Source organism: Asticcacaulis sp. MM231 (assembly GCF_964186625.1).
Classification (GTDB): domain Bacteria; phylum Pseudomonadota; class Alphaproteobacteria; order Caulobacterales; family Caulobacteraceae; genus Asticcacaulis.
This window is the reverse complement of sequence record NZ_OZ075108.1, coordinates 1423177-1884549: the sequence shown is the minus strand read 5'-3', so window position 1 is coordinate 1884549 and position 461373 is coordinate 1423177. Positions and strand designations below refer to the sequence as shown.

429 protein-coding genes, 8 tRNA genes, 14 pseudogenes and 2 riboswitches (2 of these 453 cut by a window edge) are annotated in these 461373 nt (G+C 57.9%); of the genes and pseudogenes, 219 read left to right on the top strand and 232 right to left on the bottom strand.

The genetic code is table 11. The features are described 5' to 3' along the window. From nuoN to ABQ278_RS09150, 16 genes are all read right to left on the bottom strand, one after another. A protein-coding gene (gene nuoN, locus ABQ278_RS09225; RefSeq protein ID WP_349319344.1) for an NADH-quinone oxidoreductase subunit NuoN crosses the window boundary here: on the bottom strand, positions 1–283 show its 5' portion. It extends 1145 nt beyond the left edge of the window; 283 of the gene's 1428 nt are visible here — the first part of the coding sequence; its start codon is at positions 281–283; its stop codon lies off the left edge, out of view. A 16-nt stretch (positions 284–299) separates the two neighbouring features. Beyond that, the gene (locus ABQ278_RS09220; RefSeq protein WP_349319343.1) at positions 300–1802 is read right to left on the bottom strand and encodes an NADH-quinone oxidoreductase subunit M; all 1503 of its coding nucleotides are present in this window, start codon (positions 1800–1802) and stop codon (positions 300–302) included. Positions 1803–1820: 18 nt separating this feature from the next. Continuing rightward, positions 1821–3884 (bottom strand): NADH-quinone oxidoreductase subunit L, encoded by a 2064-nt coding sequence (gene nuoL, locus ABQ278_RS09215; RefSeq protein WP_349322134.1) that lies wholly within the window; start codon positions 3882–3884, stop codon positions 1821–1823. 92 nt (positions 3885–3976) lie between these two features. Beyond that, positions 3977–4285: an NADH-quinone oxidoreductase subunit NuoK gene (gene nuoK / locus ABQ278_RS09210; RefSeq protein ID WP_018080125.1), complete on the bottom strand. Its 309-nt coding sequence runs from the start codon at positions 4283–4285 to the stop codon at positions 3977–3979. After that, a complete protein-coding gene (locus ABQ278_RS09205; protein ID WP_349319342.1) occupies positions 4282–4896 on the bottom strand; it encodes an NADH-quinone oxidoreductase subunit J in 615 nt (204 codons plus the stop codon). The genes nuoK and ABQ278_RS09205 overlap by 4 nt, the downstream gene beginning before the upstream one ends. A 23-nt stretch (positions 4897–4919) precedes the next feature. Further along, the gene (gene nuoI / locus ABQ278_RS09200; RefSeq protein WP_018080123.1) at positions 4920–5411 is read right to left on the bottom strand and encodes an NADH-quinone oxidoreductase subunit NuoI; all 492 of its coding nucleotides are present in this window, start codon (positions 5409–5411) and stop codon (positions 4920–4922) included. Further along, on the bottom strand, positions 5408–6463 hold the full coding sequence (gene nuoH, locus ABQ278_RS09195) for an NADH-quinone oxidoreductase subunit NuoH (RefSeq protein WP_349319341.1): 1056 nt from the start codon (positions 6461–6463) through the stop codon (positions 5408–5410). Before nuoH ends, nuoI begins: the two co-directional genes overlap by 4 nt. Positions 6464–6475: 12 nt before the next feature. Continuing rightward, positions 6476–8536 carry an NADH-quinone oxidoreductase subunit NuoG gene (gene nuoG / locus ABQ278_RS09190; RefSeq protein WP_349319340.1) on the bottom strand — a complete coding sequence of 687 codons (2061 nt, stop codon included), beginning with the start codon at positions 8534–8536 and terminating at the stop codon, positions 6476–6478. Between the two features lie 72 nt (positions 8537–8608). Further along, on the bottom strand, positions 8609–9046 hold the full coding sequence (locus ABQ278_RS09185) for a TM2 domain-containing protein (protein ID WP_018080120.1): 438 nt from the start codon (positions 9044–9046) through the stop codon (positions 8609–8611). 6 nt (positions 9047–9052) lie between these two features. Beyond that, positions 9053–10372 (bottom strand): NADH-quinone oxidoreductase subunit NuoF, encoded by a 1320-nt coding sequence (gene nuoF / locus ABQ278_RS09180; protein ID WP_349319339.1) that lies wholly within the window; start codon positions 10370–10372, stop codon positions 9053–9055. Continuing rightward, positions 10372–11037: an NADH-quinone oxidoreductase subunit NuoE gene (nuoE, locus tag ABQ278_RS09175; protein ID WP_349319338.1), complete on the bottom strand. Its 666-nt coding sequence runs from the start codon at positions 11035–11037 to the stop codon at positions 10372–10374. Before nuoE ends, nuoF begins: the two co-directional genes overlap by 1 nt. 85 nt (positions 11038–11122) lie before the next feature. Further along, positions 11123–11464, bottom strand: a complete 342-nt coding sequence (locus tag ABQ278_RS09170) for a hypothetical protein (protein WP_018080117.1) — start codon at positions 11462–11464, stop codon at positions 11123–11125. Beyond that, positions 11461–12675, bottom strand: a complete 1215-nt coding sequence (locus ABQ278_RS09165; protein ID WP_349319337.1) for an NADH-quinone oxidoreductase subunit D — start codon at positions 12673–12675, stop codon at positions 11461–11463. The genes ABQ278_RS09170 and ABQ278_RS09165 overlap by 4 nt, the downstream gene beginning before the upstream one ends. Before the next feature lie 44 nt (positions 12676–12719). Further along, complete coding sequence (locus ABQ278_RS09160) at positions 12720–13322, bottom strand: NADH-quinone oxidoreductase subunit C (protein WP_349319336.1); 603 nt, start codon at positions 13320–13322, stop codon at positions 12720–12722. 11 nt (positions 13323–13333) lie between these two features. Further along, positions 13334–13894: an NADH-quinone oxidoreductase subunit B family protein gene (locus tag ABQ278_RS09155; protein WP_349319335.1), complete on the bottom strand. Its 561-nt coding sequence runs from the start codon at positions 13892–13894 to the stop codon at positions 13334–13336. Then, on the bottom strand, positions 13885–14262 hold the full coding sequence (locus ABQ278_RS09150) for an NADH-quinone oxidoreductase subunit A (RefSeq protein WP_018080113.1): 378 nt from the start codon (positions 14260–14262) through the stop codon (positions 13885–13887). The genes ABQ278_RS09155 and ABQ278_RS09150 overlap by 10 nt, the downstream gene beginning before the upstream one ends. 354 nt (positions 14263–14616) lie before the next feature. On the opposite strand from ABQ278_RS09150, the gene ABQ278_RS09145 reads away from it, so the two are divergent. The 5 genes from ABQ278_RS09145 to ABQ278_RS09125 all read left to right on the top strand — a co-directional run bounded on the left by ABQ278_RS09145 (position 14617) and on the right by ABQ278_RS09125 (position 19700). Beyond that, positions 14617–14694 (top strand) — tRNA-Asp (locus ABQ278_RS09145). Between the two features lie 240 nt (positions 14695–14934). Further along, positions 14935–15011, top strand: a tRNA-Asp gene (locus tag ABQ278_RS09140). Positions 15012–15419: 408 nt separating this feature from the next. Beyond that, complete coding sequence (locus ABQ278_RS09135) at positions 15420–16994, top strand: hypothetical protein (RefSeq protein ID WP_349319334.1); 1575 nt, start codon at positions 15420–15422, stop codon at positions 16992–16994. A gap of 523 nt (positions 16995–17517) precedes the next feature. Then, positions 17518–18714, top strand: coding sequence for an autotransporter outer membrane beta-barrel domain-containing protein (locus ABQ278_RS09130; RefSeq protein ID WP_349322133.1), 1197 nt, complete (start codon positions 17518–17520; stop codon positions 18712–18714). A gap of 20 nt (positions 18715–18734) precedes the next feature. Continuing rightward, positions 18735–19700, top strand: a complete 966-nt coding sequence (locus ABQ278_RS09125; protein WP_349319333.1) for an endonuclease/exonuclease/phosphatase family protein — start codon at positions 18735–18737, stop codon at positions 19698–19700. 50 nt (positions 19701–19750) lie between these two features. On the opposite strand, the gene ABQ278_RS09120 is transcribed toward ABQ278_RS09125, so the two are convergent. From ABQ278_RS09120 to clpX, 4 genes are all read right to left on the bottom strand, one after another. Further along, positions 19751–19826, bottom strand: a tRNA-Val gene (locus ABQ278_RS09120). A 136-nt stretch (positions 19827–19962) separates the two neighbouring features. Then, a complete protein-coding gene (locus ABQ278_RS09115; protein WP_018080109.1) occupies positions 19963–20238 on the bottom strand; it encodes an HU family DNA-binding protein in 276 nt (91 codons plus the stop codon). A 432-nt stretch (positions 20239–20670) separates the two neighbouring features. Then, positions 20671–23064, bottom strand: a complete 2394-nt coding sequence (gene lon, locus ABQ278_RS09110; protein ID WP_349319332.1) for an endopeptidase La — start codon at positions 23062–23064, stop codon at positions 20671–20673. Between the two features lie 367 nt (positions 23065–23431). After that, complete coding sequence (clpX, locus tag ABQ278_RS09105; RefSeq protein WP_018080107.1) at positions 23432–24691, bottom strand: ATP-dependent Clp protease ATP-binding subunit ClpX; 1260 nt, start codon at positions 24689–24691, stop codon at positions 23432–23434. A 272-nt stretch (positions 24692–24963) separates the two neighbouring features. Here clpX and ABQ278_RS09100 point away from each other — a divergent pair, with 272 nt between their 5' ends. Further along, positions 24964–25596, top strand: coding sequence for an HAD-IB family hydrolase (locus ABQ278_RS09100; RefSeq protein WP_349319331.1), 633 nt, complete (start codon positions 24964–24966; stop codon positions 25594–25596). 54 nt (positions 25597–25650) lie between these two features. Here ABQ278_RS09100 and ABQ278_RS09095 read toward each other — a convergent pair whose 3' ends face one another. The 4 genes from ABQ278_RS09095 to tig form a co-directional block, all read right to left on the bottom strand. Continuing rightward, on the bottom strand, positions 25651–26289 hold the full coding sequence (locus ABQ278_RS09095) for an ATP-dependent Clp protease proteolytic subunit (protein ID WP_018080105.1): 639 nt from the start codon (positions 26287–26289) through the stop codon (positions 25651–25653). A gap of 197 nt (positions 26290–26486) precedes the next feature. Next, on the bottom strand, positions 26487–26702 hold the full coding sequence (locus ABQ278_RS09090) for a hypothetical protein (RefSeq protein ID WP_349319330.1): 216 nt from the start codon (positions 26700–26702) through the stop codon (positions 26487–26489). A gap of 66 nt (positions 26703–26768) precedes the next feature. Then, positions 26769–27293 (bottom strand): DUF2059 domain-containing protein, encoded by a 525-nt coding sequence (locus ABQ278_RS09085; RefSeq protein WP_349319329.1) that lies wholly within the window; start codon positions 27291–27293, stop codon positions 26769–26771. A gap of 113 nt (positions 27294–27406) precedes the next feature. After that, positions 27407–28750, bottom strand: coding sequence for a trigger factor (gene tig, locus ABQ278_RS09080; RefSeq protein ID WP_349319328.1), 1344 nt, complete (start codon positions 28748–28750; stop codon positions 27407–27409). Positions 28751–29015: 265 nt separating this feature from the next. Here tig and ABQ278_RS09075 point away from each other — a divergent pair, with 265 nt between their 5' ends. Next, on the top strand, positions 29016–29798 hold the full coding sequence (locus tag ABQ278_RS09075) for a hypothetical protein (RefSeq protein ID WP_349319327.1): 783 nt from the start codon (positions 29016–29018) through the stop codon (positions 29796–29798). Here the strand turns inward: ABQ278_RS09075 and ABQ278_RS09070 are convergent. Both ABQ278_RS09070 and ABQ278_RS09065 read right to left on the bottom strand, forming a co-directional pair. Beyond that, positions 29795–31033 carry a dicarboxylate/amino acid:cation symporter gene (locus ABQ278_RS09070; RefSeq protein WP_349319326.1) on the bottom strand — a complete coding sequence of 413 codons (1239 nt, stop codon included), beginning with the start codon at positions 31031–31033 and terminating at the stop codon, positions 29795–29797. The two genes, ABQ278_RS09075 and ABQ278_RS09070, sit on opposite strands and share 4 nt — an antisense overlap. A gap of 65 nt (positions 31034–31098) precedes the next feature. Continuing rightward, entirely contained in the window at positions 31099–31683 is a 585-nt protein-coding gene (locus ABQ278_RS09065; RefSeq protein ID WP_349319325.1) for an FMN-dependent NADH-azoreductase, read from the bottom strand. Between the two features lie 120 nt (positions 31684–31803). Between ABQ278_RS09065 and ABQ278_RS09060 the strand changes: the two genes are divergently transcribed. Next, a complete protein-coding gene (locus ABQ278_RS09060; protein WP_349319324.1) occupies positions 31804–32184 on the top strand; it encodes a helix-turn-helix domain-containing protein in 381 nt (126 codons plus the stop codon). A gap of 8 nt (positions 32185–32192) precedes the next feature. On the opposite strand, the gene ABQ278_RS09055 is transcribed toward ABQ278_RS09060, so the two are convergent. After that, positions 32193–32277: transfer RNA gene (locus ABQ278_RS09055), tRNA-Leu, on the bottom strand. Positions 32278–32756: 479 nt separating this feature from the next. On the opposite strand from ABQ278_RS09055, the gene ABQ278_RS09050 reads away from it, so the two are divergent. The 10 genes and pseudogenes from ABQ278_RS09050 to ABQ278_RS09005 all read left to right on the top strand — a co-directional run bounded on the left by ABQ278_RS09050 (position 32757) and on the right by ABQ278_RS09005 (position 44664). After that, on the top strand, positions 32757–33095 hold the full coding sequence (locus tag ABQ278_RS09050; protein WP_018080099.1) for a P-II family nitrogen regulator: 339 nt from the start codon (positions 32757–32759) through the stop codon (positions 33093–33095). 64 nt (positions 33096–33159) lie between these two features. Further along, positions 33160–34567 (top strand): annotated as a pseudogene (glnA, locus tag ABQ278_RS09045) (type I glutamate--ammonia ligase). A gap of 384 nt (positions 34568–34951) precedes the next feature. Continuing rightward, entirely contained in the window at positions 34952–36352 is a 1401-nt protein-coding gene (locus tag ABQ278_RS09040; protein WP_349322132.1) for an ammonium transporter, read from the top strand. Positions 36353–36606: 254 nt separating this feature from the next. After that, on the top strand, positions 36607–37269 hold the full coding sequence (locus tag ABQ278_RS09035) for a TorF family putative porin (RefSeq protein ID WP_349319323.1): 663 nt from the start codon (positions 36607–36609) through the stop codon (positions 37267–37269). A gap of 379 nt (positions 37270–37648) precedes the next feature. Next, on the top strand, positions 37649–38296 hold the full coding sequence (locus ABQ278_RS09030) for a TorF family putative porin (protein ID WP_349319322.1): 648 nt from the start codon (positions 37649–37651) through the stop codon (positions 38294–38296). Between the two features lie 123 nt (positions 38297–38419). After that, complete coding sequence (gene parE / locus ABQ278_RS09025) at positions 38420–40504, top strand: DNA topoisomerase IV subunit B (RefSeq protein ID WP_349319321.1); 2085 nt, start codon at positions 38420–38422, stop codon at positions 40502–40504. A gap of 210 nt (positions 40505–40714) precedes the next feature. After that, positions 40715–42181 carry a DEAD/DEAH box helicase gene (locus ABQ278_RS09020; RefSeq protein ID WP_349319320.1) on the top strand — a complete coding sequence of 489 codons (1467 nt, stop codon included), beginning with the start codon at positions 40715–40717 and terminating at the stop codon, positions 42179–42181. A gap of 129 nt (positions 42182–42310) precedes the next feature. Beyond that, on the top strand, positions 42311–43372 hold the full coding sequence (locus tag ABQ278_RS09015; RefSeq protein ID WP_018080092.1) for a GGDEF domain-containing protein: 1062 nt from the start codon (positions 42311–42313) through the stop codon (positions 43370–43372). A gap of 73 nt (positions 43373–43445) precedes the next feature. Further along, on the top strand, positions 43446–44189 hold the full coding sequence (locus ABQ278_RS09010) for a lysophospholipid acyltransferase family protein (protein WP_349319319.1): 744 nt from the start codon (positions 43446–43448) through the stop codon (positions 44187–44189). 70 nt (positions 44190–44259) lie between these two features. Further along, positions 44260–44664 carry a hypothetical protein gene (locus ABQ278_RS09005; RefSeq protein ID WP_349319318.1) on the top strand — a complete coding sequence of 135 codons (405 nt, stop codon included), beginning with the start codon at positions 44260–44262 and terminating at the stop codon, positions 44662–44664. On the opposite strand, the gene ABQ278_RS09000 is transcribed toward ABQ278_RS09005, so the two are convergent. The 10 genes from ABQ278_RS09000 to ABQ278_RS08955 form a co-directional block, all read right to left on the bottom strand. Further along, on the bottom strand, positions 44642–45034 hold the full coding sequence (locus ABQ278_RS09000; protein WP_349319317.1) for an iron-sulfur cluster assembly accessory protein: 393 nt from the start codon (positions 45032–45034) through the stop codon (positions 44642–44644). The genes ABQ278_RS09005 and ABQ278_RS09000 overlap by 23 nt on opposite strands. 2 nt (positions 45035–45036) lie before the next feature. After that, complete coding sequence (locus ABQ278_RS08995; RefSeq protein WP_085931778.1) at positions 45037–45381, bottom strand: SUF system Fe-S cluster assembly protein; 345 nt, start codon at positions 45379–45381, stop codon at positions 45037–45039. An 80-nt stretch (positions 45382–45461) separates the two neighbouring features. Continuing rightward, positions 45462–46676, bottom strand: coding sequence for a cysteine desulfurase (locus ABQ278_RS08990; protein ID WP_349319316.1), 1215 nt, complete (start codon positions 46674–46676; stop codon positions 45462–45464). Further along, complete coding sequence (sufD, locus tag ABQ278_RS08985) at positions 46666–47499, bottom strand: Fe-S cluster assembly protein SufD (protein ID WP_349319315.1); 834 nt, start codon at positions 47497–47499, stop codon at positions 46666–46668. The genes ABQ278_RS08990 and sufD overlap by 11 nt, the downstream gene beginning before the upstream one ends. 40 nt (positions 47500–47539) lie before the next feature. Further along, on the bottom strand, positions 47540–47722 hold the full coding sequence (locus tag ABQ278_RS08980) for a hypothetical protein (RefSeq protein WP_349319314.1): 183 nt from the start codon (positions 47720–47722) through the stop codon (positions 47540–47542). After that, the gene (sufC, locus tag ABQ278_RS08975) at positions 47719–48468 is read right to left on the bottom strand and encodes a Fe-S cluster assembly ATPase SufC (protein ID WP_349319313.1); all 750 of its coding nucleotides are present in this window, start codon (positions 48466–48468) and stop codon (positions 47719–47721) included. The genes ABQ278_RS08980 and sufC overlap by 4 nt, the downstream gene beginning before the upstream one ends. An 8-nt stretch (positions 48469–48476) precedes the next feature. Next, entirely contained in the window at positions 48477–48782 is a 306-nt protein-coding gene (locus ABQ278_RS08970) for a hypothetical protein (RefSeq protein ID WP_349319312.1), read from the bottom strand. Then, on the bottom strand, positions 48779–50245 hold the full coding sequence (gene sufB, locus ABQ278_RS08965) for a Fe-S cluster assembly protein SufB (protein WP_349319311.1): 1467 nt from the start codon (positions 50243–50245) through the stop codon (positions 48779–48781). Before sufB ends, ABQ278_RS08970 begins: the two co-directional genes overlap by 4 nt. Further along, positions 50245–51369: an aminotransferase class V-fold PLP-dependent enzyme gene (locus ABQ278_RS08960; protein ID WP_349319310.1), complete on the bottom strand. Its 1125-nt coding sequence runs from the start codon at positions 51367–51369 to the stop codon at positions 50245–50247. Before ABQ278_RS08960 ends, sufB begins: the two co-directional genes overlap by 1 nt. A gap of 4 nt (positions 51370–51373) precedes the next feature. Next, the gene (locus ABQ278_RS08955; RefSeq protein ID WP_349319309.1) at positions 51374–51931 is read right to left on the bottom strand and encodes an Rrf2 family transcriptional regulator; all 558 of its coding nucleotides are present in this window, start codon (positions 51929–51931) and stop codon (positions 51374–51376) included. A 191-nt stretch (positions 51932–52122) separates the two neighbouring features. On the opposite strand from ABQ278_RS08955, the pseudogene ABQ278_RS08950 reads away from it, so the two are divergent. Continuing rightward, positions 52123–52771 (top strand): annotated as a pseudogene (locus ABQ278_RS08950) (alpha/beta hydrolase). Positions 52772–52894: 123 nt separating this feature from the next. Here ABQ278_RS08950 and ABQ278_RS08945 read toward each other — a convergent pair. Beyond that, on the bottom strand, positions 52895–53212 hold the full coding sequence (locus tag ABQ278_RS08945; RefSeq protein WP_349319308.1) for a hypothetical protein: 318 nt from the start codon (positions 53210–53212) through the stop codon (positions 52895–52897). Between the two features lie 9 nt (positions 53213–53221). After that, positions 53222–54337 carry an anhydro-N-acetylmuramic acid kinase gene (locus ABQ278_RS08940; RefSeq protein ID WP_349319307.1) on the bottom strand — a complete coding sequence of 372 codons (1116 nt, stop codon included), beginning with the start codon at positions 54335–54337 and terminating at the stop codon, positions 53222–53224. Between the two features lie 99 nt (positions 54338–54436). On the opposite strand from ABQ278_RS08940, the pseudogene tyrS reads away from it, so the two are divergent. Next, positions 54437–55697, top strand: a pseudogene (tyrS, locus tag ABQ278_RS08935) (tyrosine--tRNA ligase). Positions 55698–55700: 3 nt separating this feature from the next. On the opposite strand, the gene ABQ278_RS08930 reads toward tyrS, so the two are convergent. Beyond that, positions 55701–59852, bottom strand: coding sequence for a DUF3971 domain-containing protein (locus tag ABQ278_RS08930; protein WP_349319306.1), 4152 nt, complete (start codon positions 59850–59852; stop codon positions 55701–55703). A gap of 170 nt (positions 59853–60022) precedes the next feature. Here ABQ278_RS08930 and ABQ278_RS08925 point away from each other — a divergent pair, with 170 nt between their 5' ends. From ABQ278_RS08925 to ABQ278_RS08910, 4 genes are all read left to right on the top strand, one after another. After that, positions 60023–60517 (top strand): peroxiredoxin, encoded by a 495-nt coding sequence (locus ABQ278_RS08925; RefSeq protein WP_349319305.1) that lies wholly within the window; start codon positions 60023–60025, stop codon positions 60515–60517. Between the two features lie 308 nt (positions 60518–60825). After that, positions 60826–61968 (top strand): peptidoglycan DD-metalloendopeptidase family protein, encoded by a 1143-nt coding sequence (locus tag ABQ278_RS08920; protein ID WP_349319304.1) that lies wholly within the window; start codon positions 60826–60828, stop codon positions 61966–61968. After that, positions 61952–62494: a polymer-forming cytoskeletal protein gene (locus tag ABQ278_RS08915; RefSeq protein WP_349319303.1), complete on the top strand. Its 543-nt coding sequence runs from the start codon at positions 61952–61954 to the stop codon at positions 62492–62494. The genes ABQ278_RS08920 and ABQ278_RS08915 overlap by 17 nt, the downstream gene beginning before the upstream one ends. Before the next feature lie 123 nt (positions 62495–62617). Then, the gene (locus ABQ278_RS08910) at positions 62618–63619 is read left to right on the top strand and encodes a YihY/virulence factor BrkB family protein (RefSeq protein WP_349319302.1); all 1002 of its coding nucleotides are present in this window, start codon (positions 62618–62620) and stop codon (positions 63617–63619) included. A gap of 6 nt (positions 63620–63625) precedes the next feature. On the opposite strand, the gene prfB is transcribed toward ABQ278_RS08910, so the two are convergent. The 3 genes from prfB to ABQ278_RS08895 form a co-directional block, all read right to left on the bottom strand. After that, a protein-coding gene (gene prfB / locus ABQ278_RS08905) for a peptide chain release factor 2 (RefSeq protein ID WP_349319301.1) occupies positions 63626–64739 on the bottom strand; the annotation gives its coding sequence in 2 pieces (ribosomal slippage) (positions 63626–64669 and positions 64671–64739; 1113 coding nt in all). A 78-nt stretch (positions 64740–64817) separates the two neighbouring features. Beyond that, positions 64818–67202: a penicillin-binding protein 1A gene (locus tag ABQ278_RS08900; RefSeq protein ID WP_349319300.1), complete on the bottom strand. Its 2385-nt coding sequence runs from the start codon at positions 67200–67202 to the stop codon at positions 64818–64820. Positions 67203–67472: 270 nt separating this feature from the next. Beyond that, positions 67473–68705 carry an N-acetylmuramoyl-L-alanine amidase gene (locus tag ABQ278_RS08895; RefSeq protein WP_349319299.1) on the bottom strand — a complete coding sequence of 411 codons (1233 nt, stop codon included), beginning with the start codon at positions 68703–68705 and terminating at the stop codon, positions 67473–67475. Between the two features lie 597 nt (positions 68706–69302). Between ABQ278_RS08895 and ABQ278_RS08890 the strand changes: the two genes are divergently transcribed. From ABQ278_RS08890 to ABQ278_RS08875, 4 genes and pseudogenes are all read left to right on the top strand, one after another. Further along, positions 69303–72047, top strand: a complete 2745-nt coding sequence (locus tag ABQ278_RS08890) for a ribonuclease E/G (RefSeq protein ID WP_349319298.1) — start codon at positions 69303–69305, stop codon at positions 72045–72047. A 118-nt stretch (positions 72048–72165) separates the two neighbouring features. After that, entirely contained in the window at positions 72166–73587 is a 1422-nt protein-coding gene (locus ABQ278_RS08885) for a M48 family metalloprotease (RefSeq protein WP_349319297.1), read from the top strand. Between the two features lie 11 nt (positions 73588–73598). Next, the gene (locus tag ABQ278_RS08880) at positions 73599–74384 is read left to right on the top strand and encodes a DsbA family protein (protein ID WP_349319296.1); all 786 of its coding nucleotides are present in this window, start codon (positions 73599–73601) and stop codon (positions 74382–74384) included. Between the two features lie 86 nt (positions 74385–74470). Beyond that, positions 74471–75673: pseudogene (locus tag ABQ278_RS08875) on the top strand (IS701 family transposase); the annotation flags it as partial. Between the two features lie 143 nt (positions 75674–75816). On the opposite strand, the gene ABQ278_RS08870 reads toward ABQ278_RS08875, so the two are convergent. The 3 genes from ABQ278_RS08870 to thiS are packed head-to-tail and all read right to left on the bottom strand — an operon-like array spanning position 75817 to position 77951. After that, entirely contained in the window at positions 75817–76896 is a 1080-nt protein-coding gene (locus ABQ278_RS08870) for an IS630 family transposase (RefSeq protein WP_349319295.1), read from the bottom strand. A 57-nt stretch (positions 76897–76953) separates the two neighbouring features. Then, complete coding sequence (locus tag ABQ278_RS08865) at positions 76954–77754, bottom strand: thiazole synthase (protein ID WP_349319294.1); 801 nt, start codon at positions 77752–77754, stop codon at positions 76954–76956. Next, entirely contained in the window at positions 77754–77951 is a 198-nt protein-coding gene (gene thiS / locus ABQ278_RS08860; protein WP_026172516.1) for a sulfur carrier protein ThiS, read from the bottom strand. Before thiS ends, ABQ278_RS08865 begins: the two co-directional genes overlap by 1 nt. Positions 77952–78061: 110 nt before the next feature. On the opposite strand from thiS, the gene aroQ reads away from it, so the two are divergent. From aroQ to aat, 4 genes are read left to right on the top strand one after another with little or no spacing between them, the layout of a single operon-like run. Then, complete coding sequence (gene aroQ, locus ABQ278_RS08855; RefSeq protein WP_349319293.1) at positions 78062–78502, top strand: type II 3-dehydroquinate dehydratase; 441 nt, start codon at positions 78062–78064, stop codon at positions 78500–78502. Positions 78503–78541: 39 nt separating this feature from the next. Next, positions 78542–79030, top strand: coding sequence for an acetyl-CoA carboxylase biotin carboxyl carrier protein (gene accB, locus ABQ278_RS08850; RefSeq protein ID WP_349319292.1), 489 nt, complete (start codon positions 78542–78544; stop codon positions 79028–79030). A 5-nt stretch (positions 79031–79035) separates the two neighbouring features. Then, the gene (accC, locus tag ABQ278_RS08845; protein ID WP_349319291.1) at positions 79036–80412 is read left to right on the top strand and encodes an acetyl-CoA carboxylase biotin carboxylase subunit; all 1377 of its coding nucleotides are present in this window, start codon (positions 79036–79038) and stop codon (positions 80410–80412) included. Between the two features lie 33 nt (positions 80413–80445). After that, positions 80446–81099 carry a leucyl/phenylalanyl-tRNA--protein transferase gene (gene aat / locus ABQ278_RS08840; RefSeq protein ID WP_349319290.1) on the top strand — a complete coding sequence of 218 codons (654 nt, stop codon included), beginning with the start codon at positions 80446–80448 and terminating at the stop codon, positions 81097–81099. Between the two features lie 45 nt (positions 81100–81144). On the opposite strand, the gene ABQ278_RS08835 is transcribed toward aat, so the two are convergent. Both ABQ278_RS08835 and ABQ278_RS08830 read right to left on the bottom strand, forming a co-directional pair. Next, entirely contained in the window at positions 81145–81834 is a 690-nt protein-coding gene (locus tag ABQ278_RS08835; RefSeq protein ID WP_349319289.1) for a DUF2155 domain-containing protein, read from the bottom strand. Positions 81835–81849: 15 nt separating this feature from the next. After that, positions 81850–82263: an NADH:ubiquinone oxidoreductase subunit NDUFA12 gene (locus ABQ278_RS08830; protein WP_018080056.1), complete on the bottom strand. Its 414-nt coding sequence runs from the start codon at positions 82261–82263 to the stop codon at positions 81850–81852. Positions 82264–82493: 230 nt separating this feature from the next. Between ABQ278_RS08830 and ABQ278_RS08825 the strand changes: the two genes are divergently transcribed. Continuing rightward, on the top strand, positions 82494–85283 hold the full coding sequence (locus ABQ278_RS08825) for a ribonucleoside-diphosphate reductase (protein ID WP_349319288.1): 2790 nt from the start codon (positions 82494–82496) through the stop codon (positions 85281–85283). Between the two features lie 60 nt (positions 85284–85343). Next, complete coding sequence (locus ABQ278_RS08820) at positions 85344–85838, top strand: pentapeptide repeat-containing protein (protein ID WP_349319287.1); 495 nt, start codon at positions 85344–85346, stop codon at positions 85836–85838. A gap of 48 nt (positions 85839–85886) precedes the next feature. Here ABQ278_RS08820 and aspS read toward each other — a convergent pair whose 3' ends face one another. Continuing rightward, on the bottom strand, positions 85887–87668 hold the full coding sequence (gene aspS / locus ABQ278_RS08815) for an aspartate--tRNA ligase (protein ID WP_349319286.1): 1782 nt from the start codon (positions 87666–87668) through the stop codon (positions 85887–85889). Between the two features lie 187 nt (positions 87669–87855). Between aspS and ABQ278_RS08810 the strand changes: the two genes are divergently transcribed. The 3 genes from ABQ278_RS08810 to ABQ278_RS08800 all read left to right on the top strand — a co-directional run bounded on the left by ABQ278_RS08810 (position 87856) and on the right by ABQ278_RS08800 (position 92448). Continuing rightward, entirely contained in the window at positions 87856–88533 is a 678-nt protein-coding gene (locus tag ABQ278_RS08810) for a DnaA ATPase domain-containing protein (protein ID WP_349319285.1), read from the top strand. 83 nt (positions 88534–88616) lie between these two features. Continuing rightward, on the top strand, positions 88617–90854 hold the full coding sequence (locus ABQ278_RS08805; protein ID WP_349319284.1) for an RNA degradosome polyphosphate kinase: 2238 nt from the start codon (positions 88617–88619) through the stop codon (positions 90852–90854). A gap of 109 nt (positions 90855–90963) precedes the next feature. Then, positions 90964–92448 (top strand): Ppx/GppA phosphatase family protein, encoded by a 1485-nt coding sequence (locus tag ABQ278_RS08800; RefSeq protein WP_349319283.1) that lies wholly within the window; start codon positions 90964–90966, stop codon positions 92446–92448. Positions 92449–92454: 6 nt separating this feature from the next. Here the strand turns inward: ABQ278_RS08800 and rnd are convergent, their stop codons facing one another. Further along, the gene (rnd, locus tag ABQ278_RS08795; protein WP_349319282.1) at positions 92455–93603 is read right to left on the bottom strand and encodes a ribonuclease D; all 1149 of its coding nucleotides are present in this window, start codon (positions 93601–93603) and stop codon (positions 92455–92457) included. Positions 93604–93667: 64 nt separating this feature from the next. Here rnd and purM point away from each other — a divergent pair, with 64 nt between their 5' ends. Together purM and purN are read left to right on the top strand one after the other, a co-directional pair. Next, a complete protein-coding gene (gene purM / locus ABQ278_RS08790) occupies positions 93668–94699 on the top strand; it encodes a phosphoribosylformylglycinamidine cyclo-ligase (protein WP_349319281.1) in 1032 nt (343 codons plus the stop codon). A gap of 38 nt (positions 94700–94737) precedes the next feature. Further along, on the top strand, positions 94738–95313 hold the full coding sequence (gene purN, locus ABQ278_RS08785) for a phosphoribosylglycinamide formyltransferase (protein WP_349319280.1): 576 nt from the start codon (positions 94738–94740) through the stop codon (positions 95311–95313). Between the two features lie 125 nt (positions 95314–95438). Here the strand turns inward: purN and ndk are convergent, their stop codons facing one another. Further along, a complete protein-coding gene (gene ndk, locus ABQ278_RS08780) occupies positions 95439–95855 on the bottom strand; it encodes a nucleoside-diphosphate kinase (RefSeq protein ID WP_018080046.1) in 417 nt (138 codons plus the stop codon). Positions 95856–96073: 218 nt separating this feature from the next. Here ndk and ABQ278_RS08775 point away from each other — a divergent pair, with 218 nt between their 5' ends. Beyond that, complete coding sequence (locus ABQ278_RS08775) at positions 96074–97975, top strand: ABC-F family ATP-binding cassette domain-containing protein (protein ID WP_349319279.1); 1902 nt, start codon at positions 96074–96076, stop codon at positions 97973–97975. 42 nt (positions 97976–98017) lie between these two features. Here the strand turns inward: ABQ278_RS08775 and ABQ278_RS08770 are convergent, their stop codons facing one another. The 5 genes from ABQ278_RS08770 to ABQ278_RS08750 form a co-directional block, all read right to left on the bottom strand. Further along, positions 98018–98707 carry an ATP-binding protein gene (locus tag ABQ278_RS08770; RefSeq protein ID WP_349319278.1) on the bottom strand — a complete coding sequence of 230 codons (690 nt, stop codon included), beginning with the start codon at positions 98705–98707 and terminating at the stop codon, positions 98018–98020. A gap of 37 nt (positions 98708–98744) precedes the next feature. Beyond that, positions 98745–99125, bottom strand: coding sequence for a response regulator (locus ABQ278_RS08765; RefSeq protein WP_349319277.1), 381 nt, complete (start codon positions 99123–99125; stop codon positions 98745–98747). 228 nt (positions 99126–99353) lie between these two features. Continuing rightward, on the bottom strand, positions 99354–99734 hold the full coding sequence (locus tag ABQ278_RS08760) for a proteinase inhibitor i78 (RefSeq protein ID WP_349319276.1): 381 nt from the start codon (positions 99732–99734) through the stop codon (positions 99354–99356). Continuing rightward, on the bottom strand, positions 99731–100180 hold the full coding sequence (locus tag ABQ278_RS08755; RefSeq protein WP_349319275.1) for a DNA polymerase III subunit chi: 450 nt from the start codon (positions 100178–100180) through the stop codon (positions 99731–99733). The genes ABQ278_RS08760 and ABQ278_RS08755 overlap by 4 nt, the downstream gene beginning before the upstream one ends. 3 nt (positions 100181–100183) lie before the next feature. Then, the gene (locus ABQ278_RS08750; RefSeq protein ID WP_349319274.1) at positions 100184–101656 is read right to left on the bottom strand and encodes a leucyl aminopeptidase; all 1473 of its coding nucleotides are present in this window, start codon (positions 101654–101656) and stop codon (positions 100184–100186) included. A gap of 250 nt (positions 101657–101906) precedes the next feature. Between ABQ278_RS08750 and lptF the strand changes: the two genes are divergently transcribed. The 6 genes from lptF (at position 101907) to rsmA (ending at position 110153) form a co-directional block, all read left to right on the top strand. Next, positions 101907–103043 (top strand): LPS export ABC transporter permease LptF, encoded by a 1137-nt coding sequence (gene lptF, locus ABQ278_RS08745; RefSeq protein ID WP_349319273.1) that lies wholly within the window; start codon positions 101907–101909, stop codon positions 103041–103043. Between the two features lie 14 nt (positions 103044–103057). Further along, the gene (locus ABQ278_RS08740; protein ID WP_349319272.1) at positions 103058–104209 is read left to right on the top strand and encodes an LptF/LptG family permease; all 1152 of its coding nucleotides are present in this window, start codon (positions 103058–103060) and stop codon (positions 104207–104209) included. 144 nt (positions 104210–104353) lie between these two features. Further along, complete coding sequence (gene lptD, locus ABQ278_RS08735; RefSeq protein ID WP_349319271.1) at positions 104354–106936, top strand: LPS assembly protein LptD; 2583 nt, start codon at positions 104354–104356, stop codon at positions 106934–106936. A gap of 58 nt (positions 106937–106994) precedes the next feature. Then, a complete protein-coding gene (locus ABQ278_RS08730) occupies positions 106995–108347 on the top strand; it encodes a peptidylprolyl isomerase (RefSeq protein ID WP_349319270.1) in 1353 nt (450 codons plus the stop codon). A 13-nt stretch (positions 108348–108360) separates the two neighbouring features. Continuing rightward, the gene (gene pdxA, locus ABQ278_RS08725; RefSeq protein WP_349319269.1) at positions 108361–109335 is read left to right on the top strand and encodes a 4-hydroxythreonine-4-phosphate dehydrogenase PdxA; all 975 of its coding nucleotides are present in this window, start codon (positions 108361–108363) and stop codon (positions 109333–109335) included. Continuing rightward, entirely contained in the window at positions 109332–110153 is an 822-nt protein-coding gene (gene rsmA, locus ABQ278_RS08720) for a 16S rRNA (adenine(1518)-N(6)/adenine(1519)-N(6))-dimethyltransferase RsmA (RefSeq protein WP_349319268.1), read from the top strand. The genes pdxA and rsmA overlap by 4 nt, the downstream gene beginning before the upstream one ends. Positions 110154–110280: 127 nt before the next feature. Here the strand turns inward: rsmA and gmk are convergent. From gmk to fabD, 7 genes and pseudogenes are all read right to left on the bottom strand, one after another. Then, a pseudogene (gene gmk / locus ABQ278_RS08715) lies at positions 110281–110928 on the bottom strand (guanylate kinase); the annotation flags it as partial. Positions 110929–110931: 3 nt separating this feature from the next. Next, on the bottom strand, positions 110932–111813 hold the full coding sequence (locus ABQ278_RS08710) for a YicC/YloC family endoribonuclease (protein WP_349319267.1): 882 nt from the start codon (positions 111811–111813) through the stop codon (positions 110932–110934). Positions 111814–111840: 27 nt separating this feature from the next. Then, entirely contained in the window at positions 111841–112899 is a 1059-nt protein-coding gene (mltG, locus tag ABQ278_RS08705; protein ID WP_349319266.1) for an endolytic transglycosylase MltG, read from the bottom strand. Positions 112900–112946: 47 nt separating this feature from the next. Next, positions 112947–114230, bottom strand: a complete 1284-nt coding sequence (gene fabF / locus ABQ278_RS08700; RefSeq protein ID WP_349322131.1) for a beta-ketoacyl-ACP synthase II — start codon at positions 114228–114230, stop codon at positions 112947–112949. A 100-nt stretch (positions 114231–114330) separates the two neighbouring features. Further along, positions 114331–114570, bottom strand: coding sequence for an acyl carrier protein (locus tag ABQ278_RS08695; protein WP_349319265.1), 240 nt, complete (start codon positions 114568–114570; stop codon positions 114331–114333). Between the two features lie 170 nt (positions 114571–114740). Beyond that, positions 114741–115493 (bottom strand): 3-oxoacyl-[acyl-carrier-protein] reductase, encoded by a 753-nt coding sequence (gene fabG / locus ABQ278_RS08690; RefSeq protein WP_349319264.1) that lies wholly within the window; start codon positions 115491–115493, stop codon positions 114741–114743. 77 nt (positions 115494–115570) lie between these two features. Continuing rightward, positions 115571–116533 (bottom strand): ACP S-malonyltransferase, encoded by a 963-nt coding sequence (gene fabD / locus ABQ278_RS08685; protein ID WP_349319263.1) that lies wholly within the window; start codon positions 116531–116533, stop codon positions 115571–115573. A gap of 222 nt (positions 116534–116755) precedes the next feature. On the opposite strand from fabD, the gene ABQ278_RS08680 reads away from it, so the two are divergent. The 14 genes from ABQ278_RS08680 (at position 116756) to ABQ278_RS08615 (ending at position 131781) form a co-directional block, all read left to right on the top strand. After that, positions 116756–117706: a hypothetical protein gene (locus ABQ278_RS08680; RefSeq protein WP_349319262.1), complete on the top strand. Its 951-nt coding sequence runs from the start codon at positions 116756–116758 to the stop codon at positions 117704–117706. Positions 117707–117746: 40 nt separating this feature from the next. Then, positions 117747–118736 (top strand): alpha/beta fold hydrolase, encoded by a 990-nt coding sequence (locus ABQ278_RS08675; protein ID WP_349319261.1) that lies wholly within the window; start codon positions 117747–117749, stop codon positions 118734–118736. A 63-nt stretch (positions 118737–118799) separates the two neighbouring features. After that, positions 118800–119324, top strand: a complete 525-nt coding sequence (locus tag ABQ278_RS08670; protein WP_349319260.1) for a peroxiredoxin — start codon at positions 118800–118802, stop codon at positions 119322–119324. A gap of 246 nt (positions 119325–119570) precedes the next feature. Next, positions 119571–119954, top strand: a complete 384-nt coding sequence (gene rpsF / locus ABQ278_RS08665; protein WP_018080024.1) for a 30S ribosomal protein S6 — start codon at positions 119571–119573, stop codon at positions 119952–119954. 11 nt (positions 119955–119965) lie between these two features. Beyond that, complete coding sequence (gene rpsR, locus ABQ278_RS08660; RefSeq protein ID WP_018080023.1) at positions 119966–120247, top strand: 30S ribosomal protein S18; 282 nt, start codon at positions 119966–119968, stop codon at positions 120245–120247. A 12-nt stretch (positions 120248–120259) separates the two neighbouring features. Then, the gene (rplI, locus tag ABQ278_RS08655; protein ID WP_018080022.1) at positions 120260–120847 is read left to right on the top strand and encodes a 50S ribosomal protein L9; all 588 of its coding nucleotides are present in this window, start codon (positions 120260–120262) and stop codon (positions 120845–120847) included. Positions 120848–121152: 305 nt separating this feature from the next. Next, positions 121153–121356, top strand: coding sequence for a cold-shock protein (locus ABQ278_RS08650; protein ID WP_018080021.1), 204 nt, complete (start codon positions 121153–121155; stop codon positions 121354–121356). Positions 121357–121728: 372 nt separating this feature from the next. After that, positions 121729–124149 carry a TonB-dependent receptor gene (locus ABQ278_RS08645; RefSeq protein WP_349319259.1) on the top strand — a complete coding sequence of 807 codons (2421 nt, stop codon included), beginning with the start codon at positions 121729–121731 and terminating at the stop codon, positions 124147–124149. A 229-nt stretch (positions 124150–124378) separates the two neighbouring features. Next, positions 124379–125851 (top strand): replicative DNA helicase, encoded by a 1473-nt coding sequence (locus tag ABQ278_RS08640; RefSeq protein ID WP_349319258.1) that lies wholly within the window; start codon positions 124379–124381, stop codon positions 125849–125851. A gap of 64 nt (positions 125852–125915) precedes the next feature. Continuing rightward, a complete protein-coding gene (radA, locus tag ABQ278_RS08635; RefSeq protein ID WP_349319257.1) occupies positions 125916–127289 on the top strand; it encodes a DNA repair protein RadA in 1374 nt (457 codons plus the stop codon). Positions 127290–127441: 152 nt separating this feature from the next. Continuing rightward, entirely contained in the window at positions 127442–127942 is a 501-nt protein-coding gene (locus tag ABQ278_RS08630; RefSeq protein ID WP_349319256.1) for a CvpA family protein, read from the top strand. Between the two features lie 56 nt (positions 127943–127998). Beyond that, positions 127999–129510, top strand: a complete 1512-nt coding sequence (purF, locus tag ABQ278_RS08625; protein WP_349319255.1) for an amidophosphoribosyltransferase — start codon at positions 127999–128001, stop codon at positions 129508–129510. Between the two features lie 65 nt (positions 129511–129575). Next, positions 129576–130316, top strand: coding sequence for an SDR family NAD(P)-dependent oxidoreductase (locus tag ABQ278_RS08620; protein ID WP_349319254.1), 741 nt, complete (start codon positions 129576–129578; stop codon positions 130314–130316). A 130-nt stretch (positions 130317–130446) separates the two neighbouring features. Continuing rightward, positions 130447–131781 (top strand): aminotransferase class III-fold pyridoxal phosphate-dependent enzyme, encoded by a 1335-nt coding sequence (locus ABQ278_RS08615; RefSeq protein ID WP_349319253.1) that lies wholly within the window; start codon positions 130447–130449, stop codon positions 131779–131781. A 36-nt stretch (positions 131782–131817) separates the two neighbouring features. Here ABQ278_RS08615 and der read toward each other — a convergent pair whose 3' ends face one another. The 7 genes from der to ABQ278_RS08580 form a co-directional block, all read right to left on the bottom strand. Next, entirely contained in the window at positions 131818–133470 is a 1653-nt protein-coding gene (gene der / locus ABQ278_RS08610) for a ribosome biogenesis GTPase Der (RefSeq protein ID WP_349319252.1), read from the bottom strand. 57 nt (positions 133471–133527) lie between these two features. Next, positions 133528–134970: a PQQ-binding-like beta-propeller repeat protein gene (locus ABQ278_RS08605; protein WP_349319251.1), complete on the bottom strand. Its 1443-nt coding sequence runs from the start codon at positions 134968–134970 to the stop codon at positions 133528–133530. 49 nt (positions 134971–135019) lie between these two features. Then, positions 135020–135766 carry a tetratricopeptide repeat protein gene (locus ABQ278_RS08600; protein ID WP_349319250.1) on the bottom strand — a complete coding sequence of 249 codons (747 nt, stop codon included), beginning with the start codon at positions 135764–135766 and terminating at the stop codon, positions 135020–135022. Positions 135767–135926: 160 nt separating this feature from the next. Further along, a complete protein-coding gene (gene panB / locus ABQ278_RS08595) occupies positions 135927–136697 on the bottom strand; it encodes a 3-methyl-2-oxobutanoate hydroxymethyltransferase (protein WP_349322130.1) in 771 nt (256 codons plus the stop codon). An 83-nt stretch (positions 136698–136780) separates the two neighbouring features. Continuing rightward, on the bottom strand, positions 136781–137236 hold the full coding sequence (locus ABQ278_RS08590) for a hypothetical protein (protein ID WP_349319249.1): 456 nt from the start codon (positions 137234–137236) through the stop codon (positions 136781–136783). Next, positions 137233–137811 carry a sigma-70 family RNA polymerase sigma factor gene (locus tag ABQ278_RS08585; protein WP_349319248.1) on the bottom strand — a complete coding sequence of 193 codons (579 nt, stop codon included), beginning with the start codon at positions 137809–137811 and terminating at the stop codon, positions 137233–137235. Before ABQ278_RS08585 ends, ABQ278_RS08590 begins: the two co-directional genes overlap by 4 nt. Before the next feature lie 32 nt (positions 137812–137843). Further along, the gene (locus ABQ278_RS08580) at positions 137844–138227 is read right to left on the bottom strand and encodes a DUF6249 domain-containing protein (protein ID WP_349319247.1); all 384 of its coding nucleotides are present in this window, start codon (positions 138225–138227) and stop codon (positions 137844–137846) included. A 250-nt stretch (positions 138228–138477) separates the two neighbouring features. Between ABQ278_RS08580 and ABQ278_RS08575 the strand changes: the two genes are divergently transcribed. Genes ABQ278_RS08575 through ABQ278_RS08565 form a run of 3 tightly spaced genes read left to right on the top strand, consistent with a single transcriptional unit; the run spans position 138478 to position 140309 of the window. Next, positions 138478–139083: a PadR family transcriptional regulator gene (locus ABQ278_RS08575; protein WP_349319246.1), complete on the top strand. Its 606-nt coding sequence runs from the start codon at positions 138478–138480 to the stop codon at positions 139081–139083. 2 nt (positions 139084–139085) lie between these two features. Continuing rightward, entirely contained in the window at positions 139086–139880 is a 795-nt protein-coding gene (locus tag ABQ278_RS08570; protein WP_349319245.1) for a siderophore-interacting protein, read from the top strand. Positions 139881–139934: 54 nt separating this feature from the next. Continuing rightward, positions 139935–140309, top strand: coding sequence for a DUF2147 domain-containing protein (locus tag ABQ278_RS08565; protein ID WP_349319244.1), 375 nt, complete (start codon positions 139935–139937; stop codon positions 140307–140309). Here the strand turns inward: ABQ278_RS08565 and ABQ278_RS08560 are convergent. The 8 genes from ABQ278_RS08560 to ABQ278_RS08525 form a co-directional block, all read right to left on the bottom strand. Continuing rightward, positions 140306–140653 carry an arsenate reductase gene (locus ABQ278_RS08560; protein ID WP_349319243.1) on the bottom strand — a complete coding sequence of 116 codons (348 nt, stop codon included), beginning with the start codon at positions 140651–140653 and terminating at the stop codon, positions 140306–140308. The two genes, ABQ278_RS08565 and ABQ278_RS08560, sit on opposite strands and share 4 nt — an antisense overlap. Before the next feature lie 39 nt (positions 140654–140692). Beyond that, positions 140693–142210 carry a glutamine-hydrolyzing GMP synthase gene (gene guaA / locus ABQ278_RS08555; protein WP_349322129.1) on the bottom strand — a complete coding sequence of 506 codons (1518 nt, stop codon included), beginning with the start codon at positions 142208–142210 and terminating at the stop codon, positions 140693–140695. Positions 142211–142243: 33 nt separating this feature from the next. Further along, positions 142244–143572 carry an RsmB/NOP family class I SAM-dependent RNA methyltransferase gene (locus ABQ278_RS08550; RefSeq protein ID WP_349319242.1) on the bottom strand — a complete coding sequence of 443 codons (1329 nt, stop codon included), beginning with the start codon at positions 143570–143572 and terminating at the stop codon, positions 142244–142246. 9 nt (positions 143573–143581) lie between these two features. Then, entirely contained in the window at positions 143582–143974 is a 393-nt protein-coding gene (locus tag ABQ278_RS08545) for an MAPEG family protein (RefSeq protein WP_349319241.1), read from the bottom strand. A gap of 36 nt (positions 143975–144010) precedes the next feature. Next, positions 144011–145468 (bottom strand): IMP dehydrogenase, encoded by a 1458-nt coding sequence (guaB, locus tag ABQ278_RS08540; RefSeq protein WP_349319240.1) that lies wholly within the window; start codon positions 145466–145468, stop codon positions 144011–144013. Positions 145469–145571: 103 nt separating this feature from the next. Then, positions 145572–145889 (bottom strand): SMR family transporter, encoded by a 318-nt coding sequence (locus ABQ278_RS08535; protein ID WP_349322128.1) that lies wholly within the window; start codon positions 145887–145889, stop codon positions 145572–145574. A gap of 50 nt (positions 145890–145939) precedes the next feature. Next, a riboswitch (guanidine-III (ykkC-III) riboswitch) is annotated at positions 145940–146010 on the bottom strand. A 24-nt stretch (positions 146011–146034) separates the two neighbouring features. Next, positions 146035–146370 carry a DUF1523 family protein gene (locus ABQ278_RS08530; RefSeq protein WP_349319239.1) on the bottom strand — a complete coding sequence of 112 codons (336 nt, stop codon included), beginning with the start codon at positions 146368–146370 and terminating at the stop codon, positions 146035–146037. A gap of 63 nt (positions 146371–146433) precedes the next feature. Beyond that, the gene (locus tag ABQ278_RS08525) at positions 146434–147153 is read right to left on the bottom strand and encodes an RlmE family RNA methyltransferase (RefSeq protein ID WP_018079994.1); all 720 of its coding nucleotides are present in this window, start codon (positions 147151–147153) and stop codon (positions 146434–146436) included. Between the two features lie 95 nt (positions 147154–147248). Between ABQ278_RS08525 and ABQ278_RS08520 the strand changes: the two genes are divergently transcribed. The 6 genes from ABQ278_RS08520 to tgt all read left to right on the top strand — a co-directional run bounded on the left by ABQ278_RS08520 (position 147249) and on the right by tgt (position 151428). After that, the gene (locus ABQ278_RS08520) at positions 147249–147614 is read left to right on the top strand and encodes a hypothetical protein (RefSeq protein ID WP_349319238.1); all 366 of its coding nucleotides are present in this window, start codon (positions 147249–147251) and stop codon (positions 147612–147614) included. Between the two features lie 69 nt (positions 147615–147683). After that, complete coding sequence (locus ABQ278_RS08515; protein ID WP_349319237.1) at positions 147684–148148, top strand: peptidylprolyl isomerase; 465 nt, start codon at positions 147684–147686, stop codon at positions 148146–148148. A gap of 142 nt (positions 148149–148290) precedes the next feature. Then, on the top strand, positions 148291–148695 hold the full coding sequence (locus ABQ278_RS08510; RefSeq protein ID WP_349319236.1) for a hypothetical protein: 405 nt from the start codon (positions 148291–148293) through the stop codon (positions 148693–148695). 108 nt (positions 148696–148803) lie between these two features. Further along, positions 148804–149211: a hypothetical protein gene (locus tag ABQ278_RS08505; RefSeq protein ID WP_349319235.1), complete on the top strand. Its 408-nt coding sequence runs from the start codon at positions 148804–148806 to the stop codon at positions 149209–149211. A gap of 37 nt (positions 149212–149248) precedes the next feature. Further along, a complete protein-coding gene (queA, locus tag ABQ278_RS08500) occupies positions 149249–150310 on the top strand; it encodes a tRNA preQ1(34) S-adenosylmethionine ribosyltransferase-isomerase QueA (RefSeq protein WP_349319234.1) in 1062 nt (353 codons plus the stop codon). Beyond that, positions 150307–151428 (top strand): tRNA guanosine(34) transglycosylase Tgt, encoded by a 1122-nt coding sequence (gene tgt / locus ABQ278_RS08495; RefSeq protein WP_349319233.1) that lies wholly within the window; start codon positions 150307–150309, stop codon positions 151426–151428. The genes queA and tgt overlap by 4 nt, the downstream gene beginning before the upstream one ends. Here tgt and ABQ278_RS08490 read toward each other — a convergent pair. Then, the gene (locus ABQ278_RS08490) at positions 151425–152129 is read right to left on the bottom strand and encodes a hypothetical protein (RefSeq protein WP_349319232.1); all 705 of its coding nucleotides are present in this window, start codon (positions 152127–152129) and stop codon (positions 151425–151427) included. The two genes, tgt and ABQ278_RS08490, sit on opposite strands and share 4 nt — an antisense overlap. 249 nt (positions 152130–152378) lie before the next feature. On the opposite strand from ABQ278_RS08490, the gene ABQ278_RS08485 reads away from it, so the two are divergent. Continuing rightward, a tRNA-Lys gene (locus ABQ278_RS08485) sits at positions 152379–152455 on the top strand. A gap of 122 nt (positions 152456–152577) precedes the next feature. On the opposite strand, the gene hspQ is transcribed toward ABQ278_RS08485, so the two are convergent. Beyond that, complete coding sequence (gene hspQ, locus ABQ278_RS08480) at positions 152578–152922, bottom strand: heat shock protein HspQ (protein WP_349319231.1); 345 nt, start codon at positions 152920–152922, stop codon at positions 152578–152580. A 371-nt stretch (positions 152923–153293) separates the two neighbouring features. Here hspQ and ABQ278_RS08475 point away from each other — a divergent pair, with 371 nt between their 5' ends. Continuing rightward, positions 153294–154394 (top strand): Ppx/GppA phosphatase family protein, encoded by a 1101-nt coding sequence (locus tag ABQ278_RS08475; RefSeq protein ID WP_349322127.1) that lies wholly within the window; start codon positions 153294–153296, stop codon positions 154392–154394. A gap of 51 nt (positions 154395–154445) precedes the next feature. On the opposite strand, the gene ABQ278_RS08470 is transcribed toward ABQ278_RS08475, so the two are convergent. The 14 genes and pseudogenes from ABQ278_RS08470 to flbT form a co-directional block, all read right to left on the bottom strand. After that, complete coding sequence (locus tag ABQ278_RS08470) at positions 154446–154781, bottom strand: hypothetical protein (RefSeq protein WP_349319230.1); 336 nt, start codon at positions 154779–154781, stop codon at positions 154446–154448. Beyond that, positions 154781–155326 (bottom strand): peptidylprolyl isomerase, encoded by a 546-nt coding sequence (locus tag ABQ278_RS08465; protein ID WP_349322097.1) that lies wholly within the window; start codon positions 155324–155326, stop codon positions 154781–154783. Before ABQ278_RS08465 ends, ABQ278_RS08470 begins: the two co-directional genes overlap by 1 nt. Positions 155327–155344: 18 nt before the next feature. Beyond that, a complete protein-coding gene (coaD, locus tag ABQ278_RS08460; RefSeq protein ID WP_349322096.1) occupies positions 155345–155848 on the bottom strand; it encodes a pantetheine-phosphate adenylyltransferase in 504 nt (167 codons plus the stop codon). A 21-nt stretch (positions 155849–155869) separates the two neighbouring features. Beyond that, positions 155870–158674 (bottom strand): DNA gyrase subunit A, encoded by a 2805-nt coding sequence (gyrA, locus tag ABQ278_RS08455; protein WP_349322095.1) that lies wholly within the window; start codon positions 158672–158674, stop codon positions 155870–155872. Positions 158675–158762: 88 nt separating this feature from the next. Then, positions 158763–159260 (bottom strand): single-stranded DNA-binding protein, encoded by a 498-nt coding sequence (gene ssb / locus ABQ278_RS08450; protein WP_349322094.1) that lies wholly within the window; start codon positions 159258–159260, stop codon positions 158763–158765. Between the two features lie 214 nt (positions 159261–159474). Next, a complete protein-coding gene (locus ABQ278_RS08445; RefSeq protein WP_349322093.1) occupies positions 159475–159942 on the bottom strand; it encodes a hypothetical protein in 468 nt (155 codons plus the stop codon). A 150-nt stretch (positions 159943–160092) separates the two neighbouring features. Then, positions 160093–160767 (bottom strand): hypothetical protein, encoded by a 675-nt coding sequence (locus tag ABQ278_RS08440; RefSeq protein ID WP_349322092.1) that lies wholly within the window; start codon positions 160765–160767, stop codon positions 160093–160095. Positions 160768–160948: 181 nt separating this feature from the next. Next, entirely contained in the window at positions 160949–163936 is a 2988-nt protein-coding gene (locus ABQ278_RS08435; RefSeq protein WP_349322091.1) for a transcriptional regulator, read from the bottom strand. 196 nt (positions 163937–164132) lie between these two features. After that, positions 164133–164963, bottom strand: coding sequence for a flagellin (locus tag ABQ278_RS08430; RefSeq protein ID WP_349322090.1), 831 nt, complete (start codon positions 164961–164963; stop codon positions 164133–164135). 146 nt (positions 164964–165109) lie between these two features. Further along, positions 165110–165454: a flagellar biosynthesis protein FlaG gene (locus ABQ278_RS08425; RefSeq protein WP_349322089.1), complete on the bottom strand. Its 345-nt coding sequence runs from the start codon at positions 165452–165454 to the stop codon at positions 165110–165112. 97 nt (positions 165455–165551) lie between these two features. After that, positions 165552–166383 (bottom strand): annotated as a pseudogene (locus ABQ278_RS08420) (flagellin). 301 nt (positions 166384–166684) lie between these two features. Beyond that, positions 166685–167516 (bottom strand): annotated as a pseudogene (locus tag ABQ278_RS08415) (flagellin). Between the two features lie 327 nt (positions 167517–167843). Continuing rightward, on the bottom strand, positions 167844–168239 hold the full coding sequence (gene flaF / locus ABQ278_RS08410; RefSeq protein WP_349322088.1) for a flagellar biosynthesis regulator FlaF: 396 nt from the start codon (positions 168237–168239) through the stop codon (positions 167844–167846). Then, on the bottom strand, positions 168229–168624 hold the full coding sequence (gene flbT / locus ABQ278_RS08405) for a flagellar biosynthesis repressor FlbT (protein WP_349322087.1): 396 nt from the start codon (positions 168622–168624) through the stop codon (positions 168229–168231). Before flbT ends, flaF begins: the two co-directional genes overlap by 11 nt. A 219-nt stretch (positions 168625–168843) precedes the next feature. On the opposite strand from flbT, the gene ABQ278_RS08400 reads away from it, so the two are divergent. Both ABQ278_RS08400 and ABQ278_RS08395 read left to right on the top strand, forming a co-directional pair. Then, complete coding sequence (locus ABQ278_RS08400; protein WP_349322086.1) at positions 168844–170748, top strand: tetratricopeptide repeat protein; 1905 nt, start codon at positions 168844–168846, stop codon at positions 170746–170748. Further along, positions 170738–172261 (top strand): tetratricopeptide repeat protein, encoded by a 1524-nt coding sequence (locus tag ABQ278_RS08395; protein ID WP_349322085.1) that lies wholly within the window; start codon positions 170738–170740, stop codon positions 172259–172261. The genes ABQ278_RS08400 and ABQ278_RS08395 overlap by 11 nt, the downstream gene beginning before the upstream one ends. On the opposite strand, the gene ABQ278_RS08390 is transcribed toward ABQ278_RS08395, so the two are convergent. Then, positions 172251–173150 carry a class I SAM-dependent methyltransferase gene (locus ABQ278_RS08390; protein WP_349322084.1) on the bottom strand — a complete coding sequence of 300 codons (900 nt, stop codon included), beginning with the start codon at positions 173148–173150 and terminating at the stop codon, positions 172251–172253. The genes ABQ278_RS08395 and ABQ278_RS08390 overlap by 11 nt on opposite strands. A 112-nt stretch (positions 173151–173262) precedes the next feature. Here ABQ278_RS08390 and ABQ278_RS08385 point away from each other — a divergent pair, with 112 nt between their 5' ends. Then, positions 173263–174417 carry an FkbM family methyltransferase gene (locus tag ABQ278_RS08385; RefSeq protein WP_349322083.1) on the top strand — a complete coding sequence of 385 codons (1155 nt, stop codon included), beginning with the start codon at positions 173263–173265 and terminating at the stop codon, positions 174415–174417. On the opposite strand, the gene ABQ278_RS08380 is transcribed toward ABQ278_RS08385, so the two are convergent. Further along, complete coding sequence (locus tag ABQ278_RS08380) at positions 174414–175265, bottom strand: universal stress protein (protein WP_349322082.1); 852 nt, start codon at positions 175263–175265, stop codon at positions 174414–174416. The genes ABQ278_RS08385 and ABQ278_RS08380 overlap by 4 nt on opposite strands. A 128-nt stretch (positions 175266–175393) precedes the next feature. On the opposite strand from ABQ278_RS08380, the gene ABQ278_RS08375 reads away from it, so the two are divergent. Further along, positions 175394–176035 (top strand): HD family hydrolase, encoded by a 642-nt coding sequence (locus ABQ278_RS08375; protein ID WP_349322081.1) that lies wholly within the window; start codon positions 175394–175396, stop codon positions 176033–176035. 2 nt (positions 176036–176037) lie between these two features. Next, on the top strand, positions 176038–176979 hold the full coding sequence (locus ABQ278_RS08370; protein WP_349322080.1) for an NrtR DNA-binding winged helix domain-containing protein: 942 nt from the start codon (positions 176038–176040) through the stop codon (positions 176977–176979). Here the strand turns inward: ABQ278_RS08370 and ABQ278_RS08365 are convergent. The 5 genes from ABQ278_RS08365 to ABQ278_RS08345 form a co-directional block, all read right to left on the bottom strand. Beyond that, positions 176976–177677 carry a hypothetical protein gene (locus ABQ278_RS08365; protein ID WP_349322079.1) on the bottom strand — a complete coding sequence of 234 codons (702 nt, stop codon included), beginning with the start codon at positions 177675–177677 and terminating at the stop codon, positions 176976–176978. The two genes, ABQ278_RS08370 and ABQ278_RS08365, sit on opposite strands and share 4 nt — an antisense overlap. Before the next feature lie 127 nt (positions 177678–177804). Beyond that, a complete protein-coding gene (locus ABQ278_RS08360) occupies positions 177805–178704 on the bottom strand; it encodes an OmpA family protein (protein WP_349322078.1) in 900 nt (299 codons plus the stop codon). 141 nt (positions 178705–178845) lie between these two features. Then, complete coding sequence (ppdK, locus tag ABQ278_RS08355) at positions 178846–181512, bottom strand: pyruvate, phosphate dikinase (protein ID WP_349322077.1); 2667 nt, start codon at positions 181510–181512, stop codon at positions 178846–178848. A gap of 93 nt (positions 181513–181605) precedes the next feature. After that, positions 181606–183885, bottom strand: a complete 2280-nt coding sequence (gene glyS / locus ABQ278_RS08350) for a glycine--tRNA ligase subunit beta (RefSeq protein WP_349322076.1) — start codon at positions 183883–183885, stop codon at positions 181606–181608. Beyond that, entirely contained in the window at positions 183885–184772 is an 888-nt protein-coding gene (locus ABQ278_RS08345; RefSeq protein ID WP_349322075.1) for a glycine--tRNA ligase subunit alpha, read from the bottom strand. The genes glyS and ABQ278_RS08345 overlap by 1 nt, the downstream gene beginning before the upstream one ends. Positions 184773–184911: 139 nt before the next feature. On the opposite strand from ABQ278_RS08345, the gene ABQ278_RS08340 reads away from it, so the two are divergent. Then, the gene (locus ABQ278_RS08340; protein WP_349322074.1) at positions 184912–186228 is read left to right on the top strand and encodes an AmpG family muropeptide MFS transporter; all 1317 of its coding nucleotides are present in this window, start codon (positions 184912–184914) and stop codon (positions 186226–186228) included. Between the two features lie 74 nt (positions 186229–186302). Further along, positions 186303–186767, top strand: a complete 465-nt coding sequence (locus ABQ278_RS08335; protein WP_349322073.1) for a DUF6157 family protein — start codon at positions 186303–186305, stop codon at positions 186765–186767. On the opposite strand, the gene ABQ278_RS08330 is transcribed toward ABQ278_RS08335, so the two are convergent. From ABQ278_RS08330 to ABQ278_RS08320, 3 genes are all read right to left on the bottom strand, one after another. Further along, positions 186705–187568 (bottom strand): 4-(cytidine 5'-diphospho)-2-C-methyl-D-erythritol kinase, encoded by an 864-nt coding sequence (locus tag ABQ278_RS08330; protein WP_349322072.1) that lies wholly within the window; start codon positions 187566–187568, stop codon positions 186705–186707. The two genes, ABQ278_RS08335 and ABQ278_RS08330, sit on opposite strands and share 63 nt — an antisense overlap. Continuing rightward, a complete protein-coding gene (locus tag ABQ278_RS08325; protein ID WP_349322071.1) occupies positions 187565–189367 on the bottom strand; it encodes a tetratricopeptide repeat protein in 1803 nt (600 codons plus the stop codon). Before ABQ278_RS08325 ends, ABQ278_RS08330 begins: the two co-directional genes overlap by 4 nt. 120 nt (positions 189368–189487) lie before the next feature. Next, positions 189488–191179 carry an electron transfer flavoprotein-ubiquinone oxidoreductase gene (locus tag ABQ278_RS08320; RefSeq protein WP_349322070.1) on the bottom strand — a complete coding sequence of 564 codons (1692 nt, stop codon included), beginning with the start codon at positions 191177–191179 and terminating at the stop codon, positions 189488–189490. 99 nt (positions 191180–191278) lie between these two features. Between ABQ278_RS08320 and ABQ278_RS08315 the strand changes: the two genes are divergently transcribed. The 4 genes from ABQ278_RS08315 to ABQ278_RS08300 all read left to right on the top strand — a co-directional run bounded on the left by ABQ278_RS08315 (position 191279) and on the right by ABQ278_RS08300 (position 195500). Next, positions 191279–192106 (top strand): uracil-DNA glycosylase, encoded by an 828-nt coding sequence (locus ABQ278_RS08315; RefSeq protein ID WP_349322069.1) that lies wholly within the window; start codon positions 191279–191281, stop codon positions 192104–192106. A 76-nt stretch (positions 192107–192182) separates the two neighbouring features. Beyond that, positions 192183–193019 (top strand): IS5 family transposase, encoded by an 837-nt coding sequence (locus tag ABQ278_RS08310; RefSeq protein ID WP_349322068.1) that lies wholly within the window; start codon positions 192183–192185, stop codon positions 193017–193019. A gap of 230 nt (positions 193020–193249) precedes the next feature. Continuing rightward, complete coding sequence (locus ABQ278_RS08305; RefSeq protein ID WP_349322067.1) at positions 193250–195250, top strand: transglycosylase SLT domain-containing protein; 2001 nt, start codon at positions 193250–193252, stop codon at positions 195248–195250. 28 nt (positions 195251–195278) lie between these two features. Further along, positions 195279–195500 carry a hypothetical protein gene (locus ABQ278_RS08300; protein WP_349322066.1) on the top strand — a complete coding sequence of 74 codons (222 nt, stop codon included), beginning with the start codon at positions 195279–195281 and terminating at the stop codon, positions 195498–195500. On the opposite strand, the gene ABQ278_RS08295 is transcribed toward ABQ278_RS08300, so the two are convergent. Both ABQ278_RS08295 and ABQ278_RS08290 read right to left on the bottom strand, forming a co-directional pair. Beyond that, positions 195501–196175 (bottom strand): glycosyltransferase, encoded by a 675-nt coding sequence (locus ABQ278_RS08295; RefSeq protein WP_349322065.1) that lies wholly within the window; start codon positions 196173–196175, stop codon positions 195501–195503. It lies immediately after the preceding gene. Continuing rightward, a complete protein-coding gene (locus ABQ278_RS08290; RefSeq protein ID WP_349322064.1) occupies positions 196172–197410 on the bottom strand; it encodes a class I SAM-dependent RNA methyltransferase in 1239 nt (412 codons plus the stop codon). Before ABQ278_RS08290 ends, ABQ278_RS08295 begins: the two co-directional genes overlap by 4 nt. A gap of 184 nt (positions 197411–197594) precedes the next feature. On the opposite strand from ABQ278_RS08290, the gene ABQ278_RS08285 reads away from it, so the two are divergent. Both ABQ278_RS08285 and ABQ278_RS08280 read left to right on the top strand, forming a co-directional pair. Further along, a complete protein-coding gene (locus tag ABQ278_RS08285; RefSeq protein WP_349322063.1) occupies positions 197595–198161 on the top strand; it encodes a hypothetical protein in 567 nt (188 codons plus the stop codon). A gap of 117 nt (positions 198162–198278) precedes the next feature. Continuing rightward, the gene (locus ABQ278_RS08280) at positions 198279–198734 is read left to right on the top strand and encodes a glycine zipper domain-containing protein (protein WP_349322062.1); all 456 of its coding nucleotides are present in this window, start codon (positions 198279–198281) and stop codon (positions 198732–198734) included. Between the two features lie 60 nt (positions 198735–198794). On the opposite strand, the gene ABQ278_RS08275 is transcribed toward ABQ278_RS08280, so the two are convergent. Continuing rightward, positions 198795–199976, bottom strand: coding sequence for a glycosyltransferase (locus ABQ278_RS08275; protein ID WP_349322061.1), 1182 nt, complete (start codon positions 199974–199976; stop codon positions 198795–198797). 143 nt (positions 199977–200119) lie between these two features. Between ABQ278_RS08275 and ABQ278_RS08270 the strand changes: the two genes are divergently transcribed. Next, complete coding sequence (locus tag ABQ278_RS08270) at positions 200120–201349, top strand: hypothetical protein (protein WP_349322060.1); 1230 nt, start codon at positions 200120–200122, stop codon at positions 201347–201349. 95 nt (positions 201350–201444) lie between these two features. Here the strand turns inward: ABQ278_RS08270 and ABQ278_RS08265 are convergent, their stop codons facing one another. The 4 genes from ABQ278_RS08265 to ABQ278_RS08250 all read right to left on the bottom strand — a co-directional run bounded on the left by ABQ278_RS08265 (position 201445) and on the right by ABQ278_RS08250 (position 207379). Then, on the bottom strand, positions 201445–204144 hold the full coding sequence (locus ABQ278_RS08265) for a valine--tRNA ligase (protein WP_349322059.1): 2700 nt from the start codon (positions 204142–204144) through the stop codon (positions 201445–201447). A 170-nt stretch (positions 204145–204314) separates the two neighbouring features. Further along, entirely contained in the window at positions 204315–204866 is a 552-nt protein-coding gene (locus tag ABQ278_RS08260) for a DUF2497 domain-containing protein (protein WP_349322058.1), read from the bottom strand. A gap of 191 nt (positions 204867–205057) precedes the next feature. After that, positions 205058–206455, bottom strand: coding sequence for a TolC family outer membrane protein (locus ABQ278_RS08255; RefSeq protein ID WP_349322057.1), 1398 nt, complete (start codon positions 206453–206455; stop codon positions 205058–205060). Between the two features lie 294 nt (positions 206456–206749). Then, positions 206750–207379: a protein-L-isoaspartate O-methyltransferase gene (locus tag ABQ278_RS08250; protein WP_349322056.1), complete on the bottom strand. Its 630-nt coding sequence runs from the start codon at positions 207377–207379 to the stop codon at positions 206750–206752. 207 nt (positions 207380–207586) lie between these two features. Between ABQ278_RS08250 and ABQ278_RS08245 the strand changes: the two genes are divergently transcribed. Continuing rightward, positions 207587–207660, top strand: a tRNA-Cys gene (locus ABQ278_RS08245). A gap of 29 nt (positions 207661–207689) precedes the next feature. On the opposite strand, the gene ABQ278_RS08240 is transcribed toward ABQ278_RS08245, so the two are convergent. Further along, positions 207690–208997, bottom strand: coding sequence for a methyl-accepting chemotaxis protein (locus ABQ278_RS08240; protein ID WP_349322055.1), 1308 nt, complete (start codon positions 208995–208997; stop codon positions 207690–207692). 344 nt (positions 208998–209341) lie between these two features. On the opposite strand from ABQ278_RS08240, the gene ABQ278_RS08235 reads away from it, so the two are divergent. The 3 genes from ABQ278_RS08235 to ABQ278_RS08225 all read left to right on the top strand — a co-directional run bounded on the left by ABQ278_RS08235 (position 209342) and on the right by ABQ278_RS08225 (position 210489). Then, positions 209342–209417: transfer RNA gene (locus tag ABQ278_RS08235), tRNA-Asn, on the top strand. A gap of 170 nt (positions 209418–209587) precedes the next feature. Then, positions 209588–209908, top strand: a complete 321-nt coding sequence (locus ABQ278_RS08230; protein ID WP_349322054.1) for an Arm DNA-binding domain-containing protein — start codon at positions 209588–209590, stop codon at positions 209906–209908. A 131-nt stretch (positions 209909–210039) separates the two neighbouring features. Then, complete coding sequence (locus ABQ278_RS08225) at positions 210040–210489, top strand: pyridoxamine 5'-phosphate oxidase family protein (protein ID WP_349322053.1); 450 nt, start codon at positions 210040–210042, stop codon at positions 210487–210489. An 11-nt stretch (positions 210490–210500) separates the two neighbouring features. On the opposite strand, the gene ABQ278_RS08220 is transcribed toward ABQ278_RS08225, so the two are convergent. Both ABQ278_RS08220 and ABQ278_RS08215 read right to left on the bottom strand, forming a co-directional pair. Beyond that, entirely contained in the window at positions 210501–211631 is a 1131-nt protein-coding gene (locus tag ABQ278_RS08220; RefSeq protein WP_349322052.1) for a hypothetical protein, read from the bottom strand. Positions 211632–211802: 171 nt separating this feature from the next. After that, positions 211803–212963, bottom strand: a complete 1161-nt coding sequence (locus tag ABQ278_RS08215; RefSeq protein WP_349322051.1) for a hypothetical protein — start codon at positions 212961–212963, stop codon at positions 211803–211805. A gap of 600 nt (positions 212964–213563) precedes the next feature. Between ABQ278_RS08215 and ABQ278_RS08210 the strand changes: the two genes are divergently transcribed. Then, positions 213564–214634, top strand: a complete 1071-nt coding sequence (locus ABQ278_RS08210; RefSeq protein WP_349322050.1) for an AraC family transcriptional regulator ligand-binding domain-containing protein — start codon at positions 213564–213566, stop codon at positions 214632–214634. A 97-nt stretch (positions 214635–214731) separates the two neighbouring features. Beyond that, entirely contained in the window at positions 214732–215022 is a 291-nt protein-coding gene (locus tag ABQ278_RS08205) for a hypothetical protein (RefSeq protein WP_349322049.1), read from the top strand. A gap of 215 nt (positions 215023–215237) precedes the next feature. Here the strand turns inward: ABQ278_RS08205 and ABQ278_RS08200 are convergent, their stop codons facing one another. Continuing rightward, the gene (locus tag ABQ278_RS08200; RefSeq protein ID WP_349322048.1) at positions 215238–216854 is read right to left on the bottom strand and encodes a calcium-binding protein; all 1617 of its coding nucleotides are present in this window, start codon (positions 216852–216854) and stop codon (positions 215238–215240) included. Between the two features lie 614 nt (positions 216855–217468). Here ABQ278_RS08200 and ABQ278_RS08195 point away from each other — a divergent pair. The 5 genes and pseudogenes from ABQ278_RS08195 to ABQ278_RS08175 form a co-directional block, all read left to right on the top strand. Next, on the top strand, positions 217469–219172 hold the full coding sequence (locus ABQ278_RS08195; protein ID WP_349322047.1) for a type I secretion system permease/ATPase: 1704 nt from the start codon (positions 217469–217471) through the stop codon (positions 219170–219172). Further along, the gene (locus ABQ278_RS08190; RefSeq protein ID WP_349322046.1) at positions 219159–219326 is read left to right on the top strand and encodes a hypothetical protein; all 168 of its coding nucleotides are present in this window, start codon (positions 219159–219161) and stop codon (positions 219324–219326) included. Before ABQ278_RS08195 ends, ABQ278_RS08190 begins: the two co-directional genes overlap by 14 nt. Before the next feature lie 54 nt (positions 219327–219380). Beyond that, positions 219381–220448, top strand: a complete 1068-nt coding sequence (locus tag ABQ278_RS08185; protein ID WP_349322126.1) for an HlyD family type I secretion periplasmic adaptor subunit — start codon at positions 219381–219383, stop codon at positions 220446–220448. Between the two features lie 375 nt (positions 220449–220823). After that, positions 220824–220934: pseudogene (locus ABQ278_RS08180) on the top strand (IS5/IS1182 family transposase); the annotation flags it as partial. Between the two features lie 14 nt (positions 220935–220948). Next, positions 220949–221158 (top strand): annotated as a pseudogene (locus ABQ278_RS08175) (IS110 family transposase); the annotation flags it as partial. Positions 221159–221992: 834 nt separating this feature from the next. Here the strand turns inward: ABQ278_RS08175 and ABQ278_RS08170 are convergent. Next, entirely contained in the window at positions 221993–223786 is a 1794-nt protein-coding gene (locus ABQ278_RS08170; protein WP_349322045.1) for a glycoside hydrolase family 97 catalytic domain-containing protein, read from the bottom strand. A 372-nt stretch (positions 223787–224158) separates the two neighbouring features. Here ABQ278_RS08170 and ABQ278_RS08165 point away from each other — a divergent pair, with 372 nt between their 5' ends. Both ABQ278_RS08165 and ABQ278_RS08160 read left to right on the top strand, forming a co-directional pair. Next, positions 224159–224386 (top strand): hypothetical protein, encoded by a 228-nt coding sequence (locus tag ABQ278_RS08165; RefSeq protein ID WP_349322044.1) that lies wholly within the window; start codon positions 224159–224161, stop codon positions 224384–224386. Between the two features lie 4 nt (positions 224387–224390). After that, entirely contained in the window at positions 224391–224606 is a 216-nt protein-coding gene (locus tag ABQ278_RS08160; protein WP_349322043.1) for a hypothetical protein, read from the top strand. Positions 224607–224633: 27 nt separating this feature from the next. On the opposite strand, the gene ABQ278_RS08155 is transcribed toward ABQ278_RS08160, so the two are convergent. Then, positions 224634–225416, bottom strand: coding sequence for a hypothetical protein (locus ABQ278_RS08155; protein ID WP_349322042.1), 783 nt, complete (start codon positions 225414–225416; stop codon positions 224634–224636). Positions 225417–225544: 128 nt separating this feature from the next. Between ABQ278_RS08155 and ABQ278_RS08150 the strand changes: the two genes are divergently transcribed. The 3 genes from ABQ278_RS08150 to ABQ278_RS08140 are packed head-to-tail and all read left to right on the top strand — an operon-like array spanning position 225545 to position 226846. Next, positions 225545–225781 carry a hypothetical protein gene (locus tag ABQ278_RS08150; protein ID WP_349322041.1) on the top strand — a complete coding sequence of 79 codons (237 nt, stop codon included), beginning with the start codon at positions 225545–225547 and terminating at the stop codon, positions 225779–225781. Further along, positions 225756–226148, top strand: a complete 393-nt coding sequence (locus ABQ278_RS08145) for an LOG family protein (protein ID WP_349322040.1) — start codon at positions 225756–225758, stop codon at positions 226146–226148. Before ABQ278_RS08150 ends, ABQ278_RS08145 begins: the two co-directional genes overlap by 26 nt. Continuing rightward, the gene (locus ABQ278_RS08140) at positions 226145–226846 is read left to right on the top strand and encodes a VIT family protein (RefSeq protein ID WP_349322039.1); all 702 of its coding nucleotides are present in this window, start codon (positions 226145–226147) and stop codon (positions 226844–226846) included. Before ABQ278_RS08145 ends, ABQ278_RS08140 begins: the two co-directional genes overlap by 4 nt. Here the strand turns inward: ABQ278_RS08140 and gltX are convergent. Then, positions 226843–228183 (bottom strand): glutamate--tRNA ligase, encoded by a 1341-nt coding sequence (gene gltX / locus ABQ278_RS08135; protein WP_349322038.1) that lies wholly within the window; start codon positions 228181–228183, stop codon positions 226843–226845. The genes ABQ278_RS08140 and gltX overlap by 4 nt on opposite strands. Before the next feature lie 276 nt (positions 228184–228459). Between gltX and ABQ278_RS08130 the strand changes: the two genes are divergently transcribed. Further along, positions 228460–230601, top strand: coding sequence for an EAL domain-containing protein (locus ABQ278_RS08130; protein ID WP_349322037.1), 2142 nt, complete (start codon positions 228460–228462; stop codon positions 230599–230601). A gap of 47 nt (positions 230602–230648) precedes the next feature. Here ABQ278_RS08130 and dksA read toward each other — a convergent pair whose 3' ends face one another. Together dksA and ABQ278_RS08120 are read right to left on the bottom strand one after the other, a co-directional pair. Beyond that, on the bottom strand, positions 230649–231068 hold the full coding sequence (gene dksA, locus ABQ278_RS08125; protein WP_349322036.1) for an RNA polymerase-binding protein DksA: 420 nt from the start codon (positions 231066–231068) through the stop codon (positions 230649–230651). A gap of 213 nt (positions 231069–231281) precedes the next feature. Further along, on the bottom strand, positions 231282–231707 hold the full coding sequence (locus tag ABQ278_RS08120) for a flagellar assembly protein FliX (RefSeq protein WP_349322035.1): 426 nt from the start codon (positions 231705–231707) through the stop codon (positions 231282–231284). 362 nt (positions 231708–232069) lie between these two features. Between ABQ278_RS08120 and ABQ278_RS08115 the strand changes: the two genes are divergently transcribed. The 4 genes from ABQ278_RS08115 to ABQ278_RS08100 all read left to right on the top strand — a co-directional run bounded on the left by ABQ278_RS08115 (position 232070) and on the right by ABQ278_RS08100 (position 235290). Continuing rightward, on the top strand, positions 232070–233128 hold the full coding sequence (locus ABQ278_RS08115) for a flagellar basal body P-ring protein FlgI (protein WP_349322125.1): 1059 nt from the start codon (positions 232070–232072) through the stop codon (positions 233126–233128). Further along, complete coding sequence (locus ABQ278_RS08110; RefSeq protein ID WP_349322034.1) at positions 233128–233478, top strand: rod-binding protein; 351 nt, start codon at positions 233128–233130, stop codon at positions 233476–233478. The genes ABQ278_RS08115 and ABQ278_RS08110 overlap by 1 nt, the downstream gene beginning before the upstream one ends. Beyond that, positions 233478–233918 (top strand): flagellar basal-body protein FlbY, encoded by a 441-nt coding sequence (locus ABQ278_RS08105; RefSeq protein ID WP_349322033.1) that lies wholly within the window; start codon positions 233478–233480, stop codon positions 233916–233918. The genes ABQ278_RS08110 and ABQ278_RS08105 overlap by 1 nt, the downstream gene beginning before the upstream one ends. 100 nt (positions 233919–234018) lie before the next feature. Beyond that, positions 234019–235290: a Tad domain-containing protein gene (locus ABQ278_RS08100; RefSeq protein ID WP_349322032.1), complete on the top strand. Its 1272-nt coding sequence runs from the start codon at positions 234019–234021 to the stop codon at positions 235288–235290. Between the two features lie 2 nt (positions 235291–235292). Here the strand turns inward: ABQ278_RS08100 and ABQ278_RS08095 are convergent, their stop codons facing one another. Further along, positions 235293–236354: a hypothetical protein gene (locus tag ABQ278_RS08095; RefSeq protein ID WP_349322031.1), complete on the bottom strand. Its 1062-nt coding sequence runs from the start codon at positions 236352–236354 to the stop codon at positions 235293–235295. Positions 236355–236592: 238 nt separating this feature from the next. On the opposite strand from ABQ278_RS08095, the pseudogene uvrA reads away from it, so the two are divergent. After that, positions 236593–239536 (top strand): annotated as a pseudogene (gene uvrA, locus ABQ278_RS08090) (excinuclease ABC subunit UvrA). 33 nt (positions 239537–239569) lie between these two features. Further along, the gene (locus ABQ278_RS08085; protein ID WP_349322030.1) at positions 239570–240418 is read left to right on the top strand and encodes a carbonic anhydrase family protein; all 849 of its coding nucleotides are present in this window, start codon (positions 239570–239572) and stop codon (positions 240416–240418) included. Here the strand turns inward: ABQ278_RS08085 and ABQ278_RS08080 are convergent. Together ABQ278_RS08080 and ABQ278_RS08075 are read right to left on the bottom strand one after the other, a co-directional pair. Continuing rightward, a complete protein-coding gene (locus tag ABQ278_RS08080) occupies positions 240415–241320 on the bottom strand; it encodes a hypothetical protein (RefSeq protein ID WP_349322029.1) in 906 nt (301 codons plus the stop codon). The two genes, ABQ278_RS08085 and ABQ278_RS08080, sit on opposite strands and share 4 nt — an antisense overlap. A gap of 38 nt (positions 241321–241358) precedes the next feature. Continuing rightward, the gene (locus ABQ278_RS08075; protein ID WP_349322028.1) at positions 241359–242168 is read right to left on the bottom strand and encodes a hypothetical protein; all 810 of its coding nucleotides are present in this window, start codon (positions 242166–242168) and stop codon (positions 241359–241361) included. Between the two features lie 156 nt (positions 242169–242324). Between ABQ278_RS08075 and ABQ278_RS08070 the strand changes: the two genes are divergently transcribed. Genes ABQ278_RS08070 through ABQ278_RS08060 form a run of 3 tightly spaced genes read left to right on the top strand, consistent with a single transcriptional unit; the run spans position 242325 to position 245038 of the window. Then, entirely contained in the window at positions 242325–242774 is a 450-nt protein-coding gene (locus ABQ278_RS08070) for a hypothetical protein (protein WP_349322027.1), read from the top strand. 54 nt (positions 242775–242828) lie between these two features. Then, positions 242829–244265 carry a methylenetetrahydrofolate--tRNA-(uracil(54)-C(5))-methyltransferase (FADH(2)-oxidizing) TrmFO gene (gene trmFO / locus ABQ278_RS08065; RefSeq protein ID WP_349322124.1) on the top strand — a complete coding sequence of 479 codons (1437 nt, stop codon included), beginning with the start codon at positions 242829–242831 and terminating at the stop codon, positions 244263–244265. A 23-nt stretch (positions 244266–244288) separates the two neighbouring features. Next, on the top strand, positions 244289–245038 hold the full coding sequence (locus tag ABQ278_RS08060; protein WP_349322026.1) for a DUF1353 domain-containing protein: 750 nt from the start codon (positions 244289–244291) through the stop codon (positions 245036–245038). 8 nt (positions 245039–245046) lie between these two features. Here the strand turns inward: ABQ278_RS08060 and ABQ278_RS08055 are convergent, their stop codons facing one another. The 6 genes from ABQ278_RS08055 to ABQ278_RS08030 all read right to left on the bottom strand — a co-directional run bounded on the left by ABQ278_RS08055 (position 245047) and on the right by ABQ278_RS08030 (position 250881). After that, entirely contained in the window at positions 245047–245715 is a 669-nt protein-coding gene (locus ABQ278_RS08055) for a squalene/phytoene synthase family protein (protein ID WP_349322025.1), read from the bottom strand. A 57-nt stretch (positions 245716–245772) separates the two neighbouring features. Next, positions 245773–246411: a hypothetical protein gene (locus ABQ278_RS08050; RefSeq protein WP_349322024.1), complete on the bottom strand. Its 639-nt coding sequence runs from the start codon at positions 246409–246411 to the stop codon at positions 245773–245775. A gap of 94 nt (positions 246412–246505) precedes the next feature. Then, complete coding sequence (gene secF, locus ABQ278_RS08045; RefSeq protein WP_349322023.1) at positions 246506–247480, bottom strand: protein translocase subunit SecF; 975 nt, start codon at positions 247478–247480, stop codon at positions 246506–246508. Between the two features lie 12 nt (positions 247481–247492). Further along, complete coding sequence (gene secD / locus ABQ278_RS08040; protein WP_349322022.1) at positions 247493–249088, bottom strand: protein translocase subunit SecD; 1596 nt, start codon at positions 249086–249088, stop codon at positions 247493–247495. Positions 249089–249135: 47 nt separating this feature from the next. Further along, on the bottom strand, positions 249136–249486 hold the full coding sequence (yajC, locus tag ABQ278_RS08035; protein ID WP_349322021.1) for a preprotein translocase subunit YajC: 351 nt from the start codon (positions 249484–249486) through the stop codon (positions 249136–249138). 195 nt (positions 249487–249681) lie between these two features. After that, positions 249682–250881 (bottom strand): M23 family metallopeptidase, encoded by a 1200-nt coding sequence (locus tag ABQ278_RS08030; RefSeq protein ID WP_349322020.1) that lies wholly within the window; start codon positions 250879–250881, stop codon positions 249682–249684. A gap of 223 nt (positions 250882–251104) precedes the next feature. Between ABQ278_RS08030 and ABQ278_RS08025 the strand changes: the two genes are divergently transcribed. From ABQ278_RS08025 to ABQ278_RS08010, 4 genes are read left to right on the top strand one after another with little or no spacing between them, the layout of a single operon-like run. Continuing rightward, positions 251105–251281 carry a hypothetical protein gene (locus tag ABQ278_RS08025; RefSeq protein WP_349322019.1) on the top strand — a complete coding sequence of 59 codons (177 nt, stop codon included), beginning with the start codon at positions 251105–251107 and terminating at the stop codon, positions 251279–251281. A gap of 28 nt (positions 251282–251309) precedes the next feature. Next, positions 251310–251735, top strand: a complete 426-nt coding sequence (locus ABQ278_RS08020; RefSeq protein ID WP_349322018.1) for a hypothetical protein — start codon at positions 251310–251312, stop codon at positions 251733–251735. Between the two features lie 5 nt (positions 251736–251740). Next, entirely contained in the window at positions 251741–252262 is a 522-nt protein-coding gene (locus ABQ278_RS08015) for an RNA polymerase sigma factor (protein WP_349322017.1), read from the top strand. Next, on the top strand, positions 252252–252569 hold the full coding sequence (locus ABQ278_RS08010; RefSeq protein ID WP_349322016.1) for a hypothetical protein: 318 nt from the start codon (positions 252252–252254) through the stop codon (positions 252567–252569). Before ABQ278_RS08015 ends, ABQ278_RS08010 begins: the two co-directional genes overlap by 11 nt. Here ABQ278_RS08010 and ABQ278_RS08005 read toward each other — a convergent pair. The 10 genes from ABQ278_RS08005 to ABQ278_RS07960 form a co-directional block, all read right to left on the bottom strand. After that, positions 252566–253225, bottom strand: a complete 660-nt coding sequence (locus ABQ278_RS08005) for a protein-L-isoaspartate(D-aspartate) O-methyltransferase (protein ID WP_349322015.1) — start codon at positions 253223–253225, stop codon at positions 252566–252568. The two genes, ABQ278_RS08010 and ABQ278_RS08005, sit on opposite strands and share 4 nt — an antisense overlap. Further along, the gene (surE, locus tag ABQ278_RS08000) at positions 253222–254019 is read right to left on the bottom strand and encodes a 5'/3'-nucleotidase SurE (RefSeq protein ID WP_349322014.1); all 798 of its coding nucleotides are present in this window, start codon (positions 254017–254019) and stop codon (positions 253222–253224) included. Before surE ends, ABQ278_RS08005 begins: the two co-directional genes overlap by 4 nt. Positions 254020–254138: 119 nt before the next feature. Beyond that, a complete protein-coding gene (gene serS / locus ABQ278_RS07995; protein WP_349322013.1) occupies positions 254139–255590 on the bottom strand; it encodes a serine--tRNA ligase in 1452 nt (483 codons plus the stop codon). Between the two features lie 182 nt (positions 255591–255772). Further along, the gene (gene tatC, locus ABQ278_RS07990; protein ID WP_349322012.1) at positions 255773–256696 is read right to left on the bottom strand and encodes a twin-arginine translocase subunit TatC; all 924 of its coding nucleotides are present in this window, start codon (positions 256694–256696) and stop codon (positions 255773–255775) included. Continuing rightward, complete coding sequence (tatB, locus tag ABQ278_RS07985; RefSeq protein ID WP_349322011.1) at positions 256693–257262, bottom strand: Sec-independent protein translocase protein TatB; 570 nt, start codon at positions 257260–257262, stop codon at positions 256693–256695. Before tatB ends, tatC begins: the two co-directional genes overlap by 4 nt. 37 nt (positions 257263–257299) lie before the next feature. Further along, positions 257300–257485 carry a twin-arginine translocase TatA/TatE family subunit gene (locus ABQ278_RS07980; protein WP_349322010.1) on the bottom strand — a complete coding sequence of 62 codons (186 nt, stop codon included), beginning with the start codon at positions 257483–257485 and terminating at the stop codon, positions 257300–257302. Positions 257486–257626: 141 nt separating this feature from the next. Next, positions 257627–258268: an SMC-Scp complex subunit ScpB gene (gene scpB, locus ABQ278_RS07975; protein WP_349322009.1), complete on the bottom strand. Its 642-nt coding sequence runs from the start codon at positions 258266–258268 to the stop codon at positions 257627–257629. Then, on the bottom strand, positions 258265–259125 hold the full coding sequence (locus tag ABQ278_RS07970) for a ScpA family protein (protein WP_349322008.1): 861 nt from the start codon (positions 259123–259125) through the stop codon (positions 258265–258267). Before ABQ278_RS07970 ends, scpB begins: the two co-directional genes overlap by 4 nt. After that, complete coding sequence (gene nagZ / locus ABQ278_RS07965; RefSeq protein WP_349322007.1) at positions 259122–260180, bottom strand: beta-N-acetylhexosaminidase; 1059 nt, start codon at positions 260178–260180, stop codon at positions 259122–259124. Before nagZ ends, ABQ278_RS07970 begins: the two co-directional genes overlap by 4 nt. An 11-nt stretch (positions 260181–260191) precedes the next feature. Beyond that, a complete protein-coding gene (locus ABQ278_RS07960; RefSeq protein ID WP_349322006.1) occupies positions 260192–260971 on the bottom strand; it encodes an SPOR domain-containing protein in 780 nt (259 codons plus the stop codon). 228 nt (positions 260972–261199) lie between these two features. Here ABQ278_RS07960 and ABQ278_RS07955 point away from each other — a divergent pair, with 228 nt between their 5' ends. Then, positions 261200–261460, top strand: a complete 261-nt coding sequence (locus ABQ278_RS07955; protein WP_349322005.1) for a GNAT family N-acetyltransferase — start codon at positions 261200–261202, stop codon at positions 261458–261460. Between the two features lie 178 nt (positions 261461–261638). Beyond that, complete coding sequence (locus tag ABQ278_RS07950; protein ID WP_349322004.1) at positions 261639–263561, top strand: methyl-accepting chemotaxis protein; 1923 nt, start codon at positions 261639–261641, stop codon at positions 263559–263561. Positions 263562–263901: 340 nt separating this feature from the next. Here ABQ278_RS07950 and ABQ278_RS07945 read toward each other — a convergent pair whose 3' ends face one another. Beyond that, positions 263902–264339 carry a hypothetical protein gene (locus ABQ278_RS07945; protein ID WP_349322003.1) on the bottom strand — a complete coding sequence of 146 codons (438 nt, stop codon included), beginning with the start codon at positions 264337–264339 and terminating at the stop codon, positions 263902–263904. Between ABQ278_RS07945 and ABQ278_RS07940 the strand changes: the two genes are divergently transcribed. The 8 genes and pseudogenes from ABQ278_RS07940 (at position 264329) to ABQ278_RS07905 (ending at position 273138) form a co-directional block, all read left to right on the top strand. Continuing rightward, positions 264329–264628: a hypothetical protein gene (locus ABQ278_RS07940; RefSeq protein ID WP_349322002.1), complete on the top strand. Its 300-nt coding sequence runs from the start codon at positions 264329–264331 to the stop codon at positions 264626–264628. The two genes, ABQ278_RS07945 and ABQ278_RS07940, sit on opposite strands and share 11 nt — an antisense overlap. A gap of 16 nt (positions 264629–264644) precedes the next feature. Continuing rightward, positions 264645–264998 carry a HipA domain-containing protein gene (locus ABQ278_RS07935; protein ID WP_349322123.1) on the top strand — a complete coding sequence of 118 codons (354 nt, stop codon included), beginning with the start codon at positions 264645–264647 and terminating at the stop codon, positions 264996–264998. A gap of 361 nt (positions 264999–265359) precedes the next feature. Further along, the gene (locus tag ABQ278_RS07930) at positions 265360–266928 is read left to right on the top strand and encodes an alpha-L-arabinofuranosidase C-terminal domain-containing protein (protein ID WP_349322001.1); all 1569 of its coding nucleotides are present in this window, start codon (positions 265360–265362) and stop codon (positions 266926–266928) included. A 501-nt stretch (positions 266929–267429) separates the two neighbouring features. After that, the gene (locus ABQ278_RS07925; protein ID WP_349322000.1) at positions 267430–268467 is read left to right on the top strand and encodes a bifunctional nicotinamide-nucleotide adenylyltransferase/Nudix hydroxylase; all 1038 of its coding nucleotides are present in this window, start codon (positions 267430–267432) and stop codon (positions 268465–268467) included. Between the two features lie 65 nt (positions 268468–268532). Next, positions 268533–269930: a nicotinate phosphoribosyltransferase gene (locus tag ABQ278_RS07920; RefSeq protein WP_349321999.1), complete on the top strand. Its 1398-nt coding sequence runs from the start codon at positions 268533–268535 to the stop codon at positions 269928–269930. A gap of 10 nt (positions 269931–269940) precedes the next feature. After that, positions 269941–270903 carry a radical SAM protein gene (locus ABQ278_RS07915; RefSeq protein ID WP_349321998.1) on the top strand — a complete coding sequence of 321 codons (963 nt, stop codon included), beginning with the start codon at positions 269941–269943 and terminating at the stop codon, positions 270901–270903. A gap of 140 nt (positions 270904–271043) precedes the next feature. Further along, positions 271044–271919, top strand: a complete 876-nt coding sequence (locus ABQ278_RS07910; protein ID WP_349321997.1) for a tyrosine-type recombinase/integrase — start codon at positions 271044–271046, stop codon at positions 271917–271919. Positions 271920–271931: 12 nt separating this feature from the next. Beyond that, a pseudogene (locus tag ABQ278_RS07905) lies at positions 271932–273138 on the top strand (IS91 family transposase). Positions 273139–273826: 688 nt separating this feature from the next. On the opposite strand, the gene ABQ278_RS07900 reads toward ABQ278_RS07905, so the two are convergent. Continuing rightward, complete coding sequence (locus ABQ278_RS07900; RefSeq protein ID WP_349321996.1) at positions 273827–274303, bottom strand: transposase; 477 nt, start codon at positions 274301–274303, stop codon at positions 273827–273829. Between the two features lie 248 nt (positions 274304–274551). Between ABQ278_RS07900 and ABQ278_RS07895 the strand changes: the two genes are divergently transcribed. Both ABQ278_RS07895 and ABQ278_RS07890 read left to right on the top strand, forming a co-directional pair. Continuing rightward, positions 274552–275472 carry a M14 family metallocarboxypeptidase gene (locus ABQ278_RS07895; protein ID WP_349321995.1) on the top strand — a complete coding sequence of 307 codons (921 nt, stop codon included), beginning with the start codon at positions 274552–274554 and terminating at the stop codon, positions 275470–275472. Positions 275473–276170: 698 nt separating this feature from the next. Continuing rightward, entirely contained in the window at positions 276171–276419 is a 249-nt protein-coding gene (locus tag ABQ278_RS07890; RefSeq protein ID WP_349321994.1) for a hypothetical protein, read from the top strand. Positions 276420–276666: 247 nt separating this feature from the next. On the opposite strand, the gene ABQ278_RS07885 is transcribed toward ABQ278_RS07890, so the two are convergent. From ABQ278_RS07885 to ABQ278_RS07875, 3 genes are all read right to left on the bottom strand, one after another. Beyond that, positions 276667–277788 (bottom strand): YfbK domain-containing protein, encoded by a 1122-nt coding sequence (locus ABQ278_RS07885; RefSeq protein WP_349321993.1) that lies wholly within the window; start codon positions 277786–277788, stop codon positions 276667–276669. Beyond that, positions 277704–278285 (bottom strand): von Willebrand factor type A domain-containing protein, encoded by a 582-nt coding sequence (locus tag ABQ278_RS07880; protein WP_349321992.1) that lies wholly within the window; start codon positions 278283–278285, stop codon positions 277704–277706. Before ABQ278_RS07880 ends, ABQ278_RS07885 begins: the two co-directional genes overlap by 85 nt. Before the next feature lie 379 nt (positions 278286–278664). Then, positions 278665–278889 carry an AlpA family phage regulatory protein gene (locus tag ABQ278_RS07875; protein WP_349322122.1) on the bottom strand — a complete coding sequence of 75 codons (225 nt, stop codon included), beginning with the start codon at positions 278887–278889 and terminating at the stop codon, positions 278665–278667. A gap of 401 nt (positions 278890–279290) precedes the next feature. Between ABQ278_RS07875 and ABQ278_RS07870 the strand changes: the two genes are divergently transcribed. Beyond that, positions 279291–279677, top strand: coding sequence for a type II toxin-antitoxin system RelE/ParE family toxin (locus tag ABQ278_RS07870; protein ID WP_349321991.1), 387 nt, complete (start codon positions 279291–279293; stop codon positions 279675–279677). 10 nt (positions 279678–279687) lie between these two features. Further along, positions 279688–279990: a helix-turn-helix domain-containing protein gene (locus ABQ278_RS07865; RefSeq protein WP_349321990.1), complete on the top strand. Its 303-nt coding sequence runs from the start codon at positions 279688–279690 to the stop codon at positions 279988–279990. A gap of 132 nt (positions 279991–280122) precedes the next feature. Here ABQ278_RS07865 and ABQ278_RS07860 read toward each other — a convergent pair whose 3' ends face one another. The 5 genes from ABQ278_RS07860 to ABQ278_RS07840 all read right to left on the bottom strand — a co-directional run bounded on the left by ABQ278_RS07860 (position 280123) and on the right by ABQ278_RS07840 (position 283500). Further along, positions 280123–280590: a hypothetical protein gene (locus ABQ278_RS07860; protein ID WP_349321989.1), complete on the bottom strand. Its 468-nt coding sequence runs from the start codon at positions 280588–280590 to the stop codon at positions 280123–280125. A gap of 111 nt (positions 280591–280701) precedes the next feature. Further along, a complete protein-coding gene (locus tag ABQ278_RS07855) occupies positions 280702–281610 on the bottom strand; it encodes a HEPN domain-containing protein (protein WP_349321988.1) in 909 nt (302 codons plus the stop codon). 96 nt (positions 281611–281706) lie between these two features. Then, positions 281707–282324, bottom strand: a complete 618-nt coding sequence (locus ABQ278_RS07850; RefSeq protein ID WP_349321987.1) for a sigma factor-like helix-turn-helix DNA-binding protein — start codon at positions 282322–282324, stop codon at positions 281707–281709. Between the two features lie 566 nt (positions 282325–282890). Beyond that, entirely contained in the window at positions 282891–283154 is a 264-nt protein-coding gene (locus ABQ278_RS07845) for a conjugal transfer protein TraD (protein ID WP_349321986.1), read from the bottom strand. 16 nt (positions 283155–283170) lie between these two features. Beyond that, positions 283171–283500, bottom strand: coding sequence for a conjugal transfer protein TraD (locus tag ABQ278_RS07840; protein WP_349321985.1), 330 nt, complete (start codon positions 283498–283500; stop codon positions 283171–283173). A gap of 171 nt (positions 283501–283671) precedes the next feature. Here ABQ278_RS07840 and traA point away from each other — a divergent pair, with 171 nt between their 5' ends. The 3 genes from traA (at position 283672) to ABQ278_RS07825 (ending at position 287626) form a co-directional block, all read left to right on the top strand. Beyond that, positions 283672–286596 carry a Ti-type conjugative transfer relaxase TraA gene (traA, locus tag ABQ278_RS07835; RefSeq protein ID WP_349321984.1) on the top strand — a complete coding sequence of 975 codons (2925 nt, stop codon included), beginning with the start codon at positions 283672–283674 and terminating at the stop codon, positions 286594–286596. A gap of 17 nt (positions 286597–286613) precedes the next feature. Next, the gene (locus ABQ278_RS07830) at positions 286614–287306 is read left to right on the top strand and encodes a DUF6118 family protein (protein WP_349321983.1); all 693 of its coding nucleotides are present in this window, start codon (positions 286614–286616) and stop codon (positions 287304–287306) included. Between the two features lie 119 nt (positions 287307–287425). Beyond that, the gene (locus ABQ278_RS07825) at positions 287426–287626 is read left to right on the top strand and encodes a hypothetical protein (protein WP_349321982.1); all 201 of its coding nucleotides are present in this window, start codon (positions 287426–287428) and stop codon (positions 287624–287626) included. Positions 287627–287738: 112 nt separating this feature from the next. Here the strand turns inward: ABQ278_RS07825 and ABQ278_RS07820 are convergent, their stop codons facing one another. Further along, positions 287739–288098, bottom strand: coding sequence for a hypothetical protein (locus tag ABQ278_RS07820; protein ID WP_349321981.1), 360 nt, complete (start codon positions 288096–288098; stop codon positions 287739–287741). 288 nt (positions 288099–288386) lie between these two features. Between ABQ278_RS07820 and ABQ278_RS07815 the strand changes: the two genes are divergently transcribed. The 4 genes from ABQ278_RS07815 to ABQ278_RS07800 all read left to right on the top strand — a co-directional run bounded on the left by ABQ278_RS07815 (position 288387) and on the right by ABQ278_RS07800 (position 293778). After that, complete coding sequence (locus ABQ278_RS07815) at positions 288387–290072, top strand: CocE/NonD family hydrolase (protein ID WP_349321980.1); 1686 nt, start codon at positions 288387–288389, stop codon at positions 290070–290072. A gap of 76 nt (positions 290073–290148) precedes the next feature. Beyond that, positions 290149–290991, top strand: a complete 843-nt coding sequence (locus ABQ278_RS07810) for a sterol desaturase family protein (protein ID WP_349321979.1) — start codon at positions 290149–290151, stop codon at positions 290989–290991. Next, positions 290991–292658, top strand: a complete 1668-nt coding sequence (locus ABQ278_RS07805) for a GH3 auxin-responsive promoter family protein (protein ID WP_349321978.1) — start codon at positions 290991–290993, stop codon at positions 292656–292658. Before ABQ278_RS07810 ends, ABQ278_RS07805 begins: the two co-directional genes overlap by 1 nt. 1 nt (position 292659) lies before the next feature. After that, positions 292660–293778 carry an enolase C-terminal domain-like protein gene (locus tag ABQ278_RS07800; RefSeq protein ID WP_349321977.1) on the top strand — a complete coding sequence of 373 codons (1119 nt, stop codon included), beginning with the start codon at positions 292660–292662 and terminating at the stop codon, positions 293776–293778. Here the strand turns inward: ABQ278_RS07800 and ABQ278_RS07795 are convergent. Next, positions 293729–294175: a hypothetical protein gene (locus ABQ278_RS07795; RefSeq protein ID WP_349321976.1), complete on the bottom strand. Its 447-nt coding sequence runs from the start codon at positions 294173–294175 to the stop codon at positions 293729–293731. The two genes, ABQ278_RS07800 and ABQ278_RS07795, sit on opposite strands and share 50 nt — an antisense overlap. A gap of 972 nt (positions 294176–295147) precedes the next feature. Here ABQ278_RS07795 and ABQ278_RS07790 point away from each other — a divergent pair. Both ABQ278_RS07790 and ABQ278_RS07785 read left to right on the top strand, forming a co-directional pair. After that, complete coding sequence (locus ABQ278_RS07790) at positions 295148–295435, top strand: type II toxin-antitoxin system ParD family antitoxin (protein ID WP_349321975.1); 288 nt, start codon at positions 295148–295150, stop codon at positions 295433–295435. Beyond that, on the top strand, positions 295432–295767 hold the full coding sequence (locus ABQ278_RS07785) for a type II toxin-antitoxin system RelE/ParE family toxin (protein WP_349321974.1): 336 nt from the start codon (positions 295432–295434) through the stop codon (positions 295765–295767). The genes ABQ278_RS07790 and ABQ278_RS07785 overlap by 4 nt, the downstream gene beginning before the upstream one ends. A 740-nt stretch (positions 295768–296507) precedes the next feature. On the opposite strand, the gene ABQ278_RS07780 is transcribed toward ABQ278_RS07785, so the two are convergent. The 3 genes from ABQ278_RS07780 to ABQ278_RS07770 form a co-directional block, all read right to left on the bottom strand. Continuing rightward, positions 296508–297377: a phage integrase central domain-containing protein gene (locus tag ABQ278_RS07780; protein WP_349321973.1), complete on the bottom strand. Its 870-nt coding sequence runs from the start codon at positions 297375–297377 to the stop codon at positions 296508–296510. Next, complete coding sequence (locus tag ABQ278_RS07775) at positions 297367–297672, bottom strand: Arm DNA-binding domain-containing protein (protein ID WP_349321972.1); 306 nt, start codon at positions 297670–297672, stop codon at positions 297367–297369. The genes ABQ278_RS07780 and ABQ278_RS07775 overlap by 11 nt, the downstream gene beginning before the upstream one ends. Positions 297673–297836: 164 nt before the next feature. Then, positions 297837–297912: transfer RNA gene (locus ABQ278_RS07770), tRNA-Ile, on the bottom strand. Between the two features lie 207 nt (positions 297913–298119). Here ABQ278_RS07770 and ABQ278_RS07765 point away from each other — a divergent pair. From ABQ278_RS07765 to ABQ278_RS07740, 6 genes and pseudogenes are all read left to right on the top strand, one after another. Continuing rightward, complete coding sequence (locus ABQ278_RS07765; protein WP_349321971.1) at positions 298120–298881, top strand: SIMPL domain-containing protein; 762 nt, start codon at positions 298120–298122, stop codon at positions 298879–298881. A gap of 139 nt (positions 298882–299020) precedes the next feature. After that, positions 299021–299773, top strand: coding sequence for a hypothetical protein (locus tag ABQ278_RS07760; RefSeq protein WP_349321970.1), 753 nt, complete (start codon positions 299021–299023; stop codon positions 299771–299773). A gap of 2 nt (positions 299774–299775) precedes the next feature. Further along, the gene (locus tag ABQ278_RS07755; RefSeq protein ID WP_349321969.1) at positions 299776–300672 is read left to right on the top strand and encodes a M23 family metallopeptidase; all 897 of its coding nucleotides are present in this window, start codon (positions 299776–299778) and stop codon (positions 300670–300672) included. Between the two features lie 44 nt (positions 300673–300716). Further along, on the top strand, positions 300717–301217 hold the full coding sequence (locus tag ABQ278_RS07750) for a DUF805 domain-containing protein (RefSeq protein ID WP_349321968.1): 501 nt from the start codon (positions 300717–300719) through the stop codon (positions 301215–301217). A gap of 38 nt (positions 301218–301255) precedes the next feature. Continuing rightward, positions 301256–301884, top strand: a pseudogene (locus ABQ278_RS07745) (TIGR02466 family protein). Continuing rightward, positions 301877–302908, top strand: a complete 1032-nt coding sequence (locus ABQ278_RS07740) for an oxidoreductase (RefSeq protein ID WP_349321967.1) — start codon at positions 301877–301879, stop codon at positions 302906–302908. Before ABQ278_RS07745 ends, ABQ278_RS07740 begins: the two are co-directional and overlap by 8 nt. A 76-nt stretch (positions 302909–302984) precedes the next feature. On the opposite strand, the gene ABQ278_RS07735 is transcribed toward ABQ278_RS07740, so the two are convergent. From ABQ278_RS07735 to ABQ278_RS07725, 3 genes are all read right to left on the bottom strand, one after another. After that, positions 302985–303608 (bottom strand): EipA family protein, encoded by a 624-nt coding sequence (locus tag ABQ278_RS07735; RefSeq protein WP_349321966.1) that lies wholly within the window; start codon positions 303606–303608, stop codon positions 302985–302987. A gap of 161 nt (positions 303609–303769) precedes the next feature. Beyond that, positions 303770–304120, bottom strand: coding sequence for an MmcQ/YjbR family DNA-binding protein (locus ABQ278_RS07730; protein WP_349321965.1), 351 nt, complete (start codon positions 304118–304120; stop codon positions 303770–303772). Continuing rightward, entirely contained in the window at positions 304117–305781 is a 1665-nt protein-coding gene (locus ABQ278_RS07725) for a M28 family metallopeptidase (RefSeq protein ID WP_349321964.1), read from the bottom strand. The genes ABQ278_RS07730 and ABQ278_RS07725 overlap by 4 nt, the downstream gene beginning before the upstream one ends. A 190-nt stretch (positions 305782–305971) precedes the next feature. Here ABQ278_RS07725 and ABQ278_RS07720 point away from each other — a divergent pair, with 190 nt between their 5' ends. Both ABQ278_RS07720 and ABQ278_RS07715 read left to right on the top strand, forming a co-directional pair. Beyond that, positions 305972–306625, top strand: a complete 654-nt coding sequence (locus ABQ278_RS07720; RefSeq protein WP_349321963.1) for a fasciclin domain-containing protein — start codon at positions 305972–305974, stop codon at positions 306623–306625. 160 nt (positions 306626–306785) lie between these two features. Further along, positions 306786–308030 carry an SGNH/GDSL hydrolase family protein gene (locus ABQ278_RS07715; protein WP_349321962.1) on the top strand — a complete coding sequence of 415 codons (1245 nt, stop codon included), beginning with the start codon at positions 306786–306788 and terminating at the stop codon, positions 308028–308030. 7 nt (positions 308031–308037) lie between these two features. Here the strand turns inward: ABQ278_RS07715 and ABQ278_RS07710 are convergent, their stop codons facing one another. Next, positions 308038–308529: a hypothetical protein gene (locus ABQ278_RS07710; protein ID WP_349321961.1), complete on the bottom strand. Its 492-nt coding sequence runs from the start codon at positions 308527–308529 to the stop codon at positions 308038–308040. A 130-nt stretch (positions 308530–308659) separates the two neighbouring features. After that, a complete protein-coding gene (locus tag ABQ278_RS07705; protein ID WP_349321960.1) occupies positions 308660–309412 on the bottom strand; it encodes an SDR family NAD(P)-dependent oxidoreductase in 753 nt (250 codons plus the stop codon). A gap of 181 nt (positions 309413–309593) precedes the next feature. Between ABQ278_RS07705 and lepA the strand changes: the two genes are divergently transcribed. Beyond that, positions 309594–311399 carry a translation elongation factor 4 gene (gene lepA / locus ABQ278_RS07700; protein ID WP_018079872.1) on the top strand — a complete coding sequence of 602 codons (1806 nt, stop codon included), beginning with the start codon at positions 309594–309596 and terminating at the stop codon, positions 311397–311399. Positions 311400–311411: 12 nt separating this feature from the next. On the opposite strand, the gene ABQ278_RS07695 is transcribed toward lepA, so the two are convergent. The 8 genes from ABQ278_RS07695 to ABQ278_RS07660 all read right to left on the bottom strand — a co-directional run bounded on the left by ABQ278_RS07695 (position 311412) and on the right by ABQ278_RS07660 (position 317899). Continuing rightward, positions 311412–311816, bottom strand: coding sequence for a DUF6491 family protein (locus ABQ278_RS07695; RefSeq protein WP_349321959.1), 405 nt, complete (start codon positions 311814–311816; stop codon positions 311412–311414). A gap of 4 nt (positions 311817–311820) precedes the next feature. Beyond that, positions 311821–312255 carry a DUF6491 family protein gene (locus ABQ278_RS07690; protein ID WP_349321958.1) on the bottom strand — a complete coding sequence of 145 codons (435 nt, stop codon included), beginning with the start codon at positions 312253–312255 and terminating at the stop codon, positions 311821–311823. Positions 312256–312278: 23 nt separating this feature from the next. After that, a complete protein-coding gene (locus tag ABQ278_RS07685) occupies positions 312279–312725 on the bottom strand; it encodes a DUF6491 family protein (protein ID WP_349321957.1) in 447 nt (148 codons plus the stop codon). A gap of 80 nt (positions 312726–312805) precedes the next feature. Then, on the bottom strand, positions 312806–314593 hold the full coding sequence (gene mnmC / locus ABQ278_RS07680) for an FAD-dependent 5-carboxymethylaminomethyl-2-thiouridine(34) oxidoreductase MnmC (protein ID WP_349321956.1): 1788 nt from the start codon (positions 314591–314593) through the stop codon (positions 312806–312808). 74 nt (positions 314594–314667) lie between these two features. Further along, entirely contained in the window at positions 314668–314853 is a 186-nt protein-coding gene (locus tag ABQ278_RS07675) for a hypothetical protein (RefSeq protein ID WP_349321955.1), read from the bottom strand. A 92-nt stretch (positions 314854–314945) separates the two neighbouring features. Further along, complete coding sequence (locus ABQ278_RS07670; RefSeq protein ID WP_349321954.1) at positions 314946–315179, bottom strand: hypothetical protein; 234 nt, start codon at positions 315177–315179, stop codon at positions 314946–314948. Positions 315180–315516: 337 nt separating this feature from the next. After that, positions 315517–316389, bottom strand: a complete 873-nt coding sequence (gene motA, locus ABQ278_RS07665; protein ID WP_349321953.1) for a flagellar motor stator protein MotA — start codon at positions 316387–316389, stop codon at positions 315517–315519. A 184-nt stretch (positions 316390–316573) separates the two neighbouring features. Further along, complete coding sequence (locus ABQ278_RS07660; protein ID WP_349321952.1) at positions 316574–317899, bottom strand: lytic murein transglycosylase; 1326 nt, start codon at positions 317897–317899, stop codon at positions 316574–316576. A gap of 263 nt (positions 317900–318162) precedes the next feature. Between ABQ278_RS07660 and ykgO the strand changes: the two genes are divergently transcribed. The 9 genes from ykgO to fdhD all read left to right on the top strand — a co-directional run bounded on the left by ykgO (position 318163) and on the right by fdhD (position 328067). Beyond that, on the top strand, positions 318163–318288 hold the full coding sequence (ykgO, locus tag ABQ278_RS07655; protein WP_006274063.1) for a type B 50S ribosomal protein L36: 126 nt from the start codon (positions 318163–318165) through the stop codon (positions 318286–318288). A gap of 204 nt (positions 318289–318492) precedes the next feature. Beyond that, positions 318493–318771 (top strand): DUF2312 domain-containing protein, encoded by a 279-nt coding sequence (locus tag ABQ278_RS07650; protein ID WP_349321951.1) that lies wholly within the window; start codon positions 318493–318495, stop codon positions 318769–318771. 143 nt (positions 318772–318914) lie between these two features. Beyond that, a complete protein-coding gene (locus ABQ278_RS07645) occupies positions 318915–319265 on the top strand; it encodes a hypothetical protein (protein ID WP_349321950.1) in 351 nt (116 codons plus the stop codon). After that, positions 319243–319998 (top strand): hypothetical protein, encoded by a 756-nt coding sequence (locus ABQ278_RS07640; RefSeq protein WP_349321949.1) that lies wholly within the window; start codon positions 319243–319245, stop codon positions 319996–319998. The genes ABQ278_RS07645 and ABQ278_RS07640 overlap by 23 nt, the downstream gene beginning before the upstream one ends. Beyond that, positions 319991–321007 (top strand): endo-1,3-alpha-glucanase family glycosylhydrolase, encoded by a 1017-nt coding sequence (locus ABQ278_RS07635; protein WP_349321948.1) that lies wholly within the window; start codon positions 319991–319993, stop codon positions 321005–321007. The genes ABQ278_RS07640 and ABQ278_RS07635 overlap by 8 nt, the downstream gene beginning before the upstream one ends. 159 nt (positions 321008–321166) lie before the next feature. Further along, on the top strand, positions 321167–322540 hold the full coding sequence (locus tag ABQ278_RS07630) for an MFS transporter (protein WP_349321947.1): 1374 nt from the start codon (positions 321167–321169) through the stop codon (positions 322538–322540). Further along, positions 322537–324873 (top strand): GH36-type glycosyl hydrolase domain-containing protein, encoded by a 2337-nt coding sequence (locus ABQ278_RS07625; RefSeq protein ID WP_349321946.1) that lies wholly within the window; start codon positions 322537–322539, stop codon positions 324871–324873. Before ABQ278_RS07630 ends, ABQ278_RS07625 begins: the two co-directional genes overlap by 4 nt. Positions 324874–324978: 105 nt before the next feature. Continuing rightward, positions 324979–327258 (top strand): FdhF/YdeP family oxidoreductase, encoded by a 2280-nt coding sequence (locus ABQ278_RS07620; protein WP_349321945.1) that lies wholly within the window; start codon positions 324979–324981, stop codon positions 327256–327258. Beyond that, positions 327258–328067, top strand: coding sequence for a formate dehydrogenase accessory sulfurtransferase FdhD (fdhD, locus tag ABQ278_RS07615; protein ID WP_349321944.1), 810 nt, complete (start codon positions 327258–327260; stop codon positions 328065–328067). The genes ABQ278_RS07620 and fdhD overlap by 1 nt, the downstream gene beginning before the upstream one ends. 12 nt (positions 328068–328079) lie before the next feature. Here the strand turns inward: fdhD and ABQ278_RS07610 are convergent, their stop codons facing one another. Next, positions 328080–329708 (bottom strand): NAD(P)/FAD-dependent oxidoreductase, encoded by a 1629-nt coding sequence (locus ABQ278_RS07610; RefSeq protein ID WP_349321943.1) that lies wholly within the window; start codon positions 329706–329708, stop codon positions 328080–328082. 210 nt (positions 329709–329918) lie between these two features. Then, on the bottom strand, positions 329919–331136 hold the full coding sequence (locus tag ABQ278_RS07605; protein ID WP_349321942.1) for a glycoside hydrolase family 27 protein: 1218 nt from the start codon (positions 331134–331136) through the stop codon (positions 329919–329921). 364 nt (positions 331137–331500) lie between these two features. Here ABQ278_RS07605 and ABQ278_RS07600 point away from each other — a divergent pair, with 364 nt between their 5' ends. The 4 genes from ABQ278_RS07600 (at position 331501) to pncB (ending at position 335529) form a co-directional block, all read left to right on the top strand. Next, entirely contained in the window at positions 331501–332376 is an 876-nt protein-coding gene (locus ABQ278_RS07600; protein WP_349321941.1) for a UTP--glucose-1-phosphate uridylyltransferase, read from the top strand. A 106-nt stretch (positions 332377–332482) separates the two neighbouring features. Beyond that, positions 332483–333985 carry a phosphomannomutase/phosphoglucomutase gene (locus ABQ278_RS07595; protein ID WP_349321940.1) on the top strand — a complete coding sequence of 501 codons (1503 nt, stop codon included), beginning with the start codon at positions 332483–332485 and terminating at the stop codon, positions 333983–333985. A 2-nt stretch (positions 333986–333987) separates the two neighbouring features. Beyond that, positions 333988–334224, top strand: a complete 237-nt coding sequence (locus ABQ278_RS07590; RefSeq protein WP_349321939.1) for a DUF2188 domain-containing protein — start codon at positions 333988–333990, stop codon at positions 334222–334224. A gap of 3 nt (positions 334225–334227) precedes the next feature. Beyond that, positions 334228–335529, top strand: coding sequence for a nicotinate phosphoribosyltransferase (gene pncB / locus ABQ278_RS07585; RefSeq protein ID WP_349321938.1), 1302 nt, complete (start codon positions 334228–334230; stop codon positions 335527–335529). A gap of 21 nt (positions 335530–335550) precedes the next feature. Here pncB and ABQ278_RS07580 read toward each other — a convergent pair whose 3' ends face one another. Genes ABQ278_RS07580 through ABQ278_RS07570 form a run of 3 tightly spaced genes read right to left on the bottom strand, consistent with a single transcriptional unit; the run spans position 335551 to position 337239 of the window. Next, positions 335551–336447 carry a hypothetical protein gene (locus ABQ278_RS07580; RefSeq protein ID WP_349321937.1) on the bottom strand — a complete coding sequence of 299 codons (897 nt, stop codon included), beginning with the start codon at positions 336445–336447 and terminating at the stop codon, positions 335551–335553. A 29-nt stretch (positions 336448–336476) separates the two neighbouring features. Continuing rightward, complete coding sequence (locus tag ABQ278_RS07575; protein ID WP_349321936.1) at positions 336477–336743, bottom strand: TrmH family RNA methyltransferase; 267 nt, start codon at positions 336741–336743, stop codon at positions 336477–336479. After that, positions 336712–337239 carry a hypothetical protein gene (locus ABQ278_RS07570; RefSeq protein ID WP_349321935.1) on the bottom strand — a complete coding sequence of 176 codons (528 nt, stop codon included), beginning with the start codon at positions 337237–337239 and terminating at the stop codon, positions 336712–336714. Before ABQ278_RS07570 ends, ABQ278_RS07575 begins: the two co-directional genes overlap by 32 nt. A gap of 250 nt (positions 337240–337489) precedes the next feature. Here ABQ278_RS07570 and ABQ278_RS07565 point away from each other — a divergent pair, with 250 nt between their 5' ends. The 3 genes from ABQ278_RS07565 (at position 337490) to ABQ278_RS07555 (ending at position 341487) form a co-directional block, all read left to right on the top strand. Then, positions 337490–338890 carry a glutamine synthetase family protein gene (locus ABQ278_RS07565; RefSeq protein WP_349322121.1) on the top strand — a complete coding sequence of 467 codons (1401 nt, stop codon included), beginning with the start codon at positions 337490–337492 and terminating at the stop codon, positions 338888–338890. Positions 338891–339030: 140 nt separating this feature from the next. Continuing rightward, on the top strand, positions 339031–340305 hold the full coding sequence (locus tag ABQ278_RS07560; RefSeq protein WP_349321934.1) for an FAD-binding oxidoreductase: 1275 nt from the start codon (positions 339031–339033) through the stop codon (positions 340303–340305). A gap of 159 nt (positions 340306–340464) precedes the next feature. Beyond that, positions 340465–341487, top strand: coding sequence for a methyl-accepting chemotaxis protein (locus tag ABQ278_RS07555; RefSeq protein WP_349321933.1), 1023 nt, complete (start codon positions 340465–340467; stop codon positions 341485–341487). A gap of 7 nt (positions 341488–341494) precedes the next feature. On the opposite strand, the gene ABQ278_RS07550 is transcribed toward ABQ278_RS07555, so the two are convergent. From ABQ278_RS07550 to ABQ278_RS07485, 14 genes are all read right to left on the bottom strand, one after another. After that, positions 341495–341842, bottom strand: coding sequence for a hypothetical protein (locus tag ABQ278_RS07550; protein WP_349321932.1), 348 nt, complete (start codon positions 341840–341842; stop codon positions 341495–341497). Beyond that, positions 341839–343245, bottom strand: a complete 1407-nt coding sequence (locus ABQ278_RS07545; protein ID WP_349321931.1) for an aspartate aminotransferase family protein — start codon at positions 343243–343245, stop codon at positions 341839–341841. Before ABQ278_RS07545 ends, ABQ278_RS07550 begins: the two co-directional genes overlap by 4 nt. A 131-nt stretch (positions 343246–343376) precedes the next feature. Beyond that, positions 343377–344171 (bottom strand): gamma-glutamyl-gamma-aminobutyrate hydrolase family protein, encoded by a 795-nt coding sequence (locus tag ABQ278_RS07540; RefSeq protein WP_349321930.1) that lies wholly within the window; start codon positions 344169–344171, stop codon positions 343377–343379. Continuing rightward, positions 344126–345256 (bottom strand): ABC transporter ATP-binding protein, encoded by a 1131-nt coding sequence (locus ABQ278_RS07535; protein ID WP_349321929.1) that lies wholly within the window; start codon positions 345254–345256, stop codon positions 344126–344128. Before ABQ278_RS07535 ends, ABQ278_RS07540 begins: the two co-directional genes overlap by 46 nt. Before the next feature lie 7 nt (positions 345257–345263). Beyond that, positions 345264–346139 (bottom strand): ABC transporter permease, encoded by an 876-nt coding sequence (locus ABQ278_RS07530; protein WP_349321928.1) that lies wholly within the window; start codon positions 346137–346139, stop codon positions 345264–345266. Continuing rightward, positions 346139–347035, bottom strand: a complete 897-nt coding sequence (locus ABQ278_RS07525) for an ABC transporter permease (RefSeq protein WP_349321927.1) — start codon at positions 347033–347035, stop codon at positions 346139–346141. The genes ABQ278_RS07530 and ABQ278_RS07525 overlap by 1 nt, the downstream gene beginning before the upstream one ends. Positions 347036–347096: 61 nt before the next feature. Next, a complete protein-coding gene (locus ABQ278_RS07520; RefSeq protein ID WP_349321926.1) occupies positions 347097–348203 on the bottom strand; it encodes a spermidine/putrescine ABC transporter substrate-binding protein in 1107 nt (368 codons plus the stop codon). A 374-nt stretch (positions 348204–348577) separates the two neighbouring features. After that, on the bottom strand, positions 348578–349660 hold the full coding sequence (locus tag ABQ278_RS07515; RefSeq protein ID WP_349320246.1) for an IS5 family transposase: 1083 nt from the start codon (positions 349658–349660) through the stop codon (positions 348578–348580). Positions 349661–349720: 60 nt separating this feature from the next. Further along, positions 349721–350758, bottom strand: coding sequence for a spermidine/putrescine ABC transporter substrate-binding protein (locus tag ABQ278_RS07510; RefSeq protein ID WP_349321925.1), 1038 nt, complete (start codon positions 350756–350758; stop codon positions 349721–349723). A gap of 18 nt (positions 350759–350776) precedes the next feature. Beyond that, positions 350777–352219: a glutamine synthetase family protein gene (locus tag ABQ278_RS07505; RefSeq protein ID WP_349321924.1), complete on the bottom strand. Its 1443-nt coding sequence runs from the start codon at positions 352217–352219 to the stop codon at positions 350777–350779. Then, positions 352216–353550: an aspartate aminotransferase family protein gene (locus ABQ278_RS07500; protein ID WP_349321923.1), complete on the bottom strand. Its 1335-nt coding sequence runs from the start codon at positions 353548–353550 to the stop codon at positions 352216–352218. Before ABQ278_RS07500 ends, ABQ278_RS07505 begins: the two co-directional genes overlap by 4 nt. Next, the gene (locus ABQ278_RS07495) at positions 353547–354998 is read right to left on the bottom strand and encodes an NAD-dependent succinate-semialdehyde dehydrogenase (protein ID WP_349321922.1); all 1452 of its coding nucleotides are present in this window, start codon (positions 354996–354998) and stop codon (positions 353547–353549) included. Before ABQ278_RS07495 ends, ABQ278_RS07500 begins: the two co-directional genes overlap by 4 nt. Before the next feature lie 4 nt (positions 354999–355002). Next, positions 355003–356520 carry an aldehyde dehydrogenase gene (locus ABQ278_RS07490; protein ID WP_349321921.1) on the bottom strand — a complete coding sequence of 506 codons (1518 nt, stop codon included), beginning with the start codon at positions 356518–356520 and terminating at the stop codon, positions 355003–355005. Positions 356521–356607: 87 nt separating this feature from the next. Further along, positions 356608–357330, bottom strand: a complete 723-nt coding sequence (locus tag ABQ278_RS07485; RefSeq protein WP_349321920.1) for a GntR family transcriptional regulator — start codon at positions 357328–357330, stop codon at positions 356608–356610. A gap of 131 nt (positions 357331–357461) precedes the next feature. Here ABQ278_RS07485 and ABQ278_RS07480 point away from each other — a divergent pair, with 131 nt between their 5' ends. Beyond that, on the top strand, positions 357462–358772 hold the full coding sequence (locus tag ABQ278_RS07480; RefSeq protein WP_349321919.1) for an aspartate aminotransferase family protein: 1311 nt from the start codon (positions 357462–357464) through the stop codon (positions 358770–358772). Here the strand turns inward: ABQ278_RS07480 and ABQ278_RS07475 are convergent. Next, entirely contained in the window at positions 358769–359059 is a 291-nt protein-coding gene (locus tag ABQ278_RS07475; RefSeq protein WP_349321918.1) for a hypothetical protein, read from the bottom strand. The genes ABQ278_RS07480 and ABQ278_RS07475 overlap by 4 nt on opposite strands. A gap of 137 nt (positions 359060–359196) precedes the next feature. Here ABQ278_RS07475 and ABQ278_RS07470 point away from each other — a divergent pair, with 137 nt between their 5' ends. Then, positions 359197–359766 (top strand): hypothetical protein, encoded by a 570-nt coding sequence (locus ABQ278_RS07470; protein ID WP_349321917.1) that lies wholly within the window; start codon positions 359197–359199, stop codon positions 359764–359766. Between the two features lie 41 nt (positions 359767–359807). Here the strand turns inward: ABQ278_RS07470 and ABQ278_RS07465 are convergent, their stop codons facing one another. The 3 genes from ABQ278_RS07465 to ABQ278_RS07455 all read right to left on the bottom strand — a co-directional run bounded on the left by ABQ278_RS07465 (position 359808) and on the right by ABQ278_RS07455 (position 361670). Next, complete coding sequence (locus ABQ278_RS07465) at positions 359808–360008, bottom strand: DUF3126 family protein (RefSeq protein ID WP_018079828.1); 201 nt, start codon at positions 360006–360008, stop codon at positions 359808–359810. A 180-nt stretch (positions 360009–360188) separates the two neighbouring features. Further along, positions 360189–361016 (bottom strand): serine O-acetyltransferase, encoded by an 828-nt coding sequence (cysE, locus tag ABQ278_RS07460; protein WP_018079827.1) that lies wholly within the window; start codon positions 361014–361016, stop codon positions 360189–360191. Between the two features lie 21 nt (positions 361017–361037). Then, positions 361038–361670: an NUDIX hydrolase gene (locus ABQ278_RS07455; protein WP_349321916.1), complete on the bottom strand. Its 633-nt coding sequence runs from the start codon at positions 361668–361670 to the stop codon at positions 361038–361040. Between the two features lie 46 nt (positions 361671–361716). Between ABQ278_RS07455 and ABQ278_RS07450 the strand changes: the two genes are divergently transcribed. Together ABQ278_RS07450 and ABQ278_RS07445 are read left to right on the top strand one after the other, a co-directional pair. After that, positions 361717–362337 carry a nitroreductase gene (locus ABQ278_RS07450; RefSeq protein WP_349321915.1) on the top strand — a complete coding sequence of 207 codons (621 nt, stop codon included), beginning with the start codon at positions 361717–361719 and terminating at the stop codon, positions 362335–362337. 41 nt (positions 362338–362378) lie between these two features. Next, complete coding sequence (locus ABQ278_RS07445; protein ID WP_349321914.1) at positions 362379–363617, top strand: hypothetical protein; 1239 nt, start codon at positions 362379–362381, stop codon at positions 363615–363617. Positions 363618–363825: 208 nt separating this feature from the next. Here the strand turns inward: ABQ278_RS07445 and queF are convergent, their stop codons facing one another. Further along, a complete protein-coding gene (queF, locus tag ABQ278_RS07440) occupies positions 363826–364287 on the bottom strand; it encodes a preQ(1) synthase (RefSeq protein ID WP_349321913.1) in 462 nt (153 codons plus the stop codon). A gap of 182 nt (positions 364288–364469) precedes the next feature. On the opposite strand from queF, the gene ABQ278_RS07435 reads away from it, so the two are divergent. Next, on the top strand, positions 364470–365426 hold the full coding sequence (locus tag ABQ278_RS07435; protein ID WP_349321912.1) for a nitronate monooxygenase family protein: 957 nt from the start codon (positions 364470–364472) through the stop codon (positions 365424–365426). On the opposite strand, the gene ABQ278_RS07430 is transcribed toward ABQ278_RS07435, so the two are convergent. Beyond that, complete coding sequence (locus ABQ278_RS07430; protein WP_349321911.1) at positions 365421–365873, bottom strand: SRPBCC family protein; 453 nt, start codon at positions 365871–365873, stop codon at positions 365421–365423. The two genes, ABQ278_RS07435 and ABQ278_RS07430, sit on opposite strands and share 6 nt — an antisense overlap. A gap of 96 nt (positions 365874–365969) precedes the next feature. On the opposite strand from ABQ278_RS07430, the gene ABQ278_RS07425 reads away from it, so the two are divergent. After that, entirely contained in the window at positions 365970–366668 is a 699-nt protein-coding gene (locus tag ABQ278_RS07425; protein WP_018079819.1) for a DUF1345 domain-containing protein, read from the top strand. Between the two features lie 117 nt (positions 366669–366785). On the opposite strand, the gene ABQ278_RS07420 is transcribed toward ABQ278_RS07425, so the two are convergent. The 3 genes from ABQ278_RS07420 to ABQ278_RS07410 form a co-directional block, all read right to left on the bottom strand. Further along, positions 366786–368645: an autotransporter domain-containing protein gene (locus ABQ278_RS07420; protein WP_349321910.1), complete on the bottom strand. Its 1860-nt coding sequence runs from the start codon at positions 368643–368645 to the stop codon at positions 366786–366788. Between the two features lie 288 nt (positions 368646–368933). Beyond that, positions 368934–369389 carry a response regulator gene (locus tag ABQ278_RS07415; protein ID WP_349321909.1) on the bottom strand — a complete coding sequence of 152 codons (456 nt, stop codon included), beginning with the start codon at positions 369387–369389 and terminating at the stop codon, positions 368934–368936. Positions 369390–369410: 21 nt separating this feature from the next. Further along, positions 369411–370898: an ATP-binding protein gene (locus ABQ278_RS07410; RefSeq protein ID WP_349321908.1), complete on the bottom strand. Its 1488-nt coding sequence runs from the start codon at positions 370896–370898 to the stop codon at positions 369411–369413. A 206-nt stretch (positions 370899–371104) separates the two neighbouring features. On the opposite strand from ABQ278_RS07410, the gene ABQ278_RS07405 reads away from it, so the two are divergent. Next, entirely contained in the window at positions 371105–371575 is a 471-nt protein-coding gene (locus tag ABQ278_RS07405; RefSeq protein WP_349321907.1) for a response regulator, read from the top strand. 49 nt (positions 371576–371624) lie between these two features. Then, positions 371625–374021: a ribonuclease R gene (gene rnr, locus ABQ278_RS07400; RefSeq protein WP_349321906.1), complete on the top strand. Its 2397-nt coding sequence runs from the start codon at positions 371625–371627 to the stop codon at positions 374019–374021. Between the two features lie 41 nt (positions 374022–374062). Here the strand turns inward: rnr and ABQ278_RS07395 are convergent, their stop codons facing one another. Next, the gene (locus ABQ278_RS07395; protein ID WP_349321905.1) at positions 374063–374632 is read right to left on the bottom strand and encodes a hypothetical protein; all 570 of its coding nucleotides are present in this window, start codon (positions 374630–374632) and stop codon (positions 374063–374065) included. Between the two features lie 213 nt (positions 374633–374845). Between ABQ278_RS07395 and rpmG the strand changes: the two genes are divergently transcribed. Then, positions 374846–375013, top strand: coding sequence for a 50S ribosomal protein L33 (gene rpmG, locus ABQ278_RS07390; RefSeq protein WP_018079812.1), 168 nt, complete (start codon positions 374846–374848; stop codon positions 375011–375013). Between the two features lie 378 nt (positions 375014–375391). On the opposite strand, the gene ABQ278_RS07385 is transcribed toward rpmG, so the two are convergent. Then, on the bottom strand, positions 375392–376771 hold the full coding sequence (locus tag ABQ278_RS07385; protein WP_349321904.1) for a PleD family two-component system response regulator: 1380 nt from the start codon (positions 376769–376771) through the stop codon (positions 375392–375394). Between the two features lie 15 nt (positions 376772–376786). Then, positions 376787–377152: a response regulator gene (locus tag ABQ278_RS07380; RefSeq protein ID WP_162149112.1), complete on the bottom strand. Its 366-nt coding sequence runs from the start codon at positions 377150–377152 to the stop codon at positions 376787–376789. A gap of 268 nt (positions 377153–377420) precedes the next feature. Here ABQ278_RS07380 and ABQ278_RS07375 point away from each other — a divergent pair, with 268 nt between their 5' ends. Genes ABQ278_RS07375 through ABQ278_RS07365 form a run of 3 tightly spaced genes read left to right on the top strand, consistent with a single transcriptional unit; the run spans position 377421 to position 380787 of the window. Continuing rightward, positions 377421–377891: a RidA family protein gene (locus ABQ278_RS07375; RefSeq protein ID WP_018079808.1), complete on the top strand. Its 471-nt coding sequence runs from the start codon at positions 377421–377423 to the stop codon at positions 377889–377891. 59 nt (positions 377892–377950) lie between these two features. Next, complete coding sequence (locus ABQ278_RS07370; protein WP_349321903.1) at positions 377951–379363, top strand: M20/M25/M40 family metallo-hydrolase; 1413 nt, start codon at positions 377951–377953, stop codon at positions 379361–379363. Between the two features lie 11 nt (positions 379364–379374). After that, entirely contained in the window at positions 379375–380787 is a 1413-nt protein-coding gene (locus ABQ278_RS07365) for a M20/M25/M40 family metallo-hydrolase (protein ID WP_349321902.1), read from the top strand. 29 nt (positions 380788–380816) lie between these two features. Here the strand turns inward: ABQ278_RS07365 and ABQ278_RS07360 are convergent, their stop codons facing one another. The 5 genes from ABQ278_RS07360 to ABQ278_RS07340 all read right to left on the bottom strand — a co-directional run bounded on the left by ABQ278_RS07360 (position 380817) and on the right by ABQ278_RS07340 (position 385525). Next, positions 380817–381692, bottom strand: a complete 876-nt coding sequence (locus ABQ278_RS07360; protein WP_349321901.1) for an alpha/beta hydrolase — start codon at positions 381690–381692, stop codon at positions 380817–380819. Between the two features lie 11 nt (positions 381693–381703). After that, positions 381704–382972, bottom strand: a complete 1269-nt coding sequence (locus ABQ278_RS07355) for a DUF3443 domain-containing protein (protein ID WP_349321900.1) — start codon at positions 382970–382972, stop codon at positions 381704–381706. Further along, on the bottom strand, positions 382969–383445 hold the full coding sequence (locus tag ABQ278_RS07350; RefSeq protein WP_349321899.1) for a DUF2844 domain-containing protein: 477 nt from the start codon (positions 383443–383445) through the stop codon (positions 382969–382971). The genes ABQ278_RS07355 and ABQ278_RS07350 overlap by 4 nt, the downstream gene beginning before the upstream one ends. Before the next feature lie 80 nt (positions 383446–383525). Continuing rightward, complete coding sequence (hutC, locus tag ABQ278_RS07345; RefSeq protein WP_349321898.1) at positions 383526–384233, bottom strand: histidine utilization repressor; 708 nt, start codon at positions 384231–384233, stop codon at positions 383526–383528. Beyond that, the gene (locus tag ABQ278_RS07340) at positions 384230–385525 is read right to left on the bottom strand and encodes a formimidoylglutamate deiminase (RefSeq protein ID WP_349321897.1); all 1296 of its coding nucleotides are present in this window, start codon (positions 385523–385525) and stop codon (positions 384230–384232) included. Before ABQ278_RS07340 ends, hutC begins: the two co-directional genes overlap by 4 nt. Before the next feature lie 69 nt (positions 385526–385594). Between ABQ278_RS07340 and hutI the strand changes: the two genes are divergently transcribed. From hutI to ABQ278_RS07310, 6 genes are all read left to right on the top strand, one after another. Further along, complete coding sequence (hutI, locus tag ABQ278_RS07335) at positions 385595–386782, top strand: imidazolonepropionase (protein ID WP_349321896.1); 1188 nt, start codon at positions 385595–385597, stop codon at positions 386780–386782. Further along, complete coding sequence (gene hutH, locus ABQ278_RS07330; RefSeq protein WP_349321895.1) at positions 386779–388302, top strand: histidine ammonia-lyase; 1524 nt, start codon at positions 386779–386781, stop codon at positions 388300–388302. The genes hutI and hutH overlap by 4 nt, the downstream gene beginning before the upstream one ends. Next, positions 388299–389966 carry a urocanate hydratase gene (gene hutU, locus ABQ278_RS07325; RefSeq protein WP_349321894.1) on the top strand — a complete coding sequence of 556 codons (1668 nt, stop codon included), beginning with the start codon at positions 388299–388301 and terminating at the stop codon, positions 389964–389966. Before hutH ends, hutU begins: the two co-directional genes overlap by 4 nt. Beyond that, the gene (locus ABQ278_RS07320) at positions 389963–390484 is read left to right on the top strand and encodes a HutD family protein (protein ID WP_349321893.1); all 522 of its coding nucleotides are present in this window, start codon (positions 389963–389965) and stop codon (positions 390482–390484) included. Before hutU ends, ABQ278_RS07320 begins: the two co-directional genes overlap by 4 nt. Positions 390485–390550: 66 nt before the next feature. Further along, positions 390551–392107 carry a hypothetical protein gene (locus ABQ278_RS07315; protein WP_349321892.1) on the top strand — a complete coding sequence of 519 codons (1557 nt, stop codon included), beginning with the start codon at positions 390551–390553 and terminating at the stop codon, positions 392105–392107. A gap of 113 nt (positions 392108–392220) precedes the next feature. Then, complete coding sequence (locus tag ABQ278_RS07310; protein WP_349321891.1) at positions 392221–395607, top strand: glycosyltransferase; 3387 nt, start codon at positions 392221–392223, stop codon at positions 395605–395607. Here the strand turns inward: ABQ278_RS07310 and ABQ278_RS07305 are convergent. The 3 genes from ABQ278_RS07305 to ABQ278_RS07295 form a co-directional block, all read right to left on the bottom strand. Continuing rightward, entirely contained in the window at positions 395604–396758 is a 1155-nt protein-coding gene (locus ABQ278_RS07305; RefSeq protein WP_349321890.1) for an acetyl-CoA C-acyltransferase, read from the bottom strand. The genes ABQ278_RS07310 and ABQ278_RS07305 overlap by 4 nt on opposite strands. Before the next feature lie 132 nt (positions 396759–396890). Further along, on the bottom strand, positions 396891–397829 hold the full coding sequence (gene dapA / locus ABQ278_RS07300) for a 4-hydroxy-tetrahydrodipicolinate synthase (RefSeq protein ID WP_349321889.1): 939 nt from the start codon (positions 397827–397829) through the stop codon (positions 396891–396893). Positions 397830–397833: 4 nt separating this feature from the next. Further along, positions 397834–398091, bottom strand: a complete 258-nt coding sequence (locus ABQ278_RS07295) for a hypothetical protein (protein WP_349321888.1) — start codon at positions 398089–398091, stop codon at positions 397834–397836. A gap of 320 nt (positions 398092–398411) precedes the next feature. Here ABQ278_RS07295 and ABQ278_RS07290 point away from each other — a divergent pair, with 320 nt between their 5' ends. The 4 genes from ABQ278_RS07290 to ABQ278_RS07275 all read left to right on the top strand — a co-directional run bounded on the left by ABQ278_RS07290 (position 398412) and on the right by ABQ278_RS07275 (position 402396). Continuing rightward, on the top strand, positions 398412–401276 hold the full coding sequence (locus tag ABQ278_RS07290; RefSeq protein ID WP_349321887.1) for a helicase-related protein: 2865 nt from the start codon (positions 398412–398414) through the stop codon (positions 401274–401276). Positions 401277–401519: 243 nt separating this feature from the next. After that, positions 401520–401729 (top strand): cold-shock protein, encoded by a 210-nt coding sequence (locus tag ABQ278_RS07285; RefSeq protein ID WP_018079788.1) that lies wholly within the window; start codon positions 401520–401522, stop codon positions 401727–401729. 119 nt (positions 401730–401848) lie between these two features. Next, positions 401849–402109: a type II toxin-antitoxin system ParD family antitoxin gene (locus ABQ278_RS07280; protein WP_018079787.1), complete on the top strand. Its 261-nt coding sequence runs from the start codon at positions 401849–401851 to the stop codon at positions 402107–402109. After that, positions 402109–402396, top strand: coding sequence for a type II toxin-antitoxin system RelE/ParE family toxin (locus tag ABQ278_RS07275; RefSeq protein ID WP_349321886.1), 288 nt, complete (start codon positions 402109–402111; stop codon positions 402394–402396). The genes ABQ278_RS07280 and ABQ278_RS07275 overlap by 1 nt, the downstream gene beginning before the upstream one ends. Here the strand turns inward: ABQ278_RS07275 and ABQ278_RS07270 are convergent, their stop codons facing one another. Further along, on the bottom strand, positions 402397–404895 hold the full coding sequence (locus ABQ278_RS07270; RefSeq protein ID WP_349321885.1) for a glycoside hydrolase family 9 protein: 2499 nt from the start codon (positions 404893–404895) through the stop codon (positions 402397–402399). A 120-nt stretch (positions 404896–405015) separates the two neighbouring features. On the opposite strand from ABQ278_RS07270, the gene ABQ278_RS07265 reads away from it, so the two are divergent. The 4 genes from ABQ278_RS07265 to ABQ278_RS07250 all read left to right on the top strand — a co-directional run bounded on the left by ABQ278_RS07265 (position 405016) and on the right by ABQ278_RS07250 (position 407023). Continuing rightward, positions 405016–405318, top strand: a complete 303-nt coding sequence (locus ABQ278_RS07265) for an RNA-binding S4 domain-containing protein (RefSeq protein ID WP_349321884.1) — start codon at positions 405016–405018, stop codon at positions 405316–405318. Positions 405319–405477: 159 nt separating this feature from the next. Further along, complete coding sequence (gene fdxA, locus ABQ278_RS07260) at positions 405478–405816, top strand: ferredoxin FdxA (protein ID WP_018079783.1); 339 nt, start codon at positions 405478–405480, stop codon at positions 405814–405816. A 30-nt stretch (positions 405817–405846) separates the two neighbouring features. Then, a complete protein-coding gene (locus ABQ278_RS07255; protein ID WP_018079782.1) occupies positions 405847–406122 on the top strand; it encodes a DUF1294 domain-containing protein in 276 nt (91 codons plus the stop codon). A 385-nt stretch (positions 406123–406507) separates the two neighbouring features. Further along, positions 406508–407023: a CarD family transcriptional regulator gene (locus tag ABQ278_RS07250; RefSeq protein WP_349321883.1), complete on the top strand. Its 516-nt coding sequence runs from the start codon at positions 406508–406510 to the stop codon at positions 407021–407023. Between the two features lie 41 nt (positions 407024–407064). Here ABQ278_RS07250 and ABQ278_RS07245 read toward each other — a convergent pair whose 3' ends face one another. Beyond that, positions 407065–407493 (bottom strand): hypothetical protein, encoded by a 429-nt coding sequence (locus ABQ278_RS07245; RefSeq protein WP_349321882.1) that lies wholly within the window; start codon positions 407491–407493, stop codon positions 407065–407067. 283 nt (positions 407494–407776) lie between these two features. On the opposite strand from ABQ278_RS07245, the gene ABQ278_RS07240 reads away from it, so the two are divergent. Both ABQ278_RS07240 and rpmB read left to right on the top strand, forming a co-directional pair. Further along, positions 407777–408202 (top strand): hypothetical protein, encoded by a 426-nt coding sequence (locus ABQ278_RS07240; RefSeq protein ID WP_349321881.1) that lies wholly within the window; start codon positions 407777–407779, stop codon positions 408200–408202. A 145-nt stretch (positions 408203–408347) separates the two neighbouring features. Then, positions 408348–408641, top strand: a complete 294-nt coding sequence (gene rpmB, locus ABQ278_RS07235) for a 50S ribosomal protein L28 (protein WP_026172472.1) — start codon at positions 408348–408350, stop codon at positions 408639–408641. A 64-nt stretch (positions 408642–408705) separates the two neighbouring features. Here rpmB and ABQ278_RS07230 read toward each other — a convergent pair whose 3' ends face one another. The 6 genes from ABQ278_RS07230 to ABQ278_RS07205 all read right to left on the bottom strand — a co-directional run bounded on the left by ABQ278_RS07230 (position 408706) and on the right by ABQ278_RS07205 (position 414629). Next, positions 408706–409677 (bottom strand): esterase-like activity of phytase family protein, encoded by a 972-nt coding sequence (locus tag ABQ278_RS07230; protein WP_349321880.1) that lies wholly within the window; start codon positions 409675–409677, stop codon positions 408706–408708. Between the two features lie 204 nt (positions 409678–409881). Then, positions 409882–411732 carry a cobaltochelatase subunit CobT gene (gene cobT, locus ABQ278_RS07225; RefSeq protein ID WP_349321879.1) on the bottom strand — a complete coding sequence of 617 codons (1851 nt, stop codon included), beginning with the start codon at positions 411730–411732 and terminating at the stop codon, positions 409882–409884. 143 nt (positions 411733–411875) lie between these two features. Next, positions 411876–412877 carry a cobaltochelatase subunit CobS gene (gene cobS / locus ABQ278_RS07220; protein WP_349321878.1) on the bottom strand — a complete coding sequence of 334 codons (1002 nt, stop codon included), beginning with the start codon at positions 412875–412877 and terminating at the stop codon, positions 411876–411878. A gap of 105 nt (positions 412878–412982) precedes the next feature. Then, the gene (locus ABQ278_RS07215; protein WP_349321877.1) at positions 412983–413258 is read right to left on the bottom strand and encodes a hypothetical protein; all 276 of its coding nucleotides are present in this window, start codon (positions 413256–413258) and stop codon (positions 412983–412985) included. A 77-nt stretch (positions 413259–413335) separates the two neighbouring features. Next, positions 413336–413785, bottom strand: a complete 450-nt coding sequence (locus ABQ278_RS07210; protein WP_349321876.1) for a GFA family protein — start codon at positions 413783–413785, stop codon at positions 413336–413338. Positions 413786–413966: 181 nt separating this feature from the next. Further along, entirely contained in the window at positions 413967–414629 is a 663-nt protein-coding gene (locus ABQ278_RS07205) for a J domain-containing protein (RefSeq protein ID WP_349321875.1), read from the bottom strand. 68 nt (positions 414630–414697) lie between these two features. Between ABQ278_RS07205 and ABQ278_RS07200 the strand changes: the two genes are divergently transcribed. The 5 genes from ABQ278_RS07200 to ABQ278_RS07180 all read left to right on the top strand — a co-directional run bounded on the left by ABQ278_RS07200 (position 414698) and on the right by ABQ278_RS07180 (position 420255). After that, on the top strand, positions 414698–414988 hold the full coding sequence (locus ABQ278_RS07200) for a BolA family protein (RefSeq protein WP_349321874.1): 291 nt from the start codon (positions 414698–414700) through the stop codon (positions 414986–414988). Between the two features lie 60 nt (positions 414989–415048). After that, positions 415049–416368: a TadE/TadG family type IV pilus assembly protein gene (locus ABQ278_RS07195; protein WP_349321873.1), complete on the top strand. Its 1320-nt coding sequence runs from the start codon at positions 415049–415051 to the stop codon at positions 416366–416368. Positions 416369–416427: 59 nt separating this feature from the next. Continuing rightward, a riboswitch (cobalamin riboswitch) is annotated at positions 416428–416620 on the top strand. 126 nt (positions 416621–416746) lie between these two features. Continuing rightward, positions 416747–418609, top strand: coding sequence for a TonB-dependent receptor domain-containing protein (locus ABQ278_RS07190; protein ID WP_349321872.1), 1863 nt, complete (start codon positions 416747–416749; stop codon positions 418607–418609). Positions 418610–418729: 120 nt separating this feature from the next. Further along, on the top strand, positions 418730–419878 hold the full coding sequence (locus ABQ278_RS07185) for a GNAT family N-acetyltransferase (protein ID WP_349321871.1): 1149 nt from the start codon (positions 418730–418732) through the stop codon (positions 419876–419878). Between the two features lie 32 nt (positions 419879–419910). Next, a complete protein-coding gene (locus tag ABQ278_RS07180) occupies positions 419911–420255 on the top strand; it encodes a DUF962 domain-containing protein (RefSeq protein ID WP_349321870.1) in 345 nt (114 codons plus the stop codon). Here the strand turns inward: ABQ278_RS07180 and ABQ278_RS07175 are convergent. From ABQ278_RS07175 to crcB, 4 genes are read right to left on the bottom strand one after another with little or no spacing between them, the layout of a single operon-like run. After that, positions 420239–420985, bottom strand: coding sequence for an ATP12 family protein (locus ABQ278_RS07175; RefSeq protein ID WP_349321869.1), 747 nt, complete (start codon positions 420983–420985; stop codon positions 420239–420241). The two genes, ABQ278_RS07180 and ABQ278_RS07175, sit on opposite strands and share 17 nt — an antisense overlap. A gap of 1 nt (position 420986) precedes the next feature. After that, on the bottom strand, positions 420987–421685 hold the full coding sequence (locus ABQ278_RS07170) for an HAD-IA family hydrolase (RefSeq protein ID WP_349321868.1): 699 nt from the start codon (positions 421683–421685) through the stop codon (positions 420987–420989). Continuing rightward, on the bottom strand, positions 421682–422686 hold the full coding sequence (locus ABQ278_RS07165) for an RluA family pseudouridine synthase (RefSeq protein WP_349321867.1): 1005 nt from the start codon (positions 422684–422686) through the stop codon (positions 421682–421684). The genes ABQ278_RS07170 and ABQ278_RS07165 overlap by 4 nt, the downstream gene beginning before the upstream one ends. Next, positions 422683–423069 carry a fluoride efflux transporter CrcB gene (gene crcB / locus ABQ278_RS07160; RefSeq protein WP_349321866.1) on the bottom strand — a complete coding sequence of 129 codons (387 nt, stop codon included), beginning with the start codon at positions 423067–423069 and terminating at the stop codon, positions 422683–422685. Before crcB ends, ABQ278_RS07165 begins: the two co-directional genes overlap by 4 nt. Before the next feature lie 196 nt (positions 423070–423265). Between crcB and ABQ278_RS07155 the strand changes: the two genes are divergently transcribed. From ABQ278_RS07155 to ABQ278_RS07145, 3 genes are all read left to right on the top strand, one after another. Continuing rightward, positions 423266–423697 carry an HIT family protein gene (locus tag ABQ278_RS07155; protein WP_349321865.1) on the top strand — a complete coding sequence of 144 codons (432 nt, stop codon included), beginning with the start codon at positions 423266–423268 and terminating at the stop codon, positions 423695–423697. Then, on the top strand, positions 423697–424338 hold the full coding sequence (locus ABQ278_RS07150) for a histidine phosphatase family protein (protein ID WP_349321864.1): 642 nt from the start codon (positions 423697–423699) through the stop codon (positions 424336–424338). The genes ABQ278_RS07155 and ABQ278_RS07150 overlap by 1 nt, the downstream gene beginning before the upstream one ends. An 80-nt stretch (positions 424339–424418) precedes the next feature. Further along, entirely contained in the window at positions 424419–426137 is a 1719-nt protein-coding gene (locus ABQ278_RS07145; RefSeq protein WP_349321863.1) for a DUF4153 domain-containing protein, read from the top strand. On the opposite strand, the gene ABQ278_RS07140 is transcribed toward ABQ278_RS07145, so the two are convergent. Further along, complete coding sequence (locus ABQ278_RS07140; protein WP_349321862.1) at positions 426134–427132, bottom strand: LLM class flavin-dependent oxidoreductase; 999 nt, start codon at positions 427130–427132, stop codon at positions 426134–426136. The genes ABQ278_RS07145 and ABQ278_RS07140 overlap by 4 nt on opposite strands. A gap of 198 nt (positions 427133–427330) precedes the next feature. Between ABQ278_RS07140 and ABQ278_RS07135 the strand changes: the two genes are divergently transcribed. Continuing rightward, the gene (locus ABQ278_RS07135) at positions 427331–428650 is read left to right on the top strand and encodes a hypothetical protein (protein ID WP_349321861.1); all 1320 of its coding nucleotides are present in this window, start codon (positions 427331–427333) and stop codon (positions 428648–428650) included. 204 nt (positions 428651–428854) lie between these two features. Here ABQ278_RS07135 and clpA read toward each other — a convergent pair whose 3' ends face one another. From clpA to phaP, 3 genes are all read right to left on the bottom strand, one after another. Further along, positions 428855–431170: an ATP-dependent Clp protease ATP-binding subunit ClpA gene (clpA, locus tag ABQ278_RS07130; protein WP_349321860.1), complete on the bottom strand. Its 2316-nt coding sequence runs from the start codon at positions 431168–431170 to the stop codon at positions 428855–428857. 175 nt (positions 431171–431345) lie between these two features. Continuing rightward, positions 431346–431675: an ATP-dependent Clp protease adapter ClpS gene (gene clpS / locus ABQ278_RS07125; RefSeq protein ID WP_018079754.1), complete on the bottom strand. Its 330-nt coding sequence runs from the start codon at positions 431673–431675 to the stop codon at positions 431346–431348. A 345-nt stretch (positions 431676–432020) separates the two neighbouring features. Continuing rightward, a complete protein-coding gene (gene phaP, locus ABQ278_RS07120; protein WP_349321859.1) occupies positions 432021–432458 on the bottom strand; it encodes a TIGR01841 family phasin in 438 nt (145 codons plus the stop codon). 463 nt (positions 432459–432921) lie between these two features. On the opposite strand from phaP, the gene ABQ278_RS07115 reads away from it, so the two are divergent. Beyond that, positions 432922–434031: a D-alanyl-D-alanine carboxypeptidase family protein gene (locus ABQ278_RS07115; protein WP_349321858.1), complete on the top strand. Its 1110-nt coding sequence runs from the start codon at positions 432922–432924 to the stop codon at positions 434029–434031. Positions 434032–434069: 38 nt separating this feature from the next. Then, the gene (locus ABQ278_RS07110; RefSeq protein ID WP_349321857.1) at positions 434070–434435 is read left to right on the top strand and encodes an SPOR domain-containing protein; all 366 of its coding nucleotides are present in this window, start codon (positions 434070–434072) and stop codon (positions 434433–434435) included. Positions 434436–434565: 130 nt separating this feature from the next. Here the strand turns inward: ABQ278_RS07110 and ABQ278_RS07105 are convergent, their stop codons facing one another. Beyond that, complete coding sequence (locus ABQ278_RS07105) at positions 434566–435027, bottom strand: molecular chaperone DnaJ (protein WP_349321856.1); 462 nt, start codon at positions 435025–435027, stop codon at positions 434566–434568. Further along, the gene (locus tag ABQ278_RS07100; RefSeq protein ID WP_349321855.1) at positions 435027–435902 is read right to left on the bottom strand and encodes a division plane positioning ATPase MipZ; all 876 of its coding nucleotides are present in this window, start codon (positions 435900–435902) and stop codon (positions 435027–435029) included. Before ABQ278_RS07100 ends, ABQ278_RS07105 begins: the two co-directional genes overlap by 1 nt. 163 nt (positions 435903–436065) lie before the next feature. Between ABQ278_RS07100 and map the strand changes: the two genes are divergently transcribed. The 5 genes from map to ABQ278_RS07075 all read left to right on the top strand — a co-directional run bounded on the left by map (position 436066) and on the right by ABQ278_RS07075 (position 439497). Beyond that, a complete protein-coding gene (map, locus tag ABQ278_RS07095) occupies positions 436066–436884 on the top strand; it encodes a type I methionyl aminopeptidase (protein WP_349321854.1) in 819 nt (272 codons plus the stop codon). A 20-nt stretch (positions 436885–436904) separates the two neighbouring features. Next, positions 436905–437363 carry a hypothetical protein gene (locus tag ABQ278_RS07090; RefSeq protein ID WP_349321853.1) on the top strand — a complete coding sequence of 153 codons (459 nt, stop codon included), beginning with the start codon at positions 436905–436907 and terminating at the stop codon, positions 437361–437363. Then, positions 437360–438100, top strand: a complete 741-nt coding sequence (gene radC / locus ABQ278_RS07085; RefSeq protein ID WP_349321852.1) for a DNA repair protein RadC — start codon at positions 437360–437362, stop codon at positions 438098–438100. Before ABQ278_RS07090 ends, radC begins: the two co-directional genes overlap by 4 nt. A gap of 57 nt (positions 438101–438157) precedes the next feature. Further along, positions 438158–438343, top strand: coding sequence for a hypothetical protein (locus tag ABQ278_RS07080; protein WP_349321851.1), 186 nt, complete (start codon positions 438158–438160; stop codon positions 438341–438343). Positions 438344–438414: 71 nt separating this feature from the next. Next, positions 438415–439497, top strand: coding sequence for an IS5 family transposase (locus ABQ278_RS07075; RefSeq protein WP_349320966.1), 1083 nt, complete (start codon positions 438415–438417; stop codon positions 439495–439497). Positions 439498–439821: 324 nt separating this feature from the next. Here ABQ278_RS07075 and galA read toward each other — a convergent pair whose 3' ends face one another. Further along, complete coding sequence (gene galA / locus ABQ278_RS07070; RefSeq protein WP_349321850.1) at positions 439822–442680, bottom strand: beta-galactosidase GalA; 2859 nt, start codon at positions 442678–442680, stop codon at positions 439822–439824. 83 nt (positions 442681–442763) lie between these two features. Here galA and ABQ278_RS07065 point away from each other — a divergent pair, with 83 nt between their 5' ends. Next, positions 442764–443912, top strand: a complete 1149-nt coding sequence (locus ABQ278_RS07065) for an IS110 family transposase (protein ID WP_349321849.1) — start codon at positions 442764–442766, stop codon at positions 443910–443912. Between the two features lie 442 nt (positions 443913–444354). Here ABQ278_RS07065 and ABQ278_RS07060 read toward each other — a convergent pair whose 3' ends face one another. Beyond that, positions 444355–445665, bottom strand: coding sequence for a peptidoglycan-binding domain-containing protein (locus ABQ278_RS07060; protein WP_349321848.1), 1311 nt, complete (start codon positions 445663–445665; stop codon positions 444355–444357). A 264-nt stretch (positions 445666–445929) separates the two neighbouring features. On the opposite strand from ABQ278_RS07060, the gene purB reads away from it, so the two are divergent. Continuing rightward, positions 445930–447234 (top strand): adenylosuccinate lyase, encoded by a 1305-nt coding sequence (gene purB, locus ABQ278_RS07055; protein WP_349321847.1) that lies wholly within the window; start codon positions 445930–445932, stop codon positions 447232–447234. Positions 447235–447307: 73 nt separating this feature from the next. Next, on the top strand, positions 447308–447988 hold the full coding sequence (locus ABQ278_RS07050) for a 2OG-Fe(II) oxygenase family protein (protein ID WP_349321846.1): 681 nt from the start codon (positions 447308–447310) through the stop codon (positions 447986–447988). On the opposite strand, the gene ABQ278_RS07045 is transcribed toward ABQ278_RS07050, so the two are convergent. The 3 genes from ABQ278_RS07045 to ABQ278_RS07035 are packed head-to-tail and all read right to left on the bottom strand — an operon-like array spanning position 447989 to position 449055. Further along, positions 447989–448486 carry a hypothetical protein gene (locus ABQ278_RS07045; RefSeq protein ID WP_349321845.1) on the bottom strand — a complete coding sequence of 166 codons (498 nt, stop codon included), beginning with the start codon at positions 448484–448486 and terminating at the stop codon, positions 447989–447991. It abuts the gene before it with no gap. A 34-nt stretch (positions 448487–448520) separates the two neighbouring features. Then, positions 448521–448676 (bottom strand): hypothetical protein, encoded by a 156-nt coding sequence (locus ABQ278_RS07040; protein ID WP_349321844.1) that lies wholly within the window; start codon positions 448674–448676, stop codon positions 448521–448523. Between the two features lie 46 nt (positions 448677–448722). Then, entirely contained in the window at positions 448723–449055 is a 333-nt protein-coding gene (locus ABQ278_RS07035; protein WP_349321843.1) for a DUF1476 domain-containing protein, read from the bottom strand. A gap of 340 nt (positions 449056–449395) precedes the next feature. On the opposite strand from ABQ278_RS07035, the pseudogene purC reads away from it, so the two are divergent. From purC to ABQ278_RS07015, 4 genes and pseudogenes are all read left to right on the top strand, one after another. Further along, positions 449396–450156: pseudogene (purC, locus tag ABQ278_RS07030) on the top strand (phosphoribosylaminoimidazolesuccinocarboxamide synthase). 58 nt (positions 450157–450214) lie between these two features. Further along, positions 450215–450454, top strand: coding sequence for a phosphoribosylformylglycinamidine synthase subunit PurS (gene purS, locus ABQ278_RS07025; RefSeq protein ID WP_349321842.1), 240 nt, complete (start codon positions 450215–450217; stop codon positions 450452–450454). A 1-nt stretch (position 450455) separates the two neighbouring features. Continuing rightward, a complete protein-coding gene (gene purQ / locus ABQ278_RS07020; protein ID WP_349321841.1) occupies positions 450456–451133 on the top strand; it encodes a phosphoribosylformylglycinamidine synthase subunit PurQ in 678 nt (225 codons plus the stop codon). 164 nt (positions 451134–451297) lie between these two features. Continuing rightward, a complete protein-coding gene (locus tag ABQ278_RS07015) occupies positions 451298–452716 on the top strand; it encodes an alpha/beta fold hydrolase (protein ID WP_349321840.1) in 1419 nt (472 codons plus the stop codon). Here the strand turns inward: ABQ278_RS07015 and ABQ278_RS07010 are convergent. Next, entirely contained in the window at positions 452711–453070 is a 360-nt protein-coding gene (locus ABQ278_RS07010) for a hypothetical protein (protein WP_349321839.1), read from the bottom strand. The two genes, ABQ278_RS07015 and ABQ278_RS07010, sit on opposite strands and share 6 nt — an antisense overlap. Positions 453071–453218: 148 nt before the next feature. Between ABQ278_RS07010 and purL the strand changes: the two genes are divergently transcribed. Continuing rightward, the gene (purL, locus tag ABQ278_RS07005) at positions 453219–455435 is read left to right on the top strand and encodes a phosphoribosylformylglycinamidine synthase subunit PurL (RefSeq protein ID WP_349321838.1); all 2217 of its coding nucleotides are present in this window, start codon (positions 453219–453221) and stop codon (positions 455433–455435) included. On the opposite strand, the gene ABQ278_RS07000 is transcribed toward purL, so the two are convergent. Then, positions 455432–455896: a hypothetical protein gene (locus ABQ278_RS07000; protein WP_349321837.1), complete on the bottom strand. Its 465-nt coding sequence runs from the start codon at positions 455894–455896 to the stop codon at positions 455432–455434. The genes purL and ABQ278_RS07000 overlap by 4 nt on opposite strands. A 245-nt stretch (positions 455897–456141) precedes the next feature. Between ABQ278_RS07000 and ABQ278_RS06995 the strand changes: the two genes are divergently transcribed. The 3 genes from ABQ278_RS06995 (at position 456142) to ABQ278_RS06985 (ending at position 459227) form a co-directional block, all read left to right on the top strand. After that, positions 456142–457044: an aldo/keto reductase gene (locus ABQ278_RS06995; RefSeq protein WP_349321836.1), complete on the top strand. Its 903-nt coding sequence runs from the start codon at positions 456142–456144 to the stop codon at positions 457042–457044. A gap of 194 nt (positions 457045–457238) precedes the next feature. Then, positions 457239–457574, top strand: a complete 336-nt coding sequence (grxD, locus tag ABQ278_RS06990) for a Grx4 family monothiol glutaredoxin (protein WP_349321835.1) — start codon at positions 457239–457241, stop codon at positions 457572–457574. 72 nt (positions 457575–457646) lie between these two features. Beyond that, a complete protein-coding gene (locus ABQ278_RS06985) occupies positions 457647–459227 on the top strand; it encodes a hypothetical protein (protein WP_349321834.1) in 1581 nt (526 codons plus the stop codon). A 135-nt stretch (positions 459228–459362) separates the two neighbouring features. On the opposite strand, the gene ABQ278_RS06980 is transcribed toward ABQ278_RS06985, so the two are convergent. Then, the gene (locus ABQ278_RS06980) at positions 459363–460247 is read right to left on the bottom strand and encodes an SGNH hydrolase domain-containing protein (protein ID WP_349322120.1); all 885 of its coding nucleotides are present in this window, start codon (positions 460245–460247) and stop codon (positions 459363–459365) included. A 446-nt stretch (positions 460248–460693) separates the two neighbouring features. On the opposite strand from ABQ278_RS06980, the pseudogene ABQ278_RS06975 reads away from it, so the two are divergent. Next, positions 460694–461373 (top strand): annotated as a pseudogene (locus ABQ278_RS06975) (IS110 family transposase); it runs 357 nt beyond the window's last position.

The window sequence follows — 461373 nt, the reverse complement described above, 5'->3', positions numbered from 1 at the left end:
CGAAGTAGCCCTGCCCCAGCACGATGATAAAGAGGGCAGCGATATAGATGGCGACCTTGGCGAACTGTGCCACGCCATCCAGAACAAAAGCGCCAGAAAAGGCCGTGCCGGGTTGGGCAAAGGCCGCAGCGAAGGCAGCGGCGATCAGGGCCACGCCACACAGGGCGCTAATCGAAACCATGCCCTTATCGCCGCGGAAAGCGCCGAACACAAGGATAAGCAGGGAACTGACCGCTATGATCGTTTCCGGCAGAGCCAAACTGAGAGCGAGATGATAGTCCATAATGCTTGCTCGTCCTTTATCCGCCGATGACGGCCTGATAGGTCGCAACGACCGTATCAACGCTGGCAGTGATAATGTCAAAAACGAAGGCCGGATAAATCCCCAGCACAATCGTGCCCAAGATCAGCGGTACGAAGATGATGATCTCGCGCACCGACAGGTCAGGGTATTTTTTAAGATCCTGGTTGGTCACTTCACCGAACATGACGCGCTTGAACAGAGTCAGGGCGTAGACGGCGGAGAAGATGACGCCGGAGGTCGCCACGAAGGCCACCCAGGTGCCCCACTTGTACGAACCCACCAGGGTGGTGATTTCACCGATGAAGCCGGAGGTGCCGGGCAGACCGACGTTCGCCATGGTGAACAGCAGGAAGACGAAGGCATAGTGCGGCATAAGCTTGGTGAGCCCGCCGTAAAAGGCGATCTCGCGGGTATGCCAGCGATCATAGACCACGCCAACGCAGAGGAAGAGCGCACCCGAGATGACGCCGTGGCTGATCATCTGGAAAACCGCGCCCTGAACGCCCATGACGTTGCCGGCGAAGATACCCATGGTCACGAAACCCATGTGGGCAACAGATGAATAGGCGATCAGCTTCTTGATGTCCGTCTGGCGGAAGGCGATCAGCGAGGTCACGACGATGGCGATGACCGACAGGCCCATGACCAGAGGTGCGAACATTTCCGACGCATAGGGGAACATCGGCAGGTTGAAGCGAATGAAACCATAGCCGCCTAGCTTGAGAAGGATACCGGCCAGCATGACCGAACCTGCGGTCGGTGCCTGAACGTGCGCGTCGGGCAGCCAGGTGTGGACCGGCCACATCGGCATCTTGACGGCGAACGAAGCGAAGAAGGCGAACCATAGGAAGGGCTGAACCTCACGCGCGAAGGCGAACTTGGTCAGGAGCGGTATATCGGCGGTGCCGGCGATATTGACCATGTACAACATGGCCGCCAGCATCAAGACGGAACCCAGCAGGGTGTAGAGGAAAAACTTATACGAAGCGTAGATACGATCCTTGCCACCCCAGATCCCGATGATCAGGAACATCGGCACCAGTCCGCCTTCAAAGAAGATGTAGAAGAGGAACAGGTCGAGCGAGGTGAAGACGCCGATGACGAGCGTTTCCAGCATCAGGAAGCAGATCATGTATTCGGTGACGCGGTCCTTGATCGAGTCCCACGACGCCAGGATACACAAAGGCATCAGGAAGGCGGTCAGGAGGACGAACAGGACCGAAATACCGTCAACACCCATGTGATAGGAGATCGGGCCGAACCACTTATAGTGTTCTTCGAACTGGTAACCGGGATTGCTGTGATTGAAGCCGGCGATCATGACCACGGACAGGGCCAGGGTGATCAGGGTCGTCCACAGGCTGATCCATTTGGCGTTCTTGGCGATGACAGCTTCATCGTCCTTACGCGCCATAAGGCGCAACACGCCGATCACGGCCGCGCCGAAAAGCGGCGCGAAGGTGATGATGCTCAGCAGATTGGGGATAGCGGGTATCATTTTAAAATCCATCTCCCCTTAGTGAACCAGCCAGAAGACATAGGTCAGAAGACCCACGACACCGAGGAACATAGCGAAAGCGTAGTGATAAACATAACCGGTCTGGGTCTTGACCAGATTCTTGGCCGACTTCAATGCCGCCCAGGCCGCACCGTTCGGGCCCAGGTTATCGATGATCTTGATATCGAGCACCTTCCAGAAGACATCACCGAGGAACTTGGTGAGCCTGACGAAGGTAGCCTGATAGATCTCATCGAAGAACCACTTGTTGTAGAGGAAGGTGTAGACCGGTCCGTTGTTGGCGGCCATCTTCTTCGGCAGGTTCGGCTTGAGGATATAGAAGTACCAGGCCATGACCATACCGATCAGAGTGACGGTCAGGGGGAGAAGCTTGACCCAGACTTCCTTGATATGGTGAGCCTCATGCATGATCTCGTTGGACGGCGCCGTGAAGATGGCGTGCCCCCAGAACGCATGGGCGTGCTCGCCAATGAAGTAAGGCGCGAAGATAAAGCCGGCAAAGATAGCACCGAATGACAACAGGATGATCGGCACAAGCATGACCCACGGGCTTTCGTGCGGCTTGTGGTCGTGACCATGGCCATGATCGTCATGTGCGTGATCGTCGTGTGCGTGAGCATCGGGCTCGCCGGTCGAATGACCGTCGATGACCTCGGCGTGGTGGTCATCATGCCCATGCTCCCATTGCTTCTTGCCGTGGAAGGTCATGGCGATCAGGCGCCAGCTATAGAAGGAGGTCAGGAGCGCGGCCGAAATACCCATAATGAAGGCGAACATGCCTTGCGGCGTATTGTGGCCAGCCCAGGCGGATTCGATGATGGCGTCCTTCGAGAAGAAGCCGGCAAAACCGATTTCGGTGAAAGGGATACCAAGGCCGGTGATGGCGATGGTGCCGATGGTCATGACGCCATAGGTGATCGGCAGATACTTCCATAGACCACCCATTTTGCGCATGTCCTGCTCATGGTGCATGCCGTGAATGACCGAACCGGCCCCCAGGAACAGCAGCGCCTTGAAGAAGGCGTGTGTGAACAGGTGGAACATGGCGGCCTGATAGGCGCCCACGCCGGCGGCGAAGAACATGTAACCGAGTTGCGAACAGGTCGAATAGGCGATGACGCGCTTGATGTCGTTTTGCGTAAAGCCGATCGAGGCCGCGAAGATGGCGGTGATGGCGCCGATATAGGCGACAATCATCTTGGCCACAGGGGCGTATTCGAACAGCGGCGACAGCAGACACACCATATAAACACCGGCGGTGACCATGGTGGCGGCGTGGATCAGGGCCGACACAGGAGTCGGGCCTTCCATGGCGTCGGGCAGCCAGGTGTGCAGGAAGAACTGCGCCGACTTACCCATGGCGCCGATAAACAGCAGGAAGGCGGCGAGATCGAGCGCCGAGAAGCTCTGACCGAGGAATTCCCAGGTCTGTCCCTGATGCGATGCAATCAGCGGGAAAAACTCATGGAAGTTGATCGTGCCGAACTGCCAGTAGACCGTCATGATACCGAGGGCAAAACCAAAGTCGCCGACGCGGTTGACGACGAAGGCCTTGATGGCGGCCGAAGACGCGCTGTCCTTGTGATACCAGAAGCCGATGAGCAGATAGGACGCCAGCCCCACCCCTTCCCAGCCGAAGAACAACTGCATAAAGTCAGCGGCGGTCACCAGCATCAGCATGGCGAAGGTGAAAAGCGACAGATAGGCGAAGAAGCGCGGACGCGACGGGTCTTCGCTCATATAGCCCCAGCTATAGAGGTGGACGAGCGACGACACCGAGGTCACCACGATCAGCATGGTGGCCGAGAGCGCATCAACGCGGATCGACCACGCGGAGTGGAAGGTATCGATATTGATGAACGGCAGGACGTTGACGGTAAAGTCCGCCATTCCGCCCCAGGTGTGCTGGATGAAGGTGTACCAGCCGAGCGCACAGGCCAGGAACAACAGGCCGGTGGTGATGGTTTGCGAAACGATATTGCCAAGGAAGCGTCCGAAGGCGCCGACAATCATGGCACCGATGATCGGCGCGAACACGCAAAGGGTTACGATAGTGGCCATGCCACCCGACAGCGGACCGACAACGGCGGCGTGAGCGGCCGGTACGAGGCTGTGGGAGATTTCGGCGGCGGCGTGAGCAGTTAGCACGATGCTTATCCTTTCATCATGCTGGCGTCATCGACGGCGATGTCGCCGCGATTACGGAAGAAGGTCACGAGGATGGCGAGGCCGACGGCGGCTTCAGCGGCCGCGACTGTCAGCACGAACATGGCCATGATCTGGCCCTGCACATCATGCAGGTAAGCCGAGAAGGCCACGAAATTGATATTGACCGCCAGCAGGATCAGTTCGATCGACATCAGGATGATGATGACGTTGCGGCGGTTGAGGAAGATTCCGAGCACACCGATGGTGAACAGGATGGCGGAAACCGTGAGATAGTGGACAAGATCTATAGTCATTCCGAAATACCTTCTCCGGTTTTGACAGGCACGATTTCGACCGCATCCTTGCGACGACGCGTGACCTGGGTATGGATGTCCTGACGCTTCACATTAGGACGTGTGCGCAGGGTAAGAACGATGGCGCCGATCATGGCCACCAGAAGCACGAAACCAGCGGCTTCGAACAGATAGACATAGGTCGAATAGAGCGCGTGGCCGATCATCTTGATGTTCGACTCACTGGCCGAAGCGACCAGAGGCTGATTGCCGGCGGCGGCACCCTTTTCGGCAACGGCGATGCTGATCATGATCAGTTCAAACATCAGCACGGCGCCGACGACAATGCCGATCGGCAGATAGTTGGCGAAACCCTGGCGGAGTTTGACGAAATCGACATCCAGCATCATGACGACGAACAGGAAGAGGACGGCCACGGCGCCGACATAAACGACGACCAGAAGCATGGCGAGGAACTCGGCGCCGAGAAGTACGAACAAACCTGCCGCCGAGAAGAAGGCGAGGATGAGGTACAGCACGCTGTGCACCGGGTTCTTGGCGGTGATGACCATAAGTCCGGAGACCAGGGTCACGGCCGCCATAAGATAAAAGGCGATGGCGATAAGGTTCATATCATTATGCTCTTTTCTGCCTGTTACCGGTAAGGCGCGTCAAGTTCGAGCGACTTGGCGATTTCGCGTTCCCAGCGATCGCCATTGGCCAGAAGTCGTTGCTTGTCATAGAGAAGTTCTTCACGGGTATCGGTCGCAAATTCAAAGTTTGGCCCCTCGACGATGGCGTCAACCGGGCAGGCTTCCTGACAGAGACCGCAATAGATGCACTTCACCATGTCGATGTCGTAGCGCGTGGTGCGGCGGCTGCCGTCGGCACGCGGTTCGGCCTCGATGGTGATGGCCTGCGCCGGGCAGATGGCTTCGCACAGCTTGCAGGCGATGCAGCGCTCTTCGCCGTTTTCGTAACGGCGCAGGGCGTGCTCACCACGGAAGCGCGGGCTGAGCGGTCCCTTCTCAAAAGGATAGTTGATCGTGGCCTTGGGCTTCAGCATGTACTTGAGCGCCAGGAAGGTGGCCCCGACGAAATCAAGCAGCAGCGCGCCCTTGAGGCCTGAGATAATGCGCGAAATCATAGGGCGCCTCCATAAACGCGGTAAGCGGCGACGATAAGAACGGCGAACAGCGACACCGGCAGGAAGACCTTCCAGCCCAGGCGCATCAACTGATCGTAGCGATAGCGCGGAACGATAGCCTTGGCGATGGCGAACATGATGAACCAGAACACCACCTTGGCGATGAAGGTGAACAGGCCGATCAGCACATACCAGATGCTGTCATGCGCCAGCGGCAACGGGAACGGGAAGTCCCAACCGCCAAAGAACAGGATCGAGATCATGGCGCACATCAGAACGATGTTGGCGTATTCACCGATCATGAAAAGCAGGTACGGCGTCGAGGAATATTCGACCTGATAGCCGGCGACCAGTTCGGATTCCGCATCGGGCAGATCGAACGGCGGACGGTTGGTTTCGGCCAGGGCCGAGATATAGAACATCACCATCATCGGGAACATGACAATGGCAAGCTGCCAGTGTCCGCCACCGAGGAAGTTCCAGTTCCAGAAACCGCCGCCTTGCGCCGTGACGATATCGGACAGGTTCATCGATCCGGCCAGCAGAATGACCGTGACGATGATGAAGCCGATCGAGACTTCATAGGACACCATCTGGGCCGCAGAACGCAGACCGCCGAGGAAGGGGTATTTCGAGTTGGATGCCCAGCCGCCCATGATGATGCCGTAGACACCGAGCGACGAAATGGCGAGCAGGTAGAGAATGCCGACATTGATATTTACGACGACCCAGCCCGGCGCGAACGGGATAACCGCCCAGGCCGTGAAGGCGATAACAAAAGTCAGAAGCGGCGCCAGCAGGAAGACGGCCTTATCGGCGCCTGCAGGAATGACCACTTCCTTGACGAAGAACTTGAGAAAGTCCGCGAAGGACTGCATCAGACCGAACGGCCCGACGACGTTGGGCCCCTTGCGCAACTGCACGCCGGCCCAGATCTTGCGGTCGCCCCACAGCAGGAAGGCCAGCGACACCATCACGCCCACGATGACGGCCAGCGCCTCACCGATCGTAATGAGTGCCCAGCCCCAGCCTGATGCCCAGAATGTATTCATCGTCAAACTTCCTTACTCAGCCGCCACGCTCAGCGGCGCCTTGCGGGCCGCGGAACATTCCGCCATCGCCGTGGAGGCGCGGGCGATGGGGTTGGTCAGATAAAAATCGGTAATGTGCGAAACGAAAAGCTTGTCCGTAACCTCGCCCTTTGCGCCGATCGCTTTCACATCGAAAGCTTTCGTGGCTGGCTTGACATCGATACGGCCAAAGACCGGGTGATCGGTGATCAGCTTTTCACGCAGCGCGTTCAGCGAGTCATACGGCAGGGTGCGGCCAACATAGCCGGAAAGTGCGCGGATAATGGCCCAGTCTTCCTTGGCCTCCCCCTTCGGGAAGACGCAACGTTCGGCGATCTGCACGCGACCTTCGAGGTTGGTATAGATGCCGGACTTTTCCGTATAGGCGGCGCCCGGCAGGATGACATCGGCCGCAGCCGCACCGGCATCGCCATGCGAACCGATATAGACGACGAAGGTGTTGTTGAGGCCGGAGGTGTTGATTTCGTCAGCGCCCAGCAGAACCAGCAGATCGACGCCGCCCGTCAGCATGGCAGCGGCGTCCTTCGCCTCACCGACCGGCACGAAACCGAGATCGAGACCGGCAACGCGCGACGCTGCGGTATGGACAATGTTGAAGCCGTTCCAGCCCTCTCTGACGACATCATAATCATCAGCGATCAGGGCGATTTCCTTGAGAACGGCCGCGCCGTCAGCCCCGGAAATGGCATTGCTGCCCACCAGGATCGCCGGCTTTTTGGCGTTTTTCAGAACGTCACGGAACGCATGCTTCTTGAGATCTTTCAGCGCCTTGGTGCCGACGCCGACGTGGGCGTAATCATAGGTCAGGTCGTTGGCCTCACCGATCAACGCCACCTGAACCGTGCCCTTAAGCCAGCTCTTGCGGATACGGGCATTGATCAAGGACGCTTCGTGACGCAGGTCGGTGCCAATCAGCAGGATAGCATCGGCCTCTTCCAGACCGGCAATGCCCGTGTTGAACAGCCAGGCTTCACGCGGCGTCGATTGCGTGACGGGGCCAACCTTGGCGCCTTCCTGGCGGCAATCGAGATTGGTGACGCCCAGGCTGTAAAACAGGTCCTTGGTCGCCTTCATGGCCTCAGCATCGACCAGATCTCCGGCGATGACGCCGATTTTCGATACATCGGTCGCTTTTATTTTGCCAGCGACCGTGCCCAAGGCCTCATCCCACGACACGGCGACCAGCTTGCCCGCCTTGCGGACATAGGGTTTATCGAGGCGCTGGCGTGAGAGACCATCAACCGCATAACGGCTCTTGTCGGTCAGCCACTCTTCGTTGATCTCTTCCTTGAGACGCGGCAGGGCGCGCAGCACGGCCGGACCGCGATTATCGATACGGATATGCGCGCCAACAGCGTCATGCACATCGATCGTTTCGGTCTTGGTCAGTTCCCACGGGCGATAGTTGAACGACCACGGACGGTGCGTCAGGGCGCCAACCGGGCACAGATCGTTGACATTACCGGACAGTTCCGACGACACCGACTGTTCGAGATAGGAGGTAATTTCGGCGTTCTCGCCGCGCGAGATCATGCCCATTTCGGTGACGCCGGCCACTTCCGTGGTGAAACGGACGCAGCGCGTGCACTGGATGCAGCGCGTCATGAAGGTCTTGATCGTTGGCCCGAGGTTCTTTTCCTCGACGGCGCGCTTGTTCTCGTCATAACGCGAGGCGCCCTTGCCGTAAGCGACAGACTGATCCTGCAGATCGCATTCGCCGCCCTGGTCGCAGATCGGGCAATCCAGCGGGTGATTGATCAGCAGGAACTCCATCACGCCTTCGCGGGCCTTTTTGACCATCGGCGTGTTGGTGAAGATTTCCTGGCCTTCGGCAGCCGGCAGGGCGCACGAAGCTTGCGGCTTCGGCGGTCCGGGCTTTACCTCAACGAGGCACATACGGCAGTTGCCGGCGATCGACAGGCGCTCATGATAGCAGAAACGAGGGATTTCCTCGCCTGCCAGCTCCGCCACCTGCAGCACGGTCATGCCGGGGTCGAACTCGACCTCCACACCATTGACTTTTGCCTTAGCCATGCTCTGTCACATCCTCAACAATAATAAATAAGCCACGGTAATAATTCAAAATTCTGCACATCTGTTAATGTTTTAGAACCACGATTTATTGCCCTGAACATAGTCCTCGTAGAAACTCTGATCGGTCTTGACCAGATAGATAATCGTCTCGATAAAGGCGATCATCCCGATAATCAGCGGTGGTATACACAGGAATATCCAGCCAATCGTGCCACACAAAAGCATGATGATGCCGGCCGTATTCTTGCCGAGATAGAACTTGTGAACGCCCCACATGCCGAGAAAAAAGGCCAGCAGTGCGGCGATATACTTGTTCTTCTCCCCCATGGCCGTAGCGATGACGTAGACGCTAACCGCCGTATCACCCGCCACTTCGAAATCAATGGTCGAACCGGCCGGCACGTACACGGTGTCTCCCATCAGATCGCTGACGCTAAAGGTATAGCGCTTGCCGTCATCGCCACTGATGAGGCCGGTCGATCCGTTGAATGAGAGAACCTTGCCGCGCATGTGCCCCTACTCCGCCGCCACTGAGTGGCCGGCAAAATTGCTCTTGCTCGAACGGTATAGCGTGATCCGTTCTTCAATTTCATGACGGAAGTGACGGATCAGGCCCTGAATTGGCCAGGCCGCCGCGTCGCCGAGGGCGCAGATGGTGTGGCCTTCGACCTGGGTCGTCACCTCGAGCAGGGTGTCGATTTCGGCCGGATCGGCGTCGCCCTTCACCATGCGTTCCATGACACGCCACATCCAGCCGGTGCCTTCGCGGCACGGCGTACATTGGCCGCAGCTCTCATGCTTGTAGAAGTAGCTCAGGCGGGCAATGGCGCGGATCAGGTCGGTCGACTTGTCCATGACGATTACCGCCGCCGTGCCTAAGCCCGACTTGAGGTTACGAAGCGAGTCGAAGTCCATCGGCAGGTCTTCGCACTGCTCAGCCGTGATCATCGGCACCGACGAACCGCCGGGGATGACGGCTTTCAGATTGCTCCAGCCACCGCGAATGCCACCGCAGTGGGCTTCGATCAGTTGGCGGAACGGGATCGACATAGCCTCTTCGATGTTACACGGACGCTCGACGTGACCGGAAATGCAGAACAGCTTGGTGCCGGCATTGTTAGGCGCGCCGAACGAGGTGAACCACTCGGCGCCACGACGCAGGATGGTGCCGACAGCGGCGATCGATTCGACGTTATTGACGGTCGTCGGGCAGCCATAAAGACCAGAACCAGCCGGGAATGGCGGCTTCAGGCGCGGTTGGCCCTTCTTGCCTTCCAGAGATTCCAGCAGTGCGGTTTCTTCGCCGCAGATATAGGCGCCGGCGCCATGGTGGATATAGACGTCAAAATCCCAGCCATGGATGTTGTTCTTGCCGATCAGCTTGGCTTCATAGGCCTGCTTGACGGCGGCTTCCATGCGCTCACGCTCCTGCACGTACTCGCCGCGCAGATAGATGTAACAGGCATGAGCCTGCATGGCGAAGGAGGCGATGAGGCAGCCTTCGATCAGCAATTGCGGATCGTGGCGCATGATTTCGCGGTCTTTACAGGTGCCGGGCTCGGATTCATCGGCATTGACCACGAGGTAATGCGGGCGATCCTTGACTTCCTTGGGCATGAAGGACCACTTCAGGCCGGTATTGAACCCTGCCCCGCCACGGCCACGCATGCCGGAATTCTTCATGTTGGTGATGATCCAGTCGCGTCCGCACGACAGGATATCCTTGGTCGAATTCCACGCGCCGCGCTTCTTCGCACCCTCAAGGCCCCAATCCTGGAGACCATAGAGGTTGGTGAAGATACGGTCCTTATCCTGCAAGATACCAGTCTGGGCCATTACGCTTTTACCTCAGGGGCGGGAAAGTTGGGGATCTTGACCGGTTTGGCGGCCGAGCCGTCATAGAGCGCCGGATCGGTCAGCGACGTCACGCCACCGAGCGGCTCCGACGTATGGCGACCGTTGTAAGGGCCAGGCTTCGGTGACTTGCCAGCGGCAAAATCATCGATGATCTGGGCCAGATTTTCCGGCGTCAGGTCTTCGTAATAATAGTCGTTAATCTGTGCCATCGGCGCATTGGTGCAGGCACCCAGACACTCGACTTCCTGCCAGGTGAACTTGCCGTCAGCCGACAGCTTATCCTTGGCGCCGATCTTCGACTTGCAGACGTGCATAAGGGCGTCAGAACCACGCAACATGCAGGGCGTCGTGCCGCACACCTGGATCAAAGCCGCAGAGCCGACCGGTTCCAGCATAAACATGGTGTAGAAGGTGGCGACTTCAAAAACGCGAATCTGCGGCATGACCAGCAGCTTGGCGATGGCCGTGATGGCAGGCTCGGAAACCCACCCCTCCTGCTTTTGCACCAGCCACAGAATAGGGATCACCGCGCTCTGGCGGCGGCTTTCAGGATATTTGGCAATCCACCAGTTGGCCTTTTCCAGCGTTTCCGCGGAGAAGTTGAAACTGGCCGGTTGCTCCTTGGCGAGACGACGAACGGACATCAGGCCCCTCTACACATAATAACAGGCTGGGCTTTACACCCGCAGCCAACGAAAGACAGTCGAAATTTGCGGCGCTTAACAGAAATCATCGCGTGGCCTCATAACGGGCATTGCGCGCGACCCGCACGCGCTCCTGCGCCGCCGCGACGAAAGGCAGCCTGCGGGTGCCCAGCAGACCAACAAGCGCGACACCCAGCAGAACCATGCGGGCAGTCTCGTTCTCGAAATCAGGCCGAATCGTTGTCAGCACGCTGAAACCACCGACGCAGATCAGCATCGGCACCACAGGCAGGAAGAAATAGACCAGCATATCCGTGACATAGCCTTTGGAGCCGGCCGCATGATAGGGCCAGTTCGGGCGCGACAGATAAAGGCTAAGCCCCAGCATGGCGATCAGCAGGCCGCAAGCGATCAGGACACCGATCATCGATCGACCTCCCCGAACACGATATCGATCGAGCCCAGGATGGCCGACACGTCGGCCAGCAGGTGACCGCGGTTCATCCAGTCCATGGCTTGCAGGTGCGCAAAGCCCGGCGCGCGGATTTTGCAGCGGTAAGGCTTGTTGGTGCCGTCGGAGACCAGATAGACGCCGAACTCGCCCTTGGGGGCCTCGACGCAGGCATAGACCTCGCCTTCGGGCGTCTTGAAGCCTTCCGTGTAGAGCTTAAAGTGATGGATGAGCGCTTCCATCGAATTCTTCATTTCGGCGCGGCGCGGCGGCGTCACCTTGTGATCGGTCGAGAGAACCGGACCCGGCGTTACCTTAAGTTTATCAATACATTGCTGCATGATCTTCACCAATTCACGCATCTCTTCGACGCGGCACAGGTAACGATCCCAGCAGTCACCATTCTTACCAAGCGGAATGTCGAACTCCAGTTCGGCATAGCATTCGTAAGGTTGCGACTTGCGCAGATCCCACTTCACGCCAGAGCCACGGATCATGACGCCGGTAAAGCCCCAGTCGAACGCCTGCTCCTTGGTGACCAGACCTATATCGACGTTGCGCTGCTTGAAGATACGGTTTTCCGTGATAAGCGATTCAATGTCGTCGAGTGCCGGCAAATATTCCTTGCACCACAGAGCGATGTCTTCGATCAGTTCCGGCGGCAGGTCCTGGTGGACGCCACCGGGACGGAAATAGTTGGCGTGGAGACGGGCGCCACAGGCGCGTTCATAAAACACCATCAGCTTTTCGCGCTGCTCGAAACCCCAGATCGGCGGCGTCAGGGCCCCCACGTCCATGGCCTGAGTCGTTGTGTTCAGGATATGCGACAGGATACGGCCGATTTCCGAGAAGAGGACGCGGATCAATTGCGCGCGCTTGGGCACTTCAAGGCCGAGCAGCTTTTCGATGGCCAGCACAAAGGCGTGCTCCTGGTTCATCGGCGCCACATAGTCGAGGCGATCGAAATAAGGCACGTTTTGCAGGTAGGTGCGCGATTCCATCAGCTTCTCGGTGCCACGGTGCAGCAGACCGATGTGCGGATCTACGCGCTCCACCATTTCACCGTCGAGGTCGAGCACAAGGCGCAGAACGCCGTGGGCCGCCGGGTGCTGCGGGCCGAAATTGATCGTAAACTTGCGATCGTCATCGCCCTTTTCGACCGGAACAGGCGTCATACCATCTGCCATGAAATCAAACCCTTATCGATAACTCTTTACCCAGACCCAAAGGTCTAGACCTTTGCCTTCTCATCGCCCGGAAGCACGTATTGCGCGCCTTCCCATGGCGACAGGAAGTCGAACCTGCGGTATTCCTGTGTGAGCTTGACCGGCTCATAGACCACGCGCTTCTGCTCTTCATCATAACGCACTTCGACATGCCCGGTCATCGGGAAGTCCTTGCGCAGCGGATGGCCTTCGAAGCCATAGTCCGTCAGCAAACGACGCAGGTCGGGGTGGTTGGAGAACAGCATGCCGTACATGTCGAAAGCTTCGCGCTCATACCAGTCGGCGTTCGGATAGACCGAACGAATCGACGGCACCGGCACGACCTCATCGGTCTGCACCTTGATGCGTAAACGAATATTCTGCGTCAGGCTCAGCAGGTGATAGACGACATCGAAACGACGCGTGCGTTTCGGATAGTCAACGCCGCAAACATCGATCAACTGATGGAAGCGGTAAGGCTCGGCCTTCAGCTTCGCCATGATCTCAACGACGCGCTCACGATCGACGGTTACGGTCAGCTCACCAAAGGCAAGCACCACTTCCTGAACGGCTTCCTTCAGATCAGCCTGGAGGCGCTCGGCGACGGCCTGTAATTTTTCAAGTGACATCAGCGTTCCCCTTAGCGACGGATGCTGCCGGTACGGCAAATCTTCTTCTGCAATTGCAGAAGGCCGTACAGGAGCGCCTCAGCGGAAGGCGGACAGCCGGGGACATAAACATCCACCGGCACGATGCGGTCACAACCGCGCACGACACTGTAGCTGTAGTGATAATAGCCGCCGCCATTGGCGCAGGACCCCATGGAGAGCACATAGCGCGGATCAGGCATCTGGTCGTAGACCTTGCGCAAGGCAGGCGCCATCTTGTTGGTCAGCGTGCCGGCGACGATCATCAGGTCCGACTGGCGCGGCGACGCGCGCGGCGCCATGCCGAAGCGCTCCATGTCATAACGCGGCATCGAGGCCTGCATCATTTCGACAGCGCAACAGGCGAGACCAAAGGTCATCCACATCAGCGAACCGGTGCGCGCCCAGGTGATGACATCATCGGCGGAAGCGACAAGAAAGCCCTTTGTGTCAAGCTCGGCAGATACCTGCTCGAAGAACTTGTCGTGGACCGCGGGATCGTAACCTTCTACCGAAGAACGCCCGGCAGATCCGGCTGGCAGGATTATTCCCATTCCAGGGCTCCTTTTTTCCACACATAGATATAGCCGAGAAACAGTTCGACCAGGAAAGTAACCATCGACCAGAAAGCGACATGCATGCCGCCGTTTGGCATATCGAACAGCGACACAGCCCACGGAAACAGGAAAGACGCTTCAAGATCGAAGATAATGAAGAGGATCGAGACGAGATAGAAGCGCACGTCAAATTTCTGACGGGCGGAATCGAAGGCGTTGAAACCGCATTCATAGGCCGACAGCTTCTCGCTGTCCGGCGCCTGCGGGGCCACGATCAATGCGCCAATCATAAAGACAAGGCCAAGAACCGTAGCGATGCCTATAAAGATGATGACGGGGAGATATTGCAGAAGGAATGCATTCATTAGGTCACCTCAACCCCTCAACTCACGGGAACAGACTCTATCACCCATCGCCCCGGTTAACCGTGGAAATGGACTCAATGTGTAGGCTATTAGACCAGTCTGTTCAAAGCTTCAAACCATTGCAGCGCAAAAAAACCGTCTTTCTCCCACTTTATTTCACTTTTTCGCCTAGGTTTTGAGACAATGAAAATCACTCTCAATAAGAACCGTGTGCGCTCAACTTATCCAAAGATTTTGCCCCGCCACCTGTCATTTTCTATTTTATGCGCTTGACACTTACCCGCCTGCCGAACTACTAAGCGCACCTTCCCTGAAGCCAGCGGCAACGCAGATGGTTCTTAGGGAAAAGGGAATGCGGGTGTAGCTCAGTTGGTTAGAGTGTCGGCCTGTCACGCCGAAGGTCGCGGGTTCGAGTTCCCGTCACTCGCGCCACCCTTGCTGATAGGCAACGGTGGCACCGCATTTCCCCTCCCCCTTCTCCTTAAATGCAATTTAGCAGACACCAGGCACTCTGGTATTGCGGCTCTATGCATGCCTATGCCTGAGATACGCAGACCGCGCTTCCCGTGTATAAGCCATTTTATTGGCTTGACACCCCCATTGCCCCGAACTACTAAGCGCACCTTCCCTGAAGCCAGCGGCAACGCAGATGGTTCTTAGGGAAAAGGGAATGCGGGTGTAGCTCAGTTGGTTAGAGTGTCGGCCTGTCACGCCGAAGGTCGCGGGTTCGAGTCCCGTCACTCGCGCCACCCTTGCTGATAAGCAACGGTGGCACCGCATCCCCCCCCCCCAATCTTCTTCATAATTTAATCTGCATAGCTTCACCCCAGCCGCCGTCCGTGTTGGCTGTACCATTGCGCGCACATTTGGTGAAATCACCCGCGCCTATGGTTGGTAATCATGACGCTTGAGACGGCGCGCGGACATAATTAAGCCCTCTTTATTTTTGACTTTGTGGCACAATTTAGAGGCTATTTCCGTTCAAAGCCTTGCATGGTGCGCCAAAACGGCGTTTGCCATCTTTTACGCTGTTGAAATAAAGGTTAAAGGTGACCTCTCAGACTTCGCCGGCCGACACAATCGACACAGACCATGAGGGCCACAAGGCCTCACCTCCATCTCATCGTAATACAAAGCACCCCAGGGAAGCTTACCACATGCGCAAACACAAACTTCTGACCGCTACAGCCCTTAACCTCACCATGGGCCTGTTGGCCGTGGCCGGTATGAGCGGTCAGGCCCTGGCTGCCACCACGATCAACACAGCGACCACCGCGCCTGTCAAAACCTCGGTCGCAGGCGACCTGACGGTCGATACGGCGGGCTCGATAACGGTGACCAGCGGCAACGCCATCACGGTTGATTCGAATAATTCGGTCACGCTCAAGGGCAAGATCGACATGTTGAAGTCTGCCGCGGGCTCGACCGGCATCCTGATCGATGGTGGCCGTACCGGCGACCTGACGGTTTCAGCCAATATCACGGTCACCGACGACTACACGCCTGTCGATACAACGAAGGCTGCCGACGGCACCGCTGCGCCTGACGGTATTGTTGAAGCACCGTTCGCTGATTCGGTGGCGCGCTACGGCATCCATTCCACCGGCACGACACCGTTTATCGGCAATGTCATTGTCAACAGTGGCAGCACCATCGCCGTGGATGGCAAAAATGCCTACGGCATTCGCTTTGAAAACAACATCCAGGGTAATTTCACCATGGATGGCACCATCACGATGAATGGTGACAACAATACTGCCGTTTCGCTTGAAAACGGCGCCACCGGTAATGTCTATCTCAGCGGCACCATCAACAGCCATGGCAAGGACTCCAAGGCGGTTAACCTCTCCGGCAATTTCGGCGGCAGTGTCATTATTGACGGCGCTTACACCGGCACGGGTTACGCAACGACCTCATCCCTCTCTTCGTCAGTTTTGAAAACGGTCCTCGCAACACCGGAAGACCTTTATCAATCCGGTCCTTTGGTCGATATCTCCGGCAATCTGGCCAAGGGGCTTTTGATCGGCTCGACCGTGACGCGTGATGAGACGACAGACGCCAACAAGGCCAATACCGATCAGGATGGCGACGGTAACGCTGACACCACCCAGTCGACGGCAACCCTGACCAATTATGGCTCGGCCCCTGCCCTGCGTATCGCTTCTGGCACGTCCGACATTACGCTTGGCGGCCTTGTCTATGGGACAACAGCGCTCAACCCACCGGCCGTCAACTATGGTCTGCTTGTACGCGGATCGATTACCGGCTCAGCTCTCTATCAGAATGTAGACAGTGTCGCCGTCCAATTGGGTGGGCTGGGCCATGCCGTAACCATCGCCAATGGCATTGGTATCAAGGGCACCGTGTCTTCAACAGCCTACGGCGGCAATGCCACGGCACTTTCAGTGCAGAGCGGTGCGACAACGCCACTTCTGGATGTTCAGGGCACGAATTCGTGGTACGGCGTCGTCGGCAACAACAGCCACCTCAACGACCACCAATGGCACCACGACCACGACCTACGCAACAGTCGGCAACACCACGGCCCGCGCCATCGATATTCTGTCGGGCGCCAACCTGCCCAGGATCAATGTCGCCGTCGGTGGGGGCGTCTATGCCGTCGCTACGGGATCGACCGAACATGCCGTGGCCATACGCGACCAGTCGAACACCCTGACGAACATCACCAACAACAGCATCATCAGCGCCACCATAACAGCCTCCGACGATAATGGCGACGGAACGACCGACACGCTCGTAAATCGTCCCATCGCCATCGACACCCGCTCAAATACCGCCGGGCTGACCCTGACGCAAATCGACACCAACCCCACCGACAGCGACGCGGACAAGGCGATTGCCGCGCCGTATATCCGTGGCGACATCCTGCTCGGCTCAGGCAACGATTCGATTACATCAAACGGCGGGCTGATTTCCGGTAATATTGACTTCGGTAATGGCACCAATAGCTTTACGCTGTCAGGCGACGCCGTTTTCGTCGGTAAGGCGAACAATGGCGCAACCGGGACGGTGGCGTTCGATCTGGCCAAGGGCACGGCTGGCTTCCTGTCTGGCACCTCGCTTAACCTGACCAGCCTTCACGTCGGCGCAGAGAGCACGCTGTCGCTCTCGCTGGATACGACAAAGCCGACAACGCCTATTTTCACCAACACAGGCGCGGCCATATTTGATACCGGCGCAACGCTTAACGTAACCCTGAACAATCTGATCGTGACCCCGACGAAGTTCACACTCATGACGGCGTCAAGCTTCTCATTGGGCAATGTGGTCACGACGGGGCTCGATGGTCACATCCCCTATCTTTATCACGCCGACCTGACAACAAACACCGGCAACACCGAACTCTATGCCGACTTCCGCCTGAAAAATAAGGAAGAGGGCAAGTTCTCCGACAATCAGTACTCGGCTCTGGCGCCTATCCTGTCAGTGGCCGCAAAAGATGCAGGGGCCACCAGCGCACTGATGAGCCAGGTTACCAAGGAAGGCTTCGATCAGATATATAACCAGTATCTACCTGATTATTCTGGTGAAAACCTACTCAACCTGTCGCTTGGCGCTTCTTCGCTCAACCGGACGCTCGGGACGCTGACCCTGGTGCCTGACAATAATGAAGGCCAGTGGTGGTTACAGGAATATGGCTACCACACCAAAAGAGATTACGGGGATACGGCCGGCTTCAAGGCCACCGGCTTCAGCTTCGCCGGCGGTCGCGAACGCGAGGTCTATGGCAACCAGATGGTCGGCGTGTATATGTCCTATACCTCGGCCTCACCGCTCGATACCTTTGCCATCGCGTCGGAAAAGACGGTCAATTCGGATGTCACGGTTGGTGGTTACTGGCGCTTGCGCACCGGCGCTCTCAAGTCGTGGGCCCACGCAGGCGCAGGCTTTACATCTTTTGAAACCACACGCAACATCCTGACCGATTCGGTCAACCATGTCGCTCACGCCAAATGGGACGGCTATTCCTACAGTGGCGGTCTTGGGGCTTCCTATGAAATTAAAGCTGGCCCCTTCAGCATGACGCCACAGGTTCTGGCCGATTACTACGCTCTCAATGAAAAGGACCACAGCGAATCCGGTGGTGGCGATTACTTCGATCTTACGGTTGGCGAACGCAACAGCCACCTGTTCACGTCCACCGCCCTGCTGAACTTCAGCTACACCAAGCTCTTCGTGAAGCCTGAAATCTGGTTCGGTTATAAGCAGAATGTCTCGGCTGAACTGGCCGATACAGTGTCCGCCTTCGCGGCTGCGGGCTCCACGCCCTTTACCCTGTCGGGCGGTGATATCGAGGGCGGCGGTCCTGTGGCAGGCTTCCGCATTTCGGCGGACAACCAGTACAGCTACTTCTCTCTGGAAGGCGAATACGAAAAGCAGGATGCCTATTCCAACTACTCCATCGCCCTGCGGACGCGCTTCCAGTTCTAGGAAACGTCACAACTTGCAAATTGAAAGCCGTCGTCTCATTCTGGGACGGCGGCTTTTTCATGGGGGATATGATGCGCAACAGGGTTCGGCTGTGTCTGAGCATCGGCTTGGCAGGTATTGCGCTCGTGGGCGTTGCAGGCCTGTTTGCGCCCGTCCTTTGGCAAGGCGAAATGATCAATCCATTCCGACCTCAAATTCTCGCGGCGTCGCTTACGACTCTGGCTGCATCCATTCTGCTGCGTGATAAGCTCCTCATAAACCTGGCGATTGTTGTTATGACGCTGAACGCACTTCCAATGGGCGAACGCTTCATAACCATGCAGCGCCTTCCAGCGCCTGCTGGTGAGGTACATAACCGGATAAGCATCGTCTCAGCGAATGTGCTGTACGATAATTACGAGTTTGAGCGCATTATGACCATGGTCCGACGAGAAAATCCGGACATTTTCGTCGCTGTGGAAACCTCTCCGCCATGGCTCTATGGTTTGAAACCCTTGAGAACACTCTATCCCTACCGCATGACACCGGATCTGGGCATCTTCGGAATGAGTGTGTATGCCAAAAGGCCTTTCAAGGCGCATATCGAACATGTTGGCCGGTCAGATATGCCTTTGGCTAAATTGCATTTTGATGACCTGACACTGTTCGTGGCGCATCCCATGCCACCAGCCACAAAGAGACTGACGCAGGAGAATACTCACTATCTGGAAATCTTGGCCGAGCGCGTAAAAGCAACGCCGGGAAACGTCATCATCGCCGGTGACCTGAACACTACGCTATGGTCGCGAAATATGGCGCCGCTACTTGCCGAAAAGGTACAATGGCCACATGGGTCCGGTCTAACGCATACCTGGCCGTCAGACAGGCCCTGGCTCGCCATACAGATTGATCATATCTTTGCCAAGGGGGCCACGGCCGGGAGTTACAAGGTTCTGCAAGCCGTGGGCTCTGATCATTATCCGGTGCGGGCGGATCTGAGCTTCTGACGAAAACAAAGAATGGCCCGGAGCGGATGCTCGGAGCCATTTAAAATCTGTGGTGGGCGATGACGGGATCGAACCGCCGACCTACTCGGTGTAAACGAGCCGCTCTGCCAGCTGAGCTAATCGCCCCTTCCACAGGGAGGCTCGGTTTGCCAATCTCGCCCACATAAGTCAAGAGGCGTTTCCGTATCCAGCGTTGAAACCGGTACGAAAACGCCTCTTGCAGAACATTTAGCTCCGGGTTCGCCAGGCGAAACCGAAAACCTTAGCCGTTCAGGGCACCCTTGAGGCCTTCGCCGACGCGGAAGCGTGCGGTGACCGAGGCCGGGCGCTGCACGGTTTCGCCAGTGCGCGGGTTGCGGGCGGTGCCGGCTTCGCGCTTAACCGCGAGGAAGGTGCCGAAGCCCACGAGGCGCACATCATCACCCTTTTTCAGAGCGCCAACAACGCTATCGGTGAAAGCGTCGAGCGCCTTCTTGGCTTGATCTTTCGTCAGGCCAGCCTGATCGGCGATGGCGGCTACGAGTTCAGCTTTCGTCATTAATCTCTCTCCCTTACCCGTCTTGGGGTCAGTTGCTAAGCTTACCCTTAAGGACCTGGCTCTAAGCCGTGAGTCGTTAACGGGTGAAGCCGATAGAGACTACAATTTTCACCGCCCGTCAAAGCAATAAATGCCGTTTATTGCACTGCAAACCGTGTTTTTTAAAGGGTTTGCGCGTTTTCACGTCCTTTTGACCGGTTATGGGACACCTAAGGCCTAAAATTCAGCGATAAAGACGTCGCTTAAGCGCAAATCCCTTGTGGATAAGGGGAAGTGATTCTCTCTCTGCGAAACGTGCGAAGAAGGTCGCAAAGAGAGACGACACCTCGGCACACACGCGTGCTTGCCAAGTCAAGAGGACTTCGACGCAGACAACAAAAAGGGGCCTGACGACATTGCCGCCAGGCCCCACATTTTGACGAACCGCTATGATCAGTGCGCCGTGGCGGCATCCGCATCATCAACCGGCGTCACAGCCGTGGCAGCTATAACCGGCTCAATCCATTCCACCGGAACCAGCGGCTTGGTCAGGGCGTGCTTTAGCGCCTCTTCCACCAGTGACACAGGGATGATCTCAAGGCCGGATTTTACATTGGCCGGCAGATCGATCAGATCCTTCTCGTTTTCCTTCGGAATCAGCACGGTCTTGATGCCGGAGCGCAGAGCCGCCAGCAGCTTTTCCTTGAGGCCACCGATCGGCAGGACACGGCCACGCAGGGTGATTTCCCCCGTCATGGCCAGATCCTTGCGGACCGGAATTCCGGTCAACACCGAGACCATGGCCACAGCCATGGCGACGCCGGCCGAGGGGCCGTCCTTAGGCGTAGCGCCTTCAGGTACGTGGACGTGGACATCGGTCTTATCAAACACCGGCGGCAGGATGCCGAACTTCGGCCCCAGCGCCTTGACGTAGGAATTGGCCGCTGAAACGGACTCCTTCATAACGTCTTTCAAATTGCCAGTGACCTTCATCAGTCCCTTGCCCGGCATACGGATGGCTTCGATGGTGAGGATATCCCCGCCAAACTCTGTCCAGGCCAGACCGGTGACGATGCCGACCTGATCGACTTCATCCGTGGCGCCGTAGTGATACTTCTTCACGCCGGCATATTTGGCCAGACGCTCGTCATCGATGGTGATCGACTTGACGTTTTCGCGCGCCAGATCACGGATCGTCTTGCGCGCCAGATTACCCAGTTCGCGTTCCAGCGAACGCACGCCGGCCTCACGAGTATAGTAGCGAATGAGATCGCGGATCGCCTCTTCCGGCACCACGAACTCTTCGCCCGACAGACCGTGTTCCTTCATGAGGTTCGGCAGGACGTGACGCTTGGCGATCTCGACCTTTTCATCCTCGGTATAGCCGGGGATACGGATGATCTCCATCCGGTCGAGCAGCGGTTGCGACATATTCAGGCTGTTGGCCGTTGTGACGAACATGATCTTCGACAGGTCGTAATCGACTTCGAGATAGTGATCGGCAAAGGTAGAATTCTGCGCCGGATCGAGCACTTCAAGCAGGGCCGAAGCGGGATCGCCGCGCCAGTCATTGCCCATCTTGTCGATTTCATCGAGCAGGAAGAAAGCATTGGTCGTTTTGACTTTCTTCATGTTCTGGATGATCTTGCCGGGCATCGAGCCAATATAGGTGCGGCGGTGACCACGGATTTCCAATTCATCGCGCACGCCGCCCAGCGAAATGCGGACGAACTCACGATTGGTCGCCTTGGCGATCGACTTGCCGAGCGAGGTCTTGCCAACGCCCGGAGGGCCAACGAGGCACAGGATAGGGCCCTTCAGCGTGCCCATGCGGGCCTGCACAGCCAGATGTTCAAGGATGCGTTCCTTGACCTTCTCCAGACCGTAGTGATCGGCTTCCAGGATATCCTCGGCCTTCTTGAGGTCGATCGCCTTCGGCTTGGCGGCGCCCCAGGGGATGCTGAGCAGCCAGTCGAGATAGTTGCGCACAACCGTGCTTTCGGCCGACATGGGTGACATGTGGCGCAGCTTATTCAGCTCAGCCATCGCCTTGGTGCGGGCTTCCTTGGAAAGCTTGGTGGCCTTGATCTTCTTTTCGAGATCAGCCAGTTCGTCCTTGCCTTCGTCCTGTTCGCCGAGTTCGCGCTGAATGGCCTTCATCTGCTCATTCAGATAATATTCGCGCTGGGTCTTCTCCATCTGACGCTTGACGCGCGAGCGGATCTTTTTCTCGACCTGCAGAACGGAGATTTCGCCTTCCATCAGGGCGTAGATCTTCTCCAGGCGCTTGCTGACCGACAATTGCTCCAGCAGGGCCTGCTTGTCGGCGATCTTGACGACCAGATGCGCGGCAATGGAATCGGCCAGCACATCGGCGTCGGTGATCTCGGCGATGGCGTTGAGGGTTTCCGGCGGGATCTTCTTGTTGAGCTTGATATAGTTCTCGAACTGCTCAGCCACAGCGCGTTGCAGCGCTTCGGCGTCCGGACCTTCGGCCAGTTGCGCATCGAGCGGATAGGCTTCGGCTTCATAATAGGTGTCGGTCGAGACGAAGCGCTTGATGCGCGCACGGCTCTTGCCTTCCACGAGCACCTTGACGGTGCCGTCGGGCAGTTTCAGCAATTGCAGCACATTGGCCAGCACGCCGATGTCATAGATCGCGTCGGCTTCGGGATCGTCATCGCCGGAATTCTTTTGTGTGGCGAGCAGAATTTGTTTGTCGCCCTTCATGACCTCATCGAGCGCCTGCACGGATTTCTCACGGCCAACGAACAACGGCACGACCATATGCGGAAAGACAACGATATCGCGCAGCGGCAGAACAGGAATGGTCAATACGTCTAACATGGGGACTCCTTCACAAACTCAAGCCAAGCGAAGCTCTAAGTGTAAACCCTAGGCTCTCACGCTCAACCAAGTCTTAAAATAAATCGCGCCGTTTTGGGGAATATACAGGGGATAAGTCCGCATCGTTCCATTTAAGCGCCTTGGACTGCATGTGGTGTACCCGGAGGAAAGTTCAAGTCAGGGCATCAGGTCCTTACTTGAGTGTCAAAGAAAAACGCGGTCCCGATTCCAGGACCGCGTTTAATCTCACACAATCATAAGCCGCTATGGCTTGGCGAAAATGGCTGGATCGGGAGAACCGGAGCGTACTTAAATACGTGAGCACCGGATCACACCGAGACGGCTATTTGCAGACCGCCAGAGTGGCTTATGCAGCGCCGCCGGAGCGCTTTTCAGCATAAATCAGCAAAGGCTGCGCACGCTCTTCAATGACTTCACCGTTGATGACCACTTCCTCGACGCCCTGCATGGTCGGCAGTTCGTACATGGTCTCCAGCAGGATGCCTTCGAGGATCGATCGCAGGCCACGGGCGCCGGTCTTGCGCTGAATGGCGCGCTTGGCAACCCCCATCAGGGCCTCGTCCGTGAAGTTGAGCGAGACGTTTTCCATCTCGAACAGGCGCTGATACTGCTTGATCAGGGCGTTCTTCGGCTCAGTCAGGATCTTGACCAGCGTCACTTCGTCGAGATCTTCCAGCGTCGCCAGAACCGGCAGACGGCCGATGAATTCCGGGATCAGACCAAACTTCATCAGATCGTCCGGCTCGACATTGCGCAGGATTTCCCCGGTGCGGCGATCTTCCGGATCCTTAACAGTGGCGCCGAAACCGATCGATGTGCCCTTGCCGCGGCCGGAAATGATCTTTTCCAGGCCGGCGAAGGCGCCGCCGCAGATGAACAGGATGTTGGTCGTATCCACTTGCAGGAATTCCTGCTGAGGATGCTTGCGGCCGCCTTGCGGCGGCACGGAAGCGACCGTGCCTTCCATGATCTTGAGAAGTGCCTGCTGAACGCCTTCGCCCGACACGTCGCGGGTGATCGAAGGGTTATCGGACTTGCGCGAAATCTTGTCGACTTCGTCGATATAAACGATGCCGCGCTGAGCGCGTTCAACATTGTAATCAGCAGCTTGCAGCAGCTTCAGAATGATGTTCTCAACGTCTTCCCCCACATAACCGGCTTCGGTCAGGGTGGTGGCGTCGGCCATGGTGAACGGCACATCGATGATGCGGGCAAGCGTTTGGGCCAGCAACGTCTTGCCGGAGCCCGTCGGGCCGATCAGCATGATGTTCGACTTAGCCAGCTCGACGTCATTGCCCTTTTGGGCGTGGTTGAGGCGCTTGTAGTGGTTGTGGACGGCCACCGAGAGAACCTTCTTCGCCTGGCCCTGGCCGATGACGTAATCATCGAGGACTTCGCGGATTTCCTTCGGGGTCGGCACGCCATCCTTGGACTTCACGAAGGCGATCTTGTGCTCTTCGCGGATGATGTCCATGCACAGCTCGACGCATTCATCGCAGATAAACACGGTCGGCCCGGCGATAAGTTTGCGCACCTCATGCTGGCTCTTTCCGCAGAAAGAACAATAGAGTGTGCTTTTGCTGTCGCCTGTCGCGGCTTTGGTCATATGCTTCTTCACCTCAAGTGGCGCAACGAACAACTCATATCATGTGAATCGCGCGTTCACCTTTACATGGCATCTTAGAGCCTCAAGCCTTAACAAAGGCTAATTTTGGCACAGATACCCCCTATATAGGACCTATCCGGACGTATCTATGCACAGTTTAGACCACGTCTCAACCACGCAACGCCATCAACGGGTCGCTTAACTCTCTTTATATGGGATAAGAGACATAGATTGGAAGCCGCCCTTTTGCATTTGGGAATTTTTGCCGCATCATGATGAGAAAAAGCACCAAAACACCGGCCGATGCCAAGAAGGTCATCGCCTTCGATTTCGACGGCACCCTGACCTATACGGACAGCTTCATCGCCTTCCTCATGTCGAGCAAAGGTAACTTGCAAATCGCAAGCGCCCTCACCTTCCAACCCGGAATGTTGCTTGACTACCTTAAAACCAAGGATCGCGGCGCCCTGAAAGCCCGCTTACTTTACAAGCTGTTAGGCGATATTTCACAAGGCGATCTGGAAACCCTGGTCAAGGCCTTCGTCACCAAGACCGGCATGAGCCTGTTCCGGCCCGATGCGCTCAAGGCCTGGGAGCATCACGACCTGCCGGACCGCACGCGCGTCATCGTCACCGCCTCGCCCGACATCCTGGTGCGCCCTTTCGGCAAACTGATCGGCGCTGATCGGGTGATCGGTACGCGCCTCAAATTTTCCGCCGCCGGAACATTATTACCCGAACTCGATGGCCTGAATTGCCGCGGCGAAGAAAAGATGTGCCGCTTACGCGCCACCTTCGGTGAGTTGTTCGATCTCGATTCGGCCTATGGCGACACCGCCGGCGATACCGAAATGTTGGCCGCCGCCACCCACGGCCACTATCGCGTCTTCACGCAGAAGCCATAAAAAAAGAGCGGCGCAGTCACCGGCGCCGCTCTGATTTGAATTGGGATTGAAAGCTTAGGAAGCTTCCTTGCCGCTCTCGGCATCGGAACGCTTTTCGTAAACGTGGTCGATCAGACCAAATTCCTTGGCTTCCGCCGCCGTCAGGTAACGGTCGCGGTCCAGGGTTTTTTCGATGGTTTCGTAGGTCTGGCCGGTGTGCTTGACGTAGATTTCGTTGAGCAGCTTCTTGGTCTTGCGCATATCCTCAGCCTGGATCTCGATATCCGAGGCCATACCACGCGCGCCACCCGAGGGCTGGTGCACCATGATCTTGGAATTCGGCAGCGAGATACGCTGACCGGCCTCACCGGCTTGCAGGATAAGCGAACCAGCCGAAGCGGCCATGCCCATGCAAACGGTCGAAACGGGCGATTTGATGTATTGCATCGTATCGTAGATCGCCAGGGCGGAGGTCACCTGACCGCCGGGCGAATTGATGTACATCGAGATTTCCTTCTTCGGGTTTTCCGACTCAAGGAACAGAAGCTGGGCGCAAATCAGGCTGGCCATACCGTCTTCAAACGGACCGGTCAGGAAGATGATGCGTTCTTTCAGCATACGGGAGAAGATGTCGTATGAGCGTTCTCCGCGGCTGGATTGCTCCACAACCATGGGCACGAGGTTCATGGTCAGATGGTCTATAGGGTCGCGCATCACGAATCCTTATCTGGAAAAAATATCAAAGCCTGGCCGCAGATATAGGGCTAAATATCTTAACCGTAAGTGGATGCGTCCCAGCCTTGTCTTATGTATTCACCATTGTCCTCAAAACAATAGCGGCAACGCGCTCAACTTGGCAAGTTACCCACAGGATTTCAAGTGGCGATTAGGTTGCGCCGGATTAGCCCAAACTATTTAGAAACGTGCGGGGCCTTCGAATCACGGCCGGTTTCGTCAACGCCCTTGCCGTGGGTATCGCCGCTGCCGGTCTGACCTTTCGGCAGACGCCCCTCCTGAACATTATCGCCTTCGGACGGGTCTTCGCGTTGCGAAGGATGGGCCGTATCCGTCGGCGCACTGCGATGCGCCGACGGGTTCTTCCCGGAAACCTGCTTGGATGTCGACATGGTGAGCTCCTCTTTGCTTGTCAGGCAAGGAGGCACCGTCATCGTGTCAAAATGAAATACGGAATGCTATTTTGCTTTGCCGGCACTGCAGTCGATCTTCTTGCACATCTTCGTCTGCATCCGGTTCTGGATCTCTGGCATCAATTCCATCATGACTTGCGTCGTCTTCGGAATGAGGGTGGGAGTCTTTTTGGTGATCGACTGCCCGACCGGGCTTTCATAGAAAGCGACCATCTGTACCAGTTCATCCTCGGTAAAAGCGTCGGCATAGATCACAGAGAGTTTGTCGATATAGATAGGCGTAATTTCCGCCATCGTCTCGACAGCGGCATCCGTCACCATCTTACTTTGTTCAGAGGTCAGGCCCGAGCTTGCGCGTTGTTGCTCGGCAAGCGCCGGCAGCATCGACTGCATCATGCTACCAATCAGCTTATCCATCTCGATGGATTTGAAATAGCGCTTGATCAGCACAACCTTACGGGCCGTAACCGCGTCTTCCACGGCGGGCGTGGCAGAGTTTTGCGCCATGGCGGCGACAGGCATAACAGCCAGCAAAGACACGCTTGCCAGACAAATCACGAATTTACGCATTAGGTTTCCCCCTCTTGATGAACGCCACCTGTGGTAGCCCCATCTACCCAAGGTGGCAATAAAAAAAGAGGCCCCTTTCGGAGCCTCTTTCCTATAACTTTTGATTCGAAAGCTTACGCCTCTTCCTCTTCTTTCAGCAGGTCTTCCTTGCTGATCGGCTCTTCCTTCACGGTAGCGAGCGAGAAGATCAGATCGCAGACCTTTTCTTCGTAGATCGGAGCGCGGATCTGAGCGGCGGCGCCGGGGTTCTTCGTATAGAATTCAAAGACCTGACGCTCCTGGCCCGGATAGTTGCGAGCTTCCTGCATGATGGCCTGATTGACTTCCTGATCGGTGACCTGGACGTTCTGGCGGGTGCCGATTTCGGCGAGCACCAGACCGAGGCGCACGCGACGCTCAGCGATCTTCATGTACTCGTCCTTCAATTCGGCTTCCGACTTGCTGGCGTCTTCTTCGGCAAGCTGGCCATTGGCCTTGTCCTGCTCAACCTGTTGCCAGATGCCCTGGAACTCAGCTTCCAGCATACGCTTGGGCAGTTCGAAGCTGTGCTTCTCGTCAAGAATGTCCAGCAGGGCACGCTTCATCTTGAAACGCGAAGCCTGACCGAACTGCTGTTGCAGTTGCGTCTTCAGGATGTCCTTCAGGGCTTGCAGGCTTTCCAGACCGAGGCTCTTGGCGAGTTCGTCATCGGCTTCGCCTTCCTTAGGCGAAAGGATGTCCTGAACGGTCGTCTCAAAAGTCGCGGCCTTACCGGCCAGGTTGGCGGCGCCATAGTTTTCAGGGAAGGTGACGTTGAGCGTCTTCACTTCGCCCTTCTTGGCGCCGATCAGTTGTTCTTCAAAGCCCGGGATGAACTGGCCCGAACCGATGATCAGTTCGGCGCCTTCGGCCGAACCACCTTCAAACAATTCGTCGCCCAGCTTGCCAACGAAATCGATGATCAGCTTGTCGCCATCGGCAGCCTTGACGGTCTTGCCCTTCTTGGCTTCGAATTGCTTCGACTGCGCAGTGACGGTCTTGAGGGCTTCGTCGATATCGGCTTCGGTCGGCTCGTAGACCGGACGGGTCAGTTCGAGCGAGGCAGGCTCAACCGGCGTGAAGATCGGCATCATTTCGACAGCGATTTCATAGGCCAGGTCAGCCTTGCCTTCGATCACGCCTTCGATATCGCCGATCGGCTTCAGTTCGGGCTGGCTGGCGGGACGGATGTTGGCATCCTTCATCGCCTGCTCGGTCGTGGCATTCAGCGTTTCCTGAATGATTTCGCCCATCAGTTCCTTGCCGTACAGCTTGCGAACGTGATTTTGCGGCACCTTGCCGGGGCGGAAGCCCTTGATGTTCATCTTGGGCGCGATTTCCGCGATCTTGGCGTCCAGCTTTTGGGTCAACTCGCCCTTGGCGATGGTGACTTCGAGGACGCGGCTCAGGCCTTCATTCAGTTTTTCAACGACTTGCATCGATCAGTTACCTTATGCCGATTGGTCCCTGACCTCGCGTCAGGCCCGCACGGGCGGTTAAAAATAGAAACAAGCGCCCCTGCGGAGGCACGGGCGCCAAAAGATGAGCCCTTATGGCATGATTGCGGGTCAGGTCAACGGTTATGTCAGGCGTTCAGGTGGGTTTGTAGGAAATTTCATGCTTGCAAGCCCATACTCACTGAGCCTCAGTGAATTTTTACAAGTTTGCAGATAGCTTGCCTGACTGACCTTCGGAGATCTGCACGTGCGTAACACCCTGATCCTGTTTTTCGCCCTGGCTTCCTGCAGTCTGGCCGGATGTGAGAAAGAAGCATCCAAGCGTCAGGAAGGCATAGACCCGACCTTTGAAGGCTCGGACAACGAGAAGCGCACCATGGCGGTCGAAGCGGCCCTGATCGCCGCCAATCCCGGCCTCGCCGTGCGCAAGGATCGTGAACTGATCATCATGCACAAGGATGAAGCCGTCACCAGCTACATCAACGATCCCAAGGGCTGCGAACGCTATTTCCTGACGGGCGTACTCAAACTGCGCGGCAAGGATGGCGAGCTTTATCCAGTCGCCGGTGTCACCTGCCATTTCGCCAATGCCGAAAACACCTACCTCGTCTTGCCCAACAGCGATAAATATCTGGTGCGCGAAGAGGCTTCGGTCTCTCCGGATGGCCGCATCCTCGCCTCAGGCTTTGACCGCGCCGACGAGACGCAAGGCTCGCTCGCCCTGGCCAACTGGCCCAAAATCCGCGACGTGGTGATCTTCCCGGCGCACTGCAAAAGCATGGTCTGGCAGGATGACACCCACTTTACCGCCACCTGCTGGCACAATGAAGGGCCTAACAGCTCAAACCCTTACGATAGCTTCGCCTATTATTTCACCACGCGTATCGAAAAGAACGCCGCGGGGAAATGGCAGATGCAGGCGACACAATGGGTGGACCGCGATACGCTGGCGCCCAAGGCGATCAGCAAACCGCTTTACCACTTCACGGCGGAACCCCCGCAGGCACCACATTTCGAAAAAGAAAGCTAGACCTTTGCCGGCTCTTCCACGTCAAGCTGGCCTTCCCACTTGGCGATGACGGCCGAGGCGACGCTGTTGCCCAGCACGTTGGTGGCCGAGCGTCCCATGTCGAGCAGGTGATCGACACCCAGTACAAGGGCGATCCATTCCGCCGGCAGGCCGAAATAGGCCAGGGTCGCCATGATAACGACCAGCGAGGCGCGCGGTACACCGGCGATGCCTTTCGATGTGATCAAGAGCAGGAACAGCATCATGATGATCTGCGCGGTGGTGAAGACCACGCCGTAGGCCTGCGCAATAAACAAAGTGGCGAAGGTGCAGTAGATCATCGAGCCATCGAGATTGAACGAATAGCCGAGCGGCAGCACGAACGACACGATCTTGCGCGAAATGCCTACCGTCGGCAGTCCGGCCAGCAGCTTCGGGTAAGCCGCTTCCGAACTGGCGGTCGAGAAAGCCAGCAGGGTCGGTTCGCGGATGACGCCCAGCACGCGCAGCATACGGCCTCCGAGGAACAGGAAGCCCAGCACGATCAGAAGCGCCCACAAAACGCCCATAGCGCCATAAAAGCCCGCCATGAACTTGGCGTAGGTAACCAGAATAGGCAGCCCCTGTTCGCTGACCGTCTTGGCCAGGGCGCCGAAAATAGCGAAGGGCGCAAATTTCATCACCACTTCGGTGACCTTGAGCATGATGGCCGACGCCTCTTCCGCCAGTTCCATCACCCGCGGCGATTTCTTTTCCAGCATGGAGATAGCCGTACCGACGAAGACCGCGAAGACCACAATCTGCAGGATTTCGTTATCGGCCATGGCCTTGATGATCGACGACGGGATCAGGTGCTCAACGAATTTCTCCAGCGTGAAGCCTTCGGTCGACGGCACCTTGATCGCTTCGCCCACGACCTGCAGATTCATGCCGACGCCGGGCTTGAGCCATTCGACCATCACGATGCCGATGCCGAGGGACACAAGCGACATCACCAGAAACCAGCCCAGGGACTTCAGACCGACTCGGCCGACCGAGGCGGCGTCTTCCATGTGGCCGATGCCGGCGATCAGGGTGAAAAGCACGAGAGGCGCAATGATCATCTTGATCAGGGTGATGAAAATCTTGGTCAGCAGACCATAGATCATGGTCGCGGTCTTGAGGTTTTCCGGGCTCAGATATTCGTTACTGGCCCAGCCCGCCGCGACGCCCGCAACCATGGCGAAAAGGATAAATAACGCAAACTTAGACTTCATGACGGCAGGCCCCATAGCAGATTCAGGCCCCGACTATTGAACGCCCGCCGTCAGATACGCAACACCTAAAGCGCAGCGGCTTCAGCCAGAGCGCCATCAATCGCTGCTTGTTTCTGGTCAGGACCTAGCAGCAGGCCTTCGGCGCGCACGAATTCCGGCTTGATGCCGATAAAGCCGAAAAAGGCGGTCAGGTAGGTTTCCTGGTGGTCGATAGCTGCCATGGGGGACGGCGCGCTGTACACGCCACCGCGCGACGACGCGATGATGACACGATGATCGCCTGCCAGTCCTTCAGGGCCGGATTCCGTGTAGCGGAAGGTTTTACCGGCCACCGCAAGAGCGTCGATCCAGGTCTTAAGTTGGCTGGAGATGGCAAAATTATACATCGGCGCGCCGATCACCACGATGTCGGCGCTGAGAAATTCATCGAGCGCGGCGATCGTAGCGGCCGCTTCAGCATGATCGGCGCCGGACATTTTCGCGCCAAGCACCTCACCCGAAAGATGCGGCACAGGGTTCAAGTTGAGATCGCGATAGACCACCTCAAGCTCGGGCGCGGTCGCTTTAAAGCGTTCGACCACGGCGGCGGAAAGCTGGCGCGACACCGACGCATCACCGGTAATGGCGGAATCAATATGCAAAAGTTTCATGGCAAAGCCTATTTCGTAACTAAGGGAGTTACACTACATAGAGGCTCGCGAAACCGCCGCAAGACAGCACTTTTTTGGCCGTTACGCACATTTTTGTTCGCCATGGATTGAGGATTACCAATGGATACCCCAGCACCTTTGCTCCCCGTTAACGTGTCTCATCGCGATTGCCGCGCCTTTGCGGACGCACTGGGGCGGGTGGGCGATAAATGGACCATTATCGTGGTCGGCACCCTGTCAGGCGGCCCTCTGCGCTACAAGGAAATTCAGCATCGCATCGATGGCATTTCGCAACGTATGCTGACATTAACACTGAAATCGCTGGAAGCCGATGGGCTGGTGACACGTACCGTTTTTCCAACCGTCCCGCCGCGCGTCGACTATGAACTGACGTCACTCGGCGATAGTCTACGGCCAGCCCTGCTCTCATTGTTCGATTGGGTCATGCAAAACCAAGCCGCTATCGAAGCCGCACGCGCCGCATATGCGATAAAATCATGAGAAAAAACTGGTGCGGATGAGAGGACTCGAACCTCCACGCCTTGCAGCGCTGGAACCTAAACCCAGTGCGTCTACCAGTTCCGCCACATCCGCATATCAGCTTCTATAGGTCAGGCACCTGAGGACGCAGGCCTGAGGGGGCGCTGTCTGACGCAAAGATCGGGCGGCGTCAAGCACGGTGATAGCGGAAGGTGTGAAAAAGTCTGCGATGAGGGTCATACGACTGTCACGAACCGTGACTAATGCTGCACGGCAACAATCAGGCATATTTTTCGCGCACTTTCGCGCGATGGACGGCTATTTAATTGCAAAAGTGACAGCATTTCGCGCTTTGAGAGAGCTATCCTGCCGAGTTGGGTAAATTTTCTCTTTATATGTGGTCAAATCGCGCTAAAAGACATTTTCTTTTTGAATTTGCCGCAGCCAAGCGCTAAAGGCGAAACACCTGACGTTCACGCATCGTAATCAAATTTTACAGCCATGTGAGATCACGCGCTGGAAATGAGCTTGCATTCTTGCGCAATGCAAACAAGTTACGGGACTGAACGGTCTGCTAGTTTTATGGATAGCTCATGAAAAAGATAGAAGCCGTCATCAAGCCCTTTAAGCTCGACGAAGTGAAGGAAGCCCTTCAGGAAATCGGCGTACAAGGCATGACCGTCCTGGAGGCCAAGGGATATGGCCGCCAGAAAGGACATTCCGAACTCTACCGGGGTGCGGAATACGTTGTTGATTTTCTGCCGAAAATCAAAATTGAACTGGTTGTCGCCGATGACCTTGCACCGGCTGCCCTGGAAGCAATCCAGACGGCTGCCCGCACAGGCAAAATTGGCGATGGCAAGATTTTTGTGAGTGATGTCCTTGACGTCGTTCGCATCAGAACCGGGGAATCCGGACCGCAGGCGGTCTAATCGACCACCGGCGTTTCGCCTCTCCCATACTTTTTAATCTACAGGCTTAAATGGGGCGTCAAATATGACCGCAGCAGACATTCTCAAGCTCATCAAGGAAAAGGACGTCAAGTATGTTGACGTTCGCTTCTCCGACGTTAAGGGCAAACTCCAGCACGTGACCTTCGACATCGACCTGGTCGATGAAGAATTTCTCGATGACGGCACCATGTTCGATGGTTCGTCGATCGCCGGCTGGAAGGCCATCAACGAATCCGACATGAAGCTGCGCCCTGATCTGAAGACGGCCTATATCGACCCCTTCTATCAGCAAACAACGCTTTTCATGTTCTGCGATGTCGTGAACCCCGACACCAACGAGCCTTACAACCGCGACCCGCGTTCGATCGCCAAGAAGGCCCTCGCCTATACGCAATCGGCCGGTGTGGGTGATACGGTTTACTTCGGTCCCGAAGCTGAATTCTTCATGTTTGACGACGTGCGCTGGTCGATCTCGCCGGACAACACCGGCTACGCCTTCGACTCGATCGAACTGCCGCACAACTCCGCCAAGGTTTACGCCGAAGGCAATATGGGCCATCGCCCTGGTCCTAAGGGCGGCTATTTCCCTGTCAACCCGATCGAACTCAGCGCAGGACATCCGCGGCGAAATGCTCTCCGTCATGGGCGAACTGGGCATGGAACCGGAAAAGCACCACCACGAAGTGGCGCCGGCCCAACACGAACTGGGCCTGAAGTTCTCGGACATGCTGACCATGGCCGACCGCACGCAGCTCTACAAGTACGTCGTACAGAACGTTGCTCACGCCTACGGCAAGACCGTGACCTTCATGGCGAAGCCGATGTTCGGCGACAACGGTTCGGGCATGCACGTTCACCAGTCGATCTGGAAGGACGGCAAGCCGCTCTTCGCCGGCGACAAGTACGCCGGTCTGTCCGACCTCTGCCTGTGGTACATCGGCGGCATTATCAAGCACGCCAAGGCCATCAACGCATTCTCGAACTCGACGACCAACAGCTATAAGCGCCTGGTTCCGGGTTATGAAGCCCCGGTCAAGCTGGCCTATTCGGCCCGCAACCGCTCCGCTTCGATCCGTATTCCGTGGGTGTCGTCGCCGAAGGGCAAGCGCCTCGAAGCTCGCTTCCCCGATCCGATGGGCAACCCTTACCTGACCTTCACCGCCCTGCTGATGGCTGGTCTCGATGGTATAGAGAACCGCCTCGATCCGGGCGCACCCGCCGACAAGAACCTGTATGATCTACCGCCCCAAGAGCAAAAGAACATCCCGGAAGTCTGCGGTTCGCTCCGTGAAGCTCTGGAAAACCTCGACAAGGATCGCGCCTTCCTCAAGAAGGGCGGCGTGATGGACGACGATTTCATCGACTCCTACATCGAACTGAAGATGGAAGAAGTGATGAACCTAGAACTGCGTCCTCACCCGATCGAATTCGAGATGTATTACAAGTGCTAATCTGAAACTCCTGTTTCTAGACATGAACTTCTGTTATAGGCCGCCCGTGATTGGGCGGCCTATTTCGTTAGCGTGGCACGGCGTTAATTCCGCGGGACAAATCCTATGAATTGTATGATTTATTTTAATTGCAAACGAAACAATTGTGGTTTCATTTGATACGAATTAAAAACGCGCCTATTTTCCGTTGTTTCCCGCCATTCCGACACATAAATGACGCAAATCGGCCAGCAAGCCCCGTTGACGCTTCGTTAACCTCACAATCCTCTTTGCGATGCCTTGAAGTCGCTGCACTGTGAGCATGTGCAATATCCGCTATCCAAGGGGGATACTTTGAAAACGTGGATCAAACTCTCGAGAGCCATCGCTGCGGCGGCAACTCTCATGCTGGTGGCACCCGCCGCCGGTCTCGCCCTGGCTCAGGACGCCGCTCCGGCGTCGGCTGAAGCTGTAACCTCGGCAGCCGCCTCTGTTGAAGAGTTGGTCGCTGCGCCCGAAGCCGCCGAGGCCGCGCCTGCCCCGGCCCTGTTGGCTTCACAGAAAGAACTGGCCCTTGATAAGGCCGATACAACCTACCTCATCTTCTCCACCGCCATGGTGCTGATGATGACCCTTCCAGGCTTGGCTCTCTTCTACGGCGGTATGGTGCGCCGCAAGAACGTTATTGCGACCGTGACCCAGTCGGTCAGCGTGACCGCTGTTGTCGCTGTTCTTTGGTTCGTAGCCGGTTACAGCATGTCTTTCGGCTCTGTTTCCGCAGATATGTTTGGCATCCCGGCTGCAGAGCTGAACAAATACTTCGGTGGTTTTGATACGCTGTTCCTGAACAATGTCACACCTACAACGGCCTATATGGCTACCGCAGGTGTGCCGGAATACACCTGGATTGCCTATCAAATGACTTTCGCCATCATCACGCCTGCTCTGATCACGGGCGCGTTTGCTGAGCGCGTAAAGTTCTCGGGTCTGATCCTCTTCATGGCGCTGTGGAGCATTCTCGTCTACGCTCCCATCTGTCACATGGTCTGGGGCGGCGGTTTCCTTGGCACTATGGGCGTCAAGGACTTCGCCGGTGGCGCGGTTGTTCACGTCAATGCCGGCATCGCCGGTCTTGTCGCCGCCATCTTCCTCGGCCGACGTAAAGGCTACGGTACAGAAGCGATGCCCGCCAACAACCCGATCTTCGTTCTGGTTGGCGCTTCATTGCTTTTCGTTGGCTGGATCGGCTTCAATGCGGGTTCAGAATGGGCGGGTGACGCTGTTGCTTCTGTGGCTCTCCTCAATACCCTTCTGGCGACCTGCGCGGCTGGCTTGACCTGGAAAGTCGTGGAGTGGATTTTCCGCGGCAAGCCTTCGCTGATCGGTATTCTTTCCGGTCTGGTTGCAGGTCTTGTTGCCATCACCCCCGCCTGCGGCTTCGTAACGCCTATGAGCGCCATGATCATCGGTGCGGTTGCCGGCCCAGTCTGTTACATCTCGGCCACCTGGATGAAGAAGATCCTGGGCTATGACGACTCGCTAGACGCTTTCGGAATCCATGGCGCCGGTGGTGCCCTGGGGGCCATCCTTACGGGTGTCTTCGCCACCACGAGCATCAATTCTCTGGCGGAAGGGGCCACCGTGATGAACCAGATCATTGGCCTCGGCGTGACTATCGCCTGGTCGGCTGTAGGTACATTCCTTATCCTGATTATCTGCAAGTTCACGACAGGTCTCCGCGTGACTGCCGATCAGGAAGAAGCTGGCCTTGACTCGTCGCTTCATGATGAAGTTATGGATCACTAAACTAAAAACTTTAACAGTTGCACAAACAGAAACGGGACGTCCTCTGGGGCGTCCCGTTTTTGTTTAGGCTTTCGCCATGTTTCGAACACGGTCAGTGTATTTTTGGCACACAATTGTGTTTTCTGGCCACACCCCCTTGGAGAGCTGTCACAAATATGTAATCTAACCCTACGTCACAATAAAATTTACCATAACTGACGTGGGAAACGCTTCGGACGGGGGTTGGCACACAAACTCTATCTGAGGACACAATAATGAAAAAAATGCTCCTGGCCGCTACGGCCCTTATCGCAGCCACCGCTTTTGCTGGCTCGGCTTCCGCCACAACTGAATTCGCCGGCGGCACCATCAGCTACAACGTTTCCGCCACCAGCGATTACGTCTTCCGCGGCTTCACCCAAACCGACGGTGACCCGGCCATCCAGGGCGGCGTCGACTACAGCCACGGCCTGTTCTACGTGGGCGGCTGGGCTTCGAACGTCGACTTCGCCGATTACGAACTTGATCTCTATGCCGGCATGAAGCCAACCTACAAGGACTTCACGTTCGATCTGGGCGCTATCTACTACAACTACAATGACGAAGACCTTGATTCGACCGAACTGAAGGCTGCCGTCAGCCACCCGCTCTATAAGGGCACCATCGGCGCTGCTTACTTCCACAATGTCGATTTCGATGACACCAACTATTACGAAATCAACGCCTCATATCCTCTGACATCGAAGCTCAGCGTTTCGGGCGCACTGGGTGAGCAAGAGTCGGCTGGCTTCAAGTACACGACCGGCAACATTGGCCTGACCTATGCGATCACCCCCGTGTTCGCCATCGACGGTCGCTTCTCGGACACCAACATTCCCGAGGATTCGTCTGAAGCTGCCAAGTCGCGCTTCATCGTCAGCGTGAAGGCCGCTTTCTAAGCGAATCTTTCAACTGCCGGGATATGGGCCGTGCGTTAAGTGTGCGCACGGCCCTGCCTTTTCTACATGCAATTAGGCTACACTGACGACCGTCTGATTTCTTTGAACTTTTTGATTGCAAAAATATGACAGCCGGCCTGAAAATTACTAAAAGCACTTACCCTTAAAGAGCTTAGACATGGACTTACGGTACGTGTTGACGGTCGCTCGGCTTCACAAATGACGTGGCAAATATACATCAAAGCGTTGCTAAGTGACATAGGGGACTTTGCTCACCCTAAAAACTTGCTACATTAACTCAGGTTTTACCAACAACCGTCAAACACCACGAAGGCCGGACGTCGTTTCTCCGGCACAACAACTGAACTGGGATATAATCATGAAAAAGACTCTTCTTGTCGCCGCTGTCGCCATCAGCGCACTTTTCGCCGGCGGAGCTGCATCGGCTCAGGAAGCCGGCAAGCTCAGCTATAATCTGGCTGTCACGAGCAACTACGTTTGGCGCGGCGTCACTCAAACCGACGACAACGCAGCCTTGCAAGGCGGCATTGATTACAAGAAGGGCACCTTCTATGCAGGCGTCTGGGGTTCGAACGTTGATTTTGCCTATGGCGATGACAAGGCTTCGACCGAAGTTGACCTGTACATGGGCCTGACCCCTTCGGTCGGTGATTTCAATTTCGATTTCGGCGCGATCGCCTATACCTACCCGGGTTCGGGCGGTGACACGATCGGCGAACTGAAGGCTGCTGTCAGCCACTCGCTGGGCAAGGGCGCCATTGGCGCTGCTATGTATCTCGATACCGAAACCCTCGAAGACCCTTATTATGAAGTCAACGCTTCGTACCCGATCTCCGACAAGTGGTCAGTTTCGGGCGCCTTGGGCCAATACGAAGCCTACGGCTACACCACCAAGAACATCGGTGTTACCTACGCCATCAACAGCACGCTGGGTCTTGACCTGCGTTGGGCCGATGCGTCGAAGCAGCCTTCGACCTTCGCCGCCACGCTCAAGGCCTCTTTCTAATTCTAAGCCTGACCAAGGGCAAAGAAATAGCTGGCCGCGAACCTTCGTGTTCGCGGCCTTTTTTATTGTGGGCGGCCTCTTGCATCTTTATGAGGGAAGACCGAATCACTTCATGTTGACCTTATGACGTCCAGTACCCTGCCCTCTCTTTTTGGCGATGAGCCCGAAAAGCCTGCTGCTTCTGAAGCCGCATCCGCTGCCGCTGTGCCCGCTTCCGTGCCAGTAAAAGCCACAAAAACGCCTGAACCCGCCAAGCCACATGAGCCGTCTATCGTTGACGCCGGTTATGGCGCCTCCAGCATCGAGGTGCTGGAAGGTCTGGAGCCTGTGCGCAAACGCCCCGGTATGTATATCGGCGGCACCGATGAAAAAGCTCTGCACCATCTCTTCGCCGAGGTGCTCGACAATGCCATGGACGAAGCCGTGGCAGGTCACGCCAAGGCAATCTGGGTCGAACTCGACAAAGACGGCTACCTGAGTGTGCGCGATGATGGTCGCGGCATCCCGGTCGATCCCCACCCGAAATATCCTGGTAAATCGGCGCTCGAAGTCGTTATGACCATGCTGCATTCTGGCGGCAAGTTCTCGGGCAAGGCCTATGAAACCTCAGGCGGCCTCCATGGGGTCGGCATTTCGGTGGTCAATGCCCTGTCCGAAAAGCTCGAAGTCACTGTATGGCGCGATGGTTTTGAGTGGCGTCAGAGCTTTTCAAAAGGTCACAAACTGACGGACGTCGAGCAGGTCGGTCCGTCAAAGAAAAAAGGCACGCTCGAACGTTTCCTGCCAGACCCCGAAATCTTCGGCGCCGAGGCCCGCTTCAAACCTGCCCGCCTTTACCGTATGGCCAAGGCGAAGGCCTATTTGTTCCGGGGCGTCCAGATTTTCTGGAAGTGTGCAGCCGAACTTATACAAGATCAAACCCCGGCCGAGGACAAGTTCTACTTCCCCAATGGTCTGGCCGATTACCTGGCTGAGCGCGTCAAGGATACCGAAACCCTGGGCGACATCTTCTCAGGTCGTGTGGAACGTAAAGGCGAAGCCGGCGCGGTCGAATGGGCCGTAGTATGGTCTGGCGCCGGTTTTGGCGAGCACGATGGTTTTTGCCAGAGTTACTGCAACACCATACCGACACCTGATGGCGGCACTCACGAAGCTGGCTTGCGCGCCGCCCTGACGAGATCGCTTAAAGGTTACGCCGAAATGACCGGCGACAAGCGTGGCGGCCTGATCACCGCCGAAGACGTCGCCGCCTATGCCGGCATTGTCATCTCGGTCTTCATTCGCAACCCGGAATTCCAGGGTCAGACCAAGGACCGCCTGTCGTCAAGCGACGCACAGCGGTTGGTGGAGAAGGCGCTGGCCGATCCGTTCGATCACTGGCTGACCTCGGCGCCCAAGCAGGCCGACCGCATTCTACAGTTCATTGTCGAACGTGCCGAGGAACGTCTCAAACGCCGCAAGGACAAGGAAGTCCAGCGTGCCTCCGCCACGCGCAAGCTGCGCCTGCCGGGCAAACTGTCAGATTGCGCCCGTCAGGACGCTATAGGCACAGAACTCTTCATCGTCGAAGGCGATTCGGCCGGCGGTTCTGCCAAGCAGGGCCGCAACCGCAACACACAGGCCATCCTGCCCTTGCGTGGCAAGATCCTCAACGTAGCCTCGGCCACGGGCGACAAAGCACGCCAGAATGCCGAACTGTCCGATCTTGGCCTGGCGCTTGGCGTGCAACCTGGTGCCAAGTTCAAGGACACCGATCTGCGGTATGAGCGCATCATCATCATGACGGATGCTGATGTCGATGGCGCGCACATCGCTTCGCTGCTCATCACCTTCTTCTATCGCACCATGCCAGGCATTATTCGTAACGGTAATTTGTTCCTGGCCATGCCGCCGCTGTATCGTCTGAGCCATGGTGGCAAGACCTTCTATGCGCGTGATGATGCCCACCGGGCAGAGCTCATCGCCAAGGAATTCAAGGGTAAGAAGCCTGAAATCGGCCGTTTCAAAGGCCTCGGTGAAATGATGGCGTCCCAGCTCAAGGAAACCACCATGGACCCGAAGACGCGGACACTGGCCCGTGTCACCCTGCCGCACGATGAAGAAGACGTGCAAGATCTGGTCGAGACTCTGATGGGTCGTAAGCCTGAACTGCGCTTCCGCTATATTCAGGACCACGCTGAATTCGTCACTGATGATCTCGACGTCTAGCCGCCGCTCAAGAAAAGCCTGTTAATTACTGGAAATTCTGTTATCAGACACGCACGCGCCGCAATCTGGCGCGTGTTCGTTTATGTGTCCCGTGGCTTAATGCCCGCCAGCATAAACGACGGCTGCCCCCCCTGGCGCTCAGATTGGCGCCCTTTTATTCCATTCCTCCCAAGAAGGCTTGTCAGGACATGGAACGATTTGAAGAGTGTCATGACGAAATTTACCGATCTCGGTCTGAGCGAGCAAGTTCTCAGAGCTGTCGCTGAAACAGGCTACGATACCCCTACCCCCATTCAGGAACAGGCAATTCCTGTTGCCATGACTGGTCTGGACGTGCTGGGCATTGCGCAAACCGGCACCGGCAAGACCGCCGCCTTCACCCTGCCAATGATTGAGAAATTGGCCGCCGGTCGTTCGCGTGCGCGGATGCCGCGCGCCATTGTACTTGAGCCAACCCGCGAACTGGCCGATCAGGTCGCCGAAGCCTTTGAAAAATATGCCAAGTACCACAAGCTGAACTGGGCTCTGCTTATCGGCGGCGTATCCATGGCCGATCAGGTCGCCAAGCTGGATAAGGGCGTCGACGTGCTGATCGCCACACCTGGTCGTCTGCTTGATCTGTTCGAGCGTTCGAAGGTGATGTTGAACGGCGTGACCATGATGGTGGTCGATGAAGCCGACCGTATGCTCGACATGGGCTTCATCCCAGACATCGAACGCATCTTCAAGATGACACCGCCGACGCGCCAGACCCTGTTTTTCTCGGCCACCATGCCGCCCGAAATCACCCGCCTGACCGAGGCTTTCCTGAAAAACCCGGTCCGCATCGAAGTGTCACGCCCGGCCACAACCGGCGAAAACATTACCCAGTATGTGCTGCGCGTTCCGCACAAGGATGTGCGCGCCAAACGGATCGCTCTGCGCACCCTGCTCAAAACTCTGGATATCAAGAACGGCATCGTATTCTGCAATCGCAAGACCGACGTCGATATTGTCGCAAAATCCCTGAGCGTCCACGGTTTTAATGCTGCGCCGATCCATGGGGACCTCGATCAGTCCCTGCGCATGAAGACGCTCGATGCCTTCCGCAAGGGCGAACTGACCCTGCTGGTGGCTTCCGATGTCGCTGCCCGTGGTCTCGATATTCCGGCCGTGGGCCACGTTTTCAATTTCGATGCGCCCATCCATGCCGACGATTACGTGCACCGCATCGGCCGCACCGGTCGCGCTGGCCGCACCGGTGAAACCTACCTGCTTTTATCGCCGAACGATGAGAAGAACTACGATAAGGTCGTCAAACTCATCAAAAAAGAGCCGGCGACACTCGAACTGAAGGTCGATTATTCGCAACTGAGCGATGCGCCGCGTGAATCGTCGCGTCAACCTCGCCGCGAAACAGGCAAGTCCAGAGGCCGGCCAGAGCGTGATCACAAGCCGGCGCCACGGGCGCGCGAACATTCCGCATCTGTGGAAGTGTTCAAGGAAGAAAAAAAGCCTGAGGTCGCAGAAATAATTGCTGAAAAAGAGCCCCTAGAAGCGGTGGTCGAAAAACGTCCGCGCCGCGAAGAACGCAAGCCAAAAAACGCAGCAAAAACAAAGCAGCCGGCACAGGAAGAGACCCCTTTCGGCGAGCATGTGCCTGCCTTCATGATGCGTCCGACACCTGTGAAGGCATAACGCGCTTGTATTTTTTGAGATCGCGTTAACCGCCTGTCAGAGAAGTTCGTCTAAGTTATCCGGGCTACCCGAAGAATCAGGTAGCAAAGACCGCCAGGGAAGGTCCCTGAAGAGGGGGCCAGAAAACGAATGAACAACGACATAGAGATCAGCGTAAGAAGTCCCGCCGCCTATGCCTTGGCCGGAGAAGCCTTGCGTTTGATGCAGGATCACGGTGTCTGGCCAACCCCGCTCAATTACGAGCTATGGCTCTATGTCGCCGGCGATCCGGAATGTCCGCTCGCTCAGGAAATCCACCGCCTTGTCGCCGCCGGCGAAACCATCACCGAAGACGTGTCGGAAAGCCTGGCCAGCAAGTTCATCGCCCGTATGAAGCTCAACGATGAAGTGCGCGATGCCGGCCTGAAGCTGACCCGCGAACTGGCCTCGATCACCGAAGTCATCGTCGATGCCCAGAAGACGCAAAAAACCTATTCAGAAACGCTCGCAGGCGCCAAGAAGTCGATGAGCGATGTTGACACGCTCGCCCTCAAGGGCCTGATCGACAGCCTTACCGAAGCCACCAATACCGTTCTGGATCATCACACTGTTCTCGAAGGCCGCCTGACGGAATCCTCACGCGAAGTCAATCGTCTGCGCAAACACCTCGATCAGGTGCGCATGGAAGCGATGACCGACGCCCTGACCAACCTGGCCAACCGTAAATCCTTCGATGAGGCACTCGATGCCCATTGTGAAGGTGACGATGTCACCAAGCCCCTGACTCTTGCTGTCATCGATATCGACCACTTCAAGCGCTTCAACGATACCTGGGGCCATCAGACCGGCGACCAGGTTTTGCGTTACGTCGCCTCGGTTCTGGCCCGCATCGGTCGTCCGCCGCGTCTGGCAGCCCGTTACGGCGGCGAGGAATTCGGCCTGTTGTTCCCCGGTGAAACCTGTGACAATGTCGAGCGCCTGCTCAATGAAGCGCGCACCGAAATCGCCTCACGCGTACTCAAGCGCCGCTCCACAAATGAAGATCTCGGTACCGTCACTATTTCGGCCGGCGTCGCGCAACGCGAATATGGCGAAGATTCCTTTGATCTGCTCGATCGTGCCGACAAGGCGCTGTACCTCTCCAAGAACAACGGCCGCAACAAGGTGACCGTGGCCGAAGATATCAACAAAACCGACTCAAACGCCGCCTAAGCCACATCCTGAATGGGATTGACAAAGCAACTTGAACAATGTTCAATTCGCTTTGTTCATTTGGGGGACACCTATGCGCAGTTTCATGTTCGCTATCGCCTACTGGTTTTTGTCGATCTTATACAGCCTGATGGCCTTGATCCTGACGCTGTTTCCCGGCCGCAAGCCGGTGAAGTGGATCATACAGCGCTATACCCGTCGCATGGTTCAGGCCATGCGCATCTTCGCAGGCATCAAGCTTGAGATCCGAGGCCGCGAAAACATCCCCGATGTGCCGGTTATCTTCGCCTGCAAACACCATAGCTGGGGCGATGGCTTCTGCATCTATTCCCAGTTCGATGACCTCGCTTTCGTCACCGGCGACCATCTCGAAAAATACCCGATGATGAGCACCCTGCTCTCCAAACTCGGCGCCATCGTGGTCAACAACTGCGGCGGCATCGAAGCGCGCAAGAACCTGGCCAGTCGTTCGGCGGATGCCGCCAAGGACGGCCGCAGTATTCTCATCTATCCTGAGGGTCACCTTAACGCGCCGGGCACCTATCGCCGCTACCGCTCCGGCGTCTGGCACATGGCCAACAATTTCAATATGCCCGTTGTGCCGGTGGCTACCAATCTGGGCCTGTTCTGGCAGGAAACCCGTTACAAAAAGACACCCGGCACGGCCGTTCTGGAGTTTATGGAACCGATTGCCCCTGGCATGTCCAAGGATGAATTCCTGAACACGCTGCGTGATCGTGTTGAGCAGCGCTCGCAGGAACTAATCAGCGAAGCTACCGGCCAACCTTTCCAGCCCTCCGTTCTGGTCAAGGATTAGTCCTAAACGCCATTAACGAAAATTCAGCGATCCCGTGGCTTAATGACTTAAAAAACAGGGACGTACAGGGATGATCGATCCATATTTCAAACTGACCGTAGATGAAGCGCAGAAGTTGATCACCTTCAGGCTTAAAGGCGCACAGACCAGCCAGTACTATACCGATAAGTTCATCAAAGCGTATGCGGCGATCGATCGGCCGTGGCTTTACCGGCGCCTAATGGATCATCGCAATTGCGAAACCACAATCACCTTTGAAGATGTGCAAAGATTATCGAACCACTGGGCAGATATTACACGCGGCGAGACCGTCACCCACTATGTCGCCATACTGACATCGGACGCCCTGACACGCGCCCGGACCTCAACCTATAGCCACCTGTTTCCTAATCAGAATATCCGCACCTTCACGGATCTGCATGACGCCCTAGATTGGCTATTGGCCATGCCTGTTAGTCAGGCTTCACAGGTATAATCGTTACGCTTTCGCCGCAGCCACACGCATCTGTTTCATTCGGATTCTTGAAAACAAACTTCGACGCCAGCTTGGTCGTCTCGTAATCTATGACGGTGCCGACGAGATAAAGCACGGCCTTGGGCTCGATCAGGATGGTCACCCCCTTGTCGGTCACCACCTCATCAATCGGTCCGATTTCCTCCGCGTAGGACATCACATATTCCTGACCGGCACAGCCGCCCTGCTTCACACCGATGCGCAAACCCGCATACGGTTTCTCAGCACGCGACATGATGGCCTTGACCTGCGTAGCGGCGGCCTCGGTCAAGCTGACCACGGCTGGGCGCGGACGACGGACTCGCGGTTTGATGGTGGGTTGAATGTCCATGGTCAAAACATATTCAGTTGCAGCTTGGCCTCATCGCTCATCTTCGACGATTCCCAAGGCGGCTCGAATACCAGATTAACGTCGCAATCGCGCACCCCTTTGACGGTCAACACGGCCTCCTTGACCCAGCCGGGCATCTCACCCGCCACAGGGCAGCCTGGCGCCGTCAGGGTCATATCGACCACCACGTCGCGGTCATCCGATACATCGACGCGGTAGATCAGCCCCAGTTCATAGATATCAACCGGAATCTCCGGATCGTAGACGGTCTTGAAGGCGGCGATAAGTTCGTCCGTCAGGCGTGTCAGTTCCTCCTGCGCGAGCGCGGAAGGCTGATTGGCGCCCATATCATCCAGGCTAAACAACAACTCTTGAGTTTCAACGGTTTCGGTCATCAGGTTCACATTCTACGCAAAGAAGGCCAATACTATCCAAAAAAGGACTGCGCTTTGGCGACAGCCACGGCCAGGATATCGATCTCAGCTTCCGTGTTATATAGGGCTATGGAGGCGCGAACGGTAGAGGTCACACCCAGGCGTGTCATCAAAGGTTCGGCACAATGCGTGCCGGCGCGGACGGCGACATTATACCGATCAAGGATCTGCGCCACATCGTGGGCATGCGCCTGACCGAGCGAAAAGGTCAGGATCGCGCCCTTCCCCTTGGCTTCGCCATGGATACGCAGCGAGTTGATTGAACTCAGACTATCATGGGCGCGTTGATAGAGGGCGTGTTCATGCGCGTCGATCTCGGCGCGGTCGAACTGCGACAGCCAGTCGATCGCCGCCTTGAGGCCTATGACTTCGAGAATAGCCGGCGTGCCGGCTTCAAAGCGATGCGGCGGCTCATTCCAGGTAATCTTTTCCTTGGTGACGTGCGCGATCATCTCACCGCCGCCCTGCCAGGGCGGCATGGCTTCCAGCAGTTCCTTTTTGCCGTAGAGCACGCCGAGCCCCGTTGGACCATAGAGCTTGTGTGCCGAGAAGGCGTAGAAATCGGCGTCAAGCGCCTTCACATCTACCGGCAAGTGGACGACGCCCTGGCAGCCATCGACCATGATTTTCGCACCAAGGCTGTGTGCCTTGACGATGATCTCAGCCACCGGATTAATAGTGCCGAGCACATTCGACATATGAGTGACGCAAACCAGCTTAACCTTACTGGTCAACAGTTGATCAAACGCCGCCATATCGAGCGTGCCATCATCGAGGATAGGCACATAGGTGAGCTTAAGCCGCTTGCGCTCAGCCAACATGTACCATGGCACAATATTGGCGTGGTGCTCCATCTCGGTCGTCAGGATCTCATCACCGGCCTGCAGGCTTTCGCCCCAGCTATAAGCGACCAGATTGATCGCCTCGGTGGCCGATTTGGTGAAGACGATCTCATCGGTCTGGGCGCCGATAAAGCGCGCCACGGTCTCACGACCGGCCTCATAGGCGTCGGTCGTCTCATTGGCCAGAGTATGCAAGCCACGGTGCACATTGGCATAGCTATGGCGCATGGCATGGCTCATGGCGTCGATGACGGCCGTGGGCTTTTGCGCTGAGGCGCCGCTATCGAGATAGACCAGAGGCTTGCCCTTGATCTCGCGCGACAGGATCGGAAAATCGGCGCGCGCCTTTTCAACGTCAAACGGCATAGAAATCCTCCGATACATTTTCGAGGAAATTCAACACCGTTTCGCGCAACACCTCATCCTCGATGGCATCAGCCACCGGCAGGACAAAGGCATGGGTCAGCATAGCGCGCGCCGCCTCTTCGGGGATGCCGCGGCTCATGGCGAAGAACATGGCGTCTTCATCGAGCGCGCCAATCGTATTGCCGTGCGCGCACTTCACATCGTCAGCGTAGATTTCGAGTTCCGGCTTGGCACGGATATGGGCGCCATCATTGAGGATCAGGGCCTGGTGGCGCATCCGGGCGTCCGTACCGTCCGCCCCCTTTTCAACGACAATACGCCCCTGGAAGACGGCGGTGGCGCTATCCTTGACCAGGCCCTTGATCGTCTGATCGGTGAGCCCATTGATCTCGCCATGCGACACACGCGTCGTCAGGTCGAAGTGGCGCTTGTCCTTGACCAGGTAGGCGCCATTCATCTCAACGATGGCGCCATGGCCGGCATGACGGACGTGGGTTTCAAAGCGCTGGAATTTCGCGCCGGTCGAAAAGACATACTGCTTGAAGACACTATCCGGCGCGGTCTCAACCGTTGACTGGCGGACTGAGACGGCTGTTTCCGGCTCATCCAGTATAACGACGCGGGTCAACTTCGCGCCATCGCCCAGCTTAAAGCGCAGATGGCTATGGACGGCATAATCAAATGCACCGGTGTAGTCCTCAAAAACCACCAGCGCCTGACCGGCGGCCACATCGATCTCACCATGGCCCTGATAGCCGAGATAACCATCCTCGTCACCGAAGTCGTTGCCGTCGATATAGAGCCGGCCATGCGCCTTTTGCATGGCGTGATCGGCGGCAGCTTGCAGGCCATCAAAACCCGCTTCATCTGCCGAAAAATAGACAAATCCGTCCGGCTCCGAGTTCCAGTTCAGACAGGGTACGCACCACCAGCGGCTTCTTCGGCGCCTCACGCAAAACGCGCGACAGGTCGGAATATTTCCATTCCTCGTCGCGGCGCGTCGGGTAGGACGACGGGTCAAAGATGTCGAGCGCGGATAAGGTCACGCCGCTTCCCCCAGATACTGATCGTAGCCGTGGGCTTCCAGTTCGAGCGCCAGTTCAGGACCGCCCGAACGGACGATCTTGCCGGCGACCAGCACATGTACGCGATCCGGTTTGATATGATCGAGCAATCGTTGATAGTGGGTGATGACCAGCATACCGCGATCGGGCGCGCGCAAGGCATTCACGCCGTCCGAGACCACCTTCAGCGCATCGATATCGAGGCCGGAATCGGTCTCGTCGAGGATCAGGAACTTCGGTTCCAGCAGCGCCATTTGCAGCACTTCCATGCGCTTCTTCTCACCGCCGGAAAAGCCGACATTGAGCGGACGCTTGAGCATGTCCATGTCAATCTTGAGCGTCTTGGCGAGTTCGCGCACACGCTTGAGGAAATCCGGCGCCGACATCTCGTCCTCGCCGAGCAGCTTCTTTTGCGCGTTAAGCGCCGTGCGCAGGAAGGTCAGGGCCGGGACGCCGGGGATTTCAAGCGGATACTGGAACGACAGATAGAGACCCGCGGCGGCGCGCTCGTGCACGTCCTTCTCGAACAGGCCTTCACCGTTGAAGACTACCGTGCCGGATTTTATCTGGTAATTCGGGCGACCGGCCAGAGCATAACCAAGCGTTGACTTGCCCGCGCCGTTGGGGCCCATGATGGCGTGCACCTCACCCGCCGGCACGTCCAGAGACAGGCCTTTCAGGATTTGTTTGGTGTCAACAGCGACGGATAAATCTTTGATCGAAAGCATAATATTTCTCACATCTGGCTCCAGCCAGTCATAGCGATTGCGAAAGAGCCAATTAATCCGAGAATTAGCGAACCTAAAAGCGCTGCTATTCCGTACAATGGCTTCTTTTTAAACGAAAAAAACACCAACCCAATCCAAGGAATAATAAGGCTGGCCAAGATAAAATTCGCCAGAGTGATTGCAAAATTATAATCTCGTCGCCCCAATCCATAACTGGAATAAAGCATTGAAGCATAAATGTAAAAAGCAGAAACCAAGGCTATAGGAACGTAACTGAAAAGAACGACGTGTCGCTTCAAGATATAATCCATCACCCGACACTCCCCTCTAAGGAGATCGCCACCAACTTCTGAGCCTCAACGGCGAATTCCATCGGCAATTTTTGCAACACATCGCGCACGAAACCGTTGACCAGCAAGGCCACAGCTTCTTCCTGGGATAACCCGCGCTGCATGGCGTAGAACAGTTGATCCTCGCTCAGGCGCGTGGTCGTCGCCTCATGCTCGAACTGAGCCTTGGCGGTATCGGATTCGATATAGGGCACGGTATGCGACGCACAGGTCTTGCCGATCAGCAGGCTGTCGCACTGGGTGAAATTACGCGCGCCGGTCGCCTTGGCGTGGGCCGAGACCAGACCGCGATAGGTGGCGCTGGAACGACCCGCTGAAATGCCCTTCGAGATAATGCGCGACTTCGTGTTCTTGCCGAGGTGGATCATCTTGGTGCCGGTATCGGCCTGCTGCGCGCCATTGGTGACGGCGATCGAGTAGAACTCACCGACGCTGTCATCACCGCGCAGGATGCAGGATGGGTATTTCCACGTTACCGCGGAACCGGTTTCAACCTGTGTCCACGATACTTTTGAGCGCGCGCCACGGCAATCGGCGCGCTTGGTAACGAAATTATAGATGCCGCCCTTGCCCTCGGCATCGCCGGGATACCAGTTCTGCACGGTCGAATATTTGATTTCGGCGTCATCAAGCGCCACCAGTTCGACCACGGCAGCGTGAAGCTGGTTTTCGTCGCGTTGCGGCGCCGTGCAGCCTTCGAGATAGGAAACGTAAGCCCCCTTGTCGGCGATAATCAGGGTGCGCTCGAACTGGCCGGTATTTTCGGCATTTATACGGAAATAGGTCGAAAGCTCCATCGGGCAGCGCACGCCCGGCGGCACATAGACGAACGAGCCATCCGAAAAGACGGCCGCATTCAGCGCCGCGAAATAATTATCCGACACCGGCACGACGGTACCTAAGTATTGACGTACCAGATCAGGATATTCGCGCAACGCTTCTGAAATGGCACAGAAAATGACGCCAGACTTTTTCAGCTCGTCCTTGAAGGTGGTGACAACCGAGACTGAGTCAAACACCGCATCGACCGCATAACGCGGCGCGCCCACAACGCCGGCCAGCACTTCCTGCTCACGCAGAGGAATGCCCAGCTTGGCATAGGTTTTCAGCAGTTCCGGATCGATCTCGTCGAGCGATTTCGGACCGTCCTTTTTCTTCGGCGCGGCATAATAGTAGAGGTCCTGATAATCGACCTTCTGGTAATCGACCTTGGCCCAATCCGGCTCTTCCATGGTCAGCCAACGCTCATAGGCGGCCAGACGCATCTCCAGCATCCACTCAGGCTCATTCTTCTTGGCGGAGATAAAGCGCACAATATCGGCGTTCAGGCCCTTGGGCGCGAACTCCATTTCGATATCGGTGACAAAGCCGTGCTCATAGGTTTCCAGCCCGGCGACCGTCTCGATGGTTTCCTTAACCGCAGCCATTACACCAACTCTTTCGCGTGACGCTTCAAATACACTTTATAACCTTTTGACCAGACATCATAAAAATGCTCCCAGTCTTCTGCTGTTGTTGTCCAGCCGCCCGATATCCGCAAAACCTTGTCGTCCAGATCAGCCAAACCTGAATCAGCATGCCCCATGGCGGTAACAACGCGGCTGGCCTTGACCTTGCCGGACGAACAGGCCGACCCCGAACTGACGCAAATGCCAGCCAAATCCATGTGGATCAGTTGCAGATTTGAGGCCCAGTCCGCTTGCGCGATATAGAGGATGCCCGGCACACGCGCCGCCGCTTCACCCAAAATGGTGACACCCAGCGCTTTGAGAGCCGCTTCCGTCGATTTTTGTGCGCTGCTTAGAGCGTCCGACACGCCATTGCAAGCCTTGAGCGCCGCCGCGAAGGCGGCAATTCCAGCGATATTCTCTGTTCCGGCGCGCAAGCCCAGTTCCTGACCACTGCCGGTGATCAAGGCTTTTGGCGTGTGATCGCGGTTATAGATCAGCGCGCCCGCGCCCTGCCCGCCACCCACCTTATGCGCGCTGAGCGAAAGGGAATCCGCACCGAGGGCAGCAAAATCAATATGGATCTTACCGAGTGCCTGAACGGCATCGACATGGAGCCAGCCACCTTTGGCATGCACTAACGCCGCCGCCATCGCGACATCATTGATGACGCCGGTTTCGTTATTAGCCAGCATGAGGGCAACGAACGGACGCCCCGGCTTAGCCAGCAAGGCCTCCAGTGCCACAAGATCGACGTCACCCGTTGCCTTAAGCGGCACGATGTCCGCGCCGGAAACCGCGCCATAGATACTGTCATGCTCGCCGGCGGACACCAGCACACGATCATAATTCTGCGCCTGATACAGCGCCAAAGCATTGGCCTCGGTCCCGCCGGAGGTAAAGACAAGACCGCCGATACCAACAGCGCCCACCGCGCTTAAGATATCGTTGCGCGCCTCTTCTAAAGTCAGCTTGGCCTTGCGCCCCAAACTATGCACCGAAGACGCGTTGCCGCCCAGATCAGCCGCGCGCAAAAAGGCATCGCGCGCTTCAGGTCGAAGTGGCGAGGTCGCGGCATGATCGAGATACAAAATATCGGCCAAAGACCTAGGCCTCCATCATGACGGAGCGCGAGGGCTCGGCGGCAGTGATTTGAACCTTCTTGCGAGTGCGCTTGCGGACCACATCTTCCAGCGATACCTGCGACAGGTAATCATGGATGGCGACGCCCAGATCTTCCCAGAGATTGTGCGTCAGGCATCGTTGTCCGCCTGGCATACAGCCGATTTCGCGCACCGCCTGGTCCTTCGACATGCTCGCATTGAGGCGCTTGTTAGCGCCCAGTTTGTTGGAGGTCATCTCGCAGCGCGTGGCCTTGATCGGCTCATCAACCGCCAGCACAATTTCAGACACGAACAGGCACCCCGGTTCGCGCGCGAGCGTGTAACCACCGCCCGGACCGCGTGCGCTTTTCACCAGCCCAGCCTTGCGCAGACGGGCAAAGAGCTGCTCCAGATAGGACAGGGAAATCTGCTGGCGCTCGGAAATTTCTGATAGCGAAATCGGACGATGGCCGCCACTGACAGCCTTATCATCCGCCTGAGCATTGACCGCCAGATCGGTCATGGCCATGACCGCGTAACGTCCTTTGGTCGATAAGCGCATGTGAATTCCTTGGTTTGCCTGCAGTTTTAAAGGCAGAAGTGATGCAAAAACCTGCGCAAAGACAAATCTTTGTGCTAAGAGGCGCAATTGCTGCCTTTGAAGGTGTGAGCCTGAATGTAATAATTCCGACTAACGCAGTCAAGTATTATGGCGGCTCGCATGACATATTTATGATTTTACAAGGTGATTGAATGCCCGAAGTCATTCTGGCCGGAGCTGCCGGACGCATCGAAGCCCGTTATAGCGCAGGCAAAACCGAGAATGCGCCGATCGCGTTGATTCTGCATCCGCACCCCAAGGCGGGCGGTCACATGAACAATCCGGTCACCGTCCAGTTGTTCCACCTGTTTATGACGCGCGGCTTCTCCGTCCTGCGCTTCAACTTCCGCGGCGTGCAAAAGAGCCAGGGGGAATTCGATTCCGGCATCGGCGAACTGGCGGACGCCGCCACGGCGCTCGACTGGCTTCAGGCCAAGAACCCGACAGCCTCGCAATTCTGGGTCGCCGGCTATGATTTCGGCGCCTATATCGGCATGCAGTTGCTGATGCGTCGCCCTGAAACAGATGGTTTCATCTCGGTGTCGCCGCCAACCAATGCCTATGATTTCAGCTTCCTGGCGCCCTGCCCGGCTTCAGGCATGTTCCTGCACGGTGGTAATGATTTCGATCGTGCCGACCGCCGAAGTCGATCGCGTCGTCACCAAGCTGCGTTCGCAAAAGGGCATTGTGATTGCTTCCGAAGTCGTGCCGGAAGCCAATCACTTCTGGAATGACCAGTTGAAGGAAGTCGAAACCCGCGTCGGTGACTATATCGACATGCGGATGGCCGAACGCGGCTAATCTCCTAAGTCAGGCGTTCATACGTCCGGCCTATGGACACCGCGTGCGAACGCCGCCCTTGCCATCATCGATGGTCAGGGTCTGGTTGTCGGCACTCAGCACAAGGTGCAGGCGTCTTTGCCATTACTCGCCTTCGCCGGAACAATCGGCCTGCACCGTAACGTCGTCAGGCCTGGTATTCGTCACGGCACTGATACGTCCGGCGCTTTCCCAAAAAGTCAGTTCGGTCTGCGAGATGATCAGCTTCATCTCGCTGGTCGCTTTGCAGGCCTCAAGACTGGCATCCCAACGGCCGATAAAAGGCTCGGGCAGACGTACGGACGTCGGCGCCAGCGTGGACGCCGAGGCGGATGATGCGCTTCGAGAGGCCTCTTCCGTTAATGTCGGCGGTGCGCAGGCAATCAGGCAAAGCGACAGGGTTATCATCAAGGGCAGTTTCATGGCGCTCTCCTAGCTCGCCAGAGATTGCGGCCTATTTTTCGGATAACTGATCCTGCCGCCGGTTAAGGGCATTTTGACGCCTGTTGTGCCGGGGAAGGAAATCGGCAGGCCTTTTAGCGACCTTACCGCCATATAGGCGAAACCTTCCGCTTCGAGCGCGCCGCCGCGCCAGCCCAGATCCTCGGCCAGCACCACCCTGGCCGGCGAAAGCGCGGCCGTGATCTGGCTGACGAGATGCAGATTATGACGTCCGCCACCGGCAAGGACGACCGTCATCGGTTTCGCGGCGATCAGGTTGATACCCGCCAGCAGGCTTTGCAGGGTAAATGCGCTTAAGGTGGCGAGGCCGTCCTCAAAGCCCAAGTCATCAATTGCTTGGAAATTGAAATCGTAACGATCGAGCGACTTCGGCGCGACGGCCTTGAAGTAATCGTGCGCCATATAGGCGGCCACCTTATCGGCATGAACCTTGCCGCTGGCAGCTATACGTCCTTCATTGTCGAAGTCACCGCGATCATGGCGTCGCATCCATTGATCCATAAGGCCATTGGCCGGCCCGGTATCAAGCGCCGTCAGGCCACGCGCATCGATGGCGGTGATGTTGGCGACCCCGCCGAGGTTGACCACCAGCAGCGGCAGTTCGAGGCCAGCGTTCTGCGCCAGCGCCCGGTGATAAACCGGCATCAGCGGTGCGGCCTCGCCGCCGGCCTCGATATCAGCCTGACGGAAATCACAAACCACCGGCACACCCGTTGCGTCGGCAAAGCTCTGGCCATCGAAAAGCTGGACCGTCCGGCCCCTGACGCCGTTTTTCGGACGCTCGTGCAGCACGGTCTGGCCATGCACCCCCAGAACATCGAAATCAGAGAATACCAGCCCGTTATGATCGAGAAATTCTCGGGCGGCATCAAGATGACACGCCACTATGGCTTGACGCGCGTCGTCGAAAATCTCCGGTTCCGGTTCACCGCGCGGCCACATCAGAGCGGCCTGGATAGTCCCCTCCAAAATTTTGCGCGTTTCCGCCGGCATCGGCCTTTCCGACCACGGCCCGAACGTCACCTGGGCCTCGCCATCGGTATCCAGCACGGCCATATCGACTCCATCCAGAGAGGTTCCGGTCATAAAACCCAGCACTTTCATTATGGACGGCCTCTTATATCTTGACGTTTGGCTATATATCAGGCCACACAAGCGGCCCAACTCCTAGCCCCTATAGCTATCATGACCGAACACAGCTTCAAATCCGAATTTCTGCGCACCCTTCAGGAGCGCGGCTTCATCCATCAGTGCACCGACGCCGAAGCGCTCGACACTTTGGCGGCGGCCGGCCCGATCACGGCCTATATCGGTTATGACGCAACCGCGTCTTCACTGCACGCCGGTCACCTCGTTCAGATCATGATGCTGTACTGGCTGCAAAAGACCGGCAACAAGCCGATCGTGCTCATGGGCGGCGGCACCACCAAGGTCGGCGACCCGACTTTCAAGGACACACAACGCCCGCTGCTGACCGATGAGCAAATCCAGTCCAACATGAATGGCATCAAGAATGTCTTCAACAACTTCCTGACCTTTGGCGACGGCAAGACCGACGCGGTCATGGTCAATAATGACGACTGGCTATCGGGTTTTGGCTATATCGAATTCCTGCGCAATTTCGGCACGCATTTCACCATCAACCGTATGCTGACCTTCGAATTCGGTCAAGCTGCGCCTTGAACGTGAACAGCCGATGACCTTCCTGGAATTCAACTACATGCTCATGCAGGCGGTCGATTTCCGCGAACTCAACAGCAAGTATGACTGCGTGCTGCAAATGGGCGGGTCGGACCAGTGGGGCAACATCATCAACGGTGTTGAACTGACGCGCCGCATCAACAGCAAGGCCGCCTTCGGACTGACCACGCCTTTGCTCACAACCGCTTCCGGCGCCAAGATGGGCAAGACGGTCGGCGGCGCGGTGTGGCTCAATGCTGATGCCCTGTCGCCTTACGACTACTGGCAATACTGGCGCAATGCCGAAGACGCCGATGTCGGCAAGTTCCTGCGCCTGTTCACCGATCTGCCGATGGACGAGATCGCGCGCCTGGAAAAGTTGGAAGGCGCCGAAATCAACGACGCCAAGAAGATCCTGGCCGATGCCGCCACCCGCATGGTCCACGGCGCAGACGCCGCCGCCACCGCGCGCGATACCGCCCAGAAGGCCTTCGAGCAGGGCATCCTGTCCGCCGACCTGCCTACGATCGAGATCGAAGCCTCAGTACTGGAAGAGGGCATCATGCTGGCGGCGCTCGCCACCCGTATCGGTCTGACCGCCTCCAATGGCGAGGCCCGTCGTCTGGCGCAGGGCGGCGGATTGCGCGTTAACGACGTGGCGATCAATGACGGCAATCAGTTGGTGACCAGAGCCGATCTGAATGCTGATGGCGTGATCAAGCTATCGCAGGGCAAGAAGAAGATCGTTCTGGTCAAGCCTATCTAAGGCCTACTTCTTCGGCTTCTTGTCGTTCTCTTCGCGCAGGTCTTCCAGCTTGTCTTCCAGCGTTGGCAGGTCCAGCGCCGGGAACGGGTCCTGGCGCCCGGCTTCGAACCACACCTTCATAAAACCTGGCAGAATAACCGACAGCGGATTGACCATCGCTTCGGGGGCTTTTTGCGTACCGCGCAGGCTGTACTTTATGCCGACCAGCCCCAGTCCGTTCGATTTCATATCGCCGAAGATGGCGTTGACGCTATAGGCCGGAATGATCGTGCCGCTCATATTGAGCGCTTTTGAATCGAGATCGGTGGTGCCCCAGGCATTAATACCGAGCGCTTCGCCCTTGGCATAACCGTTACGGATGAACAACATATTGTCCTTGTAACGGATCGGGAAATCGAAGTCGCGGAACAGGATACCATCCCCTACCAGCGTGTCGTTCAGGCCCTGCAAGGAGGCAACCGTCAGCAATTGCGCCAGAACCGGTATCTGTTTGACGCGGATATCATGACCACGCAGGGAGGCATCGACCTGCGCATTGGCATAGACACCATCAAAAACCGCCACACCACCCTTGACGTTGCGGTTACCAGACCCGGTTTCGATAACATTGCCGAGATTGCCGGTCTTCAGCGTGAACAGGCTGTAGGCACTCTCATTGCTGACGGTGAGCGACAACGGGCTGCCATCCATGGTCAGGCCTGAACCTGTGCCGGCCAGACCATTGGCGCCATCCCAGGTCAGATCGAGATTGACGTCGCTGAAAGCGCCGTCCTTGGCCATGCGCAATTGCGCCAGATCCACGACAAGATGGGTGGCGGGTCCAGGCGGCGCCTCATCGGCGATCATGTCGGCGGGCTTGGCAGTCACGATCTTGCTCACCGTGCGTTCGTGCGTGGCGTCCAGCCATGGCCGCAGATCGAGCTGCTGGCCGCTCACCGACATCACATTGGTGTTCTGGTCAGGCACAGCATAATATTTGAAGGCGACGTCGATAAAGTCCTTCAAGTAGAGCTTTGAGAAATCGGCAAATTCCAGAACGCCGCCTTTGGAGAAGGAGGCACGGCCATTGATCCCGACATGCTCGCCTTCACCATAGATGCGTGACAGATTGGTGCCGCCGCCCTCGCCCCGATCATCAAGGCTGACCGCGAACGCCGCCGCTTCACCGACGGGTTTGACCCAGTCCGTGGCGCGGACGCCCAGTTGCGCCTGGGTGGCGTCGAGGTTAAGCACGGCCGCCGGCTGTCCCGGTGTATCGTAGAGACTGAATATCAGCCCGACCTTGCCGCTGATGTGCACCGGATCCTGAGAATAACCGAGCGCCGCCAGGACAGCATCATTGGCTGTACCGCGCACCTGCAATTCATAGGGAAAGCTGGTATTGGGCAGCATGATCGGCGGCGGATTGTTCTTGCCTTTCAGCGGCATGTCGAAATCAATTGTCTGATCAAGCAACCGGACCTGCCCGGTCAGGACCGTGTCGGTCTGTTGCCACAGGGCTGTGACATCGAGCGGCGCCGGCGGTGTGAAAAAGGCTTTCGGCAAGCCCAGTGTGTACCAGTCGTCGGGCATCACCTTCATCGACAGGCGGCGCTGAAGTTCATCGCTACCCGGAATTTCAGACCAGCCCAGCGTAGCGTTCATCTGGTCGAGCTTAAGCAGAGCTTCTTTCGATTGGCCATAGAGCGAAATATTGACCGTCAGGTGTCGCGCTTCGCTGAACATCGGCAGGGCACCGTAACCCAGTTCTTCCGCCTCTTCCGGGGTGATCACAGACTTGTAGACCAGCCGCGGACGCGTGCCCTGAATATAGGCGATATCGCCCGACAGGCTTTCGGCTTCCAGTTCGCCACTCCAGATCTCACCGGAACGCAGCAAGGACACGCGGGTCGGCAGTTCGCGCTTGAGATGCTCGAAGATCGGCAGGCCTTGCGCTTCCATGCCTTCGCCCAGCGTCACGCCTTCGATCAGCATTTCCGAAGGACGCTCTTCCGCGCCTTCCGGATTGCCCTGCCAACTGACATCCCCCCGGAAGATATCGGAGTCGATATTGCCCTGCCCCTTGCGGTTAGCGACGGTAAAGTTGCCCTTGATCGCCACCGGTACGCGGGGGGATCCACCAAACTGCGCGGCGTTGAAATGGCCTTTGAAACCGATGAGCTGCGTCTTGGGCGCCATCTGTGTGCGATAGGTGACATCACCATAATAGGGGCCGAGATGCGCAGGACCACTTACGGACAAGGTATTGGCCAGCAGATCTCCCTCAACGACCAGCGCGCCTTCGGTCATGTCCCAGCCGAGCGCTGCCTGCTTGAAGGCGCCATTGGCAACATTAGCTTTGAAGGTTAGACCGAAATTGTCATTGGTGATATGGCCGTAGATGGGGAAATAGATTTCAACATGAGCCTGGGCCGCGCCACCCAGGCGATCGCCCGTCAGACCGTTTTTGCTCAGTTGATGGTCCGTCACCGGATCGATGGCCTCGATAACGCTCGGCACATCGGCTTCACTATCGATGGTAATGCGCATATCCGCCTGGCGGTCGCGGAAATCGGGTACACTCAGCTTGCCCCTGGTCAGACTGACATCGACCAGGCGGCCGCTGTCAACATCCATGAAAAAGCTGTTGCCGAACAATTGGCCATGACCTGACAGTTCGGTGGCATTTTTCAGGCGATCTTCTAGATAGACTTCAAGATTTTGGAAATCGAAGTCAAGGCGCAAATTTTCATTTTCCAGATGGTGGAAATCCCCAGGCGCTGCCTTGAGCACGAAGTCGGCATTGGCGAAATCACCACCCTTGATGCGCTCGATCAGCGTGCCGCGCGTACCCGGCGACAGATCTTCGGGCCAGAAGGCGAACACCTCTTCCTTGGTAAAGCGCCCCTTGATCTGCGCCGTCAGGTCGGCGCCCAGTTGCCCCTGATCGTCGGTATAAACAGCGCCCTGGCTTTGCAGCGGCGCGCCATTCAAAAGTCCCGTGACACTTTCATAACGCAAGCGATGCTGTTTCGGAATATAGTAGCCTTTGATTTGCACCTTGGTCAGGGTCTGCATGGCGAAGTCATCGGCCAGTCGTCCGGTGACGCGAGGCCCATTGAAATCAAAGGCTAGGGTCAGGTCGCGCTTGAGCTTTTCATCCTGCGGCTGGAAGACGACGCGGCCCTTGAGATCCGTATCCAGCAGGGATGACTTGACGTGGAAGGTCTGGAACAAAGCCGTATGGTTGGCCGAGGTATAGTTGGCCCGAATACGCGCTTCGGAGAAGGTCTGATGGAAATCTCCGATATCGACGCGCCCCGCACCGGCGCTGATATCGAATCCAGCGCCCTCAAAGCCATTTTTTTTGCTGTAATCAACGCGTGCCACACCATCGACGGGCGCATTGATGCCCGCCAGGGCGCGGGTCACGCCGATTGTCGGGAAAAAACGGCTCGGAGTCAGATGATGGAGATTGGCGGTGATGGTGGCCTTGTTCAGCCCCACCACCCCGGAGGCTTCCATTTTGAGAGTTGCAGGTGTTGCGGCATCCATGCCCAGCCCCTCAATCGCCAGATCGACGTGGCCATTCATCTTGCCATGCAGTTTGGTGAAATCGATGGTCGAGACATTGGCCGTCCAGTCGAGGGGCGCCCCCTGCTGGATCATACGTATCTGGCCTTTTCTAAGACTAAGCTGGCGCGTGAAGCTGACCGGGCTGCCTAGTTTTTCAGGGCCGGTCAGGTCGTAGAAAAATTTCGACAGACCGGACGCCTGCCCCGGCCTGCCCTGTGCCTCATAGCCCAGATCATAGCGGCCTTCTTTCGAGATTGAAGCCGCAACAAAAAAATCCTCGGCAGTCAGACGCGCCGGCGCCAGGTGCGCCACAATGAGACTATCGGCCGCCAGAGCTGCTTCCAGCTTGCCAGCACGGGCGATAATGCGGTTTTTGCGATCGGTAATGATCAGGTCTTCAATACGAAAACCGAGCGCACGCGCATCACCAAACCACACCAGGTCCAGATGTTTGATGGTGGCATCCGTGCGCGGTAACTGCGTCTCTAAGCGAGAAACAATGATCGACTTGATGGCGTCGACACGTATAGGACCCTGCCCCAGCCGCACCCCCAGAATGACGACCATGAACACGACCCATCCGAACACGAAAAGGCGCAAACGCTTCCTTATGATGTCGAAATATTTCTTCACTTATGTCTGGACGGGTTCATCAATTAAGGCTGTAAAGCAGGGCGGATGGAAATCTGTAGACGGGTTGCGACAAAAGAGCGTTAACGCGCACCATCTTACCCCTGTCATCATCTTTAGATACTGAGCAAGGCTATGTCATGGTGAAATCACCAAAAACTGTAACTTCTTTTACGCCCCACCCCGCACCAGACTTTAACCTGGCTTCCAGCGGCGGCGAAAATGTCAGCCTTTCCGGTTTAAAAGGCGGCTGGACTGTACTGTTTATCTACCCCACGGACAACACGCCAACCTGTACACAGGAGGCCTGCGATTTTTCCGCCGCCCTGCCCGAATTTGAAACACTCGGCGTCAAGCTGTTCGGCCTGTCAAAGGACAGCCTGAAAGACCACGCCAAGTTTATTACCAAGTACGGTCTGAAAATGCCGCTTCTGTCCGATCCGGAGACAACAACCATCGATGAATTTGGTGCCTGGGGCGAGAAAACGCTCTATGGCCGCGTCTATATGGGCACGGATCGCTCTACCTTTATTATAGACCCTCAAGGTTTGATCAGGAAAGCCTGGCGCAAGGTCAAGGTTAAAGGCCATATCGACGATGTTTTAGCGACAACCAAGGAACTGATCACAGAATAAGTCATATTAATGACAGTCTAATTAAAATTCCGTGACACCGCAGGCCTCGAAAGCAAGGTCTCGGCAGCAAATATGGTTACATATCCTGAGAGGCGAATTTTACGTCAGTGTCCAGCGGCATCAATCTTGAAACAGTTCTGACCAGAGCATTCATATTGGGACACAAGACATGAGCGATCAGACGAACATTCTGTTTATTATGACTTTTATGTCCATCACCGCCGCCGTTAAGGGGCATCAGCGATATATACCTTGCGCAACTATCGCCACGAAGGCATAATTAACAGAAGGTTTAGGTGGCGGCGGTGATGAGTAAGACAAGCTTGGGACGCCTGGGCGGCTGGATGGAATTTATATTTCCGGAACGTCAGCTTTACATCCGTTCAGGCACGGAAACTCACGGTTATGTTTTAAGTCCGGGCAAACAACTTGTCCTGATGGTTTTGGTGTCTGCGCTGATCACCTGGCTAGCCATCTCCACCGGTTTCACCCTCTTTTTCGCTGCCAATCACGGTGCCGGCTCTGAAAACCAGATGCGCATGATGAAGGCGCAGTCCGAGCGCTGGATCGCCGACCGTCAGGCTCGTCTCGACATGGCCACCAATCAGGCCACCGCCAATTCCGGTTCGCTGGAGCAACTGGCCAAGACGGTCGAAAACCGCCATCAGGGCCTGGTAACGCTTCTAAAGGACTTCAAGGGCGTGCCCGGCGCTATGGCAGCCCTTGCTCCGACACCTACCGATGACAGCCTGCCGCCGGTCGAGCGCATTTATTCGGTGCGCGCCGAACAGGAACGCATGGTGGCCCAGGCCGAAGTCTTCGCCAAGACCCGCGCTGAAAAGCTGCGCCTTGCCTACCGACTGGCCGGCCTGAACCCGCAGGCCTTCGCGGGTAGCGGCACCAGCAGCCCGCTGACCCGTTCCAAGGACAACAAGGTGCTGGCAAGCTTCCTGGGCGTCGATGAAGACTTCGCTGAGCGCATTCGCAACGCCGCGATGGATCTGAGCGATATGCGCGGCTTACAAAATAACGCCGAGCGTATCCCTTTCGGTCGTCCAACCGTGGGCACCCGTGAAACCAGCGGTTTTGGTGTGCGCTTCGATCCGTTCAACCACCGTCCGAAGATGCACAGTGGCCAGGACTTTTCCGGCGCTTACCTGACACCGATCTATGCCACCGCGCCGGGCATCATATCCTATGTCGGTGTTCGCACCGGCTACGGCAACGTTGTCGAAATTGACCACGGCAATGGCTTCAAGACCCGCTACGCCCACCTGGCATCCGCCGCCGTTCGATCCGGACAACGTGTCGCGGTCGATCAGCGCATTGCCTCCATGGGCAACACAGGCCGCTCGACCGGCACCCACCTTCATTACGAAGTCTGGCAAAACGGTCGTCCTCAAAACCCCGCACGTTTCTTAAAGGCTGGAGATTATGTTCAACAAAACTAGCAAACCGACCCCGCCCAAGCCGCAACCTGTTCCGGTGCCGCCGCTTGAAACGCCCAATGTCAACATGAACCGCACCAAGCCGGCGTCATCGGCCGCCACGGGCGCCCGCCTGTCGAGCTTCGGCACCGGCCTGCTGATCGAAGGCAACATCACCGGCAATGGTGACCTGCATCTTGATGGCACCGTGCGCGGTGACGTCAAGGTCGGTCATCTGATCGTCGGCGAATCCGGCAATATCGAAGGTAAGGTCGAGGCTGAAACCATCGAAGTGCGTGGCCGCGTCGTTGGCTCGATCACGGGCAAGCAGATCAAGCTGCAAGCCACCGCCTATGTCGAGGGCGACATCACGCACGATCAGCTGGCCATCGATGTCGGCGCCTTCTTCCAGGGCCGCTGCCTGCAAAGCCGCCGCCCTGAGCCCGCACCGTCGGTCGCGGCATCGCCCATCGCAACGCCTGCCACCGCTGATTTCGGCACACCATCACTGAACGCCTACGATATGAATGCCCTGTCTGATCTGAAGTAGAAATAGACGCGCTTACCGAACACAGCCTTTAAAGGCCGGAGACGTCATTCACCGTCTCCGGCTTTTTTCTTTATATCCTTTGTGCTTTCATCCGCGTTTGTAATTTTTTCCCGGCGGAAACAGATGACGAATAAACCTCGCAAGCGACCGCCTCTCACCCCCGCGGCTTTCTGGTTCATTTTCAAGGAAACCATCCGCGAGTGGAATGACGACAAGGTGCCACGCTTGGGCGCTGCCCTTGCTTTTTACAGTATGCTGTCGATCGGGCCGCTGCTGTTGATCGTCATCGCCATGGCCGGTCTGGCCTTCGGGCGCGATGCCACCAGCAGCTATATCTTCGATGAGATTCGCGCCCTGATTGGCGATCAGGGCGCCAAAGCCATTCAATCCATGCTGGTCAGCACAAGCAACCCTAAGGCCAGTTACATCGCAAGCCTCATCGGCATCGTGACGCTGATCATCTCTGCCACCAGCTTTTTCGCCCAGCTTCAGGATGCCCTCAACACCATCTGGAACGTTGAGGAACGCGAAAACGGCCATTGGACCTGGTTTATAAAGAAGCGCTTTCTATCCTTCGCCATGATTATCGGGATTGGCTTTCTATTGTTGATCGCTCTGGTCATTTCGGCCGCGCTATCGGCTATCAGCACTTTTTTCGCGGGCCTAATTCCGATCGCGTTCCTGCTGCACGGCCTCAACCTGCTCATCTCGTTCGCCGTCATTACCCTGCTGTTCGCCATGATCTTCAAGGTCTTGCCGGATGTGCATATCAAATGGCGAGACGTATGGATTGGGGCCGCCATCACCGCCCTGCTCTTCTCGGTTGGCAAGCTCTTGATCGGCATCTATCTGGGCCAGAGCGCCTTCAGTTCGGCCTATGGCGCGGCCGGTTCGCTGATCGTGGTGCTGATCTGGATCTATTATTCGACACAGATTTTCTTTCTGGGCGCGGAATTTACCCAGGTCTATTCGCGCTACATGGGCGCGCAAATCATCATCAAGAAAGGTCGTCGCAAGGCGCCTGCGCATCTGGCCGCAGACGTCAGCGCCGCCGCGGACAAGGCCGATGTGGTCAATGTCGCCAAGACACCCGGTGGCGCGGAAACCGCGACGCCGGAGCTATAGTTCAGCTCAAGCGTCGCGCGTAACGCCGACGCGCTGCGCCAGGGATGCCCCCATAAACGCATCAAGATCACCATCGAGCACGCCCTGCGTATCCGAGGTTTCGACGTTGGTGCGCAGATCCTTGACCATCTGGTAGGGCTGCAACACGTAGGATCGGATCTGGTGCCCCCAACCGATATCGGTCTTGGAATCTTCCAGTGCCTGCTGCGCCGCTTCACGCTTTTGCAGTTCCTGCTCGTAAAGACGGGCGCGCAACATCTTCCACGCTTCATCGCGATTGGCGTGTTGCGAACGACCGGCCTGACAGGCGACGGCGATCCCGGTCGGGATGTGCGTCAGGCGCACGGCCGAGTTGGTCTTGTTGATGTGCTGGCCACCGGAACCCGATGCGCGGTAGGTATCGGTGCGGACATCGGCCGGATTGATGTCGATGACGATGGTATCGTCGACCACCGGATAGACCCAGACTGAAGCAAACGAGGTGTGACGCTTGGCGTTGGAATCGAACGGCGAAATACGCACAAGGCGGTGGACGCCGGCTTCGGTCTTCAACCAGCCATAAGCGTTCTCGCCCTTGATCTGCAAGGTGATCGACTTGATGCCGGCCTGTTCGCCCTGCGTTTCTTCCTCGACCTCGATCGTCATACCGTGCGCCGTGGCCCAACGGCTGTACATGCGCAGCAGGATCCCGGCCCAGTCGTTGGATTCGGTGCCGCCGGCGCCGGAATTGATTTCGAGATAGGCGTCATTGCCATCGGCTTCGCCGGACAGCAAGGCTTCCAGTTCGGCGCGCGCGGTGCGGGACTTGATGTCCTTAAGCAGGCTGCGAGCCTCTTCGATCAGGCTTTCATCGCCCTCCATGTCGCCCAGTTCAGCGAATTCGATGGCGTCTTTCAGCTCTTTTTCAATCGACAAAACCGACTGGACCGAGGCCGCCAGCTTGTTGCGTTCGCGCATGAGGGTCTGCGCGGCTTCGGGCTTATCCCACAGGGTCGGATCTTCCGACTTGGCATTTAATTCGTCGAGACGACGCAGCGCGACATCCCAGTCAAAGACGCCTCCTGAGCAGTCCGATGGACTGCTCGATCTCGGAAGCGGACGCTTCGATATCCAAACGCATAATATATTCCTGAATGATCAGATTTGTCGGGCGGGTTTACAGAGCGTCGCCTTAAAAGACAAGCCGTAAAGAACGCCTCTAGTAGAGGGTCGTGGCGTCCTCGGCCTGACGCTTCTTTGGCGGCGGTGGCGGTTCCTCGGCCGGCACAACCGTTACAGGCCCACCGTTATCGCCATCATCCGTCCAGGTGTCGAGATAGGGCTTGGGACCGTCATCGCTTTCCGGCGCCGCATTATATTTGGGCTCCGTACCCGGTTTGAAAGCCTCTTCCATACCGCGCACCGACATATAGACAGCGTCTTTTGGCTTGTTGAACTGGCGGATCGGTTTACCCGCATTGGCGTTCTTCATGAAGTCCATCCAGATCGGCAAGGCTGCGACCGCGCCTGTCTCATGGTTGCCGAGCGAACTGTTGTCATCAAAGCCAACAAAGACGCCGACCACCAGTTCAGCCGTATAGCCAACGAACCAGGCGCTGCGATAGTCGTTGGTCGTGCCGGTCTTGCCACCCATGGGAATGCCGAGCGAACGCGCCGCCGCGCCGGTGCCACGCTGGATCACGCCCTGCAACATCGAATTAACTTCGTAGGCGGTGATCGGATCAAGCACCACATCGCCTTGCGGCTGGAGACGCGGACTCTCAAGTCCGTCGAAATCCGCTGTACAGGCCGAAGGACACACGCGCTCATCGGCCTTATAGACCACCTTGCCGTTACGATCCTGTACCTCGTCGATCAGGTGCGGCTTCACCTTACGGCCACCGTTGACGAAGATCGAGTAGGCATTGGTCAGGCGATAGGGATTGACTTCGCCGGCGCCCAAAACCATCGACATTTCGTTCGGCATCTTGTCGAGCACACCGAAATTGACGATGCCCTGTGTCACCGGCTTGATGCCAACCTTTTGCGCCAGGCGCACGGTCATCAGGTTGCGCGACAGTTCAAGTCCACGACGGATCGGCTGCATGCCAAGATAGTCATGCTCATAGTTCTCGGGCGACCATTGCTTGCCATCCCCGCCCATCATGCTGATAGGTCCGTCATCGACGAGAGAGGCAGGCGTGAAATCCTTAGAGAGGGCCACAGCATAGACGAACGGCTTGATCGAAGAGCCCGGCTGACGTTGCGCCATGGTGGCGCGGTTGAACTTTGACAGCGAATAGGAATAACCGCCGACCATAGCCATGATGCGGCCGGAATAGGGATCGACCGCGACCAGAGAACCATTGACCTTCGGCACCTGACGCAGGCGGTAAACACCCTTGGTGTCTTCGGAGACATAGACCAGATCGCCGGCTTTCAGACCGCGGGTCGCCTGCGCCCACGCCAGATCATCACCACGGATTGAGCCATGGCCACCGTCAATGGCGCGCACGGCGCCGGAATTTTTCTCGATCAGGCCGATCTGCCAGTTCGGACGCTCCGAAGGGGCGCGACGCGATTCCGGCAGTTTGTCTTCCGCCGCCTCGGCCTCGCCTTCCCAGGTGTCCGTGACCGGAATATTGGACCAGGCGCCGCGCCAGCCATGGCGACGATCATAGGTTTCCAGCCCCGTCATCAGAGCTTCGCGCGCCATGGTCTGCAGCTTGGGATCAAGCGTCGTCTTGACGTAGTAGCCGTCTGTATAGATGGCGTCGTTGAAAAGCCGCTTCGCGCGCAGTTCGACTTCGCTGACGAAATAGTCGGCGTCCTGGTACTTGGCGCGACGCGGCTTGTCCTGAATGACCAGATCTTCCTTCATCGCCGCCTCGGCCTCGGCCCGCCCGACCCAACCGGCCTTGAGCATTTCGCCGATCACCCAGTTACGACGCGCGATCGCTGCGGCCTTGTGGGTTGAGGGACGATAGTTTTCCGGTCCCTTGGGCAAGGCGCCAAGAAACGCCAGTTCACTTAAGGACAACTCATCCAGCGACTTGCCGAAATAGTTGAACGCGGCGGCACCGACGCCATAGGAGCGATAACCGAGGTAGATGTCATTGAGATAAAGCTCAAGAATTTGCTCTTTCGGCAGAGAGTTTTCCAGCCGACGCGCCAGAATGACTTCCTTGAGTTTGCGGCCGACCGTGCGCTCATTGTTCAGCAGCAGGTTCTTGGCGACCTGCTGGGTTATGGTCGAGCCACCTTCAAAGCGTTTGCCACGCAACAGGTTGAAGACGTTCTTGGCCATGGCGCGCGACACGCCGCTGACATCGACCCCATTGTGTGTAAAGAAATTGCGGTCTTCGGCGGCGAGGAAGGCCTGCGTCACGCGCGTCGGCATCCGGCTGTAGGGCACATAGATGCGGCGTTCCTGGCCGTATTCACCGATCAGGGTGCCGTCCCAGGCAAAAACGCGTGCCGAGGTCACCGGGTGGAAGTCGGCCAGTTCGCTGCCATCGGGCATGTCATGGAACAGCCAGGCGGCATAGACCGCGACCGCGAAGCCCGCAATGGCCACAGCCGTCATCACGGCGACACCTGCCATGGCAAACCAACGCTCAGACGACCTTAGCAAGCGACCTCCAACACAACAGATGTGCGTCCCGCATCCCCACATAGCCGCCCGACGGGCGGCTCAAGACACCTTTATCCTTACACTTAGCAAACCGCAGGCATTAGGCAAAGCCATTCGGATAAATTTCATCGCCATGAGCAAGCCATGACCAAACTCTGCTCCGGGCGGATTTCAAAACAAAGAAAAGGCCCTGCCGAAAACGACAGGGCCTTATATATTTCAGAGCCTTAAGCTTGGGACTTAATTCAGGCCCGCAAAGGAGGCGTACTGAACATTATTGGCGAAATACAGATCAATCGCCTTGGCTACCTGCCCCATCATGACGGCGCGATGGCGCGAATCATTGAGCATGGCCTCATCCTTCGCATTGTTGACAAAGCCCATTTCCAGCAACACCGCCGGTACATCGGGCGCCAGCAGGACGAACAAACCGGCCTGGCGCAGATTGGTCTTCAGCAGCGGTGTGCTTTCGCTGATATTGTCCATGACCAGTTGCGCGAACGTGGCCGAACGGTTCTTGGTGGCGCGCTGGGTCAGATCGATCAGGATACGGTTGACCATGGCGTCGGTCGAAGCGCCGTCGGCCAGCGACCAGTCGCCCTTGACCAAAGCTTTTCGGGCAGCGCGTTCAGTGCCTGAATCCGACAGGGTATAGATCGAGGCGCCGCTGGTGTCGCCGTTGCCGCCAGCATCGGAATGCAGCGAAATGAACAGGTCGGCGTCAGCGGAGCGGGCGATGCGGACGCGAGCAGCGAGATCGACAAAGCTGTCGGTGTCGCGCGTCATGATAACCGTGTAGCGGCCAGTCTTGGTGAGAGCGTCGCGCAGCGCCTTGGCGGCGGCCAGGTTGACGTCTTTTTCATAGGTATTGCCACCGAGCGCGCCGGGATCCTTGCCGCCGTGACCAGCATCGATGACGACGATCTTCTTGGTGCGCACCTTGGTAGCGGCCAGTTGTGCCTGGCTTTGCGCCGTCGTGGCGATGACCGGCACGGGTGCGGCCTTAGGCGTCGAGGTATCGGTATTCTGCGGCACCACATCGATCACATAGCGATAGACGCTGACGCCATCGGCTGGCGGCAGAAGAAAACGGCGATAGATCTTGGCGCCGGACTTAAAGTTCAGCTTCAGGCGGGTGCTGCCAGCAACATTATCAATGCGCCAGTCCTTGACCAGCCCCTGCCCCTGTCCGCTCATGGCATCGCCCAGGTCAATATCCGGCAAGGCGATCACCTGACGCGACGTTTCACCTTCGCGCGTCACGACCTGGCCGGCGACGCTCTTGCCGAGTTCGATAACGATACGGGTTTGCGAGGCGTCACCGCCCATGCGCACCTTTACGACATCGCCGCTTTGAGCTCCTTCCGCCATGGCAGGCTGAACAACAAGCACGCCTGTGCATAAGACACCCGCCAGCGTCATCGCCTTAAGGGCTTTTTTCGCACCGGCTAAGATATTGTGTCGCTTCATCATTACTCTACGCACCACATTCTGTGTTTTTAACCCATAGGGTATTTGCTTATTCCCATCACAATGCCACGGGGATGTAGAAATACGATTAAAGGGTACGGTTACTGTTCTTTTTACATTTTTAGTTTCCAACTCATTAATGATATGTCGGATTTAACGCGCACAAAGAATTAGATTGACGTATTCCCCATTTTGCGGACATGTGACAAATGGGTATCGCCCTTTATGAGTCCGGTCAAAGCGCAGCCTTTTTGCCGACTTATATGACGAACCCTTGTGATGACGGGAATGCGCTACCATCTCGCTCTCATGCCGGTCCTGCGGTTACCGCCGGATAGGCTGAAAGCGCCTTTCGCCCGGAACCAGCATCACGGCCTTATAAAATTGCGCGGCTTTTTACGCGCAGACACGAGTTTGGAACTATACTTTAAATGGGCTGCGCCTTGAGCCTCCGTACCGGATTTTCAGCGAAGACAGATGTCAGAGACGTCCTCTTCGCCTGCGCGCGCCTGCACACCCCCTATCAGCGCCACGCCTTTTTCCCCGCAAAGCCAAGGCTTTCGCGGTTGGATGCGTCCGAGCGCTCCGGAGATACCTTTAATGTCAAAAACAATGTTAATCGACTCGACGCACACGGAAGAGACCCGTGTCGTCGTGATGAACGGCTCACGGGTTGAAGAGTTCGATTTCGAAAGCCACGCCAGAAAACAACTCCGCGGCAATATCTATCTCGCCAAGGTCACACGCGTAGAACCCAGTCTGCAGGCAGCGTTCGTCGAATACGGCGGCAACCGTCATGGCTTTCTGGCCTTCAACGAAATACATCCTGACTACTATCAGATCCCGGTCGCTGACCGAGAGAAACTGATTGCCGAGCTGCAGCAGGCCGCTCACGCCAACAATCATGGTGATGATGAAGGCGACGACGAAGATCACGATGACGACAGCGACGATCTGCCCGATGAAGAGCGCCGCCTGCGCCAGCACCTGATCCGCCGTTACAAGATCCAGGAAGTCATCAAGCGTCGCCAGATCCTGCTTGTTCAGGTCGTCAAGGAAGAGCGTGGCAACAAGGGCGCTGCCCTCACCACCTATATGTCGCTGGCCGGTCGCTATTGCGTGCTGATGCCGAACACGGCGCGTGGTGGCGGCATTTCACGCAAGATTACCAACAGCGCCGATCGCAAGCGTCTCAAGACTTTGGTGCAGAGCCTCGATGTGCCGCACGGTATGGGCCTGATTGTCCGCACGGCCGGCGCCAAGCGCACCAAGCTGGAAATCAAGCGCGACTATGACTACCTGCTGCGCGTCTGGGAAACCATCCGCGAAACGACGCTGAAATCCAACGCGCCCGCCCTGATCTATGAAGAAGAAGATCTCGTCAAGCGCGCCATCCGCGACCTGTTTGACAAGGATTTTGACGGCGTGCTGGTCGAGGGCGAAGACGGTTACCGTTCCGCCAAGGACTTCATGCGGATGATCATGCCGTCACAGGCCAAGAAGATCCAGCTCTACAAGGCCAACACGCCGCTGTTTGCGCGCTATGGCGTCGAAGACCTGATCTCAAAAATTTATTCGCCGGTCGTGCCGTTGAAATCAGGTGGCTATCTGGTCATCAACCAGACCGAAGCCCTCGTCGCCATCGACGTCAACTCAGGCAAGTCGACCAAGGAACGCAATATCGAGGCCACGGCCTTGAAGACCAATATGGAAGCGGCCGAAGAATTGGCGCGCCAGATGCGCCTGCGCGATCTCGCCGGCCTGGTCGTCATCGACTTCATCGACATGGATGAATCGAAGAACAACCGCTCGGTCGAAAAGAAGCTGAAGGACGCCCTAGCTGAAGACCGGGCCCGGATCCAGATGGGAAAGATTTCCGGCTTCGGTCTGATGGAAATCAGCCGCCAGCGCCGCCGCACCGGTTTCCTGGAAGGCACCACCATTGTCTGCCCGCACTGTGAAGGTCAAGGCCGTATCCGCTCCGTCGATTCCGCCGCCCTTTCGGCGATGCGCAAGATCGACATGGAGGCCATGCAAAATGGTGCCGGCGCCATCACGGTCAAGCTGCCGATGGATGTGGCACTCTACATCCTCAACGAAAAGCAGGTTCACCTCGCCAAGCTGCGCCTCGAATGGGGTCTGAAGGTCAATGTCGAAATCGACACCGATCTTGGCCACACCGACGCGCAGATCGTCCGCACGGTCCACGCCGATGAGGTCGATTTCGTTGCGCCAGTCCGCCCCGAGCCCATCGCCTTCGACACCACGCCTGACGTGGCTGAAGACGAGGAGATCGATGACGAGATCATCGAGTCCGACGAAGATGAGGAAGACGACGGCGAAAAGCGCCCGGAACGTGCTGAGCGCGCCGAGCGTCCGGAACGCGAAGATCGCGAGGGCGGTCGTAACGGCAAGCGTCGTCGTCGTCGCCGTGGCGGCCGTGATCGTGACAGTGAGGAACGTCCTGCTGTCACCGCCAATCCGGAAGCTTCCGAAAGCGATGACGACGGTGAAGATGATGACAGCATCGGCGAAGATGGCTTCCGCAAGGGCCGCCGCCGTCGTGGCCGTCGGGGTGGCCGCCGTGCCGGCTTCGACAGCCGTCCGCGCGAAACCTATAGCTGGGTGCGTGCTCGCACGCCTTCGCTTGAGGCGCCGTATGTCTGGATCGATCCGTTTGAAGAGCAACAAAGGCGCGAACAATCGGAGTCGTCCGAGCGTCAGCAACGCAACCCTGCGCCGATAAATGCGGAATCAGCCCTCGGTGCTGAAAGCACGCAACCGACCTCGCTCGTGCCGGAAGCGCTGCGCGATCAGCCAGCGCCCAAGCGCCAGCGTCCGCCACGTCGTAGCCGCAGAGGCGGGTCTGTTGTTGAAACGCCGGTCGATGAGGCCGCCGCGGAAAACAACACCGCGCCTATGCCCTTGACCAAGGATGTCGATATCGACCCCGAGGCCGCGTTCGCCGCCTCCGAGCCACCGCATCTGCCCGTCGAGGAGATCGCTCCGCCGGCCCGTAAAACGCGCTCACGCAAAAAGGTCGTCGAGGCGGGAGCCGAAGCCCCGGCCGCTGTCGAGGCCCCAGTCGCAGAAGTGCCAGTTGCCGAAGTAGTCGCCGAGCCGGTCAAGGCGCCAGCCCGCGCCAGCCGCAGCCGCGCCAAGAAGGTTGTCGAGTTTGTTGCAGTGGCAGAACCTGTCGTCGTTACAGAGACGATCGTCGCGGCTGCGCCCGCGCCTCTCGTCGCCGAACCGGCAGCAGTCGCGTCGGTAATAGCGGCCGAGCCAGATCCGAACGAGATTTCGGCTCCGCCTGAAAAGCCAAAGCGTGGCTGGTGGCGCCGCTAATCACTTAAAAGTATAAGCTATCTTATAGGCGGGCATTGATACACATCAGTGCCCGCCTTAGATTTGTCACGCTTCCTGCCTAGATTTCATGACAGGCGGAAACCAGCGGGGTTAGACCATGAAGGCTTATTTTGAGCTGACCAAAAGTATACGGTGTTCATTCCTACGACGCCTGACTGCCCTGTTGTCTGCGCTTGTCGGCCTATGCCTCTTCTCCCTGCCTGGCATCGCCCAGGCGCAAAGCGTTATCCGCGACACCGAGATCGAGTCTTTCCTGAAAAGCCAAACGCGGCCCGTGCTAAGCGCTGCCGGTCTCGACGCCGATCGCGTCCATTACTTGCTGATTGCCAGCGATGACCTCAACGCCTTCGCCACCTTCGGTTTGCGCATCGGTCTCAACACCGGCCTGATCATGGAAGCCGATACGCCCAACCAGCTTTTCGGCGTCATCGCCCACGAAACCGGCCACTTAAGCGGCGGTCATATGATGCGCACCGATGAGATCGAACGCGCCGCCCGGATGCCGATGGCGGTATCGCTCGGCCTTGGCGTCATCGCAGCCCTTGCCGGCGCACCCGATGCCGGTGCCAATCTCATGGTCAGTTCGGGCACCTTCGGCACGCTTGGCGCCCTGCGTTATATCCAGACAGAAGAATCGGCCGCCGATGCTGCCGGTGTCAAGGCGCTGGAAAAAGCCGGCATGTCGTCGCGCGGCCTTGTCGATTTCTTCTACAAGTTCCGCAATGTCGAAACCTTCAGCAATGCCGACCGCTACGAATTCTTCCGCACCCACCCCCTGTCACGCGAACGCATCCAGGCCCTGCGTGGCGTGGCCGAACGGCAGCCGCACTATGGCGTGGTCGATAGCCCTGAGACCCTGGCACAATTCGATATCGTCAAGGCCAAGCTGTCCGGCTTTCTCGACAGCCCCCTCAAGACCTTCCAGAAATATCCGGAAAGCAATACCTCCTATCCGGCCCGCTATGCCCGCGTCATCGCCACCTACAAGATGGGGAACTGGGATCAGGCCATCGTGCTGCTCGATAAGATACTGGAAGAGCAGCCTAACAATCCCTACCTGTGGGAACTGAAGGGCCAGATCTATTTCGAGACCGGCCGCGCCGCTTTGGCGAAGCCGGCGCATGAAAAATCTGTATCTCTGATGCCGCAGGCGCCGCTGTTGCAGCTTAATCTGGGCCAAACCCTGATCGCCGTCGGCGGCAAGGACAGTCTGAATGAAGCGGTGGAGCATCTCCAGCAGTCGATCAAGTACGAGGAAGACGACAGCTTCGCCTGGGAGCAACTTGCCCAGGCCTATGACGGGCTCAATCAGCCAGGTCTGGCGCGCCTGTCCACCGCTGAAGCCCAGTTCTACCAGGGCGACTATATGGCCGCACGCACCTCGGCGGTATGGTCGCAAAAATATCTCGACGCCGCATCGCCCGAATATCGCCGCGCCCGCGATATCGTTATGACCGCCTCTTCCGAAATGGGTATTGCGCCTGTGGAAAAAGAAACGACGCGCCGTCGTCGCAATTAGAAAGCTCTTAAGTGACCGATCCCGACACGCCTCAAGCCGCCCCGCCCATCCGCACCCATCTGTGGAAGGATGTCTTTTCGCAGGCCAATATCACGACGGGCCTTGCAGTCTTCGCAGTTGTCCTGGCTGGCGCACCTTATGTCGTGCCGCAGGTGCAGAGCTTTGTCGTCGAGCATGGCATGCTGAACCGTCCGGCCATGCTGGAAACCGCAAGCAACAAACTGTCAGCCCAGAGAGATGAAGAACGATCACAGGCGCTGAAGGCCGGCATCAAGAGCCATCACGACTCGCTGTTCAACGACAAGGCAGACCCTATCCTTGGTAATCCGAACGCACCGATCAAGATCGTCGAGTTCCTTGACTATTATTGCGGCTATTGCCGATCCTCGACGCCGCCGCTCAGGGACTTTTTAGCCGAAAATCCCGACGTCGCCATCATCGTCAAGGAATACCCGGTCATCGGTCAAAATTCACGCCCCCTGGCGGCGCGAGCCCTGGCGGCGGCACGGCTGGGTCATTATGAAGCTGTGCATTACGCCTTCATGACCGAAAACATCAAATCCGAAGCCGATCTTGATGCCGCGCTCACCAAGGCCGGCGTTGATCCGAAGCAGATCCTGGCCCTGGCTGGGTCTCCCGACATCCAGGCGCATATCGACAAGGTGGTGGCGCTCGGCGCTGACATTGGCGCCACCGGCACCCCAACCTTCGTCATCGGTGATCAGGCCATCGATGGCGCCAAGATCGATGCTCTAAAAAAAGCCGTAGAGGCCGCCAGAGCTGCGAATAAGCCCTAGCACTACTTTGGCAGAAAATGAATTTTGAGGATTCCCCCGGCTGACATTGCGTGATTCATAGAGAGCCAGCTTTAAGGAGACTGGCGATGTCGGAACATTGGCGCGTAGATTTGGAAGATTGGTTGACGCCCTTCCTGGTGGCCTTGCGGCATAAGACCCGGATGCGGCTGTGCCCTGCCTATATTGCAGGCCTGATTGGCCCGGGTGACCGCAAGAGTGTCCAGCCGATGGCCGCCCGCGATGGCGAGTTTGGCTATGACCAACTCCATCATTTTGTCTCTGACGGCGTTTGGGAAAGTGGACCGCTTGAAGCCGTTCTCCTGAAGGAGGCCGACCGTCTGGTGGGGGATGATGCCGGTTATCTTGTCATCGATGACACGGCGCTGCCGAAAAAGGGCAGCCATTCGGTTGGCGTGGCGGCGCAATATGCTTCCTCGCTTGGCAAGACGTCCAACTGCCAGTCGCTTGTTTCGGTGACGCTGGCATCGCGCGAAGTGCCTGTGATGGTGGGCCTGCGCCTGTTCTTGCCCGAGAGTTGGACGAATGATGTCGCGCGGATGAACCGGGCTCGGGTCCCGCAAGAATGCCAGGTTGCCCTGACAAAGCCGGAGATCGCCATTGAGGAAATTGATCGTGTTATAGCCTCTGGGGCCCGGTTCGGGTGCGTGCTGGCCGATGCTGGCTATGGGTCAAGCGGGCCGTTCCGCGAGGCCCTGAGCAAGCGCGACCTGTTGTGGGCCGTCGGCATATCACGGCGTCAGAATGTGTATCAGGCAGACGTCGGCCTAATCTTCCCGGAAGCGGCAACCGGAAGGCGGCGCAAATACCATGTCCCTGACGATGTTGCTGTCTCTGCCGAAAAGATGTTGGCTGATGGGAAATGGAAGAAAGTAAGTTGGCGGCGCGGAACCAAAGGCAAGCTGAACTGCCAGTTTGCCGCTTGCCGCGTTCGGGTCGCAGATGGCCACAGGCATCGTATGAGCGACGGTCGTGTCCAAGCCATGCCTGGCGAGGAGGAGGTCTGGCTGGTCGGGGAAAGGCGTTCAACCGGAGAACAGAAATACTACCTGTCAAACCTGCCTGCCGACGCCCCCCTCAAGATGCTAGCCGCGGCTATCAAGGCAAGGTGGATCTGCGAACAGGCACATCAGCAACTCAAGGAAGAGCTTGGGCTTGATCACTTCGAAGGCAGGTCATGGACCGGTTTGCACCGACATTGTCTAATGGCGATGATCGCTTTTGCATTTCTCCAATCCCGCCGCCTCAAAGCAGCGGGACGAAAAAAAAAAGTTGGGGGGCCACCGCCTCAGCCGACAATGCCCGCCATCCGCCAGGCCATTCTCGACCTCTTCATGCGACCGCCACCAAGGCGCTGTCCCCACTGTGACAAACGCCTCGCCGAGCCCGCCAAGAATAATATGCCAAAGTAGTGCTAGTGTTGTGACTTTAACGCCTGTCGCCCCCTGGCGACCTTTTCAAGAATGTCTGTAGCGGATTTGGTCCAAACGAAGGGCTTTGGATCGGCGTTGTGATGATCGAGATAGTCTTGAATTGCGCCTTCGAGTTCGGCGACACTCTTGAACACGCCGCAGCGGATGCGATCGCCTGTTATCAAGCCGAAAAAGCGTTCGACCTGATTGAGCCAGGACGCCGAAGTGGGGGTGAAATGCATGTGGAAGCGAGGATGTTTGGCCAGCCATGCTTTGACCGCCGGATGCTTATGGGTGGCATAGTTGTCGGCGATCAGGTGCAGGTCGAAGCCCTTGGGCGTGCTGCGGTCGATGAGTCGAAGGAATTTGAGCCATTCCTGGTGCCGATGACGTTTCATGCATTCGCCGATCACCCTGCCGGTGGCGACATCGAGGGCGGCGAACAGTGTCGTCGTGCCATGCCGCTTATAGTCGTGGGTCATCGTTCCCGCCCGCCCCTTCTTCATTGGCAGGCCCGGTTGGGTGCGGTCCAGCGCCTGGATCTGTGACTTCTCATCGACCGAGAACACCAGTGCCCGGTCCGGCGGATCAAGATAGAGACCGACGACGTCCGTCACCTTCTCGACGAACTGCTTGTCGTTCGACAGTTTGAACGTCTTGGTCAAATGGGGCTTGAGCCCATGCGCGCTCCAAATGCGCTGTACGCTGGTGTGGCTCAGACCCACCGCCTTGGCAAGCGTGCGCGCGCTCCATTGCGTGGCAGCCGGTGGCTTCTGTCGCAGCGTCATCTCGACCACACGCGCAATGACTTCGGCGCTCAACGGCGTCTTACGGCCAGGCCGGGTCGCGTCGCGCCCAAGCCCATCGACACCCTGCTCAAGATAACGATCGCGCCAGCGGTAGGCCGTCTTCTTGGTCTTGCCCAGCGTCCGCACAATCGACGCCAAACTCGCCGCGTCCGCCCACATCAGCACGATCCGCGCACGCCAAACAAGCTTCTGCGGCGTGTTCCGGTCCGCCACCCAACCTTCCAACCGCACCCGAGCCTCAGGCGACAGCAACAGCCTTTTGTCCATGTCCATCGACACAGACTCGCATATTTGCAAGATCAAGGGAATCCATCCGTTGATTCCGCAACACTAGATCAGGCCACCTAACGGCGAGGACGGATCGGCGTAGAGCTTGCGCTGCATCCGTCCGGCCAGATAGGCATCACGACCGGCCATGACCGCATACTTCATGGCGCGCGCCATGCGGATCGGGTCTTTCGCCTCGGCAATCGCCGTGTTCATCAGCACTGCGTCGCAACCCAGTTCCATGGCTTCGGCCGCTTCCGAAGCTGTGCCCACCCCGGCATCGACCAGCACCGGCACCTTGGCGTTCTCGATGATAATGCGCAGGGTGACAGGGTTCTGGATGCCGAGACCGGAACCGATCGGCGCGGCCAGCGGCATGATGGCGGCGGCGCCCGCCTCTTCCAGTTTGCGCGCATAGACCGGGTCATCGCTGCAATAGACCATGACGTCGAAGCCATCCTTCACCAGCAGCTTGAGTGAGCGCAGCGTCTCTTCCATGTCCGGATAGAGGGTCTTGGGATCGGAGAGGACTTCGAGCTTGACCAAATTCCAGCCACCGGCCTCCCGCGCCAGACGCAGGGTGCGCACCGCATCCTCGCCAGTGAAGCAACCGGCCGTATTGGGCAGATAGGTGAATTCGTCCTGCTTCACGTAATCCATCAGCATGGGCTGATTTGGGTCGGTCAGGTTGACGCGACGCACGGCGACCGTCACGATTTCGGCACCGGACGCCTTGGCGGCGGCGGCATTCTGGGCATAGTCCTTGTACTTGCCGGTGCCGACAATCAGACGCGACGTAAAGGTGCGGCCCGCAACACTCCAGGTCTCTGGCAATGTTTCTGTTTTCAAAGCTTGGTCGTCCATTAGCCGCCTCCTACAAAATGTACAATTTCCACACGGTCACCGTCGGCGATCGCCGTGGACAGATAGGTCGAACGCGGCACGATTTCGAGATTCTTCTCGATGGCCACCTTGCGGCCTTCGAGCCCGATTTCATCGATCAAAGCCGTGAGTGTGGTGGCCGTAACCTCCCTTTCCTCACCGTTCAACAGTATTTTCACCATTTTTACGCCATTTTTGCCACTAAGGGCCTGTTGCAATGCGAGACTAGGCTTGTGAGCCTCTTCCCGACACGTTAGAAGAATTGCTTCGTTGCTTCTACGAAGGTTTCATGTCCAAGCCCATATATGTCCTCAACGGCCCAAACCTCAACCTCCTTGGGGTAAGAGAGCCGGAAATTTATGGCTACGACACCCTCGCCGATATTGAATCGCGTTGCGCCGTCTTGCTTGAAGGCACAGATCACGGTCTGGTGTTCCGGCAAAGCAATCACGAAGGCCAGTTGGTTGACTGGATTCAGGAGGCCCGCACCGAGGCCAGCGCGCTGATCATCAATCCGGCAGCCTACACCCACACCTCTGTAGCGCTCTATGACGCCTGCAAGGCATTGAGTATCCCCATCATCGAATGCCACCTCTCCAATCCCCACGCCCGCGAAAGCTTCCGGCATCACTCATATGTGTCGCTGGCGGCGAAAGGGATTGTTGCAGGATTTGGTTCCATTGGTTATGAACTGGCCATTCGCGCCGTTTTGCCCCTCGTTAAACAGTAGAGTCTTTTTATTTTTCAAGACTTTGTACAAGGCTATCACATGACAACTCCCAAAGCTCCCGCCGCCGATCCGATCGACCCTAAGCTGATCCGCAAGCTCGCCGACATCCTGAAGGAAACCGAGCTGACCGAGATCGAGGTCGAACAGGGCGATCTCAAGATCCGCGTGGCGCGCCAGCTTACAGCGGCCCCCAGCGTTGCCTATGCGCAAAGCTATGCGCCCGCTCCCACGGCCCCTGTTGCTGCGCCTGCGGCCGATGTCGCACCGGCTCCCGCTGCAGCGTCCGCCGTCGCCAAGGACGCCATCAAATCGCCTATGGTCGGCACGGTCTATCTACAGGCCCAGCCCGGCACGCCTGCCTTCATCAAGGTGGGTGACAAGGTCAAGCAAGGCCAGACCCTGCTGATCATCGAAGCCATGAAGACGATGAACCCTATTCCGTCGCCACGTGAAGGCGTTGTGGCCCAGATTCTGGTCAGCGATTCCCAACCCGTCGAATTCGGCGAAGCGCTCGTCGTCTTCGAGTAAGACACATGACTCAAGATTCCCCAGTAAAGACCTTCGACAAGATTCTCATCGCCAATCGTGGTGAAATCGCCCTGCGGGTCATCCGCGCCGCCAAGGAAATGGGCATCGCCACCGTGGCCGTCCATTCCGAAGCCGACCGCACCGCCATGCACGTGCATCTGGCCGACGAGTCCGTCTGTATCGGGCCGGCATCGGCCTCGAAGTCGTATCTCAATATCCCGTCGATCATCGCCGCTGCCGAAATCACCGGCGCACAGGCGATCCACCCGGGCTACGGCTTCCTGTCGGAAAACGCCCGCTTCGCTGAGATCGTCGGCGCCCACGGCATGACCTTCATCGGTCCGAAGCCCGAACACATCCGCATGATGGGCGACAAGATCACCGCCAAGCAAGCCGCTAAGGACGCCGGTATCCCGGTTGTTCCAGGTTCCGATGGCGGCGTGTCGACCGTTGAGGAAGCCATGGAAGCGGCTGAAACCATCGGCTTCCCGCTTATCATCAAGGCCGCTGCCGGCGGTGGTGGACGTGGCATGAAGGTCGCCAAGGACCGCGAGTTTCTCGCCGAAGCCGTGCTCAGTGCCCAGACCGAAGCCGCCGCGGCCTTTGGCGACGGGACGGTTTATATGGAACGTTATCTCCAGAAGCCGCGCCACATCGAGATCCAGGTGATCGCCGACAGCCACGGTAATGTCGTCCACCTCGGTGAGCGCGACTGCTCCTTGCAGCGCCGCCACCAGAAGGTGCTCGAAGAAGCGCCTTCGCCGGCCATCGATGATGCCGCGCGCGACAAGATCGGCATGATCGTCGTCAACGCCATCAAGAAGATCGGCTATCTCGGCGTCGGCACCATCGAGTTCCTGTACGAGGACGGTGAATTCTTCTTCATCGAGATGAACACCCGACTTCAGGTCGAGCATCCGGTGACCGAATACGTCACCAACATCGATCTGGTGCGCGAACAAATCCGTATCGCCGAAGGCCTGCCGCTATCGTTCACCCAGGACGATATCAAGCTCAAGGGCCATGCGATCGAAGTCCGCATCAATGCTGAAAACGCCCGCACCTTCGTGCCTTCACCCGGAACGGTCACTGATTTCCACGCGCCCGGCGGTCTCGGTGTGCGCCTGGATTCGGCGATCTATAACGGTTACGCCATCCCGCCCTATTACAACTCGCTGGTCGGCAAACTGATCGTGCACGGCCGCGACCGTCCGGAAGCTCTTGCCCGCCTCAAGCGTGCGCTCGGTGAAACGGTGGTGACGGGTATCGACACGACCATCCCGCTTTTCCTCGACCTGTTGCAGGAAAAGGATGTCCAGTCGGGTGACTACAACATCCACTGGCTGGAAAACTGGATCAAGGCGCAAGAAGCAGGGGCGTAACGTCCCTGCCCCCACAACACGGCGGCGCAAGCCTTGGCTGACTTTACCCTTGATGACCTGATCGACTGCTATCGCACCGGCATCTTCCCTATGTCGGATGCGCGCGATGACGACTATCTGTTCCTCGTCGATCCGCCAATGCGTGGCGTCCTGCCACTCGATGGCTTTCACATTCCATCACGACTGGCCCGCACCGTGCGCAAGGATGCCTATACCATCCGCATTGACACGGCCTTTAGCCAGATCATCGAGCTTTGCGCCGAGGAAGCCATGAACCGCACCTCGACCTGGATCAGCCATTCGATTCAGGCGCTCTATCAGGCGCTGTTCGCGCGTGGGTTGGCGCATAGCGTCGAGGTGTGGTCCAAGGGCGATGACAGTCAATTGCTGGGCGGCCTGTATGGGGTCTCTATCGGCGGCGCCTTCTTTGGTGAAAGCATGGTGTCGCGCGAACGTGACGTCTCGAAGATCGCCCTTGTGCACCTGGTGGCGCGCCTGAAAGCCGGCGGGTTCAGCCTGCTCGATTGCCAATTCCAGACCGACCATCTGAGCCAGTTCGGCGTAATCGAACTGCCGAAGACCGACTACCTGGTCAGGCTGGCGCAGGCTATCGACCTGAAAGGTGATTTTTATGATTTGCCGCGCACGGCTTCGGGGCGCGATGTCATGGACATTCTGACGACTTAGCTCGTGGCGCTGATCAGGGGCTGCCGGCAACTGATCACCCAGGCATCATAGACCGGATGCTGGATAGGATTGAGGCTCGGAGTTCGAGGCAAACGTCCAGCCGCGGAAAACTTCCTTGGACTTGATCGCCGGTGACGTATTGGTGGCCGCCGTCGGATTGGTGCGCACGCGTACATAGGCCATGGCATCCGACATCGGCTCGTCTTCAGCCGTTGTTTCGCAGGCCTTGACCGTATAGATCAGGCCCTTGTAGCGGATGGGCTTGCCGATCGGCGCCTCAAAACGCACGCTTTCCGCCGTCACCTTATCGAGCGCCTCGATAATCGCCACAGCATAACGAGCACGTTTTTGCGGCGCATAGGAAGACGCGCTGGCCTCAGAAGACGATGCTGATTTGGAGGTTGCCTCGGCTTGCGCCACCTTGGACGGCGTCTGCTGCGGCACAAACGGATGGAGTTCGCTCACAGGCGTATCGCTCGGCGATACCGGAGTGGACGCGGGCTTGACCGCTTCGGCCGCTGGCTTGGCTTTTTTCTTTTCCGGCACATAGGGCTTATACTGCACGCCATCGACATAATAGGGCTGCGGATCGTAATCCGCGCTATCGACATAGTGCGGCGCATCACCACCATTACCGCCACGATCGGGCGGTGGCACCTGGGCGGAGGCCGGAATAACCACGCACGCCGCCACAGCCGCAAGCATAGCCCATCCGGAAACGGTGACGCGCTTCATAAGGGGTCGCTCCGGTTAGGGTTTCCAGGCTTCGTAATCGCCGGTCGTCTTCTGGCGTTCGGCCTCTGCATTGAGCGAACCCGATGGGAACTGCGCATAAGGAGTGCCACTCATATTTGGCATGTGGGGCTTTTCCCAAGCCTTGCGACGCAGAGGTTCTTCCGAAGGCGGCGTGTCATAGGTGTAATGCATCCAGCCATGCCAATCGGGCGGAATCTTCGAGGCGTCGGCATAACCGTTGTACAGCACCCAGCGGCGCTTACGGCCCGTATCATAACTGTTCTTGGCGGTGCGACCTTCAAAATAGCGGTTGCCAAACTCGTCCGTGCCGACCTGGCGACCATGCTTGCCAATGGTAAAAAGCGTGCCAAGCGTGGCGCCATTCCACCAGGTAAAAGAAGGAGCGAGTAAATTAAGCAACCAGCGCATCGTCATATATCCTTACCAGAGACGCATCACACGCCCCGAAATTCAACTCCCGACTATAAAGAGCCCGCGTGCGCAGGTAAAGCCGGACAGGAAAATATTGTGCTCGGCAAAAAGCCATCGCGACATCAACATATTGTGGATGAATATACAAAGGGACACCAGATTTATTGATGTATGTAAAAATTAACGCTACATCTGGGGGTAATGTCCGGTAGATTTAAGGATTACACATGCCCTATCTGTCATCCGCCTTGCGCGCGCTCGGCCGGGAGAACGATCTGGAACTGCGCGAGATCGAACGCTCCGCCGGTTTCAGCGAGGTTTTGTGCCCCCGTGACCTGACATCGGTGCAAGTCGAGGCGTGGCTGGACTGGGCTGATTCGCTGCCGCATGACCTGCCGGCGGGCGCAGCGTCGCTTGCCATCGATCCCGAAGCCGATGTTTTTGATGGCGCCATTGCCACCTACGCGCATCGTCTGGCGCAATGGGGCCTGCGCCTCGGTCACTTTGCCGACGCCGCCATGGCCGCAAATTTCGCTGAAGCGATCGAAATGACCCTGCTGTCCGGGCTGGCGGCACCGGCCCTTGGAAAGGCGTCTGGCCAACGTGTGCACCCGACGGCCCGTGACGTACTGCCCCCTCTTGCTGACAGCGAGCCTTTGTTCCTCGATGATCCGGCGGGCCGGCAATCGCTCAATCAAGTGTTGATCGAAGCACGCGCCACGACACTGGTATCAGCGGCCCAGACGCGACTGGCGCAGGCGCTCGATGATATCAGCCACGCCATTGATCGTTCAGAAGGCGATCAGCGCGCCAGCCTGAAACACAATCCTGCGCTTGCACGTGCCGCCAGCAAGGCGCGTCGCTTTGGCGCCTCGGATACCTTAATCGCACGGCAGATCCAGATCAGTCAGGGCATGGTACCAGCGGATTGGTCACGCACGCCCGCGCCCGCGCCTGCCAAGCCGCGCCTGCGCGCCGTTATAGGCGAACGTGACCTCTTAAGCGCCGGCGATCCGTCATCCGTTCTGGCGGCGGAAACCGCGCTCGAAACCGGCGCCATGTCTATTGTTTTTAATCCGCACGACGCCGAGGTGGTCGAAGCGCACAATTTTGCCGCCAGCGCCGCCATCAATATTGATAAGTTTTTCGATGATCTTGGAGACTTCGCCAGCGAAACCTTTATCGAAACCATAGGCCTGTGGACGCAAGCGCTCGATATTGAAGCCGCCATCGGGTTCTCGTCCACCCTGGAAGACAGCCAGCGCCGCCACGCGACACGCCCCTTGAGTCTGACTCTTGCCGGCCTTGGCGAAGCGATTATGGGCCAGGGTCTGAGCCTGAATGACAAGGCGGGTACTGACCTCGCCACGCATATCTTTGCCCTGTTTGAAGCCGCCGCCGCCCATGCCTCGGCGACCCTGGCCGCGCATATCGGCGCCTATGGCGATTTTGCCGCTGACAAGGCCGAGCAAACCGACCGTCTCAGCCAGCGCCTGTATCAGATCACGGCGCTCAAAGGCCATGCCGGGCTCAAATCACACGCGCTTGACCTGATCCAGACCGCGCTCAAACTGGCCAAGAAAACCGGCCTGCGCAATGCTCAGGTCACCGGTCTGTTCGATGATGCCGAACTGGCCTTACGCCTGGGCGTCGGCCTCGGCGATCGCGGCGTCACCGATCTGCTGACGGTTATGGAAACTGAAGACGGTATTTTCGTCCCCACCGTGAAAGCCTGTGTCATCAAGGGCTTGCAGGCCATATCTCAGACATGGGGGGATGTACGCGGCGTACTTATGGGGCATCGCAGCCTGATTGATGCGCCGCATATCCACGTCAGCGCTTTGAAATCCAAGGGCCTGAGCGAGTTCGAGATCGACCGCCTGGAAGCGGCCCTGCTCACGTCTTCCAGCCTCGCTGAGGTGTTTTCGGTGCGTCATATCGATTCCGCCTTTATCCAGGACATTTGGGGCCTGAGCGAAAGCGATCTGTCAGATCCCTCGCTTAACCTTCTGGACATCATGGGCTTTTCGCCAACAGAAGTTCTGATGGCCGAGGCCCATATTTTTGGCCACAAAGACCCCGAAGCCCTCAAACTGGTCAGTGACGCCACCTACCATCTGCTCGCACCCGTCGGTCGCAAAGCGCAAATCCAGTTGCGTCAACAGATCGAAGCCTTGCTCGATGCGCCGGCCGTAGCCCCGTTTTCCTTGGCCTGGGACCAGGGTGTGCTAGACGTCATGAAGCTCTATTCCCTCGCGGCCAGTTCCGGCCTGCGCGCCATTTCCGCGGTGCGCGCTGAGGCGCCACTTGATTTCGCGCTCGATATTCCCGATGTGGATGAAGCGCCAAAACGTACTTCCGAGCCCGCCCCCGCCAGGGAAACCGCTGCACGTATCATTGAAAAAATCGTAGAGCGCGAGCGGACGCGCACCAAGCTGCCGGATCGCCGCAAGGGCTATATCCAGAAGGCGGGCGTCGGCGGCCACAAGGTCTACATCCATACCGGTGAATATGAAAACGGCACGCTTGGCGAAATTTTCATCGACATGCACAAGGAAGGCGCTGCCTTCCGCTCGCTGATGAACAATTTCGCCATCGCCATCTCGATCGGTCTGCAATACGGCGTACCACTTGAAGAGTTTGTCGAGGCCTATGTTTTCACGCGTTTCGAGCCGGCGGGCCCCGTGACCGGCAATGATCGCGTCAAGTCGGCAACCTCGATCCTGGATTATATCTTCCGCGAACTGGCCATTTCCTATCTCGACCGCGATGATCTTTCCAACGCCGATCCTTCAGAACTGAATGCCGATGGTTTGGGGCAGGGCTATTTCCATGGCGATGCGTTGCCGGAGACCGACGATGCGCCCAGCAACGCCATGCCGGCGTCGCAACTGATTTCGAAAGGGTTCGCACGCGGTACAGCGACCGATAATCTGGTGGTGGTGCCTTTTGGCAATCGCAAAAAATCCGAACCTGATAAGGCCTTGGTAAGCCAGGATGATGTAGACGAGCGGTAATATCGGTAATGGCCCGCCTCTTGCTGGTGTTCCTGCAAATCTTAGCGAAGGTGTCCTTTTATGAAACGTATAGCGCTTGTCCTTCTTGCCGCCTCTTTCCTGGCTGCACCGGCTATGGCTCAAAATGCCTCTCAGGTCAGTGCGGCACAAAATGGCGCCAATTGCCCGAAGTGCAATCTTTTCCAGGCCGATTTCAACAATCGTACCCTTAAGAACAAGAACTTCGCCGGTGCCCGCCTGCGTCAATCCGATATGGGGCTGGGCATTTTCAACGGCACCAGCTTTGCTGGCGCTGATCTGCGCGACATTAATGCCTCCGCTGCCTTGTTTGGCCGCTCCAACTTCTCCGGTGCCAACCTGACCAACGCCAATTTCGTCGGCGCCTATCTCGAACACGCCAACTTCAAAGGCGCTTTCCTCTCCGGCGTCAACTTCTCCGGTGCGGAAATGCGCACAGCGACCGGCCTGACGCAGCGCCAGATGGACCAGACCTGCGGCGACCGCGCCACGGAACTGCCCGCCGGTCTGCGCATTCCGGTTTGCACAGTGCAGTAAGTGCTGCTGATTTATGGGGTTTGGGGCTGTGCCCCCATAAACCATAAATCAGGGTACCTTGATCGGCATCTGCGTGCGGATATGCAGTTCTTTCAACTGCTTATCGAGCACATCAGAAGGCGCACTCATCATCACATCCTGCCCCTGTTGGTTCAGAGGGAAGGCGATAACCTCGCGGATGGCCTGCTGGCCAGCCAGCAGCATCACAATACGGTCGATACCCGGCGCCAGACCACCGTGCGGCGGTGCGCCGTATTTGAAGGCGTTGAGCATGCCGCCGAATTGCGACTCAACGAACGCTTCGTCATAGCCAGCGATCTCGAAGGCTTTCAGCATGATATCCTGCTTGTGGTTCCGGATCGCACCCGAGCACAACTCATAACCATTACAGACGATGTCGTACTGATAGGCCAGAATATCGAGCGGGTCTTTGGTTTGCAGCGCTTCCATCTCGCCTTGCGGCATCGAGAACGGATTGTGCGAGAAATCGACCTTCTTTTCCTCATCGTTGAACTCGAACATCGGGAAATCGACGATCCAGCAGAACTTGAACTGATCTTCATCAACCAGGCCGAGATCGGTGCCGACCTTGGTGCGGGCGGAACCGGCGAACTTGTAGAACACCTTAGGATCGCCAGCCACGAAGAAGGCAGCATCGCCCTGGCCAAGACCAAGCTGGGCCATCAGCGCGTTGGTGCCGTCTTGACCCAGGTTCTTGGCAATCGGACCGCCCCAGGCGCCCTGATCCTCCGACCAGAAGATATAGCCAAGGCCGGGCTGACCTTCGCCCTGCGCCCATGAGTTCATGCGATCGCAGAAGGCGCGCGATCCGCCCTTCGGCGCCGGAATACCCCAAACTGCATTGGCGGAATTTTCGAGGATACGCGCGAAGAGACCGAAACCACCGCCACGGAATCGCTCGGAGACATCCTGCATCTCGATGGGATTGCGCAGGTCGGGCTTGTCCGAACCGTACTTCGCGATCGATTCACGGTAAGGGATGCGCACGAACGGATAGGATGAGACGCGCTTGCCTTCGCCGAATTCGGTGAAGAGGCCGTGCATTAAGGGCTCAATCGCCGCGAACACGTCTTCCTGCGTCACAAAGCTCATCTCGACATCGAGCTGGTAGAATTCAAGCGAACGATCGGCGCGCAGGTCTTCATCGCGGAAACACGGCGCGATCTGGAAATAACGATCGAAACCCGAAACCATCAACAGTTGCTTGAACTGCTGCGGCGCCTGCGGCAACGCGTAGAACTTGCCGGCATGGAGACGCGACGGCACGAGGAAATCGCGCGCGCCTTCAGGCGACGAGGCCGTCAGGATCGGCGTTTGATACTCAAGGAAGCCCTGATCAACCATGCGCTGGCGGATCGAGTGGATCACACGCGAACGCAGCACGATGTTCTTGTGCAGGGTTTCACGGCGCAGATCGAGGAAGCGGTTCTTCAGGCGGATTTCTTCGGGATAGTCAGGCTCACCGAAGACCGGCAGCGGCAGTTCGGCGGCTTCCGACAGCACTTCGACCCCAGCGACATAGACCTCGACCTCGCCGGTCGGCAGGTTGGCGTTGATGGTGGCGCCGTCTCGCGCCACAACCTTGCCATCGACGCGAATGACGCTTTCGGCCCGCAGGCGCTCGACCTTGGCGAAACCGGGCGACGACGGATCGAAGACCAGTTGTGTCAGGCCGTAATGGTCACGCAGGTCAATGAACAACAGGCCGCCGTGGTCACGCTTGCGGTGAATCCAGCCCGAAAGGCGGGTTTGCGAACCGGCATCGGAGGCGCGCAGGGCACCACAGGTATGGGAGCGATAGATATGCATGAAACAGCCAATAAGATAAGGAAATTTGTTGCGCCGTAAGGGACATGATGCGCCCGGCTTGTCAAGCATTTTGCCGCGGATCATGGCATCGCGGCCTTGATTCTACTCACAATCTCCAGACAGCCATCCACGCTTTATCTGGTGGTGGCGCATTGTTATTCCGGCGCGGGACTTCTACATTAGAGCCATGTCCTTGCAACTGCCCCTTGACCTGGAGACGCCGGATCGCTTCAGCCGCGACAACTTCATCGCCAATACGGCGCTGACGACCACACTCGCCGTGCTCATGCATCCTGATCAATGGTTGAGTCCGCATCTGATCCTGATGGGGCCCAAAGGCAGCGGCAAAACCCATCTTGGCCACATCTTCGCGGATCATACCGGCGGCCGCTTCCTGACCGCAACGCAAACGCATAGCCTGGATGAACTGGCCAACACCGCCTACGTGGTCGATGATGCCGAAGACGCTTCCGAAGAGGCCTTGTTCCACCTCTGCAATCACGTTCAAAAAATCGGGCAACAACTTGTTTTACTGACCGAAAACCAACCGATTGCCTGGAATGTCAAGCTGCCCGATCTGAGCAGCCGGCTTAATGCCATGCGTATTTTGAGCCTGCCCGAACCCGACGAAGACCTGCTCATCGCCATCCTCAATAAGCTGTTCGCTCAGCGTGCGATCTCGCCCTCCCCCGACTTTATCGACTATATCGCCCGGCGCATGGACCGTTCGGTCGGGGCTGCACAAAAAATTGTCACAGAACTGGAGCATTATGCCAATGGACGTGCGTTCAACCGCGCCCTGGCCAAATCCTTCTTCGATCAGAACGGCGACTTTTTCGAACCTGAAACAGGTATGCCCTTCTGAAATCGCAGTAACCCTAATGGTTTTTTGACAGTTTTTAAGGGTTGAGCGCTATAATCGCGAAAATTGAGCAAAAGTGACCCAATATGATTGATTCGAATATGGCTGTGCAAATGTCTTCCGATGCTTCGTCAGCGCCCGAGGACAACAGCCATGCGGCAACACCAGCTTTCGATTTCAGCAATGACGCGACGCTCGATCCGTCGCTCTATATCAATCGTGAACTGAGCTGGCTGGCCTTCAATCAGCGCGTCATCGAAGAAGCCAAGAATCCGCGCCATCCACTGTTAGAACGTCTGCGCTTCCTGTCGATCTCGGCCAACAACCTCGATGAATTCTACATGGTGCGGGTGGCCGGTCTGCAAGGCCAGGTGCGCGAAGGCGTCCGCGTGCTCAGCGTCGATGGACACACGCCGCACGAGCAGTTGGAGATGGTCAATAGCGCCGCCGGTAACCTGATGAGCAAGCAGCAGGCGATCTGGTCGCATATCCGTAACCAGTTGCACGAGAATGGCCTCAACCTTCTGTCCGCCAAGGACGTCAACAAAACCGATATGGCCTGGCTGGAAAAGCTCTACGAAAGTCAGCTTTTCCCGGTTCTGACACCGATGGCGATCGACCCGGCTCACCCCTTCCCGTTTATTCCCAATCTGGGCTTCTCGATCGTCCTCAAGCTGGTGCGCCGTAAGGACAACAAGACCATGTACGCGCTTGTGCCGATCCCGACCGGCGTAAAGCGCTTCTGGGAAGTCGAATCGGCCGCGCGCAAGGCGGGTGACACACGCCGAAAATTCATCTCGCTTGAGAATTTCGTCTCGCTGTTCCTGCACCAGCTTTTCCCCGGCTTCGATATCATTTCTCGCGGTCTGTTCCGTATCCTGCGCGATTCCGATATCGAAATGGAAGAAGAAGCCGAAGATCTGGTGCGTGAGTTCGAGGCCCTGATCAAGCAGCGCCGCCTCGGCTCTGTCGTGCGCGTCGAGATCGACTCGACCATGCCGGATGACCTGCGCGCCTTTATCGTGGGTCACCTGCACGCCGCCGCTGAAGACGTCGTTAATATCACCGGAATCCTCGGTATGGCCGAGGTGTCGCAACTGATCCCGCGTGACCGTAACGACCTGAAATTCAAGCCCTTCGAACCGCGCTTCCCCGAGCGTATCCGCGATAACGGCGGCGATGTGTTCGGCGCCATCCGCGAGAAGGACATTCTGGTTCACCACCCCTTCGAGAGCTTCGATGCGGTGGTGCAGTTCCTCAAGCAATCGGCGCGTGATCCCAACGTCATCGCCATAAAACAGACCCTTTACCGCACCTCGAAGGACAGCCCCATCGTCGCGGCCCTGATCGAAGCCGCCGAACAGGGCAAGAATGTCACCGCGCTTGTGGAGATCAAGGCGCGTTTCGATGAAGAAGCCAACCTGCGCTGGGCCCGCGCCATGGAACGCGCCGGCGTTCATGTCGTTTACGGTTTCGTCGAGTACAAAACCCACGCCAAGCTGTCGGTCGTCGTGCGGCGCGAAGGTGAGACCTTGCGCACCTATTGCCACTTTGGCACCGGCAACTATCACCCGATCACCGCCAAGGTCTATACCGACCTGTCGCTCTTTACGGCCAATCCGGAACTGGGCCGCGACGCCATGCGCGTGTTCAACTTCATCACCGGCTATGCGCGCCCCGATATGATGGAGAAGCTCTATTTCTCGCCCGTTACCTTAAAGCCAGGCCTTATCCATCTGATCGATCAAGAAATTATCAACGCCAAGGCCGGCAAGCCAGCGCAGATCTGGGCCAAGCTCAATGCCCTGGTCGACCCGCCCATCATCAAGAAACTCTATCAGGCGTCTCAGGCTGGCGTGCAGATCGACCTCGTCATTCGCGGCATCTGCTGCCTGCGTCCGGGCCTGCCCGGCGTATCGGAAAACATCCGCGTCAAATCGATCGTCGGTCGTTTCCTCGAACATTCGCGCATCGTCTGCTTCGCCAACGGCCATGCCCTGCCGTCCGATCAGGCGCGCGTCTTTATCTCCAGCGCCGACTGGATGAGCCGCAACCTTGATCGTCGCGTCGAAACCCTGATCCCGATCGAAAATCCGACCGTCCACCGTCAGGTGCTCGATCAGATCATGGTGGCCAACCTCAATGACGAGGCCCAGACCTGGTATCTCAATAAGGACGGGAGCTATCATCGTATCGATGTCAGCCATCTTGAAGAGCCCTTCTCGGCCCACGATTACTTCATGACCAACCCGTCGCTTTCCGGTCGCGGTCGTGGTGTGAAGGATCTGCCGCAGGCCTTCGATCACGTGGGCGCGCGCAAGTAAAACCGCTCACGAGGAAGTCAGCCAACAGACGCTTAAAAGACTGGCCAAACTCGGCCAAAAGCGTTAGCGAAGGTATCTCTCGGGCGTAGATTGCGGGAAACTGATCAACTTGAATTATAATACCGCTGTCATCGATATCGGCTCGAATTCCGTTCGTCTGGTGATTTACCGCATCGAAGGCCGGTCCATCTGGCCGCTGTTCAATGAAAAAGTGCTGGCAGGCCTTGGCCGCGAGCTTAAGGTCACTGGCAGCCTCCACAAGGGCGGGATGCGTGAAAGCCTGATCGCGCTGCGTCGCTTCAAGGCGATCCTCGAAACCTACGATCTGAAGAACATCCATGTCGTCGCCACGGCCGCCATCCGTGACGCAGTAGATGGGCCGGATTTTGTCGATTCCATCCTCCAGCAGACCGGCTTCCGCGTCCGCGTTTTGAGCGGCGCCGAGGAAGCGCACTATTCCGCCATGGGCGTGAAATGCGGCCATCTCGATGCCCAGGGCGTCGTTGGCGATCTCGGTGGCTCCAGCCTCGAACTGGTCAATCTGAGCGATAATGATGAACAAGGGCGACGCGGCGTCACCCTGCCGCTTGGCCCCTTCGCACTTGGTGCGCCGAAGCCCGTTGAGCCGGACGTCACCTACAAAATCATTCGTGACCGCCTGGAGCCTTTGGTCGGCCGTTTTTCCGATGGTCAATTCCATGCTGTCGGTGGTGCCTGGCGCAATCTGGCGCTTATATGGATGCAAAAGCAGAACTATCCGCTTCATGTCATTCAGCAATTTGAGCTGCCTGCCCGTGAGGCCTTATCCATCGCCCGTCTGATCGCCACGCAATCACCATCGTCGCTGGAACGCGTGCCCGGCGTTTCCAAGCGCCGTCTGGAAAACATCTCGTATGCTGCCCTCGTTCTGCAGGGCCTGATCGAGGTGCTCAAGTTCGATACGCTATGCTTCTCGGCCTTTGGTCTGCGCGAAGGCCTGCTTTTTGAAGCGCTCGATGACAAGCTGAAAATCGAAGATCCTCTTATCGCTGGTTGCGCTGCACTTGGCCACCGTTTGGGAATCAATGATGATCTCGGTGTGGCCTTAGCAGATTGGGCGAAGGAATTTTACGACAGCACCGATACCGTGCTGATCGAGCGCCCGGCAGAAAAGTTGATCCGCGCCGCCGCCAAGCTCTCCGATATCGGCGCGCGTTTGCATCCGGACCATCGTGCCGATCTGGCCTGCGATCAGGTTTTGCGCGCGCCTATTCCGGGCCAAAACCACCAGGAGCGCGTCTTCCTCGCCTGCACCATCTACACCCGTTACAGCGGCGATGCCTACACGAAGGAACCCGTGCTGATCAGCCGTATTCTGGGCGAAGAGATGCACCTGCAGGCCACACAACTGGGCCTGCTGCTGCGCCTTGGTTGCGACCTCTCGGCCAAGTCTGCCAAACTGTTGAGCTATGCCCATATCCGGCAACAGGAGTTGCATCTGATCCTGAGCGCCAAATCGGGATGGGAAGACCTGCTGCTTGGTGAACAAACCCGTCGCCGTGCAAGGTCTCTCTCTCAGGCGATGAAGCTCAGCCTGAACATCATCACCTACTAAGTGGGGTCAGTCTAGCTCGACGACTTCAACCTTGGTGCCATTCAGCACCAGGGCAAGCTCGCCGCGCTTAAGACGCAGAGCATCCTCTCCAAAAACCTTACGGCGCCAGCCTTCGAGCGCGGTCACCTTAGCATTGTCGTCGAGGGCGATCTTCTCCAGATCGGAAACCGTGGCGATCAGTTTCGGCGCTACGCCTTCTTCTTCGCAGCGGATACGCAGCAGCACTTTCAGAAGTTCAACCACCGAAGGCGGCACCTGAACCGGCGGGGCTGATTTCTCAACCTTGGGCGCGAAGGATTCCGGATTTTTCAACACATTGCGGATGATCTCAGAAAGATCGAGACCGAATTTCGAGGCGCCAAAGCCCTTCGACGTCGAGCGCAGATGATCGAACGCCGCGGGCTCGGTCGGAATCTGCGTGGCGATTTCATCAACGCCTTCATCCTTAAGGATACGACCGCGCGGCATATCGCGTTCCTGCGCCATACGTTCGCGCCACGCTGCCACCTGCGCGAAGACCGCCATATACTTGACCGAATTCTTGCGCGGCTTGAGGCGACGCCAGGCCTCATCGGGATTGGTCGAATAGAGTGCTGGCTGCGACAGCGCCTTCATCTCTTCCGATACCCAATCAAGACGCCCCTGCTTATCAAGACGATCGCGCAATTTGGGGAACAGTTTAGCCAGATGGGTGACATCGCCCAGCGCATAGTGCAGTTGCTGCTCACTCAGAGGCCGGCGCGACCAGTCAGTAAAACGTGACCCCTTGTCGATATCGATCTTGAGCTTTTGGCGCACCAGCGAATCATAAGCCACCTGATCGCCATAACCGGCTGCCATGGCCGCCACCTGTGTATCGAAGACCGGCGCCGGCATGCAGCCAAGATTGACGAAGATTTCCATGTCCTGACGACAGGCATGAAACACCTTCAAGACATTTTCATCGCCCAGGACATCAAGAAAAGGCTTTAAATCCAAGTCCTTCGCCAACGGATCGATAATCGCCGCATGATTTTCGCTCGCCGCCTGGATCAGACAGAGCTTAGGCCAATAGGTCGTTTCACGCATGAATTCGGTGTCGACCGTAATAAAGGGGGCGGATTTTATCGCTTCACAGAAGGCGATCAGGTCATTGGTATTTGTAATTGGTGTCATTTTGTAGTTATAGCAAACCGAAACGGGTCTCATAGACCCAAAAGTGATCACAGGAATTATTTTTATGTCCGAACCCGGCTCAAAATCTGGCTTAACTTACGCCGCCTCCGGTGTCGATATCGATGCAGGCGAAGCGCTGGTCGATGCCATCAAGCCGCTGGCCAAATCCACCCGCCGCCCCGGCGCGGAAGCCAGTCTCGGTGGCTTTGGCGCTCTGTTCGATCTGCGCGCCGCCGGCTATGATGATCCCCTGATCGTTACCACGACCGACGGCGTCGGCACCAAGCTCAAGATCGCCATCGAGACGCATCGCCACGATACGGTCGGCATCGATCTCGTCGCCATGTGTGTCAACGATCTGCTGGCGCAAGGCGCCGAGCCTTTGATGTTCCTCGACTATTACGCCACCTCCAAGCTCGACGTCGATACCGCCAAGCGCGTGGTCGCCGGCATCGCCGAAGGCTGCAAGCGCGCCGGCTGTGCGCTGGTCGGTGGCGAAACGGCTGAAATGCCCGGCATGTATGGAAATGACGATTATGATCTGGCCGGCTTCTCGGTCGGCGCCGTTGATCGCAACAAGGTGCTACCGCGCATGGACGATATGCGCGAGGGTGATGTCATTATCGGCCTCGCCTCTTCCGGTCCACACTCCAACGGCTATTCGCTGATCCGCAAGGTGATCGAGCTTTCCGGCCTGTCCTGGGCTTCGGATGCACCGTTTGCCAAGGGCATGTCGCTGGCTCAGGCCCTGCTGGAGCCGACCCGCATCTATATCAAGACGGTTCTGCCGCTGATGAAATACGGCCTGATCAAGGGTGGCGCCCACATCACGGGTGGCGGCCTGATCGAAAACCCCGATCGCGCCGTGCCCGATCACCTGACCGCCACCTTCGATTTCGATGGCTGGGAATTCCCGCCCGTGTTCAAATGGCTGATGGAAACCGGCAATATCGACAAGCACGAAATGCTGCGCACCTTTAACTGCGGCGTTGGCTTCGTGGTCTATGTCGCGCCGAAGGATGCCGACGCGGTGCTGGCCGCCTTGCTCAATGCTGGTGAAGACGCCTTCATCTGCGGTCAACTGGCGGCAAAGTAATCTCTAAGCCCCGCGCTCAAGGAGCGAAGCGTTAGCGCATGAAAAAAACTAGAACGGCCATTTTTATCTCCGGCCGCGGCTCCAACATGATGGCGCTGGTCGAAGCGGCCAAGTCGCCTGACTTTCCGGCGGAATTCGTGCTGGTCGTATCCAACGATCCCAATGCCGCCGGTCTGGCATGGGCGGCGGCGCAAGGCATCAAGACCTTCGCGCTCGATCACAAGCCCTTCGGCAAGGATCGTGAATCGCATGAGCGTCAGATTGACGCTGCTTTGCGCGCCGAAGGTGTCGAGTTCATTTGCCTTGCCGGTTATCTGCGTGTGCTGACGCCCTGGCTGGTTCAGCAGTGGGAAGGCCGGATGATCAATATACACCCGGCTTTGTTGCCCGACTTCAAGGGGCTGCATACTCACGAACGTGCATTGGAAGCCGGCGTACTGGAGCATGGTGCGACCGTACACTGGGTTTCAAGCGGCGTCGATGAAGGCGAGATCATTGCGCAGGCCCGGGTGCCGGTGTTGAAAGACGATACCGCAGAGATGCTGGCCACGCGCGTGCTGGCGGAGGAACACCGGCTCTATGCCGAGGCTGTTCGTCACGTGCTCAAATCATAACGGGGCGTGGGGCTTGAGACCCCACAAACCTTGCCTTATTCAAAGAAAAAGCCCGGTCAATCGACCGGGCTTTTTCTTTGAAAGAGAGTAAGACTTGGGGCCAAAGGCCCCAAACCCCAATACGCTTAGCCGACGATTTGGTCGTCCGAGAAGAACTGAGCGATTTCGATCGCGGCGTTCTCGTCCGAGTCCGAACCGTGGACCGAGTTTTCACCGATCGATAGGGCAAACAGCTTACGCAGGGTGCCTTCAGCGGCTTGCTCAGGGTTGGTGGCGCCCATGACTTCGCGGTACTTCGGCACGGCGTTGTCGGCTTCCAGAACCTGAACCACAACCGGCTCGGCAGTCATCTGGCCAACCAGTTCACCAAAGAAAGGACGTTCCTTGTGGACGCCGTAGAATTCTTCGGCTTGAGCTTGCGTCAGCTTCACGCGGCGCTGAGCGACGATGCGCAGGCCAGCGGCTTCGATGACGGCGTTAATGGCGCCGGTCAGGTTGCGGCGGGTCGCGTCAGGCTTGATGATCGAGAAGGTACGGGACATTGGAAATCCATTTTGTGTTGGTATTTAAAGTTGCCCCGTCTGCTCTTTAAAGAGCAGACGGTTCTTTGTGTGAAAACTCGTGTCAGAATTCAAAAGAGAGCAAAATAAGCGGGTGGGTACAATTATTCTTGCTTTGCGCTCTTTTGATTTCTGACACGGGGGCTTATAGCGACACCGAACGCATTCGCCAACCCGTAAATTCTAAAGTTTTTAGTCAAATGTTGCAGATTACCAACCTGGTGTACGACGCCTACGGCCGCCGCTTTTTCGATGGCGCCACGCTGAGCCTGCCGCCAGGCACGAAGGCCGGTCTGGTCGGCCTGAACGGTGTCGGCAAATCGACCCTTTTCAAGCTCATTCTTGGCCGTGCTCAGCCCGGCGGCGGCGACATAACCACACCCAAATCCTGGCGCATCGCCTCCGTCGATCAGGAAATCGCCGCCTCGCCAAAGCACCTGATAGATGAAGTGCTCGATCTCGATGTTCGCCGTCGTGACCTGCTGGCCGCGCTGGAGACCGCCGATCCGATGCACCAGGCGGAAATCCACCACGACCTCTACGCCATCGGCGCTGATCGTGCGCCGGCCAAGGCCGCGGAAATTCTGAGCGGTCTCGGCTTCTCCAATGCCGACCTGACGCGCCCGATCTCGGATTTCTCCGGTGGCTGGCGAATGCGCGCGGCGCTGGCCGGCGCCCTGCTCGCCGAACCCGACCTGTTGCTGCTCGATGAGCCGACCAACTATCTCGATCTCGAAGGCGCGCTATGGCTGGAAGCACGCCTCAAGCGCTATCCCAATGCTGCTTTGATGATCTCCCACGACCGCGACCTGCTCAATGAATTGGTTGATGCCATTGTCCACGTGGTTGGCCAACGTCTCGACTATTACACCGGTGGCTATGACAACTTTGAGCGCATGCGCGCCGAAAAGGCCCGCCTGAACTCTGCCAATGCCGCCAAACAGGAAGCTGAACGCGCCCACCTGCAGGCCTTCGTTGATCGCTTCCGCGCAAAGGCCTCCAAGGCGTCACAGGCGCAATCGCGCATGAAGAAGCTGGAAAAGCTGCCGCCAATCTCCGCCACCATCGAAGATCGCGTCGCGCCTTTCGTAATTCCCTCGCCGGAAAAGCAACTGGCGCCGCCGATCGTGCGTCTCGATGATGCCAGCGTCGGTTACGGTGATACTGTCATCCTGCGTCATATGAATGTGCGTCTCGATCCCGATGACCGTATCGGCGTGCTTGGCGTCAACGGCGCCGGTAAATCCACCTTCGCCAAGCTGCTGGCCGGCGCACTGACGGAAAGCCACGGCACCCAATGGCGCGATCGCCGCATGACCGTGGCCTGGTTCCACCAGCACCAGATCGAAGCGATGGACCCGGAAGATACGCCGCTGGAGATGATCCGCCGCGCGCGCCCCGATGAAACCGAGGCCAAGCGCCGTTCGCGCCTCGGCTCCTTCGGCATGGGCGCGCAAAAGGTCGAGACCAAGGTCAAGGACCTTTCCGGTGGTGAACGCGCCCGTCTGCTGCTCAACATGGTGTCGATGGACAGGCCGCACCTGCTGATCCTCGACGAACCGACCAACCACCTGGATATCGATAGTCGCCGCGCCCTGCTCGACGCCCTCAATGATTACGAAGGCGCCGTGCTGATGATCACCCACGACCGCTCGCTCATCGAACTGGTGGCCGACAAGCTGTGGCTGGTCAACGACGGGACGGTGAAAACCTATACCGGCAGTATGGATGATTACGCCAAGCTGGTCATCGAGCGCGCCAAGACGGCGACGCGCGAGGAAGCCGCCGCGACCCAAGGAGACAAAAAGGGCCCGCAGGTCAATTCCAAGGAGGCCCGCAAGGCCGCCGCGGCCGCGCGCAATGCCATAGCCCCCTTGAAAAAGAAGGCTGATGATCTGGAGCGCCTTATCGAGACGACCAACAATCAGATCAAGTTACTGGATCTGAAACTGGCCGATCCGGACCTTTACAAGGATCAAGCCAAGTCCATCAGCCTTGGCAAGGATAAGGCCAGGCTGGAAAGCGACGTCGTCAGGCTCGAAGGTGAATGGATGATCGCCGCCGAGATCTATGAAAACGCCAAGGCCGAGGCCGGCGTTTGACCGTATAAAAAAGGCCGTCACTTTAAGTGGCGGCCTTTTTGTTTAGCGCGGAAGGGTGAACCTGACCTTCAGCCCCCCCATGTCGGATGGCTCAAGCCATATCTGTCCGCCATGCGCCAGGATGATTTTGCGCGTTAAGGTCAGGCCCATGCCGACTCCCGGATAAACCTCGTCGGTATGCAGCTTGCGCAACGGCCGGAAGACATCATCGTAAAACAGCGGGTCGATACCTATGCCGCTGTCCGAAACGCTGAATTCCCAGAAATCACTGGTCTTGTCGCAGCGAATACGGATATCGGGCGCTACGTCAGGTTTGCGAAATTTCAGTGCATTATCGAGCAGACTGTAAAAGACCGTCTGCATCTGTTGGGCATCAGCCGATACCTCAGGCATGCGCGGATAATTGAAATGGCCCTTGGTGGCGTCGAGTTGTGGTTGCAATTGCATGTAGCAGCGCGCCACCACGATTTCGAGTTCGACCAAGGCACGGCTGCGCGGCACGGTGTTGAGACGCGAAAAAGCCAGCAAGCCCTGGATCATGTCACCCAGTTTTTGACCGCTCTCCACAATCAGATCGAGATGAAGCTGGTCCTCCGCCTTTTCGGCAGCCGGCATATTTTCCTTCAACAGTTGGGAAAACGCCACCATGGAGCGCACCGGCCCGGCAAGATCGTGGGAGACGATATAGGCGAAATCCTTGAATTCTTCGGAGGCGTCGGATTGAACGGGCATAGTGATGTGCTGGGGGTCCTGCAAGGCGTACTCTCCTCTATGCGTCTATATCGAGCGCAGGCACGGATGCCAGTAGGAAAAAGAACTGTTCGATAAGGGTGATGGCGTCACGGAATTTCGCCAGGTCGACGGGTTTGATTACGTAAGCATTGGCGTGCAGTTGATAGCTTTTAAGTATATTGTGTACCGCACCGGAATTGGACATCACGATCACCGGAATGTGCTTGAAACGTGGGTGTGTCTTAATGTGACGCAGCACATCGACACCGCTCATCTTGGGTAGTTGGAGATCGAGCATGATCAGATCGGGTAAAGGCTTTCCGAAATACTCGCCTTCGCGCGCCAGTATGGACAAAGCCATTTCACCCGTCGAGGCAATGGTAAGCTGCGTGGCGACGCAGAAAATCCTTGAAGGCATGCGAAGCCAGCAAGGCGTCACCGCGATTGTCATCCACAAGCAGAATTTCTGCTGGCCTGCCCTCCGCTATCAGTCTTTTTTCCATACGCTCACGCTTTTGGCACGTTCGGGAATATAAAGGACAGCTTCCTTGACCCCAGCGATACAGGCCATTGATTCGTCCGACGAGCATAACTCAAGGTAGCATCAAGAATTTCAGTCGACTATCGCTAATAAACCTACCTTACACTATCCACACTTAACAGATTGCACTATGCCGGTGTCCGTATCGAATATAATGGTCTGACGATCGGCACGAAATTCCTGCGTTACGATACAACTCGAACACACAACGCGACGCGCGCCTGGATTGAGCGGCACAGGTATGTCGGTGCGCGGCTTACCGATAAGATATTGCAGATCGCTAGCGCCGCACTGGTCATCCGCCATCGGCTTGTAGGCGGCAGGCGGTGGCGCAGAAGGTGTCATCGGGCGATAAACCGGGGTTTGCGTCACCGGCGGCGCTTGCCGGACCGGCGCTTCGGGTACGGAAGAACATGAAACCAAGGCTATGATCGATAAGGCGAAAACCAGATGCCGCTGATGTAATTTGCCAACGTAATTCGTCATTGCATCTTCTCCCATCGTCCTTGCGTATTTTGTTTCCAGTAGGCCAGATCGAGTCCCTCCGATTTCATACGCTTCCATTGCATGCGCGCCCACGCCAGGTGGTCGTCGTCGGCGCCTTCAAACACTATAAGACAGCGCTCCATACCGCTAACATCCGGTAAATCGACAGGCGCCACCGATACATAAACCTGCGGACTATTGGCCATGCCGCCGGACGTACCCAAAAGGACTGACTGGCGGTTAGCCGATCCTTCGCTTTCAAGCCCATGTGCGAGAAATGACGCCGGATTGTAGGTCCATAACTGGCCATTCAGGACGTCAATCTTGTCATCCTCGTGGCCATGCACGTAAGCGCGCCAGCCCTTCTGCACCACCTTTTCCAGCAGGTCCGGCAGGACCTGCGGAAGCGGTGTTTTTTCGAGATGATAGAACCAGATGTCGGGCAAGATTTAGCCCTCGTAAAATTTGGCGACCAGCGCGTTCAGGGTGCGAACGCCGAAGCCGGTAGCACCTTCCGGCACAGTCGGGATACGCTGTTCGTTGGTCCAGGCCACCGGTGCGATATCCATGTGCGCCCACGGCGTGCCATTAACGAAGCGTTGCAGGAAGAGCGCGGCCGTGATCGAGCCGGCCGGCCGGCCACCGATATTGCGGATATCGGCAATCTTGGAATCGATCTGCTTCTCGTACTGCACCGGCAAGGGCATGCGCCACGTATTTTCGAGTACGCTTTTCGACGCTTCACTGATTTTCTCAGCCAGTTCGTCGTTGTTACTGAAAACACCGGCATAATCCATGCCGAGCGCAATGATCATGGCGCCGGTCAGGGTGGCGAGATCGATCATGAACTGCGGCTTGAAACGGTCCTGGCAATACCACAGGGCGTCGGCCAGAACGAGACGCCCTTCGGCGTCTGTGTTGATGACCTCGATCGTGGTGCCGGACATCGCCTTGACCACATCGCCGGGGCGCTGCGCATTGCCGTCCGGCATGTTTTCTACGAGACCAATGATGCCAATGGCATTGACCTTGGCCTTGCGACCGGCCAGAGCTACCATTGTGCCGACCACAGCCGCCGAGCCGCCCATGTCCCACTTCATGTCTTCCATGCCTTCGGCCGGCTTGATCGAGATACCGCCGGTGTCGAACGTCACACCCTTGCCGACAAAGGCGATCGGCTGGGCTTTTTGATCTGCGGCGCCAAACCATTGCATGACCACAAGCTTCAATTCCTTGCGCGACCCCAAACCTACGCCCAGCAGCGAATGCATGCCGAGTTTTTCCATTTCTGGCTCGCCCAAAACCTCGACCTTGAGACCGATATTTTCATAAGCCTTCACGCGGTCAGCATAGGATTGCGGGTACAGAATATTGGCCGGTTCCGACACCAGATCGCGGGCAAACACAATGCCTTCGCGAAGCGCACCGAGCGGCACATAGGCCGCTTCCGCTGCTGCCACATCGTCACACACCACGGTGATGTTTTTCAGAGTTGGCGCCTTATCAAGCTTGGCCTGGCCAAAATACTTGTCGAAACGGTAGGCAGCCAGATGCAACGCCAGAACGGCATGGGCTGCGAGTTCGGCGCTATAGCCTGTCACATCGAGGCTTAAGGCTTCAAAGCCAGAGGCTTTCGTTGCATGATAAAGGCTGGCGGCGATGGTTTCCATGGCCACTGTGTCGAGCTTCGTCAGGTCGCCGCCGCCCACAGCGATCACGACGCCCTCGGATCGGTTCAACAGTTGTGCTTTACCCCGCGTGGCCTTGAAGTTTACAACCGACAGCAAAGATTTGATCTCTTCGGCCACCGCCGAATCAAGAGCAGAAAATCCTTTGCTTTGCGCCTCCCCATCTCCCAGAATGACAGCCAGACAGCTCTTATCGGTGGGCTTGGTAGCAAGGGTAATGGTGGGCTGGCTCATGGCAATCTCCGAAGGTTGTGACCGTTTTGACGCGGCGCATCTTTACGGTCTATGCCCCTTTTCCCCCCGTGACAGAAGTGTTTTTTGCAACTTTTTTGTTACTCGCGACCGCCATCAGAGCGGTTATCGTGCCACGATCTGTACATAAGTGTTCAATTTTTTAGCGCTGCTCCAACCTGTGGCTTGTAATTAACCCCGTAAGCAGTCACAAGGGGCATGAAATCCGGGTTTTGATGGATCTGCCTCAAGCATGCGCACACTCGACCGCTACATATTTCGCCAACTGATCGTGCCGGTCGGCGGGGCAGTGGTGGCGCTAACGGCGATTGCCCTCCTGAGCCAGTCCTTGACCCAGTTCGACCTGGTGGTGGAGCGCGGCCAGAGCGCGTGGGTTTTCGCCAAAATCACCCTTCTCTCCATGCCGCAACTCGCCGGGCTGATTTTCCCGATCGCCCTTTTCGTCGGCACGCTTGTGGCGCTGACCCGGATGCAGGGTGAGCATGAATTCACGGCGGCCTACGCCAGCGGCATGTCGCTGATGCGCGTCGCCTACCCCATCATTCGCATTGGCATCTATTTCACCCTGATCAGTCTGACGGCAAATCTTTACCTCCAGCCATGGTCGTCGCGCGCCATGCGGCACGAACTCTATGACGTCAAGAACGACCTGATCTCAAGTCTCATCAGGGAGGGGGATTTTTCTACTTCCGAGACAGGCCTGACCATCTATGTGCAGCGCATTGACCAAAACGGGCTGCTGCGCCAGATATTCATTCGCACCGCCGGCAAGGATGGCAAGGATCAGACCTTCGCCGCCAAGGAAGGCCGCATCAAGAAGATAGATGGCAGTTCTATCCTGGTCATGCGCCATGGCTCCAACCAGCAACTGGCGTCGCCCGGCGTTCTGGATCACCTGACCTGGGACGAGTACAGCTTCGACATCACCTCCTATTTCGCCAGTGACGACTTCCTGCAGTACAAGGAAGGTGATCGCTATATGCACGAACTGATCGCGCCGATCAGCTATGATTTCGAGAAAATGGCGCAGCCGAAATACTATGCCGAAGCCAATGCGCGTCTGGCCAACCCGCTCTACAATCTGGCTTTTGTTCTGCTGGCCATTGTCAGCGTGCTAGGTGGCAAGTTCAGCCGTAACGGCTATGCCCAGCGTATTGCCCTCGCAGCCGCCGCAGCAGCAGCGACACGCATATTTGGCGTCGTAGTCGAAACCGCTAGTGCTTCGGCCTATATCATCAACGTTCTGCAATATGTCGTACCTATGATCCCGATTGTTTACTGCCTGCACATGATCCGCAGGCATGACGGCAGTAACCTCGTTTCACGTTCCCGCGTCGTCAGCGACCGGAACGTATTGAAACCTTTGTGAGCGGGGACGGATCGATGAATTTTCAACGTGGCCAGCCCGTCCTCGGCATTTTGGCATACCTTAATCCCTGGCGTACAAGCCGGCTGGAAACCTATATTCTTCAAACCTGCATTCAGGCATTTGCGTCAGCGCTGATGATCGTCTCCAGCCTGATTTTCCTCATTGAATATGTAAGTATTTCTAAAAACCTCGGCGCCAAGGCTGAAGTTTCCGGACTGTCTGTGATCGGACTGATGCTTGAGAAATCACCAGGTTCAATCCTTGTCCTTTTACCATTTGCTTTTCTCTTCGGCTCACTGTTTGCCTTCGTCAATCTCAACCGTCGCAGCGAACTGATCGCTATGCGGGCTGCTGGCGTATCAGCGTGGCGGTTCGTCACGCCCGCCGCTATTCTCGCCTTCGCCTTTGGCCTGCTGACCATTGGCGTCTTCAACCCTGTGGCGTCGAGGCTTAGCGACCATTATGACAAGGTCGTAGGCAAGATCAATCATGACGCCGATGTTAAGGACATGGGCGCCATCTACCTGCGTCAAGGTGAAGGCAGCCAGCAGATCGTTATACGCGCCGAAAGCCAGGATGAGGTTATAGGCCACCTCAAGGGCGTGACCTTCTGGGTCTATGATATCGATGGCAAGCAGGTGCCAGTTTTCCGCAAACGTATCGATGCCCAGGAAGCCACCCTGCGTGCCGGTTTCTGGCAACTAAAAAATGCCCGCGAGGCCAGTGTCGAAGGCCCTGCAGTTCCGGCCTATGACGTGCTGACCATTCCGTCGAATCTCGATCCGCAGAAAGCATTCAAAAAATACGCCTCTACCCAGGCCGTGCCTTTCTGGCGCCTGCCGGGACTTATCAATCAGAACCGTATCTCCGGCTTTTCAACGGCGATGTATGAACTTAAGCTGCATCAACTTCTGTCCACGCCGCTGATGTTCGCGGCCATGACAGCACTCGGCGCCGTGTTCAGTCTGCGTCTGATGCGGCTTGGTGGTATGACGGGCCTGGTGATTTCAGGCATAAGCCTTGGTTTTGTCATTTTCTTCGTCAATCAGTTGTTTTCATCCATGGGCAAGGCGGGCGTTATCCCGATCTTTCTGGCCGGGTGGTCGCCGGCCGTTCTTGCCATGCTAGCCGCCATGACGCTGATCGTTTACACAGAAGACGGCTAAAAAAGATAAGCTCGCGTGTGTTGGTGATTCTCACCACGGTTTAGTATGCTATACACACGGACTCACACCTTGCGACCACGGCAGTTTCGCGGCGCCGAACGCAACCATAACTGATGATTTGCTACGGGACTTAAGCTGTAAGGCATGATGAAGCGCTATTCACTGTATCTCGGAGCGGGCCTCGTAACCCTCATGACCATGGGCGTGGGTTGCGGCGCTTCGGCCATGGCGCAAGCCTCTACGGCAGATGCCGCAGATGGCAAGAGCATAACCGGCACGCAACTTGCTTTTGAACTGGCCATGGCCCAGGCAGGCGCCGTCACGGTTGCCTCGAAAGCCAGCAATGACGGCCGCACAGAAACCACGCCAGGTACGGACGGACTGGCTAAAGGCGTTTCCTTTATCGAAGCTGATCAGATAAAGCGCATCGATGAAGAAGGCCTCACTGAGGCTTCCGGCAATGTTCAGATGCGCCTTAATGGCCGCACCATCCGCGCTGATACGGTGACCTCAAATGCCAACACTGGCGTGACCATAGCCAAAGGGCACACCCAGACGATCAACGAAGACGGCAGCGTTCAGTTTGCCGACTCCATTACCTATGACGACAACATGGAGTCGGGTTACAGCGAAAACTTCGCGCTGATGGCCAAGAACAATACCAAGGTGTTCGCGCGCCGCCTTGAGCAAGTTAATCCCGATGTTAATCGCCTGATCAATGTCATCTATACGCCCTGCCAGCTCTGCGTAAAGAAAGGCACAACGCAGTCACCAACCTGGTCGATCGAAGCGGGTAAGATTACCCAGCGCAAAGACAAGAAAATGGTTTATTACAACAATGCTGTTGTGAAAATCCATGGCGTACCCGTCCTCTATTCTCCCTACCTCTGGACACCTGACCCGGAACTTGAACGCGCATCGGGCTTCCTGCCACCGAAGATCAGCACCGATCGCAAGCGTGGCCTCTCGTATGAGCAGCCCTATTTGTGGTCAATTTCGCCCTATTCTTATATCATTCTTAGCCCGCAGCTTAACGCCAGCGTCAACCCGCTGATGAACTTGGAATATAAGCGCCAGTTTTATTCCGGCACATTCAGAGCCCGTTTTGGTTTCACCAACGAAAGCTTCTTTGATAATAGCGGTGAGCGTCACGGCCTTGCCGCCACGCGCGATTATCTTTTGGCGGATGGCGCCTTCAAAATCAACGAGGCCTGGCGCTGGAGCTTTACGGCTCAACATGTCAAAGACCCCAGTGGTGATGCACGCGGTGACTATGCAAATTTCTTTGAGCGGTACAATATCGATGGCGCTTTTGAGAAGGTCGGCGACCTGACGGTGGATTCACGACAGCTAATCAATCAGATTAACGTGACACGTCAAACCCCCACGGCCTATTTCGCCTTAACCATGGCGAATTTCCAGAGCATGCAGGTTGGAGGGTATCTTGATGCCGACCTCACCCAGCCTTACGCGGTCAGCTCCGATTTCTATCCAACGATTGCACCGCAGATTGAAGCCTACTGGTCACCCAAAACCCGCTTGCTGGGGGGGCAACTCACGCTGTCAGCCAATGCCATTGGCATATATCATAAGCGGCTGTCGACGGACGTTTACGGTCTCAGAGCTATTGATATAGGGGCTCCGGAGGCATCGGACGGTGTTACGGGTTATGACACCTCTCGCGTAAGCGCCGGTGCGTCCTGGTATGGCGATATGACCACACGCGGCGGCCTGAAATGGGGCCCGTTCTTTGACTTTAGACACGACTATTACAAGGTTACAAACCTTGATGCAAATGGCCTCGAAGGTGAGGTCAATCGTGATCTGGCCACAACAGGCTTAAATCTCAGCTACCCTTTGTTCAAAAAATTCAAAGGCTTTACGGCCATCATTGAACCTACCGCGCAATTTGCTGTTTCGCCGGACACCAAAACCAATGACTATCTCCCGACCGAAGACAGCCGTTCGTTTGAATTCGACGAAACGACTCTGTTCTCTGTCAACAAGTCCCCTGGATTTGATATTTATGAATCCGGCGCCCGCCTCAACCTGGGTCTTCGTTCGGAACTTAACTTTGACACAGGTCTTAAACTTGAGGGTCTTGTAGGACGGGTTTTGCGCGACAAGCCCGAAAGCCAGTTTCTGCAGACCGTAACCATCGCGTCCGGCGCCTATGCAGGCACTTATGTCTATGACCCTACCGGCCTTGGCAGCAAAAATTCAGACTGGATTGTTGATGGCAGCTTCAATACCGGCAAGGGCATAAATGGCTACACCCGTCTCCGTCTTGACGGGGTTTCCGGACGTTTGAGCCAGGGGGAATATGGCCTGTCAATGTCGAGCCTCAACACCTTGGCGACCTTGCGTTACATCGTCAACAATGTCCTGACGGTCAACCAGATTAACAACTTAGCGGTTCCAGTTGTGAACGGTGAACTGCAACGCTTCGGTGATAACTATCGCAACGTCCAGCTTTACGCCCGTCATTTCGTAACGTCGCACTGGGGTGTTTCTGCGCGTCTTGATCGTGATATGGTTCTGGACACCTGGCGGCGTTCGACGGTCAGCCTCATCTATCGTGACGATTGTAGCTGGTTTGAGCTGGTCTATCAGCGAAACGACACCCAACTCACCGCCATTAATGGTAAGCCTTCATCCTCGATATTCTTCCGCCTTAACTTAACCACATTAGGAACATCACCTGTTAATTTTAATGATGTTCGCTAAAATCAGGTCAAGCCTTCATACCATGCCCACTTCCACTCCTCATTCTGCTGGCTTTATCATGTCCAAGCTTCTGAACGGTCCTACTCTGGCTCTGGCCGCCATCTTGGCCTTAAGCGCCGGTGCTGCCTGTGCTCAAGGCTTTGGCCAGAGCACGCCGGATACTGGCGACGCCGCCCTGGCATCCCAACCGGCTTTGGCGCCCGATACGCAGGCGCCACAACTTCCGCCGCTTGGCGAAGGCATCCTGACGTCGGTCAATAACGACATGGTCACGTCCTATGATCTGAAGCAGCGCATGTTGCTGCTGATCGTCACATCCGGCGTCCAGGTCACCCAGGAAAACTACGCTGCTTTCCAGCAACAGGCTATCAACAGCCTGATCGACGAGCGCCTGCAACAACAGGAAATGGACCACTGGAAGGTCAAGGTATCGGATGCCGATATCGATGAAGAAATCGCTCGCATGGCCGCTCAAAGCAATCTGAAGCCGGATCAACTGCTGGCAGAACTCAAGCGCGTCGGCGTCGAACCCGCTACGCTGCGGGCGCAAATTGCCGCGGAATCGGGCTGGAATACCCTCGTCGGCGGTCGCTACCATGCCAATGCCAGTGTTGGCACGGCACAGGTCGATTCCCTGATGGACAAGGTCATCGCCGATGGCCAGAAGCCTCAGTATCTGGTGGCTGAAATCTTTATCGATAACGCCTCGGCTGGCTCGCCGGCCAATGCGCAGCAAGGCGCCAAACAACTTTACGACCAGATTTCCCAAAAGGTCGCCCCTTTCCAATCGGTCGCGCGTCAGTTTTCCAGCGCCCCTTCGGCCGCCAATGGCGGTGACGCTGGCTGGCTGGTGTCGGGCAATATTGATCCTGCCGTCGAGGACGTGCTCAAAACCCTGGAGCCCGGTCAGATGAGCCCGCCCATCACCACCAAGGACGGCGCCTACATCTATCTGATGCGTCAGAAAACCCAAGGCAATGCCGACATGGTGTTCCGCATCAAGCAAGCGGCTGTGCCCCTGCCAGCCAATGCCAGTGCGGCTGATATCAGCAGCGCTCAGGCGGCGCTCACCAGCTTCCGTTCGCGCGTCAATAGTTGCGAAGCAGTAGATGAACAGTTGGGTAAGACAAGCGGCAGCGTTCAGGTGACCGATCTAGGCGACGCCCAACTCAGCACGCTTCTGGCAAATTACTCGGACGCGCTGCGTCCGCTCAAAGCCAATCAGACGACCGAGCCTATGCGCAACAGCCAGAACATGAACATTCTCTATGTTTGCGATCGCCAACTGGCCGGCGACAACGCCCTGACGCGTCAGCAGGTCGAGACCAATCTTGTCAATCAGCGCCTGTCGATGCTCGGCCGCCGTTATCTGCGCGAACTCAGAAGCACGGCAACGATTGAAAGCCACTAACCCCCCTTTGGTAATGAGCCTGGGTGATCCCTGCGGGATCGGCCCTGAGCTTGCCGCGAAAGCCTGGACCAGTCTGAGAGATCAGACTGGTTTTGCCTTTTGCGTGATCGGCGATGCCGCGCTGATGGAAGCTCAGGGTGTACCGGTGGCGCGCGTAACCGATGTTGCCGAAACCACCTCAGTCTTCTCAACGGCCCTGCCGGTACTAGATATCCCTCTGACCGTGGCTGTGGTCACCGGCGAGCCTGATAGTGTTCATGCGCCGCAGATTGTGGCCTGGATCAGCAAGGGCGTTGAGCTGTGCCTTGAGCGGCGTGCCCGCGCGCTGGTCACCTGCCCGATCGCCAAGTCTGTGCTCTATGCCACGGGCTTCAAATTCCCCGGCCATACCGAATATCTCGCCGACCTTTGCCGCGCAGGCAACGTCGTGCCGACGCCGGTGATGATGCTGACAGCGAAAGATCTACGCGTCGTGCTGGCCACGATCCACACACCTCTGAGCGCCGTGCCTATGGCCCTGTCTCGTGAAGGATTGGTTGAACTCGCCCAAATCACCCAAAAGGCCCTGGTCCGCGATTTCGCTATCCCCGCGCCACGTCTGGTTATGGCCGGCCTCAACCCTCACGCCGGCGAAGACGGTACCATTGGGCGCGAGGAAATCGACATTATAACCCCCGCGATTTTTTACTTGCAGAATGAAAGCGTCAACATTAAAGGCCCCTACCCGGCAGATACGCTGTTTCACGACGAAGCGCGCCTGACGTATGACGCAGTGCTTTGCATGTATCATGATCAGGGCCTTATCCCGCTGAAGACGCTCGATTTCTGGGGTGGCGTCAATATCACGCTGGGCCTCCCCATTGTTCGCACATCACCGGATCACGGCACCGGATTCAACATCGCCGGCAAGGGTATCGCACGCGCTGATAGCCTGCTCGCCGCCATCCGAACTGCTGACGAGATCAGCCGTAATCGAGCCAAATCATGACACTGCCCTCCTTACGCGAAAGCCTGGAAGCCCACGGCCTGATGGCCAAGAAGAGCTTCGGCCAGCACTTCCTGCTCGATCTCAACATCACGCGCAAGATCGTGCGCCTTGGCGGCCCGTTCGACGGCGATGTGGTGATAGAGGTCGGGCCAGGCCCTGGCGGCCTGACGCGCGCCTTGCTGGAAACCGAAGCCAGCAAGATCATAGCTGTCGAGATGGACGGGCGCTTTATTGAACTGCTCGGTGAACTCAATGGCGTTTATGGTGATCGCTTCGAGGTCATCGAAGGCGACGCCATGAAGGTCAATGAGAAGCAGGCCCTGGCCGATCGCAGCCTGCCCCCGCTCGCTCACATCGTTTCGAACCTGCCCTACAATGTCGGCACGCCGCTGCTGATCAAATGGCTGACCGGCCCGTGGCAGCCGCTTTCCATGACCCTGATGTTCCAGTTGGAGGTGGCCTTGCGCGTCGTGGCGCCGGTGGGCGACAACGATTATGGCCGCCTGTCGGTCATCGCGCAGGTTCTGTGCGACTGTGAAAAGCTGATGGATTTGCCGGCGCGGGCCTTTACGCCACCGCCCAAGGTCGACAGCGCCGTGGTCGGCTTGAAGCCCAAAGCCGAACGGCCTGAGAAGGCCATTATCAAGAATTTGGAAAAGGTCACCGCCGCCGCTTTTGGTCAGCGCCGTAAGATGCTGCGCGCGTCTTTGAAGCCACTTGGTGGCGAGGCCTTGCTGGAAAAAGCCGGGATCACGCCGACCGAGCGCGCCGAGCAGGTGTCTCCGCAGGCGTTTTTGCGACTGGCGACCCTGCTCTAATGGGGTTTGGGGCCTGTGGCCCCAAGTCTTCTCTATTCAAAGAAAAACCCGGCCTTTTGGACCGGGTTTTTCTTTGAAGCCAGGCAAGGTTTGTGGGGTCACGGCCCCCACGCCCCATTAGATAGAACTCAGACATCAATTCATCAACGAAGGGCGCAATCCACAAGCCGCGCGAACGGCGCGCCACCTCGGCATGATAGATGTGGACAAGCTCGGCGTAAGAGCGGTCGAAATCGTCATTCAGGATGACATAATCGTATTCCGCCCAATGCGAAATCTCGCCCTTGGCGCGTTGCAGGCGGCGTTCGATCACCGCCATCTCATCCTGCGCACGGGCGATCAGGCGGCGTTTCAATTCTACCATCGACGGCGGCAGAATGAAGATCCGCACCACATCCGAAGGCGCCTTGGCCGAGATACGCTGCGCACCTTGCCAATCAATATCGAACAGGACATTCTGCCCCTGCGACAGGGCGCGCTCGACCGGTTCACGCAAGGAACCGTAGCGATGATCATGCACAGCAGCGTGCTCCAGGAAGGCATCTTCCTTCACCAGCTTGTCCATGCGCGCGTCATCGATGAAGTGGTACTCACGCCCCTCCTGCTCGCCCGGACGCGGTTTGCGTGTCGTCACAGAGGTCGAGAGGTCGAGATCGGCGTGATCGGCCATCAGGCGGCGGCATAGCGATGTCTTGCCAGCTCCCGAAGGTGACGAGACGATAAGCATGAGACCGCGCTTTATGCGTTGCGTGCCGGTCGTTTCAGTGTTTGGCATCGCCTACTCCACATTTTGCGTTTGTTCGCGGAACTGATCGATCACGGCTTTAAGCTCAAGGCCGGTCTGGGTCAATTCTATAAAGGCCGATTTCGAGCATAAGGTATTGGCTTCACGCATGAATTCCTGCGCCAGGAAGTCGAGCTTGCGGCCCGGCGCCTGCTCGTCGTCGATCAGTTGATGCGCCTGCTCGACGTGCGATGTCAGGCGGTCAAGCTCCTCGCGGACATCGGCCTTGGTGGCCAGAAGCGCCGCTTCCTGCAATACGCGCTCCTGAAAGTCCTGCTGTTCCGGCAACAACTCATTCAGACGGCGCGTAAAGCGCTCGCGAATGGCCTCAACCTGTTGATCGGCCAAGGACCGCGCGCGCTCGACACAGGCCGCCATAGTGATCAGATGGCCCCTGAGGATGCCTTCCAGCGCCCGTCCCTCGCTGTCGCGCGCCTCACGCAGGCGATCGAACAACACGGCCATATCAGCGGCCAAGGCGCCTTCTGCCTCTGGGGATAGCTCGGCGCGTTCATCGCCGGCGATCTCGATAACACCACGCAGGGCCAGCAGGCCATCTACACTAGGCGTCACCGCCTCACCGGCATCAATCAGGGCGCGGCTGGCCTGGAGATAGACGTCGAGCACGTCTTTGTTGAGCGTCACGCCGGCCTTGGCTGCGGCACTGCTCACCGAAACCGTCAGGTTCATCTGACCGCGATGAAAGCGGCCCTTGGCAAGATCACGCCCTGCCTTTTCCACGGCCTCGAAGCCTTGCGGAAAACGGTATTTGATATCAAGGCTGCGCCCGTTAACACTGCGCATTTCCAGCGTCCAGGCGAGGCTGTCATGGCTGCCTTCAAAGCGGGCAAAGCCGGTCATACTGGCAAGGCTCATCGCAAGCTCCCAAAAATCAGGCTAAAATCAGCGTTTGTTACTCAGGCGCACCGCTAGAGGCGTAACCTCAGGCGTCTTGTCACCCGAAGGCGCCACCGAGGCCTCAGAAGACGCCGACGAACTGTAAACATTGACCTGCGCTTCCATGGCACGCCACTTGGCGACATTGAGCAGATGCTCCTCGTACGACGTCGCGAAAACGTGCCCGCCGGAGCCATCAGCCACAAAATACAGATCCTGCGTCTTGGCCGGATTAAGCGTGGCCTGGAGCGACGCCTTGCCCGGATTGGCGATCGGTGTCACCGGCAATTTGTCAATCAGATAGGTATTCCACGGCGTCGGGGTTTCGATCTCGCTCTTGAGCAGACCACGGCCAAGCGGTTCACCGTGCGAAATGCCGTAAATCACCGTCGGGTCGGAACCGAGCCGGATACCACTGCGCAAACGGTTGATAAACACGGCCGCTACACGCGGACGTTCGGAGGCCAGGCCCGTTTCGCGCTCGACGATCGACGCCATGATCAGCGCGTCTTCCTTGCTGGCGAAAGGCAGGCCAGGTGCGCGCTTCAGCCACAGCGCATTCAGCGTGTCACGGCCAGCTTCCAGCATACGATCCAATACCGCCTGGCGCGTTTCGCCGGGCTGATAGAGATATGTCTCCGGCAGGATGGAGCCTTCCGGCGGCACGTCGATATCGCCCGTAAGGGCCTTGGTCGCCATCAGGATGCGAACGACCTGCGCCGAGGTCTTGCCTTCGGGAATGGTGACATAGGTCTGGACGACCCGGCCTTCCTCGATCTGTTTCAGGGCGTTGACCATCGAGATGCCGGCCGGAAAGTCATAGGTGCCGGCCTTCATGGCGCTCTGACGGCCGCGAAATTTCGCCACCAGTCTGAACATGACGGCGGAATGGATGACGCCCTTCCTTTCCAGTTCACGCCCCATGGCGGTAACGCTCATGCCCGGCGCGAAGGTCACCTGTGTGAGCACCTTGGGGCCGGGGCCGAACATCTGGGCGGAAATAAACAGGCCTGTCGCGAACAGCAACAGCATAAAACCGGCGGTCAGTCCCGCGAGCGGGGCCAATATTGACCTGCGCCCGGAAGAGTCTGGCCCTTTGCCGGTCAGTCTGATCATCCCTCGACCGCACCCATGATGAGCGCGGCATTGGTGCCGCCGAAGCCGAAGCTGTTGGAAAGCACCGTCTTGATCTTCATCGGCTTGGCCTTGTTGGGCACGAGATCGATGGGGGTGTCCACGTCCGGATTGTCAAGATTGATGGTCGGCGGCGCGATCTGGTCACGAATGGCCAGGGCGCAGAAAATGGCCTCAACAGCGCCGGCGCCGCCCAGCAAGTGACCAATGGCCGACTTGGTGGAAGACACGGTGCCGGTGGCGGCACGTGCGCCGAGGAACTTCTCGATTGCCTTCAGTTCGATGCCATCCGCCATGGTCGAGGTGCCGTGCGAATTGACATAGTCGATGGTGGTCGGGTCAATATTGCCGTTTTTCGCCGCCATCACCATGGCGCGATAACCGCCGTCGCCGGTCTCGGATGGCGCGGTGATGTGGTAAGCGTCGCCGGTCAGGCCGTAGCCCAGGATTTCGGCATAGATCTTGGCCCCGCGCGCCTTGGCGTGTTCGTATTCTTCCAGAACAACGATGCCGGCGCCCTCGCCCATAACGAAACCGTCACGGTCCTTGTCATAAGGACGCGAGGCCTTTTCAGGCGTGTCGTTAAAGGAGGTGCACAGGGCGCGGCAGGCGATGAAGCCTGCAATGCCCACCGGCACAATGGCCGATTCCGCGCCGCCGGCTACCATGACATCGGCATCGCCGTACATGATCAGTCGGGCCGCGTCGCCGATGGCGTGAGCGCCTGTGGCGCAGGCCGTGACGACGGAATGGTTCGGGCCTTTGAGGCCATGGCGGATGGAGACCTGACCCGAGGCCAGATTGATCAGTGATGAGGGAATGAAGAAGGGGGATATCCGCTTGGGGCCCTTTTCATGCAGTTCCAGCGCGGTCGAGGCGATGATGCCAAGGCCACCGATGCCGGAGCCGATCATGGTGCCGGTGCGTTCCTGGTCCTCTTCGGTTTCGGGATGCCAGTTGGCGTCCTTCAGGGCTTCGTCGGCCGCTGCGATGGCGTAAAGGATAAAGTCGTCGACCTTGCGACGCTCTTTGTTGGAGAGCACCAGCGAGGGATCGAAAGAGCCTTCGATATCAGGGCCGCCACCGCCACGTCCATCGACGCTCGGCACTTCACAGGCGACCGTGCAGGCATAGTCCGTGGTATCGAAAGCGGTGATCGGACCGGCGCCGGACTTGCCCTCTAACAGGCGTTTCCATGAGATTTCCACTCCGTTACCCAGAGGTGAAACCAGACCCAGACCGGTAATGACGACGCGGCGCACCATAGGCAATCTATCCTTCGTGATACTCTAAAAACAACTGAGCGCGGCCAAACCCCTAAAACAAGGGGCCTGAAACCGCGCTCCAGCCAAGCTTTAAGGCTTAGGACTTCAGCTTGCCATCGATGTAGGAGACAGCGTCGCCCACGGTCAGGATGTGCTCAGCCGAGTTGTCCGGGATTTCGATATCGAATTCTTCTTCGAAAGCCATAACCAGTTCCACGATGTCGAGGCTGTCGGCTTCCAGATCGTCGATAAAGCTCGCCTTTTCCGTGACCTTGTCCGGATCAGCATCCAGATGGTCGATCACGATCTTACGAACACGTTCAAGAACTTCAGACATTTATTGTCCCTTCAGAAATATACAGCTTAAGACCCGAGACCATTGGGTCCAAGGGGAGGATAAAATCCAGACTTGTCTTGTAGGCACACATTTCATGCGATTCAAGACATTAAAGCGTTGCCTAGCACACTCTTAGCAAACACAAAAGCACCTAACCCTGTGGGTAGCAATCAGATCATCGCCATGCCGCCGTTGACGTGAAGCGTCTGACCCGTGACGTAACCCGCCTCGACACTGGCCAGATAGACAGCGGCGGCAGCAATATCACTGCCTTCGCCAAGGGCTCCCGCAGGAATCTTGGCCAGGATGGCTGCGCGCTGGGCTTCGTTAAGCTCATCCGTCATGGGCGAGGCGATAAAACCAGGCGCGATACAGTTGACCGTTATATTGCGACTGGCAACCTCTTGCGCAAGAGCCTTGGAAAAACCAATCATGCCAGCCTTGGAAGCGGCATAGTTGGTCTGCCCCGGATTGCCGGTGACGCCGACGATCGACGTGATGCCGATGATGCGACCGTGGCGGCGCTTCATCATACCCTTGGTGGCGGCACGCGCCAGACGGAAATAGGCTTCCAGATTGACCTTAATGACCGTTTCCCAGTCTTCATCCTTCATACGCAGGATCAGGCCATCACGGGTGATGCCGGCATTGGCGATCAGGATATCAAGGCCGGAGCCTGCGGCTGCTTCCGCCTTGGCCACAAGGCCATCGACCTGAGCGGCATCGGACAGATTGGCGGCAGCAATAAAAGCACTGTCAGCTCTTTTGGCGCCAAGCTCAGCCGCCAGTTCGGCCAGAACGCTTTCGCGTGTGCCGGACAGCACAACCTTGGCGCCCTGCGCGTGCAATGAGCGCGCGATGGCGGCGCCAAGGCCGCCCGTGGCGCCTGTCACCAGGGCGGTTTTTCCGGTCAGATCGAACATGGACTAATCCTAAGAAGCTATATCTATTGGCCGCGCGGTTTAGGCGAAAGCGTCTGATGGATCAAGCAGAATGTCTTTTAGGCCTTGAGCGAAGCGGCAAAGGCTTCAAAATCTGCCGCACCATTCAGGGCTACCGAAACCGCCTCCGGCGCGATGCGCTTGGACATGCCGGTCAGCACCTTGCCAGCGCCCAGTTCGGCGAAAGTGGTCACGCCACCACCATTTTCCGATTCTTTGGCTGCCAGCCATTGCACCGACTCACGCCACCGCACCCGGCCCGTGACCTGACGCACTAAAAGATCGGTAATTTGAGACGTGTCGGTAACCGGCGCGGCGGTGACATTCGCCACCAAGATCGAAGCCGGCGGGTTGATGGTCACCTTGGCCAGCGCCTCACGCATTTCCTCGGCGGCCGGTTCCATCAGCGGCGAATGGAAGGGCGCCGACACATTGAGCAACATGCCCTTGGCGCCCAGTTCCTTGGCCTTTTCGACCGCCAGCTCCACCGCCTGCTTAACGCCGGAAATAACGATCTGACCGGCATTGTTATCATTGGCGATGACGACCACGCCCGCCGCAGAACCGGCTTCGCAAGCGGCTTCGGCCAGCGCCAGGTCGGCCTTGCCGATCAGGGCAGCCATAGCGCCCACGCCCAACGGCGTAGCGCGTTGCATCGCCTGACCGCGCAGTTTTAGCAAACGCGCCGTATCCGCCAGCGAAAAGGTGCCCGCCGCGGCGTGAGCCGAATATTCGCCAAGGCTATGACCGGCGACATATTTCGCCGCCGCACAACTGATGCCGAAGTCTTTTTCCAGAACGCGCGATACCGCCACCGAAACGGCCATAATGGCCGGCTGAGCGTTTTCGGTCAGGGTCAACTGGTCTTCCGGACCATCACGCATGATGGCGAACAGCTTCTGGCCCAGCGCCTCATCGACCTCGTTGAACACATCGCGCGCGGTGGCGAAGGTATCAAAAAGTTCAGCGCCCATGCCGACTGCCTGAGATCCCTGCCCGGGAAAAACAAATGCTAATGTCATGGAAATCTGGCCTTTCGCGTCATTAATGTGCGCCTTCGTTAGGACAAAGCTGCAATGAGAGCAAGCGCCAGGTTACAATCTTAAAGTAAGCCATCACGCTTTTAAACTTTTGCGTGAGGTCAGCCTTGCACATATTCTCATTCAAATAGAGAAAAGGCGAAATAAGCCAATTCGTGCCGGGGGACAATCATGACACACACTACATTTTCACGACGCAATCTGTTGACAGCGCTCGGCGCCGCAACCGCCACTCAGGTTATTCTCGAAGGCGGTTTTCCAGCCATAGCCTGGGCAGCAGAAGGCGATCCGGTTCCACCGCCCCTTGGGGTGTATGGCAAGTTGCCCCTTGTCAGCAAGGTAGCGCTTTCTCCGGATGGCACCCGCGTCGCTCTGGTCATGAACAAACCGCAAGAGCTTGTCATCTATGATGTCAATCTGGTTACAGGCAAGACGGCGGCGGCAGCGATTGAAAGCGACAAGATACGCGATCTGATGTGGGCAGATAACGATCGAATTCTGGTCGTGACATCGGTCACACGCAAAGATGCCGGCACACTCTTTGAAGAATGGTTCGGCCTTATGTTGGACGTTCACGCTAATAAACGCATACAGATGTATTCCTACGTCAGCGGCGTCAACTACGCTCAGGTCTTTGGCAGCTTTTACCGCATCAAAATGGATGGAAAATATTTCATGACGGCGGCCGGATACAAGGCGCCTGACGCCGTTAACATGTCGGGTTCTCAAGGCAGCGCCGCGACATTTTCAGCCAATCTGAACAAATGCCTTTTCGCTTTTGATCCTGGCAGTTCGCGGTCGCGCCGACTTGACGAGGACTTAAACGATATCAATGACTGGGTTATCTCCCCGGATGGAAAAGTCATCGCGCGTTCGGAATATGATGATGACACTCACCTCTGGACATTACGTTACGAGTCGGAAAAAGGTTGGAAGATCATATATGAGGTCAAGATGGACCTCGACACGCCGACTTTATGTGGCTTGGGTCGTGACGGACGCTCGGTCCTGCTTTATATGCGCAGCGGAGAGCTACAAAACAGCTATGTCGAGGTGAGCCCGGAAGGCGTTATCAGCCCGCCGCTGGATATTAATGGCAATGTTAACAGCCCGATATTCTATCCAACCACCTTCGCGCTGGCAGCGCTTTTCTAATACAGCCGGCATTGCCAACTACACTTTTTATGATCCGGTCATGGCCCAGTTGCCCAAACTGGTCAAAAAAGCTGTCGGCGACATACGCGCCGATCTGATGAGCACATCTGAAGATCCGTTGCATGTGCTTATCTTTGTCGAAGGCGAAGGCAATTCCGGCACCTATTACGCCATCGACTTCCGCAAAGGGGGCTATAAAGAAATTGGTCAGGCCTATCCGGACCTGCCGCCGGAATGGGTCTCTGAGAAAAAACACTACAACTATAAGGCTGCCGATGGCCTGGTCATACCATCGTGGCTCACCCTGCCGGTGGATCGCGATGCAAAAAAGCTGGCGCTCGTCGCCCTGCCTCATGGCGGTCCCGAATCGAACGAAGACGGCTCCTTCGACTTTTTATCGCAGGCGCTGGCCTCACGCGGCTACGCGGTCATGCAACCGGATTACCGTGGCTCTAGCGGTTACGGACGGGATTACACGGCGCGCGGCTATGGCGAGTATGGACGCAAGATGCAAACCGACCTGTCGGACGGTGTGCGTGATCTTGTGGCAAAAGGGATAGTCGATCCCACAAAGGTCTCGATCTTCGGAGGCTCCTATGGCGGCTACGCGGCACTGGCCGGCGTGAGCCTTGATCCGGGAATTTATAACTGCGCCGTTTCACTGGCCGGTATTTCCGACATCAAAGCCTTCATGGCCTATTATCGTGAACGCACCGGTTTCGATGGCGATGGCTACGGCATGCGCTATTGGAACAGGTATCTGGGCGATGAAGGTGGCTGGAATGATATTTCGCCGATCAAACATGTTGACGCCATAAACGTGCCGGTACTGCTTATCCACGGCAAGGACGATACCGTCGTACCCTATGATCAAAGCACGCGCATATATGATGCCATGAAAAAAGCCGGAAAAACCGTCGAACTGATCCAGCTCAAGCAGGAAGATCACTGGATGTCGCGTGAACCCACACGTATTCAAACCGTAGATTCCATGGTTGGATTTATGCTGCAACATAATCCGCCAGCATAAGTGTAACCAGACTTGTGATGCGAACGTATAAGGCTTAACGTTCACGCTACAGGAGATACGCTTATGAAAAAAATCGCTCTCGGTCTTGCCGCTCTTGGCCTTGTCCTTGCCTCCCCCGCCTTCGCCGCTCTCAAGGTAGGTGATAAGGCACCGGTGTTCCATCTGCCCGCCGCCACCGATGGCGCCGTCAGCACCTTCTCGATTAAAGATGCGTTGAAAAAGGGCCCGGTTGTCGTTTATTTTTACCCCAAGGCCTTTACCGGCGGCTGCTCGCTGGAAGCACACCAGTTCTCCGAAGCCATTCCTGAATTCCAGGCGCATAATGTTTCGGTGATCGGCATTTCGACCGACGATATCGCCACCTTGCAGAAGTTTTCCAAGGAAAGCTGCCAGGGCAAGTTCCCCGTAGGCTCCGACACCAAGGCAAAGGTGACCAGCGCCTATGACGCCAAGATGGGCGCCATGAATATGTCGAACCGCATTTCCTACATTATCGGCACTGACGGCAAGGTTGCTTTTGTGCATGACGATGGCGACGCCGCGACGCATGTCAGCACGCTGTTGACGGCTGTTAAGGCGATGAAATAGGGCTGAAACAGCGCTTCTCCAAATCCATTTTGGATTTGGCAAGGCCAACTGGCCGCCGCGCACGTTTGCGCGTAAGCCCGCGCGGCTTGAGCGCAAAGATGTTGCTATTGCCTTTTTTACAATCCTCGTTTATGAGAGCGCTCCCCCGAAGGGTGGTCAGCCAGCATTGTGCTGTGCCTGATCCATCAAAGCCTTGAGACTTCCGCTCAAAGCCGCGCCACCTTTCATTACCGGAAGAGGATATCAATGGCCTTTTACGAACACACCGTGCTCGCACGGCAAGATATTTCGCCTCAACAGGCGGAAGCTCTCAACGACATCATCAAGAACCTGATCGAAGAAGGTGGTGGACACATCGCCAAGATCGAATATTGGGGTCTGCGCAACCTGACCTACCGCGTCAAGAAGAACCGCAAGGCGCACTATTCCTTGCTGGCCATCGACGCACCGGCCCCGGCCGTCAAGGAAATGGAACGCCAGCTCTCGATCAACGAAGATGTCATCCGCTTCCTGACCGTCCGCGTCGAAGAGCTCGACCTCGAACTGTCCCCCGTTCTGTCGCGTCGTGACCGCCCTGAGCGTTCCGATCGTCCGGAACGTGGCGAACGCACGCCTGACTTCGCAGAATAAGGGAGCACCAGATGTCTGAAGAAGCAACCACCTCCACCGCCCCCGGCGCCCCCGTCGGCAACGGTCCCGCCCGTCGTCCTTTCTTCCGCCGCCGCAAGGTGTGCCCGTTCTCCGGTGCTGGTTCACCGAAGATCGACTATAAGGACGTCAAGCTCCTGCAACGTTACATCTCGGAACGCGGCAAGATCGTCCCTTCGCGCATCACGGCTGTCAGCCAAAAGAAGCAACGCGAACTGGCCAAGGCCATCAAGCGCGCCCGCTTCCTGGCCCTGCTGCCCTACGTTGTGAAGTAAGGAGCAGGAACCATGAAAGTAGTTTTGTTAGAACGAGTTGAAAATCTCGGCTCCATCGGTGACGTTGTTGGCGTGAAGGACGGCTTTGCCCGTAACTTCCTGCTGCCGCGCCACAAGGCCCTGCGCGCCACCTCTGCCAACCTGAAGGTCTTCGAGGCCCAGAAGGATCAGATCGTCGCCCGTAACGCCGCCAACAAGGCCGCCGCCGAAAAGGCCGGTTCTGAACTGGACGGCACGACCTATGTCATCATCCGCCAGGCGGGTGACTCAGGTCAGCTTTACGGCTCGGTCAATGCCCGTGACGTTGCGGATGCTGTTGCAGAAGCCGGCGCCAAGGTTGAGCGTAATCAGATCGTTCTGAATACGCCGATCAAGACGCTCGGCCTGCACAACATCACCGTGCGCCTGCACGCAGAAGTCTCGCTGACCATCACGGTCAACGTGGCACGCTCGCAGGACGAAGCCGATCGTCAGGCTTCCGGCGAAAACATCATCGCTTCCCAATTCGAAGAAGATCGCGTTGCTGCTGAAGAAGCCGCTGCCGATATGCTCGAAGGCGGCGCCGGTGAAGCCATGCAGAACGCACCTTACGAAGCGTAAGGCGCTAAAACCAAACGTCGCAAGATGTTTGGTGCAGGCATCAAAGATCAACCCTCGCTGGCTTGAGCCGCGAGGGTTTTTCTTTGCCTGGTAACAGGGCGATCACAGTCAGTTTATAGCTTAAATTCGATCAGCCTTGCTTTTACTTAGAAAAGAGGTATGTTCAGGTCATTCGAGATTCAAGTTTGACTTGCACGACCGCCTTTTTGGCATGCTCCCAAGACGCACTCTTTTCGGATTTAAAGTTCGCGTAATTCCATGCGTACTTCATGCACCCGAGGTGCGATTACTAAACGGAGGCCATCATGGCAACTGGTACGGTTAAGTGGTTCAACCCCACTAAAGGCTTTGGTTTCATTCAACCCGATACGGGCGGTGCGGACGTGTTCGTCCACATTTCGGCCGTTGAACGCGCTGGTCTGCGCACGCTGAACGAAAACCAAAAGATCAGCTACGAAGTGACGACCGAAAAAGGTAAGTCCTCGGCGACCAACCTGCAAACGGCCTAAGCTTAAAGACCTCGGTCCTTATGACTTCAAAGTTTAGAACCCTCGAAGACCTTGTCTTTGAGGGTTTTTCTTGTCTGCTTCAGACTTGCATCGAATGAGGCGCCACACTTACAATCGGGATAAGCTCGTTAGAGATTCACATCCAGCCTTACATTTTTCAGCTCATAACACTTTGAAAAGCCATTGATATAAATCATGTATTTTAACTCACTAGCTTCAAATTCCATAAAATAGATTAGTTTTTCTAACCCATAACCTCACCATATATTGCGCTGCACTCCCCTTTAAATATGTCGGCAATGGGACCAATTGTGTCTCAGCACATGAAAACTGAGCCGAAAATTTCGCCTCAGACACGAAAAGGAGTACCGCATGTCCAAACGTCTCTATGTAACGACCGCTCTTGTCCTGTCCCTCTCGGCCGTTTTGACCACTCAGACCTTCGCCCAGGATGCCGAGCCGGCTGCCGCCGCGGACGAGCCCACACAGGTCGTCGTCACCGGCCAGCGCGCCAGCAAGCGCTCCCGCCTCGATACACTGGCACCGGTCGACGTGATTACCGCCGCCAGCCTGGCCGCTCAGGGCTCAACCGAACTGGCGCAAGGTCTGTCGCGCGTAACGCCCAGCCTGAACTTCCCGCGCCCTGCCGGCGTTGATGGCACTGATAATGTCCGCCCGGCGTCCTTGCGCGGCCTGTCGCCCGATCAGACCCTGGTTCTGGTCAATGGCAAGCGTCGCCACAGTTCGGCGCTGGTCAACGTCAATGGCGCCACCGGTCGCGGATCCTCCGCGGTCGACCTCAACGCTATTCCGGAAGCCGCGCTTGACCGTCTCGAAGTTCTGCGCGATGGCGCCTCGGCGCAATATGGCTCTGACGCTATCGCCGGCGTCATCAACCTGCACCTGCGCGAAGCCAATCACGGCGGCGGGCTGAGCGTTTCCTACGGCGAATACGATACCGACATCAAGGCCGCCAACTCATCACGCCACGCCTCCGATGGCGGTACGACCAATGTTTCCGGCTGGGTCGGTCTGCCGCTCGGCTCCGATGGCTTCCTGACGATTTCCGGTGAAACCCGCCGCCGCAATCCAACCTCGCGCGGCGATATCGACGCCCTTGTCTCCCCGGCCGTCGTCACCAGCCGCTATGGCGATCCTGCCCAATCGAGCTACAGTTTCTTCGTCAACGCTGGCAAACCGCTGAATGACAACTGGACACTTTATGGCAATGCCAGCCTATCCGACCTCGACTCCAAGAGCGCGGCCTTCTTCCGCCATGCCGATGCTTCCGGCAATGTATCCGAGGTCTACCCCTTCGGTTTCCTGCCGATCATTAACGCCCAGTCGAAGGACTATTCAGCCGCAGTCGGCGTACGTGGCAATCTCGGTGAATGGACCAGCGATTTTTCCTTAAGCGCAGGCGGCAACAAGCTCGACTATTACACGCTCAATAGCATCAGCCCATCCTACGGCGCCGCCTCGCAACGTGATTTCTACGATGGCCAGCTAAAGTACGACCAGACCGTTTTCAATGCGGATATCAGCCGTCCGTTTGCCATCTCTGGCTGGGCCAGTCCGCTGACCCTCGCGCTCGGTCTCGAAGCACGCCAGGAAACCTATGAAATCAAGGCCGGCGACGTGCAATCCTATGCGCTTGGCCCGCTCACCACGAAATTGGCCGGCGCGCAAGGCTTCGGCGGTTTCCAGCCCAGCAATGTCGTCAATGAAGACCGCAACAATATCGGCGTCTATGCCGATGTCGCGGCCGACGTCACCGACCGCTTCAGCTTCGACGCCGCCATCCGCGCTGAAAACTATTCCGATTTCGGCGATAATGTCTCCGGCAAGCTGGCGGCCCGTTACAAGCTGACCGACAGTTTTGCCGTTCGCGGATCGGTCTCCACCGGCTTCCGCGCGCCCTCCCTGGCACAGCAATACTTCACCTCGACCGCCAGCGTTCTCGATACCAGCGGCAGCGTCGGCAAGATTGTCGAAACCGGCACCTTCCCGGCCACCAGCAATGTCGCCATCGCTCTGGGCGCCGAGCCTTTGAAGGCGGAAAAATCGACCAACTACACCCTGGGCGGCGTCTGGCACAGCGGTCCGTTTGAAGTGACACTCGATGCCTACAGCATCAAGATCGAAGATCGCATTCTGTTGTCCGAGAATATCTCCAGGAGTTTCTCCCCTCAGGTCGCTACTCTATTGGCGCCTTATGGTGTCTCAGCCGCGCGCTTCTTTATCAATGGCGCCGACACCACGACCAATGGCCTCGATCTGGTCGCCAATTATCGCCTGCCAACCGATTTCGGACGCTTCAATATCTCGCTGGCCTATAACCACAACGAGACCGAGATCGACAGCCTAAACGCGCTCGATAATTCGCCGCTTAATCCGCAACCGGTTCTCTTCGCCCGCGTGCGTCAGGTCATCCTGACCAACTCATCGCCCGAAGATAAGGCGACGCTGGCCGTCGACTGGACGAAGGGGCAATGGATCGTCAATGGCCGCGCCACCTATTATGGTGATGTCATCGACCCCAATGCCGACATCGCCAAGGATATTCATTCCGGCGACCACACGCTTGTCGACCTGTCGGCCAGCTATCGCTTCGGCACTGGCACCACGGTCACGCTGGGGGCGGACAATCTCTTCGATGAATATCCGAACAAGACCCGCGCGGACCTGAACGTCACCAGCGGCAACGGTGTTGGCGCGCTGGCCTTCACCCGCTTCTCACCGTTCGGCTTCAACGGCCGGTATCTCTACGCCAAACTCAGCCAAACCTGGTAGAAGGGCCACAGGCCCTTCACCCGGAATCGTGACAGACTATGTTGAGATTTCGGCAGCTAAATTCCCCTCGCAGAATTCGCCAGCGAGGGGTTTTTCATTCTATCATGACAAGATTCTATCCCCATAGTTCACAGGCTGTGAAAAGGCCTTAAGTGGATAGCTGTTAGCGGCCGGAGAATTTGCCGGGACAGCCCTTGCCTTTCCTGTCTTAACTCTCTTAATGCCCGCCATGCCTGATACCCTTTCCCCGCCCCACGCCGCTTCCGAAGCGCCCTCCACCATTCCGCACAACCTTGAAGCGGAACAGGCCCTGTTGGGCTGCCTGCTGTTCGACAATGGCGCCTATGAGCGACTGTACGACGGCCTGCAACCGCGCCACTTTTATGAGCCTTTCCACCAGCGCCTTTTTGCTGTGATCGAAGAGCAGATCCGCGTCGGCCACTTGGCAGAACCGATTGTTTTGCTGGATAAATTCAAGGCAGACCAGGCCTTTCAGGATCTCGGCGGCATTCGCTATTTCGCCGATCTCGTCGATCGCGCCCCGCCGGCCGCCAATGCCAATGACTACGCCCGCGTCATCTACGACCTGGCCCTGCGCCGCGAACTGATCCGTCTCGGTGGTGAAATCGCCAAGTCGGCCATTGGTGAACAGGATGCCCGCGAACAGATCGAAGCCGCTGAATTGCAACTGTTTTCGATGGCGGAATCCGGCAGTTCCTCGACCGGCTTCGTCAGCTTCTCTGATGCCGTCGCCGGCGCACTCAATCACGCCGAAGAAGCTTTCCACCGCGATGGCGGTCTTGCCGGTGTTTCCACAGGTTTGACCGATCTCGACAAGCAGATCGGCGGTCTGCACAAGTCCGACCTGATCATCCTGGCCGGACGCCCCTCGATGGGGAAAACCGCTCTGGCGACCAACATCGCCATGAATATCGCCAAGAATTACGCTTACGAGCCGCAACCGGACGGTACGCGCAAAACCGTGCGCGGCGGCGTCGTTGCCTTCTACTCGCTCGAAATGTCCGCCGACCAGTTGGCTGGCCGTCTGCTCTCCGATGCGTCGGGCGTGCCCTCCGACAAGATCCGCAAAGGCGAGATCAATCCCGGCGAATTCATGCAGATCAAGGAGGCCGCCATGGAGATCAGCGCGTGCCCGCTTTATATCGATGACACCGGCGGCATCACGCTCGCTAAGCTGACCGCCCGCGCCCGCCGCCTGAAGCGCACCTCCGGACTTGATTGTCTAATCGTCGACTACCTCCAGCTCGTCACCATCGGCAATTCCACCATGAACCGCGTGCAGGAAGTTTCTACCATCACCATGGGCCTGAAAACCCTCGCTAAGGAACTGGCCATACCGGTCATCGCCCTCTCCCAGTTGTCACGTCAGGTCGAAAGCCGCGACGATAAACGCCCGCAACTCTCCGACCTGCGCGAATCCGGCTCGATCGAGCAGGACGCCGATATCGTGATGTTCGTTTATCGTGAAAGCTATTACCTTGGACGCGCCGAACCACGCGAAGGCACACCGGAACACCTGACCTGGCAGGAAGACATGGATCGTACGCGTAACGTCGCCGAAGTCATTATCGGCAAGCAGCGCCACGGCCCGATCGGCACCGTCCGCGTCTCCTTCGACGCCAACACGGTGCGCTTTGGAAACCTGGCGAATAGCCACCTATATGAGAGCAATTACGAATAGTCTTCATTGACACGGGCACAAAATTGGAACATATGAAGAACAAATAACTTCATATGAGTGTGTCATGGCCCGCGATTCCGCCATCTATGTCTGTCAGTCCTGCGGCAACGTCCATAACAAATGGGCGGGTCAGTGCAGCGGCTGCGGCCAGTGGAATACCTTGGTGCAGGAAGCCTCTAGCGCGCCACCGGGTGGGCTAAAGCCGGAAGTCGCCGGCAAAATCTCGCGCCTGAACAAACTCCAATTTGAAACGCTTGAAAGCGAAGACGCCATACCCGTCCGCATGGTGACGGGGATCGAGGAATTCGATCGCGTGTGCGGCGGTGGTGTCGTGCCGGGTTCAGCCATCCTGATTGCCGGCGATCCCGGCGTTGGCAAATCGACCCTTCTTTTGCAAGTCGCTGCCAATGCCGCGCTTAAAAACCTGAAAGTGGCCTATATTTCTGGTGAGGAAGCCGTTGAGCAAATTCGTGGCCGCGCCTCACGCATGGGGCTTTCCAAGGCGCCGGTTAATCTGGCCGCCGAAACCGCCCTGCGCACCATTCTGGAATCGCTGAAACGCGAAAAGTTTGATCTGGTCATCATCGATTCCATTCAGACCCTGTGGTCGGATGCGGTCGAGGCCGCGCAAGGTTCGGTATCACAGGTGCGCGCCTGTGCCGGCGAACTGGTGCGGCTGGCCAAGAAGCGATCGACCTCCATTATTATGGTCGGCCACGTCACCAAGGAAGGCCAGATCGCCGGTCCGCGTGTGGTCGAGCACATGGTCGATGCCGTCCTGTCGTTTGAAGGCGAGCGCGGCTATCCGTTCCGCATCCTGCGCGGCACCAAGAACCGTTTCGGCGCCACCGACGAGATCGGGGTGTTCGAGATGGGCGATGCCGGCCTGCGCGAAGTGCCCAATCCTTCCGCTCTGTTCCTCGGCGATGGTCACGAACGCGCTTCGGGCTCGGCGGTTTTCGCCGGAATCGAAGGCTCGCGGCCCGTTCTGGTCGAGGTTCAGGCCCTGGTGGCCCCCTCGGCCTACGGCACGCCACGCCGCGCCGTCGTCGGCTGGGATTCCGGTCGGTTGGCCATGATCCTGGCCGTGCTGGAATCACGCTGTGGCGTAGGCTTCGGCCAGAAAGATGTTTATCTCAATGTCGCCGGTGGCTTGCGCATTTCCGAGCCGGCCGGGGATCTCTGCGCCGCTCTGGCGCTTGTTTCGGCCCTGACGGATCAGCCCTTGCCGCGCGATTGCGTGGTGTTTGGCGAGATCAGCCTGTCCGGTGATATTCGCTCGGTCTCCCGCGCTGAAGGACGCCTTAAGGAAGCGCTGAAACTGGGCTTTTCCAGTGCCGTCACCGCCCAATCGGTTGCCGAAAATGCGCCTGTTCAGGTGCGCGGTTATACCACCCTCGTCGATGCCGTAACCGGACTTTTCCCCCAGACCGCCTGATGCTCAGGGTTAAGCTATATTGTTAACGCAGCCTGCCGATGCTATGAATAAGACTGTTCCAGTCGTTTATTGACATGGCGATCGCCCACGTTTTTATTAAAAATGCGCACAGGACTGGAAAATGGCGGCGGCCATCACATATGGGGGATAACATGGAAGCCTACGATTTCATCTTTCTGGCCCTCCTGGCCATATCGTGTTTCGCAGGCGCCGTGCGCGGCGCCACCAAGGAGTTGGTCAACCTGATCTCCTTCTTTCTGGCGATGTTCATTTCCTTTATGTCTCAACCCTTTCTCGCCAAAACCTTCCATCTCGACACCATAACCGCCTACCTTGGCGCCTTCATCATTTTCCTGATGATCTATTTCGGCATCCGCTACCTGGGCCATGCGCTCTCGGACAAGGTGCAGAAACAGAAGGCACTCAATACCTTCGATCGCGTTCTGGGTGTCGGCATCGGAATCTTCCGTACACTGGTCGTTTTGGGCGTATTCCATTTGCTTTTTTCGCTGGTCACGCCTATTGACCGGCAACCCAACTGGTTCCGCGGCGCGAAGATCTACCCGTTGAGCGTCAAATGCGCCAAAATCATCCAGGCCTTCGTCCCCACGGGTACGAGTGCGGCCAATCGGGTGGTTGAAAACCAGAAGTAATCTGACCCTCCGGTCTCCCCCTGCGGACGGTCACTGCGTTTTAGAAAAGAGATTCCATGCTGTTGTCTCAGCCTGAACTGTCTGCTCTCACCGATCCTCAAGCCCATCTGCGCGATTCCGAAGACGACCGCCCCCGCCTGGAATGCGGCGTGTTCGGCGTTTACGGCATCGATGACGCCAGCGCCATTACGGTTCTGGGCATGCACGCCCTGCAACACCGCGGCGAAGAGGCCTGCGGCATCGCCTCCTGCGATGGCAAGCGCTTCTATACCGAACGCGAACACGGCCTTGTCGGTGATGTCTTCACGCAGCCCGAGATCGTCAGCCGCCTCAAAGGCCGCGCCGCCATCGGCCACACACGTTATTCAACAGCCGGCGGCGCCTTCATCCGCAACATCCAGCCGATGTTCGCCGATCTGGATGACGGTGGCATCGCCATCGCCCACAACGGCAATCTCACCAACTTCATGCACCTGCGCACCAAACTGGTCAGCGAAGGTTCCATCTTCCAGTCGACCTCCAATTCGGAGGTCATTTTGCATCTGATCGCCCGTTCGCGCTCGCTCAAGATCATCGATCGCTTCATGGACGCCCTGCGTCACATCGAAGGCGGATTCGCGCTGGTGGCCCTGACCAAGAGCATGCTGATCGGCGCACGTGATCCGCTCGGAATCCGTCCGCTGGTTATTGGCAAGCTTGGCGAATCCTACGTCTTCGCTTCCGAAACCTGCGCGCTTGATATGATCGGCGCCAACTTCGTGCGCGACGTCGAGCATGGCGAAGTGGTACAGATCGATGAAAATGGCCTGACCTCGTTCAAGCCTTTCGGTGTCAAATCCGCCCGTCCGTGCCTGTTTGAATATATCTATTTCGCTCGCCCCGACAGCGTCGTGAACGGCAAGTCGATCTACGATGTGCGCAAGCGCATGGGCCGCCAGCTTGCCATTGAGCACCCCGCCGATGCCGATATCGTCGTGCCTGTGCCGGATTCGGGCGTGCCCGCCGCGCTCGGTTTTGCCGAACAATCGGGCCTGCCGTTTGAACTCGGCATTATCCGCAACCATTATGTCGGCCGCACCTTTATACAGCCGACGCAAGGCATCCGCGACCTCGGCGTGCGCAAGAAGCATGCACCCAACCGCATCGTGCTTGAAGGCAAGAAGGTCATCCTGATCGACAACTCCATCGTGCGCGGCACCACCTCGGTCAAGATCGTCCGCATGGTTCGTGCCGCCGGCGCCAAGGAAGTCCACCTGCGTTCCGCCTCACCGCCCATCATGTGGCCCGATTTCTACGGCATCGACATGCCGGACCGCGAAAAGCTGCTGGCCGCCAATCACACGCTGGAAGAAATGCGCCAGAAGTTGGAATGCGACAGCCTCGGCTTCCTGTCGGTCGATGGTCTTTACAAAGCCATGGGCCTTAATGGTCGCAACAACGCGCAACCGCAATTCACCGATCACTATTTCACCGGTGAATACCCAACCCGCCTGACCGACCGTGAAGGCGCGCAGGCCGAGGGTGAAAACGCCGGCGCGCAGCTTTCGCTGCTGGCCAACAGCCACTGATATCCGCTACAGGTATGACGCGCTTTTAAAATGGAAAGCGCGTCATATTTTTATGGAACGCTCTCATGACTTCACAAGCCGGCCGTATCGCTCTGATCACCGGGGCCTCACGCGGCATTGGTCGTGCCTGCGCACTGGGGCTGGCCAAGGACGGCGCACAGGTTATCGCCTGCGCGCGTTCCAAGGCCGGTCTTGAAGAACTCGACGACGAGATTTTCGCCGCCACCGGCCAGCACGCAACCTTAATTCCCTTTGATATCACCGATGGCGATGCTTTCGAGCGCCTGAGTGCCGTGCTTTTTGAGCGCTTCGGTCGCATCGATGTCGTGGTCCATGCCGCCGCTATTTCCGGCACCTTGTCTCCGGTCACGCACCATGAGCCCAAGGATTTCGACAAGATCGTTACCGTCAACCTTTCGGCCACATGGCGTTTGTTGCGAGCGCTGGAGCCACTGTTGCGCCAATCGACCGCCGGCCGCGCCATCTTCTTTACCACCAGCGAAAGCGTGACGGCTGGCCGCGCTTTCTGGGGCCCTTATGGCGCTACGAAGGCCGCGATGGAAACCCTTGTACGCGCCTGGGCGGATGAGGTTGAGATCACGCCTATTCGCGCTGCAATTCTATCCCCGGGCGCTATGCGCACCCGGATGCGCGCCTCTGCCTATCCCGGCGAAGATCCGCAGAGCCTGCCGCACCCCAATGAGATCGTGCCCCTGATGCTCGAACTGGCCGATGCCAGCAAGGTGCCGCCGCTTGAAACCGTCAGTTTTCCTAACTGGAAAACGCAAGCCGCAACAATCGCCTGATATAGCTGACACGAGCGCATCCTGAAGGATGCGCTCTTTTTGTAGCTCAAAGCTATCAATTTGCGCAGAATGCAAAACAATTTGACTAAATTTACTTTTAATTTGTCCTGAATGCGTTAAAAATAGCTTCATGAACAGTCACACGCCCCCCGCCTATCCCAAAGCACAAAGCGCCTCCATGCTAGAGGAACTCGGCAAGTACGTTATTGCCGAACCGTACCCGTTTGTGGTCGATCTGGCCAACAGTCAGGGCATGACGCTGGCAACGGTGGATGGCGACAAGATTATCGACTGGTGCGGTCTCTATGGCTCAAAGCTGCTCGGCTATAACCATCCGCGCCTTTTCGAGCCGGACTATGTACGCGAGTTGGTGCTGGCGGCCAACAACAAGATGGCCAATCCTGACTTTCTGACACCACAGTGCCTGGCCTATTACCGTTTGCTGCATCGCCTCGCGCCTGTCTGCATGCGCGATCAGCATGTCGAGGTCTACGCCGTCAATTCGGGCGCTGAAGCGGTCGAAAACATGATGAAATACCTCATCAACCTGCATAATCATAAGCAGCAGGCCAAGGGCAACACCGTCAGGAACAGCCGTTTCATCTATTTCGAGCAAGCCTTCCACGGTCGCACGGTCTTCGCGCTGAACATTACCGAACTGTCGCACGATCCCGTCGCCACCAAGGATTTCCGCGGCATCATCAGCGGCAATCTTCAGGTGCCGTTCCCAGAATATGATGCGCGCCGCTCCACCGCTGAGAACGAGCGCGAGGCCGATCGCTGCCTGACCCTGATCGAAGCCTTCATGCGCGAGCATCCGAATGAAATCGCCGGCGTTATTCTGGAGCCCCTGCAAGGTGCTGGCGGCCATCGCCTCGCCCTGCCGCGCTTTTACCAAGGCCTGTCAAAGCTCTGCCATCAGTACGATGTTGGCTGGGGACTTGATGAAGTGCAAACCTCCGGTGGCCAGACTGGTGCTGTCTTCTCGATCGATCTGTTCGATGTGCCCTATCCGCCGCAGGCCATCGCCGTCGCCAAGAAATTCGGCAATGGCGCCGTCTACATGTTGAACCCGATGGAAGATATTGGCGTTCTCGATTCGACTTGGGGCGGCACACTGGCCGATATGGTGCGCTTTGTTCAGGAATGGCAGATTGTTGAGGACGAAGGCCTGCTCGACGCCGTCGCCGCCAAGGGCAGCTATCTGTTCGATCGTCTCAATCAACTGGTTGAGCAGTTCCCGAACTTGATCAGCAATGTCCGTGGCTTGGGGCTCTATCAGGGCTTCACGGTCAATGAGAAACGCAACAAAGGCCGTCTGGTCGATCTGGCGCTGGAGAGCGAAAACCTGCTCCTGCTGGGCGCCGGCACAGATAGTATCCGCTTCCGACCACCGCTAGATGTCACCATTGGCGATATCGACGCCATGTTGGCCAAGCTCACACGGGTTCTCGAACAACTCTGATAAAAAGCCTCCCCGGCATACCGGGGAGGCTTTTTATTACTTCTTTTTCGGCACCGGCTTGCCGCGTGCCGGCGGCGCGCCACGGACACGCCCACCCGGCCCTGCGGCGCCCGGCTTGGTGCTCGGCCCCATGGCCCGCGCCTTGACCGCCTTGGCCTTGCTGACCTCTGTACGCGTTTTCACGGCGACTTTCGGTGCCGCTACCACAGTCCCCTTAGCTTTTTGACGGACACGATTAGGGTGCGCCGGCTTTTCACCGGGCTTGAACTTCGGCTGGGCACGGACCCGCTTGAAACCGGCCGGCTTGCCACCATCCGACGTATCGCCATCGACAAACGGATTGCTGGTCGAGTTCGCCTTGACTGTCAGACGGATCGGCACACCCGGCATGTCAAAAGATTTACGCAAGCTATTGATAAGATAGCGCGTATAGTGATCCGGCATGGCATAGGAACGCGCCGCGAACAGCACGAACGTGGGCGGACGCCCCTTGGTCTGAGCCATGTATTTTGGCTTGATGCGCTTGCCGCTGACCGCGGGGGGCGGATGCCTCTGGATCGCCAGAGCCAGCCAGTCGTTAAGATCGCGCGTCTTGATCTTGGCCGACCAGTTACGATAGGTCTTGAGCACAGCCGGCATCAGGCGTTCCAGCCCCTTGCCTGTGGCGCCGGAGAGCGTCACCAGAGGCGTGCCGCGCAGTTGCGGCAACATGCGCTCGGAGACCTCAAGAATTTCGTTCAGGCGCGATTGCGGGTTCTCGACCAGATCCCACTTGGAAACGGCGTAGACAAGCCCCCGGCCCTCGCGTTCGACTAGATCGGCAATTTGCAGATCCTGGACTTCGAAGGCGTTGGCCTCATCCATGACCAGCACGACGACTTCGGCGAAGGTGATGGCGCGAATGGTATCGCTGGTGGAAAGCTTTTCCAGCTTCTCCTGCACACGCGCCTTACGGCGCAAGCCCGCTGTATCGACCAGCCGAATTGTGCGGCCTTCATATTCCCAGTCCACACTGATCGAATTGCGCGTGATACCGGCCTCAGGGCCAACCAGCAGGCGGTCTTCGCCGAGCAACTTGTTGATCAGGGTCGATTTACCAGCGTTCGGGCGGCCGATAATGGCGATACGGATCGGCTTGGTTTCGTCGTCCTCATCTTCCGATTCGTCTTCATTAACGACCCAGTCGCCTTCAAAGCGCTGACGGAACTTCTCGACCTCATCATAAAGCTCGCCGATACCTTCGCCATGTTCGGCTGAAAGGTGTAGCGGTTCGCCAAAGCCAAGCTGATAGGCTTCAGCAGCGCCAGACATACCGGCCTTGCCCTCGGCCTTGTTGGCGATCAGCAGAACCGGCGTATCCTTCATGCGCAGGATCTGCGCGAAGATACGGTCGAGCGGCGTAACACCTTCACGCGAATCGACCACGAAGAAGGCAACATCAGCCTCTTCGATGGCTTTTTCGGTCTGCAAACGCATACGCGCTTCGAGACTGAGATCGGCAAGATCTTCAAAACCGGCAGTATCGATCAATTCAAGATCGATGTCACCGATGCGGCCCGTGGCATAGCGACGGTCACGCGTGACACCAGGCTGGTCATCAACGATGGCCAGCTTCTTGCCTGCGAGGCGGTTAAACAGGGTCGATTTGCCGACATTAGGGCGGCCGACAATGGCAATTTTTAAAGGCATGGCCGCCTTATAGCGAAAAATGCCTGAATTACCACACTTTAGTGAATGGCCACCCTTTTAGTGGATGGCCACCAGCTTGGCATCGTTGGTCACGACGAACAGTTTGTCACCCACGGCGATCGGCGCGATATAAGCAGCATCGCCCAGCTTGATCGTTTCCTGGCGCTCGCCGGTCTTCGGATCAAAGGCCACAGCCTCACCCAGTGAATTGACCATCACTAGACGATTGGACGCCATGAAAGGCCCTGACCAGAGCGGCAGCTTACCCACGGTTTTTTCACGCCCCAGGCCTAAGAAGCCCTTCTTGGTCTTCTGAATACCGGCGTTCATGTCCTTGATCCAATAGATCTGGCCACTTTCACGGCTGACACACAAAAGCTCACCTTGCAGGCTGACCAGAAACACGACGTCGCCGGCCACCCAGGGTGTGTTGACGCTGTCGGTATCGACCTTCCATTTCGGCACGCCGGTCTTCGCGTCCATCGCCTGGAAGACACCGGAATGACTGGCGGCAAAGACGGTACCATTATAAAGCACCGGACGACCGGAGATATCGCGGATTTCCGACAGGGCATTGGTTCGGTTCGATTGCGCCAACACCTGCTGCCAGACGGGATCCCCCGTCGTCGTGCTCAAGGCCACAAGTTCACCTGACGAGAAAGGCGTGTAGACGATATCGCCGGACACCAGCGGCGTCGAAGACTTTTGCAGGCGCGCCGGCTCGGCGATGGCCTGATACGTCCAGGCCATTTCACCCGTTGTGCGGTCGAAAGCGAACACCTGATTATCGACATCGGTGGCGAAGATATGTGTAGCATTCACCGTCGGGGCCGCGTGAATCTGCGTGTCGACGTTCTTCTTCCAGATTTCCGCGCCGGTCGTGGCATCGAGCGCTTCAACGAAACGGAAGCCTGAGGTTACATAAAGCTTGCCGTCGGAAAGCGCCAAACCGCCACCAAAGGCCGTCTTGTCGCGCTTGTTCTTGGGGTTGAGATCGACGCTCCACACCTGACGGCCGGTGGCAACCTCAAAGGCCGAAACGCGGGCTTCGGCATCGAGCGTGTAGATGGTCTGACCGTCAGATACGGGCTGGGCCAGAACCTGATTACCGCCCTTGCTGGCCGCACCGATCGACTTGGTCCACGCCACCTTGAAGTTTTTGGCAGCATCAGCATTCTGAACCAGCGTGTCAGGCCCGCCTGCCACCGGCCAGTTGGCCACCGCAGCCGGCTCCGGCAGATAGTAGCCAATGCCCTTGAGGCTCTTGGACGGTGTCAGCTTCTGATCGAAGGCGACGATGGAAATGCGCTGGCCTTGCGAGGCCACGGCCCCCTGATCGCTGTTGCGATCCTTGAAGGGGTTCATCTTGTCGACTGTGGCGCAGCCGCTCAATGTGATCGCCGCGGTCAGGGCGACAAGACTGGCGGCCTTCAGCCCGGAAACCTTGGACCCGAAACCTTTGGCGTGGACCTTCGACGAGTTCATAAGCGCGTTTTCCATAATCAAGATATCAATATGACCCGCAGGGCCGGAGAGGTTAAAGCGCAGCCTATTGCGCGGGCGTTTGTTGCATTTGCGGCGCGCCCTGAATTTGCGGCATCACCGGCATGGCGGCTTCAGGTTGCTTCATCATCGCCTGAGCGGTAGCGATCGCGCCCGAATCAATGGCGGCCACGAAGGCGCTCGCGCGCTGCTTGACGCCATCGGGCGTGCCGAGCGTCACCGACAGGACCTGCAGATCATTGCGCGCGCCCTTGACGTCGCCGGACTGAAGCTTGGCCATGGCGAGGGCTTCCTTGGCCATGGCGGCATAAGGGCGACCTTCCTTGGTCAGGGGCGTAAGGCGCTTTTCAACGTCGGCGAAAGGCTTCGAGTCCATTTCCAGCAAGGCAGCCTTGAGAGCGGCGCCATCGGAGATATTGGGCACCTTGGAGGCGCTTGCGGCCAGGTCAAGATCCTTGATCGCTTCGGCAGTGTTGTTTTCTTCGAGAGCGATACCGGCCAATTGCTGCAGGGCCATGGCCTTGTAGACCGGATGTCCCGCCTTCACAGTGGCTTCAAAGCCCGTCTTGGCAACGGCCTTGTCGCCCTTGACCATCGACTCGATGGCAGTGCCGTAAGATTCCGACGCGTTGGCGGCCACGCTGGCCTGCCAGCTTTCATAACCCCAGAAGCCGAGCGCGATGATCAGGGCCCCGCCAAGAACGCCAGCCACCCAGGGCCAGCCTTTTTTGACGATGGTCGCCCATTTGTCGGCGCGCAGGGTTTCTTCTGTTTCGTCAAAAATATCGCTCACAGCGAATCCTCATATCCAAATATTCAGGGAGAAGCGCCGTCCTGTTAAGGCGCACAGGCGCTTCCAATTCGGCGCGAACCTAGCCTTTGGCCAAGGTTAACGCAACCGGATACAGCACCATGGCTCAGGCTTCCCCCAAAATCAAATTCCGCCACCCTACTTATTTAGCAAAATATGTCTCTTGTGGGGCGGGGAAGCTACGATCCCTGACATCTTTCGCATAAGATTTAACCGCTGTGCTGATCTGGGTGCGCAGGTCGGCATAGTGCCTGACGAATTTTGGCGTCCAGTCGAACAGGCCAAGCATGTCATCGGTCACCAGCACCTGACCATCGCAGGCATTGGAGGCGCCGATACCGATGGTTGGGATACTGACCAAGCGGGTCACCTCGTCGGCCAGATCGGCCGCCACGCCCTCAACGACGATGGCGAAGGCACCGGCGGCTTCACTGTCTTGCGCTTCCTTGATCACCTTGTCGCGCTCTGCCTGCGTGCGCCCCTTGGCCTTGAAACCGCCCTCGACATTGACCGCCTGCGGCCGCAACCCGACATGGCCCATGACAGCGATGCCGCGTTCGGTCAGGTAGCGGATCGTCTCGGCGACCGTCGGCCCGCTTTCCAGCTTGACGGCTTGCGCCCCTGTTTCTTTCAACAGGCGCACGGCGTTGGCAAAGGCCTGCTCAGGACTGGCCTCATAGGAGCCGAACGGCATGTCGATGACCACGAAGGCGGTGTCCGACCCTCGCATGACCGCCTGTCCATGGAGAATCATCATTTCCATGCTGACGCCGATGGTGTTGGGAAGACCGTGGATCACCATGCCGAGGCTGTCGCCGACCAGCAAAATATCGCAATGCGGATCCATGATCCGCGCGGTAGGCGTAGTGTAGGCCGTCAGGCAGACCAACGGAGTTTGGCCCTTGCGGCTCATGATATCAGGTGCGGTTATGCGTTTGGTACGTGCGGGACCGGCTTGGCTGCTCAAGGTATTCACTCATGTCTCTTGGAGACGTGTCAGATCGTCTCCTCCTGGGAGTAGGCGTAATACAACGCCAGACAGGCTAAACATAGGGAAAAACTGACCCAGAAAAAGAACGGGGTCTGCATAAGGTTGAGGTATCGTGCCGACAATTCAATCAGGCTCATGGCGGATTTCCCCATGCCATCGAAAAATTCGACGCCGGCGCGCAAGGTTTCGTCGGTTTCAGTTGCGGCTTTTGTCAGCGTCACCGTGGCGACCTTTGGGGCAGAGCCGCCCTCGCCGCCGGCCCAATTTGGCATATGGATGAATTGCGCCAGAGCATAGAGCCCGCCGACAAAGCCGGCGAGCACGACCACTCCCTGACGCAGCCACAGGTTAAAGCGCAAGCCCCGCATGACGCGCGCCTGAAAAGCCTCAGAATCGTCGTAAACCGGCGCAGCGGCGAACAGATCGCCGATATCGTCGTCTTTCAAGTTCAAATCACTCATGTTCCTGTTTCCAGTACGGGAGCGGACTTCACGCTCAGGATAATCTTCAACTGATCCAGCGCACGCCGGATATGACTTTTCACTGTACCAAGCGGAATTTTAAGTTCATCGGCTATATCCTGATGGGACAGGTCGCCGCTGAAATTGAGCGTGACGCATAGTCGTTCCACAGGTTTAAGGCGATTTAAAGCCGCATCGAGATTGTGGGCGCGAAATTCACCTTCGTGGGCGATGGGCTCGGGTTCATAAGCGCCGATATCATCGGTCAGCACATACTTCTTGTTGTTGCGCACTTTGCGCAAATAACGCCGAGAGGCAATCCGCTTGAGCCAGCCGGTAAAGGGGCCATCGAAACGATACTCGGCCAGGTGCTCGTAGGCGCTCATAAAGGCCTCCTGCGCCATGTCGTCGGCATCGGCGCCCTGCGCGCCCATCCGGCGCAGATGGATACGCAAACCGCCGCCATGGCGGCGCACCAGTTCGGCAAACGCCGGCTTGTCACCCGCCGTGCTCAGGCGCACGAGGTCAACATCCGATTGTCGCGTCAGGTCAGGCTTGTCGCTGGCCAGGGCCATGGTTCAGTTTGCTCCGGGTTGCCGCTATCGACTTATTGCTTGCGATTGCCGATCAGGCCCAAAATAAGCAGGGCAACACCAATGAAGCCCGGAATGGCAGCCAAGCCTGACATTTCGTCAACCGTGTAGCCGTTATCGAGAAAATTCCAGACTACAACTCCCAATGCGATCGCGATCAGGATAATGCCGGTACGAATGTCGTTAGCCGGGGTTTTCACACGTACCTGGCTTTTTTGCAGACTGTCGAGAAACTCGGTCGGCAAGGGCTGGCCTTTTTCAATAGACATACGCAGGGTTTTTTGAAGTTCAGCATTGTCGCGCGACTTACCGATACGAACAATCGCTACAATGGCGATAGGCATACCAAAGACCATCAGGATTGCTATGATGGGAATGATTTCATGCGGTAAATTCATGGATAAACTCCTTGAAAGAGGTTCGGGGAAGGCAGAAAAGCCGCCCTTTGTTTATAAGAGGCACGCAACCCTGCCTTTGGATGCAGTGTTTCGCATTAAGTTTCCGTAATCAAAATAATTTGGTCGCCCTCTTGAATTAGATGCAATTTAGATATATCTGAAATGCATCGAAACGAAAATATTTGCAATCAACTCGCAAATACGCCAAATATCGATATATCTGATTACACTCTAATTATAGGAGACTCGCATGCGAGGCTTTTTTCATCATCGCGGACACGGCGCTCAGCCTGACCGCAATTTCAGCCATCGTGACGGCTTTGGTCGCGACTTCGGCGGCGGACGCGAAGCTATTATGGAGCGTTTCCGTGGCATGCGCGGCGGTCGCGATGGCCTGAACCGTGGCAGAATGGGCTTTGGTCACGGCGGTTTGCGTTTGGTCCTGCTTAAGCTCATCGACGAAAAACCCAGCCACGGCTACGAACTGATCAAAGCGATCGAAGAACGGTTCAATGGCGCCTACAGCCCTTCCCCCGGCGTAATCTACCCCACACTGAGCTGGCTGGAAGACGAAGGTTTCATCACCATCACCCCGGGCGAAGACGGCCGCAAATCGGCCCAGATCACCGACGCCGGCAAGGCATTTCTTGAAGACAAGGCTGCCGCCGTCACCGAACTGTTCAGCCAGATGGATGGCCAGACCAGCGAACACGGCGATTACAGCCCGATCTTCCGCGCCATGGGCAATCTCAGGGCATCGCTCAAGGCGCGCGGCATGAAGCCCATGGGTAAGGTTGAGATCGAAGCCATCGTCGACCTGATCGACGAGGTCGCCAAAAAGATCGAAAGGTTATAGCCATGGATACGCATATCGATGGGCGTTCGATAACACGTGTCCGCTATGAAACGCGTCTGCGGGAACTGACGGTAACGGGTGTACGCCAACTCACCCCTCACCTGATCCGCATCGGTCTCCATGGCGATTTCGGGGGCTTTCAGTCGCTGGGCTTCGATGATCACGTCAAGCTGTTCTTCCCCGACCCGGAAACCGGTATTCTGACCCTACCCGTCATGGGTGCGGTGTCTGAGGGCCCAAAGCCAGTCATGCGCGACTACACCCCACGCCAGTTTGATGCCAAATCCCAGACGCTCGATATCGAGTTCGCTCTCCATGATGCCGGTCCGGCAACTCTATGGGCGATGAACGCCAAAATCGGCGATACCCTCAATATCGGCGGTCCGCGCGGCTCCATGCTGATCCCGCAAACCTTCGATGGCCATGTGATGATTGGCGATGATACGGCCCTGCCCGCCATCGCCCGCAGGCTCGAAGAGATGCCCGCCGGCACGCCGGTCTGTGTTGTGGCTGAGGTCGATAGCCTCGATGACCGCCTGCACTTCAATACCCGCGCCGATCTGCGCGTTCACTGGGTCTATCGTCAGGCGACACAGAATAACAGCCTGCTCGAAGCCTTGAGAGGCCTGCACCTGCCGCAGAACGACCTCCACATCTGGGTGGCGTGTGAAAGTTCGCAGGCGAAACTCATCCGCACGCATCTGATCGAGGACCACGGCGCCAGACCACAATGGATCAGGGCGTCAGGCTATTGGCGCAAGGGAGATGCCGGCGCGCACGACACCATCGGCGATTAACGGAACCTACAGCAGGACAGGCTATCATGGCCGTCTTATCTCGCGGGGGCGTCGATGCGCTTAATTCTATCCCTTACCCTGACAGCCTTGTGGCTGTCGCCGACCATGGCACTGGCCGCTGACCTTGGCGGTACATGGCAACGTTCCGATGGCCGTGAGCGCGTCACCTTCGCACCGTGCCCTGACGGCGTGTGCGGCAAACTGGTCTGGAGCAAACCGGACGCCAAAAGCAAGGCGCATATCGGCGACACCGTGTTTCATGACCTGAAACGCGAAACCGCCACGAGCTGGAAGGGCTACGCCTCCAATCCCGATGACGGCAAGACCTATCCCGGCACCGTCACGCTCGACGGCGGCAAACTGCTCACCCGCGAATGTATCCTGGGCGGCCGTATCTGCCGCACCGAAATCTGGACGCGGATAAACTAGCGAAGGGTCTTCGGGTCGATCAAATCGGGCTTGAAACCAACAATCAGGATGTCGTCCTTCTCGAAAACAGGCCGCTTGATCATCGACGGCTGCTCGATCATCAGGGCAATGGCATCTTCCTGGTTCAGATTGTGCTTGTCTGCATCCGGCAAGGCCTTGAAGGTGGTGCTGGCCCAGTTGAGCACCTTTTCCCAACCCAGCTTTGCACACCAGATCTTCAGATGCACTTCGTCAATGCCGTCCGTCTTGAAGTTATGAAAGGCGTAGGCGACGCGATTGGCGTCGAGCCAGTCGCGTGCCTTTTTCACCGTGTCGCAGTTGGGAATACCATAAAGGGTCAGCATTGAGGGTCCGTTCGATGTCGTATGAGGCTGTCGCCTGATTTATTCCCACTCGATGGTGCCGGGCGGCTTCGAGGTGACGTCATAGACCACGCGGTTGACACCGCGGACTTCGTTGACGATGCGGGTGGCGCAACGGCCAAGCACGGCCCACGGGAATTCATAGAAATCGGCCGTCATGCCATCGGATGAGGTGACCGCGCGCAGGGCCAGCACGTCTTCATAGGTGCGGGCGTCGCCCATGACGCCGACCGTCTTGACCGGCAGCAGCACGGCAAAGGCCTGCCAAATGTCATTGTAGAGACCAGCCTTGCGGATTTCATCGAGGTAGATGGCGTCGGCGTCCTGAAGCGTCCTGACCTTCTCCGGCGTCACTTCGCCCGGAATGCGGATGGCCAGGCCCGGCCCGGGGAACGGATGGCGCCCGACAAAGGCGGCGTCGAGACCCAGTTCGCGGCCGAGCGCCCGCACTTCATCCTTGAAGAGTTCGCGCAATGGCTCAACCAGTTTCAGCTTCATATAGTCGGGCAGACCGCCGACATTGTGGTGCGACTTGATGACCGTCGAAGGCCCGCCGTGGGGAGAGATGCTCTCGACCACGTCGGGATAAAGCGTGCCCTGGGCCAGGAATTCGGCGCCGTCGATCTTGCCGGCCTCTTCATCGAAGACGTCAATGAACAGTTTGCCGATGGTCTTGCGCTTCTTTTCGGGATCGGATTCACCGGCCAGGGCGCCGAGGAATTTCTCTTGCGCCTGCACATGGATCAGCGGGATATTGTAGTGGTTTCGGAACAGCGAGACGACCTGTTCGCCTTCGTTCTTACGCAGCAGGCCGGTATCAACGAACACGCAGGTCAGTTGTTCACCGATCGCTTCGTGGATCAGGATGGCGGCGACCGAGGAATCAACCCCGCCGGACAGACCGCAGATGACCTTGCCGGTGCCGACCTGGGCGCGGATCTTGGCGACCATTTCCTCGCGGAAGGCCGACATCGACCAGTCGCCCGAGAAGCCGGCGATCTCGAACAGGAAGTTGCGGATCATATCGGTGCCGCGCTTGGTATGCACCACTTCCGGGTGGAACTGCACAGCGTAAAACTTGCGCTTTTCATCGGCGATGGCGGCATAGGGCGCGCCTTCCGACGTGGCGATGACCTCGAAGCCCTGCGGAATGGCGGTGACGCGGTCGCCATGGCTCATCCATACCGTCTCGACCTGATCGAGGCCCTTGAAAATCGGCGACTGACCTTTGACGGTAATCTCGGCGCGCCCAAACTCGCGGTCATGGCCACTTTCGACCTTGCCGCCCAGCAATTCACACATCAGTTGCTCGCCATAGCAGATGCCGAACACCGGCACCCCCATGTCGAACAGTTTGGCGTCGATCCGCGGACCTTCATCGATGACGCTGTGCGGCGAACCCGACAGGATGACCGCCTTAGGGCGCAGGCTATCGATCTTGTCGGCGGCCTTAGTGAAGGGGTGGATTTCGCAATAGACGCCGCATTCGCGGACGCGACGTGCGATTAACTGGGTAACTTGCGATCCGAAATCGATAATAAGAAGAAGTCTCGTGGTGAGGCGAAGCCATGATTATTGGGTCCGTGTGTAGGCGGCGATAAAGAAGCCGTCGGTCTGGGTGGTATGGGGTGTAAGCGATAGGCGATGGCCAGTTTTGGCCAGTTTGTTCAGGCGCGCCGCGTGATCGATATAGAGCGTGCTGTTTTCTAGCAGGGTATGGATCGGCAGGGCGTCGTAATTGGGATGTGCCGCTTCAAAAGCGTCGGCGGTCTGGGCGTTTTCATCATCCAGCACCGAGCAGGTGACATAGACGAGACGCCCGCCCACCTTCACGCATTGTGCGGCACGGTCGAGAATTTGGTTTTGCAGGGTATGCAGACCTTCAATCTTGGCCTCATCGAGACGATGCGCATCTTCGGGATGGCGACGCCAGGTGCCGGAACCGGAGCATGGCGCATCGACCAGAACCAGATCGGCGCCTTTCAGCACTTCGAGTTGGGCGGCATCGTCGGGATCAAAGAAGTGGATAAAATGTGCGTTAGCGCCGGCACGGATCAGGCGCGGCTCAATGGCTTTCAGGCGCTTTCCCACGACATCACAGGCGTAAACCTCACCATTCCCGTCCATCATCTGCGCAAGCGCAAGTGTCTTGCCGCCACCGCCAGCACAGAAATCGACCACCTTAGCGGCGCCGGGCAAAAGACCGGCACCGGCGATAAAGGCCGCGAGTTGTGAGCCCTCGTCCTGAATTTCAACCTGACCGCTTTGGTAGATATCGAGCTTGACGAGATTGGGCGGCGGCTCTGCCGTCAGCCGGATGCCGTATTTTGAGAACGGTGTTGGTTCGGGCGACAATCCTTCGGCTTCAAGCGCCGCCATCATATCCGCACGGTTTGCCTTTGCGCTATTGACGCGCAGATCGATCGGCGCGCGCGGCATCATCAGGGCGGTGGCCTCGGCGGTCCATGCCTTGCCGAATTGCTGTTCGAAGCGCGAAACAACAAACTCCGGCAGACCGGTGGTGACCCAGGCGGGCGCCTCGCCCTCCCCCGCCGCCAGGCGTTCGCGTTCATGAGCGGTCAGGTGTTTGGGCCCATACCCTTCGCCGCCAAAAAAGCTTTCAATGTCTTCGATCGGCATGGCGTCGATCAGCGACAGCGAAGCCAGAACCAGCGCTCGTCCCTGCGCTGGCGATTTCTCAGTCATCTCCATAGCCCACAACAGGCGTTGTCTGGCGCGCAGGCAGCGATAGACGCGATCTGCAATGGCGCGACGGTCTTTGGAGCCGGCGTAGCGATTGACCTGCCCCCACTGTTTCAGCACGGCTTCAACAGTCGCACGGGTTCCCGAAAGTTGATCGAGGATATCGGCGGCGGCTTGAAGTCGGGCAGCGGGGGTCAAATCAGATCCTTAAACAAACAGGGTATAGAGGCACATGACAATGCCGATGAGCGAAACAATCCAGGCCAGCGAACGGACGCCAACGACACCGAACGCATAGAGCGGAATATAAACGATGCGGGCCGCCAGATAAACCTGAGCGCCCCAGATCGACACCGGGCTTGACTTGCCAAGGAAGGCGAGCGCAAGCACGATAACCGCAAAGAAAGCAAAGGTTTCCATGAAGTTAGCAAAGGCGCGGTTAAGGCGCCCCGCTATGGGCCCTGTGTCGAAATCCGTATCACGCGGGCCGGCGTTCCATTTGGCATAGCCCTTGCGCGACATGGCCGCTATCGGCGGCAGCCCCACCTGAACCAGCCCCAGAATAGCGGCCCAGACCAGTACCCGTAGTTCGTAAGTCATGCACTTCTCCCTTTAGTTACTGGTCTGCCGGCATGGCTATTGGCGGTAGTTCGGCGATTCCCGCGTGATCATCACGTCATGAACGTGGCTTTCGCGCAGACCGGCGCCGGTGATGCGCACGAAACGCGCGCGCTTCTGGAACTCTTCGATTGTAGGGGCACCGACATAGCCCATGGAGGCGCGAAGCCCGCCGACGAGTTGGTGAACAACCGGAGCGATCGGTCCCTTGAACGGCACCTGGCCCTCGATACCTTCCGGCACCAGTTTCATGGTGTCGCGCACTTCCTTCTGGAAATAGCGATCAGCCGAACCCGAAGCCATGGCCCCGACCGACCCCATACCGCGATAGGATTTGTAGGAACGGCCCTGATAGAGGATGACCTCACCCGGGGCTTCTTCGGTGCCGGCGAACATCGAGCCAAGCATGGCCGATGAGGCGCCCGCCGCGATGGCCTTGGCCAGATCGCCGGAGAACTTGATGCCGCCGTCAGCGATGATCGGCACGCCGGTGCCGGCCGCAGCCCGCACGCTGTCGATGATCGCGGTCAGTTGCGGCACGCCGACGCCGGCAACAATGCGCGTGGTGCAGATGGAGCCAGGCCCGATACCGACCTTGACGGCGTCGGCGCCGGCATCGATCAGGGCGCGGGTGGCGTCATAGGTGGCGACGTTACCGGCAACGATCTGAACCTTGTTGGTTTCCTTGCGCAGGCGTTGCACCGCTTGCGACACCAGAATGCTGTGACCATGGGCCGTATCAATGACGATAACATCGGCGCCGGCTTCGACCAGCGCCATCGAACGTTCAAAGCCGGCATCACCGACCGTGGAAGCGCCACCAACGAGCAGGCGTCCGGCGGCATCCTTGGCGGCCAGAGGATAGGCCTGTTGCTTCTCCATGTCCTTGACGGTGATCAGACCGACGCAGGCATAGGCGTCATTGACGACGATAATGCGCTCGATGCGATGCTTGGCCATCAGTTCGCGCGCGCGCGCCTGACCTTCGCCTTCGCGCACCGTGATCAGGTTTTCCGTCGTCATGACCTCGGCGGCTGACTTGGAGCCCTCGCCTTCGAAGCGAATGTCGCGGTTCGTCAGGATGCCGACCAGTTTGTTTGTCTCGCGCTCGACCACCGGGAAGCCGGAAATATGCTTGCGGGCGATGATCTCGCGAACCTCGGCCAGTTTGGTGTCGGGATAGATGACAATCGGGTTGATGACCATACCCGACTCAAACCGCTTCACATTGCGGATTTCCTCAGCCTGTTCTTCATTGGTTAGATTGCGGTGGACAATGCCCATGCCACCGGCCTGCGCCATGGCGACGGCTAGGCGTGCTTCTGTGACCGTATCCATGGCCGAAGAGACCAGCGGGATGTTCAGGCTGATGGTTTGGGTGAATTTCGTTTTCGTATCGACTTGAGTGGGCACCACGTCCGAGGGACCGGGTTCCAGCAAAACGTCGTCGAAGGTTAAGCCTTCGCGTATATCCATAAGGGACTCTCCATTTTGCGGTTTGTACCTATGGGAAACCGGCCTTGAGGTAAAGAGGTTGATGCAAAATAATTGTTTCAAAGCTTAAGCAGCGATCACGCGCCTAGCCCGCCGTCGCCTTCAGGCCGATAATAGAACTGAGCAGCATGACCAAAAAGAGGATGCGCAGCGGAGTCACCGCCTCATGAAACAGGAATATGCCCATTACCGCCGCGCCAAGTGCGCCAATACCGACCCAAACCGCATAGGCCGTGCCGATTGGTAAGGTACTGGCGGCTTTCGACAGCAACACCATGCTGAGCGCCAGCGTAACGAGGGTAAAGATGGACGGCACAGGTTTTGTGAAGCCGGCGCTGTATTTCAGGCCAATGGCCCAGCAGATTTCAAGCAATCCGGCGACGATCAGGTAGACCCACGGCAAGGATATAAATGATGGCATGACAATGCGCTCCAGTGTTTGTGATACAAACTAAAGCGTCGTCTTGTCTTGACCGGGTACGGCGCATCTCGTCCGGAGCAAAAACCTATATAACAAGCGCAGGTCCGAAAATAAAGGCGCCTGACGACTAATCGACCTTCTCAGCCTTGGTGATGTTCTTGTACATCGAGAAAATCGGCATGCGGAAACCATAATAGGAAATCCTGAAACGGCCGGTCTGAATGAGTTTGCCCTGAATATCAGATGAGTTGAATTTCAGATAAGCCGGACTATCGACATTCTTGTAGGTTTCGTCGGTGGTGAAGACGAGATAGACATCCTTCACCTTGTCGCCTTGCCTGAGAATCTTGTGGTCAACACCGGTGACGGTCACTTCGCGGGAACCATGTGTCCAGTAGGGCACGGTCCAGATCGCCAGAAACACCAGCGCAACAACGACAACCGCAGCAATCAGTTTTTTCATACTCATCCCCTCCATAATGGCCGCAGCCTATCCTCACAGTTATAAAGCGGCAATAAGGAAGGATCAGCCCTTGAATCCTATCGCCACTATATAGATTTCGCTCGAACCGACACGGCTGGACTTCGGCTTGAAGTGCTTCACCGTTTCAAAAGTCACCTTGAGCTTGAGCAACAGATGCTCGGTCTCGCCACCCTGAAACGCCTTGGCGATAAAGGCGCCACCGGGCTTGAGGTTATCGAGCGCGAAATCGCCGGCCATTTCCAGCAGCCCCATGATCTTGAGGTGGTCCGTCTGCTTGTGGCCCACCGTATTGTGCGCAAGATCGGAAAGGATGACGTCAGGCTTGCCGCCCATCAGGTCCATCAGTTGCGGACCAATGGCCGGATCGGTGAAGTCGGCTTCCAGAAGATCGGCGCCGGGCACCGGATCGACCGGCAGCAGATCGACACCGACCACATGCGATGCGCCGCGTTTGATCGCCACCTGCACCCAACCTCCAGGCGCGCAGCCCAGGTCGATAACCTTGGCGCCCTTGTGCAACAGGTTAAACCGCTCATCGATTTCGATCAGCTTGAAAGCAGCACGCGACCGCCAGCCCTCGGCCTTGGCCTGCTGGACATAGGGGTCGTTCAGTTGGCGCTCCAGCCACTTGGCGGAGGATTGTGTGCGAAATTTCGCCGTCTTGACGGCCGTGTGGCCTTTCGAACGGCCGGACAGGTTGCCGCCGGTCGGCGCCTTGACCATCTTACGGCGCGGCTCTTTATCTTCAGGTTGATCACTCATGGCGCGTCTATACTGGTTTTTGCCGCGTTTGCGGAAACTATTTTTTCTTTACAGCCGTAGCTGCTAGAAGGCGCCCAAACAGAAGGAACGCGTTCATGCGCCTTGCCACCGCCCTGCTGGCCGCATCGCTTAGTCTTGCCGCCTGCTCCCCCGCCAAACCGCCCGCCAGCGACACCAGCACCGAAAGTGCTCAGGCCGTGCCCGTCGCGTCTTCATCGGAATCGGTTACGAACCTGACGGAGGAACTGGCGCCATCGTCGACCGCGACGGATGGCACCTGTTTGTCGGACATCGGCAAGGTTGCCGCTGATCGCCTTGTTAAGCGCTGCATCATGGTATCTCCCGCCACGCACCCACCCTGCAATAAAAGCAATCCTTGCGACATGATTCAGAATGAGATCGACCGTTCCTGCGCCATGTATGGCCCGGAAGAAAAGAAACCCGCCGAGTGCACCGCCTAGATTTTATTTTGCAATTGCCCTGACGAGCCCCTATGTCAGGACCACAAATTTACTGTCAAAGGAGACATCATGTCCGAAGACCTCGAAAATACCCTGATCCTGACGCTGGATACCGGCCCCGTCACCATCAAGCTGCGCCCGGATCTGGCGCCTAACCACGTCGCTCGCATCAAGGAACTGGCGCGCGAAGGTTTTTACGACGGTATCGTTTTCCACCGCGTCATCCCCGGCTTTATGGCCCAGGGCGGCGATCCTCAGGGCCAGGGCTTTGGCGGTTCCGGCAAGAAGATCAAGGCCGAGTTCAACAAGGAGCCTCACGTCCGCGGAATCTGCTCGATGGCCCGCTCGCAAAACCCGGATTCGGCCGACAGCCAGTTCTTCATCGTGTTCGATGACGCCCGCTTCCTCGACAATCAGTACACTGTCTGGGGTCAGGTCACCGAGGGCATGGAAAACGTCGATGCCCTGCCCAAGGGGGAGCCGCCGCGTACCCCCGGCAAGATCGTGACCATGAAGGTCGCGGCCGACGTCTAAGTCATACCAAACGCTTAACGGGGTCATTCATGAGAATGACCCCGTCTTGATTATGGGCATTAACCTACGCACTTAAGGACATATTAAAACGTTTCACGCACTCTATGGTTTAGTAAACCGAAGTGTAGAGTAGTGTAAGCATATGCAGAAGCGTTCGCGGTATTCGGTCACGGTTGACCGCGCCAATATGATCCTGATTATCCGGTTGCATTCCCTGCGCTGTGAGCAGGAGCCTGGTCCCGATCTGATCGATCAACTGGCTACAGTAGAAACGCCTTGGCTTTTCAATGCCCTGTTTGACTTCCGCCGCTACGAAGCGGATTTTTCACGCGATTATCTCAGCTTTCTCACGGAAAAATGGGCCGCCTTTACGCGGGGACGCGACAGCGGTCGCAGCATGGCTCTGGTCGGCGGAAATCCCGACCTGACGTTTAATCTGAAAGCCATGCTCGACGTCATGCCCAATCGCAAAATCGCCATTTTCGACACCTTCGATGAAGGACTGGAATGGATCAAGGCCGACGAGTATATTCGCAAGGTCGCATGAGGCGTTCAACGCCTGCGCGTAACCCTACGTCAATTAAGCCTTAAGACGCATGTGCTAGATAAGATATGGGCCTACCGCCCGATATCCTGTCTAAGCTGGACTGCGCCCATGACCCGCTCCCGAATTACCGTATCGCTCGACGAGACACTCAAGATCATGAATATCCGCTACATCGGCACGCTGAACGGCGATGCAGTGAACAGGAACATGATGTCTCAACTCGTTCATGTGCCGAATGTCTGGGAGTATGACAGCATCCTCGACATGCGTCGCTATGACGGCACGATCATGGGTAAGGAGATCGAAGACCTCAGTGTGCGGTGGAATCAACTTGCGCAGGGACGCGATGCCGGCGGCTTTACCGCCATCATCAGCGACGACCCTCTGGTGCGGGCGCGCCTGTCGATCACTCAGGCCCTTTTTCCGCAACGTACCCTGGAAAACTTCAACACCTTCGACGAAGGTCTGGACTGGATCAAGGCACGAAAGTCGGCTACGGTCGTACAGCCGACATAATCCTTGACCTTGGCGTATTTTGCGGCTTTGAGACCGCATGCTTATTTCCGATTTTGACTTTGACCTGCCCGATGACCGCATCGCCCTGCGGCCCGTGGAGCCGCGCGAGGCGGCCAGACTTCTGCGCGTTGAAGCTGACGGCTCACTGATCGACAGCCGCGTTGGTGATATCGCTAATTGTCTGCGCACCGGCGACCTGCTGATCGTCAACGACACCCGCGTTTTACCGACGCAACTCGATGGCCTGCGCGTCAGGCCGGATAGCCAGGTGGTGATCGAGGCGACACTTGTCAAAAGCACTGGCGCCGCACAGTGGCAAGCTTTTCTGAAGCCGGGCCGCAAGGTCAAGCCCGGCGACGACTTGCTTTTCAAAAGCGACACCGCTGAACTTCGTGCCCATGTCTCGGCTAAGGACGACAATGGCCTGTATACGCTCGATTTTCAGCACAGCCCGCAAGAGCTGATCGAGCGACTGCATATCGTCGGAGGCATGCCCCTGCCGCCCTACATACGCTCGAAACGACACGAGGACGAGCAGGACAAGAGCGACTATCAGACGATCTTCGCCAGGGATGAAGGCTCTGTGGCGGCCCCCACGGCCGGTCTGCATTTCACCCCTGCCCTGCTGGAAAAGCTGACTGCCAATGGCATCGAGGTTGAGCATATAACCCTGCATGTCGGAGCCGGCACCTTCCTGCCGGTCAAGGTCGATGACACCAAAGATCACATCATGCATGCCGAGTTCGGCATGATCACTCAGGCCAGCGCCGACCGCATCAATGCGGTACGCGCGGCTGGTGGTCGAGTTGTCTGCGTCGGCACCACGTCATTACGTTTGCTGGAATCGGCCTGTGACGACGCCGGTGTCATCCACCCCTTCGCAGCCGAAACCGCTATCTTCATCACGCCGGGCATCAAAGTGCGCTCGTGCGATATGCTGATGACCAATTTCCACCTGCCAAAATCGACCCTCTTCATGCTTGTCTGCGCCCTCGCCGGCACCGAGACCATGAAAAAGGCCTACGCCCATGCTATAGCAACCGGCTATCGCTTCTTCTCCTATGGCGACGCCAGCCTGTTGAGTAACACATCACGATGAGCACTTTTCCCTTCGAAATTAAAGCCTCTCAAGGTCAGGCGCGTACCGGTGTCCTGAAGACACCGCGCGGTGATATCCCGACGCCGATCTTTATGCCCGTCGGCACCGCCGCCACCGTCAAGGCGCTGACGCTCGACATGGTGAAGCAGGCCAATGCCAAGATCATCCTCGGCAACACCTATCACCTGATGCTGCGACCGACAGCCGAACGGATATCGCGTCTTGGCGGCCTGCATAAATTCATGGGCTGGGATGGTCCGATCCTGACCGACAGCGGCGGTTTTCAGGTGATGAGCCTGTCCAAGATTTCCAAGGTCAAGGAAGACGCTGTGACTTTCCAGAGCCATATTGACGGCTCGAAGCACGTCCTTTCGCCGGAAAGGTCCATCGAAATTCAGGCCGATCTGCTCGGCTCAGATATCGTGATGCAACTCGACGAATGCGTCTCCTATCCGGCTGACGAAAAGCGTGCGCAGCAGGCGCTGCAACTTTCGGCGCGGTGGGGCGTGCGGTCAAAATACGCCTTCGGCACCCGCGACAGCCAAGCTCTTTTTGGTATCCAGCAGGGCTCAACCTTTGAGCACCTGCGCCGGGAATCAACCGAACGTTTGCTAGATATCGGCTTTGACGGCTATGCTATCGGCGGCCTGGCCGTGGGCGAAGGCCATAAAGCCATGTGTGATACGCTCGATTTCTGCGCGACTATCCTGCCTTGGGAACGCCCGCGTTACCTCATGGGGGTTGGCAAACCTATTGACCTGCTAGAAGGCGTGGCGCGCGGCGTCGACATGTTCGATTGTGTCCTGCCCACACGATCCGGCCGTCACGGTCAGGTGTGGACCTGGGACGGTCCGCTCAATATGAAAAACGCGCGCTTCGCCGGGGACGACACGCCGCTCGATGCGACAAGCGATTGCCCAGCCAGCCGCGACTATTCCAAAGCCTACCTGCACCATCTGGTGAAATCGGAAGAGATTCTCGGCCAGATGCTGTTGTCCTGGCACAACATCGCCTTCTTCCAGGCTCTGATGATTCGGATACGCGCCGCCATTATTACCGGCACGTTCGACATCTTGCGCGCCGATTTGCTTAGTCGCTGGCAAACCAAAGAGGTTTAATGCTTCCGGCTGGAACGCTTACGCGGCTTTTCCGGCACAAGCAAAGGCTTGGGTTTCGCAGCATCCATATAGGTATCGGTGTAAACGCGAGGCACGAACCATGACGGCGCAGCCGGGGGCGCGCAGTTCTTGTTCATGCCTACCCCCTTGAGATAGGCGCGACGCACCTTGCCTGCCTGTATGGCACGATCCATGTCTTTCTGATGACGTTCGGCGCCTGTCATCTGACGCACCAGTCCACGGAAGGGGATAATGCCGCGCGTGGCGTTACGCACGGAACCGCGTGCCATGTCGCCGGCGGCTTCACCACCTTTTTCACGCATGGTACGGGTGTCGGCTGGCTCCGGTGGCTCATCGAAATCAGCCCCCAGCAGGCTATCCAGCTTCGTCACTTCCGCAGCTATAGCGGTACAATTATCAAGCCCGGACAGGTCGTAGGGCTTGGTCACAGCCTGGGTCAGAATTTCTGGAATCTCCTGCTTGCGCAAGTTGAGATCTTCAAGCGGCGCCATGACGGCATCACCCCAGCTATTGCTCTGATCTTCGTTGCTGGCGCGGACGCCATGATGGTCGTCAGAGCGGGCGCGCTCATCCGGATTGCTCCTGCGCGAATCATCGGGATACCCCTTGGGATCGTAATGGGGCTTGGAGGCGCAGCCAGACAATAAAATTCCTGCGGCCAGCATCAGCCAGAACTCCACGTAGGAACTTCATTTCTACGGCCTTAATTGACGTCACGTACTGCCCCCTCGATACTACATAGACAAAAGCGCATGCGTGCCTCGGTCCGCTCTTGCCTCGTTATAGCGTATTCGGGCCATAAAAAAACAATACATAAAAAAAAGCTTCCTTTTCAACGCCTCGCGCTTGCGAAAAGGAAAAGTCCCCTCTATGAAGAGCCCACGTTGATCCACTCTTTTACAAAGCGGGTCAAGTATGACTTTCTTCATGAGCGCGTAGCTCAGCCGGCTAGAGCATCTGACTTTTAATCAGAGGGTCCTGGGTTCGAGTCCCAGCGCGCTCACCAAGTCTTTTCATCGACTTGCGTGACATTTACATGAAGATACAGAGGACTGATGTCCTTATCCACCACACTAATGACCGTGACATGAACCCGAACTGAATGGGCTCATAAAATCCGCTGGCCGATTAATTGGCCATGCGCTGCTTGGGCAAATAGCGGCCATTTTCGAATCGCTCGAAAATCAGGCGTGTTTGCGGATGGCTAAGGGGCTGGCCGGTGTTGTCGGCGCACAGATTGCCTTCGGAGGCATAGGCCACATAACAGCTATCACCATTGGTGGCGAGCAGGTGATAAAAGGGCTGATCCTTTTGTGGGCGCACACTTTCAGGTATGGCCTGCCACCATTCTTCGGTGTTGGAAAACTCCGGATCGACATCGAACACGACGCCGCGGAATTCAAACAGGTTGTGCTTGACCACCTGTCCGATATCGAACTTGGCTGACCGCTGATCTGATGAATGGTCTGGCATGGTACGACTCGCAACCTCCGTTCTTATGTCGCCATCATGGACTGAAGCGATATAAAAACGCACCGCCCTTCCCCACTTGGTTGTCAGATAAGGAGCATTTTCACGAAAGACGATTAAGGGGAATTTGCTGCCAGACCTGACTTGCGCGTAATTTAGCGGTTGGCATGGACGCTTCCACGCCATAAGGTGCGCGGGAAAGAAGACCTGTCAAAGCCAAAAGGCCTTGGCTTTCAACATGGTGTTGAAACGGACTTCACGGATCAAGCGGGGTATGAGCCATGTATCGGGCTCCCTCAAAAGACCGCCGACGCGGCCAGCCGGCCAGCGGTCAGCGTAACGCTCCCCAGGCGCCGCGTGGTGAGCCCACGGTGATGTATGCTGCGCTCGATCTGGGCACCAACAATTGCCAACTCATGATCGCCACCCTGCATAATTCGCAATTTCGCATCGTCGAGGCCTTTTCACGAATTGTCCGTCTTGGCGAAGGCCTGGCGCATTCGGGTGAATTGCACGAACGCGCTATGGACCGCGCGCTGAAGGCGTTGAAAATCTGCGCCGAAAAGATCGAGAAACGCGGTGTGGCGCGGATTCGCGCCGTGGCAACGCAAGCCTGTCGCATTGCCGCCAATGGGCTTGAGTTTATCAAGCGCGTCGAACGCGAAACCGGTCTCAAACTCGCCATCATCAGTCCCGAAGAAGAAGCGCACCTCTCCGTTCTGGGTTGCGCTTCGCTGCTCGATGGCCGTGAGGTCAGTCCTTTGGCGCGCGCCGCCCTTGTGATGGATGTCGGCGGCGGCTCGACCGAACTGAGTTGGGTGGAACTGAGCCCTGAGCCGACAGGCGATGTAAGCCCCAGGGTCGCCCTGGCCGAGGCACAGGCACTAGCTCAGAATAACGCCCTGCGCATGGCGCCCCGACAGCCAAAGCCGCGTTACTGGATTTCTATTCCGGTTGGGGTCGTCAATCTGGCCGAGCGTTTTCCTGAACCGGTATCCGGTGACACCTCGGCCTGGTTTGAAACGATGGTCGATGAGGTCAGTCAAAAGGTGCGTGATTTCGCCGAGCCAGAAGCCCTGCGTGTCCATTTCGATTGCGGCGAAGCCTATATTATCGGCACCTCCGGCGCGATCACGTCACTGGCAGGGATGCATCTGGGATTGGAACGTTACGACCGCTCAAAGGTTGACGGGCTGTGGATGAGCCACGACCAAGTCCAGACCGTCATTACCCGCCTGCTCGCGCTGGGCCATGCCGGTCGTGAACTGGAACCGTGCATCGGCAAGGATCGCGCCGATCTGGTGCTGGCAGGCGCCGCTATACTTGAGGCCGTACAACGCCTGTGGCCATGCCAACGGCTGCGCGTCGCCGATCGTGGCCTGCGCGAAGGCCTTCTGCTTTCCATGGCAAAAAAGAAAACCCGCCGTCGTCGTCGGCGTGGTCCAAAATCTGCGGCAGCCACCGTGCCTGCATAAAAAAAGCGCTGGCCTGCAGACCAGCGCTTTTTCACGTAGAACGTTCGAAACCTACTTGGCCGGAGGGGGCGCAGGTGTCTCAGCGGTGGCGACGGCCGGGGCATTGAGAATCTTTGACGGGATCGTGACGTCACAGGCCGAGAAATCCGCGCCCTTGTCCTTACGCACCGCGTCAAGCACGGTCTGGAACTGTGACGAGGCCGTATCCATGATCTCGACCTGCGGGCGCTCGGCTTCCGGAATATCCGACAGCATACGGACGCGCGTCATCTTATCAGGATTAACCGGCGGTTCGCCGATCTTGAGCTTACGCACAACATCGAGGCCAGAGATGATGACGCCCACCGGGGCATAGCGCTTTTCCAGAGCCGCATTAGCACCGCGCATCAGGAAGAACTGGCTGTTGGCCAATCCGGCGAATTGTCTCGCGCCATACCGAGTACGCCCTGACAATAGAGGCCCCAGGCCATCACCTTGCCGTCGTTGGAAAGCGGCATAAGTTCATTGACCTGGCTTTGCACCGGTAAGGCGCCGACAAAACCGATCAGCGAGCCCTTGGGGCGCACGGCCACGGTCAGCGGGAAGCTGGCGTCATGGCGCATGGTGAACTCCCCCTTGACATCCGGCAGGGTGGAACCTCCCATGCCGGTGCCTTGCGGATCACCGGTCTGGGCCATGAAGTCTTCGATAACGCGGTGGAAGATCAGGCCGTCATAGAATTTCTGCCGCGTCAGGGTGATCAGACGCTCAGCGCTCAGCGGCGCCATGGCGGGATACAGTTCAACAATGACCTGTCCCTTGGTGGTATCGATCACCAGGGTGTGGTCGGCATCCGGCGCGCGATAGCCCGGATCAAGTGCTAACGCGGATGTCGCTGCCATCAAAGCCGCTATCGCCCCCGCCCAGAGCGTCTTCTTTTTCAACACTGACATCAAGTCTTCCTGTTTAAGTTACCTTGTGACCTTGCCCAGCAAACGTTCCGCCACGCTGGGGGCCACAAACGGCGCGATACTGCCGCCCAATTGGGCTATTTCTTTGACCAAACGCGAGGCAACTGCCTGGTGTCGTGGATCAGCCATCAAAAAAACCGTCTCAATCTCACGATTAAGCTGTTGGTTCATCGCTGTCATCTGGAATTCGTACTCGAAATCCGCCACGGCACGCAAGCCGCGAATAATGACGCCGGCGCCAAGCTCCTGCGCGAAATGCATCAGCAGGCTGTCAAACGGCCTGACCTCGACGCAATCCCCCAGATGTGCCACCTGTTCACGCACCATATCGACGCGCTCATCAATCGTGAACATCGGTGACTTGCCGATATTGCGTGCCACACCGATCACCAGCTTATCGACCAGCTTGACCGCCCGGCCGATAATGTCGCTGTGACCATTGGTGATCGGGTCAAACGTACCCGGATAGAGGCCTATTCTTTGGCCTGTTCTTTCGACAGTCATTGCCCCTCCGCGGTAGCGTGATCAGGTTTGCTCGCCCGACACTGCGCCTTCATCGGCTTCATCATCGCCCGAGTCAACGATCCGCTCGACCGAGACGACCTTCTCACCACCCGATGTGCGGAAGATGGTGACGCCTTGGGTGTTCCGGCTGGCAATCCGGACAGTGGTTACGTTGGTACGGATCAGTTGTCCGCCTGATGTCACCAGCAACAGACCATCGGTCGCATCGATCGGGAAGGAAGCCGCCAGCTTGCCACCGCGCTTCGAGAGGTCGATAGCTACAATACCTTGCCCCCCGCGACCCGTACGACGATAATCATAGGAAGACGTACGCTTGCCAAAGCCGGTGTCAGCCACAGTCAGAATAAATTCTTCGGCGGCCGCCAGTTCCGCAATACGTTCCGGCGTCAGATTGGCCTCGCCGACTTCGCCTTCGTCTTCGCTCTCTTCCGCAGCGACAACGGCAGCATCATCGCCCTCTTCGCTACTAGCCAGAGCCGCGCGTTGCTGGGCCGCGTATTTGAGATAGGCGGCGCGCTCTGCCGGTGTGGCATCGACACGGCGCAGGATGGCCATCGAAATCACGGTGTCTTCACCCGCCAGGCGCACGCCGCGCACCCCAGTGGAATCGCGGCCCTTGAAGACGCGAACCTCATCGACAGCAAAGCGGATCGAACGACCGCCCGCAGTGGACAGCAGCACATCCTGATCTTCGTTACAGACCGCCACGCCGACAATGGCGTCGCCGTCTTCCAGCTTCATGGCGATCTTGCCGGCGCGGTTGACGTTGACGAAATCGCTCAGCTTGTTGCGGCGGATATCGCCCGACCGGGTGGCGAAGATGATGTCCTGACGTTCCCAAGCGGCTTCATCCTCCGGCAGGGCCAGAATGTTGGTGATGGTCTCACCGCTATCAAGCGGCAGCAGGTTAACGAACGCCTTGCCCTTGGATTGCGGATTGCCAAGCGGCAGGCGCCAGACCTTGAGTTTGTAAGCTTTTCCGGTCGAGGAAAAGAACAGCATCGGCTGGTGAGTAGTGGCCGAATAGACGCCAATGATCGCGTCCTCATCCTTCATCGCCATGCCGGAGCGGCCCTTGCCGCCGCGATGCTGCTCACGATAGGCTGCCAGCGCCGTGCGCTTGACGTAGCCGGAGTGCGTCACGGTCACGACCATCTCCTCACGCGGAATCAAGTCTTCATCCTCAATATCGCCTTCACCATCGAGAATGGCGGTGCGACGCGGCACAGCGAACTGTGCGCGCACTTCAAGCAGTTCTTCGCGGATAATACCGACGATACGCTCACGCGAACCGAGGATTTCGAGATAGCCGGCGATGGCATCAGCCAGGGCGCGGGCTTCCGTGCCAATTTCATCGCGGCCAAGGCCGGTCAGGCGTGACAGGGTCAGGGCCAGGATGGCACGGGCCTGTTCATCGGTCAGACGGACGGAGCTATCGGCCATGACGATCGAGCGCGGATCGGCGATCAGGTCGATCAGCGGCGCCATATCGCCGGCCGGCCAGACACGCTGGGTCAGGCGATCGCGCGCTTCCGCCGGATCGGCCGACGAGCGGATGATATGGATGACCTCATCGATGTTGGCGACAGCAATGGTCAAGCCAACCAACACGTGGCCGCGATCGCGCGCCTTGTTCAGTTCGAAACGCGTACGGCGGACCACCACCTCTTCGCGGAATTCAAGGAAGATGTCGAGCAGTTGACGCAGCCCCATCTGCTGCGGACGGCCATGGTTGAGCGCCAGCATATTGACGCCGAAGCTGCTTTGCAGGGCCGTATAGCGATAAAGCTGGTTGAGGATGACGTCGCCTGAAGCTTCACGCTTCAGTTCGATCACCATCCGCATACCGTCACGATCGCTTTCATCGCGTATGTCGGAAATACCCTCGATGCGCTTCTCGCGCACCATGTCCGCGATGTATTCGGTCAGGGTTGCCTTGTTCACCTGATAAGGCAACTCGGTGATGACGATGCCTTCGCGATCCTTGCGCAGGGTCTCGATCGTCGCCTTGCCGCGCGTCACGACCGAACCACGACCGGTCATCAGAGCGTTGCGCGCCGCGGTGCGGCCTAGAATTTCGCCACCGGTCGGGTAATCCGGGCCCGGCACGATATCGAGCAGTTCTTCCAGCGTGATCGCCGGATTGTCGAGCATGGCGACGCAGGCATCGACGATTTCGCCGAGATTGTGCGGCGGAATATTGGTGGCCATGCCGACGGCGATGCCGCCCGCACCATTGACCAGAAGGTTCGGGATACGTGCCGGCAGTACGGTCGGTTCTTCTTCCTTGCCGTCGTAATTGGGCTGGAAGTCGACCGTGTCCTGTTCGATATCGGCCAGAAGCGCCGCCGCCGAGGTCGCCATGCGGCACTCGGTATAGCGCATGGAGGCCGGCATATCGCCATCGACCGAACCGAAATTGCCTTGGCCGTCGATGAGCATCAGCCCCATTGAGAACGGTTGAGCCATACGCACCAGGGCCATATAGACCGAGGCGTCGCCGTGAGGGTGGAAACGACCGAGCACGTCACCGACGACGCGGGCGCACTTGGAATAGGACTTCGACGGCTGCATGCCCAACTGGTGCATGGAATAGAGAATGCGGCGGTGAACGGGCTTGAGGCCATCGCGCGCATCGGGCAGAGCCCGCGACACGATCACGCTCATAGCGTAATCGAGATAGGAACGCTTCAGTTCATCCTCGATGGTGACAAAGCTGATACCGGCCGGCGGTTGCCCGCCGGAGCCTTGACCGGGCGCCTGGTCGTCAGGTCCTAAACTCTCGTCAGATGTCGTATCGTTCATGAAATCAATATCTTATGTGCATCACCATTCCAGCGCATGTGCAGGAATGGTGAGGGTTGAAATGCGTAACTAGGAGACCTGTCTGGCCTTAGAACGGGATTTCGTCGTCGAGATCGAAGTTTTGCGGAGCGCCGGCCGGGGACGCCTTCGGACCGGAAGACGCCGGTGCGCCACCGTAGGAATCTTCGTATTGATCATAGCCGCCGCTGGAGGAAGCGCCACCGCCGCTGTCACCACGACCACCCAGGAGCGTCAGGTTGCCATTGAACTTTTGCAGCACGACTTCGGTCGAGTATTTCTCAACGCCTTGCTGATCCGTCCATTTGCGCGTTTGCAGCGAGCCTTCGAGGTAAACCGACGAACCCTTGCGCAGATACTGCTCGGCGATCTTGGCCAGGTTGTCGTTGAAGATCACTACGCGGTGCCATTCCGTCTTTTCCTTGCGCTCGCCCGAAGACTTGTCGCGCCAGGTTTCCGAGGTGGCGATCGTCAGGTTGGCGACGCGGTCGCCCGAATTGAGCGTGCGGATTTCCGGGTCCTTACCGAGATTACCTACCAGAATGACCTTATTGACACTGCCTGCCATTGTCTTCGTTCCTTATCTTTGACCGCACCACCATCACGGGCCGATCGATATATCCCAGACGCTTTGCGCGCCCATTTGTTCACACGACCGATTCATGACGAATCAAGCACGCCTGTCAGCGAGTTCGAATAGTTAACACTAGAGCCTTCTGCCGCCCATGTGAAGGGCCGCCAACGCAAAGCCCGCTTTAGCAGCCGGCAGTTTCCACAGATAGTTACTTCTTGTCGTCGGATGGCATTTTCGGCAGATTTTTGGGCACCTCGACCGTTACCTGTTTGTCAGGAAGGTCCTCTTCGCGCACGACCGAACCGGGCGCCACCAGACGGCCATCCGGCGCCTTGACCAATAGCGGATAGGCCGGCCCCTCATAACGCTGGGCATAACGGATTTCGTGGTTATCGAGGAACAGGAAATTGCCCTGATAGCTGCCGGCGGTAAAGGTGCCCGCAGTTCCCGTACGCAACAGGTCCATACGGACATTGTAAAGGCGCGCTGCGCAGTGTTCAAGGTCAGGCTCATTCTTGGAGACGACGTTGAACTTGTACTCATCCTTGTTGGTGTGGCCGATGAAGTAACAGGTGCCAAGATCGCGTGGCGCCCTCACCCTTTCAGCGCAACCGCTCAAGGTGGTGGCCGTCAGGGCCGCAGCCAGTCCCATCACCAGAATTGCTTTGGTCTGCATGGATTTATCCTCTTGTCATCCGCCCTTGTATGGAGGCGATTTAATCACGATACGCCAGTCAGAACCAAGAAAATTCTGGTAAAGACTATATGCCGTAAAAACAAAAGGCGGACACATGGCCCGCCCTTTGAAAAACTGCAGACGTCAAGCCTAGCGCACCATTGGCACCGAACAGCCCTGCCCCTGATCGACCAGAGCCCTGAAGGTGGCATTATCGTCCGATTGCTCGACGCGCTTCGGCACCAGACGCAGCGTCTTGCTGCCCCACCGGCCGTAAGAGGCTTGTCCTGGCGTGACGCAGCGCTGATCGAACAACAGAATGGCGCACTGACCAAGCGTGACATTATCCGACAACCGGTTCCACGAATTGCTGCTGAAACGCAGGCAGGCGGCGGTTGGGCCAGAAGCCGCGCGTGTATCCGGCACGATTTCGGCGCCTTGCGCCGGATCCACCGGTTCTGCGCCGGCAATAGCGCTGGCGGGCGCACCAGGCACCGGCACGAGCGAGGCCGTGGGAGCGGCCGTCAGGTTGCCGGCGTCATCGACACCAACATCAAGCTTTTGCGCGGCCACACCGTTCTTCTTGGCGCAGTCACCGAGGGTCAGATCACCGACATAGGCGCCATTGACGTAACACCGCAAGGGCTTCTTGGCGTCGAGGGATGGCGAAGGATCCGCTACGGTGAAGGTCAGCCCCGTCGGCTGATCGTTCATCTTCTCTTCGTCCTTGTGGCCACGCGATAGCCCCATGGCCAGCACGATACCGACCAAAATGGCGACCGTTGCGCCAATAGCAATGGCGATCCAACGCTTTTGATCCTTCACTCGAAGAACTCCCCTCACGACGTCCGGCTAGCTTGCCGACACGCACCTTAACCATAAGGATGCTGCGAAAATATGGCAGATCGGTTCAAGGATCATGCCTTTTTGTGAGCATCACAGAGGGATAGTAAAGGCCCTTTTCCGCCGCGCCTGTCAAGCGTTCGCGGGCGACTTACGACTGGCTTTAAGAGCCGCCGGTCAGGCGCGTCAGCGCCGCCTGATAATTGGAAATCTGATCGGTCATGTATTGCGGCACCGTGCCGCCGGACTTTCCGGCTTTCTTGGTATCGCTTTCCTGCGGATCACCATAACGTAGATAGCTGTACGCCTTCTGAACGTTCTTCATGGTGTCTTTCAGTGTCTCAAGCGCCTTGGCGATATTGGCCGTGGAATTGAGATTAAGCGAGGTGTCGAATTCCAGTCCCATCGATTTTTGCGAGGTAAGATAATTGCTGGATGAGGCATCCATGGTCTTTCCGGCATCATTCGTGATCAGGCCTGAGGCCAGGCCCAAACCTTCAAGCGCATCCTTGCCCGCCGGACCACTGACGATCTCCATCTGGCTCGTCTTGTTAGTCGGGGCGATATCGAGGCGATCCAGCGCCTTGCCCGTGACCTTGTTGACCTCGGCCGTCAGCTTGTAACCGGAGGCGCGGGTAATCTTCTTAGCCAGGCTTTCCAGCGTATCATTGGCTTCGATCGTGACGGTCTTCTTCACGCCGGTCTTTGGATCCACGAGATAAAACTGATCGCCGGTGCGGACACTGGTGCCCGCCGTGATCAGCTTAGAATCAGTGGTTTCGATCTTGCCAAGCGGAAGCCCCAGGCGATCCAGCACGCTCGACGAGTCCTTCGAGACCGCGATAGCGTTAGGCGTCACCATACCATTGGTGCCTGTGTAGCGCGTTTGGTATTCAACCTGACCGTTTTCGATGTTCAGACGCGCCAGATAGGCGTCGGTATCATTGACCTTGGTGGTGCCGTCGATAGCGCCAGTGGTTGAACCCGATATCCACGCCTTGCCATTGGCGAACTGCACCTTGGCATTCTTTTCCGTGCCAGTACCGCCGTAAAAGGCGATTTTGTCATTACCGGTCGCGCTCAGATCCTTATCGACCGACAGCGCAAAGGCATCGTAGCCTCCGGCATAGTTGGTGGTGTGGTTGCCGGTGGCGCTGAGCAGGTCGCCCGATCCGGTCGAGCCACCGAGATAAACCTTGCCGTCATAGATCGACATGCCGCTGATCGTGCCGCCGCCAATACCACCGAGATCGCGCGAGGTGCCGAGGGCCGCCGTATATTTCGTAGTCGTGACACCCTTGGCATCCGTCGTGCTGGTCGAGCCCAGACTATAGCTTTTCAGCGTGGCGTTACCAGCCTCTACACCCGCCACATAGAGCGTGTTGCCGTCGGTCATGACCTGAGACACGGTATCGCTTTGCGCCGTCCCCGTCTGGATCGTGAACTTGTGCGCGCCAGTGGCTGTGAACCCCATGACATAGCCGTCCCAGCCGCCATTGGCCTGACCGCTGGCGCCCTGCATCAGGGCCTGGGTCTTGCCACCGACATAGACAGAGCCATCATCTGCGAAGGTGACTGAGGTGGCTTCATCGGCAGCGTTGCTGCCCCGCCGCTGAGTCCATTGCTCGACACCAGCCGAATCGTAGACCGTGACAAAACTGTCCGTCGTCGTGTCGTTGGCGCCATTCAGGCTTGTCGTCGTTGTCGATGTACTGCTGGCAGCATTTGCCCCTGTGCCATAGGTCGTCGTCTTGGTCGTGGCGACATTGAGCGCACCGGTTACCGATCCGGTCACCGCCACCTTGCCGTCGCTTGATACCGCGAGAGCCAGGCCCGACGCGGTATCCGATGAACCAAGCGTGCGGGTAAAAACGATCTTGCCGGCCGAATCATACTTGATCAGCGCGACATCCTGCGTGCCTTTGATCGTCTGGTCGTCGGTCTTATCGTCGACATTGGCAAGCACATAGAGCGAACCATCAGGCCCCGCTGCCGTTTGCAAAGCATTAGCGATGGTGTCATCAGCGGTGCCATTGGCGTCCACATTGGCCACAGTGTCAGGCAGTACCGTTTGCCCCGCCTCACCCGCCACCCAGTATTGTGCGCCGACCTTTGAAATTGGATCACCGGGCTGTGTGGCCGTGCTGGACGTATCAGTCTGGAACTTGATAATCTGCGAGGTCACCGCGTTCGTCGTTGTCTTCGTGCCGTCGCTGGCCTTCTTGGTCGTCGTGACGGTGGGATCGCCGGTTGTTTGAACCACATAAACCGAATCCGCCACGGCCGGGGCGCTCATGGTCAGCGCTTCGGTCGTGACGCCTTTGATCTGCAGGCCAAACGTATCCTGCCCTGCCGATAGCGTAACCGTCTTGCCATTAACCGTGCTGGTGGTCGGCACGGCCGCCGTGCGGTTGACCACAAACTTGGTTTGCAAACCCTGATCCTTGAGCTTGCCATTAATGAACGACACGACGTTCGACATGCTGCGCGTTTGCGTACCCATTTCCGACAGATCGATATCGACATTGAAGGGCGTGGCCGTACCGATTTTCTTCACGGTCATTGAAAATTTGATGTCGCCCTCAAAGGCCTTGACCGCGGTCGTGGCCGAGCCGCTATGAATGGCCGGCCCGGTATAGACCGTATCGGTGCGCGCCGTACCTACGGTGCCCTTCAACTCGCTGGTCAGGGTGCCGGCATTCAGAGACAGGTGATCGTAGTCTGTGTTGGAAAGGTAGTCGCTAACCTCAGACATGCCCGCGGTAAAGCGCCGCTGAACCGACGCCAGAGTGAGCGCGGACGTCTTGCTGTCCTGCGCTTTGGCAGCAAGCCCTTCCAATGCACTTAAGCCCTGATATAGCGTGAAAAGCTTAGTATAATCGGGCGACGCGCCAGCAACATTGGAGGTGACAGCATTAGAATTGATAAACTTTTGCCCAGCCAACACCTTGGTGACCAACTGGCTTTCCGACAACATGCTGGTGCTGCCCGACCAAGGCGCGCGCGGCGCATCGGCCATGCCGGTCGGCGAAAGCGTCTTGCTTGAAGTGCTCGATGACCCAGACGCGCCCGAAGACGAAGACTGGGTAGTGATACCCAATTTCGAATTATAATAGCTCGTCAGCAGTGAGGCATCGAACGAGGTGGACACGGAGAGACACTCAGGACTTTTCGACTGGAGATCACGTATAGCTGATCAGTATCACCTCATAGTCCTTAAGAGTCATTAATACGCGCGATTAATGGGAGCCATTTCCCATACACAGCAAAGCCTTCACGCATGAAAAAGGCGGACTTTCGTCCGCCCCTTTCGCCAAATTTTGGCACGCCCTACTTGAAGAGCGCCACTACTTGAAGAGAGAAAGTATCTGCTGCGGCGACTGGTTGGCAATCGACAGGGCTTGCGTGCCCAGTTGCTGCTGGACCTGAAGCGCCTGTAAACGTGAACTTTCCTTAGCCATGTCGGCGTCAACCAGGTTTCCGATGCCGCCAGTAATCGAGTCCTGGAGCTTGGAGACAAAGCTCAAATGCCCCTCAATCTGCTTCGCTTGCGAACCGAGCGCGCCCAGATTAGCATTCAGGCTGTCAATCGAAGTGTCAAGCTTGCTGAGCAGGGCCGAGGCGCCAGATGCGGTGGAGATATCCGAACCCGCAGAAATGGTAATGATCGGACCACCGAGCGCGATGGTGCGAACGCTGAGTGTAATTGACGAATTGGCATCCGCATTGGCGATAAATTGAATGGCGGTCGGCAACGAGCCGTCGATGATGTTCGAGCCGTTGAAGGTCGCATTTTCAACGACATGGCTGATCTGCCCCAGAATTGCTTTGAAATCACTGTTGAGCGCATTACGCGAAGTCGTGTCGATGGAACTGTCCATCGCGCCAACCACCTTTTCGCGCAACTGATTGAGCAGGTCTGATACCGACTCACCCGCCGCCAGCGAAACGTCTGCAATCGAGGACGCACGATTCAGACTGTCCGTAACCGCTTTCAGCCCCCCCAGATCGGATCGCTGACCTTGAGCAATAGCATAAACGGATGCATTGTCCTTCGCTGAGGATACCGCCAGACCCGTGCTGATTTTCTGTTGTGCATCCTCCAGCTTTGTGTTGGTTGCATTCAGATTCTGTAAGGCAATCATTGCGGAGGAGTTCGTGTGAACGCTCACTGTCATTGGCCCAAATACCTTCTATAAAAACGCCAACTCAGCAAAGTCTTAACGTTTATGGTAAGCAAAAGGTTAACAAGCGCAAACGACTTTTACCGCGCATTCACAAATGCACGGTGGATATGTTGAATTTTAGACCTTAGAACTTAACTTTAAGCGTCTGTATTAATTACAGAACCAGCCTTATAGCTCGTCGACTTTCTCATCTCTACAAGCTCTTGGCGCGGCATGATGCGAACCACCTCACCTGTATAGCGATCGATAGCCTTATAGACCCAGTCACCCGTATTAGGATCCTTGTCGACCGTCAGACGCAACAGATAAGCAGGCGTGCTGCCTGAATTCTGGCCATTTGAAAGGTCGGACTGACTGTCGTTTTTGGAATGCTCGGACGAACTTGTACTGGCGATTTCCTTAGGCACGTCCGGCGCAGGCTTGATCTGCGAGACGTCGTTGTTCACCTGCGGAAAACTCAAGACATTATTGATCATCTCCATGATACGCCGGCGATAAATCGCTTAAGCGCCCTCTGATTATATCGGGATTGTGCTGATGAGTGGGAGGCGGACCTGACGACCCGCCTCCCCTTCAGTCTTAGCGGAAGAGGCTGAGAACGGTCGAAGTCGACTGGTTGGCAATGGACAGAGCCTGAACGCCGAGTTGCTGCTTCGTTTGCAGAGCTTGGAGTTTGGCGCTTTCCTTGGCCAGATCGGCGTCAACAAGGTTGCCGATACCGGTCGTGATCGAATCCTGGAGCTTGCCGACGAATTCCGAGTGGTTATCAACCGCCTTGGCGGAGGTACCCAACTTGGCAAGCGAGGCCGAAACGGCATTGATCGAAGAGTCAAGGGTGGTCAGCAACGCAGCAGCCGACGAAGCCGTGGCAAACGAAGCATCGCTCGCCAGGGTGATGATCGAACCGCCGAGCGACATGTTTTGGGCAGCGATCGTAAGAACGCTGGTACCGTCGGCGTTGGCCAGAGCCGTGATCTCAGTCTTGCTGCCATCAACGAGGTTGATACCGTTGAAGGAGGCGTTGGTCAGAAGTCTTGGTGATCTGGTCGCGGATCGAGTTGAAGTCGTTTTGCAGAGCGTCACGGCTTGTCGTATCCAGTGAGGTATCGGAAGCGGCCAGGGCCTTTTCCTTCATCTGGGTCAACAGGTCCGAAACGCCTTCGCCGGCGGACGAAGCGACATCGACAACCGAAGTTGCACGTGACAGCGAGTCCTTAACGGCATCGAGCGACGACACGGTCGCGCGTTGGCTTTGGGCGATGGCGAAAGCCGCGCCGTTATCCTTGGCGCTGCCAACCTTCAAACCGGTGTTGATGCGGTTTTGAACGGTTTGCAGATCGGAGTTGGTTTTATTGAGATTTTGCAGGGCAACGAGGGCACCAGCATTGGTGTTGACGCTATTCACGGGCATCGGTCTAGTCTTTCTTCTAGATGTTAACCGGCGACGTTTTGTCTGCCGGCGGCATTTTGCCTGATCCGAAGATTGCAAGAAGAAGGCCAAAGCGCGCGGCCTTTTGAAAATTCTCTAATGAATTGAATTGTTTGATTTTAAACTTGCTTTAACCCTGCTTTTGCCAGGCACTTTCTGCCCACTTGCGGCAATTTTTGCCGGGTCGGCAAATTTTGCCCGCAAATAAATGCTCTTCGCGCCCCGCTTAGGGCGACGGAAAGGTAGGCCGGAGCGAGCGGTCAACTCGCTCCGGCTTATGAGTTTACTTGAACAGACTGAGAACCTGCTGCGGAGCCTGATTGGCGATGGAAAGAGCCTGAACGCCCAGTTGCTGCTTGGTCTGCAGTGACTGTAGCTTAGCACTTTCTTTTGCCAGGTCAGCGTCCACGAGATTGCCGATACCAGCCGTGATCGAGTTCCTGTAATTTACCAATGAAGGTCGAATGAGCCTCCAAAGACTTAGAAGACGTCCCCATCTTGGCGAGCGCCGCCGACACATTGTTGATCGAGTTGTCAATGGTCGTCAGCAGTGCGCCAGCCGAAGAAGATGTGGAGAAACTGGCCGTCGTACCGAGAGTCACAATCGCACCGCCAAGGCTCAGATCTTGAGCCGCGACCGTCAGTCTGGATGTACCATCGGCGTTAGCCAGGGCTTCCAAACCTGGAAGGCTGCCATCAATCAGGTTGATGCCGTTGAATTTGGCGTTTTGCATGGTCTTGGTGAGTTGGTCACGCAAGGCCTCAAAATCCGTGTTCAGCGCAGACCGGCTGGTGGTATCCAACGAGGTATCAGAAGCTGAGAGTGCTTTCTCCTTCATCTGGGTGAGCATATCCGAAATGCTTTCACCCGCCGACATGGCCACATCCACCGAAGATGTCGCCCTGCTCAGCGAGTCCTTGACAGCATCCAAGGACGCAACAGAAGCCCGCTGGCTCTGAGCGATCGCGAAGGTCGCGCCGTCGTCCTTGGCCGAAGCCACCTTCAAACCGGTATTGATGCGGTTTTGAGTGGTCTCCATTTGGGAATTGGTCTTGTTAAGGTTTTGCAGCGCGATCATTGCGCCAACATTGGTGTTCACCGATACATTTGCCATCGGATTTCCTTTCCATTCTGGTCGGGGAGATTTAAACGGCTTTTGCCGCACAGCTATTTTAGCTACACCTGACAAAGCAAGGTCGAGGCCATAAAAAGATACCCCAAAATTTAAATCAAATACTTGAAATTACATGATATTTTTAGATTGCCTAAGCACGAATCAAGGCTGCAAAAACTAGCCGCGCAGCAAACGCTTAGGCAAAACCTGCCGATGCGGCAATTTTAACCGCCCGTTAGCCATGTTTGCCCAGAGCCACCGCGTTCAAGGCACAAAAAAGCCCGACGCTGGAAGGCGCCGGGCTTCTAGATAACTTGGCGGATCTGCTTAGCCCACCGATTGTCGAACAGCACTCATGCCTTGCTGCGCATTTTCCGCCGGAGCGAGGCCCTGCATAATGATGCGGTTGACGTCAATGAGAGGCGCGATCTCTTCCTTGTTCCGCATTACCAGCGAGGTATGCTTGTTGACCCAGATCGACAGGGAAATAATATTGGCGCGCACCTGCTCAGGCAATCCATTGCCCGAGAGCGAACAATCATTCCCCAACATTGACCACATGCGACGGTTCCAGTCGAGCGCGTCCATGCGTTCGCGAATTTGACTCTTGTCCATGCGCTCCGCTTCCATCAGCGCGCGGGTCACCTGACCAAACAGACGATATTCTGTCTGACGCGGATTTTCGGCACGGGCCGCAGTGGTCTGGTACGCCTTAAGCGACATGTCCCAATCTTTCGTCTTCGTACTCTATCAAACGCCGGCAACTCATAAGCGCCTTGTAATATTCGTGCGCCATCAGGCTCTTGGAGACCGTCACACATTCCGCCAAAATCAGCGGATTGGAGATCACCCCCATGAACTCCGACATGCGTCGCAGAAATTCATCGTAATATTTGTCGGCCCCCGCCTCATCGAGATACATCATCATCACCGGGAAATAGACGTGACGAGCCGGAGAGGTCACTTCACTCTCCTGCATAATGTCTTTCTCGCGCAGCACCGAAGCCTTGTTCTGCAAGACAAGCGAACAGCGGCGATCGCCGTTTTGCACGACGGCGCCGTTCAGCACGAACTTTTCCCCAGGCTTCAAGGATAGTTTTAAGGGCATTTTCTTTCCTTCGGATCTGCAGGCACGCGCAAACCCGTCATGGGTCTTTATTGCACATGCCGAGTTAACAGCAGGTTTAATGACTTGGATTGCCGGTCATTTCTGCTCCGGTACAGGCCCAAAACAGGAATGGCTTTGCCCCGGCCCCCATATTTCTTTAGGATGTTTCAGGCGAATCTCTGTTTACAGGATGGCACGTCAGTGCCTTTGGAGCTAGTCATGTCGCTTCGCGTAAAACAGCAAAAGAAATCAGGCCAGAATTTACCGGCGGCGCCCGTCAGTTTGTCCATTTTTCCTACCGGCGCGTCCACAGCCCCCGCCTCGCTGGCGATCCATGTGCCCAACGATATTCCCACCTTTAAGCCGGTGGAGGTCTTTAATCCGGCAGCACAGATTCTGGGCGATTCCGGATCCTCCGAAGCGCTGAAGATCCTGCTGAGCGCTACCGAACACATCAAGCGTACCGATACACTTAATCTCTTGAAAGATGCACTGGAGCTTTTCCGTAAGGGCGATTGGCAAGGCGGCGGAGACTGCGCGCTGAAAGCGCTGCATGTTGATGAAAAATCACCAGAAGCCTGGCATATCCTCGCGGTATCGCGTGACAAGTGCAACGATTTTTCCAGCGCCATCACCTGCTATGAGACCGCGCTAAAGCTCCAGCCGGAAAATCCGGCCATCGCTAACGATCTTGGGCGCCTCGCCTACAAGATGGGCATGCACGAACTGGCGGAGAAATTCTTCCGCTTTTTTCTGGCAAAAAGCCCGGGCCATGTCGAGGCTGTCAACAATCTCGCCAGCGCCATGAGGGAACTCAACAAACTGGATGAGGCGATAGAGTTACTACGTGGCGCCATTGGTGAGACGCCTAACGACGCCCAGTTGTGGAACGCCCTCGGCACCATCGTCAACGCTCAGGGCGACATGGCCAACGCCATCATCTTCTACGAAGAGGCCTTGCGCCACAACCCGACCCATGTACATGCCCGTTATAATCTCGGCAATGCCAAGGCTGTGGCCGGTGATGTAGAAGCCGGTCTGCAGGACCTGCTTACGGCCTTGCCGATGTTTAACGATCCGATCAACACCAACACCTGCAAACTCAGCATTGCCTTCTGTTACCTGCATTTGCAGAATTTCAATGAAGGCTGGAAATGGTACGAGGCACGCGACAAGAACGACACCTCCGAGAAGGTCCACCACATCATCAATCGGCCGCGCTGGAAATCTGACATGCCGGTCAAGGGCAAGCGCATCTTCGTCTCGGCCGAGCAAGGGCTTGGCGATGAGATCCTGTTCGCCAATATTCTGGAAGATCTTCTGGCGGAGATTGGTGACGACGGCCATCTTGGTATTGGCGTGGAACCGCGTCTGGTGCCGCTCTTTCAAAAGGCCTTTCCAAGCGCCACCGTGGTCAAGCACCACACCACCAAACACAAAAATCTGCCCGTCCGTCTGTTCCCCGATATCATCCATTGGGAAACCTATGACTATTGGTCGATCATGGGTGACTTCCTGCCACGCTATCGCCTGAGCATAGATGACTTCCCCACCACGACCGCTGAAGGCGCTCCGTATGCCTTCCTCAAGCCTGATCCCGAGCGTGTCGCCTACTGGAAAGCCATCCTGAATGGACTCAACAACAAGCCGAAAATTGGCCTGTTGTGGAAAAGCCTTATCAAGCATTCGCGCCGCGACCGCTACTATTCGCCTTTCGCGCAATGGGAAGATATCCTCCGGCTCGATGGTGTGCAGTTCATAAATCTGCAATATGGCGACACCTCGGAAGAACTGGCCCTGGCGAAGGACATGGGGTTGGATATCTGGACGCCACCTGGCATCGACCTCAAGAACGATCTCGACGATCTGTCAGCCCTATGCAGCGCCATGGACTGCATTCTTTGCCCGGCCAACGCCACCAGCAACATCGCCGGCGCCGCCGGCGCCACGGTCTGGCTGATCACCCCAACCAATTCCTGGACCTGTCTCGGCACCGACTATTTCCCATGGTACCCGTCGACCCGCGTCTTCTTCTCGGACTCGCTGCTCGACTGGACACCGGTGATGAACCAGGTCAGGGACGCCCTTGTCGACGTCTTTATCGATAAGCCCCATGTCGCTTAAAGACCTTATGGCGCAAGCCGCCAACGCCGAAGCGGAACTCAACCTGCCCGGCGCCTTGGAAGCTTACGAATTGGCATTGGCTCTGGCACCGGAATCGCTCGATATCGCCGGCCGTCTGGCCGCGCTGGCCTTCCGGCTCAACCAGTGGCCCATGGCCGAGAAACTGCTCGCTCATCTGATCACCCACGGCCAGCACGACATCGAAACCATTGCCAGTTTCGCCGCCGCATTGCGCGAACAGGCGAAATTCGATGAAGCCATCGACGTGCTCAAGACCGTGCTTGGACAAAAACCCGAAGAGTTGGCTTTGTGGGAAGGCATTGGTTCCATCATGGTGGCGCAGGGCGATATCAGCAATGCCCTGACCTTCTTCAATGAAGCCCTGCGTCTGACACCCGGCAATCTGCATGCGCGCTTCAACCGGGGCTGCGCCCTGATGGATGGCGACGACAAGACGGCGGGGCTGGAAGATCTGGCCGCCTGCGCCACGGCTTTTCATGATCCGGACAATCTCGCCTCGGCCCAAATCGCCTATGGTCAGGCCTTGCTGGCGACCGGCCGTATCGCCGAGGGATGGCGCGCCTATGAAGGCCGCGAACGCTATGGCACGACACGGCAAGTCCACTATAGTCTGTGGTCAAGGCGCTGGCGCGAAAATCAGCCGCTTGCAGGCCGCAACCTATTCGTCAGCGCCGAGCAAGGCCTTGGCGATGAAGTACTTTTCGCCTCAATTCTGCCCGACCTGATACGCGACCTGGGTCCAGACGGCCACCTGAGCCTGGGTGTCGAGCCACGTCTTGTGCCGCTTTTCCAGCGTAGTTTCCCGCAAGCCTCCGTCGGGGCACACCGCACCCAGATAATCGATGGCGTTTTGCAACGCAGTTTTCCAGATATGGATACCGGTGCCTCCGATGGCTGGGCCCTGATGGGCGATTTCCTGCCGCTTTACCGCAACAGGATTGAAGATTTCCCCACCGCCAATACCTTTCTTAAGCCCGACCCGCAGCGTGTCGAGCACTGGCGCGACTATTTGAACGCGCTCAGCGACAAACCCAAGGCCGGCATCTTGTGGAAGAGCCTGAAAAGCGGCGCACAGCGCGATCGCTATTTCACACCCTTTGAGCAATGGCGCGATGTGCTCAAACTTGAGGGCGTCACCTTCATCAATCTGCAATACGGCGATTGCCGTGAGGAACTGGCGCAAGCTGTTGCCGAAGGCCTGTCCATCCATCCCCCTCAAGGCATAGACCTCAAGGACGATCTCGACGATCTGGCGGCGCTGTGCACCGCCATCGATGTCATTCTCGGTCCTTCCAACGCGACGAGCAATATCGCGGCAGCCTGCGGTGTCTCGACCTGGATGCTCAGTCCCGCAGGTAGCTGGCTCAGGCTCGGTGCGGAGCATTATCCCTGGTATCCCAGTGCACGCCTGTTCACCCCTCCGCATTTGGGTGACTGGAAACCCGCTATGGACGATATGCGTCAGGCGCTGTTTGAGCGTTTTAAGCTCTGACACGCGCGACAAACACCAGCCCGTGCCCGAGCAGGCCCGTCTTTTCGGCAAAACTGTTCGGTAAAGGGTAGATCAGGCATTTCTTAATCCAGGTGATAGCGGCCACAACACGGCACACAATAGTCCCTTCCGGAAGTACCTTGCGCAGCCAGGCACGCAAGCCGGTGGCGATCACTACCCCATACGGCGGTGGAAAACCGACATAGACCACTTCAAAGCCTGCACCTTCAAGGGTTTGGGTTAAGGTCTCGCGGGTGAACTGATTGACGTGCTCCGGCCAGTACAACGCGTTGGAATCCTTGCCGCGAAGATAACGCGCGTAGCTATTGTAGTTGGGTACAGAGCCAGCAACCGCTCCACTGGTCGCCATATGCGTCCTCACCTGCGCCATAAATTCACGCGGATATTTAATGTGCTCCAAAACCTCAAACAGGGTGAAGAGGCTCAAATCGCGCGGCATCTCCTCAAGAGACAAATCGCGTATATCGACACCGAAAGCTTCATGTCCAGCCGCCTGTGCCTGAGGATTGGTCTCGATTCCTAGTGCCTCGAACCCCAGCGCAGCTTGTGCCGCCACCGCTATGCCCACCCCTGCGCCAAAATCAACCGAACGGCCGTTAGGCTTCGTCCCTCCCCGCGCCAGCAAGCCCGTGATCAGGGCCGTGCGGTCAGCAACAGCGCGGTCATAGCTGGAGGCATCATTGCCCGAATTATACAGCGACCGGGTCTTGTAATAGTCATGCAGAAAAGCATCCGACGGATAGGGGTGCATGAAAATGAAACCACAATCGCGACATTTAGCGGTATGATAAGCCTGATCATTGAGGGCGTATTTGAGCGCAAGATTGTGTTTGCCGCAAGACGGACACGCCGTATCGTCCCTGATCATGTCATGCCTTTCACGAATCGCAACCTTAACAGCATCCCACAAGAAGGCCGGCATCGTAAGATATTCTTAAGCCGAAGCACCGGCTAATAGGGTATAGTTTCGGAATATGATCATGCCCACGGTCTCCCCCCTTCCCTCCTTCGAACCAGGCAAACTCGATCTGACGAGTACCGCTTTCAGGGCTTGGCTTGCTGAGGAACGCGCGCGCAAGCTGTCGCTGGATGTAGCGCACAAACCACTTATACTGATCGGCGCGGGCTCCTATCTCGCACGGGATTTTGTCGCAGATGTCGTGGCTAAAGGTCGCGTGGTAGCACTGGTCGATAACGTTCGTGCGGGGCAGACTTTTGAGGGGATCCCCTATATCGGTGACGCGGCGCTGGGTAATCTGCTGACGCGCACTCCGGACGCCATCGGCCTTCTGTGCTGCGGTTCGGAAAACGCCATCAACCATTTTACAAAGGCATGGGGTCATCGACCGCAGCCTCTGCTGAGCTATTTTGAAGTCATCAGCCTGTTGCCCGATATCGCCAGCCATAACTATTGGTTCGTGCCAGCCTTTTCCGATCCGGAGCAGATCGCCGCAATCCATGAAAAGGCCGGCAAGGTCTTCAGCGATGCCTTGAGCCTGCAAACGCTCGACGCTCTGATGCTGTACCGCCTGACCTGGGATATCCGCCACATCGCGCGGATCGCCAAACCGGAAAAGGCCATCTATTTCGAGCCCGACGTCATGCCCATGACCAACCACGAACGTCTGGTCGATGGCGGCGCCTATGATGGTGATACGGTGCGTGACTTCATCACTAAGACGGGCGGCCATTACGATCACATCCACGCTTTCGAAATCGACCCCGTCAATGCCGACGCCTTCGCTTTCAAAACGCAAGACATTAAGCACTTGGACCTGCACCGGGTCGGTCTTTGGAACCAGAGAGCCGAAATGGGCATAGAGCAACGCATAGATAATGGTAGCCGCGTGAGCCAGAACGCCAAGGTTACCGTGCCACTCGACGCCATGGACAATATGGATCTGGGTGCGGTCAGCCTGATCAAACTCGATATCGAGGGCGCGGAAAACCAGGCTCTGGAAGGTGGCCGAAAACTGATCGAGACTCACCGTCCCAAGCTGGCCGTCTGCGCCTATCACAAGGCCGACGACTTCCTGACCATCCTCGACACCTTGTTATCCTTGCGTGACGATTACCGCCTCACCTTGCGCCACTATTCACCGATTTTGTTCGACAGCGTGATCTTCGCGCTTTAGTGCGCCATATAAAGGTTAAGCTGCGTATTTTGCAGCAAGGCCCGTGTCGTGCCGCCAAAGGCGAATTCGCGCAGGCGCGAACGGCCGAACGCACCGGCCACCATATAGTCAGCCTGATGGCGTTCGTTGGCACTCAAAAGCTGATTGAGAATATCGCCTTTTGGCAGCACATCGATCTCAACAGCCAGCCCATGCGCGGCATAGTAGGCAGCCAGACGGTTGAGATCGGAAGGAGGATCGCCGCACGGTGCGCCGGTAACCACAACCTTTGACGCCTTTTTCAACAGTGGCAGCCCCCGACGCGCTGCGCGCGATGACGGTTCACGGCCATCCCAGGCCACAAGGGCCGTACCACCAATATCGAACGGTTTGCGCGCAATCAGAACGCCGGCACGCTCTTCCATCAGCACCTGCTGGAAGGCTTCGGATAGCATGCCCTGTCCCTTGGCGCTTAGCTCGGAAAAGACCATCAGGTCCGACAAGCGCGTTTCCATGGCCAGATCCTGCCACACCGGGGAGTTCAAGGCAGTAAAGAGCTTACCTTCATAAGTAATAGCGCCAAACTGGGAGCGCGCCATGACTTCGGATTCCTCAGCCGCCAGTTTGAGACTATCCATGGTCGACATCTGCACCGTGCCCGTAAAGCCTTCGCCCAGCCAGGGCGCCAGTTCGGCCGGATCAGGCGGCGTAAACAGGATATTCAGTTGGGCCTGAAACGCTTCGGCGACCTGCGCCGCCAGCTCAAGCGCCAGGGTTTCGCTCACCGCGCCACTGACCGGAACACTGATGCGAGACCATGCCTGACCTGTGACCTTTTGCCGGCCTTGCTTTACGATGCTGTCAGTCATCTGTTTCTCCTGTTTTTGTGTATAGTCGCTATTTTGCCGCCCAAAGCTTGGAGGCTTGCTATAGGTATATACCCTCTGAGATAAAAACCCGATGCGACAATTCGCATTTTGACCTTTCATGTGACACTATGTCTACCCCTGCCGCCAAATCAAAGCCGAAACTGAAACGCACGATCAAGGATGCGCCGCCACGCGCCTGGCAAAGAATGCTGTCAGGCCGCCGCCTTGATCTGCTCGATCCCTCCGCCATCGATATTGAGATCGACGACATAGCGCTAGGCCTGTCGCGGGTGGCGCGCTGGAACGGCCAGACCCTGGGAGACTATGGCTTCAGCGTCGCCCAGCATTGTCTGGTGGTCGAAGAGATCTGCGCCCATATCGACCCCAATATCACCGTGCCGCATCGCCTGATGGCCCTGCTGCACGATGCCGCCGAATACGTCATCGGCGATATGATTTCCCCTTTCAAAGCGGCGCTCGGCTTCGATTACCGGCGCTTTGAAAACCATCTCGAACAGGCCATCCATATCCGCTTTGGTCTGCCAGCCCTGATGCCAGCGCCCGTCAAAAAACTCATCAAGCAGGCCGATCACGCCTGCGCCTATTTCGAGGCCACCCAGCTTGTTGGTTTTTCCGACGCCGAGGCGCGTGAATATTTCGGCGAACCGCCCATAGGGTACAGCCTGACCATCACGCCCCTCTCAGACCGTCAGGCAGGCGAAGCTTTCGTGGCGCGGTTCAACCACCTTCTGTCCGAGATGAAGCGCTGACCATGAACCTCGCCATCGAACTCTCAGCTGTGGTGGTGACCGTCAAGGACAACGAGGCACTGGTTTTGTGCCTTAACCTGCCCAAAGGCGGTGCGGCCTTCGCCCTCCCCTCCGGTCCTTTCGTGCCGCAGAACCACCGCACCTTTGATCTCGCCCTGCGCGCCTTCGTGCGCGAACAAACCGGCTTTGACATCGGCTATGTCGAACAGTTGTACAGCTTCGGCGATGACGGACGCCAGGGTATCGCCGCCACCGCGCCTGAAGATGTCCGGGCCATTTCGGTCGGCTATTTGGCCCTGACGCCGCAGGCCGGATTTCAGGCGCGCTTTGACGCGACCTGGGTGCCCTTCCATCGTTTCTTTCCCTGGGAAGACTGGCGCAAAGGCGAGATCAACCCCGATCTCGAAGCCTTGCATCCGGCCTTGTCACGCTGGTGCGAAGCCGCCGATTCCGCACAGGAACGCGCACTCAGGCTACGTCGTGTCGCCACCCTGTTTCCAGAGGACTTCGACAACTGGAATGAGGAGCGCGTACTCGATCGCTATGAATTACTCTACAATGCCGGTCTGGCCGGAGAGGCCTGCCGCGCTCATGGTGAAGCGGGTATGTCCCTTTATGGTGGCGAACCCATGGCGTCTGACCATCGTCGCATCCTCGCCACCGGCCTGTCGCGCCTGCGCGGCAAGCTGAAATACCGTCCGGTTATTTTCGAGCTCATGCCGGAACGCTTTACACTGCTGGAATTGCAAAAATCGCTGGAAGCCCTCTCAGGCCTGCGCCTGCACAAGCAAAACTTCCGTCGTGCCCTTGAGCGGACTGGCTTCGTGACTCCACTGGGCATCATGCGCGAAGACACCGGTGGTCGCCCCGCTGAACTTTATAGCTACGATCAGGACCAGTTTCGCTTCGGCCCTTCGCTCGGCCTAAGCCTGCCCAGGGCTTAGTTCAGTCCGCCCAGACGTGCCGCCTGCGCCATCCAGTTTTCCCGCACTATGCGCTGTGGCGACTGGATACGGCTCGACATCCACGCCACGTTTTCGGGCGACCAGCCTGCGAGTTGCCAGTAATAATAGATGCCCAGCGCATTGAGTTCGCTCTGTTTGCCGGCATCGATGCCCGAAATGACCGTCAAATCGTCCGGCGCTGTTTGCGGCACACCGACGCGCGACGGCTCAAGGCCGCTGCCTGCCTGCTGAACCGCGGCCTCGATGCTCTCCGGCGTCATGCTGGCGAGACTCGAAATGCGCCGTTGCAGGCTGTTATCGAAACGACGTATCTGAACATTGCCAGGCACATGCGAAGACGCCACCATATCAAGACGAGCGGAGTTGCTTGGCGGCGCATAGGGGGCCTTGTCGGCTAATGGCTTGTCCGCTAGGGATTTGCCGCCAAAGGGTACGACTACGCCAGACGTAAAGGCCTCGGCTGCAGCATCGAGATAAGCCACCGGCTGCGGCACCGGTGCTGGTTCGGGCGTCGTCTCCGCCACGGCCAGGAGCGGCTCATCTTCGAAAACGGCGCGAGGGCGCTCAAAAACGCTGTATTCGCTACGCGCGCGTCTCGCGATCGTCCAGCCCAGCCAGGCCGAAACCAGAAAGGCGCTCAACAGCAGCAGCAAGGATTTCAGGATCAGGATCGTCATGGCTTCCCCTTAGCGCTTTTTCGGTGGGCTGACGCGCTTGGCAATAAAGCCGGTGATCAGACCGAGCATAGCTGCTCCCGCCAGTAACCAACGCAATTCCATAACCAGATGCAGCATGGTTTCCCCCTTAGCTCGCGTTGACAGTGAAAACGACGCGGCGATTGCGGGCGCGTCCTTCCGATGTGGCGTTATCGGCCACGGGCAAAGCGCCACCAAAGCCGCGCACGATCACGCGATTGGCGGGCAGACCGCGTTTGACCAAAGCATCGGCCGCGGCCTGCGCCTTGGCCTGCGAAATGGTCTGGTTGACGAGACCGTCCCCCCCATTATCGGTATAGCCCGAAACCGTCAGGCGCACCTGAACCGGACAGGCGGCCACCACCTTATAGACATCGTCGATCAGGCGCTGGCTTTCCGGCGTCAGGTCGTAGGTGCCTGATATATAGCTTAGCTGACGCTGCCCAACAACGGCATCGAGATCCTGATCGCAGGAGCGCGCCACCTGGGTGCTGGCCTCAAGAGCCGAATCCCCGGCAACACGCGGCCCATCTCCGGGGGAGATCGAAGCCACAACGGTAGCGCCATCACCATGGATAATCTCGATTGGTGCCGTGATCGGCGGTGTCGTGGTCGGCAGGGCGGAGTGATCATTATAGGCGGGCACAGGCGGGCTGACGTTCGCCAAGTGAGCCGTCGCCCTGACGCCATCCACCACCTGAATATCGCTGATCGGGCTATTGACCAGAGCCCCGCCCGGCAGGACCGGCGCATTCATACTGACCGCCGCCAAAGTCGCCTTAGCCAGCATGAGTTGGGCTTTGGCTTCCGAGGTTTCGGTTGTCGCGTGTAAGGTGACACTCTGGCCGGAGACATCGGCCTTGACCTGCGTAAGTCCTTTGACCGTCAGGGCCTGATCGATACTGGCCTTGAGGTCGGTCTCCATAGCCGGCAGCATGCGGTAAAGCCCGACAGCACTCAGCACTACCAGGCCCGAAAGACCTGCAATCCAAACGGCCTTGGCTGTCATCGGTTACCCCCACACGATAAACTAGTTCAAATAGCGTTAACCTTTTTATCGCGTGCCGGCGCAACACACAACCACCCAAAACAACTGAGAGGGGACAAATAAATTGCCCCCTCCCGGATGTGCTTTCGATGTAACGTCTTATCAGCCCTTGGCGGCAATCGCCGCTTGCGCTGCGGCCAGTCTTGCCACCGGTACGCGATAGGGCGAACAGGAGACATAGGCCAGTCCGGCGCCATGACAGAAGGCGATCGAAGCCGGATCACCGCCGTGTTCGCCGCAGATGCCCATCTTGATATCCGGACGCTGCTTCTTGCCCTTTTCAGCCGCAATCTTGATCAGCGCGCCGACGCCTTCCTGATCGAGCGAGACGAACGGGTCCTTCTCGAAGATGCCCTTTTCGATATACGGGTTCAGGAAGCGACCCGAGTCATCACGGCTGATGCCGTAGGTCGTCTGGGTCAGGTCGTTGGTGCCGAAGGAGAAGAATTCGGCCGTTTCCGCCAGCTTATCCGCCAGCAGGGCGGCGCGCGGCAGTTCGATCATGGTGCCGACCATGTAGGGGATATCCTTGCCCTTGGCGGCGAAGACTTCCTTGGCGATGGCATGGGTCATGGTCGTCAGATAGGCCATTTCCTCGCGCGTGGCGACCAGCGGGTGCATGATCTCCGGCTTCGGATGACCGCCGGCAACCGCCACTTCCACCGCCGCTTCAAAGATCGCGCGGAGCTGGCTTTCGTAGATTTCCGGGAAGGTGACACCGAGGCGGCATCCCCTCCAGCCCAGCATGGGGTTGGTCTCGGAAAGTTCCTTGGTGCGCTTGTAGAGTTTTTCTTCGCCCACGCCCGAAGCCTCGGCTACGGCCTTCATGTCTTCCGGCGTATGCGGCAGGAATTCATGCAGCGGCGGATCGAGCAGACGGATGGTCACCGGCAGGCCGTCCATGATCTGGAACAACTCGGCGAAATCCTTCTTCTGCATCGGCTGGATCTTTTCCAGCGCCTTGCGGCGTCCGGCTTCGTCATCGGCCAGAATCATTTCGCGCACCGCCGAGATACGTTCGTCATCGAAGAACATGTGCTCGGTACGGCACAGGCCGATACCTTCAGCGCCGAAACCGAGCGCCGTGCGGGCATCGGCGGGCGTTTCGGCGTTGGTGCGGATGGCCAGCGTCTTATATTCGTCGGCCCACTTCATGATCTGGTGGAAATCGTCCGAGAAGTCCGGCTCGATCATTCGGATAGCACCCTTCATGATCTCGCCCGACGAGCCATCCAGCGTGATGACTTCGCCATGCTTGAAAGTCTGACCGCGCGAAACGAACTCGCCGCGCTCGGCATATATGCTCATCTCGCCGGCGCCGGAAACACACGGACGGCCCATGCCGCGCGCCACAACGGCGGCGTGGCTGGTCATACCGCCGCGTGCCGTCACGATGGCGCGGGCAGCGTGCATGCCGTGGATATCTTCCGGCGAGGTTTCGTCGCGCACCAGGATCACAGCTTCGCCAGCCGCAGCAAAGCGCACGGCGTCATCGGCGGTGAAGACGATCTTGCCGGAGGCCGCACCGGGCGATGCCGGCAGACCGCGGGCGATGACCACCTTCTCGGCCTTGGGGTCGAGCATGGGGTGCAGCAACTGATCGAGCGCCGAGGCGTCGATGCGCATCAGAGCTTCTTCGGGCGTGATCAGGCCTTCCCTGGCCATATCGACGGCGATTTTGAGCGCAGCCTTGGAGGTGCGCTTGGCGTTGCGGGTCTGGAGCATATAGAGCTTGCCCTGCTCGACCGTGAACTCAACGTCCTGCACATCGCGATAGTGATTTTCGAGCTTATCGACCGTTGTCTTGAACTGGTCGAAGACTTCCGGCAGCGACTCTTCCATCGAAAGCGCGCGTTCGCCCATTTCCTCGCGGGCCTTTTTCGTCAGGGCCTGCGGGGTGCGGATACCGGCCACCACGTCTTCGCCCTGCGCATTGAGCAGGAACTCACCGTAGAGATCGCTGTCGCCATTGGAGGGGTTGCGCGTGAAGGCGACGCCGGTGGCCGAGGTCAGGCCCATATTGCCGAAAACCATCGACTGAATATTGACGGCGGTGCCCCAATCCTCGGGGATATCGTGCATCTTTCGATAAAACTTGGCGCGATCGTTCATCCACGAACTGAACACGGCCTTGACCGCGCCCCACAGTTGTTCCTTGGGGTCTTGCGGGAAGTCGCGGCCCAGTTCGGACTTCACCATCGCCTTGTAATCCGCGATGATCTTCGTCCAGTCCTTGTCGGTGATGTCGGTATCGACCGTCACGCCAAGGCGGTCCTTGTGATCGTCCAGAATGTCTTCAAAGCTGTGATGGCTGACGCCCAGCACGACATTGGAATACATTGTGATGAAGCGGCGATAGCAATCAAGCGCAAAGCGGCGGTCGCCGGTCAGTTCGCTCAGGCCTTCGACGGTTTCATCGTTGAGGCCGAGATTAAGCACCGTATCCATCATGCCCGGCATGGAGGCGCGGGCGCCGGAGCGCACCGACACCAGAAGCGGATTGGACACCTGGCCGAAGCCCTTGCCCGTGCTCTTTTCCAGTTCGGCCAGGGCCTTTTCAACCTCGTCAACCAGACCTTCCGGCAGGGACAACTCGTTTTTGAAATAATGGACGCAGGCTTCGGTCGTGATGGTGAAACCTGCTGGAACCGGCAGGTTGAGCGACGACATTTCGGCGAGATTCGCCCCCTTGCCGCCCAGCAGGGCCTTCATTGAGGCGTCGCCATCGGCCTTTCCGGCCTTGAAAGCGTAAACCCAGTGCTTTGACATGAACTTTCCCTTTTCATTTTCAAGCATGACTTGATATTTTAAGCGAGGTGTTTCAGGAAACTCGTTGTTTTCCTGTATTTTATAAAAACGTCATCAGGAAATTTTGCTAAGATCAGCAATATCTCCAGACAGATCACACACAGCTTGCAGAAGGATCAGACGGTTGGCCCGGATCGCCGGATCTTCCGCATTGACCAATACCCCGTCGAGGAAGGCATCGACATCATGCCGCATTGCAGCAATATGATGCAAGGCGTCAATATATTTTTCCTCAGCGAGTGACGTCTCTACCGCACGTTTGGCGGTGTTGATGTGCGTCAGCAAGGTCGCTTCCACGGCCGGCGCGTCTTTCGGAGCCTTTGGATCGCCTTGTGGCAAGGCCGCTTTCTTGGCTTCGGCGGCCAGAATATTGGCGGCACGCTTGTGAGCGGCCAGCAAGTTTTCGCCTTCAGGATACTTCAGGACTGCTTCAAGCGCCCCGATCTTCTCGGTCTGGCGCACGATATCGCCGTCCTTGAGCGCGAAGACAGCTTCGATCACGTCGAAGCGGAAGCCTTCATCCTTGAGCTGGACCTTGAGGCGATCGGCCATGAAATCTTCGAATTCGGGTCCGACCTGAGTAAAGCTGCGGAAACTCAGCAGCGCACCTTCAACGTCCGGAACATTCGGAACGTGCTCGTAAAGGATATCGAGATCGTAATTGCGGTCGGTCGAGATCACCCATACCGGACTTTCCAGCAGGCCCTGCTGGAAATCACGCAGATAGTTGTCGAAGATATCGCCTTCGCCTTCCGACCAGCGCGGGCCGGCCGAACCGCGCCAATTCTCGGTATCGACATAGACGGCCCTGCCCTCGCCGGCATACATTAGCAGGCTCTTGTACCAGAAACCGGCCAGTTGGCCGAGACCAACGCGGATATTGTGCTGGCGCAGGATACGCAGTATGCCGAGCGCCGAACGACGCAGGGCGAACGGGTCTTTCGAGCCGGTCGGCTTTTCATCGATAGCGAAGAAACCGATCAGGGTATCGATTTTGTCAGCCAGGGCCACAGCGGCCGAAACAGCGGCTTCCGGCACCGAATCCGAAGGGCCCTGCGGCTTGTAATGCTCACGGATGGCGTTGGCGACCTCCGGCTTCAGCCCGGCGGCATCGGCGTAATAACCGCCCATGACGCCTTGCAGTTCCGGAAACTCCCCGACCATGTAAGACGCCAGATCGGCCTTGGCGAGACGCGCCGCCTCAGCCGCCACAGCCGGATCGGCGTGAATGAAAGGCGCGATGTCTTTCGCCAGCGCTTCAATGCGCGCCACGCGCTGCGCCATGGTGCCGAGCTTGGCATGGAAAGTCACGCCATTCAGCTTCGTCAACCATTGATCGAAATTATGGGCGCGGTTGTCTTCCTTCCAGAAGAAGACGGCATCAGAAAGACGCGCCGACAGTACCTTGGCATTACCGCGCTTGATTTCCGCGCCGCCATCGATCGCTTTCATGTTCGAGGTGATGACGAACTTAGCCGCCATCTTGCCCGTCGTCCTATCCTTGACCGCGAAGTACTTCTGATGCGTGCGCATCGAGGTCTTGATGACCTCCGGCGGCAGTGTCAGGAAGGCCGGGTCCATATCCCCCAGCAGCGGAACGGGGAATTCGTTGAGCCCCGCCACTTCTTCGAGTAGCCCCTGATCCTCAATCAGTTCGCAGACCGCCTCAGCGCAGACGGCCTTGGCTTGTTCGAGAATGATCCTTTGGCGCTCAGCATGATCCAGAATGACAGAATTATCGACCAAGGCCTTCTGATAGCTGACGAAATCACTGACCGGCAACGGTTGATCCGAACCGAGAAAGCGGTGCCCTTCGGTGAGGTTGGAAGCCGTCAGGCCTTCGAGTTCAAACGGAATGACCACCCCATCGAACAGGAAAAGGATACGCTTCAGCGGCCGCACCCAGCGGAACGTGCTGGTGCCGGAACGCATCGATTTCGGCCAGGGGAAGCTGAGGATCACCTCGCACAGCATGGCGCCCAGCACCTCGGCTGTCTTCACACCCGGCTTTTCAACCCGCGCCAGCCAGACGCCGTTTTCCAGCACGAGCTTATCTTGCGTGAGACCGACCTTGCGCAGGAAGCCTTCCATGGCTTGCGGCGGGGCGCTTTCCTTCGGCCCTTTGACCTCTTCAGTCACGGCCGCCGTTTCAGCAGGCAAACCGTCGACCACAAGCACCAGACGGCGCGGGCCAACATAGGCCTTGAGGCTCTCAAACGTCAGGCCGGACGCTGTGAGTTTGGCGTCAAACAGACGCTCGAAATCGCGTGCCGCGCCCAGTTGCATACGGGCCGGAATTTCTTCGGAAAAGAGTTCGATCAACAACTGCGCCATTATCGTGTCTCCTCCTGCTTCGCCCATTCAAGCGCGCAAGCCTTACAGAGATCACGGATACGACCGATATAGCTCTGACGCTCCGCCACGGCGATGGCGCCGCGCGCATCCATCAGGTTGAACAGGTGTGAGGCCTTGAGCACATGGTCATAAGCCGGCAAAACTAGCGGATATCCCAGGCTGTTCTTGGTCTCCAGAATGCGCGTCACATTGGCTTCCATGTCTTCAAACTGGCGCTTGAGCGTCGGCACGTCCGACGCCTCGAAATTGAAGGCCGAGAACTGGCGCTCCTGCTCCTTGAAGATGTCGCCGTACTTGACGCCATCATTGTTGAACCGGAGATCGTAAACGTTATCGACGTTCTGGACATACATGGCCAGACGCTCCAGCCCGTAGGTCAGTTCGCCCGACACCACATCGACCTCGATGCCGCCGACGCCCTGAAAATAGGTGTATTGCGTCACTTCCATGCCATCGCACCACACTTCCCAGCCGAGACCCCAGGCGCCCACGGTCGGGTTTTCCCAGTCGTCCTCGACGAAGCGAATATCGTGCAGTTGCGGATCAAGCCCGATGGCTTTCAGCGAACCGAGATAGAGCGCCTGCAGGTTCTCCGGATTGGGCTTCAGGATGACCTGATACTGGTAATAGTGCTGCAAACGGTTAGGGTTTTCGCCATAGCGGCCATCAACCGGGCGGCGCGACGGCTGCACATAGGCGGCCTTCCACGGCTTCTTACCGAGCGCGCGCAGAACCGTGGCCGGATGGAGCGTGCCGGCGCCGACCTCGATATCATAGGGCTGGAGTATGGCGCAGCCCTGTTTGGACCAGTAGCTGTGAAGGGTCAGGATCAGGTCCTGAAAACTTAAGGGTTCGGCTGAAGACATTGTGCTCTGCAAATGGCTTTGAATTTGGCGCGAACATAGAGGGACGCTTAACCGCCCGCAAGCCAAAAGACCCCGTATTTAAAAAGAAAACCTGTCCGAAGACGGGAGAATCTGGCTTCATCGCGCAAGGAGCCGTCATATGATTGCACACGAGACAAAAAACCGCGTGAAAGCCGTAGGCGCAGCTCTCAGGCATCCGACCTCATGGCTGCTGCTTGGTATGGGCTTTTCCGCCGGCCTGCCCTTCCTTCTGGTGGGCGGCACCCTGGGTTTCTGGTTAAGAAGTTCAGGCATCTCCCTGACTCTGATTGGTTTTCTGGGCTGGGTCAGTTTGCTGTACGGTCTGAAAGTGGTTTGGGCGCCGTGGATGGACAAGGTGCGCCTGCCGTTCCTGCATGGCTGGCTCGGCCAGCGCCGCAGCTATATGCTGCTGTCGCAAATCGGCGTTGCCCTTGGCCTGATCGCCATGGCGCTGATTGGTCCGCAAAATCTGGCAGGTCTTGCCTGTGCCGCCCTTTTTGTCACCTTCGCCGCCGCCTCGCAGGAAATCGCTATCGACGCCTGGCGGGTCGAACAGACGGAAAGCGAGGCCGATCAGGCCCTTAACCCCAGTTTCTACGCCTTTGGTTTTAGAATCGCTATCCTGACCACCGATGCGCTGGTACTCGTCCTGTCCAAGCGCGTCGGTTGGCCGCTGTCCTACCAGATCCTAGCCCTGGCCATGCTGATCGGCGTGACCGTCACGCTTTTGGCACCCCGCAGCACCATCGAAACCCATATCAAAACCTCGACCAAAACGCTTTACGCCCTGATCGTTGAGCCCTTCGTCAGCTTTTTCAACGCGCATAAGGGCACGGCTGGCCTGATCCTGCTGACTCTGGCGCTTTACCGCCTGCCGGATTACCTGATCGGCCCGGTGGCCGGCCCGCTTTATCAGGATACCGGCCTCGATCAGGACACCATCGCTGCCATGCGCGCCTCCATCGGTTTGTGGGCGTCCTTTATCGGCATCGCCGCCGGCGGATCATGCCTGTTATGGCTGGGTGTCCAGCGTAGTTTCCTACTGGGCGCTCTGGTCGGCCCGATCTCCAACATATGTTTCTCATGGATGGCGGTGTCGCATGGCGATCCGGTCATCTTTGGCCTCACGCTCGTGGCCGATAACTTTTCCAACGGCATCGCCGAGACCGCGCTCGTCGGCTTCATGACTCAGCAAACCCTTAACAGCCGGCAAGGCCGCGAACATACCCTCACCCACTATGCGCTGATGTATTCGGTCGCCGCCTTCACGGGCAAGTTTCTCAAAGGCTTTTCGGGCTGGGCGGTCGATCTGATCAAACCGGATCTCGGCCTCTTCAACGCCTATTCCGCCTTCTTTATGGGCACCGCGCTGATCGGCCTGCCTTGCCTCATCTTGTGCTGGTATATGGGCAAAAAAGGCGTATTCTCACACTGATATTCGTATCGTCTTTTTATGTGGCGAAGGTCTAAATCTCGCCCATAAAGTTCCAATGCGTGCGGGGATGTTACATGAAAATTACCAATACTTTCATTCGCATAGCCGATGACAGCGATGCTGCCATGGGCATTGTCCCCAAGGTCAAGCCTGGCAAGCCAAGCGTGGCGCGCATGCATTACGATCTTCTGACCGATCATCCTTACGAATACGATCTCGACAGCTTCAATTTTGAAATCTGGTGTCAGCGCAACGATATCGATGCAGCCGACCGCGAAAGCCACCGCGAAGCCTTCTTTTCCAAGGGCCACCCGTGTATGCGGGCCTCACCGCTGACCAAGACCCATGGCTTTGGCGCGCACTATAATTATGCTGGGAAAATAGCCATTTATCCTGTTGATTCAAAAGCCTATCATAAGCTTCTCAACGACCCGGACAATAAGGTAGAGATGGCGATGCGCTCAAATCGCCCCGCCTCAGCCAAGGCGACAGCGCCTGCCCCAGCCGGACGGGTACATCACGCGCAGACGCACGCTTAGGGCTTCAGCGTCTTCGTCAGTGCGGCAAAGGGCGAAACAGGTAGCGCCGGAGCCGGACATACGGGCGAACAAGGTTTCTTGTTGGGCTTCAAGATCGGTCAGAACCTGGGCAATGACGGGCTGCATACGGATCGCCGGCGCCTGCAAGTCATTGCGTGTATGGCTAAGCGCCGTAACCATATCATCAATATTGACAATACCGGAAAAGCCGCGGCCGGCTTCAAGGTCGTTGAACTTGCCTTGTGCGTCAAAGCCGGCATAGACCGCCGCTGTCGAACATTCGACCAACGGATTGATCAGCACCGCCGGCACAGAAGGCAGATCGATCGGTGTCAGCTTTTCACCATAGCCCTCAGCCACCGCCGGTTGGCTCCACAGACACATGACACCATCGGCGCCGATAGCGCCGGCCAGACTTGCCAGATCATCATCACCCATATCGGGTGCATAGGCCTGTCGCAGCAAGGTCAGCACCGCACCGGCATCGGCGCTGCCACCGCCAATCCCCGACGCAATCGGCAGGTTCTTGGTCAGCAGAATATCATGACTCAAGCGAGTACCGGCAAAGGCCTCGAACCGCCGCACCGCCTTCATGACGAGATTGTCTTCGCCACGGCTCAGGCCTTGCGAAAACGGCCCCTTGATGCTCAGTTGGCAGCCTTGCGCAGGCGATAACGCGACCTCATCACCGATATCGGCAAAGACGACAAGGCTTTGCAAAGGATGATAGCCACGCGCATCCGGTGCTGCGACATGAAGATACAGATTGACCTTGGCTCTGGCTGTCTTGCTCAGCGTCATCTGGGGTGACGCTTCGGTTCTTCATTCAGTGCCTGCGCTCCCGTTGTTGCCTTGGCGGCGATCTTGCGATCGGCGGCATTGGCGTCCAGCTTACGGCGCACCTCGACGGCCTGGCGTTCGGTCGTTTTCAGCGTCAATACGCGCTTCCATTCGTAACCGGCTTCGATATCGCGTCCCATTGCCTTGTAAACGTCGCCAAGATGCTCGTTGATTTCCGGATCGGACGGCTCCATCTGCACGGCTTGCTCGATAAAGCTCAGCGCCTGTTCATATTCGCCGAGCTTGTAATAGCCCCAGCCGAGCGAATCGACGATCGCGCCCGACTTAGGATTGACGTTCAGCGCCTGACGAACCAGGTCCATGCCGCCCTGAATGTTTTCGCCACGGTTGATATACCCGTAGCCAAGGAAGTTAAGAATTTCCGGCTGCTTGCCATTGACCGCCTGCGCCTTCTTGATGGCGGTTTCGGCATCCGACCAGCGCCCCAGGCCATCATAAACAATGGCCTGCATATACCAGGCCTGCCAGCCGAAATCCTTGTCGCCCACGCGCTTGATGCGGGCATCCAGCAAGGCTTGCGCATCGGCATCCTTGTCCTGAGCGTGCAGGATGCCGGTCTTTTCAATCAGCAGGCTGAGATTATCAGGATCACGGCTGAAAGCCTGATCGATAAGCGCTAGGGCCTGACCAAGCTGCTCATCCTCGCGCATGGCCCAGACGCGGCGCAGGGTCGCTTCGTTATAGAAGGGCGATTCCGGTGCGATACTGGCCCAGGCCGCTTCGGCCGCCGGTGTGTCCTTCAGTTCCTGCTGGATCTGACCGAGGAAAATGCGCTCACGGTCGGAGGAATTGTCGAGATAGAGCGACAGATGCAGGCTGGCCAGCGCAAACTCGCTATCGTGTTCGCTGAACGACACCGTCGAGGATACGAACAAGGCCTGAGCCATGCTTTCCTTTAAGCTTGGCAAAACCGGCGGCTTGTAATCGGCGGCATCCAGACGCTTCAGGGCCTGCGCCGCGGTTATATCACCGCTCTGACTGGCGATAGCGCTCCAGACCGTCTTAGCCTCGTCCTTGCGGCCACGGCGTTCCAGGAAACTGGCATAATCCGGCCCGAACACAAAACTGGCGGCGCCGGGCTGATAGAGCGATTTATAAAGCGCATCGGCCGCGTCATACTTGCCCTTGATCTCATTGAGGCGCGCACGGTCGGCCTTGACGAGATAAACCAGCAGGCGATCGCGGTCATTGCCTTGCAGGGCCGCATCGCCGGAATCATCAAGCGCCGCCGACCACTTGCCGTTCATGGCCAGGATATAGGGGCGCAACAAAACGGCGTTGCGGTCGTTTTTCTTGAAAGCCAGAACGGCGTCTATGCTTTTCAGCGCCTGAGACGGTCTGTCGGCCTTGGCAGAGGTGACGGCGCCCAGCAAATTGACCATCAGTTCGGCGGTATCGCTGGTCGGTTTCATGCCCGAAGCCAGCTTAGAGGAACGATCAATATCTCCGCCCAACGCACTGATCAAAAATGCTTTTTCGCGCAAATCACTATTGGTCGGATCGCCCAAACTGGCCGCGCCCATGGCCCTGGCCGCCGTACTTACATCGCCTTGAGCCATGGCGACGCGCCCGACGAGATAGTTGGCGTAAGGGCTTGGATAGACAACCAGTTCCTGGCTGGCGCTCGCGTAAATGACGCGCGGCGCGGCCATCTTATCGCTGGCCGACACCTGTCCCGCCAAGGCGAAACCGATAGCCACCAGACTAAAACCAGACTTCAACACCAAACTTGTCTTCACGTTACGACCTCTGAAGCTTCAGCAAGCTCCGTCAGCTTTCCTTCAGCCAGCGGATCAGACTCCCATATCAAACATATAGGGCTAAAATGCGTAACATAAAAGTTTACGACGTTCAGAAGCCTACATATTTGGATAGTTGGGGCCGCCGCCCCCTTCCGGGCATACCCAGACGATGTTGTTCGTCGGGTCTTTGATATCGCAGGTTTTGCAGTGGACGCAGTTCTGCGCGTTGATCTGCAAACGCGGCTCGCGCGTTTCCAGGCCGACAATTTCATAAACACCGGCCGGGCAATAACGCTGCGCCGGCTCGGCATATTTGGCCAGGTTGATATCGATCGGGATATGCGGATCTTTGAGCTTGAGGTGAACCGGTTGGTCCTCCTCGTGGTTGGTGGCCGACACAAATACCGACGACAGCTTGTCGAACGAGATCACGCCATCCGGTTTCGGATAGGCGATGGGCTTGAAATCTGCCGCTGGCTTGAGGCTATGGGCATCGCTCTTGGTGTGGTGCAGCGACCCCGTGCCGGTGAAGATACTGAAACCACCAAGCAGATGGGTCAGGGTCATCTCGATACCGCTGATCAGGGTGCCGAGATTGGTACCAAACTTTGTCAGGATGGGCTTGACGTTGCGAACAAGCTTGAGCTCTTTGGCAACATCCGAATGTTCATAGGCCTTCTGGTAGCCTTCGAGCACGCGCGGCGCGTCTAGCGACTGCAGAGCCTTAAAGGCCGCGTCAGCGGCCATGATGGCGGTCTTCATGGCGTTATGGCTGCCCTTGATGCGCGGCACATTAACGAAGCCGGCCGAGCAACCGATCAGCACCCCGCCCGGAAACACCAGACGGGGCACGGACTGATAACCGCCTTCATTGATGGCGCGGGCGCCGTAAGCGACACGTTCACCGCCTTCCAACACATCTCGGATAGCCGGATGCTGCTTGAAACGCTGAAACTCATCAAACGGCGACAGGTAAGGGTTTTCGTAGTTCAGATGCACCACGAAGCCGATCGAAACGTAGTGATCACCGAAGTGATAGAGGAAGGAACCGCCGCCGGTCTTGTCGTTCAACGGCCAGCCAAGCGTATGCTGGACAAAGCCCGGCTTGAACTTTTCCGGCTTGACCTTCCACAGTTCCTTCAGGCCGATGCCGTATTTCTGGACGTCGCTTTTGGCGTCGAGGTCGAACTTGCGGATGACGAGTTGTGACAGCGAGCCCCGCACGCCTTCGGCAAAGAAGGTATATTGGGCGCGCAGTTCAAGACCTGGCTGGTAATCGGGCTTGTGATGACCATCGCGGGCGATGCCGAACACCCCGGCCACAACACCGGCAACAGCGCCCTCGTCATCATAAAGCACTTCCGAACAGGCCATGCCGGGATAGATTTCGACGCCCAGACCTTCGGCCTGTTCAGCTAGCCAGCGACAGAGATTGCCAAGCGAGCCGATGTAGCAGCCATGATTGTTCATATAGGCGGGCTTCGGCAGGGCAGAGATATCCATGGCGCCCTGTGGTCCGAGATAGATGAACTTGTCCTCGGTCACCGGCGTATCGAGCGGGGCGCCCATCTCCTTCCAGTTGGGGAAGAGCGAGGCCAGGCCGGAAGGATCGAACACGGCGCCGGACAGGATATGGGCGCCAACTTCCGAGCCCTTTTCCAACACGGCGACCGAAATGTCCTTGCCGGCTTTTTCCGCCTGCTGCTTCAGGCGAATGGCGGCCGAAAGACCGGCCGGACCGCCGCCGACGATCACCACGTCATAATCCATGGCTTCGCGCTCAATAACGATGTCTTGCGTATCGGCCATGTTATCGTAACTCCTGACGGATCCCGGCATCCGTTTTGTTTTGAATTTTTCGCCCAGTCTCACTATGACAGTGCGATAGTGTTAGCTTAAGGCCCGCCCGTGATACCTTCCGATGACCTCAGATCTGAAATCGAAAGCTATCTCGGCTTTCTGATCGATCATGAGTTGGAAGACGCCTATGAAACAGAGCCTCTTAATCGGACTCTGTCGGAAAATAAACACGCATTTAAGCGTGCCGCTGCGGCACCTGCGCAAATTCACGTTACACCCGTGCAAACGGGCAACAATGTCAGCGCCCTCAAACCGCAAAGCCTCGCCCATCTCGATCTCGGCACAGTGCTCCACGAAGCGCGCCAGCGCGCCAGCGCAGCCCGCACGCTTGATGAGCTTTATGCCGAACTGGAAGCCTTCCAGCACATGCCTTTGCGCCATGAAGGCGGCAAGGGTGTGGTGCGGTTTCGCGGCCATGCCCAGCCCGATATTCTGGTGATTGGCGAGATCCCGGACGAAGAAGAGGACGCGAGGCTCAGCGCTTTTAGCGGCAAGGCGGGCGAAATGATGGACAAGGCGCTGAAAGCTGCCGGTATTTTCGACAAGGCCATGCTCAGCCCTTGTGTTTTCTGGCGTCCGGCCGGCGGCCGCCCCCTGACAGCGGAAGATGTCAGCCTGAACGCCCCGTTCATGCACGCCCTGATCCGGCTGGCGGCGCCAAAAGCGATTCTGCTGCTGGGCGCCTCGGCGGTGTCGTGCGTGCTCAATCTCGATCAGAGCCTGGCGAAACTGCGGGGCCGCCTTGTCAGCTATGGCGAAAATCAGGCCCTTCCGGTCATGGCCAGCTATCCGCCGAACTTTCTGCTCAGGCAACCGCAGGCCAAGGGCCTTTTCTGGAAAGACCTTTTGCAACTGGTCGATAACGCCAAACTCTAAGAGCCTGACCGAAAAGAAGGTGGGCAATATCAATAGGTTGTGATTCTCTGTTTGTTGCGAAGAAACGGAGATTCGGATGCCTTGGGATGATATTGCCCGCGTCGAGCATAGACGCAAATCGTCGCGCTATCCAAGCGATTTGACGGAACAAGAGTGGTCTTTATTGGCCCCATTACTGCCGCCTGCCAAACGTGGCGGTCGACCGCGCACAACGTCGATGCGGGCCGTGGTGAATGCGATCCTGTATATTGCGTCCTCGGGTTGCCAGTGGCGGATGTTGCCGAAGGACTTTCCCCCGATGACGACCGTTCAGGGCTATTTCTATGATTGGCGTAGCAGCGGTCTATGGCAGAAGATCAATCACCTGCTCGTCATGGCGGCACGCGAACTGGAGGGCCGTGAAGCTAGCCCCTCAGCCGGCGTCATCGACAGTCAGAGCGTCAAAACGACTGAAAGTGGCGGTGTTCGTGGCTATGATGCTGGTAAGAAGATCAAGGGTCGCAAGCGGCATATCATCACCGACACCTTGGGACTGCTGTTATTTGTTGTCATCCATGCGGCGGATATTCAGGATCGTGATGGTGCCCCAGCTGTGCTTCGCGCCGTTCGTTACCATTTTCCCTGGCTGCGCCACGTCTTCGCCGATGGTGGCTATGCTGGTGACAAACTTAAGGCTGCTATGAAGGGCCACGGAGACTGGACCATCGAGATCATAAAGCGTAGCGACGCAGCCAAGGGCTTCGAGGTCCTGCCGCGCCGCTGGGTCGTCGAGCGTACCTTCGCCTGGCTGGGCCGATGCAGACGCCTAGCCAAGGATTGGGAGACAACTCTTCAAAGCGCAACCGCTTGGACGGTCATCGCCAGCGTAAGGCTCTTGACCCGCAGGCTCGCAAGGTACTGCTATGTCTCATGAACTTTTGAGTCGGGCTCTAAGAGTTCTCAAGAAGACGTGATACAACCCACAGGTACTAGGCGTTGCACGAACTCTCCCCTACTCACAGGATGGTTATTAGGTCGCAATAGGTTGCGGCTTGCCAAAAATTAATCTTTGATTAAGCTCGCTAAACGATTTTGGCGGTCAGTCCCGAAGAACTTCCGGTCTGTTCCTCCGCTAAAAATTGCATTCGGACCAAGGAAGACGTTTTGAAGCCAACCCATCGCGCCCTGATTAGCCTGTCCGCGCTCGGTTTCGCCCTTATAGCGGCGACTCCCGGCTGGACCGCTACGAGCAAGACAGAGAAGCCGACAACGGAAATTCGTACCGCCAAGCCGGCGGAAAAGAAAACGGATGCGAAAAAGACGGCTGGCAAGACCAGTTCTAAAAAGACTGAGGTCGCTGAAAAATCGACGAAAGCTAGCAAAAAAGCCGCTGCGGATGAATCTGACGACGCCAAACCCTTAAAAACCAAGAGTAAGACCGCGAACGGCAAGGAAAAAGCCAAGATTGCCGACGCCACGCCTGAAAAAGGCTCGAAGACAAGCAAAGCCTCCGAAAAAGCCTCCAAAAAAGCCACGGGCAAGAGCAAATCGGAACTGGCTGAGGCCAAATCCAGCAAGAAAAGCAAGTCCGAACTCGCAGACGCCTTGTCCGGCAAGCCATCCGGCAAGAAGAACAGTAAAAAGACCGAAGTGGCCGATGCGGCGCCGGCAAAAAAATCCAGTAAAACGGCCGTAAAGGTCGCCACCGTCAAGGCGCCAGCCATTGTGGCCACCATAACCGCTCCCAAGGTCGATACCCCCGTCGTAATGAACGCTATGCCGCTGCCCTATGGTCTGGTGGCCGGGCAAGGCACACCGATCACGCCGGTGGCGCTGAATACCCCCCTTTCACCTTACGATATAGCGCTTTATCAATCAGCCTTCACCCTGATCGACAAGGGTGACTATGCCGGCGCCGATGCGCAACTGGCGCAGGTCACCGACAAAAGGCTTATGGGTTACGCTCAGTACAACAAGCTTTTTAGCCGTGGCTACACCTCGACCTACGAAGAACTGATGGCGTGGCTGGCCGACTATGGCGATCAGCCCATGGCCATGAAGGTGTGGGGCCTGGCCAAGCGCAAGAAGCCTGAAGGCGCCCCCGATCCTGCCTTCCCGCTGCTGGCCGGAAAACCCGTGTTGACAGGTGGAAATGCGATCCAGCTAGACGGCGGCACCACCCTTTCCGGCAGCACGCCGGTGGCGCGTGCCGATGCCAGCGCCCCCGCATCCGATACCGACCTGACGCCAAAATCAGCCCGCTCGGCCTATAATAATGGTCAGCTTGCCGAAGCCGTCCGGCTCGGTCGCAAGATCGGCGATCACTGGGTGGCAGGCCTGGCAAGCTGGCGTCTCAAACGCTACGAAGACGCCATGGCGGAATTCACCTTCGTCAGTTCCGATCCCAGTACCAACGCCTGGACGCAATCGAGCGGCGCCTATTGGGCTGGTCGCTGCGCCGCCAAACTAGGTCAGAAGGAACAGGCCGACACCTATTTCCAACTCGCCGCCAGCTTCCCCTTCACCTTCTATGGCCTGCTCGCCGAGGCTCGCCTGGGCGTCACGCCCGCCATCGCTCTGGCGCAAAAGGGTTTGCCTCCCACCTTCAGCCGTGATCAGCGCACCGCCCTCGCCGCCAGCCTGACCAGCGACTTTAGCTGGACCCACACCAATGCACGAGCCCAGCGCCTCAACGCGCTCGTTCAGGTCGGTCAGCATTCCGAAGCGCAATATGAGCTGAAAACAGCGATCCAGAATTCGAGCAACAATGATGAGCGTCAGAAGTGGCTGGCCCTCGGCGCCAAGACCCATCTGCCGGTCAATCAACTCACCATGACCGACCGCCTGTTCGACGTCTCGCTCTATCCCATGCCGGATATCGCCCCCAAGGGCGGGTATACGGTCGATAAGGCGCTGATCTATGCCCTGGCACGCAAGGAGAGCAAGTTTGACGCGTCAGCGCACAGCTATTCCGGCGCCTATGGCCTGCTGCAACTGATGCCCTCCACGGCGGCGCTGGTCGAAAACGATCCAAGCTATAACAGTAAGCCCAAGCAATTGCTGACCCCAAGCGTCAATCTGCGCGTCGGCCAGAACTACATCATGCGAACTCAAGGATTCCAATATCGTCGATGGCGACCTGCTGCGCACGATCGCTGCCTATAATGCCGGTCCTCGTCCCGTAAAGGACGCCGTGAGTTCACTCGGCAATGATGCCGATTCGCTGCTGGTGATGGAATCAATTCCCGTAGCTCAGACCCGGCAATATGTCGAAGAAGTCGCCGCCAACTACTGGATTTACCGCCAGATCATGGGCAAGACGAGCAAGACCCTGGCGGCTGCGGCGGCTGACGCACAAATCATCGACCTGACGGCGGATTCACCCGCGCCAGCCGTAGCCTTCGCCGATAAATAATCAGGACGGCTTTTTTACCGGCGGCTTGGGCGGAATCCCCAGCAGATAGGCCAGGAAGCTGAAGCTCTTGCCGATCAGGCGCAGCATCCAGCCACGGGCATGGAAGCGCTCGGCGCTCGTGGTTAGCGAGGCCCCGATCGGACGCAGCCGCGCACGACCGAGCGCCATGGATAGCGCCACATCCTCAAACGCCGCCTGATCCTTATAGCCGCCAACCGTATCGTAGAGCGCTCGCGACAGCAGCAGACCATGGTCGCCGCTCGGCATGGCCAGCCAGCGCGCGCGCAAGGCCAGCACTTCGGCCCATAGCCCGACCATGATCGACGGATCATCAAACCGCAGGTGGAAGTAGGCAGCCTGCAAGGGATAGTTTTTGATATGCGCCTGCACCTGATCCATCCAGCCGTCGCCAAGCAGTGAATTGGAGTGCATGATCAGGATCCAGTCGCCGCGCGTGGCGCGACAGCCCTGCCAGAGTTGCAAGCCGCGTTCGGCGTCGGTCTTGACGATCTGACAGCCCGTCGAATCGGCGATTTCGAGCGTCGCATCGTCCGAGCCGCCATCGACTATGACAACTTCCTTGATCATCCCCTCGACTACACCGGGGACGAGCGCCGACAGGGTACGGGCCAGGTGATCCTCGGCATTCAGGGTCGGCATGACAACGGAAATCAACGCGAAAATACTCCTACCAGCTCAACGTGGCCAGACCACAAGAACTGATCGATCGGCGTCACCCTGTCCAGCGAAAAGCCAGCGTTCACAAGGATTTTAGCATCGCGCACGAAGGTGGACGGATTGCAGCTCACGGCAACAACACGCGGCACTTGTGAGCGCGCGATCTCGGCCGATTGTGCCTCGGCGCCAGCGCGCGGCGGATCGAAGACAATCGCTTCAAAACCCTTCATATCTTCAGCCAGCATGGGCCGGCGGAACAGGTCGCGCGCTTCGGCGGTGATGGTTTTCAGCCCTGGCGCAGACGCTATGCCGGTTTTCAGGGCGTGGATGGCCGGCGCAGAGCCATCGATGGCGTAGACCGCGGCCTTTTCCGCCAGCGGAAAGGTGAAGGTGCCGGCGCCACAGAAAAGATCTGCGACCTTTTTCGCATCACCAATGCCAACCACCACCAGTTTCGCCATATCGATTTCCGAGGACGCGCTGGCTTGCAGGAAGGGCGAGATCGGCAAGCCAACCATGGCCTTGCCAAAACGCACCTTGGGCGTGCGGGCCATATAGAGCATATCCTCGCCCATGGAAACACGGGCGAAATCGGCCTCGCCGGCACACATGGCGATGTTCATGCGCGCGTCGGCCGAAAGGCCGCCTGACTTCATGCGCTCTACGCCGGTGATATCGATATCGAGTCCGGTCATCGACAGGGTAATATGCAGGATCGGCGCGGACTTCGGATGCTCGAACAGATAGCCAGCCAGTTCTTTCAGCTTGGGCAGAGCCTTGACAATGGTCGGTTCCGAGACCGGGCATTCCTGGATGGCTACCAGGTTCCATGACTTGCGCGCCTTGAAGCCCAGTTCGATATGCTTACCATTCTTGCGAGCATGCAGGCCGACGCGACGACGACTTTCCGCCGGTGTGGTCACGATCGGCGCCACCTCGGTCTCAAGCCCCGCTCTTTGCAGGAAGACTTCGACCATCGCCTGTTTCCAGTCGCTGTAGGCGGTCATATCCCAATGTTGCAGGCTGCATCCGCCACAGGCCGAAAAATGCCTGCAAGGCGGCGTAACGCGATCGGGGCTGGCCTCCAGCACCTCAACCAATTCCAGCCGGTCTTTACCTTCGCGCACAACAACGCGCTCACCCGGCAGGGTCAGGGGTACGATCAGGCCGCCAGAGGTGATGCCATCGCCCTGAAAACCCACTTTTTCAATTAGAGCCTCAAATTCGGCCATTGTAGTTCCGCTGTTACGAAGAGAGGCCCGCATAAAGCAGACCGTCCAAAATGCAAGTTTAAAGCCCTTGCTGTGCCGAATCTGAGCTATTTTTATCGATTATTTACAGATGAGCTTCGAATTAACCATGCGGACTTTTCGCCTGAAAGGCGATACTATCCCATCATTCCGAGGAAAAGTCGCCATGCCCCGCCCTTATCCCACGCCTCACCCGCATCATATTGGTCCGGTCCTGATCGGCAGTGTGCTTGCTGCAGTCATTGTGGCGCTGCTGATGCCCGCCGTCGCCAATGCGCAGGATGACGACAGGTATGACAATCGCTACACCTATAGTGACAGCGACTACCCCGATGATCAGGACAATAGTTATGACGTTGCCGCCGCGCCCTATAGCGATGGCGATGAAGATGACGCCTATTACAACAGCCCGGCCTATTATAACGAAGACGGCGTGCCCTACGCCGGCAAGAACCTGTCTTACGATTATCTGAAAGGCGATTATTACCGCTATCAGGGCCAGCCCGCTCAGGACCGCCGCGCCCGTGAGCAGGACGGTTATCGCGACGGCGTACTTCAGACCCGCCCGCGCGGCTATCGTACCTACCGCAATTATTATGATTCTGCCTGTGGATGCAGCCGCCGAGCCTATTACCGCGTCTACAACAACTGGGGCGAGCATGAGTATCGCAAACTTGGCGGCTATAACGACCGCCGCACCTATTCCAGCTATGATCGCTACACCCGCTACTGATCACATCGTTACATGAACCAAGATGAACGAAGTTATCAAGTCTCGTTCATCTTGATGGGACTAAGGTGGTCACATCAACGGCAAGGCGATACGCGCTCATGCCACAGGAGACCTGAGATGACGAAGATGTCCAACAGTAAGAAGTTGCTTATATCCGCCCTGGTATCGACGGCTCTGGTCGGCATGGCCCTGCCCGGTATCGCTTCGGCATCGTGCCGTGACAAGCAAACCGATGGCGCTGTGCTTGGCGCCGTGGCCGGTGGCCTGATCGGCGGCAGCGCGGCGAACACCCGCAACAAGGGCGCCGGTACGGTGATTGGCGCCGTGGTTGGCGCGGCCGTGGGCTCCTCGATCGCCAAGAACAACAGCAAGTGTGACAACCGCTACGCTTATAACGACAACCATTATGATGATCGTTACGACCGCAATGATCGCTATGATGACCGTTACGACCGTCGTGAAGATCGCCGCGATGACCGATGGGATCGCCGTGACGACCGTCGCCATGATCGCCACGAGTACCGTCAGGAACGCCGTGAAGATCGCTGGGAAGACCGCCGCGACAACTGGTAAGGTCTGAGTTTCACCAAGACAGACTTGACGCCCGAGGTTTCCCCCGCCTCGGGCGTTTCTTTATTTCGAGCCTTTTGGGGTGCGCCAGGCAAACCATTTAGAGGCAAAGTAATTCCACACGCTGCTCAGCAGGGCCGCGACGATGCCGGCGACCATGTAATGGATATGCAGATGCTCCTTCATGTAAACCGCCATGAAGAGGCTCAGGATTGCCCCTATTGAACAGGCAAAATAGAAACCGAGCAGGCCATAGAACATGGCGATGCCCTTCAGGCGCTTGTCACGGAAGGTGATGGCATTGTTGACAAAAAAGTTCCATGTCATCGACACCCAGATGGCCAGGCTAAAGCTCAGCACGTCGTCAAGACGCTTCTGGAAGCGGTACATAGGCACCAACTCACCGGTATGGAAAAGGTGGTGGCAGAGAAACAGCACCGCTGCATAGACGAAGACGCCGGTCACACCGACGCCAGCGAACAACACGAAGCGCGCGTTCAGAACGCCGCCAGTAGCCTTTTCGATCAACAAGGCGCCCAGATCGAGCACCACGCGGATATCGAGCTTCGATTCGCCGCCCTGACGCTGGCGCAGTGCCGCCTTGACCTCGCCAAAGCGTGGCTTGATCGGGGAAGACGCCGCCACATCGAGCAGGATCTTGAAGCCGATGCCTGTCAGCTTGGGGCGCGCCGACATATAATAGTCGCGCGTCATCATAAAACAGCCGCTCATCGGATCGGACAGCGGCACCTTCAGCACCATGCCGGTCGCGGCTGTAGCTACCTTGGAGCCGATATCGCGCAGGCCACTCAGGCCCGTATCGGTCTGGCCGATGTAGCGCGAAACACAGACCAGATCCTTGTCGCCGGCCATGATCATATCGGCCAGGGCACGAATGGCCACCGGGTCATGCTGACCATCACCATCCATCACGCCGAGATATTTGCCGTGGGCGATATCCCAGCCCTTGATGGCGGCCGACGACAGCCCGCGCTCATTCACACGGACATGCAGGCGGACATGGGGGTGAGACTGCGCCAGCGAGAGCACTTCTGCGGCAGTGTTGTCCGACGAATTGTCATCAACCACGATAATCTCGTGGCGGATCGAGCCGAGCGCCGCCGAAACCTCTTCGACGACAGAACGGATCGCAACACCTTCGTTTAGGGTGCAGATAATCAGGCTAAGATCAGGCGCGCCCCCGGAAACGGATGCAGACGCAGATACAGGATCGATTCCGGACAAAAAAAGCTCCCAGCCGAAGACAAAATCAAAGGACGCTGCATATCCGGTTAAAGCCCTAAATACAAGAAGCAGGTTCGCTAAGCTCTTGACGGTGCGCAGCTACTGCCTATGCTCCGCCGCCTTCGCCACTTTCAGGACGCCCCATGGATGCGCTGACCTTCTTAAGAGACCGCACCCGCAACAAGTGGATGTTCGGTATCTTCCTGCTGTTCGCGTTGGAGCCGATGATCGGCGCCCTGACCCGGCGCTTTTCCAAGCCGGGCTGGTGGCTGGGCGATTTCGACGCGCTCATCTGCGGTGCCCAAAGGCTTGGCCAGGGGCAATCCCCCTATGTCGATCCGGCCAACTGTTCGGGGCTGAAAGCCGCCAGCTATGTCTATGCGCCGCAGATCGGCAAGGCGATAGCGCCCCTCGAACAGCTTCTCGGACCATGGGGCCTGCACTGGACCTATGGCGCAATTCTCCTGCCGCTGCTGGTTTTCCTGCTGTGGTACACGATGATCAAGCCTTTCCCGGACCTGCCCCTGCACATGCGCCTAATGGCCTTAAGCGCCATTCGCGGCAATCCGCTGACGACCGGCAATATCGGCGGGGTGATCCACGCCCTGATCGTCGCCAGCGTGCTGGTCATCCGCAAATGGCGCTGGCTGTTTATCGCCATGGTGATCACGGCAGGCCTGATCAAACCAGCCTTCCTGACGGTGCTGGTGGTTTTGCTCTATGAGAAAAGGCCGTTCACGCATCGCCTCGTGACGTTTGGTATCGCGCTTGCCCTGGGCCTTGCCGGCGTGGCGACTATCTTCCTGACCGCTGGGCCTTTGTCCGCCGAATGGCATGCCTATGTCGTCGATATCGTGCTCAACCGCCAGCCGGGTCGTGGCTTCTTCGCCCTGCTGACCTATATCGGCCTTGAGCCTAACACCCTGCCCGTTTTCCTGGCCTATATGGTCTTCGCCGCCATCATCATAAGCGGCGGACTGGCGCTGGTCGAATGGGGCCCTCTGACGGTCGAGGAGCGCTGCTTCTTTGGACTGGGCGTGGCGCAACTCATAAATCCGCGCCTGTTCGAATACAACTTCGATCTTTACCTGCTCTATCCGGCCATGGCGATGGTGGTCATGATGGCCGAGCCGCTCAACCGCAAAGCCTTTGTCTGGCTAAGCTGGCTCTACGTGATCACCATGGGCGCCAATTTCTGGATCAGCATTATCGGCATCAATATCCTGCGCTATTTCCCCGGCACCTTCCTGATATCGTGCGTCATATACCTGACCGTAGTCGGGCTAACACTGCATGCGCGCCGGGAAACGCTGCAAGCGTGGTCGCAGCGTCCCGGCATATGGCTCAGGGCGCTGCGAAAGGCATCAACATAGCTCAATAGCCCCGCCTCGCTCAATAGCCCCGCCTCGCATAAGCTCGGGCGGCCTTGCGGCCTTGCCGAGGTTTGCAAACAGCAAACCTCGGAGGGTTACTGTGCGGCGCGCAGACGCTCCAGCGCGGTCGATAGCTTGACCTTGCCATTTTCAGCGTCTTCGAGGCGCTCACGGTTTTCGGTGATCACCTCTTCCGGCGCCTTGCGGACAAACTCGGGATTGTCGAGTTTACGGCGCACGCCGTCGATCGTCTTGTCGAAGTCGGCGATGCCCTTGGTCAGGCGCGCCTCTTCGGCCTTAAGATCAATGAATTCGGCAATGGCCAGATGCGCCGTCGCTTCACCGGCCACGAAGGGCACGGAGCCCGCGGCGGCCATTTCGCTGACATCAACGCCTGACAAACGACCCAGGAACAGGATCAGATCTTCGTGTGTATCCAGACGCTTGCGTGTAACATCTGAGGCACCACTTAAGGTCAGAGGTGCGCGCGCCGAACCCGGCACGTTCATTTCCGAACGGATCGAGCGGATCTCTGAGATCAGGTCGATCAGCCAGTTGATCTCTTCATCGGCCTCGGCATCAATGGCGCCGGCATCCGATTTCGGCCAGCTATGGGTGATCAGCATGTCCTTGTGACCGGTCTTGTCCCAGAGTTCTTCGGTGATGAAGGGCATGACGGGATGGAGCAGGATCATGGCTTGATCGAGCACCCAAGCCGTCATGGCGCGGATTTCAGCCTTGGCGGCCTGATCATCGCCATTGAGGATGGGCTTGGCCAGTTCGAGATACCAGTCGCAGAAGACGTTCCAGATGAACTTGTAGAGCGCATTGGCGGCATCATCGAAGGCGCATACCTCCAGCGCTTCGGTGACGGCAGCAACCGTCTTCTGCACCTCGCCACGGATCCAGCGGCTAAGCGTCAGTTTGGCCGTGGCCGGATCGAAACCGTCGACGCGGGCGCATTCATTCATCTGCGTGAACCGCGTGGCATTCCACAGCTTGGTCGAGAAGTTGCGATACCCCTCAATGCGCGGCTTGGCGAGCTTGATATCACGCCCCTGCCCCGACATTGCGGTCATGGTGAAGCGCAGAGCATCGGCACCGAACTCATCGATCAGCACCAGCGGGTCCATGACATTGCCCTTAGACTTCGACATCTTCTGGCCCTTGTCGTCACGAACAAGGGCATTGATGAAGACGCGCTTGAAAGGCGCCATGCCGGTGAAGTGCAGGCCCATCATCATCATCCGGGCGACCCAGAAGAAGATGATGTCAAAACCGGTGATCAGGGTATGGGTCGGGTAGAAACGCGCCAGATCCTCGGTATTTTCCGGCCATCCCATGGTCGAGAACGGCCACAGTGCCGACGAGAACCAGGTGTCGAGCACGTCCTCGTCCTGCTTGAGCGCGACCTTATTGCCATAATGGGCTTCAGCCTGCTTGTGGGCATCGGCTTCGGTCTCGGCGACGAAGATATAGCCGTCCTCGGCATACCAGGCCGGGATGCGGTGGCCCCACCAGAGCTGGCGCGACACGCACCACGGCTCGATATTGCGCATCCACTCAAAGTAGGTCTTTTCCCAGTTCTTAGGCTCGAAGACCGTGCGACCGTCCTCGACAGCGGCAATCGCTTCCTTAGCCAGTTCGCCGGCATTAACGTACCATTGATCGGTCAGGAACGGCTCAATGACCACGCCGGAACGATCGCCATGCGGCACCATATGCTTGGTCTTCTCGATCTGCTTCAGCCAGCCCTCTTCCTCGGCGCGGGCGATGATCGCCTTGCGCGCGGCGAAGCGTTCCATGCCACGATAGGCTTCCGGCACCGGATCGAAGGCCAGCAGGTTGGCCTGGGTATCGAGAATATTGATCTGCTCCAGATCGTGACGCTTGCCGACCATGAAGTCGTTGAAGTCATGCGCCGGGGTGATCTTGACCGCGCCGGAGCCCTTGGCCGGATCAGCATACTCATCCGCTACGATCGGGATGCGGCGGCCGGTGATCGGCAGGATAACAAACTTGCCAATCAGGTCCTTGTAGCGCTCATCGTCCGGATGCACGGCCACGCCGCTATCGCCCAGCATGGTTTCCGGGCGGGTGGTAGCGACCACGATATAGTCGCGCATCTCCGTCGTGTCGTTGCCCTCTTCGTCCTTAATCGGGAACGGATAGGTGACCCCATCTGCCAGCGGATAGGCGAAGTGCCAGTAATGGCCGTCGACCTCTTTCTGCTCGACTTCGAGATCGGAAATCGCCGTCTGGAACTGCGGGTCCCAGTTGACGAGCCGCTTGTCGCGGTACATCAGGCCTTCCTTGTGAAGCTGAACGAAGACCTTGCGCACGGCCGCCGACAGGCCGTCATCGAGCGTAAAGCGTTCGCGCGACCAGTCGCAAGAAGCCCCAAGGCGGCGCAACTGCTGCACGATGGTGCCGCCCGATGCCTTCTTCCATTCCCACACCTTGGCGACGAACTTGTCACGGCCCAGTTCGCGGCGGCCTTCGTTGCCGGCGGCGGCTAACTGACGCTCCACCACCATCTGCGTGGCGATGCCGGCATGGTCGGTGCCCGGCAACCACAAAGCCGCCTTGCCGCGCATACGCTCAAAGCGCGTCAGGACGTCCTGCAAGGTGTTGTTCAGCGCGTGGCCGATATGCAGGCTACCGGTGACGTTGGGCGGCGGGATGACGATGGAAAAGGCCTCACCCGCATCGGAAGGCGCAAAGGCGCCGGAGTCTTCCCACTTTTTGTACAGGCGGGGCTCAACGGCGGCGGGATCGAAGTTTTTTTCTAACATGGTCTCGTAAGGGGAATAGCCTGGGCGGAAAAGCGACAGGGCGACTTTTAAGGAAAAAGGGCGGCTCACCGGAGTGATGCCGCCCTCTTATCAGGTGATCTTTATAAAATCTATGTTTTAGCGTCGTGCCAAGTCTTAGCTCCATGCCAAGTCTTCTCGGCTGTCAGATCTTAACGGCGTGATTGACGCGCAATACGTTCGACTTCGAGGCGAACCTGCTCTTCGACGATGCCAGGCAGGTTTTCATCAAGCCAGGCCTGCAGTTGCGGACGCAGCAGTTCCTTGACAACGTCTTCAAGCGTGCGGTCGCTGTGCGGCACCAGCAGATTGCTGGTCAGAGCACCAAACGACGAGGCGGCGATCGATTCGGTGCGCTCGCTGACCAGACCACCGGCGGCCGAAGGCGCCGCAGGGCGCGGGGCCGGCTTGGGGGCCGGTGCAGCAGCGACAGGCGCAGGCGGCGGCGCATCAAAAGCGTCGATGTCACCGATAGATACGGCGGCCGGTGCTTCGTAGGTTTCCGTCAGTTCAAGCACATCATCGTCTTCCGGCTCGTCCTCAATTTCCGGCTCCGGTTCTGGAGCAACGGCTTCGGGCTCTTCCTCGACTTCGACCTCAGGCTCGGCCTTCGCGTCTTCCGGAGCGTCATCTTCAGAGATGATGCGACGGATAGAGGCGAGGATTTCCTCCATGGTCGGTTCGTGTGCGGATTGTTCTGCCATGATTTTTTAACTGCTGCGAATCGGATTCGGGAACTGAAACCGTGTACAGGTGACACGTATTTGGCGCTTTTTGCAACTCTTTAGGCAGGTCGCTCAAGCGAAATTTCGTCGAAACGACGAATTTCCTGTGGTTAAGCAAGGCGGTTAACTGCGCCCGACTTCGCCACAGGATTATAAGGTCGCAATAAGGATTACTTGCCTCCAGCCGCCAGGCCATCGAGCGCCTGAACAACCGGCTCCAGAGGCGTCCGCCCCTTCTTTTTCACATCGTCAAAGTGCTTCTGCGGATCATAGACATCAATATCCGGCACGAAGGCCTTCGCGGTCATCCCGCCCATCACCGACAAAAGCTGGCTGGCGGCGACATATTGACTGCGCTCGGCCTCCACCAGCGACAATTGCGCTGACTTCAATTCCTGCTGCGCGTTCAGCACTTCGATATTGGTGCGCAAACCGACCTGTTGCTCGACCTTGACCCCTTCGGCAGCCACGGTCGCGGCCTTGACCTGCTCCTGATTGGAAAGCACCGCCGAACGCGCCGCCAGCATCTGCGACCAGGCTTGCGAGACCGACGACACCACCTGACGGCGGGTCGATTCGACCACAGCGACCTGGGCATTGTAGTTTTCGGTCGCCTGACGGACGCGGGAACCATTCAACCCGGCACTGAACAAGGGTATCGACAAACGCAGGCTGGCCGATGTGGCGTCATTGTCGGCGATATCGCCGACTTCAAAACCGGGCACATTGCCGCCCGTTGTGGCGGAAAGCGAGACCGTCGGGCCAAAGACCGAACGCTGCGCCCTCACCTGAGCCTTAAGCGCATCAGCGCCATAGAGCGCCGATTGCAGGTCGGGATTGTTCTTTTGGGCCGCATCAAGCGCAGCATTGAAATCTGAGGGCAGTCCCGGGAGGGGCGGCTCAGGATCGAGCGCCACCGGCGCCTGCCCCACAACGGCCACATAAGACGCGCGGTCTGAATCAAGTTGGGCCTGGGCCGAAGCCAGCGACGCCGCCGAAGCCGACAAACGGGCCTGCGACTGCGCCACATCGGTGCGCGTCAGTTGGCCGGCGTCGAACTGAGCCTGGGTCTGGTCGAGCTGCTGCTTGAGAATGTCATAATTATCCTGCGAAATCTGCAGGGCGCGCTGGTCGCGGCGCACGGCGGTATAGACGCTGATGACGTCAAGCAGGACAGCCAACTCGGTAGAACGCAGACCTTCCTGACCGGCCTTGACATTTGCGCGTGACGCATCCAGCGATGAAGCAATCCCACCCGAAGCAAAAAGCGTCTGATTGGCGGTGATACCGGCGCTGGTCGAAGCACGGTTGCCAGCCGTTGGCAGGTCGTTATAGGTACTTGTAGCGCTGGCGCTCAAATTCGGCCCTAGCTGCGAACGGGTCTGGACGTAGGATTTGTCGGTGGCGCGCTGGGTAGCGCGGCTGCGCTGCAAGGTTGGGTTTTGCGCATAGGCCATGGCGATGGCGTCATTCAGGCTTTCCGCCTGCGCACCGATGCTTCCGAATGCGTTCACGGTAAGGGCCAGAACCGACACGGCGGCATACCTGGCAAGCTTGAATTTCATCATGTTAAAGACGTCCCCATAAAGTTTAAGGCAGACCACAAACACGGCCTGTTACCCCGTAACCGCATGTACCTGCGGCATCGTTCGGGGGCGATGCGATAAATTACCACTTATTCCCTACTGCCAGAACTTTACGATCTTGGCGAGTTAAGGATTTTTCACGTTTGGCATTTTCTAGTCACATCTGACACTCTTCGTCAGCGGGCGACTTTTTTGCATCACTCTATCCGTTAGCCGGACGATTTATGTCAGCAGCAGCGCCTGCAAAAATGGCCAGTGCTAAGACTGGCCACTTCATCAGAACTGGAAGGACGGAGCCCGCTCAAAACCAGGCAGCGTGGATGGTGTTGAGTCAAAGACATCGCGCTCTGAGACACCCGATTGAAGTCGGATATAAAGCCGGGCGTGGCCGACAGCACCATCGCGCACCACCACGGCTAGGCGCCCTCCGACTTTCAAAGCCTCAAGCCAGGCCGCCGGCACTTCGGCCACGGCGCCCTCAATGATGATTATGTCATAGTCCGTACCCGCAGGCACTTTCAGATCGTTCGTTTCAATCGTGACACCGAGTTCCTTGAGATAAGGCTCGGTGACCGACAGGACGCGCGGATCCGATTCCTGCGCTGTCACCTTGAGACCGGCATGGCTCAGAACGGCAGCGGCATAAGGGGCAGCGATCGCCAGTGCGCGCTCGCCGGCCTTGGGCTCGGCTATTTGCAAGAGCTTCGAGATATCGCGTGGCTTCATCAGCACGCGTCCCGGTGCGATGGGGCTTTCGACCTCGCCATAAGCGCCAAAGGCTTGCGACGGCGCACACAAGCGTTCGCGCTGGATGTGACGCATGGCCAGTTGCAGAGGCATATCGGTGACATCATTCACGCGAACCTGGGATTCGACCATATTCTGGCGGGCGGCGTAAAGATCCATGGATATAACCCCTTTGGCAAACTCGAACTTAGAAACGGTTGCACCGCTTATAAGCGGAAGCCTGCGCGGCTTCAATCGGCATTTACGTTTGTTTTTCGGCAAAAAACCCACAATCCTGTGGGCTTATACAAAATTATTAGCTAAATTCGCCGACAAATGATTGCAGGCGGTGATGCGATCTGATAGCTCACCGCTTCGCTCTGATGAGGCCTGATGGCGGAGCGGTTACGCACCGGATTGCAAATCCGTGAAGCCCGGTTCGACTCCGGGTCAGGCCTCCAAGCGTTTCCCCAATATATTCAGCCGGCTATCATGCCGCCCGCATGCTGTTCAGGAATTTGGCGATTTCCATCTTCAGCCTGTCAGACGCCTCACTCACAGATTTGGCCTCTTCAAACACCACACTGGCGACCTGTCCGGTTTCATTGGCAACATCGCGCACGGCGTCGATGTCATTGCCGACGCTGGCCGAACCCTCCGCCAGAGATTCGACGGTCTCAGCGATCTGACTGGTGGCCATCTGCTGGGCCGCCACGGAGCGGGCGATATCATCAGCGCCGGAACGCAATTCGCTGATAGTTCCCACGATAGCTGCAATAGCTAGGGTCGCTTCGCCAGCGTCGCTTTGGATCTGCTGAACCTTGGCGGTGATTTCGCGCGTGGCCTTTTCTGTTTGCTGCGACAGGGTTTTAACCTCGGAGGCTACCACGGCAAAGCCTGCGCCATGCTCCCCTGCCCGCGCCGCCTCAATGGTGGCGTTGAGCGCTAGGAGGTTGGTTTGCTGGGCAATCGAGGTGATCATGTCCACCACCGCGCTGATTTCATCGGCGCTGCGGCTGAGTCGGGTCATCATGGTGGAGGTCGATTCGGCTTCGGCCGAAGCGCGTGCCGAAACCTCGGTCGAAATCTGCGTTGACCCGGCGATTTCGTTGGCGGTTTGCGACAGCTCCATCACCGTGGCCGCTACTTTTTGCGCGCTCTCAGACGTAGAGACCGCGACCGAAGCCACTTTGCCGGCGCTTTCAGACGCCGCGAAGGCCGACTGGCTCATCTGATCCGACGAGACGATCATCGCCTTGGACGAATTTGTCAGCCCTTCCAGAAGCGTTGATACCTGCGCTTCCAGCTTTACACCGAGTTCCTGCAAGGCAAGTTCGCGTTCGCGGGCGATATGTTCAGCGTGATGTGAGGCGTCTTCTTCAAGGCCAATCAATTTCTGACCGTTGGCGCGCAGCACATCAAGGGCACTGGCCAGACGGCCGATTTCGTCGGAGCGATGCGCGCCTTCGGCTGGCAAATCAAACTTACGATCCGCTAAGCGCACCGTATAGTGGCTCAGGCGGTCGATAACCGAAAACACTTCCCGATCAAAATAGATAGCTGCCCCCAGGCCAGCCAGCCCGACAATGATCGCTGTCATGATGGCCAGAGAAGCAAGTCCTGCCTCAAGTTTTCGAATCTGTTCGATATAATTCCCTGCGCCCTGGCTTTGCGCCTGAACCAACAGACCACTGACAGCGTTCGTGTGCTGCAACACAACAAAGGTCGCCAAGCCAAGCCCGACAAAGAAGAGCGCCAGAAGGCCACGGATACGGATCTTGATCGGAGGAAGACGCACGGCTGATTCCTAACTTGTTACACAATAGGAACTTCTTCCAGGCATCGTTAAATTGTGGTGAACACATGCCGCCCAAGCTATTTAAAAGGCATGTAAAAATATTTCGCCAAACGAGAGAATTAACCCGCCATTAACCTAACCGCCTACATAACAGCGTTGTCTTAGCGTTACTTAAGACACCCACCATCACAAAACTTTAAAGCCCGAAAGCGTATTTTCGGGCTTTTTTTCGCCCCGGGCCCAGGTAAACGCATTTATTTGGGATAGTTGTGCAAAACTTGGCGATAGGGCTTGCCATGGGGTTCAAACCCTTGCTATAGGGCGCGCCTTGCCAAGCTAATCGTTCCCCGATAGCTCAGTTGGTAGAGCAGTCGACTGTTAATCGACTTGTCACAGGTTCGAGTCCTGTTCGGGGAGCCAGCTTGGCATGTATCCACGTCCCATGGCGTTGAAAAATCCCTTAAAATCTGGTATCTTAACGGCTTAACTGTCCCGCGGCGGTTCTGCGTGTCCCGTCGTATCCCAGCAAATTGGGGGTCACTTTGGGGGTCAGATTTGAAAGTGGGACTCAACGCCAAAAAGTGACCCCCATGGCCCTCTCGGACACGGCTATTCGCAACGCTAAGCCTCAGACGAAACAATATAAATTGTTTGATGGCGGCGGACTGTTCCTCATCGTCCGCCCGACAGGTGCCAAGCTCTGGCGCCTGAAATACCGATTTGGCGGTAAGGAGCTTCAACTTTCGATCGGGACCTATCCAGAGACCACTTTAAAGGAGGCGCGCGAACGGCGGGAAGATGCGCGTCGGACCATGGACGCTGGCGCCGACCCGAGCGTCGAAAGAAAGAAGGTCGCAGCCGCCGCTGTTTTGGCCGCAGGCAGCACGTTCAGCGTCATCGCCGAGGAATAATCACCCCTTCCGTCCATGCAGCTCAAACCACCAACAGAGCTGCTTCAATTTGGGAACGAGGCATCGAGCGACCATCAGGACGCTTTACGGAGGCTGAAGCTGGGTTCATTGCGGCACGCGACAGCTTTTACATGGCGAGCGTATCAGAAAACGGATGGCCGTATGTCCAGCATCGTGGCGGCCCAGTGGGGTTTCTGAAGATACTCGATGAAACCCACATGGGATTCGCCGATTTCGGCGGCAACCGTCAATATATCAGCCTTGGGAATGTGAGCGCTGATGACCGCGTTTCGCTGTTCCTCATGGATTATACACATCAGTCGCGCCTTAAAGTGCTAGCCCATGCTTCAGTTCACGATCTTACTGCGGACCCTGAACTGGCAGCCAAGCTGGCAACGCCGGGTTATCGCGGATTGGCCGAGCGCGGCATTGTCCTGAAACTTGAAGCGTTTGACTGGAATTGTCCGCAGCACATCACGCCCCGGTTCACAGCCTCAGAAGTTGAGGCGGCGACAGCACCGATGCGTAGGCGTATTTCCGAGCTTGAGGCCGAGGTCGCCGCCTTGCGCAACACCAGCTAAATAGGCATCGGTTAGCCGTCAATATAGGTGCACATTAGACCTTCTTCGAAGTCCATTAGGATGTCAGCGTAATCCTCCGCCGGCAATTTTGGTACGCCGCGCTTTGTCCCCATACGGTACCTCCAGAATGAGGCTATGTGACTTAAGACTCCCGTTGTTTCTCCTAGTTGGAAGAACAGTTTAGGTCCGTTAAGCAGAAATTGCCGAAATGGAGTGGGGTCCTTGCCATGCACCAAAGCGGCATAGGCCTCATCATATATAACCAGTATGTCGCCTAGGCTGGCAATTGCACTAACGATGTGTCTCATTAAGCGCGGCCTGACAGCTTCAAGGTATCGCTTCACCTCCGGATTGAGAGTGCTGAGGGGCTTATAGCTGGCAAGCCCTTTGAGCACCTCATGCAACTGTTCTTGGAGTTCATCGTGCCGCCATTTAAAATATAAGAATCCGCGCCACGAAAAAATACCATTGGAAAAATCCTCCGGCGACATTTTCAGAGTGTCACGAAGCGGCGCCAGTTCGGCATCAATCTCATTCGACAGGATTTTTCCCGCCAATTTCAGTGTTCCGGTGGCGGAGGCACCGCCAAAGGCCGTAACAACGAGTTTCTCTATTTCTCCGTTGGCAAAGCCGATCATCTGCTGAAGATCTGAGGCCGATATTTTGAGATAGCAAGTTGCGGGTCTGACGCCCATACGGCCAAGGTGTTCACGAACGAGAAACGGGTCAAGCGATGGAATCGCGTCAAGGGCGCGCAAAACCTGAACATCGGCGTGATCTTGAGCCTGCGTCTGCTCAAAAAGCTGAGCGATGAACCGGTCGAAACCAGGTTGGTCGATAAAGATTGATTGGCCGCCAATCCGCAGATCCAGCGGATCGAAAGGCATGATGATTTTCGTCGCCGTTCGCTTTTTGTTCAAAAAAATTTCAACTTCGCCTGGTCGTAGCGTGTGCTTCAGAATAATGCACTTGTTGAGAAGGGGGTCTCTGAAAAAGGGCTTGGTCATGTAGCCGAACTCTGCGGAATGAGCCTTATAGACCTGAGCCAGGTTTAATACGCAACTCGTCGAGGCGGAGTGCCCAAGATTTGCCAAATTGCGAATCTCGCGCGGAGTCACCTTGTTGCCTAGGCGTTTTTGCATCTATGATTCCAAATTAAGGTGCGGGCGTTTACTCGCCTAGCAAAGGCCAATCTCCAGAGCGCCCGCTCGCACACACTGTGTTCGACGCCGTGTGTCGTTGATCTGAATATACGCTTGTTTGATGTATGCTTGCCGTTGCCTGAACCTGTCATATTCAGATTTAGTGACTGATCAGCAAACCAGCTCGTCCTCGTCCTCGTCCTGATATTCCAGGCAATCTTCAAAGTTCATAAGAATATCCGAATATTCCAACGAGGTTATGCGTCCGCTCTTTGTGCCCGATATTCGGTACGCCCAAAACGATCCGATATGATCAAGGATCGCCACACGCTCCCCGAGCTCATAGAATAACTTTGGCCCGTCCAGCAGAAACTGACGGAACTGAGCGGGTTCCTGACGGTCAACCAAAGCGCCATAGGCTTGGTCATAGATTTTGAGATTTCGACCAATAGCCTCAGTAATCTTTAAGATGCTCGAACAGATTTCAGGTCGGCTTTCCTTCAAGTAGCTTTCCACCGCCTTCTCCGGAAAATCACGCGGTCGATACATCATGATTCCTTCGATGACCTTTTCCATCCGGGCTCTAAGTTCGAGGTAGCGCCACTTGTAATAGAGAAAGCCTCTCCACGAAAAGATGCCTTCGGAAAAGCTTGCATCATTCAATCTAAGCGTCTGTTGCAGGGGCACGAGATCCTTGTCCATCTCGTTGGATAATACCTTTCCGGCAAACTTAGCGGTGGCAGTATCCGGGCCATTGCCGAAGGCGACTTTCACGAGGCGCTCGATTTCCGATACGGCGAAGGCGACCATGTTTTGTACGTCTGCCGGTGATATCTTGAGGTAGCAGACCGCGGGTTTGTAGCCGTTACGGCTCAGAAATTCCCGAACTAGAAAAGGATCAAGAGACGGAATTCCATCAAGGAGACGAAGAAGCTCGATGTCCTGCACGGAATTGGTCGAATTGATAAAAAACTCTCGGCAAAAGCGCTCGAAGCCGGCTTCATTCACGAAAATGGATGCGCCACCAGAACGCAGATCCTCTGGATCAAAGGGTAGGATGATTTTTGTCGCGGTGCGCCTGGCCTGTGAGAAAATACCGGTCTCGTTGCCTCTGAGCGTGTGCTTGAGTATTATACCGCGGTTGAGGCGGGCGTCCTGAAAGAAGGGATGTTTATGATAATCCGGCTCTTGCTTTAACGTCTTGAAAATGTGGCTGAGATTCAGGACGCGGCTTGTCGATGCACTTTCGCCTAACGCGGCCAAGCTGCGTACTTCTGCGCCGGTTCGCACCAGAGAATGGCGCTCGCTACGGTGTCTTACGGTACCAGACATAATTTCCTTTCTTGCTCAGTTACGTTGCGTAAAGCTTGACGCTTAAGTGCGTTCAGCTCGGTCTGCTGCAACAAGGCTAATCAGAGCCGGTACATTAATGATTAAGGAAACCTGAAAGCCGTTTTGAATATGGACCGAAAAACATCATCATATTGGACCCGATACTTAATAAAAATGGACACCTTTGAATGAAATGGCGCCGAAATGCCTTCAATCTATTGGTTAAGGCCGCCACAAGTTCTCCACCACGCCCCATTCTTCTCGCACCCATAAGATCTACACAGTGATGAACAGCTTTTTTTAAACTTCGCGTAAAATAGAATAAAATATCTTCATTTACAGACATTTGCGGCGGCCTCACCTCAATGCGAGATAGAAGGATGGATGGCATCTACCCTTTCGATCACGCCTAAAGAGAGCGCCGCCTTGATAATCGGTTGGGCTCACGGGGAGCGAGGGGACAGACCGTGGCACCTGATCGCCACGTCTTGTGTCGGTAGACAAGCACCGTTAACTGTAACACTTGGCGTGCCTCTGTGAAGAGATGCGATTGTCAAGTTGTAGCCTGATGGTTTTGTTCAAAATTAATCGGACTGAAAAGTGCTCGAAAAATCCTATATAAGATCGGCGGCGCTGTCGGGTTTCGTCGACATCATTCCGACAGCCGACGCCTTTGAAAAGCTAATGGTGACGGCGAAGTTGGCCTCCAATGCGCCGACGGACTTGGACCATTTCATATCTAATCGCGCCATTGGCATGATGCTTGAAAAAGCAGCCTTAGATTTTCAGCGGCCCACATTAGGAATGGACTGGGCGCATTGCGTTTCAGAGCATCTGCCCAATCTCGGTCCCGTCGCCCTCATGATCCATCACCACGAAACCGTCGGTCAATGGCTCAAGTTTCTCGCAATGTACTGGAAACTTCACACGAACGGCTATCGCCTCGATGTCATAGAGGCGTCCGCCAGCAAGCAAGTGATTATAAGACTCACGTCGAGTTCAGCTATCGCGACTTCGCGCCAATATTGCGAGCATAAGCTGAAGCTCATTTACAGGGCAATACGGTTGGCTGCTGCCCCTGAAACAATCAGCGCAGACTGGGTTGCTTTCGATCACCCGGCACCAAAAGACCATTCCCGACATGAGAGGTACTTTGGTGAGACCATCCGGTTTGGCCAGGCCTATTTGGGGCTGGCATTTAAAGATACCCTTCTCAAGATGCGTATTAAGCGTGACCCACTGTTATCTCAGGAATGGATGCGCAGTAATATTCAAAGTCGTTTATCCCCGAGCCACGCTTATGATTATTCTATAAAAGTGAATGTTGAAAAAGCGATATGTTTCCTGATGGGCGCGGGGCGGACGGATGCCCCTTTTATAGCCAACTGCCTCGGATTAAGCGCGAAGGCCCTACAACGGCGCCTCGCGGAAGAAGGTGTTTGCTACTCAGGCATACTGGAAGATGTTCGCTCGACCATGGCCCGTCGCTTACTCTCTGATTCGCAAGCATCAATCGGTGCTGTTGCGAATTATCTTGGTTACTCCACCACAGCGCCTTTTAGTACGGCCTTCCGGAGATGGAATAACATGTCTCCCGTCGAATTTAGAAAGACGCACGATCCCAAAGTATTAAAATTCCCTACCTCCGACCGGCTTACCTTTAGGGGTTAGGGCCAGGAAATTTACAATGCAGGACAGCGGCGCGGGGGTTAAGATTTCGCTAATAAATGTGTCGGATTGAAAATGCATCGTGTGAATGGAGTTCAGAATGAGCTTAAATATTTCTTCAGCCGCGAGTGCACAGGCATTTTTATCGTCTTACCTTCGCAGTCACTCTGAGACCGAAAGTGGTGCTGATAAAATCCAGATCGCAAAAGTTCAAAAGCTCATGGCGGAGCAGGATACGAAGAGTGAGGCATGGGCTGACCGTGCCGTGGAACTTGCGCGCGAGATTCCCCTAAACTCGTCAACACCAACTAGTGACATCTCGACCAATAATAAAACTGCACCCTCAATTAATAAATATAGTCCAGGCGACTTTATTTCTACTTTAGTTTAGAATGGATCGAAAACAACAGTAGTTAACTGACACAGTGATACTATAATCACAGTCCAACTTAATAATCACATATTATGTATTGCGACGAGCGGGGTTTCAGCCCCAAAAAAAAACGTCTTCTAGCCATATACACGACGAGGCTCCAGGAGGTCCTTTCGAACTCGTCGTGCAGTAGAACAATATTCAGAAAAGCTTCCTAAACCTCGGGGACCATCTTAAACAAAGCTGAAATAGTCCTGATAGTTAAACGATCCGTCGGTGAGATCAGCATAGATGGATTGGCCGTGTTCGATTTGAATCTCCCACTGACCGCCGGCGCTGGCGCCATTATTGTCCCCCTTGATCGAGAGTGTGTCGGCGATACCATCCTTGTTGGTGTCGATGAGTGAGGCGTGATCCTGGAACCAGGTCGTGACGAATTGCTGACGTAGTTGAGCATCCTGAAGATTCCAGTTCGGGATGAAATCGGCGAAGCGGATCATATCCTGGCCGGCGGTGAAGTCGGAAATGACCTTGACACCTTCATCCACGTTAAAGGCGGCTGTGCCTTTCACCCAGTCCACCGTGACCTTTCCGCCCATGATGAAGACGTCTCTTCCTTCGCCGCCGGAAAGTTTGTCATTGCCAGTGCCCGCATAGAGATAGTCATTGCCGACACCGCCGTTCAGGGTGTCGTTTCCGGCTCCACCCCATAGCTGGTCACTACCTTCACCGCCGTTGAGAAGATCGTTACCGTTGTCGCCATAGAGATTATCATTGCCTTTGCCGCCGTTCAGGGTGTCGTGGCCTTCACCTCCAATCAAGGAGTTGGACGCCTTGGTCCCTTCAAGGGTGTCGTTACCTGCGAAGCCATAAAGTTTGACGCCCTTGTCTCCAAAATCATGTCCGCTCATGATGTTGTCGGCACTGTCACCGTGCACGACCTTGACCGTTTCACGTAGAAAGTCGCTTGCTTTAAGATCAGCCAGATTGTCAAATGTAATAGTCATTCCGGTATCGGCGGTATTGCTGAGGTTCTGAACTTTCAAAATGAGTTCACTGGCGCCATTGACGACAGAAACACTCAGGTCGAACTTCAGGTGATCACCGCCCAATGATGTGAACTCACCCGTTAGGGCTGACGCGTTGCTGGCCTTAATTTCAAACCCCGGCAAGTTCATCTCGTACGGATATTTGCCGTTATCCCCCACAAGCGCGTCCGCTGCAGCAAGCACTTTGGACACGTCCGTGTCCGCCATCCGCTCGAACAGCGAGCGAAGGTCCAACTTGTCAGTGCCGCTCTTAAAATCGGTAATTGTATCTTTGCCAAATTCGGCACCTAGGTTCAGGTTGCGATCGGCGTTGTTGAGCCAGTACTGGAAATAGTCCGTGCCGGTGCCGCCGGTCAGGGTGTCGTTGCCGGAACCGCCGTTGAGCCAGTCATTCCCCGCTCCGCCGTCGATGCGATCGTTGCCGGTTCCGCCCCATGTCAGGTCGTTGCCTTCGCCAGCATCAATTACGTCATCGCCGGCGTCACCGTAGAGGTAGTCGTTGCCCGTACCGCCGAACAACCAGTCCTGGTCATTACCGCCGTAAAGGATGTCGTTGCCTTCGCCACCAACCAGAATGTCGTTGCCAGCTTCGCCATAGAGAATGTCATTGCCCGCCCCGCCGTTGACAACATCATTTCCGTTACCGGCCCACACACGATCATTACCGTCGCCGGCGTCGATCGTATCAGCGCCGGCGCTGCCCTTAATGAAATCATCATTCGTGGTTGTGGGCGCAGCCCCCACAACCGTGACCTGTGACCCCGTTACAGTGGATACATTTACATTTAACTGGATAGACATGGTTGCCCTCCTTTGAGCATGACGCCGGAATTGGCGCACCCAATTAAGTGCAAGTATAATGCCCACGCATAATGGATAATACTGATTAACTCACAATTTTACACAACAAACTCCAAGCAACATAATTTATTTTAAATTCTCGTATTTGGAGTATTTATCATTAAAGAATATATTATTTTATATCTTAAATTAAGAATATGCGCAAAATTGGCGGTTTACGTATTTTTAATAAATATTAATACAATATTAACGGAAATAAAGGTTGTGTTTCATTTTGGAAATGAAAAATATACTACCCGTTTCACTTTGAGAACTTAACAAGTTATTTACCAAAAAGGCACTTTGCAAGAATTAACCTTTCATTTTTATGCCAGTCACGTAAGACTTTGAAATAGCAACTTATTATGAGGCCCGCTGTCTAAAATGGCTGCCTTTTGGTTAACTGAGCATGTTCAACCGAATTTTGCATGAAAATTGCTGCCAGACTCACACATCCTTAGTGGAGTCATCAAATGATAGTCACAGAGCAAAAACATCCCTCATGGGGGACGGCCGTAGTTAGTCGTTGGGGCAACCGAGGCTTTAGCGGACACGACAAGGCTCCCACACCGCCATTGGCGCTGACCGCCTTCGATCTGTTGGCCGAAGATTTGAAAAGACATCTGCTAGCGGCAGGCGCATTTAGCGGCTTGCTCAACATCCTGATGTTCTCAGGCGCACTCTTTATGATTCAGGTCTATGATCGCGTGCTGCCGGGACACAGCCTGGCGACCCTTCAAGCCCTGGTGGTAGCGATTGTCATGGTCTATGGCCTGATCGCAGCGCTTGAATTTATCCGAGCTCGCGTTTTTACGTATATCGGCCAACATGTCCACGAAACGTTACGTTCGGGCGCATTTTCAGCCAACCTCACGACCGCGCTTCAAGGGCGCCCGGGGGAAGGGGCCGTAGTGATGAGGGACCTCGATCAGGTCCGCAATTTCCTGAGCGGGAATGGACCGGTTACGTTTTTTGATTTGCCCTGGACGCCCGTCTTCCTGATTTTGCTATTTGTTCTGCATCCACTCCTGGGGGCACTTTGTGCGGGGGGCATGTTTCTCCTGGTCGCCCTGACCTTGTTGGCAAATCGCTCAACCGGCAAATATCAGCTTCTACTCACCCGCCACAGCAATGAGGCCGCAGCCTTGGCTGAAGCGTGTCGTCGTGGCGCCGGGACGATCGTGCCGTTAGGTATGGCGACCTTCCTTCGTCAGCACTGGAATACCCATTGCGCCGTAGCCGCTGCAACTCACCTTAACCAAACCAATGCGGCGGGGCTTTACACAGCCTTATCCAAGTTTGTACGCCTCAGTCTTCAATCCCTTGTGTTAGCCACGGGTGCCTATCTGGTCATCTCTGGAAAGGCCAGCGGGGGCGTTATGATGGCATCGTCGATACTGGTTGGACGGGCTTTGGCCCCAATCGAGCAGGCAATAGGCCACTGGAAGCAGTGGATTTCGACGAAAGAGGCCTATGCACGACTGAAGAGCCGCAGCGGACAGGCCATTACACCGCCACAGGTGGCCCTACCCTTACCCGCCGCAGACATGACCGTTCGCGGGCTTCGCGCTGCCGTGAACGCGGATCGCCCTCTATTGCTCAATGGCGTCAGCTTCCAACTCCATGCTGGCGATATGCTGGCCGTTGTGGGGCCAAGCGGTGCCGGCAAATCCACACTGATCAAATCTCTGGTGGGCGCCCTCCCCCACATAGGCGGAGACGTGCGCTTTGATGGCGCGTCTCTGGACCAATGGGGAGAACGCGAACAACAACGGATAATTGGATATTTGCCACAGGACGTTGATTTGTTTTCAGGTACAATCGCCCAAAATATCGCCCGTTTTAATCCAGAGGCGACATCATCGTCGGTGCTCAAGGCCGCATCTCTCGCCGGGCTTGGCGAATGGATACGCACTCTTGACAAAGGCTTTGAAACGGAAATCGGAAACGGTGGGTTTGATCTGTCGGGCGGCCAAAAGCAGCGCATCGCTCTGGCCCGCGCCCTTTACGGGGATCCTTTTGTATTAATCCTGGACGAGCCGAACTCAGCCCTGGATGGGTACGGCGAACAGGCGCTCATCCGGGCAATATCCGCTGTGCGATCGCGCGGGGGCATTGCGATCGTCTCGGGACATCGGCAGAGCATCCTTCAAACCGCAACGAAAACACTCGCACTGTCCGCTGGCCAGGTTGCCCGCTATGGCCCTACAGCCGACGTCTTCAGCCCTCCCCCCCTTACCTCCGTCGCCACGCAGGAGTTTGACAATGTCCGAGCATAGTTTGAGCCATCTTGAACGCCAGACCCGTATTGGTCTTGGCTTCACACTTGTCGTCGCGTTAAGTCTTTTGTCCTGGGCTGCTTTTGCTCAAATATCCGGCGCAGTGATCGCTCCAGGCCAGGTTACGGTTGAAGGTAGCGTGAAACAGATTTAGCATAAGGAAGGGGGCCTCATAAAGAACATCCTTGTCGCTGAAGGGGATCACGTGATGAAAGGACAGGTACTGGTGCGCCTCGATGCAACCCAGGCGGGGGCGAATGATACAATCGTCCTCAACCAGCTAGCAGATTTGATTTTACGGAAATCCCGCCTGGAAGCTGAATTGTCCAACCGCCCCTGGCCGGATGCGGGTGTGGCCCCCCCCACAACGCCCGTAGAGCAACACCGTCTCGATGTTGAAACCGACCTCTACCGATCTCGCCAGGCACTCAAGTCGCAAAAGGGCCAAGTACTGGTCGCCCAGATCAGACAAGCGGACCAAGCCGTCGAAGGTATAGCGGCTCAACAGTCGTCCTTGAAACGCCAATACGATCTGATCCGGTCCGAACTGGATGCGGTCCGAAAATTAAATGCGCAGGGATATGCGCCTATTACGCGCGTCAACCAGTATGAGCGTCAAGTGGAAGATCTGACAGCTCAACAGGCGAGTAACGCGAGCCGCATAGCACAATACAAAACCCAGGCCAGTGCCCTTCAGGTCCAGATTTTGCAGATCGGTTCAGAAGGGCAAGCGGATTCCGCCCGCGAACTCAAGGAAGTCGATGCGAAAATCGCTCAACTGGCGCAGGAGCAACGCCTCACCGGAGACATACGTGACCGGGTCGAGATCAGGGCACCAGCCTCTGGCCGCATTCTTGGCCTGAAGGTCCACACGCCGGGCGGCGTTATCGGCGCTGGTGACATTATCATGCAAATGGTTCCCGACCTGGATAATTTGATCGTGGAAGCGCGCGTAGATCCCCGCCATATTGATCAGGTACGCCGAGACGCAGTGGCTCATATCCGTTTTTCCGCATTCTCAGGACCATCGACACCGGAGGCCTCCGCAACCGTTCAAACCTTGGCACCCGATGTCATGATTAATGAAAAAACGGGAGAAGCCTATTATCTGGTGAGGCTCGCCATGGCCCCCGACAGCTTGCCGGACATAATTCGTGCCAAGCTCATGGCGGGCATGCCTGTTGAGGTGAATATAGAGACCAACCGCCGTAGCGCAATTACCTATCTTCTAAAGCCTTTGACGGATCAGTTTCGGCGGGCCTTCAAGGAAGCTTAGTATCGTGAAAGCAAGGGGTTTAGCGTTGCCAACTAACATTGCTCGCCTACAGGGTAAATCCCGGCAAAGGTACGTATTGTGCCATAGGATTTAGTCTCCCCACTTGAGGCTTTCGGGCTGTAAATCCGTCAACTTAGAGAGATTGCGTTCTGGAGAATTTCCAGTGCCTCACTGCGGCGCGACAACCAGGATGAGAATGCCTGGACTTGCCCTGAAAAAATGGAGAGCGACTCCCGGTTTAGCGGCCATTCTGAGAGGCGTGGCCTCGAACTGAATGGGGCTTTGATAACCTAACAGGGTGTTGAAGAAGTCGCTTGCGGCGCGACTGTCGGCATGATTCACTTGGTCCATGCTTAGGTTCGAGGACGTGCTACGCGTGGTTCAGACAGTCGGAGTGGTTCTCTATTTTCCTATGTCGACATAGAGGCTCGTGTCCGCCGCGATCATCCGCTGCAGATGATCCGCGAACTGTCAGATGCGGCTCTTGAGACGCAGATCAGCATTTAAGAGGGTTGCTTTATGAGGCAGCATCCGTGATCTTGACGCGCAGCACCATCGATAGCGGGTTGCGTCGATGGGGTCTTCAGCTTCGGGAACAGATCGGGTTCAAGCGAGCTGCGGTGGCCGTCGCACGGAAACTGACAATGATAATGCATGCGATGCTGAAGAACGGGGAGTTTTTCGACCGAAAGGCAGGCATAGCGTTATGACTTATAGAGGTAGCGTTCATACCCTGAACGTCTGAGACGTCCCTGCAGGAATCCACAGGCTGATCCATTCCGTTGATGGAGTTGCATCGCTAGGTTAGCGAAGTGCGTCGTCCACATTGGAAGACTCTTCCCGTGAAGCTCCATCATGCGGCGCCTAATGTCGACCGCGAAGACAACCATGCACCCGGCCGACGACATATCAAACTAAAGCGGATTGACACCCACCTCGCGATTAGACAACTCCATCAGTTTTAGGTGATAATCAACACTCGGAGATCCCCGTTAGACACCGACTATCTAATAGGTGGCCGGTATTCTAAAATCACCATAATATATCCAATACTGCACAATATTGCGCTCATTTCTCGAATTTTAGGATAAACAACCAACTGTATGATAACACCTTTTAGGACTTCGAACCAGAATTTAAAAATATTTTGGGGGTCACACTGGGGGTCTTTATTTATACTACAATTTACTTTTCAATTATGAAACAGCCACTTACCCACACTTAGAGGCTCCTGTTCGAGCCAGCTTGGCATTTAACAACGCCAACGTGCGCTGCACTTCTCCGTTACAATTTCAAATTTTAACAGTTCGGCATTCGATGAAGTGAAGATAACATTCCTATGCCGCCTTATGGGCATTGGATATGAGCCGACATTGGAGCCAACAACTAAAAGGGGGGGAGACTGGTTGATTTGACATCTCCCTAAGTCATATCGCCGTTTGTTTTTTACGGCGTTTACAGTATTCAGACGATTACAAAGATCCGCGATCTCTGCAACAGCGCTGATATATCAATAAGGGCAAGTGAACCGGCTACAGGCGCTCCTACTTAGCTTCTTTGCGAACACGAGCGATGAAGCCGCCACGTGAGCGCATGGTCAGCCTGATAAGCTGATCAGATGCCACCGGTCTTTCCAGACGCTTATAGGCATCCGGCTTATCCGGATCATCGTCAAGTTCAACCATATGCCACGTCCCCTTTTTCAGGAACCCCAGGCTTAGTTCCATGTCACGCGCCTCGCCGTTATTGATAGCCGCGATGAACCAGTTGCTACCGCTGCGTCTGGCCATGATAGCGACCTTACCCGGTTCACTGCCAGGCAGGACGATCGTTTCATCCCACGTGGCGGGCACAGCCTTTAACAGGTCAAGCCCAGGGTTTGACAGATAGGTTTGCGGGTGCCCGCCCATCGACAGATACGGCGACGTAAACATGACCATCTGGGCCAGTTCGTGTGCCCAGCTATTGCCCTGCAGTTCCTTGGTTTCAAAAACGGTCGGCGTGTAATCCCCGGGGCCTGCCACATAGCGGGTGAACGGCAGAATTGTGTCGTGGTCCGCCGTAAGTTTGCGCTGATATCGCGTGATGTGCCACTCATGGCCGCGCACCCCCTCGCGTGTCAGAACATTCGGCCATGTCCGCTCCGTGCCTGTCGGCTTGGAGGCTCCGTGAAAATTAACCATCAAATGCTCGGCCGCGGCGTCACGCGCTGTGTCGGCATACCAGTTGGACCATTCCCTATTGGTGGGCGCCGGAAAATCAACCTTGACTCCTGCCACGCCAATGTCGGCAAAGCGTTTGAACAAGGCTTTGCGTATCGCCGGGGTCGATACATCCTGACTATGAACCCAGACCCAGATGCCAACGCCTTGTTGACGGGCATACTGAACCGTATCCACTAGGGACGGCCACGGCGTGGTCCATTTGGCCCAGCCATCATCAATCAGGTAGTAATCAAAACCGAGCTGGTGCGTCCAGTCGACCCATTGATGCTGATCGTTTTCGAGAGGATCGCCAATTGCCAACCATTGCCATGATGAGCGCCCAGGACGAATCCATTTGGCCTCCGCCAACTCCGCCGAAGGGGGAGGATTGAGGTTTTGCACAAGAGTTGAATTGACCAGCCCTGTCAGGTCGCGGGCAATGATCGTCACGCGCCAGGGCTGGATCACCGCCTGGTCTGTTGACCAGCCATTGGGATCGGCATAGAGGCGCGTGGCCAGCGTCCCCTCTTTGGTCAAATGGACAGAACTGTCGCCATAGTCGACAACCGCCGCTTCGCTCAAGTTCACCCAAAATCCGCTGACCTTGGCCGTCAATGGCAGACCGTAGGCTTTGTCGCTAAGCTTGGTTAAGGTCGTTTCTGCATAGGTATTTTCATATTCAGGTCCAAATTCTGTCGCCCAGATCTTGGGATCAGGTTCAGCCAGGTTCCAGCCCGATCCATCGGCTTCAACCTTTCGACCGGCAAGGGCCGGTACTCTCAGCCGCACGGCGACACCATCATTAGCGACATGGACATCGGCCTCAAACGCCACCCCATTGGACGATAGAAAAAGCTTCGCCGTATTGGCATGGTTGTCAGCCCAGGCCTTGCCGCCATGGAAGGGGTAACGCTCCGCCACCTTCCCGCGGTGCGTTTTATTGATGGATACCCCCGCCCCAAGGTCAATCCCGTTCGTATTCATACCCAGTGGGGATGGATCGAGGATGGATTTGCCGTCCATCGACACGCGATAGGCCAAGACTCCGCCTTCGTCACTTATGACCGCTGTGACTTTTCCATCCGGACTGAGCACACGCACCGGCTGGGCCTGAACTGCGAAACCAGCGAACATCAAGGTCACCAATCCCAATACCAGGGATACTAACTTTTTGATTTGAAACCTGATCACTAATTTTGCGCCTTATGAAACCAACAAAAAATCAATTGTATGACATTTTACAACCCAAAAACAGGTCTAATTTGCGCTGCATCGGCATTTAAGAGATCTCCTCCAACAGCGCATCGAATTGGGCTTCCCAATCGGCCAAAACCTCTATGGCCGGGCATGACTGTGAGGTTGAAACCTTAGCCGTAAGAAAGCCTCCATAAACATCACAACAGCAGGCTACCCTCGCCCTTTTTACAATAGCCAAGGGACTGGCCTATATTTTCCTTACCGCCCAAGAGCGCATGTTGAACGCGTTATTTCAATGCGAGTCCTGCCATGCCCCGCACAATCACCTCCCGAAATATAGACTATCGCAGCGATGGCCGCGAGCACGTCATCTTCGAGACCATCGTCATTGTTATGGCCCTGATCATGATCATTTCCGGCTTTTCTCTCTATGTTGGCAAGGCTTTTGCAGCCACCGGGGACACACAGCTCCATACGATCCTGACCGGGACATCCGCGCCTGTAACCGATAGACCCTTCAGCCTTGCAGAGATCTAAGATCATGTCCTCCGCCTATGCCGTACGTACAAGCTCTTCCACGCCCTATGCCTTGATGGCCTTCTTTGCCCTCATCAGCTTGGCTATCCTGGCCGCGACAGCCATGGTCCAGATGAAAGCCGCCGAGGCGCTACAGGCAGAAGCCGCTGAACGCTATATGCCGGTGGATGAAGATATGCCCGTCACCGACGCGGTGGTGGAAACACAAACCGATATTTGACATTTCGCGTTCAAGAAATACGGATGGCTAAAAAACAAGCGTTGTCTGCATACCGCCGCCCGGTAGCTTCCACGCGACCCGCCACCCCTCTCCCACCCGGCTTATGGCGTCTTCATTACCGGCCGGGAGAACGTCGGTGAAATCGCGTTTTATCTGCTTTTCACCGACCACCAATGTCAGGCTGTTGGGCGTCTCGGTTTTTAGCGGAGGCTCGATTTGCGTCGTCGCGTTGTAATAGCCACGATCATCGCTGGTGGTGCGCCAGATGTCGCCGTTCAGAATCACCTCAACCGCGGCAGAAGGCGTTACGCGACCACTGATCGCAAGAGCGCCTGCCGCATCATAATCCAGCACCGCCACCTCGGTATCATCGTTGAACAGGGCCAGACTCGGCGATCCCGCCCGCATCAATACGGCCTTTTGCGGCGCCAGCGGCGGAATGAACAGGCGTCCTTCGGCGTACATCAGCCGACCACCATCTTCGGTCGAGAGGTCATAAAGGCCGCCTTGCGGTCCGGCCGGAAGTTCGGCGCGGAAACGCCCCTTGGAGTCCGAAGTGACGCCAATGGCGCGGTTGCCGTCATAGCCGAAGCGCACGCGGGCATCGGGAATCGTCTGACCGGTGACCACAAACATATTGGAACCGGCCTGAGCTACCTCGATGATCTGCGGGGCGCGCGAATAGCCGGCGGCGCGCATGGCGTCGGGCGCTTCGGGCAAGGCCGGCTTGCCATTGCAGCCCGCAAGCGTCGTCAACGCTACCATAGCGGTAAACGACAAAAGGCGGTGCAAATCAGTTACGTGTCTCATGGTCGATATCTTTTTCACGCCCTAGACCTAACCGCTTTTCACGAGCGCGAATAGAGGGTTAGATATGTCATGACGCAGGTTTATAAGATTAAAGTGAGTCGCGCTCCCTAACCGAGATTGAAGCCAACATGCCCCTGACCAAAAACGAAATCCGTTCCGTCTGTGTGTTTTGCGGATCGGCCTTCGGCAAAGACCCAGCCTATAAACAGGCGGCCCACGATCTGGGGCAAATTCTGGCAGGCGCCGCCATGCGCCTGGTTTATGGCGGCGGCGGCGTGGGGCTTATGGGCGAAACCGCCCGCAGCGTGCACGAGTTCAGGCGGCAAGGTGCTGGGTATCATGCCCAAATTCCTGCAGAACCGTGAAGCCATCGTCGATGGAGTGGACACGCGCATCGTGTCGAATATGCACGAACGCAAGATGATGATGTTCGAGGAATCGGATGCTTTCGTCGTCATGCCCGGCGGCGTCGGCACGCTTGAAGAGGTCATCGAACTGATGTCGTGGCGTCGGCTCGATCTGCACAAGAAGCCGGTCATCTTTCTCAATATCAATCACTATTGGGAGCCTTTCTTTGCGCTGATCCGGCATACCGAAGCGGAGGCCTTCACCCCTGCTGTTTTCCTCGACACCTTTTTCAGCGTGGATACGGTCGAAGAGGTATTGCCAGCCATAGCCCGCGCTGGTCTGCACACGGTGGATATCGATACGCGGCGGAGAGTTCTGACATGACACGATCTCACAAGGCTTCGGAGCGGCACTATATCTCACGCATCGGCTGGCTAAGAGCCGCAGTGCTCGGCGCCAATGACGGGATTATCTCGACCGCCAGCCTGATTGTCGGGATCGCCGCTAGCCCCGCGGACAAGAGCGCGATCCTGTTGACAGGCGTAGCGGCTCTTGTGGCGGGCTCACTGTCGATGGCGGCGGGCGAATATGTCTCCGTCAGTTCGCAGGCCGATACCGAAGCTGCCGATATCGCCCGCGAAACTCAGGAATTGCAAGACTTTCCGGAAGCCGAGATCGAGGAACTGACGCAGATCTATGTTGGCCGGGGTCTCGAAGCGCCGCTCGCCCGTCAGGTGGCCGAGCAGTTGATGAAGACCGACGCCCTGAAAGCCCATGCCCGCGACGAACTAGGCTTCTCCGAACACACCGAGGCCAAGCCCATTCAGGCGGCCCTGACCTCGGCCATCACCTTCGCCTCGGGCGCCATCCTGCCGCTTCTGGCCATGTGGGTTAGCCCGCGCCCGCTCATCGTATGGATCGTCGCGACATGCGCCATTCTCTTTCTCGGCCTTTTGGGCGCTCTGGGCGCTGTGGCCGGCGGATCAAACATGGGGAAGGCTGTTTTCCGCGTTACCTTCTGGGGCGCAATCGCTCTGGGCGTTACTGCCGGCATTGGCAAACTGTTCGGCGCCGTGATCTAGCCCTTCAAGCGTTGCGCGATCTTGTCACGGCCGATCAGGAAGCTCAGCGCCCCCATATCCGGACCGTGGTCCATACCTGTCAGGGCCTGGCGCAACGGCATGAACAGGGCCTTGCCCTTGGCGCCGGTGGCTTCCTTGATGGCGCCCGACCAGGCGGACCAGCTCTCGCGGCCATAATCGGCCGGCAGAAGTTCCAGCGCCTTGGCGGCAAAGGCAGCGTCCTCGATCTTCGGCGTGATGTCACCACCGACGATCTGGGCCCACTCGGTCACCTCGTTGAACTTGTGCAGGTTCATGCGGATGGTGTCCCAGAAGAGTTCTCCGAGATCGGCGTTCAGGGCTTTGAGCCGCGGCTTGGCCTCGGTATAGCTCATGGCCTGCAGCACGCCGGCATTGAGGCGCATCAGGTCATCAAAATCATAACGTGCCGGCGCTCGCCCCATCTTGCCGAAGTCCTGACCTTTGGCCAGCGCGGCCAGAGACGGCGCGGCTTCCAATGCATCGGAGGTGCCGATCTTGGCGAGGTGCGAGGTGATGGCCAGAGGCTCGATGCCATCTTCGCGCATCTGCGAAATCGACATGGAACCGAGGCGCTTGGAAAGTCCCTCACCGTCAGCGCCGACCAGCAGCGGCATGTGGGCGAAAATAGGCAGCGGCGCGTTACCGAAGAAGGCGGAAAGCGCTTCGAAAATCTCGATCTGCGTGCCGGTATTGGCGACGTGATCCTCGCCGCGAATGACATGGCTGATCTTCATGTCGATATCATCCACCACCGACGGCAGAGTATAGAGGAAGGCGCCGTCTTCGCGGATCAGCACAGGGTCGGACATCGAGGTGGTGTCGACTTCGCAATGCCCGCGCACCAGGTCTTCCCAGGCGACGCGCTTGCCTTCCAGCTTGAAGCGCCAGTGCGGCTTACGGCCTTCAGCTTCAAAGGCGGCGATCTCTTCAGCGGTCAGGGTGAGCGCAGCGCGGTCATAAATCGGCGGCAGGCCGCGCGACAACTGCACCTTACGGCGACGATCCAGTTCGTCAGCGGTTTCGTAGCACGGATAAAGACGGCCATCGGCTTTTAGCTGGTCAGCGCATTTTTGATAGATGTCGAAGCGCTTCGATTGATTGTAGCGCTCACCCCAGACCAAACCGAGCCAGGCCAGGTCGGTCTCGATCAGGTCTTCGTTTTCCTTGGTCGAGCGTTCCAGATCGGTATCGTCGATACGCAGGACGAAGACGCCCTGTTTCTTCTGTGCGAACAGCCAGTTAACGAGCGCGGCGCGAACATTGCCGGCGTGGATGCGGCCGGTGGGCGAAGGAGCGAAGCGAACCTTGACGGTCATAGATACGGTCTCTGATAAAAGCCTGAAATTCAAGCCCCTCCCATACGCCGCCCGATCCGCTTTGGGAAGGGGCGGAATGGAAAAGGCGCCAGGGTCCGGATGTGAATACCACCCAACTCTTGACTTAGCTCCCTAGAAAAACCCTTTAACGATCCGGATAAGAATAATAATCTTTTGTGACATCAAGCGACAATTAAGCACTTACCTTTAGAACTGACCACAAGACGCCAAAATCGCGTCCGTTGCGTCTTTAGTGAAGAAATCAGGCTTAAGTCTATGCAGACGTCGTTGTGCATTTCCGATATCACCGACCGGATCGACCCGGTGGCCGTTCATTGCAATAACTCCACCCTCTATGAAGCCTTCCGTGACGATCATGACCTGATGGTGGTGGCTGTGGTCGATGCTGATGGCCAGGTGCTCGGTTTGATCGAACGCCACGCCTTCAACCTGACCATGGCTTCAGAATATGGCCGCGCCCTCTATGGCAACAAGCCCGTTACTTCGGTGATGGACAAGAGACCGCTGCTGGTTGATGTCACCACGCCCCTGCGCGATTTCACCAGCAAGACCTTGACGGAACGCCCGTCTGAACTGATGCGCGGCTTTATCGCCACCTCGGATGGCCGTTATGCCGGCGTCGGCACCTCGCTTTCCGTACTCAGGGCCATCAGCGGCGATCTCCAGCAATCACTGGGGCGCCAACAGGAAATGACCAACGACCTGATCAGGCTGAGTGGTGAATCCCAGCGCCACCAGACCTTCCTCAACATGGTCATTCAAAATATCCCAGCTATGGTGCTGGTCAAAAACGCCTCTGACCAAAAGATCGTCCTGCTTAACAGCGCTGGCGAAAAAATGCTCGGCGTCACGCATGAGGCCGTTATGGGCCAGACAAGCGCGGATATCATGGCCGCCGAACGCGCCGCGCTTTACAACACCTATGACCAGATGGCGCTCAACAGCCAGGAAGCCATTGTTCTCAAGGAAGAGCATATCACCGACGCCCATGGCCGCCAGCGCATTATTCAGTTCAAGAAGACCGTCCTGCGCACGCTCTCTGGCGAAGCGGACTCCATCCTGACGCTCGGCATCGACCTGACCGAACAGAAACAGGCCGAGGCGCGCATCGCTCATCTGGCGCATTACGACCCTCTGACCGGCCTGGCCAATCGCGCTCTCTTCAGCCGCGAAATGGACGCAGCCCTTAGCCGTGTGCAGCGGCTTGATCGCAAGGTCGCCCTGCTCTGCCTCGATCTCGATCGCTTCAAAGCGGTCAACGATTCCTACGGCCACCTCACAGGTGACCAGTTGCTGACCGAGGTCGCCGAGCGGCTGCGCGGCTGCGTACGCAAAGGCGATGTCATCGCACGCATGGGCGGCGATGAATTCGCTATCATCCAGGATATTGACGTGCCCCAGGATGCCCAGCATCTGGCGGCTCGCATCGTCGAGGCGATGAAACTGCCGATCGTGATCAATGATACGGCGCTCGAAGTGGGGGCGAGCATCGGCATTGCCATGGCGCCGACGGATGGCATGGACGCCAACAATCTGTTGTCGCGCGCCGATCTGGCCATGTATCGCGTCAAGGCGGAAGGCCGCAACGGCTGGCGCTTCTATCGTCCGGAAATGGATGCACAGTTGCAAAGCCGCATCGAGATGGAACATGACCTCAAGCAAGCCCTGGCTGATAACGAGTTCCAGCTCTTTTACCAACCCCTGCTCAATCTCGACTCCAACCGCATCGTCTCGTTCGAGGCGCTGTTGCGCTGGCACCATCCGGTTCGTGGCATGGTATCGCCAGCCGAATTTATCCCGGTGGCCGAAGACTGCGGCCTGATCGGGCAACTGGGTGAATGGGTCCTCAATCAAGCTACCCGCACCGCCGCTTTATGGCCGGAATCCTGGCGCGTAGCTGTCAATATCTCCCCCCTGCAATTCCGGCACAAGTCATTGGTTAGCCTGGTTAAAAAGGCGCTTAAGGTCTCCGGCCTGTCGCCTAAGCGCCTGGAACTCGAAATCACCGAAAGCGTCATTTTGGAAGACGAGACGCACAATCTCGCCATCCTGAACGCCATCCGGGCCATGGGCGTTCGCATCGCCATGGATGACTTCGGCACCGGCTACTCATCCTTAAGCTACCTGCGCACCTTCCCGTTCGACAAAATCAAGATTGATCAGTCCTTCGTGCGCGACCTGCCGCACGACAAAAACGCTCTGTCGATTGTTCGCGCCATCACCGATATGGCGCAGTCGCTCGGCGTGCTGATAACCGCTGAAGGTGTTGAGACCGAGGCGCAGATGCAAGCCCTGAAAGCGCTCAATTGCGGTGAAGCCCAAGGCTACCTGATCGGTCGACCAGCGCCGGATATCAGTGCCTATGTTCAGCCGCTGACGGTCCTCTACGGCACATGAAAAAAGCGCCGGATCACACCGGCGCTTTTCATTTTCCATTTTCTGGCTCAGTCATCCCGGTGGACGCGCTCGGAACGTTCGTGGCGTTCCTGAGCTTCGATGGAGAGTGTCGCCGTCGGGCGCGCCTCAAGACGGCCGAGGCCGATCGGTTCACCGGTCTCTTCGCAGAAGCCGTAGGAACCATCGTCAATGCGCGAAATGGCCTCGTCGATCTTGCTGATCAGCTTGCGCTGACGATCGCGCGTGCGCAGTTCGAGGGCGCGGTCGGATTCCGACGAGGCGCGATCGACCAGATCCGGATGGTTTTCCGTCTCTTTCTGCATGATGTTGACGGTTTCCTTGGCGCCTTTCAGAATTTCTTCTTTCCAGGCGTTCAGCTTGCCGCGGAAATAGGCGAGTTGGCGGGAATTCATATACTCTTCGCCATCGGTCGGGCGATAGGGCTCTGTTACTTGGATGGCAGACATAAGATTACACCCCTGATGAACGACGCTGGTCAATATGTCCTGACGCTGAACACAGCTGGACATAAAAACCCTAGACAGCAAAAACGATACCAGTCGACAGTCGCTCATCCCCGCCGGGCGCGACTGTGCGATGGCGGGCTTATAATGCGGGAATATGAACCTGTGAAGCGGTTTTAAGTGAATGGTTCGTAAATCGCTGGAAGCGGTGCAGCGTTACATCAAACGGCGCTTGGCCAGCTCGACGCAGGCGCGGGTTTCGATCTCATTGAGCACGCCTTGCAGCCTGTCATCTTCGATGTCCTCACGGTGCTCGGCGATGCGTGACTGCAAGCGCAGCAAGGCTTCGTCATCGAGATCTCCTGAAAGTACACTGATTCTGATATCATCGAGCGCATCGAGGATATCATGCGAACGCTTCATCTGGCGGCGTCGGCGGCCGGTCAGCACGTCCTCCTCGCCCTGGAGCGCCAGAAGTGCATCCATGCCCATCATGCCGAAGGTAGCAGAGGTTTGTGCCGTCGCGGCAGATTTCTGCGCGCCCGTGCTGCCGGAAAGCGAGAAGCCAGAACCGGCCTTTTTGGCGCCGCTGGCAGGTGCGGCGACGGAAGCGCCGGTCGTCGGATTAATTCTGAACGTCATGATAGACCTACGGGGACGAAATGCCCCTCACCCTTATGCATTTTGTAAGAAATGCCGTCTAGCTTCTCTTCATCCGCGCCGATCAGAATGACCGATAGCGGAAACCGGCTTTTGCCAGTTGTAACGACACGGTCATTATTGCCGCCTACGGGTAAGCGAAGCCTTAACGCCCCGGCATAATTTTCCGCCTCGCTTCACGTTCGCAAAACGCTCCTAACAAGTGACTGACTCTCAAGGCGAATTTAATCCACTGAGGGTGGCACGTTATTCGCAGACCTATCCGGCAGTTATGGTTAACGGGTAATTTTATGCTGATCAGGAATTTGAAAGCTGCTTTTTGCGCCACGGCCCTCGCCGCCGCGATGCTGTGCGGCCATGCCGAGGCCGGCTCCCGCATCAAGGACATCGTCGATGTCGAGGGTGTCCGCACCAACCAGCTCGTCGGCTATGGCATCGTTGTGGGCTTAAGCGGTACCGGCGATACGGTCCGCAACTCGCCCATGCTGAAGCAATCCATGGAAAGCATGATGGAGCGGATGGGCGTCAATGTCCGTGACGCCAGCCTTAACACCAAGAACGCCGCCGCCGTCATGGTCACCGCCGAACTGACGCCGTTTGGCGCCGCCGGCTCACGCATTGACGTTACCGTATCGGCCATGGGCGACGCCAAGAGCCTGCTTGGCGGCACCCTGCTGGTCACCCCTCTGCTCGGCGCCGATGGCGAAGCCTACGCCGTAGCGCAAGGCACCGTCCAGACCGGTTCGGTCTCGGCCGGCGGAGCGTCAGGCTCTTCGGTCACCAAGGGCGTGCCCACCGCCGGGCGCATCGCTTCCGGTGGCACAATTGAGCGCGAAACCGCCTTCGACTTCAACTCCATGCCCTTCCTGCGCCTGACCTTGCACAATCCCGATTTCGCCACCGCCAAGCGCATCGCCGACACCATCATATCGCGATATCCCGGCACGGCCATCGCCCAGAATCCTTCTATCGTCGCCATCAAGCCGCCCGCTGGCACCTCGATGATGGACTTCATCACCATGGTCGAGCCGATGAACGTCGAGGTCGATACCCCTGCCAAGGTAATCATTGATGAAGTCAACGGCGTTATCGTCATGGGCGAGAACGTCCGCATCTCGCGCGTCGCCATCGCTCAGGGCAACCTGACCATCCGCGTCGACGAGCGTCCTGATATCAGTCAACCGGCGCCGTTCAGCCAGGGCCAGACTGCGGCCATCCCCAACAGCAATGTCAGCATCGATGAGGAAAAGGGCAAACAACTGCTCCAGCTCGGCGGCGGATCATCGCTTGCCGATCTGGTCGCAGGCCTGAATGCCCTGGGGGTCACACCTCGCGACATGATCGCCATCCTGCAATCGATCAAGGCATCCGGTGCCCTGCAAGCCGATATTGAGGTCATGTAATGGACAGTTCCGCTCTCCTCACTTTACAAGCCGCCCAGACCCAGACGCAATCGGCCCAGCAGAGCCGCATCAGCAGCGCCATGGCGTCCACAGGCACGAAAAATAACGCCAAGCTAGGCCTCGACTTCGAGACCATGTGCCTGACCAATTTGCTGACGCCAATGTTCGAAGGTCTGAAATCTGACGGCCCATTCGGTGGCGGCGAAGGCGAGGAAGCGATGAAATCCTTTTATATCGGCGCCATCGCCAAGGAAATGGCGCTGCGCGGCGGCGTCGGCATATCCGACATGATGCAGAAGCAACTGCTCAAAACCCAGGAAATGGGCCAAAAAATGGGAGTGTCCGCCTGATGGCCCTTTCCGCCGCCAGCCCTTCTGATCGCGCCACGCAACTGATCGCCCTGACCATCCGTCTCGGCGAACGCCTGGTGGGTGAAACCGCCTGTCTTGAAGCGCACCGCCCTCAGGATATCTACGAAGGTATCGAGGAAACGCGCAACCTGTCGAACCTCTATCGTCACGAATTGATGCGGATCAAGTCAGACCCAAGCCTGCTGAATGGTCTGACCGCCAATGAAAAGAAGGCGCTGCGCGAGGCCACCGAACTGTTCCAGGAACGCCTGCATCGCTATGAACTGGCGGTGACCGCCGCCAAGACAGTGACCGAGGGCATTATCAGCGCCGTAGCCGAAGATCTGAGCGCCCGCCGCACGCAAAACTCGCCCTATGGCGCTCGCGGCCGCAGGGTGGTGACCGGCCCGCAATCGTTTAACTTCGGCAAAAATGCCTGACAAGACCGCGCTCTTTGGCATTTACCAAATCTTTTAAGCCGCGCTTTACGATCATAATGCATTAAATTACCCCACGTTCAAAGCATGTGGGGGCTTTATTGTGGATCCGGAAACCACCTCAGACCGAGCTCGGGGCTTCTTTTCAGGTTTTCTGAAAAACCTCAAAGGCAATGTCTCTCTGACCTTTGGCCTTTCCTTTGTCTTCATCGTGACGGCTATCGGGGGCGCGCTCGACCTTCACCGCGCCTCTTCAGCGCGTCATGATCTTCAGGATGCTGTTGATTCGGCTGTTTTAGCAGGCGTTCAGGTGCCGGCTGGACAAATGAAAGTTGTGGCCAGCACTACCTTTACGCACAATATTGATGCTTCCAATGCTGCTCAGGCCAGTCAGGGATACTCCAGCTCGGCCAGTTCATCCTCGACCTCCTCCACGAATATCGTGACGACGAGCCTGAATGGCACGGCCAAACTCAACAGTAAGAACTATGTGCTGCAACTGGTCGGCTTGCAAAGCATACCCGTCACGGCCAGTTCGACAGCTAAGGCCGTGGTCACCGAAACCAAAACCGCCACGCCCTGCATCTATGTGCTCGATCCCACCGGCAGTCAGGCCCTGCTGGTCAACAGTGGCGCCAGGATATCGGCGCCAAATTGCGAGATCGACGTCAAGACCTTAGGTAAACCTGCCGGCATGTTCAATTCAGGAAGCAGCCTCACTTTCAAAAAAGTCTGCATGGAAGGCAGTCAGGTCACGCAGAATTCCACAACCGTCGCCAATCTGTCGCTAAACTGCACCAATCAGGCTGATCCTTATGCCGGCAAAATGCCGACGCCGGCGTCCAGCACCTGCAACTTCTCCAACGGCAACTACAACGATTCCACCGTCAATCTGACGCCCGGCGTTTATTGCGGCTGGTTCAATTTCAACAATGGTTCGGCCAAGGTCAATTTCGCCCCAGGCGTCTATATTATCAAGAATGGCGGCTGGAACGTCAACGGCGGCACCTGGACCGGCAATGGCGTCACCTTCTATTTCGCCGATACCTCAAAGATCCAGTTCAACAGCGGCATCTCGGCTACCCTTTCAGCGCCAACTTCAGGCACCTACAAGGATCTGCTGTTTTATGAAGCCGCCGGGCTGTCCAAGTCAGACTTCATCTTCAACAACTCGGTCGCCAACAAGCTGACCGGCGTCATCTGGCTGCCCTCTCGCACCGTAACCTGGAATGCGGCATCCGGCGTGGCCAGCGATTCCCTGACCATGGTCGTGTGGCGTCTGATCCTGAACAATACGACCTGGTCGCTCAATCCGCTCTCAACAGGCACGACGGCAACGGGCGCCAAGACGGTTAGCGTATTGCTGGTGAAATAGCCTCACTTTGGCCCGATCGCGCTTTTTGGATCGGGATCAATACCGTTCATCATGCGCTGCGCCTTCGGATCTGAATAGGCCCCCTTCTTTAAGCCATCATCCCTAGGGCCCTTGTTGCTCGGCATCTTAACCACTCTGTCCCAGTAATCCGAGTTTTCAGGCTTACTCTTGTAATTTTTCTTCGCCACGGCCGCCTGGAAATCTTTATCAGGCTTGGGTCCCAGCGCACGCTGGCTGGCGAGATCCGTCATCTGGCAATCAGCAGGTATTGGCTTGCCGGCCTTTTGCGTGGCGACGCACCAGTCATGGTTTTGCAGGGATTGCGTCACCTGACCACGCCCCCCCTTGAGGCCCGTGCCGTCTATACCGCCCAGCGGCAATTGCACGGTCCCGATGCGCCCCCCCTCGGATGCCGCCGCCTGGCCTGTCGGGGCCAACCCCGAAGGCTGAACCTTCTGCAAGGCCGGTATATTGACGGAATCCACGGCGTGCAGATTGAGATCGGTCAATTGAGTCGCCGTGTCCTTTTTGGCCGCCTCGATCTCCTCCTGCGTTTTCTTTTTCACCGTGGCCCCGATGTTCGGACGGGCCGGCACATCCGCCACCGTTTTCGGTGCGGTCATGTCGAGCGGCTTGTCGTTGGGTATCTGGATGGTGATCGGCTTGACGACCTGGGGCTGAACCACCGGCTGTGGCGCGACGACAGCCGGCGCCGGCTCTGACTTTTGCGGCGTTTCATCGACCTGCTGCGGCGTATCCTGCGGCTCGGCCTCGTGCGGTGTCACGACCGGCTCGATAACCGGAACGGGTTCGGGCTCCGGCAGGGGCGGCACATTCCAAAGCTCGATCAGTACAGGCGCATCATCGATAATGGCCAGATCAGTGTCCCAGACACCGAGACGCGAACTGAGCAAGGCCCATAACAAAAGAGCATGAAGACCAAGTGCCAAGACCACGGCGCCCGTCAGACGGGTGCGCCGACTGGTGCGGGCTGTCAATATCGCCAGCGACAACTCGACGCTGTCGCTTATACGATGCCTTAAACGTTTAACGATGACCGGCATATAACAGCCCCCTTCATCCTGACCCTGATCAATAAATCAGGCCTTACTGTGTTCTTAAGGTTGATGACGCGTCAAAAACATCTGCTGACACATCCTGACAGTTAGTCACCATAGCTAAAGAACCGATATGTATTGCGGCGCAAAACCCTAATGTTGCTAAAATGTTCTTGAAGCCCTCTGGCAAATCACGGCAAAACTTCTATATAGTCCTCTTGTTCAAATTTCGGGATATGCGCGTATGGCGAAGCACTTCGATCAGGATTTCATCAAGGTTCGCGGCGCCAGAGAGCATAACCTCAAGGGCGTGGACGTTGATATCCCCCGTGGTCAACTGGTGGTGCTCACCGGCCTTTCCGGTTCAGGCAAATCTTCCCTTGCGTTTGATACCATCTACGCTGAAGGCCAGAGACGGTACGTCGAATCGCTGTCGGCCTATGCCCGTCAGTTCCTCGAACTCATGTCGAAGCCAGATGTCGACCTGATCGAAGGGCTGTCGCCGGCCATTTCGATAGAACAAAAAACGACCTCGAAGAACCCGCGCTCGACCGTCGGCACCGTCACCGAAATCCATGACTATATGCGCTTGTTGTGGGCGCGCGTCGGTATCCCCTATTCGCCTGCCACCGGTTTGCCGATCGAGAGCCAGACCATTTCGCAGATGGTCGACAAGATCATGGCCCTGCCGGAAGGTACGCGCCTGCTGCTTCTGGCGCCATTCGTGCGCGGTCGTAAGGGCGAGTACAAGAAGGAAATCGCCGACCTTCAGCGTCAGGGATTCCAGAGACTTAAGATTAACGGCGAATACTATCCAATTGAAGATGCACCAAAATTAGATAAAAAGTTCAAGCATGACATCGACGTCGTTATCGACCGCGTCATCGTCAAATCCGGCATAATGGCGCGTCTCGCCGACTCGCTGGAAACCGCGCTGAAACTGGCGGATGGCCTGGCGATCTCTGAATATGCCGATATGGAAGACGGCGAAACCGAACCGAAGCGCATCATCTTCTCGGAAAAATTCGCCTGTCCGGTCTCCGGCTTTACCATCACCGAGATCGAGCCGCGCCTGTTCTCCTTCAACAACCCCTACGGCGCCTGCCCGACCTGCGATGGCTTGGGCGTCAAGCTCGCCTTCGACAAGGAGATGATCGTCGCCGATCCGAAGCTCTCCCTGACCGGCGGCGCCATAGCTCCGTGGTCGAAAGGCCCGTCGCCGCTCTATGCCCAGACCCTGCAGGCGCTCAGCCTGCACTACGGCTTCAAGATGGACACGCCGTGGAACAAGCTGAGCGAAGAAGTGCAGACCGTCATCCTGCAAGGCTCAGGCAGCCAGAAGATCAAGTTCACATACGAAGACGGCAACCGACGTTACGACGTCACCAAGGTCTTTGAAGGCGTCATTCCCAATATGGACCGGCGCTGGCGTGAAACCGATTCGTCATGGGTGCGCGAAGATCTGGCGCGTTATCAGTCGGAAACACCATGCGAGGCCTGCGGTGGCGCACGCCTCAAGCCGGAAGCCCTGGCCGTCAAGATCGACGCCAAAAACATTTCGCAAATTTCAGGCTTGTCGATCCGCAAGGCGCACGAATGGTTCTCCACCGTCGAAGACAAGCTGACGCCGCAATCACAGGAGATTGCCCGCAGAATTCTGAAAGAAATCAGAGACCGGCTGCGTTTTCTTAATGATGTGGGTCTGGATTATCTCAACCTGTCGCGCAATTCCGGCACTCTGTCCGGCGGCGAAAGCCAGCGCATCCGCCTGGCCTCGCAGATCGGCTCCGGCCTGACCGGCGTGCTCTATGTGCTTGACGAACCGTCCATCGGCCTGCACCAGCGCGACAATGACCGCCTGCTCGTCAGCCTCAAGGGCCTTCGCGATCTCGGCAATTCGGTGCTGGTGGTCGAGCACGACGAAGACGCGATCCTGCAAGCCGATTATGTCATCGACATGGGCCCCGCCGCCGGCGTGCATGGCGGCCAGATCATCGCGCAGGGCCTGCCCGAAGAGATCAAGGCCAATCCGAACTCCCTCACCGGCCAATACCTGACCGGCAAGAAGGAAATCCCGCTTTTCTATGGCGAAGGTCATAATGATCAGCGCCGGCCAATCAACAAGAAGAAGATGCTGAAGGTAATCGGCGCCCGCGGCAACAACCTGAAAAACGTCACCGGCGAAATCCCGGTCGGCGTGATGACCTGCATCACCGGTGTCTCAGGTGGCGGCAAGTCGACCTTCACGCTGGAAACGCTCTACAAGGCCGCCGCCCGCCGGCTCAACAATGCCTCTGCCCACCCGGCCCCACATGACAAGATTGAAGGACTGGAGTTTTTCGACAAGATCGTTGAGATCGACCAGTCGCCCATCGGCCGCACCCCGCGATCCAACCCGGCCACCTATACCGGTGCGTTCGGTCCTATCCGGGACTGGTATTGCGGTCTGCCGGAATCGAAGGCGCGCGGCTATGGCCCGGGCCGCTTCTCCTTCAACGTCAAGGGCGGGCGCTGCGAAGCCTGTTCGGGCGATGGCCTGATCAAGATCGAAATGCACTTCCTGCCCGATGTCTACGTCACCTGTGATGTCTGCAAGGGCAAGCGCTACAACCGCGAAACCCTCGATATTTCGTTCAAGGGCCACTCCATCGCCGACGTGCTGGACATGACGGTCGAGGAAGGCGCCGAGGTCTTTAAGGCCGTGCCCACCATCCGCGACAAGCTGGAAACCCTCAAGCGCGTTGGGCTTGGCTATATCAAGATCGGCCAGCAGGCGACCACGCTGTCCGGCGGCGAGGCCCAGCGCGTCAAATTATCGAAAGAGCTTTCCAAGCGCGCCACCGGCAAGACGCTGTATATTCTCGATGAGCCGACCACCGGCCTGCACTTCGAGGATACGCGCAAACTGCTGGAAGTGCTGCATGAACTGACCGATCACGGCAACACGGTCGTGGTCATCGAGCACAATCTCGACGTCATCAAGACCGCCGACTGGCTGCTCGATTTCGGTCCGGAAGGCGGCGATGGCGGCGGTGAGATCGTGGCCTTCGGTACGCCGGAAGACGTGGCGAAAAACAGCAAGAGCTGGACCGGCAAGTATCTCAAGGAGATGTTGGCCAAACACAAGCAGCGTCACCTCGAGCCGGCGCATTAGCAGGTTTTTCGCCTTACAAGCGAAGCACGCTTAACCTCCGTTAACCAATTTTCGGCAGGATCGCGACATGAAGATGAGTCGCGCCCATAGAATTGTTGCGGTCAGCCTGCTGGCCCTGTCCATTGTCGCCTGCTCAGGCAAAAAGGCGGATGAACACGCGCCTGATGCAACAGAGCATGGCTCTGCTGAGCACGGCGCGGCTGCGGCAGGTCACGGCTCCGAAACGGGCGCCGTGCAGCACTGGACCTACAGCGGCAACGAAGGGCCGTCGCACTGGGCCCAGATGGGCGGCCCTAATGCGGTGTGTGGCACCGGTCAGCGTCAGTCGCCCGTCGATATCTCTGGCAACACGCGCAATATGTCATCGCATATGGTCATGGCCTATCACGCCTCGACCGCCACGATACAAAACAACGGCCATACGGTCGTCGTGACACCGAAAGACGGCGGCGGCATTGAAATTGACGGCAATCTTTTTACGCTGAAGCAGTTCCACTTTCATTCGCCGAGCGAACACGCCATCAATGGCCATGCCACCGCGCTGGAAGCCCACTTTGTCCATCAGGATGCCAAGGGCCATTACCTCGTGATCTCTGTCATGTCGGACATCGGCGCGGCCGATCCCATGCTGGCCTCCTTGTGGACCTACCTGCCGTCTGACCCGGGCCAGCCTGTTCCCTTGCCGGATCTTCTGATCAACGCGCAGGATCTGATGCCGGGCACCGAGGACTTCTATGTCTATTCAGGCTCACTGACGACGCCGCCCTGCACGGAAGAGGTGACGTGGATGGTCTTTTCTTCGCCATTGACCGTCAGCGCTGAACAGGCCGATGCCTTTCAACGCCTTATCGGTCCGAACGCCCGCCCCTTGCAGCCGGCGCATGGACGCGACTTCCTGCATATGTCAGGCAGTTAACGCACCGCTTCCTGATCCGGTTTAAGGGCCACCTTGCCGCGCAAGATCTTGTAGGCCGCCACCGGCGCGCCAAACTGTATGGCCGAGGTCAGCGGCGCGACAATTGCATAGCTCAGGACAAAGTAGATCAGAGAAGCCGGTGACAGGAAACTGCTCAGGGTGGTCGGGTCGGGCGGCACCATATCGCCGGTAACCTTGAGGCCGAGGCTCAAGACCTGCACCGCCTCGATGATCTTGTCACACAGAAACTGCACCACCAGCGCCAGCGCCATGGCGGCCGCATAGCCGGTGAACAACGACCAGAAGCGGTCCTGTGTCAGGCTGAAACTGCCGAACAGGTTGATACGCTGGCTTTCGAAGCTTTGCGGATTATTAAGCGACAGGCGCAAGGACAGCCAGACAAAGGTGCCGAGCGCCAGAATGCTGCTCAAGGACTGCGCCGCCGCCGCGGCTTGCGAGCTGCTGGCATTGACCAGAGCGGCAATAAGGCTGCCAACCGTGCCAAAACCGATAAAAACACCGGCAAGCGTCAGCAAGGTCCCGCCCCGCACGCCCATCATGCGGATCTCATCCATACCCAGCTTCAGAAAGCCAAAACGATCATCGCTTTGTCCCATGGAGGCACGGCAGATGGCGCAGACCAGAATCGACGACATGACAACATAGATAGGCGCGCATACGCCTAAAGCCGGTAAAAGCTGCGCGGTCAGGGTCTGGATCACCTGCGGATCATAGCTGGTCATCTTCATCAGCGTAGCCAGAGCCGGCCCGGCCATGGCGACCATGATACCCCACATCGCCCCCCACCACAGAAGCGTCAGCGCCCCCCAGAAAGCGATCAGCTTGGGTCGCTCGCGGATCAGGCGGAAACCTTCAAAAGCGAAGTCAAAGGTGAGGTTCATGCGCAGGTCTCGTCCGTCCGCATCAGGCACGGACTCGGCTATTTAGACCTGATCGTGACAATCTGCCTATAGCTGTCGGCCAAAAATCCGACGGTCAGTGGCAAAAACAGGAAAATATACAGGCCCATCAGCGCGGCATGGACCACAAGACGCGTCTGCCCGACATGTCCCAGCCTCTGGCTAACTAAATCACAGATCAACACGAACGGTAACAGGATGACCAGAAGCCCAAGACATATCCGCCCGACATGACCGGAGGTCAGCCCCAGGGCATTGAGCGTCACCAGCCGGCGCTCGGCGATGTTAGCCGCGGCCAGCAGGGCGAATTTCAGCCCCACAAAGACGAGGAAAATAAAGCTGCCGATAATATAGGCGATAAACAGATAGTCGATGCCGTCATGTCGCGCGATCAACGCCTGAACCGCCTGCATCGTGGTGTCATAGCCATGCGTCAGACCGGAAAAGCTGAGAGCGATGGCGAAAACGATAAACAGCGTGGCTACCATCAAGGCGAAAAAGGCCGTCACGACCAGCGAGGCCGCCAGCAGACGCCATTCCGGCGGGCCAAACTGAAAGCCGCCAAAACCTAGCCCTTCTTCGCGCGCTGACTTGCCGAATAGGGCAACGCGATAGAGCCCGCCGTGCGTCACCAGCTTGACGATGACCAGCAACAAGACCAGTGCCAGACCGGCCAACGGCGTTTTGAACGCTATCGCTGCCATAGGCCCACCGATCACAAGCGCCAGAACCACGAGCAGCGAAAGCCACACGCCAGCCCACGCCTGCGGCAAAAAGCCCGTAGACGCCTTCAAGGCCTTCGTCACCGAAAATGCCGATGTATCCCTCATAATACCCCCAACCATGGCCCGCCCGTCTATTTCAGGCCAATAGCGATTTAGAAACAAATCCATTCGCTTTTAAAGCTTATTTCGTTAAACGCGTCACATTTCCGATCCAAGCTTGCTATAGAGCCACACAGATATGACCGTGATATGAGGATCAAGATGAAAAAGTTCTGGTTGGCCATGGCCGCTTTCGTGATGGCGATGCTGCCCCTATCACCCGCCATGGCGCAGTCCATGACCGATGAGGAATTGGCCGAACTGGCGCAGTTTCCACTAACCGAACCACTTCTGGCCAAGCTGATCGCCGCCGCCAAGGAGATCAACACCCAGAAGGTCGATCTCGGCGGTGGCGCCGATATGTCGAAGATGGAAACCCTGGCGCAACTGGTCGGCCAGATCGAGGCCTCGCCGAAAGCACGCGACATCATCGTAAGGAACGGCCTGACGCCGCATGACTTCCTGTATGGCATGCTGGCCATTGCCGATGCCGTTGCGGCTGCGCAACCCGGCGTCGACGATGTCATATTGTCCTACACCAATGCGGCCAATATTGACTTTTACAAGTCGCATCACACACAGATCGACGCCTTTCTGGCCGGCCGCCTGTAATCTCTTCCCACAGGCGTCGCCTTGCTATAGAGGCATCGTCTTTGCGTTTAGGCTATACGGCAGGAGATCAGGTTGACAGTTCATGTTATTGGCGGCGGTCTCGCCGGTTCAGAAGCCTGCTGGCAACTGGTTCAGGCTGGCATTCGGGTGGTGCTGCACGAAATGCGTGGCGGCACGCGCGATGGCGCACCGATCACGACCGACGCCCACCAGACCGATGGCCTCGCCGAACTGGTGTGCTCCAACTCTTTCCGCTCGGATGACTGGCAGTTCAATGCCGTGGGCCTGCTGCATGAAGAAATGCGCCGCTCGAATTCTCTGATCCTCGCCTGCGCCGACAAGCACCAGGTGCCGGCCGGCGGTGCGCTTGCCATGGACCGCGACAATTTCAGCGCCGCCGTCACCGAGGCGCTTGCCAACCATCCGCTCATGACCATCGTGCGCGAGGAAATCACCACCCTGGCCGATAACGGCTGGGACAATGTGGTGGTGGCCACCGGCCCCCTCACCTCCGAGGCGTTGTCGCGCTTCGTGCTCGATGTGTCCGGCGAAGGCCAGCTCAGCTTCTTTGATGCCATCGCGCCGATCATCCATGCCGAGAGCATCGACATGTCGAAGGCGTGGAAGCAATCGCGCTACGATAAGGAAGGCCCCGGCGGCGACGCGGCGGCCTATATCAACTGCCCGATGGACAAACAGCAGTACGAGGCCTTTATCGACGCCCTGTTAGAGGGCCCCAAGGCCGAGTTCAAGGATTGGGAGCACATCCCCTATTTCGATGGCTGCCTGCCGATCGAGGTCATGGCCGAGCGCGGCCGCGAGACCCTGCGCTACGGTCCCATGAAGCCTGTGGGCCTGACCAATCCGCATAACCCGACCGTGAAAGCTCATGCGATCATTCAGCTTCGGCAGGATAACGCCTTGGGAACGCTGTATAATATGGTCGGCTTCCAGACCAAGCTGAAGCATGGCGCTCAGGCTGAGGTCTTCCGCATGATCCCGGGCCTGGAGAACGCGCAGTTCGCGCGTCTGGGGGGCCTGCACCGCAACACCTTTATCCAGTCGCCCAAGCTTCTCGACCGAGAATTGCGCATGAAAGCGTTTTTCACGCCCTCAAGCAGCGAAGCGGTAGGGCAAAAAAATGTGCGGTTCGCCGGCCAGATCACGGGCGTGGAAGGCTATGTCGAAAGCGCCGCCATCGGCCTTTTGGCCGGCCGTTTCGCCGCCGCGCAGGCTCTGGGCCGCGACCTCCCCGCCCCGCCGGAGACGACCGCTCTGGGCGCCTTGCTCAACCACATTACGATCGGCCACCTCGAAGGCGGCTCCTTCCAGCCCATGAATATCAACTATGGCTTGCTGCCCCCGCTGGAAGCGCCGAAGGTTGATGAAGACGGCAAGAAAATCCCGCTCAAGGAACGTGGCCGCGCCAAAAAACGCCTTATGTCGTTGCGCGCCTTGCGGGATTTGCAGGACTGGCTAAATATCGCCTGAATTTAGGGCTAATGGCCCGGCACATGCTTATCGGATGGGTTCCCTTGCGTTCGTTGAAACTTACCGCCTTTGCCGCCCTGCTCTTTGTCGCCGGATGCGCCACAACGAAGACGACCGAGACCGTCTATGTGCCAGTGGTGGCTCCAACGCCACCCAGTTCGCTGACGCCGCTGCCGATCATGCTGTTCAACCAGACCAAGCAGGGCCGCAAGCTCTTTACACTCAACGCCGAATTTCCCTATTGCGACGGCCCCACCGGCATGGTGATCGTAGTGCCTAAATGGTACGTCACCGACTTCGCCTCGGTGCCGTGGTATGGCCAGAGCTTTATCGATCCGCAAGGGCCGACCGCGCGCGCGGCCATCATCCACGACTGGCTCTACACCATAGGCGAGCCGGGCAAGCGCGATGTCGCCGACGGCATTTTCTACCGTGCCATGATCAAGTACGGCGTGCCGGAATATCAGGCGCGCATCGCCTATAATGCCGTCCATGTCGGCGGTCAGGGCGGGTATGGCCTGGCGGGCGACTGGCAATTCATTGACCCGACGCGGCAGAACGTCAAACAGGCGGCGCCCTTCCTAAAGCCGCGCACCGGTGCCGTGCGCATAATGCCGAAATGCCAGGGCTTCAGCGAACTGGTCCAGAGCGGATGGCGCGCCTATCCTGAGAAGCCGATCATCATCAATGTACCGCCGCCGGTCGTGGTAACGGAAAAGCCGCTCGATGGCGTGATGGATCGCATCCCGTGGGGTAAAAAGAAGAAGAACTAGATAGGTTTCTAGATTTTGGCGCTAACGAAGGCCCAGAACAGGCGCAAACGCTTGGTCAGTGGACCAGGCATTCGGCCATGCCATAAATCGCCTGCCAGAGTGGCCGGCAAGGCCAGGGGCATGACCGCCACCGGCAATCCCTTGGCAGCCTTCACGGCTTCGCGTTTCAGGTGCGCAAATTCCATATCACCGGCGTCGCTCAAACCGCGCGCGGACTTGATATGTGCCATGCCGATGAGCCGGGCAATATCAGTCAGGTCAGCGCTCTCGCCGAGTATCTGAGCGGCAAGACGGAACAGAACCCCTTCCCCGCGATCCACTACGCTAAGCGCGTCCTTGATGGCCAGCGGCCCTTTATCGAGCAGAGGCATCTGGCCTTCGATCAGGTTGAGAAAGTCCTCCGGTGCCAGCTTATAGCGCTCGATGATCGCCTTCAGCGCTTCGGTCAGCGGATGGTAACGCACCGCCCGGCCCTGTTCGATTTCCTCAATCGCCTCAAACCACCAGCGCAGACGAATTTCGCCCATCAACGGATCCGTGACGCGTTCGGGGATATCGCGCAGGGTTTCCAGAAAAGCAAACAGCACCAGTATGTCGGCCCGCTTATCGGCTTCCGGGATGAAGGCGCAGGCCAAGCGAATGTCCTCGGACTTCGGTACTAATTCAGAGGACGTCACGCAAATTTACCCACAAATAGTCTGATACAGTTTTTTGTTGATCCAGTCGTTTTCGGACTAGCCGAAAATGGTCTGGTACATGGCCATGCTCGCCAGCATGGGCAGAGACAGCAGCGTATTGATGCGGCTGAACATCATGGCCTTTTTCGCCGCGGCAGCCTTCTGCTCCGGCGTGAAGCCTTCGCGGATGCCGAGTGCAATCTTCTGCGCAGGCCAGATGGCGTGCCAGACGTTCATAAACATGATCAGGGCCAGCCACATGCCAACGCCAATAAAGATGAACTGGGCATTGGCGCTGTCAAAACCGAAGACATAGCCCTTGGCGGTCAGGCTGACAAAACCAAAGCTCATGGCCTCGACGATGTAGCCGCGCAACCAGGCCAGGATCAGGCCGAAGACGACGGTGAACAATGCCGCATAACGGAACCAGAACAGGGCTTCGGGTGCGATATACTTGCTGATGGCCGGCTTCAGATCGGCGGGGATATCCGGCATGACCCGGATCTGTACAAAGTTGAAATAGTAGAGCAAACCGACCCACAATATGCCGCACAGGACGTGCGCCCAGCGGATGACGGCGATCAGAAAGACGTCATTGAAGCCCGCGCCGTGCTTGCCGAAGCCAAAGATCACGAAGGTCGCCAGCAGAAAACTGGCCAGCATCACATTGCGAAAATTACCGAGAAAACCAGCCATAACCTGCCCCTTGTCCTGAGATCCGATTCGCATCCTACGTCAGACGCGTCCTCAAAGCAAAACGGCCTCCGCTGGGAGGCCGTTTCAACAGTATTTAAGGCATGTCCTTGGGCTTCTTACCGCCCTTGAAGCCACCCAGATCGACCACCTCGGCGTCCGGATCGTTGCGGTTGACGCCCCAGATCAGAATGATTGGCAGGGCGACGTAGATCGACGAATAGGTGCCGATCAGAATGCCGAAGACCATGGCGAAGACGAGCGGGAACAATGCCGGACCACCGAGGAACAACATGCCGGCCAGGGCCAGAACAGCGGTCGAACCGGTGATGATGGTGCGCGACAGGCGCTCGTTTTCCGACAGGTTGATGATATCGGCCAGCGGCGTCTTGCGGAACTTGCGCAGATTTTCACGCAGTCGGTCGAAGGTGATCACCTTTTCGTTCATCGAATAACCGATAACGGTGAGCAGCGCCGCGATCGACGTCATGGTGAATTCTATCTGCAGGAAGGCCATCATCCCAACCGTCAGGACCACGTCGTGCAGCACGGCGATAACCGCGCCTGAACCAAATTGCAGGCCAGACGGGAAGCGGATCCAGATGTAGATCAACATCAGCACCAGCGCAGCCCCCAGAGCCAGGAAGCCAGAACGCAGCAATTCGGCTGAAACCTTGGGGCCGACCACTTCGGTACGCTTGAAGGCGATGCCGGGCACGGCCGCCGACAGCTTGGTCTTGATGGCTTCGACGCCGTCATTGGTCTGGTGGCTCTCGTCGAGCTTGAACTTGATGATGACGTCGCGCGGGCTGCCGAAGGTCTGGACGCCCGTATCTTCTGCGCCGAACTCATTCATGTGCGCACGCAGCGTATCCAGATTGGCCGCCGTCGGCGTCTCGACTTCAAGCACGTTACCGCCGGCGAAATCGGTGCCGAGGTTCAGGCCTTGCAGGAAGAGCGCCGCGATGGTGGCGATGATCGCCAGTCCGGAAATGACGGCCGCTACGGGTGCATACTTCGTAAAGCGGAAGTGGAACTCGTTCGGCAGGTTTTTAATCAGAGGCCATTGCATGACGCGGATACCTTAAATCGGGAGTTTCTTGGGCTTGGCGGCCTTATACCACCAGCCGAGCAGGATCTGGCTGACCAGAATGGCCGAGAAGACCGAGGTGAACACACCGATCATCAGCGTCCAGGCGAAGCCACGCACCGGGCCGGCGCCGAAGACGAACATGATAAGCGCCGAGATCAGGTTGGTGATGTTGGCGTCCAAGATCGACACGAGCGCACGGGCGAAGCCGACATCCATGGCCGCGATGGGCCGGTGGCCGGAACGTTCTTCGTCGCGAATACGCTCATAGATGAGCACGTTGGCGTCAACCGCCACGGCCAGACTGAGGATCAAACCGGCGATACCCGGCAGGGTCAGGGTAGCCTGGAAGGCGGTCATCGCGGCCATGATCAGCAGCAGGTTGACCAGCAGGGCGGCGATCGACACGCCACCGAAGATGAAGCCGTAGGCCAGGAACATAAAGACCACGATGGTTAGGAAACCGATAATGGTCGACACGACACCGGCGTGAACCGCATCCGCACCCAGTTCGGCGCCGACGGTGCGCTGGCTCTCGAAGTTGAGCTTGGCCGGCAGAGCGCCGCTTTTGAGGATGTTGACGATTTCCGAGGCTTCTTCATGGCTGAAGCCGCCGGTGATCTGCCCGCTGCCCGTGGTAATGGCGCCCTGGATAACCGGCGCCGACACGATGTGGCCATCCAGAATGATGGCGAAACGCTTGCCGAGATTGCGCGAGGTGGCGTCACCAAACTTCTTGGCGCCTTCGCTGTTGAAGGCGAAATCTATGGCTGGACGCTGATACTCATCGACGCCGACATTGGCCTTGGTCAGGTTGTTACCCGACACCAGAATAGCCTTGCGCACCACAAGAGGTGTACCGCCACGGCTGTCATCCGGCAGGACTTCCGAGCCCGGCGGCACGCGGCCGGCGGCGAGATCGGACGGGCTGACGGTTTCATCGACCATCTGGAAGGTCAGCTTGGCGGTGCGACCGATCAGGCGCTTCAGTTGCTCCGGATCGCTTTCGCCCGGTGCTTCAATAACGATGCGGTTGATTCCCTGACGGCTGATCGAGGGCTCCTTGGTGCCGAGCGCATCGATACGCTTGCGGATGACTTCGATCGAGGTTTCGACCGCGCCGGCGGAGGTGGAGCGAATGCCTTCCTGCGTGAAGATCACGAGCAGGGTTTGATCACTCCCCTGCTGAACCGCAAGATCCATCACGCCGGGGTTCTTCGGCAAAGGCGTGCCGAGCTTGACGAGCGTGGCTTGCGCTTCCTGCAGGCGCGACGCATCGGTGATGCGAACACTGACCGAGGTGCCGTTGGCGACGACACCAGTGTAGGCGATGCCCTTTTCATCAAGACGCGCACGCACGTCATCACTGACAGCAGCGATCTTGGTCTTGATCAGGTCGTTGGTATCCACCTCCATTAGGAGGTAGGAACCACCTTGCAGATCGAGACCGAGGTTCAGGGTCTGAGTTGGCATAAAGCCTTTGACCTGATCCCGCACACTGGCTGGAAGGAAGTTGGGCACGGCAAAAAGGATGCCCAGAAGGATGGCGCCGATAACCAGCCCTACCTTCCAGCGCGATAAATTCATCATGATCGGGATGCTCGGTCGTTAATCTGCAAAATCAGGAAAGGGTGAGCTTAGCTCTTGGCGTCGTTGGCGGGCGCAGGCTCGCCCTTGACGCGCACTTCGGCGATGAGAGCCTTGACCACGCGCACATTGACGCCGGTCGCCACTTCGATCATGACCTCGGCGTCTTCAACGCGGGTGACCTTGCCGATCAGGCCGGAGGACAGAACCACCGTATCGTTGCGCTTCAGCGCCGTGATCATGGCCTTGTGCTGCTTGGCGCGCTGGCTTTGCGGACGGATCATGAAGAAGTACATCGCGCCGAAAAGCACGATCATCATCGGCAGCATGGTCAAAAGGTCACCACCAGCGGCGGGGGCAGCGGCGCCAGCGGCCTGGGCAAAGGCAGGTGTTGCGAACACGTATGTCTCCTGAATATCATTGACTTTTAACCGCCGGTTCGGTGGCGGGTTAAAATTTGTTCGCCATACATAGGCACAACCAAAAAAAGGTCAATGACATTATTAGCACGGTTTGCCCCCACCAACCGTCAATAGACAAAGCCGAACCACCAAAAGCGGTCCGGCTTTGTAAATCGTGGAATTCGCTTCTGAATTCTAAGGCAGAACGAGCGTCGGATCGATCGGTCGGGCGATATCGGTCGACGGCGTGTAGCGAATTTCAAAGTGCAGTTGCGGCTGATCAATGGTGCCGGTCTTGCCAACCGTGCCGATCACCTGCCCCTTGGTGACGGTTTCATTGTTCTTCACCAACATGTTTTGCAGGTGTGAATAGCCCGTATACCAGCCTTTAGGATGCTTGATATAGATGGTGTTGCCCAGTTCCTTGACCTGGTCGCCTTCGTAGACCACCACACCGTCGGACGCCGCGCGGATTTCGGTGCCGGCAGAAGCAGCAATGTTGATTCCGTCATTGCGCACATTGGGCGCCAACTGACCAAACGGCACCAAGAGCTTGCCCTTGACCGGCCAGACGAACCTGCCCTTGCCCATCTGCGTCAGTTGCGCGCTGCCGGGGAAACCTGCGACGGTTGGCGTGGCGGCGGGCTTGACCACCGGCGTCGTCGTTGTGGTCGTCGCCATGGTTGGCGCGGTCACGACCGGCTTTGCGGCCGCTGGCGGCGCAATCACCGGCTTGGTCACTGGTGTCATCGTGGTCGGGGTGGTTGGGGTGGTCGTCGTCTTTGCCGGCGCGACGACAGCGGGCTTCACGGGTATAACAGCCGGCTTTGTTGCTGGAGACACCAGGGCCTTTTCGAGCTTGACCAATCCGGTTCCATTGGCGTGATCTTCAACGCCCTTATCGACCGCGGAGGATGGCAGCAGAACCTTCTGACCAATCCGCAAGGAAGCGTCCGGCGCCAGATCGTTAAGCTCATAGATCGCCTTGATCGGCACGCCAAAGCGGCGCGACACACCATAGAGCGTATCGTGTGACTGGAGCACATAGACATAGGTCGCCGGCGTATCGCGTACCGGCGCGGTAGCCACAGGCCTGGTCGCTGCCTTGGCCGGTGTTGTGATCTCAGCGGGTGGCGGCGGAGGTGGCGGCGGGGCAGCCAGTTCGGTCACCTGCACGCTGCCATTGGGCGATGTCACCGGCGGCGGTGGCGCCTCTTCCACCACGCGGCTCACCGGTACGACCGCTTCGGCCGGCTTGTCCTGCATATAGATGGGATATTTCGGTTTGAGGGGCGTCGCCGTACAGGCCTGCAAGGCCATCACAGTCACCGCCGTCAGCGCAAGTTTGACGGACAGACGATTTAGGTGATCCGTCTTAAAAGGATGCGGGATCATGGCAGGCTCCATCGGTAGCAAGCAGAAAAGCGTAGGGCATAACCACTCTATGCGAACTTATGGATAACGAATTGTTAAACGATCCGGCAAGCGGAGCTTTGAAACGGGGGACAGTTCAAAAAACGCAAAAATAATTTTGGCGCCCACATCCAAACCGGCTCGCGGCGGACATTAAGTCTCAGAAGGCGGGCTGGTCCGCGCTTACGGAGAGATAAAAATGTTCATGGCGCTTTTTAATCAATACTGGTGGCTGGTATTCCCGCTGGGCTCCATGGTCGCGGGCGTGGTCCACATGGTAGTGAGGGACGAGGAAAAGCGCCGCACGATGGCTCTGATCCGCACCTACACCGACCAGGGCAAGGACGTGCCGCCCGAACTTTACAATCTTTTGAAGCGCTAAGCGCTCGTCTTTCATCCGGAGTCTTATCATGACCGCAAGTGACCTTTTTAACAGCTACTGGTGGCTGATCTTTCCGATCTTCGGCATGGGCATGGGCCTGATCGGGATGCTCGGCACCTTCCGCCACCGCAGCGAAACCCTGAAACTGATCAAATATTATGCCGATCAGGGCAAGGATCCGCCGCCTGCCCTGCTCGACGCCCTGCGCAGCAACGAACCTCACGGCTTTGACTACAGCGCCCGCCACGGCCGCCGGCGCGGCGGTGCGTGGACGCAGGTTGTCGTCTTCGGCGCCCTGTCTGCCGCCTTTGGTTATTTTGGTTATTATGGCGGCGGCGGACAGGTTTTCATCGCTTTGGCGCTCGGTTTCGGGGTCGCCGCGGTCAGCCTTTTGGTCATCTCGATTATTCGCGCCGCCGCTTCGCGTCCGGCTGACCTTGACCCGAAGGACTAATCTTCATGTCCGACCCGCTCATCAAGCGGGCCAGAGAGGGCTCTAGCGACGCCTTCTCAAGGCTGGTGGCAGATCATCAACAGGCGGTGCGCGCCTTCGTGCGCCGCCTGTGCGCTGTGCCTGACGATGCCGACGATCTGGCGCAGGAGGCCTTTGTGACCGCCTGGACCAACCTGCACAAACTGCGCGAGGGCGTTGCCTTCAAAACCTTCGTCTGCGGCATCGCCTACCGCAAGGCGCTCAACGATCGCAAGCGCTTTAACCGCTCCGGCGCGCGCGACACCGAATGGTCGGGGCTGCAGGACCAATCCCGTTCATCAACGGTTGATGCCCGACTAACGGTGCACGCCGCCCTGCAAACCCTGCCGATTGATCAGCGCGCCGCCATATCGCTGTGCGTCGCCGCCGATTACAGCCATGCCGAAGCGGCTGACATTTTGGGGCTTCCGCTAGGCACGATTAAGTCCCATATTCTTAAGGGAAGGGCCAGACTCAATGCCCTTCTGGGTGTACCCGATGACCAATGACGCTTTGAAATCAATGTTGATGAACGACACACCTGCCGCCCCGCCCGCGCGGGATATCGGCTTTGTCGTCGAGGTGATGAAGCGTGTCGAGCGCCGCCGGCTTTATGAAGGCCTGGCATGGCTCACCCTGGTTTTTACCGCCGTCACCGCCCTGCTCTTCATCACCATGCCGGTCATTACCCCCGCCCTCACCGGACTGGGTCAAGCCATGTGGCCGCTGGTCATTGCTATAGGCATAGCCGGCTTTTCGCTGGTCGGCTTCGAGCAGACCCGCCGCGTCTTCAACCAGTTAGGCTGGCGTTTTTAGGATTCCTTGGCGACGCCAGCGATCAGCGGCACAAAGCGCACCTCGCCGAGATCCTCGGTCTCATAGCCATCCGCCGTGCGGGTATAGCGCAGCAGGCGCTGGGTCGAGCCCCGCCCTTGCGGCCCCACCATGATGCCCTTGACTTTAAGTTGCGCCAGCAGGTGCGTCGGCGCTTCCGGCAAGGCGGCGGTGACCAGAATGCGATCAAATGGCGCCTGTTCGGGCCAGCCTTCCCAGCCATCGCCGAAGCGATAGATGATATTTTCCAGCATCAGCCGCTTATGGCGGATCTCGGCCTCAACCATCAGCGAACGGTAACGCTCGATCGTATAGACGTAGCGCGCAAGCCGGCTGAGCACGGCGGTCTGGTAACCGCTGCCGGTGCCGATCTCTAACACGCGGTGGCGGCCTTCAATCTTCAGCGCCTGGGTCATCAGCGCCACGATATAAGGCTGCGAAATCGTCTGGCCGCAATTGATCGGAATGGCGGAATCTTCCCACGAGCGATCGAGGAAAAGCTCCGGCACGAACAGATCGCGCGGCGTGTATTCCATGGCGTGCAGCAGCTTCTTATCGTCGATGCCCTGGCTTTTCAGCCCACGCAGCAGCCTTTCCAGGCGCGTTTCTTCCGGAGTATCTTTCGGTGTTTCACTCATGACGCCACCTCGTCCCTGATGACCTTTGGCGCGACGCCGCCCAGTGTCTTTTTCAGGCGGTGCATCGTCTCGTAGTGCGTCAGGTCGAGGTGCAGCGGCGTCACAGAAATGCGCTTTTCACGCACGGCCTTGAGGTCAGTGCCATCGAGCAGGGTCTGTTCGAGGGCGTGGAAATCCATCCAGTAATAATCACGGCCGCGCGTATCGACGCGCTTGACGGCGTGCATCTCATGCTGATCGCGCAAACCCTGTTTGGTGACCTCGACGCCGGTGACGCTGTGGGCGTCGCAATCGGGGAAATTGATGTTCATGATGACATCGGCCGGCCACCCCTGCTTGATCAGATTGCTGATCACAGGCGCGCCGTAGACCTGCGCCGCCAGCCATTGCGCTTCGATATCCAGCTCGAAATCTAGGCATTGCGACAGGGAAATGGAGGGGATGCCGAGCGTCATGCCTTGCAGCGCCCCGGCGACGGTGCCCGAAAGGGTGACGTCCTGCGCCAGGTTGAACCCGCGATTGACGCCTGACAGCACCAGATCGGGCGGGCCGTCCATCAGATCATTGACGGCGATCTGCACGCAATCGGTCGGCGTACCGGAAACGGCGAAACGCTTCTCACCGATACGGCGCGCGCGCAGCGGATCATGGAGCGTGATGCCCCTGCCCTTGCCGGATTGTTCGGTGAGCGGGGCACAAACCCAGACATCATCGCTCAGGGCGCTGGCGATATCGTAAAGCACCTTTAGCCCGAAAGCATCGATACCGTCATCATTGGTGAGCAGAATACGCATGGGGCGTTTGTACGGCGATTTGAACAGATCACGCAACGATGAAAGCAGCACTCAAAGCAAGAAAGATACCCCACCACCACGCCATAAAGAATGGCGCGGTGGTGGGGTATCTTGCTTTACTACCCGATATGCGTCAGGCCGCCCATATAGGGCTGGAGCACCGACGGAATGGCGATGCGGCCGCCCTCGTCCTGATAGTTTTCCATGATGGCGACCAGGGTGCGGCCAACCGCTAGACCGGAGCCATTGAGCGTATGGACAAAGCGGGTGCCCTTCTCGCCAGCCTTGCGGGTGCGGGCGTCCATGCGACGCGCCTGAAAATCCCCGCAGTTCGAGCAGGACGAGATTTCGCGGTAGGTGTTTTGCGACGGCAACCAGACTTCGAGATCGTAGGTCTTCTTCGCGCCAAAGCCCATATCGCCCGTGCAGAGCAGCATGGTGCGGAACGACAGGTCGAGCTTTTTCAGGATGGTTTCGGCGCAAGTGGTCATGCGGTCGTGTTCGGCGTCGGATTGCTCCGGCGTGGTAATCGAGACCAGTTCGACCTTCTGGAACTGGTGCTGACGGATCATGCCCTTGGTGTCGCGGCCGGCCGAACCGGCCTCGGCGCGGAAGCAATTAGTAAGAGCAGTCAGACGCAGCGGCAGGTCTTCCTCGGCGGTGATAGCTTCACGGACGAGATTGGTCAGGGTGACTTCGGCAGTAGGGATGAGATAGTGCGGAGTATTTACAATTTTTGCCCTCCCCCAAACACTAGTCTTTAGATCAACAATTTCACCATTTTCATCGGCATAAACATCAACACCAGCAGGTTCTTTGATGTAAAAGCCCGACCTGTAATCCCCGTCTTTCAATGCTTGATTTGATTGAAATAGAGACGTAGCAAAAAACAGATCTTCTTCAAACTTTGGCAGTTGACCTGTTCCGAAAAGAGCCTGTTCCCGCACCAAAACTGGCGGATTTACTTCAATATATCCATGCTCGCTCGTCTGAACATCGAGCATGAACTGGCCGATGGCACGCTCCAGACGCGCCAATTGACCTTTCAAAACGACGAAGCGCGAGCCGGACATTTTGGCAGCGGCTTCAAAGTCCATCAGTGGGCCAGTTGGCCCCTTCAAAGCTTCGCCCAGATCGGCGTGATCCTTGGCGGGGAAGCTCAAAATGTTTGGTGCGCCGTGTTTGCGAACCTCGACATTACCGTGCTCATCGGCGCCTTCCGGTACATCCTCAAACGGGATATTCGGCAGGCTGGACAGCAGGTCTTTCAGCTCTTCGGTCTTCAGACGTTCGGTCTCCTGCGCCGCACTGATCGCGCCTTTCAGGCCCTCAACCTCGGTCATCAGTTCGGCAGCGCGCGCCTCGTCCTTCTGGCCCTTGGCCTTGCCGATTTCGCCGGACAGCTTTTTCAGTTGCGCCTGATTGGTCTCGAAGGCGGTTTTTGCGGCACGCAGATCGGCATCCAGCGACAGCAGGGCATCGACATCCGATTGCGCGGTTTCGCGGCCGCGACGCGACCAGCCCTGAACATAGCTCTGAGGATTTTCGCGGATCGCCTTGATATCGTGCATGTGAGAAGCCTTGACTGAATGCGGTGTCTGCCCCTCCGTCACGGACATCGCCTCTGCCGAGGCGAGCGCCGTGCCACCTCCCCCGTTTCACAGGGGAGGATGAAGGCATGTGTGTGTCTATACAATGGTTTGCGGATCAGGCAAGCCCATAGACGACGGCGCATACACCATCGCGTTACGGGTCAAGGGGCGTTACGCCCCTTGCGGAGTTCGATGATCTTCACGCACAGGATCGAGACCTCATAGAGCAGCCAGATCGGCACGGAGAGCATGATCTGCGAGATCGGGTCCGGCGGGGTGACCACGGCGGCGACGACCACGATGCCCAGAATAGCGTAGCGGCGGAAACCGGCCAGCATCTTGGAGGTCACCATGCCGGTCAGGCCCAGCAAGGTGATGATCACCGGCAACTGGAAACACAGGCCAAAGGCGATCATCAGGGTTTCGATCAGTTGCAGATATTCTGATACCTTCGGCATAAACTGGACGGCGACGCCGGCATTGCCGACGATCTGCTGGTTCAGCGAGAACCACAGCACCATCGGCAGGATCAGGAAATAGACCAGCGCCATGCCCATAATGAAAAGCACGGGGGCGGCGATCAGGAACGGCAGGAAGGCCAGACGTTCGCGCTTGTAAAGGCCAGGCGCCACGAAGCGGTAAAGCTGAAAGGCCAGCACAGGAAAGCTAACGATCACCCCGCCGAACATGGCCAGGCGCAGATTGGTGAAGAAGACCTCCATCGGCGCCGTGGCGATGAGCGGGATATTCTTGACGTTGGCGATGGTTTTCAGGCCGGTCAGGACCATGATCAGGTCGAACGGGCCGCCATGGCCGGCATTGCGCTGTTCTTCTTCGTAAAGAGACGAGGCGACCGCCAGGGGGTGCACGAGCAGGTTCAGGATATGGGTGTGGAAGGCATAGCAGCCGATCACGCAAATGAAGAAGGCCACCACCATGATGATAATGCGGGTGCGCAATTCGATCAGGTGATCCATCAGGGGCGCGCGCGAGGATTCGATATCGGCCTCGTCGTGGTCCATCGGGGTTACGATGCTGCGCTTGGACTTGTCCTCGATAATCTGAGCCGGCAGGTTCTCGCTCATGCTTCAGTCTCGTTCGGTTTAGCTACAGTCTTCTTGGTGCGTGTGCGTTTGACCGGCGTCACGGTGGGCTCGATATTGACAACCTCGACCGGCGCGGCCTTTACAGGCGCCTTGCGGACGCGCTTGGGTTTTTCCGGTTTACCTTGTGGCGGCAGGCCTTCCATCTGGGCTTCCAGCATGGCTTCGCGGTCGGCGTCAATCTGGTTGATGTCCATTTCGGTATCTTCGACGGGCGCCGTAATATTGGCGCCGCCATTATAGACCTGCGTCTTGGTTTGCAGGCTCGAATTGATATCGCTCTCAATGGATTTCATCTGGGACGACATATCCTCAAGCCCGTTCAGCTTGCCGGATCTGAGCGCATCGACTTCCTTACGCAGATCGTCCAGTTCGCTCTGTCGCGCCATATCCTCGAAGGAAGTGCGGAATTCATCCGCCATGCGGCGCATCTTGCCGACAAAGCGGCCAAGTTGACGCAACAATTTCGGCAGGTCTTTCGGACCGACGACAACGAGGGCCACGACAGCAATAAGGATGAGCTCACCGCCCCCGATACCGGGCACCATGTGAAAGACTTTCTCTTAGGAGTTCAGATAGATGCGACTAAGCCTTAGGCTCTTCGTCAGCCTTCTTGACCTTCACATCGTCTTCGTCGTCCTTCAGGCCGTTCTTAAACGCCTTGATGCCCTTTGCGGCATCGCCCATGAGGCCGGACAGCTTGCCGCCGCCGAAGAGGACCAGAACCACCACACCGACCAGCAACCAGTGCCAGATGCTTAAACTACCCATGTCATTTCTCCTTAAACCCGCAGCCTACACTCATACATGGTGGCGCGGCTTTTATATGTCAGTCCCTACGGACAGATTTACGTCCTTATAGGCGCAAGTTTATGCATGTTGGAAGTGAAAACTCAGTCTTTTTCAAAGAAGTCAGTCCTTCTCGAAAAAGTCTTGGGCAAATTCGGTCTCTTCCATTTCTTCAAGCAGAAGCGGATCTTCGGTGGTCTGCCCACTGGAAGGATCGGGCACCATGAAATCGGCCGGCACGTTGATATCGAGCAGCCCCGCAGCCCGCATTTCGGCGGCGCCCGGCAGATCGGCAAGCGAGGGCAGCGAGAACTGCTCCAGGAAGGCATCGGTCGTGCCGTAGGTGACCGGACGGCCGGGGCTACGTCTGCGACCGCGCAGCTTGATCAGGTTCATTTCGTGCAGCACGTCGAGCGTGCCGCGTGAGAGACCAACCCCGCGCACGGCCTCGATCTCGGCGCGCGTCACCGGCTGGTGGTAGGCTATGATGGCCAGGGTTTCCAGCGCGGCCTTAGAAAGCCTTCGCGGTTCCTCGCGCTCCTCGACCATCAGGTAACCCAGATCGGCGGCGGTGCGGAACTGCCAGCGGTCGTTGATGATTTCCAGCGCCACGCCACGGCCGGCATAGCGCGCCCGCAAGGCCGCCAGCGCCTTCCCAACCTCAGCGCCTTCCGGCAGGCGATAGGCGATTTCCGACGCCGACAGCGGTCCATCGGCCGCGAACAAAAGCGCCTCGATGGCGCGTTCCACGGTTTCCGGCGTCATGTCCTGTCTCCCGTGATAGGTTGCCTTTTGCGCATATAGAGCGTCTCGAAAGTCGCCAGTTGCTGAAGCTGCAAATGGCCTTCCTTGGCCAGTTCGAGCGAGGCACTCAAGGTGGAGGCGACATAGGAGACGCGGCGTGGACCGCCCGCGCCATAGGGCTGCGGCGCCACGTCTTCGAGCGCCGTCCAGTTGTTCAGCTTTGGCAATTGCGCCCGCAGATTATCGCGCGCGTCTTCCAGCGAATAGGCCTCGATGCGGCGCGTGGGGTCGTAATGGCGCTCAATTTCGCGCCGGCGCTGCGTCACATAGGCGCTCATCAGGTCGAACACATTAGCCTCGATGCGCGATGACGGAATGATGAGCCGCGCCTCCGGATCGCCCCGCGCAAACACATCACGCTTGAGCTGGGGCCGCGAGGTCAGGGCCTCGACCGACTTGCGCATGGCTTCCAGTTTTTTCAGGCGGAAAGCCAGCGCCGCTGCCAGTTCTTCGGGCTGAGGCTCGTTGGTTTGCTTGCGCTCGGCCTGCGGCAGCAGCAGGCGTGATTTCAGATAGGCCAGCCAAGACGCCATGACGAGGTAATCGGCCGCCAGAGAAAAGCGTAAGCGACGCGCTTCCTGGATGAAGGAGAGATATTGCTCGGCCAGACGGGTAATCGATATCTTGAGCAGATCGACCTTTTGCTGACGGGCCAGCGCCAGCAGGACGTGCAGCGGCCCTTCATAGCCATCGAGATCGAGCACGAGGGTATCGTCAGGCGCGATTTCCTCAGCGACCTCCGGTCCCGGCCCGTCGAAATCGAGTTGCCTTTGCAGGACGTCGTTTTCAAAGCCTCTGGGGCTGGTATCGCGGTTCACGACGCCTGACTTTCAGTAGGATCAACCTTGGTCACGGCTTCCTGACCGCGCGCCAGCACCACATCAAAACGGGCGCGGGCATCAATAATATCGAGCGGTTCGTGGACGCGCAGGATGCGCTTGATAGCTGCACGGGCGCGGCGCAGTGATTCGCCTTTCAACTTCGGCGTTTCATGCACGACCTGCTTCATCTCGGCCATCTGACCGCTGCAATGCAGGACCACGTCAACACCGGCACGCACAGCGGCTTTCGCACGCTTGCCAAGCGTGCCCGACAAGGCATTCATCGAGAGGTCGTCGGTAACCAGAAGGCCGTCAAAACCGATGACATCGCGGACGATCTTGAGACATTTCTTCGAGGTGGTGGCCGGATTGCGCTTGTCGATGGCGCGATAAAGCACATGCGCCGTCATAGCGATCGGCATGTCAGCATTGACCTGAAACGGATAAAAATCACCGCGCATCAGGTCATCGAGCTTGGCATCGACGCAGGGCAGGTCCATGTGCGAATCGGCGCCGGCGCGGCCATGACCGGGTATGTGCTTGATGACCGGCAATACACCGCCCGCCAGGAAGCCTTCGCAGGCGGCCCGGCCCATGATGGCGACATCTTGTGGCGTGTGACCATAGGCCCGGTCGCCGACAATCTCGTGAGCATCCGGCTGCTGCACATCGAGCACCGGGGCGCAATCGACATTGATGCCCAGATCGGCCAGATCATGCGCCATCAGGCGCGCGCCTAGCCGCACCAGTTCGCGCTCCTCGTTGGGATCGTTGGTGACCTCGGCATAGCGGCCGGCCGCTGGATATTCCGGCCAGTGTGGCGGACGCAGGCGGCGCACCCTGCCCCCTTCCTGATCGATTAGGATAAGGGCTTCATGATCCACCAAGGCTTTCAGGGAAGCCACCAGCGCCTTGACCTGTTCCGGCGTCTCGATATTGCGCCGGAACAGAATAAAGCCCAGCGGCTGGATGTCGCTGAAAAACTTGCGCTCCTCAGGCGTCAGTTCGACGCCTTCAAGCCCCAGGATACATGCCGCGATCGCCTTGGCCACAGAAGAATGCCTTATTTTACGATACAGTCATGCCCGGCAGATTTGAGCGCGGCGCAGAACGACTTGGCCTTTTCCGCGCTCAGGCCGGTAAAGGCCGTGCGATAGAAGGTGCCGTTTGGCGTGGTGACCTTCTCGACGCGCTTGCCGGCGCCACCCACAAAGAGACCGTAGGACGACGCCACCTTGGCGTATTCACTGTTGGCGATCTCGGTCGAGGTGAAGGCGCCGATCTGTACCGCCGACGAACCGGAAGCAGCGACCGGCGGCGTGGTGGCGGGCTTGGGCGGTGCCACCACCGGTTTGGCAGGTGTCACAGCCGGCGCAGCGGCGGACGAAGCCACAGCGCTGGAGGTTGTAGCCGCGCTTGTGCCCGCTTGCGACGGCAGCGGGCCGGTGATCGGCGCGGCCGGCAACGGTGCGACATCAACGACGCCCGCGCTGGCGGCGGGACGCGCGCCCGGCACTTCCGAACCTGGCGCGAAGGCTACGCCGCCTTCTACGCTCATATCCTGATCGCTAAGCGGCTTGGCTTCCTGAACCTGGCCTTCCTTGACATCGCCGAGGGGATCGCCAACCTCAGGCGCGATATTGCCTTGCTTGTTGAGAGCGAAATTGTACAGGATCACCACCGCCAAAAGAAGAACCACCAGGCAGATGCCGCTGACGATCAGGGTCACCGGCGCCTGATCGCGCGATGTGGGGACACGACGTTCATAGCTCAAGTGATCTTCGGTCGGCGGCGAATAGGTGCCGCGATCCCTGTCGCCTGATCCGTGATCGTTGTCTGTCATGGTGAAATCCCCAAACGCCCGGCGCGTCCGCCGGAAACAAAGTTAAGTGTCGTTTCCCCACTATGGGCGGGGAATTGGCGATGAAGATAGAGGGTAGCGCACGATTTGGACACCCCTGTGTCCAAAAATGTCCACAGCCACCTGTTTTGCATGGCTCACCGCTATGTGAAGCGCGCTGAATTGAACTCCGGCCCCTTAGCACTTACCTTTACCACAAAGGAGCCCCTCATGAACGCACAGGTCATCGACAATACCGAAGCAAGCCGGTTCGAACTGGATATCGACGGTGAGATCGCCCACGCCGATTACCGCTTATCGGGCGACCAGCTCTATATCGACTATGTCGAGGCCCCACCTGCCCTGCGTGGCACCGGTGCGGCGGGCCGCCTGATGGAGGGCATTATGACCTCCGCCGCCGAAAAGGGCTATTCGGTTGTGCCCATCTGCGGTTATGCGGCTGCCTGGATGCGCCGACACCGCAAGCTTTAGGCCAGCCAGACTTCCATTCGTCGGGAATTGACGCGGCGCTTATCTTTACCCACCCCCATACCTAGAATTTCTGAGAAAACTCCCGAAATGGTGGTTTACTTATGGCTTTATTAACCCGACTCGCAAAACACTGTTATTCAACTTTTGAGTGATGCGTAAAAGATGGGAGGGGCGGTTTATGCACCTGAGTAATGTGCCATTGGCCGGCAAATTTTCAATTATCGTTGCGGCAATGGCTGTACCGCTCGCTTTCATGACCGGGCTGTTCATTATGAGTGAGCGGTCAATGATAACCTTCAGTCAGTCAGAACGTGAAGGGCTAGCCTACATCCGCCCGCTCTGGAAATCTCTGGCCGATGGCACGTCGCCAGACCTGAGCAAAGACGTGCACTTCACGGTTACACCTGAGTTTTCTAAAACTCTGGCAGCCTCCCGAAGTTCAAGTCAACTTGTCCCGGGTACTTTAGCTAAGCTCATTACGCGCGCCGCCGATGCCAGCAATCTCACCCTGGATCCGGATGTAGACAGCTACTATTTGCAGTCCGGTGTGACGGTATCACTTCCTGAAATAGTTAATTTAAACGATAACTTAGCTCATTCACTGACGGAAATTTCTGACCGTATCCCCACACAGCTCGACATGATTGACTTCGAGATTTCAGGCGCCAAGCTCGATACGGCTTATGAGCAGTTATCCTTTGGCCTTGCGTCTGCGGTGAGCGGAACAAAAAACAGCTTGCTGAGCCAAAAGCTTCGCACGCCAACACAAAGGTTTGAAGCTGCGTTTCAAACCCTGTCAGAGGAACGTCATGCCATTTCCCTGACGCTGAGGGCGGGTCTAACGCCCAGCATGGCGGAAAGAACAAGGTTTGACTCTGCCCACCAAAACCTTGACGCTGCTACAAACGCTCTATGGCAAACGACGACGGATGAACTTGATGCACTGCTTGCCACTCGCATCAATGCCGTGTCCGGAAAGCTCACGGCGATATTAAGCGTAGCCGCTTTAATTGCCCTTCTTTCGATTGGGTTAGCTATCCTTATCTCACGAAGCATGTCATCGCGCCTGGTAGCTATGTCCAGTGTTATGGCACGATTGGCGCAGGAAGACTTAACGCCTGCAGTCCCTTGGGCGGCTCAGAAAGATGAAATCGGTGTCATGGCGCGGGCGATCCTCTCGTTCAAAGACATGTGTGAGGAGCGTATTCACTTAAGAACCGAACAGGAAGCCGCAAGGGCGGCGCGTCTGGAAAGGATTGACCATGAGCGAAATCTCATCGACCGGTTCCGACACAGGATGGCGGCTATGGCCAGTGAAATGGTCCGTTCCTCAGAGGATCTGTCAACAGCGGCTCAGACGCTTTCGGCATCTGCGGGAGAGACGGCGCGACAAGCCTCTGCGGTAAATGAGGCCGCTAGTCACGCTGCGCACAATGTCCAAACCGTCGCGGCTGCAACGGAAGAAATGAGCGCTTCCGTTCAGGAGATTTCGAACCAGGTGAAGGATACGACCCTGGCCTCTACGCGCGCCGCAGAGGTGGCATCGCGCAGTCAGGAAGATATCCGCACCTTAGCTGCTTCGGCCGCCACTATTGGCGAGGTCGTGAGCCTCATTAGTGATATTGCCAGCCAAACCAATCTTTTAGCTCTAAACGCCACGATCGAGTCCGCGCGCGCGGGCGAGGCCGGAAAGGGCTTTGCCGTCGTGGCAGCGGAAGTTAAGGCATTAGCCCAGCAAACCGCCAGTGCCACGAGTGATATTTCAAAACGCATAGAAGAGATTCAGGGCGCGACGTCTGCAAGCCTTGCGGCCATTAATGAGATATCTTCGCGGATTGAAGACGTTGCCGAGCGTACCGACGCCGTCGCGGCCGCCGTAGAGCAACAGGGCATGGCGACAAAAGAAATTGCTTCGAACACAAACGAGGCCGTGTTGCGAACTCTGGCGGTTACTGAAAACATCAATGGTGTTGAACATTCCGCCGAGTTGACCGGTGCGGCCTCTGTCCAATTGCTTGGGCTTGCGCGCAGCCTGACAGAACAGGCGGAAGTCCTTGACGCGGAGTTCCAGTCGTTCGCCACCGCGCTCACGGCCGCTTGACACCAAGCTTCACCTGACAATCTCCATCAAAATCTGTGCAACAATGAGACGCTGAGCCACAGAATAATATTGATGAAAAAAGGGATTTCAGGCCTATATGAGGCTTATTGCGAAAAAGGTGTTGGTAGGCGAGGAGGCTACAACATCCCTTATATTTTATAGGTTCTAGCGCTAAGATACCAACAAAAATACCCACATTTTATTCTAAAATTCGCACACTTATTCCCTACGGGTATGTTAGCGACTCTTGCCCATTTTGCCTAAGAACACATCGAAAGGCTGGCGATGAGGACGATATCTCTTTTTTTACATACTGAACGGTCATATCCACATATCGCAATTAAAGTGTGATTCCCGGCTGTGCCAGGCCGCGAATAAAGGACTGGAAATAATAGTATTCATACCTACTGTACTCATCATATTCGAGACATACGGTAGCGACTCCATACAAAAAATGTCCAGCTTCGGGCACTCTGTAAACGGAAGAGATTTCGCCATAACTGCCCTTCAGATCTATTTTTGATTCAAATGCTCTAATCAAAGAATTTTTAATTTCGGGAAAAGCGGAGCATCCTTTTCGATCATACAGATAATAAGCATAGGCATAGGCTGCTACAGGATCTATATTTTGAACCTTTGCCAAGGTGTCAGGGCTATAACTATTGAGAATACAAAGGGGGTTAAGGCCGGGGTCAACAGATATGCTACCGCCTCCACGTTGAATGAAGCCTTCTACTTCTGCCTCTTGCGGCGCGAGCAACGGGTTTATGCTGCTCACGCATTCTTGGTCTAAAAAAGCCTTTACTCTTATTGTTAACGCATTACGTTTTATTGTTAACGCATTACTTTCCGCGCTAATGCTGCTCTCTGTAGCTCGGCCAGCGCATGACGTCGTCAAGAAACTTACCGCCAAGACAGCGATGGACGCCCAATTCAAAACTCCTCCCGACGCTCTTATCATTTTGCAGAATCCCAAAGCTGAATCAATTTTTGAAACAATTTTGCGCATGGAAGACCAAGCCGCGCTTCTCATCAACAACGGCATCGGGTATCGTGACACGCGATGAGCGTCATGTGAAGCAAATGTTCCGCCGCATGGTCTTCAACGTTTTGGCCCGGAACAGGGACGATCATGCCAAGAACCATGCGTTTGCGATAGATGCTGATGGCATATGGAGCGCCACGCCTGCCTACGACATCACCTTTTCGTCGGGCCCCGGGGGCGAACATAACCTGACCATTGCGGGCGAAGGACGAAACCCCAACAACGCACACATTATGGCTGAGGCGAAGGCTTCTGGTGTTAGGGTGGCTGATGCCGAAGAAGCCTATGATTGTGTGAAAACCGCCCTCGACCGCTGGCCAGAGTTTGCCGAGGCTGCAGGGCTTTCGGGGCGCCGTACCAGGCAACTGGATGTTATTCTCAACAGCCGCTAGAATTACCAGCAGAGAGACTGCCCGGACCTACGAGATGACCGGCATTGCGAGGCCACTATTTAAGGACTGGGGGCTTTGCCGTGCACCCTGAACTTTGGGGATTAGCTCTGACCAATCCGGGCCATTCTGTCAGTCTCTCTAAAAATGTAGCGGTATGTCAAGAAGAGGCACAACCCCGCCAAAAAATACAACACCGTAAACAGACAACCTTCGTAAAAGTTGATTTTTGAGATTTTGTAATCTCTACGGTTCGCCTGTTGTATGTCAGATTGGATTGACTGATCGCTTTGCTATGCCTTACAAGTTCACCAAATTGGTCAGCCAATTTTCTGGCGACCGTCGGATTGAGGGGTTTGAGACGATGAGACACCATGTGAGCCTAAACTTTAAGCTCTGGTCCCGTCTGGCGGGTGTTGTCCTCAGCGGCTGCCTCCTGGCGGGCGCGGCATTTGCCGAGCCGTTGCGCGCCTCCGGCGTGATCATGCCTGAACGACCGGGCCCGGTCATCAGCCGCTACGTCTTCGGCCAGTTTTCCGAGCATCTAGGCCGCGGCATCTATGACGGTATCTGGGTCGGTCCCAACAGCCGCATCCCCAATGTGCGCGGCATCCGCAGCGACGTCGTCGGTGCGTTGAAGGCGATCCGCGTTCCGGTCGTGCGCTGGCCCGGCGGATGCTTTGCCGATGAATATGCCTGGCGCGACGGTATCGGTCCGCGCGCCAAACGGCCTGCGCGCAAAAATAACTGGTGGGCCGGTTCGCCCGAAACAAATGCCTTTGGCACGCATGAATATTTCGACTTTGTGGAGCAGATCGGTGCCGACGCGTATGTCTCGATGAATGTCGGAGCCTCAACCCCGACCGAGATGCGGCAATGGGTCGAATATATGACCTCTGACGGCGATGACACTTTGGCGCAAGAGCGACGTCGCAATGGCCGTGACAAGCCGTGGCCGTTGAAATTTGTCGGTATTGGCAACGAATACTGGGGTTGCGGCGGCAAGATGACGCCTCAGCAATACGGGCGCGAATTTATGCGCTTTACTGCCTTTTACCATTCGCAGACCATGCGAGTTGCGGTAGGGGCCAAGAATGGCCTTACCGAATGGACGGACGCCGTGATGGGCGAGGCGCTTGAGAAGATGGATGCGATTTCGGTCCACTATTACACTTCACCGACTGGTAATGTTGATGTGACCAAACCCGCCACGGGCTTTGACACACAGGACTGGGCCGACACCTTCGTTCAGACCATGAAGATGGATGACTATATCACGGCCCATTCCCGCGTAATGGACGCCCACGATCCACAAAAACGGGTGGCCTTGTTTATCGACGAATGGGGCACCTGGTACACGGTCGAAACGGGGACGGAACCGGGCCATCTCTATCAGCAAAACAGCCTGCGTGATGGTCTGGTCGCGGCGGTGAATTTCGACATCTTCATCCGCCACTCTGACCGTGTGCGCATGGCCAATATCGCCCAGACGGTCAATGTGCTGCAATCACTCATCCTTACGCGCGGTTCAGAAATGGTGCTGACGCCCACCTATTATGCTTATCAGATGTATGTACCGTTTCAGGAGGCGACGGCCCTGCCGCTGCGTCTGGCGGCACCGGATATCAAGGTAGGCAGTAGATGGATGCCCTCGCTCAGCGGTGCGGCGGCGCGCGGCGCGAAGGGAGAATACCTCCTGGCCCTGACTAATTTGTCGCCGCAGGAGGCCGTTGAGACACGTCTCGATCTGGGTGGGCTGAAGGCACAGACGCTCAGCGCCCAGATATTGACGGCATCTGAAATGGACGCGCACAATGACTTCGGGCGGCCGGCGTCTGTTACGCCGCAACCCTTTGACGGGGCCCGTCTTGAGAATGGCTATGTCGTTCTGACACAGCCGGCCAAGTCGCTGATCGTGCTAACTCTGAAATAGGGACCGCCACCCGACTCAGGGCTTCACCTTCACCGTCCGACTGGTGCCATAGCGATTGCGGCGCAGCAGTTCGATGGCGATGGAATGCCTGTGATCGCCGCCACAACGGCAAGTAGCTGTCCACGATCAGAAGATATTCCATCCATGCTTGCGCTCCCCGGTGACGTTTAAAATGTGGCGCTCCGGCCGATAAATTGAGTTTCAGGCCACGGTCAATGGCATGCTGCACCATGTGCGCCATGACCGCGCGGTAGAGACCATCGGTCTGCGGTCGATCACGATCATACCCCACCAGAGGCAGGGTCAGAGATGACCGCGGACAGAAGCGCGAAGCCGGCGATCGGAAATGGCTCAAAAGGGATTGACTTTAAGTGGCCCGTTACAGAAGCGGACGTCGGTGCTATCGCATGTTGAGCATCCGTGCATTGACAACTTCTGAATTTAGTGAAATTGTTGCATTGCCTGGGCGGACCAGGTGCTACATCGCAATGAGGGAGCCTCATGCACTACGATTTCATCGCCTTTATCGGGCGTTTCGAACCTTTCCATAACGGTCACCTATCTGTCGTTCGGCGTGCGCTGCAAAACTGTGACCGGCTCATCGTGCTGATTGGCTCTGCGCAATCTGCACGCTCGACCCGCAATCCTTTTTCTTCAGCCGAACGGGAGGTCATGCTGCGCGCGGCATTGGGCAACGATGCTGATCGCGTCGTTACCCGCCACATCCCCGACCATTTGTATAATGAAGGCGCCTGGCAGTCAGACGTTCAGCGTAACGTTTCCGAAGTTGTTATCGCCGCCGGCAAGACACTGTCCGACTCGAGCATCGGACTGATCGGGCATGAGAAGGACGACAGCTCCTGGTATCTGCACGCCTTCCCACAATGGAACCTGATCGATGTTCCCTTTGCTTCCGGCCTGTCAGCGACGGAACTGCGTGAACATCTGTTTTCAGAAGACAACGGCGCCCTGCGCCTTGTCGAAGCCAACGTACCAAAGCCTGTCTTCGAGACACTACTGGCATTCCGTAAGACAAAGACTTTTGCCCAACTGGCTGAAGAATACAGACATATCAGCGCCTATAAAACAGCATGGGCCGCTGCCCCCTACCCGCCGACCTTCACCACGGTCGATGCAGTTATCGTCCATTCCGGCCATGTTTTACTCGTCAAGCGCGGGGCTCAGCCCGGCAAGGGTTTGTGGGCGCTTCCGGGTGGTTTCGTCAACCAGCAAGAGACGCTTCTGACCGCCGCGCTTCGCGAGCTCAAGGAAGAAACGCGGATTAAGCTGCCTCTGCCCGTGTTACGCGGCAGCCTGAAAGGCCAGCGCGTGTTCGACGAACCGGACCGCTCACAACGTGGCCGAACGATCACCCATGCCTTCTACTTCGAGTTCCCAAGCGGTGACCTGCCCCAGGTGCGCGGAGCAGATGACGCAGCCCGCGCCCGCTGGGTTTCGTTGTCCGAAGCGCGGCAGATGCGCGAACTGCTGTTTGAAGATCATTACTTCATCTTGGAACACTTCATCGGCGCCAGCTGAACTCGCCCAATTCAATCCATGGGGAAAGACCCCAAACGGACAACTAACCTGAAGGAGCTTCAGTCATGACTACCAACCCGATCCTCAATACCGACAGTTACAAAATCAGCCACTTCCGCCAATATCCGCCCGCGACCGAACAGGTGTTTTCGTATGTCGAAGCGCGCGGCGGCGCCTATAAAAAGGCTCTATTCTTCGGACTCCAGGCCATCTTGAAAGCTGAGTTCTCCAAGCCCGTCACCCGGGCCGATATCGACGAGGCTGAAGCGATTCTGGTACCACACGGTCTGCCGTTTCACCGTGCAGGCTGGGAGCTTTTGGTCAATCGCCACGGCGGCCATCTGCCGCTGGAGATCCGCGCGCAGCCAGAAGGCACGATTGCGTCGGTGCGCCTGCCTATGATGACCGTGGTCAATACCGATCCGGACTTCTTCTGGCTCACGAGTTATGTCGAAACGGCCTTGCTGCGCGTGTGGTACCCAATCACGGTCGCTACTATCAGTAACGGTGTCCGTCAGCTTATCCGCAAGCACCTGATCACCACCTCAGATACGCCCGATGCTGAACTTCCCTTTAAACTTCACGACTTCGGCGCCCGCGGTGTCTCCTCGAACCAGTCTGCCGCTCTCGGCGGCATGGCGCACCTAACCAACTTCCAGGGGACGGATACACTGGCCGCCCTTGTTGCCGCCCGCCGTTTCTACAACGAACCCCTAGCCGGTTTCTCGATCCCTGCGGCCGAACACTCAACCATCACCAGTTGGGAACGTCCCAACGAAGAAGCCGCCTACGCCAATATGATCCGCCATTTCGGCAAGCCGGGCGCCTTGTTCGCGGTGGTGTCGGATTCCTACGATCTGTTTCACGCCGTCGAGCACATGTGGGGCGAAAATCTGCGCCAGCAGGTGATAGATAGCGGCGCCACGTTGGTGGTTCGTCCAGACAGCGGCGATCCCGTCGAGGTGGTGGCGAAGACGGTAAGTCTGCTGGCCGAAAAATTCGGCACCGATACCAATACAAAGGGCTATCGCGTGCTGAAAAACGTCCGCGTTATTCAGGGCGACGGCGTCAATCCAGTCAGCATAGAGGCGATCCTCAACCGGCTGACGGCTGAAGGCTTCAGCGCCTCGAATATCGCGTTCGGCATGGGCGGCGCCTTGCTACAAAAGTGCGACCGTGACACCATGCAGTTTGCCTACAAAGCTTCGGCTGCCAAGGTTGGGGGCACTTGGCGCGACGTTTACAAGGATCCGGTTACGGATACCGGCAAACGTTCCAAGCGCGGCCTGCTCGGACTGGCTGCCGACAATGGACAGTTCCGAACCGTAGCCGTGAGAGACGGCGACTTCCAGCAAGTCGACGGCAGTGCCAATGAACTTAAGACTGTATGGCGCAATGGTGAACTGCTGCAGGATGATACTTTAAGCGCTATTCGCGCGCGCGTTACTTCGTTCGACAACTGAGGATCGCATCATGATTATCGTTTGGAGGGTGCTGAACCGTTGTAATCTGTCGTGCCCGTTTTGCGCCTATGATAAGCGGTTGGATATTGATAGGTCCGAGGCGCAACCGGAAAAAGTATTGGCATTCATCAATGTCCTGCGTCAGTGGCAAGTGCGACACAAGCGGCAGGTCCTGTTGAGCTGGCTGGGCGGCGAACCCTTTCTCTGGTCCGAGCTAGAGGCACTGACGCACGCCGCCCACGGTGCCGGAGTACGAGTTAGCACGACGACGAATGGCACGGCGCTGAATAGCCAGCGCGTGCGCGAGCACGTACTGGAAACGTACTCGGAACTGACCGTTTCTATCGACGGCTTTGCGAACTTTCACGACAACATGCGTGGCTGGAGAGGCGCGTTCGGCAAACTAAAAACTGGCGTATGCGACCTGATTGCCGAGCGCCGGGCCTGCGCCTCAACCCTGACGCTGCGCGCCAATGTCGTGCTGATGGCGGACAACGTTCGCACCTTCGGTGAACTTTGCCAGGAACTGGCGACTTGGGGCATCGATGAGATCTGCTTCAATCAACTTGGCGGTCGCGATCGGCCTGAATTCTATCCAGCCCACCAACTGAACCTGGACGACATCACCTGGCTCGAAGCCGAACTGCCGGCCTTGCGCGCCGCGCTTGAACTGCAAGGCACGCGATTAATCGGCGGACCGGACTATCTGCGCCGTATCCGAGGAGCCTCGCAAGGGGAAGTGTTTCCTGTCCCGGAATGCCGGATAGCGGAGTCGTTTCTGTTTATCGATGAGCGCGGCCACATCGCCCCGTGCAGCTTCACACCCGACCACTTCGCGCGTAATATCAGCGAGATCGAAACTGCGGACGACCTCGATGCCTTGATCACTGACCTGCTAACTACTCAGAAACGCCGCCCTGCCGTCGATTGTGCCAACTGCCCCAGCACACAGCAGTTTGCTAAATGGAATTGACTCTACTGCTTGGCGCCCAAGGACTAAACCGCTGGCGCGGTAGTTTTGCACGTCAATAGTAGAGAACAGTAGCGCGATGGGCATGTCCTGTCTTGAGATAGAGGGCTTCGAACCACCTCACTCAAGACAGGAGCTCCCCCATGAGCGACGAGACAGTTAGTCCGCTACGCCGGCGCATGATTGAAGAGATGACGATCCGTCAGTTTTCTCCAAAGGTCCAGAAAGATTATTTGCGGCATGTGAAGAACTTTGCCGTTTTTTTGGGTCGTTCCCCGGACAAGGCGGATTTTGAGGATATCCACCGATACCAACTTCACCTGTCCACCTCTGGTCTTGGCGTTCCGAGCCGTAATATTGCCATGACCGCCCTACGTTTCTTCTTCCGGGCGACGCTGAACCGGCCTGAGGTCACGGATCGGGTTGTCTTCGCCCGGGAAGCACGGCGTTTGCCGGTCGTTCTTAGCCAGGAGGAGGTCGCCAGGTTTCTGGCTGCCGCGCCCAACCTGAAGGCCAGGACGATGTTGACCACGGCCTATGCGACCGGGCTGCGGGTCCATGAGGTGTCCGTTCTAAAAGTCGGCGACATTGATAGTGAACGGATGGCCGTTCGAGTTGAACAGGGCAAGGGTCGTAAAGACCGTTATGTCATGTTGTCGCCGCAACTCCTTGAGTTGCTGCGTACATATTGGTCTCAGTATCGCCCGCGCTATTGGCTGTTCCCAAGCCCCTGGAATGAAGGCATGGCGCCATTGACGCCCCGCCAGATCAATCGCCTCTGCCACGTAGCCGCGGAACAGGCCGGGATAGTTAAGCGTGTGTCCCCACATACCTTACGTCACAGTTTCGCCACCCACCTTCTCGAGAACAAGACCGACATTCGCGTCATCCAGGTTCTGCTCGGCCATAAGAAGCTCGACACCACAGCGCTTTATACCCGAGTTGCCCTCAAAGCGATTGGCGAGATCACCAGCCCCCTTGATTTTCTGCCCGTTGCGGAAGTAAGGCCGCCAGCCTGACCGGTGGGTTCCGTGTCACGCCCAACACTGGAGGTCGCGGATATCTTCCGCCGCTTTGGCTCGGCTTGGCGATCCGCCAACGCCGGACGGATCAGTCTTGGACAATTGAAGGTCATGTCCGCCATCGAGTTCTTGCCGAACGGCAGCCCTTGGGGGCCATGTCGAGGCGTGTATGGATTGCGCGCACCTGCTTATTTCCTACAACTCCTGCCGCAACCGGCACTGCCCAAAGTGTCAGGCAATGGCCGCCAAGCAATGGTTGGCAGATCGTGAAGCCGAACTTTTGCCGGTTCCCTATTATCACGTCGTCTTCACCCTCCCGGCAGCTATCGCCGACATCGCCTATCAGAACAAAGCCGTCGTTTACGACATCCTGTTCAAGGCCGCATCGGAAACGCTCATCACCATCGCTGGAGATCCCAAGCATCTGGGCGCAAAGATCGGTGTGACAGGCGTGCTTCACACCTGGGGATCGGCCTTGACCCACCATCCCCATGTCCACATCATCGTGCCTGGAGGGGGCATATCACGCGATGGCCTGAGCTGGATTGCCTGCCGCCCCGGCTTCTTCCTGCCTGTCAGGGTTCTATCACGCCTGTTTCGCCGATTGTTTTTGGAAAAGCTCAAGGCCGCACACAACGAAGGGCGACTTCAGGTCTTCAATGAACTCGCCAGATTGGCAGATCCAGACACCTTCAATGACTATCTCGCACCACTTCGAAGAACCGAGTGGGTCGTCTATTCGAAGAGACCCTTTGGCGGACCAGAAGCTGTCTTGGCTTACTTGTCGCGGTATACCCACCGCGTTGCCATCGGCAACTCACGACTGATCGCCATCAACGATGCCGGGATAACCTTTAAATGGAAAGACTACCGGGCCAGCGGCAAAGACCAGGCCAAGGTCATGACGCTATCCCCTAACGAATTTATCCGTCGCTTCCTTATCCATGTGCTTCCCAGTGGATTCCATCGCATCCGCCATTACGGCTTGTTCGCCAATGGTGGCCGGACTGAGAATATCGCGCGGGCGCGCAAATTGCTCAATGTGCCGGAACCACAATGTCCAACTGAACCAGAGCCCGCGAATGATAACGAGCTCCCATCACGCCCCAATCCTTGCCGCTGTTGCGGGGGGCGTATGGTCATGATCGAAACCTTCGCGCGCGGGTGTTTGCCCCGGCATCAGCCCGTACCTAAAATCCGGATCGACACATCATGACTGACGCTATCGCGCAACAGAACAACGCGTGTTGGGCAATGTGCCGCTGTCTTAAAAGACAGCGATCGGCACCGTCGTTGCCAAATTGGCGTCCCGGTCAATGCCTGGGCCAGTCAGCCGATAGCAGTTGGCAGAAAACCTATCAAAAGCCACACTCTGTGATCGTCTTCGCAACGAACGGGATGCATAATTGGCCTCAAATGGGCACCACCCCAAGTGCCAAACTTACCAAATCCCCATAGGCTGGCATAATCAAAGCTCGACATTCCCGCGGCTTCCTCCCTGGAGGCTTATCCGACGCCTGCCTTCAGGATTGGATCAACGTCGGCGCTCGGCAGGCATCCGATAACCCTATACCGATGTGGACGTATGATCTAAATTTCCACCAAAGCCCGAAAGCGGCCCCCCTCGTAATCGCCAGTGAACTAAGCGCTTCGATTTAGCGGTGATTGTTGCTGAGCATACAGAAAGGTTCTACTAGCAGTGTGCTGAAAAAGGCTTTGCCTTTGAACTAAGCGCTTCGATTTAGCGGTGATTGTTGCTGAGCATACAGAAAGGTTCTACTAGCAGTGTGCTGAAAAAGGCTTTGCCTTTGGCCTTTCCGCATTTTTTCGTAAGTCTCTTGGTCTTTTATGTGTCTTCATTCGTTGTTGTTTTTGTTGCTTTCCTAAATTTAGACGGACCTCTCCTATGCGGTTAGCAACTTGGGTATCCGGATGAGGTTGTAGGCTATGAGATTGAGCAGAAAATCTCCAGCTACAGCTTCAAGGCCGCGATGCTTTGTCTTACGCATCGTGCCGTGCTGCTTGCCCCAACCGAAGATGCACTCGATCATCTTTCGCCGGGTCTGTGACATTGCGTAGCCATCGCTGGCGGCCGTTTCATCGTCGATGATGGTCGTTCTGGTCTTGCCGGTTTTAGTCGTGGCGTTATTACGGGCGACATGCGGCTCCACGCCAAGATTGCGTAAGGCTTCGCCATGTGCGGCGACATCATAAGCCTTGTCTTCGCCTACGGTCGCCGGCTTGCCGGTGTGCTTGACCCTAACCGCCAGCATGGCTTCGGATGCCTCGCGCTCGGCCGTGCCGGTGGCTTGGGCAACGACTTTCGCGACTCTTATTGATAGATAGGCGGTGGTTAGCCTAACAGCTAAAGATATGTCCACTCTGTGGCCCGTCGCTCAACTCTTAGTGTACACAAAGCGCCAAAACGGGTCTTCCGATCGGAAGTCGCGCCGGTAAAATGAGCTTAGCAATGTCTATTCCGGTCGCCGAAGGTGTTCAGTTCGAGTCGGCAGGACTGCCCATTGGGTACGCCAGCGCTAAGCGCGTCGGGACCCCAAATCAAGACAGGTTTGACACACAAGCCAATGCGTCCTTAATCTGAAGCACGTCTTCTCTGACCGCGAGCCCCATGATGACAGCAGCCACCTACCCTATCGGAATACATGGAACGCCCTGGGGCGAAGCTGAGCTCGACACCTGGCGCGAACGTCGCATGCCTTTGCGGAGTTATGCCAAGGAGGTCCTCCCCCGCATAGACTTTTTGTCGGATCAGTTCGACATCGAAACCTATGGTGAACTCAACTACGCTGACGACAGGTACAGGCTCTACGCATTGCGTTCGCGCGACTGGAACCCCGCCTTGCCGGTGGCGTTGGTGACTGGCGGCGTCCACGGCTATGAGACCAGCGGCGTGACGGGTGCCCTGGCCTTTCTGGAAGCCCAGGCGGCCAGGTATGCCGGCAGGGTCAATCTTATCGTGGTGCCCTGCGTCAGCCCGTGGGGCTACGAACGTATAAACCGCTGGAACTATGACGCTCTTGACCCTAACCGCAACTTCCGCCCCAACGGGCCGGCACAGGAATCGTCCGCCCTCGTCAAGCTACTGACGCCGTTACACGGACAGGTTCTCATGCACATCGACCTGCATGAGACGACCGATAGCGATGAAAGCGAATTCCGACCGGCGCTCGCCGCACGCGACGGCAAGGATTACGAGCCGGACGAAATCCCCGACGGCTTCTATCTTGTGGACGACAGTGACAACCCGCAACCGGCATTTCAACAGGCGATTATCACCGCCGTGGAAGCTGTCACGCACATCGCGCCCCCAGATGCGCATGGCAACATCATCGGCTCCCCCTTGGTTGCGCATGGCGTCATTGAGTATCCGGTGGCCAAATACGCCATGTGTACCGGCATAACCGGCGCGCCTTACACGACCACGACCGAGGTTTATCCTGATAGTCCCCGCGCCTCCCCTCAGGAATGCAGCGACGCCCAGGTGGCCGCAGTTTGTGCGGCAATTGATTATGTCCTGACCCAGGTTTGACCGGTTGCTTAGCGGCCCTATGTCGCTGGTTCGGCCAACGCAAGAAAGTCTTGCGGGTTTTCACCCTACAGGTGCTTATCTGGCGGGTGTTTGGGTTTCGTCTGGAGACGTGTAGTTCTAGTAGCTCAGATGCAGGTATTCAAACTGTCCTGAAAGTCGTAAGCGGCGGCGTCGCATTCGCGCTTATTGACTCGTCTTCTCTTGGTTCTACCTGGGCTGACAGTTGAAATGTCACGACCCGAACCAGGTATAGCTGATCGCCAACGGCAAGCAGCAAGACAAGATCCTCGCAGCGTTACACAAATCGTCGACAGCGGGTCGCAAAGACTGAGATGCCTATCAGACGTGCCACATTAAAACAAATGCCACCCCGATCAGGGTGAAACCACACCACGCGACAAGGTACATGATACGGTCAAAACTGACCTTACCAGATTGTTTTTCGGCAATTTTCGGCCTCTCTGCGTACCTAATATGTCTCATTACGAAACTCCAATCGCATTCAGACGACACCCTGCAAAACGCGTTCCGCCCGCCGTTACACGCCACTTCGGCTGCCGCTGCGGCCACCACCCTTGATATGTACCCGTGAGCAGAAACTGTGGATGACGCAGGCCACCCCTTAAAACCGTCGGTAAAGTTCACTTTTCAGACACGCAAAATGGTGAAATGATGCCACCTTATTACGGGGGACACGAATGTCAGATCAACGACTAACCAGCGAGGAAATAGACACGAGCGGCTTGACCTATGAACAAAAAGTCGAGGCGGTCGAATGGCTTGTGTTGGATTCCATTGGCCCCAAGGTCAATGGAATGGCGGGCGACATCATCTTGGGCGGCATGGCGCAAGCCATGACCCGGATCGCCATGGCGACAAACAAGATTGACCAGCGCGAGGCTTTGCAAATGATCCGTTCGATGTTTATCGCGACGCCAAGTGAGTGACTCGCAGAAAGAGCAACTTGCAATTCACAAGCTTCAACGTTCAGCCATTCAACCCGTTTATGGGCATACGGATCCAATCTGGTGGTGAGTCAGCCGCCCCTCCCACTAAAATACAACAGTCTAAAGGTATCCGTGGATCGTAGTCCGCAATCGGTCGGCTTTTCGGCATACCCAATGGGATCGGCATCCGATCCCGGAGGACCGTTTTCAAATGCGTCTTGCGCGATGGTTTGCCCAAAATAGATGCCTAGTTCGGCGCCTTTGCGGTCTCGGCCAGCCGCGTCAGTTCAAGAAACTCCTGACGACGGTAATCGTTCTGAGCGCCGGCAAGCGCGCGAGCGTCGCTCAACGAAAACGTGCCGAGGTGAGTGTCGCCGCGCAGGAACTGACCATAGGCTGCTACAGCCGCCGCGAAGGCCAGATCGCCTCGCGCCGGAGCAGCTTTTGCGAGCGTATTGGCCGGAACGGCTTGTTCGATCAAGCGTGATGTCTCTTCGTTTGGGAGTTTGTAACGCAGCTTCATCCAGACCAGCTCATCGTTATGTTCGGCGTTAGCGGTGGCATTATTGGCTGCAAAATGCCGATCCGGTAACCAGCCCTCAACGCCAGTCGGTATCACCTCATAGAGCGCCGTCACCTGATGGCCTGCGCCTATATCACCGGCATCAACGGCATCATTATTGAAGTCTTCCTCGGCCAGGGCGCGGTTCTCGTACCCGATCAGCCGATACTGCGAGACGTATTTTGGATTGAACTCCAGTTGAATTTTGACGTCTTTGGCGACCGTAAACAAGGTAGCGGACATCTCGTCATCGAGCACTTTGCGCGCCTCGGCGGCGCTGTCGATGTAGGCATAGTTGCCATTACCGATGTCAGCGATCTTTTCCATCATGGCTTCATTGTAATTACCGGTGCCAAAGCCCAGCGTCGTCAAGGTGATGCCGCCCTCCATGTTCTGCTTCACTAAGGCTTCAATGTCCTCGTTGCGGCTGATGCCCACGTTGAAATCGCCATCCGTCGTCATGATGACGCGGTTGATGCCCCCCTTGATCATGTTCGCCTTCGCCGTGGCATAGGCCAGGGCCATGCCCTGCCCGCCTGCCGTTGAACCGCCGGCCGCCAGACATTCCAGCGCCTGACGTACGTATCGCTTGTCATGCGTCGGCTCCAGAACAATACCGGCGGACCCCGCGTAAACGACGATGGAGACCTTATCATTTGGCCCCAGTTGGTCCGCCAAAGTAGTCAAAGCCGCCTTCACCAACGGCAGCTTGTCCGGACTGTTCATCGAACCAGACGTATCGACCAGAAACACCAGATTGGCCGGCGGACGCTCATTGCGCGCCACGTCATAGGCTCGCAGTCCCACACGTAAATCCGGCTTTGCGCATTCCATGGGGTTTGCGCAACGTCGGCCGTAATGGAGAATGGCTGGGTGCGATCTTTCGGCAAGGGATAATCGTAGCGGAAGTAGTTGAGCAGTTCCTCCGTCCGGACGGCCCCGACCGGCGGCCTTTGTCCATCATTCACCATGCGCCGAACATTGGCGTAGGCGCCAGTATCGACATCGACTGAAAATGTGGACACAGGCGTCTCAGCGACACGCATGATGCCAGAGACATCTTCGGCTGAATAGCGTTCGCGGTTCTCGGGCTGGGAAGCAATCATGCCTCCAACAGGTGGCGCCGCCCTGGCATTCATCATCGACGGAGGCGCTATATATTCTAAGCGCTTTTCCTGCGGCACCGGTGGGACAGGGATCGGCGGCGGTGGCGCAGTCGCCGGTTTCGGCGGCGTTTCGCGCGCCTGAACGACAGGCGGAGGCGGAGAAACGACCGGCGCGGGCGCAGCCTGTTGAGGCGACACGGCGTAATGGCTTGCGTAACTGTAACCATCGTTTGAGGTCGCGTTGCAATGAACAGGCGATCTCGGTTCCCTGACAGGCGTGAGCGCCTTAGCCGCCATCGGGGCCGGCAACACTGTTAGGATCACGGTCGCAGCCGCACCACTCAATAAGAACGCACGCATAATTCCCTCCCTCGAAAGCCTAGATGACCTTCATCAACACGCGGAGGTTTAGCGCGGATTGTGTGAAAATTGAGGCGCGTGATCACCACGAAAAAACCTCAGTTTGGTTAAATGCCGGTGCTTCTAGATAGGCTGACGTGTTCAGATTACGAAAAGCCGGACGTTTCCCAATCATTGAGTTCGCGACACGGCACGTCTTCTTTTCCTCTATAGATTGTCAATTCTTTGACTGCACGCAAATGTTCGAAATGTTATCTCGCCACCTAACCGGGTCTGCGATCCACTGATTGACACTCAATTCATGCCAGCCGGCCCCATGGACGCTGATCTTCAGTTGTGACGGAAATGTTCCCTCTGTAATCTTGCGATAGAGGGTCGAACGGCTGAGACCTGTACGGTCCAGAACGGTTTTCAAACGTATTATACGGTCGACTTGGGACATCATGGACTTCTCCAATTTCTCACGAGATGCGAAGGCACCTGGCAAAAATTGATAGAAATCTCACGACAATTCAATATGGTGGATGGCCATATGGTACCAAATGAACATCAAAGATCATCAAAAGCAGAGAAAAGGAAAGGTTAGGAAAGAATATACAAGAAGAGGAAAGGTAACATTATCGTGAAACATCGTCCCACAACGTCTCATCCAATGAACGTCTACTTTAAAGGGCCGGAATATAGATGCGAACGTTCAGCATCCGGTTCCCCGAGGTATCACTCAAATCTCACGGTTGTATCTAATTCGGGCGCTGAGAGTTGCAATTTGTTCAGCTGGTATCTGCAGTCGAATCTTGACTTTTTCGCTCAATGCACTATAGTGCATAGATCATAGGGTGCGGAATGCGCATTTTCTTAGTTAAGTCTGTCGAGAAGTTTGTACGGCAAGAACGCATCGCAAACGCGGCTCTTGTTAAGGCTGTTGCAGATGCTGAGCAGGGATCAATTGCAGCCGACCTCGGCGCCGGTGTGATCAAACAGCGGGTAGCTCGTCACGGACAAGGCAAGTCCGGCGGATATCGGACGATACTTGCCTTCAGAATCAAGGACAGGGCTGTATTTATGTATGGCTTTGCTAAAAATGAACGGGACAATATCGGTCCCAAGGAACTTGAGGCCTTTAAAGCCGCCGCCGACGGTTGGTTAAAGGCGACGGATTTACAAATTAACGCTCTGAAAGAGCGTAAGGCATTATTTGAGATCGAGGTAGAAAATGGTCCAAGTACGTAAGTTAAGCCCCATGCACGAAGCACTTCGGGATATGGGTGACGACATGCTCAGTGTCGGCATCATCGATGCTGACGCCCATGCCAAGATCACTTTGCGCGATGTTTTCGACACGACGAACGTCGAGGATATAACACCGATCCAGATCAAGGCTTTGCGTGAGAAATTCCATCTTAGCCAAGGCGCTTTGGGGCACTATATCAATGTCACATCGGGTTACGTCTCCCAAATGGAGCGTGGCGTTCGACAGCCAACAGGTCCTGCTTTGGTGCTGTTGAACGTAATCAGACGTAAAGGCCTGGACGCCATTCTCTGAGCATACGCCGCTGCCCTCAGGATAATGTTTCGATCCAAATTGGGCGGCTTCTAGCCAGACTCGCCGTTCGGGTACGATGCGCCGGAAAGTGCCTGTTCGGAATGAACAACCTTTGTCCTAAATCAACTCTAATCAAAAACAGGCATGCTTGAATGCTTTTATGGCAGGCGAAGCCCCTGCAACACTAAATTGTGAGTTCACAGGCTCGCCGTGGACATTGAATACCTTGACCCGCACGGTTGATGCGCTGCTAAGGCGGTCAAGGATCACTGTGGAAACACCAGTTGGCGGCATCACAATATGCTCAATGGCTTCATAACTCCCTATGACGTCCATTGGAGCGTCGTCGTCAAGTTGCACAATTATCGATTGGAAGGCGCCAGGCCTTCCAACATATGATCCATCGATGTACGCGAACCTGACCGCCGGACGACTGCTTTTGGGATCTCGGCAACTAAATTCGAGACTTCGGCCATTCTCGATGCGCGACAAAATGACGTTGTCGGTTCCTGTGCTCTTATCGTGTCCGTTGGTCAAATTCCAGCCGGCAATTTGTGTCGTGCCGAGTGTCAAAAGCAATGCGAGCGCGGACAGTGACATTATTTTTCCCTTTGTGGCGAGGCGACGTGGCGCGTCGATTTATTGGAACCTACCGCAGGAACATTCCGAGAGCATCACAAAGGAAACACCAGAATCCAAGGTTTACTAACTTTATTGGTCATTCATAGCGAGATGTCGCTCACAGGCGGCTTTAACGGCTTCCTGAAGCAACGACACGCGCTCCACCAGCCAGTTCAGCTCTTCATCAGTGACCTGATAGTCGGCAGAATACCGCGCCTCGACGTACGCCCGGCGCAGACGGTCGAAAGCCTGGCGATGGAGGCGGCTTTCGGACGGCCAGATGCCCCTAAGATTGTCGTCGAGATTTTCGGCTTGCGAACGCAGCACCGGGATGCGGTGACTCTTCGGGCTGTACAGCGTGAAAGTCAGCAAAAGACAATGGTAAAGTGCCTCGACCGCTTGGTGCAGATTGAATGCGCTTAGGTTCTTGTCATCGATGGTTATACAATACGCAGCGATTTTTTCAAAGTTTTGAGCTCGCGGGAACCACTGCTCGTAATAACCCGAGGCCTCACTCTTGGTCTCTTCAGACGTCAGCGCTTTCGGTTTCGCAAGCGGATGCCCCGGCGCGTCGTAAAGCAGTATACCGTCGCGGGCGATGTCCGAGAAGAACGGGCGTCCCCTGGCCAACTGGTCATTCACGTCATCCAGACTGTGCACGATAAAGTTCACGGGGGTCTTGATACGCTGGGTGACGGTCAGTTCCTGGATGAAATGCTGATCGGCCTTGTCCCAATAAGTATGCAGGTCGGTAAAGTCCTGACCATTGACGACAACGAGCAGGTCATAGTCGGAGCGATAGCCGCTGAGGCGATCTTCGACCCAGTCGCCACGCGCATAGGAACCGAACAGAATGACTTTGAGGATGCGCCCCGCCTTGCGCTTTGGGGAGAGCGCCGTCTTGGTCGCATCCTCAAACTCGTCAAACAGGATCTTCACGACGCGTTCGAGTTCGCGTCGTTTCGTATCCGGCAGGTGGTCGAGTTTGTCGATGTTCATGGCTGTCTCTGTCCTCAATTCTTTGTGCACCACTTCGCTTAATGGATCAATGCAGTGGTATCCCATTCCTTATGCCTGCGGTCCGGGCGCATGGCGCTAGCCGTTGTCGCCACGTAAATACCCATCCGTCAGAGCGCAAGCACGCGCCGGCATACAGGTTTCTTCGTCAAGCGCGTTGCAGAACATCACTTGCGCGCTGACAAGACGCTGCATGGCCTTGGCTGGCGACAGATTCAGGTGTTTGGCGATCTCGCCCAGGGTCTGTCCCCTTGCCCGCCGCATAAGAAAGACCCGACGATACAGTGACGGCACGCGATCAAGGGCATTCAAGACGATGTCATTGTCCGCACGCCGCTCCCACCGTTGCGGCGCATCGACCGGTGTCGGCGCGATGTAGGCATTGATCGAGGGGTGCAGGCTTCTGACCTTCTGTACCGCGATATCGAACACCAGGCGCAGCATGTAGCGCCGTGGGTCGGTGATGTACTGCCAGTGGTCACAGCTTATCAGTTCGACCTCGGCCTCTGATACAATGCGCCTGGCCGCGCGCGTGCTGTCGCTCAACCGCCGTCCCAGTGACATGTATTCGGCCCGATGCGGCGACACGTAGTCATGAAACCAGCAGAGCTGTCGGCCCATAAGCTCTTCAGTGAACCAGTGTGTTTTTGTGACTTCCATTCCCATTGCGTTGACCTCCACGAGGCCTGCACTCACGTGTCAGGCCCGCATCTGCGTTGGTGACGGGGGAGTTGGAAAACCGAGTAAGCCCGATCCCTTTGGCCTTTAGCACTTGCGTGCCTGGACATACGCCAAAGGCTCCCCCGCCATGAGAATCAACGCGCGATCTGCCTGACAGCAGGCGGCATCACCCGCGCACTGTAGTGGCATTCTCTTACGGCTCATAGCAGAAGTGCTGTCGTTTTGGACGATCAACAAACCAGCTTACTTTCGGGGTTTCCACGCCCCAGAGCTGCATGCGGCAACTCCAGGATCAACCATAACGCAAGTGTGCCGATACCGCAATCCGAATTGCCGGGTTCGCGTCTGTTGTGTTGTCGCCGTGGCACAATGACATCACCGCTTCCCCTGTCATTCATTGTCCGTAAGCGGGCACTCTCCCGCTTACGGATATGGTGGCCCCTTGTCGGGCTGGCAGGCGTGGGTCAAGCCCTTCACCGACAGGCGGATTTACCGACCCTTCGGTAAATCCGGGGCTTGAGGCGCGACAGACAGCCCGGCACTTTGCAGGCAGTTTCCAAGAGACTGACCTGCCGCCCCTTTCACCGTCCACGTCGCTCATAGGTCCGATGCGCGTCTCCGGTTCTGGCCGTATTCTCTTCCGCCTCGGCTTCGAACGCTAGCTTTCCGGTTCTGCGCCAAACCTCGATATTGGCTGCGCCCTCCCCGCCCTTGAGCTTCGCTGCCAGGGTCAGAAACGACCCGTACAGAACCGTGCGATCATCGCCGGTCAGATCGTCGAGCTTTGCCTTGATGACCAAGCCACCGAGCTCGATCAGATGACGGGTCCGTTCGCGTCGCTTCATCACCCAGTCCCGCGTATCAGTTCTCGCCTGGCTTAAGTTCAAACGGTTGCGCATAGCCACCAGCTTCTGCTGTCGTCGCAGGGTCCGTTTCAGGTCCTGCCCCAGTTTCCCTCTGTCCCCCTCCCCGAAAGAAAGCCGCACCGGCTTTACGTAATCCCTCCTTTCGATCCGACTTGGTTTCCGCGACCATGGCCAGCAGTCCGCCGGCCAGTGTGTCGATGTCGAGCGCGTCCGCACCGGTGGCGATGACCAGTTCGCCCAGTTGTTTTACCTTTCTGTCTTTCAACGTCCTCGCACGATGATTCAGCGCCTTCAGTTCCGCGTCGAAGTCCCTTGGTTTACGCATAGCCATCTCCTGCATTTGAGCCTGAGACCATTATAGGATAGGCTGCTCGGATAGGCTCCAGTGTTGCCGAGACCGGTTGAGACGGCCCGGTCCATCCCGAGATTTAATCTTGGGAGGGCGCGCTTATACGTCGTGCCGACGTGCTCTTTTCAGCGTAATTGGTATGTCGCCATGGCGATATATCATCTCTCCGTCAAAGTGATTTCCCGAGCGGCCGGATCCAGCGCCGTGGCCTCGGCTGCCTATCGTTCGGCGGGCCGGTTGTTTGACGAGCGGCTGGATCGCGCCCAGGACTTCACCCACAAGACCGGCGTTGTCCATTCCGAGGTCATGCTCCCCGACAATGCGCCGCCGGAATGGTCGGACCGGGAGCGGCTGTGGAACGATGTCGAAGCCTTCGAGAAGCGCAAGGACGCCCAGCTCTCCCGCGAGGTCGAGTTCGCTATTCCGCGTGAGATGAACCAGCAACAAGGCATCGACCTCGCCCGCGACTTTGTTCAGCGTGAGTTTGTCGATCAGGGCATGATCGCCGACCTCAATGTGCACTGGGACATCGGCGCAGACGGCCAGCCCAAACCCCACGCCCATGTCATGCTGACCATGCGTGAGGTCAGCGAAGACAGCTTCGGACCCAAGGTGCGCGACTGGAACCGCGTCGAGCTGGTCGAGCACTGGCGCGAGGCCTGGGCCGAGCATGTCAATCAGCGGCTTGCTGAACTGGATATCGACGCCCGTATCGATCACCGTACACTCGAAGAGCAAGGCATCGACCTGGAGCCACAGGGCAAGATCGGCGCAACGGCACGTCGTATGGAGGCGCAAGGGCTTGAGGCCGAGCGCATCGAGGATCATGCCGATATTGCTTACAGGAATGGTGAGCGCATTCTCGCCAACCCGAAGATCGCTTTAAACGCCATCACCCACACTCAGGCGACCTTCACAAAGCGCGACCTGGGCATGTTCGTGCACCGCCATTCCGACGGCGCCGATCAGTTCAATGCCGTCATGACCGCCGTGCGCCAATCCCCCGATCTGGTCGAACTGGGCAAGGACGGACGTGGCGATGAGCGCTTCACCAGCCGCGATATGATCGAGACCGAACAGCGCCTTCAGCGCGCGGCGGACCTGATGAAGGCGCGTGAACACCATCGCGTCTCTGCAGCCAGCCGCGAGATGGTGCTGGGGCGGGCCGAGGCGCGCGGCTTCACCCTGTCAGGTGAACAGAACGCTGCCTTCTCGCACGTCACAAAAGCCAACGGTCTTAGTGTCGTTGTCGGCTATGCCGGCACCGGCAAGAGCGCCATGCTGGGTATCGCACGTGAGGCGTGGGAGGACGCAGGCTACACCGTCAGAGGCGCTGCCTTGTCCGGCATTGCTGCTGAGAACCTGGAGAGCGGTTCCGGCATTCAATCTCGCACCATCGCTAGTCTGGAGCATCAATGGGGCAAGGGCCGTGAGCTACTGACGGCGCGTGATGTGCTTGTGGTCGATGAAGCCGGCATGGTCGGCAGCCGCCAGATGGAGCGCGTGCTGTCCGCCGCCACTGAAGCCGGTGCCAAGATCGTCCTTGTCGGCGATCCAGAACAGATTCAGGCCATCGAAGCCGGTGCCGCCTTCCGCGCGATCCATGAGCGCCACGGTGGTGTTGAGATCACGCAGGTGCGCCGTCAGCACGAAGACTGGCAGCGCGACGCAACGCGTCATCTGGCCACAGGCAGGACGACGCAAGCCCTGCATGCCTATTATGATCATGGCCATGTCCACGAGGCCGAGACCCGCGAGGACGCTAGGCACGACCTGGTCAAGCGCTGGGACAAGGATCGGCTTGATTACCCCGACGCCTCACGGCTGATCCTTACCCACACCAATGACGAGGTGCAGGTCTTGAACGCCCTGGCGCGTGAGCACCGCAAAGAACGTGGCGAACTGGGCGACGATGTCGACATCAAGGTTGAGCGCGGCGATCGCACTTTTGCGGCCGGAGACCGGGTTCTGTTCCTCAAGAACGAGCGCGGGCTTGATGAGCATGGTGGCGTCAGGAACGGCACCTTGGGCACGGCTGAGTTGGTCGAGACCAATAGAATGTCTGTCCGCCTAGACGATGGCCGGTCGGTAGCGTTTGATCTGAAGGACTACAACGCCATCGACCACGGCTACGCCGTCACCATCCACAAATCCCAGGGCGTCACCATCGACCGTGTGCATGTTCTGGCCACACCGGGGCTTGATAGCCATTCGAGTTATGTCGCCCTCTCCCGCCATCGTGACAGCGTGGACCTCCATTATGGCAAAGACGACTTTAACGATCTGAATCGGCTCAGCCGTACCTTGTCGCGTGAGCGGTCAAAGGACATGGCGTTGGACCACGACGGCGCCAAGGCCTTCGCTAAGCGACGCGGCATAACTTTGCGCGAACGGGTGGTCGAGATCATCCGCCAGGTCCCGGAGAAGGTGCGCAGTATGTTCGACGGCCTGGACCTGGGGCAACGATCATCCACGCCCCAACCGAAGCCGACCGATTACCGGCAAGATCGCGACGCTTTGCGCCGCAGCGCCATCCAGCGCCACGCTGGGGCCGTCAAAGATATCTTCCAAATGCACGACAAGGACCTGCCAGTTCTGCCGCACCAAAGAACCGCCCTTGAAAAGGCGCGTGAGGGCTTGAATGGGTTCGACAAGCACGCGTCCCATGACCTGGAGCGCGCCTATAGCGCCGATCCAACCATGGCCAGCGAGGCCGCTGGCGGACGCACCCAACGATCCATCCGCGTGCTCCAGATGGAAGCCGAGATCAGGGCCGATCCCATGAAACGGGCCGATCGCTTCATCGATGACTGGAGACAAATGGACGCGCGCCGGGTTGGGGCGGAGCGCTCAGGCGACACAGCCACGGCGAACCATGTCCGCGATCAGATGGGCGCCATGGCCAAGTCGCTGGAGCGCGATCCGCAGATGGAGTCACTCCTGCGCAATCAACGCCTGGCCCTGGGCCTCAGCAGTAGCGGCGCCGGATGGGACATGGAGCGGAGCCTGTCGCATGACCTTGGCGCCAGCATAGGCCTGGGACGTTCACGCGGGCTCGACATCGGCATGTAGCAGAAAGGGAAACTGAAATGACTGACAATACGGATAGTGAAGCCGAGCCAAGGTCGGCAGGAGAAGCGTTTGAGGACTTGCGCCGCGAGGTGAAGCTGATGCGCAAGGTTATCGAGCGCATGGCCGACGAGCAGCGCGCCGCGCCTGATTACAGCGAGACTTTGGGTATAATGGCAGATGGCCTGACAGTGGCGTCGACGTCATTGGACTGGCTGACGCAGCGCCCCATTGTGAACACGACCGCTGAGCAAATGGCGCAACAGATGAGCAAGACCGGGAACCAGGCCCGGGCTGACGACCGACGGACCATCGCGGATGCGGCTAAAGCCCTGAAGGACACGACTTATGATTTGTCGGCGTGGATTGCGGGCGCTCGGAAGGCCGACGATCAGGATCGTGAAGTCTTGCGGTTCAGCGCCTTTGCGGCCGGTGCAGGCGCCTTTGTTGCCATTATACTGACGATTGGATGCTTTAGGCTATTCCCCGAGCATGGCGCGGCTTGGCTTTTAGGTAAAGATCGATGGGAGGCTGGCCAGCAATTGATGGCATCTGCAAATCCTGAGCAGTGGGCGGCAATACAGCAAGCCGTCAACCTGGAACGCGACAACCATGCGGCCATTGTCGATTGTCAAAAGAATGCTGAGCGGACAGGTCATCACCAGCGATGCCGCGTGACAGTGAAGGCATCATCTAAGCTAAAGAATGAATAGCCAAACGTATGCCAAACGCGGGCGCGCTGCAAATCGTGAAAATGCCCCTTACCGGTCTAAGTAAGGGCGCGGCCGCTACCTGCAGTCCTGTCTCGCCTATGACGCCAGACCATTAGCAAATGTCGACGCAAGGTATTCTGGAACTAAAAACGCGCGCCGAAGCCGGCAATGCAAATCCAATGTCTCAATTTAGCGATCTGTACGTGGATTGGGCTGCCACCTTTCCCGACTACGTTGAGGCCCTGCGCTGGGAAGCTAAATTGGAAGCCGTTCCGGGCCAGAAAGCATCGGTCGTCTGCCATGAGACGGAGCGACTTTGAGTCGTTAAAATGGGCGGGCCAACATCAACCACTAGTTCTTTTTCAAGCCATCAAGCATCCGCTGCGCTTTAAGGTTTTCGGTCTCCACCTGGCAATACCTGTCGTAACGATTTTAGGTCTGGTAATTCTGATCCTGCCACGCGTGTTCATTCGCAATCATCAGCTTCACGTAAGCCTGCTTTTCCTCGGGAGTTTTCACATTACGCCTTTTGATAGCTTCATCGAGCCAGAGCTTGGCTCCATCTTCGTACCTAGCCTGGACTTGAGGGGTGCTGCCGCTTTCAGGATTCTTCAAAAGAAATGCAGTGAGCATCATAACGCTGACGCAGATATCAGACTGCTCCACTTCGCCTTGCTTCGGTAATACTTGGTCCTTGACCTTTTCGAAATCGATGGCATTCGCGGCCACTGGCGTCAGTGACGTCAACAAAAACCCCAAAACTCCGCCAATCATATATTTTTTCAGCACCATGTCACCTCTCCAATACTACTTATGGGTGTCATTTTAATTATAAGTTGAAAAAGTTGCAAAGCTTATATTTACGTGCTTTGGGCCCTCTAAGCGCTAGAGGTGGAAATGGAACAGTCCCGATGGCGATTGAACATTTCCCTCCCCAAAGCCGACATTCAGTGTCTAACATGGTCAATCCTATCCGATGAGCAGAGGCGCGAGTTGCCGAACCTTTTGTAAGGCATCTATGCGAGATTGAAAAAATACCGCAGAAATGCATCAAGGCAGCGCAGGCAGACGGGCACTCACGTGAAGCTAAAATACAAAATCCTATCGGCTGTTGGGTTGATGTTGGCCCTTCTATTTTTAGGGCGCGATTACCTCTTGGAAGCTTTGGCTAATCATTTGGTTTTCAAATCTGACGACGTGCGACCGGCCACCCATCATGTAACGATGCAAACCTCCGGCTTTGCTACGGAGGACGGTATCAATTTAAGGGCGGATATCTATCGGCCTCAAGAGCTTGGTAAGACGCCGACGATTTTAATCAGGTTGCCTGTTACAGATACATTTTACAATCGTTTGCGCATTGGCATGATTGGCCGCTATTGGGCCGGCCGGGGATATGCGGTCGTCGTTCAGGGAACGCGAGGACGCTATAAATCTGGCGGTCGTTTCTATCCTTTGAAGAATGAGCGTTCAGACGGACTGCAGACCTTGGCATGGCTAAAAACCCTGCCTTGGTATGATGGTCGGCTGGTAATGTGGGGCGGGTCAGCATTTGGCTATACGCAATGGGCGGTATCCGATCAGCCTGAGGTTGACGCTTACTTCATTCAAATCGCGAGCACGGATTTTCACCGCATGTTCTATCCAGGTGGCGCGTTCGCGCTGGAAAGCGCGCTGAACTGGGCGATCACCAGTCGTGGCGACAAAGATCGTGAGGTCAAGCTGGCTGATCTCGAACGTGGAGTTTGGGCGTTACCCATTTCAAAAGCCGATAACTTGGCGATAGGCGACACGGATTTTTATAATGACTGGGTGAGCAATCCAGAGCGAGATGCCTACTGGAAGGGTATCGATGGCGAACGGCGGGCGGAAAATCTTCAGGCTCCGGTCTTGCTGTTGGGAGGATGGTTTGATCCGTTCCTGGCCGGACAACTGGATGACTATGAGGCCATTACCCGCAGCGCCAAACTGCAAGTTGCTCAAGGCACAAAGTTAATTATAGGGCCATGGGGACATGCCCGCGAACTCGACCTACCCGGTCAGGCAAGGCCTGTACCGTATCGCAGCGAAAGTGTGATGCAGGCTATACCCTGGTTTGATAGCCGTCTGGACATTGCGGCTGAAAACGTGCCGAAGGTCCGGCTTTACGTCATGGGTATCAACAGATGGCGTCATGAAAATGAGTGGCCACTGGCGCGGACCCGCTACACGCCGTTATTCCTGAGTAATCGAGAATTGGCCATCAAGCCGCCTCTGACCGAAACGGTGCAAGCGTATCGCTATGATCCAACCCATCCTGTGCCAACACGAGGCGGCGCCATGTTGAGCCGTCGCTCAGGGATGATGAAGCAGAACGACATCGAACAACGATCTGATATCCTGACCTATTCTACTTCACCCCTGCGCGACGATACCGAGGTGACGGGGCCCATTAAGCTGATTCTATATGTTGCCACCGATGCGGCGTCGGCAGATTTTACGGCAAAGCTGGTTGATGTTCATCCGGATGGGTCAGCCTATAATTTGAGTGAGGGCATATTACGTCGTCAGTATGATTTGACCTCACAACAGCCTACGCGCATTGAGATTGAGTTGTCTCCGACGGCCAATGTGTTTCTGAAGGGGCATCGTATTCGACTTGAGGTGTCTAGCAGCAATTTTCCGCGTTATGACCGCAATCTTAATTCAGGTCAGCAAAAGGTGTTCGTCGGCTTTAAATACCCATCACAGCTCATTTTACCGCTGATCGCTCAAAACAGGACATGACCGGCACGACAAAGCCTTATATGGTCTTGATGCGGCTTTGTGGGGATACGGTGTGACTAAAGGGCTTTCATATCCATTGAAACTCATCGCCTATCCAACATGTCTGGCGACGGGTATCTGTTGCTATTATGCCTTACGCCAGATCGACGGATCATTGACCTATGCCCCTTATTTGGCTGTCGTTGCGGCCTTCTTGCTGATTAGTGCCTTTGAGCTGATTATCCCTTATCGCAAAGACTGGAAGCCGGTCGTCAGTGACACGGTCACGGACCTGATCTTTATGGCCTTCGTGCAGGTTTTACTGCCCCTGGGCCTGGGCTGGATCAGCGCCTACTACCTACTACAAGTCTTTCAGCATCATGGCCTGAGCCTAAATTTATGGCCCCAAGCTTGGCCTATATGGGCGCAAGTGTTGCTTAAGATTTTGATTGGCGATTTCCTGCGGTACTGGTTGCATCGCTGGTCGCATAAAGTTGCCTGGCTGTGGCGCCTGCATGAGGTGCATCATGCGCCGTCAAAGCTATATGCCATTAACGTCTTTCGTTTCCACCCTTTGGACAAGACGCTGCAATATGTCCTCGACACCCTGATTTTTCTTTTTTTGGGTATCGGGTCTGAGGTATTGGCGCTTTATTTCGTGGTCTATGCCACGAGCGGCCTGTTGCAACATGCCAATATTGACCTACGCCTCGGCCCCTTAAACTACCTCTTGAGCGGCCCTGAGGTGCATCGCTGGCACCATGCCGAAGATTGGAAAATAGCAGCCCATAACTTCGCCCATACCTTCATCGTCTGGGATTTGCTCTTTGGCACCTATTATCGGCCTAACGGGGCAAATGTCAGAAATCTGGGACTGGGCTATCCCTATCCTGAGGGGTTCTGGGCGCAGTTGTGGGCGCCTGTTCGGCGAAAGCGCTGATGGGCTGGTTTTCAGATATAGTCTTCAGGCTGGGCTTAAGTTATCGCGGCGGCAAGGCTTACAAAGCTTTGCAGCGTGCGGCTGCGTCACCGCAGGCCGCGCAAGTACATGCCTTGAAACGAATTTTGCGCGCGAACCGGGGAACGGCTTTCGCCGCTGATCATGGGTTCAGCGGCATCCGCACCATTGATGATTTCCGCGCACGCGTGCCGCTATCGACCTATGAGGATTTACGCCCCTACATTGATCGACAAATTGCGGGCGAACGAGCGATCGTAAGCGAAAAACCGTTGATGTATGCCCGTACCAGCGGCACTTTGTCTGCGCCCAAGTTGATTCCGATTACGCCTTCAGCGCTGAAGCGTGTGGTCAAGGTCCAGGCGGCTATGGCCTACGCTTATCTTCAGGCCTGCGATATGTATTCAGGTAAGATACTGTTACTCAGCGGAGCCACGCACGAAGACAGTCTAGGTGACGGCACCCCCATCGGTTCGGTCACCGGCCTGATCTATGAGACAATGCCCAAGGCCATCCGGCAAAAATATGTTGTGCCCGCTGAAGTGTTTTCAATCGATAATGCAGCACTTAAATACGCTATTGTCGCGCATCTAGCGCTGAAGCATGAGAACCTAACGGCGGTTTCCACGGCAAACCCATCCACGTTCTTGCGGTTACGCGACTATTTTCAGCAAAATTGGGCGCAGATGATCGTCGATGTCCGGCGCGGTCATCTTGACGGAATTGAGAGCTTGCCCCCCGCAATATACCGGGCGGTCAAACGAGCCATTAGCCCGGCCACCAAGCGCGCCGCTCATCTGGATCACTTATCTCAGATTGATCAGACCTCGATCCATGACTTGTGGCCGAACCTGAAAGGCGTCGTGACCTGGACAGGCGGCAGTTGCGCAATAGCTGCCCAAGCCGTGCGTCGGGCCATACATGTGGATACGCGCCTAATCGAGGCTGGCTATGTCGCCAGCGAATTACGGGGCACCGCAGTTTTAGATGTGACGCGCAATCTAGCCCTGCCGTTGTTGGAGGACGTCTTTTTTGAGTTCATTCCATCAGCAGAATGGGACGAAGGCAGACGGAGCACTCTGCTTGTGCATGAATTGGTCGAGGGTAAAGATTATCAGGTCATCGTCACGACGCTGAACGGACTATACCGGTATGTCATGAACGATATCTTGCAGGCCGGGCCGCGGATTGGCCGAACCGTATCCTTGAGCTTCAAGCAAAAGGGCAAGGGGTTCACCAGCATTACCGGTGAGAAGCTTAGTGAACAGCAGGTCAATGAAGCGATGGCACGGTTAGGGGAAGCGGTCGCCGGCGAAATTCGTTTCTATGTGGTTTTGGCCGATGAGGAGGCCGCTGGTTATATGGCCTATCTGCACGTCCACCAGGAGGATGGCGATGTACCGCTTTCGAAAGCGGACCTTTCCCAGCGGATTGATCAGCTTTTATGCTCTATGAATATTGAATATGCCGCAAAGCGTCAGACAGGACGACTGGCCCCATTGAAGGTTCATTTTCTGAAGCCAGAGACAGCCCTGAGCTATCGGGATTTTCACATTGCGCGGGGGCAACGCGAAGCGCAGTTTAAGGTCATGACCCTGCAATACCGTCGCGAGAGTGCGTTCGATTTTGCCGCTTTTGTGGAGGCTTAAGATGGATGCACAGGTAATCCAGGTTGAGATACCATTCAAAACCGCGTTTTCACATGCCAGTGCGCGGCGCAAGGTATCCTCGGCAGTCGTGGTGCGCCTGCGCGACGCAGACGGGCTTTGCGGCTACGGTGAAGGATGTCCACGCGAATACGTAACGGGCGAGACCATGGCCAGTGCCGTGACGTGGCTGAAAGCGCGTATTGGGCCATGGAGTCAAACTGTTAGCAACTTGGATGATCTACGCCGTCTTTGTCAAAGGCACGAGGCAGACATTAACCTGAACCCCAGCGCGTTTTGCGCGTTTGAGCTGGCAATGATCGACCTAATGGCCCGTCGCGCAGGCCTAGGCATTGAAGCGTTTCTAGGCCTCAGCAAACTGTCTCGCCCTCTGGAAGTAACGGCCGTATCTGGCAGTGACAATCCGTTGATATTTCAACTTCAGTCATGGCGATTTAAGGCTGCCGGGATGAGATCAGCTAAGCTCAAGGTCGGGGCAAATCAAAGGCGAAATGTGAAACGGGTGAAGCACCTCGCCAAGTTTGCCAGAGTGCGCCTCGACGGTAACAATTTATGGACTGACGCGAGCGAAGCGGTTGCAGCCTTGAAGCCTCTGCAAGCCAATACTTGGGCGGTTGAGGAGCCAATCAAGGCGCGTGATTTTGCCGGCATGGGGCGTATTCATAATGATACCGGGCTAAAGGTCATTCTCGATGAAAGCCTGCTAAACCGGTATGATCTGGCAGCATTTCTTGCGGTCAAACCTGACCCGCAGGCCTATATTGTCAACGTGCGCATTTCAAAAATGGGTGGGCTATTGCGCAGCCTTGATTTAGTTCGCCATTTGCGCGAACTAGGGTTTGGTCTGGTGTTGGGATCTCAAGTGGGCGAGACGAGTTGCCTTACCCGGGCAGCGTTGGCTTTGGCACCGGAAATGTTCCCACTTTTGGGATTTGAAGGCGGATACGGCCGTCATCTTCTCGTGCATGATGCCTTCTCACCGTCCCTCACCTTTGATAGCCAAGCGAAATTGCATCTTGATCACATTCCCCCTCAAGCCAATGGATTGGGAATTACGCCGACAAAGGCCTTGGCGTTCTCAGATGGAAACCAGCCCAGATGAGCACCATCAGCGCCAACACGACATGAAAGGTGGCAGGGATGGGGTTGTTGAAAAAATGACTATCTCGCAGGACAGTTGCTCCTAAAACGATACGGACAATATCGAAGGCCAGATAAAGCCAGCCCAAAATCCGCAACACCCGTCCGCGCAGGTAGTGACGAACCAGCTTGCCCTGCATAATTTTCATCAGGAACGACAGGCTTCCGGCTAGGATGGCAATTTGTGCGGCCAGCAGCACTGGATAGGGCAACAGGCCGGATTGCCACCGCTCAAACGGTGGCAGCCAGCCGATGCTTGAAAATTTTTGAACTAATTGTATCGCAACCCGGGCGAAGAATGCGGCAAGAAAAATCGCAAAAAATACCGAAAGGCGCTTTTCTGAAACGGTAATCGGCATTTGGATTTTATTTCTCCCCGCAAACGCTCAAACGTTGCCATTTCGATAAGGGTTTGTCCAACCTGCAAATCTTATTCGTCGAGTTCGTTAAATTGGGGCCGACCAGCGCACAAGCGGCTATGATAAAGGTAAATCGGTTTATGCGTCGTGTTCGACGCATCGGCGAGTAAAATTTGATTGCGGAGCATTCGTTCGGCTCCCCCACTCCCTCCATTTATTTATGGTCGAGGCCGGCGCTATTCAAAAATCATTGCGTACGTGCGCATTTAAAACTTTGCCCAAATCATACGACATACCCATGAGGCTATACGAAAAGGAGGTAACCATCCTCAATTTGAACGGCTTCATGAAAATGAAAATTAGCGTCTGGCCCGGCATGCCAGAGGAGTAAACTCGACCATGTGGCACGCCAAAACGACGCGTCATACCCCTTACAAAAACCCGCTTTGAATTTGATACGGCGATCAGCCTGCCCGCCAAGTTGAATTTTTCATATACAAATGGAAGGAGGGGGAATGTGAGGAACAAATACCCTTTTCGCAGGATGTCAAAAAATATCGAATTTAGCTCTGCACCGTGCGTCAAAATATTATCGATCGAATTCGCAACTACGGATAATAGTTCAGGAACGTAAACAATAAGTAGGAACGATCCGATGTAAAACGTAGGATCTGTAAATAGCTTATACCTTACAGACCTTACACCATTGACCGACCAATAGGATTTGTACTTAAATAAATTTTTAAATCTTACTTTCAATTATTGCACCTTTGATCATAGATATCTTACCCTAACCCCGGATCGATCGCATATGCGTCTCTCCAAAGCAACTGCTTCAATAAGGCGCCAAACGATCGATCCGCAGGTTTCATCCCCCCTAACGTTAGCACTTGGCCGCTGGCAAATCACGGCCACGCACCTATTGGCATATTATGCCAGTATGCTACACTGATTAGACTAAGGAGATTAGACATGCCGACTCGCAATGTAGTTTTGACCGACCACCATGAGAGCCTGATCGCTGAATTGGTTCAAAGCGGGCGTTATCAAAATGCCAGTGAAGTTATGCGTGAAGGATTACGTCTTGTTGAAAGCCGCGAAGCCGAAGGTGCCGCCAAATTGGCGCTACTTCGTCAAGCCGCATACGTTGGGATCTCTGCGATCGAGCGCGGCGATTACATAGAGTTTTCTGACTCTTGCCTATTGAAAGCCCATCTAAGTACTGTAGCGGACACCGCCCTAGGTGAGCGCCGTTCGTGACAAAATGGCGTATACGCCTTTCTTTTGAGGCAGAGGCAGATTTCGCCCGTATACTGACCTATACGCAAGATACCTTTGGCGGAGGGCAAGCTCGGCTTTATCAGGATATTTTGACGGATGCCCTCGAAAGTCTGACTGAGGGACCAGATGTGTTGGGAAGTGTTGAACGTGGCGACATACTACCAAATCTTCGCAGCCTGCACATTGCCCGACGAGGGAAGAGTGCCCGGCATTTCATAATGTACCGTGCCAAAGACGAGCCATTTATCGAGGTGCTAAGAATACTCCATGACGCCATGAACCTCGCGCAGCATATTCCACCGGAGATATGAGTTAGGGAGCCACCATAGTCGACCAGATCGTCAGAGAAGTTTACGCCTACGTCCGATAGTACAACACGAAGCCCATCAAGACATCCCTCCTTGGCTCTATCAGTCCAGTCGAATTGTCGCGATAGCCTTGGCCTAACGGCCCAACTAGTCCAGGTTTTTATGCGTCACTTTGCCTTAAAATTACGCCGAACATTTCTGCTGCCTGCATATTTTGAGATAGGCGGTGTAAGAGGCGTGCGTCGGAAATTCTGGAAAGACACATTCTTCTATACTTACGCATTTTTGCTGTTTTATCTGCTGAAATTTCTACTCTTTGACTTCATTCCAAGTGGAAGTGCAGCCTACCCGCCAGAAAGCATTTTTATCAAACTTGTTTTAATATATTCATCTTTTGCATCTATATTGACTTGGAGACTATTTATAATAATTAGCAAGTCTGGTTCAGTTATTGCCATGTCAAGTAGACGCAGGCGTTACGTCAGCGGTGTAAGCAATAAATTTGGAAGTAGTAGGATTTATACATCCGGTTCAAATAGTGGTTCATGCTTTGTATTTAGAAACGTTACTCGGTTCAAACTCCTGTGTCACACAAGCCACAGCATTTTGCCGGATTCTAGCTACACAAAAATACTGGAAAGAACGTTCTCGGCCTGAAAATGCGCACACCTGAGCGTTGAAGTCAGAGGCTGTAATGCCTAGACTAAACCGGGCTACCGCCCTAAGGACGCCTAAAAATAGCATCAGGTGATCGGCGTTAGGCATTCTAGGTGGTTTGACCACCAATGCATCATTTCAGCGCGTTTTTGGAGATACTCGGCAGCATTGTATGCGCCCCGAATTTTGTTCTCCTCCACGTGCGCGAGTTGCCGTTCAATCCAGTCAGAATTGAATAGACCACTCTCGTTTAGAATGGTTGATGCCGTGCTGCGGAGACCATGGATCGACAGCCGCGAATGATATCCCATGCGGTATAACGCAAAGAGCATCGTGTTTTCACTCATTGGCTTGCCTTGCGGGCCCGGCGCAATCCAATCGCTTTGACCACCCAGTTCGCTCAAGCGATCAAGCATCCGTTTTACCTGCGGGGTCAAAGGAACAATGTGCTCACGCCCCATCTTCATCCTTGATTCTGGAATACGCCAAACATCTCCTTCGATTTCTGCCCACTTTGCAAAGCGGATTTCGCTTGTCCGCACAAACGTGTGCAGGACCAACTCAATGGCAATCTTGGTCGTTTCCTCACCATCGTATTGGCGCAGCGCACGAATAAACTCGGGCAATTCCTTTTCCCGAATACTCGGTTGATGCTTGACCTTCGGTGCCGGTCGCATCGCGTTATGGAGGGAAGCTGCTGGATCGTACTTCGCCTTTCCGTTGGCAATAGCGTACCTGAAGATTGAACTGATGGTCTGGCGGAGGCGTTTGGCCGTGTCGATGGCGCCTCGATCCTCCACCGTTCGAATCGCAGCCAAGACTTCGGGAGGCTCGATTTCAGTTATCAATTTCGCACCTAGAACCGGAAATACATCTCTCTCCAAGCCAGAGATAATCCGGCTGCTGTGATGGTCGACCCAAGCGCCCTGCTTTAAGTTGAACCATTCACGCGCCATCGAACTCAAAGCTAATCGATTTAGCCTTCTCTTTAGCGGGCGCCTTAGCGGACGGATCAACACCCTGCGCCAACAATCGCTTGGCATCATCCTTCAAGCGGCGAGCGTCAAGAAGCTTCACATGCGGATAAGCTCCAAAGGTTAGTGACTTCTGTTTGCCCTCAAAACGGTAGGCCAAGCGCCAGAGTTTTCCGCCAGAAGGTGTCACAAGGATATGAAGCCCCTCACCGTCAGAATATTTTTTAGCCTTTTCGGCAGGCTTCAACGCCTTAATTCTTAATTCGCTGAGCGACATGTGTTGGTATCCCGGCCAAACCGTGTTGGTATCTCACCTAAACATACCAACAAATACATGAGAACAGGTGACATTTAACGGTACACCAAGGGACGAGAAATTTCAATATTCCCTTTTGAAATAAGGAATTTTGAATACATATGGGATCTATTGGAAAAAGGTGTTGGTAGGCGAGGAGGGACTCGAACCCCCAACCAGACCGTTATGAGCGGTCGGCTCTAACCATTGAGCTACTCGCCCCCAAAACGCCAAGGCGCCCGAAGGGAGGCCGTGCCTAACATGCACGACACATGATTTAAACCCCATTTTTTAGCTATCCACGCTGTTCAGGCCACATTCATGCAGCTTGCGCCATTATGAGTTTACCGCAGATAAGCGTCATACAAACGATGCAAGCTGCGGACTGTCCTATCGACATGCGACCCAATATAAAGAAAGACCATCCACATGACCGCCATCCGTAACGCCAAATCCGCCCTGCTGAAATCCTTCGCTTTAGGCGCCCTTGTGGCCGGAATGGCCGCCGCCCCTCTGATGGCAAGCGCTCAAGGCGCTACCCAGATGCCCGTTATGATCATGCCGGCGCCCAGCACGCTCAGCCTCAATGCCTCCGGCGAAGTCAGCGCCACGCCCGACATGGCCACGATCAATTTCGCCGTGGTGACGCAAGGCTCCAGCGCTTCCGAAGCCATGAAGGGCAATAATGTCCGCATGAACACGGTCATGGCCGCCCTCAAGGACGCCGGGATCGCTGCCAAGGACATCCAGACCTCAAGCCTCAACTTGAACCCGCAGTATGAATACACCGATGGTCAGGCCCCGAAACTGACCGGCTATCAGGCCCAGAACCAGATCACCGTGCGCGTCAACGATCTGACCCGCACTGGCCCGGTCATCGACGCCGTGATCAAGGCTGGCATCAATCAGGTCAATGCTATCACCTTCGACCTGAAGAATGATGAAGCCGTGCTCGATCAGGCCCGTCAGGCCGCCATCGCCACCCTGCTCAAGCGCGCCAATCTCTATGCGACCGCCACCGGCATGAAGGTCAAACGCATCATCACGATCGATGAAGGTGGTCCGGTCTACAACCAGCCGCAGCCGATGATGATGTCGGTACGTAAGGTTGCTGATTCTTCGACGCCCGTCTCTTCCGGCGAGTTGCAACTGAGCGTCAACGTGTCGGCGACCTTCGAACTGGAGAAATAAACCTCTCCCAAGGCCAGCGAGGTAAAGCCTCTTCATCCATTTCCTTATTCACGCGTGACAGGCTGTTAACTTTTTGTTAACCTGCTCTGTGGGTGACGGCGCCAGGTTGGCGCTGTGGGATGGATGGGGAGGCTTTGACGTGTCCAAAAAGCAGATTGCTGCCGTGGCAGCCGCTGTCGTCGCGCTGACGATGGGCGCCGGTGCCGTGTTTTACAGCGCTGAGGCGCAGCAGGTTACCACCAATCAGCAGGCCAGTTCCACCTTCCGCGGTGACCTCCGAAATGGCCGCCCTATTCTTTTACGCAAGGCGCTGCCGCCCGCACGGGTGCAGTGGCAGGCCGCCCTCGATCGCGCCAGCCAGCAAAAGTCCTTGCGCAAGTCAGATGGCATATTGGCGCGCCTGCCCAAGGCCGAACTCGACCGCACCCGCCTCCCCGTCATTCTGCCGCGCGCCGGCGTGATTGATGCCGCCAAGGCCAAACTGGTGAGCTTTGGTGATGCCTACGCGCTCAACATGCCGCAGGCCAAGGGCGTGCAGATCACCATGTACGGCAACCGCTCCTTCGTGCCGGCCGAGGCCGGCGCCGTGTCGAAAAGACCTGTCGCACGCTTGCTCAATGTGGTCGAGGACGTCCGCATCAGTCAGATGGAGGACGGCTGGACCGGCACCTTCACGCGCTACGGCGTGGTCTACAGCCTCGATGTCAGTTGCGACGACATCAAAAGTCCCGATTGCCAGAGCGATGGCTATATCCGCAACGCCATCGCGCAATTCGATGACGTCACCCTCGGTGCTGAAGCCCAGGCGGAAGCCAATAAGGCGGTCCCAAAGCCCGCCAACTGGCTGGACGGGGCCGTCCAGTCGATACGCAAGCTGACGAAGGCGAGTTGATCATGCGCCATCATCCCATCAATGTCGCCATCTTCCTCGCCGCCATGCTGTTCGGTATGAACGCCTGTGACAGCAAGCCGCCGGTCGATGGCGGTGACGCCAGCACCTCAGCGAGCGAAGCCGAAAGCGCGGACAGCGTGGAAAGCGCGGAAGCGTCCGATGCCGCATCAGAAGTGGCATCCGAATCAGCTTCCGAAGTCGCCATGGTCGACTTCCCACATGGCGCCGCGACCGCCCTCGTCGCCGGCTCTGGCAGCGGCTACACCGATATCAGCAACTGGGCACCCGGCATCTGCTTCCCGATGGCCCAGACGCCCGTCTACGCCAATTCGCAGGTCTATAGCCCCGGCGGCGACCATTACCCCACCACCACGGCCAGCAATCACGGCGTCCAGTGCGATCCGGTCAACTACGCCTATCCGTGGAAGGACAATTTCTGCGAGGCGCGCGGCTGGAACAATCCGGTCTGTGCCAGCGGTCAGGGCCACCAGGGCCAGGACATTCGCCCAACCACCTGCAAGGCCAATATGTACTGGGCCGTGGCGGCCGAGGACGGCGTTGTCACGCAGGTCGGTTCCTATACCGTAGCCGTCACCGGCAACGGCGCACCGCACCGCATTTACCGTTACCTGCATATGCAGAAAAGTTCGGTCAAGGTGACGGTTGGCGATGCGGTGAAGCGCGGGCAAAAGCTCGGTCTCGTGTCGAACAATCTCGGCGTTTCCAACGGCGTGCAGCAATATACCACCATCCACCTGCATTTCGAGGTGCGTATCGCGCAGGCCGAACAACTGGCCGACGGCACGCAACTGACGGCCAACGCCTTTGTGCCCCCCTATACGGCCCTGGTCGACGCCTATCAGCGTAAACTGGCCGGCGATTGCCCGACGGTGGAGTAGACGTGACCATGTGCGGCTGTTAGGATTTAGGCAGGGGGATTTTTATGCCTGAGTCACAAGCCAAGTTTCGCTTCTGGTGGTTTTTCTTTTCGTTAGCTGGCCGCTTGGCGCGAAAGCCATTCATAGCCTTCGCACTGCCTATGAAACTGATTGCCATTGCCATACTGTTGGTTCGGTACGCCGGCGTCTCTTTGACACCACTTGTCTCCCTGACCCTGGTCATCTTTCAACTGGCTTTCGCTTGGCCGCAATATGCTGTTACGATCAAACGGCTGCACGATGTTGGCCGCAGCGCCCTTTTCGCCCTACATATCCCCATCTATTTGGTCGTCTGGGTGTGTTATCTGGTCTTTTTCAATTACGTCTCGCGCACGCAACCCTTCAATTTTCTGCCTTATGTGATCTATAATTTCACCCAGTACGCTTGCCTGCTCTACAGCTTTATACTTTTCCTCGTTCTGGCCATCATTCCCGGCACACAAGGGCGTAACCGCTACGGTCCTCATCCTCACCGCCCGGATCAGTCTGCCTCAGAAGTCTTTTGAGCCTTGCCCTGCCCGCCCTATCAGCCTAGGGAAACGCCATGAGCAAAACAGCCCCCGCCTCCGTCACCCCTCTGTTCGTCACCGAGCTTTACCGCGCCGATCTCGGCGATGCCAAGTTTGAGGATTTCCTCGCCGAACTCGACGACACCTGCCGCGCCATCGCCGACGAGGATGAGTCCGGCCAACCTGGTCGCAGACCAAGGGCTATCTCGGCTACACCTCCTATGCCTCGCTGAACGACCTGCCGGCCCGCGCCAGCATCTTCGCCGACCTGAAAGCCATACTCGACAGCCACGTCGCCGCCTTCGCCGACAAGCTCGACTTCGACCTCAATGGCCGCAAGCTCAAGCTCAATTCGATGTGGATCAATGTTCTGGAACCGATGGGCCACCATTCCAGCCATATCCACCCGCACAGCGTCATTTCCGGCACGTTTTACGTCTCCATCCCCGAAGGCTCAAGCGCCCTGCGTCTCGAAGATCCGCGCCTCGGCTTCATGATGAACGCCCCCCTGCGCAAAGCCAACGGCAAGCCGGAGCACCAGAGCTTTGTCTGCGCCACACCGCTGGCCGGCACGGTGTTGTTGTGGGAAAGCTGGCTGCGCCATGAGGTGCCGATCAATCTCAGCGACGATGTCCGCATTTCGGTGAGCTTCAACTATGCCTAGGGTCAGGACAGCGCTGGTCGGTTACGGCTATGCCGGCAAGACCATCCACGCGCCGCTGATCCGCGCGGCCAAAGGGCTTGAGCTGACGACCATCGTATCGTCACGCCCTGCCGATGTGCTGTCAGATATCTCTGGTGTCACGGTCGCGCCCGATCTCACCACCGCCCTCAATGATCCCGCTATCGAACTGGTGGTGATCGCCACACCAAACGACCTTCACGCCTCACAGGCCCACGAAGCGCTGGAAGCCGGCAAGCATGTCGTCATCGACAAGCCTTTTGCGCTCAGTGTAGCGGAAGGCGAATCGGTTCTGGCTCATGCCGAGCGGGTCGGCAAGCTCGTATCGGTCTTCCATTGCCGCCGCTGGGACAACAACTACCTGACTTTCCAAGCCCTACGTCCGCGCCTCGGCGACCTTTATCAGTTTATCCTGCGTTATGACCGTCTGCGGCCCGTGGTGCGCGATCGCTGGCGTGAACGCGCGGGTCCCGGCTCCGGCATCTGGTTCGACCTCGGGTCGCACCTGCTCGATCAGGCCCTGAGCCTTTTCGGTCAGCCTGAATGGATTATGGCCGATATTGTTGACCAGCGTCCGGGTGCAAAGACTGATGACTATTTCCACGCCACGCTCGGCTACGGCCCGCTGCGCGTTATCCTGCATAGCTCGATGATGACCACCATCAACGGCCCTTGCCTTGAGGTGCAGGGCTCACAAGGCGCCTTCGTCAAGTTCGGCATGGATACGCAGGAAGAGATGCTGAAAGCCGGCCGTACACCGGGCGATCCTGGCTGGGGCACCGATCCGGTCACCGGACGTTTCACACCGGTCGAGCATGATTCCGCAGGCGCGCCTCAGGAGATCAGCGCCACACCCGGCAATTATCTCGCCTATTACGAGGCCGTGGCGAAGGCCATACGCGACAACGCGCCCAATCCGGTGACCGGAGAGGACGCGATGAAAGTGATGCGATTACTGGAGCTTGGCTTTATCAGCTCACGCGAAGGTCGAAGATTAGAGGTCTAATTCCGAAACCGTGAGGTTTCGGCAAGCGCGACCGCGCGCCGGCGCTGATGCGCCGAGCCATGCGGCGTTTGAGCTCTTACAATGGAATGACGCGGCGCTTCTTCGAGAAGCTCATATAGCCGACATTGGCGCCGAGGCGGAAGCCGACACCGGCGCGGATGGGCGCCAGCACTATGCCTTCGGCGCGCTGATAGGTCAGGCTGAGACCGCCGATGAAATAGGCCGAACCCTCGACACCGGGGAAGCGGCGATACATGAAGATCGGCTCGCGCAGATTATAGATCAGGGTAAAGCAGCGCGAGGCGTTGGCGCCTGTATCGAAACCGATCGATGGCCCCTGCCAGAACAGTTGTGTCGGCTCCGGCACGTCCTTCATGAACAGGTTGCCCTTGCCATAGCGCACGCCGATGCCGACCGCGCCGGAGGCCTCGGTGCCGGCGATATAGGCGGTGGGGTGATCACCATAGTCGGCGAAGATCTTTTCCAGCGCGCCGCCAAGCGCTTCGACGGTCACACCGAGGAAATCCGAACCTGCGGTCAGAATTTCATCACGCGTGTAATAGCGATATTCCTGCTTTTCGGCAGGCTGGCCTTTCTCGACAGGATAATCCTGCGCCATGGCCAGGCGCGGGGCCAGGCCAGCGATCAGGGGCGTGGCGGCGGCGGCCACACCGGCCAGAAGAAACGAACGACGCTCCATGCGGCAACTCCTCAAACTCAAAAGATCGGGTGTATCGCCATGAAGGTTAATGCCGTATTTACTAACATCCCCTTACGCGCGCAAATTCCCCGGTTGATTTGACGATGACAGCGACATGTGTCGTCAATAGGGCTTGATCCGCCGCAAGCCGGCCATATTGCTTAACGGCCCTTGCTTTCAGCGTCATAGGATTTGAGCAACGTCTTGGAGACCTGCGCCCGCCACACCCGCTCGATATTGGTTTTGATCCAATCGATATCGAGCTTATCAGGCCGTCCCAGTATGAGCGGCCAGGGTCTGTGGTGATCGGTAGTGTAAAAGGTCTCCGGATCGACCTCCAGCAGAAAGTCGCGCTCCTCGAACGGCACCTTGAAGACCGGGCAATCATACTGGCTGTTCCAGTACAGGATCACCTTCTTGTTCACCTTGAAGGATCGCGAGTCCCACGACATCGTCTCTTCCGTGCCCGGAAAAGCCAGTATGATCTCGCGCACCTGCTCGAACGTAATCATTTACGGTCAGCGGCGCTGGTATCGCGCGCGCCCTTGAATTCGGACGTATCGCGCCAGACGGGCCAGATAGCAGAATTGGCCAGAGCCGAGCCGATGCGATAATAGAGCGTGGCGTCCTCGACCAGACCCGACAGGTCCCATTTGGCTGACCACTCATCCGCCGGCTGGTGATAGCGCTTTTCCGTGTAATTCTTGCTGAAGGCCTCGCCAGCCGCCTTGCCGCCCTTGATCATATCATCGCCCGAACTGGCCACCAGCATCGGCACGCCGCGCTTCACCAGCGGGAAGTGGTCGGAACGGAAGAAGCCACCGCTTTCGGGGCGAGGTTCCGGAACGACAACACGGTGCTGCTCGCTGGCATAAAGGCTGACCAGGTCATCGAGTGAAGACTGACCGACGCCCTCAACAATGATATCCCGGGTAGCGCCATTGACGTTCAGCGCATCCATATTAATGCCAGCCACCGTCTTGCTCAGCGGATAGACCGGATTGCTGGCGTAATATTCCGAGCCGAGAAGCCCGCTTTCCTCGGCGGTGAAAGCGACCATGACGATGCTGCGTTCCGGCTTCTTTGCACTTTTTTGACCTATCGCTGCGCTGCTTGAGGGCTGACCGAAAGCGCGTGCGATCTCCAGCAAGGTGGCAATGCCCGTACCATTATCGACCGCGCCATTACAGATCTTGTCCTTGGCCTCCGGCGCGCAAATGCCGAGATGGTCCCAGTGGCCGGTGTAAAGAATTGTCTCGTCCGGATGCGTGGTGCCCGGCAGACGCGCCAGCACATTATGCGTGGTGATCTCCGTAGCGGCCACCTTGTAGCTGCCGCTCAAAGACACATTGAGTTCGACCGGCTGGAAATCCTTCGCGCGCGCCTTGCCCCGCAGGGCCGCCAGGTCCTGCCCGGCTGCCTTGAACAGGGCCTCGGCCGTTTCGTGACTGATCCACGATTCCAGTTTCGGACTGGCGGTCGAAGGATCGGGCCGGACGATATCGAACTTCGAGCCGTTGTTGGAATTACGCACCGTATCCCAGCCATAAGAGGCGGCATCGGTGTCATGGATGATCAGCACGCCGGCCGCGCCGCGTCGCGCCGCTTCTTCATACTTGTAGGTCCAGCGGCCGTAATAGGTCATGGCCTTGCCATTGAAGGTCATCAGTTGCGGCTCGACGAAATCGGGATCGTTGATCAGTTCGACGAGGATCTTGCCCTTCACATCAAGGCCTTTGAAATCATCCCAGCCGCGTTCCGGCGCCGTCACGCCGTAGCCGACGAAGACCAGCGGCGCCTTGTCGAAACTGACATCGCTGAGCGCTCCGCGCGTATTGACCGTGATCTCCTGCCCCTGATGCAGATCGAACGTCTTGCCGTCCGGCAGGTTGAAAGCCAGTTTCGGATCACTGACGATGAACTGGCGCAGATGCACGGCCTGCGTCCATCCGCCATTGTCGCCACCGGGCTGGAAACCCGCCGCGGCAAACCCCTTCGCCAGGTAATCGATCGTCTTTTGCTCTGCCGGCGTGGTGATGCCGCGCCCCTCATAGGCGTCGGATGACAGCACCTTGACGTCCTGCGATATCCGCGCTGCGCTGATCGATTGGGCCATGACCGGCGTGGTCATGAGCGTCAGGGCCGCGGTCATCATCAGGATGCGTTTAAACATGGGTCTCTCCGAAAATAGTTTCCGGTGATGCTAGAATTTACCCCGCCAGAGTCAAGCGCAACGCCTCATAAGAAAGGCAGGTGGTAAGGCCTGCGAAAATATTAAGAAGCGATAAGCGGGCCATCCAACGCCCAATTGGGCACGTATCCTTTTGCAAGACACAACACACAGACTTCACAAAGGAACGCCCATGTACCGCACACTTTCCATCACCGCCCTTATCGTCGCCGCCTCTTTGTCCTCCGCGATGGCGCAGGATTCCAAGCCGGCTCAACCCGATCAGAACCCCGCGCACCAGATGCACTATGCCGAAGGAACAAACGCTGCGGCCAAGCCTATGGCAAACGCTGCGATGAAGAACCCTTGGGTCGGCGGCGCCGAAATGTACCCGACGAAAAACATCGTTGAGAACGCCGTCAATTCGAAGGACCACACCACCCTGGTCGCTGCCGTCAAGGCCGCTGGTCTGGTCGATACCCTCTCCGGCCCCGGCCCGTTCACCGTCTTCGCGCCGACCAATGCCGCCTTTGATACCCTGCCCGGCGGCACGGTCGATAATCTGCTCAAACCTGAGAACAAGGCCAAGCTGACCAAAATCCTGACCTGTCACGTCGTGGCCGGCAAGGTGTCGGCCATCGACCTGTCCAACGCGATCGACCAGAACGGCGGCAGCTACAAAATCACCACGGTCGGCGGCTGTTCGCTGATCGCCAAAAAGGATGCCGCCGGCATGATCTGGCTGACCGATGACTCCGGCGCCACAGGGCAAGTCACCATCGCCGACGTCAACCAGTCAAACGGAGTAATCCACGTCGTCAACAAGGTGCTCCTGCCTGCCATGTAAGCTTTCTCCCCGATTGATTTCGGCCAACTGGCCCCGGATGCCGCCCTCTCACCCGCGGCATCTGGGGTCCTTTTTGTTGGCCCTTGCCTATGCCTGATATTCGGCGCATAAATTGCCGCGCTGTTAGCGCTAACAAGAACAAGGCGATCGGGAGAGAAACATGCTGTCAGGCACACGTCGCGCCGCACTTTTGCTTGGCCTTAGCCTGCTGGCAACACCGGCCTTCGCCCTGCCCCGTTCTTTGGCAGCACCGCACGCGTGGGTCGGCACCTGGGCCTCGGCGCAGATGACACCCGGCGCCGACAGCGCCCTCTCCCCGGCCGACGCCACTGATGTCACCCTGCGTCAGATCGTGCGCGTCACAAAAGGCGGCGGCACGATCCGCATCAAGCTGTCGAACGTCATGAGTAACGCGCCGCTGCGCCTGCAAAACGTGCATGTCGCGCGCGCCTTGTCCTCAGCCGGCGCCGGCATAGATCCGGCCAGTGACCGCGCCGTCACCTTCGGCGGCATGAGCGATATCGTCATTCCCGCGGGCGCCGATTATCTCTCCGATCCCATCGCCATAGCCCTGCCCGATCAGGCCGATCTCGCCATCAGCTTCCATATGGCAGAAGCGCCGGCGCAACAGACCGGCCATCCCGGCTCACGCGCCACCTCGTATCTGGCACGCGGCGATCACAGCGCCGAGGCCGATCTGCCGGGTGCCACCGCCGTCAATCACTGGTTCCATATCGCCGGGGTGGACGTCATGGCGCCAGCCGGCACCCGCGCCATCGTCACCTTCGGCGATTCGATTACCGATGGTTACGGCATCACGCCCAACAGCAACCGCCGCTTCCCAGACCGTCTGGCCGAGCGCCTCAAGGGGCATCCCCTGACTGTGATCAATGCCGGCATCGGCGGTAATCGCCTGCTGCTCGATGGTAACGGCCATAACGCCTTGGCGCGCTTTGAGCGCGATGTGCTGAGCCAGTCCGGCGTCGGCTATATCATCGTGCTTGAGGGTGTCAATGATCTCGGCATGTTGACCAAGGAGGCCACGCCCACACCCGACGCCCATGCAGCCATGGTGAGCCAGCTCAAAGCCGCCTATCTCCAGATCATCGCCAAGGCGCACAGCCACGGCCTGAAGATCTATGGCGGCACCATCACGCCCTATATGGGGATGGATTTTTATCACCCCGAAGCTATCAGTGAGGCCGATCGCCAGGCCATCAATAGGTGGATCAGGACGTCAGGCGCTTTCGATGCGGTGATTGATTTTGATGCTGCCTTGCGTGATCCGGCCAAGCTGGACCATCTTAAGGCTGAGTATGACAGCGGCGATCACATTCACCCGTCCGAGGCGGGCTATAAGGCCATGGCCGACGCGGTGTCATTGACGTTGTTTGGAATTAAGTAGCGCCAGCCTACTTGCTGGCAATCTGCGTGCTGGGAACTTGAGCACTGGGGACTTGAGCACTGGCGATCTGCGTGCTGGCCACTTGGGATGGCGCCAACTTCCAGTTGGTGGTGAAACGCAGCCAGGCGCCCGGCTGGTGATCAGGACGCGACGTGTCGGTCTGGGCCCATTTCAGCACCGTGATCGCCAGCCCCTGACCGAGGTCGTAGCCGGCTGTGCCTTCCGAAGCGACAATGCAGCGTGTCAGGAAACCATCGGCGCCAATTTCACAATCGACCGCCGCAGGACCTTCGACCGAACTGGTCTTGGCGAGACGCGGATATTCACCGGCGTCGCTTAAGTCGCTACCGTCACGGGTAAAGACCCGCGCACCGGCCAGATCAGGCTGTGCAACGGGCGCGCACTTGACGCCGCCACCGTTCGCAGTTGCATCCTGGGCAAGGGTTTGCGTCGCCATAAGGCCGCATATTACCGAGACTGAAAGAGCGATCGTTTTCATCTAGCCACCTCATGAACTTTTCGCCAGTTAGCTACTGACGAGCATAAGGGGGCAATATGGAGAGTCTGGCAATCACAAAAATTACGCTCAGGGTTAATGGAAAACCCTGAGCGTAAGATCAGCCTGTAATTTAGCGGCTTTTGAACTGTAAAAAGCCGTCGTCGACCGGCAGGGCGACGCCATTTATTGCTGAGGCTGCATCGGTAAACAGAAAGGCCACAACGCTGGCCACCTTCTCAGGTTCGATCAGTACGCCGTGCATATGCAGCGAACCGAGTGCATTTTTGACAGCTTCGTCCTGGCCGAGAATGGGCGTGTTGATAAAGCCTGGCGCCACGCCAACGACACGAATGCCGTATTCAGCGAGTTCAAGCGCGCCGGACTTGCTCATCATGACGACAGCGGCCTTGGCAGCATTATAGTTGAAACTTCCCACCGCTGCCACGCTGCCGTAGATCGAGGCCGTATTGACGAATGTACCCTTGGAACCCAGCGCAACCATCTTTTTTGCCGTATAGTACATCCCGTAATACACGCTGTGCTGATCAACATCGATCACCTTGTGATAACTTGCCGGATCCATTTGCAGGAAAGGCTTCACCAGACCGATGCCGGCATTGTTGAAAATGCCGTTGAGCGTGCCGAGCTTTTCAACCGCAAATTCCACCAGCGCCTCGACCTGTTCAGGCTTGGACACATCGACCTTAAAAGAAACGGCTTTCACACCCAGCGCCTCGACCTCTGCCGCAACCGACCTAGCGCCTTCTTCGTTGAAATCGGCGATGGCGAGGTTCGCGCCCTTGGCAGCCAGAGCCAGTGCGCTGCTCCGACCGATACCACTCGCGCCGCCCGTGACAATGATGACCTGATTTTGCAGTTCCATGATCTTGTCTCCTTAATGCCGTCGGCACGCGTCATTGTGGCCGGCGATTAATTCGAAACATATTTAGTTACAATTATGACGACAATGAGGATATTCCTGTTCGGTCAGGCTTATATTGCCCTGTCTGGAAACCGGCACCTGCCCCTTCCCTCTTGCGGCGCATCATGCTATCGCCCTGCGCATGAGCACAGACCTGTCCCTGATCCGCAATTTCTCCATCGTCGCCCATATCGACCACGGTAAATCCACCCTGTCCGATCGCCTGATCCAATTCACCGGCGGTCTCACCGCGCGTGAGATGAAGGAGCAGGTGCTCGACAATATGGATATAGAGCGCGAACGCGGTATCACCATCAAGGCCCAGACCGTCCGCCTCACCTACCCGGCCAAGGACGGCAAGACCTATATCCTCAACCTGATGGACACGCCGGGTCACGTCGACTTCGCCTACGAAGTGTCACGCTCGCTTGCCGCCTGCGAAGGCTCGATCCTCGTCGTGGACGCCTCGCAGGGCGTCGAAGCGCAAACGCTCGCCAATGTGTATCAGGCCATCGACAACAACCACGAGATCGTGCCGGTTTTGAACAAGATCGACCTGCCGGCTGCTGAACCTGAGCGTATCCGCGCCCAGATCGAGGATGTCATCGGTATCGACGCTTCGGAAGCCGTGCTCTGCTCGGCCAAGTCCGGCCTCGGCATCGAGGATGTGCTCGAAGCCGTCGTGAAGCGCCTGCCTGCCCCCAAGGGTGAGGAAAATGAGCCGCTGAAGGCCTTGCTGGTTGATGCCTGGTATGACGCCTATCTCGGCGTCATCGTTCTGGTGCGTATCTTCAATGGCCGCATGAAGCCGGGTCAGCAGGTCAAGCTGATGAACGCCGGCGCGTCCTACAAGATCGACAAGCTCGGCGTCTTCCAGCCGAAGGCCGTCGATGTCGAGAGCTTGGGGCCTGGCGAGATCGGCTTCTTCACCGCCCAGATCAAGGAAGTCTCCGATGCCGCCGTGGGTGACACCATCACCGACGAGCGCAAGCCGACGGCTGCCGCCATGACGGGCTTCAAGGAAGTCCAGCCGGTGGTGTTCTGCGGCATCTTCCCGGTTGACGCCGCCGATTTTGAAGACCTGCGCGCCGCCATGGGCCGCCTCCGCCTCAACGACGCCAGTTTCTCCTATGAGATGGAAACCTCTGCCGCTCTGGGCTTCGGCTTCCGTTGCGGTTTCCTCGGGCTGCTGCATCTCGAAATCATCCAGGAGCGCCTGAGCCGCGAGTTCAATCTCGACCTGATCGCTACGGCGCCTTCGGTCGTCTACAAGATCAACATGAACAACGGCGATGTGATCGACCTGCACAATCCCGCCGACATGCCCGATCCGGTCAAGATCGCCAGCATCGAGGAACCGTGGATCAAGGCGACCATCTTCTGCCCGGACGATTACCTGGGCGCCATTATCAAGCTCTGCCAGGATCGCCGCGGCGTTCAGATCGACCTGTCCTATGTCGGCACCCGCGCCATGGTGGTCTATAATCTGCCGCTCAATGAAGTGGTGTTCGATTTTTACGATCGCCTGAAATCTGTCTCGAAGGGCTATGCCTCGTTCGATTACACCATCGAGGAATATCGCGAAGGCGATCTGGTCAAGATGTCGATCCTCGTCAATTCCGAGCCGGTCGATGCTTTGTCGATGCTGGTCCACCGCGATCGCGCTGAAATGCGCGGCCGTGGCATGTGTGAGAAGATGCGTGAACTGATCCCGCAACACCTGTTCGTCATCCCGATTCAGGCGGCTATCGGCGGTCGGATCATCGCCCGCGAAACCGTCCGAGCCCTGCGCAAGGACGTGACGGCCAAATGTTACGGCGGCGACGCCACGCGCAAGAAGAAACTGCTGGAAAAGCAGAAAGAGGGCAAGAAGAAGATGCGGCAGTTCGGCAAGGTCGAAATACCGCAGGAAGCCTTTATCGCCGCCCTCAAGATGGACAATGACTGATCCCCGCAGGGATCAGCGCATATTGTTATACTCCTTGACCTGATCTTTCGTCAGGGCCTCGACCGACGAGATCATGCAGCGCATAGGCACAGCACTGGCTACATCGCCAGTGACGGTAACGTCGAGCGGCGAACAGACACGCGCCGAGCCGAAGAACTCCAGCCCGACCGGCTCATTCTTTTGCAGGCAAGGCCCCGTCATATGCAGCAGAACGGCATTGCCAGAACGATCGGTCAGCATCAGGGTCTCGCGGTCGATGACCTTGGAATCCTCCAGCGGCGACGACACGCACTGACGCCCCGATACGCTGTTGCTGCGCTTGTCGTCATCCGCCATCGACTGGCAGGCGGTCATCGCCACCACAACGCCCGCTGCCAGGGCGCAAACACCGCCCGTTACAAGCCTCAGATGCCTCATAATCTTACCCCTTATCCAGTGCGTCGGCTTCTTCGCGGCTGATCAATTCCACGCCATTGATCAGGCATTTCACCGGACGCGAACCGTTCTCCGAACGCAGGATCTTGGCGTCGTGCGCCTTGCAAATCTGGTCGGAACCGTTGAATTCAAAACCGACCGTCGAGAAATCGTTCATGCTGCGGCAAGGCCCACCGACATCGAGCTTATAGGGATTACCCCAGGTATCATAGACCAGCAGCGTATGGTCATCGACCATGTGGGTGCGGCCGATATTGCGGCCATCGAGGCATTTCGGCGCCTGACGTGGCGTAGAAGCACGATCGTCGTCACGCGCTTCACGCGCCGAAACCGACGCCGCGCCGGAAAGCGCCGTGATAGCCAGCGCGCCAGCCAGAAGTCCTGCGGCGGCAAAGCCGGCCAGATATGTCTTGTTCGTCATTTTCATTTCTCCCAATTCTATCGTTAATTCGCGCGTTCGGATTTGCGCTTCACCACATAGGGCGCCGCTTCCTCGCCGGTCAGGTGCCGCACCTGGCTGATCGCGCACCGTTCGATGCGATCGCTGCCATGATCGCGGAAGACAATCTCACCATCAAAAGGCCCGCAGATATCGGACATACCGCCCATCCGCGACTGGATGCCGATGCCGAAACTGCTCTGCAGACCGAAGCACATGCCCGTCAGGCTCAGTTCATAGGCCTCGTTACGGTCCGACGTGATGATGATCTTATGATCGCTCACCGTGTCGAAACTGCGCACCTGCGCCGGATCGAAGCAGGCATAGCGATCCTTGCCCGGCTGGACATCGCTTGACGGCCGCCCCGCAGACATGGCGAGCGCGGCGCCGGTCACAGCGACAATGCCCAGTCCGACAGCGATCAAACAGGCGATAGCGGTAGAATTTTTCATGACAGCACCTCAAGACTTACAGAAGTACGCTTCGCAATCTGAACGGCCGATGAACACATTTGTCAGATCGTGGCTGTCACTTATACGCTGGATGCACGCTCCAGCCGTTGCGGATTGAGTAAACTTTCCGCGACCACGGGCAATACGGATGGCACATCGATAATCCCGGCCAGCAAAGCCTTGGCCAGCAAGGGTGCGAGACAGAAGCCGCGCGCCGCCAGTCCGGTCATCACATACATGCCCTCGCCAACCGATCCCACTACCGGGAGGTAATCGCGCGTCATCACGCGGATGGAAGCGCGCGATTGAAACGGGCCAGACGCGATTCTCGCAGCGCGCTTCGGCATGGCCTTGGCTAGGCTATCGAGATTGCGGGCGCGGTCGGCTTCGCGCACCTCCGTGCCGCGATCGTCGCGTTCGTGCGTCGCACCAAAAAGAAAGCCGCCATCGAGCGGGATGGCGTAACCGCCCCAGCTCAGCGCGCTTTCCAACGGCGCAATATCGGCGACGCACTCCACCTGTCCCCGCACGGGCTTGAGATCATAACGCGCGGCATAGTCCATATCGAAAACACCTTCGCCACAGGCAAAGATGACCGCATCATAAGGGCCGAGGCTAGCGCCTTCGTTGCTTACCAGGCTGTAGCCGCCTTCTGGCCTTGCCTGAAATCCCGTAATCTTTACGATGATGGGCGCCACGCCTCCCAGCAAGGCCTCCAGCACCGGCTGTGGCCGCAGCCAAAGGGCGGTGGTGAGGGTCAGCCCTTTCGCCTGCGGCACATCAGCCGCCTCCCCCGCGTCAAACAACTCAATATCTTCCGGCGCGAAAGCCGCCTGCCCGGCAATGCGTTCAAAGCGTGAAGCATCGCGCGGCGTGGCTTCGCATTGCAGAACGCCCTCACCAATGATTGCCTCCGGACACAGGCAGCGGTAAAGCTGGCCGGCATAGGCAAAGGCATCGGCGAACAGGGCTGATATCTCGTTATCGCCGGCATCAAGGCGCGGCGTCACCAAAGCCGCCCTATTGCCCGAAGCCCCGCTGCCAACGCCATCGCTGTCATAAAGATCAACGTCCAACCCCAGTCCACGCGCCTGATGTACCAGTGCACAGCCAGCAATGCCTGCGCCGATAATCGCCAGTTTGCGCGGGCGCTCAGGCCTCGTGACCACCTCCCCCGCGAAAACCGCCTCCAGACGTTCGCGCTTGCGTCCGAAGCCCGGATGCTTCTCAATCTCGAAGCCTGCCGCCTGCAAGCCGCGCCTGACAAAACCCGCCACGGTAAAAGTGGCCAGCCGCGCGCCCGGCCGCACTTTCGTGGCGATCAAAGCCAGCACATCTTCGCCCCACATGCCGGGATTAAGTGCCGGCGAGAAACCATCGAGAAAAACCGCATCGGCGCCGCCTTGCCATTGCGTCAGGGCATCGCGAACCTCCATCAGGCCGAGCGTCAGGCTGACGCCCGATTGCGGGAAATCCATATAGTGAAAACCGCGCCGTTGTTTCGGCCATTGCGCCAATAAGCCTTGCGTAAAATCCGCCAGTTCCGGCCAGTTCGCCAGCGCCTTGCCGGCATCCTCGGCGCTCATCAGAAAGCCTTCGACCGAGAAGATATGCAGATGCGCACCCGGCGCGCGTGTCTGCGCCCAGAGTTGCATCACCGCAGCGATGTTGAGGCCGGTGCCAAAGCCAAGTTCCAGCAGTGAAAAATCGCTTTTGCCTTGCCAGACATCGGGCATGTGGCAACCGCTCAGGAAAACGGCGTGCGATTCACTCAGGCCGTCTTGCAGGGAATAATAGATATCACCGAACAGTCCGGAACGTGGCGCGCCATCCTCGGCGAAATAAAGTTCGGGATCATTAGTGGACATAGGTCTCACGCAAATAAAAAAGAGGGCTGTCTTGCGACAACCCTCTCTTCAAATCAATGCCCGAAGGCAAATCATTAGTTCGACGAAGCGGCTTCCGAAGCAACTTCCGAAGCAGCAGCCGACTCAACGACGGCTTCCGAAGCGACTTCCGACGAAGCAGCAGCTTCTTCAGTCGTGGCCTTCGGGGTGCAAGCGGCAACCGACAGAGCGGCGGTGGCAACGGCAGCGATCAGAGCGATACGGACGATCTTGGAGGTCATGGATCTATTCCCTTTGATTAAGTTTAAAGGCGCAGGACCATTCCTGAACCTATTGACCGAGGCGGCAAAACCGCCCCCGTCAAATTTCGTGATTAGTGAGCAGCGGCCGGAGCAGCCACCGAAGCTTCGGCAGCGGCAGGCGAAGCGGCGACAGCGGCGTCAACGGCGGCAGCCGAATCAGCAGCCGATTCCGTGGTGGCTTCGGCAGGCGCCATTTCCGAGGTAGCACCTTCTTCAGTGGCGGCAGGCTTTTGGCAAGCGGCAACCGACAGAGCGGCGACAGCGACAGCAGCGACCAGAGCGGTACGGACGATCTTGGAGGTCATAGTATCAGATCCTATATCTAACATTAGAGCGCCAGGAACTGATACCTAGGCCCGAGCTTTTTCATACCGATTTTGCGCGAGTCCCGCAAGACCTTATTTCACAAAACTGTGATCGCTTCTGTGACTAAAACGGCCAATTTCATCTAAAAAGAGGTATTTTCTGCGTAAAACGGCCATTTTAACGATGGTTAACGGGGAAGTGGCGAAAAAATCGTGATCAGCGAGACAGAAATCCGCGTATCGCTAACAGCATGAGACATGCCCGTATTGTCTTTTAACATGCAAAAAAGCAGCCGGCGTGGTTAATGCCGGCCGCTTTTGCGAATCAAGTCTGTTATCAGGCCGCTTCGGCCGGAATGTTATTGAGCGCCTCTTCCATCTCCAGGAAACTCGGCTGCATGGTCGAGGGAATATTGCCGCGGCCGATTTCGACCGAGATCTGCGCCGCGTTGCCATGGAGGTGGGCGATAAGAACGGCCTGAATAATCTTGTAGAAGGCGGCGTCTTCTTCGATGACACCGCTCATCCGCGCTGCGAAAGGCCCTACCAGACCATAGGACAACAAAATCCCCAGGAAGGTACCGACAAGCGCGCCACCAATCATTTCACCCAGAATTTCCGGCGGCTCGGTTATCGACCCCATGGTTTTCACGACGCCCAGAACGGCGGCCACGATACCCAGCGCCGGCAAGGCGTCGGACAGGCCGGCCATGGCGTGCGCCGGATGCAGGGCCTCATGGTGGTGCTTTTCCAGTTGTTTTTCCATGGCATCCTCGACCTGGTGCGGGTCTTCGAGGTTCATGGTCATCATGCGCAGGGTATCGCAGATGAAGTCGGTGGCGAAGTGATCCTTCACGATCTTGGGGAAACGGTTGAAAATCGTCGAATTGTGCGGCTTTTCAATGTGGCTTTCGAGCGCGATGACCCCTTTTGACTTCATGGTCTTGGTCAGAAGGAAAAGAAGAGACAGAAGGTCGCGGTAGTCGCTGGCCTTCCACTTCGGCCCGCCGAACACCTTGCCCATACCACTCCCCATGCCCTTGAGCGTGGTCAGGCTGTTGGAGATAAGCGTGGCGCCGACGGCAGCGCCGCCAATGGCCATCATTTCGTGCGGCAGGGCGTGCAGGATAGGCGCCATATTGCCGCCGGAAATGATGTAGCTGCCGAACACCATGGCGAACAGACAGACAATACCGATGATTTGAAACATTTAGACCACACCCAGCGACTCAAACTTCTGAGACCACTTTCGGCGTTAATGATTAATTACGAGTTTCGAACCGACGGCATTAACCCTTCTTTTTTACTATTTTGTTTACAAGACACGTCGCATCAGCGACGGCGGGCGCTTGCCCTTGCCAAAGCGATGCCGCTTTGGAAGATGATGACCTTGACTATGTCGCCGACCGCAGCGCCGGCGTGCCGCCTTGCGACACGACGAACTGGTTGGCAAGATCGAAGCTCAGATAGCCATCCGCCGTCAGTTGATTGGCGCGCTGCCAGTCACGGATAGCCTGACGGGTGCCGACACCGATCACGCCGTCGATCGTGCCCGGATCGAAGCCCGCCGCTTTCAGCGCTGCCTGCGTCTTGAGGCGTTGATCGAGGCTAAGTGGCGGCTCAACCGGCCATGGTGTCACCAGCGGCGGACGACCGGCGATGCTATCGGCGATCAGCCCCACCGCCAAAGCGTAGGAGGTCGAGTTGTTATATTTACGGATGACATAATGATTGGGCAAGGCGAGGAAGGCGGGCCCCTTCGCGCCCGAAGGCAGCAGGATCTTGGCCTGTTCGCCGGTCTCGGCAGGTTTCCAGTAACCGCCATCGGCGCGCTTGACGCCAAGCGCCGCCCATTCCAGCGGAGTCTTGCTGGCGGTTTCGGCGAGGTAATAGTCAAAGCCCACCGGCAGCATGATCTCGACGGCCCACTCCTGTCCCGGCTTCCAGCCCGCCTTGGCGAGCAGGTTCGCCGATGAGGCCAGCGCGTCGGAATCGGAATTCCAGATATCGACCTTGCCGTCATGATCGCCATCGACGCCAAGGCGCAGGTAATTGTCGGGCAGGAACTGCGTCTGCCCCATCGCGCCGGCCCACGAACCTTTCAAAGTATCGCGGCTGATGCCGGAATCACGCAGGATGGTCAGGCAGGCGATCAGTTCGCTTTCGGCCCAGTCACGACGGCGGCCATTATAGGCCAGCGTTGCCAGGGCCGACACGACATCTATATTGCCCTGCACGCGGCCCAGATCGCTTTCCATGGTCCAGATGCCGCCGATCAGTTCCGACGGTACGCCATAGGCGCTGACGATTTCGCCGACGTTAGCGTTGGCGTCGAGCCTGGCGCGCGCCGCCTGCGCCCGCGAAGCCGAGACCGAGGCGCGCATGTAGGAACTGGCGGGTTTGGAAAACTCCGGCTGCTGCGAATCGGATGAGGTGACACTGGCCTGCGGAGTCACATTGCTCAGAACCTGCGCCACGAACAAAGGATCGAAGCCTTTGGCGGTCGCCTTGGCGATAAAGCTCTGCTTCCAGTCATCGAATGTGGCGTTGGCCGGCAGGGGCGCCGCGGCCGGGCTGGCGGGAATTACGGCCTCACTGGCCGAAGACGCTGCGGAAGACACTGCCGGCGGCACGGGCGCCTGCGTTACGTTTTCCGGCTGCGACACCGCCGTGGTGCAGGCGGTCAGGACAACGAACAGACTGGCATAACGTAACCGCATGGTAGGCACCTTTGTAGACTATAGAAGGACTAAACCTCATTGCGTTCGTCTTTCCAAGCCCTTAAAAGTCTCACTTTCCCGTCAATCACCTGTGTAAAACGAGAAAATGCCGCAATCGGCCGCAAACCGGCCAAATCGTCATTGACAATATTCTGCCTCTCCCCTAGATACCCGCCCTCTAACGAAGTTGACCCATGCGTGCGTCCGGTTCTGGTTGCCCTGTGTTCGCTTTAACCGTCATTTTAAAGATCAGGTGAAAACCAATGAAAGTCCGCAGCTCGCTCAAGTCGCTCAAGGGTCGTCACCGCGATTGTAAGATCGTGCGTCGCAAGGGCGTCGTCTATGTCATCAACAAGACCGATCCGCGCTTCAAGGCGAAGCAAGGCTAAGCTTGTTTGAGGCCACTATCGTGGCTTTGACATGACACATCGAACAACGCTTAAGGCTTATGCTTTAAGCGTTTTTTCGTGTTCGGACGGGGCCTTGCGCGTCACTTTAATCCACAGCCTAGGCCGACTTATCCTCAAGGCAGGCGTTGAGAAGCTGATTCGCAAGCGCTATGGTTAAGCCAACAGTTTCACAGGATATCCCCCATGGCCGATGACGCCCCCCTCTCCTTTTCCGCCGACGACGTCATTTCCGGCGCCGCTCAAACCCGCCTGCGCACCATCATAGAGCGTATCGAGCGCCTTGAAGAAGACAAGGCCGGCATCATGGGCGACATCAAGGAAGTCTATGACGAAGCCAAGGGCGAGGGCTTCGACGTCAAGATCCTGCGCAAGGTCGTTTCCCTGCGCAAGAAGGACAAGGTCAAGCGCGATGAGGAAGAAACCATCCTCGATCTGTACCTGACCGCGATCGGCGAACGTTAAAAGCCAGTTGACGACGTATCAAGCCATCCCCATGCTTAACCGCATGAGGATGGCTTTTTCATGCGTGGTGAGTGCCGATGGCTTTTAAAACGCCGTCCAAAACCGGCATGACCAGATCCAGGCCCTTACAAAGCAAAACTGGTTTGCAAACGCGCAAACCGTTGCAGGCCAAGGCTGGCTTCACCGCCAAACCGGCCTCGCCCCTCGATCAGATCAAGGCGCAAAAGAAGGCTCTGCAGGCCGCCACGATCCGAGCCCTGGAAAAGGCCAGACGCGAGGCCGCCGAACAGGGTGTCGATCTCTCGGAGTGGGAAAACGAATTTATCGAAGGCGTCAGCGAGCGCGTCAAAACCTATGGCCGTGCCTTCGCCGATCCGGACAAGGGCGCGATAAACGGCACGCTCTCCCTGCGACAGGGACAAAAGCTCAAGGAAATCCGTAAGAAGGTGCAAGCCAAGGGGGCACAGAAACATGACGAACCCGGAGAAGAATGATGGCCTTACCATCGCGGCTATCGCCACAATGGCTGCACTCACGGTCACCTTCGTGCACGAAGGTCTCGGCCATGGCGGCGCCTGCCTGACCCTGGGTGGACGCATTACACAACTGAGCTCTTCGCTTTTCCATTGCGACACGCCTTCGCCATGGATCGATCCGGCCGGTCCCTTAGCCAATCTGGCCTTGGGCACCCTGGCGCTTATCTTGTCACGACGGGTGACCTCCACACCCTGGCGACTGTTTTTCATACTGATTACCGGCTTCAGCTATTTCTGGGAGGGGGGCTATCTGGTCCAGGCGATGGCCACAGCCAAAGGCGACCTTTATTTCACCGGCCACAATTTTATCGGCGAACCGTCTTTGTGGTGGCGGGTGGCTGGCGGCCTTCTTGGCGCATTGCTGTATCTGCTCACGATACGTCTCACCTCACGCGCACTTCTGAATCTGTGGCCGCAAAAGACCGCGCGCCACGTCGCCCGCATCGCCTGGTGCGCCGCCACACTGGCCACGGTGGCCGCGGCCCTTACCTATCATGGCGGCATGGGTCAGAACCTGCACGACACCTTCACGGAAATCGGCCTGGCCAGCCTGCCTCTGCTGATCATTCCGCTACGCGCCCTAAATCCGCCAGCGAAGGTTGCTGTCATGGAGCGCAAGCCGCTTGCCCTCGTTGTGGCCGCCGTCATCTTTATCGTTTTCACGCTCACACAGGGGCATGGCCTTGGTTAAACCGTCTCGTCGTCACCTGCTGACCGGCTTTGTCGCCACGGCTCTTTGGCCAAGGCGCGCCCTGGCGCAAACCCGCGCCCAGCGCGAAGTGCTCGTCTTCTATTACGGCTGGTACGGCACCAGGGTGCGTTCCGGCGCAGATATTCATTGGCTCAACCCTGATCCTGCACGTGAACGCATCGAGGATGCGCCCAACTATCCGGTGGGTGGTCCTTACGACAGTCTCGATCCGGCGATAATCGACCGTCAGATGGCGCAGATGAAGGCCGCTGGCATCACCGGCCTGATCGCCTCCTGGTGGAGGCAGAATGATCGCACCGATCAGCAGTTTCCGCTGCTGCTCAAAGCCGCCGAGGCGCACGGCCTCAAGGTCTGCTCCTATGTCGAACAGGCGGAAAGCGCCGAAAAGGTCGCCGACGACGTGCTGTACCTGCACAGGCAGTATGGCCAGCACCCGGCTTTGCTGAAACTCGACGGCAAGCCCGTCATCATGCTCTTCGACCGGTTGATGCAGGTGATCGGGCTCAATGGCTGGGTGAAAGCGCGCCGCCTGATCGATCAACAGGTGCCTAACGCCATCAGCTTTGTCGGCACCGCCAATACACTAAAGGAAATCAGCGCGCGCAAGAGTGCCTTCGACGGCCTGCACATCTATTCGATGCAGTTCGAGACCGCCGACCACCACTGGATACCCTCCCTGTGGCGACCGGCGTTTTACAGGGATTGGGTGAAAGCGCAGGCCGGCGCCAAAGTGACCACCGCCACCATCCTGCCAGGTTTCGACGACCGCCTGCAAAAAGACCGCACCGGCCGGCGCCCCACCGTGAAGCGCGAGGACGGTGGACCGTTCCGTCGTCAGTGGAAGGCCGCCATTGCCGCCAAACCAGACTGGATTCTGATTGTGTCGTTCAACGAATGGCATGAGGCCAGCCAGATCGAGCCTTCCACCGCTTTTGGTATGCGTGAATTGCAGACTGTCAAAGACATGAGCGCGCAATTTAGACACTGACCTCCAAATCCTTTGCGGATTTGGCAAGGGCTACCGCCCGCCGACGCCAATGCGTCGAGCCTGCGCAACGTTTGAGCGCGTTTCAAGCGCAATTCATGAGGTGACAGCGCTTTCCCCTGTGCTAAACCTGACTTAATAACATTATAAAAGTTGGGAAGAATGACAAACGCGACGCGCACGGCGACACAACCGGGCTGGCTGGAGAAAATCACCTATGGCTTCGGTGATTTCGGCTTCAACCTCTACTGGACAACCATCAGCGCGTTTCTGCTGATCTTCTATACCGATAGTTTCGGGCTGAGCGCCGCCGCGGCCGGCACCATGCTTTTGACCACCAAGTTGGTCGATGCCTGCGTCGATCCGATCATGGGCGCGGTCTCCGACCGGACGCGCACCAAATGGGGCCGGTTTCGCCCCTGGCTGGTATGGGGGGGCGTACCGCTGGCGCTATCGGCCGTCGCCACCTTCACGACGCCTGATCTGGCCGAGGGCGGTAAGCTGATCTACGCCTACCTGACCTTTGGGCTCATGATGGCCCTCTATTCCGTGGTCAATATTCCCTATGGCGCGTTGTCCGGCGTGCTGACCAACAATCCGCAGGCCAGAACCCAGATCAACAGTTTCCGTTTCGTCGGCGGCTTTCTTGGCGGCACCTTCGTCACCTTTATGACGCCCAAACTGGTCAAGTGGCTGACCGCACAATATGGCAACGGCAATGAGGTCATCGGCTGGCAACTGACCCTGGCGCTCTATGGCGTCGTCGCCTGCCTGATCTTTTTCGTTCTGTTCCTGACCGCGCACGAACGCATCGAGCCCGTCGCCGAGGTGCAGGTCAGCCCGCTTAAAGACATTGGCGATCTGGTGAAAAACGGCCCATGGCTGATCATGTTCGTGCTGGCGCTTGTCATCATGATCACGATCTCGACGCGCATGGGCGCCAGCGCCTACTACATCAAATACTATGTCGGTAAACCCGAACTGGTCGGCAGCTTCCTGACCGTCTATGGCTTCGCTCTGGCAGCCGGATCGCTGGTCACGCCCCTGCTCACGCGCTTTATCGACAAGCGCCGCCTGCTCATCATCCTGATGGTGCTGGTCGGCGTCCTGTCATCGCTGTTCTTCTTCATACCCAAAGACCAGATCGGCCTGATGTACACCCTGCAGATCGCCATCGGTCTGTGCCTGGGGCCCAAGTCGCCCCTCACTTTCTCGATGTATGCCGATTGCGCCGACTATAACGAATATAAGACCGGCCGCCGCGCCACCGCCATGACCTTCGCGGCCGCCACCTTCTCGCAGAAGCTTGGCGGAGCGCTGGCCTCCTTCGTCATCGCCAGCGTACTGGCAGGCCTCGGTTATGTCGCCAACCAGGCGCAGAGCGGTGCCTCGCAGACCGGTATCGTGCTGTTGATCAGCGTGGTGCCCGGCGCCCTTGCCCTTCTCGCTGCCGTCATCATGTGCTTCTACAATCTCAACGATTCCCGCCTGGCCCAGATTCAGGCGGCGCTTAGCGAACGAAAGTCCAAACTGTGAGCCTGATCGATTTCGACGCCGACCGCTGCGTCCTCAGCAGCCCTACCGCCATGCCGCTGGCCGCCGGCTTCCTGTGGAACCCGCATATGATGATCCATATGACGGCGCGCGGTTACGCCACGGCGCAGTTCATGCAGCCGGAACCGTCGAAATATGCCCGCGCCCAGATCATGGAGGCCAAGCACTTCATGCTGCCGGAACAGGGCACCTATGCCCATCACCCCGGCCGCTTCTTCTACGTCAAGGACCGCGAAACCGGCGCGCTGTTTTCGGCCCCCTATGAGCCGGTGCGCGCGCCCGTCGAGGCATTCGCCTTCGAGGTGACGCCGACCAGCCTGCACTGGACCGTCACCCGCCCGGGCCTGCGTATCGAATTGACCTTGACCCTGACGGTCGATGACGCCTGCGAACTGTGGGAGGTCCGGCTGATTAACAGCGGCGCACGCCCTCGCAATGTCAGTTTTTACCCCGCCTTCCCCATCGGCCTGATGAGTTGGATGAACCAGTCGGCAAACTATCACACCGGCCATCAGGGCATCGTCGCCGACTGCGTGACCGCCTATCAGAAGATCGAGGACTACTTCAAAAACAAGAACCTCAAGGACAAGGTGTTTCTGCTCAGCGAACAAACGCCTCTGGCCTTTGAAACTCGGCAGGCGCGCTTTGAAGGCGAAGGAGGCCTGCACAAGCCCGACGCCGTCATGGCCGAGCAGATGGGCGATGGCGTGGCGCTTTATGAGAACCCGATCGCCGCCCTGCAATTCGATCATGAGCTGGACAAGGGCGAAAGCGTCACACACCGCTTCCTCTTCGGACCGGCCTTTGACGACACCGAGATCACACGCCTTAAAACCCGTTATCTGTCACAAGACGGCCTCGCCACAGCGCGTGCAGAATATGCCGTCTATATGGCGGCCGGCGCCAAGTCCATCAATATTGATTCAAGCGATCCGCAGCTGGATGCCTTCGTCAATACCTGGCTGCCGCGCCAGGTCTATTATCATGGCGACACCAACCGCCTGAGCACCGATCCGCAGACGCGCAATTTCCTGCAGGACGCCATGGGCAGCGCCTATGTCAGTCCGAAGACCGCGCGCAAAACGCTTTTGAAAGCCCTGTCGCAACAACATGCCAATGGCTCCATGCCTGACGGCATTACGCTCTATGACGGCGCCGAGCTGAAATACATCAATCAGGTGCCGCACACCGATCACAGTGTCTGGCTGGCCCTGTTCCTCGAAGCCTATCTCGATGAAACCAACGACTATGCCGTGCTCGATGAGTTGGTGACCGATAAGGAAACCCAGACGGCTAGAAGCGTGCGCGATCGTATTTCCGCCGCTAATCAATGGTTGATACAGGCGGTCGATCATCGTGGCCTGAACTTTATCGATCAGGGCGACTGGAACGATCCGATGAACATGGTCGGCTGGAAGGGCAAGGGGGTTTCCGGCTGGCTGACGCTTGCCACCGCCCACTCGCTTCGCCTGTGGTCGCAGATCCTGGAGCGTGACGGCCGTGATGGCTCTGCTTTCGCCAAGGCTTCGCAAGCCTTCAATGACGCCATGAACACCCACCTATGGGATGGTGACTGGTACGGGCGCGGCATCACCGATGACGATGTCAAGTTCGGCATCAAGACGGATGTCGAGGGCCGCATCTATCTCAACCCGCAGAGCTTTGCGCTGATGAGCGGCGCGGCCGATGCCGACAAGCAAAAGCGCATGGTGGCGGCGGTCGAAGACCAGATGGAAACGCCCTATGGCGTCGAGATGATCGCGCCGGCCTATACGCACATGCGTGAGGATGTCGGCCGTCTGACGCAGAAATTCCCCGGCGTGGCCGAAAACGGCTCGGTCTATAATCACGCCGCCGTCTTCTACATCTATTCATTGTATCAGGTGAACGAAACCGAAAAAGCCTTTGAATTATTGCGCAAAATGCTGACAGGACCGAACGATGAGGACTACCTGCGACGTGGCCAGATGCCGGTGTTCGTGCCCAACTATTATCGCGGCGCCCATCGCCAGCACCCGGAAGCCTCCGGCCGCTCGTCCCACCTGTTCAACACCGGAACGGCCTCGTGGCTCTACCGCAGCCTCATAGAAGGCCTGTTCGGTCTGAAAGGCTGCCGCGAAGGCCTGCGCATCGCGCCGCAACTGCCGGCGAGCTGGCCCTCCGCCCGCGTCACGCGCCACTTCCGCGGCGCGACGTTCGAGGTCGAGATCACCCGTGGCACACCGGCCCTGAACGTTGATGGTGAGATCGTGACGGGCAAGCTTATCCGCGACATTGTGGCCGGTAAAACCTATCAGGTCAGCGTCACGATTTAAGGCCGCCATCCTCTCGCGATCCATTTGACGCTAATTAATACCACAGGACAGGTGGAAACGCCTGTTGGTTCGGCGTAGTCTCGCACGGCAGAGTGAGGAGTTGTCATGTCGGACAAAGGCATTCGTGAATACCATGCGCCGGCCGGCGGCTGGGGCGCCCTTCGGGCCGTGGCGCGCACCATACGTAGCCAGATGGACGCCGTGTCCGGCTCCAAAACCCTGTTGCGTAACAATCAGCCGCATGGCTTTGACTGTCCGGGCTGCGCGTGGCCCGATCCCAAACATACATCGGCGTTTGAATTCTGCGAAAACGGCGCCAAGGCCGTCACCTGGGAAGCGACGAAAAAGCGCGCCACGCCGGAGGTCTTCGCTCAGCACAGCGTCAGAGAGTTACTGACCTGGCACGACCACGATCTTGAAAACCTCGGGCGCCTGACCCACCCGATGATCTATGATCCGGCCACCGACCATTATGTCGAAATCAGTTGGGACGAGGCTTTTCAACGCATTGCAACAGCCCTGAACGCCCTGCCTGATCCCAATATGGCGGAGTTCTATACCTCGGGTCGCGCCTCCAACGAAGCCGCCTTTCTCTATCAGTTGTTCGTGCGCGCCTATGGCACCAACAACTTCCCGGACTGCTCGAACATGTGTCACGAGGCCACCAGTGTCGGTCTGGCGCAGGTGATCGGTCTGGGCAAGGCGTCCGTGTCGCTGGAAGATTTCGACCATGCCGACGCGATCTTTTCCATCGGCCATAATCCCGGCACCAACCACCCCCGCATGATGACTACACTGCGCGAGGCGTCAAAACGCGGCGCGCCGATCGTTGTGTTCAATCCACTCAGGGAACGCGCGCTGGAACGGTTTGCCGCCCCGCAATCGCCGGTGGAGATGGCGACCCTGACCTCGACCCCGATTGCCAGCGACTACCTGCAGCTCAAGGTCGGCGGTGACATCGCCGCCCTCAAAGGCGTAATGAAAGCGGTCATCGCGCTCGATGACTCCGAAATCGCGGCCGGCGGCGACGGTGTGCTGGATCGGGCCTTTCTGGCCGAACATACCACCGGCCCCGAGACGCTTATCAACGATCTGCGCGATACACTCTGGCCCGATATAGAAGCCGCTTGCGGCCTGACTCGCGCCCAACTGGAACATGCCGGCGCGATCTATGCCAAGGCTAAATCTGTCATCGTCTGCTATGGCATGGGCGTAACCCAACACAGCAACGGCACATCGGCGGTTCAGCAAATCTCCAACCTCCTGCTCCTGCGGGGCAATTTCGGACGCCCAGGCGCCGGCATCTGTCCGTTGCGCGGCCATTCCAATGTACAGGGTGACCGCACGGTCGGCATCGATGAAAAAGCGCCAGCACCTTTGCGCGAAGGCATCAAGCGCGTTTTCGGCTTCGATCCGCCGGTGGCGCACGGCCATGATGCTGTAGCAGCCATGGAAGCCATGGCGGAGGAGCGATCGAAAATCATGATCTGCCTCGGCGGCAATCTGGCAGTGGCCATGCCTGATCCCGCGCGCAGTTTCGCCGCCGTGCGCAGCCTCGATCTGGCGGTTCACATCGCCACCAAACCCAACCGCTCGCATCTGTTGCTGGCGAAGGATAACCTGCTGCTGCCCTGCCTTGGCCGTACCGAGATGGATATACAGGCGTCAGGACCACAATCCGTCACGGTCGAGGACACCATGTCCATGGTGCACGCCTCGACCGGCAAGTTGCCGCCGCCCTCCGAGCACGTTCGCTCCGAACCGGCGATTGTCTGCGCCATGGCCAGGGCCGTGCTGGGTGACAGGTATAACATCCCCTGGGAAGCCTATGCCGATAATTATGATCTGATCCGCGACGCCATCGCCGATGTGCTGCCGGCTTTCCACGATTACAACGCCCGCATCCAGGTGCCGGGTGGCTTCCGCCTGCCGATAGGCCCGGCGGAGCGCGTATGGAAAACCGCTTCGGGCAAGGCGGAGTTCCGCGTTTTCGCCGGATTGAATGTCGAGACGGTCGAGCACGATCCGGACGTCCTGACCCTGACGACGCTTCGCAGCCACGATCAGTACAACACCACCATCTACGGCCTCGATGACCGTTACCGTGGCGTCTTCGGTCGCCGTGACGTCGTGTTCATGAACCCGGACGATCTGGCGGCGCGCGGGCTGGTCACGGGTGATGTTGTCGATCTGTCATCGGTCGGTTCGGACGCCGTACTCAAGGGCTATTCCGTCGTCAGCTACAACATTCCGCGCGGCTGCGCCGGCGCCTACTACCCCGAAGCCAATGTGCTGATCCCGCTGTCACGCCACGACAAGACGAGCGGGACGCCCTCTTACAAGTCAATACCGATCAAGGTGACACGCGCCACGGAAACCGCGTGATGCCCGACACCCTGCCGCCGCCTGCAACCTCCGTCGCCCATATCCGGTGGTTCGAAACCGCCCGCCACGGCCGCCGCGACATAGCCGAAGAGGTGCCCGTCGCCCTTGTCTATGATGCCTCGACCGAAGCGGTGATGATGGCAACGCCGGCTGATCTGGAGGATTTTGCCTATGGCTTCAGCCTGAATGAGGGTCTGATTTCCGAGCCGACGGATATCCAGCGCCTGGATATCGTTTCAGGCCCGGATGGCATCGAAGCGCGCATGTGGCTGACGCCGGACAAAAGCCGGCGGCTGACGGCGCGGCGCCGCAGCCGCACCGGCCCAACGGGTTGCGGCCTGTGCGGGATTGAAAGCCTCGAAGACGTTCTGCGTCTGCGGGGCGAACTGCCCCCTTCCGAGTTACAATTGTCGGTTGTGGACATTATGAGTGCCGTCGAGAGCCTTGAAAGCCAGCAACCGCTGGGCCAGCAAACACGCGCGGTCCACGCCGCCGGCTTCTGGACGCCAGAAGGCGGGCTGATCGCGACCCGCGAAGACGTGGGGCGGCACAATGCGCTCGATAAACTGGCAGGCGCTCTTGCGCGCCAGGCCACAGATCCCAACCGCGGTGCGATCGTGCTGACCAGCCGCGTGTCGGTCGAGATGGTGCAGAAGGCCGTTGCCATGGGCGCGCCGATCCTCATCGCCATTTCCGCGCCGACCGCGCTGGCGCTGCGCACCGCCGAAGCGGCCGGCCTGACCATCGTGGGCATAGCCCGCCACAATGGTTTTGAGGTCTTCACACGAACCGAGCGCATCGTCTTTTAGAGCGCGCTGCCTTTAGGGAGCAACCTCCACCCATTCCTGCGCCACAGCCTCGGCGATCTTGATGCCGTCAATGGCCGCCGACAGGATGCCGCCGGCATAGCCAGCGCCTTCGCCGGCCGGATATAGCCCCTGCATGTTCAGGCTCTGCATATCCTTGCCGCGCGTAATGCGGATGGGGGATGAGGTGCGCGTCTCCACGCCGGTCATCATGGCGTCCGGATGGTCGTAACGCTTGATCTGGCGGCCGAAGATCGGCAGCGCCTCACGCATGGCGGCGATGGCGAAGTCAGGCAGACAGGCGCTGAGATCGGTCAGGTGAACGCCCGGCTTATACGACGGCATAACCTCGCCAAATTCGGTCGAGGCCTGGCCTTTGAGGAAATCTCCGACCTTCTGACCCGGCGCCTTGTAGTCCGAACCGCCAGCCACAAAGGCCAGCAATTCCAGTCGGCGCTGCAATTCAACACCGGCCAGCGGGTGGCCAGGATAATCGCGCTCCGGATCGATGCCGACGACAAAGCCGGCATTGGCGTTGAACTCCTTGCGCGAATACTGGCTCATGCCGTTGGTGACGACGCGGCCAGGTTCCGAGGCCGCCGCCACCACGCGCCCGCCAGGGCACATGCAGAAGCTGTAGACCGTGCGGCCATTGGCGCAATGGTGCGACAGGGTGTAGGCCGCCGCGCCGAGATCGGGGTGACCGGCGCATGCCCCAAAGCGCGCCTGATCGATCCAGGACTGCGGATGCTCGATGCGGACGCCGATGGAAAACGGCTTGGCCTCGATAAAGACGCCGCGTTCATGGAGCATCTCAAACGTATCGCGGGCGCTATGACCGACCGCCAGAACGACCTGATCGGCTTCGAGATAGCCGCCCCCATGGAGATGAAGTCCGCGCACGCTGCGTGTGCCATCGGATGCGACATGGATGTCGATATCGGTGACGCGAGTCTGCCAGCGATATTCGCCCCCCAAGGCTTCGATGGTCCGGCGCATATGCTCAACCATGGTGACCAGACGGAAGGTGCCGATATGCGGATGGGCCTCGGTCAGGATTTCCGGCGGGGCGCCGGCCTTGACGAATTCGGTCAACACCTTGCGGCTGAGATGCCGCGGGTCCTTGATCTGGCTGTAGAGCTTGCCGTCGGAAAAGGTACCGGCGCCGCCTTCGCCAAACTGGACGTTGGATTCCGGCTCAAGCTCGCCACGACGCCACAACCCCCAGGTGTCCTTGGTGCGCTCACGCACCACCTTGCCGCGATCAAGGATGATCGGCTTGAGCCCCATCTGGGCCAGGATCAGCGCGGTGAAGATACCGCAGGGGCCTGCGCCGATCACCACCGGGCGCTGTTTGCCGCTGTTGGCCAGCGTGGTGCCGATAAAGCGATACTCAGTATCCGGCGTGATCCGCACGCTTGGCTCATGGCTCATACGCGCCAGAACCTCGGCTTCGTTCTTTAGCGTCACGTCCACCGAATAGATCAGCAGGATCGCCGACTTCTTCCGCGCATCGTGGGCCCGGCGCACGACCTCAAACGCCATCAAATCTTCAGGCGCGATGTTCAGGCGTTGACAGATGGCCGCGGGCAAGGCCTCGGGCGCGTGATCGAGCGGCAACTTCAGTTCGGTGATACGGAGCATGGCCGTGCTTTAGCGGCAATACCCCCGCCACGCAACCGAACGCAACGGGATTTATCCACGCTCATGCACCCCCTAGGACTAAACAGACACAGAACCGCATTTTATCTGGAGAGCCTTGCAACGCCCAAGATAAGAAGAAATAGCTCTTACCGCGCGTGCAGCGCTGCGCCCCTCCCCACTGAAAGCTTTAAGGGCGAAGCAGGCGCTCCCTTAAACCGTTGGCGTGATGCGGATCATGACCACGCCGTGTGGCGCGACCTCGGCGCTGTAACCGCTCTTGACGCCCTTCTTCACCTGTTTCGACCACAGGTCCTTGACCGTTGCCTTCATGCCCGCCGGCAATTGCAGGGCTTCCCAATCGACCGACATGGTTTTGGCTTCCGCGCCACGATTGAACAGCACCACGGCGCGATCACCACCGCTAAGTGGACGCACCCAAACCTCAAGATCGCCATTCTGGCTGACGCGACGCCCCTGTTGGCCCAATTTGTCCTGATCGACAGCGATGACGTCTTTATTGGTCAGGATATACACCGTCGCCTTGTCCATGGTCGAGAGGTCGTTACCGGCGATCAGGGGCGCTGCCAGCATGGCCCACAATGAGAAGTGCGACCGGTATTCCACGTCCGTCATGCCGCCGTTACCGACTTCAAGCATGTCCGGGTCGTTCCACTGATTAGGCCCCGAATTCTTCCACAGGTCGGCGTTGTGGTCGAGTATCCACAGGAAGCCGTGGCTGTAGCCTTCGTCCTTGTCCCAGGAATCGCGGATGTCGCCGGTGGTACGCCACAGATGGCCGGCCCCCGCCGCCCATTCCGCCGGCTTGTTATCGCCCCACTCACAGATCGAGAACACGATATCGCGGCCGGAAGCGCGCAGGGCTTTGGCCATAAGGGTATAGGCGGCCTCGGCATTGCGCGTGCCGGTGTAGCACCAGTCATACTTGACATAGTCAACGCCCCAGGACGCCCAGGTGCGGGCATCCTGAAACTCATAGCCCGCCGAACCCGGACGGCCACCGCAGGTCTTGGCGCCGGCATCGGAATAGAGACCGAACTTCAGTCCCTTCGCATGAACATAATCGGCCAGATGCTTGATGCCGGACGGAAAACGCTCCGGATCGGCCTGAATGGTGCCATCGGCGGCGCGGTCCTTCTGCCAGCAATCATCGATAACGATATACTGGTAGCCGGCGTCCTTCATGCCGGAAGCCGCCATGGCATCAGCCACGGCGCGAATCCTGGCCTCGTCGATATTGCAGGCGAACTTGTTCCACGAATTCCACCCCATGGGCGGCGTCAGCGCGATCTGCGGCTTCGGCGCGTCAAGGCCAAGCGTTTCATGGCCTGAGACGTGCCCTGCCATCAAGGCCGGGGGCATCAGCAGGGCGGCGATTAGCCCACCACGCCATTTTGTCATGAAATCCATAGGTCTGCTCCCAAATATGGCCAGAAAAGCCTGTTTTTTTTATTCATAAATAATACAATGGATGACCTTGCAAGGGCTAAAGCCAGGCACATCTGATTAAATACAACAAATTTTATTATTCACGGTGCGAGTCAGGAGCCTGTCGCGCAAGCTTTATGATTTATCTTTAAAATTTCAGACGGATCGGCTAATTTTTAGCCCATTCACAGCTCTTAAATAATCATGATATAGGTGAATCGTATCAGAGGGCTGTTGCTTTTTTGTGCAACTGCACACTAACGTGTCACCGGGGAACGGGGCGCTGGTTTATCACCTGAGGCGAAACACCTGAAAAGGGGTTGGCTTCACTTGCTTCGAGGTTCATGTGTCACAAAAGCGCGTTCGTAAAGCGGTCGTACCGGTCGCCGGTCTCGGCACCCGTGTCTTGCCCGGTACCAAGGTGGTTCCCAAGGAACTGCTCAATGTCGTTGATCGCCCTATTCTCTCCTATGTGGTCGCTGAAGCGCGCGCCGCGGGCATCGAGCACTTTATTTTCGTCACCGGCCGCGCCAAGGGCGCCATCGAGGACTATTTCGATCACCAGATCGAACTGGAAGCTCAACTCGCCGCCAAGAACAAGATCGCCATTCTCAACGAGCTTCTGGCCGAACTGCCCAAGCCCGGCGAGATGAGCTTCGTGCGCCAGATGCAACCGCTGGGTCTTGGTCACGCCGTCTGGTGCGCCCGTGATATCGTTGGTGACGAGCCCTTCGCCGTCATCCTGCCTGATATGGTGATGGACGCCGAGGTGCCGGCGCTGAAACAGGCGATCGACGCCCACGAGCAGGTCGGCGGCAATATCATTGTCGTCGAAGCCGTGCCGCACGACCAGACGCATCAGTATGGTGTGGTCGCTCTGGAAAGCCAGAACGGCCGCCTCAACAAGATGACCGGCATGGTCGAAAAGCCCTCCAGGGGCGCCGCGCCTTCCAACCTGATTGTGTCGGGACGCTATATCCTGCAGCCGGAAATCTTCGCGCTTCTGGCCGATCAGGAAAGGGGCGCCGGCAACGAGATCCAGCTTACCGATTCGATGTTCCGCCTGATGGAAAGCCAGGATTTCCATGCGCTCGAATATGACGGCGTCACCTATGACTGCGGTGACAAGATCGGCCTGCTGCGCGCCAATGTAGCCCTGGCGCTGAAAAACCCCGAACTCGGCGCGGCTGCGCGTGAAGCACTTCTGCCCTTTTTCCAGTAAAGCTTGCCGGCTCAACCTAGGGCCTCAAACATCGCTTTGCATCTTTATATTTTTACATGGCATAGGGGGTTCATTCTCCATGCCAAACCTTCTGAGGACTGCCTGAATGACCATGCTGCCGAAAGCCGCCATTCCCGAAAACAGCTACGATTTTGAGACTATCCCGCTCGTCAAGGCGACCGGTTTCCGCGAATATGACGCGCGCTGGGTCTTCGGCAAGGAAATTAACCTGCTCGGCATTCAGGCGCTGGGTCTGGGTCTTGGCACCTACATCTATGAGCGCGGCGTCACGCCTAAGCTCGTCACAGGCCACGATTTCCGCTCCTATTCAACCAACATCAAGAACGCCCTGATCCTCGGCCTGATGCAGGCCGGTATCGAGGTCATCGATATCGGTCTCTGCCTCTCGCCGATCGCCTATTTCGCCCAGTTCGATCAGGACGCGGCCTGCGTCGCCATGGTCACGGCTTCGCACAATGATAACGGCTGGACTGGCGTGAAAATGGGCTGCCAGGCGCCGCTCACCTTCGGCCCGGAAGAAATGACCCGCCTTAAGGAAATCGTCCTGGGCGGCCTCGGTGTCGAGCGTCCGGGTGGCAGCCTCAAGCAGGTCCAGGGCGTGCAGCAGCGCTACATGGACGAAATCTCGTCGAAGCTGCACCTGAAGCGCAAGCTGAAGGTGGTTTGCGCCTGCGGTAACGGCACGGCCGGCGCCTTCGCCCCGCAAACCCTGCGTGCCATGGGCGCCGAGGTCATCGAACTCGACACCAATCTCGACTCGACCTTCCCAAAATATAACCCGAACCCTGAAGACCACGAAATGCTGCTCGACATGGCCAAGGCCGTAAAAGAACACGGCGCCGATCTGGCGCTGGGCTTCGATGGCGACGGCGACCGCTGCGGCGTGGTCGATGACGAGGGCAATGAAATCTTCGCCGACAAGATCGGCCTGATGCTGGCGCGCGACCTGTCGGACATCTACAAGAACGCTACCTTCGTGGTCGACGTCAAATCGACCGGCCTCTACGCCACCGATGAGATTCTGAAAAAGAACGGCGCCACCACCGTCTACTGGAAGACGGGGCACTCCTACATCAAGCGCAAGACCGCTGAACTGAAGGCGCTGGCCGGCTTCGAAAAGTCGGGGCACTTCTTCCTCGCCGAGCCGATTGGCCGCGGTTACGACGATGGCCTCAAGGCTGCCGAAGCCATTCTGGCCATGCTCGACCGCAATCCGGGCAAGAAGCTTTCTGAACTGAAAAATGCCCTGCCGGTGGCCTATACCTCGCTGACCATGAGCCCGCACTGCGGCGACGAAGTGAAGTACGAAGTGCTGGAACGCATCGTCAAGGAATACGAAGAGCTGCTGGCCGCTGGCGGTTCGATCCTCGGCCGTAAGGTGACCGAAGTCATCACGGTCAATGGCGCCCGCGTCCACCTCGAAGACGGCTCGTGGGTTCTGGTCCGCGCCTCAAGCAACAAGCCGGAACTGGTTGTCGTCGTTGAATCCCTGCGCTCGGAAGACGATATGCGCGACCTGTTCCGCAAGGAAGTGAAGCCGCGCCTGGCCAAGTATCCGGAAATCACGGATTACAATCAGGAGATCTAGGGATGAAGGTCATCTACAAGGTCGTTCAGCACGACGGCGGCTGGGCCTATCAGGCCGACGGCACCTACTCCGAAACCTTCGCCAGCCACGATCTGGCGCTGGCCGCTGCCCGCAAGGTCGCCCGCGAACAAACCGCGCCGGGCAGCGACACCGGCATTTCTTACGAAGACACCAACGGTGTCTGGCATGAAGAACTGGCGCATGGTGGCGCTCGCCCGGAGACGTCGGTCGAAGGCTGATCCATGGCCGTCACCGATATCGCCTCGCGCACCTATGACCATAACTGGCGGCTCGATCCGATCGTGCGCAGCCTGCTCGATACCGATTTCTACAAACTGCTGATGTTGCAGATGATCCGGCACCTCTACCCAGAGGTGCCGGTGACGTTTGGTCTGGTCAATCGCAGCAGCGTTCGCATTGCCGACGATATCGACGAAGGTGAACTGCGCGCCCAGCTCGATCATGCCCGAACCTTGCGCTTTGCGCCTAAGGAACTGATCTGGCTGGCCGGTAACACCTTCTATGGCAAGACCCAGATGTTCAGCCCGGACTTCATGACCTGGCTGAAGGACTTTCGTCTGCCGGATTACGAGCTGCGCAAGGTCGATGGCCAGTACAACCTGCACTTCCATGGCCCGTGGACGCACACCACCCTGTGGGAAATCCCGGCGCTCACCATTATCAACGAGTTGCGTTCCCGCGCCGCCATGCGCGGTCAGGGCCGGTTCGCGCTTGATGTGCTCTATGCCCGCGCCAAGGCGAAACTGTGGGGCAAGGTCGAGCGCCTAAGCGCCCTACCCGATCTCGTTGTGTCCGATTTCGGCACCCGCCGGCGCCATTCCTTCCTGTGGCAGCGCTGGTGCGTCGAGGCGCTGAAAGAAGGCTTAGGCAAGCGCTTTATCGGCACCTCCAATGTGCTGCTGGCCATGGACAACGACCTCGAAGCCATCGGCACCAATGCGCACGAACTGCCGACGGTGCTGGCAGCGCTGGCCGATGATGACGCTGGCGTGGCTTCGGCACCCTATCGCGTGCTGGAAGACTGGCAGGCGCACTACGACGGCAATCTGCGGATCGCCCTGCCCGATGCTTTCGGCACCACCGCCTTTCTTGAACGCGCGCCGGACTGGCTGGCGGCATGGACCGGCTTCCGGCCGGACAGCGCCCCGCCGATCGCCGGCGGCGAACAGATTATCCAATGGTGGCAATCGAAGGGCGTCGATCCGCGCGAAAAATTGCTGATCTTTTCCGACGGCATGGATGTCAACAGCATTGAAGTGACCTACCGCCATTTCCATGGCAGGGTGCGGATGAGTTTTGGCTGGGGCACCAATCTGACCAATGATTTCCGTGACTGCGCGCCATCCGGCGGCCATGGCCTCGATCCGATCTCGCTGGTCTGCAAGGTGACCGAGGCCGATGGCCGGCCGGCGGTCAAGCTGTCAGATAATCCGGCCAAGGCCACCGGCGCACCTGCCGAGATTGCGCGTTATCTGCGCATCTTCGGCAAGGCCGGCCGCACGGTGACGCCCGTCACCGTATAACGCCTTTCAGCGGCGGTAGTGTTACCTTTTGGCAGCTTTATCCATTTCGGCTTTTTGAGGCTCCCAGTATTGCCGGCTTTCTTCGATTTCTTTTTTAATATCTTCAGATTGGCAGAACGCTTTGCCAAAATCCGTCAGCGTCTCGGCGGTGAAAAAACACTGCGATGCCGCTTCTCGCGGCGGAATCATATCGAGCGGTTCCGCTGAGGAGTCTTTGCGCGAAATTACCACGCGCAAACGCTTGATGTAATCAAGCATGTTCCAACGGGTGCCCGCTTCTTCATTGAGTTTTTTAATCAGCTCCGGATCATCAGGGAGGCCCTTCGCCAAGGCATCAAGCGGCAAGGCATCGAGTGTGGATGCCGCTGTGTCGAAGTCACCGAGTTCCCGCCACGCATTGGCGGCCCGCATTTGCAGGACTATGCTGTCCATTTTTTCAATTTTCACAGGTGTTGTAGCGGCGATTTGCGCAAATTCGCGGAGATAACCCGCGCGTGCCGGTGAACCATTGCTTTCAGTCCACGCCGCCTGAAGCACCATCCACGGATACGACTCCGATTGCGGCTTCAAGGACTTTTCCAACCAGGCGGCTCGATAAACTTGAGGTCTGTCCATTAAAGCCAGATAGCCGGGAGACTGTAGAAGCGTCTTGAGGTTGCCGATCTCCTCAGGTGTAAACTCCCGATACACAACAAGATAGTTGTCCGGACATTCAGGCATCGGCGTCACCGGCATGGGAGAATAAGGCCTGCCATCGGGACGTGATCCCCAGTAGGAATTCGACCCTATGGCCTGATATTTGAAGGTTTTCCCACCCACAGGACACTTCATTTCCGCTGGGAAAAAGGTCGTTGCACCGACAGTACCAACACATGATAAAGCGGCAAGCACAGCCGTCACGCAGATAAAGTATTTCATAGTCCCTCCCCTTTTTGAGAAGGATAATCCTACCGGCACATGTGGTAAAGGACAATTCCGCTGGTGCTGCCCACATTCAGACTATCGAAGCCGCCGCTCATCTCGATGCGCACCGTCGTGCAGACGGCCATAACCTCAGTTGAAAGCCCCGGTCCTTCGGCGCCGAATAGCATGGCGGATCGCGCGGCTGGCCTGACCTCATCCAGCGTCACCGCGCCGGATGGGCTAAGCGCGTAAGGCGTCAGGTCGTGGGCGCGCAAGGTCTCAAGCAGAGTTTTGACGCGATAGTGCGGCACCTGCAACACGCCGCCGACACTGACGCGGATGGCTTTCCGGTAAAGCGCGTCGCAGCAGGTGGAATTCTAGAATCACCGCATCGACGCCAAAAGCCGCCGCGTTGCGCATCAGTCCACCCATATTGTCGGTATTGGCGATTCCGGACAGCACCACAACCCGCACACGCTCGCCCGCCAGTATCTCGCTCAGCGACTTCGGCGGCGCATAACGTCCCAGCGCCAGATAGCCGCGATGGATCGGAAAGCCCGCCAGGTCATCCATCAGGTCTTGCGCCACGACATAGACCGGAGCCTCAGGCAGATGCGCCAAACCTTTCAGACGCTCCGGCGTGGTCAGGACACTGACGGTCTGCGCCAGAGGCGACGAAAACAGGCGCTCCAGCACCACCTTGCCCTCGGCCATGAAAAGTCCCTCACGGTCGGTCAGGTCGCGGTCCTTCACATCGCGGTAAAGGTCAAGGCGTTCATCATGCGGGTCGGATATCTCAATGATCATCCGTATCCCCTAACGCCCGCGTCGCGGGCAGGCAAGCCGGATCACGGGCGACTCACGAAACAGCCGCTTGCCAAGGCTCGAAAACGCGCATATTGTGATCACAATTCGTCAGAATACCCCGGCGGCCGCTTAAAACTCATGGCCGTGGACCTCGTCGCGCTTTTGTCATTTCCAAAAGCGTTCTGGCTGGTTTCTGATCCATATGACCAATAAGCCATAAAGACGATTCAACATGTCACACGACAACTACATGAAATCCAAGAGCAAACGTAAGGTGACGTTTGCCAAGCGCGGCGCGAAAGATCTGGAAGAGGCGCGCGCCTGGCTCGCCAGCCAGAATATCGAGGAAATCGAGTGCATGGTGCCCGATCTCGCCGGCGTGGCGCGCGGCAAGATCATGCCGTCGAAGAAGTTCCTCAATACCCCCTATATGAACCTGCCGCTGGCGGTTTTCTATCAGACCATCACCGGCGACTACCCCGATCTTGAGGGCGTGGTCGGCACCGTGCAATCCGACACCGACATCTTCCTCAAGCCCGATTTCGCCACCCTCGCCGCCGTGCCCTGGGCGCATGACCCGACCGCGCAGGTGATACACGACGCCTTCCATCCCGATGGCCGTCCGGTCGAGGAAAGCCCGCGCCAAGTGCTGCGCCGCGTTCTGGGCTATTACGAAGCCAAGGGCTGGAAGCCGGTGATCGCGCCGGAACTGGAATTCTATCTGGTCGAGAAGAACATCGACCCCGACTATCCGCTCAAGCCGCCGATCGGTCGCTCCGGCCGTCCGGAAACCGGCCGTCAGGGCTATTCGATCTCTGCGGTCAATGAATTCGATGCCCTGTTCGAGGACATGTACGAATATTCCGAAAGTCAGGGGCTCGAAATCGATACCCTGATCCACGAATCCGGCGTGGCGCAGATGGAAATCAACCTGCTGCACGGCGATCCGCTTGAACTGGCGGATCAGGTTCTGATGTTCAAGCGCACCATCAAGGAAACCTCGCTGGAGCACGATATCTACGCCACCTTCATGGCCAAGCCGATGGCCAATGAGCCCGGATCGGCCATGCACATCCACCAGTCGATCGTCGATGCCAAAACCGGGCAGAACCTGTTTTCCAATCCGGAAACAGGCGAACCCACCCCGGCCTTCTTCAACTTCATCGCCGGCCAGCAGAAGTACATGCCGGCCATCACCTCGCTGCTCGCGCCTTACGTCAACTCCTATCGCCGCCTCGCCAAGGGCTCCGGCGCCCCGGTCAATACGCAGTGGGGCTATGACAACCGCACCGCGGGCCTGCGCGTACCGCCCTCCAACCCCGCCAATCGCCGCCTTGAAAACCGGATTCCGTCATCCGATGCCAATCCGTATCTGGCCATCGCCGCTGTGCTCGCCTCCGGCTATCTCGGCATGGTCGACAAGATGACCCCCGCCGATCCGGTCGATAAGGACGCCGCCACCTTGCCGCAAGGCGACCTGCCCTATTCGCTGGTACAGGCCATTATCAAGCTGGAGCGTTCTCAGCCCATCATTGACATTCTCGGCCCGCAATTTGTCACCGCCTATTCGCGCGTCAAGCTGCACGAGTACGAGACGTTCATGCAGACCATCAGCCCGTGGGAACGCGAATTCCTGCTGCTGAATGTGTAAGTAAGCAGCCCCTCACCCCAGCCCTCTCCCCGTTAAAACGGGAGAGAGGGGGCATACGGCGCCATACTGCCCCCTCTCCCTGCCTGCGGGGAGAGGGCTGGGGTGAGGGGCAAAACGGCTGAACGAAGAGCCGAATTTTCATGAAAAACACCGGCCATCCTTCCGATTCCTGGTACGCCGCCACCGCGAGCGCCCCCGCCTACCACGCGCTCAGCGGCGCGCACCACACCGATGTCTGCATCATCGGCGGCGGCTACACCGGGCTTGGCGCCGCCATCGAACTGGCTGGCAAGAAGATCGACGTCACCGTGCTCGATTCGGCGCAGATAGGCTCCGGCGCCTCTGGTCGCAACGGCGGGCAGATCCATACCGGCCAGCGCGTCGATCCGGAACGTCTGGAAGCCCTCTTCGGCGCTGATCAGGCGCGCCAGCTCTGGGACATGTCGGAAGACGCCAAGACCAGCCTGTATGACCTCATCCGCACCCACGGCATAGACTGCGACCTCAAGCCCGGCCTTGTCCATGCCTGGCACAAACCTGCCTATGAACCCGATGATCGGGCTTATGTCGATTTTGTCGCCAGATACGGCTACGACAGGGTTACCCTGCTCGACAAGGTGCAGGTGGCCGACGAACTCGGCACCGATGTCTATTACGGCGGCACGCTCGATCGCGGGGGCGGCCATCTTCATCCGCTCAAACTGGCGCAAGGCCTGGCGCGCGCCGCGACAGATCTCGGCGCCCGGCTGTTCGAGAATAGCCACGTCATAAGTTACCGCAAAATAGCCAAGGGCATCCATCTGCATCTCGACAACGGCGCCACCGTCACCTGTCAACGCCTGCTGATCTGCGGCAACGGCTATATGGAAGGCCTGTCGGAGGAAATCGACAGCCATGTCATGCCGATCAACAACTTCATCCTGACCACTGAACCGCTCGATGATCCCGCCATCCTGCCGAACGATTACGCCGCGGCAGATTCGCGCTTTGTCGTCAATTACTGGCGTAAGACGCCCGATAACCGGCTGTTGTTCGGTGGAGGTGAAAACTACACGCCTTGGTTCCCGAAAGACATCAAGGCCTTCGTGCGCAACAATATGCTGAAGGTTTACCCTCAGCTTGGCGAGGTCAAAATCTCGCACGGCTGGGGCGGCACCCTGGCCATCACCATGAGCCGAGCGCCCTTCGTACGCAATCTGGTACCCAATGTCTACGCCTCGGCCGGCTATAGCGGACAGGGCGTGGTGCTGGCGCCCTATTTCGGCCGTCTGCTGGCGCGCGCCATCACCGGTAATGACCATGATGTCAGCCTGTTGAGCCGCCTGCCGACACCAGCCTTCTTCGGCGGCCGCCTGCTGCGCTGGCCGGCCCTCGTCGCCGGCCTAAGCTATTACGCCTTGCGCGACCGCCTGTAAGATGAGACCACTTCAAACCAATTGAGCAAATAGTTGCCTGTGAGATCAAATCGACGGCATACTTCGACACATTGCGTTACATTCAGGGTAAAATTCAGACACCATTAACTGAATTGCGGCATCCAAAACCGGTTATTATCTACCGGCCTGGGAGACGTCATGCAAACGGTCAGCGTTCGCGACATTATCGAGCACACGGCTAAGGCGAAGTCGGTGACGTCGGAAAACCTGCGCGATATCAAGGGTGTGACGGGCATGTTGCGCATTCTGGCGCTCAACGCCCTGATCGAAGCCAAGCGCGCTGGCGAAATGGGCGCCGGTTTCGCCGTGGTCGCCGACGAGGTGCGCCAGATATCCACTCAGGTCGAGACCATCACCAACATCATGGCCACGAATCTGGGCCACGAAATCGCATCGCTTGAACGGCTGACCGAAGACATGGCGCGCCAGAACCAGGGTGCGCGTCTGGTCGATCTGGCGCGCAACGCCATCGAACTGATCGACCGCAACCTCTATGAGCGCACCTGCGATGTCCGCTGGTGGGCGACCGACGCCGCCATGGTCGAGGCCGCTGCCGATCACGCTCGTCATGGCCATGCCTCGCGCCGCCTCGGCGTTATTCTCGACGCCTATACGGTCTATCTCGATCTATGGTTGTGCGATCTGAATGGCAACATTATCGCCAATGGCCGACCGGACCTCTACAGCGCTAAGGGCGCCAATGTCGCCTCAGGCGCCTGGTTCACGCGTGCCCGCAAACTGGCCAGCGGCAATGAATTCGCCGTTGCTGATATCTCGACAGAGCCCTTGCTCAACGGCGCACAGGTCGCCACCTATGCCACCGGTGTGCGTGCGCATGGCGATGCGTCTGGCGAATTGCTCGGTGTTCTGGGCGTACATTTCGACTGGCAGCCACAGGCGCGCGCCATCACCGAGGGCGTGCGGCTTTCCGAAGACGAGCGCAAGCGCACTCGCGCCCTGCTGGTTGATGCGCAAGGCCTGATCATAGCGGCTTCCGATGGCCGCGGCATTCTGCAGGATCGCATAGCCCTGCGCAGCGAAGGCCGCGTGTTCGGGCATTATACCGAAGCCTCAGGCACCATGATCGCCTATCATCGCACACCCGGTTACGAGACCTATGCCGGGCTCGGCTGGTATGGCGTCATCGTGCAAAAGCCCTGAGACGGACCTATTTCTGAAGCGTCATTTGGTCAAGCGCATCGCTGAGGTGACAATTGACACCCGGCTTGACGTCATCGATCGCCATAACAGTCAGGATATAGGTGTCGCCCTCTTCCTCGACGGATCCAAAGACCGAGGCCTGCGTCGGCTTGACGATATCGCGTTTCAGCCAGTCAGCGACCGGCGCGTCATCTTCGGAATCATCACGCAGTTCATAACGGGTGTCGCCAAGATCGCAACGCGACAGGATCAGCTTGCCGCCGTCCTTTTCCAGAGTGCCGAAAAAAATATCATGCGCCGATGCGCTGCCGGCAAGCAGCAGACCGGCGACGACGAGCCCTGCGACACGCATCATAAGGCGCGCAGGATCGGTTCGGCTTCGTTGAGCGACTTTTCGATGGTATCGACAATCTGGTCGATCTCCGCCTCTGTGATGATCAGCGGCGGACACATGACGATGGAATTGCGGATGCCACGCACCATCAGCCCGTTTTTGATGCAAAGATCGCGCACGATCGGACCGGCGGTACCCTCCGCGCCCTTGAAGCGTTTGTTCGTACCCTTTTCAGACACGATCTCAACGGCGCCGATCAGGCCGAGCGACCGGGCTTCGCCCACCAGCGGATGCGCATCCAGACGCTTCAAAGCCTTGGCGAGATAGGGGCCTGTCACGTCGCGCGTGCGCTCGATCAGGCCTTCGTTTTCCATGATCCCGATATTGGCCAGAGATACGGCGGCACAGGTCGGGTGGCCGGAATAGGTATAGCCGTGGACAAAATCACCGCCCTTTTCCAGCAACACATCGACGATCTTTTTTGACACGCCCACGGCCGAAATCGGCAGATAGCCCGACGACATGCCCTTGGCCATGGCGATCAGATCCGGCTTGATGCCATAATGCTGATGGCCGAACCAATGGCCGAGACGACCAAAACCGCAGATGACTTCATCACAGATCAGCAAGATGCCATATTTGCGGCAGATGGCCTCGACCTTTGGCCAATAGGAGGCCGGCGGAACAATAACGCCACCGGCGCCCTGCACCGGCTCACCTATAAAGGCGGCTACCTTTTCCGGCCCGACGGCCAGGATGCGCTCCTCGATCGAATTGGCGACGCGGGTGGCGAAGGCGTCCTCATCTTCGCCGAAGCCTTCGCCGAAGTGGTAAGGCTGCTCGACGTGTTCGATGCCGGGAATCGGCAGGCCGCCTTGAGCGTGCATGAAGGTCATGCCGCCGAGCGAGGCGCCGGCGACGGTCGAGCCGTGATAGGCGTTCTTGCGCGAGATAAAGACGGTGCGTTCCGGCTCACCTTTGAGCTCCCAGTAATAACGCACGAGACGGAAGATGGTGTCGTTGGCCTCGGAGCCGGAGCTGTTGAAGAAGACGTGAGTCAGATCGGGGTTCGACAGGGCCATCTTCTCGGCGATCTTGGCAGCCAGTTTGACCGGCGGCGGCGTCGCCGTCTTGAAGAAGGTGTTGTAGTAGGGCAGTTCCAGCATTTGCTCATAGGCGACGCGGGCCAGTTCCTCGCGGCCATAGCCGACATTAACGCACCACAGGCCGGCCATGCCGTCGAGGAGGGACTTGCCCTCAGCGTCGGTTATGAAGACGCCGTCGGCGCGGGTGATGATGCGCGAGCCGCCCAGTTCATGCTGGAGCTTGTAATCGGATTGCGCCGGCAGATGGTGCGCCATGTCGAGCTTCTTCAGCTCGTTCATGTCATAGTTGCGCACAGGCGGTTTTGCGGGAGCGTTCATGCGGAAATTCCTCGAAGCGGGCTCGCTCAGCCTTAAAGCGGCAGCGATAGCGATATGATTACCGCCTATTTCATCGAAATTACGGCAAAAGTCAAATATTGTGATCACAATTTTGCATCAACAAAGCGCGATCAACGCAGAGGCATACCGCGCAGGACCTGCCCCATCATGTGAAAATAGGCCTGGCTTTCCGGATGCCGGTCCGCCTGCCATTCCGGATGCCATTGCACACCCAGAACCTGACAGCCGGCGATATTGGCGCTGAACGCCTCGATCAGTCCATCGGGCGCAACCGCCTCGACCATCAGGCCTTCGCCAAGCCGATCAACACCCTGATAGTGCACGGAATTGACGCGCAAGTGATCACTGCCGTAGACGCCTTCGAGCACACCACCCTCTATCAGCTCGACCTCATGGACATGCTCGAACTGCTGATCAAAGGCCGTGCCGTCCGGCGCATGGTGGCTGATGCCATTGGCCCCGTTTTCCGCGCCATAGCCAACATCGCGGCGCAAGGAGCCGCCGAGAACGACATTGATCTCCTGAAAGCCACGGCAGATACCGAACACCGGCTTGCCCATGGTCACCATACATTCGATCATGCCGAGCGACACGGCGTCACGGCCTTCATCGAAAGGGCCATCGCCGCCTTCGCTGCCATAAAGATTGGAGTGCACATTGGAAGGTGAGCCGGTCAGCATCAGACCGTCCAGCCGTGCCGTCAAGGCGCCCGATGAAAAGCCGTCGACCATGGGCGGGATCAGCAGGGCATGGCAATCGCCATAGGTCACGGCAGCGCGGACATAGCGCTCCATCACCGCGTGAGCGTTTTCCACCCCGACCGTGCGATTGCACGCCATGATGCCGACAATGGGCTTCATCAGCTCAGCAACACCGCCGGCGAGCAGGCGTGGAAACTGACCCATACCGGCTCACCCAGTTCAAAGTCTTCCTGATCCCAGCGCGTCAGGTTGGGGCGCACCACCTTGATCAGCTTGCCCCCCGCAATCTCGACCTCGTAATTGGTCTCAGACCCGAGATAGACCATGTGCTTCACCACGCCAGCGATGACATTATAGCCTTCCGGCGCATCATCGACCTTTGGAGGGAGATTTTGGGGCGGCGTTTCAGTGCGCTTGTGCATCTCGATCTTTTCCGGACGCACGGCCGCCCAGACCGTTGTGCCCGTGGCGCCAGTGACGCCGTGATCGAGATAGACCGGCCCGGCCTCGGTCGTGTTGACGATGGCATGATCGGGCTCGTCGACATCGAGCGTGCCCTCGAACATGTTCACGCTGCCGATGAAATCGGCCACGAAGCGCGAATTGGGGAATTCGTACAGATCAGACGGCGTCGCCACCTGTTGCAGCAGGCCGCGGTTCATGACCGCACAGCGCGTCGCCATGGCCAGGGCCTCGTCCTGATCGTGCGTGACCATAATGAAGGTGATGCCGACCCTCTGTTGCAGGCTGGTCAGTTCCGACCTCATGGCGTCGCGCAGCTTGGCGTCAAGCGCCGACAGGGGTTCATCAAGCAGCAGGACGCGAGGCTTCTTCACCAGCGCCCGCGCCAGAGCCACGCGCTGACGTTGACCGCCCGACAACTGATCGGGCTTGCGCGCACCAAAGCCGGCCAGTTGCACGAGGCCCAGCGCTTCTTCGGCGCGGTCACGGCGTTCAGATGACCCTACCCCGTCCATTTTCAGGCCGTAGGCAACATTGTCGAGTACGGTCATGTGCGGAAAGACAGCATAGGACTGGAACACCATATTGACCGGACGCTGGTTCGGCGGCGTCAGGCTGACATCCTTGCCATCAATCAGAATATGCCCTTCGGTCGGCATTTCAAAGCCGGCCAACATGCGCAGGAGCGTGGTCTTGCCACAGCCCGAAGGCCCAAGCAGCGAAAAGAATTCGCCCTCATGGATGGTTAGGGACACATCGTCGACGGCGGTCGTCTTGCCGAAGCGTTTGCTGACATTCTGAAAGCTGATGATCGGTTGAGCGGACATGGGACCCCTATTTATCGTCTGCGCCGTGACCGGCGGTCAGGGCGCCGGAGCCCTGGAATTTAAGCGCGAGGAAGGTGAGCAGGACGGTGATCACGATGAGGATGGTCGAGGCGGCGTTGACCTCGGGCGTAACCGAGAAACGCACCATGGAGTAGACCTTAACCGGGAAGGTGATGGTATCCGGCCCCGCCGTGAAGAAGGTGATGACGAAATCATCGAGCGACAGGGTAAAGGCCAGCAGGCCACCGGCGATCAGCGACGGCTGAATATGCGGCACCACCACATCCATCAGGGCGCGGAATTCCGAGGCGCCGAGGTCCTTGGCGGCCTCTTCCAGTTCACGGTTGAACGACGCCAGACGCGCACGCACCACGACGGCGACAAACGGGAAGGAGAAGGAGACGTGGGCGATGATGATATTACCGAGATCGAGCGGCCACGGCAGGTTATGCGGCCATGGCAGTACCTTGGCGAAAAAGACCAGCATCCCCACGCCCATGCAGATTTCGGGCACGACGATCGGGATGGCCAGGCCGGCATTGAAGGCCGTCTTACCGACGAAGCGGAAACGCCACAAAACGATAGCGGCCATGGCGCCGATAACCACCGAGATGACGGTCGAGCATAGCGCAATCGTCATCGAATTACCGAAGGCGGTGATTAGGCTGTCGTTGTTCAGCGCCTTCACGTAGTATTTCAGCGTGAAGCCCTGCCAGACGATATTGCGCTTGGAATCGTTGAAACTGAACGCCATCAGGCTGACGAGCGGGGCGTAGAGGAAGATGCCGACGAGTACCAGCCAGGCCTGCAGCGGCCAGCGGCGCAGATATTCGAGCGGTCCGGGTGGTATCTTTCGTATTTTTGCGGTGGTGGTCGAGGTCATCAGGCGGCCCTCCCCTTGTCCTTGCGTTCAATAAGGCCCTGCAAGGCGATGCCGATAAAAGTCAGATAGACCAGAATAAAGCTGAGCGCGGCGCCGAACGGCCAGTTGTTGGCGCGTTTGAACTGGCTCTCGATGATGTTGGCGATCATCTGCGAATCCGGTCCGCCGAGCAGGTCAGGTGTCAGATAGGAGCCCAGCGCCGGGATGAAGGTGATCAGAATGCCCGACATGATGCCTGCGCCCGCCAACGGCACCACAACATTGAACAGGGTGCTGATGTGACCGGCACCAAGGTCAAGCGAGGCCTCCAGCAGCGAGCGATCCATGCGGTCGAGCGTCGAATAGAGCGGCAGGATCATGAACGGCAGGTTGACGAAGACCAGACCGAAAACGACGGCGAAATTATTGTGCAGCAAGGCCAGCGGCGTGAAGTCGCCCAGCGCGCCACCCGCCACCTTGTTGGTCAGATCGAACAGCCAGTGGTAGGTCATGTTGACATAGCCCTCGGTGCGCAAAACGGCGATCAGGGCGTATGTGCGGATCAGCAGATTGGTCCAGAACGGCAGCATCACCGCCAGAAGTAGCCAGGATTTCGCCTTGTCGGGCGCAAAGGTGATGGCCAGGGCCACCGGGAAGCCGATGACAAGGCAAAGAAAGGTCGTAAGTCCGGCGATCCAGATCGATTTCCAGAAAATGCCCGGATAGGGATCATCCAGGGCGTGAGCATAGTTGGACCAGGTGCCGGTAAAGGCGATATCGATCAGGCCACGGTTTTCACCGAAGCTGTAGAGCCACACAATGCCCAGCGGAATGAAGAAAAAGAAGACAAGCCAGAACAGCGGCGCGCTGATCATGGTCACGAAAATAGTTTTCGCCTGTCGCCAACTCTGTTCCATCTTATCCCCTCAATACTGAACAAAAAAAGTGCGTCCCGATCACTCGGGACGCACCTGTTTCTTAGCTGGCGCGCATGCGCGTCACGGCTTCTTCAAACTCGGAAGCCGTTTTCTGATCGAACTTGGCGTATTCGCACTTGGCCAGCAGATCAGCCGGCGGGAAGATGACCGGATTGTTCTTGTAGCTGTCCGGCATCAGCGCCTTGGCGGCGGCGTTCGGCGTCGGGTAAAGGATCGTCTTGTAGATTTCAGCACCGGCCTGGGCGTCCATCATGTAGTTGATAAACTTGTGCGCGTTGTCAGGCCGTGGGGCGTCCTTCGGGATACACCAGGTGTCCGAATTAAGCTGGCTGCCTTCCTTCGGGATAACGAAATCGATATCCTTGTCCTCGGTCATGACCTGCGCGATGTCGCCATTATATTCGATGACGATATCGACTTCCTTCGACAGCAGCATATCCTGGCCATCGTCGCTGTGGAAGGCGTGGACATTGGGCTTTTGCTTGGTCAGCATCTTCTCGACGCTGGCAATGATCTCCGGCGTAATGCCGTTGACCGAATGGCCCTGATATTTCGCGGCCAGGCGCATCAGGTCGCCGGCTTCTGACAGGAGAGCAATCTTGCCCTTGTAGAGGTCGGAATCGAACACCCATTTCCACGAGTTGGGGATCTTGTTGCCGCCCCCCATATCCTTCATCTTCGACTTGCGATAGCCGATGCCAAGCACCAGCCAGGTATAGGGCACCGACCATTTGCGGCCCGGGTCGTAGTCGGGGTTCATGAAGGCCGGATCGATGTTCTTGAGGTTCGGCAGCTTGGCGTGATCGAGCGGCAGCAGCAGGCCCGATTCCGACAGGCGCGTCACGAAATCGTTCGACGGCACGATGACGTCATAGCCGGAATTGCCGGTCTTCATCTTGGCGAACAGTTCGTCATTGGTGGCGAAGAGGGTCATCTTGACGTCGATGCCACTGGCGCCCTTGAAGTCGGCCAGAGTGGTTTCACCGATATAGGTGTCCCAGTTGTAGAAGTTCAGCGTCGGCTCTTCCGCGGAGGCCCCACCGGCCTTTTCACCGTGCTTCGAGCAGCCGGCGGCACCAAAGCTGATCCCCACGGCGGCAGCCCCAAGGGCTGTCAAAAGCGAGCGTCTTGAAGTTCTTGAACTCATAAGCCAGTCTCCAGTTTGCTTGCCCTGTCACGTCGTTGCTTGAGGGCGATATATGGTGTGGTGGGAAACCCCGGACCTTGAGAGGAATACGGGACGCGACGGCTGTCAATCCCAAAATGTGATCACAAATGAACAATTGTTAAGAATATGTCACTTAAGTCTCTCAAATGACGCGCGAGGCGATCACACAGCACCGCATTGCAGCAGATTAGCGCCCGGCCGCCAGCCGAACCCGCGCAAAGGCTTCCTCTAGCAGTCTGCTGAAAAAGGCTTTGCCTTTGGCCTTTCCGCATTTTTGCGTAAGTCTCTTGGTCTTTTATGTGTCTTCATTCGTTGTTGTTTTTGTTGCTTTCCTAAATTTAGACGGACCTCTCCTATGCGGTTAGCAACTTGGGTATCCGGATGAGGTTGTAGGCTATGAGATTGAGCAGAAAATCTCCAGCTACAGCTTCAAGGCCGCGATGCTTTGTCTTACGCATCGTGCCGTGCTGCTTGCCCCAACCGAAGATGCACTCGATCATCTTTCGCCGGGTCTGTGACATTGCGTAGCCATCGCTGGCGGCCGTTTCATCGTCGATGATGGTCGTTCTGGTCTTGCCGGTTTTAGTCGTGGCGTTATTACGGGCGACATGCGGCTCCACGCCAAGATTGCGTAAGGCTTCGCCATGTGCAGCGACATCATAAGCCTTGTCTTCGCCTACGGTCGCCGGCTTGCCGGTGTGCTTGACCCTAACCGCCAGCATGGCTTCGGATGCCTCGCGCTCGGCCGTGCCGGTGGCTTGGGTGACAACGCTACCAACCGCCAGTCCGTTGCGGTTCTCCATCAGCGCGTGGCCCATGTAGCACAGCTTCGCTTCACGGCCCTGAGCCTTGCGGTACAAGCGGCTGTCGCCATCGGTCGTCGAGACGTGGGTGTCATTGCCGCGTTTCTGATTATGGAAGTCAGACCCGTCCGTATCGTCCGGCCCGTCCTTCGGCTTGAAGCTCTTGAACGAAGCCCAGGCTTCAATCAGCGTGCCATCCACTGAGAAATGCTCGTCCGAGAGTAAGGGCGTAACCTTTGGGTGGCACAGCAAGGCCGTCATGAACTTCGTAAAAACATCACCCTTCTGCAGGCGCTCACGGTTCTTGGTGAATGTCGTCGCCACCCACACAGCCGCGTCGGGTGACAAGCCCACGAACCATCGAAACAGAAGGTTGTAATCCAACTGCTCCATCAACTGGCGTTCCGAGCGGACGCCGTAGAACACCTGCAGAAGCAAGGCGCTCAGTAACTGTTCCGGTGGAATGGAAGGGCGCCCTTCCTCAGAATACATCGCCGAAAAGTCCGCGTTCAGGTCGACCAGAACCGAGCGAACCAACTCACGAACCTTGCGAAGAGGATGCGTATCCGGAACGCGTTCTTCCAACGATATGTACGAAAATAATCCGCCCTGATCCCGAAACTCGCCACGCATTGGTTGCTCCTTCTCGCTCAAGAAGGGAATCACGGCAAAATCAAAATGACCAGAGGTTTTTCAGCAGACTGCTAGAGCCTGCTGCGTTGCAGCACCCGGCCAGCGCGCGAAGTCGCTTAACGACATACCGCCTTGCGGAAAGATCGCCTGATTGTTGCGGTAGGAGTCCCTGGTCCGCGACCGTGCGGCTTCGTTCGGCGTCGGGTAGAGGATGGTCTGGCTGATATCCGCCCCCACCTGCGCGTCCATCATGTAGTTGAGGAACTGATAGGCAGCGTCCGGATTGGTGGCGCTCTTCGGGATGGCCCAGCCATCGGCGGTTCTTAAACTGCCCTCTTTCGGCACCAGAAAATCAAGGTCACTATCCTCGGTCATGACCTGCGCGATATCGCCATTATATTCGATGACAATATCGACCTCTTTGGCCAGCAGCATGTCCTGGCCGTCATCGTGATGGAAGGCCTTTACGTGCTTTGCCTGCCTTGCCAGCAGTTTCTCGACCTTCTCAATCTCCTTGAGCGTCAGGGCATTGGGATTGAAACCGAGATATTTGGCGCCGAGCCGCATCATATCAGCCGGCTCACTCAGCCACGCCATGCTGTAACGATCGGACTCAAAGACCCATTTCCACGAATTGGGCGGCACATAGCCCTTCATCGCCGATTTGCGGAAACCCAGCCCGAGCACCAGCCAGGTATAGGGCACGCTGTGCGCGCAGTCCGGATCGTAGGAGGGATCGCGGAAGGGCGGCGCCATATTGGCGAGGTTGGGCAAGCGGCTGTGATCGAGCGTGGTCAGCAAGCCGCGCTCAACCATGCGCGTGATATAGTCGCTCGACGGCACGATGACATCGTAAGCCGCACCATTTCCGGCGATACGCGAGAACAGTTCGTCATTACTGGCGAACAGCGACATCTCGACCTCGACGCCGGTAGCGGCCTTGAAGTCGGCCAGGGTCGTGGCGCCGATATAGGTATCCCAATTGTAGAAACGCAAGCGCTGGGCTTGGGCCGAAGCCCCGCCGGTGAAACTCATGCCCGCCGCCGCGGCCCCTGTTCCGGCCAGTAATGACCCCAGCAAAGACCTCTTTGACAGCATGCACGTCTCCCTTGGCGGTTAAGCGTTTCGCAAGTACCAGTCGTAATCCAGCTCGGTAATTTCCTCGAAGAAGCGCGCCTGTTCGGTCCGCTTGACCTTGACATACATGTCGACGAAGCGCTCACCAAGATAGTCGCGTAAAACCTTCGACTTGTCGAGATAATCCACAGCCGCGAACCAGTTTGTCGGCAGGATAGCACCGCTTTCGGCTGCCGCCGCATAACCATTGCCGACCACGGCCGGGCCAGGATTGGTCTTGTGCGTGATGCCGTGGTGGGCACAGGCCAGGATCGCCGCCAGCACCAGATAGGGATTGGCGTCGGCACCGGCCACGCGATGCTCGACGTGGCGGGTGTGGGCCGGACCAGCGGTGACGCGCAGGGACACCGTGCGGTTATTGACGCCCCAGGTCAGGCCGACCGGCGCGTAGGAATTGGCCTTGAAGCGCTTATAGCTGTTGGCGCCCGGCGCGAGAATACCCATGACATCGGCCAGATGGTCCTTCATGCCGCCGATCATATTGTGCAAAAGCTTGGAGCCCTGCGGATCTTCCGAGGCGCACAGATTGTTGCCGTCCTTGTCGGCGACCGAAATATGGACGTGGAAGCCTGAACCGGCGCGTTCCGACCACGGCTTGGCCATGAAGGTGGCTTCGATGCCAAGTGACAGAGCCACGCCCTTGGCCAGGCGCTTGTACATCACAGCGTCATCGGCGGCGCGCAGGGCATCGGGCTTGTGCTTGAGGGTCAGTTCGACCTGACCCGGCGCAAATTCCGAAATCGCCCCTTCGAGCGGGATATTCTGCGCGTCGGCGGTTTCCCACAGTTGGCGGAAGAAGGCGCCGTGGGCCTCGATTTCCGGCAGGCCGTAGACCTGAATACCTTTCGGGTTTTCGCCGGTGTTGAACGAGGTTGCCGGCATCAGTTGGCCATCGTGACCACGCTCGATATCGACGAGATAATATTCCAGTTCACACGCCACGACAGGGGTCAGGCCATCCTTCGCATAGCGGTCGAGCACGCCTTGCAGCACATGGCGCGGATCGAGATCGTTGGGCGTGCCATCCAGTTCATAGAGCGACAGCATGACCTGACCGACATCATCGCCCAACCAGGGCGCCGGCACCAGCGTGCCCGGCACCGGACGCGCCACGCGGTCGGCGTCGCCATCTTCCCAGACGAGGCCGGTCTCTTCGCAATCGGCGCCCAGCGTATCGACCACGAGGATCGAGCCCGGCAGGAACCGGCCATACTCATAGATCGGCAGAAGTTCATGACGGCGCAGGCGCTTGCCGCGCGGCACGCCGGTCATCGAGGTGAAGAGTATCTCGAAATAAACGATATGCGGATGGGCGTCGAGAAAGGCTCTCGCCTCTTCAACCGTTGCCACGCGCGGCGATGGCGGCAGGCCACGCTCTGACTTCGCCTTGGCCGGACCGCTTGATTTGCCGAAAGTGCTCATGAGTTCAGTTCCTGTGAGAAGGCATCCACCGCCGCCACCAGACGGTCGATCGCGTCGAATCCGGTTTGGGGAGAGATAAGCATCATATTGTGGAAGGGCGCAATCAGCACGCCGCGATTGATCAGATAGAGATGGAAAGCTTCCAAGAGATCGTGGTCGAGATGATCGCGCATCGCTTCGGCGTTTTGCGGCGCTTCGGGCGCGAAGATCAGTTCCGCCCGCGCACCGACATGGACCACGCACCACGGCAGGTTATGACGTGCGATAACCGTGCGCAGACCTTCGACCAGATAGGCCGCGCCTTTGAGCATATGGTCATAGGCGGCCGACGTCATGACCTCGGTCAGCATGGTCTTAATTGCCGCCATGACCAAAGCATTGCCGGAAAGCGTGGTGCCGATACCGGACTGGCCGGGCCCGATCTCGTTTTGCGCGGCATCCATGCGTGCGGCGATCTCCAGCGTCACGCCCCAGACCGCCGCGGGAATGCCGCCGGCTATGGCCTTGCCGATTACAAACATGTCCGGCTTGAGGGTGTGCGCGCCGGCATAGCCCGATGGGCCGGAGGAAAGCGTATGGGTTTCATCAAGAATCAAGATTGAGCCATACTGTGTACAAAGTTCGCGCAGGGTTTCGTTGAAACCGTCAATCGGCTGGATCATGCCGCAATTGGTCATGACCGGCTCCGCCAGAACGGCGGCGACATCGCCTTCAGACAGCGCTTTAACCAGCGCCTGTACATCATTGAACGGAATCACCTTCGTGGTTCGCGTCTGATCAATTACCTGACCGATCAGCCCCACCTTATTGCTGGCCACACCGTCTTTCAGAGCGACAAAACAATCATCGACCATGCCGTGATAGCAGCCGTCAAACACCAGAATTTTGTCGCGTTTCGTAAGGGCGCGCGCCCAACGGATGACGGCGCGATTGGCGTCCGATGCCGTCGTCGCCACCTGCCATTGCGCCATATGGAAACGCTCGCGCAGCAGGTCACCGACCTCATTGGCCAGTGGGGTCGGCAGCATAAAGCCGACGCCCTCGCCGGCTTGCTTCGCTATGGCCGCCGCGAGTTCGGGACGGGCATGACCAAACATCGACGGTGTATCGCCCAGGCAAAAGTCATCGTAAGCGTGGCCATCGACATCGCTGAGGGTCGCTTGTTTCGCCGATTGCACATAGATCGGAAACGGTGTCGCCCAATCGCGCATCCAGTGCATCGGCACACCACTGCGCCAGGCGGATGCCTGACCCGCCAGCGCCTGAGATTTCGGATGTGCAGCGGTAAAGATGGCGCGCTGCTGCGACAGGAAAATCTGTAGATCGGTCAAATCGCCCCCAGCCCGCCATAGGAGATGTACTTCACGCTGAGATACTCCTCCATGCCCTCGATCGCGCCTTCACGGCCTATGCCCGATTCCTTGATGCCGCCGAACGGCGTCACCTCGGTCGAGATCACGCCGTCATTCATGCCGACCATGCCGTATTGCAGCTTCGCCGCTACGCGCATGGCGCGGCCGATATCGCGGGTATAGGCATAGGCCGCCAGCCCGAACGGCGTGTCGTTGGCCAGTTGGATCGCCTCGGCCTCATCGCTGAACCTGAACAGGGGGGCCACCGGGCCGAAGATTTCAGTCGAGAAGATTTCCATGTCGGCGGTGACGTTGGTCAGCACCGACGCTTGATAGAACAGCGCGCCTTGCGCATCGACATGGCCGCCGGTCTCGACATGGGCGCCGTGCTTCACGGCATCCTTGACCAGATGTTCGACCTTCTCGATGGCCTTGGCATTGATCAGCGGCCCAAGCTGCGACTCTTCCCGCCACCCCGCTTCCAGCTTCATGGCCTTCACACGCTCCACCAGCGCCGCGGCAAAGCGGTCATAGATGCCGTCCTGTACCAGAATCCGGTTGGCGCAAACGCAGGTCTGGCCGGAATTGCGGTACTTCGATGCCAGCACACCCTCGATGGCGTCTTCCAGAATGGCGTCATCGAACACGATGAAGGGCGCATTGCCGCCCAGTTCCATCGACACCTTTTTCATGGTGGGCGCGCAAGCCGCATAGAGCAGCTTGCCGACCGGGGTCGAGCCCGTGAAGCTCAGCTTCTTGATACGCGTGTCGGAGGTCATGATCTCGCCGACCTCTTTCGCCTTCACCGAGGTGATGATGCTGATGACGCCCTCGGGCAGTCCGGCCTTGAGCGCCAGCGCATAAAGCGTCAGTGCCGACAACGGCGTCTCTTCCGAGGGCTTGATCACCACGGTGCAGCCGGCGGCCAGGGCCGGTGACACCTTGCGCGTGATCATCGAGATCGGGAAGTTCCACGGCGTGATGGCGGCACAAACCCCCACCGGCTGCTTGATGGTTTGCAGGTGCTTGCCGGGCATGGTGGCCGGGATGGTGCGCCCATAGGCGCGCTTGGCCTCTTCGGCGAACCACTCAATGAACGAGGCGCCGTAAGCCACCTCGCCGCGCGTTTCGCGGATCGGACGTCCCTGCTCAAGCGTGACCAGCATCGCCATATCTTCGCTATGGGCCAACACCAGATCGTTCCATTTTTTCAGGACAATCGAGCGCGCCTTGGCCGTCAGGCCCGACCACGCCGCGAAGGCCTTGTCAGCGGAATCGATGGCGGCGGTGGTTTCTGGCGCGCCTTGCGCCTGCACATAACAGAGCGTGGAACCATCGGCCGGATTGAGCACGGGAAAGCGGTCCGGACCGGCTTCAAAAAAAATCAGCCCATCGAGCAGGGCTTTTTGCGAGGGGGAAAGTTGCATGACGCTACGCCTTGAAGCTGATGGAAACCGCCTTGAGATCGGCATATTTATAGAGGGCATGGAGCGAACGATCGCGTCCGAAGCCCGACTGCTTGACGCCCCCGAACGGCGAGGTGATGTCGCAGGCGTCCCAGCCATTGACCCACACCAGACCGGCTTTCAGCGCCTTGGCGGCGCGCATCGCCTTGCCGATGTTCGAAGTCCAGACGCCCGAAGCCAGCCCGTAGATGGTGTTGTTGGCAATGCGGTAAGCGTCCTGCTCATCCTTGAAGGTCAGGACCGACAGCACCGGCCCGAAGACCTCTTCCTGCGCCAGAATATTGTCAGCCCCAATATCGAGCAACGACGGCGCGACGTAATAACCGCCGGACTCGCTGCGCACACGCTCACCGCCGAGCAGCAGCTTGCCCCCCTCGGCCTGCCCCTTCTCGATATAGTCGAGTGCCGTGTTCATCTGGCGCTCCGAGATCATGGCGCCGAACTGGGTTTTCGGATCGAACGGATCGCCCACCCGGATGGTTTTCGCCACGGCGATGACCTTGGCGATGAAAGCGTCCTTGATCGTCTCCTCGACCAGCAGGCGCGAGGCGGCGGTGCAGACCTGTCCCTGATTGTAGAACACGCCCCAGGCGGCATTGGCCGCCGCGCCATCGAGATCGTCCGAATCGGCGAAAACGATCTGCGGTGACTTGCCGCCGAGTTCGAGCGACACGCGCTTGAGATTGCTATCAGCCGAGGCGCGCATCAGTTGCCGCCCGATAGGGCCGGAGCCGGTGAAGGTGATCATGTCGACGTCCATATGGCGCGACAGGGCGTCCCCCGCCTCGCCGCCAAGCCCGGGAATGACGTTCCAGACACCCGCCGGCACACCGGCTTCCAGCGCCAGTTGCGCCGTATAGAGCGCGGTCATGGACGAGTTTTCCGCCGGTTTCAGCACCACGGAATTGCCCATGGCCAGGGCCGGCGCCACCTTCCACATCGCCATATGCAGCGGGAAGTTCCACGGCACGATGGCGCCGATGACGCCCAGCGGTTCATGGACGACATAGCTCAGCCGGTCTTCCGGCGACGGCGCCACCTCGCCATAGACCTTGTCGAGCGCCTCGGCATAGTAGCGCGTGCTGTTGATCGCCAACGGGATATCGACATTGCGCGCGTCCGAAATCGGCTTGCCGGTATCGAGGCTTTCCAGCAGGGCCAGATTCTCGGCGTGCTCGGTCATCAGATCGGCCAGCCTATGCAGGATTTTCTTGCGCACCTTCGGCGCCAAAGCGCGCCAGCGGCCATCCTCGAAAGCCTGCCGCGCCGAGTGAATGGCGGCATCGACATCGGCGCGGTCGCAGGCGGCAATGCGATTGATCAACTTGCCGTCGCGTGAGGCATAATTGTCGAAGGTCCGGCCCGATTCCGACGACACCTCCCTGCCCTCGATCACAGCCTTGTCCGGCAGGGTGAGCGCTTTGATCGAGGCCAGCACGCCTTCAAGGGTGTCGGCAGGTTTTTGCAGAGCGGAAACAGGCATGGGAAGGCCTCAAATGCAATTTGTGATCACAATTAGACAATGCCAATTATACAGGTGTCAAGGCACAGTTTTGTAATCCAACACGGATCAGGCCCCGCGTCGTCTCCGTTTGGGCTCCGGCGCGACCTGCGCCTTGATGGCTTCCAGCATCAGTTCCATGCCTTCGTGAATATCCGCCGCCATCGAGCTGCGCACCGCCTCGGCATCACCCTCTTCCAGCGCGCGGATCATGTCCTGATGGTGGTCTTTCGGCAGATGCACGGTGCCCATGCGGCCGAAAACGACACGCATGAAGGGGCCGACCTGGAGCCACAGGGTGCGCGCCATGTTGTAAAACAGGTCGGCGTCGGCCAGTTTATAGATCGAAAAATGGAAGTCCTGATTGGCCTGCATATAGGCTGACACATCGCCCTTGGCGAGCGCCGACATCACCGCCTGATCGTCCTCGCGCAGGCGTCTGATCACATCGCGCGTCACGCTCGGTGTGGCGAGGAAAGCCAGTTCGGGCTCGACCCACTGGCGCGCCGTCATGAGTTGCATCAGACGCTTTTCGGTCAGATCCGGCACCCGCAGACGCTTGTTCGACGGCTGGAGCTCCAGCGCCTTTTCCGCGATCAGGCGGCGCACAGCCTCGCGCACCGGCATGGGCGACACACCGAGATTTTGCGCCAGGGTGCGCAAACTAACCGGCTTGAGCGGCGGGATCTGCCCTTGAATCAAGGCTTCCGACAGGGCTTCGTAGACCTGATCATGGATCTTGGCCTCATTCAAAACTCCGCCAGACAGGCTCTCAAGGCTGACGACAACCATTATATTCTACCTTTTGCGGCCGCCTCTTGCAGGCCCGCGCATTTTGTGATCACAATTGCCGCGACCGTTCATCTTAATCTAGCACATAATCCTGCGAGATTCGTCATCAATCCGCAGTTGGAACACGCCTTATGACCACGCCCACGCTCGATAATTTCTGGATGCCTTTTACGCCAAACCGCGCCTTCAAGGCAAAGCCTAAGCTGCTGACCAGCGCAAAAGACATGCATTATACCGATATCGATGGCCGCCAGATCCTCGACGCCACCGCCGGCCTGTGGTGCGTCAATGCCGGCCATGGTCGGGCGAAGATCACCGAAGCGATTCAGAAGCAGGCAGCGATCATGGATTTCGCGCCCACCTTCAATATGGCGCATCCGCTGGCCTTCGAGTTCGCGCACAAACTGGCCGGCATTATGCCCGGCGACCTGAAGAAGATCTTCTACACCAATTCCGGCTCGGAATCGGCCGATACGGCGCTGAAGATCGCCCTCGCCTACCAACGCACGCGCGGCCACGCCTCGAAAACCCGCCTGATCGGCCGTGAGCGCGCCTATCATGGTGTCGGCTTCGGCGGTATCTCGGTCGGCGGCATTGTGCGCAACCGCATGTATTTCGGCTCGCTCCTGACCGGCGTCGATCACCTGCCCCATACCCACGATCCGAAGCTCAACGCTTTCTCCAAAGGCATTCCCGAACACGGCGCCGACCTGGCCGATACTCTAGAGCGTCTTGTGGCCCTGCATGACGCCTCCACCATCGCCGCCGTCATCGTTGAGCCCGTGGCGGGCTCCACTGGCGTGCTGGTGCCGCCGAAGGGCTATCTCCAGCGCCTGCGCGCCTTGTGCGACAAGCACGATATCCTGCTGATCTTCGACGAGGTGATAACCGGTTTCGGCCGTCTGGGTGCTGCCTTCGGCGCCGATTATTTCGGCGTCACGCCCGATATACTCTGCATGGCCAAGGGCATCACCAATGCCTGCGTGCCCATGGGCGCGGTCGCGGTCTCCAACCGCATCTACGACACCTTCATGCAGACGGCGGATGCGCCGATCGAGCTGTTTCACGGCTATACCTATTCCGGCCATCCGCTGGCCTGCGCCGCCGGCATCGCCACGCTCGAGGTCTATGTCGAAGAGGACCTGTTCAATCGCGCCAACACCATGGCGCCCTACTGGCAGGAGGCCGTGCATAGCTTACGCGACGCTGCGCACGTCATCGATATCCGCAATCTCGGCCTGATCGGCGGCATCGAACTGGAATCGCGTCCGGGTGCTCCGACCGCGCGCGCGCTGGAGGTGTTCGACCGCTGTTTCGACAAGGGCCTGCTGATCCGCGTCACCGGCGACATCATCGCCCTGTCACCACCGCTCATTCTCGAAAAAGCGCATATCGACCAGATGGTCGAGACCATCCGCGCGGCTTTGAAAGAAACGGCTTAGGCCACGCCCGTCATGCCCTTGGCCTGAAGGATGGCGATAAAGATAAAGAAGACCACGGTGGCCGCCACGTTGAACACGCTGGCGGCCACAAACCGTTTGACCAGAATGAAACGCAGCAGAAACAGGCAGATGACAAAGGCGATACAGACCTCACCGGCCATGTCGGGATAGCCCATCTGCACGAAACCACCCCACAGGAAGGCCAGCGACAACAGCCAGTAGAGGCCCGCGCTGACCACTTTCGCCGAATGCCAAAGCCCTTGAAGCCAAAGTCCTTGAAAGCTCATTTTTCGCCCTGTTCATGGTTATAAACTGTGCCTAACACGGCCCCGTCGGGACAAGAATGCGTGCTTTATTCATATTGTTCCCTTATAGGTTTGTGGCATTAATTTGGAAGCCATTTCAGAACTCAGCCGGAAGCCTTATGTTCAATTTCTCCAACCAGCTTGAAAACCTCAAATCCTCATTGATCGGACTTGTGCTGCTGCTGGCCAGCGCCATCATCGGCCTTATCTGGGTCAGCATTGGTCTCTATAGTCTGGCGGTGAAGCTGTTGGGTGACCTGTGGGGTCCCTTGGCGCTCGGCGGCGTTTTCCTGCTGCCAATCGTTATTTACCTGGTGATCAAGTCCCTGCCCCATAACAAGGCAAAGAGACGCCAGTCGCTGATCGACGAGGCCTTCAGCCGCTCGACCGTCGGCAGCATCTCCAACCTGATCGACAATCTATCCGGCGTATCGCCGGTGCTGGCCACGGTGACCGCGATCGTCGCCGGCTTCATGGCCTCGCGCTTCCCGCAGTATCTGCCGATGTTTTCGCAGATTGTCAGTTCGCTGGGTGAGGAATTCAAACTGCACAAGGTCCGCCGCGCCGAATCGAAGGTGCGCAAGGCCAAGGCGGAGTACGAACGCGCCGCCACGCCGACACCGCCCGACGTCGAGCCGGTGGTCAAGCGCCGCCGCAAGAAGAACGACGATCCTTACGCGGACATGTAAAATAAAAGCCCGGTGAGCGATCACCGGGCTTTTTTGTTGCTTTAGAGGTCTTCCTTGAGAATGGCCATTTCAAAGAGATAGGAGCCTTCTTCGTCCTCGTCGACATAGACGACGCCGATAAAATCCTCGCCGATATAGACCTCGGCGGAATCCTTCTGCTTGCGCGGTTTGATTTCAAGGCCCTTGGTCTGGAAGGTCTTGAAGAGATAATCCTGAACCTTGGTGATTTCGGCGGGGGTCATGGCTAAGCCTCGTAGGGTAGATGTGGCGGAGGTCTATCCAGTGGTGCAGCGCCCCCGATGCAAGGCTGTAACTAAAGCACATTTTATCGGGCGCGGGGATAAACTTTGTGTGTGATCAACGCCATAGGCGCTTAGGCGCGCAGGTGCAAACCCTTAACCGCGCTTATCCACATTCTGCGTTTAAATAGAATAGTCGAGATCGATATCCGGCATGGTGTGATCCATCTGGCGCGCCGGATCTTCGCAGGTCTTGCAATTGATCAGCTTGGCCGGCACGCCGGCGGCCGTGCAATGGGCCGGCACGGGTTTGAGCACCACGGAGCCCGAGGCGATCTTGGCGTAATCGCCGATGGTGATATTCCCCAGCACATTGGCGCCAGCGCCTAAAAGCACGCCCTTGCCGACCTTGGGGTGACGATCGCCGCGCTCAGCGCCGGTGCCGCCCAGGGTCACGCCCTGCAGGATCGAGCAGTCATCGCCAACCACGGCGGTTTCGCCGATGACGATGCCGGTGCCGTGGTCGAGGAAGACGCCCTTGCCGATACGTGCGGCCGGATTGATGTCAATCTGGAACAACTCGGACACACGGCTCTGGAGGAAGTGCGCCATGGTGACGCGCCCCTCCTGCCACAGGCGGTGCGACACGCGGTAAATCTGCAAAGACAGATAGCCCTTGAAGAACATGAAGGCCTGCAGATAGCCACGCGCGGCGGGATCGCGCTCATAGATAGCTTGCAGATCAGCCTCGGCATACTCGACCAGTTGCGGCTCGGTCAGATAGGCCTTGCGCACGATTTCGCGGAGGGTCATGCCGCGGATGGTGTCATCGCCCAGCTTGCGCGCGATATGATAGGACAGCGCGCTGGCCAGATCATCGTGCGACAGGATGGTGGAATGGAGCATCGAGGCCAGACCCGGCTCCGCCGCCAGGGCATCAGCCGCTTCCTGGCGCAGGTTGAGCCAGATGCGTCTGTCGTCGGGATGGATGACCTCGAAAACCTGAGCCATGCGTAAAGCCTTCAATAATTTCTAGCGGAGTATAGCATCTCGCAAATGCGGGAGCAATTCGCCTGTGACCGCCATATGGTGTACCCGCAATACACTGACAACGGTTAAGCCATCGCGAACCTGCCCTTTTATCACCGCCTCCAGCAGGTCACGGAACGGCACGCGGGCATAGTCGAAGGCCTCGGTCTCGTCGGGTTCCTTTTCACCGGGCGTCAGGCCGGTGGCGAGATAGATCACCGCCACCTCGTCGGTCACCGAATTCGACATATCGAAGCCGAGGATTTCGCGCACCTCCGCCGCCTCCATGCCGGTCTCCTCGCGCAGTTCACGGATGGCGGCTTGGCGCGGATCTTCGTTCATCGGGCCGCCGCCTTCGGGCAATTCCCAGCTATAAGCGCCGACCGCAAAGCGCGACTGCCCGACCAGCGACACCGTGCCGTCATCGTGCAGCGGCAGGACGGCGATGGCGCGGTTGGCGAACTTGACCAGGCCGTAATGCGCGGGATTGCCGGTGGGCGCGATGACATCATGGCTCTCGATCCTGATCCACGGGTTCTCGAAAACCGTTTGCGAGGTCAGGCTTTGCCAGCCCCTGCGGGCAGCGGCGCGCGTTTCATTGTCCCAGGAGGGCAGGTTGGGTGTTTTATCGGCCACGGCTCACCTATATGCTGACGAGAGATTCTTCACCGTGAGCCATAGCATGTCCTTGCCCGACTTTGACCAGACGCCGATCGCATTCGGCCAGCCCATACCGCAGAAAAAATCGGCCGAGGTGCTCGATGCGCTGTTTCACCGCCGCAGCGCGCCGGCCCCGACGCTTGGCCTGCCCGCCCCTTCGCAAGACGAGATCGATCTGTTGATCAAAATTGGCTTTCGTGTGCCCGATCACGGCAAGCTTGGGCCGTGGCGCATCGTGCGCTTTACGCCGGAGAGTAAGGCGAAACTGGTCGAAAAACTGAAAACACTGGCCGAGAGCCGCGATGATCGCAAGGCCGTGGGCGCGCTGCAAAAGCTGTCGATCCCGCCGGAAGCCCTGCTGGTGATTTCCAGTCCGGTGTTTCCGTACAAGAAGCCTTTGTGGGAGCAGCAGCTTTCCGCCGCCGCTGTCTGCCAGAACATGCTGATCGCCGCCGGCGCCTTAGGCTATGGCGCTAACTGGATCACCGACTGGTATTCCTATGAAGACGACGCCAAAGCGCTGCTTGGTCTGACCGAGGGCGAAAATGTCGCCGGTTGGATCTTCCTGGGCACCCCCACCGAAGCGCCGCTGGAACGCGAACGTCCCGATTATGAGTCACGGGTTAGCTATTGGCAGAGTTGAAATTCCGGGTTAGCGATTTATGACACTATCGGGGGACGACTATGAGCAATGAACCAACGAAAAAAGAGCATGATGATTTTGCTGCGCTTGTCGTCACCCATTACAAAGCCAGAGGCTGGACGCATTCTATCACCTACAATCAAGCAGATTTTTCCCTTGATTTAGGTAATAATGGCGGATGGGTTTATCTAGGCAATATTTACAAAGACTGGCTTGCTGCAGAAACAGAGGCAGACAAAACCAAAAACATAGAAATTCTGATCAACTCTTCACTTTATTCTGAAGAACAAGAAAAAAATAAGAAGACATTCGAGCAAATACTTCCAGACATACTGCCAGCCATTCGAGGAAGAGACTATGTCGAGAATATGTGGATGGCTGTAAATGATAGGTCCATGATAGCCGAAATGGCCGCTATAAGTCGGCCATTTGCGGAATCACTCAGCGTCATGCTTGTGGTCAATACGCCAGATGCAATCGGTAGCGTTACATCTGATCAGCTCAAGGATTGGGGAAAGACATTCGACGATGTTTTCCCGCTGGCTATGGACAATCTCAAACGCTTCAAAAGCATTGAATTTGAAGCTGTTCAACGTGGTATTTATCTACTGAGCAGTGGTGATTTTTTTGATCCCTCGGCTCTGTTGATACCTAGTGCTTTTGGAAAGCTCGACATCAAAGGTGATGTCATTGTCGTGGCTGTATCCCGCAGCCTGATAGAGGTTACTGGCTCAACCGACCGAGGCAATCACGATCTTTTTGCCCGTATAGTCGAAGGTGAATATTCGAAAGACGTCCGTCCTGTCTCGCTTATGCCCTTGGTTCTAAAAAACGGCAAGTGGTATCCGGCCGATTCGGCGCAGGGAAAGTATCCTGCAATTGACAGGTTAAAGACGCTCCACACGCTTAATACCTATCAAAATCAGAAGGCAACACTGGAAGAATATTTCAAGAAAACAGGTCGTGATGTTTTCGTCGCCACATTCGATGCGATTGAAGATAATGATAAATTGACCAGTTTTTCAACCCTAGCTGCAAATATAAGTACGCTGCTTCCACAAACAGATGTGGTTATTCTAGCTCCAACAGATATGACCGTGCCTTTGGTGCGGAGTTGGCAAGATGTCATGACTGTATGTAAACCGGTTACAGAGCCTAACACCTATCCACAACGCTATGTTTTTCCAAAGGGTATAGAAAAAGATTGGGCCGATAGGCTGGACCGCGAGTTCGAGCACCCGCAAGGTTTTCCTGAGCTTAAGCCTTCCGAAAAAGCTTAATAACTTCGATAAGCGCCCAAACTGTCAGCGACAGGACGAGGTATGTCAGCCATTTTATATTCACAACGGCGCCGCCAGCAAAGTCGAGAACTTTGGTTTGCGAAAGTAGTACAAGCAACAAGGCTGGCAGCAAAATGATGGCGTGCGCGATGCCAATGATCACGACGCCCCTAAACCACCATTTGCCCCAAAGCCCCCTCACCTGCGCTTAGCCCCGACCGCGATAGGTGGGCACGCCGAAGTCTGGCACATAGACGCCCTTGGGCGCTTCACCTGTTTGCCAGAAAACATCGATCGGGATGCCGCCGCGCGGATACCAGAAACCGCCGATGCGCAGCCAGCGCGGGTCGAGCAGGTCTTTCAGGCGCTTGGCGATATAGATGGTGCAATCCTCATGGAAGGCGCCATGATTGCGGAAGCTGGTCAGGAACAGCTTGAGCGATTTCGACTCGACCAGCCAGTCCCCTGGCACATAATCAATGACCAGATGGGCGAAGTCCGGCTGGCCGGTCACCGGGCACAGCGAGGTGAATTCCGGCGCCGTGAAGCGCGCGACATAGTCGACATCGCTATGCGGATTGGGCACGCGCTCCAGCACGGCCAGGGCGGGATCGCTGGCGACAGCATTGCCGCCACCTAATTGGGTCAGATTATCGGTATAATGGCTCATGAGCTGGATATAGACGCGACCGCCAAATAAGCAAGAGATATGGATTTTGAACTTTACGCGAACGTCAATTTCTGTAAATGTTATCTCTAAAATGCCGACCGCATTTTGGCAAGCGCGACCGTGCGCCGCGCACGTTTGCGCGTAAGCCATGCGACGCTTGAGCTAATATAAGAGGAAACATCATGGCCATTCCCGCTTCCCTGACCAAGAACCTGCGCTTTCCGGCGGTCGCCGCGCCGATGTTTCTTGTCTCCGGTCCGGAGATCGTCATCGCCACCTGCAAGGCCGGCATGATCGGCACCTTCCCCGCCCTCAACCAGCGCACTTCGGAAGGCTATGCGGAATGGCTGGATGAGATCAAGGGCAGCTTAGGCCCCGAAGATGCCGCGTTCGGCGTCAACCTGATCGTTCACAACACCAATACGCGCCTGATGGCCGATATCCAGATCACCGTCCAGCACAAGGTGCCGCTGGTCATCACCTCGCTCGGCGCGGTCAAGGATATCGTCGATGCCGTCCATTCTTACGGTGGCGTGGTGTTCCATGACATCATCAATGCCCGCCACGCCCGCAAGGCGATGGAGGCCGGTGTCGACGGCCTGATCCTGGTTTCGGCCGGCGCCGGCGGTCATGCGGGCAATCAGCACCCCTTCGCCCTGATCAATGAAATCCGCGAGTTCTTCAGCGGCACCCTCCTGCTCTCCGGCGCGCAATCGACCGGCGCCGATGTGGCGGCGGGCCTGATGGCCGGCGCCGACCTTGGCTATATGGGCACGCGTTTTATCGCCACCACCGAGGCCCGCGCCGTCGAGGGCTACCGCGAAATGCTGATCGAGAGCACGGCCAAGGACATCACCTATACCGATGCTATTTCGGGCATCAACGCCAACTTCCTGACACCCTCGCTTATTGCCAACGGCCTCGATCCGGCGGCGGCCAAGGACCCGCACCACAAGATCGACATGGCCGAGGAACTGAACAGCGAGGCCAAGGCGTGGAAGACGATCTGGTCCGCCGGCCAGGGCGTCGGCTCGATCCACGAAGTGCTGCCGGTCGCCGATCTGGTCAGCCGCCTGAAGACGGAGTTCTCCGCTGCCCATGAGGCATTTACCGCGAGGGCGAAGCTATACGATCTATAGACTGACCGCTTCCTTCGCCAGCAAGTCGCGAATATTTTCCGTCGTCTGGATGGTCTGTTTCGGCAGCTTCATTTTGAACACCGGCGACATCAGTTTGGCCATGAAGCTATGCGGGGTGATGTCTATCAGGTGGGTCAGCCGCGTGCCCTCGCCGGAAGGCTCCATGTGGAACTCGACCACCACCGCCATCATCTTGTCGAAATAGCGGTAAGCCATGTGACGATCCTGCTCATAGGCGGTGATCACGCCGTCCATCAATCCGTGGCGGCCACTCTCGCAATAGGCATAGCGCAGTTTGTCGCCCACCTTGTTAGGGCCCGAACTTGCCTTGGCCACGCCTTCGCAGCGCTTGAGCCACAACGGCACCTTGGAATAGTCTGCCAGGAGGGCAAAAACCTGATGCGGCGGTTGCGGCAGTTCAATACCGTGTTCGAAAGCGATCGTCATACGCGAAACCTCGTTGCTCCCCCATTGCAAAATTGACAAGCGGCAGATCAAAGAGCCTAACATAGGTCACACAACTGACAAGAGTTTTACATAACTATGACGTCACGCAAGACCGGCTTTTTAAATCTCACCGTTATCCGATATCTGCGCCACAAACCCCAACTTGTCTTTTCGCTGCTGACTGGCCTTGCGGTATTGGGTTTTTGCCTTGGTTTCACGCACCTCAACGGCATCACCAGCGCCCTGATCGCGTGGAACTGTTTCACGGTTCCCTACATCGCCCTTGCGCTTCAGGCCATGTTAACCGCCGATCGCGCCAGCCTCGAAAGCCACGCCCACCTTTATGACGATGGCGAAGGGGTGATTCTCCTGCTGTCGATTCTGGCGGCTATTTTGAGTTTCGTCGCCATCATCGGCGAACTGGCGACCACACAGAACGTCAGCGACGCGGCAAAAGCCTGGCATGTCGCCCTCTCCGGCCTGACCCTGATCACCGCCTGGACCTATATCCACATCGCCTTCGCCTTCCATTACGCCCACGGCTATTATGCCGAACTGCCGCGCAACAAGGGCGAGCCGTCGCTAATCTTTCCCGGCACCAAGGCGCCGCACTATATGGATTTTCTCTATTTCGCCTTTGTCATCGGCACATCGGGCCAGACAGCGGATGTCGATTTCGCCACCACCAATATGCGCCGCATTGGCCTGATCCACTGCGTGACGGCCTATCTCTTCAACGCCACGGTTCTGGCCCTGACGATCAATATCGCCGCCGGCTTGATCAGTTCGTCTTGAAGTTAAGAAGCCCCACCACCAACGCGCCTACAAATGTTGCGCTATCGCTTCGCTGCTTGAGCGCTGGCGCGGCGGTCCCCTCCCCGGTAAACCGGGGAGGTATAAGGACTCGTTTCCCTAAAACGCCTTATTCAACGAGATCAGCGCCGTCTGGTCCTGCTGGCTGTCCGAACCATAGGTGCCACGATACTGCGCCGACAGTGAATAGCCGCCCATCTTCCGCTCCAGACCAATGCCGACCAGTACGCCGGGGCTCCCGACATCGCCCATATCGGTGGCGAAGGCCTGCGCCGTGTTGTTGATCAGCTTGCCACGCAGGTCTTCCTGATCGCCGCTTAGCACGGCCTCATAACCCAGCACGCCACTCAAGGACACATTTTCGCTAAGCTTGCCACTGGCCTGGAGTTCGACCGTGCCAGACAGCGCCGATACCTTGCGGTCCTCAAAGCCGACCGCCGCCACCGTGCCGCGCTCCTTGAAGCCCTTCATCGTCGCGCTGGCATAAGACAGGCGCGCCACCGGCGTGACCGTCCAGCCACCCATGGCATGATCGAAGCCGGTCTGGACCTGCGCCGAATAGGCGGCGGTATCGACATGATTGACCGTCTCGCGGAAGGCGTTGATCAGCGTATGGCGTTCATAATCGCTGAAGCTGGTGATGCCGGCGCCCGCAGTCGCGGTAATGAAATAACGACCGGGACGCCAGTCAAGGCCCAGATCGAAGCTCAGATCGGTCGGCTTGGCGGTGACGAGGAAGCCCTTGGCATCACCGGTCAGGGCAGTGACGCCAAAGCCAAAGGTGGTGGCAGTGCCGATCGACTGCACGGCGCCCGCGCGAACCCCGGCCAGGCTGTAATCATAGGCCTTGACGTCAGAGTTGGCGTCATCACCCCCGATGCCGTCCTGCATGGCGAGCGACGTGTCGCGCGATCCTTGCGCTCCGACGATCTGGATGAAATAGCCCTCGCCGGTGGCGCGATGCAGCAGCGAGCCCATCTCGGCCTGAATCGCACGGCGGGTGGTGTAGCCTTGCTCAGCCAGCATTCCGACACCGCGGGTCAGGGTGGGCGTGTAGAGATATTGCGCGGCCAGATTGGCCACCAGTTGATGACCGGCAGCCGTCGGGTGGACGCCGTCCCAGAACAGATAGCCGTTGCGGGTCTCCTGCGATCCGGTGACGCAGGCCGTCACAGTGATGCAGGCCTGGGTGACATTGGTGAACCCGAAGCCTTGCGGATCGGCGACGATGGCGCCGAAGGCCGAACGGATATCGACCTCGACGATATTGGTATCGCTATGTGCCGCTGCCGCCGCGTTGAGGCCGGTGTCGAGTGCGGTGTTGAAGACGCCCGTGGTGTAGGTGGTCAGGCTCGATGTGGTGACGCTGGTGTTGAACTGCGGCGTCGAACCGAGATCGGGCAGGTTCATGACGACGATGGTCTTTGCGCCGGCGGTCGCCAGTTGCCCAACCTGGCTGCTGACATTACCGGCCGCCGTGCTGGCGATGCCGGTCATGTAAGCCGAGGCGGTCGAGGGGTTGGCAGCAGCGGTTGGCAGCGCCTGGAAGATATCGTTGGCGCCGGCCCACAATGAAACGACGTCATTGGCCCCAAAGGTGCCGCCGCGCGCCAGATAGGCGCCGATCTGGGTCGGCGTGCCGGGGATGGGACCGCTGGAGTTGGCGGCGGAATCCGAACGCGCCCCGCCCCAGCCGTAATAGACATTGCCGCTGTTGATGGTTGCGGGCGAGCCAAAGAAGTTCAGACCGCTGCCGGCGAGATATTCGTTCCACACCAGGTCGTTGGTGAAGCGGCGATTATAGGGGGCGGGCGGCTGGCCGGTGGCGGTGAACAGGTTGCCCGGGTCGCTGAGCGAGTCGCCAAAGCTGACCAGACGGTCATAGGACTGGGCGTGGGCTGCGAACGGCAGCATGGAAACCATGGACGCCAGAAGCGCCAGAGTGAGCGTGTGTTTCATTGGACCCTGCGAGTTTTATTTTTGTTATGGCGGCAACCCAGGCTTCGCCCGGCCGGACACATATTGCGATGCAATAAGTAATGCCGTGACCGTTACGGACCAGCCTTAAGTCGTGTGGCGGCATGAAAAACACCGTCACAAGCACGACAGTGTTATGTTACTGGCGAGATGGCAATATTTCCGCAACGTCAAGGGGCAACTTATTTTGCATGCCTGTCACAAATTAGCCGCAGGCAAGTTATCGCCGACTGAATGCAGGAAGATGGCAAGTAACTATATTACCTTACGTCAATCGCCCCCCGGCAGAACGGCCAGCATGAAGAAGAACTGCTCGATCGACCGTACGACGTCGGTGAAGTTCTCCAGATTGAGCGGCTTGACGATATAGGCATTGGCGTGAAGACCATAGCTGCCGGCAATATCGAGCTCGGCGGCAGAACTGGACAGGATGATCACCGGGATATGACGCAAGCCCTCGTCGTTCTTTATAAGGCTAAGAAGTTCCTTGCCGCTCATCTTTGGCAGGTTGAGATCGAGCAGGATGAGATCCGGCAGACGCATCCCGGCGTAATCCCCCTCGCGCCTGAGCATCGACAGGGCCGTCTCGGCCGTTTCCGCTACGGTCAGGTTGTTGTCGATCTCGGCCTGTCGAAAGGCGCGTGAGGCCAGCAGGGCATCGCCGCGATTATCCTCCACCAGCATGATTTCCGCTGCGCGCCCTTCTCGGATAAGCAGATTGACCATGTTTTGCACTCCTGTGAACGATTATACGCTCTTAAGGTCTTTCGGGATCGTAAAGAAAAAGGTGGAACCGACGTCCGGCTCCGATGTCGCCCAGATGCGGCCGCCGTGGTTCTCTACGATCTTGCGGCAGACCGCGAGGCCCAGCCCCGTACCCTGGATGCCATCCCAGCTATGCAGGCGACGGAAGGGTTCGAAAATCTGGCCGACAAAGGCCTCATCAATGCCCATGCCGTTATCCTTCACCGAAAACCTCCACATATCCCCCTCGTCCGCCACGCCGATATGGATGACAGGCAGGCGGCGCGGCTTTTGATACTTGATGGCGTTGGTGACGAGGTTTTGCATCAGGCGCATCAGTTGCACGCCATTGCCCTTGAGACGCGGCAGGGTGTCATAGGTGATGACCGCCAGGCTCTCCCTGGTTAGGGCGCGCAGGTTATCGAGCACGTGCACCAGTTCGGTGCGCATATCGACATCGGAACAGCGGAAGCCTTCCTTGTCGACGCGGGCATATTCGAGCAGGTCCTGCACCATGTCGCGCATCCGCATCGCCGAATTGCCGATGATTTTGAGATATTCCTTCCCGTCGTCATCAAGCTTGTCGGCATAGTCCTTGGCGACGATCTGGCTGAAATTGAGCACCATGCGCAAAGGCTCCTGCATGTCGTGCGAGGCGACATAGGCGAAGCGCTCCAGTTCGGTATTGGAATCGGTCAGGCGGCGCAACAGTCTCTGGCGGCTGTCCTCGGCCAGCTTGGCCTTGGTGATGTCGCGCACGATACCGGTATAGTGCTGCTTGCCGTCGATCTCGAAGGCGCTGACCGACAGATCGGCCGGGAATTCCGCGCCGTCCTTGCGCCGCGCCTTGACCTCGCGGCCAGTGGTGTCGGTATTCAGATAATCGCCGATATAACGGTCGTGTTCGGTATAGGTCGGGTCGGGCATCAAAAGGCTGATCGGCTTGCCCTGCACTTCCTCGGCGCTATAACCGAAAATGCTTTCACAGGCGGCGTTGAAGCTCTGAATGCGGTCGTTCTCATCAATCGTGATCACGCCATCGAGGACGTTATCGACCACGGCGCCCATGGCGGCACGGTTGTTCTCCTCACTTTGCCGGTGAAGTTCCTCAAGCCTGGCATTGGCGTCGGCCAGTTGCTTTGGGCTCGGCAGAGCCAGGGCCCTCGGCATCATGCGCACAATGGTGACCAGGGTGGCGATCGAGGCGATGGCGGTCAGCGCCTTGATAACGCCTTCGAAGTAATAGTCCGGATGCCACAGCACCCATATATTAAGAAGGTGCGAAAAGCCGCACAAAAGGATGAAGGCGCCGAACAGCGCGAACACCATCTGAAACGGCAGATCCTTGCGTTTCCTGATAAAATAGATCAGCGCCAGGGGAATGCCGAAATAGGCCAGAACAATCCCAAGATCTGACACGACATGGAGCCACAAAATACCCGGCTGCCACAGAAAGCAGTAGCCATGCGGCATGAATTGGTTGACGTTCATATCGTGATCCACGTCGTGTCGTCCTTCCCGGCAAAGGTGAGTCCGTTTTGCCCTTAACAAGCGCGAATTGAGTCAAAAAGCAAACGAAACACCGGACAGGTGATTGCGCGTACTAACAACGGCTCCTTAGAAGGAAACCGCTTGCGGAAAGGGACAAATTAGCCGAACCTGTGATCACGGCAGGATGGCTACGATGGACCCGCTACATGACACATATCGCCGACAGAGATCGCCCGCCGCAGGTTTTGCTGGTCGAAGATAATCGGGGCGACGCCGTCCTGACCCGCCGGGCCTTCAAGCGCGCCAATATCGCCAGTGATATCGTGGTGGCGGAAACCGGCGAAAAAGGCCTGAGCATCCTGCGCCGCGAAGGTGAGCACGCCGGCGCTAAGCGTCCCGATATCATCCTGCTCGATCTCAACCTCCCCCACATGCACGGTCAGGATTTTCTCCAGACGGTGAAGTCAGATCCTGACTTCAAGCGTATCCCTGTCATTATCCTGTCAAGCTCCAGCGCCGACAAGGACGTGATCGGCAGCTATGACCGCCACGCCAACGGCTACATCACCAAGCCGGTCACCACCGAAACCTATGACGATATCGTGGCGCGCATCGAACAATACTGGTTCACCCTGATGCAATTGCCACCCGATCAGGCCCCTTCTGCCTTCGCATAAGGATTTTGTGCCTCGGGGGATGGTCTCAAACGCGAGACTCCCTTACATTATGGCCATGAGCAAATTCCCCCGCGTGCCCCGCGCCGCCAAGCCACCGAAATCTCCCATCGTAAAAGTCGCCAGGGGCCTGCCCGACGATCAGACCCTGCTCGACGCGCTGGACGCAAATCGTGAACTCGATGTCGGCGATCTTGCCAAGCAATTCGGTCTCAAGGGCGACGACCGCCGCCTGCTGCGCCAGCGCCTGAAGCATCTTTCCGAAGCCGGCCAGCTCGACAAGCGTGGTCGCAAGACCTTCGGCGCCATCGGCGCCCTGCCCGATACCGGCGTCTGCGAAGTGGTCGAGCGCGATATCGACGGCGAACTGTGGGTGCAGTGGGGCAAGCCGGAAGACACGAAGAAGGACAAGGTCAAGCCGCCGCTGGCGCGCCTCGCCCCGCTCAAGGCCTCCGTCGCCCAGACGCCGCCGACCATCGGCGACCGTATCTTTGCGCGCTTCGAAAAGACCTCCGACGGCTGGGTGGCACACCTGATCAAGGTGCTCGATCAGGGCGCGCCCAAAGTGGTCGGCGTGGTGCGGATCAGCCGCCAGCGCAAGGGCGTCAGCGAAATTCGGCTGGAATCGGTCAATCGCAAGACTAAGGAAAACTACGTCCTCACCGGTCAGGGCCTCGATACGCTGGAAGACGGCGACGTGGTGGTGGCCGCGCCGGTCGGCGGCATCACGCGTTATGGCCCCAAGCCCGCCAAGGTGATCGAGGTCATCGGCAAGGAGGATGAGCCAAAGGTGGCTTCGATCATGTCGATCCACAGCCATGGCTTATCCATCGGATTCAACGCCGACACCGAGCTTGAGGCGAAGTCCGCCAAGGCGCCTGGCCTTGGCAAACGCACCGACCTGCGCGACCTGCCCTTCATCACTATCGATCCCTCCGACGCCAAAGACCACGACGACGCCGTCTACGCCCACCGCGACGAAGACGAAGCCAATCCGGGCGGCTATGTCGTCTGGGTCGCCATCGCCGACGTGGCGCACTATGTGACGCCGGGGTCTTCGCTCGACAAGGACGCGCGCGACAAGGGCAATTCGACCTACTTCCCCGATCGCGTCGAGCCCATGCTGCCGCATGTCCTTTCCTCCGGCCTGTGTAGCTTGCAGGAAGGCGAGAACCGCGCCACCCTGGCCGTGCGGATGGTGTTCAACGCCGCCGGCAAGAAGCTCAGCCACAGCTTCGTGCGCGGGCTGATGCGTTCGGCCGCCAAGCTGAGCTACGAGCAGGCGCAGGCCGCCATCGACGGCACGCCGGACGACAAGACCGGCCCGCTGCTCGATACGCTGCTGAAGCCCCTGTGGGAGGCGCACGCCTGCCTGACGCGCGGCCGTAATATCCGCCAGCCCCTGCATATCAACTCGCCGGAGCGCAAGATCACGCTCGATGCCGAGGGCAAGGTCATCAAGATCGAGCCGCGCGTCAGCCTGGATGCCATGCAACTCATCGAAGAGATGATGATTCAAGCCAATGTCTCGGCCGCCGAAACGCTGGAAAAACACAAGACGCCGCTGATCTTCCGCGTCCACGAAGCGCCCTCACTGGAAAAGATCGGCAATCTGGCTGACTTCCTCGCCACGCTCGGCCTGCCCTGGACCAAGGGCGAGCCGCCGCGCACCGAGCGCTTCAACGCCCTGCTCGATGGCCAGAAGGACGGTCCGCACGCCGAGATCATCAACGAGGTGGTGCTGCGCACCCAGATGCAGGCGCACTATTCGCCGGAGAACTACGGCCACTTCGGGCTTAATCTTGATAACTACGCCCACTTCACCTCGCCGATCCGCCGCTATGCCGACCTTGTGGTCCACCGCGGCCTGATCCGCGCCCTCAAGCTGGGCGATGACGGTTTGACGGATTACGAGATCAAAACCCTGAAGGATACCGCCGAGCACATCACCGAGACGGAGCGCCGCTCGATGAAGGCTGAGCGCGAGGCGATTGAGCGCTATATCGCCGCCTTCCTGCAGGATCAGGTCGGCGCCACCTTCCAGGGCCGCATCGTCGGCGTCACGCGCTTTGGCCTGTTCGTGAAGCTGACCGAGACCGGCGCCGATGGCATCATCCCGGTGTCGTCGCTGGGCAATGACTATTTCGTCCATGATGATGTGCAGCACGCCCTGATCGGCGAACGGAGCGGCCAGCGCTGGCGTCTGGGCACGAATATCGAAGTCGAGCTGATGGAGGCCATGCCGATCACCGGCGGGCTGGTCTTCAAGATGCTGAGCGAACCCGAAGCCGCCGATCCGAACGCGCCGCGCGCCCGTCTGGGCGTGCGCGCCCGCACCGGTCAGGCCTTCCAGCCCCGTAGCGGCAAGCCCGGTCCGAAGACCGGCGGCCGGCCCAAGGGGTTCATTCCGCAAGGCGTCAAGAACGCCAAAAAGAAAAAGAAGCGTTAGGTTGCCTATACCGCCCCACTCATGTGGGGCGGTATAGGCTCTCAGCGGAAGCTGTAGCTCTGCTTGAGCAGGGTCAGATCGCCGCCGGAGACGCGCATCGACAACTGCTTGACGCCGTCCGAAAGCTGCACATCGCGGCTTTCCATCCTATCGAACCCCGTGGCCGGATCGCGGCCATAAAGATCGAAGGTGACGCGATCGCTGCGGGTCCAGTGGATGCGCAGGTCAAAGCTCTCATCGGGCTTCAGGGCCACCTTGAAGGTCTGCCCCCTGTCCTGCCCGCTGCCCGTCACCTTGGTCAGGGTCGATTGCAGGCGGCCATCCCCCCCGACCTCAAAGGTCAGGGCCGCCGCCTCATTGGCCACACCATCCATCGACAGGCCGAACGACGCCGTATCGCAATTGGCCTCGGCGCAGGACAGGCGCACGACCAGATCAACGCGGGTGATATCGGTCAGCGGATCGGAGGACGCCGTGTTGCTCTTGCCGGCGTCGGCATGAAGCTTGAGCGCCTCAGCGACCTGATAGGGCACCTTCGGCTCTGCCGCCAGGGCGGGCACCGCCAGAATCAGTCCGGAGAAGATAAGAGCGGCGGCGAGGTGATGCGTCATGGCGTTTTGTCCCGAAATCCGTGTAGAAGGTTGCAGATAGCTTGACCTTCGGGGCAAAAATGCGTCTATGCCCGTCTTACAGCGAAAAAACGCTTTTTATGCCGGATCGGTCCTTGACTTCCCGCCGTTCCTGAGTATTTTCCGCCCCTCTCGTTTATTTGCGCTCCATGACTGATGTTTTGGTCCGCACCCGTACCTTAAGGACTTTACGTCATGGCAAAGCCAGCCTCCATTAAGATCCGTCTGAACTCGACGGCTGACACCGGCTTCTTCTACGTGACGAAGAAGAACGCCCGCACGAAGACCGAAAAGATGGTGCTGAAGAAGTACGATCCGGTTGTGCGCAAGCATGTCGAATTCAAAGAAGGCAAGATTAAGTAATCAAGCCCTCTTGAGATTGTCCTTTGGCACCCCCCCGCCGAAGGACCTTAAAGGAAGCCGCGTCTGAGTTCCCCCTATACTCGGCGCGGCTTTTTTACGTCTGGATTTTGAGATTTAAGGTTGACCACGGATAAGGCACGGATGATGCCAAGCGCATCTGCACGGATGAAGGCACGGATTTCAGGATATCTTTCATACGACCGATGCCGTCATTTACGGCTATTGACGGCAAAGCCGTCATTCCAATGTTGCAAACCGAGCTAGCTTCGTTGATACACGAAGTCCATCCAACCGATAAAATCCGTGTCTTTATCCGTGTCGCCGCGCAGCGGCATCCGTGCCTGATCTGTGGTCCTCTTTAAGGGGCCGTCCGCAAGCTTACGCCGCCGATCGGACAATCACGCGATTACGTCCGGACTGCTTGGCCTCGTAGACGCCCTCGTCGGCGCGCTTGAGGAGGCTTTCGGGTGCATCGCCCACGCCGCGCGAGGTCGCAACCCCCACCGAGACCGTCACCGCCAGCTCGCGGCCATCGGCCAGCACAAACGGGGTATCGGCCACCTGGGAGCGCACACGCTCGGCGATATGGACGGCATCGGCCTGATCGGTGCCCGGCATCAGCACCACGAACTCCTCACCGCCGAAGCGGCACGGCATGTCGATGGCGCGGACATTCAGGCTGAGACGGCGGGCGAATTCGCGGATCACCTCATCGCCGGCATCGTGGCCGTAGGTGTCGTTGACGCGCTTGAAGAAGTCGATATCGAGCATCAGCAGGGACACGATATCGGCCTCAGCATCCTTCGACGTGATATGGCGCGCCATGGCCATGCTGAGCTGGTGATCGAGGAAACGGCGGTTGTTCAGGCCGGTCAGCGGATCGGTGACGGCCATTTCGAGTGAGCGATCGAGTGAGTTGCGTAAAAAATCGCCATAGCGCTTGCGGCGGATCTGGGTCTTGGCGCGGGCGCGGAGTTCCTGCATGTCGATCGGGCGCGGCACCACGTCATTGACACCCAGTTCCAGCGCCTTGAACATGATCTTGCGCTCATCGGCATTGATGATGGCAAGGACGGGGCGTTGGCGCGTCGCTTCGTTGGTACGCAGTTGCGCCACCCAGCGCAGGGGATCGAAAGCCTTGGCGGTCAGGTTCAGCACCACCAGATCGACGCGCCCGCCGGCGATCTTCATGGCGTTCACCGGATCGGTCTCGTAGGCGCAGCGGTGATCTTCGCCCAGTTGCAGCATCAGACGTTCGGCCTGACGCGGATTGTCATCGAGAATCAACACATTGCCGGTAGCGGAAATCTGCCGTTGCAGGAGATCGTTATCGACCAGCCCGGCTCGGCGGCTTGAGGCTTCGCGCTGGCGCAGGTCATCGACCATCTGCTTGAGACGCACCAGCGCCTGCAAACGCGCCATCAGAATCACGTCATCGACCGGCTTGGTGAGGAAATCGTCAGCGCCGGCCTCCAGGCCCGACAAGCGGTCATCGCGGCCATCGAGCGCCGTGATCAGGATGATCGGGATATGCTGGGTAGCAGGATTATTCTTGAGCTGACGGCAGACCTCGTAGCCGTCGATTTCCGGCATCATGACGTCGAGCAGGATGATATCGGGCTGCTCGCTGGCCGCCTTGGCAATGGCGGTGCGGCCGTCCTGCGCGGTCAGCACCTCGTAATAGTCGGCCTCCAGCTTGGCCTGAAGCAGGCGCACATTGGCGGCGATGTCATCGACGATCAGGACACGCGCGGTCATCTTGCCCCCTCAGCCTTAACCGAGATAACGGCGCACGGTATCCAGGAAATGGGTGACGGAGATCGGCTTCGAAATATAGGCCTCACAACCGCCTTCGCGGATGCGTTCCTCATCGCCCTTCATGGCGAAGGCCGTCACGGCCACCACCGGAATGTGCGAAAGTTCATCGTCCTCTTTCAGCCACTTGGTGACTTCCAGGCCGGAGATTTCGGGAAGCTGGATATCCATGAGAATGAGGTCAGGGCGGTGTTCGCGGGCAAGAGTCAGCGCCGACAATCCCTCGCCGGTCTGGAAGGTTTCATAGCCCTGCGCATCAAGCAGGTCATGAAAGAGCTTCATGTTCAGTTCGTTGTCCTCAACAATAAGGACTTTCTTCTGTATCATTCCAAAACCTTTGAGCCCCGCCGGAAACCTTCAATTTTGAAGACCCTCAGCCCCACGTCATCTTATTTTTTGCACCGAATCGCCCGCTTGCGCGGCCCCCGGCTTTTCGATCCTCAATCTATAGGGACTCTCTTAAGGTCAGATGAAGGGGAAGGTAACAAAAGGTAAAAATGGGGATGGAAGTCATGAACGCAAATCAGCTATAACCTCGGCCAACTGGCCACCCTTGAGCGGCTGCATACTCTTACCACATAAAGGATTCCTCATGTCACAAACCGAAGATCGTCTGCGCGCCCTCGGGTTAACCCTGCCCGTCCCCACCGCGCCGGTGGCCAATTACGTGCCGTTCGTCCGCACCGGGAATCACGTTCATATCTCCGGCCAACTCTCAAATGACGCAAATGGCGGAATCAAGGGTACGCTTGGCGTCGATGTCACGCTGGAACAGGGCGTGGAAGCCGCGCGCCTGTGCGCCATCAACCTGCTGGCCCAGATGAAGGCCGCCGCCGACGGCGATCTTGACAACGTCGTCCGCGTTATCAAGCTCAACGCCTTCGTCCAGGCCGGCCCGGAATTCTACAATATCCCGCAGGTCATCAACGGCTGCTCCGACCTGATGGTGGCCGCGCTCGGCGACGCCGGCAAACACGCCCGCTCGGCGGTGGGCATGTACAAGATCCCGCTCGGCTTCGCCGTCGAGATCGATGCCCTGATCGAAGTGTCGGATCGACGCTAAGCGATAGATTGTGCATCCGCGAAAGGGGTGTTAGCGTCACCTCTTTTGCGGAGCACCCCATGCGCCTGAAAGCCCTCCTGCTGGCCCTGACCTCCTTGATGGCGCTTTCGGGTCAGGCTGTGGCCGCCGACAGATCCGGCGATGGCGAACCGGCTTTTCGCGCCTTGTTCAAGGAACTGGTCGAAACCAACACCGCGCCCGGCGTCGGCAGTTGCACCCTCGCCGCCCAGCGCATGGAAGCTCGCCTGAAAGCCGCTGGCTACAGCGATACCGACATCCATCTCTTTATCCATGATAGCGCGCCGAACGACGGCGGGCTGGTCGCGACTCTGAAAGGCAGCGGCTCAACTAAGAAGCCGATCCTGCTGCTGGCCCATATCGACGTGGTGGCCGCCAAGCGTGAAGACTGGACGCGCGATCCCTTTATCCTCTTCGAGGAAGACGGCCAGTTCTACGGACGCGGCGTGGCCGACGACAAGGGGCAGGCCGCCATCTTCACCGACCTGTTGATCCGCTACAAACAGGAAGGCTACAGGCCGAAGCGCGATATCAAGCTGGCGCTCACCTGTGGCGAAGAAACCGAAGGCGTCTTCAACGGCGCCAAATGGCTTAGTGAACATCACAAGGACTGGATCGACGCGGCCTTTGCCATCAATGAAGGCGCCTATGGCGCGGATGATGCTGAGGGCCAGCATGTCTCGTTCGATGTCGAGGCCGCCGAGAAGGTCTATCAGGACTTCACGCTGGAGACCGACAATCCCGGCGGTCACTCGTCACGCCCGGTGCCGGAGAATGCCATCTATGATATGGCCGACGCGCTGAAAGCCGTCTCTGCTTACAGGTTTCCGGTCAGGATCAACGACGCCACCAGGGAATATTTCACCCGCATGGCCGATATCAAGGGCGGCGAGGACGGCGCCGCCATGCGCGCCATTGTCGCCAACCCGCACGATGCCGCCGCCGAGGCGCGCCTGTCGCAGGACGCCATGTGGCAGGCGATGCTACGCACCACCTGCGTGGCGACCATGATCGAAGGCGGTCATGCGGTCAACGCCCTGCCCCAGACGGTCAAGGCCAATGTCAATTGCCGCATCTTCCCCGGCACGCAGGTCGACGAGGTGCAAGCGGCTTTGGCCACCGCCATCAACAATCCCAAGGTCAGCCTGACGCTCAATGGCGCCCCCAGCCCGGCCACACCCGCGCCGCCGCTTGGCCGCGATATTCTGGCGCCCATTGAGAAGGTGGTGGCGGAGGTCTACCCCGGCGTGCCGGTTCTGCCCACCATGGAGACCGGCGCTTCAGACGGCATCTACACCACCGCCGCCGGCATCCCGACCTATGGCTTCTATGGCTTCTTCGAGGGGCCGGACGAAGGCAATATCCACGGCCTCAACGAGCATGTCGGGGTCAAATCGCTGATGGAAGGCCGCCGCTTCTTCCACAAACTCGTCAAGCTTTACGCCGATCAATAAGGGGAACCGATATGCACCTGAAACACAGCCTGCTGGCTTTTACCGCTGTTCTTGCCATCTCTGCCCCCGCCTTTGCGGCCGACACATCGGGTGACGGCGAACCGGCCTTCCGCGCCACCTACAAGGAACTGATCGAGACCAATACCACGCTTTCCGCCGGTAACTGCACCCTGGCCGCCGAGCGCATGGCGGCACGGCTGAAAGCCGCCGGCTATCCCGATGCCGATCTGCGCGTCTTTTCGGTGCCTGAGCACCCGAAGGAAGGCGGCCTTGTCGCCATTCTGCACGGCAAGGGCTCGAAAAAAAAGCCAATCTTGCTGCTGGCTCATATTGACGTGGTGGAGGCCAACCGCGCCGACTGGACGCGCGATCCCTTTACGCTCGTGGAAGAGGACGGCTATTTCTACGCCCGCGGCGCGCAGGACGACAAGGCGATGGCCGCCATCTTCACTGATCTGCTGATCCGTTACCGTCAGGAAGGCTATACGCCGAAGCGCGACATCAAGATGGCGCTGACCTGCGGCGAGGAAACCTCAGGCGCTTTCAATGGCGCAGAATATCTGGCGCAGAACCACAAGGACTGGATCGACGCTGGCTTTGCCATCAATGAAGGTGGTTCCGGCGAACTGGATGAAAACGGCAAACGGGTCACGTTTGGCGTTCAGGCGGCAGAAAAGGTCTATCAGGACTTCCAGATCGAGACGACCAATCCCGGCGGCCATTCCTCGCAGCCGGTAGCGGCCAACGCCATCTACGACATGGCTAGAGACCTGACGAAGCTGAGCGCGCTGGAATTCCCGGTCGAATTCAACGACACCACCCGCGCCTATTTCACCCGCATGGCGGCCATCAAGGGCGGCGATATCGGCGCGGCCATGCTGGCCCTTGTGAAGAACCCGACCGACGCCAAGGCCAACGCCATCGTTTCGGCTGACAAAAAGTGGCATTCGATGCTGCGCACCACCTGCGTGGCGACCATGATCAACGGTGGACATGCCACCAATGCCCTGCCGCAGAGAACCACGACCAATATCAACTGCCGCATCTTGCCGGGCACGCCGATCGAGACCGTGCGCGCCACGCTCGATCAGGCCATTGGCGATCCGAACAACCACGTCACCATCGTAGAACCGCGCAGTCCGGCCACGCCGGTGCCGGCGCTGAGCCCTGAGATCATGGCGGCGGTCGAGAGCGTGTCAGCGAAGATCTATCCGGGTACGCCGATCCTGCCGATCATGTCGACCGGGGCGACCGACGGCATCTATATGACTGCCGGCGGTATCCCGACCTACGGCATTTCCGGCATCTTCGTCGATAAGGACGGCAGCCGCGCCCATGGGCTGAACGAGCGCATCCGTGTCCAGTCGCTGATGGACGGCCGCCGGTTCCACTATCAGTTCGTCAAAACGCTGGCGGATCAATAAGGCCCCCATCCCGCGACATCCGGAGAGGTTCAGACGCGCGTTTCCAGATCAGCCAGAAACGCATCAATCGCCGTCATCGCCTCTTGTTCGTCGAGCATCGGCGCATGGCCGACGCGCGCCACTGTCACGGCGCCCATAGCGGAATGGCGCTCCAGCATCTGGCCAAAGGTCGCCTCGGATAACAGGTCGGAAAGCTCGCCGCGCACCCCCAGTACGGGGATGCCTTTAAGCGTATCCCATATGCCCCACATATCGGGCGGCGCCACAACCGGCCCATCCGGATCGAAGGCGCCGGAAATCGCCGGATCGTAGGACGACACCGGCACACCTTCGACCTCATGATAGGTGCGTTTCGCGAAGGCCAGCCAGTCGGCGTCGTCATAGTCCGGAAAAGCTGCGGCATTGGTCTGGCGCGCGCGCGCCGTCGCATCGGCCCAGGTGTTGATCGGCGGGCTCTTGCCGACATAGGACTTGATCCTTGCCAGGCCCGTCACGTCCAGTTCCGGCCCGACATCGTTGATCACCATGCCGATGACGGCCTGTGGCGCGATCATGCCCATGATCATCGCCATGATGCCGCCCATCGACGTGCCGATCAAGGCTGCGCGCGCGATGCCAAGCTCTCCCATCAGCTTGAACACATCCTGCACATAGAGCGCCGGAGAATAGTTGGCCGGCTCGGCATCCCAGCCTGACTTGCCGCGACCGCGCTGGTCCGGCACGATGACGCGATAGCGCTCGGACAGATGCGCCGCGATGACCTCGAAATCAGCCGAATTGCGGCTAAGCCCGTGCATGCAGATGACCGGCATGATCTCGCCGCCCCCGGAACGATGATAGTCCCGGGCATAGAGCTTCACGCGCAGATCATGGCTATCGTAAAAGACATCTTGATAGGCTGGCATGGCGGTCAATCTTAAAATGCGATGTAAGGACCAAGCGTACCGCCGGCATTGCGGCCGGAAATCGCCGTATAGACGCGCCGCCCATAGAAGAACGGCAGGCCGAAATCGAAGCTGTTGCTGTAAGGCTCCAGATTATCGAACCCGGTGGGATCACCGCCCAATCCCGGCAGGACGTAGTTTGGCGACTGGACAAGCTGAGACGTGTTGTCGATGGTGAACGGGACATTGGCCGCAACGCCGTTCTGCCCGGTCAGGCTGGCGGTCAGGCCAAGCGAGGTAGCCGGACAGTAGAAGCCCGCCAGATTGCCGGTGCAGGATGGAATGGCGCTGTCGGAGAAGCCGTAGAAGTTGGTGCCGCTGTCGATAAAGCTCTGCGTCAGGGCCACGCCCTTGTAGGTGGCGGTCAACAGAAAGCTGTTGCTGAGCGTCAGGATTGTGCGGTTGCCGAGCGTGTTGTTGGTCTGGGTGCCTATGCCAAAGTAAAGCGTTCCGGTCAGGCTGGGCGCGCCAAGGCCGGCCACCGCCGGCAGATCAACGATCGTGCCGTTGTTGTTGACCGCCATGCGCGCAACCGGATTGGGCACCTGCGAAGCCGTCGCAAGGGTCGAGGGCGTACAGGTGGCCGAGACACAGGTGTAGTAATAACCGTTATTGGTGGTGCTCGAGCAATAACTGCCGCAATCGGTGATACCGCTGCTGATGCCGATAATGCCGTTGGCGCCGAAATCGGCGATGGTGTCGTGGCTGTTGCCGCCGCCGGAGGAGCAGTCGGTCGGCACATTGGCGTAATCTCCACCATCACCGATGACCATCAGGGGCATGGCCGCGACAGTCTCGCCGCCGATGGTGAAATCGGCCGTACGGATCGAGCCGAAGACATAGCCATCGACGTACTGGTAACATTCCGCGGCCCCCTTGCCGGCCACCTGCGTATGCGGCAAGGCGGTGCGCATAGCCGGCGTCAGGGCTTCATTTTCGATACGCAGGCCAACAGAGCCGGTGTCCATGATGACGTGATCGATGGTCTGGCACGTGCTCGTGCCCGGCGCGCAGATCGTGACCGTAACAAAGCCGATATTGACGTTCCCCCCTGCCTGAGGCGGGCCGGAATCCACCGAGATGGTGGTAAAATTACTCAACGCCGCCGTGCTGCTGGAGTTGGACGATGAGGACGAGGAACCGCCGCCAGAGGACGTGCTGCCGCTACCCCCGCCGCCACCACCGCCACCACAGGCGGCAAGAAGAAGCAGAAGACCCGTCAGAAGAATATGCGGCTTCATTGGGCACCTGCCTGAAGGCTCTGGGCTGAGAAACCGGCAGGCGCGGCCTTGGGCAGGAAGGCAAAACCCCAGAAGGCGCCGGCATGGCCGCCGGTACGCACGACAAAATCGCTATGGGTCGAGGCCAGGGCGCGCCGCATCCGGATACGACCGGCCGGCGCGTTATCACTCTGAAAACGCTGGAAATAGCTCGTGCCGAATAGCTGGTTGAGATTGGGGCGCACCGGCCCTTGCCAGCTTACGGCGAAAACCGTGCCATCGGCGCGCGTCAACTGGCGCGTCACCGTGCCGTTTTCCAGCGTGACTTCGTGGCTGGTGACCTCACCCTGGACCATCTGAGCGCTCTTGCGTCCCACCATGCGGATACGATCGTTTTCGATGGTGGACGCCTTGCCGCCGAGCGTGGCGTGCGCGGGCGCGCTCACCAAAGCGATCAGCAGACTAAGCGCGATACCGGCTTGCCAGGATGTCATGAAAGGGCCCTTACATATGTCTGCCCAGAGTATCGCCGCTTGTAGTTAACGCAAGATTGCCGGACGGTGACGGCATGACCTTAACCGTGATCGAATTGCGCGATCAGACGATAAGACGCCCCGTCGAAGATCTGGCGCACCGTGGTGACGCGGTCCCTGTCGCGCCAGGTGCGGCGATCGACCACCAGACAGGCGGCGCCGGCATCAAGGCGCAGATGGCGGGCGGTCTGCGCCTCCGCGGCGGTGGCGCTGATCTGGTTCTCGACGTGTGTCCAGGGCACGGCGCCGAGCAGCCAGTGGCCGGGTGACTGGCGGCTGAAATCAACGTCTTCGGCCTGCGGCACCACCGACAGATTGATCAGGCGGCGTTCCAGCGCCAGCGGCTTGTCGGAGGCGAAATGCAGGCCCTCGATTTTCAACACCCGTCCGCCTTCACCGGCCAGTTCGCGCTCGTCGTCGCTGGACGCGGGGCGGATGGCATAGGACAGGACTTCGAAATGATAGGCTTCGCCGCGCGTCTCGATCTCGATCTGGATATCAGGGATATCGAGCACGGTGGAATCGAGGCGCGGCAACCGCACAAAGGTGCCGGCGCGTTTGCGGCGTTCGATCAGACCGGCCTCATCGAGCGGAGTCAGGGCCTTGTTGACCGTCATGCGCGACACGCCATATTGCGCCATCAACTCGTGCTCAAAGGGGATACGCTGACCGGGCTTCAGGGCCCCGGAGCGGATCTGCGCTTCGATGTCGTTACGGATCTGCTGATGCAGCGGCAGGATTTGGGTCATGCGGACAGCCTTTGCATGAGCCTGCGGTAATCAGCAAGTATGGCGTCGCGCCGGATATGGCGGCCGCCCGCGACCTGCTTGCGGCCAAAGCGCCAGACGCAATCGATCGGTGAGCGCGCCGAGGCGAAGACAAAGGAATCAAGATCGCAATCCAGACTAACCAGATCGGCGGGCAGGCCTATGACGAGACCGCTCTCAACACCCAGCGCCTGGGCGCCATCGAGTGCACGGACATACAGATGATCGAGCACATTGCGTTCACGATAGATCAGGCGCTGGCCGTATTCGAGCAGGCGAAGTTCCTCGGCGGCGCTGATCAGGACGTTGGAATCCGAGCCGATACCGAATTGCCCGCCCTGTTGGAGATAGTCCCGCGCCGGAAAGATACCGTCACCGAGATTGGCCTCGGTGATCGGGCACAGGCCGGCGATGGCGCCCGATGTCGCCAATCGCGTCGTCTCTTCAGACGTCATGTGCGTGGCATGAACCAGACACCATTGCGCATCGACCGTTGCATGATCGAACAACCATTCGACCGGACGCTGGCCGGTCATGGCCAAACAGTCTTCGACCTCACGCGCCTGCTCGGCGATATGGATATGGATCGGCGCGCCTTCGGCCATGGGGATCAGGGCCGTCAGTTCTTCCGGCGTGACCGCGCGCAGGGAATGCGGGGCGATTCCGACAAGGGCGTCATCGAGCGCGGCGACCTGTTTGCGGCTGGTTTCCAACAGGCGCTGAAAGCCCTCGAGATCATGGATAAAGCGCGCCTGACCGGCATTGGGCGCCTGTCCGCCAAAGCCAGCATGGGCGTAGAAGACCGGCAGAAGCGTCAGGCCAATGCCGGTTTGCGAAGCCGCCATAGCGATCCGTCCGGCCATTTCCGCCGGATCAGTAAATGGCTGACCATCCGGTGCATGATGCAGATAGTGGAATTCACCAACACGGGTAAAACCGGCCTCCAGCATTTCCATATAGGCCAGGCTGGCGATGATCTGCAGTTCGTCCGGGCCGATTTGCGCCTGGAATTTGTACATCTGCTCACGCCATGACCAGAAGCTATCTGGTTTCCGGGCCTGCTCACCAGAGCGCCGCTCTGTCAGGCCGGCGATAACGCGCTGGAAGGCGTGACTGTGCAGATTGGGCATGCCGGGGATGCCGATCACATGGCGCTCTCCTTGAGGTGCCGCGTCGATTTCTATGCTGGCGATGCGGCCATTGCTGATGGTCAGCAACACACCAGACTGCCAGCCCTGTTTCAGCAGCGCTTTTTCAAACCAAAGTGACGACATCGCTCTTGCACTCATTATGTCTATACATTATGCATTATGTATAGACATATTAGGCGAGTTTGAAAAGCCATGCAATGCGATACGGTCTGGACGAATTGCCGCCTGCTGGTGAAAGCGGGCCAGCCGGTGATCGACAAGGGCATGATCGCCGCGAAAGACGGTCGCATCGTCTACGCCGGCCCAGCCGCTGATTACGCGGGCGAGACCATCGAGCTGCAAGGCCGGCTGGTTACCCCCGGCCTGATTGATCCCCACACCCACCTCGTTTTTGCCGGCAACCGTGCCCATGAATTCAAGCTGCGTCTTGATGGTGCGACCTATGAGGACATCGCCCGTGGCGGTGGCGGTATCCTTTCCACTGTCAGCGCGACGCGCGCCGCCACTGAAGATGATCTGATCACCGCCGCCCTGCCCCGCCTTGACTCCCTGCTGGCCAGCGGCGTCACTACGGTCGAGATCAAGTCAGGCTACGGCCTGACGCTCGAAGACGAACTGAAAATGCTGCGCGCCGCCAAGGCGCTGGCACATCATCGCAAGGTGCGGGTCGTGACCACCTTGCTCGGTGCCCACGCCCTGCCGCCCGAATATACGGGCCGACCTGACGCCTATATCGATGAGGTGTGCAAGCGCATGATCCCCGCCGTGGCCCACGAAAGTCTGGCCTCGGCGGTCGATGTTTTCTGCGAAGGCATCGGCTTTTCCCCCGCCCAGACCGAGCGCGTCTTTATGGCTGCGAGGGCGCATGGCCTGGCCGTCAAGCTACATGCCGAACAGTTGTCCAACCTGCATGGCGCAGCGCTGGCCGCGCGCTATGGCGCGCTGTCGGCCGATCATCTCGAACATCTCGACGCCGACGGCATTGCCGCCCTGCGCGACGCCGGCACGGTAGCTACCGTCCTGCCCGGCGCCTATTACTTCATGCGCGAAACCATCAAACCACCGATTGAAGCCCTGCGTGCGGCAGGCGTGCCCATGGCCATCGCCACCGACTGCAATCCCGGCACCTCGCCGCTGACCTCGATCCTGATGGCGATGAACATGGCCGCCACCCTCTTCCGCATGACGGTCGATGAATGCCTGGCCAGCGTAACGATCCACGCCGCCAAAGCGCTCGGCCTGTCGCACGAGATCGGCACGCTGGAGGCCGGCAAGGCGTGCGACCTCGCCATCTGGGACTGCGAACAGCCCGCAGATCTGGTTTATTTCATGGGCTTTTCGCCCCTCCATGCTCGTGTATTCCAAGGTCAAACCGTATGATCCTCACCCCCGGCAACGTCCCTTTGTCCGTATGGCGCGATATCTACCGCGGCGCGGCCTTCAAGCTTGATCCGGCCTGTATGCCGGCGGTGGCCGAAAGTGCGGTGGCGGTTTCGCGCATTCTGTCACGAGGCGAGCCGGTCTACGGCATCAATACCGGCTTTGGCAAACTGGCGTCGACGCGCATAGAGGACGCCGATCTGACGACGCTTCAGCGCAACATCATCCTCAGCCATGCCGCCGGAGTTGGTGCCCCCTCGCCGCAGCCTGTGGTACGGCTGATGCTGGCGCTCAAGCTGACCTCGCTGGCGCAGGGCGCTTCCGGCATCAAACCGGAAACGCTGGAGCTGATGCAGGCCATGCTCGATCATGACCTGATGCCGGTCATTCCGTGCCAGGGCTCGGTCGGGGCATCCGGCGATCTGGCGCCTTTGGCGCATATGGCCGCCTGCATGATCGGCGTAGGCGAGATCGAGGTCTATGGCGCGCGGATGCCGGCCCTGCGGGCGCTGAAGGAAGCCGGCCTCCGCCCCCTCACGCCCGGCCCGAAAGAAGGGCTGGCCCTCCTCAACGGCACGCAATTCTCGACCGCCAATGCCCTGGCTGGCCTATTCGAGGCCGAGGTTTTGCTGCAAACCGCCCTGGTCACCGGCGCACTCTCGACCGAAGCCGCCAAGGGCTCGGATGCGCCGTTCGATCCGCGCGTCCATGCCCTACGCCGCCACAAAGGCCAGATCGATACCGCCCGCACCCTGCGGGACTTGATGAGCGATTCCACTATCCGCGCCTCGCACCTGAAAGGCGACGAGCGCGTGCAGGACCCTTATTGTCTGCGTTGTCAGCCACAGGTGATGGGCGCCGCGCTCGATATTCTGCGACAGGCGGCGGTGACACTGGAGACCGAGGCCAATGGCGTTTCCGATAATCCGCTAATCTTTACTGATCCTGATGAGGCGTTGTCCGGTGGAAATTTCCACGCCGAGCCGGTGGCCTTCGCAGCCGATATCATTGCCCTGGCCATCTGTGAAATCGGCTCAATCGCCGAGCGCCGCATCGCTATGCTGGTTGATCCGGCGCTATCGGGCCTGCCGGCGTTTCTGACACCGCAACCGGGTCTCAATTCCGGCTTCATGATCCCGCAGGTGACGGCGGCCGCCCTGGTGTCGGAAAACAAGCAGCGCGCCTATCCCGCCAGCGTCGATTCCATCCCCACGAGCGCCAATCAGGAAGACCACGTCTCTATGGCCGCCCACGGTGCGCGCCGCCTGATGGAGATGGCCGAGAACGCCTTCGCCGTGATCGGGATTGAACTGCTGGCGGCGGCGCAAGGCTGCGATTTTCTCAAGCCCCTGACCTCATCGGAGGCTTTGGAGCGCGTCCGCGCGCTCACCCGTTCGGCCGTGCCCGCCCTCGATCACGATCGCCACTTCCATCCGGACATGGCTCTGGCGATCGAGCTGGTGCGGTCCGGCGCAGTTATAAAAGCAGCGAATATTGCCTTGCCCGGAGTAGATCAATGACCCGTCTCGATAATGCCCGCGTGATCAGGCCGGCCACCGGCACCACCCTTTCCGCCAAGTCCTGGCTGACCGAAGCGCCCCTGCGCATGCTGATGAACAATCTGCATCCCGATGTTGCGGAACGGCCAGAGGAACTGGTCGTCTACGGTGGCATCGGCCGTGCGGCGCGCGACTGGGAAAGCTATGACAAGATCGTCGAGACCCTGAAGCGGCTGGAAAACAACCAGACCCTGCTGATCCAGTCGGGCAAGCCGGTCGGCGTCTTCGAAACGCATGAGAATGCGCCGCGCGTCCTGCTGGCCAATTCCAATCTCGTGCCGGCCTTCGCCACCTGGGACCACTTCAACGAACTCGATCGCAAGGGCCTAATGATGTACGGCCAGATGACTGCCGGTTCGTGGATCTATATCGGCACGCAGGGTATCGTTCAGGGCACTTATGAAACCTTCGTCGAGATGGGGCGCCAGCACTATAAGGGCGACCTCAAGGGCAAGTGGCTGCTGACCGCCGGCCTTGGCGGCATGGGCGGCGCGCAGCCACTGGCGGCCGTGATGGCCGGTGCCTCGTGCCTCGCCATCGAATGTCAGGCGTCGCGGATTGAGATGCGCCTACGCACCGGCTATCTCGACTATCAGGCCAAGGATATCGATGACGCCCTGGCCATGATCCAGAATGCCACCAAACCGATTTCGGTCGGGCTGCTCGGCAATGCCGCCGATATCCTGCCGGAGCTTTATTCCCGTGGCGTGCGCCCCGACCTGCTCACCGACCAGACCTCGGCGCACGATCCGATCAACGGCTACCTGCCCTCCGGCTGGACGGTTGAGCACTGGCTCGACATGCGCGAACGCGATCCGCAAAGCGTCGCCAAAGCGGCCAAGGCGTCGATGGCCCAGCACGTCCGTGCCATGCTTGATTTCCAGAAGGCCGGTGTGCCCACGGTCGATTACGGCAACAATATCCGTCAGGTGGCTTTCGATGAGAGCGTGACAAACGCCTTTGATTTCCCCGGTTTCGTGCCGGCCTATATCCGTCCGCTGTTCTGCCGCGGCATAGGTCCCTTCCGCTGGGTAGCGCTCTCCGGCGATCCGGAAGACATCTACAAGACCGATGCCAAGGTCAAGGAACTGCTGCCCGACAATAAACACCTGCACAACTGGCTCGACATGGCCCGCGAACGTATCAAGTTTCAGGGCCTGCCGGCGCGCATCTGCTGGGTCGGCCTAGGTGACCGTCATCGCCTGGGTCTGGCTTTCAATGAGATGGTGCGCACGGGTGAGCTTAAGGCGCCGGTCGTCATCGGCCGCGATCACCTCGACAGCGGTTCCGTCGCCTCGCCCAACCGCGAGACCGAGGCCATGCGCGATGGCTCGGACGCCGTCTCCGACTGGCCGTTGCTCAACGCCCTGCTCAATACGGCGTCGGGCGCGACGTGGGTCTCGCTTCATCACGGTGGCGGGGTCGGCATGGGCTATTCGCAACATTCCGGCATGGTGATCGTGGCCGATGGTACCGATGATGCCGCCAAACGCCTTGGCCGCGTGCTGTGGAACGACCCGGCCACCGGCGTTATGCGTCATGCCGATGCGGGCTATGATATCGCCCTTGATTGTGCCCGCGAGAAGGGCCTCGATTTGCCTGGCATTTTGCCGGGTATCCTGTGATCCGGTACCTTCCCTCTGCAGCGCGCGTGGCCACGCCGTGGAAGAACGGCGGCGGGGTCACGCGCGAGGTCGCCGTCTTTCCCGTCGGCGCCTCGATGGACGATTTCCTGTGGCGGGTCAGCATGGCGGTGGTCACCGAAGCGGGGCCGTTTTCGCTATTCACCAATATCGACCGCCATCTGACCGTGTTGAGCGGAAGCCTGAGACTGGAGTTCAGCGATCGCAGCGTCATTCTGGCAACGTGCGAAAGCCTCGCCTTTGCCGGTGATGTGCCTGTACACGGCACGCCGTTGGCGCCCGTCACCGACCTCAATGTCATGACACGACGCGGACAGATGCGCGCCGATGTCCGCCGCATCGACGGCGAAATGACCCTCCAAAGCGGCCTGTTGATCGTCACCGAAGAACAGACAGTCGAAGGCCATGCGCTGAAAGCCTTCGACGCCCTGATGATCGCAGACGAAACCCTGACAGCAACAGGCCTTTTGATCGCCTTCCATGAAATAGTGCGGCATTGAAAGGCGGCCCACAAAAGGCCATGCTCTGCGCTTATGGCGACGAACCCATCCGGCGCAAAGACGTATATGTCCATAAAGTCCAAGACCCTCTATCTCGCGACCATCGCGGCGATCCTGGCCCTCTCGATGGGGCTGGCCATCGCGTTTGGCTATATCAGCGTCGATTCCTGGTACTATATCTTTCTCGCCGACAGTCTGCGTCATGGCCAGGGATGCAGCCTGAACGGCACCTATTTGGCAGTCTACCCGTGCGGCTACCCCACCATGCTGGCCCTGACCGCGCCGGTCGCTGATCCGGCCTTCCTTATGGTCAGCAGCAAACTGACCAATTTCCTCCTGCTGGCGGCCTCGTTTCTCTTTGTTTACAAGGCTTCGCGCAACCTGCTGATAGCGACATTGATCGTGATCAATCCCGTCACCCTGCTGATCGGCATGTACACCTGGTCGGAAAACCTGCTGCTGTTCTGCGTCTGCGGCACCTTCTTCGCCCTATCGCTGATCCATACCCATCCCCGCAAATGGGCGTTCTATGGCCTCCTTGCCCTGTTCCTCGTGCTCGGCTGTTTCGCCCGCTATTTTTTCGCGCCCTTCGCCTTCATCCTGTTTATCTGCACCTGGCTGGCCTATGGCCGCACCACCGCCCTGCGCACCCTGGCCTGTTTCGGCATCGCCGGCGTCGTCTTCCTGGCCTATCAGGCCTTCAACCACCACATGACGGGCTACGGCACCGGCATGCCGCGCATCACCGCGCCCGAAGCCAAGCTACTGCTGATCCGGCAATTTGTTCTCGCGGTTGCCGGCTGCGCCCTTGGCATCATCGCCGTGATCGCGGTGCTGGCCGGCGCCTCATGGAACAGGCTGTCGCTATCGCGCGAAAAGACCTCACCGGCTGTCACCTTTGTCCTTCTGGCCGGACTGGGCTTTCTGGCCCTGGCTTTTGTGTTACGTTTCCGCACCCAGTTCGACCCCTACAATGTCCGCACCATCGGTTACGGTGTTGTCCTGACCCTGGCGGGGCTGGCGGGGCGCTACATCCGGTGGCGCACGGACGAGCCGCCGAAAATCTGGGCTTTGATCGCCTGCGGACTGGCCTGCGTTATCTTCTGCGACGGTCTCTCCATCCCGCAGGATCTCAGCGATCTGCGGACCGGCTATCAGTTCCCGGCGGCTTCCGTGTCCGATCTCATCTATCAAGGGCCGCCGCTGGCCACCGTAGTCTATTTCCAGTTACCGGTCTCGACGCTTGATACCGGCAATGTTGATAATATACCGCAGCTTCACTACGGCAAAAACGTCCGGCTGATTACCCCGATGAGTGATACCGACAAGCCCGAAACCGCACCATCCTTCCTGCATGATCTGGATGATGTACCGCCGAAAGGCTGCGTTTTCGACTTTACCGCCTTTGCCAGCGTTCGTGAGTTCGACACCTTCCTCAGCAGCCGCACCCTGACGGATCATCGCTTTTGGCTGTTTGGCGGCACAACGCAAACCCTCAGCAAGCCGGATTACGATCCCGGCCTGAAAGCGTGGCTTCTCGATATAATCCAGCCCGGACGAATGGTATCGTGCCGCGACATCCTGAGTTTGCCGGCCAGCCGGCGAATCGCCGGCTTATCATGATTTTTCCACCTGGCAGGAAATGTGGCCGATGGCCATAATTCCCGTCTCGCAATTGTCATAAATAGCGCTCAGAAGGGCAGTCACACAACTTTGATTTCATAAGCTGCACCTCCATGTCAAAACCTATTTTCTATGATCCCACAGGCCGGCGCCGCAAGGTGTCCTTCATTGGGGTCTTCGGCCTGATCCTTGTCGCCGTCCTGTTGTTCATCGGCCTGATCGTCTCAATTCTGCTGGTGCCGGTGCAAAAGGATCTCGACCTACACATGGAGTATCCGAAGCCCTTGGCTTGGACAGCCCCTTTCCACAGGGCCGCGCCACGCCATCGCTCCATTGCGGTAAAACGCGGTAATCCGAGCGTAAACCAGACCGTGGCGGCCTTCTATATCGGTGATGATCCCGGTCGTGCCTCGCTGGAGCGCCACGTCAACGATCTTGATATTGTTATCCCGTCCCTGGCCATTGTCAGTGGTGCCAACAACGCCTTTATCTATACGCCCGATTACCAGTTCCGCAGCATCGTCGCCTCGGCGAAGCACCAGCCGGCTGTCCTGGTCATGGTGCAGAACACCTACAAGGGCAGTTTCGATGGCGTAAGCCTCGCGCGCCTACTGGCCAATCCCGCGCAGCGCAAGACCCTGATCGGTCAGGTCGAGGACATGCTGCGTAAGGAGAAGGCCGCCGGTGTCGTGTTTGACTTCGAAGCCTTGCCGCCCCACGCGCTCGGCAACTACCTGACCTTCATCCACGAAGCCCGCGCGCAGCTCTCGCGCGACGGTTTTCAGGTCACCCTGACCGCACCGATCGATGATGACACCTGGAACCTGAAAGCCTTTGCCAAGGCCTCGGACAAGCTGTTCCTGATGCTGTATGACCAGCACTCCATGGTTGATCCTGCCGGGCCGATCGCCGCGCAGGACTGGTTCAATTCCCGCCTGACCGAGGCCTTGAAAAGCGTGCCGCTCGACAAGGCCATCGCGTGTATCGGCAACTATGCCTATGATTGGCATGATAACCAGGCCGACGTGCTGACCATTCCCGAAGCCTGGCTGATCGCGCACGATTCCGAGGCGCCGATGCAGTTCGATACGGCCTCCGGCAATCCGAACTTCTCCTATCAGGAAGGCGGCAAGGATCATCAGGTGTGGATGCTGGATGCCGTCAGCGCCTGGAATCAACTATTGACCATCGACAACACCAATCCCTACGGCGTCGCCCTGTGGCGGCTGGGCAGCGAAGACCCCGGTGTTTGGCCCGCCCTGCAAACCTTCCAGACAGACAAAACGCCCGACCTGCGCGTGCTCCAGCCATTGGGCAATGTCGATGTCGAGGGCAATGGCGAGGTGCTGCATATCGACAGCACGCCGACCAATGGCGCCCGCACCGTCACCTTTGACAAGAACCGCGTGGCGCAAGGCGCGCAGTACCAGAGCCTGCCGACGCCCTATGTGGTGCGTCGCACCGGCCTAAAGCCCGGCTATCTGGCCCTCACCTTCGATGATGGTCCGGATGCCAAATGGACGCCGCAGGTGCTGAAAATCCTGCGTGAGGAAAAGGTGCCGGCCACCTTCTTCGTCATTGGGGAAAAGGCGATCGGCCATCCCGCCCTGCTGCGCCAGATGGTGCGTGAAGGCGACCAGATCGGCAACCATTCCTACACCCATCCCGACATGTCGAAGGTATCTCCGGAATGGGCCCGCGTCGAGCTCAACTCGACCCAGCGCGTCGTCGAGGCCTATACCGGCCACTCGATGCGTCTGTTGCGCTCGCCATACTTCGGTGACGCCGAGCCGACCACCGAAAACGAGCTGGGACCGGCGCTGCTGGCGCAACAGCTTGGCTATACCAATGTCGGGCTGCACGTCGATTCCGAGGACTGGACACGCCCCGGCGTCGACGCCATCATCAAGAATACGCTGGATGGCGTGCATGAAGGCAAGGCCAGCCAGACCTCTGAAGCCTGCCTGAAAGATCCGTCGGAATGTCATTCCGGCCAGATCATCCTGATGCACGATTCAGGCGGCGAGCGCGCGCAAACCATCGCTGCCCTGCCAACCATCATCCGCACCCTCACGGCCGAGGGCTATACCTTCACCACGGTCGGCGATCTGGTCGGGCTGGCGCCGGATCAGGTCATGCCGAAACTGAGCGGCGCCGATCTCGCCGAGGTGCGCTTCGACGTGGGTATCTTCATGTTCCTGGCGTGGACGGCGGAGGCCTTCAAGTGGCTGTTTATTATCGCCATCATCCTCGGCATCACTCGCGCCCTCGTCCTGTCCGGACTGGCCATCTATGCCGAGTTCAGCCGCCATATGGTCGCGCCCGGCAGCCTTGAAAACGACCCTCAGCACGATGAGGTCGCCGCCTATGTCAACGGGCGTTTCGTCAGCGTCCTGATCCCCGCCTTCAACGAGGCGCGCGTCATCGAGAACTCGGTGCGTCGGGTGCTGTCGAGCATCGGCGTCAACATGGAGGTGATTGTTATCGACGACGGCTCGAAGGACGCCACCAGCGCCATCGTCGCCGAGGCCTTCAAGACGGATCCGCGCGTCCGCCTGATCACCCAGGCCAATGCCGGCAAGGCGACCGCCGTCAACAACGGCATCGCCGCTTCTAAGGGCGACATCATCATCGCGCTCGACGCCGACACGCAGTTCGAACCGGAAACCATCGCCCGTCTGGTGCGCTGGTTTATCCGGCCGGAAATCGGCGCCGTGGCCGGCAACGCCAAGGTTGGCAACCGCTTCAACTGGGTCACGCGCTGGCAGGCGGTGGAATACGTCACCTCACAGAACCTGGAGCGAAGCGCGCTGGCCATGTTCGGCGCCATGATGGTGGTGCCGGGCGCGGTGGGGGCCTGGCGGCGCGCAGCGCTGGCCGAGGTCGGCAACTACCCGCACAACACCCTGGCCGAAGATCAGGACCTGACCATCGCCATCCAGCACAAGGGCTGGAAGGTAGCCTATGATCAGGATGCGGTGGCGTGGACAGAATCGCCGGAAAGCTTTGGTGCCCTGATGAAACAGCGCTTCCGCTGGGCCTTCGGCACCCTGCAGTGCTTGTGGAAACACCGCACCATCCTGAAAGAGGGCAAGCCGAAGGGGCTAGCTTTTATCGGCATTCCGCAGGCCTGGGTGTTCCAGATCGGCTTCTCGGTCATCTCGCCGCTGATCGATTTCGCGCTCGTGGTCAATATCATCAACACCGCGCTTCAGGTGTCGCAGCACGGCTGGGCCGCCACCAGTGGCGATCTGGAGCGAATGCTGGTCTATTGGATCGCCTTCCTGACCATCGACGCCATCTGTGGCGGCATTGCCTACTGGCTGGAACCACGCGAAAAATCCTATCCGGTGTTCTGGCTGCTGTCACAACGCTTCGTCTATCGCCAGATCATGTATTACGTGGTCATCAAGGCGCTGTTCGCGGCAGGACGCGGCATGGCCGTTGGCTGGGGCAAGCTGGAACGCAGCGGCCGCACCAGCCCGCAGGCGAAGGGTTAAACCAACTCGATCGCCACCGCCGTCGCCTCGCCACCACCGATGCATACGGCGGCCACACCACGCTTGCCGCCGGTTTGCCGGAGCGCGTTGATGAGAGTGACGAGGATGCGCGCGCCGCTGGCGCCTATCGGGTGACCAAGCGCGCAGGCGCCGCCATGGATGTTCAGCCGGCCATGCGGGATTTTGAGATCGTGCATGGCGATCAGCGCCACCACCGCGAAGGCCTCGTTGATCTCGAACAGATCGACCTGATCCACCGACCAGCCGACCTTGCCGAGCAAGGTGTTGATGGCCCCAACCGGCGCGTGGCTGAACCATTTCGGCTCTTCGGCATGACTGGCATGGCCTCTGATACGCGCCAACGGTATAAGGCCGTGCGCTTCGGCGACCGATGCCTTCGTCAGCACCAGCGCCGCCGCGCCATCGGAGATCGAACTGGCGTTTGCAGCGGTGACCGTGCCGTCTTTGGCAAAAGCCGGTCTGAGCAGCGGAATCTTGTCAGGCCGCGCCTTGGCCGGTTGCTCGTCCGCTGTGATAACGCCCGCCTTCGTCTCGACCGGCACGATCTCAGCGCTGACATCGGCGGCCAGGGCGCGGCTTAAACTGGCCAGCGCATAATCGTCCTGCATCTGGCGGGTCAACTGATAGTGCCGGGCGGCGTCCTCGGCGAAACTGCCCATCAGACGCCCCGGTTCATAGGCATCCTCCAGACCATCGAGGAACATGTGGTCCTTGACCTCGCCATGCCCCATCCGCATCCCCGCACGCGCCTTGGGCAACAGATAGGGTGCGTTCGACATGCTCTCCATGCCGCCGGCCACCACCATGTCCGCCGAGCCCGCCAGCAGGGCGTCATAGCCCAGCATCACCGCCTTCATGCCCGAACCGCACATCTTGTTGACCGTTGCGGCCGGCACGGAGACCGGCAAGCCTGCCAGAAGGGCGGCCTGACGCGCCGGCGCCTGCCCCAGTCCGGCCGGCAGGACGCAGCCCATAAGAACTTCGCTGACCAGATCGGCAGGCATGTTACCGACAGCCGCCCTGATGGCTGCCGCCCCGAGTTGCGGCGCGGTGACGCCGGCGAAATCACCCTGAAATCCGCCCATGGGCGTGCGCATGGCGCCGGTTATCACGACGTGATCAATGGGCATTGACGTTTCCTCGCGCGAACGCTTTATCGGGTCAGCATAGAACCCTCATCCGCTGCACACAACCGCAAACAGAACGGCCCCAGCCGTCGGAGATGGCTGGGGCCGTTCTGTGGCCGGGTCCGCGGGTTCTACCTATTTCGAGGACTTGTCGGCACAGAGCAGATCGTCATGATGCAGGGCGTGCATATGGGCGAGTACGGTTTCCAGTTCCTGACGAAAGTCCGCCGTCACCGGCGTCATCGGCAGGCGCAACTCTTCCTGACACCAGGTCTGCAAGGCGAGCGCGGCCTTGACAGGCGCCGGATTCGGTTGGGCGAACATATGCTCGATCAGGGGCATCAGGATGTTGAAGCGTTTCCAGGCCCCATCGGCGCTGTATTTTTCCAGCATGGCATAGGCCTCGACGAAGCGGCGCGGCGCCACCTGGGCCGAGGCGCTGATGACGCCATGCGCGCCCATGTCCAGCGCCCGGAACATCCACTGATCGTCACCGCACATCACCTTGAGGCGGTATATGGTCGGCAGGTCTTTCAGGCGATCCGTCGTCAGCCCACAGGCCTTGATGGCCGGGAAATCACCACTGGCCATCAGGCGAAGGATGGTGTCAATTTGCAGCACCGCCCCGGTGCGCACCGGAATATCGTAGAGGATAACCGGATGCTTCACCGCTTCGGATATCGCCATGAAGTGCCGGTAGATACCCTCCTGCCCCGGCCTGACATAGCTTGGCGCGGAGACCAGATAGCCATGCACCGGAAGATCACCGATCTCCGTCAGTTCGTTTAAAATCTTCGAGGTGTTCGTGCCTTCAACACCCAGGACGACGGGGGTATCATCAGGGACGGATGCTGCGACGGTTTCAACAAGACGGGCCTTCTCATAAGGCGTGAGAGACGGACCTTCACCCGTCGTCCCGCCGACAACCAGACCGTGAATGCCAAAGTCCACAAGATGATGAGTGAAGAGACTAGCAGCGTCATAGTCGACGTCTCCATGTTTGAAAGGGGTCATCATCGGCACCCAGATACCGGTGTAAGGGGAACGGGGTTCGTAGGTTTCGGGGATAAGCATGGGATCAGGCCGCCATCGCCACGGCGCCGAACTGCGCGGCCGGCAGACCAAGGACGAGCGCATGCACGGCCGGTTCATAGGCCGAGGCTGACAGCGTCACCCACAGGCAGGCTTCGTGTTTATCAGGGATGGATTGCAGGTGGATGGAACGGATCTGAGCCCCGCACTCACGACGTAAAAGAGATTGCGCCGTGAGGCTGAGGTCAGTATCGACGGTCAGGGGGAACAAAACCGTCATCTGAAGGGGATCTGGGGAAGGCATTTTGTGTTGGCTCTCTAGGGATGAGACAACGGTTTTCTACGCCTTCGCCCGTATGACAGGCGTATAGATTGGCCAGACTTGCGTAGTGTTTTTGTATAGCTCCCATCACGCAATCGGCAGATCGACTATGGTTAATCGAAAATCGACCTACTAGATACTGTAGGGAACATAAACGGTATCTGTCGATGTCAGTGATTCGGACATGATTCGTTTCCAGCCCGTTCGGCATTCCGGTAACACCTCGTTTACAAGTCCGCTTTTGCGCGCCCTCTGGTGCAATAGCGCTTCCCAAACGGCTTCCGCGCTCCTATGTATGCAGCGTGTCAGAGATAGCCCCCAACAGCCCCCGCCCCATTATCCACGCCGCCAGCGACGCAAAGCTGATGGCCGTGCTTGGTCCCACCAACACCGGCAAGACCCACTACGCCATCGAGCGTATGTGCGCCTATGCCAGCGGCATGATGGGCCTGCCCCTGCGCCTGCTCGCCCGTGAAATCTACGAACGCGTGGTGGCGCTGAAGGGCGTCAACGCCGTGGCCCTGATCACCGGCGAGGAAAAGATCATTCCGCGCCTGCCCTCCTATTTCATCTGCACGGTCGAGGCCATGCCGCTGGAACGCCAGGTCGATTTCCTGTGCGTCGATGAAATCCAGCTCTGCGCCGACACCGAGCGCGGTTACGTCTTCACCGACCGCCTGCTGCATGCGCGCGGCCGTTTCGAGACCGTATTTCTGGGCGCCAAGACCTTCGCGCCCTTGTTCCACCGCCTCTTCCCCGCCGCCGAAGTCATGCTGCGTGAGCGTCTCTCCGCCCTCACCTATTCCGGCCCGAAGAAGCTGACCCGCCTGCCCAAGCGCACCGCCATCGTCGCCTTCTCAACCGAGAAGGTCTATGCCATCGCCGAACTGATCCGCCGCCAGCGCGGTGGCGCGGCCGTGGTGATGGGCAGCCTGTCGCCCAAGACCCGCAATGCGCAGGTCGAATTGTTTCAAAAAGGCGAGGTCGATTTTCTGGTGGCGACCGACGCCATCGGCATGGGCCTTAACATGGACATTCAGCATGTCGCGTTTTCAGGCCTCTCCAAGTTCGACGGCAAGTCGACGCGCCACCTGACGGCGCAGGAAATCGGCCAGATCGCCGGCCGCGCTGGCCGTTTCATGCGCGATGGCACCTTTGGCGTCACCGGTGAATGTCACGAACTCGACGAGGATCTGGTCCACGCGGTCGAGAACCATCAGTTCATGGCGCTCGATGCCGCGCAATGGCGCAATCACAAGCTTGATTTCTCGACGCTCGACGCCCTGCTGAAAAGCCTGTCGCAGCCCTCAACCGTGATCGGACTGCACCTCGCCAAGGAAGCGCTCGATGAAAAGGCCCTGCGCCTTTTGAGCCAGGACGAGGATATCGCCGCCAAGATCAGGAACCCGGTGACCTTGCGCACGCTGTGGGAAGCCTGCCAGTTGCCTGACTTCCGCAAGATCGGGCTGGATGAGCACCTGAAACTGGTGGCGCACCTGTTCTGGTCACGTCTCAGCCCCGGCGGCTTCATTGCCGAGGACTGGTTTGAGGGCGCCTTGCGCGATCTCGACCATATGGACGGCGATATCGACACCCTGTCGTCGCGCCTTTCCGGCGTGCGCACCCTCTCCTACATCGCCAACCGTGGCGCATGGCTGGCCCGCACCGAGCACTGGCGCGACGCGGCGCGCGATCTCGAAGAGCGCCTGTCCGACAAACTGCACGAAGCCCTCATGCAGCGCTTTATTGACGCCCGCACCAGCGCCCTGCTCAAGGCGCTCGATGCCGAGGAAGCGCCGCGCCCCGAAGTCACCCCCGAAGGCCAGGTCATTATCGAAGGCCATGTCGTCGGCGAACTGAAAGGGCTGTCCTTCACATCGACCAGCGCCGAAAGCGTTATCGCCGACAAGGCGCTGCGTCAGGCCGCCAACCGCGCCATCAAGCCGATCCTGCTCGATCGTTTGCGCGATCTCGCCAACAGCGCCTCGAAAGCCTTCCAGATCAAGGGGCATGACGTCCTGTGGAAGAAGGAAATCGTGGCCCGCATCGAGCCTTCCGATTGGTTCGCGCCGCGCCTCAAGCTGATCGAAGCGCCCGATCATCCGGCCTTGCAGGAACGCGCCGTCAAGCGCCTGACCGACTATGTGCGCCAGAGCGCGCAGGCCGGTCTCAAGAGCCTGTACAAGATCAAACAGACCTCGGAAGATGAGGCCGCGACGCCGGCCGTCCGCGCCATCGCCTTCCGCCTCTATGAAAACGCCGGCATCCTTGCCCGCGATGAAACCCTGAAGCTGACGGCCGAAGACAAGGCGGCGCTGAAGGCGCTTGGCGTCGCCGGCCATCGCTATGCCTGGTTCCTGCCCGAACTGCAAAGCCCGAAAATCCGCCCGCTATTGCAGGCCTTTGGCAGCGGCGCCAATCCGACCGATCATCCGCAGCGCAAGCACAGCCAGCGCGGTCAGCTCTTGCTGGGTGACTATGGCGCGGTGGCAATGAAGACCCTGTCGCAACTCGACAAGATCATGGGCCATGGCGTCTGGCAAAAAGGCGCGACCTATGTGCGCGAGGCCGATTTCGCCGCACTGGGGCTCAACGAGAACCAACGCGATAAGCTGTTGCAGGCCCTGGGGCTGGTGAAGGTTGAGCCGATCACGGTGACCGAGACGGTGGCAGTGGCGGTCGACGTCAAGGCGGAAGCCGCACCGAGCGAAGGTAAGTCACGCCGTAAACGCCGCAGAGGCAAGGCGCCCGTCGCTGTCGAAGTGAGCGTGGAAGCCGTGGAAACGCCCGTCGAGGCGGTTGACCTGCCGGAAGCCGCTGTAGAACCTGTGGCAGAAGCCATTACAGAACCTGTCGAGGAAGCCGTGGCCGAAACGCCGGCGCCCGTGCCTGAAACCCGTGAGGTGCAACTGCTCGGCTGGCGGCAAAAATCGTTCGAGCCGCGGCCGCCGCGCGTCCGTCCGGAGCGGACACGCTCTGACGCGCCAGGTGAAAACGCCGGCAAGCCGCGTGGCGACCGCTCTCGCAAGGGGGCACCGAAAGAGGGCAAGCCCTATTCAGGCGGCAAGCCGGATCGCAAACCCGCCCGCGAACAAAAGCCGGCGGAGCCCTATGTGAACCCCTATTCGCCCTTCGCCATCCTGCGCGAAAAACTGGGACAATCCTGAACTCTATAAAGCGGCGCGTCAGTAATACGACGCGCCGTTGCAGTTTTATTACGTCATTTTTTGAAATGACTTGCGTGTTTTCAAGTTTTACATTATAGTTGAGAAATCGATTTATAATTGTCTGCTGTTTTGTTTCGCACTTTTCCAAAGTGCATCGAGCGAACCCCCATTCAAAAGTTAACCGAGAGGTCGTCGTACATTTCGTTCGGCGGCGTATAATATTGCTATTTGAAAGGGTTCATTATGAGCACTGGCACAGTTAAGTGGTTTAATCCGACTAAGGGTTTTGGTTTCATCGAGCCTTCGGACGGCGGCCAGGACGTTTTCGTTCACATCAGCGCCGTTGAACGCGCTGGTATGCGCAGCCTCAATGAAGGTCAAAAGATCTCCTACGAGATGGCACGCGACGCCAAGTCCGGCAAGATGTCTGCCGAACAACTCGAAAACGCTTAAGCCTTAGGGTTTAACCGAATTTGGAAAGGCCGGAGCCGCAAGGTTCCGGCCTTTTTCGTGTCCGGAGCGACTTTGACAAACTTTGCCAAGAGATATAGTCTGACGCAAAGGAGACCGTCATGGCCACAATGAATATTTCCCTGCCCGAACAGATGAAGGCCTGGGCCGAAAGCCAGGCGGAAACCGGCAAGTACAGCAATACCAGCGACTATGTCCGCGATCTGATCCGCCGCGATCAGGAACGTGCCGAGAAGATCGCCGCGATGCAGGCGGTCGTTACACGCAGCATAGCCAGCGGGATTAGCGACCTGAGCATGCAGGATATCCTTGAAAAGGCGCGTGCGCATGTCGCCGCCAACGGCATCGCCAAGAGCGCCTGATGCCCTACAGTCTCACACCTGAGGCCACTCATGACGTAGTGGACGTCTACGTGCAGGGGGTGATGATGTTCGGACAAGCGCAGGCCGAGACGTACCATGCTCGCCTGGAAGCGACCTTCGCCATGCTCGGCGACAATCCCGGAATGGCCCGCGAGTACGCTGAAATCGATCCGCCTGTCCGCGCGCATCCTTACGGCTCTCATATCATCATTTATAAAACGGACGGCGAAGATATTATCATCCTCGCCGTCCGTCATTCTCGCGAAAACTGGCAGGAGGACCTGTAGCTACTTCTTCTGATCCGCTTTCTGCGCCGCCGCCAGCACCAGGAACATGTAGTTGGTCTCGCCACCACCCATGACATACTCGGTCTGTTGCCAGAAATAGGGCCAGACCTTGAGCTCCGGCAGGTCGGGCCGGATGAGCGCCGTACCCGAAATGACACCGCCGGGGATATAGCTCCAGTCGGCGCGATTGGCACCATAGGCCGTGGTCGCTGATTTGGCCCCCACGCCTGAGGCGAACGACGATGTGTTCTGGCCCGGATGGACGCCCAGCACAAAGTTCAGCGCCTCCATCTGCAAGGCATCCGGCGTATATTGCGGCCACGCCTTGCGGAAGAAATACTGCTGCACGCCGAATTCCTGTATCTGCCAGCCGGCGCCCCAGATATAGGGCACATAGGGCACGCCATAGGGCGTCTTGGTGGCATCGTCGGTCAGTTTGACCTGATAGGTCTGCACCGCCGCCCCGACGTCCCTAAGGAAGGCCTTATCGCGGATCAAGGGCATGGCCGAGGCCAGGACGGCGCCGGTCTGATCGATATGCGCCACGATCTCAGGCTTAAGCGCGATCAGACGCTTGATAAGCGCAGCATCGTGGGTGGTCTGCGCCAGTTCTGACAGGACGAAGACCCTGGCTTGCAGGTCGGTGGCGCGGTCATAGGCCTTGCCATAAAGATCACGCGCCGCTGCCAAAGCATCACTCGCCATCTTCGGATTGGTCGGCGTCAGGGCGCGCGCGGCGGTCGCCAGTTGCGCCGCCGTCGTCAGTTCACGGTTGGGATTGTCCTCGGTGAAGACATAACGATCGTCTTTCAGCGAGGACGTCGTGCCGGTGCGCTCACCGCCCTTAAGCGCCGGATCGTAATTGAGATTATCGGTCTGGGTGGTGACGTCGCCCAGCAGGGTATATTGCGCCAGATCGGGCTCGATAATGCCGCGATAGGTGCGGCCGAGCGCCTTGTATCCCCCCAGCACCGACAACAGGCCATGTTCGATCTGCTGGAGGGCGTCGTTCCGGCCGTCCGGCTGGTGAATTTCAGTGACCTTCTTCGCCTGATCTATGCTGGTGGCGTCGTAGTTCAGATTGAACTCTTCGACCATCTTGGAGAGCAGCCACACCGTGCCCATCTGGCTCTCGACACGCAGGTCATAGTCACCGGCATCGTGCCAGCCACCGGCGTTCAGGCCCGCAATGTGATCACCCGGCTGGTATTTGGTCAGGGTCGAGCCGCCTTGCAGGTAACCGTCGAAATGGTTGAAATTGATCGGCGCCATGCGGACATCGTCCTCATGGTCGATGCCGTGCCAGGTGCGGTACTTTTCCTTGACCAGCATATGGCACATCTGAACCGGCAGGAAATATTCGAGCGTCGGCTGCCAGACGTGGCGGTCATAGACATCGTCATCGATCTTGAAACTGCCGGTCGCCTCGCCGCGATACGCCAGCACGTACATGCCCGGCGCCGTCACCGCCGTCAGGTCGGCGGTCAGGTAATTGTAGCGCAGGAACTGCCCCCACGGTTTGGGCGTATAGCGCGTCACCTCTTCGCGGCCCTTGTCGGTCAGCTTGTAGAGGATCAGCGGATCGGCCTGACGGTCGCGCAGGTCCTGCTCGATGATGATGGTCTTGGTCTGCTCCGGCCGGTAACCGACCTGGCTGACCTGCACCACCGGCTTGTAACGCCAGTCCGGATCGACGTTCGGCGTGATCACCCAGGTAATCGCGTCGGTCGTCGCCCCCGGACGGGTGATTTCTCGCACGATATACCAGCCGTTGTTGAAATTACCGCGGCCGTCGATCAACTTCAGTTCACCGGTCTGGCTCTGGATCGTCATGCGTTGCAGATCACTGTCCGGCGCCACGGTCAGTCGCCTGCCCTCGGCCAGAGGCGCGGTGATGATCTGGCCGTGATCATCGCTCATGCCGCCATTGGCCTGACGCGGGAAGATGCCCGCCAATTCTTTTCCATCAGTCTGATCCATCAGCCAGGACTTGCCAAAAAGGTCGGTCGGGAACAGTTCGAAATTGAAGCCGACCTTGCCTTCCCAGTCTTTCGGCAGCGGCTTGTCGAGATCGACACTGACCTTGAAAGCATTCCCTTCCAGCGGCGTGACGCGGACATGGTAGCTGAAATTGAGATCGGGATATTCGATCGGATTGAAGCCCTTGCGGTTCTTCGAGGCGTCTGGATAGTGCAGCGCCTGGCTGACCGAATGGGTCGCGCTTTCCACCACCGGCTTGCCATCGCCCGCCGGCATCGGCGACCACTGACCTGGCGACGGTTCCAGCCGCAGATCACCATTGGCCGCCACACGCACGCCATGCTGGATAACGGTCACGCCGGTCTGGTGGCCATCGGGATAGATGTCGGCGAAGACCGTAACGTTCAGGCCCGGTGCTTCAAAATAGCCCTTGTCGTTGAGTTTGAGCGCCGGCTCGGCAAAAGCGCTGCCTGCCAACATCAGCGCCAGACACGAGGCGGCCGTCGTCATGATCTTCATGGTTCTTTTCCCTGGCTGCCCTCTGTTATGACGGGGCATTGATATCGATTACAACGCGACTATAGCGCACGAGGGCGCCATCACAAGCGACCGTTTGACATTTCATGGCCGCGTTCCAATATGACGCCTATGCAAACAGACTCTTCTTCCTGCCGGCTCGACGTCTGGCTGTGGCGCGCCCGCTTTTTCAAGACCCGCGCGCTTTCCGCTAAGGCTTGCGAGAGCGGTCATATCCGCATCGAGCGCTTCGGCAAGGTGGTGCGCGTCGAAAAGCCCTCGACCTTTATCAAGCCTGACGACCATCTGATCTTTGCGCTCGGCACGCGCCTGCTCGATATCGTGGTGGTCGATACCGGCGAGCGACGCGGCCCGGCGCCGGAAGCGCAAACCCTGTACCGCCACGCCGAACCCCATCGAGAATGAGGCGCATAGTCTTATAATTCAAGCATTTCAACCGTGCCGCACTTCAGCTAATGCCTGAAATTAGAACAAATGGCCCATCAACAGGGCCTCAAGTCTTGACACAGACGCCTTATCTGAGCATGACGCACGCTCGACCCCCCAGTAAGAGGCTAGACCGTTATGACCTACATCGTTATGGACCCGTGCGTGAAGTGCAAGTTCATGGACTGCGTGGAAGTGTGTCCGGTCGATTGCTTCTATGAAGGTGAAAACTTCCTGGCCATCAATCCGGACGAATGCATCGATTGCGGCGTCTGCGAGCCCGAATGTCCGGTCGATGCCATCAAGCCGGACACCGAGGACGAAGGCACCAAGTGGCTGGAGATCAACACCAAGTATGCCGCCATCTGGCCCAATATCTCCGAAAAGGGCACCCCGCCCGCCGATCGTGAAGACTTCGAGCGCGAAACCGGTAAATTCGAGAAGTATTTCTCTGAAAAACCCGGCGACGGTAAGTAGGCCTTAACGGACTCAAAGTCTGATGCGGCCATGATCCTGTGGTCCGTCATCCTGATTTACATCTGCCTGATCAACCTTGTGACGTTCCACGTCTGGGCGCTGGACAAAAAATATGCCATCGCCCGACAAAGGCGCGTGCCGGAATCAACTCTTTTGACCCTGTGCGCGGTCGGCGGCTGGCCCATGGGCATGATCGGCAGCCATGTCTTTCGCCATAAAAGCAGCAAAAAAGCCTTTATACACAAGGTTTATGCCGTGGTGGCTTTTCAGGTCGTCCTGCTATGCTCTATAATCGTGTTTGCGTAGTGCGCCCTAACGGATTGGTGCGCCCGCCCTTTATTTTGCCGTAAATTTGTGATATGGATGTCATATTGCAAGAGTTGACGGCCTTCTTCTGTCCTTACGGATAAACCCAGACCAGCCGATCCGCGCAAATCTTCGTTTGTTTTATTGTGTTCAGACCGGCTGTTCCAGCGGGTCTGTTATGCACCATCGACGCAGGTCGGATGATACCCTTGTCTTAGTTGAGATCAGCGCACCATGTCCCTCCCTGAGAGTTTCCCTCTTTGCGGATGACTTCGTGCGCTCAAACCCTTACTTCAGTCCCTCCCCGGTTCTGGAGCAGGCCTTCTTGACGCCTATGAGATGCGGCTATCCTTCGGTACTGCCCTAACCTCTCGAAAGGTTCGCCATGTCCGACACCCTCACCCTTTCCCGTCACGATTTCGCCGTAGGCGATAAGGTCGTCTATCCTGCCCACGGTGTGGGCCAGGTCGCCGCCATCGAAACGCAGGAAGTTGCCGGCTATACGCTTGAAGTGTTTGTGGTTACCTTCGATCATGAAAAAATGACCTTGCGCGTCCCGACCAAGAAGGCCAAGGTCGCGGGTCTGCGTCACCTGGCGGTCGAGGCCGTGATGTCGCAAGCCCTCGTCACACTCAAGGGCCGCGCGCGCATCAAGCGCACCATGTGGTCGCGTCGCGCTCAGGAATACGAAGCGAAGATCAACTCCGGTTGCCTCGTTTCGCTGGCCGAAGTCGTCCGCGATCTCTACCGTTCGGACAGCCAGCCCGAGCAGTCCTACTCCGAGCGCCAACTCTATGAATTGGCGCTCGACCGCATGGCCCGCGAAGTGGCGGCCATCGAAAAGATCGATCGCGACTCGGCTGTCGCCATCCTCAACAAGAACCTGACCAAAGCCGCCTAAGCCGTCTTCGGTTTGAAGATCAAAAAGCCTCCTGACTTCGGTCAGGAGGCTTTTTCTTTAACTGAGCTATACCACGCTTGGCCAGTGTCAAATGAAGGCTTAGCCTCTTCTTCATCTTCTCCAAATCGACCACGCGCTAAAAATACTGCCAGTGTACGTTGCGCTTCGGATCTTATTATATCCGGCCAACCGCTCTCTGTTAATTGAGCAACTGTCAACCTCTTCGGTGTCGCGTCGCAAGCCTTGATCATTAAAGCACAGAAGTTTTTGAAAGCCTGCTTTTTCTCATTTGAAAAGCATGAATTTGGCCATGGCCTATCGTTATTTATGAGGTCGAAAAACGCCTCAAAATACTCAGAAGCCCCCCATTGCATGGCAACATCATTGTCTTCTGCCAGGCTGGATACTTCTTCAATAATGCGATTGCGTAATCGCTGATCGACCACGCGCTTTGATACAGCCTCACTCAATTTCCGCTCCCCTTACTGATGTGACCTTAAATCCTCACGCCCAAGCAAACAACTTGTTTCAATAAATACCATCTTGCCGGATAGAACGGCATTTTGTATCTGCCGCATGTCCGCGCCTCTTGCGCCTAACGTCTTGGAGACTCCGATGAAACATATCGGCAATGGCTACGGCCCACGTCTCCCTTTGGAAGCCGTCTAAGCGGCCCAAAGGGCTCGCTATAATTTACGCAAAAATCCGAAGATAAAGAAGGCGCGCCTGCCTACAGGCCAGCGCGAAATCATCATGTATGTGCGGTTTGTAACCCCGCTTATCCATCCCGACAGCGGGATGGAGACGGGCTTTTTCCGGGCGTCCTGGTATCTGTACAGAACCGGATGCCCCGACTGGATTTACGAAGAACTGGATATCCAGTTCCGCTGGTTCAACCGGAACCTGCCAGTTCCCGACCGGGTGGCCCGCCATTTCAAGCGCCGCAACAGTATCTACGGCGTTTGCTGGTTCCATACGGCGGCGCGGGAATGTATCGACCGGGCACGGTATTGCGCCTGGCTGATCACCGAAGGCGGCGTGCCCGTGCAGGCGGTCAAGCTGAGGTCTCCGCGCGAGATCATCTGGCATGACGATCATCAGGTTGTTTTAAGGCCGCACCACGATATGCCGCGCGCCTTTCCGGACACCCGGTTTGCCTTGCGGGGCCGTCACGTCTAAAAGGATAGCGAGGCTTGGTGCTTATGGCAAAAAAAGCCGTTTTACCCTTGACCTCGCCGTCTCATTTGCCTATAGAACCGCCTCTCGCGCGATGGACACGGCGTCCTTTCGCGCTCCCTTATTCGTTTTAACCGAAGGTAATCCCATGTCGCGTCGTTGCGAACTCACCGGTGTCGGTCCCATGGTCGGCCACAGCGTGAGCCACTCTAACATCAAGACCAAGCGTCGCTTCCTGCCGTCCTTGCGTCAAATCAACCTGGCTTCGGACGCGCTGGGCACCACCTTCCGCCTGAAGATCTCGAATGCTGCCCTGCGCACGCTCGATTACAAGGGCGGCCTCGATGCCTTCATCGTCAAGGCTGATGATGCCGATCTGTCGATCCGCGCCCGCCGCCTGAAGAAGCAGATCAAGGACAAGCTGGCCGAAACCGCCGCTTAAAGATCGCCTTATCAGCGTCAAATTTGAAAAGTCCTGAGTGTTCCGCACTCAGGGCTTTTTGCTTTCAGCGCCGCCAGTCGTAGATCAGGATTTTCGGCTTGTCGTTATCGTGCAGGCCATCGCTGACCAGGAAGATGCGATAGCCTTCCGCGGTCTTGATCGCCGCCACGCCCTCATAGTTATCATAGGGCAAGGGCGGCGCTACCTTGGCCAGATCGGCCACGAAGGTCAGTTTGTTCCCCTCCAGACGCAACAGGCGCAGCACATTGCGCGGGCCGCTGAAGGGATCGAAATAACGATACAGCGCCAATACCTCATGGCTTTTGGCGGTCTCGTCCTGCGCCACCACGGCCAGAGAGGTCGTCATGTACAGAAAGCCTGGCGTCGCGGGTCCGGCAATCTCGCGGCAGCGATCCAGCACCAGACCACAGCGCCAGAAACCGCCCGATTCGACGCCGATCAGCAGCGAATCGCCATCGGTCTCACGCACATATGTGACCGCTTCCATGCCTGAATTGCTCGGCAACTGGGCCAGTCCGGCCAATGGCAGGGTTTCGCCGGCGCTGCGCCAGCCGGTAAACTTCATCACGCGCTGTATGCCCTCGAACGAGACGTAGCGGTCGCCGCTGACCGGATCGTAGGTCAGCCCTTCCGAATCGGCCTGCATCTTGTTCTGGAAGGTCTTGCCGTTACCATCGCGCAGACGGTCGATCTCCAGCGGGCTGTCGAGATAACCGCCCCTGCCGTCCGGTTTCAACGCGAAGCGCGCTATGGCGCCGAAATCGCTGATGGCCTCGACTTTCAGCGCATCGCCCTCAGGCAAAACCAGAAAATCAGAGAGACCGTCAAGTTCCGAGGTGCCCTTGGCATTCAGTTCATAGCAACCGACATAGCGCACTTTCGCGTTGAGGGGCTTGGGATCGGTGACCGCCGGCAGGGCGCGAAAGCTGACGGTCGGCTTTTGCAGATAGGGCTGTGGCGCTGCGTGTGCCGAGGTGGCCAGAAGGGCGAGAACAATGACAAAACATGAGCGCATGAAACACCTGAGTAAGACAAATAAGAAACCCCACCACCAACGCGCTGAAGCGCCTCGGTCCCTCTCCCAAAACAAGGGAGGTAAAGCCTTTATGCATTGTCGCCCAAATGGCCGGGATTTTGGATGACTGGCTAGCCGGCCAGCGACGCAGGTACTTAAGTACCTGCTAGCGCAGACGGCGACGCCAATCGCCAAAAGCACGAGTCATTTGGTTTCTTCAAACAATTCGGTGAGCTTATCCATAAGTCCGCCGGCGAGGTGTTCAACGTCGATAAGGGTCAGGGCGCGCTTGTAGTAGCGCGTCACGTCGTGACCGATACCGATGGCGACCAGTTCCACGCGATGCTGGGACTGAATCTCATCGATCACCTTGCGCAGGTGGTTTTCGAGATAGTGGCCGCTGTTGACCGAGAGCGTCGAGTCATCGACCGGCGCGCCATCCGAAATCACCATCAGGATTTTGCGCTGTTCGGGGCGTCCGATCAGGCGGCTGTGCGCCCATTGCAGGGCCTCGCCGTCGATATTCTCTTTCAGCAGCCCTTCGCGCATCATCAGCCCGAGGTTCTTGTGCGTGCGGCGCCACGGATTATCGGCCGCCTTGTAGATGATGTGGCGCAGATCGTTGAGGCGTCCCGGATTGGCCGGCTTGCCCGCCCGCACCCAGGCCTCGCGTGACATGCCGCCCTTCCAGGCCTTGGTGGTGAAGCCCAAAATCTCGACCTTGACGCCACAGCGCTCCAGCGTCCGCGCCAAAACGTCGGCGCAGATGGCGGCCACCATGATGGGCCGGCCGCGCATCGAGCCGGAATTGTCGAGCAGCAGGGTCACCACCGTGTCACGGAACTCGGTGTCCTTTTCCTGCTTGAAGCTGAGCGGTGCCGAGGCGTCGGTGATGACGCGAGTCAGCTTGGAGGCGTCGAGCACGCCCTCTTCAAGATCAAACGACCACGAGCGGTTTTGCTGCGCCAGCAGCTTGCGCTGCAGGCGGTTGGCCAGGCGCGACACCACCGAGGCCATATTGGCCAGTTGCGCATTCAGGAAGCCGCGCAGGCGCTCCAGCTCTTCCGGATCGCACAGTTCTTCAGCCGTGATGATCTCGTCGAACTGCTTGGTGTAGACGTCGTAGTCCTTTTTGACGTTGGTCTCAGGCTGGTCGTTTTCGCGGCGTTCGGCCTCACCGGCTTCGCCATCAGGTGTTTCGTCGGTCGAGGTTTCGGAGGACATCTGCGGATCGCCCTGCATCTGGGTGTAGTCGTCCTCACCCTCCTGCGGCTGCTCCTGACCGGACTGCTCTTCCGGCTGATCCTGCGGACCGTCGCTGTCGTCGGGCTTTTCGCTGTCCTCGGCATCGTCCTTGGGGCTTTCGCCTTCGCTCTCGCCCTCTTCGCCTTCGTCCTTCTTTTCGTCCTCGGCGTCCTGACTGTCGTCCTTAAGGTCGAGCGAGGTCAGGATATGGCGCGCCTGCCTGTTGAAGGCCTTCTGATCGTGGATCAGCGCCGCCAGTTTCTCCAGGCCGTCGCCGGTTTTTTCCTCAATCTCATTACGCAGCATATTGACGACGCGCTGCACCGATTGCGGGATCGGATCGCCGGTCACGGCCTCACGCGCCATCAGGCCGAGGATTTCGGGGATACCGATCTCCTGCCTGTCTTCCTTGCGGTAAAGGCCGCTGCGTTCGAGATCGCTTTCCTGCGCCGCCAGCAGATTGACGCGCACCCCTTGCATGGCATGAGCACCGATGCCCTCAAGGCGCGCCTCTTCCAGGGCATCGAAAGCGTCGGCGCTCATATCGTCACGCGGACGGGCGCGGGCATGAAGCGTATCGTCGTGGTGCGCCACTTTCAGCGCCAGCCGATCGGCCTGACCACGCACGCGCTGAGCCGCCTTGGGCGCCAGATCGCGCGGCGGGTGCGGCAGGATCAGCTTGTTGCCATCGAGGCGCGGGCCGTCAGAGCCGAAAACGACCTCCAACTCAGCATCCTCCGCCAGGGCGCGGGTGGAATGCACCAGCGCCTTCTTGAACGGTTCGGAGAGGATGGTCGGCTTGTTGGCCATGGTGGGCTTATCTCTTCATCCTCCCCTGCTTGCGGGGGAGGTGTCACGGCTTGTCCGTGACGGAGGGGGCGAAACGACGGCGGGGAATGCCCCCTCCTGCTCGACAAGCTCGCCACCTCCCCCGCAAGCAGGGGAGGATGAAATCAGATCACTTTCACTTTCAGCGCCAATTCTTTAACATCGGTGCCGAAGGCGCGCTGATAGAATTCCGCCAGCGTATGGCGCTCAAGCTCATCGCTCTTGTTGAGGAACGACAGGCGGAAAGCCAGTTCAGGATCATTGTTGAAAATCAGGGTGTTCTGCGCCCAGGTGATCACCGTTCGCGGCGACATGACCGTCGAGATATCGCCATTGGCAAAGGCCGAACGCGACATATCGGCGACGCGCACCATGGCGTTGATCAGACCCTTGCGCTCTGCTGTATTAAACTCCGGCACCTTGGCGAGCACGATCTCGACCTCGGCCTCATGGCTAAGATAGTTGAGCGTGGTGACGAGCGACCAGCGGTCCATCTGGCCCTGATTTATCTGCTGCGTACCGTGGTAAAGGCCGGTGGTATCGCCAAGACCAATGGTGTTGGTGGTCGAGAACAGGCGGAAGAACGGGTTCGGCTTGATGACCTTGTTCTGATCGAGCAGGGTCAGGCGTCCTTGCGCTTCCAGCACGCGTTGGATGACAAACATGACGTCCGGGCGGCCGGCGTCGTACTCATCGAATACCAGCGCGACCGGGCGCTGGATCGACCACGGCAGGATACCTTCCTTGAACTCGGTGACCTGCTGGCCGTCCTTCAGCACGATGGCATCCTTGCCGATCAGGTCGATGCGGCTGACATGGCTGTCGAGATTGACGCGGACCAGCGGCCAGTTCAGGCGCGCGGCGATCTGCTCGATGTGGGTCGATTTACCGGTGCCGTGGAAGCCCTGCACCATGACGCGGCGATCGAAGGCGAAACCGGCGCAGATGGCCTGGGTCGTTTGCGGATCGAAGCGATAGGCGTCGTCGATGTCCGGCACATGGCTGTCACGATGCGAAAACGCCGGCACCTGCATGTCGATATCTACGTTGAAGACATCGCGGACATTGACCTTTTTATCGGGTGCGAGGGCCAACAGGGGATCGGGATATTCAAGCTCGACGGACATGGCGGACAGACGCTTTCGGTAACGAACGGACAGGCCTTTCAGCTAAGACTTTAAGACACTCGAAACAACCCTAATGTTGTCCTGCAACAAATTTTTTTGCCATGCCTAAATCCCGAACAGCATCCCCGCAACTCCCGCGATCACGACAATCGGGAACGCAAAGCGATTGACCTTAACCATACGCCTTAGATTTTTCCCCATAGTAAGGTCTATCGGAGAGAAAAGCAGTTCAAAGAACATCTTGAAATTCTCAAGACCGAAGGTGAACGCCTCACGATCAGGCACCAGTCTTTTAAATTTACGCCACTGGAAAGCTTCATAGGCGCGATACAGACAGTAATAGAGCAGGCTATAAACACTAAGGACCGAAAAACTTATCATAATACCACTTCAGAATTGCAGCCTTGGTAGCTTTAACACGCCGCTAGAAAACCGCAATCGCTTGATAAAAGCCATGCCTATCCTTCATCCGGATACTGATAACTCACCACCTTATCGAGAAATGGCGCCGCTTCGATGTCGTCCATCGTGGTGCGAAGCGGCCAGTCATTGACATGATCCATCCAGGAAATGCGCGCCTCAACGCCAAACTGGATATCCGGCACGATGCTTTCCGGATGATCGAAAGCGCCGATGGCAACCGCGACACCATCCGGCGCCTCATAGGTCAGGGGCGTGCCGCAATCCGGGCAGAAGCCGCGATTGACCAGATTGGAGGAAGCAAAGCGCTTCGGCTCGGTTTTGGTCCAACGGAAATCCGTACCGCGCACCGATACCAGCGGCGCGAACACATTGCCAAACGCCTTCTGGCACATACGGCAATGGCAGACCGAGGCATGGCCCAGCGGTTCGCTAACCTCAAAACGTATGGCACCACATTGGCAACCACCTTTATGGATTTGAGACATGGTAGCCCCCTCCGGCTTGACAAACTCGCCACCACCCCCGCTTCGCAAGGGATGAGACATAATGTGCATTCCACCTTCCGAAAATCGTGAGATTTGAGACGAGTAGCAGGAGGTTAGCGACGCAGGTACACTACGTACCTGCAAGCGACACCGACGCACTAATCGGCCAAAGACCGCGATTTTAGGCGAGGCTCATCTTTTTAAGGACTTTATAGGCCTTGATCACGCGCTGGAGCTTATCCTCGGCCGAACGATCGCCGCCGTTGTTATCCGGGTGGCAGCGCTTGAGCATCTCGGTGTAGCGCACGCGGATCTGTTCGGCGGTAGCGCCGACTTCAAGATCGAGATCGGCGAAGGCCGCGCGTTCGATCTTGCCATACTGGCGCACGGCCGGTTCGCCCTTGTCGCGCATGGGCGCAGCACCCGCGCCGAAGACGCTGTGCGGATCGAAGAAGGTCTTGGAATTGGTGCCCTTCACGGCGGCATTGGCCGCTTCGCGGCTGAGGCGCGAGGCGCGGAAGGCCCACGTCGGGCGGTCGCCGGTGGCGATGGCTTCGCGGTGACGGCGCGCCTCGCCTTCGCTCATACCGGCGAAGAAGTTCCAGTTCTTGTTGTACTCGGCGGCGTGACCCACACAGAAATTGTAGTGTTCATTCATCATTTCACGCGACTTGGGCGCCCTGGCCGTGGCGGCCTTATGGCATTCCGGCCATTCGCACGGCTTTTCGCCCGGCTTCAGATGCAAGACATCATCTTCCGGCCTGCGCGTTTTCTCCTCGCCTTCCTTGGGCGGACGGATACGCATGTCCATGAATTTGGGCTTGAACTTAAATCCTTCGGTCATATGATGACAGTGATCCTTTGATCTTAAAAAATTGCGACGTGCGTATAGCTGTAAAGTGAGGCCAGAGTATGGGAACCGTAGCGGACCGTTTAAGCGTGAAGCTCAATCAGGCCTTCGCTCCACAACAGTTGGAGATTCACGACGACAGCGCCAAACATAGTGGACATGCGGGCGCGCGTGAAGGGGGCGAGAGCCATTTTTCCGTACTTATTGTTTCCGAACACTTCGAAGGGCTTAATCGCGTCGCCCGACAGCGGCTGGTGAACAGCGCCCTGGCCGAGGATCTGGCCGGCCCGGTCCATGCCCTCAGCCTGCAAACCCTGACACCGGAAGAGTCCGAAAAGCGCGGCGCCGGTTAGCCATCATTTAAGCATCCTATGCGATAGTGCGCCCGGCTGAACAGACTTGGGGGCGACACGGTGCTGAATAAACTGCGAACTTTTGCGCTCGATGTGCGCGGCAATGTCATCATGATCATAGCGCTAGCTGTGCCTGTTTTGTTTATGTTCGTTGCCGGCGCGATCGATTTCAGCCGCGTCATCGGCCTACGTGCCGAGCTTCAGGATTCGGCGGATGTGGCCAGCGTCGGTTCCGTGGCCATTAATTCGGTCGCTTACAAGATCGGTCAGACCATGGGTTCCGGTGAAATCTCCGCCGGCGAAACACAGGCTGTCAGTATTTTCTATTCCGACATGGCAACGCACGCGGAACTGAGCGCTGTCACGCCCAAAGCCAAGGTGATGAAGGACGGCACGCTGATCACCTCGACGGTCACGGTCACCGCGAACTACAAGCCCTATATGCTGGGCCTTTTCGGATTCAGCACGCTCCCCGTTTCGGTGACGTCGAAATCGCAGGCGAGCATGCCGCCCTTTATTGATTTTTATTTGCTGCTCGATAACACTCCCTCAATGGGCTTGGGAGCAACAACAGCAGATATCAAGCTTATGGACGATAAGATCGGTTGTGCCTTCGCCTGCCACGAAACCGGCGCCAACGCAGGCAAAGACAACTACACAAAAGCGAAAAAGTACGGCGCCACCACGCGGATTGATGTTGTGCGTCAGGCCACACAGAACCTTATGACGACAGCCCAGAAGACCCAAACAATTGCCGGGCAATATCGCATGGCAATTTATCATTTCGGGATGGCTGCAGATGCAATCGATCTCAAAGCACCTCAACCTTACAAGGTCAGCGCCCTTACCACGGACCTTACCGCCTCCGCTGCGAACGCCGCCAAGATCGATTTAATGACCACACTTAGGCAGAACTACAATAACGACAGTCAGACGAATTTCAAATCCGTGCTCACAGGTATGAACAGCCTTATCGGCACGCCTGGAACTGGCACATCTTCGTCAACGGCGCAAAAGGTGCTGTTCTTTGTATCGGATGGTCTTAACGACGGTTACGATTGCGCTTACAACAATATTGCCAATAACCCCTGCCGTCGCATCACACCGCTGGATACTAAACAGTGTACAGACATCAAAAGCCGAGGCGTTCGGATCGCGGTGCTGTACACGACCTATCAGCCGGCTCCGAATGACGGTTTCTTCAAGAGCTATGTTCAGAAATTTTTACCACCAAATTCAAATCCGTCCCAAGTTGCCACCCAAATGGAAGCCTGTGCTTCACCCGGGCTTTATTTTGAAGTCAGCCCCAGTCAGGGCATCAATGAAGCCATGACCGCACTCTTTAACAAGATCGTTTCGGTCGTCAGGATCAATTCCTAAAAGATACATTGTGGCGAAAGGCGCGTTTGAAGGCTTGACGCGCCGCAGTTCAGGCCCTAGCACCCGCCCGTGCCAATGGTGCCTGCGCGTCAAAACCGCAGGATAATAGGGAATTGGGTTAGAGGCCCAAACTGTCCCCGCAACTGTAAGCGCCGAGCCTTGCTGCCTTATGTCACTCGTATCTGCGGGGAAGACGGCAGCGAAGCGTTCGAGGCGCGAGTCAGGAGACCTGCCTTGGCTGTCGTCCTTTGCGTGGCCGGGAAGTGCAGCGCGAGCAAGTCTATATAGCTTGAGAGACGATACCTTGTGAGCCGTAACCGGCGCAGGCTTCGTCATGCGCGGTTTACGGCTTTCGTTTCTGACTGAAAGACCGTTCACATGCTGAACTCCAAGACTACCCTTTTCCTCACCGCCTCGCTTCTGGCCCTGCCCGTCTTTGCCCACGCCGACGAGGCGCCGACCGAAGTCGTCGTTTCGATCACCCGCGAAACCCTGCCGGTGTCCAAGCTCGGCCAGAGCGTCGCCGTGCTGAGCGATGCCGATATCAAAGCCTACCAGTCGCTGTTCGTCGCCGATCTCCTGACCCGCACGCCCGATCTGAGCATCGCCCGCACCGGCGGTCCGGGCACGGCCACCACCGCCTCGATCCGTGGCGCCGGTGCCGACCACACGCTTTATATTCTCGATGGCGTGCGCCTGAATGATCCGGCGCAGGTGGGCGGCGGCACCAATCTCGGCCTGGTCAGCACGGATGATGCCAGTCGCATCGAAGTGCTGCGCGGCCCGCTCTCGACCCTGTGGGGCTCCGGCGCTATGGGCGGCGTGGTCAGCATCACCTCGCGCACCCCGTCCCAACCGCTCGAAGGCGATCTTCGTATCGAAGGCTTCGATGAATACGGTTCGGCCCGCGCCGGTATCGGCGGCAAAACAGGCGGTCTGACCTGGCGTCTGTCGGGCAGCACTTATAATGACCGTGGCGTATCAAGCTTTGCCGGCGGCGCGGAAAAGGACGGCTTCACCCAGACCACGCTGAACGGCAAGCTGCGCTACGACTTCAACGAAGCTTTCAGCGCGCAGGCCTTCTCGACCACCAGCCACAGCCGCGGTGATTTCGACGGCTATAACCCGGTCGCTCCCTACAACTTCATGGATACCGGCGATTTCGGCAAGAACGGCAACACTCTCTCGGTCGTCGCCCTGACGCACCGCTTTACAAAAGGCGAACAGACCCTCTCGTTCAGCGTCACCGATAATGACAGCAACAATTACAACCCCAATTCTTCGCCCAACTATGTCGCCAATGGTCATATTGAAGCCGCCGATTACCACATCAGCTATCGCCTGACCGACGCCACACGTCTTCTCGGTGGCCTGAGCTACGAGCGCGACACCATGAGCGTGGCCTACCCCGCAAGCTGGGATCCGAACCCTTTGCCGCTTAAGGCCTCCTCTACGCTGGCCAGCGTCTACGGTCAGGTGACCCACGATTTCGGCCCCCTTGATGTGGCCTTAAGCGCCCGCCATGACGACGCCTCGTCCTTCGGCGGCAATGACATCGCACAGGTGACGGTCAATGCGCCCCTAAGCGAACACCTGCGCCTCCATGCCAGCGCCGGTCAGGGCGTCAAGGTGCCGAGCCTCTATCAGCTTTACAGCGATTACGGCACGGCCACCCTGGTCGAGGAAAAATCGACCACGCTCGACGGCGGCGTCGATTATGGCTTTGACGGCGGCCTGTTCAGCGTCAGCCTGTTCACCCGCTCGGTGCGCGACCAGATCGACTTCGTTTACGACACCTGCACGCTCGCCCAGCCCTACGGCTGCTACGGCAATATCGGCCGCACCGAAACGCGCGGTGTCGAGCTGGAACTGTCAAAGGACCTGACCGATTCCCTGAACCTGCGTGGCAATTACAGCTTCCTGCACGCCCGCGATGGCAATGGCGGCCTGCTGCCGCGCCGTCCGGATCAGATGGGCAGTGTCGACCTGACCTGGACCGCGACCGACAAGCTGAACCTGGGCCTTGGCCTGCGTCATGTCGGCGAGGCGCTGGATACCGCCTATACCGGTATGCTCAAGGCCTATGATCTGGCCGACCTGCGCGCGAACTATACGCTCAATGATCGCCTCAGCCTCTATGGTCGTATCGAGAACGCCGGCGACAGCCGCTACCAGACCGCCGGCGGTTATGGCCAGACCGGCCGCCGCGTCTGGGTGGGCCTGCAAGCCAAGCTGTTCTAAATCTAACCTCCTCCCCCGTCCCGGCGGGGGAGGACACACTATGCCGCTTGTCGGCGCGAAGATCATCGCACATAGTTAAAGATAGGGGTGGGGCTTCCTGCCTGTCCTCCAACGCACTATATGGCGAACATGTCCCCTGCCCTGACGCTTAAAATTCACAGCCGCATCGCCGAGATCGGCGAAACCGCATGGAATAGTTTAAGGGATGACGATAACCCTTTCACATCCTTTGCTTATCTCGATGCGCTTGAGGCGACAGCCTGCGTTGATCAGGCCAGCGGCTGGCAGCCCATCCATCTCTCCTTAAGCGATGAAGCCGGCGTGGTGCGCGGCGTCATGCCGCTCTATGTCAAATACCATTCGATGGGCGAATACGTCTTCGATCAGTCGTGGGCACGCGCCTATGAACAGGCCGGTGGCGACTATTACCCCAAGCTGCAAGGCGCCGTGCCCTTCACGCCCGTGACCGGCAGCCGCCTGATCTCGCCCGATCCGGAGGTGCGGCAGGCGCTGGCGAAAGCCGCCATATCCCTGTGCGAGACCAACAAGCTGTCTTCGTTGCACATTACGTTCCCACGTGACGACGAATGGGAGATGATGGGCGGTATGGGCCTGCTGCAACGTCAGGACCAGCAGTTCTGGTGGGACAATAACGGCTACGCCACCTTTGATGATTTCCTTGCCGCCCTCTCCTCCAACCGCCGCAAGGTAATCCGGCGCGAACGCCGCGACGTCCAGTCAACCGTTGATCTGCGCTGGCATGTCGGCTCTGACATCACGGACACCCATCTCGATCAGATGTACGCCTTTATCGAGAGCACCTATGACCGCAAGTGGGGTTCGCCCTATCTAACGCGGGCCTTTTTCAGCCGTATCGCCGAGACCATGCGTGACCAACTGGCGCTGGTCTTTGCCTATGACGGCGATGAGGCGGTGGCCGGCGCCATCAACTTTATCGGCGGCGACACGCTCTACGGCCGCCAATGGGGCACGCTGATCGATATCCCCTTCCTGCATTTCGAGGTCTGCTATTATCAGGCCATCGACTTCGCCATTGCGCGGGGCTTAAAGCGCGTTGAAGCCGGCACGCAAGGCGAGCACAAGCTGTCACGCGGCTACCTGCCCAACCCGGTCTATTCGGCGCACTATATCCGCGACAAGCGCCTGCGCGCACCGGTCGAAGATTATCTGAAGCGCGAACGCGAAGCTGTGGTGGAACAGATGCAGATGCTCGAAGAGGAAGCATCGCCGTTCAAAAAGGGGGGATGATGTGTTAAGCTCGGTCAAAAGGGATGAAACCGATGGCCGAACGCTACACAACCTATTCCGCCTTTTTCGATTTTTACCTGAGCGAACACAGCCTGCCGGCCACCCGCGCGGTGCATTATCTCGGCTCGACCTGCGGGATTGCCGCGCTGATCCTCACCCTCTCTACCGGCTGGCCGGGCTGGATCGTCGTGGGCCTGATCGCCGGCTACGGCTGCGCCTGGATAGGGCATTTCTTCATTGAACATAACCGCCCGGCGACCTTTAAATACCCGCTGTGGTCCTTCGCAGGCGACTACCACATGTACTTTCTGTGGCTGACCGGCGGCTTAAGCAAGCGGCGCCAACTGGCCGAGGATCACCTCAAGCCAGCGCCTTGAACCAGATCTCCAGGCTGTGCGCCTGCGCCCGGATGCCGGCAGCGCGCTTGGCGGCCTCTTCATCACGTCCCCAGGTCTCGGTCTGGAAGTCCTCGCCGATACGCGACGCCACAAAGGCCGCCTCGCCGCTCAGGTGTCCGCGCCACAGGGCCAATGCCAGAATGACCGAACCCAGCAAGGGAATGGCCAGCATGATCCCCGCCTGTTCATAAGGCGTGGTGTTGGAAATCAACGATTGAATTCGCTGGATCGTTGTCTTCGGCTGCGGCTGATGGATGATGCTCTGGTTCTGCTGGAACTGCAGATCGAGCGTCGCATCCGCCCAGGCCAGAACCGGCTGCCAGACGGCCGCCTCACGCGCCTGCAAGGCCGCCGGATATTCAGCCGGATAGCACAGGAGATCGGTTTCGGAATAGCGCGTCACCTCGGCCAGGGTATCGTCCAGCACCTCGCCCATGCGATCGACGCTGGCAAAACCCAGGCGGGTCAGCGGCATGGCTTCGTAATCAACATACTCCCCCACAGCCGACCATTCGGCCGCGATCCGTTGCGCCAGATCGGCGTTCGGCAGCACCAGCAGCTTGCCCTTGGGGGTCTTGACCGGCCGGCCATCGAGCGCAACGCCCACACCGCCTTCTAGATCAACGGTGGCTGTGCCACCCCAGAAGCGCTTGGGACGGAAGCCGAGCGAGTTGGATTTCTTATCAGGCGCCTTGGCTTCGTAATTCATATCAATACCTTGCGCGTTTTTGTTCAGAAAGAGCTTGCGGCTCGAAAGCGTCGAGCCAAACCTTCAGTTCGGTGAAATCGTGGACGATATGATCGGCGCCGGCGGCCAGCAATTCCTCGACCGTATGGAAGCCCCACGACACGCCGATGGCGGTGACGCCGGCGCTGCGGGCCATGCGCATATCGTGCGTGGCGTCGCCGATCATGACAGCCTCATGTGGATCGACACCCAGGGCCTCAAGATTGCACTGGAGCATGTGCGGGTGCGGCTTGGAAGGGCCATCGTCAGCGCAGAAGGTGGTATCAAACACATCCAACCAGCCGTGTTTTTCAACCGTGCGCGTAACGCCGCGGCGCGAATTGCCGGTGGCCATGCCCATCAGCCAGCCCTCGGCCTTAAGAACGCGCAGGGTTTCCTCGGCGCCGAGATAGAGCGACTCGGCGAAGGATGGATCGGCGTGGAAGCGCAGGAAGGCCTGCTGGAATTCGTGCGTGTAGGCGGCGATGGTCTCATTATCGAGATCGGGTCGCATCATGGCCAGGGCGTCGAACAGCGACACGCCGACGATGGCGCGCACGTCATCATAGCTCGGCGGGCTGATATTGATGGCGTGGGCGGCTTCCACCGCCGCGCGGAAGATGGACGACCGGCTGTCGATCAAAGTCCCGTCAACATCCCAGACAGCTAGTTTCAGGCTCAACGCTTTTTCTTCTTCATATTGGCGAACGGATCGTTCTCGGCTTCGTGCTCATCAAAACCAAAGCGATCAAAACCCGCCTTGATCACCGGATCGAGCGGCGCCTCGATGATCAGGCTGCCGCTGGTCGGGTGCGGCAGTTCGATGCGGCGGTGATGCAGTTGCAGTTGCAGCCCTTCGGACAGCGACTGACTGGCCTCGTTGCCGTATTTCGGATCGCCAAGGATCGAGTGGCCGATGGCCTGCATGTGGGCGCGGAGCTGGTGGGTGCGGCCGGTATGCGGACGCAACGCCATCCAGGTCACGCGCGGACCGGCGCGCGAAATGGTGACGTACTCGGTCTCGGCCGCTTCGGCGCCAACCTCATTGGGCTCGGCCGGCTGGACGATTTCGCGGTCGTGGAAGCCCTTCTTGATCAGGGGCACATCGATATAGCCCTCTTCCGGCTTCGGATTGCCGACCACCAGCGCCCAGTAGGTCTTGTTGGCGCGGCGTTTGGCGAAGGCACCAGAGAGGCGCGCGGCGGCCTGCGGGCTCTTGCCCAGCAGCAGCACGCCGGAGGTGTCGCGGTCGAGACGGTGAACGAGGCGCGGACGCTCAAGACCCTCGCCCCAGGCCGAAAGCAAACGGTCGACGTGGTTCTTCGTCTTGGTGCCGCCCTGAACCGCCAGGCCGGACGGCTTGTTGATCGCAATGACGTCCTCGTCCTCATAGATGACGAGCGAACGGATAAAGCGGATTTCCTGCGGGCTCAGCATGGCGCGTTCGCGCTTTTGCTGGTCGACATCAGGCGCCGCCGGCAGCGGCGGGACGCGGATGGTCTGGCCTATGGCGAGGCGCGTATCGGCCTTCACCCGGCTGCCATCAACGCGCACCTGGCCCGAACGCAGCAGTTTGTTGAGCATGACGTGGTTGATATGCGGCCAGCGGCGCTTGAAGAAGCGATCAACGCGGATGCCGTCCTCACCATCGGTGATATACAGGGTTTTGACTTCGTTACTCATAGGGCGAACTTCCGTATCAGGAAAAGGCCAGCCATCACGGCGGCAATGGAGAGGATAACCGACAGGGTGCTGTAGCCGAACGCCAAGGCGTAATCGCGGCGTTCCAGCATCTGCACAGTTTCGAGGGAAAAGGACGAGAAGGTGGTGAAGCCCCCCAGCACGCCGACGCCCAGCAAAAGGCGCGTACGTTCGTTATCGGCCAGGCCCTTGCCGAGCAGTACTCCCATCAGCAGGCCCATCAACAGGCCACCGATGATGTTGGCGCAGAAGGTGCCGATCGGCCACGCCGATGCCGGCCACAGCGATTTCGTGCCAAGGCTAAGCCCATAGCGCGCCGCCGAGCCCACAGCTCCACCGATCATGACAAGTAGGAGATTGAACATGGACGGGTCTTTAGACCTAAAATCCAAAGAAGGAAACCTTTGGATTTTAGGTCGCGCTCAGAGGCCGCTTAGGCTCGCCGCAAAAGCAGCGGCGGGCTTTGCCCTTGCCAAAACCTTTACAGGTTTTGGAGTCCCCCTCTTGGCCTTGTGAGCATAGTCCTTTAAGCTCGGAATCAGCACAAATCGCAGGTAAATCATGAGCCTTCAGACCCAATACGATCCGAAAAACATCTTCGCCAAGATCCTGAGCGGCGAAATTCCCTCGGCGAAGGTCTATGAGGACGCGCGCATATTGAGCTTCATGGACGCCTTTCCGCAGACCAAAGGCCACACGCTGGTCATCCCTAAGGTCAAGGCGTGCAACCTGTTCGATATTCCGAGCGAACACCTGCAAAACCTGATCGCCCAGACGCAAAAGATCGGCCGCGCCGTGCGCGACGCGCTGGAACCGGACGGCATCCGCCTGATGCAGTTCAATGGCGAGGCCGCCGGCCAGACCGTCTTCCATATCCATTTCCATATCATCCCGGTGTGGAGCGAGGCTGCGCCACGCAAGCACGCTTCCGGCGAGATGGCAGATATAAATGAATTGAAGGACTTGGCGGCGCATATTAAGGCGAAACTTTAATGGCCTTTTACGTCCTTCGTCATGGCCAGACCGACTGGAACGTGCAGTTACGCCTCCAGGGTTCGACCGATATTCCGCTGAATGAAACCGGTCGGCAACAGGCCCATGTCGCCGCCGGGATACTGGCGCGCGAAGGCCTCACCCGCATCATCGCCAGCCCCCTCTCCCGCGCGCTGGAAACGGCGCGGATCGTAGGCGCCGCCAGCGGGCTGGAGCCGGTGATCGATGATCGCCTGATCGAGCGCAATTTCGGTCTCTTCGAGGGCATGACCATCGATGAGGTCCATGCCCACCGCGAGGAGATGCGCGAGCACATGAACCCGGACGCCGATCTCGACGGCAAGCACTATCCGCACAATGCCGAGCCGCTGGGCGAGGTCATCGACCGGGTGTTCGCCTGCGTCAACGAACACCGTACAAACCTTGACAAGACTGGCGGCGGCAAATGCCTGTTCGTCTTCCACGGCATCCCCTTCCGCGCCGTGACGCGCAAGTTCCTCAACGACATGTATTCCAGCCCCAACGCCGCGCCGGTCCGTTTCGAGCAAGATGGTGAAGAATGGCGTATGGTGCCGCTCGATCCGGATAACGCGCCGATCCAGCAAATCTACAACGCCCAGACCACCATGGGACGTATTTAAGGGTTGGGGGACGTATCTAGGCGGATAGCCCTATTCGTGTTACCCCTCAGTCAAAGCGGGGGCCAAAAACGGGGGATACCATGACCAATCAACCATTGAAAGCCAATGAAGCCCTGATCGTCCGGCTGGCCACAGGGCTGGTGTTCGGACTGGCCATCGCCTGGCTGGTCAAGTCGTTCGATGCCCTGGAGGGCAGAAGCATCCCGCTATGGGCGCAGGTGCTGACCAGCACCTTGATGCTCGGCGCCTTTATCCTATGGGCCGGGGCTGGCGCGATGAAGCGCCTCAGTCTGGCGATATGGACCGTGATCGCGCTTGGCCTGATCGCGCTGATCGCCTGGAACCGCGTCGCCCATGCCAATGAGGGCGGCTACAATCCGTTCTTTTTCAATCTCTCCTTCCTGATCTATCCGTTCCTGTTCATTACGCATGAACTGGTCTCCAGCGCCGATCAATCGGGCAAGCCGATAGCGCCCTATGGCCTTTATTTCGATGAGGCGTGGAAGCGCGGCGTGCAACTGGCCTTGAGCGTCATTTTTACCGCCCTGTTCTGGGGGATATTGTGGCTGGGCGCCGTGCTGCTCGGTTATATCGGCTTTAGCTGGTTTAAGTATCTGCTCTCGAACGAATATTTCTCGTGGCCGATCTCAGGGCTGGCCATCGCCGCTTCGGTCAATCTCGGCGACGTCCAGACCAAGCTGATGCACAATTTCCGCGCCCTTGTGCTCGGCGTCCTGTCGTGGTTGCTGCCGGTGATCACTGTCATCGGGCTGCTGTTTGCGGTGTCGCTCTGCTTCAGCGGACTTGAGCCTTTGTGGAAGACGAAAGCCGCCACGGCTTCGCTGCTCACGGCCTGCGTGGCGCTGGTTCTGCTCATCAATGCCGCCTATCAGCAGGGCGACGTCGAGCGCCCGGTCCATATCGTGTTGCGCTGGTCGGCGCGGTTGGCGTGCGGCCTGCTGGCGATCTTCGCCGGCCTTGCGGCCTATTCGCTTTATTTGCGCATCGCCCAATATGGCCTGACGCCAGAGCGTGTCATGGCGCTGGTAGGTGTCGTCATCGCCCTGCTCTATGGTCTGGGCTATGCGGTGGCGGCGGCGCTGCCCAGGGGCCGCTGGCTTCATCTGCTGGAGCCGGTCAATATCGCCCTCGCCTTTGTGATGGCGGCGATCTGCTTCGTCGTTCTGACGCCCATCGCCGATCCCTATCGCCTGAGCGCGCAGTCGCAAGCTGAGCGCGTCAACAGTGGCGCGGTGACACCGGAAAAATTCGACTGGCGCGTGCTGCGTTTCGAGACCGGCAGCTATGGGCTGGATGAACTCAAGCGCTTGAGTAAGAGCGGCAAGACGGACACGATCCGCAAAGCCGCTGTTACCGCCCTGGCCGTCACAAACGAAGATCGCTACCTGATCACTCCGTATCAGCCACCTCAGAACAGGGTCAAACCTGATGCGCGCCGGCTTAAAGTCGTAGCGCCTGAAAAGGCCTTACTGCCGACGAGCTTCCTGCAACAGGACTACCCGGATGAAGGCTACACCCCGCAATGCCTTACAAACACCGACCGCGTTTGTACCGTCGTCCTGCTTGATCTCAATGGCGATACAAAGCCGGAAATCATCATGCGGGATTCAAATGCGCTGTATATCTACGCCGAAGGTGAAAAAGGCTGGGAAATGCAGGGCAGTCCTCTTTACAATTCCGGCCATGACGAAGACTTCAATGCCGGTCGGGTAACGGCGGCAAAACCAAAGTGGGATGATCTGATGATCGGCAAGGAACGCCTACGCCTTAGGGACTAACCCGCCTTCTGCATCAATGGCAAACCGGCGAACAGTTCCACCGACTTGAGGCGCGCGCCGATATCATGGATCGGCATGGAGATGATCAGTTCGTCGGCGCCGGTCTGTTGCAGGAAGCTGCCAAGGCGCTTTTCAATCGTGGCTGGTGAGCCCACAATGGCGTAGCGCAGCATATGGTCGATCATGGTCGTTTCTTCGGGTGTCAGGTTGGCCACGGCGTCATAGCTCGGCCGCGGGAACGGCACACGCACATTGCGGCGCAGATTGGCGAAGGACTGCTGCATCGAGGTAAACTGATAGTCGGCTTCGGCGTCGCTATCGGCCGCCACGCCCATGACCCCGACCATGACATAGGGCTTGTTCAGCGCCGCCGACGGACGGAAATGCTGGCGATAAAGCTGGATAGCGTCGAACAGAAGCTCCGGCGCGAAGTGCGAGGCGAAGGCATAGGGCAGCCCCAGTTGCGCCGCCAGTTGGGCGCTGTAGAGCGAGGAGCCGAGCAGCCAGATCGGCACATGGCTGTTCATACCGGGCACCGCCAGGATGCGCTGACCGTCGTCCGGTGCACCCAGAAGTTTCTGTAGTTCCATGATATCGTTCGGGAAACTCTCGACGCCGGCGTCCATATTCCGGCGCAAAGCGCGCGCGGTCATCATGTCTGTGCCGGGGGCGCGGCCAATACCGAGATCGACACGGCCGGGATTGAGCGCTTCCAGCGTGCCGAACTGTTCGGCGATCACAAGCGGCGAATGGTTTGGCAGCATGATGCCGCCCGAACCGATACGGATGGTCTTGGTGGCTGCGCCGACATGGGCGATGACGATCGCGGTCGCCGCCGAAGCGATGCCGGGCATGCCGTGGTGTTCGGCCAGCCAGTAACGGGAATAGCCCGCCGCCTCAGCGCCCTGCGCCATCCGCGCGGAATTGGCCAGCGCATCGCTGATGCTGCCGCCTTCGGAGATTTGCGACAGGTCGAGGATGGAAAAGGGGATCATACGGCGCTCCGGAGAGTTCCAAGCTTTCGCTTGGCAAGGGCGACCGCCCTCCGCTGCTTATGCGGCGTGTCTGCGCGGTCCTGAAGTGCTTATGTAGGTGATGCGGTTACGATTACGAGGCCTAAGGTGCGAATTAGTAGACAAGCTGGTATCGCGCAAAGCCTGTGGTAATATGCCTGCAAACCGGGGGGACAAACTATGAAATGGCTGATGCGAGGACTGTCGGCTATCGTGGCCTTGGCTGTCTCTTACGGTGTCATCGCCAATTACGTGCCGGCGGCACGTATTGCGGCCATATGCGTACCGGCTGAAGTTCTGGCCATTAATTTGGGTCTGATCCCGCTTGATCGCGCCGACTGGGGGTATCTGAAACTGCGTTCCGGCAAGGCGGGACTTGATGCTCTCAGCCATCTGGAACGACATGGCGCGGCGGACAAAATACGCCAGACATCCGTGGCCGTTCAGGATCAATGGTTGGAAGCGGGTCACGTATCTAAATTCGGTGGCGGGCACCTTTATTGGGAAAACGTTCAGGAAAAGGAAACTCGCTACGCTGAATTGCGGATGCCGCTTGATGGCAAGACGCTGGGGCAGGATTTGAAACCCAACCAGAGCATTCCGGAGAACTTCTGGCAAACCTATCGTTACCGGCTAGGGTGCCTATTGCCTCCCCCAAATTATGAATATTCAAAACGTGAATGCCGCCTTAGTATGGCAGATTTGAACGGTGATAATCAGCCAGAGATTATTCTCGACAACCAGATCATTGGCACTGAGGGTGTCTTTGTCAAACCGGCAATAGAGCATAGGCATATGGTCTATCAAAAGGATGGATCGGAATGGAAGGCAATCAAAATAAACGGCCTATGCGCGGTGGACCAAGCGAGTGCTCATGACACCAGCCTTAAGATTTACGCACAAAAAATCGACGTACCGTGGATAAACGGCCACGCGGTGAATTTCTTCAACAGTGACTGCTTTGTTAGTGAGAATAGCGTCCCTGCCTCCACATCCGGCCTGAATCAGGCGCGTTTCATGGCTCTATTCCTCACACAGATCAAATTGCTGCCGTCCTCCAAACCCATTCCCTCGTCTTTGGCGGTCGCCCTTACCAATCGCTCCATTGTCTTGCCCTTGGGTACAGAGCCACCCATGCGTGAACCAATGCTCCAGCAGGAGTTTCAGGGCCTGCCGCCTTGCTTTACCAGCCTTGCTCCGAAAGCCTGCATGGCCATGGTTGCCGATATCGACCATAATGGCAGCGACGACGTGATCATACTGGACAAGGAAGTGCGCAAAGATTTCAGCACCTGGCGTCTGGCTACCCTCTTAATGATGCGGCAAGGTCGTTGGACGGTCGTGGCCAATCATGCCGCCTGTGCTGAAGAAAGCCAGAAGCTTGAAGATTTGAACGTAGAGCTAAAATCAGCGACATGGCGACCGATAGAATTTGCGGGACGGCTTTATTTACGTGATGAGCCTAGTGATAACTGCGGCCAGCATTTCGCTTATATGTAAGAAAGCAAGAACCCCCACCACCACATCTCGCGCTAAAGCGCTCGTGCGGTCCCATGGCTGGCGAAAGCTATACTTTCGCTGGCGCCAAACCCGGCAAGTGGAGAGGTATAACAAAGCCCTCCGGTTTGCACCGAAGGGCTTTTATTATTTAGCCGCCGACGTTTCAACACACGCTGTCAACGATCCGGTCCTAGGGGCTTGACCCTAGTCGACGATTTCGGCCTTGGCGCCCGACTTGTCCGCACCCTTTTGCGAGGGCGTGATGTCGAAGGCGATCTTGCCGTCGGTCAGCTTGACGAGGATATGACCACCCTTGACCAGCTTACCGAAGAGGATTTCGTCGGCCAGCGGCTTCTTGATGTTCTCCTGGATGACGCGCGCCAGCGGACGGGCGCCATACAGTTCGTCGTAGCCATTTTCGCTCAACCAGGCCGACGCTTCGTCGGTCAGTTCGATCGAGATGTGACGGTCGGCCAGTTGCATTTCCAGTTGCATAATGAACTTCTGGACGACCTGCGAAATCACATCGAGCTTCAGTTGCTTGAAGGTGACAACCGCATCGAGGCGGTTGCGGAATTCCGGCGTGAACAGGCGCTTGATGGCCTGTTCGTCTTCGCCGGTCACCTTTTCGCGGCCGAAACCGATCGAGTTCTTCTGGTTATCCGAAGCACCGGCATTGGTGGTCATGATCAGGATGACATTGCGGAAATCGACCTTCTTGCCGACCGCGTCCGTCAACTGGCCATGGTCCATGACCTGCAACAGGATGTTGTAGATATCCGGGTGCGCCTTTTCGATTTCATCGAGCAGGACAACCGAGTGCGGTTGCTGATCGACGGCATCGGTGAGCAGACCGCCCTGATCATGGCCGACATAGCCCGGAGGCGCGCCGATGAGACGCGACACTGTGTGGCGCTCCATATATTCCGACATGTCGAAACGCAGGAGTTCGACGCCCATGGTGGCGGCCAGTTGCTTGGCCACTTCGGTCTTGCCGACGCCCGTGGGGCCGGAGAACAGGTAGCAGCCGACCGGCTTTTGCGGATCACGCAGACCGGCGCGGGCCATTTTCACGGCCGTGGACAGTTGCTCGATGGCCTCGTCCTGACCGAAGACCGTGCGGTTGAGGTCAACCTTCAGATCACGCAGGGCGGTGGCGTCGTCACGGGAGACCGATTTCGACGGGATACGGGCGATCTTGGAGACGACGTACTCGATTTCCTTCGGGCCAATCACCTTGCGGCGCTTGTTTTCCGGCAGGACCATCTGGAGCGCGCCGGCTTCGTCAATCACGTCGATCGCCTTGTCGGGCAACTTGCGGTCGGTGATGTAACGCGCCGACAGCTCCACCGCCGTCTTGATGGCGGCGTCGGTGTATTTCAGATGGTGGAAGGTCTCGTAATAGGGCTTGAGGCCCTTCAGGATCTTGATGGTGTCGTCGAGCGACGGCTCGGTGACGTCGATCTTCTGGAAGCGACGCACCAGGGCGCGGTCTTTCTCGAAGTGCTGACGGTATTCCTTGTAGGTGGTCGAGCCCATGCAGCGCAGGGAACCGGCCGCCAGAGCGGGTTTCAGCAGGTTCGAAGCATCCATGGCGCCGCCGGAGGTGGCACCGGCGCCGATAACCGTGTGGATTTCATCGATAAACAGGACGGCATTGGGGTGCGCCTCCAGTTCCTTGACGACCTGCTTGACGCGCTCCTCGAAGTCACCGCGATAACGGGTGCCGGCCAGCAGCGTGCCCATGTCGAGCGAGTAGATGGTGGCACCGGCCAGAACCTCCGGCACATCGCCATCAACGATCTTCTTGGCCAGGCCTTCGGCGATCGCGGTCTTGCCAACGCCGGGATCACCGACGAGCAGCGGGTTGTTCTTGGTGCGGCGGCACAGGATCTGAATGGCGCGCTCGACTTCCGCCGAACGACCGATCAGGGGATCGACCTTGCCGTGACGCGACTTCTCATTGAGATCGACGCAATAGGCGGCAAGCGCATCGGTGGAACCGCCCTTGCCTTTTTCGTCGCCCGAATTGGCGTTGTCTTCCGTGGCGCCGCGCACGACGCGGGCCTCGGTGGCGCCGGGCTTCTTGGCGATACCGTGGGCGATATAGTTGACCGCATCGTAGCGCGTCATTTCCTGTTCCTGCAGGAAGAAGGCGGCGTGCGATTCGCGCTCGGAGAAGATGGCGACCAGCACATTGGCGCCGGTGACCTCATCGCGGCCGGAGCTCTGGACGTGGATCACCGCGCGCTGGATGACACGCTGGAAACCGGCCGTGGGCTTGGCTTCTTCCGATTGCAACTCGACCAGAGATTTCAGGTCGGTTTCGATATAGGCGTCCAGGGCGACGCGCAGTTTAGACAAATCGACGTTGCAGGCACTCATCACGGCGGCCGCGTCGACATCGTCGATCAGGGCCAGAAGGAGGTGCTCAAGCGTCGCATATTCGTGGTGATGGGCATTGGCGTGACCCACTGCGCGATGCAGGGTCTCTTCTAATGCGCTGGAAAATGACGGCATGACGACCTCCAATAAATCTTGAAAACGCTGTTACTCAAATCAAAACTGTGGGCTTAAAATCTTACTTATGGTTTAAGACATTAACCCTACCAGATGTTAATCCTGGCAGTCTGAACCTGATCTGAACTCTGTAGATAGAATTTAGATAAAATCCCGGCCGTCTAAGTTTCTCCGGTTAGTCTTTCTCCATCGTACATTGCAATGGATGTTGGTGCCGGCGAGCCATATCCACCACCTGCGCCACCTTGGTTTCCGCCACCTCGTAAGTGTATACGCCGCACACTCCCACACCGGTTTGATGGACGTGCAACATGATCAGCGTGGCCTCTTCGCGCGACTTGTTGAAGAAACGCTCAAGCACATAGACCACGAATTCCATCGGCGTGTAGTCGTCGTTTAGTATCAGCACGCGATAGAGCGAAGGCTTTTGTGGCTTGGGCTTGGTGTCGATCAGCAATCCCGGCGCCTGTCCGGGCCTGGTCGTGGTGCCTTTGTCGGCCGCCATGATCCGTTGCGCTGCGTTCTGCCCGTCGTGTGTCAAAACCAATCTCATCTCGTATCTGTTCGTTTTCTGGCTATTTCCGGACCGATGTGCCTCGGCCCTCCCTGTAGATATGCAGGAGTCGCCTAATAACAAGATAGTCCAAATGAGGACGCTGTTAAGGGGGTAAATGCACAAACATGGTGCAACACGATCACAGTTTATGGGCCGTGATGTCGAATTGTGACGCTTATGCGCGAAACGTCCACAGGCTACGGCGTTAAAAACAAAGAAAAGCCCCGCACCGGTGAAGGTGCGAGGCTTGGTAGTCTTCAGGCCTTTAGGGCCAAAGTCTTAGCGACCAGAGTCTTATCGATAAGACTGGAACTTCTCAACAGCAGCGGTCATGCGCGCGTTGATCGGCTTGAAGGTGTCCTTAAACGAAGCCGACAGGGTTTCGGTCAGTTGGTTCATTTCAGCGACGTAGGATTCCATCGAGGTCTTGGCGTACTTCGATTGCAACTCGATGACTTCCTGAATGCTCTTGGCGCCTTGCAGCGTCTTGGCGGCCGAGACGGCTTCTTCCCAGTTCTTCTTGGAGAAGGCCATGGCTTGCGCGCCAACCGTTTCCGCGCCCTTGGTGGCGGCGGTCAGGCTTTCGACGACGGCTTCGACATTGCCCTTGGCAAGGCCGTTGGCTTCGTTGAGGCTGGCCAGGGTCTTTTCGACCGAGTCCTTGAAGGCTTGGTTACCAGCCGTGGTGAACTTTTCAACAGTGGTCTTGATGGTTTCAGCAGCTTCCGACATGACAAACTCCCTATGATTGGTTTGATGCGTGGATACAAAGTCGAATGAGGCCTAATTCCCGACGTCGTTTGACATCGAACCTTCTGCCCGGTTGCAGCTTCATATAACGCAAGTGCAGCATATGGTCAACCCTTATGTTGCACTGCACAATAAGAAATACGAAAATGTGAGGAGACAATTCCCCCTATGTGGGAGTTTCTTGGCGTCTTCACGAGCGTGGTGGTTGTCTGGTGTGGTGATGCCTGCCAAACAGGCATGAACTGAGACATTATAGCGCGTTAGCGGTCACGATACGGTGAGCTTAAGGCTTGGTTAAGGAAAATTCACGACAGACTAGGCTTCTGGGACTATATTGATAGATATACCACTCATAGTAAGACCACATTGTTTCCTTATTTTGCGTGGGTCCGGCGGATACCAAATTGTGTGCAATCGCGTTTGATAAGAGTTAAGGACAGCTTTGATGCGTATGATCAGGCGGACGACAGGCCAAATTTTGGGGGATGTTGTGTTGGGGGGAAAGGGCGTTGTCGCCCTGCTCCTGTCAATGCTGGCCTTCATGACACTTCTGCTGCCGGCTTCGGCCAGCGCGCAGGATCCGGGCGATAACGCCAAGTATGCGGCCATCGTGGTCGATGCCCAGACCGGCGAAGTGTTTTACGCCCGTCGCGCGGATTCAGCCCGCTATCCGGCTTCGCTGACCAAGATCATGACTCTCTATATGGCGTTCGACGCCCTGGCCCAGGGCAAGCTCAAACCGACCGACCAGATCACCATCAGCGCCCGCGCCGCGTCTCAGGCCCCCGTCAAGGTTTACCTCAAGGCTGGCGACACGATCGACGTCGATACCGCCATGCGTCTGGTCGCTCTCTATTCCGCCAACGATCTGGCCGTGGCCCTGGCCGAGAAGATCGGCGGCACCGAAGAGCGCTTCGCCGCCATGATGACCATTCGCGCGCAGGATCTGGGCATGACCCAGACGCGCTTCGTCAACGCCAACGGCCTGCCCGATGCCCGCCAGCTCTCTTCGGCGCGCGATCTCGCTATCCTGGCCCGCGCCACCTTACGCGACTATCCGCAGTATTATAACTATTTCAACCTGCCCTCGCAGGAGTTCCGCGGCCGCACCTATGTCAACCACAACCCCTTGCGTGGCCTGGATGGCGTTGACGGCATGAAGACGGGCTTTACCAACGCCGCCGGCTATAATCTGGTCGCCTCGCAGGTCAAGAACGGTCACCGCCTGATCGCCGTCATGCTCGGTGGTTCCAACAAGACCCAGCGCCGTGAGCACGTCACCACCCTGATGAGCACCGGCTTTGACGTCATCAGCCGCCGGCAGCGCGGGGAGACCATCGCCGTGGCGCAGAATGAATTCACGCGCGCCATGTTCGCCGAAAGCCGTATTCCGGACAGCCCGACCTCCTATACGATGCTGGCCAGCAACAACAAGCCGCTGACCGATGACCAGTTGCGCGAAACCCTTGAGGGCAGCGAACAGGCCAATGCCACGGATGTCGATGTGCAGCGCGCCAGTTCGATGGTCTCGGCGCCGGACGTGGTGCAACTCTGAGCAAGGCCCCGACCGCCGCCGATATCAAGCCGAAGGCCGTGCCGGCCGCGACCAAGGTGGCCGCCGAAAATACTAAGACCAAGCCGGCTGCCAAAAACGCCAAGACCAAGCTGGCGGATGCCGATGAGCCGAAGAGCAAGGGTAAGAAAAAGAAGAACCCGAAGGCGACCTACGCCATTCAGGTCGGCGCCTTCAAGGACAAGTCGCTGGCCAGTGACTGGGTAAAGAAGATGCAGTCGCGCTTTGGCGAGCACCTGACGGACAGCACCACGCAGATCGCCAAGAACGACAACGGCTGGTATCGCACCCGCTTCGCCACCCTGACCAAGGAACAGGCCGCCGCCGCTTGTAAGAGCATCTCGGCCAAGCATCTAGATTGCATGGTGATCAAGCCCGAAGCGTAAAACCTATGGGGTTTGGGGGCCTGCGGTCCCAAGTCTTCTCTCTTTCAAAAGAAAAACCCGGTCCAAAAGACCGGTTTTTTTTTTGAATAAGGTAAGGTTTGTGGGGTCGCAGACCCCACGCCCCGTAGGTTCAGCGCCGCCGCTTCAACAGCACATCCCTTGCGGCGTTCAAGGCGCTGGCGCGACTGACATCGCCGCCCTGATCCGGATGCGCCGTCTTCATCAGCTTTTTCCACGCTTCCTTGACCGCCCTTTTGTCCGCGCCAATCGCCAGCCCCAGCGTGTTGTAGGCCTTGATCTCATCCGGCGTATAGCTGGCCGCGGTTGCCGGCTGTTCGTCTTTACGGAAATAGGTCTGATAACGCACGGTGCCGCCCACCAAAAACGACGCCAGCAAGGCGCCCAGTCCCGGCAGCATCAGCCCGCGCACCATCAGGGTCACGCCCAGCACCAGCAAGGCCATGCTGACCAGACTGCGCAGGGCGCGGAAGTGGTTGATCCATGGCCCCTGTTTCAGGCGGCCAAGGCGCGATTGCCGCCCGACATAAGCCAGCAATAGAAAAACCGCGATGGCGCCGCCGACCCAGAGCATCAGACCTCAGCCATATCGTTATCGTCCACGCCTTCAGATGCGGTTTCTGTAACTTCCGCCCCGGCCTCAAGACCAAGCGATCCCATCAAGGCCCGCAGTTCAGCCCGAGCGGCGATATGGCTGAGCGATACCGCCACCGGCCGGATGTCGCCGGAGAGATCGGCCACGGTCAGACCAAAGGGGAAAAGCTCACGATAGATGACCCGATCGCGCAAACCGGCCAGAACCTCGAAGCCAACACGCTTGCCCAGTGCCTGCACCCGCTCATCGACGCGCTTGCGGTTGCGCGCCTCATTGGCAGCCAGACGGTTGCGCAGCACGATCCAGTCGATCGACTTGCCATCCCAGACCGCGCGCTGCTTGCGTGAATTCCATACGGTTTCGGCGTAGATCGACGGCCGCTTGACATCGAGCGTCACCGGATCGACCTCGCCCAGCAGATCGAAGTCGATAAAGCTGTCGTTCATCGGCGTGATGATCAGGTGCGCAACGGCATGAGCCCGGCGCGACAGCACGTGGTCGCCGCCCGGCGTATCGACAATCACATAGTCCGCCTGCTCGATCGCCTCATCGAGCGCGCGGTCAAAGGCCTTGCGCGCCTCGGCTTCGGGCACGGTCAGCAGGCTGGCCGGCTTGTCATGAAGGTGCGGCTCAAAGGCCATGGGCAATTGCTTTTCATTAGCCGCCGCCCACTTGGCGCGGTTCGAGAAAAAGCGCGCCAGAGACCGCTGACGCAGGTCGAGATCGATAAAGGCGACGCGCTTGCCCTGATGGAGCAGATGCACGGCCACGTGCATGGCGACGGTCGATTTGCCCGCCCCGCCCTTTTCATTGCCGAATACCAGAATACGCGCGCCCGACTTGACGTCACTCATAACTTACTCCTGCCACCTCTTATTGAATCAGGTGGTTCACCTCATTTAAGCCCTCCGCCGCCGCGCCGCCAGTAGCTGGTTAACATAGGGTTAAAATTTGACGTGGGTAAGTTGTCGCAACTGCCTACTGGATTTGAGGCCGTGACAGGACTATATTGCCGCCATGAACACAGATTCCGACTACATGCTCCGCTCCGAAACCATCCGCATCCATACCGACGAGGACTTCGCCGGTATGCGCAAGGCCGGCCGCGTCGCCGCCGACTGCCTCGACATGCTGATCCCCTACGTGGTGCCCGGGGTGAAGACCTCGTACCTCGATGATCTGGCGCGCGAGTTCATCGCCGATCACGGTGGCCTGTCGGCCTGCCTGTTTTATCGCGGTTACCAGAATACGGTCTGTATCTCGCCCAACCACGTGGTCTGCCACGGCATCCCGTCGGACAAGACCCTGCGTGAAGGCGACATCGCCAATATCGACGTCACCTGCATCGTCGATGGCTGGCATGGCGATACCTCGCGCATGTATGAAGTCGGCGTTGTGGCACCCAAGGCCAAGCGCCTGATCGATGTCACCTATGAAGCCATGGCGCTGGGGCTGGCCCAGATCAAGCCAGGCAATACCTTTGGCGATATCGCCGCCGCCATCCAGAAATACGCCGAAGCCCAGCGCTGCTCGGTGGTGCGCGATTTCTGCGGCCATGGCGTCGGTCGGGTGTTCCACGATAACCCCAACGTCCTGCACTTTGGCAAGGCCGGCACCGGTCCGCGTCTCGAAAAGGGCATGTTCTTCACGGTCGAGCCGATGATCAATCTCGGCAAGCCCGATGTGAAGGTGCTGAACGACGGCTGGACCGCCGTAACGCGCGACAAGATGCTGACCGCGCAATGCGAACACTCCTGCGGCGTGACCGATAACGGCGTGGAACTCTTCACCGCCTCGCCGACCGGCCAGTTCAGGCCCTTGCCGGTTCTGGGCTAGATTTCAGCACCGGGGGGCGCATGGCAATTGATGGGGCAACAGTCCTAGTTTCTATACTGTCCTCAATAGTCGCAGGTATTGCTGTTGCATGGACAAATCATCTCCTAACTCTTAGGCTTGAAAAAAAGCGAGACTCAAAAAAGCGTATTGATGATCTAAATGTTCAACGCCGGATCAATGCTTGGAAAACCCTTGAAAGGGCAGCCACTATAGGCACCACACAATATGATCCCGACACCATTGCCAAATTAAAAAGTGATTTCGATCAAGCATTTGCCGAAATAATGCTTTTAGGAATTTTTCGTGAAGTTGAGCTTGCCGATCGTTATGCAGAAATGGCAAGCAACGGAGGCGAACACGAAGGCATTACAAATCTTCTGAATGATTTACGAGACACATTACGTGCGGAGCTTAATCTTCAAAAAGTTCCCCCGATGAACAAATACTTTCGCTTGCTTCGGATCGCCAAGATCAAATGATGGAAGAAACGGAAGATAATTTGGCAGCGGGACCGTCCCGCCCCGATCATGGCGGTCATCGCCATCGTCTGCGCCATCGCGCCCGACTTGGTGGTGTGTCCGCCCTGCCTGATTACGAACTGCTGGAACTGTTCCTGTTCCGCTCAATCCCGCAACGCGATGTCAAGCCGCTGGCCAAGGCCCTGCTGGCGCGCTTCGGTTCGCTGCCCGCCACGCTCTCGGCGCCGCTGGAAGATATGCTTCAGGTGTCGGCGGTCGATAACAAGGGCAAGGCGCTCAAGGTCACGGCCGATATCGCGCTCGATCTCGCCCTGATGTTCGAGGCGACGCGCCGCATGGTGGCCGAACCGCTCAAGCGCTCGACGGTGATTTCAAGCTGGTCGGCGCTGATATCCTACCTCAAGGTGACCCTGGCCCACGAACCGCGTGAGCAGTTCCGCATCCTGTTTCTCGACAAGAAAAACCAACTTATCGCCGACGAGATCATGGGCCATGGCACGGTCGATCACGCCCCGGCCTATCCGCGCGAAATCATGCGGCGGGCGCTGGAACTGTCGTCGAGTTCGGTGATTTTGGTCCACAATCATCCCTCCGGCGACCCGATGCCGTCGCAGGGCGATATCGACATGACCAAACAGATCGTGGCGGCCGGCAAGCCGCTCAAGATCACCGTCCATGATCATCTGATCGTCGGCCGTGAAGGCGTGGCCTCGCTCAAGCAGATCGGCGCGTTTTAGCCCTTTCCTGACGCGCGATAGCCTCTATAAGATGTGTAAAAGACAAGGAACGGGATCATGAAACTCAGGCAGAAGGAAGGGACGCACAGAAAGGCCACGCCCGCCTTCTGGCACGCGGACGACGGCGGCACCTCCGGCTGTCCGCAAAACTGGGAACAGCGCAGGTTCCCCCGCCGCCCTTACGAAGCGCTCAAGTCCGAGCCGCGTGAAGGCGCAGGCGATACACCACCCTATCAGCGCTAGCAGTCTGCTGAAAAACCTCTGGTCATTTTGATTTTGCCGTGATTCCCTTCTTGAGCGAGAAGGAGCAACCAATGCGTGGCGAGTTTCGGGATCAGGGCGGATTATTTTCGTACATATCGTTGGAAGAACGCGTTCCGGATACGCATCCTCTTCGCAAGGTTCGTGAGTTGGTTCGCGCGGTTCTGGTCGACCTGAACGCGGACTTTTCGGCGATGTATTCGGAGGAAGGGCGCCCTTCCATTCCACCGGAACAGTTACTGAGCGCCTTGCTTCTGCAGGTGTTCTACGGCGTCCGCTCGGAACGTCAGTTGATGGAGCAGTTGGATTACAACCTTCTGTTTCGATGGTTCGTGGGCTTGTCACCCGACGCGGCTGTGTGGGTGGCGACGACATTCACCAAGAACCGTGAGCGCCTGCAGAAGGGTGATGTTTTTACGAAGTTCATGACGGCCTTGCTGTGCCACCCAAAGGTTACGCCCTTACTCTCGGACGAGCATTTCTCAGTGGATGGCACGCTGATTGAAGCCTGGGCTTCGTTCAAGAGCTTCAAGCCGAAGGACGGGCCGGACGATACGGACGGGTCTGACTTCCATAATCAGAAACGCGGCAATGACACCCACGTCTCGACGACCGATGGCGACAGCCGCTTGTACCGCAAGGCTCAGGGCCGTGAAGCGAAGCTGTGCTACATGGGCCACGCGCTGATGGAGAACCGCAACGGACTGGCGGTTGGTAGCGTTGTCACCCAAGCCACCGGCACGGCCGAGCGCGAGGCATCCGAAGCCATGCTGGCGGTTAGGGTCAAGCACACCGGCAAGCCGGCGACCGTAGGCGAAGACAAGGCTTATGATGTCGCTGCACATGGCGAAGCCTTACGCAATCTTGGCGTGGAGCCGCATGTCGCCCGTAATAACGCCACGACTAAAACCGGCAAGACCAGAACGACCATCATCGACGATGAAACGGCCGCCAGCGATGGCTACGCAATGTCACAGACCCGGCGAAAGATGATCGAGTGCATCTTCGGTTGGGGCAAGCAGCACGGCACGATGCGTAAGACAAAGCATCGCGGCCTTGAAGCTGTAGCTGGAGATTTTCTGCTCAATCTCATAGCCTACAACCTCATCCGGATACCCAAGTTGCTAACCGCATAGGAGAGGTCCGTCTAAATTTAGGAAAGCAACAAAAACAACAACGAATGAAGACACATAAAAGACCAAGAGACTTACGCAAAAATGCGGAAAGGCCAAAGGCAAAGCCTTTTTCAGCAGACTGCTAGAGCGCCATGATAACATTAAATTCCCCTCTCCCCATGACCATGGGGAGAGGACGAGAGCCAAGCGCAGCGACGGCGATCGGGTGAGGGGCATTTCGCAAGCGGACACAGGCCCCTCACCCGACATTCTGCGGCCAAGGCTTACGCCTTCGCCTTGCCTGTCGTCCTCTCCCCTCATACGAGGGGAGAGGGGGAGACTCGTTTAGTCTTTGCTCCGCGTCCGTATCTGGCGATTGAAGCCGTAAGCCTCACCCGCCCTGACCTTGAACAGCACCGACAGACGGCGTTCACCTGATTGAGTCTGCAAGTCCAGCGTCAGCGCCCCCGGCGCGGCGTCGGCTTTCGTCCCGATCAGCTTGCCGTTCTCATAGACCTCACAGGTGCCGGTGATCCCCAGAAACTCGACCTTGCCGCCCACCTTCTGCACCTTCGCATAGGGCGTATAGCGCACCGCCACCAGACTGTAGCCGTCCTGATCGAGCGGTCGGTTGAGCGTGCCGGGCCGGAACCACTGCCATGAATTCATATCGTTATCGGCGGCTTTCTGACCCGGATCGGGGCGCGTCACCGACATCGGCGCTATGAACCAGCTATCGAGCAACTGCACCGAAGGCGTCGTCACCTGATAGGCCAGAGGCGCAGTCGCCTCGACCGGAAGGCGTAGGTCCGCAGCCTTGAGCCCCGGTGTGGTGGCGCGGATGCGCAGAGTGCCCGCCTGCCCTTCCAGGCTCTGAACGATCACCTGACCATAGCCATTATAGAGCGAACGCTTGTCGCCCTTCTCCGGCTCCAGACTGTTGGCATCGCCGTTACCCAGACCGATAATGGCGCCGCCGCTGATCTCGTAGGTGATCATGTGCTGGGCCAGCGGCACATGACGGCCCTTCTTGTCGATCGCTTCTACCGTCAGGGGCTGGGCGTCGCGACCATCGGCCTTCAGGCCGGCGCGATCGGCGTTCAGGCGCAAGGCCACCGGCTCGCCCGCCGTTTCGTTGCGCGTCGTCCTGACCAGCTTGCCGCCGGTATAGCCGCGCACCTCGATAGCGCCCGGCGCATAGGGCACGGTCCAGAAGTTCATCTCATAAGGATCGACCTTTTGCCGTCCGGCGGACTTGCCATTGACGAACAGTTCGACCTCCTCCTGATTGGAACACGCCATGACGCGCACCGGCTGACCAGCCGTCTCCCAGTTCCAGTGCGGCACCAGACCGAGCACGGGCCTGTCCTTCACCCACTGCGCCTGATGAATCCAGAACGCCGCTTTTTCAAAGCCGCACAGATCCATGATGCCGAACACCGAACTGTTGGACGGCCAGATGTAGGGCGTCGGCTCGCCGTGATAATCGAAGCCGGTCCAGACAAAGCCGCCGGCGATATAGTCGCGCGTGGCGATGGCCTTCCACGCCTTGCGGTGCGTGGCGCCCCAGTCGGCGGCGTCATCGTCATAGGAGGCGCTGACGCGCTTGTCCTTGTCGGTTTTATAGACGCCGCGCGTCATGAAGGCGCTGGTGTCTTCCGATGAGAAGACCGGAATGGTCGGGTGCGCCTTATGGAAGGCGTCGTACTGGTCCTGCTGGTAGTTGATACCGACGACATCGACCGCGTGGGCGACATTGAGCGGGGTGAACAGGCCGTCGTTCATGGCGGCGGTGACAGGACGCGAGGTATCGAGTTCTTTCACCGCTTCGCTCATGCGGCGCACCATCTGGTAACCAGCCTCAGTGCCCTGCATCGGTTCTTCGTTGAACACCGACCACAGATAGACGCTCGGGTGATTGCGGTCGCGGCGCACCAGCCACTGCAGTTCGGCCATGTGGATCGGCGCCGGATTGAAAACGCGGTTTTCCGCCATGACGAGGAAGCCGTGGCGGTCGCAGGCGTCCATCAGGGCGCGGCTCTGGGCGTTATGCGAGAAGCGGATGGCGTTGCAGCCCAGCTCTTTAAGCCGGCGCAGGCGGAAATCAATAACCCCATCCGGCACCGCCACGCCGACGCCGGCATGGTCCTGGTGGATACAGACGCCTTGAATTTTCAGGTGCTTGTCGTTCAGGAAGAAGCCCTTATCGACATCGAAGCGCTGCGTGCGGAAGCCGCAGGTGGTGGTGATTTCGTCGAGACGGGTATCGCCTTTCAGAATGTAGGTCCTGACCGTGTAGAGTTGCGGATCATCTATGCTCCACAAACGCGGCCGGTTATGAAGCAGGTCGATACGCGCCACAGCCCCACCAAGCGGCGCCACCGTCGCCTGAGTTTTTTCCGTCGCCAGCAAGCCGACTCTGTCATCCCAAAGCTCGCTGACAACGGTGACTTCGGTAGCCTCGGTGCCGGAATTATTGAGTGTCACCTCGACCGGGATTTTCCAGTCCGCACGGCTTTGCGGCGCCGGAACGGGATGCGCGAAGACGCCATCCGTCACAATATGCACCGGATTGCGCTTGACGATCCAGGCGTCGCGGTAGATGCCGCCGCCTTCGTACCACCACCCCTCCATAGCGTTGGCGTCGACGCGGATGACCAGCGAATTGACGAGATCGCCATAGGTGGCATAGGGCGTCAGGTCGATATAGACCGAGTTATAGCCGCTCCAGTTGCGGGCCACGAGGGTGCCGTTGAACCAGACCGTCGCGTTGGTGGCGATGCCGTCGAGTTGCAGTTCGATATGCTTGCCGTTATCGGCCTTCTCGAACCTCAGCGTGTTGCGATACCAGACGATGCCGCGCTTGCGATAGCCTTGCGAGACATTGGCGTCCTCGACGATCGGCTGGAAGCTGACGAAATCGTGTGGCAGGCTGACTGGCGTCCATTCGGAATCGTCATAGCCGGTGGCAGCAGCGCCCTGCGCGCTGCCGGCCTTGGCGGCGTTGTAGGTCCAGCCATGGCCCATAATGGTGGGGAACGGGATATCGCCGTCAAAAAAGCGCCAGCCCTTATTGAGCAACAAAGTCTCACGCGGTCCTGCAACAGCCGCTTGCGGGCCATTCGCACCCGCAAAAACTGTCTGAGGCAGCAAGCCCATGGCAACAAGTGCACTGGCGCTTTTAAACAAGTCCCGACGATTCATACCCGGCTCCTATGATGTAGTTGCGCCCCCAACCTAGCCTGGATGAGATAAGGTGGCAGGCGTCATTTCATTTGGAGGACGCTATGCCAGGTTTAGTGGATTACTATGTGGGGCTCGATGTTTCGCAGAAGATGACGTCGATCTGCGTAATCGATCATGACGGAAAACAGATCGTTGAGGGGAAGAGCTCAACCCACCCTCTCGATATCCGAGGTTGGTTGGGAAATCGGATCGAGGATGGAAAATCATTGAAGATTGGGCTTGAAGCCGGAACGATGAGTAGCTGGCTTTATTCTGGTCTCGTCCGATTTGGCTTTGAAGTTGTCTGCATGGAGACTTTCCAGGCGCACCGCTTCCTCGCGACCTATCGCAATAAGACTGACAAGAACGACGCGCGAGGCTTGGCGCAACTCTTGCGGATGGGTGGAGAAGACTTCCTTCGAGTTGTCAAAATTCGGTCCCAGGCGTCGCAGGAAACACGCGTCCTATTGGCCATGCGTGACCACTTGGTCACTCAAAAGGTAAGCTTGGAAAATCATATCGCAGGCGTCTTGAAGCCGTTTGGGATTATCGTCGAACGAGGGTCGGTAGTTCCTGAGACCTTCTTTAAACGCACGATCGATGCCTTAGCACAGGCCGAACGCAATGGCGTACATGTGAAAGAGTTCGTATTGCCTTCATTGCAGCTCTACGAGCAGGCCGCCGCCAAGATTGTGCCGCTGACAGCTCGGATCGAGGAGATTGCCGGCAGCATCGAGATGGTTCGGCGCTTTATGGATATCCCGGGCGTGGGCCCGGTTACTGCCCTTTCTGTCTATGCGGCCATAGATGACCCGCACAGGTTTCAAAAGTCGTCTGACGTGGCCGCCTACTTTGGCCTGACACCCAGGCAATTCCAGTCAGGAGAGTTCAACATGATGGGGGCAATCTCTCGCCGTGGAGATCCAGCGACCCGGCGAACCCTAGTGATTGCGGCCACCGTTTTGCTCAGCGTGTCGCAGGAGTGGACTACGCTCAAAGCCTGGGGCGTCAGGCTGGCTAAGCGAATAGGCTTCTCAAAAGCCCGTATTGCCGTCGCCCGAAAGCTTGTAATGATCATGCATCGCATGTGGCTCGACAATGACCGATTCCGGCCACAGGTCATCAGCTCCGACGAGCGAATAAGGCTCAAGCAGGAACTGGCGCCCCAGCCCTCGAAATTAAGCGCCGTCAAACGGATCGTCGTCGCTTAAACGGAAACCCCGGTGAGATCTGAAGCCGGGGGTCTTGCAGCAAGACGGCAGATGGGTGAGTGACGTTTGGTCGGGTGGTCGGCGGCGCATTCGTGTTCCGCATAGAGGCCGCGGCTCCTATTGGTCCCGCCTGTTTGTTCCTTGATTGAACATCATAATGTAGCCGTCGCCAGCCCATAGGACGACGTGACTACGGAGAGACTAATGATCTCGCTTGCAAGGCAAAAAAAATGGAAACTATCGATGACGGGACAACCGGCAAATGCAAAACTGTGTCCGAAGCCTTCAATGTCAATCACAGAAAATACGACAAATCAGGCACTTATTTAACGTTGACAGGGAGCGCAACTAGAGACCGATCTTATGATTTTGCCGGAGCATAGACATGGAAACGGCGCGTTTTGAACCCCAAAACGCGCCGCAGCCATTGATTTATAGTATTTTATTTCGTCAGGGGAACCAATGGCACGCCAAGCAATTTCACGGCCTCGACCGACGGCTGGCCCTGAGGCAAGCCGTTGTCGGCCTGGAATTTCTGCATAGCCGACACGGTCTGCTTGCCAAGCTGACCATCGATCGGCCCCGGCTGATAGCCACGGGCCGCCAGAGCGCGCTGCACTTCCATGATCTTGGCGGTGGAGGTGTTCTTGCCGCAAATGACTTCACGCCACACCGGTTCCGGTTGTCCGGTCACACGCTGCTGCGTCACCTCGTCATAGACGGCGGGAACAACATAGGCTTCGGTGCGTGCCGGCTGGACAACGCGGCGCACCTTGCGCTTTTCATATACGGCGGGGATGACCACCTCTTCGACGCTTTCCGGCACATCGACCACCTCGCGGCGGACGCGGCGGGTCTCGGCGGGCACCTCGACGCGACGGACGCGCTCAGGCTCGACCTCGACGCGCGATTGACGGTCTTCATAGACGCCCGGCACCATTTTGAGGCACCACACGTCCTGGCCATCGTTATGCTCGACATAGTCAGCGGTTTCGCGCGACACCGGCATGGGCTGGCTCTTGCCCGGCCATTGCAGGGTGCCATCGGCGCGATAGCGCACCGGCGCGTGCTCGACCGGCGTCACTAGCGGCGCTTCGGTGGGGATGCCCTCGCGGCGCACCCATTCGCGGCGGGCGTCCCTGACCATGACGTGCTCGACGCGGGTTTCGTAGCGGGGCGGAATACGTTCTTCGCGGAAGCCGGCGGGGCGCACGACTTCGGTGACAATTTCCTTACGGACGACGGCCGGCACAACGCGGCGCTCGATGCGTTCAGGCGCCACCAGCACGTTCTCTTCGACCATCTCCACCACTTCCGGCACGGTGCGGGTCTCGGTGCGCTCCGGCTTGACCACCACGCTCTCACGGTAGGTTTCCACCTTGGGCGAGGTCAGCAGGCGCGAGAAACACTGGCCGGGAATGGCATTGCGGCGCAGCTCTTCCGGCAGTTGCTGCCAGTCCGGCGATCCCACCGGGCCTTTCGGACAGGCGATAACCGGCTCACCGGAGAGCGCGGCGGTCTGGGCCACGACCTGATCGACATCATGGCCTTGCGAGCTGTACTGCGCATCCGTCGTGCCGGTCTGGACCACACCCACGGTACGCGCGGCGGTCTGACGTGACTGTTCGTCGAAGGTTTTCGAGACCGGACGCACGACCGGCCTGTCCAGGCTATCCGCTACAGCCGGCACTGAAAGGCTAAGGCCGGCCAGGGCTATAAAGGCCACACCGGATTTCAGGAAAAGCTTATGCACCACAGCACCCTCAAGATTCGCGTCAAATACCTGTTGCAGCCCTGGACCTTGCGTGACTCACGCTGAGGCTGCCGAAGATTTCAAATTAACCTTTTATAAACCTTTGCACCAACCCTTCTCACCTGCAAAGCGTAAATTAACCCCATTTTTCTGCCCGTTCGCGGCATGGCTAAACAAGCCGCAGCCTCTTTTAGGCTTGACATTGCGCCCCCATCTTCCCATTGCCACCGCGACCATTGTTTTAAGCGATACAGGTATCCCCCCATGATCCACCGTTATGCCCGCAAGGAAGCCGCCGCCATCTGGGATTCGGCGATGAAATACAAGATCTGGTTCGAGATCGAAGCCCACGCCGCCACCAAGATGGCCGAACTGGGCGTGATCCCGACAGAAGCCGCTGAAATCCTGTGGGAAAAGGGCAAGGACGCCGCCTTTGACGCCGACCGCATTGACGAGATCGAGCGCACCGTCAAGCACGACGTCATTGCCTTCCTGACCCACGTCTCGGAAATCGTCGGCCCCGAAGCGCGCTTCCTGCACCAGGGCATGACCTCGTCGGACGTGCTCGACACCTGCTTCGCCGTGCAACTGCAAAAGTCGGCCGATCTTCTGATCGAGGACGTCGATCTGGTGCTGGCCGCCCTCAAGAAGCGTGCGTTGGAGCATAAACTTACCCCGACCGTTGGCCGCTCGCATGGCATCCACGCCGAGCCGGTGACCTTCGGCCTAAAGCTGGCCGGCTATTACGCCGAGTTCACCCGCGCCCGTAAGCGTCTGGTGGTGGCCCGCGAGGAAATCTCGACCTGCGCCATCTCCGGCGCCGTCGGCACCTTCGCCAACGTTTCGCCCGAGGTTGAGGCCTATGTTGCCGAAAAGATGGGCCTTGAGGTCGAGCCGGTCTCGACCCAGGTCATCCCGCGCGACCGTCACGCCGCCTATTTCGCCGCGCTTGGCGTGGTCGCCTCGTCGATCGAGCGCCTGGCCACCGAAATCCGTCACCTGCAACGCACCGAGGTTCTGGAAGTCGAGGAATTCTTCTCGCCCGGCCAGAAGGGCTCGTCGGCCATGCCGCACAAGCGCAACCCGGTCCTGACCGAAAACCTGACCGGCCTCGCCCGTCTCGTCCGTTCGGCCGTCGTGCCCGCCATGGAAAACGTCGCCCTGTGGCACGAGCGCGATATCTCGCACTCCTCGGTCGAGCGCGGCATTGCACCCGACGCCACAATCCACCTCGATTTCGCCCTGCGTCGCCTGGCCGGCGTGGTCGATAACCTGCTGATCTATCCCGACAACATGCAGAAGAACATCGACCGTCTCGGCGGTCTGGTGCACAGCCAGCGCGTCATGCTGGCCATGACGCAGAAGGGCATGTCGCGCGAGGATTCGTATTCGGCCGTCCAGCGCAACGCCATGAAGGTGTGGCGCGGCGAGGGTAACTTCCTCGACTTCCTGGCGGCGGATGAAGATGTGTCGAAGTTCTTCACGCGTGAACAACTGGAGCCGTTCTTCAATCTCGATTATCACACCAAGCACGTTGATACGATCTTCGCCCGCGTGTTTGGCGCTTAAGTCACACAAGATACCCCACCACCACGCCTCACCTGTGGCGCGGTGGTGGGGTATCTTACTTTCAAGGCCGCCCATGCCCACCCTGCTCACCGATCAGTTCGACTTTGCCGGCTATGAAAGCCGCTTTACCGGCAAGGGGCGCATCCGTCTCGAAGGCGCGCTGGCCGCTGAGGACGCCCTGCGCGTCCACCATGCGCTCGAACAGCAGACACCGTGGGAACTGCAACTGGTCAGCAAGACCGGCAAGCCGGAAATCCTCTCCAGCGCCGAACTGAACACCCTGTCGCCCGACATCATCCAGACCAAGCTTCAGGACGCCGCCGAACGCGCTCAATCGGGCCTCTCCTACCTGCGCCTCGGTCTCGATCTGATGGAGGCCGACACCATCGCGCTGGCACCGCTGGCCAATCTGATCAAGTCCGAAGCCTTCGCGGCCTTCTGCGGCCAGCTTACGGGCCTCAGCGGCCTGGAACTGATGAGCTTGAGCGCCGTCTGTTATCGCAATGGCGATTTCTTCACCCAGCACACCGACCAGTCGGCGCGCCTGAGCTTTGAGTGGAACTTCACGCAGACCTGGCGTTCGGACTGGGGCGGCCAGATGCTGTTCCATTCGCCCTCGGGCGATATCGAAGGCGGCATCATGCCGCGTCTGAACGATCTGTCGCTGTTCGCCGGCGACCAGCCGCGCTCCATCGCCTCGGTCGCGCCCTATGCCGGCGGCCCTCGCTTCTCGATTACAGGCCGTTTTGGCTGACTATTTTTTCCATTCGCCCATATTCAATTGAGCGATTTGATAAAGGCATTGGCCCTGATAGCGTTCGCGTTCTTCGGCGGGCAGCCTTTCTATGCATTTGATCGCAGACGATACGCGCTTGTAGCGTCGCTCGATCATGGTCGCTTCGCATTTCACCGCATAGGTGGTGGGCCAGTAACCACCGGCTTCCGATAGAGATCCAATCAATTCGCACTCCTGGCGAACATAGCTGATATAGGCCTCGTGTTGCTGACTGACGGCTTTCGCCAGACGGCTGTGATCAAATTTATAAGCTTTGCTGCCGACCATATCGACCAGTATCGCTTGCTTTTGGATCAGCAATTTCAGGAAATAGTCTTTCGTTTCCTCGAAATGGATACCGACAGACATGGCGCTTCCTTCGGGCCAGTCCGTAGCCTTGCCACTGACATCAGCCAAGGCTGGCCTGGCCAGTAAGCCTAGCAGACATATAACAACTGCAACTCGATAACGCTCCATACCTTACCTCCCCCTGGTCACGGATTCTGAACGTCTAATGCCCCGTCGGCGGCGGCGGCGGCGGTGCATCGACCGGCTGCGTATCCAGAGGCGGCGGTGGCGGTGGTGCGCCGATCGGCTGGGTATCGAGATCGGAATGTCTGGGCATGGTGGCGCAACCGGCCATGGCCGTGGCAAACCCGATGATCATGAACGCTGTAACAACCGACTTCATCATCATCTCCGTAAATGAGCGATTAGCTTTTAAGGGCTTCTCTGGCCTGGGCCAGGAATTCCGCCGCCTTGGTGCGGACTTCGGATTCGCGCACGGCGATATTGGAAGCCGTCAGATCACCGAGGATCTTGCGAATCACGTCTTCTTCCGAAGGCTGATCACTGTCGGCGCGGACAACCGCCCGGGCGTAGCTTTCCGCCGACTTGCCCGACAGCCCCATTTTCTCAGCCCCCCACATCGCCATCATGCGATTGCGGCTGGCAGCAGCCTGGAATTCAAAGGCATCGCTGCCCTGAAACGGGACATCAATGGCCTTAGGGCTGGCTTCAGAAGAATTTTTGTCGGTCGAAGGCATGGGTGGCGGAACCTTTCAGGGTAATCCGGTTTTAGTTCCCCTTACGTCCCGGTGCAACCACAACCGACACTTTATCGACCGTTTTCTTACGCGACGCGTGCTTAAGGCGCATTTTCCCGGCGCTCCACGTTAAAAAAGCGACGAAATGCCCCGTGCGTGCCCTGTACATCCGCTGCGTTTTTGTTTATTTGCGGGCGCAACTGGCATTCTCTATGATGCTGATGACCATGCCCCCTGAAATCCCCGCCTGTGAGCCTGACGGCCTGGCGCCGCTCATAGGGCCCCGCCCTTGTTCCGGACAATCCGCTATCCGGGATATTTTCCAACACTGGACACGCATATGACCACCAAGACCCGCAAGAAAATCTACGAAGGCAAGGCCAAGATTTTTATGAAGGCCCCGAGCCCGGCACGCTGGTCCAGTACTTCAAGGACGACGCCACCGCCTTCAACGGCGAGAAGAAGGCGCAGCTCGAAGGCAAGGGCGTCATCAACAACCGCATCAGCGAATTCGTGATGACCAAGCTGAACCAGATTGGCGTGCAGAACCACTTCATCAAGCGCCTGAACCTGCGCGAGCAACTGATCCGCGAAGTCGAGATCATCCCGCTCGAAGTCGTCTGCCGCAACGTGGTGGCCGGCTCGATGGCCAAGCGCTTCGGTCTGCCCGAAGGCCAGGCCCTGCCGCGTTCGATCATCGAATTCTACTACAAGAACGACGCCCTCAATGATCCGCTGGTCACCGAGGAGCACATCACGGCGTTCAACTGGGCCAACACCCAGGAAATCGACGATATCCTCGCCACCACCCTGCGCGTCAACGACTTCCTGTCGGGCATGTTCGCCGCGGTCGGCATCACCCTCGTCGACTTCAAGATCGAGTATGGCCGCTTGTTCGAAGGCGATTTTGCCCGCGTTATTCTGGCCGACGAAATCAGCCCCGACTCGTGCCGCCTGTGGGATTCCACTAGCGGTGAGAAGCTCGACAAGGACCGTTTCCGCCGCGATATGGGCAATGTGATCGAATCCTACACCGAGGTCGCCAAGCGTCTCGGCATCATGGGCGACATGCCCCGTGTTATTGAAGGCGGCGCGCAGTGACGACTGAAATAAGACAAATCGTAAAGTGTGTTATTGAAGGCGGAGCGCAGTAAGAATTATGAAAGCCAAGGTCCACGTTTATCTGAAACCCGGCGTTCTTGATGTTCAGGGAAAGGCCGTCGAAGGCGCCCTGCACGATCTGGGCTGGGGCGGCGTTTCCAATGTCCGCGTTGGCAAGCTGCTGGAATTCGATCTCGACGGCGCCGATCAGGAAGCCGCCAAGGGCGAACTGAAGGCCATGTGCGAAAAGCTCCTGGCCAATACGGTCATCGAATCCTACAAGGTTGAGGTCGCGTAACATGACGTTCAAGGCAGCCGTTCTCGTCTTCCCCGGTTCCAACTGCGATCGTGATTGCAAGACCGCCGTGGAAACCACCGTCAACGGCAAGGTTGATATGGTCTGGCACGAGGACACCACCCTGCCCTCCGGTCTCGACCTGATCGTCATTCCTGGCGGCTTCTCCTACGGCGATTACCTGCGCTGCGGGGCCATGGCCTCGCTGTCGCCGATCATGCAGGCGGTCAAGGCCGAAGCCGAGCGCGGCGTGTCGGTGCTGGGAATCTGCAACGGCTTCCAGATCCTGTGCGAAGCCGGCATGCTGCCGGGCGCCCTGCTGCGCAATTCGGCCTTGAAATATGTCTGCAAGCCGATCGAGCTGAAGATCGAGAACCGCAAGACCCGCTTCACCAACGCCTATGGCAATGCCCAAAGCGCCTGGATGACCCAGGGCAATGGCGACGGCAACTTCTTCGCTGACGAAGCAACTCTGAAGGACATCGAGGACAATCACCAGGTCGTCTTCCGCTACGCCGAAAACCCCAACGGTTCGATGAACGACATCGCTGGCCTCATCAACAAAAAGGGCAATGTGCTCGGCATGATGCCCCACCCCGACCGCGCCTTCGAAGACGCGCTCGGCTCGGCCGATGGTGCCCCGCTTTTCCGCAGTCTGGTCGGCGCGCTGCAAAGCGCCTGATCCCTGCCTTCTGCTGTTTACGAAAAAGCCCGCTACCTGACACACAGGCGCGGGCTTTTTTGCTTGCGCCTCATTCGGCGCCTGCCTAACCTCGGCCCGTCTGGCCTTTACAAATCTGTCACGACCTGTAAAAACTGGTTTCAAGAGTAACAGAGGTTAGTATAATGTGGCGTAGGTTTGCGGTGGTTGTGGTGGCGGGCATGGCGCTTTTGGGCTGCACGCCGAAAAAGCCTGACACTAGCCTGGGTTATCACAAGGCGACCTGCTCTGCTCTTTATGCCGGCCTGAAAAATGTCGAGTGCGGCACGATGGTGGTCGAGGAAACGCGCGGAGCCAAGAACGGGCGCACCGTTGCCCTGCCCGTCGTCATCGCCCGCGCCACCGAGGCCAAAAAGCCCGATCCGGTCATCATGCTGCATGGCGGCCCCGGTGGCGGCATGGTCGAGAACCTGGCCTTTAGCCTGCGCCAGAAGAACCGCGTCACTCCCGATCGCGACTGGATCTTCTTCGATCAGCGCGGCACCGGCAAGTCCAATCCGTCGTTTGATTGCGGGGACGCGCCCCTGTCGGACGCCGGCATCACCAGCGACGCCGGCGTGAAGGTGCTGTCAGACTGCATGGCGAAATATCAGGCCGCCGGTTATGACCTGACGCAATACAACAGCGCCACGATCGCCAGGGATATCCGCGACCTGCGCACGGCCCTCGGCATCAAGAGCTACAATCTCTACGGCGGTTCCTACGGCACCCGCGTCGCCATGGCGGTGATGCAGCACGATCCGGAAGGTTTGCGCGCTGCCGTCCTGTCCTCGACCTGGCCACCGGAAGGCAATGCCACCGCCCCTCTGCCGGCGCTGGTCTCGCGCGAAACCCGTCAGGTGCTCGGCTATTGCGAGGCCGACGCGGCGTGCAAGGCGAAGTTCCCCGGCATGGAAAAGCGCCTCGATGGGCTGCTGACGACCTGGCTGAGCACGCCCGCCGTGGTGGAGGGCAAGACCTATACCGCCGACCTGCTGGCGGCCTTCCTGCTCGATGAAATCTATTCGCGTGAGGGTGCGCAAAGCCTGCCGATGACGCTCGATACGATCATGAAAGGCGACTACAAGGCGCTGGATAAATTCGAGAAAACCCAGGCCGGCTATACCGAGGGCCAGTTCTTCACCACCTTGTGCAACGAAGAGTTCTCGTTTGAAAATCCCGCCGATCTCGACAAGATCGATCACAACGATCCGATTCAGGTGGCCACGGCGCGCGACACCAGGCGCTTCTTCGCTGTCTGTCAGGCCTTCAATGCCGGCAAGCCTGATCCTGTCGAGAACCTGCCCCTGACCAGCGATATCCCCACCCTGATGCTATCGGCCGATATCGATGCCGGCTGTCCGGCAGAGTTGTCGGACGAAGTGGTCAAGCGCCTGAGCCGCGGCAAGACTTACTTCTTCCCCAACCGCACCCACACCATTGTGGGCAGCGATTGCGCCAAGGCGATGATCCGGCAGTTCCTGGAAACCGCCGATCCGAACGTTGATGCCTCGTGCATCAAGACGGACCAGCCGAAGTTCATGTTCAATCTGGGCAAATCATAGTACCTTCTTCATCGAAGGTATTGGATGTTTGGCCATGTACCTGTGAGCGATAGAGGCAACAATGAGCGCCATCGGTACTGCGGATAAAGAAACATGAGCATTATCAAGGTATCCGCCATAAAAACCGATGGCGAAAAACGTTCCCAAATACATAAGTTTGGGATGACCGCGCGTTAGTAACAAGGCTGATAATGCGCCGATGACTATCGCCCCAAGGGCACATTTACCGACCTCAAGCCAGCCAGCGAAATCAACACGTTCTTTGAAAGCAAAATACGCAGTTGGCCCAACCATGAGAATTGCGAGGAAGAAAACAAGCCAAAAAAAGGTTCGCCCGTATGCTTTTCCTGCCATCTGCCCCGCCCTTGATGATGGTTCTAAGCCCTTTCATATTGGCCCCGAAGCGAAACGTTTTCAATCTATTCAGCACATACACCCGTAAAGACATCGATATCTGCATTTTTGGCTGACATCGGGCTTTGAATCCCCTATATGCGCGCGTATGAGCACAACATCCCCCGCACCCGCTAAATCCATGGCCCAAAAGGCCCTCGAATATGGCCTCAAGGCTGACGAATATCAGGTCATCCTGAACCGTCTTGGCCGCGAACCGAACGACGTCGAACTGGGCGTCTATTCGGTCATGTGGTCGGAGCACTGCTCGTACAAATCCTCGCGTCTCCATCTGCGCAAGTTCCCGGTCACCGGCCCGCGCGTCATCTGCGGCCCCGGTGAAAACGCCGGCGTCATCGATATCGATGACGGTCAGGCCTGTATCTTCAAGATGGAATCGCACAACCACCCGTCCTTCATCGAGCCCTATCAGGGTGCGGCGACCGGCGTTGGCGGCATCATGCGCGACGTCTTCACCATGGGGGCGCGCCCCATTGCCCTGCTGAACGCCCTGCGTTTCGGTGAGCCTGATCACCCCAAGACCCGCCGCCTCGTCGAAGGCGTCGTGTCGGGCATCGGCGGCTATGGCAACTGCGTCGGCGTACCGACCGTGGCCGGCGAAACCAATTTCCACGCCGGCTATAACGGCAACATCCTCGTCAACGCCATGTGCGTGGGCCTGGCCGATGCCGACAAAATCTTCTATTCCGCCGCGCCTGAACCCGGTCTTCCGGTCGTTTATTTTGGCTCGAAAACCGGCCGCGACGGCATCCACGGCGCCACCATGGCCTCGGTCGAATTCTCGGAAGATTCCGAAGAAAAGCGCCCGACCGTTCAGGTTGGCGATCCCTTCGCCGAAAAGCTGCTGATCGAAGCCACTCTGGAACTGATGGCGTCGGGCGCGGTCGCTGCCATTCAGGACATGGGCGCCGCCGGCCTCACCTCGTCGTCGGTCGAAATGGCCGGCAAGGGCGGCCTCGGCATCACGCTTGACCTCGACAAGGTGCCGCAGCGCGAAACCAATATGACAGCCTATGAGATGATGCTCTCGGAGTCGCAGGAGCGCATGCTGGCGATCCTAAAGCCCGGCCGCGAGGAAGACGGCTACCGCATCTTCAAGAAGTGGGGGCTAGATGCCGCCGTCATCGGCGAAACCAACACCTCTGGCAATATCGTGCTGCTGCACAAGGGTGAGGTCGTCTGCGACCTGCCGCTGGCCCCGCTCTCCGACGATGCGCCGCTCTATGACCGCCCGTGGGTCGAGCCGCACGGCGAAGCCCCGATCAGCCACGCAGACGTGCCGGCGCACGATCTGAACGCCGCACTGCTCAAGGTCATCTCCTGCCCCGACGAAGCCTCGAAACGCTGGCTGTGGGAGCAATACGACCGTCACGTCATGGCCGACACGCTCTCCGACAGCTCCACCGGCCACGACGCCGGCATGGTCCGCGTCCACGGCACCAAGAAGGCGCTCGCCGTCACCTCCGACTGTACCCCGCGCTATGTTCAGGCCAACCCCTATGAAGGCGGCAAGCAGGCCGTGGCCGAAGCCTGGCGCAACCTGACCGCCGTCGGCGCCGAACCGATCGCCATCACCGATAACCTGAATTTCGGCAGCCCGGAAAAGCCCGAGACCATGGGCCAGATCGTGCGCGCCATCGACGGCATGGCCGAGGCCTGCCGCGAACTCGATTTCCCGGTCGTGTCCGGCAATGTGTCGCTCTACAATGAGACCAACGGCATCTCGATCCCGCCCACACCGACCGTCGGCGCCGTCGGCCTGCTGAAGGATTACGATCAGCGCGTCGGTTTCAACAAGGTGCAGCCGGGTCAGGTGATCATCCTGATCGGTGAAACCATCGGCGAAATGGGCTCGACCCTTTACCTGCGCGAAGTCTGTGGCATCGAAGCCGGCGCCCCGCCCAGGGTCGATCTGGCCTGCGAAAAGAACAACGGCACCCTGGTGCGCCGCCTGATCAAGACCGGCGTTGCCAAGGGCGTCCATGACCTTTCCGATGGCGGCCTGCTGTCAGCGGCGGTCGATGTCGTGCTGTCGTCGAAGGTTGGCCTGTCCCTGAAAAACCCGACCGATCTGGCCGACCACGTCTTCGCTTTCGGTGAGGATCAGGCGCGTTACCTGATCGCGGTCGATGAAGCCTCCGCGCATCTGGTCGTCGCTCAGGCGGCGGAAGCCGATGTGCCTGCCGCAGTGATCGGCGTCGCCAGCGGCACCGACCTGACCTATGCCGGCCTGTCGCTCAGCCTCACGCAACTGCGCGAAGCCCATGAGCACTGGCTGCCGAACTACATGGCTGGCAAGGCCTAGGTTCCGGCTATTCCGGTCAGTTCCCAGCGGCAATCCGTCCACCGAAACGTCAGCGCCAGTTCATCATTGCTGTTGGCGTTGATGTAGATGGTGGCTAGGCCGTGCGCCTTATCGAGCGAGGCGTCGCTTAAGCCCTCCCGGAACAGGTGATGCAGGTCGCCCTCCACGCCGTTGCAGGCGAAGAGATCGCAGTAGCGGCCGGTCTTGTCAGCGAAGTCGTTTTGCAGCGTGCGGTAGGCCACATGCGCGCCGTCGCTGCCAAAGCTCACCCCCTCGTCACTGACCAGTTTGAGCAAGCCTTCCGGATCATTGCCGCTGACCGCCTTCAGCGTGTCCCTGACAGTGCCATCAAGCGATGAGGCCATATCGCGCGCGCAGGCCGCGGGCTGAGCGCAGGCCGGCAGCGACAGGGCGGTCAGGGCCCATAGGGCTGCGGGTGCGCAAATGTGTTTCCAGAGCATCTTTATCTCCTGTTATCGCCACACCATAGCGCAGGCGCGGGCGCTTAACAAATTGCGCAAATTGGCCCACGGTGAAAGAACCTTAAATCTCTCTTAACCGGTTTGCGGCCTATGCTGGCCTTGGGGTTAACCGTAGTGCGAATCTGATTCCGCTGTGCTCAAAGCCCGCAACTTCAACCGTGGGACCGTTTTGACATGATCATCGTGATGCCGGCCTGCGATTATGCCGACGGGGAGCGCTAACCATGCGCTATCGCCCCTTCGGCCGTTCAGGTCTGGCGCTCTCGACGATCGGCCTGCGTCTAAGCTTCGATAAGCTCGGCGGCAATCCGGCCCTGCTGCACAAGTTGATCATCTCCGGCCTCGAAAACGGCATTAACACCTACCATTTCGACAGCACCGATACGGCCTTCCTGCAAAGCGCCGCCGATGCCTTTTCGGTGGTCGACCGCAAACTACTGTTTGTGTCGGTGAATGCCCACAACTCCCATCAAGTGCCCGATCGCAACACCTATGCCCTGCCGCCGCTGAAAGAACGCCTGCGCGGCGTCGTCAAGGACAGCGGGCTAATGTGGATCGATTTGCTCAACTTCGCTCAGCCGGGCGCGACCAGTCTGTCCGATGACTGCCTCAACTTCCTGCTTAGCCTGCAAAAATCAAAGATGCTGCGCTACCTCGGCGGTATCGGCGAAACCGACGACATCGCCGATCTGATCGAGTCGGGTGAGTTCAACGTCATCATGACAAGCTTCGATATCGATTCAAGCTGGGACAAGCGCCGGCGCATCGACGATGCCATGACGCGCAATATGGCTGTTATCGCCGCCGACTTCTTCCCTGAGATGTATCGCAAGGAATCGGACGTTGTGCCCAAGGCGGCGCGCCGCGGTTTCTTTGGCGGCAAGGCGAAAAATCCGCTGGCCGGCGCTGGCACGCACGCCTTCCTGCACCTGACGCCCGATTGGAGCCCTGAGCAGCTTTGTCTGGGCTATGCCCTGTCGCAGCCAAGCATGTCGTGCATCCTGATCGACGCCGAAAGCCCCGAACACCTGGAATCGCTGGCCGATGTGCCGGAGCGTCACCTGCCCTCGTCTGTGCCCGCCCAGATAGAAATGGCCCGCTTCAACGAGCAATCTAAAGCAGGCTGACGCTTGCTTTGGATTGCATTTTTCTTAAGAAATTACGCGCAAACGTGCGCGGCGGCTAATTAGCCTTGCCAGATTCCACCTCTTCGGTGACATCTGGAAAATTGTTAGCTTGGGCGAATTTCGCTCTGGCCCTTTATTAAAGCGTCCGACACGCCTATATGCAGGTCAGATCATTTGTTGCAGGAGAGCGTAGCGTGAGCGCGGAAACCGACACCCAGACCTTTATCGACACCACCATCAAGGGGCACGACATCGTGCTGTTCATGAAAGGCACGCCTGAAGCTCCCAAATGCGGCTTCTCCAGCTTGGTGGTGCAGGTGCTCGATCACCTCGGTGCTGAGTATGTCGGCGTCGACGTGCTGCAGGACAACGACCTGCGCGAGGGCATCAAGACCTATTCCGACTGGCCGACAATTCCACAGCTTTACGTCAAGGGCGAATTCATTGGCGGCGCTGATATCGTCCGCGAAATGTTCCAGTCCGGCGAACTGAAGACGGCCCTGACGGAACAGGGCGTGATCGAGGCTTAAAGGCCACGGTAACAACTTGACGGATCAAGCCCTTCGCTATTAGGTTGAACAGGTTCAATCGCGGGGGGCGTTATGAAGACCATCAACTCATGTGTGGCCGTTTTGGCCACGGTATTCGGCCTGACTCATCCGGCTTGTGCTGACTCATGGGTTAAAGCGCAATCCGAGCATTTTACCGTTTACAGCAATAGCTCCTCCGCCGTCGCACGCCAGTATGTGCAGCGGCTGGAGGCCTATAATTATACGCTCTACACGTTATATAAAGCCAGGAATGCCGAAGCCGACACCACGCGCCCGCGCTTCACTGCCTACCTGCTGCGTGATCGTCGCGATATGCGCGCTGTCTGGCCTGATGTGAATGAAAACGTCGCCGGCTTTTATCGCCAGTGCGAGGAAGGCTCGGCAGCCTATGCCACCTATGAGGTGGCGATCGCCGGCGGCAACACGCATCTGAAAAAGCAGAAAGACGGTTTTCTCGACTACGTTTTGTTTCACGAATATGCCCACCATTTCATGTTCGAGAACTACAGTGTGCCTCTCCCGGCCTGGTACGTGGAAGGGTTCGCGGAGTATTTCATGACCATGGACATAGATGGCAAGACCATCGCCATCGGCCAGGCTGAATCTGAGCGTTACAGCCGTCTCGTCGGCGAAGGGTGGATCGACTATGCCGACATGCTGCGCGGCGTCCGCCAGACCAAATCCGAAAAGATGCTGCAGTTTTACGCCCAGTCATGGCTGCTGACCCATTACATCATGGCCTCCCCTGAACGCATCCAGATCTTCGCCGGCTATATCGATGACATCAATGGCGGCGCTGATCCGGTCACAGCGTTTGAAAGCCGCTTCGATGTGAACGTGACAGACCTGCCGAAGGTACTGCATGATTATCTGCAGAAGGGAGTGCCGGTGGTTAGCTTTACCTTCAAAGCCATGCCGGAGGTGGCCGTCGATGTCACCCCGATGCCCAAATCGGCGGATCAGTTATTGATGTGGAATTCGGCGCTGGAAACCTGTGCGGCGGATAATCTGGGTTCCGATCTGATGGACAGAATCGATACCGAACGCCTGAAATACGGCAATGACGCCTTCAGCCAACTGGTAGAAGCACGCGCTGTTATTCTGAACGATGAGCCCAGGTCGGTGCGTTTTGCCGACTACCAGACCCTTCTCAGCCAGCGCGTGGCGGTCAATGCGCAGGATGGCGAGGCACAGTATCTGCTCGGCCGCGGTTATTACCGTCAGGCGATGGCGCCCGATGCCAAAGATATGTCCGGTGATATGAGCCGAGCACGAAGTGCGCTGCTCAAGGCTTACAAGCTTGATCCTATGTACGCACCAGGGCTCTATTACCTGTCACGGGCGCAAAGCAATCTGCCGGCCTATCCGAATGATGCGGCGATCAATGCCGCCGTGCAGGCCAGCAATCTGGCGCCTTCGGTCAGCGAATACGCGTGGTATGCCGCTCACCTGCTGATCGTCAAGGACCGCAGCGCCGACGCCGCCATCCTGCTCACGCCGCTGGCTGCCAATCCGCACAGCGCCAAAACCGCAGCCAGGGCGCGTGCCGCCATCAATGCCATAAAAGCCGGAAAACCAAAAGACGAGGTGCTGGCGCTTCTGAATGCATCAGACACCGAGGACACGGAATAACGACGATAAAAGGCATGTTTGTCAGGCCCCGGGCTAGCCCAGGACGACGCCGATATCGTCCGCGAAGGTTCCAATCCGGTGAACGGAAGCCCCCCTGTCATCGGCTTCTGAAACCCAGCCCTCAAACTAGCCTGCTTAAAGACCGTCACGGGCCTGGCTGTCGAGAATGCTGAATATTTGTCCGGCCACCATATTGGCGCCCGTTCCATTGAGATGGCCCTGATCGTAATAGAGGGGAACACCATTGATCTGCCCCACGCAGTGGGACTTGGCGCCCCGTGAGCAGAGCGGATCAACCGGGTTCACCGTCGTGACGTAAGGTTTTCTGCCTTCCTGGTCAATGAAAGCAATAGCCTTTTGTGCGCGGGCCTTATGCAGGCCAAAAGGCACGGCAGTCTCATCCAGACTTTGCGAAAAGCGCAGGCGTGACGTCATGTACCAGGGCACATTCCACTTCATTTCCGGAATGGGATACATGATGATGACCTTCTTGCCGGCCGCAATATAGGCATCGATATCCTTGTTCATCAGATTAGTGCTGTCTGGGGTGCCTTGAGCTCGCACATAAGATGGGCCATTTTCGTAAGACCCCAAGCAATGTTTTTTAACCGTGCAATCGAAATAGGATGGCAGATTGGCGAGGAAAACCACGGTGCCGATCCGGGCATTATCCAGTATATAGGTTTTGGATTTATCCCGGAAATAGCCGCAGCCCATGGAATCACCCCGCGCCGTCGGGTCAGTGAAGGGAGGGCGGCCGTGCCAGGCAAAAGCCTGCAAGGCATAGGGCCGCTTGCCCAGGCCATCCGACATCTTCCAGAAAATTTCCATGCTGTGGCTATCACCTATGACGGCGACCTCGCGCGAACGGTTGTCGCCAAACACGCAGAAATTACCGAACGTCTCTGGCATGACCGCGTCACACTGATGCCAGTAGGGACTGACCTCAATGGCACCGGAAGCGATGGTACGGGCTTCGCCCGAAAAGCGGTTGGGGAAACCATTGCCGAAATGGAACATCAAGCCTGCCGCTATAAACAGCCCCCCAGAACAGCAGCACCGGCGAATATATGTTGGCGACCCCAAAAGCCTTTGTTTCTGAATGGTTTTTCAATGAAGCGCCACGACAGATAGGCCAGGCCGAACGTGAGAGCCGTAAGGACGACATAACCGGCCACAGGTATATCCGTCGCATAATAGATGCGCGAAAAAACAAACACCGGCTGATGCCACAGGTAAGCGCTGTAGCTTATGAGCCCTACGCCTACCCACAACGGCATGGACAAGATGCTATGAATAAGCGTGCCCGACCGGGCGAAAGCGATAACCAGAACATGGGGTAATCGCGAGCGCGCGGTTTCCCTTGACGTCGACATTGGTCAATTTGGCTGAAGGCGTTGCTCTCCGATAAGATGAAATACGGGATCACGACGCGGTGTCAGTCCCAGCATCAAATGGAGAGCAACATGTTTGATTATATCGGCTTAGATGTCTCTTTGGAAGAGACAGCAATATCAATTCGTCGCGATGGTACCCGGATTTGGCGAGGCAAATGCGAGTCAGAGCCCCAAGTTATAGCGGACGTTATCCGTAGGCGTGCCCCTTTCGCCAAGAAGGTCGTGTTTGAGACGGGACCGCTATCGATCTGGTCTTCCATGCCCTCATGGCTGAGAGTCTCCCTGCCATCTGCATTGATGCTCGCCACGCCAAAGCAGCCCTGGACATGGCAGCCAACAAGATTGATGCCAACGATGCAGATGGTTTAGCCCATTTGGCTGAAGTCGGGTTTTACAAAGAGGTACGTGTTAAAGGTTTCGACAGCATGTTGACCCGAACACTCATTACTGGCCGAACGAAGCTCCTCAAAATTTGCACGGAACATTCCAATCAGATCCGGGGATTGATGAAGACTTTCGGACGGATTGTGCCAAAGGGTGTCGGCGGCAAGTTTGACCACAAGGTTCGTGATTTGCTTGATGGGAAAAGCGCCTTGTCAAATATCATCCTGCCTCTTCTTGACGCTTGGAACACAATGCGAAAGCAGACTGCCTTGCTCACCCATCAACTGATTAAGGCCGCCAGAGCGAATAAGTCATGTGAGCTTTTGATGTCGGTGCCTGGTGTTGGCGTGGTGGTTGCGACCTCA

Excerpts from the sequence above, each read along its gene's own strand:
- ABQ278_RS09220 (WP_349319343.1), bottom strand. The coding sequence starts at position 1,802 with ATGATACCCGCTATCCCCAATCTGCTGAGCATCATCACCTTCGCGCCG.
- nuoL (WP_349322134.1), bottom strand. The coding sequence starts at position 3,884 with ATGGCCACTATCGTAACCCTTTGCGTGTTCGCGCCGATCATCGGTGCC.
- nuoK (WP_018080125.1), bottom strand. The coding sequence starts at position 4,285 with ATGACTATAGATCTTGTCCACTATCTCACGGTTTCCGCCATCCTGTTC.
- ABQ278_RS09205 (WP_349319342.1), bottom strand. The coding sequence starts at position 4,896 with ATGAACCTTATCGCCATCGCCTTTTATCTTATGGCGGCCGTGACCCTG.
- nuoI (WP_018080123.1), bottom strand. The coding sequence starts at position 5,411 with ATGATTTCGCGCATTATCTCAGGCCTCAAGGGCGCGCTGCTGCTTGAT.
- nuoH (WP_349319341.1), bottom strand. The coding sequence starts at position 6,463 with ATGAATACATTCTGGGCATCAGGCTGGGGCTGGGCACTCATTACGATC.
- nuoG (WP_349319340.1), bottom strand. The coding sequence starts at position 8,536 with ATGGCTAAGGCAAAAGTCAATGGTGTGGAGGTCGAGTTCGACCCCGGC.
- ABQ278_RS09185 (WP_018080120.1), bottom strand. The coding sequence starts at position 9,046 with ATGCGCGGCAAGGTTCTCTCATTCAACGGATCGACCGGCCTCATCAGT.
- nuoF (WP_349319339.1), bottom strand. The coding sequence starts at position 10,372 with ATGGCCCAGACTGGTATCTTGCAGGATAAGGACCGTATCTTCACCAAC.
- nuoE (WP_349319338.1), bottom strand. The coding sequence starts at position 11,037 with ATGTCCGTTCGTCGTCTCGCCAAGGAGCAACCGGCCAGTTTCAACTTC.
- ABQ278_RS09170 (WP_018080117.1), bottom strand. The coding sequence starts at position 11,464 with ATGATCGGTGTCCTGATCGCTTGCGGCCTGCTGATCGCCATGCTGGGG.
- ABQ278_RS09165 (WP_349319337.1), bottom strand. The coding sequence starts at position 12,675 with ATGGCAGATGGTATGACGCCTGTTCCGGTCGAAAAGGGCGATGACGAT.
- ABQ278_RS09160 (WP_349319336.1), bottom strand. The coding sequence starts at position 13,322 with ATGTCACTTGAAAAATTACAGGCCGTCGCCGAGCGCCTCCAGGCTGAT.
- ABQ278_RS09155 (WP_349319335.1), bottom strand. The coding sequence starts at position 13,894 with ATGGGAATAATCCTGCCAGCCGGATCTGCCGGGCGTTCTTCGGTAGAA.
- ABQ278_RS09150 (WP_018080113.1), bottom strand. The coding sequence starts at position 14,262 with ATGAATGCATTCCTTCTGCAATATCTCCCCGTCATCATCTTTATAGGC.
- ABQ278_RS09135 (WP_349319334.1), top strand. The coding sequence starts at position 15,420 with ATGCGCAAACACAAACTTCTGACCGCTACAGCCCTTAACCTCACCATG.
- ABQ278_RS09130 (WP_349322133.1), top strand. The coding sequence starts at position 17,518 with ATGACGGCGTCAAGCTTCTCATTGGGCAATGTGGTCACGACGGGGCTC.
- ABQ278_RS09115 (WP_018080109.1), bottom strand. The coding sequence starts at position 20,238 with ATGACGAAAGCTGAACTCGTAGCCGCCATCGCCGATCAGGCTGGCCTG.
- lon (WP_349319332.1), bottom strand. The coding sequence starts at position 23,064 with ATGTTAGACGTATTGACCATTCCTGTTCTGCCGCTGCGCGATATCGTT.
- clpX (WP_018080107.1), bottom strand. The coding sequence starts at position 24,691 with ATGACCAAAGCCGCGACAGGCGACAGCAAAAGCACACTCTATTGTTCT.
- ABQ278_RS09100 (WP_349319331.1), top strand. The coding sequence starts at position 24,964 with ATGATGAGAAAAAGCACCAAAACACCGGCCGATGCCAAGAAGGTCATC.
- ABQ278_RS09095 (WP_018080105.1), bottom strand. The coding sequence starts at position 26,289 with ATGCGCGACCCTATAGACCATCTGACCATGAACCTCGTGCCCATGGTT.
- ABQ278_RS09090 (WP_349319330.1), bottom strand. The coding sequence starts at position 26,702 with ATGTCGACATCCAAGCAGGTTTCCGGGAAGAACCCGTCGGCGCATCGC.
- ABQ278_RS09085 (WP_349319329.1), bottom strand. The coding sequence starts at position 27,293 with ATGCGTAAATTCGTGATTTGTCTGGCAAGCGTGTCTTTGCTGGCTGTT.
- tig (WP_349319328.1), bottom strand. The coding sequence starts at position 28,750 with ATGCAAGTCGTTGAAAAACTGAATGAAGGCCTGAGCCGCGTCCTCGAA.
- ABQ278_RS09070 (WP_349319326.1), bottom strand. The coding sequence starts at position 31,033 with ATGAAGTCTAAGTTTGCGTTATTTATCCTTTTCGCCATGGTTGCGGGC.
- ABQ278_RS09065 (WP_349319325.1), bottom strand. The coding sequence starts at position 31,683 with ATGAAACTTTTGCATATTGATTCCGCCATTACCGGTGATGCGTCGGTG.
- ABQ278_RS09060 (WP_349319324.1), top strand. The coding sequence starts at position 31,804 with ATGGATACCCCAGCACCTTTGCTCCCCGTTAACGTGTCTCATCGCGAT.
- ABQ278_RS09050 (WP_018080099.1), top strand. The coding sequence starts at position 32,757 with ATGAAAAAGATAGAAGCCGTCATCAAGCCCTTTAAGCTCGACGAAGTG.
- ABQ278_RS09040 (WP_349322132.1), top strand. The coding sequence starts at position 34,952 with ATGCTGGTGGCACCCGCCGCCGGTCTCGCCCTGGCTCAGGACGCCGCT.
- ABQ278_RS09035 (WP_349319323.1), top strand. The coding sequence starts at position 36,607 with ATGAAAAAAATGCTCCTGGCCGCTACGGCCCTTATCGCAGCCACCGCT.
- ABQ278_RS09030 (WP_349319322.1), top strand. The coding sequence starts at position 37,649 with ATGAAAAAGACTCTTCTTGTCGCCGCTGTCGCCATCAGCGCACTTTTC.
- parE (WP_349319321.1), top strand. The coding sequence starts at position 38,420 with ATGACGTCCAGTACCCTGCCCTCTCTTTTTGGCGATGAGCCCGAAAAG.
- ABQ278_RS09020 (WP_349319320.1), top strand. The coding sequence starts at position 40,715 with ATGACGAAATTTACCGATCTCGGTCTGAGCGAGCAAGTTCTCAGAGCT.
- ABQ278_RS09015 (WP_018080092.1), top strand. The coding sequence starts at position 42,311 with ATGAACAACGACATAGAGATCAGCGTAAGAAGTCCCGCCGCCTATGCC.
- ABQ278_RS09010 (WP_349319319.1), top strand. The coding sequence starts at position 43,446 with ATGCGCAGTTTCATGTTCGCTATCGCCTACTGGTTTTTGTCGATCTTA.
- ABQ278_RS09005 (WP_349319318.1), top strand. The coding sequence starts at position 44,260 with ATGATCGATCCATATTTCAAACTGACCGTAGATGAAGCGCAGAAGTTG.
- ABQ278_RS09000 (WP_349319317.1), bottom strand. The coding sequence starts at position 45,034 with ATGGACATTCAACCCACCATCAAACCGCGAGTCCGTCGTCCGCGCCCA.
- ABQ278_RS08995 (WP_085931778.1), bottom strand. The coding sequence starts at position 45,381 with ATGGGCGCCAATCAGCCTTCCGCGCTCGCGCAGGAGGAACTGACACGC.
- ABQ278_RS08990 (WP_349319316.1), bottom strand. The coding sequence starts at position 46,676 with ATGCCGTTTGACGTTGAAAAGGCGCGCGCCGATTTTCCGATCCTGTCG.
- sufD (WP_349319315.1), bottom strand. The coding sequence starts at position 47,499 with ATGCAAAAGGCGCATGGCCGGCTCTATATCGACGGCAACGACTTCGGT.
- sufC (WP_349319313.1), bottom strand. The coding sequence starts at position 48,468 with ATGCTTTCGATCAAAGATTTATCCGTCGCTGTTGACACCAAACAAATC.
- sufB (WP_349319311.1), bottom strand. The coding sequence starts at position 50,245 with ATGGCTGCGGTTAAGGAAACCATCGAGACGGTCGCCGGGCTGGAAACC.
- ABQ278_RS08955 (WP_349319309.1), bottom strand. The coding sequence starts at position 51,931 with ATGCGCTTATCGACCAAAGGACGTTACGCGGTCATGGCCATGACCGAT.
- ABQ278_RS08945 (WP_349319308.1), bottom strand. The coding sequence starts at position 53,212 with ATGAAACTGCCCTTGATGATAACCCTGTCGCTTTGCCTGATTGCCTGC.
- ABQ278_RS08940 (WP_349319307.1), bottom strand. The coding sequence starts at position 54,337 with ATGACCGGAACCTCTCTGGATGGAGTCGATATGGCCGTGCTGGATACC.
- ABQ278_RS08925 (WP_349319305.1), top strand. The coding sequence starts at position 60,023 with ATGGTGAAATCACCAAAAACTGTAACTTCTTTTACGCCCCACCCCGCA.
- ABQ278_RS08920 (WP_349319304.1), top strand. The coding sequence starts at position 60,826 with ATGAGTAAGACAAGCTTGGGACGCCTGGGCGGCTGGATGGAATTTATA.
- ABQ278_RS08915 (WP_349319303.1), top strand. The coding sequence starts at position 61,952 with ATGTTCAACAAAACTAGCAAACCGACCCCGCCCAAGCCGCAACCTGTT.
- ABQ278_RS08910 (WP_349319302.1), top strand. The coding sequence starts at position 62,618 with ATGACGAATAAACCTCGCAAGCGACCGCCTCTCACCCCCGCGGCTTTC.
- ABQ278_RS08900 (WP_349319300.1), bottom strand. The coding sequence starts at position 67,202 with ATGGCAGGTGTCGCCGTGATGACGGCTGTGGCCATTGCGGGCTTCGCG.
- ABQ278_RS08895 (WP_349319299.1), bottom strand. The coding sequence starts at position 68,705 with ATGATGAAGCGACACAATATCTTAGCCGGTGCGAAAAAAGCCCTTAAG.
- ABQ278_RS08890 (WP_349319298.1), top strand. The coding sequence starts at position 69,303 with ATGTCAAAAACAATGTTAATCGACTCGACGCACACGGAAGAGACCCGT.
- ABQ278_RS08885 (WP_349319297.1), top strand. The coding sequence starts at position 72,166 with ATGAAGGCTTATTTTGAGCTGACCAAAAGTATACGGTGTTCATTCCTA.
- ABQ278_RS08870 (WP_349319295.1), bottom strand. The coding sequence starts at position 76,896 with ATGGACATGGACAAAAGGCTGTTGCTGTCGCCTGAGGCTCGGGTGCGG.
- ABQ278_RS08865 (WP_349319294.1), bottom strand. The coding sequence starts at position 77,754 with ATGGACGACCAAGCTTTGAAAACAGAAACATTGCCAGAGACCTGGAGT.
- aroQ (WP_349319293.1), top strand. The coding sequence starts at position 78,062 with ATGTCCAAGCCCATATATGTCCTCAACGGCCCAAACCTCAACCTCCTT.
- accB (WP_349319292.1), top strand. The coding sequence starts at position 78,542 with ATGACAACTCCCAAAGCTCCCGCCGCCGATCCGATCGACCCTAAGCTG.
- accC (WP_349319291.1), top strand. The coding sequence starts at position 79,036 with ATGACTCAAGATTCCCCAGTAAAGACCTTCGACAAGATTCTCATCGCC.
- ABQ278_RS08835 (WP_349319289.1), bottom strand. The coding sequence starts at position 81,834 with ATGAAGCGCGTCACCGTTTCCGGATGGGCTATGCTTGCGGCTGTGGCG.
- ABQ278_RS08830 (WP_018080056.1), bottom strand. The coding sequence starts at position 82,263 with ATGCGCTGGTTGCTTAATTTACTCGCTCCTTCTTTTACCTGGTGGAAT.
- ABQ278_RS08825 (WP_349319288.1), top strand. The coding sequence starts at position 82,494 with ATGCCCTATCTGTCATCCGCCTTGCGCGCGCTCGGCCGGGAGAACGAT.
- ABQ278_RS08820 (WP_349319287.1), top strand. The coding sequence starts at position 85,344 with ATGAAACGTATAGCGCTTGTCCTTCTTGCCGCCTCTTTCCTGGCTGCA.
- aspS (WP_349319286.1), bottom strand. The coding sequence starts at position 87,668 with ATGCATATCTATCGCTCCCATACCTGTGGTGCCCTGCGCGCCTCCGAT.
- ABQ278_RS08810 (WP_349319285.1), top strand. The coding sequence starts at position 87,856 with ATGTCCTTGCAACTGCCCCTTGACCTGGAGACGCCGGATCGCTTCAGC.
- ABQ278_RS08805 (WP_349319284.1), top strand. The coding sequence starts at position 88,617 with ATGATTGATTCGAATATGGCTGTGCAAATGTCTTCCGATGCTTCGTCA.
- rnd (WP_349319282.1), bottom strand. The coding sequence starts at position 93,603 with ATGACACCAATTACAAATACCAATGACCTGATCGCCTTCTGTGAAGCG.
- purM (WP_349319281.1), top strand. The coding sequence starts at position 93,668 with ATGTCCGAACCCGGCTCAAAATCTGGCTTAACTTACGCCGCCTCCGGT.
- purN (WP_349319280.1), top strand. The coding sequence starts at position 94,738 with ATGAAAAAAACTAGAACGGCCATTTTTATCTCCGGCCGCGGCTCCAAC.
- ndk (WP_018080046.1), bottom strand. The coding sequence starts at position 95,855 with ATGTCCCGTACCTTCTCGATCATCAAGCCTGACGCGACCCGCCGCAAC.
- ABQ278_RS08775 (WP_349319279.1), top strand. The coding sequence starts at position 96,074 with ATGTTGCAGATTACCAACCTGGTGTACGACGCCTACGGCCGCCGCTTT.
- ABQ278_RS08770 (WP_349319278.1), bottom strand. The coding sequence starts at position 98,707 with ATGCCCGTTCAATCCGACGCCTCCGAAGAATTCAAGGATTTCGCCTAT.
- ABQ278_RS08765 (WP_349319277.1), bottom strand. The coding sequence starts at position 99,125 with ATGCCTTCAAGGATTTTCTGCGTCGCCACGCAGCTTACCATTGCCTCG.
- ABQ278_RS08760 (WP_349319276.1), bottom strand. The coding sequence starts at position 99,734 with ATGACGAATTACGTTGGCAAATTACATCAGCGGCATCTGGTTTTCGCC.
- ABQ278_RS08750 (WP_349319274.1), bottom strand. The coding sequence starts at position 101,656 with ATGAGCCAGCCCACCATTACCCTTGCTACCAAGCCCACCGATAAGAGC.
- lptF (WP_349319273.1), top strand. The coding sequence starts at position 101,907 with ATGCGCACACTCGACCGCTACATATTTCGCCAACTGATCGTGCCGGTC.
- ABQ278_RS08740 (WP_349319272.1), top strand. The coding sequence starts at position 103,058 with ATGAATTTTCAACGTGGCCAGCCCGTCCTCGGCATTTTGGCATACCTT.
- lptD (WP_349319271.1), top strand. The coding sequence starts at position 104,354 with ATGATGAAGCGCTATTCACTGTATCTCGGAGCGGGCCTCGTAACCCTC.
- ABQ278_RS08730 (WP_349319270.1), top strand. The coding sequence starts at position 106,995 with ATGTCCAAGCTTCTGAACGGTCCTACTCTGGCTCTGGCCGCCATCTTG.
- pdxA (WP_349319269.1), top strand. The coding sequence starts at position 108,361 with ATGAGCCTGGGTGATCCCTGCGGGATCGGCCCTGAGCTTGCCGCGAAA.
- rsmA (WP_349319268.1), top strand. The coding sequence starts at position 109,332 with ATGACACTGCCCTCCTTACGCGAAAGCCTGGAAGCCCACGGCCTGATG.
- ABQ278_RS08710 (WP_349319267.1), bottom strand. The coding sequence starts at position 111,813 with ATGAGCCTTGCCAGTATGACCGGCTTTGCCCGCTTTGAAGGCAGCCAT.
- ABQ278_RS08695 (WP_349319265.1), bottom strand. The coding sequence starts at position 114,570 with ATGTCTGAAGTTCTTGAACGTGTTCGTAAGATCGTGATCGACCATCTG.
- fabG (WP_349319264.1), bottom strand. The coding sequence starts at position 115,493 with ATGTTCGATCTGACCGGAAAAACCGCCCTGGTGACAGGCGCCACGGGC.
- fabD (WP_349319263.1), bottom strand. The coding sequence starts at position 116,533 with ATGACATTAGCATTTGTTTTTCCCGGGCAGGGATCTCAGGCAGTCGGC.
- ABQ278_RS08675 (WP_349319261.1), top strand. The coding sequence starts at position 117,747 with ATGGCCCAGTTGCCCAAACTGGTCAAAAAAGCTGTCGGCGACATACGC.
- ABQ278_RS08670 (WP_349319260.1), top strand. The coding sequence starts at position 118,800 with ATGAAAAAAATCGCTCTCGGTCTTGCCGCTCTTGGCCTTGTCCTTGCC.
- rpsF (WP_018080024.1), top strand. The coding sequence starts at position 119,571 with ATGGCCTTTTACGAACACACCGTGCTCGCACGGCAAGATATTTCGCCT.
- rpsR (WP_018080023.1), top strand. The coding sequence starts at position 119,966 with ATGTCTGAAGAAGCAACCACCTCCACCGCCCCCGGCGCCCCCGTCGGC.
- rplI (WP_018080022.1), top strand. The coding sequence starts at position 120,260 with ATGAAAGTAGTTTTGTTAGAACGAGTTGAAAATCTCGGCTCCATCGGT.
- ABQ278_RS08650 (WP_018080021.1), top strand. The coding sequence starts at position 121,153 with ATGGCAACTGGTACGGTTAAGTGGTTCAACCCCACTAAAGGCTTTGGT.
- ABQ278_RS08645 (WP_349319259.1), top strand. The coding sequence starts at position 121,729 with ATGTCCAAACGTCTCTATGTAACGACCGCTCTTGTCCTGTCCCTCTCG.
- ABQ278_RS08640 (WP_349319258.1), top strand. The coding sequence starts at position 124,379 with ATGCCTGATACCCTTTCCCCGCCCCACGCCGCTTCCGAAGCGCCCTCC.
- radA (WP_349319257.1), top strand. The coding sequence starts at position 125,916 with ATGGCCCGCGATTCCGCCATCTATGTCTGTCAGTCCTGCGGCAACGTC.
- ABQ278_RS08630 (WP_349319256.1), top strand. The coding sequence starts at position 127,442 with ATGGAAGCCTACGATTTCATCTTTCTGGCCCTCCTGGCCATATCGTGT.
- purF (WP_349319255.1), top strand. The coding sequence starts at position 127,999 with ATGCTGTTGTCTCAGCCTGAACTGTCTGCTCTCACCGATCCTCAAGCC.
- ABQ278_RS08620 (WP_349319254.1), top strand. The coding sequence starts at position 129,576 with ATGACTTCACAAGCCGGCCGTATCGCTCTGATCACCGGGGCCTCACGC.
- ABQ278_RS08615 (WP_349319253.1), top strand. The coding sequence starts at position 130,447 with ATGAACAGTCACACGCCCCCCGCCTATCCCAAAGCACAAAGCGCCTCC.
- der (WP_349319252.1), bottom strand. The coding sequence starts at position 133,470 with ATGCCTTTAAAAATTGCCATTGTCGGCCGCCCTAATGTCGGCAAATCG.
- ABQ278_RS08605 (WP_349319251.1), bottom strand. The coding sequence starts at position 134,970 with ATGGAAAACGCGCTTATGAACTCGTCGAAGGTCCACGCCAAAGGTTTC.
- panB (WP_349322130.1), bottom strand. The coding sequence starts at position 136,697 with ATGAGCCGCAAGGGCCAAACTCCGTTGGTCTGCCTGACGGCCTACACT.
- ABQ278_RS08590 (WP_349319249.1), bottom strand. The coding sequence starts at position 137,236 with ATGAGTGATTTGAACTTGAAAGACGACGATATCGGCGATCTGTTCGCC.
- ABQ278_RS08585 (WP_349319248.1), bottom strand. The coding sequence starts at position 137,811 with ATGGCCCTGGCCAGCGACAAGCCTGACCTGACGCGACAATCGGATGTT.
- ABQ278_RS08580 (WP_349319247.1), bottom strand. The coding sequence starts at position 138,227 with ATGAATTTACCGCATGAAATCATTCCCATCATAGCAATCCTGATGGTC.
- ABQ278_RS08575 (WP_349319246.1), top strand. The coding sequence starts at position 138,478 with ATGCGAGGCTTTTTTCATCATCGCGGACACGGCGCTCAGCCTGACCGC.
- ABQ278_RS08570 (WP_349319245.1), top strand. The coding sequence starts at position 139,086 with ATGGATACGCATATCGATGGGCGTTCGATAACACGTGTCCGCTATGAA.
- ABQ278_RS08565 (WP_349319244.1), top strand. The coding sequence starts at position 139,935 with ATGCGCTTAATTCTATCCCTTACCCTGACAGCCTTGTGGCTGTCGCCG.
- ABQ278_RS08560 (WP_349319243.1), bottom strand. The coding sequence starts at position 140,653 with ATGCTGACCCTTTATGGTATTCCCAACTGCGACACGGTGAAAAAGGCA.
- ABQ278_RS08545 (WP_349319241.1), bottom strand. The coding sequence starts at position 143,974 with ATGACTTACGAACTACGGGTACTGGTCTGGGCCGCTATTCTGGGGCTG.
- guaB (WP_349319240.1), bottom strand. The coding sequence starts at position 145,468 with ATGGATATACGCGAAGGCTTAACCTTCGACGACGTTTTGCTGGAACCC.
- ABQ278_RS08530 (WP_349319239.1), bottom strand. The coding sequence starts at position 146,370 with ATGAAAAAACTGATTGCTGCGGTTGTCGTTGTTGCGCTGGTGTTTCTG.
- ABQ278_RS08525 (WP_018079994.1), bottom strand. The coding sequence starts at position 147,153 with ATGAGTGATCAACCTGAAGATAAAGAGCCGCGCCGTAAGATGGTCAAG.
- ABQ278_RS08520 (WP_349319238.1), top strand. The coding sequence starts at position 147,249 with ATGCGCCTTGCCACCGCCCTGCTGGCCGCATCGCTTAGTCTTGCCGCC.
- ABQ278_RS08515 (WP_349319237.1), top strand. The coding sequence starts at position 147,684 with ATGTCCGAAGACCTCGAAAATACCCTGATCCTGACGCTGGATACCGGC.
- ABQ278_RS08510 (WP_349319236.1), top strand. The coding sequence starts at position 148,291 with ATGCAGAAGCGTTCGCGGTATTCGGTCACGGTTGACCGCGCCAATATG.
- ABQ278_RS08505 (WP_349319235.1), top strand. The coding sequence starts at position 148,804 with ATGACCCGCTCCCGAATTACCGTATCGCTCGACGAGACACTCAAGATC.
- queA (WP_349319234.1), top strand. The coding sequence starts at position 149,249 with ATGCTTATTTCCGATTTTGACTTTGACCTGCCCGATGACCGCATCGCC.
- tgt (WP_349319233.1), top strand. The coding sequence starts at position 150,307 with ATGAGCACTTTTCCCTTCGAAATTAAAGCCTCTCAAGGTCAGGCGCGT.
- hspQ (WP_349319231.1), bottom strand. The coding sequence starts at position 152,922 with ATGCCAGACCATTCATCAGATCAGCGGTCAGCCAAGTTCGATATCGGA.
- ABQ278_RS08475 (WP_349322127.1), top strand. The coding sequence starts at position 153,294 with ATGTATGCTGCGCTCGATCTGGGCACCAACAATTGCCAACTCATGATC.
- ABQ278_RS08470 (WP_349319230.1), bottom strand. The coding sequence starts at position 154,781 with ATGCGCGGTGCTAATGCGGCTCTGGAAAAGCGCTATGCCCCGGTGGGC.
- ABQ278_RS08465 (WP_349322097.1), bottom strand. The coding sequence starts at position 155,326 with ATGTCAGTGTTGAAAAAGAAGACGCTCTGGGCGGGGGCGATAGCGGCT.
- coaD (WP_349322096.1), bottom strand. The coding sequence starts at position 155,848 with ATGACTGTCGAAAGAACAGGCCAAAGAATAGGCCTCTATCCGGGTACG.
- gyrA (WP_349322095.1), bottom strand. The coding sequence starts at position 158,674 with ATGAACGATACGACATCTGACGAGAGTTTAGGACCTGACGACCAGGCG.
- ssb (WP_349322094.1), bottom strand. The coding sequence starts at position 159,260 with ATGGCAGGCAGTGTCAATAAGGTCATTCTGGTAGGTAATCTCGGTAAG.
- ABQ278_RS08445 (WP_349322093.1), bottom strand. The coding sequence starts at position 159,942 with ATGCAGACCAAAGCAATTCTGGTGATGGGACTGGCTGCGGCCCTGACG.
- ABQ278_RS08430 (WP_349322090.1), bottom strand. The coding sequence starts at position 164,963 with ATGACAGTGAGCGTTCACACGAACTCCTCCGCAATGATTGCCTTACAG.
- ABQ278_RS08425 (WP_349322089.1), bottom strand. The coding sequence starts at position 165,454 with ATGGAGATGATCAATAATGTCTTGAGTTTTCCGCAGGTGAACAACGAC.
- flaF (WP_349322088.1), bottom strand. The coding sequence starts at position 168,239 with ATGTCGCTTAAGGCGTACCAGACCACTGCGGCCCGTGCCGAAAATCCG.
- flbT (WP_349322087.1), bottom strand. The coding sequence starts at position 168,624 with ATGCCCTTAAAACTATCCTTGAAGCCTGGGGAAAAGTTCGTGCTGAAC.
- ABQ278_RS08400 (WP_349322086.1), top strand. The coding sequence starts at position 168,844 with ATGTCGCTTCGCGTAAAACAGCAAAAGAAATCAGGCCAGAATTTACCG.
- ABQ278_RS08395 (WP_349322085.1), top strand. The coding sequence starts at position 170,738 with ATGTCGCTTAAAGACCTTATGGCGCAAGCCGCCAACGCCGAAGCGGAA.
- ABQ278_RS08390 (WP_349322084.1), bottom strand. The coding sequence starts at position 173,150 with ATGATCAGGGACGATACGGCGTGTCCGTCTTGCGGCAAACACAATCTT.
- ABQ278_RS08385 (WP_349322083.1), top strand. The coding sequence starts at position 173,263 with ATGCCCACGGTCTCCCCCCTTCCCTCCTTCGAACCAGGCAAACTCGAT.
- ABQ278_RS08380 (WP_349322082.1), bottom strand. The coding sequence starts at position 175,265 with ATGACTGACAGCATCGTAAAGCAAGGCCGGCAAAAGGTCACAGGTCAG.
- ABQ278_RS08375 (WP_349322081.1), top strand. The coding sequence starts at position 175,394 with ATGTCTACCCCTGCCGCCAAATCAAAGCCGAAACTGAAACGCACGATC.
- ABQ278_RS08370 (WP_349322080.1), top strand. The coding sequence starts at position 176,038 with ATGAACCTCGCCATCGAACTCTCAGCTGTGGTGGTGACCGTCAAGGAC.
- ABQ278_RS08365 (WP_349322079.1), bottom strand. The coding sequence starts at position 177,677 with ATGACGATCCTGATCCTGAAATCCTTGCTGCTGCTGTTGAGCGCCTTT.
- ABQ278_RS08360 (WP_349322078.1), bottom strand. The coding sequence starts at position 178,704 with ATGACAGCCAAGGCCGTTTGGATTGCAGGTCTTTCGGGCCTGGTAGTG.
- ppdK (WP_349322077.1), bottom strand. The coding sequence starts at position 181,512 with ATGTCAAAGCACTGGGTTTACGCTTTCAAGGCCGGAAAGGCCGATGGC.
- glyS (WP_349322076.1), bottom strand. The coding sequence starts at position 183,885 with ATGGCGCAGTTGTTGATCGAACTCTTTTCCGAAGAAATTCCGGCCCGT.
- ABQ278_RS08345 (WP_349322075.1), bottom strand. The coding sequence starts at position 184,772 with ATGTCTTCAGCCGAACCCTTAAGTTTTCAGGACCTGATCCTGACCCTT.
- ABQ278_RS08340 (WP_349322074.1), top strand. The coding sequence starts at position 184,912 with ATGATTGCACACGAGACAAAAAACCGCGTGAAAGCCGTAGGCGCAGCT.
- ABQ278_RS08335 (WP_349322073.1), top strand. The coding sequence starts at position 186,303 with ATGAAAATTACCAATACTTTCATTCGCATAGCCGATGACAGCGATGCT.
- ABQ278_RS08330 (WP_349322072.1), bottom strand. The coding sequence starts at position 187,568 with ATGACGCTGAGCAAGACAGCCAGAGCCAAGGTCAATCTGTATCTTCAT.
- ABQ278_RS08320 (WP_349322070.1), bottom strand. The coding sequence starts at position 191,179 with ATGGCCGATACGCAAGACATCGTTATTGAGCGCGAAGCCATGGATTAT.
- ABQ278_RS08310 (WP_349322068.1), top strand. The coding sequence starts at position 192,183 with ATGCCTTGGGATGATATTGCCCGCGTCGAGCATAGACGCAAATCGTCG.
- ABQ278_RS08290 (WP_349322064.1), bottom strand. The coding sequence starts at position 197,410 with ATGGCCGAATTTGAGGCTCTAATTGAAAAAGTGGGTTTTCAGGGCGAT.
- ABQ278_RS08285 (WP_349322063.1), top strand. The coding sequence starts at position 197,595 with ATGCCCCGCCCTTATCCCACGCCTCACCCGCATCATATTGGTCCGGTC.
- ABQ278_RS08280 (WP_349322062.1), top strand. The coding sequence starts at position 198,279 with ATGACGAAGATGTCCAACAGTAAGAAGTTGCTTATATCCGCCCTGGTA.
- ABQ278_RS08270 (WP_349322060.1), top strand. The coding sequence starts at position 200,120 with ATGGATGCGCTGACCTTCTTAAGAGACCGCACCCGCAACAAGTGGATG.
- ABQ278_RS08265 (WP_349322059.1), bottom strand. The coding sequence starts at position 204,144 with ATGTTAGAAAAAAACTTCGATCCCGCCGCCGTTGAGCCCCGCCTGTAC.
- ABQ278_RS08260 (WP_349322058.1), bottom strand. The coding sequence starts at position 204,866 with ATGGCAGAACAATCCGCACACGAACCGACCATGGAGGAAATCCTCGCC.
- ABQ278_RS08255 (WP_349322057.1), bottom strand. The coding sequence starts at position 206,455 with ATGATGAAATTCAAGCTTGCCAGGTATGCCGCCGTGTCGGTTCTGGCC.
- ABQ278_RS08250 (WP_349322056.1), bottom strand. The coding sequence starts at position 207,379 with ATGGATCTTTACGCCGCCCGCCAGAATATGGTCGAATCCCAGGTTCGC.
- ABQ278_RS08230 (WP_349322054.1), top strand. The coding sequence starts at position 209,588 with ATGGCCCTCTCGGACACGGCTATTCGCAACGCTAAGCCTCAGACGAAA.
- ABQ278_RS08225 (WP_349322053.1), top strand. The coding sequence starts at position 210,040 with ATGGCGAGCGTATCAGAAAACGGATGGCCGTATGTCCAGCATCGTGGC.
- ABQ278_RS08220 (WP_349322052.1), bottom strand. The coding sequence starts at position 211,631 with ATGCAAAAACGCCTAGGCAACAAGGTGACTCCGCGCGAGATTCGCAAT.
- ABQ278_RS08215 (WP_349322051.1), bottom strand. The coding sequence starts at position 212,963 with ATGTCTGGTACCGTAAGACACCGTAGCGAGCGCCATTCTCTGGTGCGA.
- ABQ278_RS08205 (WP_349322049.1), top strand. The coding sequence starts at position 214,732 with ATGAGCTTAAATATTTCTTCAGCCGCGAGTGCACAGGCATTTTTATCG.
- ABQ278_RS08200 (WP_349322048.1), bottom strand. The coding sequence starts at position 216,854 with ATGTCTATCCAGTTAAATGTAAATGTATCCACTGTAACGGGGTCACAG.
- ABQ278_RS08190 (WP_349322046.1), top strand. The coding sequence starts at position 219,159 with ATGTCCGAGCATAGTTTGAGCCATCTTGAACGCCAGACCCGTATTGGT.
- ABQ278_RS08185 (WP_349322126.1), top strand. The coding sequence starts at position 219,381 with ATGAAAGGACAGGTACTGGTGCGCCTCGATGCAACCCAGGCGGGGGCG.
- ABQ278_RS08170 (WP_349322045.1), bottom strand. The coding sequence starts at position 223,786 with ATGTTCGCTGGTTTCGCAGTTCAGGCCCAGCCGGTGCGTGTGCTCAGT.
- ABQ278_RS08165 (WP_349322044.1), top strand. The coding sequence starts at position 224,159 with ATGCCCCGCACAATCACCTCCCGAAATATAGACTATCGCAGCGATGGC.
- ABQ278_RS08160 (WP_349322043.1), top strand. The coding sequence starts at position 224,391 with ATGTCCTCCGCCTATGCCGTACGTACAAGCTCTTCCACGCCCTATGCC.
- ABQ278_RS08155 (WP_349322042.1), bottom strand. The coding sequence starts at position 225,416 with ATGAGACACGTAACTGATTTGCACCGCCTTTTGTCGTTTACCGCTATG.
- ABQ278_RS08150 (WP_349322041.1), top strand. The coding sequence starts at position 225,545 with ATGCCCCTGACCAAAAACGAAATCCGTTCCGTCTGTGTGTTTTGCGGA.
- ABQ278_RS08145 (WP_349322040.1), top strand. The coding sequence starts at position 225,756 with ATGCCCAAATTCCTGCAGAACCGTGAAGCCATCGTCGATGGAGTGGAC.
- ABQ278_RS08140 (WP_349322039.1), top strand. The coding sequence starts at position 226,145 with ATGACACGATCTCACAAGGCTTCGGAGCGGCACTATATCTCACGCATC.
- gltX (WP_349322038.1), bottom strand. The coding sequence starts at position 228,183 with ATGACCGTCAAGGTTCGCTTCGCTCCTTCGCCCACCGGCCGCATCCAC.
- ABQ278_RS08130 (WP_349322037.1), top strand. The coding sequence starts at position 228,460 with ATGCAGACGTCGTTGTGCATTTCCGATATCACCGACCGGATCGACCCG.
- dksA (WP_349322036.1), bottom strand. The coding sequence starts at position 231,068 with ATGTCTGCCATCCAAGTAACAGAGCCCTATCGCCCGACCGATGGCGAA.
- ABQ278_RS08120 (WP_349322035.1), bottom strand. The coding sequence starts at position 231,707 with ATGACGTTCAGAATTAATCCGACGACCGGCGCTTCCGTCGCCGCACCT.
- ABQ278_RS08115 (WP_349322125.1), top strand. The coding sequence starts at position 232,070 with ATGCTGTGCGGCCATGCCGAGGCCGGCTCCCGCATCAAGGACATCGTC.
- ABQ278_RS08110 (WP_349322034.1), top strand. The coding sequence starts at position 233,128 with ATGGACAGTTCCGCTCTCCTCACTTTACAAGCCGCCCAGACCCAGACG.
- ABQ278_RS08105 (WP_349322033.1), top strand. The coding sequence starts at position 233,478 with ATGGCCCTTTCCGCCGCCAGCCCTTCTGATCGCGCCACGCAACTGATC.
- ABQ278_RS08095 (WP_349322031.1), bottom strand. The coding sequence starts at position 236,354 with ATGCCGGTCATCGTTAAACGTTTAAGGCATCGTATAAGCGACAGCGTC.
- ABQ278_RS08085 (WP_349322030.1), top strand. The coding sequence starts at position 239,570 with ATGAAGATGAGTCGCGCCCATAGAATTGTTGCGGTCAGCCTGCTGGCC.
- ABQ278_RS08080 (WP_349322029.1), bottom strand. The coding sequence starts at position 241,320 with ATGAACCTCACCTTTGACTTCGCTTTTGAAGGTTTCCGCCTGATCCGC.
- ABQ278_RS08075 (WP_349322028.1), bottom strand. The coding sequence starts at position 242,168 with ATGAGGGATACATCGGCATTTTCGGTGACGAAGGCCTTGAAGGCGTCT.
- ABQ278_RS08070 (WP_349322027.1), top strand. The coding sequence starts at position 242,325 with ATGAAAAAGTTCTGGTTGGCCATGGCCGCTTTCGTGATGGCGATGCTG.
- ABQ278_RS08060 (WP_349322026.1), top strand. The coding sequence starts at position 244,289 with ATGCTTATCGGATGGGTTCCCTTGCGTTCGTTGAAACTTACCGCCTTT.
- ABQ278_RS08050 (WP_349322024.1), bottom strand. The coding sequence starts at position 246,411 with ATGGCTGGTTTTCTCGGTAATTTTCGCAATGTGATGCTGGCCAGTTTT.
- secF (WP_349322023.1), bottom strand. The coding sequence starts at position 247,480 with ATGCAATGGCCTCTGATTAAAAACCTGCCGAACGAGTTCCACTTCCGC.
- secD (WP_349322022.1), bottom strand. The coding sequence starts at position 249,088 with ATGATGAATTTATCGCGCTGGAAGGTAGGGCTGGTTATCGGCGCCATC.
- ABQ278_RS08030 (WP_349322020.1), bottom strand. The coding sequence starts at position 250,881 with ATGATCCCGCATCCTTTTAAGACGGATCACCTAAATCGTCTGTCCGTC.
- ABQ278_RS08025 (WP_349322019.1), top strand. The coding sequence starts at position 251,105 with ATGGCGCTTTTTAATCAATACTGGTGGCTGGTATTCCCGCTGGGCTCC.
- ABQ278_RS08020 (WP_349322018.1), top strand. The coding sequence starts at position 251,310 with ATGACCGCAAGTGACCTTTTTAACAGCTACTGGTGGCTGATCTTTCCG.
- ABQ278_RS08015 (WP_349322017.1), top strand. The coding sequence starts at position 251,741 with ATGTCCGACCCGCTCATCAAGCGGGCCAGAGAGGGCTCTAGCGACGCC.
- ABQ278_RS08010 (WP_349322016.1), top strand. The coding sequence starts at position 252,252 with ATGACCAATGACGCTTTGAAATCAATGTTGATGAACGACACACCTGCC.
- ABQ278_RS08005 (WP_349322015.1), bottom strand. The coding sequence starts at position 253,225 with ATGAGTGAAACACCGAAAGATACTCCGGAAGAAACGCGCCTGGAAAGG.
- surE (WP_349322014.1), bottom strand. The coding sequence starts at position 254,019 with ATGCGTATTCTGCTCACCAATGATGACGGTATCGATGCTTTCGGGCTA.
- serS (WP_349322013.1), bottom strand. The coding sequence starts at position 255,590 with ATGCACGATATCAAGGCGATCCGCGAAAATCCTCAGAGCTATGTTCAG.
- tatC (WP_349322012.1), bottom strand. The coding sequence starts at position 256,696 with ATGAGCGAGAACCTGCCGGCTCAGATTATCGAGGACAAGTCCAAGCGC.
- tatB (WP_349322011.1), bottom strand. The coding sequence starts at position 257,262 with ATGGTGCCCGGTATCGGGGGCGGTGAGCTCATCCTTATTGCTGTCGTG.
- ABQ278_RS07980 (WP_349322010.1), bottom strand. The coding sequence starts at position 257,485 with ATGGGTAGTTTAAGCATCTGGCACTGGTTGCTGGTCGGTGTGGTGGTT.
- scpB (WP_349322009.1), bottom strand. The coding sequence starts at position 258,268 with ATGACGCCGGAAACCGTGGAACGCGCCATCGAGGCGCTTTTGTTCGCG.
- ABQ278_RS07960 (WP_349322006.1), bottom strand. The coding sequence starts at position 260,971 with ATGACAGACAACGATCACGGATCAGGCGACAGGGATCGCGGCACCTAT.
- ABQ278_RS07955 (WP_349322005.1), top strand. The coding sequence starts at position 261,200 with ATGAACGCACAGGTCATCGACAATACCGAAGCAAGCCGGTTCGAACTG.
- ABQ278_RS07950 (WP_349322004.1), top strand. The coding sequence starts at position 261,639 with ATGCACCTGAGTAATGTGCCATTGGCCGGCAAATTTTCAATTATCGTT.
- ABQ278_RS07940 (WP_349322002.1), top strand. The coding sequence starts at position 264,329 with ATGCTGCTCACGCATTCTTGGTCTAAAAAAGCCTTTACTCTTATTGTT.
- ABQ278_RS07935 (WP_349322123.1), top strand. The coding sequence starts at position 264,645 with ATGTTCCGCCGCATGGTCTTCAACGTTTTGGCCCGGAACAGGGACGAT.
- ABQ278_RS07930 (WP_349322001.1), top strand. The coding sequence starts at position 265,360 with ATGAGACACCATGTGAGCCTAAACTTTAAGCTCTGGTCCCGTCTGGCG.
- ABQ278_RS07925 (WP_349322000.1), top strand. The coding sequence starts at position 267,430 with ATGCACTACGATTTCATCGCCTTTATCGGGCGTTTCGAACCTTTCCAT.
- ABQ278_RS07920 (WP_349321999.1), top strand. The coding sequence starts at position 268,533 with ATGACTACCAACCCGATCCTCAATACCGACAGTTACAAAATCAGCCAC.
- ABQ278_RS07915 (WP_349321998.1), top strand. The coding sequence starts at position 269,941 with ATGATTATCGTTTGGAGGGTGCTGAACCGTTGTAATCTGTCGTGCCCG.
- ABQ278_RS07910 (WP_349321997.1), top strand. The coding sequence starts at position 271,044 with ATGAGCGACGAGACAGTTAGTCCGCTACGCCGGCGCATGATTGAAGAG.
- ABQ278_RS07895 (WP_349321995.1), top strand. The coding sequence starts at position 274,552 with ATGATGACAGCAGCCACCTACCCTATCGGAATACATGGAACGCCCTGG.
- ABQ278_RS07890 (WP_349321994.1), top strand. The coding sequence starts at position 276,171 with ATGTCAGATCAACGACTAACCAGCGAGGAAATAGACACGAGCGGCTTG.
- ABQ278_RS07875 (WP_349322122.1), bottom strand. The coding sequence starts at position 278,889 with ATGTCCCAAGTCGACCGTATAATACGTTTGAAAACCGTTCTGGACCGT.
- ABQ278_RS07870 (WP_349321991.1), top strand. The coding sequence starts at position 279,291 with ATGCGCATTTTCTTAGTTAAGTCTGTCGAGAAGTTTGTACGGCAAGAA.
- ABQ278_RS07865 (WP_349321990.1), top strand. The coding sequence starts at position 279,688 with ATGCACGAAGCACTTCGGGATATGGGTGACGACATGCTCAGTGTCGGC.
- ABQ278_RS07860 (WP_349321989.1), bottom strand. The coding sequence starts at position 280,590 with ATGTCACTGTCCGCGCTCGCATTGCTTTTGACACTCGGCACGACACAA.
- ABQ278_RS07855 (WP_349321988.1), bottom strand. The coding sequence starts at position 281,610 with ATGAACATCGACAAACTCGACCACCTGCCGGATACGAAACGACGCGAA.
- ABQ278_RS07845 (WP_349321986.1), bottom strand. The coding sequence starts at position 283,154 with ATGAAGCGACGCGAACGGACCCGTCATCTGATCGAGCTCGGTGGCTTG.
- ABQ278_RS07840 (WP_349321985.1), bottom strand. The coding sequence starts at position 283,500 with ATGCGTAAACCAAGGGACTTCGACGCGGAACTGAAGGCGCTGAATCAT.
- traA (WP_349321984.1), top strand. The coding sequence starts at position 283,672 with ATGGCGATATATCATCTCTCCGTCAAAGTGATTTCCCGAGCGGCCGGA.
- ABQ278_RS07830 (WP_349321983.1), top strand. The coding sequence starts at position 286,614 with ATGACTGACAATACGGATAGTGAAGCCGAGCCAAGGTCGGCAGGAGAA.
- ABQ278_RS07825 (WP_349321982.1), top strand. The coding sequence starts at position 287,426 with ATGTCGACGCAAGGTATTCTGGAACTAAAAACGCGCGCCGAAGCCGGC.
- ABQ278_RS07820 (WP_349321981.1), bottom strand. The coding sequence starts at position 288,098 with ATGGTGCTGAAAAAATATATGATTGGCGGAGTTTTGGGGTTTTTGTTG.
- ABQ278_RS07805 (WP_349321978.1), top strand. The coding sequence starts at position 290,991 with ATGGGCTGGTTTTCAGATATAGTCTTCAGGCTGGGCTTAAGTTATCGC.
- ABQ278_RS07800 (WP_349321977.1), top strand. The coding sequence starts at position 292,660 with ATGGATGCACAGGTAATCCAGGTTGAGATACCATTCAAAACCGCGTTT.
- ABQ278_RS07795 (WP_349321976.1), bottom strand. The coding sequence starts at position 294,175 with ATGCCGATTACCGTTTCAGAAAAGCGCCTTTCGGTATTTTTTGCGATT.
- ABQ278_RS07790 (WP_349321975.1), top strand. The coding sequence starts at position 295,148 with ATGCCGACTCGCAATGTAGTTTTGACCGACCACCATGAGAGCCTGATC.
- ABQ278_RS07780 (WP_349321973.1), bottom strand. The coding sequence starts at position 297,377 with ATGGCGCGTGAATGGTTCAACTTAAAGCAGGGCGCTTGGGTCGACCAT.
- ABQ278_RS07775 (WP_349321972.1), bottom strand. The coding sequence starts at position 297,672 with ATGTCGCTCAGCGAATTAAGAATTAAGGCGTTGAAGCCTGCCGAAAAG.
- ABQ278_RS07765 (WP_349321971.1), top strand. The coding sequence starts at position 298,120 with ATGACCGCCATCCGTAACGCCAAATCCGCCCTGCTGAAATCCTTCGCT.
- ABQ278_RS07755 (WP_349321969.1), top strand. The coding sequence starts at position 299,776 with ATGCGCCATCATCCCATCAATGTCGCCATCTTCCTCGCCGCCATGCTG.
- ABQ278_RS07750 (WP_349321968.1), top strand. The coding sequence starts at position 300,717 with ATGCCTGAGTCACAAGCCAAGTTTCGCTTCTGGTGGTTTTTCTTTTCG.
- ABQ278_RS07740 (WP_349321967.1), top strand. The coding sequence starts at position 301,877 with ATGCCTAGGGTCAGGACAGCGCTGGTCGGTTACGGCTATGCCGGCAAG.
- ABQ278_RS07735 (WP_349321966.1), bottom strand. The coding sequence starts at position 303,608 with ATGGAGCGTCGTTCGTTTCTTCTGGCCGGTGTGGCCGCCGCCGCCACG.
- ABQ278_RS07730 (WP_349321965.1), bottom strand. The coding sequence starts at position 304,120 with ATGATTACGTTCGAGCAGGTGCGCGAGATCATACTGGCTTTTCCGGGC.
- ABQ278_RS07725 (WP_349321964.1), bottom strand. The coding sequence starts at position 305,781 with ATGTTTAAACGCATCCTGATGATGACCGCGGCCCTGACGCTCATGACC.
- ABQ278_RS07720 (WP_349321963.1), top strand. The coding sequence starts at position 305,972 with ATGTACCGCACACTTTCCATCACCGCCCTTATCGTCGCCGCCTCTTTG.
- ABQ278_RS07715 (WP_349321962.1), top strand. The coding sequence starts at position 306,786 with ATGCTGTCAGGCACACGTCGCGCCGCACTTTTGCTTGGCCTTAGCCTG.
- ABQ278_RS07710 (WP_349321961.1), bottom strand. The coding sequence starts at position 308,529 with ATGAAAACGATCGCTCTTTCAGTCTCGGTAATATGCGGCCTTATGGCG.
- ABQ278_RS07705 (WP_349321960.1), bottom strand. The coding sequence starts at position 309,412 with ATGGAACTGCAAAATCAGGTCATCATTGTCACGGGCGGCGCGAGTGGT.
- lepA (WP_018079872.1), top strand. The coding sequence starts at position 309,594 with ATGAGCACAGACCTGTCCCTGATCCGCAATTTCTCCATCGTCGCCCAT.
- ABQ278_RS07695 (WP_349321959.1), bottom strand. The coding sequence starts at position 311,816 with ATGAGGCATCTGAGGCTTGTAACGGGCGGTGTTTGCGCCCTGGCAGCG.
- ABQ278_RS07690 (WP_349321958.1), bottom strand. The coding sequence starts at position 312,255 with ATGACGAACAAGACATATCTGGCCGGCTTTGCCGCCGCAGGACTTCTG.
- ABQ278_RS07685 (WP_349321957.1), bottom strand. The coding sequence starts at position 312,725 with ATGAAAAATTCTACCGCTATCGCCTGTTTGATCGCTGTCGGACTGGGC.
- mnmC (WP_349321956.1), bottom strand. The coding sequence starts at position 314,593 with ATGTCCACTAATGATCCCGAACTTTATTTCGCCGAGGATGGCGCGCCA.
- ABQ278_RS07675 (WP_349321955.1), bottom strand. The coding sequence starts at position 314,853 with ATGACCTCCAAGATCGTCCGTATCGCTCTGATCGCTGCCGTTGCCACC.
- ABQ278_RS07670 (WP_349321954.1), bottom strand. The coding sequence starts at position 315,179 with ATGACCTCCAAGATCGTCCGTACCGCTCTGGTCGCTGCTGTCGCTGTC.
- motA (WP_349321953.1), bottom strand. The coding sequence starts at position 316,389 with ATGTTTCAAATCATCGGTATTGTCTGTCTGTTCGCCATGGTGTTCGGC.
- ABQ278_RS07660 (WP_349321952.1), bottom strand. The coding sequence starts at position 317,899 with ATGCGGTTACGTTATGCCAGTCTGTTCGTTGTCCTGACCGCCTGCACC.
- ykgO (WP_006274063.1), top strand. The coding sequence starts at position 318,163 with ATGAAAGTCCGCAGCTCGCTCAAGTCGCTCAAGGGTCGTCACCGCGAT.
- ABQ278_RS07650 (WP_349321951.1), top strand. The coding sequence starts at position 318,493 with ATGGCCGATGACGCCCCCCTCTCCTTTTCCGCCGACGACGTCATTTCC.
- ABQ278_RS07640 (WP_349321949.1), top strand. The coding sequence starts at position 319,243 with ATGACGAACCCGGAGAAGAATGATGGCCTTACCATCGCGGCTATCGCC.
- ABQ278_RS07630 (WP_349321947.1), top strand. The coding sequence starts at position 321,167 with ATGACAAACGCGACGCGCACGGCGACACAACCGGGCTGGCTGGAGAAA.
- ABQ278_RS07620 (WP_349321945.1), top strand. The coding sequence starts at position 324,979 with ATGTCGGACAAAGGCATTCGTGAATACCATGCGCCGGCCGGCGGCTGG.
- fdhD (WP_349321944.1), top strand. The coding sequence starts at position 327,258 with ATGCCCGACACCCTGCCGCCGCCTGCAACCTCCGTCGCCCATATCCGG.
- ABQ278_RS07610 (WP_349321943.1), bottom strand. The coding sequence starts at position 329,708 with ATGCTCCGTATCACCGAACTGAAGTTGCCGCTCGATCACGCGCCCGAG.
- ABQ278_RS07605 (WP_349321942.1), bottom strand. The coding sequence starts at position 331,136 with ATGGATTTCATGACAAAATGGCGTGGTGGGCTAATCGCCGCCCTGCTG.
- ABQ278_RS07595 (WP_349321940.1), top strand. The coding sequence starts at position 332,483 with ATGACCATGCTGCCGAAAGCCGCCATTCCCGAAAACAGCTACGATTTT.
- ABQ278_RS07590 (WP_349321939.1), top strand. The coding sequence starts at position 333,988 with ATGAAGGTCATCTACAAGGTCGTTCAGCACGACGGCGGCTGGGCCTAT.
- pncB (WP_349321938.1), top strand. The coding sequence starts at position 334,228 with ATGGCCGTCACCGATATCGCCTCGCGCACCTATGACCATAACTGGCGG.
- ABQ278_RS07580 (WP_349321937.1), bottom strand. The coding sequence starts at position 336,447 with ATGAAATACTTTATCTGCGTGACGGCTGTGCTTGCCGCTTTATCATGT.
- ABQ278_RS07570 (WP_349321935.1), bottom strand. The coding sequence starts at position 337,239 with ATGATCATTGAGATATCCGACCCGCATGATGAACGCCTTGACCTTTAC.
- ABQ278_RS07565 (WP_349322121.1), top strand. The coding sequence starts at position 337,490 with ATGAAATCCAAGAGCAAACGTAAGGTGACGTTTGCCAAGCGCGGCGCG.
- ABQ278_RS07560 (WP_349321934.1), top strand. The coding sequence starts at position 339,031 with ATGAAAAACACCGGCCATCCTTCCGATTCCTGGTACGCCGCCACCGCG.
- ABQ278_RS07555 (WP_349321933.1), top strand. The coding sequence starts at position 340,465 with ATGCAAACGGTCAGCGTTCGCGACATTATCGAGCACACGGCTAAGGCG.
- ABQ278_RS07550 (WP_349321932.1), bottom strand. The coding sequence starts at position 341,842 with ATGATGCGTGTCGCAGGGCTCGTCGTCGCCGGTCTGCTGCTTGCCGGC.
- ABQ278_RS07545 (WP_349321931.1), bottom strand. The coding sequence starts at position 343,245 with ATGAACGCTCCCGCAAAACCGCCTGTGCGCAACTATGACATGAACGAG.
- ABQ278_RS07540 (WP_349321930.1), bottom strand. The coding sequence starts at position 344,171 with ATGGGTCAGTTTCCACGCCTGCTCGCCGGCGGTGTTGCTGAGCTGATG.
- ABQ278_RS07535 (WP_349321929.1), bottom strand. The coding sequence starts at position 345,256 with ATGTCCGCTCAACCGATCATCAGCTTTCAGAATGTCAGCAAACGCTTC.
- ABQ278_RS07530 (WP_349321928.1), bottom strand. The coding sequence starts at position 346,139 with ATGACCTCGACCACCACCGCAAAAATACGAAAGATACCACCCGGACCG.
- ABQ278_RS07525 (WP_349321927.1), bottom strand. The coding sequence starts at position 347,035 with ATGGAACAGAGTTGGCGACAGGCGAAAACTATTTTCGTGACCATGATC.
- ABQ278_RS07520 (WP_349321926.1), bottom strand. The coding sequence starts at position 348,203 with ATGAGTTCAAGAACTTCAAGACGCTCGCTTTTGACAGCCCTTGGGGCT.
- ABQ278_RS07515 (WP_349320246.1), bottom strand. The coding sequence starts at position 349,660 with ATGCGTGGCGAGTTTCGGGATCAGGGCGGATTATTTTCGTACATATCG.
- ABQ278_RS07510 (WP_349321925.1), bottom strand. The coding sequence starts at position 350,758 with ATGCTGTCAAAGAGGTCTTTGCTGGGGTCATTACTGGCCGGAACAGGG.
- ABQ278_RS07505 (WP_349321924.1), bottom strand. The coding sequence starts at position 352,219 with ATGAGCACTTTCGGCAAATCAAGCGGTCCGGCCAAGGCGAAGTCAGAG.
- ABQ278_RS07495 (WP_349321922.1), bottom strand. The coding sequence starts at position 354,998 with ATGCAACTTTCCCCCTCGCAAAAAGCCCTGCTCGATGGGCTGATTTTT.
- ABQ278_RS07490 (WP_349321921.1), bottom strand. The coding sequence starts at position 356,520 with ATGCCTGTTTCCGCTCTGCAAAAACCTGCCGACACCCTTGAAGGCGTG.
- ABQ278_RS07485 (WP_349321920.1), bottom strand. The coding sequence starts at position 357,330 with ATGGTTGTCGTCAGCCTTGAGAGCCTGTCTGGCGGAGTTTTGAATGAG.
- ABQ278_RS07480 (WP_349321919.1), top strand. The coding sequence starts at position 357,462 with ATGACCACGCCCACGCTCGATAATTTCTGGATGCCTTTTACGCCAAAC.
- ABQ278_RS07475 (WP_349321918.1), bottom strand. The coding sequence starts at position 359,059 with ATGAGCTTTCAAGGACTTTGGCTTCAAGGGCTTTGGCATTCGGCGAAA.
- ABQ278_RS07470 (WP_349321917.1), top strand. The coding sequence starts at position 359,197 with ATGTTCAATTTCTCCAACCAGCTTGAAAACCTCAAATCCTCATTGATC.
- ABQ278_RS07465 (WP_018079828.1), bottom strand. The coding sequence starts at position 360,008 with ATGACCCCCGCCGAAATCACCAAGGTTCAGGATTATCTCTTCAAGACC.
- cysE (WP_018079827.1), bottom strand. The coding sequence starts at position 361,016 with ATGGCTCAGGTTTTCGAGGTCATCCATCCCGACGACAGACGCATCTGG.
- ABQ278_RS07450 (WP_349321915.1), top strand. The coding sequence starts at position 361,717 with ATGTCCTTGCCCGACTTTGACCAGACGCCGATCGCATTCGGCCAGCCC.
- ABQ278_RS07445 (WP_349321914.1), top strand. The coding sequence starts at position 362,379 with ATGAGCAATGAACCAACGAAAAAAGAGCATGATGATTTTGCTGCGCTT.
- queF (WP_349321913.1), bottom strand. The coding sequence starts at position 364,287 with ATGAGCCATTATACCGATAATCTGACCCAATTAGGTGGCGGCAATGCT.
- ABQ278_RS07435 (WP_349321912.1), top strand. The coding sequence starts at position 364,470 with ATGGCCATTCCCGCTTCCCTGACCAAGAACCTGCGCTTTCCGGCGGTC.
- ABQ278_RS07430 (WP_349321911.1), bottom strand. The coding sequence starts at position 365,873 with ATGACGATCGCTTTCGAACACGGTATTGAACTGCCGCAACCGCCGCAT.
- ABQ278_RS07425 (WP_018079819.1), top strand. The coding sequence starts at position 365,970 with ATGACGTCACGCAAGACCGGCTTTTTAAATCTCACCGTTATCCGATAT.
- ABQ278_RS07420 (WP_349321910.1), bottom strand. The coding sequence starts at position 368,645 with ATGAAACACACGCTCACTCTGGCGCTTCTGGCGTCCATGGTTTCCATG.
- ABQ278_RS07415 (WP_349321909.1), bottom strand. The coding sequence starts at position 369,389 with ATGGTCAATCTGCTTATCCGAGAAGGGCGCGCAGCGGAAATCATGCTG.
- ABQ278_RS07410 (WP_349321908.1), bottom strand. The coding sequence starts at position 370,898 with ATGAACGTCAACCAATTCATGCCGCATGGCTACTGCTTTCTGTGGCAG.
- ABQ278_RS07405 (WP_349321907.1), top strand. The coding sequence starts at position 371,105 with ATGACACATATCGCCGACAGAGATCGCCCGCCGCAGGTTTTGCTGGTC.
- rnr (WP_349321906.1), top strand. The coding sequence starts at position 371,625 with ATGGCCATGAGCAAATTCCCCCGCGTGCCCCGCGCCGCCAAGCCACCG.
- ABQ278_RS07395 (WP_349321905.1), bottom strand. The coding sequence starts at position 374,632 with ATGACGCATCACCTCGCCGCCGCTCTTATCTTCTCCGGACTGATTCTG.
- rpmG (WP_018079812.1), top strand. The coding sequence starts at position 374,846 with ATGGCAAAGCCAGCCTCCATTAAGATCCGTCTGAACTCGACGGCTGAC.
- ABQ278_RS07385 (WP_349321904.1), bottom strand. The coding sequence starts at position 376,771 with ATGACCGCGCGTGTCCTGATCGTCGATGACATCGCCGCCAATGTGCGC.
- ABQ278_RS07375 (WP_018079808.1), top strand. The coding sequence starts at position 377,421 with ATGTCACAAACCGAAGATCGTCTGCGCGCCCTCGGGTTAACCCTGCCC.
- ABQ278_RS07370 (WP_349321903.1), top strand. The coding sequence starts at position 377,951 with ATGCGCCTGAAAGCCCTCCTGCTGGCCCTGACCTCCTTGATGGCGCTT.
- ABQ278_RS07365 (WP_349321902.1), top strand. The coding sequence starts at position 379,375 with ATGCACCTGAAACACAGCCTGCTGGCTTTTACCGCTGTTCTTGCCATC.
- ABQ278_RS07360 (WP_349321901.1), bottom strand. The coding sequence starts at position 381,692 with ATGCCAGCCTATCAAGATGTCTTTTACGATAGCCATGATCTGCGCGTG.
- ABQ278_RS07355 (WP_349321900.1), bottom strand. The coding sequence starts at position 382,972 with ATGAAGCCGCATATTCTTCTGACGGGTCTTCTGCTTCTTCTTGCCGCC.
- ABQ278_RS07350 (WP_349321899.1), bottom strand. The coding sequence starts at position 383,445 with ATGACATCCTGGCAAGCCGGTATCGCGCTTAGTCTGCTGATCGCTTTG.
- hutC (WP_349321898.1), bottom strand. The coding sequence starts at position 384,233 with ATGACCCAAATCCTGCCGCTGCATCAGCAGATCCGTAACGACATCGAA.
- ABQ278_RS07340 (WP_349321897.1), bottom strand. The coding sequence starts at position 385,525 with ATGTCGTCACTTTGGTTTGAAAAAGCGCTGCTGAAACAGGGCTGGCAG.
- hutI (WP_349321896.1), top strand. The coding sequence starts at position 385,595 with ATGCAATGCGATACGGTCTGGACGAATTGCCGCCTGCTGGTGAAAGCG.
- hutH (WP_349321895.1), top strand. The coding sequence starts at position 386,779 with ATGATCCTCACCCCCGGCAACGTCCCTTTGTCCGTATGGCGCGATATC.
- hutU (WP_349321894.1), top strand. The coding sequence starts at position 388,299 with ATGACCCGTCTCGATAATGCCCGCGTGATCAGGCCGGCCACCGGCACC.
- ABQ278_RS07315 (WP_349321892.1), top strand. The coding sequence starts at position 390,551 with ATGTCCATAAAGTCCAAGACCCTCTATCTCGCGACCATCGCGGCGATC.
- ABQ278_RS07310 (WP_349321891.1), top strand. The coding sequence starts at position 392,221 with ATGTCAAAACCTATTTTCTATGATCCCACAGGCCGGCGCCGCAAGGTG.
- ABQ278_RS07305 (WP_349321890.1), bottom strand. The coding sequence starts at position 396,758 with ATGCCCATTGATCACGTCGTGATAACCGGCGCCATGCGCACGCCCATG.
- dapA (WP_349321889.1), bottom strand. The coding sequence starts at position 397,829 with ATGCTTATCCCCGAAACCTACGAACCCCGTTCCCCTTACACCGGTATC.
- ABQ278_RS07295 (WP_349321888.1), bottom strand. The coding sequence starts at position 398,091 with ATGCCTTCCCCAGATCCCCTTCAGATGACGGTTTTGTTCCCCCTGACC.
- ABQ278_RS07285 (WP_018079788.1), top strand. The coding sequence starts at position 401,520 with ATGAGCACTGGCACAGTTAAGTGGTTTAATCCGACTAAGGGTTTTGGT.
- ABQ278_RS07280 (WP_018079787.1), top strand. The coding sequence starts at position 401,849 with ATGGCCACAATGAATATTTCCCTGCCCGAACAGATGAAGGCCTGGGCC.
- ABQ278_RS07275 (WP_349321886.1), top strand. The coding sequence starts at position 402,109 with ATGCCCTACAGTCTCACACCTGAGGCCACTCATGACGTAGTGGACGTC.
- ABQ278_RS07270 (WP_349321885.1), bottom strand. The coding sequence starts at position 404,895 with ATGAAGATCATGACGACGGCCGCCTCGTGTCTGGCGCTGATGTTGGCA.
- ABQ278_RS07265 (WP_349321884.1), top strand. The coding sequence starts at position 405,016 with ATGACGCCTATGCAAACAGACTCTTCTTCCTGCCGGCTCGACGTCTGG.
- fdxA (WP_018079783.1), top strand. The coding sequence starts at position 405,478 with ATGACCTACATCGTTATGGACCCGTGCGTGAAGTGCAAGTTCATGGAC.
- ABQ278_RS07255 (WP_018079782.1), top strand. The coding sequence starts at position 405,847 with ATGATCCTGTGGTCCGTCATCCTGATTTACATCTGCCTGATCAACCTT.
- ABQ278_RS07250 (WP_349321883.1), top strand. The coding sequence starts at position 406,508 with ATGTCCGACACCCTCACCCTTTCCCGTCACGATTTCGCCGTAGGCGAT.
- ABQ278_RS07240 (WP_349321881.1), top strand. The coding sequence starts at position 407,777 with ATGTATGTGCGGTTTGTAACCCCGCTTATCCATCCCGACAGCGGGATG.
- rpmB (WP_026172472.1), top strand. The coding sequence starts at position 408,348 with ATGTCGCGTCGTTGCGAACTCACCGGTGTCGGTCCCATGGTCGGCCAC.
- ABQ278_RS07230 (WP_349321880.1), bottom strand. The coding sequence starts at position 409,677 with ATGCGCTCATGTTTTGTCATTGTTCTCGCCCTTCTGGCCACCTCGGCA.
- cobT (WP_349321879.1), bottom strand. The coding sequence starts at position 411,732 with ATGGCCAACAAGCCGACCATCCTCTCCGAACCGTTCAAGAAGGCGCTG.
- cobS (WP_349321878.1), bottom strand. The coding sequence starts at position 412,877 with ATGTCCGTCGAGCTTGAATATCCCGATCCCCTGTTGGCCCTCGCACCC.
- ABQ278_RS07215 (WP_349321877.1), bottom strand. The coding sequence starts at position 413,258 with ATGATAAGTTTTTCGGTCCTTAGTGTTTATAGCCTGCTCTATTACTGT.
- ABQ278_RS07210 (WP_349321876.1), bottom strand. The coding sequence starts at position 413,785 with ATGTCTCAAATCCATAAAGGTGGTTGCCAATGTGGTGCCATACGTTTT.
- ABQ278_RS07205 (WP_349321875.1), bottom strand. The coding sequence starts at position 414,629 with ATGACCGAAGGATTTAAGTTCAAGCCCAAATTCATGGACATGCGTATC.
- ABQ278_RS07200 (WP_349321874.1), top strand. The coding sequence starts at position 414,698 with ATGGGAACCGTAGCGGACCGTTTAAGCGTGAAGCTCAATCAGGCCTTC.
- ABQ278_RS07190 (WP_349321872.1), top strand. The coding sequence starts at position 416,747 with ATGCTGAACTCCAAGACTACCCTTTTCCTCACCGCCTCGCTTCTGGCC.
- ABQ278_RS07185 (WP_349321871.1), top strand. The coding sequence starts at position 418,730 with ATGGCGAACATGTCCCCTGCCCTGACGCTTAAAATTCACAGCCGCATC.
- ABQ278_RS07180 (WP_349321870.1), top strand. The coding sequence starts at position 419,911 with ATGGCCGAACGCTACACAACCTATTCCGCCTTTTTCGATTTTTACCTG.
- ABQ278_RS07175 (WP_349321869.1), bottom strand. The coding sequence starts at position 420,985 with ATGAATTACGAAGCCAAGGCGCCTGATAAGAAATCCAACTCGCTCGGC.
- ABQ278_RS07165 (WP_349321867.1), bottom strand. The coding sequence starts at position 422,686 with ATGAGTAACGAAGTCAAAACCCTGTATATCACCGATGGTGAGGACGGC.
- crcB (WP_349321866.1), bottom strand. The coding sequence starts at position 423,069 with ATGTTCAATCTCCTACTTGTCATGATCGGTGGAGCTGTGGGCTCGGCG.
- ABQ278_RS07155 (WP_349321865.1), top strand. The coding sequence starts at position 423,266 with ATGAGCCTTCAGACCCAATACGATCCGAAAAACATCTTCGCCAAGATC.
- ABQ278_RS07150 (WP_349321864.1), top strand. The coding sequence starts at position 423,697 with ATGGCCTTTTACGTCCTTCGTCATGGCCAGACCGACTGGAACGTGCAG.
- ABQ278_RS07145 (WP_349321863.1), top strand. The coding sequence starts at position 424,419 with ATGACCAATCAACCATTGAAAGCCAATGAAGCCCTGATCGTCCGGCTG.
- ABQ278_RS07140 (WP_349321862.1), bottom strand. The coding sequence starts at position 427,132 with ATGATCCCCTTTTCCATCCTCGACCTGTCGCAAATCTCCGAAGGCGGC.
- ABQ278_RS07135 (WP_349321861.1), top strand. The coding sequence starts at position 427,331 with ATGAAATGGCTGATGCGAGGACTGTCGGCTATCGTGGCCTTGGCTGTC.
- clpA (WP_349321860.1), bottom strand. The coding sequence starts at position 431,170 with ATGCCGTCATTTTCCAGCGCATTAGAAGAGACCCTGCATCGCGCAGTG.
- clpS (WP_018079754.1), bottom strand. The coding sequence starts at position 431,675 with ATGGCGGCCGACAAAGGCACCACGACCAGGCCCGGACAGGCGCCGGGA.
- phaP (WP_349321859.1), bottom strand. The coding sequence starts at position 432,458 with ATGTCGGAAGCTGCTGAAACCATCAAGACCACTGTTGAAAAGTTCACC.
- ABQ278_RS07115 (WP_349321858.1), top strand. The coding sequence starts at position 432,922 with ATGCGTATGATCAGGCGGACGACAGGCCAAATTTTGGGGGATGTTGTG.
- ABQ278_RS07105 (WP_349321856.1), bottom strand. The coding sequence starts at position 435,027 with ATGCTCTGGGTCGGCGGCGCCATCGCGGTTTTTCTATTGCTGGCTTAT.
- ABQ278_RS07100 (WP_349321855.1), bottom strand. The coding sequence starts at position 435,902 with ATGAGTGACGTCAAGTCGGGCGCGCGTATTCTGGTATTCGGCAATGAA.
- map (WP_349321854.1), top strand. The coding sequence starts at position 436,066 with ATGAACACAGATTCCGACTACATGCTCCGCTCCGAAACCATCCGCATC.
- ABQ278_RS07090 (WP_349321853.1), top strand. The coding sequence starts at position 436,905 with ATGGCAATTGATGGGGCAACAGTCCTAGTTTCTATACTGTCCTCAATA.
- radC (WP_349321852.1), top strand. The coding sequence starts at position 437,360 with ATGATGGAAGAAACGGAAGATAATTTGGCAGCGGGACCGTCCCGCCCC.
- ABQ278_RS07080 (WP_349321851.1), top strand. The coding sequence starts at position 438,158 with ATGAAACTCAGGCAGAAGGAAGGGACGCACAGAAAGGCCACGCCCGCC.
- ABQ278_RS07075 (WP_349320966.1), top strand. The coding sequence starts at position 438,415 with ATGCGTGGCGAGTTTCGGGATCAGGGCGGATTATTTTCGTACATATCG.
- galA (WP_349321850.1), bottom strand. The coding sequence starts at position 442,680 with ATGAATCGTCGGGACTTGTTTAAAAGCGCCAGTGCACTTGTTGCCATG.
- ABQ278_RS07065 (WP_349321849.1), top strand. The coding sequence starts at position 442,764 with ATGCCAGGTTTAGTGGATTACTATGTGGGGCTCGATGTTTCGCAGAAG.
- purB (WP_349321847.1), top strand. The coding sequence starts at position 445,930 with ATGATCCACCGTTATGCCCGCAAGGAAGCCGCCGCCATCTGGGATTCG.
- ABQ278_RS07050 (WP_349321846.1), top strand. The coding sequence starts at position 447,308 with ATGCCCACCCTGCTCACCGATCAGTTCGACTTTGCCGGCTATGAAAGC.
- ABQ278_RS07045 (WP_349321845.1), bottom strand. The coding sequence starts at position 448,486 with ATGGAGCGTTATCGAGTTGCAGTTGTTATATGTCTGCTAGGCTTACTG.
- ABQ278_RS07040 (WP_349321844.1), bottom strand. The coding sequence starts at position 448,676 with ATGATCATCGGGTTTGCCACGGCCATGGCCGGTTGCGCCACCATGCCC.
- ABQ278_RS07035 (WP_349321843.1), bottom strand. The coding sequence starts at position 449,055 with ATGCCTTCGACCGACAAAAATTCTTCTGAAGCCAGCCCTAAGGCCATT.
- purS (WP_349321842.1), top strand. The coding sequence starts at position 450,215 with ATGAAAGCCAAGGTCCACGTTTATCTGAAACCCGGCGTTCTTGATGTT.
- purQ (WP_349321841.1), top strand. The coding sequence starts at position 450,456 with ATGACGTTCAAGGCAGCCGTTCTCGTCTTCCCCGGTTCCAACTGCGAT.
- ABQ278_RS07015 (WP_349321840.1), top strand. The coding sequence starts at position 451,298 with ATGTGGCGTAGGTTTGCGGTGGTTGTGGTGGCGGGCATGGCGCTTTTG.
- ABQ278_RS07010 (WP_349321839.1), bottom strand. The coding sequence starts at position 453,070 with ATGGCAGGAAAAGCATACGGGCGAACCTTTTTTTGGCTTGTTTTCTTC.
- purL (WP_349321838.1), top strand. The coding sequence starts at position 453,219 with ATGAGCACAACATCCCCCGCACCCGCTAAATCCATGGCCCAAAAGGCC.
- ABQ278_RS07000 (WP_349321837.1), bottom strand. The coding sequence starts at position 455,896 with ATGCTCTGGAAACACATTTGCGCACCCGCAGCCCTATGGGCCCTGACC.
- ABQ278_RS06995 (WP_349321836.1), top strand. The coding sequence starts at position 456,142 with ATGCGCTATCGCCCCTTCGGCCGTTCAGGTCTGGCGCTCTCGACGATC.
- ABQ278_RS06985 (WP_349321834.1), top strand. The coding sequence starts at position 457,647 with ATGAAGACCATCAACTCATGTGTGGCCGTTTTGGCCACGGTATTCGGC.
- ABQ278_RS06980 (WP_349322120.1), bottom strand. The coding sequence starts at position 460,247 with ATGTTCCATTTCGGCAATGGTTTCCCCAACCGCTTTTCGGGCGAAGCC.